This window comes from Shewanella sp. HL-SH8 (assembly GCF_051165765.1).
Classification (GTDB): Bacteria; Pseudomonadota; Gammaproteobacteria; order Enterobacterales; family Shewanellaceae; genus Shewanella; species Shewanella glacialimarina.
The window spans coordinates 2,862,127-3,323,499 of the sequence record NZ_CP195039.1 but is presented as its reverse complement, the minus strand read 5'-3'; the positions used below and the strand labels follow the sequence as shown (position 1 = coordinate 3,323,499).

General features: G+C 40.8%; 357 protein-coding genes, 19 tRNA genes, 3 rRNA genes, 1 other RNA gene, 11 pseudogenes and 1 riboswitch (1 of these 392 only partly in view). Of the genes and pseudogenes, 255 read left to right on the top strand and 136 right to left on the bottom strand.

Annotated elements, in window-relative coordinates; translation table 11 throughout:
- Positions 1 to 182 precede the first annotated feature (182 nt).
- A protein-coding gene (locus tag ACRWQN_RS14595) for an IS3 family transposase (protein ID WP_434938540.1) occupies positions 183 to 1,360 on the bottom strand; the annotation gives its coding sequence in 2 pieces (ribosomal slippage) (positions 183 to 1,102 and positions 1,102 to 1,360; 1,179 coding nt in all).
- Positions 1,361 to 1,604: 244 nt separating this feature from the next.
- Between ACRWQN_RS14595 and ACRWQN_RS14590 the strand changes: the two genes are divergently transcribed.
- Together ACRWQN_RS14590 and ovoA are read left to right on the top strand one after the other, a co-directional pair.
- Positions 1,605 to 2,738 (top strand): MalY/PatB family protein, encoded by a 1,134-nt coding sequence (locus tag ACRWQN_RS14590; RefSeq protein ID WP_434938538.1) that lies wholly within the window; start codon positions 1,605 to 1,607, stop codon positions 2,736 to 2,738.
- 112 nt (positions 2,739 to 2,850) lie between these two features.
- A complete protein-coding gene (gene ovoA, locus ACRWQN_RS14585) occupies positions 2,851 to 5,013 on the top strand; it encodes a 5-histidylcysteine sulfoxide synthase (RefSeq protein ID WP_434938537.1) in 2,163 nt (720 codons plus the stop codon).
- On the opposite strand, the gene ACRWQN_RS14580 is transcribed toward ovoA, so the two are convergent.
- Positions 4,985 to 6,118 (bottom strand): ADP-ribosylglycohydrolase family protein, encoded by a 1,134-nt coding sequence (locus tag ACRWQN_RS14580; protein WP_434938536.1) that lies wholly within the window; start codon positions 6,116 to 6,118, stop codon positions 4,985 to 4,987. The genes ovoA and ACRWQN_RS14580 overlap by 29 nt on opposite strands.
- Before the next feature lie 371 nt (positions 6,119 to 6,489).
- On the opposite strand from ACRWQN_RS14580, the gene nhaC reads away from it, so the two are divergent.
- On the top strand, positions 6,490 to 7,902 hold the full coding sequence (nhaC, locus tag ACRWQN_RS14575; RefSeq protein ID WP_434938534.1) for a Na+/H+ antiporter NhaC: 1,413 nt from the start codon (positions 6,490 to 6,492) through the stop codon (positions 7,900 to 7,902).
- Positions 7,903 to 8,136: 234 nt separating this feature from the next.
- Here the strand turns inward: nhaC and ACRWQN_RS14570 are convergent, their stop codons facing one another.
- On the bottom strand, positions 8,137 to 9,210 hold the full coding sequence (locus ACRWQN_RS14570; RefSeq protein ID WP_434938532.1) for a hypothetical protein: 1,074 nt from the start codon (positions 9,208 to 9,210) through the stop codon (positions 8,137 to 8,139).
- Between the two features lie 5 nt (positions 9,211 to 9,215).
- Positions 9,216 to 10,265, bottom strand: a complete 1,050-nt coding sequence (locus tag ACRWQN_RS14565) for a hypothetical protein (protein ID WP_434938530.1) — start codon at positions 10,263 to 10,265, stop codon at positions 9,216 to 9,218.
- 790 nt (positions 10,266 to 11,055) lie between these two features.
- Between ACRWQN_RS14565 and ACRWQN_RS14560 the strand changes: the two genes are divergently transcribed.
- Positions 11,056 to 13,068 (top strand): methyl-accepting chemotaxis protein, encoded by a 2,013-nt coding sequence (locus ACRWQN_RS14560; protein WP_434938528.1) that lies wholly within the window; start codon positions 11,056 to 11,058, stop codon positions 13,066 to 13,068.
- Between the two features lie 144 nt (positions 13,069 to 13,212).
- Here the strand turns inward: ACRWQN_RS14560 and ilvN are convergent, their stop codons facing one another.
- The 4 genes and pseudogenes from ilvN to ACRWQN_RS14540 form a co-directional block, all read right to left on the bottom strand.
- Complete coding sequence (gene ilvN, locus ACRWQN_RS14555; RefSeq protein WP_434940669.1) at positions 13,213 to 13,698, bottom strand: acetolactate synthase small subunit; 486 nt, start codon at positions 13,696 to 13,698, stop codon at positions 13,213 to 13,215.
- A gap of 9 nt (positions 13,699 to 13,707) precedes the next feature.
- Positions 13,708 to 15,426, bottom strand: coding sequence for an acetolactate synthase 3 large subunit (locus tag ACRWQN_RS14550; protein WP_434938526.1), 1,719 nt, complete (start codon positions 15,424 to 15,426; stop codon positions 13,708 to 13,710).
- A gap of 311 nt (positions 15,427 to 15,737) precedes the next feature.
- A pseudogene (locus ACRWQN_RS14545) lies at positions 15,738 to 17,093 on the bottom strand (IS4 family transposase).
- Positions 17,094 to 17,253: 160 nt separating this feature from the next.
- Positions 17,254 to 18,429 (bottom strand): multidrug effflux MFS transporter, encoded by a 1,176-nt coding sequence (locus tag ACRWQN_RS14540; RefSeq protein WP_434940668.1) that lies wholly within the window; start codon positions 18,427 to 18,429, stop codon positions 17,254 to 17,256.
- A 350-nt stretch (positions 18,430 to 18,779) separates the two neighbouring features.
- Here ACRWQN_RS14540 and ACRWQN_RS14535 point away from each other — a divergent pair, with 350 nt between their 5' ends.
- Positions 18,780 to 20,549 carry a SulP family inorganic anion transporter gene (locus ACRWQN_RS14535; RefSeq protein ID WP_434938524.1) on the top strand — a complete coding sequence of 590 codons (1,770 nt, stop codon included), beginning with the start codon at positions 18,780 to 18,782 and terminating at the stop codon, positions 20,547 to 20,549.
- Positions 20,550 to 20,646: 97 nt separating this feature from the next.
- Here ACRWQN_RS14535 and ACRWQN_RS14530 read toward each other — a convergent pair whose 3' ends face one another.
- Positions 20,647 to 20,934: a hypothetical protein gene (locus ACRWQN_RS14530; RefSeq protein ID WP_434938522.1), complete on the bottom strand. Its 288-nt coding sequence runs from the start codon at positions 20,932 to 20,934 to the stop codon at positions 20,647 to 20,649.
- 272 nt (positions 20,935 to 21,206) lie between these two features.
- On the opposite strand from ACRWQN_RS14530, the gene ACRWQN_RS14525 reads away from it, so the two are divergent.
- Both ACRWQN_RS14525 and ACRWQN_RS14520 read left to right on the top strand, forming a co-directional pair.
- On the top strand, positions 21,207 to 21,830 hold the full coding sequence (locus tag ACRWQN_RS14525; RefSeq protein ID WP_434938520.1) for a 2OG-Fe(II) oxygenase: 624 nt from the start codon (positions 21,207 to 21,209) through the stop codon (positions 21,828 to 21,830).
- 60 nt (positions 21,831 to 21,890) lie between these two features.
- Complete coding sequence (locus ACRWQN_RS14520) at positions 21,891 to 22,295, top strand: hypothetical protein (RefSeq protein ID WP_434938518.1); 405 nt, start codon at positions 21,891 to 21,893, stop codon at positions 22,293 to 22,295.
- Between the two features lie 149 nt (positions 22,296 to 22,444).
- On the opposite strand, the gene ACRWQN_RS14515 is transcribed toward ACRWQN_RS14520, so the two are convergent.
- Positions 22,445 to 23,200, bottom strand: coding sequence for a substrate-binding periplasmic protein (locus ACRWQN_RS14515; RefSeq protein WP_434938516.1), 756 nt, complete (start codon positions 23,198 to 23,200; stop codon positions 22,445 to 22,447).
- A gap of 141 nt (positions 23,201 to 23,341) precedes the next feature.
- Between ACRWQN_RS14515 and ACRWQN_RS14510 the strand changes: the two genes are divergently transcribed.
- From ACRWQN_RS14510 to ACRWQN_RS14475, 8 genes and pseudogenes are all read left to right on the top strand, one after another.
- Complete coding sequence (locus tag ACRWQN_RS14510) at positions 23,342 to 23,872, top strand: DUF1569 domain-containing protein (protein ID WP_434938514.1); 531 nt, start codon at positions 23,342 to 23,344, stop codon at positions 23,870 to 23,872.
- A gap of 41 nt (positions 23,873 to 23,913) precedes the next feature.
- The gene (locus tag ACRWQN_RS14505; RefSeq protein ID WP_434926692.1) at positions 23,914 to 24,336 is read left to right on the top strand and encodes a secondary thiamine-phosphate synthase enzyme YjbQ; all 423 of its coding nucleotides are present in this window, start codon (positions 23,914 to 23,916) and stop codon (positions 24,334 to 24,336) included.
- 203 nt (positions 24,337 to 24,539) lie between these two features.
- Positions 24,540 to 25,185: pseudogene (gene uvrY, locus ACRWQN_RS14500) on the top strand (UvrY/SirA/GacA family response regulator transcription factor).
- Between the two features lie 74 nt (positions 25,186 to 25,259).
- Positions 25,260 to 27,092 (top strand): excinuclease ABC subunit UvrC, encoded by a 1,833-nt coding sequence (uvrC, locus tag ACRWQN_RS14495; protein WP_434926691.1) that lies wholly within the window; start codon positions 25,260 to 25,262, stop codon positions 27,090 to 27,092.
- 44 nt (positions 27,093 to 27,136) lie between these two features.
- Entirely contained in the window at positions 27,137 to 27,685 is a 549-nt protein-coding gene (gene pgsA / locus ACRWQN_RS14490) for a CDP-diacylglycerol--glycerol-3-phosphate 3-phosphatidyltransferase (RefSeq protein ID WP_226414372.1), read from the top strand.
- Between the two features lie 157 nt (positions 27,686 to 27,842).
- Positions 27,843 to 27,918, top strand: a tRNA-Gly gene (locus ACRWQN_RS14485).
- An 18-nt stretch (positions 27,919 to 27,936) separates the two neighbouring features.
- Positions 27,937 to 28,010: transfer RNA gene (locus tag ACRWQN_RS14480), tRNA-Cys, on the top strand.
- Positions 28,011 to 28,061: 51 nt separating this feature from the next.
- Positions 28,062 to 28,147, top strand: a tRNA-Leu gene (locus ACRWQN_RS14475).
- A gap of 518 nt (positions 28,148 to 28,665) precedes the next feature.
- On the opposite strand, the gene panP is transcribed toward ACRWQN_RS14475, so the two are convergent.
- On the bottom strand, positions 28,666 to 30,306 hold the full coding sequence (gene panP, locus ACRWQN_RS14470) for a pyridoxal-dependent aspartate 1-decarboxylase PanP (protein WP_434938512.1): 1,641 nt from the start codon (positions 30,304 to 30,306) through the stop codon (positions 28,666 to 28,668).
- 516 nt (positions 30,307 to 30,822) lie between these two features.
- On the opposite strand from panP, the gene ACRWQN_RS14465 reads away from it, so the two are divergent.
- Positions 30,823 to 32,790, top strand: a complete 1,968-nt coding sequence (locus ACRWQN_RS14465; protein ID WP_434938510.1) for a BCCT family transporter — start codon at positions 30,823 to 30,825, stop codon at positions 32,788 to 32,790.
- Between the two features lie 109 nt (positions 32,791 to 32,899).
- Positions 32,900 to 33,253, top strand: coding sequence for a YajD family HNH nuclease (locus ACRWQN_RS14460; protein ID WP_226414380.1), 354 nt, complete (start codon positions 32,900 to 32,902; stop codon positions 33,251 to 33,253).
- A 125-nt stretch (positions 33,254 to 33,378) separates the two neighbouring features.
- Here ACRWQN_RS14460 and ACRWQN_RS14455 read toward each other — a convergent pair whose 3' ends face one another.
- A complete protein-coding gene (locus ACRWQN_RS14455; RefSeq protein ID WP_434938508.1) occupies positions 33,379 to 33,603 on the bottom strand; it encodes a DUF1289 domain-containing protein in 225 nt (74 codons plus the stop codon).
- 108 nt (positions 33,604 to 33,711) lie between these two features.
- Here ACRWQN_RS14455 and ACRWQN_RS14450 point away from each other — a divergent pair, with 108 nt between their 5' ends.
- From ACRWQN_RS14450 to ACRWQN_RS14420, 7 genes are all read left to right on the top strand, one after another.
- Entirely contained in the window at positions 33,712 to 35,052 is a 1,341-nt protein-coding gene (locus tag ACRWQN_RS14450; RefSeq protein WP_434938506.1) for a methyltransferase, read from the top strand.
- A gap of 304 nt (positions 35,053 to 35,356) precedes the next feature.
- On the top strand, positions 35,357 to 36,406 hold the full coding sequence (locus tag ACRWQN_RS14445) for a 3-oxoacyl-ACP synthase III (RefSeq protein WP_434938504.1): 1,050 nt from the start codon (positions 35,357 to 35,359) through the stop codon (positions 36,404 to 36,406).
- Positions 36,407 to 36,471: 65 nt separating this feature from the next.
- Complete coding sequence (locus ACRWQN_RS14440) at positions 36,472 to 37,365, top strand: alpha/beta fold hydrolase (RefSeq protein ID WP_434938503.1); 894 nt, start codon at positions 36,472 to 36,474, stop codon at positions 37,363 to 37,365.
- 114 nt (positions 37,366 to 37,479) lie between these two features.
- Positions 37,480 to 39,222 carry an olefin beta-lactone synthetase gene (gene oleC, locus ACRWQN_RS14435; RefSeq protein ID WP_434938501.1) on the top strand — a complete coding sequence of 581 codons (1,743 nt, stop codon included), beginning with the start codon at positions 37,480 to 37,482 and terminating at the stop codon, positions 39,220 to 39,222.
- Positions 39,222 to 40,292, top strand: a complete 1,071-nt coding sequence (oleD, locus tag ACRWQN_RS14430) for a 2-alkyl-3-oxoalkanoate reductase (RefSeq protein ID WP_434938499.1) — start codon at positions 39,222 to 39,224, stop codon at positions 40,290 to 40,292. The genes oleC and oleD overlap by 1 nt, the downstream gene beginning before the upstream one ends.
- A 148-nt stretch (positions 40,293 to 40,440) precedes the next feature.
- The gene (locus ACRWQN_RS14425) at positions 40,441 to 40,956 is read left to right on the top strand and encodes a hypothetical protein (protein WP_434938497.1); all 516 of its coding nucleotides are present in this window, start codon (positions 40,441 to 40,443) and stop codon (positions 40,954 to 40,956) included.
- A gap of 294 nt (positions 40,957 to 41,250) precedes the next feature.
- Positions 41,251 to 42,435, top strand: a complete 1,185-nt coding sequence (locus ACRWQN_RS14420) for a trans-sulfuration enzyme family protein (protein WP_434938496.1) — start codon at positions 41,251 to 41,253, stop codon at positions 42,433 to 42,435.
- A gap of 24 nt (positions 42,436 to 42,459) precedes the next feature.
- Here the strand turns inward: ACRWQN_RS14420 and ACRWQN_RS14415 are convergent, their stop codons facing one another.
- Positions 42,460 to 43,203 carry a tRNA (adenine(22)-N(1))-methyltransferase gene (locus ACRWQN_RS14415; RefSeq protein WP_434938494.1) on the bottom strand — a complete coding sequence of 248 codons (744 nt, stop codon included), beginning with the start codon at positions 43,201 to 43,203 and terminating at the stop codon, positions 42,460 to 42,462.
- Between the two features lie 177 nt (positions 43,204 to 43,380).
- On the opposite strand from ACRWQN_RS14415, the gene ACRWQN_RS14410 reads away from it, so the two are divergent.
- From ACRWQN_RS14410 to ACRWQN_RS14400, 3 genes are all read left to right on the top strand, one after another.
- Positions 43,381 to 46,599, top strand: a complete 3,219-nt coding sequence (locus ACRWQN_RS14410) for an SNF2-related protein (protein WP_434938492.1) — start codon at positions 43,381 to 43,383, stop codon at positions 46,597 to 46,599.
- A gap of 17 nt (positions 46,600 to 46,616) precedes the next feature.
- The gene (locus ACRWQN_RS14405) at positions 46,617 to 46,937 is read left to right on the top strand and encodes a hypothetical protein (protein WP_434938490.1); all 321 of its coding nucleotides are present in this window, start codon (positions 46,617 to 46,619) and stop codon (positions 46,935 to 46,937) included.
- 70 nt (positions 46,938 to 47,007) lie between these two features.
- Positions 47,008 to 47,535, top strand: coding sequence for a tRNA-uridine aminocarboxypropyltransferase (locus tag ACRWQN_RS14400; protein ID WP_434938489.1), 528 nt, complete (start codon positions 47,008 to 47,010; stop codon positions 47,533 to 47,535).
- A 189-nt stretch (positions 47,536 to 47,724) separates the two neighbouring features.
- On the opposite strand, the pseudogene ACRWQN_RS14395 reads toward ACRWQN_RS14400, so the two are convergent.
- The 5 genes and pseudogenes from ACRWQN_RS14395 to ACRWQN_RS14375 all read right to left on the bottom strand — a co-directional run bounded on the left by ACRWQN_RS14395 (position 47,725) and on the right by ACRWQN_RS14375 (position 56,451).
- Positions 47,725 to 49,813 (bottom strand): annotated as a pseudogene (locus tag ACRWQN_RS14395) (MtrB/PioB family decaheme-associated outer membrane protein).
- A gap of 12 nt (positions 49,814 to 49,825) precedes the next feature.
- Positions 49,826 to 50,812 (bottom strand): DmsE family decaheme c-type cytochrome, encoded by a 987-nt coding sequence (locus ACRWQN_RS14390; RefSeq protein WP_434938487.1) that lies wholly within the window; start codon positions 50,810 to 50,812, stop codon positions 49,826 to 49,828.
- Between the two features lie 103 nt (positions 50,813 to 50,915).
- Complete coding sequence (locus ACRWQN_RS14385; protein WP_434938485.1) at positions 50,916 to 52,892, bottom strand: OmcA/MtrC family decaheme c-type cytochrome; 1,977 nt, start codon at positions 52,890 to 52,892, stop codon at positions 50,916 to 50,918.
- Positions 52,893 to 53,170: 278 nt separating this feature from the next.
- The gene (locus ACRWQN_RS14380) at positions 53,171 to 55,306 is read right to left on the bottom strand and encodes a multiheme c-type cytochrome (RefSeq protein ID WP_434938483.1); all 2,136 of its coding nucleotides are present in this window, start codon (positions 55,304 to 55,306) and stop codon (positions 53,171 to 53,173) included.
- A gap of 329 nt (positions 55,307 to 55,635) precedes the next feature.
- Entirely contained in the window at positions 55,636 to 56,451 is an 816-nt protein-coding gene (locus tag ACRWQN_RS14375) for a hypothetical protein (RefSeq protein ID WP_434938481.1), read from the bottom strand.
- 262 nt (positions 56,452 to 56,713) lie between these two features.
- On the opposite strand from ACRWQN_RS14375, the gene ffs reads away from it, so the two are divergent.
- An RNA gene (gene ffs, locus ACRWQN_RS14370) (signal recognition particle sRNA small type) lies at positions 56,714 to 56,811 on the top strand.
- Between the two features lie 114 nt (positions 56,812 to 56,925).
- Here the strand turns inward: ffs and ACRWQN_RS14365 are convergent.
- From ACRWQN_RS14365 to dinG, 6 genes are all read right to left on the bottom strand, one after another.
- A complete protein-coding gene (locus ACRWQN_RS14365) occupies positions 56,926 to 57,246 on the bottom strand; it encodes a late competence development ComFB family protein (RefSeq protein WP_434926672.1) in 321 nt (106 codons plus the stop codon).
- Positions 57,247 to 57,324: 78 nt separating this feature from the next.
- Positions 57,325 to 58,233, bottom strand: coding sequence for a histone deacetylase family protein (locus ACRWQN_RS14360; protein ID WP_434938479.1), 909 nt, complete (start codon positions 58,231 to 58,233; stop codon positions 57,325 to 57,327).
- 7 nt (positions 58,234 to 58,240) lie between these two features.
- A complete protein-coding gene (locus ACRWQN_RS14355) occupies positions 58,241 to 58,945 on the bottom strand; it encodes a DUF2057 domain-containing protein (RefSeq protein WP_434938477.1) in 705 nt (234 codons plus the stop codon).
- Between the two features lie 9 nt (positions 58,946 to 58,954).
- Complete coding sequence (locus ACRWQN_RS14350) at positions 58,955 to 59,617, bottom strand: primosomal replication protein (RefSeq protein WP_434938475.1); 663 nt, start codon at positions 59,615 to 59,617, stop codon at positions 58,955 to 58,957.
- Positions 59,614 to 60,387: a sulfite exporter TauE/SafE family protein gene (locus ACRWQN_RS14345; protein ID WP_434938474.1), complete on the bottom strand. Its 774-nt coding sequence runs from the start codon at positions 60,385 to 60,387 to the stop codon at positions 59,614 to 59,616. The genes ACRWQN_RS14350 and ACRWQN_RS14345 overlap by 4 nt, the downstream gene beginning before the upstream one ends.
- Positions 60,388 to 60,395: 8 nt before the next feature.
- Positions 60,396 to 62,471: an ATP-dependent DNA helicase DinG gene (gene dinG, locus ACRWQN_RS14340; protein WP_226414435.1), complete on the bottom strand. Its 2,076-nt coding sequence runs from the start codon at positions 62,469 to 62,471 to the stop codon at positions 60,396 to 60,398.
- A gap of 74 nt (positions 62,472 to 62,545) precedes the next feature.
- Between dinG and ACRWQN_RS14335 the strand changes: the two genes are divergently transcribed.
- From ACRWQN_RS14335 to ACRWQN_RS14300, 8 genes are all read left to right on the top strand, one after another.
- Positions 62,546 to 65,050 (top strand): DNA polymerase II, encoded by a 2,505-nt coding sequence (locus ACRWQN_RS14335; protein ID WP_434940667.1) that lies wholly within the window; start codon positions 62,546 to 62,548, stop codon positions 65,048 to 65,050.
- Positions 65,051 to 65,568: 518 nt separating this feature from the next.
- A complete protein-coding gene (locus ACRWQN_RS14330; protein ID WP_434938472.1) occupies positions 65,569 to 68,403 on the top strand; it encodes a TonB-dependent receptor domain-containing protein in 2,835 nt (944 codons plus the stop codon).
- 1,174 nt (positions 68,404 to 69,577) lie between these two features.
- Positions 69,578 to 70,360 (top strand): DUF3450 domain-containing protein, encoded by a 783-nt coding sequence (locus tag ACRWQN_RS14325; RefSeq protein WP_434926666.1) that lies wholly within the window; start codon positions 69,578 to 69,580, stop codon positions 70,358 to 70,360.
- Positions 70,360 to 71,715: a MotA/TolQ/ExbB proton channel family protein gene (locus tag ACRWQN_RS14320; protein WP_434926665.1), complete on the top strand. Its 1,356-nt coding sequence runs from the start codon at positions 70,360 to 70,362 to the stop codon at positions 71,713 to 71,715. Before ACRWQN_RS14325 ends, ACRWQN_RS14320 begins: the two co-directional genes overlap by 1 nt.
- Positions 71,715 to 72,242 carry a MotA/TolQ/ExbB proton channel family protein gene (locus ACRWQN_RS14315; RefSeq protein WP_226414447.1) on the top strand — a complete coding sequence of 176 codons (528 nt, stop codon included), beginning with the start codon at positions 71,715 to 71,717 and terminating at the stop codon, positions 72,240 to 72,242. Before ACRWQN_RS14320 ends, ACRWQN_RS14315 begins: the two co-directional genes overlap by 1 nt.
- Before the next feature lie 13 nt (positions 72,243 to 72,255).
- Positions 72,256 to 72,660 carry an ExbD/TolR family protein gene (locus tag ACRWQN_RS14310; protein ID WP_226414450.1) on the top strand — a complete coding sequence of 135 codons (405 nt, stop codon included), beginning with the start codon at positions 72,256 to 72,258 and terminating at the stop codon, positions 72,658 to 72,660.
- 1 nt (position 72,661) lies between these two features.
- Positions 72,662 to 73,282, top strand: coding sequence for an energy transducer TonB (locus ACRWQN_RS14305; protein ID WP_434926664.1), 621 nt, complete (start codon positions 72,662 to 72,664; stop codon positions 73,280 to 73,282).
- On the top strand, positions 73,282 to 74,529 hold the full coding sequence (locus tag ACRWQN_RS14300; RefSeq protein WP_434938470.1) for a tetratricopeptide repeat protein: 1,248 nt from the start codon (positions 73,282 to 73,284) through the stop codon (positions 74,527 to 74,529). The genes ACRWQN_RS14305 and ACRWQN_RS14300 overlap by 1 nt, the downstream gene beginning before the upstream one ends.
- Before the next feature lie 70 nt (positions 74,530 to 74,599).
- On the opposite strand, the gene ACRWQN_RS14295 is transcribed toward ACRWQN_RS14300, so the two are convergent.
- Entirely contained in the window at positions 74,600 to 75,109 is a 510-nt protein-coding gene (locus ACRWQN_RS14295) for a diguanylate cyclase domain-containing protein (RefSeq protein WP_434938468.1), read from the bottom strand.
- Positions 75,110 to 75,183: 74 nt separating this feature from the next.
- Here ACRWQN_RS14295 and ACRWQN_RS14290 point away from each other — a divergent pair, with 74 nt between their 5' ends.
- The 15 genes from ACRWQN_RS14290 (at position 75,184) to ACRWQN_RS14220 (ending at position 95,150) form a co-directional block, all read left to right on the top strand.
- Positions 75,184 to 77,022, top strand: coding sequence for a DUF885 domain-containing protein (locus ACRWQN_RS14290; RefSeq protein ID WP_434938466.1), 1,839 nt, complete (start codon positions 75,184 to 75,186; stop codon positions 77,020 to 77,022).
- A 76-nt stretch (positions 77,023 to 77,098) separates the two neighbouring features.
- Complete coding sequence (locus tag ACRWQN_RS14285; protein WP_434938465.1) at positions 77,099 to 77,377, top strand: peptidylprolyl isomerase; 279 nt, start codon at positions 77,099 to 77,101, stop codon at positions 77,375 to 77,377.
- Between the two features lie 84 nt (positions 77,378 to 77,461).
- A complete protein-coding gene (locus ACRWQN_RS14280; RefSeq protein WP_434931518.1) occupies positions 77,462 to 77,992 on the top strand; it encodes a GNAT family N-acetyltransferase in 531 nt (176 codons plus the stop codon).
- Positions 77,993 to 78,168: 176 nt separating this feature from the next.
- Positions 78,169 to 78,402, top strand: a complete 234-nt coding sequence (locus tag ACRWQN_RS14275; RefSeq protein WP_226414467.1) for a FeoA family protein — start codon at positions 78,169 to 78,171, stop codon at positions 78,400 to 78,402.
- A complete protein-coding gene (feoB, locus tag ACRWQN_RS14270) occupies positions 78,399 to 80,708 on the top strand; it encodes a Fe(2+) transporter permease subunit FeoB (protein ID WP_434938463.1) in 2,310 nt (769 codons plus the stop codon). Before ACRWQN_RS14275 ends, feoB begins: the two co-directional genes overlap by 4 nt.
- Before the next feature lie 154 nt (positions 80,709 to 80,862).
- The gene (gene glnS, locus ACRWQN_RS14265) at positions 80,863 to 82,533 is read left to right on the top strand and encodes a glutamine--tRNA ligase (protein WP_434938461.1); all 1,671 of its coding nucleotides are present in this window, start codon (positions 80,863 to 80,865) and stop codon (positions 82,531 to 82,533) included.
- Positions 82,534 to 82,601: 68 nt separating this feature from the next.
- Positions 82,602 to 83,744 carry a 4-phosphoerythronate dehydrogenase gene (locus ACRWQN_RS14260; protein WP_434938459.1) on the top strand — a complete coding sequence of 381 codons (1,143 nt, stop codon included), beginning with the start codon at positions 82,602 to 82,604 and terminating at the stop codon, positions 83,742 to 83,744.
- A 164-nt stretch (positions 83,745 to 83,908) separates the two neighbouring features.
- A complete protein-coding gene (locus ACRWQN_RS14255; protein ID WP_434938457.1) occupies positions 83,909 to 84,925 on the top strand; it encodes an aspartate-semialdehyde dehydrogenase in 1,017 nt (338 codons plus the stop codon).
- A gap of 267 nt (positions 84,926 to 85,192) precedes the next feature.
- Positions 85,193 to 89,380: a FimV/HubP family polar landmark protein gene (locus ACRWQN_RS14250; RefSeq protein WP_434938455.1), complete on the top strand. Its 4,188-nt coding sequence runs from the start codon at positions 85,193 to 85,195 to the stop codon at positions 89,378 to 89,380.
- Between the two features lie 94 nt (positions 89,381 to 89,474).
- Entirely contained in the window at positions 89,475 to 90,260 is a 786-nt protein-coding gene (gene truA / locus ACRWQN_RS14245; protein WP_226414479.1) for a tRNA pseudouridine(38-40) synthase TruA, read from the top strand.
- A 24-nt stretch (positions 90,261 to 90,284) separates the two neighbouring features.
- Positions 90,285 to 91,580, top strand: a complete 1,296-nt coding sequence (gene folC / locus ACRWQN_RS14240; protein WP_434938453.1) for a bifunctional tetrahydrofolate synthase/dihydrofolate synthase — start codon at positions 90,285 to 90,287, stop codon at positions 91,578 to 91,580.
- A 15-nt stretch (positions 91,581 to 91,595) separates the two neighbouring features.
- Complete coding sequence (gene dedD, locus ACRWQN_RS14235) at positions 91,596 to 92,261, top strand: cell division protein DedD (RefSeq protein ID WP_434938451.1); 666 nt, start codon at positions 91,596 to 91,598, stop codon at positions 92,259 to 92,261.
- 202 nt (positions 92,262 to 92,463) lie between these two features.
- Complete coding sequence (locus tag ACRWQN_RS14230) at positions 92,464 to 92,952, top strand: CvpA family protein (RefSeq protein ID WP_226414484.1); 489 nt, start codon at positions 92,464 to 92,466, stop codon at positions 92,950 to 92,952.
- A gap of 35 nt (positions 92,953 to 92,987) precedes the next feature.
- Positions 92,988 to 94,502 (top strand): amidophosphoribosyltransferase, encoded by a 1,515-nt coding sequence (gene purF / locus ACRWQN_RS14225; RefSeq protein ID WP_434926653.1) that lies wholly within the window; start codon positions 92,988 to 92,990, stop codon positions 94,500 to 94,502.
- A 297-nt stretch (positions 94,503 to 94,799) separates the two neighbouring features.
- Positions 94,800 to 95,150: a hypothetical protein gene (locus ACRWQN_RS14220; protein WP_434938449.1), complete on the top strand. Its 351-nt coding sequence runs from the start codon at positions 94,800 to 94,802 to the stop codon at positions 95,148 to 95,150.
- A gap of 60 nt (positions 95,151 to 95,210) precedes the next feature.
- Here the strand turns inward: ACRWQN_RS14220 and mnmC are convergent, their stop codons facing one another.
- Positions 95,211 to 97,226: an FAD-dependent 5-carboxymethylaminomethyl-2-thiouridine(34) oxidoreductase MnmC gene (mnmC, locus tag ACRWQN_RS14215; RefSeq protein ID WP_434938447.1), complete on the bottom strand. Its 2,016-nt coding sequence runs from the start codon at positions 97,224 to 97,226 to the stop codon at positions 95,211 to 95,213.
- 155 nt (positions 97,227 to 97,381) lie between these two features.
- Between mnmC and fabB the strand changes: the two genes are divergently transcribed.
- Positions 97,382 to 98,593 carry a beta-ketoacyl-ACP synthase I gene (fabB, locus tag ACRWQN_RS14210; protein ID WP_226414494.1) on the top strand — a complete coding sequence of 404 codons (1,212 nt, stop codon included), beginning with the start codon at positions 97,382 to 97,384 and terminating at the stop codon, positions 98,591 to 98,593.
- An 85-nt stretch (positions 98,594 to 98,678) separates the two neighbouring features.
- Here fabB and ACRWQN_RS14205 read toward each other — a convergent pair whose 3' ends face one another.
- Complete coding sequence (locus ACRWQN_RS14205) at positions 98,679 to 99,275, bottom strand: Yip1 family protein (RefSeq protein ID WP_434926650.1); 597 nt, start codon at positions 99,273 to 99,275, stop codon at positions 98,679 to 98,681.
- Positions 99,276 to 99,608: 333 nt separating this feature from the next.
- Between ACRWQN_RS14205 and miaE the strand changes: the two genes are divergently transcribed.
- On the top strand, positions 99,609 to 100,373 hold the full coding sequence (gene miaE, locus ACRWQN_RS14200; protein ID WP_434938446.1) for a tRNA isopentenyl-2-thiomethyl-A-37 hydroxylase MiaE: 765 nt from the start codon (positions 99,609 to 99,611) through the stop codon (positions 100,371 to 100,373).
- Between the two features lie 112 nt (positions 100,374 to 100,485).
- Here the strand turns inward: miaE and ACRWQN_RS14195 are convergent, their stop codons facing one another.
- Together ACRWQN_RS14195 and ACRWQN_RS14190 are read right to left on the bottom strand one after the other, a co-directional pair.
- Positions 100,486 to 101,205 (bottom strand): UDP-2,3-diacylglucosamine diphosphatase, encoded by a 720-nt coding sequence (locus ACRWQN_RS14195; protein WP_434938444.1) that lies wholly within the window; start codon positions 101,203 to 101,205, stop codon positions 100,486 to 100,488.
- The gene (locus tag ACRWQN_RS14190) at positions 101,205 to 101,696 is read right to left on the bottom strand and encodes a peptidylprolyl isomerase (protein ID WP_434926647.1); all 492 of its coding nucleotides are present in this window, start codon (positions 101,694 to 101,696) and stop codon (positions 101,205 to 101,207) included. Before ACRWQN_RS14190 ends, ACRWQN_RS14195 begins: the two co-directional genes overlap by 1 nt.
- A 142-nt stretch (positions 101,697 to 101,838) precedes the next feature.
- Between ACRWQN_RS14190 and cysS the strand changes: the two genes are divergently transcribed.
- Positions 101,839 to 103,218: a cysteine--tRNA ligase gene (cysS, locus tag ACRWQN_RS14185; RefSeq protein WP_434938443.1), complete on the top strand. Its 1,380-nt coding sequence runs from the start codon at positions 101,839 to 101,841 to the stop codon at positions 103,216 to 103,218.
- 29 nt (positions 103,219 to 103,247) lie between these two features.
- Here the strand turns inward: cysS and ACRWQN_RS14180 are convergent, their stop codons facing one another.
- The 10 genes from ACRWQN_RS14180 to ACRWQN_RS14135 all read right to left on the bottom strand — a co-directional run bounded on the left by ACRWQN_RS14180 (position 103,248) and on the right by ACRWQN_RS14135 (position 115,774).
- Positions 103,248 to 104,492 (bottom strand): CDP-glycerol glycerophosphotransferase family protein, encoded by a 1,245-nt coding sequence (locus ACRWQN_RS14180; protein WP_434938441.1) that lies wholly within the window; start codon positions 104,490 to 104,492, stop codon positions 103,248 to 103,250.
- A gap of 34 nt (positions 104,493 to 104,526) precedes the next feature.
- Positions 104,527 to 104,946 (bottom strand): adenylyltransferase/cytidyltransferase family protein, encoded by a 420-nt coding sequence (locus ACRWQN_RS14175; RefSeq protein WP_226414508.1) that lies wholly within the window; start codon positions 104,944 to 104,946, stop codon positions 104,527 to 104,529.
- 31 nt (positions 104,947 to 104,977) lie between these two features.
- Positions 104,978 to 106,330 carry a sugar phosphate nucleotidyltransferase gene (locus ACRWQN_RS14170; RefSeq protein WP_434938440.1) on the bottom strand — a complete coding sequence of 451 codons (1,353 nt, stop codon included), beginning with the start codon at positions 106,328 to 106,330 and terminating at the stop codon, positions 104,978 to 104,980.
- Positions 106,331 to 106,339: 9 nt separating this feature from the next.
- The gene (locus tag ACRWQN_RS14165) at positions 106,340 to 108,322 is read right to left on the bottom strand and encodes a WecB/TagA/CpsF family glycosyltransferase (protein WP_434938439.1); all 1,983 of its coding nucleotides are present in this window, start codon (positions 108,320 to 108,322) and stop codon (positions 106,340 to 106,342) included.
- Positions 108,323 to 108,528: 206 nt separating this feature from the next.
- Positions 108,529 to 109,569, bottom strand: coding sequence for a glycosyltransferase family 2 protein (locus ACRWQN_RS14160; RefSeq protein ID WP_434938437.1), 1,041 nt, complete (start codon positions 109,567 to 109,569; stop codon positions 108,529 to 108,531).
- Positions 109,566 to 110,885, bottom strand: coding sequence for an oligosaccharide flippase family protein (locus tag ACRWQN_RS14155; protein ID WP_434926641.1), 1,320 nt, complete (start codon positions 110,883 to 110,885; stop codon positions 109,566 to 109,568). Before ACRWQN_RS14155 ends, ACRWQN_RS14160 begins: the two co-directional genes overlap by 4 nt.
- A 407-nt stretch (positions 110,886 to 111,292) precedes the next feature.
- Positions 111,293 to 112,579, bottom strand: coding sequence for an O-antigen ligase domain-containing protein (locus tag ACRWQN_RS14150; RefSeq protein WP_434938435.1), 1,287 nt, complete (start codon positions 112,577 to 112,579; stop codon positions 111,293 to 111,295).
- Positions 112,519 to 114,084, bottom strand: a complete 1,566-nt coding sequence (locus ACRWQN_RS14145) for an exopolysaccharide biosynthesis protein (RefSeq protein WP_434938434.1) — start codon at positions 114,082 to 114,084, stop codon at positions 112,519 to 112,521. Before ACRWQN_RS14145 ends, ACRWQN_RS14150 begins: the two co-directional genes overlap by 61 nt.
- A gap of 11 nt (positions 114,085 to 114,095) precedes the next feature.
- Positions 114,096 to 115,367 carry a polysaccharide biosynthesis/export family protein gene (locus tag ACRWQN_RS14140; protein ID WP_434938432.1) on the bottom strand — a complete coding sequence of 424 codons (1,272 nt, stop codon included), beginning with the start codon at positions 115,365 to 115,367 and terminating at the stop codon, positions 114,096 to 114,098.
- 41 nt (positions 115,368 to 115,408) lie between these two features.
- Positions 115,409 to 115,774, bottom strand: coding sequence for an STAS domain-containing protein (locus ACRWQN_RS14135; protein ID WP_434926637.1), 366 nt, complete (start codon positions 115,772 to 115,774; stop codon positions 115,409 to 115,411).
- Positions 115,775 to 116,373: 599 nt separating this feature from the next.
- On the opposite strand from ACRWQN_RS14135, the gene ACRWQN_RS14130 reads away from it, so the two are divergent.
- Complete coding sequence (locus ACRWQN_RS14130) at positions 116,374 to 116,574, top strand: hypothetical protein (protein ID WP_434938430.1); 201 nt, start codon at positions 116,374 to 116,376, stop codon at positions 116,572 to 116,574.
- A 179-nt stretch (positions 116,575 to 116,753) separates the two neighbouring features.
- Here the strand turns inward: ACRWQN_RS14130 and ACRWQN_RS14125 are convergent, their stop codons facing one another.
- The gene (locus ACRWQN_RS14125) at positions 116,754 to 117,146 is read right to left on the bottom strand and encodes an ATP-binding protein (protein WP_434938428.1); all 393 of its coding nucleotides are present in this window, start codon (positions 117,144 to 117,146) and stop codon (positions 116,754 to 116,756) included.
- Between the two features lie 10 nt (positions 117,147 to 117,156).
- The gene (locus ACRWQN_RS14120) at positions 117,157 to 118,470 is read right to left on the bottom strand and encodes a SpoIIE family protein phosphatase (RefSeq protein ID WP_434938426.1); all 1,314 of its coding nucleotides are present in this window, start codon (positions 118,468 to 118,470) and stop codon (positions 117,157 to 117,159) included.
- A 270-nt stretch (positions 118,471 to 118,740) separates the two neighbouring features.
- Between ACRWQN_RS14120 and ACRWQN_RS14115 the strand changes: the two genes are divergently transcribed.
- Both ACRWQN_RS14115 and ACRWQN_RS14110 read left to right on the top strand, forming a co-directional pair.
- Complete coding sequence (locus ACRWQN_RS14115) at positions 118,741 to 122,232, top strand: PAS domain S-box protein (protein ID WP_434938424.1); 3,492 nt, start codon at positions 118,741 to 118,743, stop codon at positions 122,230 to 122,232.
- Between the two features lie 24 nt (positions 122,233 to 122,256).
- Positions 122,257 to 123,711 (top strand): sigma-54-dependent transcriptional regulator, encoded by a 1,455-nt coding sequence (locus ACRWQN_RS14110; RefSeq protein ID WP_434938422.1) that lies wholly within the window; start codon positions 122,257 to 122,259, stop codon positions 123,709 to 123,711.
- 84 nt (positions 123,712 to 123,795) lie between these two features.
- Here ACRWQN_RS14110 and folD read toward each other — a convergent pair whose 3' ends face one another.
- Entirely contained in the window at positions 123,796 to 124,650 is an 855-nt protein-coding gene (gene folD / locus ACRWQN_RS14105; RefSeq protein WP_434938420.1) for a bifunctional methylenetetrahydrofolate dehydrogenase/methenyltetrahydrofolate cyclohydrolase FolD, read from the bottom strand.
- A 270-nt stretch (positions 124,651 to 124,920) separates the two neighbouring features.
- Between folD and ACRWQN_RS14100 the strand changes: the two genes are divergently transcribed.
- From ACRWQN_RS14100 to ACRWQN_RS14055, 10 genes are all read left to right on the top strand, one after another.
- A tRNA-Pro gene (locus tag ACRWQN_RS14100) sits at positions 124,921 to 124,997 on the top strand.
- Positions 124,998 to 125,091: 94 nt separating this feature from the next.
- Positions 125,092 to 125,168 (top strand) — tRNA-Arg (locus tag ACRWQN_RS14095).
- An 8-nt stretch (positions 125,169 to 125,176) separates the two neighbouring features.
- Positions 125,177 to 125,252, top strand: a tRNA-His gene (locus ACRWQN_RS14090).
- 324 nt (positions 125,253 to 125,576) lie between these two features.
- Positions 125,577 to 126,881: a trigger factor gene (gene tig, locus ACRWQN_RS14085; RefSeq protein ID WP_434938418.1), complete on the top strand. Its 1,305-nt coding sequence runs from the start codon at positions 125,577 to 125,579 to the stop codon at positions 126,879 to 126,881.
- A 90-nt stretch (positions 126,882 to 126,971) separates the two neighbouring features.
- Positions 126,972 to 127,583: an ATP-dependent Clp endopeptidase proteolytic subunit ClpP gene (clpP, locus tag ACRWQN_RS14080; protein ID WP_226414549.1), complete on the top strand. Its 612-nt coding sequence runs from the start codon at positions 126,972 to 126,974 to the stop codon at positions 127,581 to 127,583.
- 132 nt (positions 127,584 to 127,715) lie between these two features.
- On the top strand, positions 127,716 to 128,993 hold the full coding sequence (gene clpX / locus ACRWQN_RS14075) for an ATP-dependent protease ATP-binding subunit ClpX (protein WP_226414552.1): 1,278 nt from the start codon (positions 127,716 to 127,718) through the stop codon (positions 128,991 to 128,993).
- Between the two features lie 133 nt (positions 128,994 to 129,126).
- Positions 129,127 to 131,478, top strand: a complete 2,352-nt coding sequence (gene lon, locus ACRWQN_RS14070; RefSeq protein ID WP_434940666.1) for an endopeptidase La — start codon at positions 129,127 to 129,129, stop codon at positions 131,476 to 131,478.
- A gap of 263 nt (positions 131,479 to 131,741) precedes the next feature.
- Positions 131,742 to 132,014, top strand: coding sequence for an HU family DNA-binding protein (locus ACRWQN_RS14065; protein WP_226414554.1), 273 nt, complete (start codon positions 131,742 to 131,744; stop codon positions 132,012 to 132,014).
- 210 nt (positions 132,015 to 132,224) lie between these two features.
- Positions 132,225 to 134,099, top strand: a complete 1,875-nt coding sequence (locus ACRWQN_RS14060) for a SurA N-terminal domain-containing protein (protein WP_434938416.1) — start codon at positions 132,225 to 132,227, stop codon at positions 134,097 to 134,099.
- A gap of 133 nt (positions 134,100 to 134,232) precedes the next feature.
- Entirely contained in the window at positions 134,233 to 135,159 is a 927-nt protein-coding gene (locus ACRWQN_RS14055) for an AraC family transcriptional regulator (protein ID WP_434938414.1), read from the top strand.
- 229 nt (positions 135,160 to 135,388) lie between these two features.
- Here the strand turns inward: ACRWQN_RS14055 and fabV are convergent, their stop codons facing one another.
- From fabV to pspF, 7 genes are all read right to left on the bottom strand, one after another.
- Positions 135,389 to 136,591, bottom strand: a complete 1,203-nt coding sequence (fabV, locus tag ACRWQN_RS14050; protein WP_434926625.1) for an enoyl-ACP reductase FabV — start codon at positions 136,589 to 136,591, stop codon at positions 135,389 to 135,391.
- Positions 136,592 to 136,695: 104 nt separating this feature from the next.
- The gene (locus tag ACRWQN_RS14045) at positions 136,696 to 137,481 is read right to left on the bottom strand and encodes a peptide ABC transporter ATP-binding protein (RefSeq protein WP_434938412.1); all 786 of its coding nucleotides are present in this window, start codon (positions 137,479 to 137,481) and stop codon (positions 136,696 to 136,698) included.
- The gene (locus tag ACRWQN_RS14040) at positions 137,462 to 138,472 is read right to left on the bottom strand and encodes an oligopeptide/dipeptide ABC transporter ATP-binding protein (protein ID WP_434938410.1); all 1,011 of its coding nucleotides are present in this window, start codon (positions 138,470 to 138,472) and stop codon (positions 137,462 to 137,464) included. Before ACRWQN_RS14040 ends, ACRWQN_RS14045 begins: the two co-directional genes overlap by 20 nt.
- 3 nt (positions 138,473 to 138,475) lie before the next feature.
- A complete protein-coding gene (locus ACRWQN_RS14035; RefSeq protein WP_434926622.1) occupies positions 138,476 to 139,366 on the bottom strand; it encodes an ABC transporter permease subunit in 891 nt (296 codons plus the stop codon).
- Positions 139,353 to 140,384, bottom strand: coding sequence for an ABC transporter permease subunit (locus ACRWQN_RS14030; RefSeq protein WP_434938408.1), 1,032 nt, complete (start codon positions 140,382 to 140,384; stop codon positions 139,353 to 139,355). The genes ACRWQN_RS14035 and ACRWQN_RS14030 overlap by 14 nt, the downstream gene beginning before the upstream one ends.
- A 2-nt stretch (positions 140,385 to 140,386) precedes the next feature.
- Positions 140,387 to 142,012 carry an ABC transporter substrate-binding protein gene (locus tag ACRWQN_RS14025; protein WP_434938406.1) on the bottom strand — a complete coding sequence of 542 codons (1,626 nt, stop codon included), beginning with the start codon at positions 142,010 to 142,012 and terminating at the stop codon, positions 140,387 to 140,389.
- 146 nt (positions 142,013 to 142,158) lie between these two features.
- Positions 142,159 to 143,277: a phage shock protein operon transcriptional activator gene (gene pspF / locus ACRWQN_RS14020; RefSeq protein WP_434938404.1), complete on the bottom strand. Its 1,119-nt coding sequence runs from the start codon at positions 143,275 to 143,277 to the stop codon at positions 142,159 to 142,161.
- 177 nt (positions 143,278 to 143,454) lie between these two features.
- On the opposite strand from pspF, the gene pspA reads away from it, so the two are divergent.
- The 6 genes from pspA (at position 143,455) to ACRWQN_RS13990 (ending at position 147,916) form a co-directional block, all read left to right on the top strand.
- Positions 143,455 to 144,138: a phage shock protein PspA gene (gene pspA, locus ACRWQN_RS14015; RefSeq protein WP_434931553.1), complete on the top strand. Its 684-nt coding sequence runs from the start codon at positions 143,455 to 143,457 to the stop codon at positions 144,136 to 144,138.
- Between the two features lie 20 nt (positions 144,139 to 144,158).
- Positions 144,159 to 144,392, top strand: a complete 234-nt coding sequence (gene pspB, locus ACRWQN_RS14010; RefSeq protein ID WP_235089213.1) for an envelope stress response membrane protein PspB — start codon at positions 144,159 to 144,161, stop codon at positions 144,390 to 144,392.
- Positions 144,385 to 144,780 (top strand): envelope stress response membrane protein PspC, encoded by a 396-nt coding sequence (gene pspC, locus ACRWQN_RS14005; RefSeq protein ID WP_434926617.1) that lies wholly within the window; start codon positions 144,385 to 144,387, stop codon positions 144,778 to 144,780. The genes pspB and pspC overlap by 8 nt, the downstream gene beginning before the upstream one ends.
- A 46-nt stretch (positions 144,781 to 144,826) precedes the next feature.
- Positions 144,827 to 146,284, top strand: a complete 1,458-nt coding sequence (locus ACRWQN_RS14000) for a YcjX family protein (RefSeq protein ID WP_434938403.1) — start codon at positions 144,827 to 144,829, stop codon at positions 146,282 to 146,284.
- 18 nt (positions 146,285 to 146,302) lie between these two features.
- Complete coding sequence (locus ACRWQN_RS13995; RefSeq protein WP_434938401.1) at positions 146,303 to 147,448, top strand: TIGR01620 family protein; 1,146 nt, start codon at positions 146,303 to 146,305, stop codon at positions 147,446 to 147,448.
- Between the two features lie 141 nt (positions 147,449 to 147,589).
- Entirely contained in the window at positions 147,590 to 147,916 is a 327-nt protein-coding gene (locus ACRWQN_RS13990; RefSeq protein WP_434931558.1) for a ComEA family DNA-binding protein, read from the top strand.
- A 105-nt stretch (positions 147,917 to 148,021) separates the two neighbouring features.
- Here the strand turns inward: ACRWQN_RS13990 and ACRWQN_RS13985 are convergent, their stop codons facing one another.
- On the bottom strand, positions 148,022 to 148,759 hold the full coding sequence (locus tag ACRWQN_RS13985) for a YciK family oxidoreductase (protein ID WP_434938400.1): 738 nt from the start codon (positions 148,757 to 148,759) through the stop codon (positions 148,022 to 148,024).
- Positions 148,760 to 149,018: 259 nt separating this feature from the next.
- Here ACRWQN_RS13985 and ACRWQN_RS13980 point away from each other — a divergent pair, with 259 nt between their 5' ends.
- The 3 genes from ACRWQN_RS13980 (at position 149,019) to ACRWQN_RS13970 (ending at position 153,702) form a co-directional block, all read left to right on the top strand.
- Positions 149,019 to 151,517 carry a VolA/Pla-1 family phospholipase gene (locus ACRWQN_RS13980; RefSeq protein WP_434938398.1) on the top strand — a complete coding sequence of 833 codons (2,499 nt, stop codon included), beginning with the start codon at positions 149,019 to 149,021 and terminating at the stop codon, positions 151,515 to 151,517.
- 115 nt (positions 151,518 to 151,632) lie between these two features.
- Positions 151,633 to 152,643 (top strand): protease SohB, encoded by a 1,011-nt coding sequence (gene sohB / locus ACRWQN_RS13975; protein ID WP_434938396.1) that lies wholly within the window; start codon positions 151,633 to 151,635, stop codon positions 152,641 to 152,643.
- Positions 152,644 to 152,667: 24 nt separating this feature from the next.
- Positions 152,668 to 153,702, top strand: a complete 1,035-nt coding sequence (locus ACRWQN_RS13970) for a helix-turn-helix domain-containing protein (protein WP_434938394.1) — start codon at positions 152,668 to 152,670, stop codon at positions 153,700 to 153,702.
- Between the two features lie 2 nt (positions 153,703 to 153,704).
- Here the strand turns inward: ACRWQN_RS13970 and ACRWQN_RS13965 are convergent, their stop codons facing one another.
- The 4 genes from ACRWQN_RS13965 to ACRWQN_RS13950 form a co-directional block, all read right to left on the bottom strand.
- On the bottom strand, positions 153,705 to 154,940 hold the full coding sequence (locus tag ACRWQN_RS13965) for an SO2930 family diheme c-type cytochrome (protein ID WP_434938393.1): 1,236 nt from the start codon (positions 154,938 to 154,940) through the stop codon (positions 153,705 to 153,707).
- A 65-nt stretch (positions 154,941 to 155,005) separates the two neighbouring features.
- Positions 155,006 to 157,651, bottom strand: coding sequence for a parallel beta-helix domain-containing protein (locus ACRWQN_RS13960; protein ID WP_434938391.1), 2,646 nt, complete (start codon positions 157,649 to 157,651; stop codon positions 155,006 to 155,008).
- Between the two features lie 219 nt (positions 157,652 to 157,870).
- Positions 157,871 to 158,938 (bottom strand): DUF3083 family protein, encoded by a 1,068-nt coding sequence (locus ACRWQN_RS13955; RefSeq protein WP_434938389.1) that lies wholly within the window; start codon positions 158,936 to 158,938, stop codon positions 157,871 to 157,873.
- A gap of 159 nt (positions 158,939 to 159,097) precedes the next feature.
- Entirely contained in the window at positions 159,098 to 159,694 is a 597-nt protein-coding gene (locus ACRWQN_RS13950; RefSeq protein ID WP_434940665.1) for an arylesterase, read from the bottom strand.
- Between the two features lie 22 nt (positions 159,695 to 159,716).
- Here ACRWQN_RS13950 and ACRWQN_RS13945 point away from each other — a divergent pair, with 22 nt between their 5' ends.
- The 11 genes from ACRWQN_RS13945 to ACRWQN_RS13895 all read left to right on the top strand — a co-directional run bounded on the left by ACRWQN_RS13945 (position 159,717) and on the right by ACRWQN_RS13895 (position 172,442).
- Positions 159,717 to 160,511 (top strand): ABC transporter ATP-binding protein, encoded by a 795-nt coding sequence (locus tag ACRWQN_RS13945; RefSeq protein WP_434938387.1) that lies wholly within the window; start codon positions 159,717 to 159,719, stop codon positions 160,509 to 160,511.
- On the top strand, positions 160,511 to 162,994 hold the full coding sequence (locus tag ACRWQN_RS13940; RefSeq protein WP_434938385.1) for an ABC transporter permease: 2,484 nt from the start codon (positions 160,511 to 160,513) through the stop codon (positions 162,992 to 162,994). Before ACRWQN_RS13945 ends, ACRWQN_RS13940 begins: the two co-directional genes overlap by 1 nt.
- 174 nt (positions 162,995 to 163,168) lie before the next feature.
- Positions 163,169 to 163,855 (top strand): class I SAM-dependent methyltransferase, encoded by a 687-nt coding sequence (locus ACRWQN_RS13935; protein ID WP_434938383.1) that lies wholly within the window; start codon positions 163,169 to 163,171, stop codon positions 163,853 to 163,855.
- A 116-nt stretch (positions 163,856 to 163,971) separates the two neighbouring features.
- Positions 163,972 to 164,571 (top strand): recombination mediator RecR, encoded by a 600-nt coding sequence (gene recR / locus ACRWQN_RS13930; RefSeq protein ID WP_434938381.1) that lies wholly within the window; start codon positions 163,972 to 163,974, stop codon positions 164,569 to 164,571.
- Positions 164,572 to 164,802: 231 nt separating this feature from the next.
- Entirely contained in the window at positions 164,803 to 166,716 is a 1,914-nt protein-coding gene (gene htpG, locus ACRWQN_RS13925) for a molecular chaperone HtpG (protein ID WP_434938379.1), read from the top strand.
- 56 nt (positions 166,717 to 166,772) lie between these two features.
- The gene (locus tag ACRWQN_RS13920) at positions 166,773 to 167,639 is read left to right on the top strand and encodes a co-chaperone YbbN (RefSeq protein ID WP_434938378.1); all 867 of its coding nucleotides are present in this window, start codon (positions 166,773 to 166,775) and stop codon (positions 167,637 to 167,639) included.
- A gap of 136 nt (positions 167,640 to 167,775) precedes the next feature.
- Entirely contained in the window at positions 167,776 to 168,420 is a 645-nt protein-coding gene (adk, locus tag ACRWQN_RS13915) for an adenylate kinase (RefSeq protein WP_434938377.1), read from the top strand.
- A gap of 257 nt (positions 168,421 to 168,677) precedes the next feature.
- On the top strand, positions 168,678 to 168,878 hold the full coding sequence (locus tag ACRWQN_RS13910; protein ID WP_434938375.1) for a hypothetical protein: 201 nt from the start codon (positions 168,678 to 168,680) through the stop codon (positions 168,876 to 168,878).
- 135 nt (positions 168,879 to 169,013) lie between these two features.
- A complete protein-coding gene (locus ACRWQN_RS13905) occupies positions 169,014 to 170,318 on the top strand; it encodes an inosine/guanosine kinase (RefSeq protein ID WP_434938374.1) in 1,305 nt (434 codons plus the stop codon).
- Positions 170,319 to 170,442: 124 nt separating this feature from the next.
- Positions 170,443 to 171,273: an ammonia-dependent NAD(+) synthetase gene (gene nadE, locus ACRWQN_RS13900; protein ID WP_434938373.1), complete on the top strand. Its 831-nt coding sequence runs from the start codon at positions 170,443 to 170,445 to the stop codon at positions 171,271 to 171,273.
- Between the two features lie 161 nt (positions 171,274 to 171,434).
- Positions 171,435 to 172,442: a WD40 repeat domain-containing protein gene (locus ACRWQN_RS13895; protein ID WP_434938371.1), complete on the top strand. Its 1,008-nt coding sequence runs from the start codon at positions 171,435 to 171,437 to the stop codon at positions 172,440 to 172,442.
- Positions 172,443 to 172,481: 39 nt separating this feature from the next.
- On the opposite strand, the gene ACRWQN_RS13890 is transcribed toward ACRWQN_RS13895, so the two are convergent.
- On the bottom strand, positions 172,482 to 173,024 hold the full coding sequence (locus tag ACRWQN_RS13890) for a DUF6942 family protein (protein ID WP_434938369.1): 543 nt from the start codon (positions 173,022 to 173,024) through the stop codon (positions 172,482 to 172,484).
- 106 nt (positions 173,025 to 173,130) lie between these two features.
- Between ACRWQN_RS13890 and ACRWQN_RS13885 the strand changes: the two genes are divergently transcribed.
- The gene (locus tag ACRWQN_RS13885; RefSeq protein WP_434938368.1) at positions 173,131 to 174,585 is read left to right on the top strand and encodes an alpha/beta hydrolase; all 1,455 of its coding nucleotides are present in this window, start codon (positions 173,131 to 173,133) and stop codon (positions 174,583 to 174,585) included.
- Here ACRWQN_RS13885 and ACRWQN_RS13880 read toward each other — a convergent pair.
- Positions 174,563 to 176,737 (bottom strand): sensor domain-containing diguanylate cyclase, encoded by a 2,175-nt coding sequence (locus ACRWQN_RS13880; RefSeq protein ID WP_434938366.1) that lies wholly within the window; start codon positions 176,735 to 176,737, stop codon positions 174,563 to 174,565. The genes ACRWQN_RS13885 and ACRWQN_RS13880 overlap by 23 nt on opposite strands.
- Before the next feature lie 470 nt (positions 176,738 to 177,207).
- Between ACRWQN_RS13880 and ACRWQN_RS13875 the strand changes: the two genes are divergently transcribed.
- The 4 genes from ACRWQN_RS13875 to ACRWQN_RS13860 all read left to right on the top strand — a co-directional run bounded on the left by ACRWQN_RS13875 (position 177,208) and on the right by ACRWQN_RS13860 (position 181,899).
- Positions 177,208 to 177,474 carry a DUF4212 domain-containing protein gene (locus ACRWQN_RS13875; RefSeq protein WP_226414645.1) on the top strand — a complete coding sequence of 89 codons (267 nt, stop codon included), beginning with the start codon at positions 177,208 to 177,210 and terminating at the stop codon, positions 177,472 to 177,474.
- 13 nt (positions 177,475 to 177,487) lie between these two features.
- Positions 177,488 to 179,206 carry a sodium:solute symporter family protein gene (locus ACRWQN_RS13870; protein ID WP_434926596.1) on the top strand — a complete coding sequence of 573 codons (1,719 nt, stop codon included), beginning with the start codon at positions 177,488 to 177,490 and terminating at the stop codon, positions 179,204 to 179,206.
- A gap of 147 nt (positions 179,207 to 179,353) precedes the next feature.
- Positions 179,354 to 181,201, top strand: coding sequence for a DUF294 nucleotidyltransferase-like domain-containing protein (locus tag ACRWQN_RS13865; protein WP_434938365.1), 1,848 nt, complete (start codon positions 179,354 to 179,356; stop codon positions 181,199 to 181,201).
- Positions 181,201 to 181,899, top strand: coding sequence for an exonuclease domain-containing protein (locus ACRWQN_RS13860; RefSeq protein WP_434938363.1), 699 nt, complete (start codon positions 181,201 to 181,203; stop codon positions 181,897 to 181,899). Before ACRWQN_RS13865 ends, ACRWQN_RS13860 begins: the two co-directional genes overlap by 1 nt.
- Before the next feature lie 95 nt (positions 181,900 to 181,994).
- Here the strand turns inward: ACRWQN_RS13860 and ACRWQN_RS13855 are convergent, their stop codons facing one another.
- Both ACRWQN_RS13855 and ACRWQN_RS13850 read right to left on the bottom strand, forming a co-directional pair.
- The gene (locus ACRWQN_RS13855) at positions 181,995 to 183,080 is read right to left on the bottom strand and encodes a ketoacyl-ACP synthase III (protein WP_434931569.1); all 1,086 of its coding nucleotides are present in this window, start codon (positions 183,078 to 183,080) and stop codon (positions 181,995 to 181,997) included.
- Positions 183,081 to 183,151: 71 nt separating this feature from the next.
- Positions 183,152 to 183,823 carry a GntR family transcriptional regulator gene (locus ACRWQN_RS13850; RefSeq protein ID WP_434938361.1) on the bottom strand — a complete coding sequence of 224 codons (672 nt, stop codon included), beginning with the start codon at positions 183,821 to 183,823 and terminating at the stop codon, positions 183,152 to 183,154.
- Between the two features lie 159 nt (positions 183,824 to 183,982).
- Between ACRWQN_RS13850 and gmhB the strand changes: the two genes are divergently transcribed.
- The 6 genes from gmhB to rrf all read left to right on the top strand — a co-directional run bounded on the left by gmhB (position 183,983) and on the right by rrf (position 190,411).
- Entirely contained in the window at positions 183,983 to 184,537 is a 555-nt protein-coding gene (gene gmhB / locus ACRWQN_RS13845) for a D-glycero-beta-D-manno-heptose 1,7-bisphosphate 7-phosphatase (protein ID WP_434926591.1), read from the top strand.
- Between the two features lie 419 nt (positions 184,538 to 184,956).
- Positions 184,957 to 186,501 (top strand): 16S ribosomal RNA (locus tag ACRWQN_RS13840).
- A gap of 88 nt (positions 186,502 to 186,589) precedes the next feature.
- A tRNA-Ile gene (locus ACRWQN_RS13835) sits at positions 186,590 to 186,666 on the top strand.
- A gap of 145 nt (positions 186,667 to 186,811) precedes the next feature.
- Positions 186,812 to 186,887 (top strand) — tRNA-Ala (locus tag ACRWQN_RS13830).
- A gap of 362 nt (positions 186,888 to 187,249) precedes the next feature.
- Positions 187,250 to 190,151: ribosomal RNA gene (locus ACRWQN_RS13825) — 23S ribosomal RNA — on the top strand.
- 144 nt (positions 190,152 to 190,295) lie between these two features.
- Positions 190,296 to 190,411 (top strand): 5S ribosomal RNA (gene rrf / locus ACRWQN_RS13820).
- The 16S, 23S and 5S rRNA genes sit together here with 2 tRNA genes alongside, the layout of an rRNA operon.
- 678 nt (positions 190,412 to 191,089) lie before the next feature.
- Here rrf and ACRWQN_RS13815 read toward each other — a convergent pair.
- The 3 genes from ACRWQN_RS13815 to ACRWQN_RS13805 all read right to left on the bottom strand — a co-directional run bounded on the left by ACRWQN_RS13815 (position 191,090) and on the right by ACRWQN_RS13805 (position 193,389).
- Positions 191,090 to 191,710, bottom strand: a complete 621-nt coding sequence (locus tag ACRWQN_RS13815; protein ID WP_434938359.1) for a glutathione S-transferase family protein — start codon at positions 191,708 to 191,710, stop codon at positions 191,090 to 191,092.
- A gap of 279 nt (positions 191,711 to 191,989) precedes the next feature.
- Positions 191,990 to 192,670, bottom strand: a complete 681-nt coding sequence (locus tag ACRWQN_RS13810) for a type 1 glutamine amidotransferase domain-containing protein (protein ID WP_434938358.1) — start codon at positions 192,668 to 192,670, stop codon at positions 191,990 to 191,992.
- Between the two features lie 134 nt (positions 192,671 to 192,804).
- Entirely contained in the window at positions 192,805 to 193,389 is a 585-nt protein-coding gene (locus ACRWQN_RS13805; protein WP_434938356.1) for a TetR/AcrR family transcriptional regulator, read from the bottom strand.
- 699 nt (positions 193,390 to 194,088) lie between these two features.
- Between ACRWQN_RS13805 and ACRWQN_RS13800 the strand changes: the two genes are divergently transcribed.
- Complete coding sequence (locus tag ACRWQN_RS13800; protein ID WP_434931573.1) at positions 194,089 to 194,961, top strand: 6-carboxytetrahydropterin synthase; 873 nt, start codon at positions 194,089 to 194,091, stop codon at positions 194,959 to 194,961.
- 163 nt (positions 194,962 to 195,124) lie between these two features.
- Entirely contained in the window at positions 195,125 to 195,931 is an 807-nt protein-coding gene (locus ACRWQN_RS13795) for a M23 family metallopeptidase (protein WP_434940664.1), read from the top strand.
- Between the two features lie 108 nt (positions 195,932 to 196,039).
- Here the strand turns inward: ACRWQN_RS13795 and ACRWQN_RS13790 are convergent, their stop codons facing one another.
- Together ACRWQN_RS13790 and ACRWQN_RS13785 are read right to left on the bottom strand one after the other, a co-directional pair.
- Positions 196,040 to 196,639, bottom strand: coding sequence for a VOC family protein (locus tag ACRWQN_RS13790; protein ID WP_434938354.1), 600 nt, complete (start codon positions 196,637 to 196,639; stop codon positions 196,040 to 196,042).
- 40 nt (positions 196,640 to 196,679) lie between these two features.
- Positions 196,680 to 197,184: pseudogene (locus ACRWQN_RS13785) on the bottom strand (L,D-transpeptidase family protein).
- Positions 197,185 to 197,340: 156 nt separating this feature from the next.
- Here ACRWQN_RS13785 and ACRWQN_RS13780 point away from each other — a divergent pair.
- On the top strand, positions 197,341 to 198,189 hold the full coding sequence (locus tag ACRWQN_RS13780) for an ion transporter (RefSeq protein ID WP_434938352.1): 849 nt from the start codon (positions 197,341 to 197,343) through the stop codon (positions 198,187 to 198,189).
- A gap of 86 nt (positions 198,190 to 198,275) precedes the next feature.
- Positions 198,276 to 199,811, top strand: coding sequence for an MATE family efflux transporter (locus tag ACRWQN_RS13775; protein WP_434938351.1), 1,536 nt, complete (start codon positions 198,276 to 198,278; stop codon positions 199,809 to 199,811).
- 92 nt (positions 199,812 to 199,903) lie between these two features.
- Here the strand turns inward: ACRWQN_RS13775 and pepE are convergent, their stop codons facing one another.
- On the bottom strand, positions 199,904 to 200,614 hold the full coding sequence (gene pepE, locus ACRWQN_RS13770; protein WP_434938349.1) for a dipeptidase PepE: 711 nt from the start codon (positions 200,612 to 200,614) through the stop codon (positions 199,904 to 199,906).
- A gap of 269 nt (positions 200,615 to 200,883) precedes the next feature.
- Here pepE and htpX point away from each other — a divergent pair, with 269 nt between their 5' ends.
- The 12 genes from htpX to ACRWQN_RS13710 all read left to right on the top strand — a co-directional run bounded on the left by htpX (position 200,884) and on the right by ACRWQN_RS13710 (position 215,915).
- Positions 200,884 to 201,747 carry a protease HtpX gene (gene htpX, locus ACRWQN_RS13765; RefSeq protein ID WP_434926580.1) on the top strand — a complete coding sequence of 288 codons (864 nt, stop codon included), beginning with the start codon at positions 200,884 to 200,886 and terminating at the stop codon, positions 201,745 to 201,747.
- A gap of 263 nt (positions 201,748 to 202,010) precedes the next feature.
- Complete coding sequence (locus ACRWQN_RS13760) at positions 202,011 to 202,346, top strand: cytochrome c3 family protein (RefSeq protein WP_434938347.1); 336 nt, start codon at positions 202,011 to 202,013, stop codon at positions 202,344 to 202,346.
- A gap of 324 nt (positions 202,347 to 202,670) precedes the next feature.
- On the top strand, positions 202,671 to 205,394 hold the full coding sequence (locus ACRWQN_RS13755; RefSeq protein ID WP_434938345.1) for a molybdopterin oxidoreductase family protein: 2,724 nt from the start codon (positions 202,671 to 202,673) through the stop codon (positions 205,392 to 205,394).
- Positions 205,339 to 205,509, top strand: a complete 171-nt coding sequence (locus tag ACRWQN_RS13750) for a hypothetical protein (protein ID WP_434938343.1) — start codon at positions 205,339 to 205,341, stop codon at positions 205,507 to 205,509. Before ACRWQN_RS13755 ends, ACRWQN_RS13750 begins: the two co-directional genes overlap by 56 nt.
- Positions 205,509 to 206,387 (top strand): uroporphyrinogen-III C-methyltransferase, encoded by an 879-nt coding sequence (gene cobA, locus ACRWQN_RS13745; protein ID WP_434938342.1) that lies wholly within the window; start codon positions 205,509 to 205,511, stop codon positions 206,385 to 206,387. The genes ACRWQN_RS13750 and cobA overlap by 1 nt, the downstream gene beginning before the upstream one ends.
- Positions 206,380 to 207,660, top strand: a complete 1,281-nt coding sequence (locus ACRWQN_RS13740) for a glycosyl transferase (RefSeq protein WP_434938340.1) — start codon at positions 206,380 to 206,382, stop codon at positions 207,658 to 207,660. Before cobA ends, ACRWQN_RS13740 begins: the two co-directional genes overlap by 8 nt.
- Positions 207,648 to 208,331 carry an ANTAR domain-containing protein gene (locus ACRWQN_RS13735; protein WP_434938339.1) on the top strand — a complete coding sequence of 228 codons (684 nt, stop codon included), beginning with the start codon at positions 207,648 to 207,650 and terminating at the stop codon, positions 208,329 to 208,331. Before ACRWQN_RS13740 ends, ACRWQN_RS13735 begins: the two co-directional genes overlap by 13 nt.
- 193 nt (positions 208,332 to 208,524) lie before the next feature.
- A complete protein-coding gene (nirB, locus tag ACRWQN_RS13730) occupies positions 208,525 to 211,143 on the top strand; it encodes a nitrite reductase large subunit NirB (protein WP_434938338.1) in 2,619 nt (872 codons plus the stop codon).
- Positions 211,140 to 211,475 (top strand): nitrite reductase small subunit NirD, encoded by a 336-nt coding sequence (nirD, locus tag ACRWQN_RS13725; RefSeq protein ID WP_434938337.1) that lies wholly within the window; start codon positions 211,140 to 211,142, stop codon positions 211,473 to 211,475. Before nirB ends, nirD begins: the two co-directional genes overlap by 4 nt.
- Position 211,476: 1 nt before the next feature.
- Positions 211,477 to 212,943, top strand: a complete 1,467-nt coding sequence (locus tag ACRWQN_RS13720; RefSeq protein WP_434938335.1) for a NarK family nitrate/nitrite MFS transporter — start codon at positions 211,477 to 211,479, stop codon at positions 212,941 to 212,943.
- 214 nt (positions 212,944 to 213,157) lie between these two features.
- On the top strand, positions 213,158 to 215,023 hold the full coding sequence (locus tag ACRWQN_RS13715; protein ID WP_434938334.1) for a protein kinase domain-containing protein: 1,866 nt from the start codon (positions 213,158 to 213,160) through the stop codon (positions 215,021 to 215,023).
- A 259-nt stretch (positions 215,024 to 215,282) separates the two neighbouring features.
- Positions 215,283 to 215,915 carry a LuxR C-terminal-related transcriptional regulator gene (locus ACRWQN_RS13710; protein WP_434926570.1) on the top strand — a complete coding sequence of 211 codons (633 nt, stop codon included), beginning with the start codon at positions 215,283 to 215,285 and terminating at the stop codon, positions 215,913 to 215,915.
- Positions 215,916 to 216,046: 131 nt separating this feature from the next.
- On the opposite strand, the gene ACRWQN_RS13705 is transcribed toward ACRWQN_RS13710, so the two are convergent.
- On the bottom strand, positions 216,047 to 217,810 hold the full coding sequence (locus tag ACRWQN_RS13705) for a M61 family metallopeptidase (RefSeq protein ID WP_434938333.1): 1,764 nt from the start codon (positions 217,808 to 217,810) through the stop codon (positions 216,047 to 216,049).
- A 175-nt stretch (positions 217,811 to 217,985) separates the two neighbouring features.
- Between ACRWQN_RS13705 and hinT the strand changes: the two genes are divergently transcribed.
- The 10 genes from hinT to ACRWQN_RS13655 all read left to right on the top strand — a co-directional run bounded on the left by hinT (position 217,986) and on the right by ACRWQN_RS13655 (position 225,861).
- On the top strand, positions 217,986 to 218,339 hold the full coding sequence (gene hinT, locus ACRWQN_RS13700) for a purine nucleoside phosphoramidase (RefSeq protein WP_226414711.1): 354 nt from the start codon (positions 217,986 to 217,988) through the stop codon (positions 218,337 to 218,339).
- Positions 218,339 to 218,851, top strand: coding sequence for a PaaI family thioesterase (locus ACRWQN_RS13695; protein WP_226414713.1), 513 nt, complete (start codon positions 218,339 to 218,341; stop codon positions 218,849 to 218,851). Before hinT ends, ACRWQN_RS13695 begins: the two co-directional genes overlap by 1 nt.
- Positions 218,844 to 219,332, top strand: coding sequence for a PaaI family thioesterase (locus ACRWQN_RS13690; RefSeq protein ID WP_434938331.1), 489 nt, complete (start codon positions 218,844 to 218,846; stop codon positions 219,330 to 219,332). Before ACRWQN_RS13695 ends, ACRWQN_RS13690 begins: the two co-directional genes overlap by 8 nt.
- A 22-nt stretch (positions 219,333 to 219,354) precedes the next feature.
- Positions 219,355 to 219,750, top strand: coding sequence for a YcfL family protein (locus ACRWQN_RS13685; RefSeq protein ID WP_434940663.1), 396 nt, complete (start codon positions 219,355 to 219,357; stop codon positions 219,748 to 219,750).
- Between the two features lie 141 nt (positions 219,751 to 219,891).
- Positions 219,892 to 220,016: riboswitch (TPP riboswitch) on the top strand.
- Positions 220,017 to 220,075: 59 nt separating this feature from the next.
- Positions 220,076 to 222,277, top strand: coding sequence for a TonB-dependent receptor (locus ACRWQN_RS13680; protein ID WP_434938329.1), 2,202 nt, complete (start codon positions 220,076 to 220,078; stop codon positions 222,275 to 222,277).
- Positions 222,278 to 222,392: 115 nt separating this feature from the next.
- Positions 222,393 to 222,653 carry a hypothetical protein gene (locus ACRWQN_RS13675; protein ID WP_434940662.1) on the top strand — a complete coding sequence of 87 codons (261 nt, stop codon included), beginning with the start codon at positions 222,393 to 222,395 and terminating at the stop codon, positions 222,651 to 222,653.
- A gap of 5 nt (positions 222,654 to 222,658) precedes the next feature.
- Positions 222,659 to 223,327: a nicotinamide riboside transporter PnuC gene (pnuC, locus tag ACRWQN_RS13670; protein WP_434938327.1), complete on the top strand. Its 669-nt coding sequence runs from the start codon at positions 222,659 to 222,661 to the stop codon at positions 223,325 to 223,327.
- Entirely contained in the window at positions 223,320 to 224,366 is a 1,047-nt protein-coding gene (locus ACRWQN_RS13665; protein WP_434938325.1) for a phosphotransferase, read from the top strand. Before pnuC ends, ACRWQN_RS13665 begins: the two co-directional genes overlap by 8 nt.
- A gap of 192 nt (positions 224,367 to 224,558) precedes the next feature.
- Positions 224,559 to 225,158 carry an HvfX family Cu-binding RiPP maturation protein gene (locus tag ACRWQN_RS13660; RefSeq protein ID WP_434938323.1) on the top strand — a complete coding sequence of 200 codons (600 nt, stop codon included), beginning with the start codon at positions 224,559 to 224,561 and terminating at the stop codon, positions 225,156 to 225,158.
- A gap of 154 nt (positions 225,159 to 225,312) precedes the next feature.
- Complete coding sequence (locus ACRWQN_RS13655; protein ID WP_434938322.1) at positions 225,313 to 225,861, top strand: NAD(P)H nitroreductase; 549 nt, start codon at positions 225,313 to 225,315, stop codon at positions 225,859 to 225,861.
- A 261-nt stretch (positions 225,862 to 226,122) separates the two neighbouring features.
- Here ACRWQN_RS13655 and ACRWQN_RS13650 read toward each other — a convergent pair whose 3' ends face one another.
- Both ACRWQN_RS13650 and ACRWQN_RS13645 read right to left on the bottom strand, forming a co-directional pair.
- Complete coding sequence (locus ACRWQN_RS13650) at positions 226,123 to 226,323, bottom strand: hypothetical protein (RefSeq protein WP_434926562.1); 201 nt, start codon at positions 226,321 to 226,323, stop codon at positions 226,123 to 226,125.
- 214 nt (positions 226,324 to 226,537) lie between these two features.
- A complete protein-coding gene (locus tag ACRWQN_RS13645; protein ID WP_434938320.1) occupies positions 226,538 to 227,209 on the bottom strand; it encodes a glutathione S-transferase in 672 nt (223 codons plus the stop codon).
- 208 nt (positions 227,210 to 227,417) lie between these two features.
- Here ACRWQN_RS13645 and ACRWQN_RS13640 point away from each other — a divergent pair, with 208 nt between their 5' ends.
- On the top strand, positions 227,418 to 228,431 hold the full coding sequence (locus ACRWQN_RS13640; RefSeq protein WP_434926560.1) for a rhodanese-related sulfurtransferase: 1,014 nt from the start codon (positions 227,418 to 227,420) through the stop codon (positions 228,429 to 228,431).
- A 103-nt stretch (positions 228,432 to 228,534) separates the two neighbouring features.
- Here ACRWQN_RS13640 and ACRWQN_RS13635 read toward each other — a convergent pair whose 3' ends face one another.
- Entirely contained in the window at positions 228,535 to 229,323 is a 789-nt protein-coding gene (locus ACRWQN_RS13635; RefSeq protein WP_434938319.1) for a hypothetical protein, read from the bottom strand.
- Positions 229,324 to 229,747: 424 nt separating this feature from the next.
- Between ACRWQN_RS13635 and cysB the strand changes: the two genes are divergently transcribed.
- On the top strand, positions 229,748 to 230,722 hold the full coding sequence (gene cysB / locus ACRWQN_RS13630) for an HTH-type transcriptional regulator CysB (protein ID WP_434926558.1): 975 nt from the start codon (positions 229,748 to 229,750) through the stop codon (positions 230,720 to 230,722).
- 120 nt (positions 230,723 to 230,842) lie between these two features.
- Here the strand turns inward: cysB and purN are convergent, their stop codons facing one another.
- Entirely contained in the window at positions 230,843 to 231,487 is a 645-nt protein-coding gene (gene purN, locus ACRWQN_RS13625; RefSeq protein ID WP_226414744.1) for a phosphoribosylglycinamide formyltransferase, read from the bottom strand.
- The gene (gene purM, locus ACRWQN_RS13620; protein ID WP_226414746.1) at positions 231,487 to 232,524 is read right to left on the bottom strand and encodes a phosphoribosylformylglycinamidine cyclo-ligase; all 1,038 of its coding nucleotides are present in this window, start codon (positions 232,522 to 232,524) and stop codon (positions 231,487 to 231,489) included. The genes purN and purM overlap by 1 nt, the downstream gene beginning before the upstream one ends.
- Before the next feature lie 240 nt (positions 232,525 to 232,764).
- On the opposite strand from purM, the gene upp reads away from it, so the two are divergent.
- Positions 232,765 to 233,391 carry a uracil phosphoribosyltransferase gene (gene upp, locus ACRWQN_RS13615; protein ID WP_226414748.1) on the top strand — a complete coding sequence of 209 codons (627 nt, stop codon included), beginning with the start codon at positions 232,765 to 232,767 and terminating at the stop codon, positions 233,389 to 233,391.
- Between the two features lie 138 nt (positions 233,392 to 233,529).
- Here upp and ACRWQN_RS13610 read toward each other — a convergent pair whose 3' ends face one another.
- Positions 233,530 to 234,855, bottom strand: coding sequence for a Na+/H+ antiporter family protein (locus ACRWQN_RS13610; RefSeq protein ID WP_434938318.1), 1,326 nt, complete (start codon positions 234,853 to 234,855; stop codon positions 233,530 to 233,532).
- 357 nt (positions 234,856 to 235,212) lie between these two features.
- Here ACRWQN_RS13610 and ACRWQN_RS13605 point away from each other — a divergent pair, with 357 nt between their 5' ends.
- Complete coding sequence (locus ACRWQN_RS13605; RefSeq protein ID WP_226414754.1) at positions 235,213 to 235,818, top strand: peroxiredoxin; 606 nt, start codon at positions 235,213 to 235,215, stop codon at positions 235,816 to 235,818.
- A 94-nt stretch (positions 235,819 to 235,912) separates the two neighbouring features.
- Here the strand turns inward: ACRWQN_RS13605 and rnt are convergent, their stop codons facing one another.
- Positions 235,913 to 236,593 (bottom strand): ribonuclease T, encoded by a 681-nt coding sequence (rnt, locus tag ACRWQN_RS13600; RefSeq protein WP_434931599.1) that lies wholly within the window; start codon positions 236,591 to 236,593, stop codon positions 235,913 to 235,915.
- Positions 236,594 to 236,783: 190 nt separating this feature from the next.
- Here rnt and ACRWQN_RS13595 point away from each other — a divergent pair, with 190 nt between their 5' ends.
- The 19 genes from ACRWQN_RS13595 (at position 236,784) to ACRWQN_RS13505 (ending at position 246,226) form a co-directional block, all read left to right on the top strand.
- Positions 236,784 to 237,653: a flagellar protein MotY gene (locus ACRWQN_RS13595; RefSeq protein ID WP_434938316.1), complete on the top strand. Its 870-nt coding sequence runs from the start codon at positions 236,784 to 236,786 to the stop codon at positions 237,651 to 237,653.
- A gap of 860 nt (positions 237,654 to 238,513) precedes the next feature.
- Positions 238,514 to 238,915 (top strand): tol-pal system-associated acyl-CoA thioesterase, encoded by a 402-nt coding sequence (gene ybgC, locus ACRWQN_RS13590; RefSeq protein WP_226414763.1) that lies wholly within the window; start codon positions 238,514 to 238,516, stop codon positions 238,913 to 238,915.
- Complete coding sequence (tolQ, locus tag ACRWQN_RS13585) at positions 238,905 to 239,594, top strand: protein TolQ (RefSeq protein ID WP_226414766.1); 690 nt, start codon at positions 238,905 to 238,907, stop codon at positions 239,592 to 239,594. The genes ybgC and tolQ overlap by 11 nt, the downstream gene beginning before the upstream one ends.
- On the top strand, positions 239,594 to 240,022 hold the full coding sequence (gene tolR, locus ACRWQN_RS13580) for a protein TolR (RefSeq protein WP_434926553.1): 429 nt from the start codon (positions 239,594 to 239,596) through the stop codon (positions 240,020 to 240,022). The genes tolQ and tolR overlap by 1 nt, the downstream gene beginning before the upstream one ends.
- The gene (gene tolA / locus ACRWQN_RS13575; RefSeq protein WP_434938314.1) at positions 240,023 to 240,994 is read left to right on the top strand and encodes a cell envelope integrity protein TolA; all 972 of its coding nucleotides are present in this window, start codon (positions 240,023 to 240,025) and stop codon (positions 240,992 to 240,994) included.
- Positions 240,995 to 241,057: 63 nt separating this feature from the next.
- The gene (gene tolB / locus ACRWQN_RS13570) at positions 241,058 to 242,386 is read left to right on the top strand and encodes a Tol-Pal system beta propeller repeat protein TolB (RefSeq protein WP_434938312.1); all 1,329 of its coding nucleotides are present in this window, start codon (positions 241,058 to 241,060) and stop codon (positions 242,384 to 242,386) included.
- Positions 242,387 to 242,411: 25 nt separating this feature from the next.
- On the top strand, positions 242,412 to 242,948 hold the full coding sequence (pal, locus tag ACRWQN_RS13565; RefSeq protein WP_434926550.1) for a peptidoglycan-associated lipoprotein Pal: 537 nt from the start codon (positions 242,412 to 242,414) through the stop codon (positions 242,946 to 242,948).
- A gap of 51 nt (positions 242,949 to 242,999) precedes the next feature.
- Positions 243,000 to 243,740 (top strand): tol-pal system protein YbgF, encoded by a 741-nt coding sequence (gene ybgF, locus ACRWQN_RS13560; RefSeq protein WP_434938310.1) that lies wholly within the window; start codon positions 243,000 to 243,002, stop codon positions 243,738 to 243,740.
- Between the two features lie 396 nt (positions 243,741 to 244,136).
- Positions 244,137 to 244,212: transfer RNA gene (locus ACRWQN_RS13555), tRNA-Lys, on the top strand.
- Between the two features lie 119 nt (positions 244,213 to 244,331).
- A tRNA-Lys gene (locus ACRWQN_RS13550) sits at positions 244,332 to 244,407 on the top strand.
- A 58-nt stretch (positions 244,408 to 244,465) separates the two neighbouring features.
- Positions 244,466 to 244,541 (top strand) — tRNA-Lys (locus ACRWQN_RS13545).
- A gap of 58 nt (positions 244,542 to 244,599) precedes the next feature.
- Positions 244,600 to 244,675 (top strand) — tRNA-Lys (locus tag ACRWQN_RS13540).
- 195 nt (positions 244,676 to 244,870) lie between these two features.
- Positions 244,871 to 244,946, top strand: a tRNA-Lys gene (locus ACRWQN_RS13535).
- A 212-nt stretch (positions 244,947 to 245,158) separates the two neighbouring features.
- Positions 245,159 to 245,234 (top strand) — tRNA-Lys (locus tag ACRWQN_RS13530).
- 60 nt (positions 245,235 to 245,294) lie between these two features.
- Positions 245,295 to 245,388: transfer RNA gene (locus ACRWQN_RS13525), tRNA-Lys, on the top strand.
- Between the two features lie 71 nt (positions 245,389 to 245,459).
- Positions 245,460 to 245,564, top strand: a tRNA-Lys gene (locus tag ACRWQN_RS13520).
- A 71-nt stretch (positions 245,565 to 245,635) separates the two neighbouring features.
- Positions 245,636 to 245,741 (top strand) — tRNA-Lys (locus ACRWQN_RS13515).
- 60 nt (positions 245,742 to 245,801) lie between these two features.
- Positions 245,802 to 245,896, top strand: a tRNA-Lys gene (locus ACRWQN_RS13510).
- 224 nt (positions 245,897 to 246,120) lie between these two features.
- Positions 246,121 to 246,226: transfer RNA gene (locus ACRWQN_RS13505), tRNA-OTHER, on the top strand.
- Positions 246,227 to 246,695: 469 nt separating this feature from the next.
- Here the strand turns inward: ACRWQN_RS13505 and ACRWQN_RS13500 are convergent.
- Genes ACRWQN_RS13500 through ACRWQN_RS13490 form a run of 3 tightly spaced genes read right to left on the bottom strand, consistent with a single transcriptional unit; the run spans position 246,696 to position 249,967 of the window.
- Positions 246,696 to 247,187 (bottom strand): hypothetical protein, encoded by a 492-nt coding sequence (locus ACRWQN_RS13500; protein ID WP_434938309.1) that lies wholly within the window; start codon positions 247,185 to 247,187, stop codon positions 246,696 to 246,698.
- Between the two features lie 18 nt (positions 247,188 to 247,205).
- Positions 247,206 to 249,266, bottom strand: coding sequence for a bifunctional diguanylate cyclase/phosphodiesterase (locus tag ACRWQN_RS13495; protein WP_434938307.1), 2,061 nt, complete (start codon positions 249,264 to 249,266; stop codon positions 247,206 to 247,208).
- A 20-nt stretch (positions 249,267 to 249,286) separates the two neighbouring features.
- Positions 249,287 to 249,967 carry a transglutaminase-like cysteine peptidase gene (locus ACRWQN_RS13490; protein ID WP_434938305.1) on the bottom strand — a complete coding sequence of 227 codons (681 nt, stop codon included), beginning with the start codon at positions 249,965 to 249,967 and terminating at the stop codon, positions 249,287 to 249,289.
- 1,214 nt (positions 249,968 to 251,181) lie between these two features.
- Here ACRWQN_RS13490 and wecB point away from each other — a divergent pair.
- The 15 genes from wecB to ACRWQN_RS13415 all read left to right on the top strand — a co-directional run bounded on the left by wecB (position 251,182) and on the right by ACRWQN_RS13415 (position 270,374).
- A complete protein-coding gene (gene wecB, locus ACRWQN_RS13485; protein ID WP_434938303.1) occupies positions 251,182 to 252,315 on the top strand; it encodes a non-hydrolyzing UDP-N-acetylglucosamine 2-epimerase in 1,134 nt (377 codons plus the stop codon).
- Between the two features lie 84 nt (positions 252,316 to 252,399).
- Positions 252,400 to 253,638 carry a UDP-N-acetyl-D-mannosamine dehydrogenase gene (gene wecC / locus ACRWQN_RS13480; RefSeq protein WP_434938301.1) on the top strand — a complete coding sequence of 413 codons (1,239 nt, stop codon included), beginning with the start codon at positions 252,400 to 252,402 and terminating at the stop codon, positions 253,636 to 253,638.
- Between the two features lie 381 nt (positions 253,639 to 254,019).
- A complete protein-coding gene (locus tag ACRWQN_RS13475) occupies positions 254,020 to 256,323 on the top strand; it encodes an O-antigen ligase family protein (RefSeq protein WP_434938299.1) in 2,304 nt (767 codons plus the stop codon).
- Between the two features lie 47 nt (positions 256,324 to 256,370).
- On the top strand, positions 256,371 to 257,450 hold the full coding sequence (locus ACRWQN_RS13470; protein WP_434938295.1) for a glycosyltransferase: 1,080 nt from the start codon (positions 256,371 to 256,373) through the stop codon (positions 257,448 to 257,450).
- Entirely contained in the window at positions 257,443 to 257,868 is a 426-nt protein-coding gene (locus tag ACRWQN_RS13465; protein WP_434938294.1) for an acyltransferase, read from the top strand. The genes ACRWQN_RS13470 and ACRWQN_RS13465 overlap by 8 nt, the downstream gene beginning before the upstream one ends.
- 29 nt (positions 257,869 to 257,897) lie before the next feature.
- A complete protein-coding gene (locus ACRWQN_RS13460; protein WP_434938292.1) occupies positions 257,898 to 258,632 on the top strand; it encodes a WecB/TagA/CpsF family glycosyltransferase in 735 nt (244 codons plus the stop codon).
- Positions 258,633 to 258,643: 11 nt separating this feature from the next.
- Positions 258,644 to 260,044 carry an undecaprenyl-phosphate glucose phosphotransferase gene (locus ACRWQN_RS13455; RefSeq protein WP_434938290.1) on the top strand — a complete coding sequence of 467 codons (1,401 nt, stop codon included), beginning with the start codon at positions 258,644 to 258,646 and terminating at the stop codon, positions 260,042 to 260,044.
- A 635-nt stretch (positions 260,045 to 260,679) separates the two neighbouring features.
- Entirely contained in the window at positions 260,680 to 261,882 is a 1,203-nt protein-coding gene (locus ACRWQN_RS13450; protein WP_434938288.1) for an outer membrane beta-barrel protein, read from the top strand.
- An 8-nt stretch (positions 261,883 to 261,890) separates the two neighbouring features.
- A complete protein-coding gene (locus tag ACRWQN_RS13445; RefSeq protein WP_434938286.1) occupies positions 261,891 to 262,424 on the top strand; it encodes a polysaccharide biosynthesis/export family protein in 534 nt (177 codons plus the stop codon).
- Positions 262,424 to 264,655, top strand: coding sequence for a GumC family protein (locus ACRWQN_RS13440; protein ID WP_434938285.1), 2,232 nt, complete (start codon positions 262,424 to 262,426; stop codon positions 264,653 to 264,655). Before ACRWQN_RS13445 ends, ACRWQN_RS13440 begins: the two co-directional genes overlap by 1 nt.
- Complete coding sequence (locus ACRWQN_RS13435) at positions 264,655 to 265,383, top strand: tyrosine-protein phosphatase (protein WP_434938283.1); 729 nt, start codon at positions 264,655 to 264,657, stop codon at positions 265,381 to 265,383. The genes ACRWQN_RS13440 and ACRWQN_RS13435 overlap by 1 nt, the downstream gene beginning before the upstream one ends.
- A 6-nt stretch (positions 265,384 to 265,389) precedes the next feature.
- The gene (locus ACRWQN_RS13430) at positions 265,390 to 266,094 is read left to right on the top strand and encodes a hypothetical protein (RefSeq protein ID WP_434938281.1); all 705 of its coding nucleotides are present in this window, start codon (positions 265,390 to 265,392) and stop codon (positions 266,092 to 266,094) included.
- A gap of 391 nt (positions 266,095 to 266,485) precedes the next feature.
- A complete protein-coding gene (locus ACRWQN_RS13425; RefSeq protein ID WP_434938279.1) occupies positions 266,486 to 267,832 on the top strand; it encodes an O-antigen ligase family protein in 1,347 nt (448 codons plus the stop codon).
- Between the two features lie 117 nt (positions 267,833 to 267,949).
- Positions 267,950 to 268,840 carry a UTP--glucose-1-phosphate uridylyltransferase GalU gene (gene galU, locus ACRWQN_RS13420; protein ID WP_434938277.1) on the top strand — a complete coding sequence of 297 codons (891 nt, stop codon included), beginning with the start codon at positions 267,950 to 267,952 and terminating at the stop codon, positions 268,838 to 268,840.
- A gap of 379 nt (positions 268,841 to 269,219) precedes the next feature.
- The gene (locus ACRWQN_RS13415) at positions 269,220 to 270,374 is read left to right on the top strand and encodes a DcaP family trimeric outer membrane transporter (RefSeq protein WP_434938275.1); all 1,155 of its coding nucleotides are present in this window, start codon (positions 269,220 to 269,222) and stop codon (positions 270,372 to 270,374) included.
- A gap of 85 nt (positions 270,375 to 270,459) precedes the next feature.
- Here ACRWQN_RS13415 and ACRWQN_RS13410 read toward each other — a convergent pair whose 3' ends face one another.
- The 3 genes from ACRWQN_RS13410 to ACRWQN_RS13400 all read right to left on the bottom strand — a co-directional run bounded on the left by ACRWQN_RS13410 (position 270,460) and on the right by ACRWQN_RS13400 (position 273,540).
- Positions 270,460 to 270,720 carry a GrxA family glutaredoxin gene (locus tag ACRWQN_RS13410; protein ID WP_226414840.1) on the bottom strand — a complete coding sequence of 87 codons (261 nt, stop codon included), beginning with the start codon at positions 270,718 to 270,720 and terminating at the stop codon, positions 270,460 to 270,462.
- 106 nt (positions 270,721 to 270,826) lie between these two features.
- A complete protein-coding gene (locus ACRWQN_RS13405; protein WP_434938273.1) occupies positions 270,827 to 272,638 on the bottom strand; it encodes a DEAD/DEAH box helicase family protein in 1,812 nt (603 codons plus the stop codon).
- A gap of 50 nt (positions 272,639 to 272,688) precedes the next feature.
- Positions 272,689 to 273,540: a LytTR family DNA-binding domain-containing protein gene (locus ACRWQN_RS13400; protein WP_434938272.1), complete on the bottom strand. Its 852-nt coding sequence runs from the start codon at positions 273,538 to 273,540 to the stop codon at positions 272,689 to 272,691.
- 189 nt (positions 273,541 to 273,729) lie between these two features.
- On the opposite strand from ACRWQN_RS13400, the gene ACRWQN_RS13395 reads away from it, so the two are divergent.
- Entirely contained in the window at positions 273,730 to 274,248 is a 519-nt protein-coding gene (locus ACRWQN_RS13395; protein WP_434938270.1) for a DUF2141 domain-containing protein, read from the top strand.
- A 67-nt stretch (positions 274,249 to 274,315) separates the two neighbouring features.
- Positions 274,316 to 275,830: a carotenoid oxygenase family protein gene (locus tag ACRWQN_RS13390; protein ID WP_434938268.1), complete on the top strand. Its 1,515-nt coding sequence runs from the start codon at positions 274,316 to 274,318 to the stop codon at positions 275,828 to 275,830.
- Between the two features lie 224 nt (positions 275,831 to 276,054).
- Here ACRWQN_RS13390 and acs read toward each other — a convergent pair whose 3' ends face one another.
- Entirely contained in the window at positions 276,055 to 278,007 is a 1,953-nt protein-coding gene (gene acs, locus ACRWQN_RS13385; protein ID WP_434931628.1) for an acetate--CoA ligase, read from the bottom strand.
- A gap of 278 nt (positions 278,008 to 278,285) precedes the next feature.
- Here acs and ACRWQN_RS13380 point away from each other — a divergent pair, with 278 nt between their 5' ends.
- The 4 genes from ACRWQN_RS13380 (at position 278,286) to ACRWQN_RS13365 (ending at position 285,773) form a co-directional block, all read left to right on the top strand.
- Entirely contained in the window at positions 278,286 to 281,717 is a 3,432-nt protein-coding gene (locus tag ACRWQN_RS13380; protein ID WP_434938266.1) for a hybrid sensor histidine kinase/response regulator, read from the top strand.
- Positions 281,718 to 281,749: 32 nt separating this feature from the next.
- The gene (locus tag ACRWQN_RS13375) at positions 281,750 to 282,352 is read left to right on the top strand and encodes a glutathione S-transferase family protein (RefSeq protein WP_434938264.1); all 603 of its coding nucleotides are present in this window, start codon (positions 281,750 to 281,752) and stop codon (positions 282,350 to 282,352) included.
- Positions 282,353 to 282,617: 265 nt separating this feature from the next.
- Complete coding sequence (locus ACRWQN_RS13370; RefSeq protein WP_434938263.1) at positions 282,618 to 284,696, top strand: amidohydrolase family protein; 2,079 nt, start codon at positions 282,618 to 282,620, stop codon at positions 284,694 to 284,696.
- A 75-nt stretch (positions 284,697 to 284,771) separates the two neighbouring features.
- Positions 284,772 to 285,773: a 4'-phosphopantetheinyl transferase family protein gene (locus ACRWQN_RS13365; RefSeq protein WP_434938261.1), complete on the top strand. Its 1,002-nt coding sequence runs from the start codon at positions 284,772 to 284,774 to the stop codon at positions 285,771 to 285,773.
- On the opposite strand, the gene ACRWQN_RS13360 is transcribed toward ACRWQN_RS13365, so the two are convergent.
- Together ACRWQN_RS13360 and queF are read right to left on the bottom strand one after the other, a co-directional pair.
- On the bottom strand, positions 285,770 to 287,353 hold the full coding sequence (locus ACRWQN_RS13360; RefSeq protein WP_434938259.1) for a S10 family peptidase: 1,584 nt from the start codon (positions 287,351 to 287,353) through the stop codon (positions 285,770 to 285,772). The genes ACRWQN_RS13365 and ACRWQN_RS13360 overlap by 4 nt on opposite strands.
- Before the next feature lie 334 nt (positions 287,354 to 287,687).
- Entirely contained in the window at positions 287,688 to 288,545 is an 858-nt protein-coding gene (queF, locus tag ACRWQN_RS13355; protein ID WP_434938257.1) for an NADPH-dependent 7-cyano-7-deazaguanine reductase QueF, read from the bottom strand.
- A gap of 54 nt (positions 288,546 to 288,599) precedes the next feature.
- On the opposite strand from queF, the pseudogene syd reads away from it, so the two are divergent.
- A pseudogene (gene syd / locus ACRWQN_RS13350) lies at positions 288,600 to 289,249 on the top strand (SecY-interacting protein).
- 84 nt (positions 289,250 to 289,333) lie between these two features.
- On the opposite strand, the pseudogene tnpA reads toward syd, so the two are convergent.
- A pseudogene (tnpA, locus tag ACRWQN_RS13345) lies at positions 289,334 to 289,749 on the bottom strand (IS200/IS605 family transposase).
- 21 nt (positions 289,750 to 289,770) lie between these two features.
- Here tnpA and ACRWQN_RS13340 point away from each other — a divergent pair.
- Positions 289,771 to 290,985, top strand: a complete 1,215-nt coding sequence (locus ACRWQN_RS13340; protein WP_434938255.1) for an RNA-guided endonuclease InsQ/TnpB family protein — start codon at positions 289,771 to 289,773, stop codon at positions 290,983 to 290,985.
- A 71-nt stretch (positions 290,986 to 291,056) separates the two neighbouring features.
- Here the strand turns inward: ACRWQN_RS13340 and ACRWQN_RS13335 are convergent, their stop codons facing one another.
- Together ACRWQN_RS13335 and ACRWQN_RS13330 are read right to left on the bottom strand one after the other, a co-directional pair.
- Positions 291,057 to 291,830 (bottom strand): Zn-ribbon-containing protein, encoded by a 774-nt coding sequence (locus tag ACRWQN_RS13335; protein WP_434938254.1) that lies wholly within the window; start codon positions 291,828 to 291,830, stop codon positions 291,057 to 291,059.
- Positions 291,830 to 292,228 carry a hypothetical protein gene (locus tag ACRWQN_RS13330; protein WP_434938252.1) on the bottom strand — a complete coding sequence of 133 codons (399 nt, stop codon included), beginning with the start codon at positions 292,226 to 292,228 and terminating at the stop codon, positions 291,830 to 291,832. The genes ACRWQN_RS13335 and ACRWQN_RS13330 overlap by 1 nt, the downstream gene beginning before the upstream one ends.
- A 179-nt stretch (positions 292,229 to 292,407) precedes the next feature.
- Here ACRWQN_RS13330 and ACRWQN_RS13325 point away from each other — a divergent pair, with 179 nt between their 5' ends.
- A complete protein-coding gene (locus ACRWQN_RS13325; RefSeq protein WP_434938250.1) occupies positions 292,408 to 292,782 on the top strand; it encodes a DUF3192 domain-containing protein in 375 nt (124 codons plus the stop codon).
- A gap of 26 nt (positions 292,783 to 292,808) precedes the next feature.
- Here ACRWQN_RS13325 and ACRWQN_RS13320 read toward each other — a convergent pair whose 3' ends face one another.
- Positions 292,809 to 293,051, bottom strand: coding sequence for a DUF2789 domain-containing protein (locus ACRWQN_RS13320; RefSeq protein WP_434938248.1), 243 nt, complete (start codon positions 293,049 to 293,051; stop codon positions 292,809 to 292,811).
- Positions 293,052 to 293,205: 154 nt separating this feature from the next.
- Here ACRWQN_RS13320 and ACRWQN_RS13315 point away from each other — a divergent pair, with 154 nt between their 5' ends.
- Both ACRWQN_RS13315 and ACRWQN_RS13310 read left to right on the top strand, forming a co-directional pair.
- Entirely contained in the window at positions 293,206 to 293,832 is a 627-nt protein-coding gene (locus ACRWQN_RS13315; RefSeq protein WP_434938247.1) for a GNAT family N-acetyltransferase, read from the top strand.
- Between the two features lie 13 nt (positions 293,833 to 293,845).
- The gene (locus ACRWQN_RS13310) at positions 293,846 to 294,166 is read left to right on the top strand and encodes an Mpo1-like protein (RefSeq protein WP_434938246.1); all 321 of its coding nucleotides are present in this window, start codon (positions 293,846 to 293,848) and stop codon (positions 294,164 to 294,166) included.
- Positions 294,167 to 295,470: 1,304 nt separating this feature from the next.
- On the opposite strand, the gene ACRWQN_RS13305 is transcribed toward ACRWQN_RS13310, so the two are convergent.
- Positions 295,471 to 295,746: an HU family DNA-binding protein gene (locus ACRWQN_RS13305; RefSeq protein WP_434926510.1), complete on the bottom strand. Its 276-nt coding sequence runs from the start codon at positions 295,744 to 295,746 to the stop codon at positions 295,471 to 295,473.
- Positions 295,747 to 296,135: 389 nt separating this feature from the next.
- On the opposite strand from ACRWQN_RS13305, the gene rplY reads away from it, so the two are divergent.
- A complete protein-coding gene (gene rplY, locus ACRWQN_RS13300) occupies positions 296,136 to 296,420 on the top strand; it encodes a 50S ribosomal protein L25 (protein ID WP_434926509.1) in 285 nt (94 codons plus the stop codon).
- Positions 296,421 to 296,546: 126 nt separating this feature from the next.
- Here the strand turns inward: rplY and tamB are convergent, their stop codons facing one another.
- Both tamB and ACRWQN_RS13290 read right to left on the bottom strand, forming a co-directional pair.
- Positions 296,547 to 300,500 (bottom strand): autotransporter assembly complex protein TamB, encoded by a 3,954-nt coding sequence (tamB, locus tag ACRWQN_RS13295; protein WP_434938244.1) that lies wholly within the window; start codon positions 300,498 to 300,500, stop codon positions 296,547 to 296,549.
- Positions 300,500 to 302,275 (bottom strand): autotransporter assembly complex protein TamA, encoded by a 1,776-nt coding sequence (locus ACRWQN_RS13290; RefSeq protein WP_434938242.1) that lies wholly within the window; start codon positions 302,273 to 302,275, stop codon positions 300,500 to 300,502. Before ACRWQN_RS13290 ends, tamB begins: the two co-directional genes overlap by 1 nt.
- Before the next feature lie 217 nt (positions 302,276 to 302,492).
- Between ACRWQN_RS13290 and ACRWQN_RS13285 the strand changes: the two genes are divergently transcribed.
- The 3 genes from ACRWQN_RS13285 to hrpA all read left to right on the top strand — a co-directional run bounded on the left by ACRWQN_RS13285 (position 302,493) and on the right by hrpA (position 308,171).
- Positions 302,493 to 303,509 carry an isoaspartyl peptidase/L-asparaginase family protein gene (locus ACRWQN_RS13285; protein ID WP_434929079.1) on the top strand — a complete coding sequence of 339 codons (1,017 nt, stop codon included), beginning with the start codon at positions 302,493 to 302,495 and terminating at the stop codon, positions 303,507 to 303,509.
- A 226-nt stretch (positions 303,510 to 303,735) separates the two neighbouring features.
- Positions 303,736 to 304,152, top strand: coding sequence for a CBS domain-containing protein (locus ACRWQN_RS13280; protein WP_434926506.1), 417 nt, complete (start codon positions 303,736 to 303,738; stop codon positions 304,150 to 304,152).
- A 107-nt stretch (positions 304,153 to 304,259) separates the two neighbouring features.
- Positions 304,260 to 308,171 (top strand): ATP-dependent RNA helicase HrpA, encoded by a 3,912-nt coding sequence (gene hrpA / locus ACRWQN_RS13275; protein ID WP_434938241.1) that lies wholly within the window; start codon positions 304,260 to 304,262, stop codon positions 308,169 to 308,171.
- Positions 308,172 to 308,274: 103 nt separating this feature from the next.
- Here hrpA and ACRWQN_RS13270 read toward each other — a convergent pair whose 3' ends face one another.
- The 4 genes from ACRWQN_RS13270 to ackA form a co-directional block, all read right to left on the bottom strand.
- A complete protein-coding gene (locus ACRWQN_RS13270; protein WP_226414899.1) occupies positions 308,275 to 308,499 on the bottom strand; it encodes a hypothetical protein in 225 nt (74 codons plus the stop codon).
- Positions 308,500 to 309,184: 685 nt separating this feature from the next.
- Positions 309,185 to 309,622 carry a hypothetical protein gene (locus tag ACRWQN_RS13265; protein ID WP_434938239.1) on the bottom strand — a complete coding sequence of 146 codons (438 nt, stop codon included), beginning with the start codon at positions 309,620 to 309,622 and terminating at the stop codon, positions 309,185 to 309,187.
- Positions 309,623 to 310,055: 433 nt separating this feature from the next.
- Positions 310,056 to 312,212: a phosphate acetyltransferase gene (gene pta / locus ACRWQN_RS13260; protein WP_434938237.1), complete on the bottom strand. Its 2,157-nt coding sequence runs from the start codon at positions 312,210 to 312,212 to the stop codon at positions 310,056 to 310,058.
- A 91-nt stretch (positions 312,213 to 312,303) separates the two neighbouring features.
- Positions 312,304 to 313,506: an acetate kinase gene (gene ackA, locus ACRWQN_RS13255; protein ID WP_434940661.1), complete on the bottom strand. Its 1,203-nt coding sequence runs from the start codon at positions 313,504 to 313,506 to the stop codon at positions 312,304 to 312,306.
- 187 nt (positions 313,507 to 313,693) lie between these two features.
- Here ackA and yfbV point away from each other — a divergent pair, with 187 nt between their 5' ends.
- Positions 313,694 to 314,137 carry a terminus macrodomain insulation protein YfbV gene (gene yfbV, locus ACRWQN_RS13250; RefSeq protein ID WP_434938235.1) on the top strand — a complete coding sequence of 148 codons (444 nt, stop codon included), beginning with the start codon at positions 313,694 to 313,696 and terminating at the stop codon, positions 314,135 to 314,137.
- Positions 314,138 to 314,176: 39 nt separating this feature from the next.
- On the opposite strand, the gene pflA is transcribed toward yfbV, so the two are convergent.
- From pflA to ACRWQN_RS13235, 3 genes are all read right to left on the bottom strand, one after another.
- Complete coding sequence (pflA, locus tag ACRWQN_RS13245; RefSeq protein ID WP_434938233.1) at positions 314,177 to 314,914, bottom strand: pyruvate formate lyase 1-activating protein; 738 nt, start codon at positions 314,912 to 314,914, stop codon at positions 314,177 to 314,179.
- An 87-nt stretch (positions 314,915 to 315,001) separates the two neighbouring features.
- On the bottom strand, positions 315,002 to 317,284 hold the full coding sequence (pflB, locus tag ACRWQN_RS13240) for a formate C-acetyltransferase (RefSeq protein ID WP_434938231.1): 2,283 nt from the start codon (positions 317,282 to 317,284) through the stop codon (positions 315,002 to 315,004).
- 546 nt (positions 317,285 to 317,830) lie between these two features.
- Entirely contained in the window at positions 317,831 to 319,363 is a 1,533-nt protein-coding gene (locus ACRWQN_RS13235) for a DUF3360 family protein (protein ID WP_434938229.1), read from the bottom strand.
- A gap of 707 nt (positions 319,364 to 320,070) precedes the next feature.
- Here ACRWQN_RS13235 and focA point away from each other — a divergent pair.
- A complete protein-coding gene (gene focA / locus ACRWQN_RS13230; protein ID WP_434938227.1) occupies positions 320,071 to 321,639 on the top strand; it encodes a formate transporter FocA in 1,569 nt (522 codons plus the stop codon).
- A 116-nt stretch (positions 321,640 to 321,755) separates the two neighbouring features.
- Here focA and ACRWQN_RS13225 read toward each other — a convergent pair whose 3' ends face one another.
- Positions 321,756 to 322,670: a LysR substrate-binding domain-containing protein gene (locus ACRWQN_RS13225; RefSeq protein WP_434938225.1), complete on the bottom strand. Its 915-nt coding sequence runs from the start codon at positions 322,668 to 322,670 to the stop codon at positions 321,756 to 321,758.
- Between the two features lie 321 nt (positions 322,671 to 322,991).
- Positions 322,992 to 323,957 carry a cysteine synthase A gene (gene cysK / locus ACRWQN_RS13220; RefSeq protein WP_434926496.1) on the bottom strand — a complete coding sequence of 322 codons (966 nt, stop codon included), beginning with the start codon at positions 323,955 to 323,957 and terminating at the stop codon, positions 322,992 to 322,994.
- A gap of 378 nt (positions 323,958 to 324,335) precedes the next feature.
- On the opposite strand from cysK, the gene ACRWQN_RS13215 reads away from it, so the two are divergent.
- On the top strand, positions 324,336 to 325,457 hold the full coding sequence (locus ACRWQN_RS13215; RefSeq protein WP_434938224.1) for a beta-ketoacyl-ACP synthase III: 1,122 nt from the start codon (positions 324,336 to 324,338) through the stop codon (positions 325,455 to 325,457).
- 112 nt (positions 325,458 to 325,569) lie between these two features.
- Here ACRWQN_RS13215 and ACRWQN_RS13210 read toward each other — a convergent pair.
- The 3 genes from ACRWQN_RS13210 to cysZ form a co-directional block, all read right to left on the bottom strand.
- Positions 325,570 to 326,798 (bottom strand): IS3-like element ISShfr4 family transposase gene (locus ACRWQN_RS13210; RefSeq protein WP_434938222.1). Its coding sequence is split into 2 segments (ribosomal slippage): positions 325,570 to 326,447 and positions 326,447 to 326,798, totalling 1,230 coding nucleotides; the frame shifts between segments, so codons are not numbered across the junction.
- A gap of 150 nt (positions 326,799 to 326,948) precedes the next feature.
- Positions 326,949 to 329,285, bottom strand: coding sequence for a DUF5916 domain-containing protein (locus ACRWQN_RS13205; RefSeq protein WP_434938220.1), 2,337 nt, complete (start codon positions 329,283 to 329,285; stop codon positions 326,949 to 326,951).
- Positions 329,286 to 329,554: 269 nt separating this feature from the next.
- Positions 329,555 to 330,328: a sulfate transporter CysZ gene (gene cysZ, locus ACRWQN_RS13200; RefSeq protein WP_434926493.1), complete on the bottom strand. Its 774-nt coding sequence runs from the start codon at positions 330,326 to 330,328 to the stop codon at positions 329,555 to 329,557.
- Positions 330,329 to 330,499: 171 nt separating this feature from the next.
- On the opposite strand from cysZ, the gene smc reads away from it, so the two are divergent.
- From smc to ACRWQN_RS13135, 13 genes are all read left to right on the top strand, one after another.
- Positions 330,500 to 333,934 (top strand): chromosome segregation protein SMC, encoded by a 3,435-nt coding sequence (gene smc, locus ACRWQN_RS13195; RefSeq protein WP_434940660.1) that lies wholly within the window; start codon positions 330,500 to 330,502, stop codon positions 333,932 to 333,934.
- A gap of 18 nt (positions 333,935 to 333,952) precedes the next feature.
- Positions 333,953 to 334,975, top strand: a complete 1,023-nt coding sequence (gene zipA, locus ACRWQN_RS13190) for a cell division protein ZipA (protein WP_434938218.1) — start codon at positions 333,953 to 333,955, stop codon at positions 334,973 to 334,975.
- 75 nt (positions 334,976 to 335,050) lie between these two features.
- Positions 335,051 to 337,057 carry an NAD-dependent DNA ligase LigA gene (ligA, locus tag ACRWQN_RS13185; RefSeq protein WP_434938216.1) on the top strand — a complete coding sequence of 669 codons (2,007 nt, stop codon included), beginning with the start codon at positions 335,051 to 335,053 and terminating at the stop codon, positions 337,055 to 337,057.
- 59 nt (positions 337,058 to 337,116) lie between these two features.
- Complete coding sequence (locus tag ACRWQN_RS13180; protein ID WP_434938214.1) at positions 337,117 to 337,620, top strand: DUF2919 domain-containing protein; 504 nt, start codon at positions 337,117 to 337,119, stop codon at positions 337,618 to 337,620.
- A gap of 92 nt (positions 337,621 to 337,712) precedes the next feature.
- Positions 337,713 to 338,912, top strand: a complete 1,200-nt coding sequence (locus ACRWQN_RS13175; RefSeq protein ID WP_434938212.1) for an HD-GYP domain-containing protein — start codon at positions 337,713 to 337,715, stop codon at positions 338,910 to 338,912.
- A gap of 8 nt (positions 338,913 to 338,920) precedes the next feature.
- Positions 338,921 to 339,727, top strand: a complete 807-nt coding sequence (locus tag ACRWQN_RS13170; protein WP_434938210.1) for an NAD-dependent epimerase/dehydratase family protein — start codon at positions 338,921 to 338,923, stop codon at positions 339,725 to 339,727.
- A gap of 61 nt (positions 339,728 to 339,788) precedes the next feature.
- On the top strand, positions 339,789 to 340,010 hold the full coding sequence (locus ACRWQN_RS13165; RefSeq protein WP_226414945.1) for an RNA-binding S4 domain-containing protein: 222 nt from the start codon (positions 339,789 to 339,791) through the stop codon (positions 340,008 to 340,010).
- 10 nt (positions 340,011 to 340,020) lie between these two features.
- Complete coding sequence (locus ACRWQN_RS13160; RefSeq protein WP_434926487.1) at positions 340,021 to 340,407, top strand: ribonuclease E inhibitor RraB; 387 nt, start codon at positions 340,021 to 340,023, stop codon at positions 340,405 to 340,407.
- A gap of 292 nt (positions 340,408 to 340,699) precedes the next feature.
- Positions 340,700 to 341,461, top strand: a complete 762-nt coding sequence (locus tag ACRWQN_RS13155) for a TSUP family transporter (protein ID WP_434938208.1) — start codon at positions 340,700 to 340,702, stop codon at positions 341,459 to 341,461.
- A 69-nt stretch (positions 341,462 to 341,530) separates the two neighbouring features.
- Complete coding sequence (gene sbcD, locus ACRWQN_RS13150; protein WP_434938206.1) at positions 341,531 to 342,823, top strand: exonuclease subunit SbcD; 1,293 nt, start codon at positions 341,531 to 341,533, stop codon at positions 342,821 to 342,823.
- Complete coding sequence (locus ACRWQN_RS13145) at positions 342,823 to 346,518, top strand: AAA family ATPase (RefSeq protein WP_434938205.1); 3,696 nt, start codon at positions 342,823 to 342,825, stop codon at positions 346,516 to 346,518. The genes sbcD and ACRWQN_RS13145 overlap by 1 nt, the downstream gene beginning before the upstream one ends.
- Positions 346,519 to 346,809: 291 nt before the next feature.
- Positions 346,810 to 348,102, top strand: a complete 1,293-nt coding sequence (locus tag ACRWQN_RS13140; RefSeq protein WP_434926483.1) for a peptidoglycan DD-metalloendopeptidase family protein — start codon at positions 346,810 to 346,812, stop codon at positions 348,100 to 348,102.
- A 228-nt stretch (positions 348,103 to 348,330) separates the two neighbouring features.
- Positions 348,331 to 349,455 (top strand): DUF481 domain-containing protein, encoded by a 1,125-nt coding sequence (locus ACRWQN_RS13135; RefSeq protein ID WP_434938203.1) that lies wholly within the window; start codon positions 348,331 to 348,333, stop codon positions 349,453 to 349,455.
- Between the two features lie 45 nt (positions 349,456 to 349,500).
- Here ACRWQN_RS13135 and ACRWQN_RS13130 read toward each other — a convergent pair whose 3' ends face one another.
- The 3 genes from ACRWQN_RS13130 to ACRWQN_RS13120 all read right to left on the bottom strand — a co-directional run bounded on the left by ACRWQN_RS13130 (position 349,501) and on the right by ACRWQN_RS13120 (position 352,090).
- Positions 349,501 to 349,998 carry a YgjP-like metallopeptidase domain-containing protein gene (locus ACRWQN_RS13130; RefSeq protein ID WP_434929075.1) on the bottom strand — a complete coding sequence of 166 codons (498 nt, stop codon included), beginning with the start codon at positions 349,996 to 349,998 and terminating at the stop codon, positions 349,501 to 349,503.
- A gap of 234 nt (positions 349,999 to 350,232) precedes the next feature.
- Positions 350,233 to 350,670, bottom strand: a complete 438-nt coding sequence (locus ACRWQN_RS13125; protein WP_434926481.1) for a DUF3010 family protein — start codon at positions 350,668 to 350,670, stop codon at positions 350,233 to 350,235.
- A gap of 64 nt (positions 350,671 to 350,734) precedes the next feature.
- Positions 350,735 to 352,090: a DEAD/DEAH box helicase gene (locus ACRWQN_RS13120; protein WP_434938201.1), complete on the bottom strand. Its 1,356-nt coding sequence runs from the start codon at positions 352,088 to 352,090 to the stop codon at positions 350,735 to 350,737.
- A gap of 148 nt (positions 352,091 to 352,238) precedes the next feature.
- Between ACRWQN_RS13120 and rssA the strand changes: the two genes are divergently transcribed.
- The 3 genes from rssA (at position 352,239) to nrdG (ending at position 356,024) form a co-directional block, all read left to right on the top strand.
- Entirely contained in the window at positions 352,239 to 353,204 is a 966-nt protein-coding gene (gene rssA, locus ACRWQN_RS13115; protein WP_434926479.1) for a patatin-like phospholipase RssA, read from the top strand.
- 226 nt (positions 353,205 to 353,430) lie between these two features.
- Positions 353,431 to 355,548, top strand: coding sequence for an anaerobic ribonucleoside-triphosphate reductase (nrdD, locus tag ACRWQN_RS13110; protein ID WP_434938199.1), 2,118 nt, complete (start codon positions 353,431 to 353,433; stop codon positions 355,546 to 355,548).
- Positions 355,548 to 356,024 (top strand): anaerobic ribonucleoside-triphosphate reductase-activating protein, encoded by a 477-nt coding sequence (gene nrdG, locus ACRWQN_RS13105; protein WP_434926477.1) that lies wholly within the window; start codon positions 355,548 to 355,550, stop codon positions 356,022 to 356,024. Before nrdD ends, nrdG begins: the two co-directional genes overlap by 1 nt.
- 2 nt (positions 356,025 to 356,026) lie before the next feature.
- On the opposite strand, the gene ACRWQN_RS13100 is transcribed toward nrdG, so the two are convergent.
- The gene (locus tag ACRWQN_RS13100) at positions 356,027 to 356,911 is read right to left on the bottom strand and encodes a diguanylate cyclase domain-containing protein (RefSeq protein ID WP_434938197.1); all 885 of its coding nucleotides are present in this window, start codon (positions 356,909 to 356,911) and stop codon (positions 356,027 to 356,029) included.
- 489 nt (positions 356,912 to 357,400) lie between these two features.
- On the opposite strand from ACRWQN_RS13100, the gene ACRWQN_RS13095 reads away from it, so the two are divergent.
- The 6 genes from ACRWQN_RS13095 (at position 357,401) to ACRWQN_RS13070 (ending at position 367,229) form a co-directional block, all read left to right on the top strand.
- Complete coding sequence (locus ACRWQN_RS13095; RefSeq protein WP_434938195.1) at positions 357,401 to 357,565, top strand: hypothetical protein; 165 nt, start codon at positions 357,401 to 357,403, stop codon at positions 357,563 to 357,565.
- A gap of 209 nt (positions 357,566 to 357,774) precedes the next feature.
- Positions 357,775 to 358,338, top strand: coding sequence for a hypothetical protein (locus tag ACRWQN_RS13090; protein WP_434926475.1), 564 nt, complete (start codon positions 357,775 to 357,777; stop codon positions 358,336 to 358,338).
- A gap of 572 nt (positions 358,339 to 358,910) precedes the next feature.
- Complete coding sequence (locus ACRWQN_RS13085; protein WP_434938193.1) at positions 358,911 to 362,054, top strand: glycosyl hydrolase family 18 protein; 3,144 nt, start codon at positions 358,911 to 358,913, stop codon at positions 362,052 to 362,054.
- A 73-nt stretch (positions 362,055 to 362,127) separates the two neighbouring features.
- Positions 362,128 to 363,735 carry a lytic polysaccharide monooxygenase gene (locus tag ACRWQN_RS13080; protein ID WP_434938191.1) on the top strand — a complete coding sequence of 536 codons (1,608 nt, stop codon included), beginning with the start codon at positions 362,128 to 362,130 and terminating at the stop codon, positions 363,733 to 363,735.
- Positions 363,736 to 363,785: 50 nt separating this feature from the next.
- Positions 363,786 to 366,401 (top strand): glycosyl hydrolase family 18 protein, encoded by a 2,616-nt coding sequence (locus ACRWQN_RS13075; protein ID WP_434938189.1) that lies wholly within the window; start codon positions 363,786 to 363,788, stop codon positions 366,399 to 366,401.
- A 438-nt stretch (positions 366,402 to 366,839) separates the two neighbouring features.
- Entirely contained in the window at positions 366,840 to 367,229 is a 390-nt protein-coding gene (locus ACRWQN_RS13070) for a septal ring lytic transglycosylase RlpA family protein (protein WP_434938187.1), read from the top strand.
- A gap of 575 nt (positions 367,230 to 367,804) precedes the next feature.
- On the opposite strand, the gene ACRWQN_RS13065 is transcribed toward ACRWQN_RS13070, so the two are convergent.
- Positions 367,805 to 369,289: a methyl-accepting chemotaxis protein gene (locus tag ACRWQN_RS13065; protein WP_434938185.1), complete on the bottom strand. Its 1,485-nt coding sequence runs from the start codon at positions 369,287 to 369,289 to the stop codon at positions 367,805 to 367,807.
- Between the two features lie 145 nt (positions 369,290 to 369,434).
- Entirely contained in the window at positions 369,435 to 370,169 is a 735-nt protein-coding gene (locus ACRWQN_RS13060; RefSeq protein WP_434938183.1) for a substrate-binding periplasmic protein, read from the bottom strand.
- 672 nt (positions 370,170 to 370,841) lie between these two features.
- Between ACRWQN_RS13060 and ACRWQN_RS13055 the strand changes: the two genes are divergently transcribed.
- Entirely contained in the window at positions 370,842 to 371,108 is a 267-nt protein-coding gene (locus tag ACRWQN_RS13055) for a hypothetical protein (RefSeq protein ID WP_434926472.1), read from the top strand.
- Positions 371,109 to 371,569: 461 nt separating this feature from the next.
- Here ACRWQN_RS13055 and ACRWQN_RS13050 read toward each other — a convergent pair whose 3' ends face one another.
- Complete coding sequence (locus ACRWQN_RS13050) at positions 371,570 to 372,046, bottom strand: hypothetical protein (RefSeq protein ID WP_434938181.1); 477 nt, start codon at positions 372,044 to 372,046, stop codon at positions 371,570 to 371,572.
- 147 nt (positions 372,047 to 372,193) lie between these two features.
- Here ACRWQN_RS13050 and ACRWQN_RS13045 point away from each other — a divergent pair, with 147 nt between their 5' ends.
- Positions 372,194 to 372,385 (top strand): DUF3185 family protein, encoded by a 192-nt coding sequence (locus ACRWQN_RS13045; RefSeq protein WP_434931663.1) that lies wholly within the window; start codon positions 372,194 to 372,196, stop codon positions 372,383 to 372,385.
- A gap of 154 nt (positions 372,386 to 372,539) precedes the next feature.
- Here ACRWQN_RS13045 and adhE read toward each other — a convergent pair.
- Both adhE and ACRWQN_RS13035 read right to left on the bottom strand, forming a co-directional pair.
- Positions 372,540 to 375,170, bottom strand: a pseudogene (adhE, locus tag ACRWQN_RS13040) (bifunctional acetaldehyde-CoA/alcohol dehydrogenase); the annotation flags it as partial.
- A 281-nt stretch (positions 375,171 to 375,451) separates the two neighbouring features.
- Positions 375,452 to 376,708 carry an NADH:flavin oxidoreductase/NADH oxidase family protein gene (locus ACRWQN_RS13035; RefSeq protein WP_434938180.1) on the bottom strand — a complete coding sequence of 419 codons (1,257 nt, stop codon included), beginning with the start codon at positions 376,706 to 376,708 and terminating at the stop codon, positions 375,452 to 375,454.
- Between the two features lie 232 nt (positions 376,709 to 376,940).
- Between ACRWQN_RS13035 and ACRWQN_RS13030 the strand changes: the two genes are divergently transcribed.
- The 3 genes from ACRWQN_RS13030 to ACRWQN_RS13020 all read left to right on the top strand — a co-directional run bounded on the left by ACRWQN_RS13030 (position 376,941) and on the right by ACRWQN_RS13020 (position 378,937).
- Positions 376,941 to 377,297, top strand: a complete 357-nt coding sequence (locus tag ACRWQN_RS13030; RefSeq protein ID WP_434938178.1) for a YibL family ribosome-associated protein — start codon at positions 376,941 to 376,943, stop codon at positions 377,295 to 377,297.
- A gap of 136 nt (positions 377,298 to 377,433) precedes the next feature.
- The gene (gene ribA / locus ACRWQN_RS13025; protein WP_434931665.1) at positions 377,434 to 378,048 is read left to right on the top strand and encodes a GTP cyclohydrolase II; all 615 of its coding nucleotides are present in this window, start codon (positions 377,434 to 377,436) and stop codon (positions 378,046 to 378,048) included.
- A 34-nt stretch (positions 378,049 to 378,082) separates the two neighbouring features.
- On the top strand, positions 378,083 to 378,937 hold the full coding sequence (locus tag ACRWQN_RS13020) for a hypothetical protein (protein WP_434938177.1): 855 nt from the start codon (positions 378,083 to 378,085) through the stop codon (positions 378,935 to 378,937).
- 36 nt (positions 378,938 to 378,973) lie between these two features.
- Here the strand turns inward: ACRWQN_RS13020 and ACRWQN_RS13015 are convergent, their stop codons facing one another.
- From ACRWQN_RS13015 to suhB, 6 genes and pseudogenes are all read right to left on the bottom strand, one after another.
- Positions 378,974 to 379,339 carry a VF530 family DNA-binding protein gene (locus ACRWQN_RS13015; RefSeq protein ID WP_434938175.1) on the bottom strand — a complete coding sequence of 122 codons (366 nt, stop codon included), beginning with the start codon at positions 379,337 to 379,339 and terminating at the stop codon, positions 378,974 to 378,976.
- A 76-nt stretch (positions 379,340 to 379,415) separates the two neighbouring features.
- Positions 379,416 to 379,757 carry a replication protein RepA gene (locus ACRWQN_RS13010; protein ID WP_434926465.1) on the bottom strand — a complete coding sequence of 114 codons (342 nt, stop codon included), beginning with the start codon at positions 379,755 to 379,757 and terminating at the stop codon, positions 379,416 to 379,418.
- Positions 379,744 to 380,413 (bottom strand): annotated as a pseudogene (locus ACRWQN_RS13005) (AAA family ATPase). Before ACRWQN_RS13005 ends, ACRWQN_RS13010 begins: the two are co-directional and overlap by 14 nt.
- A 138-nt stretch (positions 380,414 to 380,551) precedes the next feature.
- Positions 380,552 to 380,854 (bottom strand): PilZ domain-containing protein, encoded by a 303-nt coding sequence (locus ACRWQN_RS13000; RefSeq protein ID WP_434926464.1) that lies wholly within the window; start codon positions 380,852 to 380,854, stop codon positions 380,552 to 380,554.
- 131 nt (positions 380,855 to 380,985) lie between these two features.
- Positions 380,986 to 381,390 (bottom strand): phosphate-starvation-inducible protein PsiE, encoded by a 405-nt coding sequence (locus ACRWQN_RS12995; protein WP_434926463.1) that lies wholly within the window; start codon positions 381,388 to 381,390, stop codon positions 380,986 to 380,988.
- A 179-nt stretch (positions 381,391 to 381,569) separates the two neighbouring features.
- Positions 381,570 to 382,374, bottom strand: a pseudogene (gene suhB, locus ACRWQN_RS12990) (inositol-1-monophosphatase).
- A 148-nt stretch (positions 382,375 to 382,522) separates the two neighbouring features.
- Here suhB and trmJ point away from each other — a divergent pair.
- From trmJ to ACRWQN_RS12935, 11 genes and pseudogenes are all read left to right on the top strand, one after another.
- Positions 382,523 to 383,242, top strand: coding sequence for a tRNA (cytosine(32)/uridine(32)-2'-O)-methyltransferase TrmJ (trmJ, locus tag ACRWQN_RS12985; protein ID WP_434926462.1), 720 nt, complete (start codon positions 382,523 to 382,525; stop codon positions 383,240 to 383,242).
- 19 nt (positions 383,243 to 383,261) lie between these two features.
- Positions 383,262 to 384,083, top strand: a complete 822-nt coding sequence (gene cysE, locus ACRWQN_RS12980; RefSeq protein WP_434931668.1) for a serine O-acetyltransferase — start codon at positions 383,262 to 383,264, stop codon at positions 384,081 to 384,083.
- 263 nt (positions 384,084 to 384,346) lie between these two features.
- Positions 384,347 to 384,805, top strand: coding sequence for a Fe-S cluster assembly transcriptional regulator IscR (gene iscR / locus ACRWQN_RS12975; protein WP_226415032.1), 459 nt, complete (start codon positions 384,347 to 384,349; stop codon positions 384,803 to 384,805).
- A 94-nt stretch (positions 384,806 to 384,899) separates the two neighbouring features.
- A complete protein-coding gene (locus ACRWQN_RS12970; RefSeq protein ID WP_226415034.1) occupies positions 384,900 to 386,114 on the top strand; it encodes an IscS subfamily cysteine desulfurase in 1,215 nt (404 codons plus the stop codon).
- Between the two features lie 59 nt (positions 386,115 to 386,173).
- A complete protein-coding gene (iscU, locus tag ACRWQN_RS12965) occupies positions 386,174 to 386,557 on the top strand; it encodes a Fe-S cluster assembly scaffold IscU (RefSeq protein WP_434931669.1) in 384 nt (127 codons plus the stop codon).
- A gap of 15 nt (positions 386,558 to 386,572) precedes the next feature.
- Positions 386,573 to 386,896 (top strand): iron-sulfur cluster assembly protein IscA, encoded by a 324-nt coding sequence (gene iscA, locus ACRWQN_RS12960; RefSeq protein WP_434926461.1) that lies wholly within the window; start codon positions 386,573 to 386,575, stop codon positions 386,894 to 386,896.
- Between the two features lie 47 nt (positions 386,897 to 386,943).
- A complete protein-coding gene (hscB, locus tag ACRWQN_RS12955; RefSeq protein ID WP_434938173.1) occupies positions 386,944 to 387,468 on the top strand; it encodes a co-chaperone HscB in 525 nt (174 codons plus the stop codon).
- Between the two features lie 105 nt (positions 387,469 to 387,573).
- Positions 387,574 to 389,433: a Fe-S protein assembly chaperone HscA gene (gene hscA, locus ACRWQN_RS12950; RefSeq protein ID WP_434938172.1), complete on the top strand. Its 1,860-nt coding sequence runs from the start codon at positions 387,574 to 387,576 to the stop codon at positions 389,431 to 389,433.
- Between the two features lie 8 nt (positions 389,434 to 389,441).
- The gene (fdx, locus tag ACRWQN_RS12945; protein ID WP_226415044.1) at positions 389,442 to 389,777 is read left to right on the top strand and encodes an ISC system 2Fe-2S type ferredoxin; all 336 of its coding nucleotides are present in this window, start codon (positions 389,442 to 389,444) and stop codon (positions 389,775 to 389,777) included.
- A 252-nt stretch (positions 389,778 to 390,029) separates the two neighbouring features.
- Positions 390,030 to 390,461 (top strand): nucleoside-diphosphate kinase, encoded by a 432-nt coding sequence (gene ndk / locus ACRWQN_RS12940; RefSeq protein ID WP_226415046.1) that lies wholly within the window; start codon positions 390,030 to 390,032, stop codon positions 390,459 to 390,461.
- Positions 390,462 to 391,239: 778 nt separating this feature from the next.
- A pseudogene (locus ACRWQN_RS12935) lies at positions 391,240 to 394,099 on the top strand (TonB-dependent receptor).
- 143 nt (positions 394,100 to 394,242) lie between these two features.
- On the opposite strand, the gene ACRWQN_RS12930 reads toward ACRWQN_RS12935, so the two are convergent.
- The 3 genes from ACRWQN_RS12930 to ACRWQN_RS12920 form a co-directional block, all read right to left on the bottom strand.
- On the bottom strand, positions 394,243 to 395,064 hold the full coding sequence (locus tag ACRWQN_RS12930) for a DUF2797 domain-containing protein (RefSeq protein ID WP_434938170.1): 822 nt from the start codon (positions 395,062 to 395,064) through the stop codon (positions 394,243 to 394,245).
- A gap of 130 nt (positions 395,065 to 395,194) precedes the next feature.
- Positions 395,195 to 397,066 (bottom strand): diguanylate cyclase, encoded by a 1,872-nt coding sequence (locus ACRWQN_RS12925; protein ID WP_434940659.1) that lies wholly within the window; start codon positions 397,064 to 397,066, stop codon positions 395,195 to 395,197.
- A gap of 317 nt (positions 397,067 to 397,383) precedes the next feature.
- Complete coding sequence (locus ACRWQN_RS12920) at positions 397,384 to 397,890, bottom strand: glycine cleavage system protein R (protein WP_434931673.1); 507 nt, start codon at positions 397,888 to 397,890, stop codon at positions 397,384 to 397,386.
- 191 nt (positions 397,891 to 398,081) lie between these two features.
- Between ACRWQN_RS12920 and ACRWQN_RS12915 the strand changes: the two genes are divergently transcribed.
- The 6 genes from ACRWQN_RS12915 (at position 398,082) to ACRWQN_RS12890 (ending at position 405,225) form a co-directional block, all read left to right on the top strand.
- A complete protein-coding gene (locus ACRWQN_RS12915) occupies positions 398,082 to 400,334 on the top strand; it encodes an ABC transporter permease subunit (protein WP_434938169.1) in 2,253 nt (750 codons plus the stop codon).
- A gap of 58 nt (positions 400,335 to 400,392) precedes the next feature.
- Positions 400,393 to 402,051: a phosphate ABC transporter permease PstA gene (gene pstA / locus ACRWQN_RS12910; RefSeq protein ID WP_434938167.1), complete on the top strand. Its 1,659-nt coding sequence runs from the start codon at positions 400,393 to 400,395 to the stop codon at positions 402,049 to 402,051.
- 26 nt (positions 402,052 to 402,077) lie between these two features.
- Positions 402,078 to 402,896 (top strand): phosphate ABC transporter ATP-binding protein PstB, encoded by an 819-nt coding sequence (gene pstB / locus ACRWQN_RS12905; RefSeq protein ID WP_434931676.1) that lies wholly within the window; start codon positions 402,078 to 402,080, stop codon positions 402,894 to 402,896.
- A 108-nt stretch (positions 402,897 to 403,004) separates the two neighbouring features.
- Positions 403,005 to 403,715 carry a phosphate signaling complex protein PhoU gene (gene phoU, locus ACRWQN_RS12900; RefSeq protein ID WP_226415065.1) on the top strand — a complete coding sequence of 237 codons (711 nt, stop codon included), beginning with the start codon at positions 403,005 to 403,007 and terminating at the stop codon, positions 403,713 to 403,715.
- 131 nt (positions 403,716 to 403,846) lie between these two features.
- The gene (locus ACRWQN_RS12895; protein ID WP_434926453.1) at positions 403,847 to 404,458 is read left to right on the top strand and encodes a DUF502 domain-containing protein; all 612 of its coding nucleotides are present in this window, start codon (positions 403,847 to 403,849) and stop codon (positions 404,456 to 404,458) included.
- Positions 404,455 to 405,225 carry a substrate-binding periplasmic protein gene (locus tag ACRWQN_RS12890; protein WP_434938165.1) on the top strand — a complete coding sequence of 257 codons (771 nt, stop codon included), beginning with the start codon at positions 404,455 to 404,457 and terminating at the stop codon, positions 405,223 to 405,225. Before ACRWQN_RS12895 ends, ACRWQN_RS12890 begins: the two co-directional genes overlap by 4 nt.
- 68 nt (positions 405,226 to 405,293) lie before the next feature.
- Here ACRWQN_RS12890 and ACRWQN_RS12885 read toward each other — a convergent pair whose 3' ends face one another.
- Entirely contained in the window at positions 405,294 to 406,055 is a 762-nt protein-coding gene (locus tag ACRWQN_RS12885) for an SDR family NAD(P)-dependent oxidoreductase (RefSeq protein ID WP_434940658.1), read from the bottom strand.
- Between the two features lie 162 nt (positions 406,056 to 406,217).
- On the opposite strand from ACRWQN_RS12885, the gene ACRWQN_RS12880 reads away from it, so the two are divergent.
- The 10 genes from ACRWQN_RS12880 (at position 406,218) to ACRWQN_RS12835 (ending at position 415,595) form a co-directional block, all read left to right on the top strand.
- Complete coding sequence (locus ACRWQN_RS12880) at positions 406,218 to 406,550, top strand: winged helix-turn-helix transcriptional regulator (RefSeq protein ID WP_434938164.1); 333 nt, start codon at positions 406,218 to 406,220, stop codon at positions 406,548 to 406,550.
- Between the two features lie 237 nt (positions 406,551 to 406,787).
- Positions 406,788 to 408,101, top strand: a complete 1,314-nt coding sequence (locus tag ACRWQN_RS12875; protein WP_434938162.1) for a hypothetical protein — start codon at positions 406,788 to 406,790, stop codon at positions 408,099 to 408,101.
- Between the two features lie 47 nt (positions 408,102 to 408,148).
- Positions 408,149 to 408,652 (top strand): hypothetical protein, encoded by a 504-nt coding sequence (locus ACRWQN_RS12870; protein WP_434938160.1) that lies wholly within the window; start codon positions 408,149 to 408,151, stop codon positions 408,650 to 408,652.
- Positions 408,653 to 408,778: 126 nt separating this feature from the next.
- Positions 408,779 to 409,426, top strand: a complete 648-nt coding sequence (locus tag ACRWQN_RS12865) for a hypothetical protein (RefSeq protein WP_434938158.1) — start codon at positions 408,779 to 408,781, stop codon at positions 409,424 to 409,426.
- Between the two features lie 59 nt (positions 409,427 to 409,485).
- Positions 409,486 to 410,271, top strand: coding sequence for a hypothetical protein (locus tag ACRWQN_RS12860; protein ID WP_434938156.1), 786 nt, complete (start codon positions 409,486 to 409,488; stop codon positions 410,269 to 410,271).
- Positions 410,272 to 410,329: 58 nt separating this feature from the next.
- Positions 410,330 to 410,500: a hypothetical protein gene (locus ACRWQN_RS12855; RefSeq protein ID WP_434938154.1), complete on the top strand. Its 171-nt coding sequence runs from the start codon at positions 410,330 to 410,332 to the stop codon at positions 410,498 to 410,500.
- Positions 410,481 to 412,007 carry a hypothetical protein gene (locus ACRWQN_RS12850; RefSeq protein ID WP_434938153.1) on the top strand — a complete coding sequence of 509 codons (1,527 nt, stop codon included), beginning with the start codon at positions 410,481 to 410,483 and terminating at the stop codon, positions 412,005 to 412,007. Before ACRWQN_RS12855 ends, ACRWQN_RS12850 begins: the two co-directional genes overlap by 20 nt.
- A 202-nt stretch (positions 412,008 to 412,209) precedes the next feature.
- On the top strand, positions 412,210 to 414,234 hold the full coding sequence (locus ACRWQN_RS12845) for a hypothetical protein (protein WP_434938151.1): 2,025 nt from the start codon (positions 412,210 to 412,212) through the stop codon (positions 414,232 to 414,234).
- Between the two features lie 261 nt (positions 414,235 to 414,495).
- Positions 414,496 to 414,933, top strand: coding sequence for a hypothetical protein (locus ACRWQN_RS12840; protein WP_226415080.1), 438 nt, complete (start codon positions 414,496 to 414,498; stop codon positions 414,931 to 414,933).
- Positions 414,934 to 415,079: 146 nt separating this feature from the next.
- Complete coding sequence (locus tag ACRWQN_RS12835; protein ID WP_434938149.1) at positions 415,080 to 415,595, top strand: hypothetical protein; 516 nt, start codon at positions 415,080 to 415,082, stop codon at positions 415,593 to 415,595.
- Positions 415,596 to 415,602: 7 nt separating this feature from the next.
- Here the strand turns inward: ACRWQN_RS12835 and ACRWQN_RS12830 are convergent, their stop codons facing one another.
- From ACRWQN_RS12830 to ACRWQN_RS12780, 11 genes are all read right to left on the bottom strand, one after another.
- Entirely contained in the window at positions 415,603 to 416,490 is an 888-nt protein-coding gene (locus tag ACRWQN_RS12830) for an IS982 family transposase (protein ID WP_434938147.1), read from the bottom strand.
- A 240-nt stretch (positions 416,491 to 416,730) separates the two neighbouring features.
- On the bottom strand, positions 416,731 to 419,349 hold the full coding sequence (locus tag ACRWQN_RS12825; RefSeq protein ID WP_434938145.1) for a glycoside hydrolase family 3 C-terminal domain-containing protein: 2,619 nt from the start codon (positions 419,347 to 419,349) through the stop codon (positions 416,731 to 416,733).
- Positions 419,350 to 419,364: 15 nt separating this feature from the next.
- Entirely contained in the window at positions 419,365 to 420,126 is a 762-nt protein-coding gene (locus ACRWQN_RS12820; protein WP_434940657.1) for a DUF6445 family protein, read from the bottom strand.
- Positions 420,127 to 420,176: 50 nt separating this feature from the next.
- The gene (locus ACRWQN_RS12815; protein ID WP_434938143.1) at positions 420,177 to 421,664 is read right to left on the bottom strand and encodes a tryptophan halogenase family protein; all 1,488 of its coding nucleotides are present in this window, start codon (positions 421,662 to 421,664) and stop codon (positions 420,177 to 420,179) included.
- Positions 421,665 to 421,763: 99 nt separating this feature from the next.
- Complete coding sequence (locus ACRWQN_RS12810; RefSeq protein ID WP_434940656.1) at positions 421,764 to 422,735, bottom strand: cupin-like domain-containing protein; 972 nt, start codon at positions 422,733 to 422,735, stop codon at positions 421,764 to 421,766.
- A 109-nt stretch (positions 422,736 to 422,844) separates the two neighbouring features.
- Positions 422,845 to 423,576, bottom strand: a complete 732-nt coding sequence (locus ACRWQN_RS12805) for a SapC family protein (protein ID WP_434938141.1) — start codon at positions 423,574 to 423,576, stop codon at positions 422,845 to 422,847.
- A 64-nt stretch (positions 423,577 to 423,640) separates the two neighbouring features.
- Positions 423,641 to 425,248, bottom strand: a complete 1,608-nt coding sequence (locus ACRWQN_RS12800) for a tryptophan halogenase family protein (protein ID WP_434938139.1) — start codon at positions 425,246 to 425,248, stop codon at positions 423,641 to 423,643.
- A 330-nt stretch (positions 425,249 to 425,578) separates the two neighbouring features.
- Entirely contained in the window at positions 425,579 to 428,578 is a 3,000-nt protein-coding gene (locus ACRWQN_RS12795; protein ID WP_434938137.1) for a TonB-dependent receptor, read from the bottom strand.
- A 412-nt stretch (positions 428,579 to 428,990) separates the two neighbouring features.
- Entirely contained in the window at positions 428,991 to 429,992 is a 1,002-nt protein-coding gene (locus ACRWQN_RS12790; protein ID WP_434938135.1) for a LacI family DNA-binding transcriptional regulator, read from the bottom strand.
- A gap of 127 nt (positions 429,993 to 430,119) precedes the next feature.
- Positions 430,120 to 431,445 carry a glycoside-pentoside-hexuronide (GPH):cation symporter gene (locus ACRWQN_RS12785; RefSeq protein WP_434938134.1) on the bottom strand — a complete coding sequence of 442 codons (1,326 nt, stop codon included), beginning with the start codon at positions 431,443 to 431,445 and terminating at the stop codon, positions 430,120 to 430,122.
- Between the two features lie 58 nt (positions 431,446 to 431,503).
- On the bottom strand, positions 431,504 to 432,832 hold the full coding sequence (locus tag ACRWQN_RS12780; RefSeq protein WP_434938132.1) for a GH1 family beta-glucosidase: 1,329 nt from the start codon (positions 432,830 to 432,832) through the stop codon (positions 431,504 to 431,506).
- 311 nt (positions 432,833 to 433,143) lie between these two features.
- Here ACRWQN_RS12780 and fucP point away from each other — a divergent pair, with 311 nt between their 5' ends.
- The 9 genes from fucP (at position 433,144) to ACRWQN_RS12735 (ending at position 443,453) form a co-directional block, all read left to right on the top strand.
- Positions 433,144 to 434,457, top strand: coding sequence for an L-fucose:H+ symporter permease (gene fucP, locus ACRWQN_RS12775; RefSeq protein WP_434938130.1), 1,314 nt, complete (start codon positions 433,144 to 433,146; stop codon positions 434,455 to 434,457).
- A gap of 11 nt (positions 434,458 to 434,468) precedes the next feature.
- A complete protein-coding gene (locus ACRWQN_RS12770) occupies positions 434,469 to 437,147 on the top strand; it encodes a glycoside hydrolase family 3 protein (RefSeq protein ID WP_434938128.1) in 2,679 nt (892 codons plus the stop codon).
- 149 nt (positions 437,148 to 437,296) lie between these two features.
- Positions 437,297 to 439,381, top strand: a complete 2,085-nt coding sequence (locus tag ACRWQN_RS12765) for a family 16 glycosylhydrolase (protein WP_434938126.1) — start codon at positions 437,297 to 437,299, stop codon at positions 439,379 to 439,381.
- Positions 439,382 to 439,614: 233 nt separating this feature from the next.
- Entirely contained in the window at positions 439,615 to 440,412 is a 798-nt protein-coding gene (cysQ, locus tag ACRWQN_RS12760) for a 3'(2'),5'-bisphosphate nucleotidase CysQ (RefSeq protein ID WP_434938124.1), read from the top strand.
- A gap of 73 nt (positions 440,413 to 440,485) precedes the next feature.
- The gene (gene mak / locus ACRWQN_RS12755) at positions 440,486 to 441,382 is read left to right on the top strand and encodes a fructokinase (RefSeq protein WP_434940655.1); all 897 of its coding nucleotides are present in this window, start codon (positions 440,486 to 440,488) and stop codon (positions 441,380 to 441,382) included.
- Between the two features lie 165 nt (positions 441,383 to 441,547).
- Entirely contained in the window at positions 441,548 to 442,351 is an 804-nt protein-coding gene (locus ACRWQN_RS12750) for a YdcF family protein (protein WP_434938123.1), read from the top strand.
- Positions 442,352 to 442,612 (top strand): hypothetical protein, encoded by a 261-nt coding sequence (locus tag ACRWQN_RS12745; protein ID WP_434938122.1) that lies wholly within the window; start codon positions 442,352 to 442,354, stop codon positions 442,610 to 442,612.
- Complete coding sequence (locus ACRWQN_RS12740) at positions 442,602 to 443,024, top strand: DUF2982 domain-containing protein (protein WP_434938120.1); 423 nt, start codon at positions 442,602 to 442,604, stop codon at positions 443,022 to 443,024. The genes ACRWQN_RS12745 and ACRWQN_RS12740 overlap by 11 nt, the downstream gene beginning before the upstream one ends.
- Positions 443,025 to 443,453 carry a GFA family protein gene (locus tag ACRWQN_RS12735; protein WP_434938119.1) on the top strand — a complete coding sequence of 143 codons (429 nt, stop codon included), beginning with the start codon at positions 443,025 to 443,027 and terminating at the stop codon, positions 443,451 to 443,453.
- A 43-nt stretch (positions 443,454 to 443,496) separates the two neighbouring features.
- On the opposite strand, the gene ACRWQN_RS12730 is transcribed toward ACRWQN_RS12735, so the two are convergent.
- From ACRWQN_RS12730 to galE, 3 genes are all read right to left on the bottom strand, one after another.
- Positions 443,497 to 443,847, bottom strand: coding sequence for a bactofilin family protein (locus ACRWQN_RS12730; RefSeq protein ID WP_434938118.1), 351 nt, complete (start codon positions 443,845 to 443,847; stop codon positions 443,497 to 443,499).
- Between the two features lie 111 nt (positions 443,848 to 443,958).
- Complete coding sequence (napF, locus tag ACRWQN_RS12725; RefSeq protein ID WP_434938116.1) at positions 443,959 to 444,441, bottom strand: ferredoxin-type protein NapF; 483 nt, start codon at positions 444,439 to 444,441, stop codon at positions 443,959 to 443,961.
- A 40-nt stretch (positions 444,442 to 444,481) separates the two neighbouring features.
- The gene (galE, locus tag ACRWQN_RS12720; protein ID WP_434938114.1) at positions 444,482 to 445,495 is read right to left on the bottom strand and encodes a UDP-glucose 4-epimerase GalE; all 1,014 of its coding nucleotides are present in this window, start codon (positions 445,493 to 445,495) and stop codon (positions 444,482 to 444,484) included.
- 317 nt (positions 445,496 to 445,812) lie between these two features.
- Between galE and phhA the strand changes: the two genes are divergently transcribed.
- From phhA to ACRWQN_RS12660, 12 genes and pseudogenes are all read left to right on the top strand, one after another.
- Positions 445,813 to 446,610 (top strand): phenylalanine 4-monooxygenase, encoded by a 798-nt coding sequence (phhA, locus tag ACRWQN_RS12715; protein WP_434938112.1) that lies wholly within the window; start codon positions 445,813 to 445,815, stop codon positions 446,608 to 446,610.
- 72 nt (positions 446,611 to 446,682) lie between these two features.
- A complete protein-coding gene (locus ACRWQN_RS12710; RefSeq protein ID WP_226415150.1) occupies positions 446,683 to 447,021 on the top strand; it encodes a 4a-hydroxytetrahydrobiopterin dehydratase in 339 nt (112 codons plus the stop codon).
- Positions 447,022 to 447,182: 161 nt separating this feature from the next.
- The gene (tyrR, locus tag ACRWQN_RS12705; RefSeq protein ID WP_434926434.1) at positions 447,183 to 448,721 is read left to right on the top strand and encodes a transcriptional regulator TyrR; all 1,539 of its coding nucleotides are present in this window, start codon (positions 447,183 to 447,185) and stop codon (positions 448,719 to 448,721) included.
- Between the two features lie 272 nt (positions 448,722 to 448,993).
- Positions 448,994 to 449,980 carry a fumarylacetoacetate hydrolase family protein gene (locus ACRWQN_RS12700; RefSeq protein ID WP_226415152.1) on the top strand — a complete coding sequence of 329 codons (987 nt, stop codon included), beginning with the start codon at positions 448,994 to 448,996 and terminating at the stop codon, positions 449,978 to 449,980.
- 71 nt (positions 449,981 to 450,051) lie between these two features.
- Positions 450,052 to 450,702, top strand: a complete 651-nt coding sequence (maiA, locus tag ACRWQN_RS12695) for a maleylacetoacetate isomerase (RefSeq protein WP_434938110.1) — start codon at positions 450,052 to 450,054, stop codon at positions 450,700 to 450,702.
- 12 nt (positions 450,703 to 450,714) lie between these two features.
- Complete coding sequence (locus ACRWQN_RS12690) at positions 450,715 to 451,449, top strand: nucleotidyltransferase family protein (protein ID WP_434938108.1); 735 nt, start codon at positions 450,715 to 450,717, stop codon at positions 451,447 to 451,449.
- Positions 451,450 to 451,593: 144 nt separating this feature from the next.
- Positions 451,594 to 452,577, top strand: a pseudogene (locus ACRWQN_RS12685) (DNA topoisomerase); the annotation flags it as partial.
- 93 nt (positions 452,578 to 452,670) lie between these two features.
- A complete protein-coding gene (locus tag ACRWQN_RS12680) occupies positions 452,671 to 454,257 on the top strand; it encodes a tyrosine-type recombinase/integrase (RefSeq protein ID WP_434938106.1) in 1,587 nt (528 codons plus the stop codon).
- Positions 454,247 to 456,127, top strand: coding sequence for a hypothetical protein (locus tag ACRWQN_RS12675; RefSeq protein WP_434938104.1), 1,881 nt, complete (start codon positions 454,247 to 454,249; stop codon positions 456,125 to 456,127). Before ACRWQN_RS12680 ends, ACRWQN_RS12675 begins: the two co-directional genes overlap by 11 nt.
- Positions 456,120 to 458,087, top strand: coding sequence for a hypothetical protein (locus ACRWQN_RS12670; RefSeq protein ID WP_434938102.1), 1,968 nt, complete (start codon positions 456,120 to 456,122; stop codon positions 458,085 to 458,087). Before ACRWQN_RS12675 ends, ACRWQN_RS12670 begins: the two co-directional genes overlap by 8 nt.
- Positions 458,080 to 458,532, top strand: coding sequence for a hypothetical protein (locus ACRWQN_RS12665; protein WP_434938100.1), 453 nt, complete (start codon positions 458,080 to 458,082; stop codon positions 458,530 to 458,532). The genes ACRWQN_RS12670 and ACRWQN_RS12665 overlap by 8 nt, the downstream gene beginning before the upstream one ends.
- A 129-nt stretch (positions 458,533 to 458,661) precedes the next feature.
- Positions 458,662 to 459,234 carry a hypothetical protein gene (locus ACRWQN_RS12660; RefSeq protein WP_434938099.1) on the top strand — a complete coding sequence of 191 codons (573 nt, stop codon included), beginning with the start codon at positions 458,662 to 458,664 and terminating at the stop codon, positions 459,232 to 459,234.
- Positions 459,235 to 459,621: 387 nt separating this feature from the next.
- On the opposite strand, the gene ACRWQN_RS12655 is transcribed toward ACRWQN_RS12660, so the two are convergent.
- From ACRWQN_RS12655 to ACRWQN_RS12645, 3 genes are all read right to left on the bottom strand, one after another.
- Positions 459,622 to 460,611 (bottom strand): HEPN domain-containing protein, encoded by a 990-nt coding sequence (locus ACRWQN_RS12655; RefSeq protein ID WP_434938097.1) that lies wholly within the window; start codon positions 460,609 to 460,611, stop codon positions 459,622 to 459,624.
- 133 nt (positions 460,612 to 460,744) lie between these two features.
- Positions 460,745 to 461,257, bottom strand: coding sequence for a hypothetical protein (locus ACRWQN_RS12650; RefSeq protein WP_434938096.1), 513 nt, complete (start codon positions 461,255 to 461,257; stop codon positions 460,745 to 460,747).
- Between the two features lie 70 nt (positions 461,258 to 461,327).
- Positions 461,328 to 461,373: the end of a DUF262 domain-containing protein gene (locus ACRWQN_RS12645; RefSeq protein ID WP_434938095.1), read on the bottom strand. The gene runs 560 nt beyond the window's last position; only the last 46 of its 606 coding nucleotides appear in the window; its start codon lies beyond the right edge, outside the window; the stop codon is at positions 461,328 to 461,330.

Here is a 461,373-nt window from a genome sequence, read left to right as displayed (position 1 = left end):
ATGTAAGAGTGTCATCACTGCGAGTGATGGTTTAAGCTAATTTTCATATCAGAAATGACTTTGGCTAATGGGTCTGACAGCTGCATGTAAGGGTTCTATTTGATGCTAATCAGCAATTTTTTGGGGTATTAATGTCTGACTTGTTTTGACTTTGTCATTTAAATAGAGGTACGGTGTAGTGGTCAAGTAAAATTGGCCACGGTTTTAGAGTCATTCCAATATAAACGTTCTGACTCATTTGGCGTTAACCCACCATTATATTGATGGGGTCTAGTTTCACTGTAATATCCAGTGATGTAATTTGTGATCGCTTTGTCTGCTTCTGTAAAACTCCCATAGCCACTAGCGGGTACCCATTCAGATTTCAAACTTCTAAAGAAACGCTCCATTGGTGCGTTATCCCAACAATTCCCGCGACGACTCATACTTTGCTCAATCTGAAGACGCCATAATAACTGCCTAAATTTCAAGCTAGTATAATGCGAGCCCTGATCACTGTGATAAATCACATTCTCAGGTTTACCCCTTAACTCAAACGCCATATTCAAGGCTTTGCACGTCAGTTCGCTATCTGGCGATAATGACAAAGCCCATCCCACAGGTTTGCGGGAAAATAAATCTAGAACAACCGCTAAATATGCCCAACGATTACCGACCCAAACATACGTCACGTCGCCACACCACACTTGATTTGGTTGGGTAACAGCAAACTGTCGATTAAGCGTATTAGGGATAGCTACATGTTCTTGTGTTGCTTTCCTATAAGCATGCTTAGGCTGCTGACAACTGACTAACCCAAGCTTTATCATGAGATTACGAGCTCGATAACGACTAAGTTTAATCCCTTTGTTAGTCACTAATTGCGCTATCGTTCGGGCACCGGCAGAGCCATTACTAATACGATGCGCGGTCTTCACTTCACTGCATAAAATTGTAAAATCAGCATCAATATGCTCTTTTCTTTTTAGCCAATATTTATAGCTACTTCGATGCACTTTGAATGCATTACAAATTGTAAGAATAGAGTGGCTCTGCTTGAGTTGGCTGATTAGCGCAAATTGTTCATCGAGTCTGACATCAAGAGAGCGGTAGCCTTTTTTAGGATAAGATTATGCTCCTCAATACGTGCTATGTGTTTCTTCAACTCACGAATTTCAATTTGTTCAGGGGTAATGGGAGAGGCTTTGGGAGTGCCACCCTGGCGTTCTAGTTTTAACTGTCTCACCCATTTGTCCATGGTTGATTTACCCACGTTCATCGCCTTTGCAGCTTCGATGATGCTATGGTTTTTATCTAGGACTAATTGGGCTGCTTCAAGTTTGAATTCAGCACTAAATGTTTTTCTGGTTATCGATCTCATGTGTTCACCTAAAGTCATGTACGAGGTAATAATATCACCTCTATTTAGGTGGCCAAAATAACTATGCCACTACACGGCTAACTATAATACTATTTTATGTACTCCCTCAGACAAAAAAAGGATGTAATATTAACAAGTTCTTGGGTTATTTTGACTTGTGTTTTAACCTAAACCAAAGGTTAATAGTCATAGCTAAATCGGCTGTTTTCTGCAGACTGCTAAATTAACGTTCAAAGGACCCGCAATGAACTTCAGTGATAAACCTGACCGCACATCGTCAAAAGCCCATAAATGGGAAAAATATAAAGGTACCGATATACTGCCTATGTGGATCGCTGATACTGAGTTTCGCTGTGCTGAGCCTATTTTGTCTGCCTTACATCAGCGAATTGATGATGGCCTGTTCGGATATACCTCACCGGCTCACGATACCGATGCCTGTGAGGCCGTTGTGGCGTGGTGCCAACGTCAGTATAACTGGAAGATTGATCCTAGTTGGTTAGTCTGGACTCCGGGTGTGGTGCCGGCTTTTAATGTGGCTATACAAGCATATTGCCAAGCAGGGGATACGATTATCGTACAAACACCCAATTATCCTCCCATATTGGCAGCACCAGCACTGAATCATCTCAACCGAACCTGTATAGGCTCGATAGAAGTGGAAGGTCGCTGGACACTTGACTTTAATGCCTTAGAAGCGGCTGCCGCGGATCCTAAAGCCAGCTTATTTATTATGTGTAATCCAATGAATCCGCTTGGTACAGTCTTAAATCAAGCCGAACTCGACACCATTGCAGCAATATGCACAAAGCATGGCGTCATGCTGTGCTCGGATGAAATACACTGCGATTTAATTTTAGATGACGTGCCACATTTGCCTGCCAGTGCGCACCCAGAGTTAGCTGAGCATTCAGTGACATTGATGGCCGCGAGTAAAACCTTTAATATCGCGGGATTAGGTACGTCTTTTGCTATTATCCCCAACGAAAAATTAAGAGCAGCCTTCAACCATGCTGCCCGCGGCAGGTTACCATCGGTAACCGTCACAGGGCTTACCGCTACTAATGCAGCCTTCAGGCATTGCGATGACTGGCATCAACAACAGCTGGCTTATTTGATAGAAAATCGCGATTATTTAGTCACTGAGATCAACACAATTGACGGTTTAAAAGCTATCTCACCCGCGGCGACTTTTTTACTCTGGGTTGATGCTAGCGGTTTGCAAGTTACCGATACGCAAGCCTGGTGTGAAGCCAAAGGTGTTGGTCCATCAGCGGGCAGAGACTTTGGTGATAAAGACTATTTTCGATTGAACTTCGGTTGCTCACGAGATTATTTAGTCGAAGCAATTAAAAAACTGCAGGGCGGAGTTGTTTAACCACAAGCAAAATTTTTTGCGGATAATATCAATATAAAGTAAAAAAGTTGAGCCTTTATCCAGTAGTTAATCGTATGACTATAGAATAAAAATTTAAGGAACGTGTTTCAGGATGACCTTACCTATACAAAACGCTCAAGAAATGGCTAAACGATCCGCAACGTTCGTTGAACCAGGTGCATTGCGCAGAACCCCTAAACTCAGCAGTGGCAGTGTGGATGACAAGCGCAAAGAAATCGCGCTTTACTTCACTAATACCTTCGATACCTATTCGCAACTGTTTGATTGTTTGCGCGACGATGCTGGTTTTTATCAAAAACCTATCCCCTTGCGCCACCCGCTTATTTTCTATCTTGGGCATACGGCCACTTTTTTCATCAACAAGCTACTATTAGCAAATCTGATCCCCAATAGGATAAATCCTCATATGGAGTCAATTTTTGCTGTGGGTGTTGATGAAATGAGCTGGGATGATTTGTCCGAGGACAGTTATGACTGGCCCAGTGTTGCTGCGGTAAAAGACTACCGCGCTAAAGTACGTGCCACAGTATTAACATTAATTGATACCTTGGACCTTGTGCTCCCCATTGATTGGGAAAATACCTGGTGGCCTATCGTCATGGGTATTGAGCACGAGCGTATTCACCTTGAGACGTCGTCGGTACTCATTCGCCAGCATGAACTGGCCAAAATCCAGTCATTACCTCAATGGCCTGCTTGCAAAGAGACTGGCCAGGCGCCAAAAAATAAATTGACAAGCGTCGCTGCCGGCTCTGTTAATCTTGGCAAATCCTTTGATAGTGATGTCTATGGCTGGGACAACGAATATGGCCAACATCAGGCAGAGGTCGCTGAATTTAAAGCCAGCCAATATTTAGTCAGCAATCAGGAGTTTCTTGAGTTTGTTGAGGCCGGTGGTTACGAGCAAAATAGTTTCTGGAGCGATGAAGGCCTGGCTTGGCGACAATTTACTGAGGCGAAACACCCAGCATTTTGGCATTGGCATAATGGCTGGCGTTTACGCCTGATGACGGAAGAAATTGATATGGCTTGGGACTGGCCTGCTGAAGTTAACTACCATGAAGCGAAAGCGTTTTGTGAATGGAAAACAGTAGAAACTGGGCAACTGATCCGCATGCCAACGGAAGACGAATGGTATCGCTTGTGTGCAGAAGCGGGCGTCGAAGAGCTGGGTAATAGTAAGGCCAATGCTAACTTGCATCTTGACCATTTTGCATCATGTTGCCCGGTAACGCGCTATCAACATGGTCATTGGTTTGATGTGGTGGGCAATGTGTGGCAATGGACTGAAACGCCTATTTACCCCTTCGATAACTTTAAAGTACACCCACTGTATGATGATTTCACCACGCCAACTTTTGATGGTAAACACAATCTGATCAAAGGCGGCTCATGGATTTCAAGTGGTAACGAAGCACGCCTTAGTGCACGTTATGCGTTTAGGCGTCACTTCTTTCAGCACGCAGGATTTCGCTATATTGCCTCTAGTGTTGAAGCGACTTCTCCTAAGGCTTACTACGAAAGTAATCAATTATTGTCAGAATACGCAGAGTTTCACTTTGGTGACACCTGGTATGGCGTAGATAATTTCCCTAAGGCCTTAGCTGATATAGCACTTGAGGCAATGAAGGGTAAACCCACAGTTAAAGCCCTTGACTTAGGCTGTGCGTGTGGTCGAGCAAGTTTTGAGTTGGCCCGTATGTTTGATGAAGTAGACGGTATTGATTTCTCAGCAAACTTTACCCGTCTAGCGGCTCAAATGGCGCAGCAAGGTGCAGTGCGTTACGCCCGTGCCGAAGAAGGCGAATTAGTTAGCTATCATACTCGTACCCTGCAAGAACTAGGGTTGCAAGCTTATTCAAACCGCGTAGCATTTCATCAAGGCGACGCCTGTAATCTCAAACCCCAATTCACTTCTTATGATTTAGTACTGGCGGCAAATTTAATTGATAGGCTCTATCAGCCGAGCCGTTTTTTGGCCGATATCGCGGCGCGTATCAATGACGGTGGCTTGCTGATTATTGCATCGCCTTACACTTGGCTGGAAGAACATACACCCAAGGCAGAGTGGATAGGGGGCTTCAAAAAAGATGGCGAAAACTACAGCACATTAGATGGCTTGAAAGAGCAACTATCAAGCCACTTTAAGCTAGTGGGTGAGCCGCGAAAAGTCCCGTTTGTGATCCGTGAAACTCAGCACAAGTTTCAGCATACCTTGTCTGAACTTACGGTTTGGGAGCGCTTGCCACGCTGATAAGTTTCTCAATCTCCTCAGCAATCAATTTGTGGTCTACCAGTTGTTCAAACCAGCTGGTGGCCACAGTATCGCTTTGCAAGCCAAGCAAGGTTCCCAGCACTATGCCGCGATGTACGTTGTCGCCGCCTAAGTTAGTATTCACTCGCAGTGCTTGCCAAGGATCATGTTGGTATTTACAGGCCAGATACAAGACGACAGGCCAAGAATCTGAAATATAACATGCCCTTGAAAACACTTGGCCGACGACCTGATTGTCGGGCATGTTACGTTTTAACAGACTGGCTAAATTAGTACTGGTTAGGCCTATACTTGCTTCAAGTAAAAGTGCTTCAGCGCCGGCCTCATCCGGGCCATCCAACAGACCACACAAGAGTTGCACGTAGCTATCACATACCTGCATTAAAGATTCATCAGGATGGGTCAATGCCAGATGCGCTCGGCAGGTAATCTTTATTTCGTCTTCGCTTATGCCTTTAAGTCGTTCTGAAAAAACCAATGGCGCTATGGTTACCAATGCACCTATGGATGCGGTGTCGTGAGTTATCATCCCACAATTTTCAGGCTTGCGTCCCTGCGCCAAGTTAGCAAAAAATCCTCTGTGGTAGGACTCTGCATAAGTATCGGGATGAGTGGCGGGAGTCATTGTCATAAAGTCAATGTAGGCATTAACAAATGCTTGTCGATCGTAGCGTTGTGGCGAACTCGCCAGAGTGCGCATCAGCACACGAGCGCAATGTGCGTTAAGGGTGTTTTCACCCGCCTGCATGCCTTGATGATAATGCACATTCGGTCTGTCCCAAAACTGCGCCTTATCTTTTAATATTATATCGCCTATGACTTGCGGCGGCTGATCTTTAGATGCATAGCCCTTAGACGACCTATCATTGGATTGTCGCCCTCCTTTGTGTTTAGAGTGCAACGACATAATAGATGAAGGGTGAAACTCAGGTGCGGCTTCAAAGCGCTGAATACCACCCGTAAAAGCACGCTCTATTTCCATTGGTTGATAATACCAATGCACCGGCATGGCCAAAGCATCAGCAATAAAGCTTGTTTTAAGTGCCCAGGTAACGCGAAGTGGCTGAGAAGGGTTGTGATCCATGGTAATGCCTCTTTTACATGGAATAAAACACGCGCAAATACATTATATACCGCAACAATAGCTTACGAATCGATAACGAATGGGTAATTTTTACCATGTTAATATTGATTAAAAACGTATGTGGTCATCCTTGATACGTTATTTATACCAGACTAGATGTTTTTTTAAGGCAATAGGCTAAATTTACTTCACAACCATAATCTTCACTCAGACAAGCGCAACAGTTTTTTAGCCAGCTTTTTCTTTGGTGCTAAACGACCACCTACAAAAGATGGAAGGTTTATTTTTGATATCCTGCTTGTTTATAGTTTACCCAATTACTTGTACTGATATACTCAGCTTCATCCCAATTGTTACCATAATGTGTGCCAATGTCTGTAATTACGCCTAACTTACCCCGTAGCCCTAGTTTTTTGCAGTCTCTCATCTGTTTTAGCGTGATTATCATCACCATAGCGGGTGGACTTTTTGGTCTAGGGATTAGCCTGCATACACTAATGTTTCTGTGCCTATTGTGGGTAGGACTCAACGCTTTTAGTCTTGGTTACGGCTATATACAGATACGTGAGTTGATGACTAACGCCCTCACCAGAGCCATGCCTGCCATCTATATATTTATATTGATCGGTATGGTGATTGCTAGTTTTATGCACAGTGGCACCATCTCCACACTTATTTATTATGGCCTTAGCTGGTTGAGTCCGAGTTTGTTTTTGGCTGTTGGTTTATTACTGTGCGCCTTGATGTCGCTAGCAACTGGAACATCTTGGGGTACCGTTGGCACCTTAGGTGTGGTTTTTATTGGTATCGGCTCTGCCATGAATATTCCACTGCCTTTAGTCGCAGGTATGATTGTCTGCGGTGCCACCTTCGGTGATAAAATGTCGCCGATTTCAGATACCACAAACCTTGCTGCTATGAGTGCTGGCACCGATCTTTATCGACACATTTACGCCATGCTGTTCACTACAACGCCGACTTTTATCCTCACTTTTTTAATATTTTTAGTGATCGGATTTAACTATGGTGAGCAAAATATAGACTTGGCAGAGGTCACCTCAATTCAAACAGCACTCGCCAACAATTACAGCCTTACGCCGCTGATTACCTTATTACCCCTGATTTTACTCGCGGTACTGAGCATTAGAAAAGTGCCCGCTGAAGTGACTATGTCATGCAGCATTATACTTGCCGTGCTAATTGCGATTTTTTATCAGCAAGAAAGTGCTATCTCTGTGCTTAATGCGCTGTGGGAAAATACACCGGAATCAACGGGTATCTCCAGTTTAGATGCTTTGCTTGGTCGCGGCGGCATTAGCAGCATGAGCTGGACCTTACTGCTGGCGTTAATGGCTATCGCGCTAGGCGGAATTTTACACGGCGCGGGATTTCTCACCGCACTATTAGCTGGCATCATAAAAAGAGTGCAGCGCACCGCTACCCTTATTGCGACAACGATTATGTCGGGCTTTTTAGGTAACATTGCTATGGGCGAGGCCTATATTTCGATTATTCTAAGTTGCCAACTGTTTAAGCCTAAATATGAGCAACAAAATTTAGAGCCAGCCATTCTTTCGCGCTCAGTTGAAGAAGGGGCTACGATGACCACAGGCCTTATTCCGTGGACTACGGCCGGTGCCTTTTATACTGCCACACTAGGGGTAGATGTACTTGACTACGCGCCCTATGCTTTTTTCAACTACCTTAATGCCATTGTAGCAGTGGCAATGGCAGCCTTTGGCATTGGTCTTCTCAAACTGAAAACGAAACCTGATGTGGCATAAAGGATATTGATATCATATAAACCCTCCGGTTTTTTAGTGTTAATACGGTAAAATTCAAGCCAATGCTTGAGTTGAATCGACCTCGGAGGTGTTTAATATTCGTAGACGATGTGGAATATTATTCCTTTTGAATAGGGGGAACATATGAGTGTCTGATTTTCTGACCTAATCGATAAATTCAGCTTTAGTACTAGCTCCAAGGTCGAGGAATTCATAGTGACATCAAGCACCCCCTTATTCCCCGGCCATCTTCTGCAAAAACTCTAAGCGTTGCTGTTCTTGTTCATCGGGTTGCCATGGCTCATCTGACAGTTGTTCGACAGCAAAATCGCCAAGATCAAAACTAGGCTGCTCGCTATGACCATAACGCGTTAACTCCCCGGGCACACCAGGGCGAAGCTCTAACACAAAAGTCGCTATTTTGAAGGGACCTGAGTGTGTTGCAAGCACGCCTTTATAAGCTTTAAGCATCATTTCAGCACCACCTTCTGAGAGTTTTTCTGAGCTGGTGAGTAAGGCTATTGGTTGGCCGTTTTCATTGTGTAAATTAGCCCGTAAACGATAATAGCCCGCTTGTTCAACGTCTAGTTTGATGGGGATAACCATATCACTGCCTTCTGCCAGAATGTTACCTACTCCGGTAATAGTGGCTGCTGGATAACTGTATTCAATGCCTGTTGATATTGTTTGCTTTTTGCCTTTAGCGCTAAACGTTACACTCACTTCTATTGGGCCATCCCACTCTTCTTTCGCGTCGAGCTGTGCAGCCCATTCCCCTTCATCGCCGAGCATATCTTTTTTAGCAAGTATGTCATTACCATAGTTAGTATCAGTACTTTGCTCGCTTTTAAGTGAGACCTTAACAGCCGTTACTGCCATGCCGTTTACGACAAGTTTTACTATTACAGGCTCAGGGTAGCTGAAACGATATTGAGGTAGCACTATGCTAGCGCTGCCGCCGCCTTTTAACATAACGGGCTGTGGCAGGTAATTGTTGGGGTTAAGTAAGTGGCTATCTTCAGCAGTTAATGGCATTGAATAAGAAGGTAACGTTAGCTCATTAGCATAGGCATCTGCCAACAAAGAGAAACTCTCACTAATAGACTCAGGGATTGTTTCTACTTGATATTTTATCTTGGGTTTTACCTGCGAAGTTTGAGCTGGCTGCTGAGTAATAGAAGGCTCCTTTTGGAGTGAAATCAACGCCTGAGCTGGCAATGTCGCTGGCTCAGAGGTGAAATACCAATACCCTGCTAGACCGACTAGCAGGGTAATAGCACTGACAAGTTTTTTATTATACTTCTTCACAATGATTAATTAGCCGCCTGATACACAAGGGATGACATACTGGTATTCGCCGAGTTGCGGACTAGTCGATAACGTGAACTAAACACCCACCAACCGCGTTTTTCTTCATAGGTATTAAATTGCAAATTGTCACCATTTAGGTAATTAGCACTGCTGTTAGCTGTGGTGACTTCATCTTTGGCACTGTTTAAAATAGTGTCACCATGACTGTAGCCTTCGCTCATTAACATGGGGTAATGATACGGCATAAACTGGCTCGGGCCACTGACAGATTGAAGTTTGCCATCAAATGCGACACTGCGTGAGCAGCTGTTATAACTGCCTACCGATGCTGCACCACAGCTTGAGTGGCTGGCGACTACGCCATCATCTTCACCGGGTAAAAATGCCCCCGTAGCCCCAAGAAAGTCAGACCCAGCACCCGCAAAACGTAAGCGGGGTACTCTACTTTCTGGAAAGGGCGCAAGCTGGCGGGCACTATTAACACGTAAATCATTAAGTACACCAATTGTTGATGGTGTTGGAGTGGTGCCTAGCCATAAGGACACTGCAAACCTTAAGGTTGCATCGATAAGGCCTGAGCCATTGGCAACATTGACGGCAAGATCGGCTAATTCAACACCACCACCCGCACCAGCAAAATCGAAGGTGGCCACAATGTTTAATGGCTGCAGACCGGCATTTTGTAACCATAGTGCTTGATTATCAATAATATAACGGGTGACTAAATCACCTGTCGAGTGAGTGACAAACACACAGCCACTGGCACAGGTTCCATCACGGGACATTTGCTGTAATTTAGGCCATACGTAATTGCTAGTGATTTTATTGGCTATACGCTCATGTGATGGCCAATCGATACGTTCATCGGCGCGATCCCGCCAATACTGAGCCCAATATTGATCGCCATTATCGCTAACCTGAGTGCCTGTTGGCTTACTTTGTAAGTTGTCGGGTTGAAAGCCATGTACTAATACGACTGGATGGCCACCTACAGCGGCTTGAACTGCACCACTGAGTAAGCCCGCCATGAGTAAAAATAGTGATTTATTCATCTGATATCCTTGTCTATTGTCTGCTACGGCGGCCACCATTACGACTAACATTATTGTGTTCAATGAAGGTAATAGTAGCGCTAGCATTTTTATTATAATTAGGGGGTTAATTTAATTTTTTTTTACTTTCAGCAATCAACATAGAGGAGAAAAAAAGATTGCAACAGTTAAAAATTAGTCATTTTATGACAAGAAAGGGGCTCGTGTTTGAATGTTTTATAGTCAGTTTTATAAAGTTATTTTGAAGGTGTTTACCATAAGTGATTTTAAGGCATGGTTATTGTCAGTTTAAATCAATATCGTTTTAACATTTTATTAACACTGGTGTTTTAAGTTTTTACTCCAATTATTTTAAAAAATATAACATTTAATTAATTATTACCTAAATATCCCGCCTCGTTAACATCAAAAGTAAGCTTGTGCAGGTTTTTATATAATGCAATCGATTTGATATCAGAGGGATGATTTTTAACGTAATAGCTTTATGTACCATTCCCGATAAAAAATAATTTTTTTGTTTCTCTGCCTAGTATAAAACCTACTCTATGCAATACTTTATTTTAGTGACGATTACATTTTTTTAACAAATTCTTGTTGAGTCATTGAATGAATAATTTATCAAAGCTTGCGAGTACTATGCATGCTCAGGTTGGAACATTTATTTTGCATTAATTTATATTGCTTAAACTTTACCAAAATTAAGTGATTAACTTAACGCTGTAACCCTAAATGGATTTTGAAGAGAATTCTCATGGATGGATTAAATTTTTATCTGTTGAGAGCATATTTTATGAATCTAAAATTGTCACAATCCCTGTACTTAGGGTTCAGTTCAATTGTTGCTATTACACTGTTACTAGCGGTCGTGATTTGGTCCATTGTTGCTGATTCGGCAAAAATCGCCCAAGAAATTGCCGAAGATGATGTCCCCGGAGTACTCGCTTACCTTGCTGTCGCTGATAGTATTAGTGCAATACAAACAAATGCACTTGAATACTTAAATGGTGAGGAGGATGAGAAACAAGATTTTATTGAAAATATCAAAAACTTTAAACATGCCTTAAGTGTATTAGTTCCCTTAGAATCAGTTAAACAACAAGATATTGATAAAATGGCTAAAATTGAAACCCTTGCCAACCAATATATCGATCAGCTTTCGTCCAATGTTTTTGCAAAGTATTCTCCTTTAAGGGAGCAAACCGCCATTAAGCAGGTTACTGAATTGACGGTAAATGTAGGAAAACCTTTAGAGGATTTACTCGATGCTTTAAAAGAAGAGGAATTTAATGATGCTCTTAAGACGGATAATTTAGAAGAATCTTTAAATGATGACTTACCTGGGTTGCGATATTATCTTGAACTAGTGGATGAGGCAGGAGATATGATTTCATCTATAAATACTTATATTTCAGGCGTTCCTGAAGCTAAAGAAGCATTTAAAGCTGACTCAGACTCATTTCAATCGTATCTTTCATTACTCAAGCCTTTAGAGCAAAAACCACAAGAACTAGATAATATTCGTAGAATTGAAAGTTATTACAATGAAATAAAATCGACAGCTAACCAAGTATTTGAAAATTATAACCCTTCAAATAAAGCTACAGCTAATGCTTTGATTGATAAGTTAGAGCATGAGTTGGTTGTGCCGATAATGGACATTTTAAAGAGCTCTGCAACGGAAGAAGAGGTGGATGCAAAGTCAGCGTTAGCAAGCTTAAACACCAATGTTGATAACGTGATTTTATGGTTAATTTTAAACGCGATAATTGTGCTCGTCGTTGGAACCTTAATCGCTTGGAAAATATCGAGTATGATCCAACGTAGATTGGATGTTATTTCGTCTAAAGCGAGGTTAATTGCTGATGGTGACTTAACTGCTGCATTAATTAACGATGATCGAACTGATGAGTTAGGTATTTTATCGGCGTCAGTTGATCAGATGCAGCGTTCACTAAAGTCACTTATTGAGCAAATATCAAATGTGGCGAATCAGGTCGCCTCTAGTAGTGCCCAGGTGGCTCATTCTAGTCATCAAGTTGTTCAGGGCAGTCAAGCTCAGGCTGATAAAGCTAATCTTATTGCCGCTGCAGTTGAAGAAATGAGTATCACAGTGAAAGAAGTTGCAGCGCAAAGCGCGGATGCCGCGACAACCTCACAACAAGCAGGTGATGAAGCCCAAGAGGGTGGGCGTTTAATGCAAGAGACCGTCAAAGGAATTAATCGAATTGCAGAAGTGGTTAATGAAACCGCATCTACTGTAAATGTGTTAGGTCAACGCGGCGATGAAATTGGCAATGTTATTAAAGTGATTAATGATATTGCAGAGCAAACTAACTTGTTGGCACTAAATGCCGCAATTGAAGCTGCTAGAGCGGGAGAGTTAGGTCGAGGTTTTGCTGTTGTTGCTGATGAAGTAAGGGGGTTAGCAGAGAGAACTTCCAAGGCGACCAAAGAAGTGGGTACATTAATTGGTGCTATTCAAAATGAAACGCGCCAAGCGGTAACTCGGATGGGTGATGGGACTGAGTTAGTTGCTGTGGGCGTGCAACTTGCTAATCAAGCGGGAGAAGCACTTACTAAAATTGTTCAACGCACTGTAGATGCTAACTCGATGATCCATGCTATTGCCACTGCAAGTGATGAGCAATCACATGCGACACAAGAGATATCCAGGGATATTACGGCGATTAGTGATATTGCTAATGAGTCGTTAAAGCAAACAAAAATTGGCTCTGACTCAGCGAGACTACTTGATGAAAAAGTTACCGAGTTGGAACTGCTTGTTTCTCGGTTTAAACTGTAATTTATTAATGGTTTATGCTGTTAAGTGAATGATTGACGTTATGCGCCTGTAATAAACAAATAGATCAGCAAACAAAAGAGCCACAGATTAACCTGTGGCTCTTTTATGTTTACAAACTATGGTACTGGTTTAATTCAATTTAGCTTATGCCCGCATTGATTTCTCACCACGAGACAGCCCCACCACGCCTGAACGAGACACTTCTATCACCTTAGTGACTTCTGTTAAGGCACCAATAAAGGCATCAACTTTATCACTGGTTCCAGCCATTTGGATGGTGTAAAGGCTTGCTGTTACATCAACTATTTGGCCGCGAAAAATATCCGCAGTACGCTTAACTTCTTCACGCACATCACCAATAGCTTTGACCTTGACGAGAGCTAGCTCGCGTTCAATGTGCGCGGCCTCAGTAATGTTAGCCACTTTTAGTATATCAATAAGCTTATGCAGTTGTTTTTCAATTTGCTCTAACACTTTTGCATCCGCTATCACGGTAATGTTTAAACGTGACAGTGTGTTATCTTCCGTTGGTGCAACGGTTAAGCTTTCAATGTTGTAACCACGTTGTGAAAACAAGCCTACAACGCGAGAAAGTGCACCGGGTTGGTTTTCAAGTAATACAGAAATAATACAGACGCATTAGCTTTTCTCCGTTTTGCTTAACCACATTTCGTTCATTGCTCCACCACGAATTAGCATTGGATAAACGTGTTCTGTCTCATCAACACTAATATCTACAAATACTAATCGATCTTTTATGGCTAATGCTTCGGCCAATTTTGACTCTAGCTCTTTTGGATCGCTAATTGTTATGCCTACATGGCCATAAGCTTCGGCAATTTTGGCAAAATTAGGCACAGAATCCATGTAGGAGTGCGAATGGCGGCCAGAATAAATCATATCTTGCCATTGTTTTACCATGCCCAAAAAGCGGTTATTCAAGTTGATAATTTTAACAGGAGTATCATATTGCAGTGCCGTTGATAGTTCTTGAATATTCATTTGAATAGAACCATCGCCAGTAACGCACACGACGGTTTCGTCTGGGAAGGCCATTTTGACGCCCATAGCGGCAGGTAAACCAAAGCCCATGGTGCCTAAACCACCGGAGTTAATCCAACGGCGTGGTTTATCAAACGGGTAATAAAGGGCAGCAAACATCTGATGTTGACCGACATCCGAGGCGACATAAGCGTCACCATTGGTTAGCTTATATAAGGTTTCGATAACTTGTTGCGGCTTAATACGGTCAGTGGTTCTATCAAACTCTAAACATTCTTGAGCGCGCCATTGAGTAATTTGTTGCCACCAAGCATCTAATGCCTCGGTATCATTCTTACCTTTGGTGCTGGCTAACAGTTCAAGCATGGTATCAAGAATATTATCCGCTGAACCTACAATCGGAATGTCTACTCGTACGGTTTTTGAAATAGATGCAGGGTCGATATCTATGTGTAAAATAGTGGCGTTAGGGCAATATTTATCAACATTATTGGTCGTACGATCATCAAAACGTACCCCAATACCAAATATCAAATCACAATTATGCATAGCATTGTTGGCTTCAAATGTGCCATGCATGCCTAACATGCCTAAGCTTTGTTGATGAGTCCCAGGGAAAGCGCCTAAGCCCATTAATGTGCAAATTACCGGAATATTAAGTTGTTCAGCAAGTGATAATATTTGTTTGTCACACTCTGAAATAATCGCGCCACCACCCACATAAAGAACCGGTTTTTTGGCCGCTAATAAGGCTTGGAGTCCACGGCGGATTTGACCTTTGTGACCAGTTGTTGTTGGGTTGTATGAACGCATTTTTACACTGTCTGGATAGATATAATCATAAAGATTATCAGGACTTAGGCAGTCTTTTGGTAAATCTATAACCACAGGGCCGGGGCGACCTGTAGAGGCGATAAAAAATGCTTTTTTAACGATTTCAGGAATATCAGCCGGGTTTTTAACTAAAAAGCTGTGTTTAACGATAGGCCTAGAAATACCAATCATGTCACATTCTTGGAAGGCGTCATTACCAATGAGTGAGCTTGGTACCTGACCAGATAACACCACTAAGGGGATAGAGTCCATGTAGGCTGTTGCAATACCGGTAATGGCATTGGTTGCACCAGGACCTGAGGTTACCAGTACCACGCCAACTTTACCCGTGGCGCGAGCATAACCATCTGCCATGTGAACCGCGGCTTGCTCGTGACGAACTAATATATGTTCTACACCAGCTATTTTGTGGAGGGCATCATAGATATCTAAAACAGAACCACCCGGGTAACCAAAAATATGGCTAACACCTTCATCTATTAGTGAGCGCACAATCATACTGGCGCCAGAAAGCTTTTCCATGAAATCAATCCTCTTAAGTTACCGTTATGGTAAACAGTATCTTGCATACAACGGCGGTAATCGTTCTAAAAAATAAACTTAAACGGTTATTTAAGTCTGTTAAAGGGTAAGACGTACCTTAAACCCATTATCCGCTCTGCAGAACGTATGAGCTTTATCATATGTAAATCTATATTTACTGCAAGTGTTTTGTTTATTTTTTTAATTAATTTGAAAATATTTCATATTTAATCTAAGTAAAAGGATTTTTGTCACCAGAGTATGTTGGATTTGACAAACAAAAAAGCCATCAAACGCTTAACACCATTCAGTTAAGAGTTTCTTCTCTTAACTGGATAGCGGGTTTTGTTAATTCGAACGGTCCTACTTTTGGGCCGTTTTCGTTTTTTGGGCAAGATAAATTGCTTAACGTTTTCCCTCATTGCTTTGAGCTTTTTAGGGATTGTTCCTGGCGAAGCAATTGCGCACCACATCAACTCATCCTGTATATAGCGCATCGCCATTACAAAGCTAATCCGTAATGGTGACACTTCTGCCTCTTTAGCGATTTGGCTTATTTCAACTCGGATCAAGTTGTACGCTATCAGTAATCCCCAAATCTCCTGATAAATGCCTTCAACTGTCTGACTTCTTAATAAAATACTCTCATCAAGTTGATATTGCTTGATTTCTCCATAGCCATTTTCTATCTCCCAGCGTTCGAAATAGACACCTAATATATCTTGAGAGGAGTATTGGCTTCTATTGGTTAATGAACTCAGCACACCTGTAATATGATTGCCCTGGGATTTTTCTTGATAGGTCACTAGTCTTGCATGCCACTTTTCAGGTAGCTCTGGGTTCTTTTTTCTCGCTTGTGGTGATACTGGCATCTCAACTAGATAATCGTTGTCAGCGTATTGCTCGATGACTTCAAAGCGTGTATTACTTTTGAGTGGTGTAAGCCAATGACTATTCTGGTTGGCTCCCCACCAACTTGTCATAAGATCTGCACTAAAGTAACAACTATCAAAAATAGTGAGAGAATTAGCTGGAACTGATCCAATTAGCTCTCGAGCATAACTAATTTCTCCTTTACTACACGGACCAAATTTTACATTTCTTATCATACGACTTCGTAATGACATGAGTGCGCATAAGCGGGCTACTGGGTATACGGACTGCTTTCTATGCTGATTACTGATATAGCCAAAATGCTCTGAATTCTCGGTATTTTCTGCACATCGAAATGTCGTTCCATCAACAGAAAATAACTGAAGACCATGCCATGTATCTTGGCTGTCTTCCCTATGACACCAGTGTTTAGAAGTGATATCAAAAAGGGCTTTAAGGGGAGCGGCTGTCAGTCGCTGTCAGTCGCTGTCAGTCGCTGTCAGTCGCTGTCTGGCTTGCGGGATAGCACTTGGTGCAACGGTTTCTCCCAACTTATCAACTAACGTTAAGTCGAGCTTGGAGACGACTTCAGCGATGGAACGATTTCGGTAGAGGCCAATTCCAACGATGAGCCAAACGACTAATTCTGCTGGAAGTTTTCTGCGCCTAATACTTGCTTTGTTGGTTAGCTCCAAAGCTTGTTCAATCCATTCCAACGGCAATTCTTTTTGAAAGATAGATAGTTCTTCGGGGGCGACAAGTAATTCAGTATCAATAAGCCAGTTAGACAACATAAAAAATGACTCCGTTCAAAAGAAGGAGCCATTTTCGTAGGATCATTTTTGCTGTCAACCGATCAGTTTCTTAACTGATCGGTGTTAATCAAACGCTTGGTTGATGGCTTTGTGGAATTTACGCGTTAACTTACCAACGATAGTTATCAGTTATCAGTTATCAGCTATCAGTAAGAGTGTGATATTTGCTTTGATAATTTTGTAATACCTGACACGCGGCAACCATTAAAATGGCCACTAACATTAGGCTGGCAAATGGCACAGCAGTGCCAGTATAAAAATATGCTAGTAAGGGACCTGCGGTCGCCCCAAATCCAAACCGTAATGTACCAATAACGGCAGTTGCTGTGCCGGTTTCTTGCTTGAATTTCATTAACACAATCGCATCTGCATTAACTGACATAATCCCTAATGCACCCATTAATGGGATCAGCATCATCACGGTAAAGTGATAGCTTAAGTCAAACACGTTCACCAGTACCAATCCAATAGCGGCGATAGCAGCAAAAAATGTACCGACATGCAGCATACGCTTTGAGCCATAACGACTGACAATACGTGAATTAACAATGTTGGCTAACATTAATGCGCCCACATTGGAGCTGAATAGAATGGCAAATAACGACTTGTCTAATTGAAATACTTCCATGTACACAAATGGCGATGCAGTTAAATAACAGAAAAATGCAAAAGAGGTCAATACGCCACTGGTGATATGTAACTTTACACCTTGGCGAGAAAATACTGTGTAATACGAGCGAAAAAATGACTTTTGACTACGTTGTGCTAAGTCAGTATCACTGGGCATTTTTAACTTTGTTAGCACTATGATAAGTAATAAAGCTGCGTAAAAACTTAATACAAAAAAGATTAAATGCCAGTCACCAAGCTCTAATATAAAACTGCCTATTGTAGGAGCAATTAATGGCGCTAACATCATGATTAAACTGACGTAAGACATGCCCTTAGCAGTATTTTCTCCGTAGATTTCTTTAATATAACCCGGTACCACGACTGTTGCCGCAGCGCCAATAAAGGCCTGTAGAAAACGCAGCACAAGAAATTGTTCAATAGTTTGACTAAACCCGAGCAATAAACTGATCACACTAAAACCAATTAACCCGGTAATCACTAATGGCTTGCGGCCAACCCTGTCTGCAATAGGCCCAAATGTCAGCATGCCTAACGCATAGCCTGCCAGGTAAATACTTAGCGATTGCTGAACCATGGTCACATCGGTGCCAAAACCTTTTGCCAAAGTTGACATAGCAGGTAAGTACATATCAATTGCTAAGGGCGTTATCGCAACGATTGCCGCTAACATAGGAAGTAGCATTGCTAAATGCGGGAAAGTGTTTAGGGCAGCTTTGTTTGAAGATTGAGACACAAAAACCTCAGGAAATTATAGAGAAGCCATTTGGAGCAAATAAATGAAAAATGATATTTCAGCAGAGTAGTTTAACATGTAATAGGTGCTTTGGATTTGAGATTTTGTAATCAAAAGTATCAATTTTTCTCATCATGGAGCTAATTATTAATGTCCTCCAAGGGCAATTATCACGTTATGTTGCACTGATTCATTTTTATGTCACATTTCTGTGCTAGAAAAAAATTACACAAGTTGCTGTAATTTTTCCAATAAAAACCTATCATTGCTGCATTAGCTGTAATGACAAGGAAACTGCTGTGTTGTCACGTTTGTACGAGTTTATGCCAGGTTTAAACACACTTATTAACTATGAGCGAAAGTGGTTTGCGGATGATGTTAAAGCGGCATTATCAGTTGCTGCTGTAGCGCTTCCAGTTGCAATTGCTTATGCCCAACTTACCGGTGTTAACGCTGCTGTTGGCTTATACTCCTGCGTCTTACCTATGATGATATATGCTTTGTTTGGCACCTCAAGGCAACTTATTGTTGGGCCTGACGCAGCGACTTGTGCTGTTATTGCAGCAGTGGTTACGCCACTGGCGGCCGGCGACAGTGTTAAGCATTGGCAACTGGTTATGACCATGACTGCAATGACCGGGTTTTGGTGTTTAATTGCTAGCCGATTTAAATTAGGGGTATTGGCTGATTTTCTGTCCAAGCCAATTTTAATGGGGCTATTAAATGGTGTGGCAGTTACCATTATTGTTGGTCAGTTTTCAAAAATATTCGGTTTCACTTTCGATGAAAGATACTTACTTGAGCGTTTAGGTGGCGCACCTACTTATTTGTCAAAAACCCACGTTCCGACCTTATTAATGGCCATACTCACAGTGGCTATTTATTTTGGTATGAAACGGTTAAGACCAAGCTGGCCCTCATCAATGTTTGCCATCGCGTTTGGGGCGATATTGGTTTGGGTGTTTAACCTTGAGCAATTTGATGTCAAAACCATAGGGGAAGTAGCAGGAGGATTACCTTTGTTTCAAGCGCCAGAGTTTAACGTTGGTATTATACGCGAACTTGTTATGCCTGCGCTTAACTTAGCGGTAGTCAGCTTTGTTAGTATGATGCTGACTGCCCGCAGTTTTGCAGCCAAAAATGGCTATGACATTGATGCAGATAAAGAGTTTAGAGCACTGGGGCTGGCGAATATAGCCTCAGCGTTATCACAGGGATTTGCAGTAAGTGGCGCTGACTCCCGTACCGCGGTGAATGATGCTAATGGTGGTAAAACACAATTAGTGTCAATTATTGCTGCGGCGATTATTGCCATTATTGCTATTTTTCTGACTGCGCCGCTGGAGTTTATTCCAAGTGCTGCGCTCGGTGTGGTGTTGGTGATAGCGTCAGTGCATCTTTTAGATTTAAAAGCTGTGTGGCAATTAAGACTACGCGACAAACAAGCCTTTTACTTAGCGTCAATAACCTTATTTGCGGTATTGTTCATTGGTGTTATCCCTGGGATTACATTGGCCGTGTTATTGGGTTTGTTCCAATTTATTCGAACGGTTATGCGCCCAACTGATCAGGTTTTAGGGGTTGATATAAAAGGGGTAATCAGAAGTTTAGATAGCAGTGACAAAGCGAAACCTGTGGCTGGTATTTTCATCTATCGATTCAATTCACCGTTAACTTACTTTAATTCAGGTTATTTTAAACGTCGATTGTTAGAGCAATACGCAAGACAAAAAGGCGATATAAAATGCGTTATTATTGATGCTGTACCGTGTTTTACTCATTTAGATTTAAGTGTAATGGCAATGCTTGCCGATTTAGATGCGCTGTTTAAAAAGCGCGGCGTGCGGCTTGAGCTTGCTGGTAGAAAGCGTCAATTACTATCATGGTTTGAACAGACCGGGATGAAGTCTGGCAATGAAGGTATTTATATCCGTTCAGACTTGTACCTAGCGTTAAAAGTCAATCAAAGTAAACAAGCGGCAGATGAGGCATTACAGGAACATGGGCCCGATACTGAGCAAGATAAGTTTGAGCAACATAAGGTTGTGCTGACCCACAGCCAAATATAGACTTCGTCCTCAGGTTAAACTGAGGACGTTTAGGCGCAGGTTTAAGTTTAGGTACAGGCTATGTACGTTATCAAGTTCGACCTTGAAACATCATTGACTACTGATAGTAGAAGATAACTTCTACAGGTAAACCTTCAATGGATACTGGAAGTGAATCATCGAGCGTTAGAATTATTTTTAACACCGCTTTATCACCTTCAAAAGGCCCTGATAACTGCTGTGGTAATCGACTCACTAATTCAGTTGGCTCAGAAATTTTTGCTCTGAGCTTACTACCATCAGGCAGCTTAATTGTTGCCTGTTGTCCTATTTGTGCGTGGCTAAAGTATTTAGGGGCTAGATAGGCAGTAATAACAGGTTTTTTGCGACCAGAGATCAGTAACATGGGTTGGTTCTCAAAAATGTACTCCCTTGGTTGAAGCATTGCTATAACAGCGGAAACTTTAAGGTATTCCCTATTTATTTTGTTGTCATAATGTCATTGTTAAACTAGTATTCGCAGACTAAATGAGTATTCACACTCTATTGAAAAATTCGGGCGTATTTAATTATGCCCTTTAAATTTAGCAAACCACGCCCCCTCGAAATTCTGACTTAATCTTGCAGCCTAAGTCCTAAAGTAAAGTAAAAAGCGTCGTCTCTTTGGATGTAGCATGTATGGTTTCGCCGATAAGTGAAGCAGTGCTGGATGTGATCGCAGATGCGTTAGTCGATAAAGGCTATAGTCTTTTATCAGATATCATTCCTGATTATGTTAGTTTAGCCCTACTTGAAAAAATGCAGGCTAAGCATGACATTGATTTTAAATATGCGGCTATTGGTCGCGGTATTGAACAGCAAGTTAATGCTGAGATCCGCTCAGATAAAATCAGTTGGCTTGATAAACAAGACCACACAGACAAAGCGTACCTGTCTATTATGGAGCAACTTAGAGAGGGCCTTAATCGACGCTTATTTATGGGGTTGTTTGATTATGAGAGCCACTATGCAGTGTATGAGCCTGGAGCACATTATAAAAAGCATGTTGATGCTTTAAAAGGCAGCCAAAATCGAATTCTTACAACGGTATTTTTCTTAAATCCACATTGGCAATTGGACGATGGCGGCGAGCTGCTTATTTATGATGAGTTCGATTTACTGCTAGAAACGGTAAAACCTCAGATGGGAACGTTAGCCATATTTTTAAGTGAGCGCTTTCCCCATGAAGTGTTACCAACATTAAAAACCCGTAACAGTATTGCGGGGTGGTTTAGGGTAAGTCATGCAACGCATGGTTTTTAATGGTATCTTTGATTTTAATGACGTGTTTTTTTAAATTTAGCACACTAAATAGGACGGGATATGAGTATTAAAGCGAAATGGTTATTAACGGCCTCGTTAGTATGTTTAAGCCAAGCTGTCTGCGCACAAGATCAGGCCGAGAAAGCCTTTGCCGATGAAGTGGTTCAGTGTGCAGCCTATTACCAAATTGCTTCGGAAGCGATTGGTGCAATGAATGCACCGCAAATGCAGGCAGTGGGTGAGCGTTTAAAAATATCGGCGACTGATGCTGCTACATTAGCCGAAAAATATCGCAGTGCAGAACAAGTTGCAAAAGATATTATAGCCGAGAAACAACAACAAATTGCTAAGTTAGGTGGCTCGTCTAATTTAGGCGGGTTAATGGGGCAATACAAAGAGTTGTGTAAAACCGTTGTCTATGAGCCTCAAAAACGTCTGGATTATTGGTCGATGGTGACCATGTAGCATCTCAACATTAATAACGCTAGCTTGTTAATTACAGAAAAAACCGTATTCAATGAATACGGTTTTTTGTTAGCTGATAATTTATCACCTGAAAGAATTAATATTCACAGCCTACAAAACTATTCTTTAAGTCATTGTTTATTATGTTTTTATAATCCATAGTTTGCCGCTAATCGGGGTAGTATATTTTGTTCTTGCAGCAGTGATATCCATTTTGTAAGTTGTTGCTTGCTAATAGGTGCTTTGGGATTTAATAAAACACCATGGTCATATTTTTGGTCCCATTTGTTAGAAATTAGTAGCTGAGATTTGACCTCAGGATACTGGGCTAAATAGAATTGCAAGTAAGACCAGGTTACAGGGGCGATATCCGCTCTGCCTCTGAGTATGCTCACAATTGAAGCCTCGTTTGATCTGACGAATTGAATATTATAATCATTATTAAGTGCCTTTGGGTCAACTTGCCACTGAGCAAATGCATAATGATATCCTTTTACCAGGCTGAGTACTTTACCGTTAAAGTTATCAAAATATTGTTGTTCGATAGCTTTGTCTTTCAACGCAATAAAGAGTTCTCCATCATTAATATGTAATGGCACAAATTCATGTTCAATATCTTGCCAACCCCAAATAGGGCTTTCAAATAATATCATGTCATAACGATCCATCTTATACGCTTTATAGCGGTTACTAATACTCGTCGCAACAAATTCAAATTGTACTTCTGATTGAATGCCATTCAATGCCTTTACCACATCAACTGATAATCCAGTATAAAGTCCATCACTTGATTGATTTAAGTAGGGCGCAAATTGATAACCAGCAACCTTAACAATAGGTTTGCTATGGGCAGATTGTACCGATAAGACGGCAAAAATAAGTAATATGAATAATTGGCGATGCATAGTATTTTTGTGAGTATTATATATATGTACAAAAATGTACCACAAAGGTTGCAAGATAAATACTGTAATCAAAGTGACAATAAGGTGCATTGGTTAGATAAATAATATGAAATGGGCGTCATGATGAATAGAAGACAGTTTATGCGGTTCAGTTTAGTCACGACGACCATGCTGACCATAGGTGGTGCAGCTTGGATGAGTGTAGAACCTGAAGTGGTACCACTTGATATAGACTCCATGATTACATTGCTTGATAAGGTTATGATAAGTCATCCAGTCGCTAATGGAGAGTGGGATGTCGCTCAAATTTTGCAGCACTGCGCACAGAGTGTGGAGTATTCAATGTTGGGTTATCCGCAACACAAATCTGATTTATTTAAAGTAACTCTTGGGTCATTGGCATTTGCTGTGTTTGAGTCAAAAAGAAAAATGTCACATAGTTTAAGTGAACCTATTCCGGGTGCAGCAAGTTTGGATAAGCAGTTACTGTTGAATACGAGTCATAACCTCACAAATGCTTATGCGCGTTTTAAACAATCATTAATTGATTTTCGAGCCTATGATGGAGTCCTAGCGCCGCACTTTGCCTATGGTGCGCTAACTAAAAAGCAATATGAGTTAGCCCATGGCATGCATTTTATGGATCATTTACTTGAAGTTGAACTCCGATAGTCCTGATAATCATGTTATTAAAATAGACCCTAAGCGAGAAAATGATGTGGTTTCAAAAAAGCATCCAACTAGCGGCTAAAAGACGAGGCTTTCACCTCGTTGAAGATGAGTTATTGCAACAATTACCTGAGCTTAAAACCTTTGAAATAGGCTTGGCGCATTTTTTCATTCAACACACTTCAGCGTCACTGACATTAAATGAAAATGCCGACCCAACGGTAAGGGGCGATTTTGAACGACATTTCAATGTTATGGTGCCTGAAAATGCCCCTTATTATCGACATACCTATGAAGGTGCTGATGATATGCCCGCGCATATTAAATCGTCACTCATAGGTGCTGAACTGACCATCCCCATTAGTAAGGGGCGCCTTAATTTGGGGACGTGGCAGGGGATTTACCTGTGTGAACACAGAGACCAAGGTTCGGCGCGCAGTATTATTGTGACCTTAAATGGCCAGTAAGTAATCAGCTTGAGGTGCAGACCATTTTTATTTAGTTGAAAGTTGGCTTATCGTGCTTGTCTTGCTTGTGTGAGTTCAAGGATTAGTGATAAATTTGTCTGCTAGAAACTTCAAAGCATCATATGTTTTATTATGTCGATGTTTCGCAAAACAAAAATGCCAACATTCAGGATGAATGGCAAATAATAAATAGGTGGTTGAAGTTGATATCTGTATATTTAGTTGATGATCATGAGTTAGTTCGTACTGGGATCCGTCTGCCTTTTAGAAGATGAGCGTGGGATTAAAGTGGTTGGTGAAGCGCATGATGGTGAAACCGCCGTACAATGGTCTCGTCAGAATGAAGCTGATGTTATTTTAATGGACATGAACATGCCTGGGATGGGCGGTTTAGAAGCGACACGTAAAATACTACGTTATCAGCCTGATGCTAAAATAATAGTACTAACGGTACAAACTGAAGACCCTTTCCCTAAAAAAGTTATGCAAGCAGGAGCGTCTGGTTATTTAACTAAAGGTTCAACTTCCCCAGAGGTTATCCGCGCAATTAGCCAAGTGTCTCGTGGTCAGCGTTATTTATCCCCTGAAATTGCGCAGCAAATGGCGTTAAGCCAGTTCGATAGCAGTGATGAAAACCCTTTTACCAGCCTCTCAGAGCGTGAGTTGCAAATCATGCTGATGATAACTAACGGTGAGAAAGTAAATGAAATTTCTGAAAAACTCAATCTAAGTCCTAAAACGGTTAACAGTTATCGTTACCGATTATTCGCTAAGTTAGGTATTAATGGTGACGTTGAATTGACCCGCTTAGCCATTCGATACAAAATGCTCGACACGGGTTCATTCTAATCAAATTTCACGAGAACCTAATTATGTTGTCGTGATTTTTATTTGTGTCACCATTAACTGTGTTGTAATCAATTATGTCTGACGGGTTCCAATCTAAACCATTCCTTCGCACTGTAACATCATCACCAGGCGTTTATCGTATGTACGATAAACTCGACAAAGTGATTTATGTTGGCAAAGCTAAAGATCTTAAAAAGCGTTTAACCTCTTATTTTCGAGCCAATTTACCCAATGTAAAAACCCAGGCATTAGTCGCTAACATTGATCACATCGATGTCACGGTTACCCACAGCGAAACCGATGCACTTATTTTAGAAAATGACTATATCAAGCAGTACATGCCTAAATACAATGTATTGTTACGTGATGATAAGTCTTATCCTTATATTTTACTGAGTGGTCATAAACATCCGCGTTTGGCTTATCATCGCGGAGTAAAGCGCGAGAAAGGTCATTATTTTGGGCCATATCCTAACGGCGGTGCTGTTCGCGAAAGCCTTAATTTAATGCAGAAGTTATTCCCTATTCGTCAATGCGATGACCTGTACTACAAATCTCGTTCTCGCCCGTGTTTACAGTATCAATTGTCCCGTTGTAGCGCTCCGTGCGTTGGTATTGTGTCTGATGATGATTATCAAGAGCAGGTTAAATTAGCCACGTTATTTTTACGCGGCAAAGATCAGCAGGTGATCAGCACTTTAGTGGATAAAATGGAACATGCTGCTATTAACATGGCCTATGAGCAAGCCGCTCAATATCGTGATCAAATTAGCGCATTACGTAAAGTAAGTGAGCAACAAGAAGTCTCTAATAATAAAGGTGATATGGACGTTGTTGGCGTGCATTATGCGTCTGGAATTGTCTGTTTTCACTTACTGTTTATTCGAGAAGGTAAGATTTTTGGTAGCCGCAGTTATTACCCAAGTGTGCCAGTGGCCACAGAGTTAGATGAGGTACTATCATCATTTTTGGGGCAGTTTTATTTAAATGAAGACGTGCAGCGCACAGTGCCCAAAGAAGTGATCCTCAGCCACGAATTTGACGGGATGGAAGTGGTCGCCGCCTCAATAGAACAGGCGTTACAGAAAAAGTTTTCGATAAAAACACACGTTCGTGGTGAGCGAGCTAACTTTTTACGTTTAGCGATAACAAATGCCAGTAATGCCGTGGCTACCAGATTGTCACACAAGAATACAATTGAACAACGTTTTAGCTTACTAGAAGAGGCCTTAGAGCTGTCTACGCCAATAAACCGTATGGAATGCTTCGATATCAGCCATACCATGGGTGAGAGTACAGTGGCTTCGTGTGTGGTGTTTAATCGTGAAGGGCCGCATAAAGCGGATTATCGACGCTATAACATCAATGGTATAACGGGCGGAGATGACTATGCTGCAATGGAACAAGCAATTAGCCGCCGCTTTGACCGAATTGATGAAACCGGCAAGGTGCCTGATATTTTATTTATTGATGGTGGGTTAGGCCAACTTCGTATTGCGCAAAATATCGTTGATGAAAAATGTGCCCATTTAGCTAAACCACCTTTGATTGTGGGGGTGACGAAAGGAGAAGGGCGTAAAGCGGGGTTAGAAACCTTTGTATTAGGTGGTTCGGAAGAGATTATTCAAATTGCCAGTGATTCACCCGCATTTCACCTTGTGTTGCATATTCGAGATGAGTCTCATCGTTTTGCTATTACAGGACACCGTAATAAACGTCAGAAAACGCGTAATACTTCAACTTTAGAATCGATAGCGGGTGTTGGACCTAAAAGACGTAAAGCTTTATTGCAACATTTGGGCGGATTACAAGAAGTAAAGGGTGCCAGTGTGGCAGAATTAACAAAAGTTCCCGGAATTAGCCTAGAAATGGCACAAACGATTCATGACACATTGCGAGGGGGCTAAAATTAAGGCAAGATTGGCGCAGCTTACGAATAATTGGTCTATTTATGCCGTTTAACTTACCTATTGCATTAACACTGTTTCGTTTAGTGCTACTGCCTGTATTTATATTTTTCTTTTATTTACCCTATACTTGGGCACCTTTTGCTGCAGCATTTATTTTCTGGCTTGCTGCGGTGACGGATGCATTAGATGGTTATGCTGCCCGTAAATTAGGTCAACTAACCCGTTTTGGTGCTTTTTTAGACCCAGTTGCAGACAAGGTGATGGTATCGACTGCATTAGTCTTGTTGGTTCAGCAAAATGATAATATTTATCTAACTCTAGCCGCATTGTTTATGATTGGGCGTGAGATTGTTATTTCAGCATTACGAGAGTGGATGGCTGAAATAGGAAAACGTGGTGTTGTTGCCGTGTCCTGGATTGGCAAATATAAAACAGCAGCCCAAATGGCCGCGATAGTCGGTTTGATTTGGCAACCTACGCCATTTCTAACGGATATGGCCTATGTGTTGTTCTATGTGGCAGCATTGCTGACTTTCTGGTCGATGATAAGTTACATTTCAGCGGCTTGGAATGATTTAACCGCGGAATAGCACATAAATACTTCAATAAGATTATTTAGTGCGCAAATGATAAGTTTTAATAAAAACAGCAATTGACACCGGGGATGAAATCGGTAAAATGCACCCCCGTAGACAAGAGACTAACAGCTAGACAGCCTAGTGCTTAAAGCGAGTTAATCAGATTTACGCGACATTAGCTCAGTTGGTAGAGCGATACCTTGCCAAGGTATAGGTCATCAGTTCGAACCTGATATGTCGCTCCAAATCCTTTTTTACGTTGTGGCGCGATGGCAGAATGGCTATGCTGCGGATTGCAAATCCGTCGACCTCGGTTCGACTCCGGGTCGCGCCTCCACTAAATTGAGTTTGATTGCTTATATGTCTTTAGCAATTAAAACAACACTTTGCCCGAGTGGTGGAATCGGTAGACACAAGGGATTTAAAATCCCTCGCTGAATAAGCGTGCCAGTTCAAGTCTGGCCTCGGGTACCATTATTAGACTCACCTTGATATTTTATATCTGGATTGAGTAATGGATAAACCAGCCTCGACATTACGTCGGGGCTTTTTTATGTCTGAAAGTTAGTAATGTTTGAATTAGTAGGCACACTAAAGCAAGCGTGCCACTGTCGTTGTCAGTGCAGTCTGGCCTCGGGTACCATTATTAGACTCACTTTGATATTTTATATTTGGATTGAGTGATGGATAAACCAGCCTCGACATTGCGTCGGGGCTTTTTTATGCCTGTAGGTTTTAATGTTTGAATTAGCAGGCACGCTAAAGCAAGCGCGCCACTGTCGTTGTCAGAACAGTCTGGCCTCGGGTACCATTATTAGACTCACTTTGATATTTTATATCTGGATTGAGTGATGGATAAACCAGCCTCGACATTACGTCGGGGCTTTTTTATGCCTGAAATTTATTGGGTTAATAAGTTTATCGGTATTAGTTTTTTATCAAAAAAAAGCCTCAACAATCACAGTTGAGGCTTAAAACTTGAGTCTTGAAGACTATAGCGCCAGTAATTGCGGATAAAATTCGTTATCTAATTGGGCTATTTGGGTTTGCTCGTTGAGCACGTCAGCTAAGATTTCATGGCTGGTTAACGGATTCGCTAAAACCACTCTGAATACGGTTGTGTGCTGTCTTTGATACCTTGCAGGGCGAATACGGGTGCGAGATACAAATGACTTACCTTGTTCACGCTGGTGCTTTTGAATAAATTGAGTTAAGCCATCCAAAAGCTCATTAGTTCTGGCAACCTTTTCAAAGTCATTAATCGCAATTGCTTCAGTCAGCTTTAACTGTACCGACAGCGGCACATACCGATAGGTTAACAAACAAAGCTCTGGTTCGGTGACTAGCTCAAACTCTGAATGTTGCTCAATTAGCTGTGCAAAATAGCGGGCTTTTTCTAAGCTGTTATTGATTAATATTTCATAGCCTTCACGACCAATAATTTGTAGGCAAGCGTGCACTAGCATCGCCATGCCAGGGCGAGAGCCCTCAAGGGTTTGGCTGCCTAAATCTTTTGATCCCACACGGAGAATATATTCCGCATGATGGGCAATAGTATGTGCTAGTTCAGGGTCTTTAAATAACACCATACCGGCACCCATTGGCACATACATTTGTTTATGGGCATCAATAGTCACTGAGTCAGCCAGTTCAATCCCCTTAAGTAAATAACGATACTTATTGGACAGTAAACTGGCGCCGCCCCAGGCTGCGTCAACGTGAAAATGGCAGCCAAGTTCTGTGGCGAGTTCGGCTAACTCGGTTAGTGGGTCTACGTTTCCTGTCTCTGTGGTGCCAGCAACGCCGACTATGGCCATTACTTTTATATTATTTTTTTCAAGCTTTAACGCGGCTTGACGCATGGCGGATACATCGACTTTATTATTGGCATCCGTAGGAATACTCACAATATTATCCCGACCAATGCTGAGTAAATCAGCGGCTTTACCTAATGAATAGTGGCCTCGTTCAGACACTAAAATTGCTAAGTCATCATAACCATAATGGCGTAGTGCTTTGAGCATGCCTTCTCGGCCTACACCTTTGAAACTTCCCTCAGCTTTTAACACTTGATTGCGGGCTATCCACAGTGCAGTAATGTTGGCTACTGTACCACCAGAGCAAAATGCACCTAAAGAATGATTAGCGCTGTGCATCCATTGTTGGTAAAAAGCTTCATTTTGATCATAAATTAAATGATGCATCATGCCTAAAACCTGACGCTCAAGTGGGGTAAAGGCTTTAGATGTTTCAATTTTAACTAAGTTTTGATTGAGCCCAACCATCATTTTAGACAAGGGCAATACAAAATAGGGTAAGGCAGAGGTCATGTGACCAATAAAACTCGGCGCAGAAGTGTGCACCGAATGCGCCACTAAGTTTTGCATAATTTCATCTGTGTAATCAGATACAAAGCGAGGCGCAGCTGGTATTTCAAACGCTTGAAAGTCGGTTTCTATTTCTGCCAATGGTTTTTCTAACGCGGCAATGCTGTTTCCCAAAAAGCCTGCTAAGTCTTGGGAAAGCTTTTGTTCGATAATACTTAAGGTCGACTTAGCATCTTCTGGCACAGTAAAAATGCGCAATAAACTTTGTTCTGATGCATCAGCTTGACGGGTTATATTCGAGGTCATTTAGGCTTGCCGTAATAATAAAAAAGCGCCTCAATGAGTATTGGTTAATGTTGATAGAAGTACAACAATACCCATTGACGAAATAAGGGGGCTAACTTTACTTTATGGCTTAGTTTGCTTCAAGTTTTTATCTTCATTGCCTGTGGCGCAATCGTCATATTTTTACTACAGCTTTATCACCTAAACTAACCGCAGTAACTAATGCGCAATACCCATGTTAGGCACATTGAATTTCTGCATGGTTTGCGGCAAAACGCATGCTCGGCTAAATTGGCAATCATTTTGCGTTGGTCGACAGTTACGGCTTGTTAACTGATTAGGTGTTTTTATTTTACACATACACAATAAAAATGTTCGATTACCTCACTAGAGTCATGTTTATTCGCATGCCTGCACTAAATAGCCGTCAGTTATGCTAGTATTAGCCACTAATTTTTGTGCCGTTTTAATTAAAGAATAACACCTATTATTTAATTAACTTTTTGGTACAAAACGTTACTTTTTACGGGAGACATTATGTCTATTAAGACAAGTATCAACCCGCCTGTATTTCTCTCTTCAGTTATTCTTATTACCATGATGGTTTTACTCTGTGCCATCGCACCAACTGAAGCTAACTTGTTTTTTAAATCAGTACAGCACTGGTTAGAAGTAAAAACGGGTTGGATGTACATATTAGGCGTTGCCATCTTCTTAGTGTTTATCATTTTTGTGATGATGAGCCGCTTTGGAGATATTAAGCTGGGGCCAGAGCATTCTGTGCCTGATTATAGTTATAAAAGTTGGATCGCCATGCTGTTTTCGGCAGGTATGGGCATAGGGCTGATGTTCTTTGGTGTAGCAGAGCCTGTGATGCACTACCTGGCACCACCCGATGCATCACCTGAATCGATTAAAGCGGCGAAAGATGCATTAAAGATTACTTTTTTCCACTGGGGCATTCATGCTTGGGCTATTTATGCTGTAGTGGCATTGTCTTTAGCCTACTTCTCGTATCGACACAAATTACCTTTATTACCTCGCTCCGCTTTATACCCGTTAATTGGCGAGCGGATTTATGGCCCAATTGGTCATGCCGTTGATACCTTTGCGGTACTTGGCACTATGTTTGGTGTGGCTACTTCATTAGGTTTTGGTGTGCTGCAGATAAACTCAGGTTTGAGCTATCTTATTGACGGCCTGCCTAACAATACCACTGTGCAGGTGGTGTTGATTGTGATCATCACAGGCATTGCCACTTTATCGGTGTTTTCAGGACTCGATAAAGGCGTAAAACGCTTAAGTGAGTTGAACTTAGGTTTAGCATTATTATTAATGGTATCGGTATTAGTGCTGGGGCCAACTGTGTTGTTGATGCAATCTTTTGTGCAAAACACCGGTGGATATTTAAGTGAGATTGTTGGTAAAACATTTAACTTATATGCCTATGAGCAAAAAGATGACTGGATAGGTGGTTGGACATTATTGTATTGGGGCTGGTGGATCTCATGGTCTCCTTTTGTGGGTACCTTCATTGCGCGCGTCAGTCGCGGGCGTACTATTCGTGAATTCTTAATCGGCGTGTTATTTGTGCCATCAGCGATTACTTTTTTATGGATGACAGTGTTTGGTAATACGGCAATCGATGCCATTGCCAATCATGGTGCGAGTTATTTATCTGAAGCGGTATCCAGTGATGTATCAGTTGCACTGTTCAAGTTTTTTGAACACATGCCATTCTCGACGATTTTATCAACAATTGCTGTCTGTTTAGTGGTGACATTCTTTGTGACATCATCGGATTCTGGCTCACTGGTTATTGATAATTTAACCTCGGGCGGTGACAATAATGCTCCGGTTTGGCAACGTATATTTTGGGCTGCATTACAGGGTGTTGTAGCATCTGTGTTATTGGTGGCGGGTGGTTTACAAGCGCTGCAAACGGCCGCTATCGCCAGTGCAATGCCATTTTTAATCGTGATGCTATTGATGTGTGTGGGTCTGTATAAAGCATTAAAAGATGATTGGCTTAAAATCAACAGCGTGCAGTCACACAATACCAGCGTGCAATATGTTAAGGCCAATATGACCTGGCAAGACAGGTTAGATATTTTAGTGTCTATGCCCACTAGAGAGGATGCACAAAATTATCTTGATACCATAGCTCAACCGGCTTTAACCGAGATGAGAGATACGTTAATAAGCAAGGGCCAATTAGCGGATATTATTTTTAAGGATGAGCGGGTTAGGTTAGTTATTGGTCCCGATGACTTATTATCGTTTGTATATGGCCTTCGAATACGAGCTTACACAGTTACGGGCACAACAGAAGAGAATATTAGCTCTGATCAAGCCTATTATCGTGTGGAGGTTTTCCTTGAGCACGGTGGTCAGCAATATGATGTGATGGGTTACACTCAAGAGCAAATTACAGCAGATATTGTCACTCAATATGAGCGTTATTTGCATTATGTGCACTTGTCGCATGCGGAACTTGTCGATTAATCAACGCTAATTACTGCACATTTGTGCATTAACAAAACAAAATCATTGCCCCAAGCGATAAGCCTTATTATCCTTGGGGCAATTTATTTATGCTGAGGTTAGATTCGACATGGTTGGTGAGAGCAAATTAGACAAGGTATTGGCTGAAGCAAGAGACTATAAAGCCAAGCGTGAGACTGGTTATCGTGAACAGGCGTTAAAGCTCTATCCTTGGGTTTGCGGACGCTGTACTCGAGAGTTTACCCATAAAAACTTGAGTGAGTTAACCGTACATCATCGTGATCATAACCATGACAATAATCCGTCAGACGGCACTAATTGGGAGTTATTGTGTTTATATTGTCATGATAATGAACATTCGCGTTTTGAAGAGTTAATTCGTTATGGCAGTACCACAGAAAACAAGCAAGATGTCGCGACCCATAATCCGTTTGCCAATTTAAAATCGATGATGAAAAAGTAAGCTGATTTATTCATAGTGCCAATATCCATATCAGCTTGAATGCCGTTAACGGGTCAAGCTGAGTGCTATTGTTTACGTTTGCTTGAGAGTGCCAGTTAATACATTAATAATGCTGTGATGTTTGCCTAAAGTAATCTTTTTTCAGCATCTAACCATTTAGCTCTTGATAGAGCCTGGCTATTTTTACTGTCAGCGAACTGTAATTTACGAGATTCTAGTTGATCCAAAATGTGTTGCTGTTGTTGATCGTTGGCCTGTGACCAGATAACAATTTCATCGACATGTCGATAACACCCCATACAGAAATCATCTTCATTTAAGCCACATCGAGCGACGCAAGGTGAATGCATTAAGTTTACCAGCCTATTTTTCGGTAATGATATGCCTTGATATTATCATGTTTAAAATTGAGCTGTTACAATTGCAGTCATCGATTTGCTAATGTGTTAACTGTCATTATGGCCGAACAGGTTCAAATATCTCAGCAAGATAGCGAGTTAACGCAATCTGCTGATCTCCCCCAAAAAGATGTTATTAAGCCAGATTACGCCACTCGGCTCAGCCAATTATCCACGTTATTGGCGTTGACTCAGCCTTTATGGCAGGTGGTGGCGTTTGATTGCAAGTACCTGCCTTGGCAACAAGCATTTCCAACATTAACTGCCAAACTATGGCGCATTCCTGATACTGAGATTGATCTAATAGACAGTAACCCCTCGTTACTGTTAAGCAGTTTACTGCCGGCATTAGAACAGGATTTGCAAGCTGCAAAACAGCACCAGACTCTCAGTTTGCTGCCGTTACTTAATCGCCAAGCTTATGAGTTGGCAGCGGAAATAAATCAGCCTATTGATGAGTCTGCCCTTAAACATTTCAGTGGTCATATTAAAGGCCGTAAATGGCAACAAATTATTGCTTTTACTGAGCAGGCTTTTGCTAATAACCATGACCACCTTCCAATACTTGAGTGGTGCGCTGGTAAGGGACATTTAGGCCGATTGATTGCAAAAACACAACAAGGTTCTGTGACCAGCTTAGAGTGGCAACAGGATCTCTGTGAGCAAGGGCAGTCTTTTGCTGATAAATGGCAGTTAGATCAGAAATTTATTTGTGCAGATGCGTTTGCCGATGTTGGCGCAAATACTTCACCGATTAAACAAACACAACATGCAGTGGCTTTGCATGCTTGTGGCGATTTACATGTTCGTTTACTTCGCTTGGCCAGTGAAGCAGGTACCCAGATTATTTCAATTTCGCCATGTTGTTATCATTTAATTCAAAATAGCCATTATCAGCCATTATCAAATATCGCAAAACAAGCTAAATTAACCTTGTCCCGTCACGATTTACAATTGCCATTGCAGCAAAGCGTGATTGCCAATCAAAAACACAATACCCTAAGACAACAAGAAATAGCATGGCGTTTAGGGTTTGATAGTTTGCAAAGAACAGTACGCCAATCGGATCAATATTTGCCCGTACCCACCATTAAGCAAAGCCAGTTAGCTGGTTCGTTTAGTGATTTTTGTGTTTGGGCTGCAGCCCAAAAAAGTATATCTATACCCAGTGATACTATTTTTGATGATTATCTTCAGCAAGGGCTTAACCGTCAGAGGTTAACCCAGCGGATCGATTTGGTTCGACATTTATTCAGGCAAGCTATCGAGCAATGGTTGTTAATAGATAGGGTGTGCTTTTTAAACGATCAAGGTTACCAGGTAACACTGACGGAATTTTGTCCAACTGAAATAACCCCAAGAAATGCTTTAATCCATGCCTATAAAACACATTTGGTTTAATTTATGCCATTAAGCTTTTGTTTAGACTGTTTTATTTCATAAAAGTCTGATTGATTCAGTTATCTAGCGCAAACTTAACTAACAGCAAGCAAATAATTAAATAGCAAAACCATGTGAGTTTTAACGGTTTTTTATTGCAGTTTTAAGCCATTCTTGTTCAAATGTCGGGTTATTAGTGAATTACAACAAATCAAGCCACCCAACAGTGATGTTTGTGTAACGACATCTTGGTATAAATGACCCTGTGCTTTGGATATTTAAGCCAAATCTGAGTGGTATTGAGTAAAAGTGAACAAATGGTTTAATGAAATACTCTCGCGTGTTTATCAATAGTCTGGCTTATGAGCTAGCGCCTCAAATTGTCACAAGTCTAGATCTCGAATCTCGTCTTGCGCCTTTATATCAAAAGTTTCGTATACCTATGGGGCAACTTGCTGCTTTAACGGGTATTACTGAGCGCCGCTGGTGGCCTAAAGGTCATCGTCTATCTGACGGTGCAATTGCTGCGGCAAACAAAGCAGTGAATGAAACCGGCATCAATGTGAGCGACTTAGGGGCTGTGGTTTATACCGGAGTGTGCCGTGACCAACACGAACCGGCAACGGCTTGTCGTATTGCCGCTAAGTTAGGTGTATCTAAAGATACTGCTATTTATGATATCAGTAATGCTTGCTTAGGCGTTTTATCCGGTATTTTAGATATTGCTAATCGAATTGAACTTGGACAAATTAAAGCCGGTATGGTGGTGTCTTGTGAATCTGCTCGCGATATCGTTGAAGCAACCATTGACCATATGCTGGCTGAACCGACTATGCAAAATTTTGCCCAGTCATTAGCGACTTTAACAGGTGGTTCTGGCGCGGTGGCAGTTATTTTGACTGATGGTAGTTTATCGCTTAAAAATACTCGTCAGCACCAATTATTAGGCGCAAGTCATCTTTCAGCGCCCGAGCATCACAATTTATGCGAGTGGGGCTTACAGGAAGCGGGGCATATGTTGTACCGCGAATTTATGCGTACCGATGCGGTAACCTTGTTAAAAGAAGGCGTCGACTTAGCCAAGCATACCTGGGATCATTTTTTAGAACAGCGTGATTGGGTTGTGGAACAGGTTGATAAGGTCATTTGCCATCAGGTAGGGGCATCTAATCGTAGGCAAGTGTTGAATGCGTTAAACATTCCGCAAGAAAAAGAATATCCAACCTATCAAACCTTAGGCAACATGGGCACGGTGTCTTTGCCCGTTACTGCGGCTATGGCCCATGATGAAGGTTTTTTACGTCAAGGCGATCAAGTCAGCTTTTTAGGTATTGGCAGTGGTTTGAACTGCATGATGTTAGGGATTAAGTGGTAAAAATCCCTTATTAATTGAACACAACTCATTGAACATAAAACAATAAGCATTCAATAGGACACATCATGACGTCGCACACAGAACAATTACAGTCATTACTGCCATTTGAAAGCCATTTTTTAGATAGAAATGGCCATCAGTTACATTATATTAATGAAGGCAAGGGCGAACCTGTTGTTATGGTTCATGGTAACCCAAGCTGGTGTTATTACTTTCGCAACTTAGTCAGTGCGCTTAGTGCTAATCATCAGTGTATTGTGCCTGATCATATAGGTTGTGGAATATCCGACAAACCAAATGATCCTGATTATGATTACACCCTAAACAATCGTATTGATGATTTAGAAGCTCTACTAGACAGTTTAGGTATTACAGAGGACATTACCTTAGTGTGTCATGACTGGGGCGGGATGATAGGCACAGGCTTTGCAGCACGTCATCCTGAGCGAATTAAACGTTTAGTGTATTTGAACACAGCAGCGTTCCATTTACCTCAGTCTAAGCCGTTTCCGTGGGCATTGTGGATTTGCCGTGAAACCTTATTAGGCACCTTGTTAGTGCGCGGTTTAAATGCTTTTTCATCTGCGGCATCGTATGTCGGTGTTAAGCGCAAACCTATGGATAAAGCCGTGCGTGAAGCCTATGTCGCGCCATTTAATTCGTGGAAAAACCGTATTTCGACCATTCGTTTTGTGCAGGATATCCCATTAAAGCCAGGTGATCGTAACTTTGATTTAGTCACTGACATTGGTGATAGCCTAGCTAAGTTTGCGGATGTGCCCACCTTGATTTGTTTTGGTTTACAAGATTTTGTGTTTGATAAACACTTTTTAGCCGAGTGGCGAGTACGTATGCCCCACGCTGAAGTTCATGAGTTTGCAGACTGTGGACATTATATTTTGGAAGACGCCAGTGATGATGTTATTGAGCTCATCCAAGGTTTTATCAAGCAAAACTAAAGGCTCTTCGGAGCCTTTTTTATTAAAGACTTAAGAATTTCTATCGGTAATAACGGCAAATTGATTTAATTGGCATTATTTTTATTCCACTTTGATTAAGTAACTCAGCTATTTATGACTAATACAACATCTTTGCCAGATCCTACAGCGGATCAACACACGCAGCCTGACTCAGTAACTGAATATGCTAATTTGTGTCAGCATTTAGTGAATGCGGCTATGCACAGCCCTGATTTATTAGCGGTTGCCGTGCAACAGGCTAAAGGTAACGGCCAGTATCAATACCAAGAGTTAACCTTTGCCCAACTGGATAAACAATCCGACGAGATGGCCTATAAGCTGAACGCCGCTGGCATTCAACAGGGCATGAAAGCGGTATTGATGGTGACGCCAAGTATCGCTTTTTTCAATCTTACTTTTGCACTTTTTAAAGCCGGTATCATTCCCATTTTAGTCGACCCAGGTATGGGGATTAACAATCTAAAGCAATGCTTTATTGAAGCTAAACCTGACGCTTTTATTGGTATACCTAAAGCCCATATAGCAAGACGTGTACTCGGTTGGGGTAAAAAATCAGTCAAGTATTGCATTAATGTTGGCGGTAATCGCGTTGAGCGCTGGCTGGCAGGTTGCCTCAGCATTGAGTCGTTAAAACAGGTTAATGGTACCCAGTACAATCGTTATCCTATGGTTAAATTAGCCGAAGATGACATGGCCGCAATTCTGTTTACCAGTGGCAGTACCGGCACGCCCAAAGGCGTGGTTTACAGCCATAAAATGTTTGAGGCCCAAATCAGTGCCTTAAGAAATGACTATGGCATTAGCGTTGGCGAACGCGACTTAGCCACTTTTCCGCTGTTTTCATTATTTGGCCCCGCCTTAGGCATGGCTTCAATTGTGCCAGACATGGATGCCAGTAAGCCCATTACGGCTGAGCCGAAACACTTATTTGCGGCAATCACGCAATATCAATGCAGTAATATGTTTGTTAACCCCGCACTTCTTGAACGATTAGGCCAGGCTGGCGAGCAAACTCAACATAAGCTGACCTCGATAAAGCGGGTTATTTCAGCCGGCGCGCCAGCAACCATTTCATCTATCAAACGTTTCAGCAATATGCTTGAGCCTGACGTTGAAGTGCTTAATTCCTATGGCGCGACTGAGTCGTTGCCCATCAGTAAAATTGCCAGCAGCGCATTATTCACCACCACAGATAAAACCGATCAAGGCGCAGGCATTTGTGTCGGTCAGGCCATTGAGGGTGTTGAAATAGCGATTATCGATATTATTGAGCAACCCATCGCCCATTGGACAGACTATTTAATATTACCCGCTAATCAAATAGGCGAAATTGTGGTGAAAGGTGCCATGGTCAGCCAGGCCTACTATCAACGTGATAGCGCCACCGCAGGGGCAAAAATACAAGACGGCACGCAGATGCGTCACCGAATGGGTGATGTTGGCTACCTTGATGAGAATAACCAACTGTGGATGTGCGGCCGAAAAGCCCACAGAGTTGATGCCAGCGTGAAGGGCCAGTATGAAAAGCGGTATTTTTCTATCCCTTGCGAGCGCGTGTTTAATACCCATGAGCAAGTGAAACGTTCAGCATTAGTGCCAGTGACTATTGATGGCAGTATTGTGCCACTCTTATGTATAGAACTGAATAAAGGGGTGGTGTGCTCAACCTCCAAAGTGCTGTATCAAGCCCTACTCGAACTTGCTAATGCTCATCCACATACCCAGGGGATAAGCCGCTTTTTAATTCATCCAGAATTCCCGGTTGATGTGCGTCATAATGCTAAAATATTTCGTGAAAAATTAGCAGTTTGGGCTCAAAAAGAATGGAAAGAATAATGTTTGAACAACACACTATGCTGACCGATTATCCAATTGAAGAGCAAGTTGCACTAAATCAACTCAAGCAAAAGGTGGCGAAGGTTTTTGTCACCGGTGCAGGGGGGTTTTTAGGTTTTGCTATCTGTAAACGACTCATTGCCGCAGGTATTGCCGTGGTGGGTTTTGCAAGAAGTGATTACCCTAAATTAACTCAGATGGGCGTGAACTTAATTCATGGCGATATTGCTAACCCTGAGCAAGTGACTGAGGCGATGCAAGGCTGTGATCTGGTATTCCATGTGGCGTCTAAGGCCGGAGTTTGGGGCAGTAAACAGAGTTATTTTTCACCTAATGTTGATGGCGCAGATAACATTATTAACGCCTGCCAACGATTAAATATTCAATACTTAATTTATACCAGCACCCCAAGTGTGACCTTTGCCGGTGAGGATGAAAATAGTATCAATGAACAGGCGCCTTATGCCAAAAGCTATTTAAATTATTACGGTGAGTCTAAGGCGGTTGCTGAAAAAATGATGCTAGCGGCCAATAGCCCAAGCTTAAAAACAACCGCATTAAGACCGCATCTTATCTGGGGGCCGAATGATCCCCACCTTGTCCCGCGGGTCATTGAGCGAGCCAAAGCAGGGCGCTTGAAGCTGGTCGGCAAGCAGGATAAGTTAGTCGATACCATTTATGTCGATAATGCGGCCTATGCGCATATTCTTGCGGCGGTTGATTTAACCACGGCGGCAAAATCCGCGGGTAAAGCGTATTTTCTCAGTAATGATCAACCTATTACCATGGCGCAAATGCTCAATAAAATATTAGCCAGTGTTGATTTACCTCCGGTGAGTAAGCGAGTGCCAGCGGGATTAGCTTATGCTGTAGGCGCCTTACTTGAGTTTGTTTATTTGGCATTAAATAAATCACAAGAGCCAATCATGACCAAGTTTGTCGCTAAGCAGTTATCAACCAGTCATTATTTTGATATTAGCGCCGCTAAACAAGACTTAGGTTATCAACCTCTGGTATCGATTGACGAGGGGATGCTTCGATTAGCTGACTCACTAGTCAGTTCGCGGTAATTGATTTACTTATCAGCTCAATTCACTTTTGACACACAGACTGATATGCAGACTTTAGTGTAATTTACTGTTCATCATTTTAAAGTATGCTGCGAGCTAGTTAATCTTCACAACCTATTTATGATCAATGCTATAAGGAAGTAGTGTTATGCATATCAAATCTGTTCTCTCATCTTCAAATGTCCTATTATCTGCTAGTCGCTACAGTTTATTACTTATCCTTGTCAGCCTGACTATGGCTCAAACGGGGCAAGCTATTCCGTTAAATACTCAGCTTGAAGTGTTTTATGCTGAACAGGATCACGTTGAATCTAATCCATTAATCGGTACATGGCAGCTAGTGTCAGGTCAATATCTTGATGACAAGCAGCAATGGGTCGATTATAAAAGTCTGCATTTAACTTCGATCAAAATAATATCTAAAAGTCATTTCAGTTTTACCACGATGAAGTCTGTCCAGGGTTCTAAACAATTTTGGGCTGCGGGAACCGGAACCTATCAACTAACTGATCAATTTTATATCGAAAAACCGGTACTGAATTCATTTGGAGTAGCTGAAGATGTAAGCTTCAAATTTGAATATCAGCTTAAGCAAAACCAACTGCATACAAAGCGCGTTGAAAATGGTGTGTTAAAAGAGACCGAGATTTGGCGACGGATCTAAACTTATTTTATATCTTTAGGCTTAGGCTTTACCCTAAATTGTTTAGTCTAAAGCCTTTAATTTGTTGTTTTTAGTTCAAAGCATCAGATATATGGGTGAAGGCTTGAGTTAACATAGGCTTTAATCAGTAACATGCTCTACTCATATCGCTACCATCTAGGTTATGTAACATTGTATTTACATCTTGCCCGAAACTATTTTGCTTATCCATATTGGTTATATCTTATTCCACTGTATCTTAAATTGGCTCACTACCTTAAAACTACTACAACTAAAGTGAGCTAGGAGAACAAGATGCAAGATAACAAGCAAGCCAAATGGAATTTGGCGACATTAGCGATTCATGGTGGTCATCAGCGTGAAGCCTTTGGCGCGTTAGTTACCCCGCTTTACCAAAGTGCCACATTTGTATTTGATAACGTAGAACAAGGTGGAGCACGCTTTGCGGGAGACGAAGCTGGCTATATTTATACTCGTTTAGGTAATCCCACCACTTCAGAGCTTGAACGTAAGATGGCACTGCTAGAAGGCGCTGAAGACGCCGCGGCGTGTGCCTCAGGCATGGCGGCGGTATCAAGTGCTTTACTTACCCACTTGCAAGCGGGTGATCATTTAGTGGCCTCTAAAGCGGTTTACGGCTGTACCTTTGCATTAATGACAACCCAGCTGAACCGTTTAGGTATAAAAGCCACCCTAGTTGATTTTGCTGATTTAGCGGCGATAGAAGCGGCGATTACCCCGCAAACTAAAGTACTTTTTTGTGAAACACCGGTAAATCCGCATTTAGATGTGTTTGATTTAGCGGCACTGGCTCAAATCGCTAAAAAACATAACCTAGTATCGATTGTTGATAACACTTTTATGACGCCTTTATTGCAGCAACCGCTGGCAATGGGGATCGATATGGTGATCCACAGCGCGACTAAATACCTCAATGGTCATGGTGATGTCATAGCCGGCATAGTGTGTGGCAGTAGTGAGCATTTACATAAACTTAAATATGAAATACTGAAAGACTTTGGCGGGGTGATATCACCGCATGATGCATGGTTAATCTTACGCGGTTTAAAAACCTTAGATGTGCGTTTAGCGCGTCATTGTGATAATGCAGAAGTTCTGGCTGAATATTTAGATAAACATCCCGCCTTTGGCAAGGTGTTTTATCCTGGTTTAGCCAAACATGCCGGACATAAGTTCATTGGCACTCAAATGAAACGTGCTGGCGGCGTTATTGCCTTTGAACTCAAGGGTGACAAGCAAGATGCGATGAAATTTGTTAATCGTTTAGGCCTGTTTACCATTGCCGTTAGCTTGGGCGATGCCGAATCACTTATTCAGCACCCAGCGTCGATGACTCATTCTCCTTATTCTCCCGATGCAAGACTGGCAGCAGGGATCACAGACAATCTGTTACGAATTTCAGTGGGTCTTGAAAATGTGCAAGATCTGATTGATGACATCGAGCAAGCACTGAGTTAATTGCGAGATGTTAACGATTAGTCTTTAGACTTCAGACGCTAGCTGAAGGCTGTCGGCGATGTGCTGATAGCCTTCATATAAGCTGATATCAATTGCCGATTTACTGTTGGCTGTTTTTCTATAATGAATAAGCACATTCTTTAGGTAACGCTCGATAACAACCGATTGCTCAGCGCAATGGCTTTGCCAAATCTTATCGCCCAACAAGCTTATTAATGGCGCAGATGACTGCTTTATCTGATTCGTTGCCGGCCGGCGGACGTAAAGTAACTCATAATAACGGCGATTTTCGCTGATAAGCTGCTCATCAATCAATTGGCAGTGGTTAGCATTAAGCATTGCCCTGAGTTTTGCGACATTATTAACTGAGCACAGTAAAAAATCTAAGCTTAATGACGGATGCGTGTATATCAATTGTTGAACCATTTGTAGCATTAAATCCCCACCCACACCCGCAATAATCACCAGTTGTCGACCTTGATAATTATTTAATGGCAATTGCGCTACATCTAAACAATGCACTTGCCAATGCTGTGCTGTGTCAGCGTTGTCAGTTGCGTATGTAGTGAGTGGGTAAAATAATTGCAGCTTGTGTTCAACTTGCTGCATAAGCTCGGGGACGATATCCACAAAGTGGGTTGTCGTTGCCAGTTTTTGATTGAGTATCTCAGCACCTAATAACCCGTGGTCGCAGCAACAATCCCAGACATGCACATATTGTGGGGTGATCATTTTGACGATATTGGATAAGCGATGACTGAGTTTCATATGATCTATTTCAGCTAATATGGTTTTAAAAACAGGATTGTAACGACAAAAATACTTGTTCGCTAGCGCAGATAATCTCGATTTATATAGATATTAGCGTGATTCTTCCATAAAATGGCAAGTTAACTTTTTTGCCGCTATCTTGACCATTTTCAGCGGCGCACCTGGGTGTAATGAATGTCGGCTAAACTGTTTAATCTTCCTATCAAGTTATCTCATGAATTATTGGCTAAATTGTTTACCGCTATTCAAATTCAAAAGGCGCAAAACTACTTGATCCAGGGGCGTGTGCTGGAAGTGACTGCTAGCCACGACAACCACAATATAGAAGCCTATACCCAAGGTGCTGCGGATGAGCCGTATCGACAAGACATTAGCTTAGTCAATGTGAATCACAAAGTAATTATGCGCTCTTATTGCACCTGCCCCGTTAGGAGAGACTGTAAACATGTTGCCGCAGCCTTGTTAGCACTAATAGATAATAAACCGGTTGAAGAACAAAGGGTTTCCCAGTGGTTAACCCAACTAGATGGATTAGATAAACTTCATGCTAATTCTGATGAGGAAGCGGTTCTAGATCGTATTATTTACTGTTTATCAAGTGATCCCCAAGGCGTGTATGTTGAGTTAAAAAGTAGCAAGCTGAATAAAAAGGGCATGTATAACCGCGGCAGTAAACTCACTATTAGTGACTTACGTTTACATTTGCCTTGGTGGGTAGGCCCTGAAGACAAGCAAATTATAGGGTTATTATTTGCCAATAATTTGCAAGGTAACAAGGTTTACCTTGAAGGCGAAATTGGCTATTTAGCCTTAATGAAAATGATGCAAGCTGATGTGGCTTTTTGGGAAGATAACCGGTTCCCGCTAGTTTCCTGTGACGGCATTACCCCTGAGTTTATATGGGCCGATATGGAAAAAAACCATACTCAAATGCAGATGACCATGCCAGGATTAAATAACTGGGAGTTTATTGCGACTGAGCCGCCATTGTTTATCGAACTCGACTATTTAAAGCTAGGGCAAATTGATACAGACTTGTCGGTTAGTCGACTCACTTTATTGCAAAAAATGCCACCGGTACCCAAAGGTAAGTTGGATGTAATAAGCCATGCTTTATTAAAACATTTCCCTTCTAAAATAGTGCCCATTCCGAGTGAAATTGAATTTAAAGAAATTAGCCAAGCCCTGAAAACTCGGCTGACATTTTGTTTGATTAATCGCACTGATAGCCTGTTAAAGCAGCCTGCAATAAGGGTTGAATTTTGTTATGGCGATATTCGTTTCGATGCTAGTGAGCAGTTTGAACACATCAGTTTGTTCAAAAAAAGTAATGTGCAATATCAAGTCCATCGCCAGGTTGAGTTTGAAAAGCAGCATTTGAGTGAATTACATCAACTTAATTTATTTCCTGTGTTAAATGAGCTTTTAGATTTAAGTCAGAACAAACGCTATTTTTTAAGCCAAGGTTTATTGCCCGAAGCCATTTTGGCCTGGGCTGAATTATCAACTGAAGGAGCTGAGGACCTTATCGAAAAAGGGTTTGATGTTCGTTTTGATAATGACTTTGACTTACATATTATTGATGCCGAGCTGGCGGTCGATCTTGTCGATGAAGATGAGTCAGGTTGGTTTTCGTTGTCGTTAAATGCCGATATTGATGGCCAGCGTATTTCATTATTAGCGCTGGTAGCAAAATGGTTACAGCAACATGGTGAACCCGATGACGAACAAGAGCTGATATTACCCAGTGATAATGGTCGCTTTATTAAAATTAAAGCCAAATCAATTAAGCCATTGATCTCAGTGATCCAAGAGTTATTTAATCGCAACTCTACCGATGCAATTCAAATTCCACGCAATCGTGCTCATTTGTTAAATGATCTTACCGCCAGTGAAGTACGGTTACTCAATGGCGAGCGGATACGTTTACTTGCCAGCAAGTTAGCTTCTTTTAACGGCATTACGCCGATTGAATTACCCCAAGGCTTAAATGCCACTTTACGTGATTATCAAAAGCAGGGAGTGGACTGGTTATGTTTTCTTAAAGAATACCAACTAGGGGGTATTTTGGCTGATGACATGGGGCTAGGTAAAACAGTTCAGGCGTTAGCATTTTTATTGTATGTGAAACAGCATACCGCCGTTAATGATCGTAAACCCAGCTTGATTATTTGTCCTACCAGCCTGGTGGGTAACTGGCAAAAAGAAGCTGAAAAGTTTACTCCTAGTTTGAAAGTTATAGTGATCCATGGCAGTCAACGCCATCAATGGTTAAACAAGCTAGAACAGTACGATGTGATAGTGACCACTTACCCATTAATTATGCGTGATGAAGATATTTACCATGAACATGTTTTTGAGCACATTATATTAGATGAGGCTCAACAGATTAAAAATGCCCAAGCTAAAGTGACTCAAGTGATTAAAACCTTGAAAGGACGTTTTAGATTGTGTTTGTCAGGTACGCCACTGGAAAACCACTTAGGCGAACTAAAATCATTAATGGATTTTTGCTTGCCAGGGCTGCTTGGCCAGCACACTTATTTTAGTAAAGAGTTTAGAGGCCCGATTGAAAAACAAGGTGACGCCGATAAGTCGACCTTATTGAGTAAGCGTATTTCCCCTTTTATGTTAAGGCGAACTAAAAAGCAGGTGGTTGCTGAACTGCCAGAAAAAACTGAAATTATCCAGTCATTGGAACTTGAAAAAGATCAACGTAACTTGTACGAGTCTATCCGTCTTGTGATGGAGAAAAAACTGCGCGAATTGTTTGCTAAAAAAGGCGTGTCGAGTAGTCATATTGAGTTTTTAGATGCGTTATTAAAGCTTCGTCAGGCCTGTTGTGATCCTAGGTTAGTGAAATTAGAACAAGCACAAAAAGTCACAGACAACGCCAAGCTCAACTGGTTAGTGCAAAACTTGCCAGAAATGTTAGAAGAAGGGCGTAAAGTACTTATTTTTAGCCAATTTACATCAATGTTAACGCTTATCGAGCAAGAACTTAACGTATTGGGTATTAGTTACAGTAAGTTAACCGGCCAAACCAAACAGCGCCAAAATCAGATTGATGCCTTCCAAGAAGGTGATAACTCGGTCTTTTTAATTAGCTTAAAAGCGGGTGGCACAGGGCTTAACTTAACGGCGGCTGATACTGTGATCCATTATGATCCTTGGTGGAACCCAGCAGCAGAGCGCCAGGCAACCGATAGGGCGTATCGTATTGGTCAGCAAAACCCCGTTTTTGTGTATAAGTTAATTGCTGAGGGCACAGTGGAAGAGAAAATCCAAGCCATGCAGCAGCATAAGCAAGGGCTAGCAGACTCTATTCTTTCCGATGGCCAAAAAGGCCCTTGGAAAGGCAGTGCTGATGATTTATTGGCATTATTACGTTAGTAATATAGGGGTGATTTATGCGCTATTTTAAGAAAGTATGCTTTTTAATGACATTTTTATTATTGGGGTGTACTGATTCAAACACTCCTAAAGCGCTATCATCTCCCACAGCGGATGAAAATACTCATACCACTCAAATACAATGCTCAGATGTCTGGTATCAACAGGTTGAAGCACAGTTAACCTCGGGTGATAGTCAAGGCCATGGGCCTGATATTGGCGGTAACGAATGGCAAAGTGTTGTTGAATTTAAGTTAGGTGTTAGAGGCGATAAGTCAGTCCCCCAACGTAATAGCGATGAGTGGTGTAGCTTTATTGATGAACAACTTCAGCATTAACAACCATTGTACTTTCGATAACAGTAACAGCGCTTTACTTCCTACGCACCAGAAATACGTAAAGGGTTAAATGAACATTATATTACTCACCCATCAACGAGAGTTAGACCGTAAAACCAATACGGGTAAGTTGGTTCGCGAGGTGATGTTGGGTCAAGTTAAGGTTATTGTGTGGGATAGAGTTAACCCTAATCCTTATTTACTCGATAAGTTAGCGACTAAGCAGGTAGGCTTATTATTTCCCAAACAAGAACACTCAACATTAAATGATATTCAAGCTCCGCTGCAACGTTTTATTGATATCGATAATGACAATGCACACATGTTAGCCGAATTTAGCCATGTGATTATTATTGATTCAACATGGCAAGAAGCACGTAAAATATATAATCGAAGTGATTATTTGCATCCATTGACTAAGATTACCCTAGTGAATGAACTCCCATCGATTTTTAGTTTAAGAAGAAATCAAATTGAAGGAGGCTTGTGTACCGCAGAGTGTGCTTGTTTGCTGTTATCTTATTGTGGATTATCAACAGAAGCGGATGTGTTGCGGGAAAAACTGATTAATTTCAATCCAAAACCTAGGTCGGTTTAAAGGCATAAATAAATCTAGGCAAGTTCCATTTGCCCAAATTTCAATCACAAGATAATTCATTTGTTAATATAATGTTAATTGATGGTGTAATGCAAGAGCTTTACAAAAAAAACACTAATCTTGATGGTAGATTAGCGTTTTTTCGCTTGTTTATTGTTCTAACTTAGTTAGTTGCTATTCCCACAGTCGTTATAGCTTATAGCTCATACTTAGCATAATCATATGTGCTGTATAGTCATGGTTATTACTACCAAAGCCAACGATATTCCAAATAGCATCTGGGGCGATGTCGTTGGCGGCATCATTATCTAGGTACTTTTCAATTTTATAGTCTAAACGTAAACCCATTTTGTCAGTAGCTTGATACTGCGCATAAAGGTTAACATTATGCACTTTGGCAAAGTAATCACCATAGTTGCCGGTTATACCTTGCCTAACCTGTGTGGTGCTATCCGAATCTGAGTAGGTGTAGTCTAGACCTAGGCGTAAACGGCTATCCATTAAGTTGTTGTAACTTATCCCTGCACCCATTACATCAATCACATCTTCAATATTAGCCTGCCAAGTTGCGGTAGCGAAGTTACTGCTACCCGATTGAGCAGACTCGATAACTTGATGATTGTAAAATGCATTTAGCATCACATCAGCACTGAACATATAGCTTAAGTTTGCGTCTGTAACTGGTGTCTTTAGATTCAGTTAAACCGATTTCGGTATTGGTGTAATCATCAAGTGCATAACGCGCACCAAAATCGATAGTTAGCTCATCAATTGGCGTATGACTTACACGCGCTTCAACCTGACTTCTGTCCCTGTCAGCAAGATAGTATTTACGCAGTAATTGATTCTGCTCTTGTGATGTCCATTCAGATACTTCATAGTCTGAACCATCACGTTGGCTAAAGCTGCTTTTAACCCACATGTCCCAATTATCGAAACTATTGACACGAATACGGGCCCAAAGGTTATTATCGTCAGTGATTTCACGATCTTGATAGCTTCGCTCATCACGTTTGAATTCATAACCCCCATCTAATTTAATACCATAGTTGATACGATAGTCAGCACCTAACTTAGCCCGATGTGAAGTGTGATCATAGGGCGTATTATAAGCCACTTGACCGTTAACATTATTGATACTTATTTGAGTCCACTGCTCAATTTGAGTGTTGTTTTCTCTGTCGCTGTAATCATAACTGCCATTCACTCTTAGCGTTCGGCTAATTCTGCTGACAGCTTTTAAGTTTAAGCCTGTTATATCAACGCTAGCATCTAATGACTCTGCTGGCAGCTGATATCCGTAACCTGATGTGACAAATTCTTGATCTTGACTCATTTGCCCCAGCATTAAGCGACCCGATACCGCAGTCGCAGAGTCATTGAACTGACCCATAAGTGATACGCTATGGGCTTCATTATCTGGGTCTAATGACATGTAACCCCGTGTTTGAGCACCAAAGGTAGGGTTAAAGGTACTGTCATAACTTAATTGGTTGTTAGCATTTTTAAATGATGAACCATTATAGTTTAAGCTAGTAAACCAATTGTCACCTTTAAGCTTAATACCGGCTTCTAGTGTGTCTGTGGTGTAATCCACTGGCTGCGGTAGCATGATAGATTGGTTGAAAAAACTCCCCGATTCTTGCTTAAGACCCGTTTTATCTTCACGCTGATAATTAACAAAGGTTGTGAACAGTGATTCCGTTTGGTATTCAATGCCTAAACCGGTTTTTTCACGTTTAAGTGATAATTCAAATGGATTTAAACTTGAGTAAAGCATAGGCATTTGTGAGCTTGAACCCGCGGTTACCCAATTGTCGGGTAGGGTCAAATCGCTGCTACCAACGCCTTGGTAGGGCGTCTGTGCGGTATTGGTTTTATAGCTAGCAATTGAGCGATAATTGAAATTTAGGTTATAGGTTCCCAGCTTACCCACATTAATATCAGCACGACCATTGTCCATGCCAATATCGGTAGCGTCTACCTGTGCTCGATAACCTTGGGTACCGCGATAATTGATATCGGCATCTAACTTGCCTGCAAATTCATTATCACTTTTGAAGGCATTAGCTGACTTTATGTCGCTTTGGCTGTTATGACCCACACCAACACCAATACTGCCAGTTGTGCTAGTTGCAACAGCACATCCTTTACAAGCCCATGCATCAAATTTTACATTATCAGTATTAGCATTGGCTAAGCCATATCCTCCGGCCATAGCGGTAAAGCTGGCTGGCGCTAATAAGGCGAGGGTAATTAAGTTTAATTTGTACTTCATAGTGTTAACTCCCTAGCGCTGTAATAGCTTACCCGATGGATGGTTAGAACCATGTACCTGGCTGTGACAATTTAAGCAACTGCGTCCGCCTGTAAATGCATTGTCACCCACACTTGAACCCATACCTGTGTTACCTAAATAAGCTTTACTTGCATGGCCATCGCTGGTATGACATTGCTGACAAAGTTGCGGTGCACGGGTTTTAAGCATGGCGTCATTCACGCTGCCGTGAGGATTGTGGCAACTGACGCAATTTTCGGTCACTGGAGCATGTTCCCAAAGTTTAGGGCCACGTTTTTCGGTGTGACACTCGTAACAGGTTTCATTAACGCTTGGTTTAATTAAGTCTGCATCCGCTAAGCTACCGTGTGGATTATGACAATCACTACAGGTCATTTGATTCCATTTCATCGGATGGCTAGAGCGTTTATTCATGTCGGTTTTTTGCTTAGTATGACAACTTGTACAGACTTCCATTTCCGTTTGCTTAGACAGCACAGGATCTTTGGCTGTATGAACACTGTGACAAGATGCACAAGAAACATCAGCATTATCATGATGACTGGTATTCCAGGACATGCGTTTGTCATCTAAGTGACAACTCATACACACACTGTTTTGTTTATCTGCTGGCAGGGTAGAGTTTGGGCCAAAGGCTATCATCGGCTCTTTACCACCCTTGTTATGCGAGCCTTGTGGGCCATGACAGGCTTCACATTGCAAACCCGCCATAGGGCTTTTGCTGGAGTCAATCGCACCATGTACGCCTTTAAAAAGATCCATGACCTTTTCTGAACGCTTATGACACATTAAACAAGAGTCAGCCCCTTTAGGTGAGTATTTACCTTCAGCAAATTTTGTATCTAATGTCGCTTCCACTTCGGCTGGCGACATTTTTTCATCCCATTTTGCTGCACTAGCAGGGCTTACTAAACCCATTAGCAGCACCAGTGAAAACAAGGCTGATAACAAGATTTGAGATGTTGTTTTGGTCTTCATAAGTAGACTTCCTAATTTGTCCATAAAAGCGCTATATCGCTAAATCATTAAGCGCATTGCCAATAAGTCAGGGAGAAATGATCAGCTTCTCCCTGAGGGCAATTTAAAACTTCATAGCAGCATGATTTTCAATGCTGGGGACATGACAACCTAAACAGAATTCAAGTTGCGCAGCGTCATTAGCTTGCTGGTAAGATCCGTTAACTACTGCGCCTTGTCCTTCAGCGTGTGCTTTGATTTCATCGAACCCATGACAAGAAGCACAGGTTGCAGTGATAGGCGTTGTGTAACTATCTCCACCACCGGCAGTGGCTAATGCACCTTTTAGCTTGAATACATCAAGGTTGAAGTCATTGTGACATTGGGTACAGTTACTAATAATGCTCTGTTCGCCATGTACATTGTGCAACTTCATTTCAATAGCGCCCTGGTTTGCGCCTGAAGCATAAGTGCCATCCGGTGTATGACAAGCAACACAAGCATCGACTCCAATAATCACTTTACCATCGACTTCACGACCTAATTGTTCGGTCATGACAAAACCAGCATGATGGCCTTTATGGATTTCAAAGGCTTTACCATGACAGTTTTGGCAAGTACTGAAGTTAACCGAATCAGTGTGACGATAACTTGGCGCTGCCCCTGATAATGTCCCATGGGTTAGTTCAGCTTTCATTGATGTTGTCGCCACGCCGTCAGCACAGTCAATCGCCTGTACGCCGTCATTACACATTTCTAAACCAATAATAGTGAATGCGGTATCAGTATCACCGGCACCAAAAGGAAGTTTGGCGATATTGAAGCGCAATACACCATCAAGGATAGTGACCTTATCTTGAACTAAGCCGCTTTTAACTAGGTCTTGAGTGACTTTTTTATAACCTGTAACAGGATTTGGATTGTAGCCCATGATAGGGAAGTTAGGACCAACGTTGGTGATAGTTTCAAGGCGCTTAATTTTACTAATTAAGGTGTTAGCATCAACATTTGCCCCATTAGTATCAAGTATGGTAACTGATAGTGTTGCAGATAAGTCATCTTGGTCAGCTTTGTTAGCAACCAAAGTTGCGCTCATGCCATACATGTCAATAAAATCGGTTTTTTGGGTGAAGGGACTTGTATGAATTTCTTCAGTCCAGCTGGCGTTATGACAGGCAATACAGTTTGAATTATCGAGTTGTTGTGAGTGGCCATTACCCGCTTTAAAGTCAATGTCAGCGTGACAACTTGTACAGGTTTCCATGGTGGGTATACGAGACCAATTCTGCCACTCAGATAGATTTTCATCTTCTACATGACAAGACTGGCAGTTATTTTCGATTAAATGCTCAGCTGCTGCACCTGTGTATTCTTTACCGTTTTTATCGGTAAAGGTTTTTGAGGTGTTATGAATATTGTGAACTAAATGATTCCATTGACTTTCCATAGACATCGAGCTGCTATGACAAGTTGCACACGTTTCTTGGGTGTAATAATTACTATGGCGAGTGGTTAAAGGTTTATCCTCAGCATGGCAACTTTTACAGGTTGCATGTGACACAATGTTTTTGGTGTACTGTGCTTGATAGCCATTACCGTCGAAGTCTTCGACTATTTCTTTTCTAGGCACCGCAGTTACACCGTTAAGTAAGGTGGAACCTTGTCCGCCCGCATAAACATTATAACGTTGAGTCAGTGCTTGGTTATAACCAGCTACTTCAAATGTAAAAGTATAATGACCATTTTTCAAGTCGGTATAATTGGCTGTGCCAGACACTCTAGCAGTACGCGTCCATTGAGCACTATTGCCTGCTCCTGTGGCGCCAACGGGCGTTAATTGCGCTGCAGTAATGCCTAAATCTTGTAAACCAATAATGGGCATATCTTGTTCGTTAGTCGCAAAGACATCGATAACCGGTTTACCGTCTACATAAGTGACGTTAGTAACATCTAAATTAAGTACTTTAATATCTGCAGCTGGCTCACCGCCGGGTAACCCTGGTGTGCCCGGTTTACCATCATCTCCACCACCACAGCCCGCTAACGTTAATGTTGTTGCTGCTAGTATTAGTGCTATTTTTGAGTATTGTGTGTTCATCATATTTCCCTGCAAAGGTAAAACATATTCTTAACTGTCAGTATTTTCTGCGTTCTACGTCAAAGCGTGTTGTTTTCAGTTAAGTCGATGTTGGAAAACGTTGTTAATAATAAGATTACGTTATTAAATCGAGTAAATCTTCATCGGTCTTTACATTATGTGAAGCCGGTCTTTCTATTTATAAAGAGGTATATTAATTGCCTATATAGTCACGCATAAATGTAACCTTAGATAGCAAAGCCGCTCTATCGAGCGGCTTCATTTTATCTTTACGTTAACCGTTAATGACCGCCCCAATTTGAATGAGACTGAAGAATTCTAGTATCCGTATGGCACGTTGAACATGTCTCTTGAACATTCATCGCCCCATAGTCAGCGGCAGGAACACCAAGTTGATTTATAGTGCCAATCACTCCGCCATTACTTTCAATATGGCCAATTGTTGATTCACTTAATCCATAAGGCGGTAAGTGGCAACTTACACAGGCAGCTGTTTGCGGTGACACCACTAATAAGCCACCATTACTGTCTTTACCAAATGCGACTGGCGATGCCGTTGTTTTGATGTTCTGAATCGAGAATCCATCATCACCATGACAAGCTTGGCATTCGGTTTTTTTGAAGAATAAATCGCCGCTTGAGTCATAAACATAGTGCTTAGCATGTACCTTGATAGCTAAGTTTGAGTTTGACCGTGTACCATTATGGCAAGATGCACATCCATCAAGATCATTAGAATAACGGTGGGTAATCTCTGTGGTATGACATTGTTGGCAGTCAGTCATCTTAGCGTGTTGCATGCGCGGTGATGAGTTAACCGTGCTGCCATCTAGGTTGTAGTAGAAAGTATCAGAGGTAAGGTATGGCGCATATTGTTTGCTTCTATCGCCATCTGCTCGGTTTAAGTCATCTACAACACAATCTGCAATAACGCCTTTTTTAGAACAGACATGAAGTTGGCTGCTAAGAGCTATGGTAGATTTAGCATCAATGAGTGTTTTGATATTGAAGCTGGTTGCACTAATTAAAGCATTGATAGAACCATCACTTTGTTGAGTAAAGGTATTAATGCCAACTTTTTGATAGTTAACCAAAAAGTCATCGCCTAAAGTACCATTGATAACAATCGCGCTATTAAAACCACCATATTTGTAAGGACGAGGGTCAATTTGATTAAGGGTAACCAGTTCTGAACCATGTTTAACGGTAAAATTAGCCGTGATAGATGATTCATCAGCTGCAACCGTCATTGAGTTGAAAGTGACTTTTAATCTTGATGCTAAGTGGGTGCTGTTAAGTGAATAGTGAGCATCTTCTGCACCACGGCCCCGTTCTTCACCACCATGACAAGCAAAGCAGTTTTCGCCTTGATGATGTGAAGCCTTTGCCCCAGCAGCTTCAGCCGCTGGGCTAGGGCTATGGCAGCTCCAGCAAGATGTGGTATCTATATCTGCCTTCCAGCTATCAGTTAGGTTGAATTCTTGATTTGGGTTATGGCAGGTTAAACAGTTTGATGTCATTTGCGGGTATACACCCACGGTTGAAGCATGTGAATTAGTGTGAATACTATGAACCATGCCTTTGATTGAACCGTCATATGCATATGCTTCACCAATCACATTACCGGCAGAATCTTTATCTTCTTTGAGGTATCGGTTGTAGTCGGTATGACAAAATGAACATGCTTCTTCAGTATTATGCTTGCTGCCATGCATTGATAACTCGCCCGCCTGTCCTTCTCGGTGACAGCTTTGGCAGTCAGCGTTAGCAAGTATTTTTAGTGGTTTGTCAACTTGCACATTGGTTGCGGGGACCCAATAAAAGAAGCTATTGTCGACCATGGTTTTTGATAAGTTATTTGTTGTTTTGATTGATAAATAGACACCATTTGTCGTATCGGCAACATAGTCATATTTACCTAATGTATCGATAGCTTTGTCTATTTTAATTGAGTAGCTGCCGTTATTGTTATCAACAAAACAATCAGTGCACTGACTTTTTGTGCCATCAAAATAGCTAGAACCTGTAAAGTAACCTTCTCCTTTATCTTTGTTAAAGTAACTTAACCAGATTTTACGTTCCGGATTAGGGCTCACGATTTCATTTTCACCCAGTTCAGTTGCCGCCCCAACACGGCCAAAAGAAATTGTAGCAATGTCTGTTTGAGTAAGGCCTAAAATAGCGGCACCGTTAGCATCGGTAAGATTAAAGCTGAGAGTAAGTCGTTTGTTTTCGTCGACATCTGCTGCAGTAATAGTGCTTTTGATATTGGTTGCAGATTTTATTGGTGTACCTATAGGACCATCAATACCGTTCTCACCATCTTTTCCATCGCTGCCACAACCCATAAGTGCAAATGATAGTATCCCTGCACTGAACACAGCTTTTGCTGTTGTATTTAAATTTAATCGTTTCATCGTATTTCCCTGCAATATTCTTATCACTTCAAATGCTATTCATTATAAAGCGTATGGTTTTTACCTATGGACAGTGTAGCCAACCTTAAGTACTTGTTCAGCGTGATGATGTAAGATTTGTGAACTATGCCCACCTATTCCTTTAGTGGTATTTTTTTCATTGTGACAAAGGTTACGTATGTGAGTTTTTGAGCAAAAGTTATCTATCTTTGCAAATTACCGAACGATTAACGGAAACTTTTTTGCAACAAATGCGCTACAAAGTTTACACGCTTTACGATGATTGAAGTGGGTAATTTTTAAGCTATCTTCTCAGAGTGGGATATTAGTCACATTTTGTAACTAACTGATAGTAGGAGTAAGTGAGAATAAATCGTATTGATGTCAATTGGAGTGAGTATGGTCGTTTTCCTGGTATTTAAAAGTGGCGTTAGGGCTTTTTTCTCAGATAAGATCCAATTCAAATGTATATTGAGATTATTGATCACTTCAAAATCTGCGTAGGTATTAATTTGTTGGCGGGGGAAGTCGGTTTGCTGTGTTAGGAAGTTATTTAGTTGATAATTCACACCTATGATCAATTTATTATTCAATAAGTTGTGCATCGAAATTTCACTGCCGATAATACTGTTTTCACTTATGGCTGTATTTTCAAACTCAAATGCAGAGTTTGAGTGTTCAGCTTGCCAGTTTATTGAGTAGGCTCTACGTGTTAAAAAACTACTAACCATGAAATCCGTAGTAATTTTCCATTGTGATTTGATACCCGCTTGAGCATTAGCACGTATATAAGTCGGGAAAAGACTGCTTTGTAATTGATGGCTTTGTGATAGATGATTTGGTAATAGAGAGTTTTGTAATGGACTGTACAGTAATGAATCGTAATTATCATCCGGACTTATTTCACTTAGTAAGCTGATAGAAGGGATAAAGCTGAACTCTTCAGCTTCATTCGATATTGCTTGTTTAGTTACAAGCATATTTTCAACACTATTTTCAACTTGATGGCTGTCTATATATAACACGTGGGAGTTGACCTTGTGGATTGCTGAATAATCCACATTAAATTGAGCGGCTAACACTGGTAATTGGATCAAAAGAGAAATCATAAAGGAGAAGAAAGTGACTGATATGAGATGTTGCATTCACTTTCTCCTGTAGATTATCGGTAATGACTTTAAAATGGTTAAGTCAGTATTTTACGGCGAACACTTTATCTATAAAGTATAGAAGGTGTTCTTATACCTTGATTGAAAATCGTAAAATTGAGTGATCATTGTGCAAGTAAGCGATTAAAGACAAAAAGACCAGACTTAGGGCTTGATTGCATTGGTGGGTTAAGGGATAATCCCCAGTGTTCTAGATGAGTTTGTTTTTACTTAGCTTATTTAGAAATCTATGGTGACCCTAGGGTCCCCCCGCAATGATAACTTGTGAACTCGGCCAGGCCCGGAAGGGAGCAACCGCAGCAAGCGACTCGTGTGCCGGGGTGTCGGCTCTAGGGGAGCCTCCAACAATTCTCCCCGCAATAATTAAGTTAATAAGTCCTATTTTATAAGACCTATTCATATATGTTAAAAGCTATTCAAGTCCTAATATTTTACTCAGTAAGCCTAATATTACTCATTGTGACCTAACTGTATGACTTGTTCAGCTGACAGTTCATTTTCTTGTTTTAATTTATTGTGTAAATTGGCTTTTAAAAAGGCTCTTGAACGCTCTAAAGCGGAGCTGATTTCATTTTTCATCTGTTTAAGTTCGTTGTAGTCTTCGAAAAAGTAAGTGTCAACGAGATGTCGAATATAGCGTACTGGTAATTGATTTAAAGTCACACAACAAAGATCCGCAAGATAATCTTCAGGTAATTCATCCATTAAACCTTCATCGCGCAATATTTCCAAAAGTAAGACTTCATAATAATTACGAAATTCTAAATGCATGGTCTTCTCCATTATTTGTCGTGTTGGCTTTATCTGTCATTATAGTAGACAACAAAAACGTTTATCATTAGTTTATTTTTACACCCAAACATGATTTGCCGCAATCAGCAATTGACTATGCCTTTGTGTTAACTCATCTGCCTGTCGGCTATATCCACCACCGATTACCGCGGCAACAGGAATGTTGTGACGTTTGGCTAAGGTTAATACTAGCTTATCTCTAGCGAGAATGCCCTGCGTAGATATATTTAAGTACCCTAAATCATCATCTTGATGAATATCAACGCCTGCATCATAAATAATAAGGTCGGGTTGGTGAAGTTGTATTAAATATCCAAAGACACTGTCAATGTATGATAAATATTCCTCATCAGAGCAGCCCTTATCAAGTTCAATATCATAATCTGAAATAGGTTTTCTGGATGGGAAGTTTTGTTTGCAGTGAATTGAGCAACTGATGATATTGGGGTTACCCTGGCAGAGTGTTGCTGTACCGTCACCTTGATGAACATCACAATCAAAAATTAATACTTTATCAACATGTTGTGTTTCTATTAGTTGACTAGCCGCAATAACTAAATCATTGAAGATGCAGAAACCACTGCCAAAATCATAGTGAGCATGATGGTAGCCGCCCGTAAAATGCACCGATATTTGATGGTTAAGGGCAAGTTGGCAGGTTAGTAATGTGCCATTTACCGCATGTAAAGTGCGTTTTACTAAACTCTCACTCCAGGGGAAACCTATTCTACGCAGTGCTTTAGGGTGAATAGAACCATTGATAAACGCATCAACATAATCAGCATTGTGCACTTGTTTTATGAGACTAATATCAATTTTATTGGCTTGATGATGCATGCTTGGGCAAACTAAATTTTGCTCAATAGCATAATCAAACAAGTTTTGATATTTACTTGTTGGAAATCGATGCTGAGAAGGTAACGCCAGCTGTGAGTAGCTGGCGTGATAAACAAAGGGGATTTTCATTAACGAATTACAGTTGTTTTATTGCCCAGCCCATAAATTCTTTACGGGTTTTCTCATCGGCTTGTAACCACCAATATTGTAACATTTGCTCAGCTTGGGCTGGGTTAGTGGCTTTTGGCGAGTTATCTGTATTTAATTGATTCACTGTGACAGCGGTTGCGGCTACTGTAGGTGAAACGGGGGCAGAAGTCGTTGCTGTATAATTAACAGCAGGATTGCTACTTGTTGCATGTGCAGACATGGCATCGATGTCAGCGACTTTATTGCCGCCAAACAAATTAGCAATAAAAGAGGCCTCTTCAAGTTGAGTATTTTCCACCGAATAACTGACTGAGCCTTTGTCTTCACGAGTAATAATAATTTCAGGTTTTTTGGCAAAAGATTTTGGCCGTTTTACTACCTCACCTGTGGCAGGATAGAGAGTATAATTAAAATCGCCATCAACATTGAGAGTGACAATAAAAGGCGCTGATTTTATAAAGCTTTGGCTATCACTGAAGTCATCTTGAACCATGTCGTGGTATCTAATCGCAATTTTATGAGTGCCAGTAGTTAAATTTAAATCAGATTTATGTTTAAACGAATTTGTTTCTATCTGTTGACCATCTAAAGCTAAATATTCAAACGACATTGGAATGGTAAGATTAGCTGCCATCAGTGAGGTTGATGAAAGTAATGCCAAAATTGCACTGGTGGATAATAATGATTTCATTGTTGCTCCTTAACGATTTAAACTTTGGCGTGGTCGCTCAAAGTGTTGTATCCGCTCTTCAATATAGCTGATGGCTTGGCGGCACTTACCTAAACGACGATGCATTAAAAGAATGTCATTTTGCAATGTAATTTTGTCAGCAGCATGACATACCTCAAGATTTGATTCCATCTGTTGAATTTTAAATTCAATTTTATTAGCCCAAGCAAAATGTTTATTCAACTCTTGGTAAAGTTGATGACTGTTTTGCATGATGTTATTTGCTATCCAACCAAAGCCACTATCCTGTACCGACTGCTGTTGTTTTTTAGCATATCGAGCACGATTACTGGCTTTTTTCTGCTCAGCAGATTTTAAGTTTAATCCTGTCGTCAGCAAAGCACGCCTTAATGCGGTAAACCTATCTTGAATCCGCTGGCAGCTAAGTTCAATAGTGTTTTTAGCTAAGTTAAGCGTTAACTGTTTTTCTAACTGAGCAATATCCTTTCTAAGTTGCACAATGCAAGGGCTTAATTGAGCACCTTCCTGGATAAAAACGCTATGATTAAATCGTTCAACATGTTGCAGTGTTTTTTTCTGCTGGTCGCCTAATTGATTATCATGCTGCAGTGCTTCTTGTTCTATATGAGCAAGTTGTTGCTTCAGCATTAGGATTAATTGCTGAGTGTTCATGCCCAGGCACTCCAGGCTAAATGGGTGGCAATAGATACCACAGAGATAATAAACAACGGCTTGATAAAAGGAATGCCAAAACGGATAGCGCTTCGCGCCCCAATAAATGATCCTGCCATCATGCACACTCCCATCCATAGGCCTAATATCCAATTAACTTGCCCCAAGCTAGCAAAAATAATTAGCGCAGTAATGTTACTGATTAGTGTCATAATTCTTGCTAAAGCACAACTTTCTAGTAACGGTAATTTATGTAAAGAAATAGAGGAAACAGTCCAAAATGCACCGATACCGGGCCCTGCAAATCCATCGTAACCGCCCAGTATTAATCCTTGAGTTGCTTGGCGTTTATTAGTTGGAGCTTTGGTAGGCGCGACATAATGTGCACTGCCCATGGCTTTAGGGCTGAATAAAGTATAAATCGCAATACTGATAATAAGCAGTGGAAGTAACTTTTCAAGCCAATTCGAGTTAATTAAAAATACCAGTCCGCTACCGAGTATCGCACCGATAAAAGTGGCAATAGCGCACGTCTTCCAGAATGCTGGTACAAATAATTGCTGTTTATAATAGGTATAGCTAGAGGTAATTGAACCAAAACATGCCGCTAATTTATTGGTTCCCAGAGCTAAATGTGGTGGTATACCCATTGTCAGTAAGGCGGGAATAGATAATAGTCCGCCGCCACCGACTATAGCGTCAATAAAGCCTGCGATAATTCCGATAACCGCCAATGCCGCTAAGTGGCTTGGGTCTAACATTAATTCCAAGGGTATACCTACTCAATCACCCGCCGAAAGGGCGGTAATGCATCAATTAACGATTTGCCATAACGTTTAGTCACCAAACGGCGATCTAAGATTGTCACGCGACCATAATCTTGTTCTTTTCGCAGTAATCTACCACAACTTTGGACTAACTTGCGCGAAGCATCTGGAATGGTGAGTTGTAAAAATGGATTACCGCCTTTTACTTTTATATATTCGGCATGGGCTTGTTCAACTGGTGATGTCGGCACGGCAAAGGGCAGTTTGGTGATAATCAGGTTGGTGAGGTAATCGCCGGGTAAATCTAGCCCTTCAGAGAAGCTACCTGTGCCGAAAATAATGCTTGGTTTGTCATCATCACAACGTTGTTTATGCTGGCTTAAAATTTGTTGCCTTGGCATTGAACCTTGAATAAAAAGTTGCTCACTAGGGATTTTACCTTCAACTAATTCTACCACTTTGTCCATTTGCCAGTACGATGCAAATAATACCAAAGAGGCCATTTCCCCTTCAATTAAGGCGACTATTTGGGTGGCAAGTTCTGCGGTGTAATCATCATCTGTTGGCTCATTATCCATATGGGGAATAAAAAGCGTGGCATTATTTTCATAATCAAATGGTGATTGCAGGGCTAAAAAGCGACTGCCATCATTGATACTTAAACCAACCTGATGGGCAAAGTGATTAAAGTTATTCAGCGCTCTGAGTGTGGCACTGCACAGCACCACCCCTGCAGCCTTTTGCCATAGCATTGACTCAAGCATAAAGCCGACTTCAATGGGGGAGGCACTGACTAAGTAATCTTGTTGTTTACCGGTAATTAACTCAATCCATCTGGCAGTAGGCGCGCCTTTTTTATTGTCTTCTTTAGCGATCATTTTCCAGACTTTATGCAGATTCTCTAATCGTTGCAGAATAAAACCTGTTTCAGACAGCAATCCTTCAGATTGATGCTTTGGCACCTCACCATCTTTAATCGCTTCAGATAAAACAGAAACCACTTTATTAAACTGTTTTAAGCCGCTACCCGTAGCGGTGGCGATGTTTTCAGCCTGAATGGTTAAAGATTGAGGTAATTGACCGTGCTCAAAGCGCCATCTGGTTTCTGGGTTGGCAAAAAACTGTGGCTGCGTATCACAAAACTGAGCCACCTGATTAAGTAAGCTGATAATGTCGGTGATGTGATCAAGCATGGCTTGAACTGGGGCAATAATATTATTAGTTTTTAGCTGGTTTTGTAGCTTGCTACAGGTTTTATTAGCCTTGTCTAGCCAATCACAGGCGCCACGTATCGTCGCCTGCCCGCTGGAGAAATCCCTTGCCACTATCGGTAAGTGATGGGCTTCGTCTATGATGTAAAACATATCTTCAGGCTCAGGCAAAATGACCCCGCCACCTAATTCTAAGTCGGCAAATAATAAACTGTGATTAGCAATAAGCACGTCCCATGTATCAACATCTTCACGGGCTTTATGGAAAGGGCAGTTATGGTGTGCAGATACCTGACGATGACAGCTGTGTTTGTCGCAGCATATTTGTTGCCATAAAAAGTCAGGAATAGGCTCTTTTAAACTATCAAGTTCACCATTCCATTTTTTCTGATGATAATCTTGATGAATTTTTTGCAGTTGCTCAACCTGGCTCTGATCTGGCTTTGTTTGCCACATCGCCATTTGCGAACTGTCTTGGGAACCCATCATTCCCTCTAGCTTTGCTAAGCAAACGTACCGCTGACGCCCTTTAACTAAACCAAATTTAAAATTTAAACCAGAATGTTGTAAAAAAAAGGGCAGATCTTTGTGCAGTAGTTGCTCTTGCAGTGCCACTGTTGCGGTGGCAATGCAGACTTTTTTCTTACTCGCGATGCCTAAGGGAATAGCGCCTAAAAGGTAGGACAGTGATTTACCAATACCCGTACCCGCTTCAACAACAATAATAGGTCGTTGTTTGTCATATTCACCGGCTAAAGTTTTAGAAATTTCTGCCACCATATAATTTTGTTCACGGCGTGAACGAAATTGCGGCATTGCCGAAGCAATGTCTTTATAGATGGTGCGAATTTGCGTTTTTACCTGGTCAGTGAGCATGAGTAGTTTTTATTCTGCGGTGACTGATTTATGCTGTACATAATAACAGTGAATCTTTGTGCTTAAAACAGATAATAAAATTGAACTCAAATCTCTTACCGGTAAATAAAGCTTTAACCCGTATTGAAGGGCAGGTACTTACTCGTCATGCCAACTATCGGCAGGGCCAGTTAGTGCTGCAATATTATATTAAAACGGCTAATGGACCTGTGCTCGTTGAACTTCATAACGAGGATGTTGTGTGCTTTTGCCGTCAAGTTGATGTGGCCAAGTTAACACCTTACTTAACCCAAGCCCGTGTGGCTGTTTTAGCAATGACCAATTTTGACCATCACATTGTTTGTGGCATTTATTTAAAAACCAGTTCTGCGCTTAAGCAATTGCAGCGCATTGCCAATGATATCGGGGTGCCTTTATATGAAACCGATATTCGTGCCGAGCAACGTTATTTGATTGAGCGATTTATCGCATTTGATATCGAATGCGAAGGCACTATTGAGTCTAGTGTAAAAAGTCTGTCAGTACTTACCGCGCATCGTGCAAGAAGAGGTAGCGTAAGAACAACCAAGGTAGACAATGTAAACGATGATTTTTTGCACGCTGCAGCCAGCAGTATTACTTTGGCTGATGTCGCGCCTGATAAACAAAATGTGTTATCAACAAGAAGTGATTTAAAAGTTATTTCACTCGATTTTGAATGCAGTATGCAAGGCGAGTTGTATTCGGTCGGCCTTTACGGGACTGATTATCAATGCGTTATTATGGTGGGTGAACAAGCATCATACCCTGATGCCGAAGATTACATTGTGTGGGTTAAAGATGAAGTGGCTTTACTGCATCGATTAATCAATTGGTTTAGTCAGTATGATCCCGGCGTTATTATTGGGTGGGCTGTGGTGGTGTTTGATTTAGCATTGCTATTTAAGCGTTGTAAACATCATCATATTCCACTCAGAATTGGCCGAGGCCACAGTGAGTTAAGCTGGAAAGTCGAAGATAAATATCGCCCTGAAACCTTAAATTTGCCCGGACGAGTGGTATTAGATGGCATTGATTGGCTTAAAGCTGCATTTTATAACTTTGATCGATTTTCGCTTGAGTTTGTGTCGCGTGCTTTATTAAATGAGGGTAAAGCGATTGACCATGTTGAAAATCGAGGTAATGAAATAAGCCAAATGTTCGTTGAGGATAAGCTCAAACTAGCGCACTACAATTTAACTGATTGTCGCTTGGTGTGGGATATTTTTGACAAGACTCAGCTACTTGATTTTGCCATAGAACGCGCTAAGTTAACCGGGCTTGAGTTTGGTCGAGTTGGGGCATCTGTCGCCGCTTTTTATCACTTATATCTGCCGCATTTACACCGCAGCGGTTTTGTTGCCCCCCAAATGCCCGCAAGTAATGGGCTGGAAAGTCCTGGTGGTTATGTGATGGATTCTATGCCAGGACATTATAAAAATGTGTTGGTACTTGATTTTAAAAGTTTGTATCCCTCAATTATCCGCACTTTTTTGATTGATCCTAAAGGTTTAGTACAAGGCTTAAAGTTAGCTGAGTCAAATTTAGATACCAGTGAAGTGTTAGTTGATGGCTTTCTAGGGGCAAAGTTTAATCGCCATCATCCAATTCTGCCCAAGTTGATAGCCAGCTTAGCTGAGCAGCGAGAGCAGGCTAAAAAAGATCACAATGCACCATTATCGCAAGCCATTAAAATCATCATGAATTCATTGTATGGAGTTCTTGGGTCAAAGGGGTGCGTTTTTCATGATGCAAAGCTTGCCAGCTCTATTACGATGCGCGGTCACCAGATAATGAAAATGACCAAGATTTGGATAGAGGAAATGGGCTATCAAGTCATTTATGGTGATACCGACTCTACATTTGTTTGGCTAGGTAATGACATCCAATTAAATGCGTCAGAAATTGGCTTGCAAATGGCAAAAATCATTACCGATAAATGGGCTGATTGGTGTGCGACAGAATTTAAATTGCCAAGTTATCTTGAATTAGAATTTGAAAGTCATTTTCAGCAATTTATTATGCCCACTTTACGCGGAAGTGAAATCGGCAGTAAAAAACGCTATGTTGGCTTGAAATTAGATAAACATGATCAGCCTGAAATGGTCTTTAAAGGAATGGAGCAGGTTAGAAGCGATTGGACACCGCTTTCTAAACGCATTCAATATCAGCTGTATCAGCGATTTTTTAATCAGCAAGATATTAGCGAGTTTTTAGAGTCCCAAGTTGCGCTATTAAAGCAAGGAGCATTCGATCAAGAGCTAGTGTTCAAAAAACGCTTAAAGCGAAATGTTGAAGACTACACCGCTAAGTCGACCCCACATGTTAGGGCGGCAAAGTTGATGGCCAAGTATCAGCAAAATAGCGACTGGTTAAAAAGGGGAGCGGTTATTGAGTATGTGATCACCACCGCAGGCGTTCAACCTGTGTGTGATAAAGACTGGTTAATGGATTATGACTATTACATCGAAAAACAAATTCAACCTATTGCAGAGCCGATATTGTCATTACTTGGGTTAAGTTATGGCGATTTTTCAAACGGTCAAATGTCATTGATCTAATGTTGTTACTAAAATGTTGCGGGCGTGAATGAATTCATTATTTTGTTCCAAGTGAGGTATTTACACGTCAAGCACACTTGATCGCTTCTGAAGCTGCAAGGTCCGCTATCATTCAGCGATTATGAAGTTGTTATATGTTTTATGCTTTATGTCAAATCACAAGTTTTGCAAAATTAGATTTATATTAGCTGCTGATGAATTGTTTATACACATGTTGTTATAGGGTTAAAAATGAAAAATTAGCTAATTTTATTGTTTAATTTTTATCTTGTTGAATTTTATTGTTTTAATTTACCTTTTTATCATTTTGTCCATAAAAGTGAACGGATATTAAATATCAACTTGATTAACTTTTGCGCTTACGAGGTATCAATTGTTGATTACTTGTTTCAAATGTGATTTTATTGCGTGGTAAATGTGATTTTATAGCGCAAAGTGTTATAGTATCTCAACACCAATACTTCAAGTAACGAAGATTGGCATTATAAGAAAGACAAATATATCCAGGGAGATAGACAATGCATAAGAACGTATTAGCTAAATCAGTGCGCTTTGCTCTGATCAGCGGTGCAGCAGCAGCTGCATTTAGTGCTCCAGCAGTTTTTGCTGCTGAAGAAGGCGCAAAAGTAGAACGTATCGAAGTAACGGGTTCACGTATTAAGCGTACCGACCTTGAAACTGCATCACCAGTAACAGTTATTACTGCTGAGCAAATGAAGCTTCAGGGTATTCAAGACGTTGGTCAGTTCCTTCAGAATAGTTCTGTAATGTCTGGTTCACCAGCTATGACCACAACTAACAATGGTGGTAACGGTGCTACTTTCGTTGAGTTGCGTGGTTTAGGTTCTTCTCGTACTTTAGTACTTGTTAACGGCCGCCGTCCAGTAAGCTCTGATTTCCAAACAATTCCAAGCTCAATGATTGAACGTATTGAAGTGCTAAAAGATGGCGCATCAGCTACATACGGTGCCGATGCAGTAGCGGGTGTTGTTAACATTATTACTCGTAAAGATTTCGAAGGTTTAGAAATCACAGCTCAAGCTAAAAATTCATTTGATGTTGACGTTAACAAACAGACAAGCTTCAGCTTAGTTGCTGGTAAAGCATTTGATGCTGGTCATTTAGTGTTTGGTGTTGACTATGTTAAGCAAGATGCTGTTTATCAAGGTGATACAAGCGTAGATTTTCTTAACTACCCTTGGCAAGTATTTGGTGAAGAAGGCGAAGAGTCTTTTTGGCAGAATGGCTTAATTGGTACTGGCCCTGATGCAAACGTTATTGAAGTGGGTTCTGGTTCTACTCCATGTGGTAACTTCTATCTAGCTGGTAAGCCTAGCCAAACAAATGGTACCTGTGATGGCGGTATCGCGACACTAGCCGATATGCGTAATTATGTTGGCGGTGGTCCAAACAATGACACTTACAACTACGCACCAGTTAACTACCTACAAACTCCATATGAAAAACTTAACTTTTTCGTAGAAGGTCAATTTGAGTTAAACGATGATACACGCATGTACTCTGAAACGCGTGTTAACAAGCGTGAATCACGTCAAGAGTTAGCTGCGGTTCCTTACGATACGTTATATGACCCAGCTTACAAAGGTATTTTACCTAATGGTACTGCGTTTAATGGTGTTTCAAAGGACAACTTCTATAACCCATTTGGGGAAGATGTAGTTCGTTCACGTCGTCGTATGCTTGAAGGTGGACGTAGCTTTGAACAAGATGTAACTCGTTTCCAACAAGTTATTGGTATTGAAGGCGATATCGGTGATAGTTACTACTATGACGTTAACTATAACTACGGTCACAGCCAAATAATATCAAACGACTTTGGTCAGTTATTCGGACCGAACTTAGCTAAAGCTATGGGCCCATCATTTAAAGATGCAAAAGGTAATATCGTTTGTGGTACGGCTGATAGCCCTATTGCTGACTGTGTGTCTATGAACATTTTTGGTGGACCAGGTTCAGTAACTCAAGACATGCTTGACTATGTTACCGCACCATTAGTTGACTCAGACGTATATACATTACAAACAATTACTGCCTTTATTGGTGGTGATTTAATCGAGTTACCAGCAGGTGCTATTACTGGTGGCGTGGGTTATGAATATCGCGAAGAAGAGTATAAAGCTCGTGTTGATTCGGGTAAGTTCATGGGTGAAGTGACGGGCAATAAGTCAAAAGGTACTCAAGGTAACTTTGATGTAAATAGCTTGTTCGCTGAGTTCCGTATTCCAGTACTACGTGATTTACCATTAGTTGAATCATTAGAATTACCAGTTGGTATCCGTTACGATGAGTTCTCTGCATTTGGTGGCAGCACAACTTATCAACTAGGTGCTGAATGGAAAGTGATTGACGGCTTAATGGTACGTTCTACCTACGGTACTGTTTTCCGCGCTCCAACAATTACTGACCTGTATTCACCTGAAAGCGACACATTCTCATTCACATCAGATCCATGTAGCACAGCTGCTTGGGGTGGACTAACAGCTGCGCAACAAGGCAACTGTATGGCTGATGGCGTAGCAAGTGGTGGTTCAAATAACTTAGATTCTCAACAGCTTGCACAAGCTGGTGGTAACCCTGACTTACAACCAGAAGAAGGTGATACCTTTACTGTTGGTATAGCTTACTCTCCTGATTTTGTTGATGGTTTAGGGCTAACTGTTGACTACTGGGCTATTGAAATTGATGGCGTAATTGACTCTATCTCTGCTGGTGACTCTCTAAAAGGTTGTTATTTAGGTGGCGTAGCAAGTCTATGTGATAATAGTGAACGTACTAACGGTGAACTATCTTACATTACTGAGCAAGCCACTAACTTAAGCCGTATGACTGCTAAAGGTATCGATTTTGATGCTAACTACGCATTCAGTGCTTTAGCGGGTGACTTTGCACTAAACGTATCTTGGACTCACTTCCTAGAGCGTGAAAACCAAGTGTATAACAACAGCACGTTCGAGTTTGAAATGGAAGACTTGAATGGCCGTTTTGAAAATGATATTAGTTATGCAACAGATAAAGCCAACTTCAGTGCTAACTACACATGGGAAGACTTAACTATTGCGTATGCTGCTAATTATATTTCAGGTCTTGAATATAATGATTTAGTATATTGGGGTGTTACAGAAGGTCACACTTACACAGTTGACTCATTCATGTACCATGACATTTCAGCAACTTATAGCTTTGATACAGGTACCAGAATCAGTGTAGGTGTTGAAAACTTTACTGACGAACAGCCTCCATATATCGAAACTGGGTCAAACGGTAATACTGATGAAAGTACATATCGTTTATTCGGTGCTAGCTGGTTTGCACGAATTTCACAAAAATTCTAAATTCCAATTTAGCTAGACAAAAAGCACCCTTTTAGGGTGCTTTTTTTATGTGTAGTTCAGATCAAATAAAATATTAATGGGTCTCTTCTTGTTCTATTCATTATCTGGTCATTTAGTGGGATTTATGCGTATTTAAGGCTAGTTACAAGGTTTAAGGTATAGTGTTTTGGCTGAATTGTACTCAGTTGTGATGACTTAAAGATTTATGTAAACTTATTCAGAAATTCAAATATGCTATGAAAACTCTGTACTACTTCGTAAGACCTAGAGTGTAATGGCTTGTTGCTCTAAAGGAACTCAAATGGTTAAAACAATACACCTGCAACAGCAAAGTCTGAGTGACTCTGACGGGGCATTTAATCTATGCGTTTGTATAGAAGCATCAACTTGGATGTGTTCATCTAAAAAATAACAGGTTGGAACTTGTTTTCTAAGTTTAAAAACTACAATGAATAATTGTCTATTTATAAGTCAAAATTTACCTGTTGAATTACAGTCTGAATTTATTCAAGTTTCAAAGTTAGGGCTATTGCTTGAATTTATCCAGACGTTGTTTAACGGGTCATTTAATTATATTGATCTTAAGCAATATCATTTATTCCTTTACCGAACGTTAGGTCAATTCAACCTCGGTAATTAGCAGTTATGATCAGCTAGTTAGATAAAAAATTGGATAAGATAACAAGTGCTTACGAATGTGTCTGATGTATTATTAAAATGAGTTTGAAAGGTAAGTTGTCTCTTAATAAATGACTGTTAACATTACAATAAGCAAATTATTAATTGTTATTTAAAAGATCACTTGTTCATTTTCCCACGCATAGAATTCTTCAGGGTTACGCCCACTAAGTGTATCTCCGACGATCGTTTATTAGGTAATAAGATATACCCTGACGAATTCATAATGCTTACAAATTAAGCGACTACACATAATCTCAATCTTTCGTGTTCTTTTCGCTCATTTTTGATGTTCCCAAATGTTGACATAGGTCAACATTTTGTGAAATGATGCGAGCGGGTCTATGCCTTAACAGGCATAGAAAAGGGAAGAAAAACTAACAATCACAAGAGAAAGATAGGCTTAGCGTTGTTGACGTTTTGCTAACATTGTTATCAAGCTATTACAATTGCACTGTCTACACTTTTTTAATTCACTTCAAATTGGTTGGGAACTATGTCCAAGGTAAGCAATAGAACAAAAATCGCTACTGCACTTGTTGGCGCACTGGCTTTAGCTAGTAGCAACCTGGTAGTTGCAAATCCTCTTGCCGATGTGCAAAAGGCTGACAGCAGAATTCATGCTGAAACTGCAGCGTCACAACAAAAAGTTGACAAATACTTTGACCAAGCTCAAGACATGTTGTTTGAGTATGGCAGTGTTGCTGATGAACGCGAATCACTAAAGTCTTACAATGACTACGTAGCTGGTTTAGTGGCGGATCAACAAAAAACACTGGATTCAATACAAACAGACATCAATGGCGTTGACAAGTTACGTCAAGGTGTTGTGCCGTTAATGTTTAAAATGGTTGATGCATTAGAGCAGTTTGTTCAATTAGATCTTCCTTTTAACAGTGAAGTACGTACTGAACGTGTTCAAAATTTAAAAAATATTCTAGACACAGCAGAAGTCACTTTAGCTGAAAAATATCGTCTTATCCTTGATGCATACAGCATTGAACGTGAATACGGTAACTTTGTATCAGTTCATACTGGTAAATTAAGCTTAGATGGTAAAGAAGTGCTAGTTGATTTCTTTAACCTAGGTCGCGTAGCGCTTTACGCTCAAAGTTTAGATCAAAAAATTGCGTGGATGTACGATGCTGAAGCTAAAACTTGGAACAAGTTAGAAGACAGCTATTTACGTGATATTACAAAGGGTATTCGCATTGCTCGTAAGCAAGGTGCTCTAGATCTATTCGCATTACCAATTCCTGCTGCGGAGACTGCTCAATAATGAAGAAGTTAATTACTACAGCTGTATTAGCTGCAAGTTTGTCTTTAACTGCTGGCATGGTTTCTGCTGCTGATGCACCAAAAACTATCGACCAATTATTGCAACAAGTTAAAGTTGAACGCGCTAATGAAGGCAAAAACAGCGCTAAACGTGAAAGAGAATTCCAAAACGAACGTGGTGACAAAGCGTCACTATTAAAACGTGAAAAAGATGCTTTAGCTTCTGAGAAGCAACGTGGTAAAGATCTTAACCAAGCGTTTTTAGATAACGAGCGTAAAATTGCTCAGTTAGAAGAAGATTTAAAAACAGCCCAAGGCGACTTAGGCGAAATGTTTGGTGTTGTTAAAGGTGAAGCTGGCGATTTCGCTGGTAAACTTGCAGCATCTAATATTTCTGCTCAATACCCAGGCCGTGATGCATTTATTGCAGAATTAGGCTCGCGTAAATCATTACCGAAAATTGAAGAACTAGAGCAATTCTGGGAAGCGCAATTATTTGAAATGGTTGAGTCTGGTAAAGTTGTTAAATTCACCGGTAATGTGACTGCAATCGACGGTAACGTTGTTAGCACTTCTATCTACCGTGTTGGTGCATTCAACTTAACAGCTGATGGTCAATATGTTGTTTATAAGCCTGAGTTAAGCTTAATTCAAGAGCTTTCACAACAACCTGAAGGTTATCAAGTTTCTGCAGTAGGCAACTGGGAAAATACCACTTCTGGTTTCTCTGAGTTCTATATTGATCCAGCCCGTGGTGTGTTACTAAATATCTTCACTAACAAAGCTAGCATTGAAGATCGTTTAGAAGCTGGTGGACCAATTGGTTATATTATTTTAGTACTACTAGCATTAGGTGGTTTAATCGCCCTAGAGCGTTTAGTCACATTAACAATTACTTCTGGTAAAGTTAAAAGCCAACGTAAAAATATCAATAACCCAGGTAAGAACCCACTTGGTCGTATCTTGAAAGTATATCAAGACAACAAAGATGTTGATGTTGAAACGTTAGAATTGAAACTTGATGAAGCTATTTTGAAAGAAACGCCTGCTTTAGAAGCACGTATTTCAATCATTAAGGTACTAGCAGCTATCGCGCCAATGATGGGTCTTTTAGGTACAGTAACCGGTATGATTGCAACTTTCCAATCAATCCAGTTATTCGGTACAGGCGATCCAAAGTTAATGGCTGGCGGTATTTCTATGGCACTTGTTACTACCGTACAAGGTCTGATTGCAGCGTTACCATTAATGTTATTACACGCAATTGTTGTTGCTCGTAGTAAATCAATCGTTCAAGTTCTTGAAGAACAAAGCGCTGGTATCATTGCAGAACATGCTGAGAAGAGGGCTGACTAATGATGCTATTCCTGATGGATATATGGGATTCCGTCAGGGGCTTCATGGCCTCCGGGGGAGATGTCCTCTGGTTGGTAGCAGCTGTGCTTTTCCTAATGTGGGTATTAATGCTTGAACGTTACTGGTATCTAAACTGGATATCACCAAAGCAACATCAAGCTGTTATATCTGCGTGGGAAGCAAGAGATGAAACACACTCTTGGCACGCACACCGTATCCGTGAAGCTTGGGTGTCCCAAGCTAAGCAAGATTTGAATGCACGTATGCTGTTAATCAAAACCCTAGTAGCAATCTGTCCAATGATTGGTTTACTTGGTACCGTAACCGGTATGATTTCAGTATTCGATGTGATGGCAGTTCAGGGGACGAGTAATGCTCGTCTAATGGCAGCTGGTATCTCAATGGCCACAATGCCAACAATGGCAGGAATGGTAGCAGCGCTATCGGGTGTATTTTTCAGCACTCGTTTAGACTCGAAAATGAGAATCAGATTAGAAATGCTAAAAGACAGCATGCCTCACCACTAAAGAGAGATTGAACATGGCACGTAAGAAGCATTCCAGTATAGACGAGGAAGCGCAAATTGATATGACTCCGATGCTTGACATCGTATTTATCATGTTGATCTTCTTCATTGTAACAACATCATTTGTTAAGCCATCTGGCTTAGACTATAACAAGCCTAAAGCGTCACAGGCTACGTCTAAACCTTCGGCAAACATCTTTATTGGCATCAGTAAATCTGGCGTCATTATGATGGAAAATCGTCAGGTTGATATTGAACGTGTAACCGCTAACGTAGAACGTATGTTAGCTGAAGCACCGGAAGCGGCTGTTCTGATTCAAGCAGATAAAGACACTACTCATGGTTTAGTAGTTAAAGTGCTTGATAACGTAAAAGCTGCTGGTATCGACAAAATTTCTGTATCAGCGGGGAATGACTAATATGCTAAGAGCACTCGTATCAATCATAATTGGTGCCGCAGTGACTTTTGGTCTGTTTGCCTTCATGGCATTCTTGGTCGGCGGCGGTGCACAGCGCAACGATGAGTCGACTGAGACCCCTGTTATTGAAATTACGATGGATAAGCAGGATTCGAAGGCACAGAAGAAACCAAGGGTAACTCCTAAGCCACCACCACCACCAGAGCAGCCACCTAAGCCGGATACTACTCCGCCAGATGCTGCAAACAATATTGACACTAATATGGCGTTCAATATGGGTGGAGTTGAAGCGGGTTCAGCATCAACAGGCTTTAAGCTTGGTAACATGATGACCCGTGATGGTGATGCTACACCGATTGTTCGTATCGAGCCTCAATATCCTATTGCTGCTGCTCGTGATGGTAAAGAGGGTTGGGTTCAACTTTCTTTTACAATCAATGAACTTGGTGGTGTAGATGACGTTACCGTTATCAAAGCAGAACCAAAACGCTTATTTGACCGCGAAGCAATTCGTGCTCTTAAGAAGTGGAAATACAAGCCTAAAATTGTTGATGGCAAAGCGCTTAAACAAACCGGTATGGCTGTACAACTTGATTTCACTTTAGAGAAAGGAGGTAGATAATGCGCAAAATTACGACTATTGCAACAGCACTGCTTCTTTCTGTTTGTGGAAGCGCAATGTTGAGCAGTGCCGCAATTGCAGCTGAAAAGTGTGAGATTGACAAGCGTCAATCTCGTGCAGTCGGCGACAGTGCTGCAAAGAAAGTACAAAAGTCTTTCGAAGCATATACTGAAGGCAATTTAGACGCAGCAATCTCTCTGCTATTAGAAGCTAATCCTAAAAACGATTTTGACAAAGCTTATGTCGATCGCATGTTAGGTAACTTTTATGCTGAGAAAGGTCAAATGCAAACGGCGATCAAGTACTTGAAGACTGCCGTTGAAGCTGACATTCTTGGTGGTACTGATCACGCTGCAACAATGCGTTTGTATGCTGATTTGCTACTACAAGAGAGAAAATTCAAGGAAGCTATTCCATATTATTACAAATGGATGGACTTTACCTGTAAGGCTGATTCTCAAATGTATCGCCGTGTAGGTATTGCACACACAGAGTTAAAAGAATGGAATAAAGTTCTTGAAGTTGCTGATAAAGGTTTAGCATTAGCAGAAGAGCCTGATAAAAACTTATATCAAATGAAATTGACCGCATACTTTAATCAGAAAAAGTATAAAGATGCAGTTAAAATTCTAGAAACTATGGTGCCTTTATTCCAAGACGATAAGCGTCTATGGGTTCAGTTAGCACAGTTTTATTTGATGACTGAAGATTATGATCGTTCTTTAGCAACTTATGACTTAGCTTATAAAGCTGGTTTCTTAGATACTGATGGAAACATCACTCGTTTAGCACAACTTTTAGCGCAAAAAGGTTCGCCTTATCAAGCTGCTAAAATTTATGAAAAACACTTGAAATCAGGGTTGATTCCAGAAAATCAGAAATCATTTAATGTTCTCGCTGGATTCTATCATAACGCTAAAGAGTTTAAGCAAGCCGCTAATTACTACGGTAAAGCTGCTGTCGCAGGTAATGATGGTGAATTATATTTAAAGCAAGGGCGTTTATTGTCCCTTGACCAAAATTATAAAGAAGCGATTGTTGCCCTTGAAAAAGCACTTGACTTGGGTATTGATAACCCAGGTGAAGCGCATTTCGAGCTAGCATTAGTGCATTTGACCTTGAAACAATATAAGTCAGCTTATAATCGTGCTGTTCAAGCATCGAAAGATAAAAAGACTGCTAGAAGTGCTAATAGTTACATTTCTTATATTAAAGAAAAAGCCCGTATTCATAACGTGGCCCTGTAGTTAATAGTCATTCCCTAGACATTAAAAAAGCCCCGCGAGGGGCTTTTTTATTATGTGTACTTTTTATGAATTACTGTAAGTGGGTCAAAGCTTGATGGCGCGAATGGTCTAGCGCTAATTCATTTGAAAGTGATTCTACTTTGACAAATAAGCCTTCAATATTTTTATCATTACTGGGCAGACATATTCCTCCTGCGAGTTTGTAATTAATACTGAAACTATGGTCTTTACCGTACTTGGTGAGAAATTGATTTATTTGCTCATCAATTCTTTGTAAAACCACTTTAGCGCCTTCCTCATCGACATTGAATAAGCCGAGGGCAAAATGATTTGTGTCTAATCTTGCGATGAGATCCGTTGCTCGTAAAAGTGCTTCTTGCACCTGATTAGTGAATAATTCCAGTAAATGAGGCTGTTTAACTGTTTCATGTATGTGTGGGCAAAGATACAATAACGCTAAGCTTTGTTTTTCTCGTTGATGGCGGTGCCATTCACGGTTAAACACTTCCATAAAGTATATTTGATTATAGACACCCGTTTCAGGATCTCTAAAGCTTGAATTGCGAAAAGAATAGGTCATTGAGGAACTCCATTGAATATTCTTACTTAATTATAGATATGTTTTTTGATTCATGTGTAAAAGGATTAATAAAAATGAAGAAAACCCTCCTAGCAGCCAGCATATCGTTATTGTTTGCGATCCAAGGTTGTAGCGATAATACGCCACAAGCATCTTTGGCTTCGACTGAAGCCGCAGCTCAATCAATTTCGCAATCAACTAAAGAGTCTGCTGAACAGGCTTACTTAACTATGGTTGATAGTTTTTTTAAAGAGCAATTAAAACTTGAGCCGATTTATGCAACTTTTGTTGGCGTGAATGAATACAATGATCAATTTGGTAAATCATTAACCGAGGAATATTTAAAGGCTCGCCATGATCTTAATGCCAAGTATTTTTCACAGGCTAAAGATATTGATGCGGATGCTTTACCTGCTGATTTGAAAATTAGCTACAGCATGTTTATTTATGATCGTGATATGGAATTGATGGCGGAAACTTATCCTGAGCATTTCTTGCCCATGAATCAGTTTTATAACACCGTTTTCACTATGGTTCAGTTAGGTGCAGGTGAAAGCGCACAACCTTTTAAAACGGTTGATGACTATCAAAACTGGCTTTCTCGTTTAGATGGGTTCGTTAATTGGCTACAGTTGGCCCAAGTGAGAATGGACGAGGGTATTAATAGCAAAGTGGTTCTACCTAAAGTATTGGTAGATAGAATGATCCCTCAACTAACTGCCCAGGTGGTCGCTAACCCTGAGGATAGTCTGTTTTATTCGCCCATAAAATTGATGCCTGATTCATTCACGGCCGAACAAAAGGCTGAACTGACACAGGAGTATAAATCTTTTATAAGCGTTAAATTAATTCCTGCACTGGCTACTCTGCGTGATTATGTTCAAGGTACTTATTTGGCTAACGCAAGGGCTTCTGACGGTTGGTGGGGATTACCTAATGGTAAAGTGTGGTATCAACATTTAGCGAATAGCCATACAACAACAAAAATGCCCGTTGATGAAATTCATCAGATTGGTTTATCTGAAGTGAAGCGTATTTTAGCTGAAATGGATAAGGTCAGAGAACAAGTTAAATTCGAAGGTGATTTAACGGCATTTTTTGCTTCTTTATCATCAGAGCCGCAATATTTCTTCACTGACAAGCAAGACTTGATTGATGGCTACATGGAATTAAAAGATACCATTAACCAAGTACTACCTAAATATTTTAATGTTATGCCTAAAGCTGATTATGTGGTGAAACCAGTAGAAAGTTTTCGTGAGCAATCTGCAGCAGGTGCATCATATGAATCACCCGCTGTTGACGGTTCTCGTCCCGGTGTTTTTTATATCAATACGTTTAACTTAAAAGCTCAGCCTAAATGGGGTATGACCACGTTATCGTTACACGAAGCAGCTCCTGGTCACCATTTTCAAATAGCGATTAAACAAGAGTTATCAGAGGTGCCTGAATTTCAACGTTTCCAAGGTTATACCGCTTTTGAAGAGGGTTGGGCACTCTATGCTGAGTATTTAGGTATTGAGATGGGCTTGTTCACTGACCCGTATCAGTATTTTGGCAAGCTGTCTGATGAAATGCTGCGCGCTATGCGCTTAGTTGTTGATACCGGTCTTCACGCCAAAGGCTGGAGCCGCGAGCAAGCTATTCAATACATGAAAGATAATTCGCCAATGGCGGAGTCTGATATTGTTGCAGAGGTTGAGCGTTACATGGCCATTCCTGGCCAAGCCTTATCTTATAAGGTAGGCCAGTTAACAATACTAAAACTACGCGCAGATGCTGAAAAGCAATTGGGTGATAAATTTGATATTAAAGGTTTCCATGATCAAATTCTCACTACAGGTTCATTACCTATGGCGGTAATGGAAAGAAAAGTGTCTGATTGGATTGATGCTGAATTAGCAAAACATTAATTTTCATGCGTGTGTCACACGTCTTATTTATGCTAAGGTGTGCGGCACATTTATTTCAAGCTAGGTAGGAGTTAGAATGGTACAAGCAACGGCAAGACATTTGTTAGTCAGTACTGAAGAGCAATGTAACGAATTAAAGCAACAAATTGAAAATGGAGCTGAATTTGGTGAAATAGCAAAATCTTACTCTTCATGCCCTTCAGGTTCTCAAGGCGGTGACTTAGGTTCTTTTGGTCCAGGCATGATGGTAAAAGAGTTTGATGAAGTCGTATTTAATGCGCCATTAAACCAAGTTCAAGGTCCAGTGAAAACTCAGTTTGGATATCATTTATTAGAAGTGACTAGCCGAGGTTAGTCTCTTTGTTAATAATGATGTTAAAGGCGACTAAGTGTCGCCTTTTTTGTCGGAATTTTTGTTGTTATTGTCGGTGAGAGTAATATGGATATAGCACTGTATAGCGATAGATTAGTGATTAGAAGTTTGCAATATCAAGACTGGGATAATTTTTTATCTATCAATCAAGATCCTCAAGTTAACCAGTATATTCGTGAACCTGCGACTGAAGTCGTGCTACTGGCAAAGTTTGAGTCAAGATTGTTGCCTTGGTCTATCGAAAGTGGTGACTGGCTCACGTTACTGATTGAAACCATTGATGGCGAGTTTGTTGGCTTAACCGGCTTTTATTGTCAGGACTTTTATTCAAAGCGTGTTGAGGTGGGTTACTTATTGTCTTCAAGCATGCAGGGTATGGGCTATGGAACAGAAAGCCTGCAAACTTTAGTTGACTGGGGCCGCTTGCAATTTGATATTCATAAGTATGTTGCTGTTTGTGCGCAAACGAATTTACCTTCAATTAAAGTATTACAAAAAGTAGGTTTTAGTTTAGAGGGCACTTTTTTGCAGCACACTTACTTAGCGGGGAAGTGGATAGATGATTACCAATTCGGCTTAGTATTAGCTCCACGATGAAGATGTTTCAAAATTCATAAAAAAACCCTTTTTTTACTAAGAGGTTTGTCACATAATACTAAATACAATTGAAAACAATTCTCGTTAACACTAAAAACTTTGATCTAGATAAAGTTTTAACTGCCTAACCTTCGCTAGAATTGTCTGGTCATCAATGATGTAAAAGGCGTACCTTAATGAAACTTAGCGAGCTAAGTCCCGGCGACAAGGCAATGATTTGTCAAATCGGCCATCTTTCTCTTCCGCAAACCGTAAAGCGTAAATTACTCTCAATGGGGATTACGCCTAATACTCATTTTAGTTTAGTACGTCGAGCGCCAATGGGTTCCGGTGTAGAACTTAATCTTCGAGGTAGCCACATTTGTATGCGTAAAGATTTAGCTGAAGTTATTGAGGTGGTTAAATCATGACTAAACAATTCCATTGCGTCACTGTAGGTAACCCTAACGCAGGTAAGTCTACGCTTTTTAACGCCCTAACCGGCTCAAATCAACAGGTGGGTAATTGGTCTGGTGTCACGGTTGAAAAGAAAACTGGCCAGTTTAGTCTTGCCGATACCGAGGTTTTTTTAACAGATTTACCCGGTATCTATGATTTATTACCCGCAGGTAACAGCTGTGACTGCTCGCTAGATGAGCAAATTGCTCAACAGTATTTAGCTGATCAAAAAGTTGACGCAATTATTAATCTGGTTGATGCCACTAACATTGAACGCCATTTGTACTTAACGGTACAGTTACGTGAACTTGGCATCCCTATGGTCGTTGTACTTAACAAAACTGATGCGGCTAAAAAACTTAAAATCGACATAGATATTGAACAAATGTCTGCAGCACTAGGCTGTCCAGTTATAGGTGTATGTTCTCGAGATTTGAACGATGTTGAACGCGTTAAGTCCGCTATATTATCGATTGTTGATAAAGAAATAGCAGAAAAACCACTTGAGCTTAATTATCACGCTTCAATTGAGCAAAGTGTTATTACATTGCAACAACAAAGTAATTTACATCATTTGCCTCAATTAAGCCGAGGCCGTGCTTTAGCCATGTTAGGTAATGGCAATGGTTGCGGTAGCTGTGACAGCAGTCAACTTAAAGAAATTGTTAGCGCTTGTACCAAAACCGCAGAACAAAGCGGTGAAGATATAGAAGTGATGGTAGCTACAACACGATACGATTTCGTTGAAAAAATCTTTAACGCTTCTGTAAATGTCGGCGAACATCTTAGTATGACAGATAGGTTAGACCGTTTTGTGCTGCACCCATTTTTAGGCATTCCGGTATTCTTGTTCGTCATGTATTTGATGTTTATGTTCAGTATCAATGTTGGCAGCTCTTTTATTGATTTTTTTGACATGACAGCCGGTGCCATTTTTGTCGATCATTTTGGTGCTATGTTAAGTTCAATAGGCTCTCCAGATTGGCTAGTGACAATTCTCGCCGGTGGTGTTGGTCAAGGAGTTCAAACCGTTGCGACTTTTATTCCGGTTATTGCAGCGCTATTTTTAGTCTTGTCTGTACTTGAGGCATCGGGCTATATGGCAAGAGCAGCATTTGTTGTTGACGGTTTAATGCGTCGAATTGGTTTGCCCGGAAAAGCCTTTGTGCCAATGATAGTTGGTTTTGGTTGTTCTGTTCCTGCCATTATGGCGACACGTACGTTAGGCAGCGAGCGTGAGCGTATCGTAACCGGTATGATGGCTCCTTTTATGTCTTGCGGTGCCCGCTTACCCGTTTACGCATTATTTGCAGCAGCTTTTTTCCCTGACTCGGGGCAAAATTTAGTCTTCATGCTGTATATTATTGGTATCTTTGCCGCTGTTGGTACAGGGCTGCTATTACGTCATACTGTTCTACCTGGAACTAGTAGTGCGGTAGTGATGGAATTACCAAGCTATGAAATGCCAAGAGTCAAAGCGGTACTATCTCGTACGGCCAAACGCACTAAAAGCTTTATTCTTGGTGCGGGTAAAACGATTGTAATCGTAGTGACGCTACTTAACTTTATTAATGCAATTGGTATTGATGGTAGTTTTGGTCATGAGGATAGCCAGGAGTCACTACTCAGTGTAGCCAGTCAACAAGTGACGCCTTTATTTTCTCCTATGGGTATTGAACAAGATAATTGGCCAGCAACTGTAGGTATCATTACTGGGATATTTGCTAAAGAAGCCGTGGTTGGCACCTTGAATAGTTTATATAGCACACCTAGCGCTGGTGATGAAGAGTTGGCATCGTTAGCTGATACATTCCATGCTGCATGGTTAACAATACCTGAGAACTTACTTGGTATCGCCCCTGATGATCCATTATCGATTGATGTTGGGAGTGTTGATAATATTGACACCGCAGCAGAAGAGTTAGCGGTTGATAAATCAACATTCAGCGCCTTACAATCTGGCTTTAGTGGACAAATTGCTGCTTTTTCATATCTATTATTTATTTTACTTTACACGCCATGTGTTGCGGCTATGGGCGCGTTAGTTAATGAGTTTGGTATTAAATGGGCGCGGTTTGCCGCATTATGGACATTTGCTTTAGCTTATGGAACCGCCACTATTGTTTATCAAGGTGCCACATTCAGTGAACACCCTGTGCAATCAATGGCATGGATAAGTTTCTTTATGTTTGCATTGGTCATCTTCTATGTTTGGTTAAAGAAGAAAGGCCTCAAAGCTCAACAGATTATTCCCGGGATAAAAATTATTACTGGTTAAGCTAATTAATAGATGAATATTGAACAATAAACCCAGCTTTAGCTGGGTTTATTGTTTTTTTTACGCTTTTTGTAGTGCAATAGTTGTAACTGCTACAGTTCTGTAGGATCATCTTATTTTTAACAATATTGCCATGTGTGCCGAGAGGATTTTCATGAGTCAAGTGGACACCGAAGTACGTCCAAGTAACTTCATTCGTAATATCATTGACGAAGACCTAAAAAGTGGTAAGCACAATCAGGTGCACACTCGTTTTCCACCAGAGCCGAACGGCTTTTTACATATTGGTCATGCCAAGTCTATTTGCTTAAACTTTGGTATAGCTAAAGATTATCAAGGCCAGTGTAACTTACGTTTTGATGATACCAACCCTGAGAAAGAAGATATTAACTATGTTAAATCTATTCAGGAAGACGTGCGCTGGTTGGGATTTGAATGGTCTGGCGATATTCGTTATTCATCGAACTATTTTGACCAATTGCATCAATATGCGATTGAGTTAATCACAAAAGGGTTAGCTTACGTTTGTTTCTTAAACGGCGAGCAAACCCGTGAATATCGTGGCACCTTAAAAGAACCAGGTAAAAACAGCCCTCATCGTGATTCATCGGTTGAAGAAAACCTCGCATTATTTGAAAAAATGCGTAATGGTGAATTCAAAGAAGGTGAGTGTGCTCTGCGAGCTAAAATTGATATGGCTTCGCCATTTATGTGTATGCGCGATCCTATCATTTATCGTATTCGATTTGCACATCATCACCAAACAGGTGATAAATGGTGCATATATCCAATGTATGATTTTACCCATTGTATTTCTGATGCGCTCGAGAATATTACTCATTCAGTCTGTACATTAGAGTTTCAAGATAACCGTCGTTTATATGACTGGGTATTAGATCATTTAGATGATTTTCAAGCGCCAAATCGAACTCGTCAATATGAGTTTTCGCGCTTAAATCTTGAATATACCTTAATGTCTAAGCGAAAATTGAATGACTTAGTCACTCGTAAGCTTGTTGACGGTTGGGACGACCCGCGTATGCCTACTATTGCAGGTTTGCGCCGCAGAGGTTATACACCTGGTTCAATTCGTGAGTTTTGTCAGCGTATCGGTGTGACCAAACAAGATAACTTAATTGAAGTGGGTATGTTAGATGCTTGTATTCGTGAAGAGTTAAACGAACATGCACCGCGCGCCATGGCAGTACTTCGCCCAATTAAAGTTGTTATTGAAAATTATCCACATGCTGAGCCTGAAAGTATTCAAGCTGCGGCGCATCCTTCTAATGAAGCGATGGGCACCCGAGAGTTATTTTTTGGTCGAGATTTATTTATCGATGCTGAAGATTTTAAAGAAGAAGCTAATAAGCACTTTAAACGTTTAGTGTTAGGTAAAGAAGTGCGTTTACGTAATGCCTATGTGATTAAAGCAGAGCGCTGTGACAAAGATGCAGATGGCAACGTGACCACTGTTTACTGCACTTACGACGATGAAACTTTAGGTAAAAACCCTGCTGATGGTCGCAAAGTAAAAGGCGTGATCCATTGGGTTGAAGCATCTTCTGCAAAACCTGCTGAGTTTCGTTTGTATGAACGTTTATTTACTGAAGCTAATCCAGCAACATTTGATACCGTGGATGAGGTGATTAATCCTAATTCATTGGTAGTATTAAATGGATTGGTCGAGCCGAGCCTGGTAAGTGCACCAGCTGAAAAAGCATATCAATTTGAGCGCGAAGGTTACTACTGTGCTGATAATAAAGACTCAAGAGCCGATCGCTTAGTATTTAACTTAACAGTACCGTTAAGAGATTCTTTCGCTTAACTTGTATTATTTTATAAAAGGCGCTATATGCGCCTTTTTTATTATTTTTCAACTATGTAGAAAAGCTGATGAAAATAATTGCTGATGAAAACATGCCTTTTGTTGAGGCATTATTTGCAGAACTTGGCCAAATAGAGTTCGTCAATGGTAGAACCCTAACTGCTGAGCAAGTCAACGATGCTGATGTGTTATTAGTGCGCTCTGTTACCAAGGTTAACCAAGCTTTGTTGCAGCATGCCCATAAATTGAAATTTGTTGGTAGCGCCACCATTGGCACTGATCACATTGATATCGAGTATTTACATCAGCGTGGCATTATGTTTTCAAACGCCCCAGGCTGTAACGCCACTGCGGTGGGTGAATTCGTTTTTATTGCACTTTTAGAGCTAGCTAAAAGGTTACAAACCTCATTAAAAGGTAAAGTGGTAGGGATTGTTGGCGCCGGTAATACCGGCACCGCTGCCGCCAAGTGTTTGCAAGCCTATGGCTTGCAAGTTTTGTTATGCGATCCGCTTAAGCAAGCAGAAGGCGATAGCCGTCATTTTATCTCCCTTGATGAGTTGCTTGAACGTGCAGATATTGTGTCTTTACATGTACCCATTACTAAAGTCGGCCCGCATAAAACCTGGTATTTATTTGATGAGCAAAAGCTCAAGTCATTAAAACCAAACATGTGGTTAATAAATTGCTGTCGTGGCGAGGTGATTGATAATCGGGCATTAATAAAGATTAAACAAACGCGAACAGATTTAAAAGTGATTCTCGATGTATGGGAAGGTGAGCCCAATCCAATGGCTGAACTGGTTCCTTTAGTTGAATTTGCTACCCCCCATGTCGCTGGATATAGCTTAGAAGGTAAGGCTAGGGGCACTTTTATATTATATCAACAGCTCTGCCAACACTTGAATATTGCCGTTAATCAATCATTGAATTACTTATTACCAGAATTTGAGTTTAGTCAGTTATTGAATATCACCAACTTAGATGAAACCAGCTTACTTAAAATGTGCCGTTTAGTATTTGATTTACGCGATGATGATGCGCTATTTAGAGAGCATTTTGATAGTGCTGCTGGATTTGACTTGCTGCGTAAGCAACATACCCACAGACGAGAGTTCAGTGCTTTAGCGGTTAAATATCCTGTGAGTGATGCAAATAGTGCAAGTATAGATTGCAGAAATACCTTGTCATCACTGGGTTTTTCTCAATAAAAGTCTCGTTTTTTTAGCCATTCGTTACCTGTTTTGTCATAAGGTTAGTCAGTTGAGAAAAAATCAACCTAATCGAACCATTTTTAACTAATCAGGCCTAGTATAAGCGCAGTAAACTAGGTAGATTGTTAGTCCAATAAGATTATTAGGAGTCGAGCGTTTATATGTCTCAGGAATTTAATGTTGTCGTTTTAGGTGCATCGGGCGCAGTGGGTCAAACAATGATTGAGATCCTCGAAGAGCGTAATTTTCCGGTTGCTAAGTTATTTCCTTTAGCGAGTAGTCGCAGTGCCGGCGAAACCGTGAGTTTTCATGGTAAGCAGGTTGAAATTCTTGATGTAGAAAAATTCGACTGGACCCAAGCTCAAATTGGATTTTTCTCCGCAGGTGGAGATGTTTCTGCAAAGTGGGCACCAATAGCAGGTGAAGCCGGTTGTGTTGTTATCGATAATACCTCACATTTCAGATATGACATTGATGTACCATTAGTGATCCCTGAAGTGAATCCTGAAGCGATTGCTGATTTCCGTAACCGTAACATAATTGCTAATCCTAACTGTTCAACGATTCAGATGCTGGTTGCATTAAAGCCGATTTATGATGCTTTTGGTATTACGCGTATTAATGTGGCTACGTATCAATCGGTTTCTGGAACAGGTAAAAAAGCCATTGATGAGCTAGCGGGACAATGCACTAAACTACTGCAAGGTTTACCTTCAGAACCTAGCGTTTATCCCAAGCAGATAGCATTCAATGTGTTGCCACAAATTGATAAGTTCATGGAAAATGGCTACACCAAAGAAGAAATGAAAATGGTGTGGGAAACACAAAAAATATTTGGTGATGACGAAATCGTGGTTAATCCAACAGCGGTTCGTGTGCCGGTATTTTATGGTCATTCAGAAGCTATTCACCTTGAAACCCGTGAGCCTGTTGATGCTGAAGCTGTTAAAGCGGTACTTCGTGACGCCCCAGGTGTGGTGATGTTTGAAAGTGATGATGAATACCCTACAGCGGTAACTGACTCAGCTGGTCATGATCCTGTTTTTGTTGGACGTATAAGAAAAGATATTTCTCATTCTCATGGTATAAATTTATGGGTAACGGCCGATAACATTCGTAAGGGTGCGGCCTTAAACAGTGTTCAAATTGCTGAGATTTTAATTCGCGATTATTACTAAATATCCGATGAGTTAAATTTATCTCAGGTAATTGAGTTATTTAGTCTAAAAAGCCCGCATTTTGTGGGCTTTTTTAGTTTTAGGCTTGCCGCTATAGTAGCAGGGCTGACAAACTTAGTTTATAGTCGTAAAAATGCCAAAATTTCATTAATCATCAATAATGTTAATAACAGTTAACGAAATTTTATAGCAAATAATTAACGATAAAAATGACCTAAAGCCAATTGTCACCATGACAAATGTTTCGTGCTAAAAGGGAAGGATTGAATGACATCTCGTACTTCATATTGGGTGGGCTTACTTTTATGTGCCGCCACAGCAGTCTCAGGAATTCAACTTTTTGCTTCGGCTCAAGCCGATACGCTTAAAATAACCGGCCCTAATGGCGAAGTTAAACAGGCAAACCGGCAATATGGCCCAACGACCTCAGCCGATACTTTTTGGAGTATTGCTCAGAAGGTACGCCCTAATGACCAAGTTACCATTTATCAAGTTATGGCAGCATTATTTGATGCCAACCCCCAAGCATTTAGCGGAAATAATTTTAACACCTTAGAAAGAGGCATGATCCTAACTGTGCCTTCTGCAGAGGTAATGGCTGCTATTCCAAAGGAACAAGCTAAATTACGTGCAGAGCGCGACGATAGTGCAGTGAGAACTGTTGTTAAACAAACACCGCGTCCAGATGCTACGCCAGTAAAAGTAGAACAAGCACCAGTACCAGAAAAACCACTGCAAATCATTGCTCAAACACCTGCCAAAATTAGCGAGGCAGAGCCCCTTAGCGCAGCTAAACAGAATGAGATTATTACCCTAAATAATCAGCTCGATAACGCAAATAATAAAACATTGATGCTGACAGATGAGCTTGCTAGAGCGCAAGACCAGTTGATGGCTACACGCAGTGATAATCAAATTTTAAAGCAAAAGTTAGCAGAACTAACTCAAAGCATTGGCCGTCTTGAAGAAGATTTACAGCTTTCAGGTGAAAAACAAGCACAGCTGATTGCTGACAATGAAGCGCTGGTTATTGAACTTGAAGAGGCTAATAAACCACCTGTAGAGCAACCCACTGATTTCTGGCGGAACTTAACCAGTAACACTGGGTTATTAATTGCAGCAGCAAGCTTACCAATTTTATTAATCTTCGGCGTTATTGCTTTAATCATGCGTCGCCGTTCAAGTGCAAATACTGTAGAACCAGTTCAAACAGAAAATAAATTAGCCTCTAACACTGTTCCAAGCCGCACAGATAATGAAAATGGGGATGATCTTGAAGATCTTGCCATTCATCTTGATGGTGACGATGAAGAGTCCATCGATGATTTATTAGATTTAGACAGTTTAGAGATGCAGTCAGACACTGATTTAGTGATTGATGATGATCAGATGGACATGGCATCTGAAATGTTTTTAACACAAGCTGAAGATGAAATTGATGTCACGCCTGAAGTCGAAGAGGAAGATGAGGGAACCTCACTTGATGATCTGTGGGCTGAAGCCATGGAAGAGCAGGATTCTGAGCTTGAACCTCTTGAAACTGATGAAGATTTAGACAGTTTGTTGGCAGGCCTTGACGATGAAGAAATTGATGAGGCTTCTCCAGCAGCGCTAGAAGATGATTTAGACGCATTGCTTGCTAATCTTGATGGTGAAACTGATGAAGTAGATTCGCCTGTAGCCGCGGAGCCAGAAGATGATTTAGATGCATTACTCGCAAATCTTGATGTTGAACCTGAAAGCAGTTCTGTTGAAGATCCCCTTGCTGATCAACAAGACAACATTGATGAATTATTAGCAGGATTCGACTTACCTGATGAGGATGCTTCAAATAAAACTGCCTCTGAACTTGAAACAAAGAATGACGTTAATAATAGTATCGTCGATGAAAATACAGCTGACGAAGATGATATCGACTCGCTATTAGCCAGTGTTGATCTTGATAATAAAACAGCAGATAAAGCTGATTTATCAGCCGAAATTGATAATGAAGATAGCGATGATATCGATGCACTGCTAGCCAGTTTTGAGGCTGATGATGCCCCAGCAGAAACTGAGGCAACTGAAACTGAAAAAGAAACAGAAGATCTGACAGATGCTATTGCCGCTGAACTGGAGTCAGATAATGAGGCTGATGTAAGTGAAGTTAATACTGATGACGATGATATCGATGCACTGCTAGCCAGTTTTGAGGCTGATGATGCCCCAGTAGAAACTGAGGCCGAAGCTACTGAAACCGAAATAGAAGATCTGGCAAATGAAATTGCCGCAGAACTTGAGTCTGATGATGAAGTTGATGCAAATGAAGTTAATACAGATGACGATGATATAAATGCACTGCTAGCCAGTTTTGAGGCTGAAGATGTCCCAGCAGAAACAGAAGCAACTGAAACTGAAAAAGAAACAGAAGATCTAGCAAATGCAATTGCCGCTGAACTTGAGTCAGATGATGAAGTTGATGCAAATGAAGTTAGTACAGATGACGATGATATAAATGCACTGCTAGCCAGTTTTGAGGCTGAAGATGCCCCAGCAGAAACAGAAGCAACTGAAACTGAAAAAGAAACAGAAGATCTAGCAAATGCAATTGCCGCTGAACTTGAGTCAGATGATGAAGTTGATGCAAATGATATTAATACAGATGACGATGATATAAATGCACTGCTAGCCAGTTTTGAGGCTGATGATGCCCCAGCAGAAACTGAGGCCGAAGCTACTGAAACCGAAATAGAAGATCTGGCAAATGAAATTGCCGCAGAACTTGAGTCAGATGATGAAGTTGATGCAAATGAAGTTAATACAGATGACGATGATATAAATGCACTGCTAGCCAGTTTTGAGGCTGAAGATGCCCCAGCAGAAACAGAAGCAACTGAAACTGAAAAAGAAACAGAAGATCTGGCAAATGAAATTGCCGCTGAACTGGAGTCAGATGATGAAGTTGATGCAAATGAAGTTAATACAGATGACGATGATATAAATGCACTGCTAGCCAGTTTTGAGGCTGAAGATACCCCTTCAGAAACAGAAGCTACTGAAACCGAAATAGAAGATCTAGCAAATGCAATTGCCGCTGAACTGGAGTCAGATGATGAAGTTGATGCAAATGAAATTAATACAGATGACGATAATATCGACGCACTGCTAGCCAGTTTTGAGGCTGAGGATGCTAAAACAGATCAAGACGCTGACGTTGTCGATGAGCTTGCTATAAACACATCAGCAAGCACAGCAGAAATTACATCAGAAGCAGCTGAAACTGAAGCTGAAACAGAAGCTGAAACAGAAGCTATGGTTGATGCTATCGCCGCTGGATCTGAGTCTGATAAAGGTGACGTCAGTCTTACTGAAGATGAATTTCTTGAATTTGATGAGCTGCCAGAAAATACCCCACATTTAGACTCACTATTAGCCGAGCTCGAATCAGCAACCCTTGAAGATGAAGCGGAAGAATTTCTATCTTTTGATGAAGATGATGAGCTAGACGATGATGATTTATCAAACCTAATTAATGAACTTGAGCTGGCGAACGAAACCACTGAACAAGATGACTTGAGTTTTGATGCATTAGAATCAGAGCTTAATCAAGCTGCGTCTGCCGAGGTTAATAGTGACAAAAATCTAACAAAAAGCGATGACATTGATGATTCAATTTTAGCCGATGCCGAAAATGAGCTCGATGCTCTTTTAGCAGGAATGAGCGCTGAAGATGAGACGTTAAACGATGAGTTGAGCAATGATGCTCAAGAGTTAGATTTGTCTGCGTTTGACAATACATCAGCACAAGTGAATAGTCCTGCAGAGCAGGTCACAGCTAAAGCTGAAAAAGACTCAGGATTTTTCAATGACTTAAAAGCAGCTAAAAAAGCACCTGCAGAGTTATTGGATTGGGAAACTGATTTATTTAATCCTCCAGCCAAACCTGCAGCACCAACTGACAACCTTATTGATAACAGTAAGGACTTTTTAGTCGATGATGAAGATGTCGATTTCAGTGTAAATGACGATATTGATTTTAATATAGATGAAGACGAATTTGTCTTGTCAGATGATGGCTTGACCGTTGATGAGGCAATAGCGGCACTTGATGCAAAAGAGTCTAAATTAGCATCGCCACATATTACAGAGGCCGAACTAAGCAACTTTGAACGCGAGAATGGCTTTATTGATATCAATAAATTACTCAATGACGCAGATGAAGACGATAGCGTTGCCAGTGATAGATATAAAGAAATTGATGTTGATATGGGTGAGTTTGAATCACTTATTGGTAATGCCGATATGATCGATGTTGATGACGAAGAAAACTCTGTTAGCGCCAAGTTAGACTTGGCGCGTGCATACATCGAAATTGACGATGAAGATAATGCCAAAGCCTTATTAAAAGAAGTTCAAGCGAATGGAAATGATCGCCAACAAGCTGAAGCAAGTTCGTTGATGAAAAAGCTAACCTAAGCCTAAAATTACTATTTAAAACGGCGCTTAGACATGCGTCGTTTTTTTTATGCTAGAATGCGCGCCATTTTGATTTAAAGTGAAAGGTTAAGTTATGCGAATTGCGTTGGGTGTCGAATATGATGGCAGTAATTTTTTTGGTTGGCAGCGACAGGCAGAAGTCGATTCTGTACAGGAACAACTGGAAACAGCGCTTTCGTATATAGCCAATGCCCCGATTAGATTGCATTGCGCGGGTCGAACTGACTCAGGCGTTCATGGCACCGGTCAAGTAGTGCATTTTGATACCGACGTGATACGTCAAATGTCAGCGTGGACTTTAGGGGTAAATACTAAACTGCCTAACACTATTGCTGTGCGCTGGGCAAAAGAAGTCGATGACAGCTTTCATGCTCGCTATAGCGCCACGGCTAGACGCTATCGTTACATTATTTATAACCATTCACTACGCGCTGGAGTACTGTCTCAAGGTGTTAGCCATTACCGTGGTGAAATTAACGAAACCTTAATGCACCAAGCTGCACAAACATTGCTAGGTGAACATGATTTTACTAGCTTTAGAGCGCTGCACTGTCAGTCTAAAACCCCTTATCGCACCGTGCATCATGTCAGCGTGACTCGTCAAGGTATGTATATTCTGGTTGATATTAAAGCTAATGCCTTTTTACATCATATGGTCAGAAATATTGTTGGATCTTTGATTGAAGTGGGCTTAGGTCATCAACCTATTAACTGGTTAGCGCAGTTATTACTCGAGAAAAATCGAAAATTAGCAGCGCCAACAGCCAAACCGAATGGTTTATACCTGGTTGACGTTTCTTACCCTGAGCAATATGATTTGCCTAAGTTGGCTTTAGGGCCATTGTTTATGCTCGATTAATAAAGACAAAGGCTGCCAACCGTGATGCACACAGATACAATTATTGCGCCCAATAAAGATGCTCATTTAGATGAGTGGCTAGACTATTTACTTGCGATACACCCTAGCGAAATAGATATGGGACTCGCCAGAGTCTCTATTGTTGCAGAGCGCTTAGCCTTAATCAATCTACAACCTGCACAGGTGATCACGGTAGCGGGAACTAATGGCAAAGGCACAACTTGTGCCATGTTAGAATCGATATTAATTCAAAGTGGCAAAACAGTTGGTGTATACAGCTCGCCACATTTACTCCGTTATAATGAGCGGGTCAGAATTAATCAGCAAGATTGCACCGATGACCAATTCATTGCCGCATTTCAAGCCATTGAACAAGCTAGAGCAGAGATATCACTGACATTCTTTGAGTACGCCACTTTGGCAGGTTTATATTTATTTAAACATGCTCAGCTAGACGTGATTATTTTAGAGGTAGGTTTAGGCGGCCGTTTAGATGCTACCAATATGATTGACTCAACCGCGACCATAATTACCTCCATAGATTTAGACCATCAAGAATACTTAGGTGATACCCGAGAGCTGGTTGGGCGTGAAAAAGCGGGTGTGTGTCGCAGTGAGTGTATCAGCATAATAGGTGAACCCAATTTACCGCAGTCGGTAGTTGATTATGCACAACAAATTAGTTGCCAGCTTATCAGAGTAGGGCACGAGTTTGATTATCAGCTTAATAATGATAACTGGACTTTCTCTACTCATATAACACAATCTCCAGCATTGACATTGCCTACATTGCCATTAGCGAATGCGGCCTGTGTGGTCGCACTTATGGATAAGCTTTGGCCTGAAATCAACTCTGCAACGATTAACAAAGGCCTTGAGTTGGCAAGTTTACCGGGCCGTTTGGAGTGCGTTAACCAAATACCGTTAGTCTTGGTTGATGTTGCACATAATCCACATGCGGCAAAATATCTTGCTGAACAGCTACGCAAAAAAATAGCCATATCAGGCAAAATTGTTGCCATTTGTGGCATGTTAAAAGATAAAGATATATCAGGCGTTTTTGCAGAACTTGTTGATGTAGTGAATCACTGGAATATGGTGACACTATCGACTGAGCGTGGTGCTAGCTCAGCGCAATTGATAGCTTTAATGGAGCCCATTGCACAAAATCAGCTAGATCATAGTGTCGCTTTTGAATTGAATGCTTTTAATAATATGAATGAGGCCTGGACAGCGGTAAATGCTACTATTGAGCCTAATGATGTGGTAATTGTATTCGGCTCTTTTTATACTGTCGCTGCTTTTAAATTGTTAATGTAACACTGGGATAAAATCTTGAAACTTCAATTTCAAAACCGTTTGGTTGGAACTATAGTGCTTGTTGCCCTTGGGGTAATTTTCTTACCTGATCTTTTAGATGGAAAAAAAGCCAAAGTAGTCGAAGAGTTTACTGAAATACCTTTACGTTCAGCGCCTCTAGTTCAGAGCAAGCCATTAACACCAGATGATTTTGAAGTCCTTGATGTTGCCAGTGTCGATATTGTTGGTGACGATGATGAATCTCGAGTGGATCCTGATGTGGTTCCTTTAGGTAATAATGCAGCAGAACCTGTAGCCAAAGAGCCAGTGGCAAAAAAAGTGATTGAGACCGCAAAAGCTCAACCTAAATCTGTTCCAAGTAAACCTGTAGTCGAAAAAGTAGTACCAAAGCCTGCTCCTAAGCCAGTTGCTAAAGCAGTATCAAGCCCAATTAAGTCCGGTTATACCTTACAATTGGGTGGATTTAATAGTGCGACTAATGTTAATGCGCTAATCGCTAAACTTAGACTGTCAGGCTATACCGCCTATACTTTGCCTGAAAAACCGGTCGAGGGATCATTAACCCGCGTATTTGTTGGCCCTGAAGTGTCAAAGGACAAGCTCGAAGCACGTCAAGCCTCGATAGCGAAACTAACCGGGTTAAAAGGTAAAATTATCGCTTATGATCCAATGGACAATTAATCTTAGTCAACATACATACTAAGTTGTTATATGCGGCCATTCATTGATTGCATAGATTTTTTTACTTAGATTGATAATTTATCTGTTGTAGAAATTGATTGTTCTGATTCATGTATGATTAATTTAGTCGATCGGGGGTGAGAAAAGTCTTCACCTCTGTTAGAATCGCGCCGTCTTAGTGTTTACCCGGATCCCCATCTCAATGGTTTGGATTGATTACGCAATTATTATTGTTATTAGCTTATCTACCATCATTAGTTTAGTGCGTGGATTTGCCAAAGAAGCCATGTCGTTAGTGGTATGGTTTGCGGCTTTTTTTATCGCCAGTCAATTTTATCTCGACCTTGCTGTTCATCTAACGCAAATGCAAGATGCAATGGTGCGTAATGGTGTCGCAATTGCCATTCTTTTTATCGCGACGCTAATTATTGGTGCACTTGTTAATTATCTTTTAGGTCAACTCGTTGCTAAAACTGGACTGTCAGGTACCGATAGAGTACTGGGTTTGTGTTTTGGTGCTATTCGCGGGGCGTTAATCGTCAGCGCGTTACTCTTTTTCATGGATGCGTTTACTGGTTTTCCTTCAACCGATTGGTGGAAGGCATCTGTGCTCGTGCCCGAATTTGGTGTGGTTATTCAGTGGTTTTTTGACTACTTGGAAAACACATCAAGCTTTGTACCCAAAATCTAAAACAATAAAACACCTTACAGTAAGGAACCTTACCCATGTGTGGTATCGTCGGAATAGTAGGCAAGTCTACAGTTAATCAAACGATTTATGATGCGCTGACAGTGCTTCAACATCGTGGACAAGACGCAGCAGGTATTGTAACCGTTGACGTAAATGCATTTCGTTTACGCAAAGCAAATGGTTTGGTTAAAGATGTATTTGAACCAAAACATATGCAACGTTTACAAGGCAATGCTGGTATCGGCCACGTACGTTACCCAACTGCAGGTAGCTCAAGCGCGTCTGAAGCTCAACCGTTTTACGTTAACTCACCGTTTGGTATTTCATTGGCTCACAATGGTAATTTAACCAATACCACTGAATTAGCTGCAAGCTTAATAACCAAACGCCGTCATATCAATACCACTTCAGATTCTGAAATTTTATTGAATTTGTTAGCCGATGAGTTGCAAGAAACCCGCAGCTTAACGCTATCAGCAGACGAAGTTTTTGACGCTATTAGTAAAGTTCATGCTCAAACCCGCGGTGCTTATGCGGTTGCAGCAATGATCATCGGCCAGGGCTTAGTGGCATTTCGTGATCCTTTTGGCATTCGCCCATTGGTATTAGGTAAGCATGAAACCGCATCTGGCACTGAATACATGGTTGCATCTGAAAGCGTTGCTTTAGACGCAGTTGGTTTTGAAGTGATGCGTGACGTTGCTCCTGGTGAAGCGATTTACGTAACTCTTGATGGTCAATTATTTACTCGTCAATGTGCTGTTAACCCAAGTTATTCGCCATGTATTTTCGAGTTTGTTTATTTTGCACGTCCTGACTCGACTATCGATAATATTTCGGTATATGCAAGTCGTGTAAATATGGGCACCAAGTTAGGCGAAAAGATCAAAAAAGAATGGGACGAACACGACATTGACGTGGTTATTCCTATTCCTGAAACCTCATGTGATGTAGCACTTGAAATCGCTCGCCATATGGACTTACCGTATCGCCAGGGCTTTGTTAAAAACCGCTATATTGGCCGAACATTCATCATGCCAGGCCAACAAGAGCGTAAAAAATCAGTACGCCGTAAACTGAACGCCATTAATGCCGAATTTAAAGGCAAAAATGTGTTATTGGTTGATGACTCTATTGTACGTGGTACGACTTCAGAACAGATTATCGAAATGGCACGCGATGCAGGGGCTAAGAAAGTGTACTTTGCTTCAGCAGCGCCTGAAATTCGTTTCCCTAACGTGTATGGTATTGATATGCCAACCACCAATGAGCTAATTGCCCATGGTCGTGATGCGGATGAAATTGCCAAGCTTATCGGTGCCGACGGTATTATCTTCCAGGATTTAACTGACTTGATTGAAGCGGTTAGAATGGAAAATCCAGAAATTAAACGTTTTGAAACATCGGTATTTGATGGTCATTATATTACTAATGATGTCGACCAGGCATATTTAGATCACATTATGCAGTTACGTAATGATGACGCTAAAGCGAATCGCACCAAGGATATCGGTACTAACTTAGAAATGCACAATGAGTGTCATCCTTAAGTTAAATCGTTAGTCGATTGAATGCTAAAAGCCTGCGAAAATGCAGGCTTTTTGTTACACGGGCATTGATTTAACGCTTTAATTTACATTTTTAAAAGTGAAGGAGTGGAAGCTTATTGAAATAGACTTTCAAAGAGCTTTGTTAAAACAGCAGTAAGTTGATTTAAATTTTCTAAAAGTATGTTTAAGTCTTTATTAATTAAAACATGCTTTTAATTTGAATCGATAACCAAAGTTAGTTAGCCTTTATAATTTTATTACATCACAAAAGAGCATTGATTTACCTCTAGGAATAATATGAAACTTATCGTTAAGGTTGTCATTTCCACATTCGTTATTGCTTGTTTTGCCTATTACGGAAGCTTATTTGTTATGCCTAGTGTAACCATCGAAAATTATTCAGCGTTAGCCATCAAACAAATAGAAGTTGCTCTACCAAGCTCAAACTTAAACTTTGGGGCGATTAATGACGGTGAGAAAAATACTTTATATTATTCACTGGAACAAAATGATGGTATGTACCGCTATCAATTTGAAAATGAAAACTCTGCTGTTTATAACGGCAGTTGCGGTTACGTGACGAGTAATGAGCTTCATAAGCAGTTCATCATCACGATTAATAAAAACAATCAGGTCATTTGCCGCTAGGTATACGGGAGGCGATGATTGAACCATAGCCTTAACCGGTTGAAGCAAGCAACACTCAATTTATATCGCTTTGCCTTTGAGTAATTTTCGCATCCACATTCGATTAGGGCTCAGCAGGGTTTGTGTTTCAAGATTAATAGGCATGATTTCACCGCATAGGCTTGCAGCCAGACACTCGGCAACTAAGGGCGCTGAACTTAACCCCCGAGAGCCAAATCCGCCCAAAACAAATAACCCATCATGAATAGGAGCTGGTGTCGTTTGCCAGTATTGTTGCCATAAACTGGGTTTATCTTTGCTGGCTTGTTGAGTTTGGTAGCGTTTATTTAATTCTGCCATATCAGTTGCATAACCCATTACCGGAAAATGGTCGCGACTGACCATTCTAATACCGACACGGGCTTCATTTTTACTCACATCGATATCGTCTGGCCAACTTACATCAGCAAAGCTTTGACTCATTTTCTTACCGTTTTCTTGTTGTTCAGTCGGACAAAAATCTAAATGTTGAGGATTTTTGACATAACTGGCGCCGACACAGTGAAGTTCTTCATAAACCGGGGTTAAGTAGCCATTGGCGCAAATCACCGTTTTCAGACTGGCAAGTGTTCCTTGTGAAGGTATATGGCTGACCTGTCCCCTGAAGCCGCTGAGCGGGATCTCACGGGTTTGTTGATAACGGGTTAAATTTGCACCATTGGCAACGACTAACTGCTGGTGAAAGGCGATAGGTGAGTCTTGTTCGTTACACAGTTGCTCGCCAGAAAATAATTCCCAACCTTGCGCTGTTTGTTTGATAGATTCAATATTGCAGTTCATCTTTATGGTGATATTGCCAATAGCGATAGCATGATCTAATGAGGCTTTGGCAAATTCATAGGGGCAAATCCAGCCTCCTAAAGGGTAAAACAAACCTGTTTGCTTTATTTCTACACCGGCAATGTCGCTCGCTTGATTTGCCGATACCGGACGAGCAATATCATCAGGCCAGTCCTGGCCTTTGATTATTTTATCCAGCCGCGCTTTGCTGCGTTCATCAAAACCTGTGTGAAGTACACCACAGAAGCCATGACTAACGTTATAACCTTGACTGGTTAAACGTTGAATCCGCTGACGACTATACAAAAAAGCCTGTTGAAAAAATTGACTTAATGCATCATTTTCGGGTGTGAGCAAAGGATAAATGGCACCTTGTCTATTGCCTGATGCACCTTGACCAATCTCTTCGTCCTGACAATAAAGCACCACACTTTTTCCTCTTTCAGCTAACGATAAAGCGAGTGAAGCACTGGCTATACCGCCACCAATAATTCCTATGTGCTGATTAATTGATGCAGGCGTAAGCGGACCTTGATAGGCGAAAGTAGCTTGTTGTTGATGCCTTAATGCTTGTCGCTCTTGGCAAGCAATCGTATCAACAGCGTTAGTCGATGTGGCTGGCCCAGTTACTTCCTGAGTGATTGAAGCAGTGGTTTGCTCCGTCAATAACTTAAACCCAGCCTGAGCAATAGCTGTTTGCAGTGAATAGAAAAATGGATCCGTTGGCGTGATTGGTTTGTCGTAAATACTGATTGCCGTATTATTATGGCTAAGTCTGCCGAGTTGCCAAACATTGGCTATCTGGTAAAAGTGATCCCTAAATAAGGGCGTCATCGTATCGGAACAGGCAAACCAATGGTGAACCTTATGTTGAATATTGGTTACGCTTGATAATTGCAGCTCAGTACGACTAAAGTAGCAGTCTATTGAAATATCATCTCGAATATTAATGCGCTGACAGCCTTCAATCGGCGCAATGGCAATATCTAAAATAAAATCGCATAATATTTGTTTAAAATGTAACATAAAAGCATTAAATTCAGCTTGTTGCTCTTTGCTATGATGAGTAAATAAACTCACATGCAAACGACCATGTTGCCAGGCTGGGCTGGTTTGTTTTAATTGTGTAAATGCACCCACTAAATCATTAATATGTGACGGTTCAGCTAGGCCTAAATGTCCAACATGGATCAGCTTTGTTTCTGTATCAAGTTGTTTTATAAGCCGCTGGAGATAATTCAGATAATGATTTACCATGAATAAATTGGTGCTTTTACTCAAAATAGTTTACTCAAACAGGAATAATTAACATTATTTTACCTGTGTTTATGGAAAGCTGACCACTTAAATGCCGTAAAACAGATATTATTGCCGCAATTAAGTGCCGACATCTACTAAATGGATATCAAATAATGAAAAGAGTCGTGATCACCGGGCTAGGTATAGTTTCAAGTATCGGTAACAATAAGCAAGAAGTGTTAGATTCACTTAAAGCGGGTCGCAGTGGCATTACCCATTCAGCGCAGTTTGAAGAAATGAAGTTACGTAGCCACGTTTGGGGTGATATTAAAATCAACCCAGCAGACCATATTGACCGTAAAGCACTACGTTTTATGGGCGATGCCGCGGCTTATGCTTATATCGCGATGCAAGAAGCGATTGCTGATGCTAATTTAACTGAAGAGCAGTATTCACATGACCGTGTTGGATTAGTGGTTGGTACCGGTGGTGCGTCTTCTTCAAACCAAGTACAAGCAGCAGATACATTACGCGAAAAAGGCGTCAAACGTGTCGGGCCTTATATAGTGCCTCGTATTATGTCTAGCACTGCTAGCGCTTGCCTAGCAACGCCGTTTAAAATCAGAGGCGTTAACTATTCTATCAGTTCTGCCTGCGCAACATCTTCCCACTGTATCGGCCATGCCGTTGAGCTTATTCAAATGGGTAAGCAAGACATGGTATTTGCTGGTGGTTCTGAAGAAGTTGATTGGACACTGACCATGGGCTTTGATGCTATGGGAGCGCTATCGACTAAATATAATGATAACCCAACTAAAGCATCACGCACCTATGATGCAGACCGTGATGGTTTTGTGATTTCTGGCGGCGGCGGCATAGTCGTTGTTGAAGAGTTAGAGCATGCTTTAGCCCGAGGCGCAAAAATTTATGCTGAGGTTATTGGCTATGGCGCATCGTCAGACGGTTACGATATGGTTGCACCATCAGGCGAGGGCGCGGTTCGTTGTATGAACCTAGCACTAGCGGATGTTGATACACCGATTGATTATGTTAACTCCCATGGTACCTCTACTCCAGTTGGTGATGTTCGTGAACTAGAAGCACTACGTGCGGTATTTAAAGATAAAATGCCTCCTGTTGCATCAACTAAGTCACTTACTGGTCATGCACTAGGCGCTGCGGGCGTGCATGAAGCGATTTACAGTATGTTGATGATGGAAAATAACTTTATTGCACCAAGTATCAATATTGATAACATTGATGAGCAAGCGAAAGATATTCCTATTGTTCGCGAGCTACGTGAAGCTAACTTAACAACAATTATGAGCAATAGCTTTGGTTTTGGTGGCACAAATGCCACATTGGTTATGCGCAAATATAAGTAACGTCTTACAGTTTACCCAATAAAAAACCAGTCGTTAGACTGGTTTTTTTATTGCTATAGCTTGGGTAGCTAATTAAATACTTAATCTATTGCATCATGGGGCCAAAGCCTAAGCTCCATAAAATAACGCTTGACCCCATCAACGCGACCAGTAAGACCAAGCCTGCCGTCACTACCGAACTGGCATAGATAAAGCCTTTTTCTTCTGGAATGTTCATTATTATCGGAACACCGGCATAAAGTAGATATACAGAGTAGGCTAAACCGAATAAACCGACGACCATAATAAACCATAGTACCGGATATAAAGCGGCTAAACCGACCATAAATAAAGGTGTTGCGGTATAGGATGCTAGTTCAACCGCTTGGGTATAAGTTGGGTCGGCATCAAATGTTTTACCCATCCAGTAGGCCAGATATGCTAAGGCCAGTACGCCAGCAATAAGGCCAAAGTACATTCCAACAGACATTATCATCGCACTTTCACTGGTTAGAAATAAGGCCTCCCCAGCACCAGGGTTCCAACCAATATGTGCGGTTGCAAAATATGCACATATCGCAGGGATGAGGGCAATAAGCAGTACATGACTAAGGCTGCTTTTGAGTGCCTCATGATTTTTTTCGATTGTTTGCCACTCTTGTTTTGGATGAGTGTAAAGCCCCATTAAGTGATTCAGTATCATTATTGTTATCCTTGTTTAGCACATTACAACAAGCTCGCCAAACTACAGACGAACTGACTACAGCTCTTTACAATCGCCTTAATCAGTCCTGCATATACTTAGCACTACAAAACTGAGTAGTAATATTGCTAAGTAATAACCTCATTCCTAATTTGAAGTCTATCTATTAAGGTAATTGAATGCGCTTGTTAACATTAAGTTAAAACTTACTACGCACAAGACTATTTATTGAACATAAATAGCATTTCGTCAAGCGGTATTATGTATTTGTGTTCATAAAAAAAATATCTGCAGGTAAGATAGTTACAGATACTTGATAGGATAATGGGCTTTATGCAGCAACTACTTGCACCAATTAATGAGTTTTTAGGTTGTGAAACCCCAAACAGTTGGATTGAACACGCCAGACAACCGCAACAATTAACGGATTTGTTAATCGACCACTGTAACTGTGAGTTAAAAGCGGCTCAAACTGCGATGATGATGGTGCGTAAATATGCGATTGATAAAAGCAGTGCAAATATATTAAAAATCTGGGCTAAACCCTATGAAGATTTTGTCTATAGCCAAGCCCGAGATGCTCATGCTTTTCTTAACCGTGATGTGAAAAAGAATGACATTACTAATGAGTTAGTGGCTAACCATCGTTTAAGTATTAGCGCTGATTTATTATCAAAAATGATTAAGTTGATTAAAGAAGAGTTCCATCACTTTGAGCAAGTGCTGCAAATAATGACGACTAGAGGCATTGATTATAGCAATATGCGTGCAGGTACCTATGCCAAACAGCTCATTAGCCATGTACGCACCCATGAACCACTCACTATCGTCGACAAGCTAATAGTAGGTGCATTTATTGAGGCTCGCTCATGTGAGCGATTTGCTAAAATTGCCCCTCACTTAGATGATGAACTGGGTAAGTTTTATATTTCTTTATTGCGTTCAGAAGCGCGTCACTATCAAGATTACTTATCACTTGCTCAAGATGTCGCAGCTGAGGATATCAGTGATCGTATTGCGTATTTCAGGGTGCAAGAAGCGGCATTGATTATGGCTGATGATACCGAGTTTCGATTTCACAGTGGCGTGCCAGTGTAGTTATACTTTACGAGACACAGCTCTTATAATGTTTTGGTGCGCGATTGAGTTAAATACATTATTAGCAAAAAATAAAATAGGCTGGTGTTTTGAGCCAGTGTTTGATGTCGAATTAATTTTCAACAAAAGGTAATTGCACCAATTCACAACCTGATTTATCAACCATTAATACACTGCCTTGGGTATACCAGTCGCCAACAACAACTCGCTTTTTGCCTTGGGCTAGTAAGTGAATGTTAGGGCGATGAGTGTGACCATGTATCATAAGATCACAACCAGTTTCAGCAAGTAAACGCTGAACAGCACTTGGCTCAACATCCATAATTTCATAATGTTTTTGCTGATTGCCCGTTTGACTTTTTTGCCTGATTTTAGCGGCAATATTTAGGCGGGTCTGTTTAGGCAAGTGTGAATAAATCCAGCGGACTATGGCTAGGCTGCGAAAGCGTCTAAAGCGCTGGTAACCAATGTCTAAAGTACATAAGCTATCGCCATGCAAAATAACCGTTGAGTTGTCATAAAGATTGGTTTTATACACATCGGGTAATAAGGTCATGCCTGCATTGCGACAAAATGCCTTACCGACCATAAAGTCTCGATTACCCTGGGTAAAAAAAACCGGTATGTGCTGAGATACTTGATTTATCGCATTAGCAATATCGGCGGTATATGTTTCGGCAATATCATCACCCATCCACACTTCGAACAAGTCGCCAATAATGTAAAGTGCTTCTACATTATCTAAGCCTTGTTTGAGAAACTGCAAGAATGCCTGGGTGATGTCAGGGCGATCTGCACTTAAATGCAAATCACCCACAAAAGCGGTACGCATTACTTAACAGATACGCTTTGAATAACAATCGCTTCTAATGGTACATCTTGATGCATACCACGGTTACCTGTGGCGACCACTTTCATTTTTTCAATGATGTCTAAACCTTCAACCACTTCACCAAATACGCAGTAACCCCAGCCTTGAGACGTTTCTGACTTAAAATCAAGGAATGTATTGTCATTGACGTTGATAAAGAATTGCGCTGTAGCTGAATGAGGATCAGAAGTACGTGCCATGGCTACCGTACCTTTGCGGTTTGATAAGCCATTGCTTGCTTCGTTTTTAATTGAAGCATTGACACGTTTTTGATCCATTTCTTCAGTAAAACCACCGCCCTGGATCATAAACCCATCAATTACACGGTGAAAAACAGTGCCTTCGTAAAAGCCTTCTTCTACGTATTTCATGAAGTTAGCCGCTGTAATAGGGGCTTTTTCAGCATCAAGTTGTAAGCTAATGTCACCAAGGTTGGTATGTAAAGTAATCATGAAGTCTCACTTAGATAAAATAATTTGCGGCGATTCTAACTTATCTTGATTGCTGCTTAAAGCATTGTGTTCAAAAGCGTGCCCATCATGCTAGAATCGCTAGGAATTATTTTTCGATTAATATGCTTAAAAGAGAACTTCGATGTTAAAGATTTACAACAGTATGAGCCGTGAAAAACAAGAATTTAAACCGATTAACCCAGGTAAAATTGGGATGTATGTGTGTGGCGTAACGATTTATGACTTATGCCACATCGGTCATGGCCGTACCTTTGTATCTTTTGACATGATAGTGCGTTACTTACGTTACATAGGTTACGAGGTTAATTTTCAACGTAATATTACTGATGTCGATGATAAAATTATTCAGCGTGCCAATGAGAATAATGAAACTTGCGATGCGTTAACAGAGCGTTTGACCGCTGAAATGCATAAAGATTTTGATGCACTCAACATGGTGCGTCCTGATTTTGAGCCAAAAGCCACATTGCACATGCCTGAAATTATTGAAATGGTGCAGCGTTTATTAGACCGTGGTCATGCTTATGTTGCCCCGGATGGCGATGTATTATTCAGTGTTGCATCTTACAAAGATTATGGCCGTTTATCTGGGCAAAACTTAGACCAGTTGCAAGCTGGTGCTCGTGTAGAAGTGGATCAAAGTAAGCAAAATCCGATGGATTTTGTGCTATGGAAAATGTCAAAGCCGGGTGAACCAACATGGGATTCGCCATGGGGCTCAGGTCGTCCAGGTTGGCATATTGAATGTTCAGCCATGAACAGCAAGCACTTAGGGACGCATTTTGATATTCATGGCGGTGGCTCAGATTTACAATTCCCACACCATGAAAATGAAATAGCCCAGTCCTGCTGTGCCCATGACACGCCTTATGTAAACTACTGGATGCACTCAGGCATGGTGATGATAGATCGTGAAAAGATGTCTAAGTCATTAGGCAATTTTTTTACCATTCGTGATGTATTAGCGCATTACGACCCTGAAACTGTGCGTTATTTCTTGTTGTCAGGCCATTATCGTAGTCAGTTAAATTATTCTGAAGATAATTTAAAACAGGCCCGTGCCGCATTAGAACGCTTATACACCGCGCTAAAGGATTTAGACTTAACCGTTGAGGCTGCGCCAGCCACAGAGTACGTCGCTAAGTTTAAATCAGCTATGGACGATGACTTTAATACCCCTGAAGCCTACTCAGTACTATTTGATATGGTGCGTGAAATCAACCGTCTTAAGTTAACAGATATGGCCGCAGCTTCGGCATTGGGTGTTAGCCTTCAACAGTTAACCTCAGTATTAGGTATTGTCAGCCAAACTCCGGACGCTTTCTTCAAAGGTGAGGGCACTGATGATGAAGTGGCTGAAATTGAAGCCTTGATTGTTGAGCGTAACCGCGCTCGTACAGAAAAAGATTGGCCAGCAGCGGACGTTGCACGCGATCGCTTAAACGAGCTTGGCGTCGTGTTAGAAGATGGCCCAAGTGGCACTACATGGCGTAAAAAGTAATTAGATTGCTGACAAAATAAGCCTGCTAATTAAGCAGGCTTTTTTGTGGCTGCAATTTGCTCATTTTGAACAAAGGCATCTAAGCAATCTAAACCACAGCGGCTTTGATATTGCCAAAAGGTATTGATTAAACGACTTCTGGCTGAGTCTTGAACAGTGTTCTGTACTTTACTGTCAGTTAAATCATAGCGCTGATCAGCAAATTCAATTAAATAATCCTGTAAATCACTAAAGGTGAATAAGTCGATGCCTGCCTTAGGTAATTGAGCCACATAGGGGTATTCGCTGCGACATTCTGCTTGATAGTGTGCTTTATCAAATAAGAAAAATGCAATGTCACATGGGTATTGCAGGGCATCAATATAGATAGATGAATAGTCTGTTATTAACAAATCAATTTTCTCCAGAATGCCGTAAATATCATCCCAAAAAGTGACATTAATAATATTCGGATACTGGCTTAGCTCAGTCGCAAGATGCGCTTCATTTGGATGTAACCTTATCAACAAGCATTGATTCGACTGTTGTAATTGTGCTGACAAGCATTCAAAGTCGATGGCTTGAGTATAAATGTTGGCAGCGTTATCTAAATGGCTGTCGCGCCATGACGGCGCATATAGGATAACTTGCTGCGTGTTTAACGGCAGCTGAAGTTGCAACCAATCTTCACTTTTATAACGCTGATAATAGTCGGTGCGTGGATTGCCACAGGTTAAAAACTGCTCATCGTTAATTCTAAAGCTACTAGCAAACAGTTTTTTAACCGTATCGCTGGGAGCTATCATTAAGTTTGGGCGGACATATTGTTGATGATACAGGGCTTTAGCAATGAACTTTTGGCTGATATTGTGCGGATGATAAACCTGAAATAGTGGGCCATTACTGATATCAAATTCGATTTGTTTTAATGGCGAACCGTGCCATAAGTTAATTTTAACAGCGCCTTTGGCGAGGTATTGATTAACATCGCCAATATAGGTGTTATAAACATAATACTTAGCGGTTGCACTATGCCACACACCTAACAGTGACCATCTTAAATAGGCTTCATATCCCTGAGCTTGCAAACGCTTAACTATGTGTTTATCAGCGGATATCCAAATAGCGCGGATGGTTTGTTGTTGCTGCCAGTGTAAAAATAAGTATTTACTGTTATCGGCAAATTTATCTTTATAACAGCCCATCACCGCTTTGTGACCTCTTGGAGTCAAGCCTGAAAGAGTATAAATAAGCTGTGTGATAGCAAAGCGTATAAACAGTAAAATACCTTTCATGACCGTTATCCAAATTGAATGAGTGAACCGCGAATTAAACCGTTTGCGGGCTTAATATCGCGGGACGGGTGTTTGCTAAATTATTTTTGATATCAGTGGTCGATATCTGTTGAGTACGTTCTAAATATAGGACGTTACAAATATCATTCAAGTCATCAAATTTACCTGCCCAATCGTCGCCAATGGCAAATACATCAGCATTGAGGCGAATAATGTCAGTACGTTTTTGACGCCAATCCGTTTCAGCTATCACCATGTCAACGTATTTACAGGCCTCAACAATTTCAATTCTTTGCTGATAATTAAAGAAGGCTGCTTTGCCTTTTAAGGCATTAAACTCATCGGTTGAAACGCCTACAATTAATCTATCTCCTAAGCTTTTTAAGCGCTTAAACAATCTAACATGGCCAAAATGGAATAAATCGAATGTGCCGTAGGTTATAATGGTTTTCATATCTGTATCCTCAAATTTTGTCTGGTATGCATTAAGCTAATTGCCATAAACGTTTGACGTATCCGAGTTGACTTAATTGCTGAAACTCCATCTCAACTAATTCAATTTCTTCTGCGGGGGCATTTTTATCAAGTAACAGTTGTACCGGACCAAATACCCCATATTTAGCCTGTTGGTTTAAGGTTGCGCTTGCCCCGAAAAGTAATAGATTGCCTTTGGCTACATGCCACAATTGCGGTAACTTGGCTAATATTTGCGAAGTGACAGCGATTTCGTATAACTGAATTGTGCGCTGCTGGTTACTACTGGCATTGAAGCGAATAATAGGCTGTTGAGGGGAAGTTGCTTTGGCGACCAGTAAACTTATCAGCATTAAAGGTAAAGCCAGTATTAGCAAAGCAAAACCAATGAATCTATGCACTAATGACGGTTTTTTCTGTGGCTTAACGCCAGTCTGACAAGCTGTAACAAGGCTAGTATCATCGACTTTTACCCAAGTGCTATGGGCTATATCTATGATGTAATCTTGCGAAATAATTTGATTTTTTACGGTGAGATTTTTACCCACAAAAGTATTGGGCATGATGATGCTATTATTTAGCTCACTGTCTTCTATAAAACAGTTTTGGCCAATAACGATTAAGTTATTACAGTTAACTGATGGGTGGACAAAGCTATTTGCGCCAATGCAGCCATGAACCGTTTTTTCAGCAAAACTTGGGCATTGGGTTTGTTGGCCAAGGTATAAACCAGCGACTCCCATGCTGTTTACTTTACGGCCTTTAATGGCGAACTCATCGGCATGTTTGATGATATGGCTTGTCGCAGCAACAAAGTTTTCAATACTGTCTAAATGGAAGGTTTTCCCGTGTAGTACTTGATTGATGCTACGCTGCTGATTAAGGGGTAATTCGGCGATAGGCCAATTTAAACTTGCCCCATGTGAACGGCCCGCGGGTAACATTAATAACCCAGGATTTTGATTGTTCATAGTTGCTAATACAAAAGTGTGCTTTATGTTTGAAGCAAAATCGACAAACCTTTTAATACAGGGCGTTCTAACGATATCACCGCGGACAACCAGCTGAGTTTGTTGTGGGTCTAACTGCATACGTTGTAGCACTGAATTAACATCTTCTTCAGGCTTACTTAAAAAGTAATCTATGGTTAGGTTCCATTTGGCCCCTATGCCAATATGCGCTTCAATCTCACTTGCTCGGTTGGCAACCACTAACTTCGCATGGGTAATACCTGCACAAGATAAGTCTTCTAAGGTGTATTCAATTAACGCCTTATTCACTAAAGGCATTAATGCCGCGCTGTACTGACGATTCAGTGGTGCTAGCTCTGTGGCTGAACGATTAGCAAAAATAATGGCTTGCATGGTCTTCTCCTAATACGCACCACGGGCAAATAACACCGCGGGTATGGTTTTAAATAATAATTGAATGTCTTTAACCAGCGATTGTTGGTAGATATAATCAACATCCAATTCAACTTGTTTATCAAAAGGAATGTCAGATCTTCCTGATACTTGCCAAATACAAGTGATACCGGGTTTTACCATCAATCTGCGTCTATCTGACAATTGATATTGGTTCACTTCAGTAGGTAATGCAGGACGCGGGCCAACTAATGACATCTCGCCTTTTAATACGTTCCAAAGTTGTGGTAATTCATCAATTGACAGCTTGCGGATCCACTTACCAACGTAGGTGATCCGTGGGTCTAGCTTCATTTTAAACAGGACTCCACCACGCATTTCATTTTCACTTTGAAGCTTAGCTAAACGCGCTTCAGCATCACTAAACATCGAGCGAAACTTCCACATGGTAAAAGGTTGATTGTCTTGCCCAGCGCGGGTTTGGCTGAATAACACAGCGCCTTTTGATTCGAGACGAATAGCCAACGCAGTGAATAGGAATAGCGGTGAAAGTAATATCAACAGCGCACCTGAACCAAGAATATCAAGCAGCCTTTTGGCGATTTGATTCAGTTTGATTTTAAGAAAAAACCATTGGTATTTTTTGTGATTAACTTGCTGCGAATTTTTACCTAACATCGAGAAATTTTGCTCCGCTGATGAGGTTAAATTTGCATTTTGAAAGTTAACTGCTGCATTTTGCAATTCGTCTATTTTAGCCGTTGGTTCTGGTTTGCTATTGAAGATTTTTTGTTGGGCTAACTCGATAAAGACACGCATTACAAATAAAGGATTACCCACAATATAACGGCGCCACATTCTTTTTGGCTCTTGCATTAATCGCCAGGTCCATTCCATTCCCATTTGACGAACGGCAACAGGCGCTCTGCTTACGGCATCCGCATAAAAATCAAATAAGCCACCGACACCTATGGCCGCGCCAACGCTTAGCTTTGAACTGTGCTCAGCTATCCAACGCTCTTGTGTTGGTGCGCCCATAGCGACTAACAGTATTTTTGCGCCAGAGGCATTAATTTTGTTGATTACATCATCGGTTTGTTGCGCAGAGAAATAGCCATCATGGGTGCCACAAATACGTAACTGTGGAAAGCGCTGCTGCATTTTTGCCGCCGCTTTGTTGGCGATATCCGGTTTTGCACCCAGCATGAATATTCCTACACCCTGATCGGCAGCTTGTTGGCATAAAAGGGGAAACATATCCGTGCCATTCACATTATCTTTTAGGGCAATTTGATGAATTTTACAGGCCAGACGTAAACCACTTCCGTCAGCAAATACGTGTTTTTTGAGATTAAGTGTCTGTCTATATTGAATATTTTTATAGGCGATATTCATGCAGTCGGCATTTACAAATGCATAGCTGTCGCACTTAGGAGTTTTAGCACTGTTAAGGATACTGCTAATAGCATCACTCATGGTGATATTGCTGATGGTGACTTTGAATAATTGAAACTGCTTTTGAGTTGAGCAAACCACAGTTGAAGACAAGGCGTACCCCAGCAAGCAGCGCAGTGTGGCTAGCAGGTAACATACTACTGAAGTGTTCAGTTTTGGGTTAATCACATATTGATCGTAGGCTATGCCCATTCTGGCGTGCATTTGCTTAAATGACATTAACCCAGGACGAACCAAGTAGTCATTATAGGGTAATACCGCATATTGATATTGGCTTCCTACTAATCCTAGCTCGCCTTTTATGACATTCAGTAAACCTAGCAGATAAGATAGTTTTGAATGGGTAAACTGCAACAATGCAATCGGTTCACCCTGACCACTGTGAAGGTAGATAGTCTCGAATGCTTGTCCTGAGGTTACTTTAAGATGAATAGCCTTAAGCACTAATATAGGGCTGATAAATACCAGTAACATTAAGCTCAGTAGAGTCTCGATAATTCTTACTGACGCTGAAATTTGTGCAGTGTGAGTTCGCATAAGCCACCTCGATATATTGTTGAATTTCCACTAGGAAATGAGTTGTTATATATCTAGCGTTGCTTAAATCGTGCCATGTTTTAAGTTGTTGTTATTTAAGGTTTTTTATTTGATAATTAAGGCGGGGAAGAACCTGTTTGCAGTTTGCAAGGCAGCATGCAAACAGGTTTGTATCAGAGGGAATAAGGAATGTTACATGAGTGCTTTTATAAAAAGATAGATGACACACCATCACGGCTAATTTTATACTTTTGGATACTGCCGATGGCTTTTTGCCCTAAACTTTCTAGCCAATGATAGGCAAAAGCGGGTAACAACCATTGCATATATGCCGCACTGACAGTGCTAATGGTTCTGCCCATTTCATCTTTTAAGATTTTAGGCGAGGTTGTTAAGGCTTGTGTTGCTAATTTAGCGGCCATTTTGCCATCTTTCATTCTAATAGCCTGGCGTGCTAAATATCGTAGTTGATAAGCCCTAGCATCATTTTCATGACGTTTTAACAGCTTAGGAGCAAAGTAACGTGCCTTACTGATCATTTGTTCCCATGAGGCCAGCTGCTTCAATAAGTTAGCAGACAATCCGCCATGATTTAAGCGATAGTAAGTTAATGGTTGTGGTAAGCCTTCCATTTTCCACTTTGTTGTTGCCACAATGCGCAGCCAACACTCAATATCTTCAGATTGACGGAACTTTTCGTCAAAATAGCACGAGTAAAGCTCATAATGGTTCACCGCTTGAAAGCGAATATCATTGAGTGTTGCACGGCGGATCACCGGCGCCGAACCATTACCTACCGGGTTGCGACATAATAAATGCGCCGCATCAATATTGTTGAGTTGTGGCATCTGATAAAAGTCCAATAACTTGCCGTCATAGCTCATAAAACTCGAGCGCGAAAAGCTGATCCCGACTTTGGGGTTGGCATCAAGATGATCGCAATGACGTTGCAGTTTTTCTGCATGCCACATATCGTCAGAATCTAAAAATGCCACATACTTGCCAAGCGCATGCCTGATCCCCGTGTTACGTGCTGCAGCCAGCCCTTTGTTTTCCAGATGATTAATTATCTTAACTCGGCGATCATGGAATTGTTGGCAGATTTTCAAGCTGTTATCTGTTGCACAATCATTGACAATGATCAGCTCAAAATCAGTAAAGGTTTGTGCTAAGACGGATTCAATCGCTTGTTTTACAAACTTTTGCACGTTGTATACGGGCATAACAACAGTAATTTTAGGGGTCATAGTGATTCTCCTACAGAGGTAAGTTGTTGATTATTTTTAAATACTTTTTGGTAGCTATAGATACAAATGACTGGCAAGGTGACGAGGTAACTCACCATTACGGTTTGTGCCACTGTGATCAGACTGAATTGGCAAGCAATGCCGATGACTATTGCCAGACAAATGGTGAGTGATACATTAATTTTGAGGTTGGTTTGACTTAAACCATTTGCAAGTAACAATTGGCTTGCGGCTTCGCCTAGCGGTCTTACTAAGCCACTTAGACAAAGAAACAGGAAGACATTTATGGCATCGGTTGATAGCCATTTATCACCGTAAACCAATGGAACATACCAATCAGAAAGTGCGCTTTGCAGTAAAATAACAGGTACGGTTATTGCCATAATGGCGGCGATACTGCTGAGGTATTTTGCCGATAAATCATCCTCAACCGCATTACGTTGGCAAAGGTGGCTATAAAATGCGGTGCCAAAGCTTTGAATTAACCCAAGGCTTATCCCCAGGCTAATGTTGTAAGCAAAAAAGTACACCCCTAAAGCTTCCACACCCATGAAGTAGCCAATTAACAAATAATCAATATTTTGTCTTAGGGTGTTGGTTAAATCGCTTAAGCTAACGGGTATGCCAAAGTGTAAAAGTGTGATGACTTGAGCATATTGAATACCCATTACAGATTGCACTTTAGGTAAAGGATTATGGTAACGATGAATCGCAATCCACACAATAATCACCAATACTTTGGGTAAAATGATTGCCCAAATTTCAAACCCAGCTAAGGCTAGTATTGCAGTAAGCGCCGCATCAATAAGGGTTTGCCAAAGATTCGCTCGGCCGACAATACGCATTTTGTTGTTGCGTAAGTTTAAGGTTGCATATTGCATACCTATTGGCAGTAATAAAAAGCTCGTTGCCATTACCGCAATGGGTAAAATTAACGATGAGTCATGGTAATAACTGGCAATCGGGTAACTGGTTATTAGCATTAGCAAAAATGCCAATAAACACACTCCCCAGTTAACCCAATTAGCACTGCTTAAATGGCCAATAAATTGCTCGTTATCCATACGGATTAATGCTGCGGAGGTAATTCTGCGTGTTGCGGTGCAAATCAACTCAAACAGGGTGAGTACAATTGCCGCTTGGCCAAACATTTCAGGCATCAGTAATCTGGCCAGTACGATACTTGAAAGCAGACGAATAATACGTCCACTAAACTGGGCCGAACCTAACCACATCATGCTTTTGCCTAGCCCTGTAAATCCTGAGCGAATTAGCATGAGGGGTTGATCAAATATTGTTTTATGCTGGTGTTTCATATTCATCCTAGCGTTAATTTATCGCTTTATATGCTAGGAGTTACATAAATCGTGCCATGTTTTAAGCTATTGTTTTTAAATGATTTTTATTTTATTTTTTAGTTTGAATAAATGGTTTTGCAGAATGCAAAGGCAAAATGCAATGTGGGGGGATTAAGTTTGTGACAGCCAAGGTGAGCGCTGAAGTGGTGAAAGGGATCGAATGGTGAGATATTTCGATACTGATAATGTCTAACAGGGTCTTAGCGGCTTAGATTCTCGCGACTCATATTTTAATCATTGAAATTTGAATGGTTAGGGCATAATCATCTTGTTATCAAAAAGCAATTACTCAATTTACGGCCCTCACCATTGCATTTCAGTTATAAAGTCTTTGACGCTGATGATGTAGCGCATTGTTTTTAGTCTTATCTGGTTGATATTTGTCCATTAGGTTCTTCTATTGGTATGTTGTCATTGTCTGCAATTAAGGCTTTACCTAAAATAATTAAGCCGGGCCAAAACAGATAAGCTAAGATTTCGAGGTTTTCACCTAAGGTATAAAGCATTAGTAGCATTAATATCGCCATACCAACTTTAGCTAAAGGGCGGGCAAATATATTAACCATCAGCACAAAAAAGCTCACTAACATAGGCACAGCCAGTGCAACTGCACCCACTAAGCCTTTTACGAACAAAAGACCATACCAGGTATGATGTGACCCTATTGGCATATATTCCACCATGTGCGGGCCTCGCTCAACAATGCCATGCCCAAATAATACCGCCTCATTCCACCAACGCTCAACGGCAATGTCAGCTAAGGCCTGTCTTACTCTGGTGGAATCCGCCCGTGCTGATTTTACCGCGGCAATACTCATGGATATTTTGTTAAGAATCGATTCTCCGACAAACCCTGTGGCTAGAATGACAGGACACAGAATGAAATAAAGTATCGGAGAGCGGACAAATTTAAGCATAGAGAAATAGCCAAATAAGGCGAGATAACAAATTAATGCTAAGCGTGACTGCGACATTAACACCATTAACAGACTGCCTATCACTCCCCACCGTTTCCATTGAGTTGATGATTCTTGTAAAGCAAAAATGAAATATAAATTCCCAAGCATACCTAGCGCGGGAGCCCAAGGCGTGAATAGTCGCCAGCGAGGAATACCGCTACCAGGGTCTATTTCATATAAGCTTAACGAGAAAAACTCAGGACCAGGTCCACCAATAATACTTAAAGGTGAAACATAAAGGGTGCTGGGTAAACGGATAATCCAAGCCAGTAAGAATATAGGCAATAATAAAACCGTGTGTTTACACACTTGGCAGCAAGCCCGGTAAATAATTTGCGGTCTGATATTAAGGCAAGCCACCACAGGGAATATGGCCAGAAGTGCCCAGCCTTTTGCCCAACCAATAGTGGATTTAATTAATTTGGCTAAGCCTAAACCTTGCTCTAAATGGCCCACAATCAATGCCATTAACATCACCCACATACCCAATAGCCATACATAGTTGGCCAGACTAATAGTATGTGCTGGTTGGTAAGATATTTTTTTAACCAATAAGCGACAAAACAATATCCAGGCAATCACAGGGGCGACAATATATAACGCCCCCACTAGCCAAAAAAGATAGCTATACACTATTGCTTTATAGACGAGTCTTTCGTCAGCATTTTGCGGAGTAACGGTTTGCGGATCCATAAAATACTCAGTCCTATTAGTGCCATAAATGACGCGCCCAAAGCCGCTACTAGTAATAACATTGTCGCCAAATTATCAGCTTTTGATGGCAGAGAAGGTGGTGACAATAATTGCAATAATGGATATGCAGTAAAAATATCGGCCTTGCCTACATCCATTTTGGCCACTGCTGAGGTCATTACCGCTGTCGCTAATTGATGAGCGCGGTGTAAATCTTCTAATTTAGCCGCATCATCATTAGAAAGCTCTAAGCGAGTTTCCCACTGCAAAATTTGGCTATCAAGTGTATTTAGCTCTTCATTAAGGCCAGTGTTAGTCGCTTTTAACTGAATGAGCTGCTCCATTAAATCGGCACGGCCATCAATATCATCTAATAATAGCTTGTTAATCAATGTGCGATCGGCTTTACCTTTTTGATGTGCAATTAAAGTGCTAATTCTTTCTGAAAGGGCATTTTGTAACTTTGTTTCTTCGGCATTTAGGCTGGTTATTTGTGGATGATTACTGCCAAAATGTGCAGAAAGCTCGTGTAATTTACCCAATATTTCATTGTGAGATGTCAGTAATTGCTGAAAATATTTATCATTGTGCAATTTTAATAAATCGGCGGCTTCATTGGCAGTGGTGCCTAAGTGCAACATTAATGATTTTTCTTCTGCTTCAATACCTTTCAATTTTGAAATCATATTAACGCGGTTATGACGTAGACGTTCGATGGTGAGCGCTAATTCTTTAAATTGGTCAAGTGAGACTAAGCCGCGTTCAGATTGAAACGCTAAAATAGCGTCTTGGGATAGCTTCACCTTTTGGTTGTATCCCGCTAAACCCTGAATGATGCCACTTTCCCTTAAATTAACTTCATCGGCACGTAAGTCGTTTAGCAAATTTTGCAATGAACGGTAAAGCGCCCAAGCTTTATCTTGCGCTTCTTTTGCTGAGCCGCCTTTGATACTAAATTCCATTAAGCCAGTTTGACTGGGTAATTTAAGCTTTGGTTTGCCAAGCTGGCCAACGGGTATTTTTAAGCTGGTTGCCGCAGAGGTCAGTAATAAGTCAGTGTCAGATATTGCTTTATAGTTTTCACGAGGGTCAATTGCCGAGCTTAAATATGGTGAGCTTGATGAGCTGGTGGCCTGACCAATACTGTCCAAACTCACCAATGAGCCTGCTCCATTCCCCGGTAAAATCAGAGTCCATTTAGACACATAAGAAGTTGGTTTAATCGCCATCAGTAAGAAAGTAGCAGCCCAGATAATCAGTAAACTGACTAATGCGGTTTTAAGATACAATTTTTTACGGGCTTTAGGGGTGAGTTTACTGCCTTCTAATGCCGCGCGCTTAATCCAAAACAAATAAGCTAATTCACTTAAGCTATTATCTTTGGAATCATTTATTTGATAATCAGCCTCATTGGAAGTTTTTTTTGAGTTGTTCTTTACGGGCTCAGTAAAAGGCACACTGATTTTTTCATATTCAATTATGTTTTTCTCAATGACGTTATCCATGGGAAACTCCTTTATAACCAGCCAATCAGGCTTGAAGGAATAAGCACTTCGGTTACGCTGCGGGCCATTTCACGGAAGTTAGTCATGCGAGAGTCATAACAGGCAAGTCCGTCACCAGGCAGCAACACAGGGTTCATCTTATTTGACCAGGGTTGTTGAATCAGGCCATCAATAGAGCGTTCTACCACATCCACTTGATTAGATAATGGATTTTTAGTGATAAGCAAAATGTAACGTCCAGCGTTAGTTGTTTGTGCGCCACCGACACAGTTCGCGGCAATGGCGCCATTCAATAAACGTGTTCCATAAGGAAAACGTGTTGCCTCACGGTCTACTGCAGATTGACTGTTTGAGCTTGCTGGTTGAGTTAGGTTTGAAATATACACTCGAATACCGGGCGCTGTGATCGGCGATGGTCTGGCTAGCTCATCATCAAACTGATTACTGCTTGGCACATGGACTTTATCGCCACTCATTAATGTGAACTCTTTGATAGCCTCACCCGTTAATATACCGCTGAGATCAAGACTATAGATTTGATTATCACGAATAACATTGACTGCGGTTAAGTCGGCATCAGGGCGAATGCCACCAGAGGATCGCAGAGCGGCTTCAATGCTGCGTTCGGTTGCCTGATCGCCGGCATAGTTGCTACCATCATCTTTCTCTTCAATGGGAAGTTTCTTGTTGATCATGTGTTGACCAGGTTCAAATACGGCACCTGAAGTCATAATGTTAATTGGCGCCCAGCTGATTGGAACAATGCTAATGCGGATAGCATGTGGCTGCATTAAATTTTCAATAATAAGCTGGTTTTTAATTGCGCTGTTGAGTTGCGCTAAAGTGAGGTTTTTAGCCACAACAGCCCGCATGTAAGGCAAATAGATATTGCCGTCAGCATCAATCTCAACGGCTTTGCTAAAATCATCACCGTTTAAGATACTGATATCTAATTTATCGCCAACAGACAGCTTAAGTTGGGCATTTTTCCATTGAGTTGCTTGTAAACTCGGATCTAAATGACCGATCTTAAAACTGTCTTGAGTTATAACAGCGTTGTTGGCATCGTTCATGGTCAGATGTTCTGCAAGTGTAAATGCAGGATGACTAGGTTTCTGGGCACTAATTTGGCGGTCATAGGGCATAGTTTGACCAAAATAATGGCATTCTGTCAGAGTGTCAATTTGACAAATATCTTTGCTAGCAGGTGCATTCGGGGTCACACAGCCGGTTAAGCTGGTGCTGAAAATACCGATAAGTGCTGCAAGTTTTGTGTTTGTCATAATGTAGCTCCTTAGAATGAATCAATTAAGATAAATGCGAGTTAACTGGCAATATCTTCGATGATTGAGCTAAAACGTAAGTTGTCTAACGCTTGTTCCTCAGATTCATAAATGTCCATAATGTGGTGCAAACGAGTCAGTTCGATTAATGCCCTAACGCTCGATTTTGGGTTAAGTAGGACAATATTGCCTTGATAACTCATCGCCTGTTTACGAGCTGAAATTAATACTGATAAGCCACTTGAATCGATATACTCTAAGTTGCTCATGTCGATGACTAAACGGGTATGGCCTTGATTGATGTAATCTAAAATCGCGGCGCGGTATGTGGGTGTTTGTGCCATAACCATTTTTGCTGGTAGACGAACCACACTGGCATGTTTTTCTGCTTTTAATTCGAAGTTCATAATGTCACCTCATTTTTTGTTAAATTACCAAGTAAGATAATGTTGTCGTTTTACGTTTAGTTTAAGGGGAACCTAAAACGATCTATCTTGAGTACTTAAGGTTTTGCAGTAAGCGTGCCAACATTTAATCGTCTGTTTTTATTGGGTAATTAGTGTTTTTAGATCTGGATTTTGCAAATTGAATATGAAAATTAGCAATATGCAACAGATTGCATATACCTCTTTTTAGGGACTTAAAATCTTGAAATGAGCATTAATAAATAAAAATCACAAAATAGTTAAACGCTAGTGAGTACTTGGCTTTTGAGTCTTTATGACCAACAAAGACCTTGAATTAGTCTGACTTAACCATCTCTCAGACAAGCTTTTACCCGAGTGGCTAAGTTAAGCAGCTTGTTGCACCTAAATCCGGTTTGACTAGTTTTAATGGATGTTGTTACAGAACTGAGGGCGGTCAGCAATATATAGGTGAGGGGTTATTCGCCATTTATTTAACTAACAAAGCTATTCAATCTAGCTTTATTAAATGTAAATAATTAGACTCGATAGGTTTCAATTCATAAAATGGCTAGCTTAATCAAATTAGTAAAGGTAAAGGCATGTTGCTGAAATCAGTTTGCGGAATATTAGTGCTATTTGGGCTTAGTGCTTGTGCAACTTCACTTCACGACAATAATGATGGTCAGGATATCAGTATCGTGCCGCAGGTCCCAGTCGACAGTATTGACCCTATGAGGGAAAATAACGAGCGTCTTATTAAAGAGGGGCGCGAAGATGTGTGGCGAAAAGGCATGAAATAACCCTAATTTAGTATAGAAACGCTTATTAAGCATAATATTTAATGGCGTTTATTGAAGTGGTTTTTTTATTGCCGTTTAATAAAGTCTCAGTGCTGTGGTTGAGGTAACTTGGCTGCGATTTAGCTGCAGCCAAGCTGATAATTGAGACAGTTGATTTTGCTGTTATGGTCTCTTTCATTTTAATGCCTTAACAGGCTCATTCTTAAATGGCTGCCTAACACCGTAGGTTGGTTTAAAACCTGATCCATCCAGTTATACATGATCCATAATCCTCTACCGTTTTCGGTATTATTATCAGGACAATCTGTTGGCGTTGGCAGCGAGTGATAGGGTGCGGTATCTAATAAATCGACAATAATTCGGTCGGCATTACAATGCATCAATAAGATAATATTTGCAGCATCACATTCGGTATGTTGCAAGATATTGTTAACTCCCTCTAATGTGCAGGTGATCACCTTAAATCTTTGGCGGTCATTTATCGCGTTATTCAGCATAAATTGATCTAGCTCAACACAAAACTGTTGTAGCTCAATAACTTGTTCATTTAAGTTTAATTGTAAACTATTCATGTTGCGCTCCTTATGCCACGGATAATGGCGAGGGGGTTATTTGAGTTAATAAGTTATTACTCGGGTCTTTAGCGGTATTCTGTAATTGACTTGTACTCTGTGGTTGAGTAATGGTTGGACTGTGTGCGTTATTTGAAAACAGCATAATCGACATGTCATCCTGGCCATCACCTTGCTTCCAATCAGATAAGGCATGACGTATGTGGTGCATCATGGCATCACCACTGATGGTTTGTTTGAGCGTGCAAAGCGTTTTTAGCCTTTGTAGCCCAAACATTCCATGAGTCGGGTTATTCATTTCATAAATCCCGTCGGAAAAAATCATTAGCTGTTGATTAGCGCTTAACCTACCTTGCCAATTAACGTATTGGGTATTCTCATCTATCCCAATGGGTAGGCTGGATTGCATATTAATTGAGTCACAACTATTTTCACTGATTAATAGAGGCTGAGGGTGCCCAGCATTACACAGTTCATATTCACCTGTAGTGCAATTCATTTTGCCAATGATCATGGTGGCAAACTGCCCTTGATCACTGGGGTCAAAAAAGACTTGGTTAATATATTCCATCAATAGATCTGGGCTAGTATGCCAATTGGCTCTATTGGGGTTGAGCGCCTGGGCCAAGGTAAAACTTTGCATTGCAGCGCCAGCACCGTGACCTGATACATCAATCAGAAAAAAACCCATCCACTGCTCATTAATTTTGAAACATTGAAACACATCGCCCGCTAACTCGGTGGCAGCCTGAAAGTAATGATTTACCTGCCATTGCTGTTGGGTGAAACGTTTGGCGGGTAACAAAGAGTGTTGAAGTTGTGCGGCCTGCTTTAGTTCGGCTTTTTTTTCAGCTAATAACTTTATAGTTTGCTTGTGCAAGTCATTGAGCGCTTTGTGCTGAGCTTGCATTATTTTTTGAGTTTTTATTAGTCGTAATGCAGCTATGACACGAATGGTTAATACTCTGGGATCAAATGGCTTTGCTAAGTAGTCATCAGCACCTGATTGCAATGCATATACGAGATCTTCCGTTTCATTATTACCTGTCAGCAGCAGTATATAAGGCGTGTAGATTTCGGCTTTCAAACGTTTACAAAGTGCTATGCCGCTAAGATTTGGCATACGCCAATCACTTACCACTAAGTCAATTGCTTGAGTTTGACAAACCGCAAGCGCTTCTTCTCCATCTACAGCCTGATGCAATGCCATAGTACAACCATCAAGTTGTATCTTTTGCAAAATGCTGGCGATAAATAAGCGTTCACTTAGTGTATCTTCAACAAGCAAAATACTAATGTTATGGGGGGCTTCAGTTAAATTCATCTGTGACTCCAGTTTTCAGTTATGCCTGCATCATTGATTATGCAACAGCAAATAAACCACTCCGTGTTTATACCTAATTGGTATAGCAATAGCCGTTCCATAATTTAATAATCATATTAAACAATGTTTTATGTTTATTGGTTTTAAGTTTTCATCAATAAATTATCAAATTGCATCGTGCTCATTGCAAAATGCAACAGCGTCATCCATAGTGATTATGTGGTGTAAAATCAAACGTTTTAGCGGCCAGCTAATAAAGGGAGCAATAATTTGTCTTTTAGATTAAAAACAATTTTAGGCATTGCAATTATCGAGGGTGTGTTGCTTCTTTTATTGGTTTATACCAGTGTCAGTTACCTTAAAGAATCAAATCAGATTGAAATTGCGAAACGTGCTCAATTGACGGTGAGTTTATTTTCTGTAGCCGCTAAAGATGCGTTAGTTGACGTTAATAAACCTAAGTTAACCCTTCTTGTAACAGAACTGAGCCAGCAACAAGAGATTGCCTATGTCTATATTTATAAAGGTGATGACTTAATCGTTGCTATGCATAAAGAAGATAACACTGCTGTTTGGGGAGGTAATGATCTTGCACCGTCAAACAAAAATGATCATATTTTTAATATTGAAATGCCAATAATTAATCAAAAGAATGATGTTGGTTCAGTTAAAATTGGCTTTGACCGTTCTGGTTTTGATGCATTACTGGTTCAAGCCTCTACGCGCTTCTTTTCTATTGCTGCACTTGAAATGCTGCTGGTGGCTTTATTTTCCTGGTTGTTAGGCACCTATTTAACCCGCAATTTATCTCTATTGCAAAATGCATCTAAGTTAATATTAGACGGCCAAACAGGCGTTCAAATTCCAGTGTCTGGTCAAGACGAAGTTGCACAAACAACCATAGCCTTTAATCAGATGGTACGTAATGTCGATGCCAGAACACATGCATTAACAGGGGCGAATATTCGCCTGAATACCATTCTAGAGTCTGCCGCTGATGGATTTATTGTCATTAATCTTGATGGTGTTATTAGTGAGGCAAACCAGTCTGTTACAAATCTTTTTGGTTACACTAAAGAAGAGTTAGTGGGTCAAAATGTGGTTAAATTGATGCCTATGAATGAGCGTCATATGCATGATGGGTATATGAAACGTTATTTAGAAGGGGGCGGAGCTAAAATTATCGGCGTAGGACAGGAGTTAAAGGTTGAGCATAAAGATGGCCGACAGTTTCCAGTTGAGCTATCTATTTCAAAAATGATTATTGATGAACAAGTTTTATTTTTAGGTTTCCTTAAAAACCTTACCGAAATTAAGCTCAATCAAGAAGCTGCTGCCCGAACTCAGTCGATATTATTAGCGACCTTAGAAGCTAGTCAAGATGCATTAATCACCATAGATATTACTGGTAGCATTGTGGAGTTTAATACCGCAGCGGTTAAATTATTTGGCTTTAGCCGTGATGAAGTTATCGGTAAGCATTTAGAAGAACTTATTATCCCTAAGGCTTTCCAACAAGCGCATAAAAAAGGCATGGAGCATTTTCGCCAAACTGGGCAGGGCGCTGTTTTGCATAAGCGTGTTGAGGTACCTGCTCATAACAAAGTAGGCGAAGAGTTTCCTATTGAGCTTAGGGTGATCCCTATTCAATTAGGTGACGATACTTTGTTTACAGCATTTTTACGTGACATTTCTGAGCAAAAATCCAAAGAAGAAGAATTACGTCTTGCTAAAGAACAAGCCGAAGCGGGCAGTAAAGCAAAATCGCGCTTTCTGGCGACTATGAGTCATGAGATCCGCTCGCCACTGAACGCGGTGCTTGGCAGTGTTGAGCTATTGCTTCATTCAACTCTGTTAAAAGAACAGCGTGTATATGCCACTATGGCCAAAGAAGCGGGTGATGCTTTACTTAATACCATTAATGATATTTTGGATTTCTCTAAAATTGAAGCGGGCCAAATGGTGTTGGAGTGCCATGAATTTGAACCAGATAAGTTGGTGGCTCAGGTATTACAGATTTTAGAGAGTAAAGCACTTGATAAAGGGGTGCATCTAGCCAGCTTTATTAACCGAAATGTACCACAGCTGTTGGTTGGTGATCCGCAGCGACTTCGACAAGTTATCCATAATTTAGTTGATAATGCGATTAAGTTTTCTAATTCTGGCTGTATTACAGTAGAAATGTGGATCCCCGATAGCCATAAAGAACGAGTTGAATTATGTTGTGCGATAACGGATCAAGGTATTGGCATCAGTAAAGAAGCTCAGGATAAATTATTTGCTGAATTTTCTCAGGTACACGACACCCATACAACTAATTATAAAGGTACTGGGTTAGGCTTGGCCATTAGTGCCGAGTTAGTGCGTATGATGGACGGTACTATATCGGTTGAAAGCGAATTGGGAACAGGCAGTCGATTCAATGTGATGGTGACCCTTGATGAAAGCTCTGAAACATCGAGTCATTATGTTCGTTTACCAGAGCATGCTAGGGTATTAATTATTCATCCCAATGAACAGCTGTGTAAATTAGTTAAAAAGCAATACGTTCAATATGGCGTTGAAACTATCTATATTAATGATGTTGCTAAAGTTTATAAACACTCTGAGATCCGTGGACGATTCGATCTGATTTTAATAGATGATTCTTGCATGATGACGGTCGATGCTAAGTTGCTGAAAGTATTGAACCAGGACTTTTTATTACCCAAGGGGATTTTAGCGGCGCTCAGCACAGGTGTAAATGCTCAAATATCACAAGTGTTAAATGACATTGGCATTGAGCAAGTTGTCAATAAACCCCTTAGTCGAGCCATGTTATTGAATTTGATCAGTGGTGCAACTCAAGAGAGTCATATTGAAATTGAATCACAGGAAATAACTGTCTTCCCTACCAATAGTAAAATTTTATTAGCCGAAGATAGTCCTGCAAATCAGATGGTTGCGGGCACCATGTTAACTAAGCAAGGTGCAGAACTAGCCTATGCTAATAATGGTATAGAAGCAGTTAAAATGGCACTAGCGGATGATTATGACATTATTTTGATGGATATTCGTATGCCTGAAATGGATGGTTTAGAAGCCACCAGTAAAATTTTGCAGCATAAACCACAACAAATTATTTTAGCGATGACAGCAAATGTGTTTAAAGAAGAATTAGCAGCTTGTACTCAAGCGGGAATGCTTGATTTCATTGGTAAACCAGTTAACAGCAAAGTGCTAATTCAAACGGTGGCGCAGTGGTTAAATACCGCAAAGCTACGCCACAAGACTGTTAACCCATCACCAAAAACAACCCAAACCTTAGATTTACAACTCGCGCCTAGCATGGAAGTGAAAAGTCATCTGAATATTGACCTTCAAATCCCATTGCAGAAGCCAATAAAGGTAGCGCTTTTGGATCACTCTCAAACGCCGATAATCGATATCAATGTGATAAACAGTTTAATTGAGGTGATTGGTGAACCCAGTTTGAAAAAAATGTTAGACGTTTTGTGTCAAGAAACCCAAATGCGTATCGACATATTAAATAACATAAACGCAGATGATGATTTTAGTAAAATAGAAGATGAAGCTCATACTTTAAAGAGTAGCTCGGGTAGTTTTGGTGTCACAAGATTATATGAAGTGGCCAAAGTATTAGAAGCGGCTGCAAGGCTTAAACAGCAGCCAATTAATCCACTAATTGAACAAACCATTAACATTGCAGAGCAGAGTATTGCTGCGATTAAACAAACTTATTTATTGAATACAGAAGAATAAACTCTAATACTTCAGAGGAATATTATGGGATTTCGAGTCATTTTGGTTGAAGATAGTATGTCGCTAGGTGCGTTATATACTGAATACTTGTGCAGCGAAGGTGCTGACGTCACATTGGTGCAATATGGCGCCGATGCGATAAAAGAAATTGACCGTCAACCACCTGATTTGCTTATTTTAGATATCAAACTGCCTGACATGTCCGGTATGGATATTCTTTTACAGGTCCAGCAAAGTCATCCAGAGATGACAGTCATTATGATAACAGCCCATGGAACGATTGATATTGCCGTTGATGCTATGCGCTCTGGTGCGTTTGATTTTCTGGTTAAGCCATTTGACAGTAAGCGGTTAGCAATTACGGTTCGCAATGCAATGAAGCAACGTCAGCTTGTCAAACTAGTCTCTCAATATGAGAACAGTTTACCCAAGGCTAACTACCAAGGGTTTATTGGCGAGTCGCTGGCAATGCAAACCGTTTATAAAACCATTGATTGTGTGGCAAACAGTAAAGCATCGGTATTTATATTCGGCGAAAGCGGCACAGGTAAAGAGGTTTGCGCACAAGCGATTCATAATGCAGGCAATCGTAAAAATAAGGCATTTATTGCGTTAAACTGTGCCTCAATTCCAAAGGATTTAATTGAAAGCCAAATCTTTGGACATACCAAAGGGGCGTTTACGGGGGCAGTGAGTCAGCGCGATGGTGCCGCAACCCAGGCCGATGGCGGAACATTATTTTTAGATGAAATTTGTGAAATGGATTTAGAGTTGCAAAGTAAACTGTTGCGCTTTATTCAAACCGGAGTATTCCGCCGTGTGGGTGGATCTAAAGATGAAAAGGTGGATGTAAGGTTTGTCAGCGCAACCAATAAAGATCCTTGGCAGCAGGTGCAAGATGGCTTGTTTAGAGAAGATTTATATTATCGTTTGCATGTTATTCCTATTGAGTTGCCGCCGTTAAATCAACGCGGTAAAGATATTATGTTAATCGCCAATAAACTGCTTGGACAATACGCTAAAGAAGAAGGCAAACCGTTTAAAGGCTTTAATCACGCGGTGCAAAAAGTGTTGAGTGACTATCACTGGCCTGGCAATGTCAGGCAGCTTCAAAATGTGATCCGTCAAATTGTGGTGCTCAATGAGGCCGTTGAAGTGGATATCACCATGTTGCCTGCACGTATTGTCAATGATGGAAAAACTCGAGTAGCAGCGTCAATAGCCCCTAACACTAAGGTAATAGAGCAAGTTAGCTCATCCTCAATTGCAGCACATGACACTGCGGCTGTTATTCTGCATGATACGGATATAACAACAGAGCAGGTTATCGAGCCATTGTGGAAAACAGAAAAGCGCACTATAGAAAATGCAATTAACTTATGTGAAGGGAATATCCCTAAAGCGGCTGCAATGTTAGATATCAGTCCATCGACTATTTATCGTAAAAAACAATCCTGGGATGAAATGGAGCAGGTATAACTAAGCTTAACTAGGGTTATTATTTTCTGCAATAAAAATGCCTGCTATCAAGCAGGCATGTTTTATACAAGCTTTTCTGACCTGTTAGCTGTGGTATTGCTCACAAGCATATAGGGTATTTTCAAGCAAACTAGCAATGGTCATCGGGCCAACGCCGCCAGGAACTGGGGTAATAAAGGCTGCATTTTGTGCGGCTATATCATATTGTACATCACCGACTAAGCTACCATTGTCTAAACGGTTAATACCAACATCAATCACGATTGCACCAGGCTTGATCCATTCTCCTGGTATAAAGCCAGGTTTACCCACTGCAACAACCACAAGATCGGCTTGACGCACTTTTTGTTCTAGATTTTTAGTAAAACGATGGCATGTTGTCGTGGTGCAACCTGCCAGTAATAGCTCCAACGTCATCGGTCTACCGACAATGTTAGATGCGCCAACAACGGTGGCATCTAAGCCATAGGTATCAATGCCGGTTGATTTTATCAGGGTCATAATGCCCATAGGTGTACAAGAACGCAGCACAGGAATGCGTTGCGCTAAACGACCCACGTTGTAAGGGTGAAAACCATCTACATCTTTGTCCGGACGAATGTGCTCTATGACTTTAGAGTCGTCAATATGTGCTGGCAAAGGTAATTGCACTAAAATACCGTCAATTGCAGGATCTGCATTGCATTTATCGATTAATGCCAGTAAGTCTGCTTCTGTTGTAGATACATCAAGATCAAAGGATTGTGATTCAAAACCGACTTCTTCGCAGGCCTTACGCTTGCTGCCGACATAAACTTGTGACGCAGCATCACTGCCGACTAAAATCACCGCCAGTCCGGGTGCACGAAGTCCCGCGTCTTTTCGAGCGGTGACTTTTTGTTTAAGAGTGTTGCGGATAGATTGTGCAATGGCTTTACCGTCAATAATTTGAGCAGACATGGCTGTAGAGTTTCCTTTGAGAGACACAGGTATAGATTGGTGATGGTTAATCGGACGCTATTCTAACAGGCGTATGAAAGAGTGTCATTTGCTAGACTAGGAAAATACAGTGAATAAACTATTCGCGCTATGATGCTAATCATTATTTTGCTGTTTAAAGCACCATATAGATTATTCTATTAAAAAAATCGTTGACGCTAGCAAAGTGACTCGTTAATATGCGCTCCGTTCTTGAGACTATATAGCATTATATATTTTCAAATAACGTTTCGGTGATTAGCGCAGCCCGGTAGCGCATCTCGTTTGGGACGAGAGGGTCAGAGGTTCGAATCCTCTATCACCGACCAAATTTAAGTTATTTTTTTATGTTTATACTAAAAAGATAACGTGACAAGTGATAAACTTGTTAAGCCAGACAGGAAACAGTGAAAGCTGTACCATGCGCCCGTAGCTCAGTTGGATAGAGCACCCGCCTTCTAAGCGGGTGGTCGCAGGTTCGAATCCTGCCGGGTGTACCATTTCAGTGGTGATTGTAGCTCAGTTGGTAGAGTCCCGGATTGTGATTCCGGTTGTCGTGGGTTCGAACCCCATCAGTCACCCCATTATTCTCAAATTAGTATTTAAAGATAAATATTAATCTGATGAACCAATCGAACGTAATTTGTTCGATTATATTAAAAGCGACCTCAGGTCGCTTTTTTTATGTCTTAAAAGCCACTATTGATGCTCGACTAAGCAAAAAACGCTAGCTATAATGTCGCGTCTTGATAAATATCAATTATGAGCTACTAGTGCCAACAGCGTTTTCAGCATTTATAAATAGCTGTGCTGGGTCTTCTAGTCAAAACCATGGTCAAGAAACGAATACTGAGTAGTTGAAATGTCGACTACTACAAAGGACGTTAGACATATTTCGAGGTAAAACAATGCAAGTTTCTGTTGAAACAACTCAAGGCCTAGAGCGCCGCCTAACCATTTCTGTTCCTGCTGGACAAATTGAGAAAGTGGTAAAAGACAATTTATTACGTGAAGCTAAGCGTGCACGTATTCCTGGCTTTCGCCCAGGTAAAGTACCTGCTTCAGTAATTGAAAAACGTTATGGTGCTGCAATTCGTCAAGATGTGACTGGCGAAATCATGCAACGCAACTTCATTGAAGCGATTGTTGCTGAAAAATTAAACCCAGCAGGTGCGCCAGTATTTGCACCGGGTAAAGTTGAAGGCGAAAACTTTGAGTTTGTTGCTACTTTTGAAATCTACCCAGAAGTTGTACTAGCTGGTTTAGATAGCATTCAAGTAGAGCAACCAAAAGCTGAAGTGAATGACGCTGATGTTGATGCAATGATTGAAACGCTACGCAAGCAACACGCTACTTATGCAGCTGTTGAGCGTAATGCGGCTGACGGCGACAAAGTTAAAATGAACTTTGTTGGCAGCGTAGATGGCGAAGAGTTCGAAGGCGGCAAAGCTGATGACTTCGAACTTCAACTTGGTAGCAATCGTATGATCCCTGGTTTTGAAACCGGTATCATTGGTCATAAATCAGGTGATGAATTCGAAATCGAAGTGTCTTTCCCTGAAGATTACCATGCAGAAAACTTAAAAGGTAAAGCGGCCAAGTTCGTTATCACCTTAACTGAAGTTCAAGCGGCTAACTTACCAGAAGTTAACGACGAGTTTGCTTCACTATTCGGTATTGCTGACGGTGGCTTAGATGCGCTTAAAGCTGAGATCCGTAAAAATATGACTCGCGAGCTTGATCAAGCATTAAAAGCTAACGTGAAAGAGCAAGTTATCACGGGTTTACTAGCCGCTAATGACATTACTATTCCATCAGCATTGGTTGACGGTGAAGTGAATGTTTTACGTCAGCAAGCTATGCAACGTTTTGGCGGCGACGCTAAAAACATGCCTGAGCTACCAGCGGATCTATTCGCTGAACAAGCTGAGCGTCGTGTGAAGATTGGTCTTTTATTAGGTGAAGTTATCAAAACTAACGAACTTAAAGCAGAAGATACTCGTGTTAATGCATTAATCGAATCTATGGCTTCAGCTTATGAAGATCCATCAGAAGTTGTTGCTTACTACAATGGCAACAAAGAACTGATGCAAAACATGCGTAACGTTGCTTTAGAAGAACAAGCCGTGGAAGCATTGCTAAAATCTGCAAAAGTAACCGTTAAAGACGCCGCTTTTGAAGAATTTATGAACAAGGCTACCGGTCGCGCGTAACCTTCGCTTGACTTAATAAGGCGTTAGCCATTTATAATGGCTCGTATGAGGTTCTCATACGAGCCATTTTTTATTTTAGGGAAATGAATAATGTTTAAAGCGCCAGAATCTGTACTTAATGCTCTTGTACCTATGGTTGTTGAACAAACGGCTAAAGGTGAACGTTCATACGACATCTTCTCTCGTTTATTAAAAGAGCGTGTGATCTTTTTAGTAGGACAAGTTGAAGAGCACATGGCTAATCTAATTGTGGCTCAATTATTGTTCCTAGAGTCAGAAAGCCCAGACAAAGATATATTTTTGTATATTAACTCACCTGGCGGCTCTGTTACTGCGGGTATGGCTATTTATGACACCATGCAGTTCATTAAGCCAAATGTGAGCACAGTATGTATGGGACAAGCTTGTAGCATGGGTGCATTCTTGCTTGCCGCTGGCGCAAAAGGTAAACGTCATTGCCTACCGAATGCACGCGTGATGATCCACCAACCATTAGGCGGATTCCAAGGTCAGGCATCTGATATCGCTATTCATGCTAAAGAGATGTTAGGCATTAAGAATAAGTTAAATGAAATTCTTGCTGAACATACGGGTCAACCGATTGAAGTTATTGAGCGTGATACCGACCGTGACAACTTTATGAGTGCCACTAAAGCGGCAGAATATGGCTTAGTTGACTCAGTAATTACCACTCGAAGCTAATACAAGCTGATTTTTTGCTGTGACTGGGTTATTCTTACTTTAATTGTGAGAATAACTCAGATATACGGCTTGAGAGTATATCGACAAGCAGAGCTCAGACGTCAGGTCTAGGCTGCAACCAGAGGTATAATAATGGGCGATAACAAAAATAACGGTGACAGCACAAAATTGCTGTACTGCTCTTTTTGCGGAAAAAGCCAACATGAAGTCAGAAAACTGATTGCTGGCCCATCGGTATATGTATGCGATGAGTGTGTGGAATTATGTAATGACATTATCCGTGAAGAAATCAAAGAGATTTCACCTAAACGTGATGATGACAAGTTGCCTACGCCCCATGAGTTACGTAATCATTTGGATGATTATGTTATCGGCCAGGATAAAGCTAAAAAAGTATTAGCCGTGGCGGTATATAATCATTACAAGCGCCTTAAAAATGCGTCTCCAAAAGGTGGCCTCGAGTTAGGTAAAAGTAATATTTTACTGATAGGTCCAACCGGTAGTGGTAAAACATTACTGGCTGAAACCTTAGCGCGTTCACTCAATGTGCCATTTACGATGGCTGATGCAACTACTTTAACCGAAGCGGGTTATGTAGGTGAAGACGTTGAAAACATCATTCAAAAGTTATTGCAAAAATGCGATTACGATGTTGAAAAAGCACAACGCGGTATCGTGTATATTGATGAAATTGATAAAATCAGCCGTAAGTCTGACAATCCATCGATTACCCGAGATGTGTCAGGTGAAGGTGTACAACAAGCTTTGCTTAAACTGATTGAAGGTACCGTTGCTGCAGTTCCTCCTCAAGGTGGACGTAAGCACCCTCAGCAGGAGTTTTTACAGGTTGATACCTCTAAAATCTTATTTATCTGTGGCGGAGCGTTTGCGGGCTTAGAAAAAGTCATTGAACAACGTATAAACACAGGAACCGGCATTGGTTTTGGGGCTGAAGTTAAAGGCGAAGCAGATAAAGCGACTATTTCTGAAGTTTTAGGTCAAGTTGAGCCAGGCGATTTAGTTAAATTTGGTTTAATTCCTGAATTTATTGGTCGTTTACCTGTTGTAGCCACTTTGACTGAACTTGATGAAGATGCCTTAATTCAAATTCTGTCCAAACCTAAGAATGCGTTAACTAAGCAATATGCCGCATTGTTTGAAATGGAAAATGTAGAACTTGAGTTCCGCGAAGATGCCTTAAAAGCTATTGCTAACAAAGCAATGAATCGTAAAACTGGCGCACGTGGTTTACGTTCAATTGTTGAAAGTATCTTACTTGATACCATGTACGATATTCCTTCTCAAGAAGGTGTGGTTAAAGCTGTGGTTGATGAGTCAGTCGTTAAAGGTGAGTCTGCACCTATTTTGATTTATGAAAATAGTGAATCGAAAACGGCCTCTGGCGAGTAATAAATATACAGCTAGGTAATAAGTTGAAAAATAAGGAGTCCATTGGGCTCCTTTTTTCGTATTGACCATTGAAACTGAGTGCATCACCCCAATATACTCTGTAATAAGTCTTTTCATGAAACGGAATCGAGCCATGACCCAAGAGCGTGAAGCGCATATCGAACTCCCCGTATTACCACTACGTGATGTTGTGGTATATCCCCATATGGTTATTCCGCTATTCGTCGGACGGGAAAAATCTATCCGTTGCTTAGAGTCGGCAATGGAACAAGACAAGCAAATTCTATTAGTGGCCCAACGAGATGCAGATCTCGATGAGCCATCAAAAGATGACATATTTGACATAGGTACTGTTGCATCAATATTACAGTTATTAAAACTGCCTGATGGAACCGTAAAAGTATTGGTTGAAGGTGGCCAACGGGCTAAAATTACCCGTTATACTCAGGAAGATACTTTTTTTGTTGCAACTGCTGAGTATTTAGAATCTGAGTCGTTAGCGGAGAAAGAAGAAGAAGTGCTGGTTCGTAGCGCGATAGGTCAATTTGAAGGCTATATCAAGCTGAATAAAAAGATCCCGCCTGAAGTATTAACCTCACTAACTGGTATCGATGAGGCTGCACGTTTAGCCGACACTATGGCGGCGCACATGCCACTCAAGCTTGAAGACAAACAGTCTGTGCTCGAGATGATCAATGTTGGCGAGCGTTTAGAATATTTAATGGCGATGATGGAAGCTGAAATTGACTTGTTACAAGTTGAAAAACGCATCCGTACTCGTGTTAAAAAACAGATGGAAAAAAGTCAGCGTGAGTACTATTTGAATGAGCAAATGAAAGCCATTCAAAAAGAGCTAGGTGATATTGACGAAAGCCATGATGAATTTGAGCTCTTAGGTAAAAAGATTGAAGAATCTGGCATGCCAAAAGATGCCAAAGATAAAGCGAACGCTGAATTAAACAAATTAAAAATGATGTCTCCAATGTCTGCTGAAGCGACTGTTGTCCGCAGCTACGTTGATTGGATGACTTCAGTGCCATGGAAAAAACGTTCGAAAATAAAACGTGATTTAGCCAAAGCACAAGATGTGTTAGATACTGACCATCACGGTTTAGAAAAAGTAAAAGAACGCATTTTAGAGTACTTAGCGGTTCAAAGCAGAGTCAAACAGCTAAAAGGTCCTATTCTATGCCTAGTTGGGCCACCGGGTGTGGGTAAAACCTCACTGGGGCAATCAATTGCTAAAGCAACTGGGCGTGAATATGTACGTGTTGCATTAGGTGGCGTGCGTGATGAAGCGGAAATTCGTGGTCATCGCCGTACCTATATTGGCTCTATGCCTGGCAAGATTATTCAGAAAATGGCTAAAGTGGGTGTTAAAAATCCATTATTCCTACTGGATGAAATTGATAAGATGAGTTCAGATATGCGCGGCGATCCATCGTCGGCATTACTTGAAGTATTAGACCCAGAACAAAATGCGACCTTTAACGATCATTATTTAGAAGTCGACTATGACTTATCTGATGTGATGTTCGTGGCAACCTCAAACTCAATGGATATTCCCGGTCCTTTATTAGACCGTATGGAAGTGATCCGTTTATCGGGTTATACCGAAGATGAAAAACTCAATATTGCCAAGCAACATTTGTTGACTAAACAAATTGAGCGTAATGGACTTAAAGCGAAAGAAATTAATATCGAAGACAGTGCAATTTTAGGCATTATTCGTTATTACACCCGTGAAGCAGGTGTGCGTTCATTAGAGCGTGAATTATCTAAAATCTGCCGAAAAGTCGTTAAGCAAATTTTATTAGATAAGAACGTCAAAACGGTTAAAGTGAATCAAGATAACTTGAAATCATTTTTAGGTGTTCAGCGTTTTGATTACGGTAAAGCTGAGTCTGCTAACCAGATTGGCCAAGTAACCGGATTAGCTTGGACTCAAGTTGGCGGTGACCTGTTAACTATTGAGGCAACCTCGGTTGCAGGTAAAGGCAAGCTTACCTACACAGGTTCACTCGGTGATGTAATGCAAGAGTCTATTAAAGCCGCAATGACAGTTGTGCGTGCCCGCGCTGAACAGTTAGGCATTAATGCAGACTTTTACGAGAAGCGTGATATCCACGTGCATGTACCTGAAGGGGCTACACCGAAAGATGGACCATCTGCAGGTGCTGCTATGTGTACCGCGTTGGTTTCTAGCTTAACGGGTAACCCTGTACGCAGTGATGTGGCAATGACTGGTGAGATAACGCTTCGTGGTGAAGTGTTACCTATTGGTGGCTTGAAAGAGAAATTGCTTGCAGCACACCGAGGTGGTATTAAACACGTGCTTATTCCTAAAGAAAATGAGCGTGATTTAGAAGAAATTCCACAAAATGTGATTGCTGATTTACAAATACATCCAGTACGTTGGGTTGATGAAGTGCTTAAATTAGCGCTTGAGCGTCCGGTGGAAGGCTTCGAAGTGGTTAAAAAGTAGCTCTTTAGTGAAAAAATTGCTCTAGAGCATGAAAAAAGTGAAAAAAGGGGCTTAACAAAACGCTGAGCTGTGGTAGCCTAGGTTTGTGGAGAGTCAGACACACCAAGCCCTTGGCGCATCTGACTTTGAGCTGTATCCAATTTTTTATTTTTTTGGTTTTCTATAAAATTTGACATAGTGTTGAGTTTTTAACAAAAAGCCTCCGCAGACCGCTCTAAACATGGATTTGGTTGCGGCGCGACAATAACATTCAAGGGGATGACATGAACAAATCTGAACTAATCGAGAAAATTGCTTCTGGTGCTGATATTTCTAAAGCTGCTGCTGGTCGTGCGTTAGACTCATTTATTGCTGCAGTGACTGAAGGTTTACAAGACGGTCAGAAAATTTCTCTAGTTGGTTTTGGTACTTTTGAAGTACGTCAACGTGCTGAGCGTACTGGACGTAACCCGCAAACGGGTAAAGAAATTAAAATTGCTGCTGCGAACATTCCTGCGTTCAAAGCTGGCAAATCACTAAAAGACGCTGTTAACTAAAAAGAGTTAATTACGTCGCCTTTTGTTAGGCATTCGTGAGTTAAGCACTGCTTTGGCGGTGCTTTTTACGAAATGGAATGTCAGTTGTTAAGTTCACTGATATTCGGAGTATTGGGTTGTACCCTTGGTAGCGTCTGATAACTCCATGTAAACAAGGCGCATCACAAGAGATGCGCCTTTTTATTTTAATCGCAACAAGCGAGAATTCAGATGTTAGAAAAAATCCGCGAAGGATCACAGGGAATTGTTGCTAAAACGATTCTAGTGCTTGTGATATTTTCATTTGCTTTTGCTGGTGTTAGTAGCTATTTAGGCTCTAGTACTGGTGTACCTGCTGCTATTGTTAATGGAATTGAAATTCCTGAAACTGAATTAGAACAAGCTTTCCAAAACGAGCGTGCTAGTTTAAAACAACAATATGGCGAAATGTTTGATGCTTTATCTGCAGATGACAGCTATATGCAAGGCATCAAGAAAGGTGTGTTAGATCGTTTAGTCGCAAACACACTTGTCGATCAAGCCGCTGTTGACCTTGGTTTACGTGTTTCTGATGAGCAAATAAAACAAGCTATTTACACTGAACCCGCATTTCAAACCGACGGCCAGTTTGATAACGATCGTTATCAAGCAGTATTGCGTCAATTGAACTATCAGCCAGTCACATTTCGCAATATGATGCGTGTTGATATGACGCGTAGTCAGTTATTAAAGGCGTTAGTCGGTAGTGAGTTTGTACTTGATGGTGAAGCAAAACAGCTTGCTGAAGTACAAAGTCAAACCCGTGACATTCGTTATATCTCTGTTGATTCAACACCTTTTTTAGCATCAGCTGATGTTACTGCTGAAGAAACTAAAGCGTTTTATGATGCTAACTTAATGCAGTTTATGAGCCCCGAGCTTGTCAGCCTTGAGTATGTTGAATTAAATGTGAAAGATATGGTCAGCGATATTGTTGTTGATGATGCTGAAGCGACTGAATATTATCAAGACAATCAATCACAATATCAAACACCTGAAAAGCGTTTAGCGAGTCATATTTATGCAGCGAGTGGTGATGATGCAGCTGATGAAGCAAAGTTAGATGCGATTGCAGCACGTATTGCAGCAGGTGAAGACTTTGCTGAATTAGCGAAAACTGAATCAGATGATAAATTCAGTGCCGAGCAAGGTGGTCAAATCGATTGGTTTGAGCAAGGCGTTATGGATGCCGCATTTGATGAAGTATTATTCAGTCTTGAAAAAGGTCAAGTATCAGCGGTTGTTAAAGGTGAATTTGGCTTCCACATTATCAAACTAGTTGATGTTCAGCCCGGCGCAATTGCTGCGTTTGATGATGTTAAAGCTAAAATTATTGCTCAAATTAAAGAGACAAAAGCATTAAGTATATTCTATGGCTTACAAACTAAGCTTGCAGATACTAGCTACGAAATCCCTGACACATTAATTGATACTGCTAACGCAGTGAATAAAGAAGTTCAGACAACAGCTTTATTTACGCGAGATAATCCTCCGGCTAATTTAAACAAGCCTGATTTAGTCAAAGCGGCATTTTCAGATCAAGTACTGAGCAGTGGCATGAACAGCGAAGTGATTGAACTAGACCCTAATCATGTTGTTGTTATCCGTGTTAAGCAGCATCAAGATGCCGGTACAATGAGTTTTGACAAAGTTGAAGCGCAAATAGTACAACGTCTTAAGTATGATAAAGCCAATGAAGCAGCGCGTGAAAAAGCGGCTACTTATATGACTCAGCTTAAAACGGGTGATTTTGCTATTAGTGGAGCAGAATTAGTCACTGTGGCTAAATTAGATCGCTTTAATCAAGACGTTGACGCTGCGATAGCTAATAAAGCATTCAAAATGCCAGCGCCTGAAGCCGAAGCTGTGTCAATTGATACTGTTGCACTAGGTGCAGGTTATGCTGTTGTTGTACTTGATAAAGTTAATGCTGCTGAAAATATTGAAGCTAGCTTATTACAGTCGATTAAAGACGGTTTATCACGTCAATATGGCCAAGCGGATTACCGTGCTGTGATAGATTCGTTAAAGTCTAAAGCACAGATAGAATATCCTGTAGCTGAATAGTTTTTAGCTATACTATCGCGATGCTATAAAAGCCAAGGTTAATTAAACCTTGGCTTTTTTATTTGCTTTATCATCTTATCGATGACTTATCTCGCTTTTACAGCATCTGTTTATATAATGACTTTAATGAGCTATGTTCTCAGGCTTATCTCGATTAAATATGATTTTAAGAGGCTTTACTGTGGATCTTGAGCAGCAATTTGAAGGTGTTTTACAACTTATTGATAACCACTTAAATGAAAACCTGTCCCTTGAGCGATTGGCTGCTGAGGCGGGAGTACCCTTAAACCACTTTGAGTTTATTTTTTATAGTTTGTATCACACTCAAGTTGTTGACTATATCGCGTTATTGAGAAATATTGCAGCGGCTCAAACCTTAGGGTTTGAGAAGAGTGTCAGTATCCTTGAGGTTGCAACAGCAGCTGGGTATTCATCTACTGTTGAGTTTACTCAAGCTTTTACGGCAAGCATTGGTCAAACTCCACAAGCTTTTAGGCAAGCACCCGATTGGGCTAATTTCTTTATAAAACAACAGCCATTAAAAACATTATCGCAGGGGCATAACACCTTAACTGATACTGATGTAAATATTGAAATCATACAGCTAGATAAACTTGATTTAGTGCTGATTAAACATCGCGGACCTAAAGTTTATTTACCGCAAACTATTCAGGCGTTAATCGCCTTTAGAAAAGCGCATCAATTAACACTCTTAGATAACCGAACATTTAATTTTGTTTATAGTTTGCCACAAAATATGAGTATGAATTACGCGATTGATATTGGTGTGAGTGTACCTACAGCCAAATTGAGTGATCTAAAGGTTGTAATGGCTGATACAGAATATTTTAAAGCGAGCGCGATACCAAGCGGAACATACGCTACTTTCGAGCATAAAGGCTCTGAAATAGCGCTACAAAGTAAAATTAGCTATCTGTACAGCATATGGCTAGCTAAAAATGATTTTACCCTTACAGAGCATCCACTAACCTTTGAGCGTTTTGATCTTACTGACACTATTGACGATGTGCATGTGAAAGTATATTTAGCGGTAAGTTAGATCACTATGGTTCAATATGTGAGTGATTTAATACCCGGTTGATTTAATGTGCCAGTGATTAATGCGTTAGCGTTGTTAAAGTGAGGACAAGGTGCTTCAGAGGCTTATCTAGAAAGAGGGAAGAGCTCTTTGAGTGAGTGTGTACTTAGCCCACTTTTATTAAGTCTTAGATCGCTTAAAAAGAAAAACCAGCCAAGTAGGCTGGTTTTTTAATAACTGAATATATTGTTTATAAACTTACAACATCAAACTCTACATTCGGGTTTACGTCTGCTTCGTAATCAATACCGTCAATACCAAAGCCAAATAGCTTCAAAAACTCTTCTTTATATTCGCGGTAGTCCGCAAGTTCAGATAGGTTTTCTGTGGTAACGAGTGGCCATAAATCACGACAATGTTTTTGAATTTCTTCACGTAATTCCCAGTCATCTAAACGTAAACGATTAGTGTCGTCCACTGCAGGAGCTTGACCATCAGCGCGGAATAAACGCTCACTGAACATACGGTAAATTTGATCCATACAGCCTTCGTGAAGACCTTCTTCACGCATTTTCTTGAATACCATAGCGATATACAATGGCATAACAGGGATCGCCGAGCTGGCTTGAGTCACAACACTCTTTAATACAGCAACATTGGCTGAGCCGCCTTTAGTGGCTAGTTTGTTATTTAATGAATGAGCAGCACGATCTAAATCCATTTTAGCTTTGCCAAGGGCGCCATGCCAGTAGATAGGCCAAGTGATTTCTGTACCAATGTAGCTGTAGGCGACTGTTTTACAACCGTCAGCAAGTACACCTGCTTGTGAAAGTGCTTCAATCCACAATTCCCAATCTTCGCCGCCCATAACGGTAACTGTATCTGCAATCTCTTGCTCAGTAGCGGGTTCAACGGAGGTTTCAATAATCGTGTCTTTATTAGTATCCACAGCGGTTGCACTGTAGGTTTCACCTATTGGCTTTAATGATGAACGAATAACTTCACCGGTATCGGGCAGTTTACGCACAGGTGAGGCAAGTGAATATACCACCATATCAATTTGACCTAAGTCTTGTTTGATAAGCTCAATAACCTTTTGCTTTGCTTCATGGCTAAATGCATCACAGTTAATGCTTTTTGAATATAAACCTTCGGCTTTAGCAAACTTATCAAACGCGGCAGAATTATACCAACCTGCTGTACCGGGTTTAGTTTCTGAGCTTGGTTTTTCGAAAAATACACCGATTGTAGCTGCGTCACTACCAAATGCTGAAGCGATACGTGAAGATAAGCCATAGCCACTAGATGAACCGACCACTAATACCTTTTTAGGACCATTAGTGATTTTACCTTTTGCTTTAGTTAAATCGATTTGTTCTTTTACGTTAGCTTCACAACCAACAGGATGGGTTGTGGTACATATAAAGCCACGAATTTTTGGTTTAATAATCATAAGTCAGTTCTTCCTTTGTCGTTGGCACTAGGATAATTAGATCGTCGATGAAATGGCACTTATTTTTGTGTAAAGTTGCCATTTAGGCCAGTGGTTGGAGCAGTTTAACGCTTTTGCATGGAATGAGTTTGCTCTTGAATGAGCCTTTGGGTGTATTCATGCTGAGGCGAAGTGAATAAGTCTGCGGTATTTGCTTTTTCTACCATACAGCCATTGTGAAGCACCATAATTTTATCGCTGATATGGCGGATAATATTTAAGTTATGCGATACGAATATATAAGATAAACCGAGTTCTTTTTGTAATTTTAACAATAAGTTAATGATTTGTGACCGAACAGATAAATCAAGCGCGGTTAATGCTTCATCGGCAATAATAATTTTGGGATTTAGCATTAATGCTCGCGCAACGGCAACACGCTGTTTTTGACCTTCTGATACCATATGGGGATAAAAATTAACGTGCTCAGGCAATAAACCAACCTTACGCAAAGTATCAATTACTTGCACCCGCTGCTCTTCAACGGTAAGGCTGGTACTAAACTTAAGTGGTTCATTGAGTAATTCACCAATGGTTAATCTTGGATTTAACGAGGTGTTTGGGTCTTGGAAAATCATTCTGATTAAGCGGCAACGTTGTTTTACATTACGTGACTCTAGGGCTTCACCTTCAAAAAAAATATCACCACTACTTCTTTGTTCTGCACCCACTAAAATACGCGCAAGGGTTGATTTTCCTGAGCCCACTTCACCGACAATTGCCAATGTTTCGCCTCGCCCAAGTTCAAAGGATACTGGTAATAGAGCATCATAATATTGTGGTACAAACCCTTTGTAACCCGTTAAGTATTGCTTACTCAGGTTGGTCACTTTAAGCAAAGGTGTTGTCATCGGCTTCTTGCTCATTTTTGTATGGAAAGTGGCAGGCAAATGCACGATCTTTAACGTGCTCTATTTTAGGCTGTTTGACACATTGTCGTTTAGCTTCAGGGCATCGAGGCCCTAATCTGCAACCTGCAGGGAGATTTTGAATTGAAGGAGATGATCCTTGCAGTGTTGGTAAATCAGATTTATGTCGCATTTTACCTGTGTAATCAGGTAAGTTCTTTAAAAGTGCACGGGTATACGGATGAAACGGACTCGCAACTATCTCATCTGTGGGGCCAGACTCCATCATTTGACCACCGTATAATACGGTTAAATGATCGCAATATTGGACTAATGTTTCAAGTTCATGGCTAACTAATAAAATCGACACATTTTGCAGCTGATTTAATTGTGATAATAACCTAAATATCTGTGCCTGAGTATTTTGTTCCATCGAGTTTGTCGGTTCATCCGCAATTAATAACTTGGGGTGATTCGCAACCGCCATAGCTATCATGACTTTCTGGCATTCACCTTCTGATAATTCCCATGGATAGCACTTCATCAAGGATTTAGGGCTTTTGATGCCCACCTTATGTAACCATTTTTGCGCATTTAGGTAGGTATCTTTGGCTCTACGCCAAAAAGGAACATTTTTGTTAGGTACCATAGCTTCAATTAATTGGCTACCGGCGGTTTTTACCGGATCAAGACTGCCCGATGGGTCTTGAAAGATCATTGCCATATCGCTGCCCATTAAGCAGCGGCGCTCTTTGGCGGTTAATTCGAGTAAGTCTTTGCCATCAAACATCATTCTGTCAGCCATAACATACCAGTTAGTGCCTAAAATTCCCAAAATGGCTTTAGCTAATATACTTCGTCCTGAACCTGACTCTCCCACCAAGCCATGAATTTCTCCAGGGTTCATGGTGAGGCTGACTTTTTCTAATACCGCCACTCTACCGTGGTCGGTATCGAGTTCTATTGTTAGGTTTCGAATATCGAGTAATGGCATAAATTAGTTTCTTATTGGTGCAATAGCGGATCGTAAACCGTCACCAACCAGGTTAACGGCAAGTACGCTGAATAATATAGCTACACCAGGAATGGTAACAGTCCAGGGCGCCAGTAATAAATTATCTAAGCCCTGTGCAATCATCGCGCCCCATTCTGGACTCGGTGCCTGGGCGCCAAGGTTTAAAAAACCTAACGCAGCAATATCTAAAATGGCTGCCGAAATAGCCATAGTAATTTGAATAATAAGTACTTCCCATACATTTGGCATAATAACATACCAAAAAATTTGCAGATTATTAGCACCGTCAAGCCTAGCGGCAGTGACATATTCTTTTTGTAATTCTTCATGAACAGCCTGGTGGATTGTGCGAATAAACTGCGGCACCATAGCGATTCCAACCGCCCAGAATACGTTATAAAGTCCTGGCCCTATAACCGCGACCACTAATATGGCCATTAATAATGATGGAATAGATAAAAGAGCATCGAGTAAATGCCCTAAAATACTAGACTTTAGCCCTCGCATCATGCCGGAAATCGAACCGATTAAAAATCCAAAGAATAGTGCGCAGCTTACAATAATAAGTGACATGCCAAACGTTAGCTGAACACCGTGTAAAATACGGCTGAATATGTCTCGACCGAGATCGTCAGTGCCTAAAAAGTATTCCACGTGCCCTAATGGATCCCAAGAAGGGGGCAGTAATAAAATTTGTTGATTCTGCTCATTAACAGAATAAGGGGCGATAAAGGGGGCTAAAATAGTGAGTAATAATAAAAAACAAACCCCCCACAATCCAATAAGTGCAAATGGATTTTTAGAAAATGCTTTCCATACCCTACCAGCAGGGGTAGCAATATAGTCTTGTTTGTAAATCTTAATAGGAGGCATACAGTTCCTTTTTGCTCATTGGATTGATCACTGTATGGATAAATTCAATCAGTATGCTTAAAAAGATAATTAACAGTGAAACAGAAAATATACCTGCTTGAATGACGGTATAGTCACGTTGGTAAATACCTGATACTAACCAGCTGCCTACTCCCGGCCATGAAAAAATAACTTCCACAACAATACCATAGCTCGCAAATGAGCCTAACATAATCCCGATACTTTTAAGCACAGGTATCATTGCATTTGGTAATGCGTGGCGAATAATAATTTTGAATGTGTGTAGGCCCCTAGCTTCAGCAGCACGAATGTAGGTTTGATTCATCACATGTAACATTGCCTGATGTGTAATGCGCACTATTAAGGTAAAGGGCAAAACCGCAAGTGTAATAGCGGGCAAAATCAAGTGCATGATGGCATCGACAAAAGCTTGAAGCCGATAAGCGGAATCGGATAGCAAGGTATCAATTAACATGAAACCAGTGACCGGCTCAATTTGATAAAGTAAATTTATTTGCCCAGAGATAGGCAACCAGCCTAAATTTACGCCAAACCAAAGTGATAAGGTTAATCCAAGCCAAAATATCGGAGTGGAATAACCGGTCAAGGTAAGTCCTAATATACTACCCTGGACAAGTTTATTTTTGCTCAGCGCCGCAATAATTCCAATTGGTACGCCTAAAAATAATGCGATAGCGCCTGAGAATAGTGATAATTCAAATGATGCGGGTAGCACTGCTTTTAATTCGTCATAAACAGGCTGTTGTGAGTTTATGGAAATGCCCATATTGCCTGAAAAACGTTGTTGCACATAAGCGATAAATTGTCTTACATCATTACTGTCTAATTTAAAGTCTTGGTATATTTGAACGAATTGTTGGTTGGTCGGCTGTTGAATACCGGTTAATGCGTAGGTCTGATCTACGGGAAAAAGATGAGTGGCATAAAATAATACGGCCATCATAATCAAGGTTGTGGCTAAAAATAAACTGCTGCGTCTAAAAAAATATTGCCACATAATTATTTACTCTCTGGTGTTTTCTCAACTATTTTTGCAAATGCAATGCCGCCATAGGGCCTTACTTGCATTGAGGTTATAGTGTCTTTCTTTAAAATAACCTTCTGAGCATGCGCAATAGGAATAAGCGGAACTTGATCACTCAGTATGGCTTCAGCTGCTTGGTATATTGCCTTACGCGCTTCACGTTCAGTAGTATTTTGAGCACTGGTTAGTAAGTGGTCAAAATCTTTTTGGCACCATTTTGAACGGTTATTGTGCGATGCTAAAGCTGCGCAGCTAAGTAAAGGAGTAAAGAAGTTGTCAGGATCGCTATTATCTGCGTTCCATCCAATTAGCACAGAATCATAATCATCACGGATAAGTTTTTGTGTAAAGACACTCCAATCATATGAAACGATATTGATTTTGACGCCAATTTTAGCCAAATCAGCTTGAATTAATTCTGCTGTTTTAAGGGCGTTAGGGTTATAAACTCGCGCCACTGGCATTGCCCAGATATCAATCGATAATTTATCAATACCGGCTTCATTTAATAGTGCTTTAGCTTTTGCAGGATCATAGTTATTGGCATTGATATTATCAGAATATGCCCATGACGCGGGCGGTAAAATCCCTTTTGCTTCTACTGCAATGCCATTATATACCACGTCTAAAATATTTTGTTTATCAATAGCGTGTGCCAGTGCGCGTCGGACCTTAATGTCATTTAAAGGTGGTTTTTGAGTGTTGAGCGCCCAAAATGCAACATTAAGCCCAGGTTTAATATCCACTTTGATATGCTTATGCTGGTCTATTACTGCTAACTCTCCAGCTTTAGGCAAGGCTGATACACTGCAGTCGCCGGTAATTAATTTGGTAATACGCGCAGTGCTTTTAGGTGTGATATCAAAAACTAAATGCTCAATGTCTGCCGCCGCTCCCCAATAATAAGGATGCCTGTTGTAACGAATGTACTCATTTTTGACATATTGATTTAATTGAAATGGGCCAGTGCCAATAGGCTGGAAATCTATCTGTTCGGGTTCTCCGTTTTTAAGCAACATGTCGCCATATTCTGCAGAAAGTATCACCGCAAAGTCTGTGGCTAAATTGGATAAAAATGAAGCATCTTTACGATTCAAGTGGAAAACCACATGGTGGGAATCAATTTTTTCAATTGAGCCAATAAGTTTATCAAAACCTATGCTTTGAAAAAATGGATAACCTGTGCGACTAACGAAATGGTAAGGATGCTGCGAGTCAATAATGCGATTAAACGAGAATAAAACGTCGTCTGCATTGAACGCTCTTTGTGGTTTAAAGCGACTTGTTTGGTGAAATAAAACATCATTACGCAACACAAAAGTATAATTTAAACCATCATCACTAATGTGCCACTCAGTGGCTAAACCTGGCACAATATCACCCAGTTCAGGGTCGTAATTAACTAACCGACTGTATATTTGATGGGAAGTGGCGTCGATAGTTGTGCCTGAAGTGACAAGTTGAGGGTTAAAACTTTCTGGGTTACCTTCACTACAATATACCAGCCCTGGGGGAAGGGTTGCTTGACCACACGCACTGAGTACAAGTCCGCCAAGACATATAAACATATGCTGAATCTGTTGTCTTAAAGACATTGCCATAGCTAAATCGTATTTTATGAGTCTGAAGTGCTATTTTAGCAGTGTAAATATCTTGGGAGCAAACAAGTTATTAAATTGTTTTTTTTAGTTTTTATCTTTGCCCTTTAAATGGATATTGAATTAAAGGGCAAACAGAGAGTTTAGCTTCACAATAAGTTGTATTTTTTTAGAATCCCCCGTAATTGATGATAGCTAAGGCCTAAGTTTTCAGCGGTTTTCTTCTGATTAAACTGGCTTTCAGCTAAGGCTAATTGTAATAAGGTGACTTCTTGTTTTTCTGTGTACTCTTTAAAGTCGATAGGGAAGTTGATTGGAGGTAATTGTGTTTTTTGCCCGTGATGGCTCTGTGAAGTTGATGACTCTATGGAAGGGCTCTCTTCTATACCCATCGACTCAGTGTTTGTCTCATCGACATTATTCGAAATTACAGGCTGAATAAATGCCTGTTGACGCTCTTTGGTTTTAACACGAGTTTGTGGTCTATAAGGAGATGCGAATGGGTCAAGAATAATATGATCTATTTGCTGCCCCTCACTGCCTTCTCGATATACGCTACGTTCAACCACGTTTTTAAGTTCTCGTATATTACCTGGCCAGGTATAACTTAATAATTGTTCAACAGCTAAAGGACTAAAACCGCCAAAATATTCGAGTTTGAGTTGCCTAGCCATACTGATGGCAAAGTATTCAGCTAAGTCCATAATATCTTCTGTACGACAACGCAGTGGTGGTAAAGTTATTACATCAAATGCTAATCGGTCTAATAAGTCTGCTCTAAATTCACCGGATTCAGCCAGTGCAGGTAAATCTTCATTTGCCGCACAGATTAAGCGCACATCGGTTTGCACCGTTTTACTGCCGCCCACACGTTCAAATTCACCATATTCAATCACCCGTAATAATTTTTCTTGAATAAGCCCAGAAGTGTTTGCTAATTCATCTAAAAATAAGGTACCGCCGTCGGCTCGCTCAAAACGGCCTTCGTGTTTTCCTTTAGCCCCGGTAAATGCCCCAGATTCGTGACCAAAAAGTTCGCTTTCGAGTAAGTTTTCACTTAAAGAAGAGCAATTCAGTTTGATAAAACTCTGATCCCACCGACCGGAAAGATAATGTAGCCGCTCTGCGATTAGCTCTTTACCTGTGCCACGTTCACCAATAATAAGCACAGGTTTTGACAAAGGGGCTATTTTCGATACATGCTCTAATACTTCGAGTAACGCATTGGATTGACCGATAAGGTTATCTTGCTGAAATTGCTTATTCACAGTATTTTAGTCTTTTACGCTAATTATTGGTGAAAATCATAATAGATGGCTTAAGAGAATAAATAAAGCAAAACATCATTTTCACTTTAAGTAACTGAAAATAGAGTATTTGTAAATGTTGGCACACATAATGTATTAGTCTATGCGACATCTACATATAACTTTGAGGAACACATTATGGGAATTTTCTCTCGCTTTGCTGATATCGTTAATTCAAACATCAGCGCAATACTTGATAAGGCCGAAGATCCAGAAAAAATGGTTCGCCTTATCATCCAGGAAATGGAAGATACAGTCGTAGAAGTGCGTTCTACTTCAGCAAAAGTGTTAGCTGAGAAAAAAGAACTACTTCGTCGTATTAGCCGAGTGCAAGAGCAAGTACAGGATTGGGAAGATAAAGCTGAATTAGCTATTTCAAAAGATCGTGAAGACTTAGCTAAAGCTGCGTTGGTTGAAAAGCAAAAAACAGCTGGTTTGCTGGCAACGCTTGAAGCGGAATTAAAGGTTGTTGAAGAACACATTGCTCGTTTGAAAGATGAAGTAGCGCAATTACAAGATAAGCTAACCGATGCGCGTGCCCGTCAAAAGACGATAATCATGCGTAAGCAAACAGCGACTTCTCGTTTAGAAGTTAAAAAGCAACTTGATTCAAGTAAAATTGATGATGCTATGATGAAGTTCGAACAATACGAGCGTCGTGTTGAAGGACTTGAAGCGCAAGTTGACGCTTATGATTTAGGCAAAAAATCCACCTTAGATGATGAGTTTGCCGCGCTTAAAGCTGAAGACTCAGTTAACGATGAGCTAGCTGCATTAAAAGCAAAGATGAAAGCGAAAAACCAACCTAAATCAAAAGTATAATAATTTTTCAGAGGTGAGTTATGGATATGGATCTTCTTATTGCACCAATTATCATTTTTTTGGTTATTGTGGCACCTATCTGGTTGGTTCTTCATTATCGCAGTAAGCGACAAGTGAGCCAGGGGCTCACTGAAGAAGAATTTAACCAACTAAATGATTTAATTGCTAAAGCGGAAAAAATGGGTGGTCGTATTCATACGCTTGAAGCAATTCTTGACAGTGAATCTCCAGAATGGAGGACCAAGCATGAATGAACCTAAAGCGCGAACCTTATACCGAATTCCCCAAACGGGTAAAATTGCAGGTGTATGTGCGGGGATTGCAGAGTATTTAAATTTTGAAGTGTGGTTGGTCAGAGTGGTCGCTGCATCAATATTTTTACTCGGTGGTAGCGGTGTAATCTTAGTCATTTATATCGCAATGTGGATGATTTTAGATGTAAAACCGCGAGTGCAACAGCACCAAGACAACCATAAAGACATTGAGCTTAAAAAGAAAGTTTGGCAAGCTGGCGAGCCAGCAAAACAGGCATTGTTTGATGTCAATCGACAGTTTTCAACATTAGAAGCTCGATTACAAAAGCTTGAACAACATGTTACTTCAGACACATTTGATTTGAAACGCCAAATCAATAGTCTGTAATCAAATCTAGGGCGGTTATCCGCCCTTATTTTATTTGGAATCAGCCATGAGTTTACTGGATCGATCGCTCAATAAAATAACTCAGTCAGCCCAATCTTTACTTCATCGCAGTACCGACCGACATGTTCGCTTAGCGGTAACGGGTTTATCTGGTGCTGGTAAAACAGCATTTATTACTGGATTGGTGAATCAGCTGCTACATGCTGGTGTGAACTTCGATAAAAATCCTTTACCTTTGTGGCAAGTTGCGCGTGACGGGCGTTTACTGGCGGTAAAGCGATCATTACAACCTGATCTTGATATCGCCAGTTTTGATTATCAAAGCGCAATGCAAGCTTTGGGTGAACAGCCTCCGCTTTGGCCACCATCGACACGAAATATTACTGAACTGCGTCTAGCGATTAAGTATCGTCCAGAGCAAGGTGTGTTAGCTAAGCTAACTGACTCAGCGACTTTGATTGTTGATATTGTAGATTATCCTGGTGAGTGGCTGCTCGACTTACCTATGTTAAAACAAGATTTTACCGCCTGGTGCTTAAGTCAGCAGCAGGGCGAGAGGCGATTACAAAGCTCCCCTTTATACAGTGCATTTGCAAAACAAGTCACAGCACTCGATTTATCAGCCCCTGCAGATGAGCAAGTGTTAAAGCAAATAGCAGATGGTTATCAGCATCTTTTACAAGACATGGTGCATAAGCAGGGCTTTTATTTTGCTCAACCTGGAAGAATGCTATTGCCTGGTGAGTACGAAAATACCCCGCTGCTAACATTCTTTCCATTATTGTCATTACCGCCCGTTCAGCATGCTGAGCTGAGTCAGTCTGATCCCGCTAGCACTTATCAGGTGCTAAAAAAGCGCTACCAGCAATATGTTATTCAGGTTGTTAAACCATTTTATAAGGATCATTTTGCTAAGTTTGATCGCCAGGTTGTGTTGGTCGATTGCTTAAACGGTCTAAACCATGGCCAGAGCCAGTTCAATGATATGGGGTTGGCATTAAATAGTATTATGGAAAGTTTTCAGTTTGGGCAGTCGAGTTTACTAAAACGCCTGTTTTCGCCAAAAATTGATAAGGTGCTTTTTGCCGCAAGTCAGGTGGATCGTGTAACCCGAAGTCAACAAAGTCATATTTTGAGTCTATTAACTGACATGCTAAAACAAAGCCAGTATTTTGCTCGTTTTGAAGGTTGTGAAGTCGAAACCATGGCAGTTAGTGCGATTAAAGCGACTCAGCATGGGATGATTAATACAGCAGATGGCCAACAAGAAGTCATAAAAGGGCGCGATAAAACGGGAAAATTAATCACCCTTTACCCTGGTGATGTGCCCAGCCACTTACCTGATGCTGAGTTTTGGCGGCAACAGGGGTTTGGTTTTCCAACTTTTGCACCGCCTTATCAGGACTTTGTTTCTGGTAGCAGTGTTAATCCACAAGAGCGTCTTTATCCCCATATTCGTTTGGATCATTTATTAGAGTTTTTACTAGGCGATAAGCTTGCCTAATTAGTGAGTATTAATTGTATGGAACAGAGTAATACAATAAAACAGGCTAAAGTGTTTTCAGCACAAGACGTTGAAGAATTGACTGAAATGCAACATTCAGAGATTCGTTCAGTTCCAGCGTCAAAGTCTATAAAACCAGCACAGTCTTTTGATCACGCCAATTTTATTGATGAATTGTCATCTATGTCGCAAGTTGACGCTGATAGCGATGAATTCAATCAAATGATGCCAGAGAGCGTACTGGATGAAGTGACAAAAGAGGCAAAAAAACCACATCGTTGGTCGTTACTGGCAAAGCTATCTTTACTAGCTATTACACTGCTTGTCATAGTACAAACTGTGACGGGTTTGATTAGTGCCTTTGAGACAAGTCCTTATCTATTTAGTTTCTACTCTATGGCACTGGCTGTGGTGATGAGTTGGGTTGCCATGGTAAGTATCAAAGAGTGGCGTAAGTTAGCGGCACTAAAGCAGGTCAGTGTTGATCAAGACACAGGTTCACGATTAGCTGATAGCATGCAGATAGGGGAAGCTGAAGCTTATATTCAAACATTATTACAGCGTTATCCTGATAATAACGCCAAGCGTGCGTATTTATCCCAAGTCAGTGCGGAACACAATGATGCAGAAAAAGTGCTACTTTTTGATGACTTAGTCCTTAGCGAACGTGATGAACTTGCTAAGCAGTATGTTGCTCGATTTGCTGCAGAGTCGGCGTTATTGCTGGCGGCTAGCCCTTTAGCTGCATTAGATATGGCGTTGATATTATGGCGAAATCAAGCAATGATTTCAAAAATTGCCAAGGTTTATGGCATTGAACTTGGCTATTGGAGCCGAATTAAACTCATTCGCTCGATTATTGTTAATATCATTTATGCTGGTACAGCTGAAGTGGCAACTGATTTAGGCACTCAACTATTATCGGTTGAGCTGACAGGCAAACTTTCCGCACGAGTCGCGCAGGGCTTAGGTGGTGGTTTGTTAACGGCAAGGTTGGGTTATCAGGCGATGAGCCTATGTCGACCAATTCAGTTCAATTCGAAGAATAAACCAAAATTAAGTAAAATACACCAACACTTATTGGCTGAGATAAAAGGGCTGACGATTGATGCATTGAGTCAGTCAAAAGCATTAAAAGAGCAGGTCATTAAGCAAAAAAACTAATAAATTAACAAGGTGATTTGTATGTTTTTTAATCTTAGTCTAGCCTTATTATCTGCTTTACTGATGAAGTAGATTATTGAGCCCGCCAGGGAATAGGGAAGTCGGCATATAGGCTCTGATTTTGGATAACAGGAGAACACCATGAAAATATCATCTTTTTGGCTTGCAGCTGTGATGGCGATAATGCTTTGTACCTTTGTTAATAATACAGCCTATGCAGCACAAGAAACAACGCCAAGCATAAAAGCTGCAACTGAATCTAGCGCTAAAATGACCGCTAAAGTCAATCTGAATAAAGCGGATGCAGCACAGTTGCAAACTCTTAATGGGATAGGCGAAGCAAAGGCGAAAGCAATCATCGAATATCGCAATAAAAATGGTAAGTTTACCGATATAAAACAGCTGACTCAGGTCAGTGGTATTGGTGAAAAACTATTAACTCAAAATGCAGACAGGTTAGCTATTTAAAACGAGTCTGGTAATAAAAAGGAAGCATTAAGCTTCCTTTTTATTTAACTGTAACTGCCTTTTAACTATATTTGTTATAGATAATTACGGCTTGTAGATAGTTGTTTATTGTGCGTTTAAAGCTTCGCCATTGGTGTTAAGCGAATCATCACCCATTAAAAACACATAGGTTGGCATGATATCTTCTGGCGTTTTTAATGCTTGTGGATTTTCAGCCGGGTAAGCTTTTGCACGCATTTCAGTACGAGTAGCACCAGGGTTAATGCTGTTTACTCGTACTGAGGTGTTTTCACATTCATCTGCCAGAACTTGCATCATGCCTTCGGTAGCAAATTTTGAAAACGCATAGGGTCCCCAATAGGCACGACCTTTTCTGCCAACACCGCTTGATGTAAAGATGATAGAGGCATTTTTAGCTTTTCGCATTACAGGTAACAATGCTTTAGTCATAATCGCCGCTGCAGTCACATTCACTTTCATTATTTTTTCTAGTGATGTTAAGTCTATATGCTCAAACGGCCCAAGTGCGCCTAAGTGTGAAGCATTATGTAACAGGCCATCTAATTGCCCAAACTGTTCAGCAATGGTGTCGGCCATATCGAGATAATGTTGCTCAGTAGCGCCGTTTAAATCTAAAGGTACTATCGCAGGATTTGGTGAACCCTGTGCCACTATCTCATCGTATACTTTTTCAAGTTTTTTAACTGTTTTACCCAGTAGTATTAGCGTGGCACCATGTGCAGCGAATGTTAATGCCGCTACGCGACCAATGCCATCACCAGCACCTGTAACCAATATTATTTTATTACTAAGGAGATCTTTTTTAGCTTGATATTCCAACATGATTCATTAATTCCTTGGGACGGAACTGCCCGTCAAATCTACAATCGAACAAAACATAAACGACTGTTTTAAACAAATGACTGATATTTGTATGTCAAACAGTCAATAGTGTGTAATAAACTTGTAGCTAACTCTATATATTTACGTTAACTTGAGACTAGCTAAGGACTAAAATAAGTCCTTATGGTCACAGGATTGGACTATTGTGACCAATTTTTGGGGAAAACAAAATTATTACAACAAGATTTGGGGAAAAAAGATGAAAAGACTCATTTTGGGTGTTGCTATTGCATCTGCTCTAGGACTAACCGGTTGTTCAGAAGAAAGCTTCAATGAAGCAAGAGAAACAGCAACTCCATTAGTACCTGTTTCACATATGCAATTTGATCCAGCTAACGGCAAGGTACCATTACCAAACGATTTACTCTTCAGTGGCACGACAGACGGCACATTAAGTATTCCAGGTGAAGATGGTATTGATTATGTCAATCCACAGCTTGCATTAGGTGCCCTAGATGGTTGGTCAACCTCATCTCCTATTACTATTACTGTTGACCTTGCCAATGACTTAGATGGCAATAAATTAACACTGGATGCTGCTTCTGTATTTCAGCCAGGTGCCGTAAGAGTATTTGAAGCAACGGTTGGCGGGGCATTATCAAGCGACCCAGAATGTAAGGCAGCCGCTTCAGTATCTGCATGTAAAGTAGGTGAAGAATTATCATTTGGCGTAGATTTCGTTTCTAAGGCTTCTGGTAATAAAGTTGCCATTGTGCCACTTAAGCCACTTAAAGCCGGCCAGTCATATATTTATGCAACAACTGACCTGATTCAAGATTCACTTGGGCGTGGTATTGCACCTTCAACAACCTATGGTTTGCTTAAATTAGACATTGATGTTAATCCTTTAGCAACACCTCAACAATTACAACTACAGGGATTAGTAAACAGTTATGAAAAAGGTATGGCTGAAGCACACGGTGTTGATGCTGAAACCATTAGTTTCTCAGGTTTATTTACCACTCAATCGGTAAAAGATGTATATGAAACGACCAAGCTACTTATGGCGGCTCGAGCACCGTATATGCCTTCGTTCGTTCAAACTCCTACTCCTATGCCTAATGGTGCTGGTGGTGTGGTGACAGTTGCGCAAGCAGCAGGATTAACACCTGCAGACGGTGCCGCTTATGTGGTTTCTAGTTTAGCGGATGTTTATACCGCGAGCATTAAGTTGCCAATGTATGGAAGCTGTTCATCAAGTGCTTGCTTAAGCCCACAAGGTGCGCCGTTAATTAATGGCCGTTGGTTTGCCCAAGGCGATAGCCCTGTATCAGTCTTATTAGCGGTTCAAGCTGGCAAGATGAGTCAAGCTAACTTTGCCCAGCAAGCTATTGGTTTTGGTATTGACCCAAGTGCTGCACTTGCTAATCCTGCTTTGCTAGCTGGCTACCCTTGGATGTTAGATGACGGTACTGTTGCCGATCCAACTAAACATTTAACTAAGTTCAATCCTATTCCGAAAATCATGAGTTATGAAACGGTACCAGTATTGATTGCAATCCCAAATGCTGCGAAAGTTGCAGCTTTTCAAGCATCTCAAGGTTTGACCTTTATGCCGCCAACGAACGGCTGGCCAACTAACATTGCATTGCATGGTTTAGGTGGTGGTAAAGAGATGGCCTTAGCCTATGCAGGTTCTTACGCTGCAATGGGAATTGCTACAATTGCGATTGATATGCCATTGCATGGCGCCCGATCATTCGATGCCAATGGTGACGGCAAGTATGAAGTGTCGGCAACTGACCCATCTTACGGTGCGGTAGTTGGCAAACCTGATGCATTCAAAAATGGTAGCCCATTAGTATTTGTCAATATTGGTAGTACATTAACTGTGCGCGATAACTTCCGCCAAGCGACAATGGATCACCTAGCGCTGCGTTTATTGCTTACTGGTATGTACTCACAAATTGCCCAAGCGGGTGGTCAGCAAGTATTCGATATAAGCAAAATCAGTGCACAAGGTTTAAGCCTTGGTGGCATTGTAGGCACAACGTTCTCAACTTACGCAAGCACAGGCTTAGTTGATCCAGCATCGGGCACACAATTACCTAATGCTTATGGAATAACTGCATCTTCACTAGTTGCTCCAGCAGGCGGTTTAGCAGGGGCTTTTGCTGGCTCAGCAGCTTTTGGTCCAGTATTGTTTGATAGCATTAGTAAGTCAGATACCTTTATGGCGTTGGTTAATGCTGCTAATAAAGTACCTGGTTATGAAGTGGGCTCACCAGAATATGCCGCATTAGTTCAAGCGGTTTATGCTGAGTTTCTTCCGACTTTTGCATTTGCTGTTCAAACAGCTGTAGACAGTGCGGATCCAATTAACCATGGTGCTAAATTAGCTGCAACAGGGTTACCGGTTCATTTAATTGAAGTGGTTGGCGATGGCGCTGGTAATCTATCAGACCAAACTTTACCTAATGCGGTTGCTGGTTTTCCGCTTTCAGGTACAGAGCCATTAATTACTTCTCTTGGTTTAGGTTGTGCGGATTCAACAGCTGCGGGTTCTGCTGCGGTTCGCTTCTCTAAAGGACATCACAGTTCGATTGTGAGCCCACGTGAGACAGCAGCAACGGATGGCATGGCAGCGCAAGCTACTGCTGAAATGCAATCTCAAGTAGCCATGTTTGCTCGTACTGCAGCATTAGGTTCTGCAACTGTATTGATTTCTAATTCTGATGTGATTCAATCTTGTAATTAATCATGACAATTTAGTCTTTTGATTGTTTAAAAACCCAGCAGAAGCTGGGTTTTTTATTGTTTGTTTCTCAGTAGATGTTGGTAAACTAAGTTAATATTTTTTTTCGGAGTAAATTTTGAACTTTTTAATTGAATACGGCATGTTTTTGGCTAAAGCGGTCACCATAGTGATTGCCATCGTAGCTGTGGTAGTGATTGTTATTGCCAGTGGTATGAAAAACAAAACCGATAAAGGCGAGCTAATACTGACAGATTTAAGCGATGAGTTATTGCAATTAAAACACGATTTGAAACACGAGTTATTGTCTAAGAAACAACTTAAAGCTTACGAGAAAAAAGTTAAAGCAGAAGATAAAGCAGCCGACAAAAACGAGCAACCAATTAAAAAGGTTTATGTTCTAGACTTTAAAGGCAGTATTGATGCTGGCGAAGTTGCTTCATTGCGTGAGGAAATCACTGCTATTTTGATCATTGCTGAAGAGGGGGATCAAGTATTAGTCAATGTAGAAAGTGGTGGTGGGATGGTTCATGGCTACGGCTTAGCATCAAGTCAATTAGACCGTTTACGCCAAGCCAATATCCCATTTACTGTTTGTATTGACAAGGTCGCAGCCAGCGGTGGTTATATGATGGCCTGCGTGGCCAACAAAATAGTTGCTGCCCCGTTTGCTATTGTGGGTTCTATTGGTGTAGTAGCGCAATTACCTAACTTTAGTCGTTTGCTTAAAAAACATGAAATTGATTATGAGCAACATACTGCAGGCAACTTCAAACGGACGTTAACAGTGTTTGGCGAGAATACCGATGAAGGACGAGAAAAGTTCCAACAAGAATTAGAAGAAACCCATGTGTTATTCAAGCAGTTTGTTAGTCATTATCGTCCAGCGTTAGATTTAGATAAAGTGGCTACTGGCGAGCACTGGTATGGTAAACAGGCGATAGAGTTAGGTTTGGTTGATGAAATTGCTACCAGCGATGATATCGTGTTGCAGCTAGCCAAAGATCATCAAGTTTACAAGCTTAAGTACCAAATGAAGAAAAAACTGGCTGATAAAATTGCCCACGGTGCATCGTTATCTGTTAACAGTGTAGTTAATAAGCTGACTGAGCTTAATCGGCCCATTTAGTTATCTACTAGAGAGCAAGGCTTAATGCTTAAACAAGGTGGTTATAACGCAAATTTAATGGTGGGTGACCAATGTTATCCCGCTTTTGAACTGCGTAATCTTTTGCTGTTTATCCAACAAGAATTAGGTGATGAATTGGTGCAAACCGTTTGTCAGCAAATTGGGGTGGGAATGGTGGAGTTAGCTGCTAGTCAATTTGTTTATGTGTGGCAAGTCGATTTTGCGCTTGAAGCCTTGCGTCTCAATAGCACCCATGACATGGGAGCAAGGTTAGGCGCCAGTTATCAGGTTAACAGTTTAGATTTACTGTTACCTTATTTAAACCAGTTTGACTCTTTAGGCGACTGTTTACAGTTTGTGGTTAAAAACCCGCAATTGGTCGGGAGTTTTACTGATAGTTTAGTGCGGGTCGAGGATGGCAAAATTTGGGTTCGTTGGCTTAATACGGGTAAATCGAATAGAGAAAAATATTCGTTTCAGTTTCAGCACAGTATTTGTTCCCTTGTTGGTTTGGCTAGGCAGCTGGTGGGGCAAAGTATTATGATAAATGATATTCACTTAGCTGAAACCTGTGATCACAGTGTTATTGATAATGGCTGTTTTTTATCTGAATTTACCGGTGCAAACATTTGCTATCAACAAAATTATTTTGAGTGGAGCATCGAACTTAAGTGGTTAGCTTTACCTATCACCTACCTCTTTGACACTAAAGATAATCACCTACAAACGCCGCAAGTACCGTCATTAATTGAAACCGTTTTACAGCAACTTCGTCAATCAATGCCTGCAATGTTAACCTTACAGGGTATGGCAGAAAAAATGCATATGAGTGATAGAAGTTTACGGCGTAAATTGGCATCAGCGGGCAGCAGTTATCAAAAACTGGTCGATCAAGTTCGATGTCAGATGGCCATTAAAATGATTCTATCCGATAAAATGCATGTCGAAGATATTGCCGAGTTAATGGGTTACAGTGATGTAAGCCATTTTCGGCAAAGCTTTAAACATTGGTTAGGCTACCCCCCAGGCTATTTTTTACGTTTAAATAAACCTGAGTAAGCTTACTGACAATTGCCTAAACTCGGTGGCAATGAATCTATCCAGCGTTTAATTAACTCAGCCCCTTCGGTATGAATAACCTCTCTGCCAATAGGGGGCATACGGTCTTTAGCTGACGATAGGATTTGCCTATTATGCACAATAGAGCGTTCGCCATTTCCCGGCACAATATCATATGCAAGGCCATTAGGGCCGCCATCCCAGCCTGGAGGTTGTTTACATATGCCATATTGAGAAGATGTATGATCAATTTCAACACCTAGTCTGAGCCCTGAAATACTGGCAAATCCTTGCGAGTTATGACAATGGGCACAGTTGATATCTAAATAGCCTTTTGCCCGCGCGGTGAGATCTTTCGAATCGTCTCCTAATTCGAATGACTGTGGTGCATCATCTAATGAGGTTAACTCGTTAAGCCAACCCTTATTGCTCCAGTACTGTAATTGATTAATGCTTTGACCGTTAGCGAGTATTATTTGGCGGTTTAACACATGGGTTTTTAAGCCGATAGGCATGATTTTACTTGTTTGAACATCAATCATTTGATGGCAAATTTTACACTCTGCTTTACTGGGAATATGGTATTTAAATTGTAGCGTTTCACCTTGATTATTCATGGTGTGTGATACATCCGCCCCGGTAATGATTAATTTAGCTTGTTGATTTTGCCATTGGTATGTGAGTGCCGTCCAGCCAGCCTCACGATGAATTAATAGCCGCGTTTCTATTAATACTTCGTTTTCACGGCCTGTAAGGCTAGTGTCATAGGGAAGGGCAAAGGTTTTCACTAATACCGAACCAACGGGAGGCGTCATACGTGCATTGGCTTGGTAATTAAATGACAGCCCCTGTGGAATAAACAAAAAACGGTATTTACTGGCATAGTTAGAAAAAAGCTCAGTAGATAACTGGTATAGATGCCCCGGCGTTCTCGGTGAGGCTGTCGGGATGCTGGGGTCGATAAACAGACTATAGTCGGCTAAATCCTCACAATCTTTACTCATTAATGCTTGCCAGTTCACTACAGAGGTTTGGCTTTTACAGACATCATCTTCGCTAGGCGGATTGATCATTGGCGGTATGATTATTGGCGGCGTAATCGTTACTGGTGGGATTTCTGTTTCACTATTTCTGTCACCGCAGGCATATAAACAGGCCTGAGCAAATATCAAAGCTGAGATAAGTCTGCCATTTTTTACTGACAAATTGGCTAAATTGCGAATATATTTCTGGGGCATCATATGATCCTTCACAAAATAAAGCCGGGATTGCCCGGCCTTATTTTAGTGACAACGCGTTTATCTTATGAACAGCTAGCAGCGGGTAAGCGTTTAATCCATTCGCTGATTAACGCGACCCCTTCTGCATGGGATAAACTTCGACCAATCTCAGGCATACGGTCACCCGGGTTGTTGTTTTCCATCCGGAAGTGAAGAATTGATTCAGCGGGCTTACCTGGAACCACATCAAAGCCTAAGTTACCACCACCATAAGCAACAGGTGACTTACAGGTACCATGCGAGAAACCTGCATCGTCAGCATATGCACGCCAGTATTCAAGCTTTAAGCCTGTGTTTGATGCGTTGCCTTCAGGACGATGGCAATGGGCACAGTTAATGTCTAAATAGCCTTTAGCGGTTTGCATTAATTGGGTATCGGTCATGCTGGTAATATTAGTCTCATCACCATCTTGGTATTGAGGAACACTATCAACCTCAGTTAAATCAGGTACACCTTGTAAAATCCCTGCGGCTTGCCATTTGGTTAACTGATTCATAGTACCCTCAGCGTAAGCGTAATCACGATTTAAATGACGCGCTTTAGGGCCAATTGGTACAAACACTGCGTTGCTATCATCATTTGCTTTAAACTGATGACATTGCTTACACTGGTTCATACTAGGGACAACATAGTCAAAATCTAACTCTTCGCCTTTGTGGGTGACTTTTTTGCCTTGAATGGCACCCGCTTTAGCGATAACAGCATCTGATTTGTCTGATTTCCAAACATAAGGTAATGCACTCCAACCCGTTTCACGATGGATTAATAAGCGAGTTTCGACTAAATCTTCATTGGCAAAACCACGGTTATTGGTATTTTCAGGTAAGGCGAATGTTTTACTGATAACCGAGCCGACAGGGAAGTCAAATGACTCGTTTTTGGTATACTGAGCTTTGGTTCCTGAAGGGACATACACAAAGCGGTACTTAGTCGCATGGTCAGTAAATAGCGGAGTATTTAAATCATAGGGTAAGCCACCAGAATGAGGTGCAGTGGTTGGATTTTTCATATCGGCAAATAGATTGTAGTCCGACAAGTTAGGGCAGTTTGCTTTAAGCAAAGCATTCCAATTAACATTACTGCCTTCTGCTTCACAAAGGCTTAAATCGCCATCGCCGACTAGACCGCCTTCACCTTCACCAATAGTCCCACCACCGCCAACTAAGGTTCCACCATCACAGCCTGCGGTATCATCATCAACGCCACAGCCAAAGATTTTATCGCCAAAGGTGACAGTATGAACCGGTAAGCTGACTTGAGAACATGCCATTAAATCGGTTTGTGGTTGCTGATACAAGGTATCAGGTATATTCATATCGGTATTGGTGTTAGCAAATAAGCGACCGACACTGACATCGCCGTTATTTTGGATACAGACATTGTCGCTGCCGTCTGCTGCAAAGGGTAACTCTTGAAGGCCTAAATAGGCTGCAGTACCATTATTTGATAGCATTTCACCTAAGCCATCATACAAAATGCCAGGGAGCTTCCCATGGGTTAAGAAGTAAGCTTTAACAATGTCTTCTATCAAATACCCCTTTGGCTTTGTGCCGTATTCAGTAATGATATTGTCATGAACGTGAATGTTACGAGGTGTAGGGCGCCAGCCATCGCTGATAGCTTGTCCTGGTTGACCGTAGTTACCGACAAAAGTACTAATATCAGGCTCAGCAATAAAGAAACTGGATACCGTTAAACCTATGGTGTCGTGGTTGGTGATTTGGTTATTAAATATTTCAACATTGTCGGTAGACAATACAATCACGCCAGTCCCTGGGGGAACAATATGCACACCCGCAGGGTTTGATGAGGCGTTAGCAAAGTTTAAGGTATTATTATCATAAACTTTGTTATTAAAGATACGCACACTAGAGCCATAGCGATGGTTATTAATCGGTAAATCAAATACTAAAATACCACCAGTGTTTCCCATGGCTTCGTTGTCATAGACATCGGCATATTTCGAGTTTTCAATTTCAATACCGGCTACGTTTTCTTTAGCAATGTTACGACGTACCACAATATATTCAGACTGACCGACATAAATACCTGCATCAGCACTGCCGCGTACGTAGGTGTCTTCAATCAGAATATTTTCACATTCAACCGGATATAAACCGTAAGCGCCATTATCTTGATCCAGTTCGCCTTCCCAAATAGTGGCGAGTCTACGTAATATAATGCCATTGGTATTTTTAAGTTTTATACCGTTGTTTTTAGCTTCGTTTACAGACAAGTCTTGAATGATAATGTTGACCGCATTTTGCACGAATATCCCATCACCTGAATTGGCATCGGCAAAGTCTAAAACGGTTTCATTCATGCCGTAACCCATGATGGTGACATTTTTCGCAAAGCTACCATCACCATCTACATCGCCATCAAATAGCAAAGTGGATTGAATTTTAAAGTGACCTTTAGGTAGAACAATTACCGCATTCGATTGTGCATTAATTAATGCCTCTTGAATGCTAATAGTGAGATTATCGCCAGCTTCAACCATTATGGCACCTTCAGGGAAGGTGGGGCCGGTTTCTGTAGGGGGCTGAACAACTGGTGGAGTGGCTTCTGTTGTTGAATCGTCATCAGATCCACAACCCGTAAGCCCGATACTGACGGCTGTAGCGACGAGTGTTGGTATAAGCCAAGGCAATTTCTTGTTGAACATAGCATCTCCTGCTTTTTATTATTGATGTTGTGTGATTGAGCAAACCACTACGGATTTTTTCCGTATGCTATTCAACATGCCTTGTTTGGAGATTGTTAATCAATGTGAAATATGGCCACAATTTTGTAACATATTCTTTTTTAGCCTTAAAAACAAAAACGGTAGCCTAAGCTACCGTTTGAAATGTTTATATAATAGTTTGATAAAAATACTATTTATTTAAGCCTTGTAACTTAAATGCTGATGGAAACGTAAAATCACATCAATGTGTTCTTTATCGATATCAAATTCATTAGTGAAGTTGCGAACCGCATCTTCCACTTGGTTCATGAATCGGCCAAAGCCTTCGTCGTTAGCATCATTTTTACCAGCAACAATCACGAATCGAATGGCATCTACTAATTTCTGATCATCCCAGTGCAGTATAGGTTCTGGTGCATCGGCGTTAGGGTCAAATCCGATCATTTGAAATTCAGCTGTGCTATTTAAGCGCTCAAACTTACTGTTACGTACTAGCGGTACTTTACCGTTAGCGACCATAGCTACACGAAATAGTTGGCTGTTTTGAGTCGCAGTAATAAATTTATCAGCAACGTTTTGATAGCTAGGGCCAAAGTTTGTCATGTTTTCAGACAGTAATTGCTTCTTGATACTGCGACCAACAGGAATACTGACTGTAACATAATTCAGTGTGCTGACATCTTCAGGTAAATCACATTCACGGCGTTTATAGCGGTTATCTACCGCACGTAATTTGTAACCGTAGGTTTCTTTAATGCCTTTATTTTTAGCAAAGAAATCGTATGAAATATGCTGGTGGTCACGTACTTTAATCTTAATATCTTTAATTGGCAGTAAAGGTTTAATTTCAGCTAGAAACTTTTGCACGTTGGCATGGAAGGCTGCAGAATTACTGCGAAGTTCGGTACCTGTCGCTAAAAATACAATTTTAAGTTTTTTAGCTCTATAGCCGGCAATACTGTGCAAACGGTTTGCTTCATGGTGAGCAGGATTATAGAAGAAACGCAATTGCTCCTCAGTGGACAGACAATAAGCTTCGCTATGAAAACGCACCATTGGTAGCTTGTCTGTGGCAATCACATGGACATTAAACAACTCATGTTTTTCTGCTACCTGATAAACCAGCTTACTGAATTCGTGGTAGCAAGTGTCTACATCGGCATATTCAGCTAAGAAAGCATCAGTTAATGGAAACCCTACCGATACATATTGGTTTTTACGTGTTGCTGTAGGTAGGTATACTTTTTTTTGACGACTGACGGACATAATTTTTCCTTTTAGTCTTGTTAGGTCTTATTGTAAATATTGTTTGAGTAATAATATTGATTTACTGTTTTAAACAAATCCTTGTGGTTACATTCTAAAGACAAAATCTTAAAATAATATGACTTTTTGTTATTTTATGTTGAATATATTTAACTAAGATCACTTTTTTAGCGTCTCAATGATCCAAGGCTTCATCCATTGCGTAATAACCGGCTGGGCTTCAACGTTAGGGTGTATTCCGTCGCGTTGCATCAGTGCTGGGTTGGGGGCAATTTGTTGCATGAAAAATGGAATAAGCCCGATATCATAGTCTTCAGCAAGTTGACTAAAAACATCGTTGAACATTTTGCTATAGCGTGGCCCGTAATTAGGCGGCACCATGACTTCAGTGAGCAGAACCTCTGCACCAGCTTGTTGTGACAGCTCAATGATTTTTGTAAGATTTGATTTCAGTTGTGCTGGCGGAAAACCACGTAATCCATCGTTACCACCCAGTTCAATGACAACAAGGTCAAATTGCTCTGACTCTAGTAAACTCGGTAGTCTTCTAGCTCCTCCAGCCGATGTTTCACCACTTACAGAGCCATTAATGATGTCGTGTTCAGGGAGTTCATTACCTAATAATTGTACCCAACCTTGACCTTCTTCCATGCCATAACCTGCACTTAAGCTATCACCTAGTATCAAAATCGTGGCAGCATAGCTGGTAGAAGAAAATGAAACGATAATAATTAGCGCTGTAAAACTGCGCTTTATAGCTGATGTTAAGAAGGATCCTATGTCGACAAATTTTGCTAAAGATTCTAGTGCCATTACAGTAACTAACCTCATTAAAACGGTGGTAACTCAAGAAGGTGAACTGACTATCCTTAAGGGCATCAACATGGATGTCAAGCAAGGAGACAGTGTTGCAATATTAGGACCCTCTGGCTCGGGAAAGTCAACCTTACTTGGTTTACTGGCCGCATTAGACACGCCCACATCGGGGGAAATATTACTCGATGGTGCAGCATTATCAGGCTTGAATGAAGAGCAAAAAGCGGCTTTAAGAAAACGTAAAGTCAGTTTTGTTTTTCAATCGTTTATGTTGGTCGATACTTTGACTGCGCTGGAAAATGTAATGTTACCGGCTGAGCTTGCTGGAGTAAAAGATGCAAAGCAAAAAGCGCAAAATATGCTAGAGCGTGTTGGCTTATCCCATCGATTAACCCATTTGCCGAAACAGTTATCTGGTGGTGAACAGCAGCGTGTCGCCATTGCAAGGGCCTTTATTTGCGAACCTAAAGTACTATTTGCCGATGAACCAACCGGAAATTTAGACAGTGTTAATGGCGATAAAATTGCCGATATGTTGTTTGAACTCAATCAAGAAAGTGACACTACATTAGTATTAGTTACCCATGACTTGCAGCTTGCAAAACGCTGTAAACGACAATTTGTGATGGATAATGGCCTGTTGGCCGAGTCTAATGCGTCCGTCGCTAATACCAATGCACCTGAAACCAATGCACCTCAAACCAATGCACCTCAAACCAATGCGCCTCAATTTGAATTAAACGGGGAGGCGCACTAATGGAATGGCAGTTAGCATGGCGTTTATTCAAACGTGAACTAGCGCAGGGGCAGTTGCTGCTTATCGTACTGGCTATCACCTTAGCCGTGTTATCCGTCAGTGGCCTTGCCCGGGTAAGTGAACGCTTACAAGTGGCTATTAATGGTGAAGCAGCTACGTTTATTGCCGCCGATAGAAGCATTGACTCACCGGTTCAGCTTGACTCAAAAGTACTACAGATTGCCGATAATTTAAACCTTAACCATGTTACTAATATGCAGTTTAACTCTATGGTCTATGCTGGAGACAAGTTTCAGTTAGTGACCATAAAAGCAGTTGGTGAGGGTTATCCTTTAAAAGGCAAGGTAGAATTATCTACTGGCGAAACATCGCAGTTACCCGCTAAAGGTGAGGCTTGGTTTGAAAACCGTTTAGGCGGCCTTCTAGGTTATCCAAAGTCTTTAGAACTGGGTAATAGTGATTTGGCATTATCTGCCGAAATAAGTCGTTTACCCGATGGTGGTTTTAACCCATTTGCTTCTGCTCCTGTGCTATTAATGCGCCTTGATGATGTAGACGCCACTGGCATTATTCAACCCGGTAGCCGTGTTAGCTACATATACCAATTCACTGGTGATGCGGATGCATTAACCGCCTTTGAAGCGCAAGCAAAACCACTACTCAATAACAGCCAGCGCTGGATAGATGTGCAATCAGGTGATTCACCGATTGCCTCAGCGGTGAAGCGTGCGGAACGTTTTTTACTATTAGCCAGTCTACTCGGTATTGCTTTGGCATGTGCCGCAATTGGTATTGCTGCGCAGCGTTATTGTCAGCGCCATTATGATGTCGTTGCCATGCTAAAAACCTTTGGCGCATCGGCGAAGCAAATTAGATTGTTATTTGGCTTTCACCTTATGTTGGTCACCTTGCTGGGTATCGCCCTAGGCTTATTCGGTGGAGTATTACTTGATTTAGCCATTACCCAGTTTTTACCTCCTGAAATAGCGGCCTATTCACCGCCTTATCTGCGGCCACTATTACTTGGCATGTCAACAGGCTTGATCAGCGCTTTTATGTTTTCAGCTTATCCATTAATGCGATTATTGGCCATTCCACCTTTACGAGTATTACAACGCCAACTCGAAGGCCTGCAATTTGGTATGTGGTTGCATTTGTTACTCAGCTTAGGTGCGATGGCGTTATTGGGTTACTTATACTCCCGTAGCATTGCTTTGACCATGACAGTGGTGCTCACGGTACTCTTGTTAGGCGCATTGCTCAGCATACTGGGCTTTGTGATGATCCGCATGGGCCATAGCGTTGGAATGAAAACCACTAATCCACTGCAATTAGCATTAGCAGGCCTTCGTTGCCGCGCAAGACAAAATGCGGTGCAACTGGTTGGTTTTAGTAGTGCGTTAGTATTATTGCTGACTATTTTAGCGCTGCGACAGGATTTACTTAATGAATGGCAAAAGCAGCTTCCAGAAGATGCGCCTAATTACTTTTTAGTCAATATCGCTCCGGAAGACAGCCAGCCATTACAGCAGTTTTTAGATGATAATCGGATTCAGGCAACTGATATTTATCCTGTTATTCGTGGACGTTTAACCCATATTAATGATGAAGAGTTAATTTCAGGTGAGCAGGAGCGCGCAGGTGTAACTGGGCGAGTCGGTATTTCGCGAGAATTAAATTTGACCTACCGTGACACTTTACCGCCCAACAATCCGGTAGTTGAAGGGGTATTTAATCAGGCTGATGATGAAGTGTCTGTTGAATCCGGCGTGGCTGAGCGGTTGGGGCTAGCGTTGAATGACACCATGACATTCAATATTGATAACCAGTCGTTTACCGTAAAAGCGACCAGTATACGTAAAGTGCAATGGGAAACTTTACAGCCGAATTTCTTTATGATTTTTAGGCCCAAAGCCTTAGCGCCGTTTTCGTATACGTCTATGGCCAGTTTTCATTTAAATGATCAGGATTTAAAGGCACAAGGTAGCGAGTTAACCGCTAATAGTGTTGTGCTACAGTTGATCCAGCAGTTTCCGACTATTTCAGTGATTGATGTTGGCGCTATGGTAGGTCAATTACGGCAAATTATTGATCAAGTTTCGTTATCGCTAACCTTAGTATTGGCATTAGTCTTACTTGCCAGTGCGTTAGTCTTAATAGCACAAACTGAAGCGGGAATGGCAACAAGACAGCGCGAACTTGCCGTATTAAGAACCTTTGGCGCATCGGGTTGGTTACTGCGCGCAGCAACGGGTTTAGAGTTTGCTCTGCTTGGTGCAATAGCGGGATTCTTAGCTGTGATTGTTGCTGAGTTTGCCCTTTATATGCTTAAAACCCAAGTGTTTGAACTTGTTGTTTATATGCATTGGGAATGGTGGGCTATTGCGCCAATATCGGGTGCGTTAGTGGTGGCATTATTGGGCGTATGGCGTTGTCGCCAATTACTGAATCAATCATGCAGTGAACTATTGAAAGCGGGTTAGACATAAAAAGGGAGAGGCTAACTTCTCCCTTTTCATTAGGTAACGTATCTGTACTTTTCGATTAATTCACATTGCTGTTACTGGTGTTAATCACTGACGTTAATGATGGGGTGAGTTATTGAATTAGCCATTTTGTTTACGATGCATTACGTGAGTTATAAATAAGGCATAAGCATGGATAAGTACCAAATATCAGTGAATACTTTTGATAAACTTGCGCAGCAATATCAAGATAAATACATGAATTTCGAACCTTATACGGACACTTACGATACTTTATGTTCATTACTGAAATCGTTACCTCAATGCAGTACTAAAACGAGGGTGTTAGATCTGGCTTGTGGTCCAGGTAATATCACTCGTTTTTTACTAGATAAACTGCCTAATATAGATATATTGGCAACTGATTTAGCCCCCAATATGGTGATGCTGGCACAACAAAATAATCCTACGGCACGTTTTGCAGTAATGGACTGTCGCCAGCTTTCTAGGGTAAACACTTTGTTTAAAGTACCGGGGCATGAATCGCGTCAGTTTGATGCCATTATTTGTGGCTTTGGTTTACCTTATTTAGACAAAAATGATGTCACTAAACTGATTAAAGATATGGCTGGATTATTAAAGGCTGGAGGTTTGGTTTATATCAGTACGATGGAAGATGATGAGGCTAAATCGGGTTTGCAAACATCTAGTGATGGCGATCAAGTTTACATTCATTATCATCAAAGCTCATTTCTTATTGAGCAGTTAGAACAATATGGTTTTGATATCATTGAATTGCAGCGCAAACAGTTTCAACCTGAAGGCAGAGAATCCACTGTCGATTTGTTCATTTTTGCCAGATATTCACCGCAAAATTAATTTAAGTCTATTTAATGGATTTCAATGTCATTCATTTTTTGCAATCTGGTGACACACAGTGAATAATCGACGAAGTTAACATTGATAGTATTTTTATTGGAAGGTTTTTTAGCACTATGAAATTTAGTCCGTTGGTCGATGAACTGATCCAATCTCTGCGTATTTTACCTGGCGTCGGTCCTAAATCGGCACAACGTATGGCATTTCAATTACTAGAACGTGAAAGAAAGGCCGGTATTAAATTGGCCGAGTCATTACAAAAAGCCATGTCTGAAGTGGGACATTGTCAGCGCTGCCGCACTTTTACCGAGCAAGACCTTTGTCCTATTTGCGCCAGTCATAAACGGGGTAATGCGGAAATAATTTGTGTGGTCGAAACCGCAGCGGATGTACTTGCTATTGAAGCTGGTGGCCATTTTAATGGCCGATACTTTGTACTGTTAGGCCATTTGTCGCCTTTAGATGGTGTTGGTCCAGAAGAATTAGGCTTAGCTTTACTTGAGCAGCAGTTATCCTCCGATGATGTGCAAGAGCTTATTCTCGCCACCAACCCAACCGTTGAAGGTGATGCTACCGCCCATTTTATCGCGGATATGGCCCGTCGTCATAATGTGATCATTAGTCGTATTGCCCATGGTGTACCAGTCGGCGGCGAATTAGAGTATGTAGATAGCACCACATTAGCCTTATCTTTTAATGGTCGTATTAAACTATAATCACTACTTAAACCTCCTCCACAGTCCTGCGAATACATTTGCCATCATTGACAGTCAGTTGATGATGGCTTAAAAAAACAGCAAAAAAATCATTACCCCTTGAAAAGTGATCACCAAGCCCCATCTCTTGTATAACGAAACATTAAAGAGTGGTGACTTTTGCTGGGTGAAATCAATTTTATCTGCCAAATGTCATCGTTTATGTAAAAAGTAATATCAAGGGAATTATTCATGTCACAACAAGAAACACATGGCTTTCAAACCGAAGTTAAACAATTACTGCATTTGATGATCCACTCTCTGTATTCAAACAAAGAGATTTTCTTACGTGAATTAGTTTCAAATGCGGCCGATGCAGCGGATAAATTACGCTATTTAGCGCTAAGCAATGATGATTTATATGAAGGTGACGGCGATCTTCGAGTTCGCGTCAGTACCGATAAAGAAAAAGGCACAGTAACCATTTCTGACAATGGTATCGGTATGACACGTGATGGTGTTATCGAACATTTAGGCACAATTGCTAAGTCAGGTACCAAAGAGTTTTTCAGCCATTTATCAGGTGAAGCGTCTAAAGATTCACAATTGATTGGTCAATTTGGTGTCGGTTTTTACTCTGCATTTATCGTCGCGAAAAAAGTGACCGTGCGCACTCGCGCTGCGGGCAAGCCAGCCAGTGAAGGCGTGTTGTGGGAATCGGCTGGTGAAGGCGATTTTACCGTAGATAACATCACTAAAAATACCCGTGGTACTGAAATCACCTTACATTTACGTGATGAAGAAACTGAATTTGCTGACGATTATCGTCTGCGCTCAATCATCACCAAGTATTCTGATCATATCTCCGTACCTGTGCAAATGTTTGAAGCAGGTCAACCTGAATCAGACGGCCCAGACGGTGAGAAAATTCCAGCTACTGAAGGTTCTTGGAAACTGATGAACAAAGCCACCGCGCTTTGGACCCGTAATAAAGCGGATATTTCAGATGAAGAATACCAAGAGTTTTATAAGCATATTTCACACGATTACAGCGACGCACTAAAGTGGGCGCATAACCGTGTTGAAGGTAAGCAAGAGTACACTAGCTTATTATATATCCCGGCAAAAGCGCCGTTTGATATGTTTAACCGTGATCAAAAACATGGCTTAAAGTTATTTGTACAACGCGTATTTGTAATGGATGACGCAGAACAGTTTATGCCAACCTATTTACGCTTTGTAAAAGGGTTAATTGATTCTAATGATTTGCCACTGAACGTGTCTCGTGAAATTTTGCAAGACAACAAAGTGACCCAAACATTGCGTCAGGCACTAACGAAACGTGCTTTAGGCATGCTTGAAAAAATTGCTAAAGATGATGCTGAGCAATATCAATCTTTCTGGGCTGAATTTGGTCAAGTATTGAAAGAAGGTCCAGCAGAAGATTATGCTAACCGTGAGCGTATTGCCGGTTTGCTACGTTTTGCTTCAACCAATGACAATAGCGCTGCAACCACTGTGTCATTAGAAGACTATATTGGCCGCATGAAAGAAGGCCAAGAAAAGATTTATTACATAGTGGCAGACAGCCATGACGCTGCGGTAAATAGCCCTCATCTTGAACTATTGCGCAAAAAAGGCATTGAAGTGTTACTGATGTCTGAGCGTATTGATGAATGGTTAATTAACCACTTAACTGAATTTAAAGGCAAGCAACTGCATTCAGTAACCAAAGGTGATTTAGAACTAGGTTCATTAGAAGATGAAGCTGACAAAGAAGCACAAGAAAAAGTTGCCGAAGAAGCTAAAGGCCTAGTTGAGCGCATCAAAGCGGCGTTAGCCGGTAAAGTGTCTGATGTTAAAGTGACGTCACGCTTAACCGATACCCCAGCTTGTGTGGTCACCGGTGAAGGCGAAATGTCGACCCAAATGATTAAATTGATGCAAGCGGCAGGTCAACCTGTTCCTGATTCAAAGCCAACATTTGAGATTAACCCAAGCCATCCTTTAGTTGAGCGTTTGAGTAATGAACAAGACGAGCAATTGTTTGCTGATTGGTCTAACTTGTTGTTACAACAAGCCCAGCTATCAGAAAAGGGCAGCTTAGCCGACCCTTCAGCGTTCATTAAATTAATGAACCAAATGTTAATGTCGAGCTTTAAGTAATACTAAGCGGATAAAAAAGCGGACTTAGTGTCCGCTTTTGTATTTTAAGGGGACCTATGGAACACATCATTTCGTTAACCAAAGAAAATATTCAGCAAGTTGTTGATGCTTCGATGGAAAAAGTCGTGGTATTGACTTTTTTTGCCCAACAAAAGCCAGAAAGTGTTCAGATGTTGCAAACACTTGAGCAACTTGCCACAGCGCAAGCTGGTCGTTTTATATTGGCCAGTGTTGATTGCGAAGTGGAGATGGAAATCGCCCAGTATTTCCAAATTGAAAGCTTACCCACTACGTTAATTCTAGATAAAGGTCGCCCGATTGATGGTTTTGCAGGCGTTCAAGATGCTGTGAGTGTCGCAAGCTTGTTGGATAAGCATTTACCAGCACTTTGGATGCAAGCTTTTGATGGCTTAAAAGCACAGCTTGGGCAAGCTCAGCCCTTAACACAGGAGGCATTAACCTTACTGGTGGCGCAATTAAAAGAGATCGCGGTACAAGCTGATAACATGGCTGAAGTGCGTTTAGTCTTAGCTGATGTTTATTTACAGTTAGGTGCACTTGCAGATGCCAAACCTTTAATTGAAGGGATAGGGCTTGCGGATCAAGACAGTTATTACCAAAACTTAAAAGCTAAGCTGGCATTAGCAGAAGATGCTGCGGATACACCAGAAATTCGTCAGCTTCAACAACAGCTTGAAGAAAAACCGGGTGATATTATCTTATCAATCGACTTAGCTAAGGCACTGAATAAAGCCCAACGTAATGAAGAAGCGTTAGCTTGCCTTTTTAGCTTTTTACAAAAAGATCTTAATGCTGGCGATGGTAAAGTTAAACAAATGTTTCTAGAGATCATGACCGCCATGGGGCAGGGGAATGCGTTAGCCAATCAATATCGCCGTAAGTTGTACACCTTGCTGTATTAAACACGGACGTCGTTACATTAGGCCAATCTTATTAGATATAGGTCTAATGCAGTGCTATTGCTACTATGAAAAGAGCGGTAGATATGCGAAAATCGCCGCCCTAAAAAGAATATAATCTTAAAAGAGGACTTTAGAGATGCGCATTATTTTATTAGGTGCCCCAGGCGCCGGTAAAGGTACTCAAGCTCAGTTTATTATGGAGCAATATGGTATCCCACAAATCTCTACGGGTGATATGTTACGCGCTGCGGTTAAAGCGGGAACGCCACTTGGTTTAGAAGCTAAGAAGGTGATGGATGCAGGCCAGTTAGTTTCAGATGACTTAATCATAGGGCTAGTTAAAGAACGTATCGCGCAAGATGATTGTGTTAAAGGCTTCTTACTTGATGGTTTCCCTCGCACAATTCCGCAAGCTGATGCAATGACTGCCAATGGTATCGTTATTGATCACGTGATCGAAATTGACGTACCAGACGAAGAAATTGTTAAGCGCATGAGCGGTCGTCGCGTTCATTCAGGTTCAGGTCGTGTTTACCATGTTTTATTCAATCCACCTAAAGTGGAAGGTAAAGACGATGTTACTGGTGAAGAGCTCGCTATTCGTCCAGACGACGAAGAGTCTACAGTACGTAAACGTTTAGGTATTTACCATGAGCAAACTAAGCCATTGGTAGATTATTACGGTAAAGTGGCCGCTGAAGGCCGTACCGTATACAACAAGTTTGATGGCACTCAGAGTGTTACTGCCGTAAGTCAGCAATTGGCTGAAGTACTGAAGTAATAGCTTAATCAATTTGATCACAATACCTTATGTTGGTATTATTTAAAAGCCTGCATTGCAGGCTTTTTTTATTTTTATCACAGCCTATCGCTATGATAGTTGCTGAACATTTAATTCATAAATCGCTTAAATCCCATAAATCCCATAAATTGCAAAAATCGTTGTTTTCGGCGTCCTATGAGATAAGTATTAGCACTATCTGCGGATTAGTTATTGGCCGGATTAACGAACAGTGGAGTACGTTTAGTAGATTTAATATGTCCTGCCTTTATATCAGACTGTTAGAAACCCTAGTAGAAATCTCGATAGCGGTAAAGCAAACCTCTATTAATGCAGGGGGTAAGCGTAATGGCTTTATGCCAGGTTTAAATGATGATGTTATTCATAGCGATATGATGATTGACCTAGTTAAAGAACAGGCGTCGTTTAGCGGCAATGAAGCACTAAAAGTCATTTAATCTCATGAAGTTAATGTGATATCATGCGCCGCCTTTTGTCAAAGGCGGTTTTTATTTAATCATGGCTTACAGCAATAATAAGCTAAACTGATATTTATATTTGGTTGCACGGATGCAAACTCATGAGAATCGATTATGAAGTTTCCTGGTCAACGTAAGTCGAAACATTACTTTCCTGTCAGTAACCGCGATCCACTTCTGGCGCAGTTTACCCATCAACCTCAAGCATTTTCTACTTATATTTGTGGAGTTGATCAAACGTTAGTCGATATTGAAGCGAAAGTTGCCGATGATTTGCTTGAACGTTACGGCTTGCCTAAAGGTAACTCAACACTAATCGATGATGATGGCGCCCATGCGCTTTATAATGAACTTAAATCTAATGACATGATCAGCGACGAGTTTGCGGGTGGCACCATAGGCAACACGGTTCATAACTACTCCATTTTAGCTGACGATCGCTCAGTGTTGTTTGGCGTGATGAGCCAGAATATTATGGTCGGTAGCTATGCTTATCGCTATCTTTGCAATACCTCTTCAAAAGTTGACTTAAATTATCTTCAACCTGTAGATGGCCCAATTGGTCGTTGCTTTACATTAATTTCAGAAGACGGTGAACGCACTTTTGCGATCAGCAAAGGCTCAATGGATAAACTGACCCCACATTATATTAACCAACAGGTGGTTCAAGAAAGCTCAGCATTAGTGATTACGGCCTATTTGATGCGCGCTAGCGAAGGTGACGGTATGACATCTGCTGCGATGAAAGCTATCGAATATGCCAAAGCTGCTGAAGTGCCTGTAGTATTAACCTTAGGCACCCGTTTTTTAATTCAAGAAGACCCTGTTTGGTGGCAAAAGTTTATTAAAGAACATGTAACTATATTAGCCATGAATGAAGATGAAGGTGAAGCGCTTACAGGGTTCAAAGACCCATTGTTAGCCAGTGAGGCTGCACTTGAGTGGTGTGATATGGTGTTGACCACCGCAGGCCCAATTGGTTTATACACAGCAGGATATGCCGAAGACAGTGCCAAGCGTGAAACGAGTCATACTTTATTACCTGGTGCAATTCCTGAGTTTAATCGTTATGAATTCTCTCGCCCTATGCTAAAAGCTGACTGTGAAGAACCCATTAAAGTCTATGCGCACATTGCGCCTTATATGGGCGGACCTGATTATATACGTAACACCAATGGTGCAGGAGATGGCGCTTTATCAGCCTTATTGCACGACTTGTCAGCCAATACCTTCCATAAAACCAATGTCCCTGGGTCAAGTAAACATAAACGCGATGGTTTATGTTATTCCTCGTTTTCGCAAGTGTGTAAGTATGCTAACCGCGTTGCCTATGAAGTGTTAGCTCAACACAGTCCACGTCTATCGCGCGGTTTACCAGAGCGAGAAGACAGCCTAGAAGAGTCTTATTGGGAACGCTAATCAGTGGTTTAGTGAGCTAAACAAATAACAGTCTAAAAATAAACGATAATGTTTTGTCATTATCGTTTTTTTTTCATCAAATTTTAATAGAATAGGCCCAGGTTAATAATTGAAGGAGCTTAAAGTGAAAGGACAAATTTTACGTGAAATGCATGTACTCAAGGCCATTGAGCCAGATTTTGAAGTACAAAGACGTGTCGCCTTTATAAAATCGAAGCTCAAAGAGGCCCATTGTCATTCATTAGTGTTGGGGATCAGCGGTGGAGTGGACTCATCTTTAACCGGTCGTTTATGTCAGTTAGCGGTCGATAGCTTAAATCAGGAGTTAGCCGATAAACGTTATCAATTTATTGCCATGCGCTTACCTTATCAAGTCCAAAAAGATGAAGATGAAGCACAATTAGCCTGCCAATTTATTCAACCGTCTAAACAAGTGACCGTTAACATTGCCGAAGGTGTTATTGGCGTGCATCAAGCCACCTTAGCTGGTTTGAGCAATGCGGGAGTATCTTTACCTGAAGAAGGTAAAGTCGACTTTGTTAAGGGTAATGTAAAAGCCAGAATGCGCATGATAGCGCAATATGAAATAGCCGGTATGGTAGGCGGTTTAGTGGTTGGCACCGATCATAGCGCAGAAAATATTACCGGCTTTTATACTAAATTTGGTGATGGCGCCTGCGATTTAGCGCCATTGTTTGGTTTAAATAAACGCCAGGTTCGTCAACTTGCTGCCTTTTTGGGTGCGCCAGATGTTCTGGTACACAAAGCACCTACTGCCGATTTAGAAGAAGACAAACCACAGCTAGAAGATGAAGTGGCGCTAGGCATGAGCTACGATCAAATTGATGATTTTCTGGAAGGCAAACCGGTCGATGCAAGCGTTGAAACCAAGCTGATTAGCATTTATCAGCGCACCCAGCATAAGCGTAAAGCGATACCCACTATTTACGATTAATATCGCTATGATTACGGATTAAGCCGACAATATATGTGACACAAGTTAAGCTAATTCTAACCTGTGTCATTTAGTTTTATGTCATTCTACTTAATCTAGGGTGGCTAATAAGCTGATTCTCTATGTTAATATATTAAAAGCATTACTTTTAAGGAATTAACTTGTTAGCTAAGGTCCAATCTAGATTATCGCTTCAGGTTGGTCTGATTATTGCCATCACAGTAGCGTTTATCACTGTAACTGGTTGCAATCAAGGTGCTGTTAGCAAAAGTCCGGATAACGCTCTGAGACTGGTAAAAGAAACCCTTGTTGATGGCGTTTTGTCAGCTGATGCGAGTATAGCTGTGACACTAGGCAGAAGCCGTGCATTATCGGTATGGGAGATTGCGACCAATAAATTATTACATCAATGGACTGATGATGACTTTGATGAGTCTAACTATCTGCTGGCTATGTCAGGTAATAACCAATATCTAGCTACTGCCGGTAAACACAAAATATCTATTTTCAACCTTGAAACCGGCAAACTAGATATACGCTGGCCTGCTCAAGGCTTTAACCCTGACGCAAGTGTTTCAAGCCTTTTTTTAAGCCAAACCGGCAGTACTATTTTGGTGGGTATGAATGATGGTTCTATTACTGTTATTCAACGAAGCAGCATGACGATGTCATTGTTCAAGCAACACAGTGGCGCAGTTAATCATATTGAACTATCTAATTTTGAACAGCAGGTATTATCAACAGGACTAGATGGTGACGTGCATATTTGGTCCACTTATAGTGGCGCGTTGATTAGTAGTTTTTCACGTCCGCAGCGGATCACCAGTGCTAGCTACGATGAAACTAATCGACGCTTGTTTATTGCCGATGCACTAGATAACAATGTCATTCTTGACTCTCAAACCGCTTTGCCTGTTAGCCAACTAGATTACCTTGAGCGTTATCGCTATTTTAGACAGACTCTATTTATCAATAATGCCAATAATTTAATTACCGCCACATCAAAACAAACGGTTATCTACTGGGATGCAAACTCTGGAAAGGAGCTTTGTCACTGGGATATCACCGCCTACAGTGCAGGCACAACGGTATTTTCCATGAAGATTAAACCTAATGGAAAACTATTAACCTTAAGTTCAGATGGTGGTCTTGAAACCTGGAGTTTGTAAATGTGCCTAGATTTAGCTGGCAGTAGGTATCAGATTGATTTATCTGTCCTGGTGTAGCTTGGGTCTCAATAGATCAATCAAGGCATTAGGAAACTGTCGATAATCTAAATATGGTGTGAGAAAAACCTGTTGGTGGTATCGAATCGTTTGCTGTTGATTCAATGAAAGAGTGCTAACAAGTAATGTACTTTCAATGGTAAAACCTGAAAAGGTATTTTTACCGCAAATGATATGGATGATTGAGCTATCAGGTTTTATGTCGATAGTTTTCTCAGTAGACTGATCCAAAATCGCAATGGCCATTGGTAAATGAGCAATACTATTTTGTTGAAATAGTGTGTTTTGTATCGTTCGCCAACAAGATAATTCTTTACTCACAAGTTTGCAGATAATAATGATAATTTTTCGCCAATGATTACCATTAGCTTCGATTAGTCTTTTTGCTGCATTTGGGTCACTTTCGCTCCAATCTGTTGGAATGATAGGTGGTGTGGGCAAGTAAAAAATCACTTTAGGTAAAAGGGAACCAAAGTAGTGACTAATAATATTGTTTGAAAGTGTCTCATTGCTAGCGGTATTCATGTTCTTTAGCTTTTAGCATACTTGCTATTATAATAACCTATTCTGTCAGGCTATTTTAGGCCCTTTATTTGCATCGTTGTAATCATTTTTTAGTATAAGGGAAATCATGCGCGCTATTGTTATCGGATCCACTAAGCATATGTTATTTGCCCTATTCTATAGCACTATAGGCACGTCTATTGCGTTGATTATTATTGCTGTATGGTTATTGAATGCTAGGCCAGAACTGTCGCTTTGGCATACCACACATCTTAAAAATGAATATCATCAACAATCAGGTTTAGATAATTTTAAGCAGTATTTAGCACTAGAAGATAAACTATTTGCTGAAGTTGAGCAGAAAATATACCAACAATACCAACCGGAGGTCGCCTCTCCGATAAATCGTTATGAAAAGGGCAGTTCATCTGATCCTGCTTTATGGCATGAAGACTGGAATCGATCTTTTGAGTGGCCAAATGATGATGCAGAATTTGGTTTGTTATTGATCCACGGCATGTCTGACTCACCTTACTCGATGTCGCATATTGCTGAGCATTATCGACATCAAGCCCATATAGTCGGATTAAGATTACCAGGTCACGGCACCACGCCTTCAGGGCTAACAGATATTACTTGGCCTGATTTAGCCGGTGCTGTGGCGTTAGCTACCGCTCATTTATCTGATAAATTAAAAGGTAAACCCTTATATGTTGTCGGTTTTTCTACTGGTGCAGCACTCGCGCTAAACCACCAATTAGAAGTGATAAGTCTGAATAAGCCGACTCATTATGACAAGATGATTTTTATGTCACCAGCTATTGGCTTGGCTCCCATTGCCCAGGCGGCATATTGGCAGGCTAAACTAGGTGCATTACTTGGGCAGGAAAAACTGTTTTGGAATAGTATTGAAGTTGAGTATGACCCATTTAAATATATGTCATTTGCCGTTAATGCAGGTGATATTGTTTACCAGCTAACTCTGCGTAATAAACAATTATTAGACAGTTTATCCGCAGAGCAAAAACAGAAAATCGCGCCTATACAAACCTTTCAGTCAGTCATAGATGATACGGTTTCATCTGTTAATGTCGTCGATGAACTGTACCGATATTTGCCTAAAAACGGTCATGAATTAGTGATGTTCGACTATAATCGCAGTACCGGTTTTAGGTTGTTAATGAATCTTGATCCAATCACGTTTTTTGAACCATTTTGGACAAATAATGATATGGATTATCGCTTAACGCTAATAGAAAGTCAGGCACAACAATCTCGGGCCGTACAAGCTAGAGAGCTTGGTATATTGAATCAGCAAGCCCCACAAGAACTATTGCTCGAATGGCCTAAAGGTGTGTTCTCGCTTTCGCACATTGCGTTGCCATTTCCGATAGAAGACCCACTTTATGGCCCTTTGATAATAGAAAATACTGAAACGGTACAAATAGGCCTAGCGGTATTTCAAGCTGAAAGAGGATTGTTTTCCATGTCTGCAGCCAATATGTTGCGCCAAAAATGGAACCCATTCTACCCCTATATGATGGATAGAATGGACAAATTTATGATTCCACCTCAGGATTGATGATAGTGACAATAGTGCGATTACGACCTTGAGCTTTAGCTTGATACAAATTATCGTCGGCTATTTTTATCCATTTATCTAGCCTAGCATCAAAGTTAGCATTAGCTGTGATAGCCCCGATACTGACCGTGATATCAAATGCTTCAGTTCTGTCTGGCGTGTTAATGGGCATTTGAGACAGTTTGATTTTAAATTCATTCAAGTGATGTTCAATGTTAAGTGCGTTCGACATAGGTAAAATTAAAATAAATTCCTCTCCGCCATAACGGGCAATAATATCAATATCACGTTTAAAATGTTGAGACAGTTGTGCTGACACTTGACGTAAGCATTCATCCCCCGCTAAATGGCCGTAACTATCATTAACAGCTTTGAAAAAATCTAAATCAAGAATAGCCACAGTAATGGCTTGTTCACTTCGAAGACAAAACTCTCTCACTTCCTGGAACTTATGTTCAGCAAATCGGCGATTAAACAGTTGAGTTAATGGGTCTTTGTCGACTAACTCTTTGAGTTTTTGATTGGCTTTCTCTAATTCTTTAGTGCGGTTAACAACCGTTTCTTCCAGTTCTAATTGCTGAGTTATCAGCTGTTGCTTACTAATCAATAACCTTTGATAAAGGCTATACACTTCCTTAGGAGAGCTTTCATCTAGTACTTGGTTATTTAAATCATGCTGGCTAAGGTGGCCAAATTGGTTCGCTACCATTTCGAGGGGAATAGTTAGCAGTTGGCTAATTCGATTTGAAATGAAAAAACTGATAAAAAGAGCACCAAGTAACATAAAAAAACTGGCTTGCATTTGTTTTTCAGCGAGCTGCAATAATGGTGAAAAGGGCTCAATAATATAAATATTCCAACCGTTTTTTAGTTGCTTCTGAGCATAAATGTATTCTGGAATTCTAGATTCCGTTTCGGTGATATTCATCAAGGGTAATTGGGTTAAATACAGTCCATTGTGAATACCATATTTAAAGGGCGACATGACGTTTAAATTGAGCTTTTCCGAGGCATAAATAATATTATTGGTTTCATCGGTCAAAATTATCGATTGGTTTTTCTGTTGATTAAAATCATAGTCTATTGCTGAAAAGTATTTTAGATCTAACGAACCTTCAATTATACCCAAAGGCTGTGCTGTATTTTGCTTGTCATAATATGGCGCACTAATCGCTACAATCGCGTCGTTGCCAAAGCCCCTCCCCAAAAACACTGAAGAAACAAACACCCTTTGGTTATAAAATGATTCTATGAAATAATCTCTATCATTGACGATGACATTGTTATTTTTGGCATCATTTAATCGTATAGTTGGTGATGCGGCAATTATTCGTGCTTGATTATCGGTAATTAACATACTGATAAAGCCGGGGTAATTTTGATGTAAATTACTCAGAAGAGGTTGTATCTCTTGTGGTGAACCACTGGCTATACTGAAATAGCGTGCAGCATTCTCAATCACTTTTTGGTGATTATCGATATATTGCTCGCCAGCATTACTTAAATGAAAAACTGATTCTTGTTGATTTTTCACGATTAAGTTTTGTTGCTTATCCAGTGAAATATAGTTGAAGTAGAGCGTTGAAAATAATAACGACAAGGTAATCATCAGAGTGACGAAATAAGTCATCTGCTTGCTTAGGCTTCTGCGCTGCTTATCTTTTATCTTGGTTTCAAACATCCATAATTTAGGCACCATCAAAACTAATATAGAGGCTATGCTGGTATAAATTAAACTATTTATCGCCTGCTTTATGGTTACAAAGGGTAAGTGCTCGGTTGGCATATCAAAAAATAACTTGGCCATTAAATAGAAAATGGGCATGCCAATAACAAGCCAAAATATAATATTGCCATATAGCGCATAGATATCTTTTCTTCGGCAAAAACCTAAAAATAATGCCTCTAACCCAAAAATAAAGAAAACATGATAACTGTCCCAGGTGAGCATTAAACTGGTTGAGGCTAGTAATGATGTCACTAACGCATACCAGGGGCCACATAAAATGGCGACGACGATGGTCAGTGTATTTCCGAGTATAAATTGGACGTTTGCGAAGAAGGGGATAGGATAAAAGTTAATAATAAGTGCAATAACACCCATTAGTATTGAAAACATCAGATTCTGTGGATTTAACGACAATTTTTTCAATGAAATATCCTTTCTCATTATTATCAAAAAATTTTACCTCCCTTATAGGACAATCACAAGTGATTGACTGTTAATTACGGCTTAAATCTCAGATAAGTAAAGTTTTTTAGATTGTTTGCTTATATTGAATTTAATTGTATTCGCTTATTTTAGATAAATTTGAAGCGTTTAAAGGGCTTTTTGTGTGTTGCTAACTATTTTTTATCGACACTTAGTGCTGTTCTCTTATCCAAGGTTGCTAAAAGCCCGTTATTTTTCGTTCGACCTTGGTCTAGTTTTTCAATAGTTATAGTGTTCGCTAGGTTTGCTGTAAATTTCTATCATATTGTTTATTAATAGATAAATATGATTTATAGGTTATTTTTGACTAGGGGTTAGACTAAGGTCTTGATTGTCGAACCCCTGTGAGTTGCTAAATTAACAATGACTTTACAATTCGACTTTAAAAAAACAATACAGGGGAAGTCGCAATGGCTTTTGAAAATAACGAAAAGGCAGCAGGGTATTGGCGTGAAAATTTACGTTTAGTACTTGTACTGCTAGCAATTTGGGCTGCAGTTTCATTTGGCTGCGGTATTTTATTAGTAGACGTGCTTAATGAGTTTTCCTTTATGGGATTCAAATTAGGCTTTTGGTTTGCGCAGCAGGGTGCAATGTATGTATTCGTGGCGCTGATTTTTGTTTATGTGGCAAAAGCAAATGCCCTAGACAAGAAATATGATGTTCACGAAGATTAAGGAGCACTGAAAAATGGATGTTCAAACATTAACATATATTATTGTTGGCGCGACATTTGCGCTATACATTGGCATCGCGATTTGGGCGAGAGCTGGTTCCACTCAAGAGTTTTATGTAGCCGGTGGTGGTGTGCATCCGGTAATGAACGGTATGGCTACCGCAGCAGATTGGATGTCGGCGGCATCCTTTATCTCGCTAGCGGGTATTGTGTCATTTACAGGTTATGATGGTTCAGTTTATTTAATGGGCTGGACAGGGGGTTATGTTTTATTAGCCTTGTGTATGGCGCCTTACTTACGTAAGTTTGGTAAATTCACGGTTCCTGATTTTATCGGTGACCGCTATTACTCACAAACTGCCCGTACTGTTGCGGTAATTTGTGCCATTTTCATCTGTTTTACTTATATTGCGGGTCAAATGCGCGGTGTCGGTGTGGTCTTCTCTCGCTTCTTAGAAGTCGAAGTTGAAACTGGCGTATATATTGGTATGGCAGTGGTGTTTTTCTATGCTGTTTTAGGTGGAATGAAAGGGATTACCTACACTCAGGTTGCACAATATTGTGTGTTGATATTTGCCTTTATGGTTCCAGCAATCTTTATCTCTGTGATGATGACAGGTCATATTCTGCCGCAAATCGGTTTTGGTGCTGAGCTAGTTGATGCTGCAGGTAATGGTACCGGAGTCTTCTTACTCGACAAGCTTGATGGTCTTTCTGCTGAATTGGGATTCTCCCAGTATACAGAAGGCTCTAAAGAAATGATTGATGTGTTCTTTATTACAGGCGCATTGATGTTTGGTACTGCAGGTTTGCCCCATGTGATTGTTCGTTTCTTTACTGTACCTAGAGTAAAAGATGCACGTTTATCTGCGGGTTGGGCGCTAGTGTTTATTGCTATTATGTACACAACAGTACCTGCTTTAGCTGCTTTCTCTCGTGTTAATATGATTGAGACCATTAATGGACCAGATTCTACCGGTGTCGCTTATGAAGCCGCGCCACAGTGGATTAAAAACTGGGAAAAAACTGGCTTAATTACGTGGGATGATAAAAACAGTGATGGCAAAATATCTTATGCTAATGGTGATTCAAATGAGATGACCATTGACCGTGATATTATTGTGCTAGCAACGCCTGAGATTGCCAGTCTGCCTGCGTGGGTTATTGCCTTAGTTGCTGCAGGTGGTTTAGCTGCTGCACTATCAACGTCAGCGGGTTTACTATTAGTGATATCAACATCGGTGTCGCATGATTTGCTTAAGAAAAATCTCATGCCGGATATCTCTGATAAGAAAGAGTTAATGTATGCGCGTATTGCAGCAGCATTGGGTGTTGTAATGGCTGGTTACTTTGGGATAAATCCACCTGGATTTGTGGCCGCGGTGGTTGCGATAGCCTTCGGTTTAGCCGCTGCATCACTTTTCCCTGCAATTATCATGGGGATCTTCTCTAAAAAGGTAAATAGAGAGGGTGCAATTGCCGGTATGGTATTAGGCTTGCTATCTACCGCTGCTTATATTGTGTACTTTAAGTTTATTAACCCTGCTGCTAATACAAGTGATAATTGGTTCTTAGGTATTTCACCAGAAGGGTTTGGTATGGTTGGTATGTTTATTAACTTCGCTGTTGCTTTTGCTGTCAGTAAAGTCACTAAGCCTGTACCTCAAGATGTTGTTGATATGGTTGAATCGATTCGTTTCCCACAAGGAGCAGGCGAAGCGCAAAACCACTAATTATTCATCCCTTATTTAGACCCCTTTAAAAGGAGCGCCTCGGCGCTCTTTTTTATTGACTAAATATAGTAAGCTTGGGCTTAAGTCTTATAGCCAGTATTCAGTTGGCACAGGTATATTAAATAAAACCGCCAATGAGAAAATAATATGAATGCCAGTGAATTACAGCCAATTGAGCAGTTTTTGCAAACCCATGCACCTTTTGATCTATTGTCTAAAGCCTTAGTTGAGCGCTGTGCTAGGGAAATTAATATTGGCTATTACGCAAAGGCATCAGCATTTGTTGAGTTTGATCCTGATAATCCTAAATTATATTTGGTTAGAAGTGGCGCATTTGAAGTTAGAGATCCACAGGGTGTATTAGTTGATAGAGTCGCAGAGGGAGAATGTTTTGGTTTTTCGACATTATTGTCAGGCGAAAAAGTGGTTAACAAGGTCGCTATTTTAGAAGATGGCTTGGTTTATCATATCCCCCAACATTTATTCACCGAATTAAAAACCCATAATCGTCAGTTTGATACGTTTTTTACCCGTGCGTTTGCTCAGCGATTACGTAATGAACATAAGTTTAAAGCCAAAGATCTCACTACGACCAGTCGCATTACTAATATGATGTCTAAAAATCCAATTTGTATTGCTACCAACGCCAGCGTGCAAAATGCTGCAAAGTTAATGCGCGATAATAGGGTTTCATCTGTGTTGGTGTTAAATGATCACGGTTTAGTCGGTATTGTCACTGATCGCGATTTACGAAATAGAGTCTTAGCAGAAGGTTTTGATGGCAATATTTGTGTAAACCAAGTAATGACTGTTCAGCCCAAAACCGTGGCCTCTAATGCACTGGTATTTGAAGCTATGTTATTGATGAGTGAATATAATATTCATCATTTACCTGTAATAGACAATAATCAAGCTAAAGGTATGGTCACCAGTACTGATATTTTACGTGCCCAGAGTTCACAACCATTATTATTAATTGGTGAAATAGACCGCCAGGATTCAATTGAAAAGTTGATCTTTGTCAGTAAGCAAATCCCAGTATTATTACAAAACCTTATAAGTGCTGATGCACGGGCAGAAGAGATTGGCAGAGTGTTAACGCCGGTCACAGATGCATTAACCCGCCGCTTAATTGTACTAAATCAGCAATTATTGGGTAAAGCTCCGATGGCTTTTTGTTGGTTAGCTTTTGGCTCGCAAGGTAGGCAAGATCAAGTGGCTTGTTCAGATCAAGATAATGGTTTGTTATTAGCACATGAACCGGATGAGTTCGCAGCGGCTTACTTCGATAAATTAACCCATGCGGTTTGTAAGGGACTTGATCAATGCGGTTATATCTATTGTCCTGGCGATATTATGGCGCAAAATCCTAAGTGGCGGTTATCACTCCTCGAATGGCAAAATAAATTCAAAAAGTGGGTACTCACACCTGATCCTAAAGCCCTAATGCACGCCAGTATTTTCTTTGATATGCGCGCAGTGTATGGACCGCAAACCTTGTTTGATGAATTACAGAACTCAGTGATGTCGCATACCCAAAATAATGACATCTTTTTAGCTGGTATGGCGGGTAACTCATTACAGCAATCACCGCCTTTAGGTTTTTTCAGAAAATTTGTACTTGAACGAGATGGCAGTGAAGTCAAAGGCATGGATTTGAAGCACAAGGGCAGTGCGTTAATCAATGATATTGCCAGAGTCTATGCTCTAAGTGCCGGCATTAAGGAGGTCAATACCGCTAAACGTATTCGCGCGTTAATGGACGCCAATATCATTAATCGCAAAGATGCCCTTAATTTAGCGGACGCCCATGAGTTTATAGCGCATATGCGCTTAGCTAATCAGGGATATCAGGCGACTAATAATTTGGTTGTGAGTAATTTTTTAAAGCCACAGGATTTGTCATCTTTATTGCGCCATCAATTACGGGATGCCTTTAAAGTGGTCCATGATGCTCAATCAGGTTTGAAACTTAAGTTTACCCGGAGTTTTTAGTGGTCAATCATTTATGGCTTAAAGGTCGGTTTTGGTTAGATTCACTGGTAAATCAGCAGGGCGAAAAGTCGATATTAGCGGATTATCAGCGGGCATTAACAAACCAATTTAATCGCACTATCTTTGATGCTAAATTGATGGCGATTGATTTGGAAATGACCGGCCTTAATGCTGAGAAGGATCAGATCATTAGTATGGGTATTGTACCTATCATTCAAGGACAAATCCCCCTGTCTCAAGCTCAACATTTGATGATTTCAATCGATGGTAGTGTAGGCCAAAGTGCGACTGTTCACGGTATTGTTGATCATCAATTACAAGATGCTTTACCCATTGATTTAGCAATGAATTGGTTACTAAAAGAAACCCAAGGGTATATTTTGGTAGCACACCATGCGCCAATGGATATGGCATTTATTCAAAAAAACTTACACAGTGTATTTGGACAAAAAGTACTCTTGCCTTTTATTGACACCTTAGCGATTGAAAAAACACGCTACCTGCGTCAGCATGACCACTTAGTTAAAGGGTGTGTTCGATTAGGGCAAAGTCGAGAACGTTATCACTTGCCTGTATATGGTGGACATAATGCATTAATAGATGCAATTGCCTGTGCTGAGTTATTTTTAGCGCAAGTATCGGCATTAGGCGGAACTAAAAACATCAAATGCTATGAGTTAATTGGGGTAACTAAATAGCTCTAATTAACAGCTTAAATTCAAACATAAAATAAGCCAGTCAATTGACTGGCTTATTTTATAAGTACGATAGAGTATCGTTTTATATATTAGGTCTATCGACCTTCTTGCTCAGCTTTATTGAAAAAGTAATCCACCGCAGGTTTAATTAATTCTAGTGCAGTTTGCTCACAATCTGGCACTTTGGCTTCACTAGTATTAATAGGAGTAACGCGGTCAGTCCATTTAAAAAGTAAAGCTGCTGATGTCAGTCCAGCACCAAATGCACAGGATAAAATAGTTTGTCCAGGCTCAATTAAGCCTTTATCTAGTGCATCACAAATAGCAATTGGGATAGTCGCAGCTGATGTATTGCCATAGTTTGCTATATTGACGATGGCTTTTTCTTTAGGAATTTTCATCCGACTGACCAAAGTATCTATGATACGTTCGTTAGCTTGATGAGGAATAACCCAATCGACATCATCTTTATCAACATTGCATTTCTCAAGTACTTTAGTACTTAAAGATCCCATACCCTGAATGGCGCGTTTGAAGATTTCTTGGCCATTAAACTCAATATAGAAATCTAACGAGCTACTGTCTAAGCGATCCATTTGGCTGCCAAAATTCGATTTTAAAATTTCACGTCCATCAGGATCATTATTAAGCTCATAGCCTAATACTCCGCCTTCTTCATCACGGGCTTCTAAAATGACCGCACCAGCACCATCGCCAAATAACACCGCAGTTTCACGACGAGACCAGTCTAAGTAAAAAGATAAACGTTCAGCACCAATAACTAATACTTTTTTATTCTGGCCGCTTTTAATTAACGAGCTTGCTAATCCTACGCCGTATAGAAAACCACTGCATGCCGCATTTATATCAAATGCGCCGCATGTTGCACCAATATTTGCTTGTACAGTAGAGGCTATATTAGGAATTAAACTATCAGGGCTGGCCGTTGCTAGAATAATTAAATCCAACTCACTGCCATCAATCCCGGCAGCAGCTAAAGCATGTTGTGCAGCAACGCTGGCCAGTACAGAAGTATTAACGTGACTAATATTACGTTTACTAATACCTGTACGAGATTTAATCCACTCATCAGATGTTTCCATAAAGGTGGCAAGGTCATCGTTGGTTAGCGATGCGGGAGGGACAGCTTTTCCCCATCCGGTGATATGTGCATACTGCATAAAACTTCTCTCAATGTATAAATAAAACAAGCGATTAAGGTAATATTTGACCCACTCAGTCTTGAAGTCGTCTAGTCTAAATGCTTAACAACTAACTTTGTAATAGCTTCAGCAGCGTGAAGAATATGTTCACGCAATAAGTGTGTCGCTTTTTCAATATCTTTTCTTTGGCATAACTCAAGTAATTCACGGTGCTCTCGCTCCGCAGTGGGGATCCCACCTGTTAACAATAGTTGTAAACGAATATAGCGATCACAATTAGTATTTAAACCATGAACGACTTCGAGTGTATGGCTGCGGTTGGCGGCTTTATATAGGCAAGTATGAAATTGCGTATTAAGCTCGCTCCAACTTGCCACAGAATCCTGGCGCTTAAATGCGTTTTCTAATGCATTTAATACTCTGTCCGCTTCTTCAAAATCGGCTTCTTGTAAATTAGGAATAGCCTTGGCAAGCAAGTCTGACTCAATCATTGCTCTGAGTTCAAATAGCTCTGTGACCTGTTCAACAGATAAAACCGTGGCCGTGGCACCTTTATGCGGCTCAAACTTAACTAACCCTTCAGCTTCTAATTGTACTAAAGCTTCTCGTACAGGAATGCGACTGACGTTCAATTGTTCAGCAATAGCAGTTTGACGTAAGGGTTCGCCACCTTTTATATCACCAGAAAGGATCTGTTCTCTGAGTACTTCAACTACAAGTTGAGTACGCGTTTTGTGAATGATAGGGGGTATATTACTCATTAGCTCTTTTGTTTTCGCGAAATAACCGAGCAAGGTTACCGCTTCATGGCGCCTTAATAAAGTGAAACATGGTCATTCGCTATAATTATCCTTTATTGGGCTAGCTCAAATGCGAAGACGGTGTGATAATTAATACAGAAAATTAATGAGGATTAATAAGTGAATAAAGCAGTTTTTCTTGACCGAGATGGTGTGATCAACAAAGATCATGGCTATGTATATCAAACGGATGACTTTGAATATATTGAAGGTGTGTTTGATGCCTGCCTCGCATTGAAGAAAATGGGCTATAAACTTGTCGTTGTGACTAACCAATCGGGTATTGCTCGCGGCATGTACAGTGAAGACGATTTTCATTCCTTAACTGAGTGGATGGATTGGAACTTTGCTGATAAAGGCATTGAGCTGGACGGTATTTATTATTGCCCGCATCATCCAGAAAAAGGTTTAGGTGAATATAAGCAAGATTGCGATTGTCGCAAGCCAAAACCAGGAATGATGTTAGAGGCGGCTAAGTTTTTAAAACTTGATCTAGCCAATTCAATTATGGTCGGTGATAAGGCTGATGATATCCGTGCAGCTAAAGCTGCGGGTATAGGTCACAGTATTTTAGTCAGAAGTGGTAAGAAGGTAGACGAAGCCGGAATTGATATCGCATCTATTGTAGTTGATAGCATTGCAGATGTGCCCGCTTTTATAGAAACACTTAATTAGTAAGGCCGAAAAAGGCCTTTCAGGCCTTTTTTGATGGTTAAGTGTACGCTTAGTTTAAAAAGTGTTCGGTTGGTTAGTTTATTTGAAAGTTTTTGCAAAAAGGGGTTGCGGTAAAATCTACTATCCCTATAATGCGCACCACTGACACGGAACACGGCGTCTAACGCAAGTTACCAAGTCCGCTCTTTAACAATTTATCAAGTAATCTGTGTGGACATTCACAGGTATTGAGTTATTCGAAATTGTCTTCTGTTCTTCGGAATGTTGGCAATCAAAAATTTAAACTCAATGCAACGATGAATGTTCATAGTAATATGAAACTACAGAAATGTAGTAAATAACTCGTTAGCTCTTATGAGCGAAGCGAATTATGACAGTAGAATTCATTGAGCTGTTCGACGTAGTCGAACAAAAAACTTTAATTGAAGAGTTTGATCATGGCTCAGATTGAACGCTGGCGGCAGGCCTAACACATGCAAGTCGAGCGGCAGCGGGAAGATAGCTTGCTATCTTTGCCGGCGAGCGGCGGACGGGTGAGTAATGCCTAGGGATCTGCCCAGTCGAGGGGGATAACAGTTGGAAACGACTGCTAATACCGCATACGCCCTACGGGGGAAAGGAGGGGACCTTCGGGCCTTTCGCGATTGGATGAACCTAGGTGGGATTAGCTAGTTGGTGAGGTAATGGCTCACCAAGGCGACGATCCCTAGCTGTTCTGAGAGGATGATCAGCCACACTGGGACTGAGACACGGCCCAGACTCCTACGGGAGGCAGCAGTGGGGAATATTGCACAATGGGCGAAAGCCTGATGCAGCCATGCCGCGTGTGTGAAGAAGGCCTTCGGGTTGTAAAGCACTTTCAGTAGGGAGGAAAGGCAGTAGTTTAATAAACTACTGCTGTGACGTTACCTACAGAAGAAGGACCGGCTAACTCCGTGCCAGCAGCCGCGGTAATACGGAGGGTCCGAGCGTTAATCGGAATTACTGGGCGTAAAGCGTGCGCAGGCGGTTTTTTAAGCCAGATGTGAAAGCCCTGGGCTCAACCTAGGAATTGCATTTGGAACTGGGGAACTAGAGTCTTGTAGAGGGAGGTAGAATTTCAGGTGTAGCGGTGAAATGCGTAGATATCTGAAGGAATACCGGTGGCGAAGGCGGCCTCCTGGACAAAGACTGACGCTCATGCACGAAAGCGTGGGGAGCAAACAGGATTAGATACCCTGGTAGTCCACGCCGTAAACGATGTCTACTCGGAGTTTGGTGACTTAGTCACTGGGCTCCCAAGCTAACGCATTAAGTAGACCGCCTGGGGAGTACGGCCGCAAGGTTAAAACTCAAATGAATTGACGGGGGCCCGCACAAGCGGTGGAGCATGTGGTTTAATTCGATGCAACGCGAAGAACCTTACCTACTCTTGACATCCAGAGAATTCGCTAGAGATAGCTTAGTGCCTTCGGGAACTCTGAGACAGGTGCTGCATGGCTGTCGTCAGCTCGTGTTGTGAAATGTTGGGTTAAGTCCCGCAACGAGCGCAACCCCTATCCTTATTTGCCAGCGAGTAATGTCGGGAACTTTAGGGAGACTGCCGGTGATAAACCGGAGGAAGGTGGGGACGACGTCAAGTCATCATGGCCCTTACGAGTAGGGCTACACACGTGCTACAATGGCGTATACAGAGGGTTGCAAAGCCGCGAGGTGGAGCTAATCTCACAAAGTACGCCGTAGTCCGGATTGGAGTCTGCAACTCGACTCCATGAAGTCGGAATCGCTAGTAATCGTGAATCAGAATGTCACGGTGAATACGTTCCCGGGCCTTGTACACACCGCCCGTCACACCATGGGAGTGGGCTGCAAAAGAAGTGGGTAGTTTAACCTTCGGGAGAACGCTCACCACTTTGTGGTTCATGACTGGGGTGAAGTCGTAACAAGGTAGCCCTAGGGGAACCTGGGGCTGGATCACCTCCTTACCTATACGACTAACTCAATACCTAAAGTGCAGAGATGCATGTGAGTGTTCACACAGATTACTTGATAGAAAGAAAGAGAAATTACGTTGGGTCTGTAGCTCAGCTGGTTAGAGCGCACCCCTGATAAGGGTGAGGTCGGTGGTTCAAGTCCACTCTGACCCACCAATTCTTCATTTCTCCTGTGTTAATTTACCGCTCGTTTAGTGAACTAAACGCCGCAATAAATTGCCTTGGATAAATTCGAATTGGCAAGCCAAATAAAATGGCTGACCTTCTTAGAAGGTAAACGTAAATTCTCACTGTATGTAAAGGGGTTATAGCTCAGCTGGGAGAGCGCCTGCCTTGCACGCAGGAGGTCTGCGGTTCGATCCCGCATAGCTCCACCATTCTCTTGAATGAGAAACATACATATTGGTCCGAGATGCCAAAGATAAACGAAATTTTATCTTTGGCTTTTTTAAGCCCGCTCTTTAACAATTTGGAAAGCTGATAGTACTAACTCAAGGCGCATAGATGATGATTCGTTGTCGTTTGTGTGATTACGTTAGTGCGAAAAATAATATTGATGTGAAAGCATCAGTATCTTGAGTTCTCAAAACACTGTTTAAGTGTCTTGAATATTCTAAAAACTAAGGCGAGTCACACTTCCTGGTCGGGAGTGAGACAAGTAAAAACCAGCTAGTTGCGATACAGTCTAATTAGTTCATTCTCTTGTTTACAAGGGTTGTGAAACTCATTTGGGTTGTATGGTTAAGTGACTAAGCGTATACGGTGGATGCCTTGGCAGTCAGAGGCGATGAAGGACGTAATAACTTGCGAAAAGCGTTGGCGAGCTAGTAATAAGCATTTGAGCTAACGATATCCGAATGGGGAAACCCGGCCACATAAGTGGTCATCATACAGTGAATACATAGCTGTATGAGGCGAACCTGGGGAACTGAAACATCTAAGTACCCAGAGGAAAAGAAATCAACCGAGATTCCCCTAGTAGCGGCGAGCGAACGGGGATTAGCCCTTAAGTCTATGGGGTGTTAGTGGAATGAGTTGGAAAGCTCAGCGGCACAGGGTGATAGCCCCGTACATGAAAACTAACCATAGATGAAAACGAGTAAGGCGGGACACGTGACATCCTGTTTGAATATGGGGGGACCATCCTCCAAGGCTAAATACTCCTGACTGACCGATAGTGAACCAGTACCGTGAGGGAAAGGCGAAAAGAACCCCTGTGAGGGGAGTGAAATAGAACCTGAAACCGTATACGTACAAGCAGTGGGAGCGGTTCTTGAGACCGTGACTGCGTACCTTTTGTATAATGGGTCAGCGACTTACGTTTTGTAGCGAGGTTAAGCGAATAGCGGAGCCGTAGGGAAACCGAGTGTTAACTGCGCGTTTAGTTGCAAGGCGTAGACCCGAAACCGAGTGATCTAGCCATGGGCAGGTTGAAGGTTGAGTAACATCAACTGGAGGACCGAACCGACTTATGTTGAAAAATGAGCGGATGACTTGTGGCTGGGGGTGAAAGGCCAATCAAACTCGGAGATATCTGGTTCTCCTCGAAAGCTATTTAGGTAGCGCCTCGAGCGAATACCATTGGGGGTAGAGCACTGTTAAGGCTAGGGGGTCATCCCGACTTACCAACCCTTTGCAAACTCCGAATACCAATGAGTACTACTCGGGAGACAGACAGCGGGTGCTAACGTCCGTTGTCAAAAGGGAAACAACCCAGACCGTCAGCTAAGGTCCCAAAGTGTATGTTAAGTGGGAAACGATGTGGGAAGGCTTAGACAGCTAGGATGTTGGCTTAGAAGCAGCCATCATTTAAAGAAAGCGTAATAGCTCACTAGTCGAGTCGGCCTGCGCGGAAGATTTAACGGGGCTAAACATACCACCGAAGCTACGGGTTTGCAGTTTACTGCAAGCGGTAGAGGAGCGTTCTGTAAGCGGTTGAAGGTGAAGGGGTAACCCACACTGGACGTATCAGAAGTGCGAATGCTGACATGAGTAACGATAAAGGGAGTGAAAAACTCCCTCGCCGAAAGACCAAGGGTTCCTGTCCAACGTTAATCGGGGCAGGGTGAGTCGACCCCTAAGGTGAGGCCGAAAGGCGTAATCGATGGAAAACAGATTAATATTTCTGTACCTCTGCTAACTGCGATGGAGAGACGGAGAAGGCTAGGCTAGCGCGGCGTTGGTAGTCCGCGTTTAAGGTAGTAGGCAGTGTTCTTAGGCAAATCCGGGAACACCTCTTTAGTGAGAATGCTGAGAGCTGATGACGAGTCACTAAGGTGATGAAGTAGTTGATGCCATGCTTCCAGGAAAATCTTCTAAGCTTCAGGTTAGTAGGGATCGTACCCCAAACCGACACAGGTGGTCGGGTAGAGAATACCAAGGCGCTTGAGAGAACTCGGCTGAAGGAACTAGGCAAAATGGTACCGTAACTTCGGGAGAAGGTACGCTGCTGTTGGTGATGGGACTTGCTCCCTAAGCTGACGGCAGTCGCAGATACCAGGTGGCTGCAACTGTTTATCAAAAACACAGCACTGTGCAAAATCGCAAGATGACGTATACGGTGTGACGCCTGCCCGGTGCCGGAAGGTTAATTGATTGGGTTATCGCAAGAGAAGCTCATGATCGAAGCCCCGGTAAACGGCGGCCGTAACTATAACGGTCCTAAGGTAGCGAAATTCCTTGTCGGGTAAGTTCCGACCTGCACGAATGGCGTAATGATGGCCACGCTGTCTCCAGCCGAGACTCAGTGAAGTTGAAATTGCGGTGAAGATGCCGTATACCCGCGGCTAGACGGAAAGACCCCGTGAACCTTTACTATAGCTTGGCACTGAACATTGAACCTACATGTGTAGGATAGGTGGGAGACTTTGAAGCTTCGTCGCTAGATGGAGTGGAGTCAATCTTGAAATACCACCCTTGTAGTTTTGATGTTCTAACTCTGGCCCCTTATCGGGGTTGAGGACAGTGCCTGGTGGGTAGTTTGACTGGGGCGGTCTCCTCCCAAAGAGTAACGGAGGAGCACGAAGGTTGGCTAAGTACGGTCGGACATCGTACGGTTAGTGCAATGGCATAAGCCAGCTTAACTGCGAGACATACACGTCGAGCAGGTACGAAAGTAGGTCATAGTGATCCGGTGGTTCTGAATGGAAGGGCCATCGCTCAACGGATAAAAGGTACTCCGGGGATAACAGGCTGATACCGCCCAAGAGTTCATATCGACGGCGGTGTTTGGCACCTCGATGTCGGCTCATCACATCCTGGGGCTGAAGTCGGTCCCAAGGGTATGGCTGTTCGCCATTTAAAGTGGTACGCGAGCTGGGTTCAGAACGTCGTGAGACAGTTCGGTCCCTATCTGCCGTGGGCGTTGGATGATTGAGGGGAGCTGCTCCTAGTACGAGAGGACCGGAGTGGACGAACCGCTGGTGTTCGGGTTGTCATGCCAATGGCATTGCCCGGTAGCTACGTTCGGAATCGATAACCGCTGAAAGCATCTAAGCGGGAAGCGAGCCCCAAGATGAGTCATCCCTAGAGCTTTAAGCTCTCTAAAGGGCCGTAGGAGACTACTACGTTGATAGGCAAGGTGTGTAAGCGTTGTGAGGCGTTGAGCTAACTTGTACTAATGACCCGTGAGGCTTAACCATACAACCCAGATGGGTTTTACTGATACGACTTAGTATTAGAATGGGACGCTTAAATAGTGTGACGAGACTCAAACTCAGATAAAGCAATCAGCTTTCCGAATTATTATTTAATGCTAGCTAAATAGCGTTAGATAACCAAATTTGTCTGGAAACCATAGAGCTGTGGCACCACCTGATCCCATTCCGAACTCAGAAGTGAAACACAGTATCGCCGATGGTAGTGTGGGGTCTCCCCATGTGAGAGTAGGTCATTTCCAGGCGCCTAATTTACTCGAAAGAGTAGTGATAAGCCCGTTGCTAACGTAACGGACTTTTCTACGTCTAAGATTTAAGCATGAAAGTCGTGTGGCCGATATGCCCATGTGAGAGCAGGTCATTTCCAGGCGCCAAATTTACTCGAAACATTTCATTGAGAAGAGATTGATAAGCCCGTTACTAACGTGACGGGCTTTTTTACGTCTGAGATTTGAGCATCTCATTTGAGCCTAAAAGTCGTGTGGCCGATATGCCCATCTGAGAGTAAGTTATTTCCAGGCGCCAAATAAAACAGCAAGGCCACTCTAATTGAGTGGCCTTTTTGTTTTGTGTGGAATAATTATTCTTAAGCATAAGTCATACAATTTACATTAAACATAGTGTGGCCGATATGCCCATGTGAGAGCAGGTCATTTCCAGGTGCCTAATTTACTCGAAACATTTTCATTGAGAAGAGATTGATAAGCCCGTTACTAACGTAACGGTTTTTTACGTTTGAGATTTGAGCATGTCATTTGAGCACAGTATTAGTGTGGCCCATATTCCCATGTGAGAGTAGATCATTTCTAGGCGCAAATAAGTAAGGCTACCTTAATCGGGTAGCCTTACTTTTTATCTGGTTGAAATGTTTTTTGAACTAATGTGTCTTAATGAAGTTATAAGTCAATATGTAGCTTAAGGCGCTAAAGGGTATTCTGCTGAGCTTCAATTTCACTGGCACGTGTGAATCCGCTATGAGTGTTAAGTTGTTTATAGTAACGCTCAAGGTTTGGGTATTTAGCCAGTTCACCTCTGGCTGCTAGCAGCTCAATCACAAATGACATCATGATATCGGCGCCTGTGAGTTTATCTGCCACTAAATAGCGCTTACCTTCTAAAGATGCATTTAAGTAACCGATTACTTTTGCGACTTCTATATCGGCGTAACCCGCCATGAAATTGGTTTGGCAGCCATCTTTTTCAACAAACAATCGAAGTAACAGAGGTAACATTGCAGAGCTTTCAGCGAAATGCAGCCACTGTATATAACTAACGTAATCAGTGCTATTTGATTCCGGTGCTAAGTGACTTGCAAATTGATTGATTAAATACTCAGTGATGGCGCCTGATTCAGCAATGACTAGGCCATTGTGCTCAATGACTGGTGATTTACCTAATGGGTGAATTGCAGTTAATTCAGGTGGTGCTAGAAAGGTGACTTTGTCTCTTTGATAAGCTTTAACTTGGTAGGCTTGCCCTAGTTCTTCTAACAACCATAAAATACGTTTCGAACGAGACTGATTGAGATGGTGTAGTGTGATCATAATAATCCCTTTACTGTCAGTTTGCCTTTAAAAGCGGGCAAGATAGAAATTAATAAATCTATTAACCAGATTTAACTAAGCTGAATCAAGATTAACTTGGTTTGAACCTAGGGTTAATTCGATAGATTGCCGTGGTTAGTATATTTTATATAGCCATAATAATAACCCTAGCAATGTTTCAGTTTGGCTAGGGTTATTGATTGGCTGTTTACGCCTTAAATAGTTTGGCCATTATGCCGCTATTTATGAACCATTAAACCCAAAGGTTGCTTAAAATATTTATACTTTAAGTAACATTAGCATGGCTTGAGCAACCGCTTCTGATGAAGCCGGATTTTGGCCAGTAACTAAGTTGCCATCAACTTCAATATGGCTAGCCCAATCTGCACCTTTAGTGTAAATACCACCATTATCTTTCAGCATATCTTCAACTAAGTAGGGAACGATAGCCGTTAGTTGCACAGCATCTTCTTCGCTATTAGTAAATCCTGTAACTTTTTTACCGTTAACTAAAAAGCTGCCATCAGCATTTTTAGCATGGCGTAATGCGCCTGATGCATGACACACGAGACCCAATGGTTTACCTTGCTGGTAAGTCTGTTCAATTAAGGCAATCGAGTGTTTGTCTTCAGTTAAGTCCCAAAGTGGCCCATGGCCGCCAGGGTAAAAGACAGCATCAAAGTCAGCTACATTTATACTGACAAGGCGTACTGTATTTGCGAGCTGTTTTTGAGCATCAGTATCGCTTTTGAAGCGTGCAGTTGTTGCTGTTTGGAAGTCTGCACCATCACTACTTGGATCTAAAGGTGGCTGACCACCTAAAGGGGAAGCTAGCACTATTACTGCGTCATTATCAGCAAAATGATAATACGGTGAGGTAAATTCCTCTAGCCAAAAGCCTGTTTTGTTACCTGTGTCACCTAGTTTATCGTGTGAGGTTAATACCATTAAAATTTTCATCTGTATTCCTAATTAATAGACCAGTCGTCTATTTTTTGGTTGTCAATATCCGCTCTAAAACGGTGAGGATGTACCTTAAATCGTATAGCTTGTCGGTTTACATAAATCTTTTAGAATCAATTAATCATCGCTGACTATGGCTTTAAAAATGATATAGTTATGTCCATTGCCTGCTTTAGCCCTCTGTCATCTTTGCTTAGTTTTGCCATTAAGCTAGCGCCGATCCACAAATTATAAAGCAGTTCAGCTGTCTCATCCGCACTGAGTTTTTTAATCGATTTATCTTCAATACCCGCGGTGATACAGCCACTAATCGCGCCTTGTACTACTTGGGTTCCTTTTAATAATGCGACTCGCATAGGTTCTGATAAATCAGCTACTTCGGCACTCAGTTTAACCACTAGGCACTTTTGTGATGAACAGCTATCTGCTTGTGACGTCATCCAACCTTGCCAATATGTTATTAAACGTTTTAATCCAGATTGAGCTGGGTTACCAAACAGGATTTGCAAACGTTGCTGATAATCATCGAAGTAATCTTCGATGAGCGCTTCACCAAATTGCTCCTTTGATTTGAAGTAATGGTAAAACGAGCCTTTAGGGACTTCGGCATGTTTAAGGAGTTCAGATAATCCAACGCTGACAAAGCCGCGTGCTGCGATCAATTGATAGCCGATATCTAAAATATGTTGGCGTGTATCTTGGGTGCTTGTTTTCATCCAGTGAGAATACACTCAAATAGACCAGTCGTCTAGTGGGTGTCTTATGACTATCAATTCGTTCTTATTTCAAATCTGGCTATCCTTTTTTGTTATCAACTAATATTGGGCTGATGAGCATCTGAATTTATAGTATTTTCTTAATATTAATTTTTGCCTGTAAAAAATCTTCTACGATTAATTTATTAATATCATCGCACGATCTATGCTTAAAGGTATTCCGAATAATATTACAACTCAGTTTTTGATGGGTTAACTACTAATGTCAAAGCACTGTCAAAAGGTGTTTAGTTGTCGGCTTTGCTCAGATTAACGACTTGGATCCCTCTCAACTGGGAGTATATAACTTCCATTTGCGCTATAAAATTGTCAAGGCGAGTGGCTTAAAGGTCTAGATGGTCTTTATCTTGGCTAGTTTGAGGATGGCAATGGGGTTAATGCAAAAAATAAGCTGGTCATTTCTCTTGCAAATATAACCTCGATGTTGCGTGATGCAACTTACCTCACTTTATAAATGAGATGGGTTATAAAATAGAGTTAGATCAACCGCTATTTTCAGCGTTTTTTATCATATTTAATATGTTTACTCGCTCATAGAGTGACTTTTGTTTAGAATGTTTGTCCTCATCGTCCTTTGGCCATTTGCTAATTGGAACTGATTCACACTGAGGTGGACTGTTTTTCTGCCTAGGAGCTTTAATGCAACTGTTTGTAAAAGATTTAACCGTAATAGACTTCTCTTATCTTTGCCCCATTCGCGGTATGGTCGGCGAAAGCTGGATTGTTGATGTGCTGCTTGATGGCGGGCTAGACGAGCAAAATATGGTGCTTGATTTTTCTAAAGTCAAAAAAACCATTAAGAATACCATTGATGATGTTGCCGACCATCGTTTGTTGATCCCAACAGCGTGTAATCAAGTCAGGTGGCAACAACAGGGTGACAGAGTGTGGATGGATTTTGCTAGTCAAAAGGGCGATATTCATTTGGCTTGTCCATCACAAGCATTTGCCCTCATCCCTACAGAAGTCATCGACTTTGAAAGTGTGAATGACTTTTTACAAAAAGCCCTTCGCGAAGCATTACCTGACAATGTGCAAGATATTAGTATTACATTACGTAATGAAGTACTGACGACGCCTTATTATCATTACAGCCATGGTTTACGTAAACATGATGGCAATTGTCAGCGCATTGCACACGGTCATCGCAGCCCCGTAACCGTATTTGAAAATGGCATAGCCGAGCCCAAATGGGACGAGTATTGGGCTGAACGTTGGCATGATGCTTATTTAGGCACAGAAGAAGATATAGTTCCTGTTGCAGATCTGCAATTATCTAAACAAGCCAATGTCAGTGATGATACCCATTACGGTTTTCATTATGTTGCGCCACAGGGAGATTTCCAGTTAGCCATGCCTAAAAATTGCTGCGATATTATTCCCCATGACACTACAGTAGAGTTACTGGCTGAGTATATGGCAGTAACTTTGGCGGCTAAAGTGCCTGAAAGCCATTTTAAAGTGATTGCCTATGAAGGCATTGGCAAAGGCGCTATTGCGGTCAGAGGATAGGCCTGAACAGCAGTCTGAGTAATAGTCTGAACAAAATAGATAGAAACAAAAAAGTCATTGTCGTTTATTAAATTGCTGTTAGTTATTGTGAGTTATTAGGGGTAACAAGGAATTGAGTCATATTAAATTGTTTGCGGTAGCTTGCAGTGCTTTACTATCGGGTGTGCTTATATCTCCAGCTAGCGCTGAGATTACCTTTCAAGGTCAATTTGAACAGGGCGCATTGGTGCGCGGTACTGTGCCAGTGGGCAGTAGCATTAAGCTTAATGGTGGACCTGTAAAAGTCACCCCCAAAGGGCAATTTGCTATTGGTTTTGACCGCGATGCTAAAACCGAGCAAATGTTGGAGGTCACCTATCCAACAGGGTTAACTGAGCTTAAGCCTATTAAGGTTACCAGTCGCGAATATAAAATTGATCGTGTGACTGGGATCAGTACCACAATTATGAAGCCTGATCCTGTCGCGCAAAAGCGTGCAGCTGAAGACAGTAAGAAAACCTATGCCGCCCGTGAGACATTTATTGAACAATACGCTTTTATGCAGGATTTTATTTGGCCAGTAACGGGGCGGATTTCAGGGGTATATGGCAGTCAGCGTGTGTATAACGATGTACCAGGTAACCCGCACTTTGGTGTCGATGTCGCTAGACCAACAGGTACAGTCGTCGTATCTCCAGCTGACGGTGTGATTACCTTAGCGGTCCCAGACATGTTTTACTCGGGTGGGACATTAATTATTGACCACGGTTATGGTGTTAGTTCGACATTTTTACATTTAAGTAAGTTATATCCAAAGGTTGGTGATAAAGTGACTCAAGGCCAAAAGCTGGCTGAAATAGGCGCAACAGGCCGTGTAACTGGGCCACATTTAGACTGGCGTTTGAACTGGTTTCAAATGCGTTTAGATCCTGTGTCTATCGTGCCATCTATGTCGAGTGTGTTAGCTGCGGAAAAAACAGCTAAAAAATAACGCTTTGATGGGCTAAACAGCATTAATAAGATTGTTAAAAAAGGAGAACAAAGAGGTTCTCCTTTTTTAACAATATGTATCTAGAAGATCCACTGTACAGAGCGAAGCTTAGTCGCGAGTTAGTTTACCAATAATCGTAGAAGGTGAGTTTGCTTGCTCACTTTCGATAATGGTTTGAATATCGTGCGGATGTACTTTGACACAAATGCCATTCGCCTTGAACGCTATGGTCGGATTGGCTAAACGCTCGTTATCACCTTTAGGTGAGCTAAGTTTAACCTTCACATCAGTTTTTCCGGCTATGACGTCTGCAAGTTGCGGTACATGAGCTATTAACTGGGATACTAAATCATCACAGGTTTGCGCATTTGACGGAAACACTAATTCTACATGCTCCCAACCTTCCATTGGATACACTTTATCTGATGGAAAGGGCAGTTCAACGCATTCAATTGATGTCGTCCCCATCATCATAGGTTCAGATAATTTAATGATTAAAATTGGCCGACCATTAATTATATTATTTGAAATGACTTGACCCAGCTGAGCAAATTCATCCGCAAGTGCTTGGGCTGTTTGGCTATTATTGACGCGTAAAGCAGCGTGATCACAAGTTAACGACAGCGAGGTTAATCCAAGCTGTGTGATAAAAGCTTGGATTTGTACGCTAAAGTCTGGCCAAGTGTGTTGCAAAACGCTGTAATTCATAAAAAGTCCAAATTTTTAGGCTGCTTAAATGGCCTGTTGATTATGGCCAAATCTCAATAGGCGTGCCTGCATCAATCATGCGCCACAATTCATCCATTTCTTTGTTTGTGACGGCAATGCAACCGTTAGTCCAATTGTATCTTTGCGCTTCTTCCGGTGACATGGATGAACGAGGGTTTTGACCATGGATCATTATCATACCGCCAGGGCTGATGCCTAACGCCTGCGCACGCAGTTTGTCTTCATCATTGGGATATGAAATGTGAATAGATTTGTAAAACGCGCTGTCAGGTTTTTTATAATCAAGTACGTAACGTCCTTGCGGGGTACGTTGATCGCCTTCTTTTAATTTATGTCCCTGCGGAGCATCTCCCATCGCAATAACATAGGTTTTTAATACTTTACCGTCCGCGCATCACTGACATACGAGATTCGGACTTATTGACCACCACTAAATCGATTTTAGCATGTGGCTGAGCTGAAGAAGCACTAGCAAATAAAGGGCAAGCAATACTGAGGGCGAAAAACCAATAACGCAAGTGCATGATATCTCCGTATAATGAATATTATTATTTTTATAACGCGGGTAAATTAGCCATTTTTAGTGGACTAATCAGTTAATTGAAATGATTTTAACGTTATCTGTTTGTAAATGGTATGGTTATGTTAGATATCTTTTTCAGGATTTGAGCTAAACAAGCATGAACGAAGCACACTTAGAAGACTCGCCGCTAAAGCAGCGTTTACGGACCATCATTTTTGGTACAGATACCCCTGAGGGTAAAGCATTTGATATTGCGCTTTTGGTATCGATTGTCGCGAGTATATTGCTAATAAGCTTAGACACTATTGATAGTTTACATGCCGATTATGGTGAACTTTTTCTAATAGGTGAATGGATATTTACCATCATCTTCACCCTTGAATATGCACTTAGGCTTTATTGCTCGCAAAATCGCTTACATTACGCTCGCAGCTTTTTTGGCATAGTCGATTTCTTATCTATTTTACCCAGTTACCTCGCATTGATATTTCCTGGGGCAAATTTTGCGCTGGCCATTAGGGTATTAAGATTATTTAGGGTGTTTAGAGTCTTAAAGTTATTACGCTTTCTGGCCGACGGTAATTTGTTATTAAAAGCCATGCTGCAATCAAGTCGAAAGGTGTTTATATTTTTCTTTTCGGTGAGCTTGATAATATTGGTGTTAAGTGTCGTTATGTATGTGGTTGAAGGTCCTAATAATGGTTTCACCTCCATTCCTAAATCTATGTATTGGACTATTGTGACTATCACCACCGTGGGGTATGGCGATATCACCCCACAAACGCCACTGGGTCAAGCTATAGCAGCGTTAACTATGTTGATAGGTTATTCAATCATAGCCATTCCGACCGGTATCTTAACCGCTGAGATTTCTCAAGAAATGGTCAAAATACGCGATCTGCGTAAATGCAGTAATTGTGGCAAAAAAGGTCATGATAATGATGCTCAGTTTTGTAACCACTGTGGCAGTGAATTAGAATCACTGGCCTCTTTAACTCAGCCATAATCTACAGCCCTTTTTATAAGCTAAATAATGCCCTATAAACCCAATAACGTCGTATAAATTAATCGCGATAATTAAAAAGGATATGCATGACCACTGCCAAGTTTGTAGAAGGGCCGATTTTACGACATATATTAGTCATGAGTTCTACTGCTGCGGTGGGGATCTCAGCCTTATTTGTCGTCGATTTGTTAGATATCTTCTTTTTAAGTTTACTTGGCGAGCAAGAGCTTGCAGCTGCTGTGGGTTATGCCGGTACCATTTCATTTTTTACCACTTCAATAGGGATTGGATTATCTATTGCACTAGGTGCTTTGGTTTCAAGATCAATTGGAGCTAAAAACAGCGAACAAGCCAAACGCTTATTTTTAAACTGTGCCGTGGTGACATTCATTATTAGTGTGCTGGTGGCATTGATCGTGATGAGCTTTATTCCCGAGTTACTTGCGCTTGTTGGTGCCAAAGGTTACACCGCCGAACTTGCACAAAGTTACCTGTATATATTAGTGCCATCGTTGCCGGTAATTTGTCTTGCTATGGCACTTGGCGGGGCGCTTAGAGCAGTAGGTGATGCCAAGTTGTCGATGATGTCGACATTAGCGGGTGGCGGTGTTAATGCTGTGCTTGATCCGATATTTATTTTTGTATTCGCAATGGGTATTGAAGGCGCCGCTATTGCATCAGTATTTTCGCGCTTTGCGGTATTGTTTATTGCAGGGCATGGGGTTTTGATTAAACATCAGCTAGTTGGCAAGTTTAACTTTGATGAGTTCAAGCAAGATTTACCGATTATTTTTGCGATTGCAGGGCCTGCAATGTTAACCAATATAGCAACACCAATTGGCAATGCGGTAGTCACCCGGGCTATTGCTGATTTTGGTGACAGTTATGTTGCTGGCTGGGCTATTTTAGGCCGGTTGATCCCGGTTAGTTTTGGGATGATTTTTGCCTTATCTGGCGCAGTTGGGCCAATTGTAGGGCAAAATTTTGGTGCTAATGAATTTGATCGGGTTAAGCAAAGTTTGAATAAAGCGATTCAGTTCTGTGTCATTTATGTTGTCAGCGTATCGCTGATTTTATTCTTACTTCGTCATCATATTGTGAGCGGTTTTGATATGAAAGGCGATGCTGCAGATCTGATATTGTTCTTCTGTCAGTATATTGCGGTGTTTTTCATTTTTTCGGGAATATTGTTTGTCGCCAATGCTTCTTTCAATAATTTGGGCAAGGCTAAATATTCAACCTTTTTCAATGTGGGTAAAGCCACAATTGGTACCATTCCATTTGTTTACTTTGGTGCGCAGTGGGGCGAGGTTTACGGCGTATTAATCGGTCAGGTTATTGGTTCAATTATTTTTGGCCTTGCGGGAATGATAGTGGCCTACCGATTAGTTGATAAATTATCACATACAGCAGTGGCTGAATTGTCTGCGCAGGTGTTTACTAAGTCAGAAGACTTACCTTTAAACACCACAACAGTCTCTTCACCATTGTCATCAGCATCTGCTCAAATGGCTCAGTTAGATGATGAACCCTTGTGTAAGCAATTAGGTGAAACAGATGCTAAACCAGAATCTGAACCCACTTCTGCTTCAACATGTAATGATAAGCTTGATGTAAAGTAATTCAATACCCTGCGGTTAATCCACATCTTGGGTATTGAATTAAATGATTATCAGTACTTTCAGTTGTAATAAGTCACTGTAAGTAAATTATATTAGGATAAGTACTTTGATAAATCCGTGCCAGGCTCAATAGGCACTTCTTGCTGTTCACCCTGGAATAAATAGCCTGGCTTGTTACCCACTAATGTCAGCTTACTATCAGCGAGCTTAAGTGCAGTACCTTCTTGAATAGCAATAATGGGGGTGAGCGGATCCACTTGAGTAAACTCATATAAACGCTGGGCACGCGTTTCACCATTATGGCCCGGTGCTTGATAATTACTGTAATGTGGATTGATTTGAAATGGCACTAGGCCGATAGCGGTAAATGAAGGCGGCTCAATAATCGGCATATCGTTCGTGGTGCGAATTGACAAGCCTGCAATGTTAGATCCAGCGCTCCAGCCCACATAAGGCTTACCTTCACTGACCTGCTGTTTAATCAGGTGAACTAAATCATAACGATATAATTCATTGAGTAATTGGAACGTATTACCGCCACCAATAAAAATACCATCGGCATCTTTTATGGCTTGTTTTGGATCGCCGTATTCATCAATACTACTAATACTGATGGGTAAATCAGCTAAGCCTTGGCGAACTTTTTCCAAATATTCACTGTAGCTCATACCAACACCTGCATAAGGAATAAACAGCCATTTTTGTCCTGCTATACACAATGGTTTTATAAGCTCAACAGCATGGTGTAAATACGGGGTGTCACCCACTCTAGAAGCGCTCAATAATAAAGCATTCACTGACATAAAATATCCTTTTTTTCTTCAATAACCACAGTCGATTATCCCCATATTAACAAAGTTAATAGCAGCAAGATAATAGAGATGACTTTCCGGTTTTTGTGTCGCGACATTTAAGTTTCAATTAAGTATCTGTACCTAAAATCTGCGAGTAATAATGTATCTTGGTTGATTAAATCATATTTAATCTACAATACCTTGAAAATCATTTTACCGGACATATTATGTCTGTAGAATGTATTGATATCGGCAATCTTGCCAACACAGGAGCTAAAATGAAGCGTATCTTTTTGTTAATTGCGACCAACATGGCAATTTTGCTAGTGGCCTCAATTGTAATGTCTATTCTAGGAGTTAACACTTCTACGATGAGTGGATTATTAGTGTTTGCTGCCATTTTCGGTTTTGGTGGCGCCTTTATCAGTTTAGCCATTTCAAAATGGATGGCAAAGAAAACCATGGGTTGTGAAGTGATCACCAATCCACGTGATAATACTGAACGCTGGTTAGTTGAAACCGTTGCTCGTCAAGCTGAGCAAGCAGGTATAAAAATGCCAGAAGTGGCAATTTACCAATCACCTGAAATGAATGCGTTTGCTACTGGCCCAAGTAAGAATAATTCACTGGTTGCGGTAAGCTCAGGCTTACTTTATGGCATGACCCAGGATGAAATTGAAGGCGTTCTAGCCCATGAAGTTAGCCACGTTGCTAACGGTGACATGGTAACGTTAACGCTAATTCAAGGTGTAGTGAACACGTTCGTTATTTTTGCAGCACGCGTCGTTGCGGGTATTATTAATAATGTTGTCTCTAGTAACAGTGAAGAAGGTGAAGGTTTAGGTATGTTTGCCTATATGGCCGTGGTGTTTGTATTAGATATGCTGTTTGGTATCTTAGCTTCAATCATTGTGGCTTACTTCTCTCGTATACGTGAGTTTAGAGCCGATGAAGGTGCTGCACGTTTAGCGGGTAAGAATAAGATGATCGCTGCGCTTGAACGTTTAAAAACGGGCCCAGAAGCAGGTGCAATGCCAGCTCAAATGTCAGCGTTAGGTATTAGCGGTAAGCGTTCTATGGCTGAGTTTATGATGAGCCATCCACCACTAGAAAAACGCATTGCGGCTTTAAAGAACAGCTAATATTGCCGGTAAAATAAACACCACTAAACTGGAGCATTGTGCTCCAGTTTTTTTTATAACTTTTATTATGGATGTATTGATGTAGCGCTCGTTTCAAGTTTAGCTTCAATGCTAAAGTCTTGTTATAACATGATAGTTGCTTAAGTACGGTAGTTCGACTAAATTGGATTTAAGCTAAAAAAATCATCCATATAAGGTCTCAATCATGAATAATGACCTTTATTCAATACCATTGTGGCTAGCGTGGATAAAAAGAGGTTGATATGAAAAATATTTTCTTATGTTCCCTATTCGCTGTTTGTTTTGCTGTGCTCCCTTTTTCAATTGGCGCGTCTGCCGCAGAGGAAAACTTAGCTGATTTTCATGCCGGCATGAACGGGTGTGAAAGCTGTCATGTAAATGAAGAACCTTCGGTTGACGGTGGATATGAATTTGAACAATGTCAAAGTTGCCATGGTTCATTAGCTAAAATGAATGATAACCATAAACCGCATGATGGCATGTTGATGTGTGTCGATTGTCATGCGGTACATGAAGTGAATGTAGGTGAACAACCTGCTTGCGAAGCCTGCCACGATGATGGTCGCGTGGCTAAATAGTGCGTAAGCTAATGTGTTGATGATGGTGTTATATCAACACTTTTTGCGACATTTTTTCAATACTATCGATCATTGTCTACTTTGTTTTATCGCCTTCAAATAACCCACCTTGCTAAATCTTTATACCTCTAAAGAGGTATTTTAATTACTTTGTTTTCAATAAGATGCGCAACATTGGTGCGACTTGTTGCACTTTGGCTGCGCAATATTCGATTACTTTCCTAAGTAAATATATAAAAAACCTTTAATTTCAATCCGGTATAAATTTGGCACGCTAGTTGCGATATTAAATGCAATTATTGTAGCGAGAAGATAGGTGTAGGAATGACGGATATTCAATCAAGTTGTGCATATTGTGGTGTTGGCTGTGGATTAACCATCAGCCAAAATTCAACACACACACTTGGTGAAACCGGCTTAGGGTTGACGTTGCAAGGCGACAATGTTCACCCTGCTAACTTTGGTCAGCTATGCGCTAAAGGTGAACGTTTATTAGAAAGCCTAAACCAGCCCAACACATTGCGCTACCCTAAGTTACGCTCAGGTAAACCACTCGATTGGGATGCAGCTACACAATTAATTGCAGATACATTTCAGCAAACCATTGATCAATATGGTTCAGATTCAGTGGCCTTTTATTTATCAGGTCAGTTACTCACCGAAGATTATTATGTTGCCAACAAGTTTGCTAAAGGTTTTTTAAAAACCGCTAATGTCGATACTAATTCACGCCTGTGTATGTCTTCAGCAGTGAGTGCAATGCAACGTGCATTTGGTGAGGATGTGGTGCCAGGTTGTTATCAAGATTTTGAACACGCCCAAGTGATTGTATTAATTGGTGCTAATACCGCATGGACCCATCCGGTTTTATTTCAGCGCATTTTAGCTGCAAAAAAGAACAATGGCGCTAAGCTGGTGGTTATCGACCCTTTATCTACAGCAACAGCTAAACAGGCCGATTTACACTTGGCGATAGCACCAGGTGCTGACTTAGCGTTATTTATTGGCTTGCTGGGTTTTATAGCGGACACCAACACGCTTGAACACAGCTATATTGATGCTCATACCGAAGGTTTTGCTGACGCGATTGGTCAGGCACAACAGATCAGTGCAGATCTGCACATGCTTGCCGACTCTGTAGGGATAGCTTATACGGTCTTGATTGAGTTTTATCAACTTTTTAGCCAGCATGAACAAGTTATTACGGCTAGCTGCCAAGGGGTTAACCAGTCAGTCAATGGTACCGATATTACTAATGCAATGATTAACTGTCATCTTGCGTTAGGTCAAATAGGCCAGGTTGGAGCCGGATTCTTTTCGCTGACCGGACAGCCTAATGCCATGGGCGGGCGAGAAGTAGGTGGTTTGGCTACTCAATTAGCCTGTCATATGGGATTTGCTGATAGTGAGCAGGCGTTACTGGCTGACTTTTGGCAATGTAATACAGTGGCCAAACAAAAAGGCTTAGCCGCTGTCGATATGTTTGATGCATTAGCCGATGGTAAGATAAAAGCTATTTGGATCATGGGCACTAACCCAGTGGTATCGCTACCTAACAGCGCTAAAATTGCCAAAGCACTAGCCGATTGTCCGTTTGTGGTGGTGTCTGAAGTGAGCCCTGACTCTGATACAGCTAAGCTGGCAGATATATTACTTCCTGCCCAAGGCTGGTCTGAAAAGTGTGGCACAGTCACTAATAGCGAGCGCACTATTACCCGCCAACGCAGCTTTATCACTGCCAAAGGTCAGGCAAAACCTGATTGGTGGGCGGTGAGCCAAGTGGCGATTAAAATGGGCTTTAACGGCTTTGATTTCGAACATAACGCCGCTGTATTTAGCGAATTTGCATTACTCAGTGCCAAAGTGAAACAGGCTTTTCCAGATAAACACTTTAATCTTGCCGGACTCGCTGGATTAACGAAAACTCAATATGATGATTTAGTGCCAACACAGTGGCCAGTCGCAAGCATTGAACAAATAGGTCAGCAACATCAGCGTGTGTTTTCAAATGGTCAGTTTTCTACTATCAGCGGTAAAGCACAGTTTATTACGCCTGCGAACGTATCAACTCACTTAGCCAAAGGGCAATCAGTGAATGGTGTTGATAGTATTGAGTCAAGTACCCCCGCGTTATTGCTCAACAGTGGTCGCAGCCGAGATCAGTGGCATACCATGACACGAACAGGTCATATTGCAAGTCTGAGGGCAAGAGTGCCAGAACCTGTGATCCATTTACATCCAAAACAACTGGGTTTATTTAATCTAGTGGAAGGTGGGTTAGCCCGTATTCAAGCGGAACAAAAAACAGAATCAAAGCCCCGAGCTTTTACAATGGCTCGAGTGGTCGCAGATAAAGACATGCCAGTCGATGTCGCCTCTATGTCTATGCACTGGTCAAAGCAGTTTTCACTGACTCAGGGAGTTAACCAAGTTGTTGACAGCCGAGTGGACCCTATTTCACAGCAACCTGGATTTAAGTGCCAAGCTGTCACTTTATCGCCGGTGGCGTTAGCCCTACAAGGGGTGGTATTTGGCATTCATGACAAAGCGGCCGCAGGCCTTTGTTGGCAAGTGGCTCAAACGTTAATCAATGGTATTTGTCATCATATTGGTTTTGAAAACCAACAAGATGGTTTTGCATATCAAGCCACGCCCCATTCATTAAAGTGGACCTTAACGCGAGTTAGTCAATCTGGGCATCAGCTGTTGCACATTCAATGCAATATCCAAAAAGGGCAGTTAATTGCGTTGAAACTGTTATCTGACAAACCGGTGAATGTGGCATTAGAACCTATGGGCGCATTTATTGGTAAAACCTTAAATAGTCAGCTATTAAGCCAACTTCATCAACAGATTAAAGCTGGAAATAGCCCATTAATTTGTGCCTGTACAGGCATGACTGAAGCTGATATCGGCGATGAAATTAATCTGCAGTTTAATCAGCAAGTATTTAACCAAGGTTTGACTAACCTTAGTTTTGAACAGGCTTTAGATGCGACGCCAATCCACATTAGGTTGTGGTCGACAATGTGGCAGTTGCCAAAGTGAAGTTAACCAGTGCGCCGCCGCGCATTGGGCTGAAGCACTTACTTATACCGATATTTACAGTGACCCAGATACCGAGCATGAACAAACCAATCCAGCAAAAGAGGATGTTGCCTAATGAATAATGTCGAAGCCATGATTAAAAATACCCATCAGACACTTAGCGCAGATCAAACTTTTCACCGCGGTGAAGTCGCTATTGTTGGCGCAGGCTGTGGTCAATTAGATTTAATGACAATTAAAGCCGCACGCATTGTGGCACAAGCAGATGCATTAGTGTACGACAGTTTGGTCAGTAGCGATATTTTGACCTTAGTGAATGCCCAATGCCAACGTCATTTTGTGGGAAAACGTTGTGGCCAGCCCAGTACTCAGCAAGATGATATTAATGCTTTGTTACTGACGTTAGCTCAGCAAGGATTAAAAGTGGTGCGCTTAAAAGGTGGCGACCCACATATATTTGGCCGCGGCGCAGAAGAAGCGCTTTATTTGGCTAATTATGGAGTGCGATCGCAGTTTTTTGCCGGGGTTACCGCCGCTTTGGGCAGCGCGGCTAGTACAGGTATTCCACTGACTTTTCGAGGTGTCGCGCGCAGTGTCACTTTAATTACCGGCACTAAAATGACCGATGCCGATAATGCCACTGCGCCAACACAATGGCAGGCGTTACTCGCGGCGCAATCTACCTTAGTTTTCTATATGGGCAAAGAGCAAGCAGTAGGAATTTCACATGGGTTAATTGACGCTAAGTGCGCAGTAAATCTGCCGGTTGCTTTTGTGACTAATGGCGGTCGTCCCAATCAATTAGTCACTTATTCAACCGCCGGTAATATGGGACACGATGCATTAACCATTAAAAATTCAGGGCCAACGCTAATTATTATCGGTGAAGTGGTCAGTGTCGGGTTGCAGTTGTCGCAGTTACTCGCAGACATTGACGATAACACCCAGCATTCATTCCCCCAAAGCGAATCATTAGAGGTGTTATATGCCTAAAATTGGACCGCTTGAACTCACCTCGGTTGAAGATTTTGATTTTCGATTGTTGATCAAAGCGCTTGGCAAGGGCGAAAAAGGCTCACGCAGTTTAACGTTTGCCGAAGCCAGTTTATTCATTCAAGGTTTTGCTAATGGCAAAGTCACGAAAGCCCAAATGGCCAGTGCTATGATGCTAATGCGGGTGCGAGGCGAAACCGTGGCCGAGGTTGCAGGTGTTGTCGCTGGGCTTAAACACACCATTAATCCTGCTTGGGAGGAATTAAACGTTGATATTGACTGGCCAGTTTATGCCGGAAAGCGTGAGCAGTTACCTTGGTTACTGCTGGTGGCTAAGCTTCTAGCCAGCAAAGGGTGGCGAGTTATGTTACACGGTGATAGTCAGGCATTGCCCCATCGTCGACATGTTGAGTCTTGTATTCAAGCATTAGATATTGCGCAGTGTCGCACCGCAGAAAAAGCACAACAGGTATTAGATGAAAGCGGCATAGTGTATGTGTCTGCAGGTGATTTAGCCCCTGTGTTAGATGATTGCCGTTTATTGCACCAAGAACTGGGCTTAAGAAGCATTATTCAAACTGCATCTCGTTGCATGAACCCGAGTCATGCTTCTTTAAGTTTACGCAGTTTTTTTCACCCTGGGCTTGATGAATTGCATCAAAAAGTCGCAGAGACATTGTTTACCGAAGGTGTTTATCAACCTGGTGTTATCGGTATTTTTAAAGGCTTGCAAGGCGAAACAGAAATAAATCCGCGTGTAACAACGGATGTTAGAGTGGTTAATGGTTCCGGCGGAAGTGTCCAATTTAGTGCATTTGAGCTACCAACATTGTTGGAGGGCTTTTCTGGTGCAAAAGTGGGCCAAGCTGAACTGTCTGCTGAAGTGCTTGCGCAACTTTGGCGCACAGATAACATCAAAGAATTAAGCTCGCGCCACAATAATGAGTCCTCATCTTATCTTACACAACCAATGACGCTAATGTCAGACGCAATGCTGGAGCAGGCATTAAGCAGTGTGCAAGCTACACTGTGTTTGGTATTGAGTTTAGATAATGTTTTACAAGGTAACAATATTGCCCTAGCTAACAAGGTTTTTCAAAGTCAGCAGTGGTGGGCTGGGCGATTAATGCCGATTAGAGCGTCCAATTGCGATAAAGAAATGTCTAACTTATCTCAACCTTTATTACCAACACCACTATTACCAAAGTCTCCATTACCTAAATCGTTCACCGAAGCGGCTTTAAACACTAAGGAGAAATCATGCACAGTGTAATTTTATCTGATGCCAGTTTTGCTGTGCTTCACAGTGCTGCACAGCGCTTGGCCGAATATCAAAGTGTTTTATCTTCGCTTGGTAGAGTGAGTCTGCTGACTTCAATAAGTGCGGTTGAAACACTGTCTGAAAATGTTGATTTACTGTTGGTACTAACAGACACACTAAATGGGCAAATAGATGGCTTTATTCAGCGCATGTTAATGAATAAACCCACTGCCACTATTGTGAATGTTAACCAATGGCAAGCTCAACAATTGGAGGGATTGCTGGCTTGTGGTCGACTGACTTTTGTTCCCGATGTTATGGCGGCAAGTCGCTTACTGAGCTTAGTGGATTTGGCTAAGGTGCGATTAAGTGCAGCCAATAAAAGTATTGCTGAGTTCAAAAAGTTAGATGATGAAATCAAAGGGCTAAAGCTATTGAGTCAAGCGAAACTGATAGTGATGCAGCAAGGCTTTGATGAGGCTAAAGCACACCAAATTATTCAGCAACAAGCAATGAAAAAAGGCTTAAGTGTATGTCAAATGTCAGCCCAAATTATTGCAGTAATGACAGCGGGTCAGACTACAGAAAATGTCGGTATATCTGTTATGCCACAAAGCTGTGCGCCTCATTATGGTGCGGTTGCGCTGAATACAGACGTAGCGGCAATCAGTATAAGTAAGTGACTAATAGTAAGTCATTGTTTTAAATTGGTAAAACTTTTTAGTTAATGGTGTCAGTGTTGGCATGTAGTCTGCAATACTTGTATCAGTAAAGGTTTACATTAAAAATTGGGTTTTATGATGGCAAAGGCGCCAACTTCTTAAACGGAGTTGGCGCCTTTTGTTTTTAATAAACCAAGGCATGAAGGAGCCGCATATGGCAGTCGCAAAATCTAAGTTAGTTGTCGTGGGTAATGGCATGGTTGGTCATCATTTTATTGAACAATTGTGCAGCCTGGGGCTGAATAAACAATTTGATGTACATGTCTTTGGTGAAGAGCCTCGCCCGGCATATGACCGGGTGCAATTATCCAAGTATTTTGAAACCGGCACAGCCGACTCTCTTATGTTAACCAGTGCGCAAGATTATGCTGATCGGGGAATTAATTTACACCTTAATACGCAAATTACCGCCATTGATATTGCCACTAAAACACTCACCAGCGCGAAAGGTGAGCAATATCAATATGACCGTTTAGTGCTGTCGACAGGCTCGTTTCCATTCGTGCCACCGATCAAAGGCAACGACCGTCAGCAATGTCTGGTTTATCGTACCATTGAAGACCTACAAGATATTCAAGCCGCAGCCAACAACAGTAAAGTAGGCGTGGTCGTCGGTGGTGGCTTATTGGGGCTTGAAGCGGCCAATGCCATGATGCAGTTGGGGGTAAAAACCCATGTTGTTGAGTTTGCACTGCAATTGATGCCGGTTCAGCTTAACGACAAAGCCGGCGATTTGTTATGCAGCAAAATTAAGCAACTCGGGGTGAGTGTTCATACCTCTAAAGCGACTACGGCAATTATTGATGGTGAAACCGCGTTACATCGAATGACGTTCAGTGATGAGTCATATTTAGAAGCGGATATGATCGTGTTTTCTGCCGGTATTCGTCCACAGGATGCACTGGCTAGAGTGTCCAACATTAACATTGGTGAGCGCGGCGGCATTGAAATTGACGATTACTGTTTAACCTCGGCACCTGATGTTTATGCCATTGGTGAGTGCGCTTTATGGCAACAAAAAATATTTGGCTTAGTCGCGCCGGGTTATCAAATGGCGCGTGTTGCGGCATCGCATATCGCCGCATCGGTATCTATTTTTGAACCTAAAAATAAAGCCGCTAGCTTTACCGGCGCCGATATGAGCACCAAACTAAAATTGCTGGGTGTAGATGTTGCCGCAATTGGCGCCAGCCGTGGTTTTGATAATGCACAGTTTGTCGAGCTATCTGATAATCAAGCGGGTATTTACAAAAAACTCTGGTTAGATGAAACCGGCAAATTTTTAAAGGGCGCCGTGCTGGTGGGCGATAATAGCGACTACAGTCGTTTATTAGAGGCTTATTTATCGCAGGATGAAATTATCGGCTCTGCGGTTGAGTTGTTATTAGCGGGCGCAGAATCTGAAGCAGATTTAAAAGACACTTCAATAGTGTGTTCCTGCCATCAGGTGACCAAAGGCGATATTGTCGATGCAGTGAAAGCCGGCAATCATAAAATGGCTGAAATCAAATCATGTACTCGCGCCGCATCGGGTTGTGGTGGCTGTGCACCTATGGTGCAAAAAATTATTGACCAAACATTACAAGCGCAAGGGCTAGATTTTAATGCCGGAATTTGTGCTCATTTTGATCATGACCGTCAAGCCTTGTATCACCTTTGTCAGGTAGAAGGCATTAATGATTTTGATACATTAATGACCTTGCATGGCAAACCTTCACCCCAAGGTCACACCTATGGATGTGATATTTGTAAGCCTGCAGCAGCATCCATTTTTGCCAGTTTACAAAATCAATATGTACTAAACCAAGACAATAGCCATGTGCAATTACAAGACACTAATGATGCGTTTTTAGGTAATCTGCAAAAAGACGGCTCTTATTCAATTGTGCCGCGCATTGCTGGCGGTGAAATTACCCCTGCCAAACTTATCGCTATGGGGCAAATCGCGCAAGATTATGACCTATACACCAAAATTACCGGCGGCCAACGTATCGATATGTTCGGTGCGCAGTTATCGCAATTACCTGAAATTTGGCAAAAACTGATTGATGCAGGTTTTGAAACCGGTCATGCGTACGGCAAATCTTTGCGCACGGTTAAATCTTGCGTTGGCAACACATGGTGCCGTTACGGCGTGCAAGACGCGATTGGCTTAGCGATTGACTTAGAAAATCGCTACAAAGGCTTACGCAGTCCTCATAAATTAAAATTTGCAGTATCTGGTTGTACCCGTGAGTGTGCAGAAGCACAAAGTAAAGACATTGGTGTAATAGCAACTGACAAGGGTTGGAATTTATATGTCGCCGGTAATGGCGGTATGCGCCCGCGACATGGTGATTTATTTGCAACCGATTTAAGCACAGCAGAGCTATACCAATATATCGATCGAGTTTTGATGTTCTACGTAAAAACAGCCGATAAATTACAACGTACTTCAACGTGGATGGACTCGTTAGAAGGTGGTTTAGGCTACTTAAAGTCGGTGGTTATTGATGATGCACTAGGTCTTAACACTGAGCTTGAAAAACAAATGGACAGCATTGTCGCCTCTTACCAATGTGAGTGGAAAACCAGTCTTGAGCAGCCATCATTTCTAAACCGCTTTAGTGAATTTGTTAACCCGGCAGATGCCCCTAAAGCGGACACTTCAGCCTATCAACGCATACGGGAACAGCGCTTTCCCGCCATTAAGGATGCAGGGGCTGGCACTATTGCTATTCGTGATATTACAGATGAACAAACAAACAATACTGTAGAGGAGGTCGTAGCATGAGTTGGGTAAATATTTGTGATGAAACCAGTCTGCCCCAAGGTTCTGGGGTCGCTGCATGGGTAGGGGGTAATGCGGTTGCCATTTTTAACCTAGGTAAAGATGGCTTATTCGCATTAGACAATGTTGACCCAGCATCAGGCGTTAGCTTACTGGCTAGAGGATTGATTTGCGAAATGGAAGGTGAACTTTGCGTGGCCTCGCCGCTTTATAAGCAGCATTACAACCTGGTGACAGGGGTTTGCATTGAAGATACCAATTTGGTGGCCAGTCCATTTGAAGTCAAAACCGAGCAGGGCAAAGTCTTTGTTCTCGCCAAAGAATTAGGAGTTTAATATGAGCGCAGAAAAATTTAACTTGTTTTCATTTACGGGCAAAATGAAAGTATTGCACTTGAGCTGGATGGCCTTCTTTATCACGTTTGTAGTGTGGTTTAACGCCGCGCCTTTAGTGAGCGTAATAGCAGACAGTTTGGGCTTAACGAAAGATCAAATCAAAACCCTATTAATTTTGAACGTGGCGTTAACCATTCCGGCGCGAGTGATTATCGGCATGGTGACTGATAAATATGGTCCAAAGTTAACCTATTCAGCGTTATTAGCCATTTGTTCTATTCCGTGTTTTATGTTCGCGGTAGCAGATACTTTTGAGCAGTTAGCCTTAGCACGTTTTTTAATTGGCTTTATCGGTGCAGGCTTTGTGATTGGTATTAGGGTAGTAAGTGAGTGGTTTCCCGCTAAAGAGCTGGGCACCGCTGAAGGCATATATGGCGGCTGGGGTAACTTTGGCTCTGCGGCGGCGGCCTTTACATTACCAGCTGTTGCGTTAGCTTTTGGTGGTGAAAATGGTTGGCGTTATGCTATCGCCTTTACCGGGTTAATGAGTTTGGCATTCTCTTTTGTGTATTATTTTAATATTACCGATACACCTAAAGGGTCAACTTATTTTAAACCCAAAAAAGGCGGCGGCTTAGAAGTCACCAGCAAAGGGGATTTTGTGTTATTGATTATCATGAAAATCCCTATGTATGCCACGCTTGCTTTACTGGGGTGGAAGCTATCTCCAGCAGGCGTCAGCATGTTTACCCAAGACATCACTAACCTCATTTATGGCGCATTAGTTGTAATATTTATTATTGACTATTACCAGACCTATCAAGTCAATAAGCATATTTTTAGCAGCGAAGTGCCAGAGTTTGAACGTTATGAATTCAAGCAAGTGGCGGTGCTGAATGTGTTGTACTTCACCACATTTGGCTCAGAGCTTGCGGTCGTGTCTATGTTGCCATTATTTTTTGCTGAAACCTTTGGTTTAGGTATGGCGCAAGCGGGTATGGTAGCGTCAAGTTATGCCTTTATGAACTTAATGTCTCGCCCAGGTGGCGGTTGGTTAAGTGATAAGTTTGGCCGTAAAGTCACCTTACTGATTTTAACTGCAGGACTAGCGATTGGATATTTCTCGGTGGCGCAAATTGATTCAAGCTGGAATTTGCCTGTGGCGGTAGTGGTGGTGATGGTTTGCTCGTTCTTTGTTCAAGGTGGTGAAGGTGCAGTGTTTGCCGCAGTTCCATTAATTAAGCGCCGTTTAACCGGGCAAATAGCTGGAATGACAGGGGCTTATGGCAACGTTGGCGCGGTATTTTTTCTAACGGTTTACTCTGTGGTATCGACGCAAATGTTCTTCTATGTTATTGCGGTAAGTGCCATATTTGGCTTTATCACCTTACTATTTATGAGTGAGCCTAAGGGCCATATTGCCGAGGTGAATGAGCAAGGTGAAGTCACTTTAATCAGTGTTAGCTAATGGCCAAAAGTGTAACCTGTTTAGCTCGCCGTGAGTCTATTTAACCTCATCGGCGAGTTTTGTGCTTATTGATGTGAATGTACTTTTTTGCTTTTATTTTAGTGACATCGTTTTTGTCATGCTAGTAAATCACGCCAGCCAATCAAGTATGAGAATAACGACCGCGACAGATTTTACAATGCTTGGCTTTAAATAAGGTGCAGGGTAAGACGATATGATCAAACAAAGCGCTGAACCACCGACGCAACAGACGTTAGTATCGCCATCAGAAGTGTTGGTAACATCAGCAACATCAGCAAGCAATCAAGAGCCAGATAACACTGTGTTGATGTGTTCCGATGCAGAGCAACTTCATATCCATGTAGGTCAAGCGTCAGACAAAGGGATTAAAGCGGCTAATGAAGATGCAATTGGCATTCGTATTCCATCGGGATTAATGCTGACCACTAAAGGTATTGTCACGGTTATTAGTGATGGCGTAAGCACCGCAGAAGGCGGCGCACAGGCATCAGCCATCAGTGTCAGTAATTTTATTAGTGATTATTATTCCACGCCTGACACCTGGAGTGTGCAAACCTCAAGTAATAAAGTGCTAACAGCATTAAACCGTTGGTTATATGGGTTAGGGCAAGATTATCGAGATGCTCGCCGAGGTTTTGTGTGCACCTTTTCTGCACTGATATTCAAATCGTGTACCGCTCATATGCTGCATGTCGGAGATTCTCGAGTGTATCGACTGCGAGCCAGTGAGCTGGTTAAACTCAGTCGCGATCACAGTACCAGCGTCAGTGAGACCCAGCATTATTTGACCCGAGCACTAGGGATGGACGTTAAGTTAGAGGTCGACTATAAAGCCATTTCGTTACAGGTTGGGGATGTGTTTTTACTGACCACAGACGGCATTCATGATGTACTCACTGACTATGAAATTAATCAATACCTAAATAAACACATTAGCCTGCACCCGCAATTATTAGATGAACAATGTGAGCAGTTTTGTCACCAGTTAATGGCAAAAGCACTCAGCGCGGGAAGCAAAGATAATGTCAGTGCGCAGCTGTTGTGCATCGACCGTTTGCCCAATCAAGAAATCGATGACGTTTATCAACGGCTGGCCAGCAAACCTTTTCCACCGCCAATGGATATAGGGATGAAACTTGATGGATATCAAGTGACCCATATTATCCATCAGTCGCAACGCAGCCAGGTTTATCGGGTAATAAATAGCGAGGGTAAAGCTTTTTGCATGAAAACCCCTTCGGTCAATTACCTTGATGATGCCGCCTATATTGAGCGATTCATGTTAGAAAGCTGGGTGGGTAATCGCATCAATAATAACTATGTGGTTAAAATAGCCGAACAAAATAGACCCAAATCCGCACTGTACTATTTAACCGAATTTTTAGATGGTGTGAGTTTGTCACAGTGGTTAGTACAGCATAGAAAAGCCTCGGTAGAAGAGGTGTTGCGGCTGGTTAAGCAGATGGAACTTGGCATTAGAGCCTTTCATCGGCGTGAGACACTACATCAAGATTTAAAGCCAGATAATATTTTTATTACCCGCCAGGGTGGGGTAAAAATAATTGATTTTGGCTCATGCTTTATTAAAGGTATTGCTGAAATTAGCACGCCATTAGTGCGCGATAATATCTTGGGTACTGCAGATTACACAGCACCAGAAGTGATATTAGGTTATCAGTCAGATGGCCGAGCAGACTTGTTTTCGTTAGCGGTAATCGCCTTTGAAATGCTTGCCGGTGAATTGCCGTTTAAAGGTCAGCTATGCAAATGTCACAAGCGAAATGATTTTTTAAAACTAACTTATGTCAGTGTACATAAATTGAATCCTATGGTGCCAGAATGGATGGATTCGGTCCTCAAAAAAGCCATGAGTATTGAACCCAGCTTTAGGCAAGCCGATACCTGTGAATTTATCCATCAAATAAATACCCCTCAAATACATAAAATTACCAAAGCTAGGGTACCTTTTATCGAAAAAGATCCACTCAAGTTCTGGCAAATAGTATCAATTATGCTGTTTCTGTCATTGCTTGCGTCTTTGTTTAGCAAATTTTTATAGTAATAAAGAGGGGTGAACCTATTTAAGTTAATGATAGCTCTAGCTGTTATTTATTATTTTTTAACTTTATCAATGATTTACGATTTAGTTTGTTGGTTTTTTGATAGCGTTAGATGTTTAAATATAAACAAAAGTGACAATTCTACTCTTTTGGCTAATATTTAATGTAATACTAATTTGTTACTTTAGTGCTTTAGCGTTTCATCTAGACTGATGAAACTGCACTGTATGTTAATCAGTTTACAAGGAGAGTTAAATAATGTTTAAAGTAGCCAACTGGATGCTGGTATCACGCTCGCATTTATTAATGGATTTATTGACAGTAAGATGGCCACAAGAGTTTTTAGTTAAATTAACCTGTGCACAGCCAGGTAACATGGCCGATTTTCTTGCGGTGCAGAAATGCAGTTTAGTTGTTTTTGATTTGTCGACTATAGATTTACAACAAACTTACCAATTACAACGAGTGATTGAACGGGAGTTAACTGAAACGAAAACCGTGTTTATCAATTTTCCTAAGCAAGTTGATGCAAGATTTTTAATAAACCCTAAGACTACATTAGGCGTTTTTTATACTGATGCAACATTAACCAATTTAGGTAAAGGGCTTGAAAGTATTTTAAAAGGCCAAAGTGTTATTCCTGCTGATTTACGTGTTGATTCCGACAATGTAGACAATGAAAATGATATTGATAACCTCACCATCAGAGAGCGTGAAGTATTACAGGCATTATTATCTGGCAATACTAACCTTGATATAGCCAATAAATTATTTGTCAGTGAATCAACTATTAAGACCCATTTGTACCGCGCATTTAGAAAAATTGGGGTATCAAGCCGCGGTCAAGCAATTGCATGGGCTCAAACTCATGTTCACGAGGTGATGGTTTAGGGATAACTTAACTAATGACGGATTTAATTAGCCTAGAAGATATCGCATACAATACGATACCTTCTAGGGCTAAGCTTAAATACGGCTCTTTAATCAGTTCGCGCTAATATTTAAGCGCTAAGTTATTTTATCTATTGAGATAACCATAGTTTGACTAAATTTTTATCTTTAATCTTTAGCATCACAGTATCTTTTACAGCAGCTTGAATTATTAAGTCACCTTGCATTAATTCATCGCGTCTAAACCAATGCAGTTTAATCGACTCATTAATAGGGTAGTGTTGCAGTTGTTGCTCAAATTGACCATTTACTTGTAAATTATCAGCGGCTATTAATAAGTCGCCAGCACTTAAACCTGCCTGATGAGCTGGACTATCCTGGGTTACGGTAAGTATTTTTAACCCTAAGCTTTCTGCCTTAATGCGGGCACCAAATCCAATTTTGAATCCCTTGGCTTTACTGCCGCCTGTATCACTGCTGCCTTCACTGCTTCGCAGGCTCATTTCAACGCCCACTTTAGCGAGTAAATCAGCTAACGGCAGATCATCTGTGTTATAGATAAAGCTGAAAAGGTCATCACAATTACGCTTTAATAATGATTCAACAATGCGTTGATGGCTTTTGTTATCGGTGCCTTTTTCGGTTAAACCATACTCTTGCCATAAAATGCGCATCACATCATCAAGGCTTTTACTGCCCTGGGTTTCAAGTCTTAACGTTAAGTCTAACAGTAATGCAAATAGCGCCCCTTTAGTGTAATAACTGACAATAGCATTGGCGGCATTTTCATCTTGTTTATAAAACTTTGTCCACGCATTAAAGCTTGATGAAGCTAAACTTTGTTTAAAGCGGCCTTGACCACGATAAACCCGAGTCATGGTTTCACTTAATAAGGTTAAATAGCTTTCTTGATCGATACAGCCACTGCGATAAGTGATTAAGTCATCAAAGTAAGAGGTAATACCTTCATAAGCCCATAATTGCTCAGTGTAGCTTTCTTGGGATAAATCAAACGGGGTAAACTTTGCCGGCTTGATGCGTTTTACATTCCAGCTATGGAAATATTCATGGCTGCAAAGGGATAAATAGGTGCGATAGCCTGTTTCGACTTCACCTTGTTCACTTTTAGGTAAATCATTGCGTGAACACATTAAGGCAGTAGAGGCTTTATGCTCTAAACCACCAAAGCCATTATCTAATACCGTGGTCATAAACACATAGCGTTCAAACGGAGCAGGGGTATCAAAAAAGTGAATTTGGTATTCGCAAATTGCTTTTAAGTCTTGCTTTAAGCGGGCCATATTGGCGCGATGCTTTCCACTTAACACAATATCGTGTGGTACGCCTGCAGCGACAAAAGTATCAATGGTTAAGTCGCCCATTTCAATCGGATGATCAATTAAGTCCTGGTAATTTTCAGCGGTAAACTCGCCAAAACCAAATTGTTCCCCCGCTGCGCGTGTCATGCTGGTGGCCACTTTCCATTGGGCTAAGTCATTCAATGCTGGTGGCGCTATCGTAACCTGTTGAGGGTGATGCTCTAATCCATTAGCAGCGAGAAAAACTGAGCTACCATTAAAAAAGCCATGATTAGTATCAAGGTGAGCTGTACGCACCGATAAGTCCCAGGCATAAATTTGATAACGCAAGGTAATCGTGGTTGATTGATTATCCACTTGCCATGTTTGTTTATCGAGTTGCGTAAAGCCAATCGGCGCATCATTTTCATCAAAAAATTGAATGTCGATGATGTTCTTAGCAAAGTCACGGATCATATAACTGCCCGGTAACCAGGCAGGTAAGCTGAATATTTGATGTGGCTGAGCATTATTCAATGTGGCGGTTACGGCAAATAAATGGGCTTTGGGATCGATGGCATGAATGTGATGATGCATAAAAGGTCCAGTCGCTAAAAACGATAATGAACCCATGCTGCCAAAATTGCCGAGTTTACGCAAACGACTACAATGAAAAAGCATCATTAGCGGTTATATTTATTGAAAAATACTATAAACTTAAGCCTATCCACATTTTGTCATTCAACATGGCTACCGCAAAAAGGACAATCAAATGGCTGAAGAAACCATTTTTAGCAAAATTATTCGTCGTGAAATTCCTGCTGACATTCTTTATCAAGACGATTTGGTTACTGCATTTCGTGATATTTCACCGCAAGCACCGACGCATATTTTGATTATTCCTAACCATCTAATTGCGACTGCAAATGATGTTAAAGCATCGGACGAATTAGCCCTAGGTCGGATGATGACTGTCGCGGCCAAGCTTGCCGATGAAGCAGGCATTGCCGAAGATGGTTATCGGTTGATCATGAACTGCAATAAACATGGTGGCCAGGAAGTGTACCATATTCATCTGCATTTATTAGGTGGTAAGCCGCTTGGACCTATGTTGAGCCGCGGCTAATGAAAATTAATTCTGATTTTTTCCCGTTAACGGAAGTGGCAACCCGATTTGTTAATCAATTAGCCCAGTGTCGTCGATTAGGCTTGTCGGTTAAAGAAGCCAGCGAACACCATGTACTTATTGAACTACCTTATAGTCAAGATATTATCGGTTATCCAGATACAGGTGTTATTCACGGCGGTGTGATCACCACATTGATTGATACAACCTGCGGCACTGCGGTAGTGTGTGCAATTTTAAAAAAATATCAAACCTTAGAAATATCACCCACATTAGATCTACGTGTCGATTATATGAAACCGGCTGAGCCGCACAAAGCTGTGTATGCGTTTGCTGAATGTTATCGATTATCCTCTAGCGTAGCCTTTACCCGTGCAATCGCTTATCAGGACAGCATTGATGAGCCTATCGCCCATGCCGTTGGCACCTTTATGCGTATCAGTCCCGAAATGGTCGGCGAAGAGTTTCGCCAGGCATTAATGGGCAATTTACCGGAGGCCAAACATGACTGAATTTAAAACCTTAGCAACTCAAGGCGATACGCCAGACTCTTCAGCCTCACTGGATGTGAGAGATGTGGTAAAACGTGCGATTGAACTGAATGACTACAGTTATTTACTGGCTAAAGTACCGTATTCACAATTTATTGGTATGTCGGTAGAACGTTTTGGCGACGAAATGGTGTTTAAATTACCCGCTAAGGATGACAATATAGGTAACCCTATATTGCCCGCTATACACGGTGGTGTAATAGCAGGTTTTATGGAAATGTCGGCAATTGTGCAATTAATGGTGTTTATGCAAGCCAAGAAGGTGCCTAAAATTGTCGATTTCTCCATCGACTATTTACGCGCAGGTTTACATCAAGATACCTTTGCAGAATGTAAAATTACTCGCCAGGGACGAAGAGTCGCGAATGTGAGTATTAATTGCTGGCAAACCAATAGAAAGCAGTTAATTGCCACTGCTAGAGCACATTTTTTGATTGAATAAATGAAGAGGCTTTGCAATGAATATCAAAAAGTTAACGGGTTACTTCGTATTATCTGCAAGTTTATTGTTGTCAGCCTGTGCAAATCATACAGCGGGTATTTCAGTTAATTCCCAAGGCGAAGTACGAGTCGATAACAGTACTTTTGGCCGACAAGTGTCAGTGACTAATGTGAATGAGCGCCAGAGCGCAGATTTAATTCAAGCAGCGGCACAAATCAATAGTTTAGTGGCAACAGATTTACGCCTACAGTATAAATTCACCTGGTTTGATGCCAGTGGTTTTACCATTGAAGATGAAGCCACTAGCTGGAAGTCACTTAAGCTACACGGCAAACAACAAATGCAAGTTAATGCGGTTGCCCCTAATGCCACAGCCACTCGGTTTGAGGTGTATATTCGCCAGGCATTTTCAAATTAACCGATAACTTAGCTAAACCGCAGTTTAGCTTTTAAGATGAGTAAAAATCCACGTTTTTTAAGCCAGCATTTGCTGGCTTTATTTTTAGTCAGAAAAAAGTATTAGTTTTGCCTGCTAGCGAGCTAAATTTAAGATATAATCCCCTCCGCCAAGGGGTGTTTTACTGGTTAAATTTTATATTTAATTGAAAAACTGAGATATCAAATGATGAACCCTTAGAACCTGATCCGGCTAATACCGGCGTAGGAATGGGCCACTTCGATCTCATGGATGTGCACTTCTTTATCGCTACTTGCCGGATCTCAAACTTAATATTTGAGGTCCTATGCTTCCTGTAAAAAATATCTTCCCAGTAAAATCATCACTCGCATTAGCTGTTCTTACGGCACTTTATGCAACCAATGGTCTTGCCGCAACTGAATCTATTGAGCGTATCGCACCTGAATCTGAAAAGATGGAAGTGATTGTCGTAAATGCAGATTTCAGCAATATCAGTCTTGATAAAATGCCTTCAAGTGTCACGGTTATCGATGCCCAGCAATTAGAAGATGAAGGCGCGCAGCATTTTGAAGATGTATTAAACTCTATTGCTAACTTTAACTGGTCGGGTGGTAGCTCACGCCCAAAATACTTCCAAATACGCGGAATTGGCGAACAAGAGCAATATCAAGGCGCGCCTAACTCATCGGTTGGTTTTATTGTTGATGATATCGATTTGTCAGGTCTTGGCATGGTGTCAAGCATGTACGATATGCAACAGGTTGAAGTATTACGTGGTCCACAAGGCACACAATACGGCGCCAATGCATTAGCGGGTTTGATCTACCTTAAAAGTAATGACCCAACAGACACGTTTGAAAATGGCGCCAAAGTCAGTTTAGGTGATGATAATCTGCAAACTTTTTCAGGTTTTAGCTCTGGTCCTATCACGGATTCAGGAAAGCTACTTTATCGAGTCTCGCTTGAAAAGCATGATCAGAATGGTTATAGAAACAACAGCTATTTAGGCCGTGATGATACCAATCAACGTGATGAATTGACCACCCGAGCAAAATTACGTTGGTATGCCACCGATGATGTACAGGCAGACTTAACCTTGTTACACGCCAACTATAACAACGGTTATGATGCATGGACATTGGATAATAATGGTTTTGATACCCTAACTGATCAACCGGGTATTGATAATCAAAAAACCACTGGCGCAGGGCTAAAACTGTCGTTCACAGGCGCTAAATATTTTGAATTAACCTCATTAACCTCATTTGCACAAACTGATCATCAACATGGATACGACGGTGACTGGGCTAATCCTGCTTATTGGAGCAGTAAAACCTGTAATGAATATGATGATAACTGGAATGTCACCGGCTCAGCACCTTGTGTTTACGATTATACCTGGAACAAAAAGGGCGATCGTAACACTGTATCGCAGGAGTTTCGCTTCACATCAAACCAGGCAAGTCGTATTTTTAATGACTCAACTGACTGGTTAGTTGGCGTGTATGCCATGAATCTTCAAGAAGACAATGACTTATATTCTGAATATAACACCTGGCCAGATGAAGTACTGCAATCAAGCTATGATGCATCTAATTTCGCGGTATTTGCGCAACTTGATAGTCATTTAGGTGACGATTACTTACTGTCTAGCGGATTGCGCCTTGAGCGCCGCAACAGTGAGTATTCTGATACTAATAATGACAACTTCAAGCCTTCTGAAGACATGTGGGGCGGCCATATAGCCTTGTCTAAATCGCTTAATGCTGCACACAATGCTTATGCGAAAGTCGCGCGTGGCTACAAGGCGGGTGGTTTTAACATGACTTTACCGGCAGAGTTGGCTGATAAAAAACAATTCGATTCTGAAATTTTATATAACTACGAGTTGGGTCTTAAGTCTGTGTGGTTAGCGGGGGCAATTGATACTAACTTTGCGCTTTTCTTTATGGACAGGGAAGAGCAACAAGTTGCAGCATCATTACAAGATCCTGAAAATCCACAACGCTTTGTGTTATTCACTGAAAATGCAGGCAGCTCAAGTAACTATGGCGCCGAACTTGACTTGAATTGGTACGCGACTGAAAATCTGCAAATGTACGGTAGTGTTGGCTGGTTAGAAACAGAATATGGCGATTATAGCTACCAGGATAAAAATGGGACTATTGTTGATTTATCTGGACGCGAATTAGCTCACTCTCCCAACTTTACTTACAGTGCTGGTGTGACTTATCTAGCTGACTCCGGTTGGTTTGCCAATATTAATACTAGTGGTAAAAGTGACTTCTATTATTCAGACAGTAATGACTCTCAATCCGACGCTTATAACATAGTCAATACTCGCCTAGGTTATGAAACACCAACCTGGTCGGCCTATTTGTGGGGGCGTAATGTGTTTGATGAAAACTATGGCGTGCGTGGATTCTACTTTGGTAACGAGCCCGATACAGATTGGGCTGATAAGCAATACATTCGTTACGGTGACCCACGTCAAATTGGCGTAACTTTCGACTATAAATTTATGTAATTTTTCGTGAAGCTCATTTGCATCATATGTTGATATTGGACGTTGTTAAATGAGCTTAACCATTGCGGCGGTATGGTATTTCCAGGCGCCGCAAAATACTATTTTAGGGGCAATAATGAAATTAACTGCAGAAATTAGCATGTATCCATTTAATGAAAATTACCTAGACCCTATTAAGTGGTTTATAGGCCGTGTTGACAGCTATAGCAATATTGAGCGAGTAACTAATGCTATGGCAACACAGATATGTGGAGAGTATGGGGATGTTATGTCGATGCTGGCGATTGAAATGCAAGCGGCACATGATAAGTGGGGCAAGGCGGTATTTGTATGTAAGTTTATTGGTGGTGAACTTAATTTAGCCCACAGTGAGTAATGTTTATGTTTGAATTTAGCCAAACAATAAGCCAGGCCTTCAATGAAATGAGTGTCATGACCGCCTGGGAGGCCGTTGCAGTCATTTTAGCCGTGGTGTACCTAGCATTAGCCATGCGCACCAATATTTGGTGCTGGGCAGCGGCGTTTATCAGCACGGCAATTTATACGGTACTTTTCTGGAAAGTGTCTTTGTTAATGGAGTCAGTGCTTAATATTTATTATATGGCGATGGCTGTTTACGGTTATTGGATGTGGATGCAACAGCCGAGTAATAGTCCAGAGCATGCTATTAATGACAGTGGCTCGGCCATTGTTAGTTGGTCGCTTAATACGCATTTCATGTTGATTACTGTGACATCAATAATATCAATTATTGTGGGTTACCTTATGGCAACCTACACCCAAGCATCATTTCCTTATCTAGATTCTGCCACTACCTGCTTTGCAGTAATGACCACTTTTTTAGTGGCTCAAAAGGTGCTTGAAAATTGGCTTTATTGGATTGTTATCAATACGCTATCAATTTATTTGTACTTTAGTAAAGGCTTGATGCTGACAACTGCACTGTTTGTACTTTATGTCTTTATGGCTGTGGTGGGATACTTTATGTGGCGCAAAACATGGCTTGCAGAAACAGATTCAAATTCAGAGCCACTCTCTCAAAATGGTTGAATTAGAAACATTGGTTGCTCAATCAGCGTTAAACTTACTTCCTAATGACGTGGTCAGCTTGCTGCTCAAGCTTGTACCTTCGAACCAACTGGAAAAACTGGCTAAGTATTGCATCAGCGTTGAACACTTGTCAGCGGGATTGAGTAACCAAAATTATCTGCTTAAATCTAAATTTGAGCAGATACAAAAATCACAAGTATTAAGAGTGAATCAAGTTGATGCTGTGTGGTGCTCTCGTCAAGATGAAGTCGCTAGCTGGCGACAAGCACAGCAGATAGCAATAGCACCTAAATTACACTTTTACAGTGATAATTATGAAATTTATCTCAGTGACTTTATTGTTGAAACCACACCTTGGCATAAGGCTTATCACGAGTATGGTGTAAATACTCCTCGCCAGGGTGAGATACTCATAGGTACATCAAACTCACAACCTGTAGAACAACTTCTTGAAGTATTAAAAAATCTATCAACTTTGCCTTTACCTGAAAAAAAGGTGAGTTTGCAACAACAATGGCACGAGTATCGGCAGCAGCTTATAGATACTTATCAGCAGGAAACCGCCGAATGGCAACACTATTTCAACCAACTCGACGACCAAAGCGACATGGTTAAGCAGTGGTTTGATGCATTAGAGGAATGTTTAATTGCACCGACTTTTTGCCACAGAGATTTAACCCCTTTTAACTTGCTATTGGACATTCACGGCTATCAAAACATAGGCTTAGCAAGATTAATGTGTATTGATTTTGAATATGCAGCCACCAGTCATCCTCTTTTTGATTTAGCGTCAATATTGGCAACCCACAGTTTATCAAAGCAACAAACTGATACTTTGTTACAGGCCTACTTTCAATGGCAAGCAGAAACTGCATCTCCTTCACTAAATAATAATGCCCCCAAATGCGTAGCATATGCGATAAATTGTTATTGGCTATTTTGTGCGATGTGGGCTTTATTGATGGCAAGAAATACCTGCCAAAACTTCTTTCCCTTGTATCATAGATACTTTTCATTAATTGATTTCAGCTATCCTTAAACCAAAATTTAGACAGTAAGTTAATCAATATTTATGATGCGCATTGCCTGATAGTGCTGAATTTGGGTTTAAATACCTCTGTGTTGAAATATTATTGCCTTATACAGGGTCTTATTTAGCTATACCCATTTACATAATATTTCAGACATAGTTTAAGTATTAACAATGTTGTTGTTTAATAAAGGAAGTTGGATGCAAACGTTATTTTCTCTATACCAAAAGATACTTCAAAAACTGTCTTATTTTGATGGTCTCGCCCCACTAGCATTAAGAATTTATCTTGCACCAGTGTTGATGCAAGCTGGATACAATAAATTGGCCCATTTTGAAGATACCGCGAGCTGGTTTGGTAATCCTGATTGGGGCCTTGGTCTGCCTATGCCTGAAGTGATGACTGCTTTGGCAGCTGGAACTGAACTTTTTGGTGGCTTTTTGTTGCTTATGGGATTAGCCACAAGACTTATTTCATTACCTTTGATAGTGACAATGGCCGTGGCAGCTTTTGCGGTTCATTGGCAAAATGGCTGGTTAGCTATTGCTGATGGCAGTTCATGGCTCGCTAATGACAATGTGCTAGCAGCGGGTGAAAAATTAGCCGCCGCTAAAGACATTTTACAGCAGCATGGTAATTATGAATGGTTAACCAGTTCAGGTAACTTTGTTATTTTGAATAACGGTATTGAGTTTGCGATTACCTATTTACTGATGCTTTTGGTATTACTGTTCATGGGCGGAGGGCGTTACGTCAGCGTCGACTATTATATTCAGCGCTTTCTGGCTAAAACGGTATAAGCAGAATTCATGGCATACGTATTTATCACATTAGGCGAGTTTAATTCCAATTAAAGTCAATTAAACCCAATTAAAGCGAATGCAAATATCCCCCCAAAGAGGTGGGATATTTGTTATTATCAGCCTAAATAAAGCCATCGCTAGGATAAAAACGTTGAAAGCATCAGAACTATTATTAACTCGTCAGTCTAGCCCAAGATTGACCACTCCAGCGCCAACGACAGAGCAGCTGGACTTCATTCTTAATGCAGCCGCTCGTGTACCTGATCATGGTGGGTTAACGCCATGGGAGTTTATTATTGCCCAAGATGATGGTCTGACTCGCCTTGCTGAGATTTTTGTCAGCGCCGCAAAAAAGTCTCAAGCCGATGAAGCGCTTATCGAAAAAGCTGAAAAAATGCCATTTAGAGCGCCATTAGTTATCACTGTGGTGGCAAAAACACAAACTCATTCCAAAGTACCAATTATAGAACAGCACATAGCAGCAGGGTGTGCAACAATGGCGATGCAGCAGGCAGTGTTTTCTCTAGGTCTAGGAGCTGTGTGGCGTTCGGGAGACTTTGCTTTTGACAGAAACGTACATCAAGATTTAGGCTTGAATGACAGTGATCAAATAGTAGGCTTTTTATATATAGGTACGCCAACAGTAACAGCACCAATAAAGTCATTGAAAGAAGGGCGTCAATTTGCGCGCTTTTTGTAGAGGATACATTCTAGTGCCTGTTATCAAATAGGCACTAGCTATATGGCAGTTTCATCTGTGTTGAATGTATGTGTTCAATTAGCCTATGAGGGCATACATTTCGGCGATAACATTAAATGACATTGTTAAGCCGTTGTCACTTCTCAAGTATCAAACTCAAGATAAAAAGTTACTTCAAAAACTTAACCCAAAACAAGTGAAGCTTTAGCACTTAAATTGTAAAACTTAAGCTATAAAGGTAAGGGGTATCAAATAACCCTTTTATTCAAGAGACTCTATCGGCAATGAGTTTTGAAACACATAATAACCGAATGGTCCCATCACTAAGCTTATTCCACTCCAAAACCAGCGTTTATTACTGCTTATTTGCGCATGCGAGGTAATCGCACGATAACAAAATAAAACATGTAATAGCATCAGTGTAACAAGCAGTATTGCTAGCGTAATATCCATATTGTCCATGTCATTTTTCCTTTGCATTATGCAATGACTTTTATTAAGCATAATTGTTAATTGTGAACTTGCTGCAAAATAGTTAAAAATCCATCTTAATACTTAGCTGTATTATGTGCAGCAAGCTAATTTACCTTAAGTTTGCTCTAAATAAAAGAGCCTTAAGTTATTAAAATTTAGATTATTTTTTAGTATTACTTAGAACTAATACTTAGTAACTATTTTATTGTGGCTTTAGCGGGATCGATTTTTTTTCATCTAACCAAAGTGGGTATTTAATCATCACTTGTTTAAATAGATCACAGTTAACTAGCGCTGATAACCATTGCTGTACTTTAATATATTCACAAGACTCAAACCATTTATGATCAACCGCTGCAAATTGTCTAATAAAGGGAAAAATAGCGTAGTCAGCAAATGTCGGACTGTTAGCAAATAAAAATGTTTGTAGATTAAGTTTGTGTTCAAGCTCTTGGACAAATTCCTCAGCCTTGAGTCGATAGGCTGATTGACTCATTTGTGGGTGTCTGTCGGCATATTTATATTTATCTAACCAGGGTTTGAAGTGGTTATCATTTTTATAAACCAGTGCTTGCTGTTCTTCAGAGCGAATACTTTGAATCACTAATTGATATTCAGTTTCATCTAAATATGGACATGTATCTAGAGGATAAAGCGTAATCGCAAATTGGAAAATATCTAAACTTTCTGCAATGGTGTGCTGTTGATAAGCTAAAACAGGCACAGTTGCTTTTGCTGAAATAGCTAACATTTCAGCAGGCTTGTTTTTAAGCTCAATTTCACGCACATCGGGATTAAGTGTACTGAGGTGTAGTCCTATTCTTGCACGCATAGCGTAAGGACAACGACGAAAAGTATACAAATAATTTATCATGCTAACCTGAGTAGAAATCATTAAATAGAGCAATATTCTATCGTAAAAGATCAAGACTGAGGGGTAAATGACACAGAAAAGACGATTGATGGATTAATAACTGTTTTTTTAGTGTGATTTAGTTATAATTCCGGCCGTTTTTTGGCCTCGACACACAATTTTTTAATCACAATGCACTGGAAATGAAGTTCCAGCTAGCGGAGATCTTATGTCTACTACACCTACACCAGCAACTACATCTGAATTTGTGGTGTGCGCTCTTTATAAGTTTGTTGCTTTACCTCACTTTGAAACCATCAGGCAGCCATTGCTTAGTGTCATGGAACAACATGACGTAAGAGGAACATTGTTGTTAGCCAGTGAAGGCATTAACGGAACGGTAGCCAGCAATAAAGAAGGCATCAATGCTTTACTCACCTGGCTAGACTCACAGCCTGGCTTAGATAATATTGTCACTAAGGTCTCTTTCGATAATGAAATGCCTTTCTATCGCACCAAAGTTAAACTGAAGAAAGAAATTGTGACTATGGGAGTCGAAGGCATCGACCCACGTAAAGTTGTCGGAACCTATGTTAAGCCTAAAGATTGGAATGCACTTATTTCTGATCCTGATGTATTACTCGTGGATACTCGTAACGACTATGAAGTGCAAATTGGTACTTTTGAACATGCCGTCAATCCAGTAACAGAAACATTCCGTGAATTTCCAGCATACGTGAAGCAAAATCTTGATCCTGCTAAGCACAAGAAAGTGGCTATGTTCTGCACCGGTGGCATCCGCTGTGAAAAATCAACCGCGTATTTGAAAGAGCAGGGCTTTGAAGAGGTTTATCATCTGGAAGGTGGCATTCTTAAGTATCTTGAAGAAGTTCAGCCAGAAGACAGCTTATGGAAAGGTGAATGTTTTGTTTTTGATAATCGTGTTGCTGTGAATCATGCGTTAGAGAAAGGTCAATATGACCAGTGTAACGCTTGTCGCATGCCTATTACGGAACAAGAAAAGCTGTCTGCTGCGTATGAGCAAGGTGTTAGCTGTCCGCATTGTATTGACAAGGTGACAGACGAGCAGCGTCAACGTTTTATTGAACGTGAACGCCAGGTACAGCTTGCTACGCAGCGTGGTGAGGTCCATATCGGCAGTGACGTAAATCAAGTAATTGAAAAGCGCCGACAAGACAAAGAAGCATTAAAGAAAGCACAAGAGAAACAAAAGCAAAAGTAATGATTATTTAAAACCATAAAACAAAAAAGCCTCAGTAAATGAGGCTTTTTTTGTTTCAGTTAGTAGTGGTTATTAACGGTTATTCAGGCAAGAATACGGCCAATTACCATTTTTTCTTCCGCTGAAATAACATATCTAAATCGTCGTCTTCCTCATCCTTCTTCTTCGGTTGCGGAACCGCAGGGCCTGAGTTTTTCTGCGCACCCATAATTTCATCTAACAACTGTTTTGCTTCATCTAATTTTCGGGTTATGAAGGGGTCGTTAGGCGTTTGGGCTTTAATGAGGTGCAATGTAGAAAGGGCTTTAGTCACCATTTGCTTACTCGAACCATATTGCTTCATATAGCATGCCGCGCGTGCACGGGAAATCATCGACTCTACGTTGATTCTTTGCTGTAAGCTGTCAATTCGCATTTCTTCAGTGTTAAACACAGACGGATCAACTTTTCCTTTATTGTGTTCGGCACGTAATATAGCTTTTAGCTTTTTTAAGGTTTTTACTAGGTCTAATACTTGTCGATCATTATCAGGTAAGCGAAAGTTCTCAACCGGAGGTACTTGAGGGGACGAACCAGAAATACTGCTAATTTGGCTGTTTATGTCGCTTAAACGACGCTGATAATCACTCAGTAATTGGCCTGATGCATGCGATATAGATTGCTCGAGTGCATCTTGAATCCGTTTATAAAGGACTAAGATGATATGGCTAGAACAAGATGCCGCTCCTGAGTTAGCTAAAACAGCTTCAGTTTCATCAATAATAGCGCGATGACGAGAGACTTCTACTCTTCGCTCTGCTTCAGCGCGTTCTTTTTGTTGTTGAATAATACTGAAGCCAATAATGAGTAGCAGTAGAGCGCCAATCAGCATTAATATTAGAATTAAAGACATAGGTTTTCCATGTTGTCATAGTTATTGCGTGTACAGCATCTAAAAACAGTTAGAAGCAACACGAGTCTATTTGTTGTTTTAATAATAGATGAATAGCAAAACCAAAATTAATATATATCTTAGCGTAAGTTATGCCTACTGTCGTTGAAAACCCAGTCATTTTGATGATAAAAGTTGTTGTTAGTTGTTGAATGATCATCAAAAGCACTATTTTTGTAGCTTGTCACACGTGTGAGTTTGCTTACTAACGCCTATTTCAGGGTATTTTGCTGAGTTACAGTAGGCTATTTTCACTTGTCTTATATGCTAATTTAAATTACATTTGCTGCTATCTATAACATTTAGTTATAGATGAGTTGAGGTTAGTGGCGTCCTATTGCGTCATTACTGCTAATGTTCCAATTGAATAGTAAGGAATGGTGCCATGAAGCTGCAACAATTAAGATACATTGCCGAAGTGGTCAAACACAATTTAAATGTATCAGCTACTGCTGAAAATTTATATACCTCACAACCGGGGATCAGCAAGCAAGTTCGTATGCTTGAGGATGAGCTTGGGATCCAAATATTTGGTCGAAGTGGCAAACATTTAACCCATGTTACCCCCGCGGGTTTGCAGGTTATCGAAATAGCGAATGATATTCTAGGCAAAGTAGAAAGCATTAAAAAAGTATCAGAAGAATACACTAAGCCAAATCAAGGTGAGCTAAATATTGCCACAACTGATACCCAGGCCCGTTATGCTTTACCGCAAATCATTAAAGAATTTATTAAGCGTTACCCTAAAGTTAATTTACATATGCATCAAGGTACGCCTAGCCAAATCAGTGAGCAAGCGGCTCGAGGTGAAGCTGATTTTGCTATTGCAACAGAGGCTATGCATCTTTATACCGACCTAATTATGCTACCTTGTTACCACTGGAATCGTTCAATAGTGGTCACCCGCGATCACCCTCTAGCCAGTATTACTAAACCTAGCATTGAAGATTTAGCTAAATATCCTTTAGTGACCTACGTATTTGGTTTTGATAAAGCCTCTGAAATTGAAAAGTCGTTTAATCGCGCTAATTTACACCCTAGAGTGGTGTTTAGTGCAACCAGTGCTGACGTATTAAAAACCTATGTCCGTCTTGGTTTAGGAGTAGGGGTTATTGCATCTATGGCAATTGATGCCAATATCGATAAAGATTTAATCGCGATAGATGCCAGTCATTTATTTGCTCACAGCACCACTAAAATTGGCTTTAGACGTGGCAGCTTCTTACGTGGTTACATGTATGACTTCATGTTGCATTTTGCTCCCCATTTAACCCGTACCGTGGTTGAAAATGCGGTTGCTTTGCGTGATCAACAACTTATTGATGAAATGTTTGCTGATATCACCTTACCTGTTCGCTAAAGTGTCGATTAGCTAAGTTGATAATAAAAGAGTTTTTTAAAATAGCCCGTTAAAAAATAACTAGAATAAAAAAATCACGCCGCAGCGTGATTTTTTTTATGCAAACATAGTGGGCTAGAATTAATCCGGTGCGTAACCATTAGGGCCAATTAGCGCACCGTCCAGGTAAGCTTGATTTTGTTTCATTTCAAGTCTGCCCAAACTAAACCATTTAACCACAAGAGGATAAATAGCGTGTTCCTGCTCATGCACTCGCTCTGCTAATATCTCAGCATCATCTTCAGCATAAATCGGTACTTTAGCTTGTAAAACAACCGGTCCTGCATCAAGTTCTGGAATAACAAAGTGCACACTAGTGCCATGCGCTTTGTCTTTTGCATCGATAGCGCGTTGATGAGTATTAAGGCCAGTATACTTAGGTAATAATGACGGATGAATATTGATCATCTTACCTAAATAACGACCGACAAAGTCATCGGATAAAATACGCATAAAACCGGCAAGTACAATTAAGTCTGGCTGATATTTTTCAATGCAAGCAGCAAGACGAATATCATACTCTTCACGTGCTTCACCTTTGCGAGCAATGACACAACTGGTATCAATTTCACTATGGTGAGCGCGTATCAAGCCATATGCGTCAGGTTTGTTACTGATAACACCGACTACTTCAGCGTTTAGGTTGTCATCACAACCGTCTAAAATAGCTTGTAAATTACTACCGTTACCTGAAATCAACACCACAACGCGACAGCTAGCAGGCATTATACAATCTCCACTTGCTCTTCATCGGCATTACGATTGGCAATTTCACCAATTAGCCAAGCGTTTTCACCTTCAGCAGTTAACAATGCTAATGCAGCGTCAACTTTATCAGTTGGCAGTGCAATGACCATACCCACACCACAGTTGAAGGTTAAATACATTTCACGCTTAGCGATATTTCCATTAGTCATTAACCAGTCGAACACAACAGGCCATTGCCAAGAATCACCCTTAACAACCGCTTTGCAATCTGCTGGTAATACGCGTGGGATATTTTCCCAGAATCCACCACCAGTGATATGCGCCATAGCGTGAACTTCAGTTTGCTCAAGCAATTTAAGTAATGATTTTACATAAATCTTAGTTGGTTCAAGTAAATGATCAATTAACGGCTTACCGGCTAAGTCTTGCTTAGGATCTGCTTTGCTTACTTCTAAGACTTTACGAATTAACGAATAACCATTTGAGTGAGGGCCGCTAGAACCTAAAGCGATAAGTGAATCACCGGCTTTAACTTTTGTGCCGTCAATAATGTCAGCTTTTTCAACAACGCCAACACAGAAACCGGCTAAGTCGTAATCTTCACCTTCGTACATACCTGGCATTTCAGCAGTTTCACCGCCAATTAACGCACAACCAGATTGAACACAGCCTTCAGCAATACCATTAACAACAGAGGTTGCAGTTTCAACGTCTAGTTTGCCAGTCGCATAGTAATCTAAAAAGAATAACGGCTCGGCACCCGATACAATTAAATCATTCACACACATGGCAACAAGATCGATTCCGACAGTGTCATGTTTCTTATGATCAATTGCCAGTCTCAGTTTAGTACCAACACCATCGGTGCCAGACACTAATACAGGGTGTTTATATTTAGTCGGTAATTCACATAATGCGCCAAAACCACCTAAGTTGCCCATAACTTCAGGGCGGCGGGTGCGTTTAACCGCAGTTTTAATGTTACTAACTAATGCGTTACCTGCATCTATATCAACGCCGGCATCTTTGTAACTTAATGGTGTAGGAGTGCTCACGGAGGATCCTCTCGGGTACATCGTTTAAGGAATTTTATGCGGCCACATTCTACCAGCTTGTGCCGTTACTCGAAAGCCATCATTTAGCTTTATCCGCCAGATAAAACACCAAATTGTGTGATTTTTATTGGCTTAGCTCACGATTTACTGCATTTATAAAACTTTATGTTTTATAGAAGGGATAAATACACTAAAATTCGTTAAATTTGGCTGTAATTAGACAAAGCTGGGAGATCGAAGATGAAAGTTGTTGAAGTAAAACACCCTCTTATTCGCCACAAAGTAGGATTGATGCGTGAAGCAGATATCAGTACTAAGCGTTTTCGCGAATTGGCGACCGAAGTCGGCAGTTTGTTAACCTATGAAGCTACCGCAGACTTTGAGACTGAAAAAGTCACTATTAATGGTTGGAACGGCCCTGTTGAAGTCGATCAAATCAAAGGTAAAAAAGTCACTGTAGTGCCTATTTTACGTGCGGGCTTAGGTATGATGGATGGTGTACTTGAGCATATACCGAGTGCACGTATTTCTGTTGTCGGTATTTATCGTGATGAAAAAACGTTAGAACCGGTACCGTATTTTGAAAAAATAGTCAGTAATGTTGACGAGCGCATCGCGTTAGTCGTTGACCCTATGTTAGCCACTGGCGGCTCTATGATAGCCACTATTGACCTATTAAAGGCTCGCGGCTGTACGTCAATTAAAGCATTAGTGCTTGTTGCTGCACCAGAAGGCATTAAAGCACTTGGTTTAGCTCATCCTGATATTGAACTTTACACCGCAGCAATTGACGATTGTCTAAATGAGCAAGGGTATATTCTGCCTGGCTTAGGTGATGCTGGTGATAAGATATTCGGCACTAAATAATAAATAAGCTGATTTTATAAATCGGTTAGAAAAAAATGGGAACCACAAGGTTCCCATTTTTTATCCGTCATATTGCTTAATCTACCCCGTCGACGCTTAAAGCAGTATGTCTAAAAACTAAATGCTACTCACTACTCACTACAACACCATGGCCGCTATCCAGCCAAAAATAATCAACGGAATATTATAATGAATAAAAGTCGGGATCACGCTGTCACGAATATGGTCGTGTTGTCCATCGGCATTCAAACCCGCTGTAGGGCCTAAGGTTGAATCAGAAGCTGGTGAGCCAGCATCACCTAATGCGGCAGCTGTGCCCACAAGGGCAATTGTCGCTGCCACAGAAAATCCAAAACTAAGTGCCAGTGGCACATAAATGGTTGCAATAATAGGTATCGTTGAAAAAGAAGACCCAATCCCCATGGTAATAAGTAAACCGACTAAAAGCATAAGTATTGCCGCCAATGCTTTATTGTCACCAATAAAATCCCCTAGTGACGTCACTAAAGAGCTCACTTCGCCGGTTGACTTTACAACCGCTGCAAAACCCGCAGCAGCAATCATAATAAAACCAATGTTGGCCATCATATGCACGCCCTGGTTAAATAAGTCTTGGCCAACACTTTGTTTAATAATCCCCGAAAAGCGGAAAATGACAAACCCGGTTAAGGCACCAAATATCATAGAGTCTGTTTGAAGTTGTACTATTAAGGTAGCGACTATGGCGATTAAAGAAATGACAATGCTTTTAGTGTTAATTGTCTGCTCTGCCTGTTCAGTAACCGTTTGCTGTGCGATAAATAGGTATTCACGCGGCTTGCGGTAACTAACAAACATCGCAAATAATAGCCCACATACCATGCCTAATGCGGGTAATAACATCGCCTGTGGCACTTGAGCGTGAACCGCGTTTAAGCCATTACTGTTTAAATTCGCCAGTAAAATGTCATTTAAGAAAATACCGCCAAAACCTATGGGTAAAATCATATAGGTAGTCACTAAGCCGAAGGTTAGTAAACAGGCAATAAGGCGGCGATCAATTTTCAATGCGGTTAACACATGCAATAGTGGGGGAATTAAAATAGGAATAAAGGCGATATGAATGGGCAAAATATTTTGCGACGAAATAGCCATTGCCAGAATCGTAACCAACAGCATCCATCGCACAACCTGGGTATTACTACTATTAGGCTCTTTACCCAATTTTTTAATAATACTGTTAGAAATTAATGTAGTTAAACCAGAATGTGACAATGCTGCAGCAAACGCCCCCAGTAGGGCATAACTTAAGGCTATTTGAGCACCGCCACCTAAACCATCGTTAAAAGCGGAAATTGTTTGTTGTATATCAAGCCCACCGACAAGGCCGGCAACTAAAGCGCTTATTGTCAGTGCAATTACCACATTTACTCGAACAAAACTCAATGCAAGCATTAAGCAAACAGATATCACCACAGCATTCATATTTTTTAATTCTATTTATTATAAGTATTAAGGCGTTTATTTATGCCGTTATTTACTTTGCTTGTCCAGTAAAGCCTTTATTTTATTAGTGTATCAATAGCATGCAGTGCCTATCGCGTGCGTCAATGTTAAAGAATCAGGCCAAAATGTCATCTGTTGTAAGCCATTTTTAGTTATTTGTTTTTAAAACCTTAAAAATAGTAAGGCTGTGATGAGGGGTTTTTCAGCAGGTAAAACAAAATTCATTCGAAACCTCTTATCGGGGGCGCAAATAAAAGGTATGGTATAGCACATTGTGGAAGGGTGAACATTGCACCTTCTTTTAGAATTTTAACAAGCCATTAATGGAGATATAAAATGAGCGTATTAGTAGGCCGTCCAGCCCCAGACTTTACCGCAGCAGCAGTATTAGGTTCAGGCGAAATTGTTGACAACTTTAACCTTGCTTCGGCAACTAAAGGTAAGCCAACGGTTATCTTTTTCTATCCTTTAGATTTCACTTTCGTGTGTCCATCAGAGCTAATTGCTTTTGATCACCGTATGGAAGAGTTCACCAAGCGTGGTGTTGAAGTTATTGGTGTGTCTATTGACTCACAGTTCACTCACAACGCATGGCGTAACACTCCAGTAGACAAAGGTGGTATTGGCCAAGTTAAATACACTTTAGTTGCTGACGTTAAGCATGAAATTTGTAAAGCATACGATGTTGAACATCCAGAAGCAGGTGTTGCTTTCCGTGGTTCATTCCTTGTAGACAAAGAAGGTCAAGTACGTCACCAGGTGGTTAACGATTTACCATTAGGCCGTAACGTTGACGAAATGCTACGTATGATCGATGCACTTCAATTCCACGAAGAGCACGGTGAAGTATGTCCAGCAGGTTGGTCTAAAGGTGATAAAGGCATGACAGCTAGCACTGATGGTGTTGCTTCATACTTAAAAGATCACTCTGACAAGCTATAATCTTCGCTTGTTGAATATCAAAAAAGCTGCCTAGGCAGCTTTTTTTGTTTCTGTAACTTAAATAAAGTTAAGCTAAACCGCACATCTGCTTCGTTCAGTCGTCTGTATCACTATTGTCAGTATCATCATCTGACTCATCCATAATCGCCAACGGCCAACCGCCAAGGGTTTTCCAGCGATTAACGATATAACAAAAAAGTTCAGCGGTACGTTCAGTATCATACAGTGCTGAATGAGCTTCTTTATTATCAAAATCAATGCCAGCCATTTTACACGCTTTAGCCAATACCGTGTGGCCAATAGCTAATCCGGCAAGGGACGCTGTGTCAAAACTGGCAAAGGGATGAAACGGTGAGCGCTTTAAACTATTTCGCTCGATACATTGATTAACAAAACCAAGATCAAATGCCGCATTATGTGCGACAACAATACTGCGATGACAGCCAACCGCTTTTTGAGCCTTTTTAACTTCTTTAAATATTTCTAAAAAAGCGGACTTCTCATCAACAGCACCCCTAAGCGGGTTGGTAGGGTCAATCCCATTGAATGCTAATGCAGCGGGTTCAAGGTTTGCACCTTCAAATGGCTCAATGTGGTAATGAAGGGTTTTATCTAAGCTTATAAAGCCGTCATCATCCATTTTTAGCATGGTAACTGCGATTTCAAGCAATGCATCTGTATTAGCATTAAATCCTGCTGTTTCAACATCAATCACCACAGGAAAATAACCGCGAAATCGATATTTAAATTTATTGCTGTTGCAGATGTCACTCATGTAATTCTATTACCCCATTAAACCTGAATATTATTGTCACCATTAAAGACCGGCCTGCGCCTATTGTGACAGATAGGCCGTGCATTATACCCAAACTGTCTTAATATGCTCGTTTCAGTGATAATTTAAACTTAAGAAAAAGATTTAGCCGCCGATATATTAACAGGTAATAAAATCGACAGGTGACACCATGTGGCAAAAAATCATATTAGTATCCAGTTTGTGTATCAGTGCTTCTGCAAGTGCTGATCTACGTCACTATGTTGCCTCCCTTGAAAACTCTGCCTGGCGTGTAGGTGAAAATACCCCTATTGAATGTCGACTAGAGCATGATATACCAGATTACGGCAAAGCTATTTTTTCCAGTAAATCTGGAAAAGATCTTAACTTACTCTTTACGCTTGATATGTGGGCAAAGCCAGACGCGGTTACCAATGCTAAATTAATCAGCCGAGCACCGACCTGGCGCCCAGGTGATGCATCAAAAGAAATCATCGCATTAAAGTATCAAAAACAATTTAACGGTGAAGTCCCTAAAAAAGCTGCCTGGACTATGCTAAATGAATTAAGCCAGGGCCGTCAGCCTACGTTTTATTATGCTGATTGGTATGATGCATCAAGTAAAGTTGCAGTCGGAATTTCAGCGGTGAACTTTGCCAGCAAGTATCGTGAGTTTCGCTCATGCTTGGCTAATTTATTACCCTACAGTTTTGATGACATTGCATTCACGGTATTAAACTACCAAGAGGGTGGAACCGAGTTAACTCGTTTTTCAAATTATCAGCTTAAAAAAGTACAAGAATATTTATCATATGACCCGAATATCGAGTTAGTGGTGGTTGATGCCTATACCGACAGCTATGGCGGACGTTCAATTAACCAAAAAGTCTCAGAAAAACGTGCTGATTCAGTTAAAAGTTTATTAATCGCCAGTGGTATCTCACAAGACCGTATCACCACAGAAGGGCATGGTGAAAAACGTCACGTGGCTGGTAATGACTTAGCGTCAGAGCGACAAACAAACCGCAGAGTCGTGATTAGAATAACTAAACCTATATAGTGCTGTTAATTATTACTTAGAAAATACACAGACCTTAATTCGTTTCAAAGTAACGATAGCCATTAATCTGTAGCATTAGCCTGAATCATGTTCAGGCTTTTTTGTATGTGTTTGAAGGTAAATTTTAGACAAAAAAAACCCACTCAAACCGAGTGGGCTAAATAATTTGCAATCAACAAATTTAAGGAAGGAAGTCAAGCATAAGAACTGGAGATAAGTTAAGGTTTCACAAACACTAACTTTAAGTTCATTGTTTTCTCATCAAATCGATGTGTCCTGAAAACAAGTTCATAATAGATTTATTACTCTAAATGCACAAGATAGATTTTTTCCACTTTCACATTAGTTTTTTTAATGGATGATTGTGCTGGTTTTGAATTAAAAATGGTCCTTAAATAGCACTAGGGTAGGTTTTGTTGAGATAATTAGTATTTGAGTGAATAAATATTCGGATAAGTTGAATTGTTTTTTAAAAGTAAATGTTAATAGCTTTGGTAAAGTGATCATTTACCTGAAAAAATAAGCTTTTATTGATTCACTTTATTTTAAATACGATCGGTTTTAATACTTTTGACTGGCAAAGCATAGCGATATCCTGCTTTTTGAAATTAATATTTAACTAAGCTGCAATTTGTATCATTAAATGCGATGACTTCATCTAGTTAAGATTCATTTTTTGGGTTGTTTGAAGGCCAGAAAACATTAAAAAATCTTCATCTAAGTTGGTTAAACCCCAGATAATGCAATTTAACACTGTTATGCTCGAAATAAAGTCTGTTTTTAGCGGGTGAGATGATTCACAACTGCCTTGCTACTCGGTATAGTATGCAAAATTTTGTAAGTAAAGAACGAGTCTTAAAATGACGTTTAATTGGCCCGTAACAGTGTACTATGAAGACACCGATGCTGGTGGCGTTGTTTATCATTCAAATTACTTAAACTTCTTTGAAAGAGCACGCACCGAATGGCTTAAATCAATGGGCGTTAGTCAAACTAAATTATTGGCTGATGACATTGCTTTTGTTGTTAAACGTGCAGAATTAGATTTTCGCCGCGCGGCAAAGTTTGAACAGGATTTTATAGTTGAATCCTCTATATCGTCATTGAAAAAAGCGTCGTTGGTGTTCCAACAGCGTTTAATTGATGAGCTAGGTGAATGCTATTGTGAGGCAACAGTGATAGTCGCTTGTGTGTCCTTATCAAAAATGCGTCCCATAGCCATCCCAGAATTTATCGTTCAGGAGTTTAAGAGTGCACGCTGATATGTCTTTTATTGGTTTGTTTTTACAAGCCAGTGTGTTGGTAAAGCTAGTTATGTTTACTTTGTTAGGTTTATCTATTGCATCTTGGGCGGTGATCATTCAACGCCGATCAATGCTGAATTCAGCACGGGTAAAATCCGCGCGTTTTGAAGATACCTTTTGGTCCGGTGTCGACTTAAACCGCTTATACAAAGAACTAACCGCCAGAGGCGAAAGCATTGCTGGCCTAGAAGCAATGTTTGTTGCAGGCTTTAAAGAATACTCAAGAGTGATCAAAGTTAACAGTAAGTCACCAGATGCTGTAATGGAGGGCACATCTAGAGCCATGCGCGTGAGTTTGTCACGTGAGATGGAAAAACTGGAAAACAATTTACCTATGCTAGCCACAATCGGTTCAACCAGTCCTTATATCGGATTGTTTGGTACCGTATGGGGAATCATGAACTCGTTTATCGCCTTAGGTACAGTAGAAAACGCTACATTGGCCATGGTTGCACCTGGTATTGCTGAAGCACTGATTGCAACCGCTATGGGTTTATTTGCCGCTATTCCAGCTGTTGTTGCCTATAACCGTTTTGCTACACAAGCTGAAAAGCTAGAGATGGCCTACGCAAACTTTATGGAAGAGTTTTCTAACATTTTACAGCGCCAAGCCTATAGTGAAAAGGAAGCGGTGTAATGTACCAACGTAAGCGTAAACGTCCTATTGCTGAAATTAACGTTGTACCGTATATCGACGTTATGTTGGTGCTATTGATCATCTTCATGGTCACGGCGCCAATTGTTTCTCAGGGTGTTAAAGTTGAATTGCCACAGGGCAAAGCTGAATCATTACCACCAGACAGTAAACCGCCAATCGTAGCCTCTATAGATGCAGCTGGTGAATACTTTTTAAACGTGGGTACGGGTTCTAATAGTGACCCTTTAGACCTGGATGAAATTGCAATTCAGGTTGGCGCTATGATCCAGCTTGAACCGTTACGACCTGTGGTTGTAAAGGCAGACAGAAGTATTGCCTATGAAAATGTTATTCAACTCATGGTGAGCTTGCAACAAGCGGGCGTGCCTGCGGTAGGGTTAATGACTGATTCACCAAAGGAGAAATAGGTGGCTAATCAATCTACTATTAAAATACCGGTAGCGATTTCTGCCGGTATCCACATTGGTGCGATTGTTATTTTAGTGATAGGCGTAAGTTTCGATGATAAGCCTAAAACAATGCCATCAGCACCTAGTGCACCTGCTATTCAAGCTGTGATGGTTGATCAACAAAAAATTAGCCAGCATGTAGAAAAGTTAAAGCAACAAAAGCAAGACACTGAAAACAAAGAAAAGGCACGTCAAGCAGAGCTAGAGCGTAAAGCCAACGAAGCCCGCAAACAACGTGAGCAAGAACAGCAAAAAATTAAGAATTTAGAAATCGAACGCAAACAGAAAGAAGTTGAAACACAAAAAGCCAACGACGCCGCTAAAGCTGCTCAAATAAAAGTGCAGCAAGAAAAAGAGCGTGCGAATAAGGCTGAAGCCGTTCGTAAGCAAAAAGAGCAAGAACAAAAAGCGTCGGAACAAGCCGCACAAAAAGCGGCCGAAAAACGTAAGCAAGAAGAAGCCGCAGCGAAACAAGCCGCAGATGAACGTAAGCGTAAAGCTGAAGAAGATGAACGCAAACGTAAATTAGAGGAAGATCGCCAACGCAAAGCGAAAGCCGATGCCGATGCAAAAGCACGTCAAGAGCAAGAAATGACAGACGCACTCGCGGCAGAACAAGCAACATTATCGCAAACGCGAAATAAGCAAGTTATGTCAGAAGTGGATCGATTTAAAGCGATGATAATTGCCACAATTCAACGTAACCTTGTGGTTGACGAATCGATGCGCGGAAAAAGTTGTCGCGTGTTTATTCGATTAGCACAAGATGGTTTTGTGACGTCAAGTCAAACATTAGATGGCGATCAGGTTGTGTGTCGTGCAGCAAAAGCAGCAATTAATAAAGCAGGTCGTTTACCCGTGTCTACAGAAGCGGGTGTGTACGATAAATTAAAAGAAATTAACTTAACGGTTTCACCGGAATTTAATTAGTATATTAATGTATTACCGATACAAAATAATGCATTAAAAATGCGAAGGGTATGAAGGAGTCTCATGAATAATTTGGTTAAATGGTTCGCATTGGCATGTGTTGTAATGATAACGCCAGCACGTGCAGCCTTGGATATTGTGATCACCGAAGGTGTTGATCAATCGCGTCCAATCGCTATCGTGCCTTTTGTATGGCAAGGTGAAGGTGCAGCGCCTGCATCTATTTCAGATGTCGTGATGTCTGACTTATCTAGAAGTGGTACTTTTTCACCACTAGATAAACGTGCATTACCACAGTCTAATATTAATACAGTAGCTCAGTTCAACGCTGCTAACTGGGGCAATGTGTCCGCAGATGCACTTGTTGTTGGTTCGGTTAAGCCCTACGGCACAGGTCAATTTTTAGTGACTTTTGAACTTATCGACCTGGTAAAAGCACAGCTTCAAGCTGGCAAAGGCCCTGTTAACAATAGCGAACTGGTTTTAGAAAGCCGCGAAACTGTGATTAACGCTAACCAATTTAGACAATACGCCCATCGCATCAGCGATGTTGTATATGAAAAATTAACTGGAATAAGAGGCGCGTTCTTAACTCGAATCGCCTATGTTGTTGTTAAGCAAGGCCAAAAAGCGCCGTATCATTTAATGATCGCCGACTATGATGGTTACAACGAGCAAATGTTATTACGCTCGCCAGAACCATTAATGTCACCAAGCTGGTCTCCAGATGGTCGTCGCTTAGCGTATGTGAGTTTTGAAAATCGCAAAGCTGAAATATTTGTTCAAGACATATACACTCAAACTCGTACGCTAGTAAGTAGTTTTGACGGTATAAATGGCGCGCCTTCTTTTTCACCAGACGGTAAAAAGTTAGCCGTGACCTTATCAAAAGATGGTCAGCCAGAAATTTACACAGTGGATATAGCCACAAAAGCAACCAAACGTGTAACAGATCACTACGCCATTGACACAGAGCCTTCATGGTTCCCCGATGGTAAGTCGCTTCTTTTCACGTCTGAGCGTGGCGGTAGACCGCAGCTTTACAAAGTGAATTTGGATACAAATAAAGTCAGTCGAATGACTTTTGAAGGCGAATGGAATTTAGGTGGTTCAATTACACCTGATGGTCGCAGCATGATTTTTGTGAATCGTACTAATGGACGTTTCAATATTGCCAGAATGGACTTAGCAACTCGCTTTATGCAGGTGTTATCATCTACTCGATTAGATGAATCACCAAGTGTTGCACCTAATGGCACTATGGTGATTTATGGTACGACTCACGAAGGTAAACAAGTACTGGCAGCGGTTTCTACCGATGGCCGATTTAAGGCAAGATTGCCTGCTGGACAAGGTGAGGTGAAATCACCAGCCTGGTCCCCATTTCTTTAATATTAAGTATCGATAAGGATTTAACATGGATCTGAATAAGTTGTTCAAAGCTATGATGGTTGCAGTTCCGCTAATGGCACTGGGTGCTTGTAGCTCAACTTCAGACTCTGACACAGATGCTAGCGGTTCTACTTCTGGTTCATCTAGCGAGTATGGTAATGGTGGTATTGAAACTGGTGGTGCTGGTGCAGTATTAAGCCCAGCAGAACAGCAACGTTTGAAAGAGCAAGAATTACGTCGTCAAAACATTATTTACTTCGATTTCGATCGCAGTGAAGTACAAACTGACAATGCTGACATTCTTATGGCACATGGCAATTACTTAGTTGAACACCCAAATGTTCGCGTACTAATTGAAGGCCATGCTGACGAACGTGGTACACCAGAATACAACATCGCACTAGGCGAACGCCGCGCTAAAGCGATTGCTAAATACTTACAAGGCATGGGTGTACAACCTAGCCAAATGAGTATCGTAAGCTACGGTGAAGAAAAGCCTTTAGACTTTTCTCGCACTGACACCGGTTTTGCTCAAAACCGTCGCGGTGTGTTAGTTTACTAAGCGTTAATGAAAAAAGGTCAACCACCTTGGTTGACCCGTTAGGAGATTTACATGAAACATGCCGTATTAGTTGCGGCAATGTTCTTTGGTGCAGGGGCAGCAGTAGCTGCTCCCGCTCCTGTAGAGGATGTTGCTAATGGTTCAAGCGATGATCGTTTAGCACGTGTAGAACGCATCATAAAAGCAAAGCAACAGGGTGAATTTGACATGCAACGCCGACTAGACGCTTTGCAAAGAGAAGTGTTGGATTTACGTGGCATTACTGAGCAACAGAATTACCAGATCAATCAAATGTTGCAACGTCAACGCCAGCTTTACGAAGACATAGCAAACTTATCGAGCAAACCCGCAGCAGTAGTAAACGCACCCGCTGCAACAGATGCAGTTAGCGTTGCCGCATCAAGCTCGACATTAGGCGAAACAGGTAGCTATGAAGCTGCGGTTAACCTAGTGCTTAAAGATCGTAAGTATGATGATGCTATTCCTGCCTTTAGAAGTTTTATAAAACAATATCCGCAATCAAGCTATGCTGCTAATGCCAATTACTGGTTAGGTCAGCTATTGTTTAATAAAGGTGAGCATGCAGATGCTAAAGGTGCCTTTAGTGCGGTTGTGAGTCAATTTGCTGATTCAAACAAACGTGGCGATAGTTTAGTTAAGTTAGGTATGATTGCTGAAAAAGAGAGTGACCTTGCCGGAGCAAAAGCACTCTATAATAAAGTATTAAAAGAATACCCTAACAGCGCTTCAGCACGCCTTGCACAGCAGCAGTTATCAGCACTTAATGGCTAATAAAGTCAAAAAGCAGCCTCTTAGTCTGTTTTTCATGCAAACAACCACAAATTAGAAATTTGCGCTTGCATGACAAAATGAAAACGGTATTATAGGCGCCCTCAGAACGGCATAGCCTTTTGAGGGATGTTTTAGAGTTATTTAGAACATTCTGGGTCGTTAGCTCAGTCGGTCTTGAAACATAGACAGTTGGCTTTTGTTCCAGTTAACCATCACCGGTTAGCAAAACAATATGGGTCGTTAGCTCAGTCGGTCTTGAAACATAGACAGTTGGCTTTTGTTCCAGTTAACCATAACAGGTTAGCAAAACAATATGGGTCGTTAGCTCAGTCAGTCTTGAAACATAGACAGTTGGCTTTTGTTCCAGTTAACCATAACAGGTTAGCAAAACAATATGGGTCGTTAGCTCAGTCGGTAGAGCAGTTGGCTTTTAACCAATTGGTCGAAGGTTCGAATCCTTCACGACCCACCACTTTATTTGATAGTGGCTAAATAATTCAGTTACCAGATGGGTCGTTAGCTCAGTCGGTCTTGAAACATAGACAGTTGGCTTTTGTTCCAGTTAACCAATACGGTTAGCAAAACATCGTTGGGTCGTTAGCTCAGTCGGTAGAGCAGTTGGCTTTTAACCAATTGGTCGAAGGTTCGAATCCTTCACGACCCACCACTTTTTAAATAGTGGTTAAAGAATTTAGATAATCATCAAGTTTAAAGTAATACCAGATGGGTCGTTAGCTCAGTCGGTAGAGCAGTTGGCTTTTAACCAATTGGTCGAAGGTTCGAATCCTTCACGACCCACCACTTTTTAAATAGTGGTTAAAGAATTTAGATAATCATCAAGTTTAAAGTAATACCAGATGGGTCGTTAGCTCAGTCGGTAGAGCAGTTGGCTTTTAACCAATTGGTCGAAGGTTCGAATCCTTCACGACCCACCACTTTATTTAAATAGTGGTTAAATAATTTACAGCAATACCAGATGGGTCGTTAGCTCAGTCACTCTTTCTCTAAGCGAAGAGCTGCAGTTAGCTTTTAACCAATTTCTCGAAGGTTTTAATCTTCACGTAATACCACTTTATTTGATAGTGGCTAAATAATTCAGAAGTAACATCAAGTTTAAGTAAAACATCGTTGGGTCGTTAGCTCAGTCGGTAGAGCAGTTGGCTTTTAACCAATTGGTCGAAGGTTCGAATCCTTCACGACCCACCACTTTATTTGATAGTGGCTAAATAATTCAGAAGTATCATCAAGTTTAAGTAAAACATCGTTGGGTCGTTAGCTCAGTCACTCTTTCTCTAAGCGAAGAGCTGCAGTTAGCTTTTAACCAATTTCTCGAAGGTTTTAATCTTCACGTAATACCACTTTATTTGATAGTGGCTAAATAATTCAGAAGTAACATCAAGTTTAAGTAAAACATCGTTGGGTCGTTAGCTCAGTCGGTAGAGCAGTTGGCTTTTAACCAATTGGTCGAAGGTTCGAATCCTTCACGACCCACCACTTCTTCAACTCTCCGTATTAAATTCTCGTTAACTACTTAAAGATCAGCAAAACCAAGATGGGTCGTTAGCTCAGTCACTCTCTATGCTAAATCAAAAGCTGCAGTTGGCTTTTAACCAATTGGTCGAAGGTTCGAATCCTTCACGACCCACCACTTTTCCTTCCCGATGTTGTAACTCCTAGTTGTAATCTCCAGTTAACCATATTGCTTAGCAAAACCAAGATGGGTCGTTAGCTCAGTCACTCTTTCTCTAAGCTAAGAGCTAAATCAAGAGCTGCAGTTGGCTTTTAACCAATTGGTCGAAGGTTCGAATCCTTCACGACCCACCACTTTTCCTTCCCAATGTTGTAACTCCTAGTTGTAATCTCCAGTTAACCATATCGCTTAGCAAAACCAAGATGGGTCGTTAGCTCATTCACTCTTGCTCTATTTGAAAGAATGAGATCAAGAGCTGCAGTTGGCTTTTAACCAATTGGTCGAAGGTTCGAATCCTTCACAACCCACCACTTCTTCAACTCTCCGTATTAAATTCCAGTTAACTACTTAAAGATCAGCAAAACCAAGATGGGTCGTTAGCTCAGTCACCCTCTCTATTTGGATCAAGAGCTGCAGTTGGCTTTTAACCAATTGGTCGAAGGTTCGAATCCTTCACAACCCACCACTTCTTAAACTCTCCGTATTAAATTCCAGTTAATTACTTAAAGATCAGCAAAACCAAGATGGGTCGTTAGCTCAGTCACTCTCTATGCTAAATCAAAAGCTGCAGTTGGCTTTTAACCCATTGGTCGAAGCTTCGAATCCTGCACAACCACCAATTTTCCTTGCTGATGTTGTAACCCCTAGTTGTAATGGTCAGTTAACCATATCGCTTAGCAAAACCAAGATGGCTCGTTAGTTCAGTCACTCTTTCTCTAAGCTAAGGGCTAAATCAAGTGCTGCAGTTGGCTTTCTTACCTATTGTTCGAAGGTTCGAATCCTTCACTAGCCACCACTTCTTTGCTTCTTCCAATAGTGCTTATCTAGTTGTTTAAACAAAATGCTTTGCGCTTATGCTATGCAATGCCTCTACAAGCAAATATAAACAGCTAGCAGCGTAGATTATTGAGTAGACTCACAAAGTGAGCTTAATTAGAAATAAGCCATTTCAGGCTCGCTAACCCAGTTTAAATCTATATGCAGAGTCCGCAACCTTTGTAATAGGTATTTAAAACACAAACCGTATCAATTAGCTCGGCACTTTAAAGCCTACAGATTAAGTCTTGAGGTGATCTGGGGTGTGCTAAACAACAAAGATTAGAATTTGAAAACGTGGGCGAATGTACTGCTGTATATCTTGATTAAATAATCTGAAATCGGAATAAGAGATGGAAGTAAAACGATTAATTGTTAAAATTCAGCCAATAAAAAAGCCCATGTTAATGGGCTTTTTTAAAACAGCTATTAGCTAGTGAAATCGGTTTCTAGTTACCAGAAACGCCGTTTCCGCCACCACCGCCACCACCGCCGTTATTTCCACCGGTATTACCGCGGCCTTGGCCTGGGTTTGGTCTATTAGCAGCAGCAATCGCAGTTGGGTTGCCTGAATTGCCAGCGTTGTTAGTACCCGCAGCAGTCGCTATCTGAGTTGCAGCAGCAACTACACTTGCAGAAACACCATTTGATGCAGCAATTGCAGCAATTAGGTCTGGCGATACGCCAGCTTGTTGAGCCGCAGCAAGAATTTTTGTTTGCGCAGCTTCATCAGCACCAGCAGCTTGAAGTGCGGCAGCTAAAATTGCTTCAGCTTCTTCAGCGGTTGAGTTTGCGAACATCTGTTCTGTGTAGTCGCCAACAGTGCCAGCTTCAACGGCCGCCTGTAAACCAGCGTTAAATTCTTCTAGGCTGGCAGCAGAAACACCGGCAGACAATAGAAGAGAAAGTACAACTGCAGCAGTTTGTAGCTTACGCATCATTGTGTTCCTTACAATTAGTTAAAAATCATTAAGTTTAAGTTCTGTTTCAATTGTATCAGCACTTACTCGTAAAAGTGTATTAAAATTACGAACAGAGTACAAGCCGTTTCCTTGCAGGCCATCAATGTTTAATTGCACGCATTGCTGGCTTATTGCTAAGGTTTCTATCTGTGGAGCTATCATTTTAATGCCAATACCGTGACAAATCTGGGTAATGGTTTGAATAAAAAACTGTGTATCTGCTTGTTCTATATCACGTATATAGCTGCCATCAATTTTAATGTAGTCGACGTTTAAATTTTTAATATATTGAAACGAGCTTAAGCTCGAGCCAAAACGCTCAATGGCGATTTCAATATTTAATGCTTTCGACTGACTAATAAATTGCTTGGTTGACTCCAGTGACAACATCGCACCAGACTCATTAAACTCACACAATAGCGGTGGCAGTTTCGACTGCAATTGTTTATACGTGTCAAACAGCCATTCAGTAAAGCGAGTATTATGCAGTGCATGGTTACTAATGTTGATCGCCACACGAGTATTTTTAACATGATGCAGCTTGTAAAAAATAAAACAAATAACCGTTTGCTCTAATTCTTGCAGTAACCCTAAACGTTCGGCCATAGCAAATACATCAATGGTCGACAGCGTTTCATTGTTGTGCTTAAACCGCACAAAACACTCCACATAAAGCAGCTGATTACTGGTATCCACTACCGGTTGCAACATTAAATCAAACAGCTTATCCAGTGGAATACACTTAATCGCAAAATCCTTCGGCTTAGTGTGAACAATCTCAGCGTTAAAATACTCAGTAAACTGCTTAAGTATGGCTACCCACTCTTCTCGTGAATGGGTTGCTGTAGGCGTTGATGTGGTTAATCCCGTTACAGGGGAATCTAAATAACTGTCATGGGTTAACTGGCTATCTAAACGCTGCGCCGCATCAGAAAAGGTTTCACTATACTCAACACTGGTTAATGCATGTTTTGCAAAGCCCTGGCTAAAGCGGTTGGTATTGGCTACCGAAAAAGCATCGCCAATTTTACCGTCTAAAATAGACACCAGGTCATGGGTGGTTTGCGACAAAATAGCAAACTCAGACCCCGACACCCTATAAAGGCTTACATCGTTATAAACCGATACTTGGTCAGCTAAAATAGTTGCCCCTTCAGTAATATATGCATCACCGTGGGCATAGCCTTCGGTATCGTTAATCAATTGCAGCGAGGTTAACGACACCATACCAAAATACAAACGGTTACCATTTTTTTCAGCCTCATGCTTTAACGAATCAAACGCCTTCATTAAAGCGCGTCTATTAGGTAAGCCAGTATGGCTATCGATATACACTTCTTTTGATAACTTTTCCGCATTCAGTGTTTGCTCTGAAAAAGAGCGCTGAATATTGGTTACCATTTTGTTAATGGCATTCACAACCGTATTTAACTCAGTAGTGAACGGCTTGATAGGGTTTAAATCAAAGCGTTTCTCAATGACCGCTTCAGCCTGTAACTCAATGCGTTTTAACGGCGCAAGTACCGACTTAATAATCAAATAGGCAAACAATAACGCAATAAAAAATTGTATTAGGGTGGTGGTTAACGCATTAACGCTATGGTCCCATAATGTTTTATAAGATGTACCCGCATGGGACTGTACTTCAAGCGTACCGGCAATGTTCCAGCCGTTGCTCACTTCACTTATCATTAACGGTGGCGTAAGCGGCAATATCGCCATAAACCAGTTAGGTACATTAAAGTTACCTTGCTTATTAAGTCGCTCAAATTTAACGTCACCGTTAATGTCCGTAAACGAAATACGTTGGTAATAACCAGAGTCAAAAATAGCGTTGGTCATGGTAGCCGCAATTACCATGCCTTCTTCATCCATATAAGGCGATATAGACAAGCCTAAACTAATCGCCGCGCCCTGAGCATGCGATGCTAATTGCTCATTTAAATAACTGCGCATATTAGACACATTATTAAACAGCGACGCACCAAAGCTAAATAAAGACAAACACGCAATTAATAAATACAACTGCGCCCGTAAAGAGATTCCCTTTCTAAACATAATATTTGACCCTGTTAAAGTTATTCACCGTTTTCTATACGCTGCATTAAAACTGACCAATCAGTAGTGCCTTTACTGTCGGGTTTAGCCGAACTTAACCCATGTGCCTTAGCTAACCATAAACCTTGTCCATTAAAGGAATATATGGGTTTTAAATCTGGACGACGATTTGCCGATAACACTTTACGATTAAGATTATCTAACACTAACGGCAACGATGACGGTGTTTCAAAGTAAATTAGCACCATATGGGGTTCATTAAAGGTTAACGACCGCACATACATCAACCGCAGCTTACTCTCATCCATGCCCATACCAAGCAAGGTCATATACTTAAAAATGGCATAATCTTCACAGTCGCCAGCGCCAGTCCCTAAGGACTCAATTGGCGTTGCCCAATAATCTAAGGTATTCCAATGTTTCAAGTCAGACTTAAAATCAATATGCCTATTGGCAAATTCATTGGCCAGTAACAACCTATCGTAATCATCCAGGTCGCTACCTTCATTTATGGTTTTACGCCAGTCATAAAAGTCGCTAAGTTTTTTATCGCCGTAGCCTTGTTTTATGCCAGCAAAAAAATCATCGGTAAATAAACTGTCGCTTAAGGTGGCAAAACACACAGCGGAAAACACCACAGGTATGGCTAACCAATGGCGGTATTTATTCATATTAACAAGCACACTCTTAATACGCGTCATTCCTGCTGTTTATCATTGAATCAATAGGGCGATAATCAACGCTAAATTAACCAATAATCTATCTATTGAGATCAAAGTGACACAAACTTGATGCACATCATAATCTAGTTAAGTTACAAACAAAAATAAAAGAACACGGCACAGGCAAACAAAGTCTTTTATTTGAATGCGTTGCGCTTAACCTCGTCATTCAAAAGTGTTAGCCATTATGCAAGTGAAAAAATCTGTTTACACTAGCTTAAGCCGTTTACATTTAGTCGCCCATTTCTGAAGCATTAGCCCAGTCACCTCAAAGCAGCCAAAAACAAAACATTGGTCAACATAGTATTGTCATAATAGTCAAATAAGCTATGTCCAATTAGCGAACATAATGGTTACCGCCGTTAGCAGCCTACGCAACGCCTAAGCGAAAAATCACCACAGGCTAAAGTGATAGTGGAGGTGGGGGTGGATAGTGGAGGTGATAGTGACAGGGAGGTTACAGTGCAAGACGTTGTTACTGACATAACTAAATGACAAAACCAGCAAGCGCGGCTAGTTTCTGATTTTAAATAGAAAAAAATAAGATGAAAAATTAGAGAAATAAAAAACCGTCAAAAAATAACCCAATGCGTCAAAAAACTGTCATTCACTTAGCATTTACTCTATAATCGCCGCTAATTAGAGTGCTGATGTAGAAATTAGTAGTAGAAAAGGAAATTTTAAAACAAGGCATGACGCCACAGATAGCTATTTTTTGGGTCAAAATCATACGATTTAGCTCCTCTAGCGTGTCTATGTTCATCATCCCGTTATTATTTCCCACAGAATTTTCCAAACCATCACTTTAGGTGTATTACCTGACTATTGATGTAAGGGACATGTCTACAGCTTAAAACGTTACTGAGCACCTTACTTAGCACTGTACTTAGCGTTCAAAGTTGGCCTTCTCAACCTTTACGGTAGAGTGAGTAGCTATAGTCGCTAAGCCAATAATTTAAAAGTGTCACAGCAATCTAGAAGCTGCAATCTAGTGGCGGTAGCGTACTTTTTCGCTGGCGTTCATTTATTAAGCTTTTATCCCTAAGTGCTTTATTGGCATCTGCGTTATTAAGGTCATAAGTAAAGCCCTTGGTGAATACTGGAATTTATTAAACACTAGTGCTAGCTGAAAACCTGTACAGATTTATTATATAGACTTTTTCTAATGGACTAACTTAAAGCTAGGATAGGATATGATTAAAGTATTATCAGTATTTGGCACCAGACCTGAAGCCATTAAAATGGCGCCTTTGGTTAAAGCGCTTGAAAGCGCCGTAGGCATAAAGGCTAAAGTCTGTGTAACAGCACAACATCGTGAAATGCTGGATCAGGTGTTAAATTTATTCAACATCATCCCAGATTATGACTTAAACATAATGAAGCCAGGTCAAACGCTTTATGATGTCACAACCAATATATTATTGGGATTAAAACCTGTTCTTGAAGAATTTAAGCCAGACATAGTACTTGTGCATGGTGATACCGCAACAACACTATCAACCAGTTTAGCGGCTTATTATCAGCAAATACCCGTAGGCCATGTTGAGGCCGGTTTAAGAACCGGCAATATCTATTCGCCCTGGCCAGAAGAGGGCAATCGCAAATTAACCGGCGCAATAGCCACCTTGCATTTTGCACCCACTCAAGCGTCCTTAGACAACTTGCTTAATGAAGGTATTAATCCAAATCAAATTACCATAACGGGTAATACTGTTATTGACGCACTGTTGATTATTAAAAATAAGCTCGACACAGACGCTAGCCTAAATGAGGCCCTGTCGGCGCAATATCCTGTTATTGATAAAACCAAAAAAATGATTTTGGTTACGGGCCATCGCCGTGAAAGCTTTGGTGGTGGCTTTGAACGCATCTGTGAAGCATTAGTCAACATAGCTGCAAATCACCCAGAATGCCAAATAATCTATCCTGTGCATTTAAACCCTAATGTGCGTGAGCCGGTCAATCGTATTCTGCAAAATGTTAATAATGTGCACTTAATTGAGCCATTAGATTACCTGCCTTTTGTGTATTTTATGAATCAAGCACACATATTATTAACCGACTCAGGCGGCATACAAGAAGAGGCCCCATCACTTGGTAAGCCAGTTTTAGTGATGCGTGACACCACTGAACGACCAGAAGCCGTTACAGCAGGTACAGTTAAATTAGTCGGTACAGACAAACAGGTAATTATCGATGCAGTCGAAAGCTTGCTAACCAATGAAGCGCAATACAGTGCTATGAGTAAAGCACATAACCCGTATGGCGACGGTAAAGCTTGCCAGCATATTATTGACAAAATTAAGCAACACTTTACTCAACAATAACCCTATTAACTTGGTTGATTGTTATCAAGCTTGCATACTAATTAACTCATTTTATATAAACAAATTTGCGCTAAAGGAAACACCATGTTATTCAAAAAAGTATCAGTTATCGGTCTTGGCTATATTGGCCTACCTACCGCCGCAGTTTTAGCCTCAAGAGGGCTAGAAGTCATTGGTGTTGATATAAATCAACAAGCGGTTGATACCATCAACGAAGGCCGTATTCATATTGTTGAACCCGATTTAGATATCGTTGTCCGTGGTGTGGTAACGACCGGTAATTTACGCGCAACCACTAAGCCAGAACCTGCTGAAGCCTTTATGATTGCTGTGCCAACACCGTTTAAAGAAGGCAATGCACCAGACCTTAAATACATTGAAGCCGCAGCCAAAGCCATAGCGCCAGTGTTAGAAAAAGGCAATTTAGTTATTCTAGAATCTACATCACCAGTAGGCGCAACAGAAAAACTATCAGCCTGGTTGAAAGAAGCCCGCCCAGACTTAACATTCCCACAAGACTTAGGGGACACAGCCGACATTAAAGTGGCGCATTGTCCTGAGCGTGTATTACCTGGTTATGTATTACAAGAGCTGGTAGCCAATGACCGCGTAATTGGCGGCATGAGCAAAGCCTGTAGTGAAAGAGCAGTCGAGCTTTACCACACGTTTGTTCGCGGTGAATGCATTATCACCAATGCCCGTACCGCTGAAATGGCCAAATTAACTGAAAACTCATTCCGTGACGTTAACATTGCCTTTGCTAATGAATTGTCGGTTATTTGCGACAAGCTAAAAATCAACGTGTGGGAGCTAATCAAACTGGCTAACCGCCATCCACGTGTCAACATCTTAAGCCCAGGCCCTGGTGTTGGCGGTCACTGCATCGCGGTAGACCCATGGTTTATTGTCGACAGTTGCCCAGACGAGGCTAACATTATTCGCCAGGCCCGCTTAACTAACGACGCTAAACCGTTCTATGTTATCGATCAAATTATTCAAGCAGCAGACCAATTTAAAAAGCCGGTTATTGCTTGCTTAGGCCTAGCCTTTAAAGCCGACATTGACGATTTACGTGAAAGCCCTGCGTTGCAAATCGTTGAACATTTAGCGGGTTTAGGTATTGCTGAGTTATTAGCGGTAGAGCCAAATATTAAAAGCTTACCGAATAAGCTGGTTGAGAAAAAGGTTGAATTGGTCACGCTAGAAACAGCGCTAGAAAAAGCCAATGTCATTGTTGTCTTGGTTGATCATAAACAGTTTAAAGCGACGGATAAAAGCCAGTTTGCTAAGAAAGTGATTATTGATACGCGTGGGATAATTTGAAAATTAAATAGTTAGTATTTTATTATATATTCAGTTCAATTTTACCTAGAGCATATATCGCTATGTCTATGAGTAGAAAATAATAGCAGGATAGTCTACAAGTATTTCTTGCTATCGGTAATAACATAATGATAGGAATTAGTGTTGAGACAAGAACTCATAACTTCTAGCGATTAAATATCCGTATGAATATTCATGTTTAAAATAAAAGTTAAAGTCTGGTTATTAAAGATGCTGTTTAGATTAGTTAGAAAAAAGTTATATTGCCGAATTTTTACTTATTCCGGTTCTATAATTGCTGGTGCAGTTGTAACTAAAAATTTCTCTTAGGGCTATAATTACCTATTTTCAGCAAAATTACAAAAGTAGATGGGATATAAATTGTACAAATTAATAGATCACAGTTCATTTGCCTTAGCAAATGTACTTTTAGGTTCAATGATATCAAAGTTTGGAACAGAAATATTATTAGAGCAATTTGTAATAAGTATTTCTTTTGCTCTTTTTTTGTATGGATTTATTAAATTTGTTTATATAAATAGGCTTGCATGCGGTGAGCTTGTTTTTAACAATTCAACCCATGTCGGCTTGTTATTCTATATATTTTTTAGCGGCTGCGTTGGTGTTGTAGCTTTTTTTTTGGACTTATGGATGCGTGAAGTATACGTCCTTATTTCATTTTTTATACTTATGTACTTGTTAATCGACTATTTTAGGTTGTATTTTTTACATCATAAAAAAGTTATGGCATCAGCTTTTTTAAGTTGTTCTTATCTTCTTTTTATAGTCTCACTCTACTTGATATCCTATATAACTAAGGATTTAAGTTGGTTAGTGATTTTTTTAGTTTATCTAGTATGTACATCGTCATTAATATCTTTACCATTGGCTTTGTACATTAATGGACGTGCGATATTTGGTAATTTTAATAGTTTTGGGTTTTCATTCATATATTGGTTTTCAAACTCAGCAATTTCAAACGTACCTTTAGTTTTGTTGACTTTTTTGTCACCCAAAGTTGGAGTCGCATTTTTTGCTTTGAGGACATTGTATAACGCTATATCAACTTTTCTTAGACCGCGTGAAGTTGATTTTAGAATGTCGCTAAAAGAAAAGAGTCGTACATTAGAGAAAATAAAAAGGTTTTTAGGTAGTATAATATTTCTTTACTCTATATTTACATGTGTAATGTTATTTTTCTATGTAGATTTTTTTGACTTTATATATTCAAATACATTTGATATTACATATTTTCAGGTCTTGTTTTTTTCTTTTTATACAATTGCAATATGGATGGTTGTTGTCGTAGAGGGAGTGTATATTCAATTAAACGATATTAGGTCACTAGCAAAAGCAAGGCTCCTTGATTTGATTTTACTTTTTATGACACTGCTTTTATCACAGTATTTTGAGTTAGAATTGACTGCAATTTTAGCTCTGTTAACTATTACTTCGTTCCCTACGTTTTATTTATTATACAAATATTTCATTTCATGTAAAAAGGGGGGGGAATTGTCTATTAAGTTGAGTAGTTGGCATACGAATTTAATTATTCTATGTTTTTTTATAACTGATGCCGTTTTTAGAGTTCGAGGTTATCATGATAAAAGTATCGATTTTCAAGTTGTAGTTAAAGTACTTGTTTATATTTCAATTTTTTTAACTAGCTTATATATGTTAAGATTTAATAAGTCCAATTATTATTTTAAGCATAATATTGCGATTTTCGCTTTAATATGTTTTTTCACTATTTCAAGTTTTTGGTCTATAAATGTACCTTATGCATTGGTTTCATCATTTTCGCTAGTTGCTTATTTTTGTTTTATTACCTCTTATGTTTCATTGTATGGAGTTAATAATTTATTAAGTTGCCTATTAAGATCTTTGTTTTACTTCTTGTTGGCATCTTTTGTTTTTTATTTTTTTGTTCCTAGTGTTGGTAAAATATCTTACTGGGAATTTGACGTTTTCGTTGAAGGTGGACGAATGTCTGGTATAGCAGGTAGTGCCAATAATTTAGGTCGAATCTCTTGTTTGTCATTTATTATTGCTTTTTATTTTTATTTAAGAGGTAATAAACAAAAGATAGTTTATCTAGTTATTTTCCTATCTTTATTATCACTTTTGTTAAGTGTAAATCGTTCTAGTATGTTGATGGTTTTGGCCTCATTTGCAATATTGACTTACAATAAAAAGTATAGACAAGTTTATTCTCTGTTTTTATTGGTTTTTATTGCTTCTGGGTTTGTAGTTTTTCTGAATTTTAACGAAGCTATCCAGCTAGTTTCAAGATCTGGAAATATAGATGAAATACTTACATTTACGGGGAGAACGTATATATGGAATGTAGTTGTCGAGTTAATTAAAGATAATTATTTTTTGGGCTATGGTTATAGTTCAAGTATGTTTTTACTTCCGCGTTATAGTATGGAAATAGGATTTTCTCCATCTCATGCCCACAACATGATATTACAAATTCTATTATACGGTGGCGTCATCGGTATATTAATTTTTATCTTATCGTTATTTCTTTTTTTTAAACTAAACGTTTCAAAACTACAATTCTGCCTAATTATATTCGTTATATATAATGGGTTGTTAGAGTCTGGCGCATTCAATGGCTTGGTTAATATTACAACAGTAGCACTTTTTGTTGCTTTTAATTTATTTGAAAGAGAGAACTAGCATTGAAAATCCTTAATATAACAGCAGACTTTCCTGATAGAATTTCGATGAATAAAACTAAAGCCGTTAAATTACTATTGGAATCTAGTTGTCATGAACATTATATAATCTCACTTAATCGATGTTCAAAATTCAAAGATGAGTTATTTTTGGAATCTGAGAATGGACTTGTTATTCGATATCAAAGTTTACCTTATGGAATTTTAATTAGATATTCACTTTATAGGCTAGCAGTTAAGATTAGTCGTTATCTTGTTAAGCACAAGGTGCATTTTGATTTGATAGTTGCTCACAAGTTTACTGTAGAGGGGATTGTTGCTTATCACATATCCAATATGCTGAATAGTAAATATGTTATAAGTTTATGGGGTTCTACAGACCGAAAGTTTTTAAGTTTAAAACCTGAACTTAGATCATTATATCGAAAAATATATTCAGAGTCTGAGTGCTGTTTCCCTGCGAGCCCTTGGATACACTCTTATGTTGAAGGTAAGTTAGGTTCAACTCATGGTAATGCAATACATTTGCCAATAATAACTAATAATACCGAACTATGTATTTCAAGCACTAAAGTAAATGTAAATTTTGTAACAGTATTTAATTTAGATCTCTTTAAATTGAAAGGGTTTCCTTGCTTAGTACAAAGTCTTTCATGTTTTAATGAGGTTGATTGGAAGTTAGATATCATCGGAGCGGGTAGTGTCCAGTCGATATCTCGGATAAATAAAATAATTTCTAAATATAATCTAACTGATCGTATTCGGTTAATTGGGACCGTTGATAACTCGAAAATAACTAATGTACTTAGTAAGTACCATTCATTTCTGATGCCAACTACATCTGAAACATATGGAATGGTTTATTTAGAAGCATTGTTTTCTGGAATTCCAATTTTATTTTCTAAAGAACAAGGTGTTGATGGTTATTTTTTAGACGATTCAGTCGGCGTAAGAGTTGCAGCCAATAATAGAGTTGAAGTTGTTGATGGTATAAAAAGGTTGATAGTGAATCGTGATTCTTTCGTTCTTAATATCAAGCAATACCATAAAGATGGTTTTTTCAATAAATTTACAAAAAATAATATAGTCAAAGTTTTTGATGAGAGTTTGGAGCTTATAAATGCTTAATCGAATTGTACTTTTTCACGTCAGAGTTTTTCTAATAAATATATATATAAAATATTTAAAATTAAAGGGTGTTGATATCGCAGACGGCGCAAGAGTTTCATTGAAAGCTAGAATAGATTTTACTAACCCGAAAGGAATTCATATTAGTTCTGGTGCTTACATAGCTTTTGATGCGATTGTTTTAAGTCATTGTTTCGTTAGGGCTCAGCATGTAGATACATATATTGGAAAAAATTCATTCATTGGAGCAGGTTCAATAATTATGCCTGGTGTAATTGTTGGTGAATCTTCTATTGTTGGTGCAGGTTCCGTTGTTACAAAAAATGTCCCCGATAATGTAATTGTGGCAGGTAATCCAGCAAAAATAATAAAAACCGGAATTAAAACCGATGTTTTTGGATTGCTCTTGAATGATTAATTTTTTTCTTCTATTTAATTTGGTGGGTTATGAAACGAATTGACTTTTTAAAGTCTCCAATGGATATAGCGACTATGGCTGAAACAGTCTATTTTATTGAAAATAAATTAGACGAGGGTCAGTTCTTACAACATGTTGTTGTTAATGTTGCCAAAATTGTCAATATGCAAAAAGACTCTGTTTTAGCCGCTTCAGTTAATGCTTGTGATGTTATTAACATTGATGGCATGGGCGTAGTGTTTGGTGCACGTTTCCTAGGGCATGATGTACCGGAGCGAGTAGCCGGAGTCGATCTCTTTCATGAGTTATTGAAGATGAGTGCTAACCGCGATTTTCCTGTTTTTCTGCTAGGAGCAACTAACGAGGTTGTTACCAAAACGACTGAAAAAGTTCAAACGCTTTATCCAAACTTAACCATTGCTGGTTTTAATGATGGCTACTTCTGGGACAATGAAGAAGCTTTAGTTAAAAAAATTCGTGAATCTGGTGCTAGGTTATTATTTGTAGCCATTACTTCGCCTAAAAAAGAAAATTTTATAAACAAGTGGCAAGACAAGTTAGGTGTTGATTTTGTTATGGGCGTTGGTGGCACATTTGATGTAGTTGCTGGCAAGGTTAAACGAGCTCCCAATTGGATGCAAAATGCAGGACTAGAATGGTTTTATCGGGTTTTGCAAGAGCCTGGCCGTATGTGGAAAAGATACCTAGTAACAAACTCTCAGTTTGCATACTTGTTATTAAAAGAAAAGTTTTTAACTAAATAAGATGATTAATCATGGATGCACAGAAAACGTTAAATATTGTTAATGACAGTTATACATTTTTATATCGATTAATTGACATATTAATTATTATTATTAGTTTTAACGCTTCACTTTTTTTATATGGGGTGGGATTTTCTAAAGATTATTTACTGGTTTTAATATTCACATTGCTTGTGTATTCGTATTTGTCAGAATCTTTTCAGTTATATCGTTCCTGGCGGGTAGGTAAGTTTTCAAGGATGATAGGCTCATTATTTTTAGTAAAACTATTCAGTTTTTTTATTGTAGCATCGAGTTTATTTCTACTGAAAGAATCAGAATCTTTTTCTCGCATTGTCATTGTCGGTTGGTTTAGTTTATCTATCTTAATGTTGATGGCTTGGCGGTTTATTGCTAAGTGGATTAAATCAATGCGTAGGAGATCTGGATTAGGGTTTCAGAATGTGGCTATTGTTGGGTTAACCCATACTGGTATACATCTTTATCGTGAGATATCTAAGCACTACGAATTAGGTTTTAAGTTTATAGGTTTTTTTGATGATAGAGAGCCAAAACGCTTAGGTGGCATGCAAACCAGCTTGATCGAAGGTGATGTTAATGAAGCAGTTGCCTTAGCTAAGAGTGGTAATATACAGAAATTATATATTTGTTTACCCATGTTAGCAGAGAAACGGATTGCAGATATTATTGAGCAGCTGGGTAACACCACTGTTGATGTATTAATAACACCTGATTTTTTGCTTAAGAATTTAATGCAAGCCCGTATAGGTAGTGTAGGAGAAGTTGATACCATCAGTGTGTTTGAATCACCTGTTAATGGTATGAAACGTTTTTACAAACGGTCATTTGACATACTGTTTAGCTTTACTGCTTTACTGGCTTTATCTCCGGTGTTGATGGTTATCGCTATGGCCATTAAACTTAATTCACCCGGTGCCGTTATTTTTAAACAACACCGATATGGTCTTGATGGTCGTCAAATTAAAGTGTGGAAGTTTCGCTCTATGACGGTGACGGAAAACAGTGCTGTAGTCACTCAGGCAACTAAAGGTGATGCCCGTATTACCAGAGTAGGTGCATTTTTACGTAAAACTTCTTTAGATGAGTTACCTCAGTTTTTTAACGTCCTATGTGGTGATATGTCGGTAGTCGGCCCAAGGCCACATGCGGTGTCGCACAATGAAGAATATAGAAGTTTAATTACCTACTATATGTTACGTCACAAGGTCCTGCCGGGCATTACTGGCTGGGCACAGGTTAATGGCTGGCGAGGCGAAACTGAAACCCTTGATAAAATGGAAAAAAGAATTGAGTTTGATTTGGCTTATATCCGTAATTGGTCATTATGGTGGGATGTTAAAATCGTTGTCATGACGGTATTTAAAGGTTTTGTTGGCAAAAACGTCTATTGATTAGTGCGTCATAGTAACTTTGATACTGATGCTTACAGAGCATAAGCTAGATTCCCAATAAGAAACCTTGGGAATGACTTATAGAACGAACTGATGTCCTGCTCCTTACGTCATTCCGGTAATGATGTTGGGCCGGAATCTTATTCTTTTGGTTTTTAAGTCATAGTAACTTTGATGGGGATGCTTAGAGAGCATAAGCTAGATTCCCAATAAGAGACCTTGGGAATGACGTATAGAAGGAACTGCTGTCCCGGACCTTACGTCATTCCGGTAATTATGTTGGGCCGGAATCTTAATCTTTTGGTTTTTACGTCATAGTGACTTTGGGTGTGACGCTTACAGAGCATAAGCTAGATTCCCAATAAGAGACCTTGGGAATGACGTATAGAAAAATCTGTATTTTTGTGCTGAAGCTGTTTTATATCAAGCAACATTTTCAACCCTTAAATAAGCATAAAAGCCCTGTTGAGTGCTAAAAGAGCTGACTTTAGCCTTTTTAGGTATTACTGAGTGTAGATTCAATCAATCTGCCTCTGATAATGTATGAATTAATAGTTTAAAATGAAACCGATAGGCTGAACCTGATTCTAAATGCATTTAGCCTGTTACAGATGATTTTTATAAGGATATACAAAATGAACATCCCGTTTAAATATAGTGTTAGTTGTGTTGCCCTGCTCAGCTTGTTTGCTTTATCGCCAGCTATTGCTGCCGATGAACAGCCTGGCGTGATTCAAACGGCATCTGGTATTGATTTAATCCCGTATTTAAACGCCGGCTTTAAATATGATGACAACATTGCCAGCACTAAAACCTTTAAAACCGACAGCTGGATTTTAGGTATTACCCCTGGTTTGCAAGGCCAATTACTGGATGGCAATAATGAATATACTTTCCAAACCAATCTTGATTACGGTAACTTTTTAGACAGTTCTGACGATAACTTCCTAGATTTCAATCTAGGCGGTGCAGCAGATGTTGAACTAAACCAGTCAAACAAGTTTAACCTTAATGCAAACTATGATGCTGGCCATGAAGAGCGTGGTAGCGGAGTGTTTGAAGGTAACGGTGATTTACAAAATGAACCTGCTACTTTTGACAGTTACAATGTCGGTGGCTTTTACGAGTATGGCGCACAAACCACGCCTGCGCGCGTGCAAGTCAATGCCAATTACTATGATAAAGAATTCACTAACTTTGAAGCAGCAACGGTATTTCGTAATTATGCCGATTCCAAGTATGGCGCGGTTTTTTATTACGATAGCGGCGCATCGGTTAGCTGGGTATTTGATGCTAGCGTAGTGAACACGGATTACCAGGTTGCTGACTTAAGTGGCGACCGTGACAGCACCAGTACTTTTTACCGTGTGGGTGTGGACTGGGAAGCAACCGCTGCTACATCAGGTTCTATCCGTATTGGTAACCAGGAAAAAGACTTTGATAATGCCAGTCGTGATGATTTTAGTGGTTTATCGTGGGACGCCAGCGTGACATGGTCGCCATTAACTTACTCAGCACTGACATTCAATACCGGTAACAGCGCTAAAGACCCTAATGGTGCAGGTAACTATATTGAGTCAACCACCTATGGCGTTAGCTGGGACCACGGTTGGAATGACTTTGTATCAACTAACCTAAGCTATAACCAAACCGATGATGACTATAACGGCGTTGACCGTCAAGATGAGCTAAAAGTGTTCTCACTTTCAGCATCTTACGTGACCACTCGTTGGTTAACACTTGTAGCGGGTGTTGATGTGACCGATAGCTGGTCTAGCGATGAAAACTTTGGGTTTGATCGTAACGTTTATTATATTAATGCTCAGATGACATTATAGGTTTTAAGATGAAGTGGTTTTTTATTCCGTGTTTGTTTGCCTTGCTTGTACTACTAAGCCCGATAACGTCTGCTGAAGCAATTGATGACAGTTATCGCTTAGGTGCAGGTGACACCATTGTGATTAAAGTGTTTGGTGAAGATGACCTGACACTTGAAACGCAGATCACCAATAGTGGCAAGGTAAATTACCCTTTTTTAGGCACCATTTTGATTAAAGATTTGTCGATAAAGCAAGTTGAAGAATTGGTATATAAAGGTTTAAAAGGGGATTATTTGGTTGAGCCTAATGTGTTTGTGGGCATTGTGCTATATCGACCATTTTATATTCACGGTGAAGTTAAAAAACCCGGTGGCTACCCCTACCAGCCAGGCATGACAGTCAATCAGGCTGTTGCTCTTGCTGGGGGGCTTACCGAACGTGCCTCGCAGGAGAAAATTTTTATCTCGCGCGAAGGGACCAAGTCAGAATCAGTGAACGGTACTATTAATAGTCAAATTAGCGCTGGCGATACTATTACTATTGAACAGAGATTTTTTTAATGACCTCGCAAGCCCATTTGTTACTAAACGAGCCGAACTCTGCTGAGCAAACCAGCGAGCAAGTGATTGATTTGCGCAAGCTGATTAAGCCTGTGTTGCAGTCAAAGTGGCGTATTTTATTGTTCGCAACGTTGATTACCGCATTAACCACCTTTGTGGTGTTTAGCTTACAACCTATTTACAAGTCGACCGCCACCCTGCTGATTGAGTCAGAGCAGGCGCGGGCGATTAAAATTGAGCAGGTTTATGGTATGAATTCTGGCCAACAGGAATACTATTTAACTCAGTTTGAAATTATTAAGTCGCGCTCTATTGCTGAGCGAGTATTTAACCAATTAGATTTAATTAACCACCCTAGCTTTGAAGCTAAGCCTTCAGCCTTGTCACAGGTAAAGTCGCAGGTGATATCTTGGTTAGATTTTTTACCAATTGACCTCAGCGAGGCTGAAGTTGATGATGCGGGCAAAAAGCAAAAGCTAGTTGATGCTTTTATGGCAGACATTAGCGTGTCGCCTGTGCTTAAAACCCAGTTAGTGAATATTAGCTATAACAGCCCTGATGCAAAATTAGCCGCGGCTGTGGCCAATGCCATAGGCGATGCTTATATTGTTAGTCAGTTAGAGGCTAAGTCTGGCATGACCCAAAAAGCCAATGTATGGTTGGGTGGGCGTTTAGAAGACTTACGGGTAAAGTTAGATGCATCTGAGCTAAAGCTTGAACAATTTAAAAGTCAAAATGGCCTGGTTGACGTTGAAGGGGTAACCGCGTTAGACGCCAAAGAACTTGAGCGGCTAAGTGATGAAATTACCGTTGCCAGATCGACTAAAGCCCAGGCTGAAAGCTTTTTAGCGGTAGTCAGGCAATATGGTAAGTCAGATATTGGTCGCTTAGAAAGCTTGCCTGAAGTGACCTCGCACATGTCGGTGCAAAACGTTAAAAAAGACGTGATTTTAGTTGAGCGTAAAGTGTCTGAGCTGTCACAGGTTTACGGCCCTAAGCATCCTAAAATGATTGGTGCCAATGCCGAGTTAGCCACAGTGCAGCAAAACCTACGCACTCAAATTGGCCGATTAGTGCAGGGTATTGAAGATGAAGCACAATCAGCGACCCAAAAACTAAAAGCCCTAGAAGCGCAATTTAGTCAGTCTAAAGGCTCGTTCCAAAACTTAAGCTCAGTGGACACTGACTACCGTAGACTGGTACGTGAAGTTGCCACTAATAGCCAGCTATTTGAAAGCTTTTTGTCTCGCCAAAAAGAAACCGAGGTAACCGGTGATTTTGACTCACCCGTGGCACGCTTTACTGACTATGCTGTTATTGCGTTAAATCCGATAAAGCCGAAGAAAAAACTGATTGTTATTTTAGCTTTTGTCGCCAGTTTAGGTCTTGGTATCGTATTGGTATTAGTGTTTGATGCTATTAATGACACTATTAAGTCAACTGATGATGTTGAGAAATTATTAGCGCAACGGGCGTTGGGTTATATTCCTAAAGCAGTTAAAAAAGAAACCTTTGAACAAACTAACTTTGCCTTTTTTGACCCCGAAAAACGTCTGCATGCTGAAAGTGTGCGATCGATTCGTACCTCATTGTCTTTGTTGGCCATTGGTGAACCCTTATCGGTGATTGAGGTGACGTCTTCGTTTCCTAATGAAGGTAAAACCACAGTGTCGATGAATATCGCGTTTGCTTATTCGGCGATGGAAAAAGTGCTTATTATTGACGCCGACATGCGTAAACCGAATATGGGCATGCGTTTTGGTTTGCCAACGTTTCAACATGGTTTAGCCAATTACCTTACCGGTACTGATGCACTAAGCCATTGTATTGTTGAAAACATCAAACCCAATGTTGACTTAATGCCAGCTGGCGCAATACCGTTAAACCCGCTAGAGCTGTTAGCTTCGCCTAAGTTTGCTGAGTTGTTGGCCGAGTTAAAAGGTCAGTACAGCAAAATTATTATTGATACGCCTCCGGTACATGCCGTGAGTGATGCGCTAGTAATGTCGTCACATTGTGATGCCGTGGTGGCGGTGGTTAAAGCAGGCCATACTCGCACTGAAGCGATTAAACTGACCTTAGCTAAGTTAACTCAGGCCCGTGGTAAAGTGTTTGGGGTGGTATTAAACCAGTTTAATACTGACGAGGCGCGCCAGTATTATGGTCAATATGGTTACTATGAAGCCTATGGCCATGATGCTAACGCTAAAACCGATGGAAAGTCTGCATAGTGTTTGATTTACATTGCCATATTTTACCTGGCATAGATGACGGGGCTAAGTCGATTGACGAAGCCCTTGCATTACTTGAATTAGCCGAACAGCAAGGTATTACCCATATGGTGGCCACGCCACATATTCATTTGGGGGTGTTTGATAATAATATCAGCACCATTACTGCGGCATTTGAGTTATTGCAACAAGAGTACGCACTGCGCGGCGGCAAGGTAAATATTCGTGCCGCAGCTGAAGTGCGTATTTGCCCTGAAATTATGTTTTTTATTGAACGACAACAATTGCCTTTTATTGGCAAGTTTGCCGATAAAGATGTGCTATTACTTGAGTTACCCAGCAGCCATATTACCCCAGGTACCGATAAGTTAATCAGCTGGCTGTTGTCTAAAAATGTGTTACCTATGATTGCTCACCCTGAGCGCAACCGCGAGCTACAAGCCCACCCTGAACGGATTGAGTTATTCGCTAGGTTAGGCTGTTTATTTCAATTAACCGGGGCTTCATTACTGGGTGATATGAGCGACGCGGCTAAAAGCCTGGCTGAGAAATGGATTATAGAAAAGCGCTACACCATAGTGGCATCAGATTGTCATAGTGTGAACAGGCGTCCGCCAAAGCTTGCCCAGGCATGGCAAAGAGTGTGTGAGTTAACAGATAAACAGTACGCTGATGATGTTACCCGCAATACGCCTGCGTTAATTTCTGCTTGTTTATTTAATGATTAATATTGTATGTCGATAAAGCGTTATTCCCGCCAGTTTTTTTTGCTATTGCTGTTGCTAGGCTTAGTCAGTTTACTGCCTTTGGTGTTTAACCAGGGCGTAGCGAGTACTTACCATTTTAAATCTAATTTTTACCTTACTGCCTGGCAAGGAAAAACGGCTATTGATGAAACCCAGTACCGTGACGCCTTAGCGGCGGCAACCAAAGCTTATGATTTAAATGATAGCAGCCCGCATTATGCGATTACTTTAGCTAAAGTGATGGAGTGGGGCATTTATTCAGGTTTTGATGCATTTACAAACGACGAGTTTAACCAGTTATTCAACCAGGCCATTAAGCTGCGCCACAATTGGCCTGCAGCCTACAGCGATTACGCGTTTAATTTGGCATTTTACCAGGCGAGACCCGATTTAGCCTTTGAGCAGCTACGCCTTGGGCTAGATTACGGCGCTTTTGCCCCTGAGGTAGTGCAACAGTTGTTAACGGTTGGCTTTGCTAATTGGGACACTATTGCCATGGAAGATAAGTATTTAGTGTTTGAAACCCTAAAAACTGCCGCCGGAATGGGTTATGACACCCGTCGCCATCTTGCTAGTGTTATGGGAACGTACCAGAAACAGTCTGTAGTGTGCAGCTATTTTAGCTACCAGTTAACCACGCTACCAGAGGGTACAGCCAACTGGATAGCACAAACTTTGTGTAAAAAAACTTAAGTTGACGCGTCATCCCGGTAGAGCTTTTGGACCGGGATCTATTACGTCATCCGGGTAATGTTTCTACTATGTCATCTGGGTATGTTTCTACTACGTCATCCCGGTAATGCTTCTGGGCCGGGATCTAAAGCTTTGGCACTTAAGCTAACGGCCAAAGCCAAGAACGGATCCCCGATAAAAGCATTCGAGGATGACGGCAAAATAAGCAAGCAAACTGGCTTTTACTACGTCATCCCGGTAATGCTTCTGGGCCGGGATCTAAAGCTTTGGCACTTAAGCTAACGGCCAAAGCCAAGAATGGATCCCCGATAAAAGCATTCGAGGATGACGGCAAAATAAGCATGGCAAACTGGCTTTTTTATTCGTTCAGCAAGAGGTTATTTAACGTTTTATGAAACCATCTTTATATGGCAGTTCTTTTTTTATTATTGCCCTGTGCATTTTATTGGTGTGGGCGCCTATTCCCCTTGCCAGTAATCGTATTTGGGCCTGGTCTATTATTGAGTTTTACATTATTAGTTTGTCGTGTTTGCATTTGGTATTTTGTGTTGTGCGTAGTCAGCCTTTATTTACCCAGTCGTGGCAGAAGTATGCTTTGTTGCCGATAGGCTTATTATTGCTGTTTACTTTTTTACAATGGACCGGATGGGTCAGTGGTATTGATACCGTAGATGGCTTTCAAACTTTTCAGCAGTTAATTAAAACCTTGTGTTATGGCTTATTTATTTACCTTTTAGCTGTGCATTGCCAGTCAGCCAGGCTGCTGCGTTGGGTGTGTATTGCTATTATTGTGTCTGGCTGTATTCAAGCATTTTACGGCAGCGTGCTGAATTTACTGGATTTACCAAAGTCGCCAATATTTGGTATTAGCGATGGTGATAGGGCAAGGGGATCATTTGTCTATCAAAACCATTTTGCTAACTTTTTAGCCCTGTCGATTAGCATTGCCTTTGGTTGGTTAATATCTGAGTTAAAAACAACCCGTTCAGGCCAATTTGATTTTAGAACCTTTATGTTAGGCGTGTTTGAAACCTTGATCAGCAGTAAAATTATTTTGCGCTTGGCGATTGTGATTATGATTATTGGTTTGATTTTAAGCCGCTCGCGCATGGGTAACGCTGGATTTTTTACCGCGTTAATAACCGTAGCCTTATTGGCCCTGGTGATTTATCGTAATCCGCCCCAAATGTTAAAGCCGCTGGTGATCAGTATTTTTATTTTAGATTTGATTATTGTTGGGTCTATATTTGGGGTCGAAAAGGTTAAGCAGCGTATTGAAGATACCTCATTTGCGGCTGAAACCCGTGATGATGTGGTGCGAGACAGTATTCCGATTATTGAACAACATTGGTTAACCGGTAACGGCGCCGGCAGTTTTTACACTGTTTTTCCGCAGTATCAAACCGTGCCTTACTCCGGTTTTTATGACCATGCCCATAATGACTATATTCAATTTGCAGTAGAATATGGGGTTGTCATTACAGCGTCACTTGGGTTGTGGATAATTTATTGTTTGTGGTTAGCTTGCCGAACCATGTATTTACGTAATAATAAACTGTACAAAGGCATTGCATTTGGTTGTGCGATGGCAATTGTGCATATGCTGATTCATTGTACGGTTGATTTTAATTTGCAGTCTCCGGCGAATACCTTGCTATTTTTGACTATATTAACCCTGTGTTGGTTGGTGCGTTATTTACCCACTGAGCAGGGTTCTAGGCTGCAAAAAGCGCCATAAGCGCCAGAAATATCATACTCGTTTTAGGCCTGGGTTAAGTTGCCAGAGTCAAATTATGTAAGCTGTTATAAATTATCAATTTTGTTTCATTTAGCGTTACGCTATATAAGGATATCTATGAAAGTTGTTATTCCCGTTGCAGGGCTAGGTACACGGATGCTGCCAGCGACTAAGGCTATTCCAAAAGAAATGCTGCCATTGGTGGATAAACCACTTATTCAATATATTGTTGATGAATGTGTTAGCGCTGGGGTGAAAGAAATTGTGTTGGTCACCCATGCCAGTAAAAACGCGATTGAAAACCATTTTGATAAATCTTACGAGCTTGAATCAACCCTAGAAAAACGGGTTAAGCGTCAGCTATTGCATGAAGTGCAGTCTATTTGCCCTAAAAATGTGACCATTATGCATGTGCGTCAAGGTGAAGCTAAAGGGCTAGGGCATGCCATTTTGTGTGCTAAGCCGTGTATTGGTGACAATCCGTTTGCTGTAGTGTTACCGGATGTTATTTTGGATTCTTATTCTGCTGACCAACGTACCGAAAACCTGGCGTCTATGCTAATTCGTTACCGCGAAACTCTTGCCAGCCAAATTATGGTTGCGCCAGTGCCGAATGATCAGGTTAATAAGTATGGTATTGCTGACTGTGGTGGCGAGAAGATTAACCCTGGTGATTCTACTAAAATATTCAACATGGTTGAAAAGCCTGAAATTGGCGAGGCGCCGTCTAACTTAGCGGTTGTTGGCCGTTATGTGTTGTCTGAAAAAATTTGGGATTTATTGGCTAAAACACCACCCGGTGCTGGCGATGAAATTCAGTTAACCGATGCGATTGATATGCTAATTGCCACTGAAACGGTTGAAGCATTCAATATGACAGGCAAGTCACATGACTGTGGCGATAAGCTTGGTTACATGAAAGCCTTTGTTGAATACGGTATACGCGACCCTAAATTGGGCGGCGAATTTAAAAAAGAGCTTGCTGGTTTATTAGAAGAATACCGCTAACACTGCTGATATTTAAGTCAATATACTGGGCTAATGCATCTGCAAAGGATGCATTAGTTTTTTTGTACGTTTAACATTAAATGCGATCATTTCTAGGCTTGGGGCATGTAAATAATTTTGTTCTCTTCTTTCCTTCTTTCCTTCTTTCCTTCTTTCCTTCTTTGTTAGTCGAATTACTCGCGTCATTAAGATTTGTGCTTAAGTGAAAGTAACTTGTTTTCATCAGTGCAACTAATTTACCCACAAATGCTACGTCTATGTATTACTGGCAGCGAGTTTTCAATGCTCTACTTTTGTCTTATAGACCTATTGCTAATGTTTCGTTTTTGTTAATTAAGACATATTGCATAGGATTAAAACAATAATTTGGAGAGCATGGATGAAACATTTAACACTCGCTACATTGATTTCTGGGGCAATGTTAGCAATGACAGGGTCGGCGCAAGCTGATACCGATATGACTTTTGGTGGCTATATTAAAGCCGATGTAATGTTTAGTGATTATGGCAATGGTGCACCTGAGTCGGGCAACTTATCACGCCAATTTTATGTGCCAGGTACTATTTATGGTAAAGAAGGCAGTGGCGAACAGGTTGTAGACTTTCAAGCCCGTGAAACTCGCTTTAATTTTAAAACCGTTACCGATATGGAAGGTGGTCATTCGTTAACTGGGTTTATTGAATTAGATTTTATGACCCATACCGACGGTAACGAGCGCGTATCAAACAGCTATTCACCGCGTATTCGCCATGCATTTGTTACCTATGATAACTGGACCATTGGTCAAACCTGGACCACATTTCAAAACCCTGGTGCATTACCCGATAACTTAGATTTTGTTGGTGCAGCCGATGGTACGCCGTTTGTGCGTCAATCATTGATTAAATACACTAACGGTAGTTTCCAGTTTGCATTAGAAAACCCTGAAACCACTTTAACCCCAAATGGTGGTGGCGGTCGTATTACTAGCGGTAGTGGCGTGATTCCTGATGTGGTTGCACGTTACAACTTTACCTCAGAAGGTGGCGCTGCTTACTCACTAGCGGGTATTGTGCGTCAATTGAACATTGAAGAGACACAGGGCGGCACTCTGCTTGATGCCAGCGAAATGGGTTATGGTGTCAGCTTTGCGGGTGTTATTCCGGTGGGCAAAGATGATTTTAAATTCACTGCTACCTATGGTGAAGGTTTAGGCCGTTACATGGCATTAAACTATGCTAACGCGGGTGTATTGGATGCCAATGGCGACATTGAGACCATTACCTCTTATGGTGGTTTTGCAGCCTATCGTCACTGGTGGAATGATCAATGGCGCACTAGCGTGACATTATCAGGATTTTCAGCAGACAATAACGCTACGTTAACGGGTGGCGGCGTAAACAAAGAAGCTTACTCAAGCTACATTAACTTACTGTATTCACCGTCTAAGCCTGTGACCTTTGGTGTTGAGTTTATGCGTGCATTGAACGAGAGAGAAAACGGCACAGATGGCGATTTAAATCGCATTATGTTCTCGGCTAAATACGTACTTTAAGTGATTTTAGCTCGGGTTAATCACTGAGATTACCGATAAAAAAAGGGCCATAACTTTGTTATGGCCCTTTTTTATTATCAACAATTTAGTCTAGTAGACCATGTTGACGAACATATTGATCATATTCGGTATAGCCACCGATTGGGGCTTCATCAACAAATACCTGTGGTACCGTTTCTACTGTTTTACCAACACTTTTTGATAAGTCAGCTTTAGAAATACCTTCAGCGTGAATATCTACATATTTAAATTTAAAATCTTCACGATGTGCGGCTAATTTTTCAGATAACTCAACAGCTCGAACACAATACGGACAGCCTGGACGGCCAAAAATAACAACAAACATAGTAACTCCTACTTGGCTAGATGGTGTGTTTATAGCACAACTTTTTTGCAAATGATAACGTGATTAAATGAATTTAGCTTAACCCAAATAAATACCCCGAATAAAGCTAACTGAAATCTGTTTTATGTTTACCTTGATAGTCAAAAAATAGATCAATTAATTTCCAGTGATGTTTTTGTTTTTTTAGTAATAATAAGTCGGGTTTTCTAAAGCGGCTCTGGTCACTCAGAACCTGTTCTGCTTTGTCATATCGCGGATGTAACATACCAGGCGTTCGGGTGTGACTAAGCACAAATACCGCGTAAAAGGCCTTTCTTTGTGCTGGGGTATCAAACTTAAAGCTTTGTTTAAAGTCATTACCTTCAATATCTATGTAGCGCACTAGCAAACCCTGTTCATTTTGGCTTATTAACATCTCTTGGCATTTGAACAAGTGGTGATGTTGCGACTGCAATACTTGCTTTAAGCGCTTATCAGGGTCGATGAGTGTTGAGTTGCAGGTTTGGCAAATGCGCGCGGCGATATCGTTTTCTGCGCCACAGTCTGGACACACTTTAGAGCGAAAGCGAAAGTCGCATTGTTGTTCGGTATTGGCTGTTTTAGCTTTTACCGTCGCGGTATTAGCAGCAACAAGTCCCTGACATCGGCGGCCAAAATGTTCGATGATGTCACCGTCGTTATCGACTAGTCCCCAAAATGTATTAGCAAATTGGCACACAGGGCAGTGCACTTGTACCGGCACTGACTTGCTATTGGGTTTGGCCTGGCCCACTTCAGGGTAATATAAGTCAAAACCATTGGCGGCGTAGTCAATCACTAAACAATCGGTTTTACCTGGCGCTAAACGCAGTCCACGTCCCACCATTTGTTGAAATAAGCTTACCGATGCCGTAGGCCTTAAAATCGCAATTAAGTCGACATGGGGCGCGTCAAAGCCGGTTGTGAGTACGGCCACGTTGACAATGTATTTAATCTGCTGCGCTTTAAAGGCGTCGATAATGGTGTCGCGTTCATTATGGGGCGTGGCAGCAGTGATTAATGCTGCTTTGGTTGGCTTGGCGGCATTGTCGATAAGCTTGTTTAATAAGCCAATAATTTCCTGCGCGTGACGTACGGTTGCGGCAAAAATAATCACCCCTTTACGGGTGTTTGCCAGTTGGACGATTTGTTTGACTATTGCGGTTGTGGCACGGCCTTGATGATTCAGTAAAGATTCGACTTCCTGCTGATTAAACTCGCCGTTTTCTGTCGGTTCAAGTTGACTAAAATCGTACTGGGCACTGAGGCCATCAAATAACTTAGGCGCAGTTAAAAAGCCTTGCTTGATAAGCGGGCGCATGGGTAATTCAAAAATACATTTATCGAACACTGCAGTGTCAGTATTGCCAATTTTACCGTGGTAATGGTGATGATATATCCAACCAATGCCCAGACGATAGGGGGTTGCAGTAAGCCCTAAGATTTTAATGGCTGGATTTTGCTTTTTTAGGTGCTGCAGAATTTGCTGATATTGGCTGGTTTTTTCATTACTGACACGATGGCATTCATCAATAATCACCAGCGAAAAAGGCTGGTTGAATTTATCTAATGCCCGCGCTGCTGACTGTACGCTGGCGACGACGGTTTTGCCGTTGGCTTTTTTCTGGTTTAATCCGGCAGAGTAAATATTGGCAGCCTGGGTGAGTAAGCCGACTTTTTCAGCATTTTGCGCAACTAACTCTTTTACATGGGTGAGTACTAATACATTGCCGTTGGCGATGCGTGCCAGTTCAGCAATAACAATGCTTTTACCTGCACCCGTTGGCAAAGCCAATACGGCAGATTGTTGGCTGCTGCGAAAGTGCTTGATGGCGGCGTTAACCGAATCCTGTTGGTAATCGCGCAGTTGCAAAGTAGGTGCGTCAGTAGAAGCTTTCAAATATTCGGTTCAACATGCATTGGGTTAGCTATGGTTGGATAATATCATGGTTATAGGGCTAGGTTAGCTTTAACGGCTTCAACAAAGGTTCTGGAAACCGGCACTTCAAGGTGATTGGTTAACAACAATGACATTTTTCTATTTTCTTTATTGACCGACACCACGGCATGGTTTGCTACCCACCAGGATCTATGTGTTTGCAGCCCAGGAAACCCTTCTAGCTGCATTAAGGCATCTTTTAAGCGCATTAACAGCATATGTTGGCCTTTATCTGTGTGTACTTTTAAATAGTGATCATCCATTTCTAAACACAGCAATTGTCCGCGCTTTTCTAATGGTAATAAGCCCATAAACTGTTCAATTTGAAGGGTATCTATATCACGACTTTGTTGATGCTGTTCAATGACCTTTTGCGATTGCTCAATGACGTGTTTTGATTGTTCAAGTTGCTGTTTTTGATGATTAACATGATTTTGTAACATGCTGACAAAGGTAATAATGCTGCCAATAACCAGGGTGTTAGGCAGCGCGAGTAGAAAATTATCAGCTAATTGTAATGTGTGTTCAAAAAATAGCCAGCCAATAAAAGGCACAATTAGGCTCATTATTAGGCTGGCTAACAGTGATGATATTGCTACCCGTTGCCAGAGCGTAGTGATGCTTTTTGCTAAGTATTTATGGCCTAAATTGATCAGTGGCATATAAATTAAATAGCCACAAATACAGGTAAACACCCAGTAGCTCATCGACAATAATAGGCTGAATTGATCCATGCCGAAGGGGCGCATAAAGCCAATAAATAATCCAATAAACACCACAATAAGCAGTTGGCGCAGTAATTTTTTTCTAGTGGGTTCAGATTTTAGTTGTTGATTATTTACGGGTATTTCACGATTCGTCAAAGGTACACATTCCTTTTTAGTTACATTTTACGAAGTTTTTGGGTCACTTTACGAAAAGCGACTTTAATTTTTTATCGCTCCATTCTATCGTCTTTTCAACACGAAGCAATGGCGAGATTGGCTCGGCTTATGTCGAGGCGAACTGCCAATTAAGATAACCCCTTTATCACAGACGATAGGAACATAAAAATGACTAGATTAACGACTAAACTGACTGGCGCATTGGCACATAATGCCGTGACTCAATTCACTCAGAGCAACAGCAGCAATATGAGTAAATCATCGTTATTAGCCGTTTCATTGCTGTTTGCATCAATGTGGGTTAATTCATCCACTTTTGCTGCGGATATTAAGCTTGAGATTACAGGGGTCAATGCCCAGCAAAGTAAGATTTATGTGCAGCTGTTTAATGGTGAAGATAATTACTTAAATGGCAATGCGCTAACTGCGACTTACATTCAGGCTAAAGCGGGACTTAATTTTGTGTCTTTTACCGATGTTCCCGCAGGTGAGTATGCGGTGCGCTTTTTTCAGGACGAAAATAATAACGGCACGTTAGACACCAATTTATTTGGTTTGCCGTCTGAAGGGTATGGTTTTTCTAACAATGCTAAACCTAATTATGGTCCGGTTGCTTATACGGACGCTGCTTTCACGGTCACTGAAGACGCATCAACCCAGATTAACCACACACAAATTATTTATTAAGCCACTCATTTGTGAGATGGCAATTCTAGAGATGGCAATTTTGAAGATGACAATTTTGGAGGTGAGCATGCAACGCAGACAGTTTTTAAAAGGCATGGGAATAATAGGCGCATCAAGCATGCTGCCCGGTGCAGTGAATGCGTTGGCATCTTCTGCTCCTACTGTGGTTAATATTAAGCAGCAATTTAATCAGGCGCTGGCACAGCACCCTGAGTTAATTGGTTTTGCCAATGTTGACGCTAACTTTGAGCCGCAACCGCTGACGATTGAAGGGCGTATTCCTGCCGATTTACAAGGTGTTTTTTATCGTAACGGCCCTGGTAAATATGAGCGTGGCGATATTCGTTATCTACATGCCTTTGAAGGCGACGGTATGTTGCAGCGTTTTGAAATTAGCGACCAGAAAATAGTCCACCGTGGCCAATTTGTTAACACGCCTAAGTTTGCTAAAGAGCAGCAGGCGCAGCAGTTTGTTTATTCAGGCCCTGATACTAAAATTGCCCATGCTTTGCCTGTGACCAGCGCTGATACGGTTAATACCGCTAATACCAATATTATTGCGGTGGGAGATGATCTTTGGGCGCTGTGGGAGGCGGGATCTCCTACCCAAATTGACCGAAATACCATGCAGTTTACTCAACAGGTTAATTTAGGCGCAGGGTCTAAATATGACAGTAGTTTACAAGGACTGCCTTTTTCAGCGCACCCTAAAGTTGACCCTAATGGGGATATTTGGAATTTTGGTTTGCATCCATCAGGTCAGGTGGTGATTTATCAATTAGCGGCTAATGGCAAGGTTAAAAATGTGGGGCTAATTAATAGCCAATACCGTGGCGGTATGTTGCATGACTTTTTGATTACAGACAAAAGTGTGTTGATCATTTTACCGTCATTGGTTGTTGATAAGGCGATTGAAGGTAATTTTGCCCGTACTCAATATAATAGCGATATGCCAATGAGTGTATTGGTGATAAATAAGCAGTCACTTAAGGTGACTAAACGCTTTGAATTACCCGCAGGTTTTGCGTTTCATTATGGTAATGCGTGGGAAGAAGCCAATGGCACCATTCATTTTGACGCCAGTTTGTATCCTAATGTTGATGTGCTGCATAAGTTGGCGAATGTGATGCAAGGTAAGATGTCGCAGGCAAGTGTCAAGGCGCAAACAGCCCTGTTTAGTTTATATATTGATGGCACTTATGATATGCAAACCGTGGGCGATAGCAGTGAGTTTCCGCGGGTATGTAACCATCTAGTGGGGCTTAAAAATCAGTATTTGTATCACTTATCAGCTAAATCAAGCAGCTTATGGAGCGATACCTTATCGTCTTTGCATATTGATAGCGGTGCGACGCAGCATTATCATTTTGGCGATGATTATTTAGTTGAAGAGCATGTTAGTGTTTGCCCTAAAGGCGTTGAGGGCTGCGGCTACTTAATGGGTACAGCATTACACGTGCCTAGCAAACGCACTTGCTTGAATATTTTTGCGGCGAATGACTTAGCAGCAGGGCCATTAGCCAGAGCCTGGTTACCTTACCATTTACCGCTTGGGTTTCACGGCAATTTTATGGCGAGTTAGTGGCCATTTAAACAGTATTGGCTGCAAGATTAACACTTAGGTGCTTAACTGTTCCACTTCGCTAAAAGCAGAGCAAAAAAAGCCCCTCATTATGAGGGGCGAAAAAGAGAAACTGGTTAGAATTCTCTTGGGTGGATGGAAATCAAGTAATAGAAATAAGCATTTGGATATTAAGCGAGCAAAAGAGTTGAGCAGTAGGGTTAACTGATCAACTCATATTATTTTTATTCTGTTTTGTTTAAACGAGATTCTATCAAGGTGTCAATCACTGCTGGATCTGCCAGTGTTGAAGAGTCACCTAGGTTAGTCACTTCGTTAGCGGCAATCTTACGTAAGAAGCGACGCATGATTTTGCCTGAACGGGTTTTAGGTAAACCGGTTGCCCACTGAATTAAATCAGGTGTGGCTAAGGCGCCGATTTCTTTACGAACCCACTGACGTAACTCTTGACGCAACTCTTCTGTTGGTTCGACATCACGAGTTAACGTGACGTAGGCATAAATACCTTGTCCTTTAATATCATGCGGATAACCTACAACAGCTGCCTCTGCGACCAGTTCATGTGCCACAAGTGCACTTTCAACTTCTGCGGTACCTAGGCGGTGACCAGATACGTTAATCACGTCATCCACTCGGCCAGTTATCCAGTAGTAACCGTCTTCATCACGGCGGGCACCGTCTCCGGTAAAGTACATACCGCGGAAGGTTTTAAAGTAGGTTAGGGCGAAACGGTCGTGGTCGCCATAAATGGTGCGCATTTGTCCTGGCCATGAGTCAAGAATAACTAAGTTACCCTCAGCTGCACCTTCAACAATTTCACCCATGTTATCAACCAGTGCTGGTTGAACACCAAAGAATGGTCGCGTTGCAGAACCTGGTTTAGTATCAGTTGCGCCTGGTAATGGGCTGATCAAAATGCCACCGGTTTCGGTTTGCCACCAGGTATCGACAATTGGACATTGCTCATTACCAATGACTTCGTGGTACCAGCGCCATGCTTCAGGGTTAATGGGTTCGCCGACTGAGCCCATAATGCGCAGTGAATCACCTTTGTAATCACTGAACTGTTCTTTACCTTCAGCCATTAATGCGCGGATTAATGTTGGCGCGGTATAAAGAATGTTCACTTTATGACGGTCAATCATTTCACCTATGCGTGAAGGTGTTGGCGCATTTGGCACCCCTTCATGAATTAACACGGTTGCACCGTTGGCTAATGGGCCATAAACCATGTAAGAGTGTCCGGTGATCCAACCTACGTCGGCGGTACACCAGTAAACTTCACCTGGTTTATAATCAAATACGTATTCGTGGGTCATTGATGCGTAAACCATGTAACCGCCTGTGGTGTGCAACACACCTTTAGGGTTACCGGTTGAACCTGAGGTATAAAGTAGAAATAGTGGGTCTTCTGCACCCATTTCTTCATACGGGCAATGCTCAGATGCTACTTCCATTAATGAGTGCCACCACACATCGCGGCCTTCTACCCAATCAATGTTGCCGCCAGTACGTTTAAGTACAATGACTTTTTCGACGCAATCAACATCAGGGTGAGCGATTGCTTCATCAACGCTGCGCTTAAGCGGGATTTTACGTCCACCGCGAACACCTTCATCAGAGGTAATGACTACTTTAGATTTGCCGTCAATTACACGTGATGCGATTGAGTCTGGTGAGAAGCCGCCAAAAACAACAGAATGAATTGCACCAATACGAGCACAGGCAAGCATAGCTACCGCAGCTTCTGGCACCATGGGCATATAAATAGTGACGACATCGCCTCTAACAACGCCCTGGCCTTTAAGGGCGTTAGCAAACTTACAGACATCGGCATGCAGTTCTGCGTAGGTGATTTTACGCTGTTCGTTAGCGTCATCGCCTTCCCAAATAATGGCAACAGTGTCGCCATTTTTTTCAAGGTGGCGGTCCAAACAGTTGGCTGAAGCATTTAGTGTGCCGTCATAAAACCAATTGATTGATAAGTTATGGTCATCAAACGAGGTTTGTTTTATCTTAGTGTAAGGCTTGATCCAGTCAATGCGTTTACCGTGTTCTCTCCAAAAACCTTCTGGATTAACAATAGATTCCTGGTACATTTTTTTATATTGATCGTTATTGACCAGTGCATTTTCAGCGATAGCGCTAGGCACTTTGTAAAGAGACTGCGAGCTCATAGGGGCTTCCCTTTCTATAAATGGCGTGGTTAAAGTATCATCTGCAACAGGCTTGTAACACTATTAGACCTTGGTCTAGTTTGAGAAAGTCCTTATTATTTAACCTGTTGCACGTGCTAAACTGAGGTTCAATTGTACATATATGCCGCGAATTTAATAGGGCGGCATAATATTGATTGTTTAATCGACAAATGTTGCAGGCTTTGAAAAGATAACCAGATAATAATAAGAATGAGATCGAATGACTCATTCAATAATTCAAGGTAATGAATCGCGTTATGAATTTAACCCTTTTTGTGGCAATTATTGCCGTATGTTATGTGTCGCTATTATTCACTTTAGCGTGGGGCGCAGAGCGTTGGTATGGCAAAATTAGCCAAAAAGTTCAGTTATGGATTTATGGCTTAAGTCTGGCGGTATATTGTTCGTCGTGGAGTTTTTTGGGCACGGTAGGGCAGTCGGCTAATGACCTTTGGTCGTTCTTGCCTATTTTTGTTGGCCCGATCATCATTTTTACTTTTGGCTTTGGTTTATTGCGCAAAATGGTGGTGGTGTCTAAAGCGCAAAATATCACCTCAGTAGCGGACTTTATTGCCGCCCGCTATGGTAAGTCGCAGCTATTAGCCGCGTTAGTCACATTGATTGCCTTATTTGGCATTATGCCTTATATCGCGCTGCAGCTTAAGGCTATGGTGTTTTCGCTTAACTTATTTCAACCTGAAGATTCGCCGCTTAATCCCCAGGGCGTGCCGTTACTGATCACCTTTATTCTGGCGGTGTTTGCCATTCTTTTTGGTACCCGAAAACTGGATGCTACTGAACATAACCCCGGCATGATGGTGGCCATTGCGTTTGAATCTCTGGTGAAGTTAACGGCTTTTATGCTGGTGGGCGTAGTGATTAGCTTTGGCTATTTTGATGGTTTTGGTGATATTTGGCGCCAAGCTAGTGAACGCGATTTGATTGAGTTTGGTGAGTTACGAGTTGGGGCGTTATTACCGGAATTGATTGTTGGTATGGCGGCATTTTTGTGTATGCCAAGGCAATTTCATGTGATGGTGGTGGAGTGCGGTGGCGAGTCGGTGCTTAAGAAAGCCCGTTGGATTTTTCCGGTTTATTTAGCCTTATTTGGTATTTTTGTAGCGCCGTTAGCATTGGCGGGGAAAATTCTACTGGGTGACAGTGTTGCTGCTGACACCTATGTGATTAATCTGCCGTTGGCATTAGAGCAGCCCATTATTGCTGTTATTGCATTACTAGGCACTTTATCAGCCGCCACAGGAATGGTGATTGTGGCTGTGGTGACCATTAGCATTATGATCAGCAATGAGTGGTTAGTGCCGATTATGTTGCGTACTGGCCAGATAAGGAAAAAGAACTTTAGCCAGTTTTCACAGTTGTTACTGAATGCCAGACGTTTAGCCATAGTGCTCATTTTAGGGTTTGGTTATATCAGTTATTTAACCCTGGCGGATAGTGACTCGCTGTCGCATTTAGGCATGCTGTCTTTTGGCGCTTTTGCACAACTTGCCCCGGCATTAATTGGTGGATTATATTGGAAATACGGTAACCGTAGTGGGGTATTTTTAGGTCTGGGTGTGGGCTTTAGTTTATGGTGTTACATTTTGTTTTTTAGCACCAATGATGTGAGTGCGTTATCGCACTTTGGCGCTAATCAAGGTGTTTTAGAGTCAATAAAACCTAATGTTAGCGATACCCTCATTGCACTTTTAGCCAATATTATTTGCTATGTATTGGGCTCGTTGTGGTTTAGAACTGGGGTGGCTGAGCGTATTCAGGCCAGTAGTTTTGTTAAACCCTGGAATTTAAAACAAAATGACAATAAGCGCCAAAGCCCTATTGCACAACAAGACTTATTAATTCTTGCTAGCCGCTTTGTTAGCCCCACACGGGCATATGAAAGTTTTAGCCGATTTTCTCCCGATGCCGTTAAAAGTGATAGCTGGCATAAAGCTGCACCCGATGAGCTTATTGCCCACACAGAACATATGTTAGCGGGCATATTGGGGGCATCTAGTGCTAAGTTAGTGATGGACTCTGTTATGCAAGGGCGAGACTTGGCCTTAGATGAAGTATTCAGTTTAGTGGATGAAGCATCCTCTAAAATTATGCTTAGCCAGGATATGCTACGTGGCGCGATTGAGCATGCCTATGAGGGCATGAGTGTGGTGGATAAAGACCTTAACTTAATGGCATGGAATTATAAATATTCTGAGCTTTACCAGTATCCTGAAGGTTTTTTGAAACAAGGTATGCCAATTAGTGAAGTGGTGCGATTTAATGCCGCCAGAGGTTTTTGTGGTACGGGTGATATTGAAGACCAAGTGAATGTGCGGGTACAGCATATGCGCAACGGTACACAGCATATTTCTGAGCGCGAAAGAAGGGATGGTAAAGTCATCAAAATTCAAGGTAACCCTATGCCTGACGGTGGTTTTGTGATGACGTTTACCGATATTACCCAATATCGTTTACAGGAAAAAGCCTTAAAAGAAGCCAATGAAACCTTGGAGGAACGGGTTAAATCTCGTACCTATGAGTTGGCTATGTTGAATAGCGAATTACTGGAAGCTAAAGCCCAGGAAGAGTTGGCTAACGCCTCTAAAACGCGATTTTTAGCCGCCGTGGGGCATGATCTTATGCAGCCTTTGAATGCTGCCAGATTATTTACCGCGTCATTAGCGCAATACCCTAATTTAGATTTAGAGGCACAAACTACGCTTACCCATGTCAACAGCTCATTGAAAACTGCCGGTGAGTTATTAACTGATTTATTAGATATTTCCAAGCTGGATTCTGGCAATGTTGAGGTTAATCGCCGTGATTTTGCTATTGGAGAGTTGCTTAATGCGCTGGCGATAGAGTTTGATGCGATGGCGCAAGACAGTCAGATTAATTTTAGTATGGTGCGTTCAACATTAACGGTTAACTCAGACCCTGCGCTGTTAAGACGTATTTTGCAAAACTTTTTAACTAATGCTTATCGCTACGCCCGTGGCGGTAGAGTGTTAATGGGTTGTCGTCGACAAGGTCAGTATATCGAGATTCAAGTCTTTGATACTGGCTGCGGCATTGCTGAAGACGATATACAAGAAATTTTCCGCGAGTTTAAACGCCTTAACCATCCAAGTAGTCGCAACATTAGCGGATTAGGCTTGGGATTGGCGATTGCCGATAGAATAAGCAAGGTGCTGGGACATGAAATCAATGTAACTTCAGAGCTGGGTGAAGGTTCTATGTTTTCCATCAAAGTGCCGCTAGGACAAACCGTGCACCAGGTTGAAAGCAAACCAACCGCAAGCTTATTACAACCCCTGGCAGGGGTGAAAGTATTATGTATTGATAATGAAGAAGCCATTTTAGCGGGATTAGAATCTTTATTAACCCGATGGCAGTGTGAAGTGGTGTGCGCCAAAGATTTAGCCGATGCGCGGATTAAGTTAGGCCTAAAAGGCATAGCGCCAGATATTGTGTTAGCTGATTATCACCTTGATGATGATCAAAATGGTGTGGATGCGATGGACGGTATTCGTGCCCGATATGGGGAACATTTACCGGGTATTTTGATTACCGCCAACACCAACAAACAGTTAGTAGAAGACGTTGAGAGGCGCGGCTATCATTATATGGCGAAAATGATTAAACCTGCGGCGTTAAGGGCACTTATTTCAAGTTTAGTTAAGCAATGATTTAGTTAAAGAATGCTTTTTTAAGGAACACTATGTTAACTGTGTATGGCGACATTAAATCTGGCAATTGTTACAAAGTTAAATTAGTGCTGGCAATATTAGCCATTGAGCATCGCTGGCATGAGATGGATATTTTACAAGGTGATACCCAGGATGATTGGTATCTTGCAAAACACCCATTTGGCAAAATTCCATTAATTGAAACCCAGGATGGCAAACTATTATCAGAATCGAATGCCATTATAGGGTATTTAGCCGAGGGCTCAGGATTGATCCCTGACGATCCATTTGTCAAAGCGCAAATGTACCAATGGATGTTTTTCGAGCAATACAGCCATGAGCCTTATATTGCAGTAGCCCGTTTTATTCAGTTTTATTTAGGTATGCCAGATGACAGACTTAATGAATATATAGCGATCCATAAAAAAGGCTATAAAGCGCTAGATTTAATGGAACACACTCTCAAAAATTCATCGTTTTTAGTTGGCGAGCAATTTACCTTAGCCGATATCGCCCTGTTTGCTTATACCCATGTCGCCCATCAAGGCGGATTTGATTTAAGCCATTACCCTGCTATTAAGCAATGGCTTGTGAATGTTGAGCAACAAAGTGGATTTGTCGGCATGATGGATTAGTTTGAATCATTCAATAATTTCATCATCCGGCCAGCTCGCCATCTCGCCATCTCGCCATCTCGTCAGCTCGTCATCTCGCCAGCTCGTCAGCTCGTCAGCTCGTCAGCTCGTCATCTCGCCAGCTCACCATCACGTCATCCCCGAGATCTTTAATCGGGGATCTAGCTTAAAAACATTGCCAGAATTCAATACCAATACGTTGCATTACGCATTGATGCTGTCTACTCTTCGTACTTTAAAAATAATAATAGCAAAAGGTATCTCTATGCAGATTAAAATACCGTCAAAAATCTTCCAATCAATGATGTATAGCGTGCTGCTAATTACTATGGCCGGCTGTTCCCAGCAGTATGCTTCAGTTGAAAAAGCCGCAGTTGTTCAGCCAGCGCAAGAAAAGTTTAAAGTCATATTTGGTGGCACTGATGTTGGTGGCATGACAGTTAATCGTGATGGTCAAAACATCGACGTTGATTTTTCATTCAGTAATAACGGTCGCGGTGCCAGTTCACAAGAGGTGTTAAAGCTTTCTGATAGAGGTTTACCTATTGATTGGCAAATCAGCGGTAAAACGGTTTTCGGCAATGAGGTGAATGAGCAGTTTAGCCTTAAAGGGAATAGGGTGAACTGGCAGAGTTCATCTGAAAGTGGCAGTGCTGAGTTTAACCCTGATGCGTTATTCATTGCGCAAAACGCGAGTCCTTATTCGCTTTACATTTACGCAAAAGCCTTGCTTGGGCAACCGACATTGTCATTATCGGCATTGCCTGCTGGCGAGCTGACGATTAGTCAGGTGAGCAAAGTTGTGCTTACCGATGCGAATAACGCTAAGGTGAATGCGACGATTTATGCCGTTAAAGGAATTAATCTTGACCCAAGTTATATCGCCCTTGATGACAACCAGTTAATGCTTGGATATTTGTCGCCACGTGTGGTGATTATTCGTGAGGGATTAGAAGCACAAAGTAAGGTGTTAAGTGATTTAGCGGCTAACTTGAATGCCAGCCGATTTGAAATAATTGCCCAGAAAGCGATTCATCAATATGACAAGCCGATACGGATTAACAACGTTAGAATATTTGACCCTGTAAGCTTGCAGCTGACTGCGGCTAAATCTATTTTACTTGAAAACGATAAAATTAAGGCTATTGAAGCCATGGTTGATTCGGTAAAAGAGGGTGAAGTACTCATTGAGGGTAACGGTGGCACATTAATTCCTGGTTTGTATGAAATGCACGGCCACATGAGTGATAACGATGCCTTATTGAACGTATTGGCAGGCGTCACCTCTGTTAGAGATATGGGCAATGAAATTGATATTCTCGACCCATTAATCGACAAAATTGAAACTAATCAGATTATTGGCCCACGCATTACTAAAAGTGGTTTCATTGAAGGTAAAAGCGAGTTTTCCGCGGCGACCGGCGAGATAGCATCTACTGAGCAAGAAGCGGTTGACCTGGTAAATATGTACGGTGAAAAAGGCGGTTATTTTCAAATAAAAGTATACAGCTCGATTAATGGTGAGTGGGTACCTGCTATGGCTAAAGCCGCTAAAAAGCATGGTATGCGCATAACTGGGCATATTCCTGCTTTCTCAAACGCTGACGAAATGATTGCCGCAGGGTATGACGAAATTACCCATATCAACCAGGCAATGCTGAGTTGGGTGCTTGATAAAGATGAAGATACGCGCACGCTTTATCGCATTACTGGCATGAAACGTTTTGTCGATTTAGATCTCAATAGCGACAAAGTACAACATACCTTAAATACTATGGTGGCAAAAAATATTGCGGTTGATCCCACCATCGTTATTCATGAATTAGGCTTAACGGCTAGAAACGGTGAAACGCGTATTGGCGTTAAAGACTATATCGACCATATGCCGATTGGCGAGCAAAGAAGCGCGAAAGTGGCCTTATTAAATGTAGCCGATGAACAAGAGGATAAAGAATATCGCCTAGCGTTTGATAAAGTGATTGAAACACTGGCATTGATGCATAAAAAAGGCATTTTACTGGTTCCGGGTACCGACTTAGGTGGCGCTTTTGAACTGCATCGTGAGTTAGAGTTATTCAAAAAAATAGGTATGACTAATGCTGAAGTATTGCGCCGGGCTTCTTATGATATGGCGAATTATTTAGGCTATGGCGAGCAGCTTGGCAGTATTGAAGTGGGTAAGTATGCTGACTTTTTCTTAGTGCCAGGTGATCCTATTGCAGATCTTCGCGCCATTAAGACGGTGGCTATGGTGTCAAAAGGCGGGGTGATTTATTTTCCGAGTGAAGTTTACCCTGAATTTGGCATAAAGCCTTTTACCGCAATTCCGACCGTTGTTGAATAATTAACTGAGTGTGTTTGCTAAATAATGTGAACACCCTTTAACGATAAAAAGCCTGCGGCTCACATAGAGTTTTTAATGATCATTCAACCACATGTTTATTTTATACCGTTAAATAATCAGCTTAGTCGAATTCAGTTTGAACAGGGATTGGCATTAAGCTGGTTAACTGAGGATGAAATAAACAAGGTGCATCGTTATAAAGCTGAGCAGGCTCAACATAATGCATTACAGGTTCGGTTAGCATTGCGGGCGGTTTTATCCATGCACAGTGATGTGCTGCCACATCAATGGCTATTTGAATATGGTGATAAAGGTAAGCCAAGTTTATCTGCTGAGCTATTTGAGCAAACGGGGTTACATTTTAACTTAAGCCACAGTGGTGACTGGTTAATGATTGGAGTGTTGCCCTGTGCTGCAGCTAGCTCTGGTGCTAGCTCTGGTGCTAGCTCTGGTGATAGTGATCGTCGCCATTATGGTGCGTTCAAGGCGATATTATTTGGTCTTGATATTGAACGTGTGCGTGCCAGTACAAATATTAAGCCTATTTTAAATCATTACTTTACTGACAATGAAGTGGCTGATTTAGTCGCTTTACCTGATGTGCTGCAACGGCAGCGTTTTTTTGATTTATGGACCTTGAAAGAAGCCTTTATCAAAGCGACGGGCAAGGGCTTAGCACAATCATTAAGCTCATTTTCGTTTTCATTTACTGATAACAAGGTGTTTCAGGCTGACTGTTTTTCTGTTTCTGTTTCTGTTTCAGGAGCTGCGTCTGTTGCTGCGTTAGAATCTGCTGCTGTAAGCTCTGCTCATGTCAAGGCCGCCGAGCGTGCGCCATCACCGATATTATGCCGCCATGATGAGATTCACTTTACTGCTCCGGTTACCGATAACTCACAATGGACTTGCCGTTTTGGGCGCTTGACTGAGACCTATCGATTCAGTTTTTGTATCGGGACGGATGCTGTATTGAGTAGCAGTAATGAAAATGGTAGTGATGATTTAGCGGGTGGAGTGAACATCACTGAGCCAATAATGGTATTAACATCATTGGCTCAGTTGTTGTCAGCAGCTTAGTACTTAGCTGCTTGGTCTGGTTTAGGTAAACTAGAGAGAATAAAGTCGCGTAAATCTTGATTAGATTGCTTTAAATCCTCATAACGTAAATACATCATATGGCCACTTCTATATCCTTTAAACGACAGTCTGTTTTTCATCAGGCCGCTGCGGTCTAACTGCCACATGGTGTACTTGGCATCAAAATAGTTGGTGGCACCATCATAATAACCTGATTGGATCATGACATTTAGGTAGGGGTTTTGTGCCATCGCTAAACGCAAGTCCTCACCAGAATGATCATTACTTCTATCCCACGGATGAACTGGGCCAAACATGTTGTATTTCATGTCCGTTTTGTAATTTAATTCAGTGCGAAGATAATCATTAATTGCCGGGGTAAAGCTGTGCAACCATGAGGTAAGTTCGGCGTTGTAATCTGGGCGTGCGCCGACTGTTTTTTCATCAATACCTAAGTAGCGCGAGTCTAATCGTCCAACCGTTTGTTGACGTTCACGCAGTAAGGTTTTCCAAAAGTATTCGGTGTCGATATCTAGATTACTTTGCAATACTTCAGTCACACTTAAGCCTGAATAATGCGCCACTTGCTTAGCAATACGTTGTTTTTCTTCATCATCAATAAAGCTTCCCTTGGCTAATGCTGGCAAGTACTGGTTGATGGTAAAGTTTTCAACCTCGGCTAATAATGGCGTTAAATCCAGTTGCTGTAGATCCTCTGCTAGCGCTTTATGATACCAGGCGGTTGCGGCAAAATAGGGTAGGCGATTAGCAGCTTTAACGGGGCCATTACGTTCAATACCTATGTCGGTAGGTGAAACTAGGATAACGCCATTTGGGTACATCCATTGGTTTTTTTGTAACTCTAGTGCTAATCCCGATACTCTTGTGGTGCCATAGCTTTCACCGATTAAATACTTAGGTGAGCGCCAACGCTCGTTTCGTGACACAAAGGTAGTGATCCATTCGGCTAAATAACTCACATCAGCATTGACACCGAAAAACATTTTCTGTTGCTCATCTTTAGAAGGCATTTTGCCTTCTGCATCTGGCAGGACGCGTGAGTAACCGGTATTAACCGGGTTAACGAATACAATATCGGCCACATCTAAAATAGAGTAATCATTACTTTTTACCCCATATGGCTGTAACGGGTAGCCTTCACTATCAACATTGAGTACGCGCGGCCCAGTATAGGCAACATGCATCCATACTGACGCAGAACCTGGACCACCGTTAAAAGAGATAACCAGGGGACGGCTGCTATTGTCTTTAATATCAGTGCGTTGGTAATAAGTATAAAATAGAGTGGCGGTAGGGTTACCTTGTTCGTCCCAAACTGGTTGGGTGCCGGTAGTCGCGCTATAGGCTATTTTTTTATCTAATATAGTCGTTTTGTGCTGAGTGATAACTGTTTGATCGATTGGTATTTGACGTTTTGCCCTGTCAGCTGTGTTACTGCTGTTACTCGGATTGTTATTCGCGCCGCTATTTTTGTTGTCGGCAGCATAACTGGTTGAAGTCGATAAACTTAATTGCATGCAAAATAGTACAGTGCAGGATGTGACCAGAAGTTTGCGCATTATAAAGTCTCATTGTTATTAATTTTTGAGGGTTAATGAGCAGATTAACATGTAAGTCGACAAACAGAGTTCAGTCTGTATCACCATTTTGTAACACTTTGTATAAAAAAAAGCCGCCATCAATATAAATTGATGGCGGCTTTTTATTCGTTGCAGAGCTTGTTAACTTAACAACTATAAAGACAAAGCCAGTTAGTGGTTATGGGAGTTAATCAGCGTGGGTATGGCGTAATCAATAGGTTAATGGCTTATATCGCCACTAACCAATTATTGGCTGTATTAAACGGCTACAAACTGCTGAAAATTCATCTCTACAGGTTAACAAGCGCCTAGCTTATTGTCTTGCTAAACGGTTTGATTCCGGTGGATTTTCAAAGTCGCTGCGATACGGGTTTATGTCTAAACCGCCTCGGCGTGTATAGCGAGCATAAACCGTTAGTTTAGTGCAGCGACAATAATGTTTTAGATCAACAAAAATCCGCTCAATACATTGCTCATGGAACTCATTATGTTGACGGAAAGATATCAAATAACGTAACAACTTTTCACGGTCTATTTTTGGCCCTTGATAACGGATCATCACGCTACCCCAATCTGGCTGAGACGTAATTAAGCAATTAGACTTCAGCAGGTTAGAGTTTAGGGTTTCAGCAACGTTTTTTTCTTCAGAGCCACTGCCCAATAACAAGTCAGAGTTAAAGTCATAATTGTCGACTTCAATGTCCAGGTCATCAATACAGGTACCTGGCAGTTCAACGATTCGTTCTAGATTAAAGTGTTTAGGCTCAATCACTTTAACAGCCACATCACCCTGGGCGCAGTTTGCTAAGTCTTTTTGTAATATTTGCTCTACAGCGGTAACACTGTCGAATTTTGTTTGATTAAAGCTGTTTAAGTACAACTTGAATGACTTAGATTCGATTAAATTAACACTGTTTATATCTAGGCTGACTTCAGCGATGGCAACTATTGGCTTACCTTTGCTGTTTAGCCAAGATAATTCATAAGCTGTCCAGATATCTGTGCCATGAAAAGGTAATTCATTAGTTAATTCAATAGCGTCTCGGTTCAGTTTACGCGGGACCCCTTGCAGCAGTGATACATCATACTCAGCTTGATACTCGGTTGTTTGGCCTAACGTTAAGCCTTTGAGTGCTTCTGCATCACTATAAGGATCGTGATTGTGTGTCATCTAATCGGTTTCCATGTCAAAATATCGCTTTATTATAAACTACGAGAAGCACCAGTGTCTTGTTCAACCGCACTTGAAAATTTTATAAATAAGTATCTGCTCGCATATCAAGATGCACTGTCGGAATTACCGCGATATTACCCTATGGGTGAAGACTCTGCTTGTATTCAAGGTCAGTTCGAGCAGAACAGTGATCATGCAGTATATTTTAAACCTTTTAAACGTAAAACATCAGCAGACTTTAGTAATGTTGAGCATGCGTTAGAACTCTCACTGCATGATGATATTAATCAATATTATGGTCAATTCTATAGCGCACCATTAATGTTTACCTCTACCTGGGGTGAAGGCGAGTTACTGCAGGCGTGGAATCAACAAGATTTTGAATATCTGCAGCAAAACATGATTGGCCATTTAATGATGAAAAAAAGCTTAAACAAGAGCCGACCTGGTTTATTGGGGTGTTAGGCGATGGCGATCAAATGCTGACGGTTGATAATGAAACGGGTGGTGTTTGGATTGAAATACCGGGTGATAGGCCTAAACAAAAGTTAGCTGATTCATTGAGTGCTTTTATTGATCAACTTTCGCCAAGAATTACGCCGCCAATTAAACCCGATACCCCGGATGATACCGAGTGGCAGCATCCGGGTATTTGGCAACGTATTAAATTGATGTGGCAATATCTGTTACGTAAAAAATAAACAGTTTATCAGACGCGCCTTAAAACCCCGTCCTTCAGGTCGGGGATGTAAGGCACTGGCATCGTAGCTGGCACGGTTTTGACTTCAGTGCGGCGTTTGTTGCTGCTCAATGTATCGGCGAATCACGTCGATAGGTGCGCCACCGCAACTGCCCGCAAAATAGCTGGGAGACCACAGTGCGCCGCCCCACAATTTTTTCGTGATGGACGGATTTTTTTTCTTGCGAATCATGCGGCTGGAAACGCCCTTTAGACTATTCACGAGTGCCGATACCGCTATTTTCGGTGGGTAATTAACGAGTAAGTGAACGTGGTCGTCTCGCCATCGAATTCAATCAATTCAGCTCCAAAATCCGCGCATACAGCTGCAAAGATGGGTTTAAGCTCATCGAGTATTTCCTTGGTGAATACTTCGCGCCGATACTTAGTCACAAAGACCAAGTGAACGTGCATATTGAATACACAATGTCTACCGTGTCGAATATCGTTGTTTGTTTGCATAGGCCAAACTATACTTTGGCTATGGAACGACTACAAGCCTTCAAATTCGAGCTACAGCCCAACGGCGAGCAAGTGCGCAATATGCGTCGCTTTGCGGGTACGTGTCGGTTCGTCTATAACAAGGCGTTGGCGTTGCAGAAAGATAACCACGAAACGGGAAATAAGTTCATAGGCTATGTGCCAATGGCGGCGGATCTGCCAAAGTGGAAGCGCGAAGCGGGCTTCGACTGGATTAAGGATTCCCCCTCGCAAGCGCTGCAACATGCGCTCAAGGATTTAGAAAAAGCCTTCAAGGGATTTTTTGAAAAGCGCACGGATTTTCCGCGTTTCAAAAAGAAAGGCAGTGGCGATAGTTTTCGCTATCCAGAACCTAAGCAAATCAAATTAGACCAAGCCAATAACCGTATTTTCCTGCCCAAGCTGGGTTGGCTAAAATACCGTAAAAGCAGAGATGTATTGGGCGAAGTGCGTAACGCCACGGTAAGTCAATCAGGTGGCAAGTGGTTTGTGTCGATTCAAACACGGCGCGATGTTGAGATTGTGCCAGTGGCTACAAGCGCCATAGGTATTGATGTGGGCATTGCGCGTTTTGCGGCAATGAATGACGGTAGCTATATTGAGCCGAAAAACAGCTTCAAAACGCAGATGCAGCGGCTGGCTAAATATCAGCGGCGCATGAGCAAGAAAGTGAAGTTCAGTGCCAATTGGAAAAAGGCCAAGGCCAAGGTCACACAAATACACGCCGATATCGGCAATGTTCGTAAGGATTTTCTGCATAAGCACACACATACCCTCAGCAAAAACCACGCGCTGGTATGTGTAGAAGACTTGCAGATTAAGAATATGTCGAAATCATCAAAAGGTACGGCGGAAAAACATGGCAAGAAAGTAGCGCAAAAATCGGGCTTAAACCGCGCCATTCTCGACCAAGGCTGGGGTGAGTTTAGGCGACAACTGGAATACAAAACCGCTTGGAATGGCGGCGTTTTGCTCGCCGTGCCTGCGCAATACACCAGCCAAACTTGCCCTTGCTGTGGCCATGTATCAAAGGATAATCGCAAAACCCAAGTGCAATTTTTGTGTGTAGATTGTAACTACGAAAATAACGCCGATGTTGTCGGCGCTATCAATATATTAGAGCGCGGGCAGCGCTTGTTAGCCTGTGGAGAAACGGCAGCTTTAGGCCGCTCTGTGAAGCAGGAACCCATCGAAGCGACTAAGCTGAAAACTGCTTAGCGCCGTAGGAAAACCCTTCCTTTCCGCGTAGCGGCAAAATCCTTTTGGGGATTTTGAGGTGGGGGAGGATGTCAATGATGATCCCATGACAGGTTTGAGATGATGCGGCAGTCTTCACAGCGGAAGTGAAACATATCTAATAACGGCTCATCTAGTTTCCACTCAGCACTGTTGCACTTAGGGCAAGTTCGGCTTTGCTCTGCGAGTAAACTTTCACCCCCGACGCGATACAAGTAGTAGTAGGTTGGAATTTGGGTGAGGTATTCTATTCTGCCGCATAAATCACGGCCTCGTCTGAACATGTCGCTAGTGACTGTGCTTATTTCTTCAAGTGCAGCAAATTCTGCTTTGGTTGCGGCAGCCATTTGTAACTCATCACATGCTTGCCATTCACTTTGCCATTTGATGATGCGCTTATGATCACCATTAAAGGTAGCGGGGATCTGATAAAGCGGAATTGGCAGTAAGTTATCTCCGCTTCTTAATGGCGAACACATATGTACATAACTGGTGTAAAGCAGCTGCCAACTAGCCGGTTCAGTGTTACTGACCTCTGAATTAATGTCTTGACCAATAAACTTTTCCCTTGGGGCAAGCAATTTAGCTTCAGTTAATCCATTTATCGCTGATTTGACCCAGGGGCTGTTATGGCGTTTTGCTAAGCTGGTTTTTTCTGGCAGCATCAAACGCGCTTTAAATTCGCCATCGTTAAACGCCACTGCAAATTCTCTGCCCAGTATTTGGCCGTTGGCACGTAGAGCTTCTAAATAGTGATTAATGGCTTTTTCGGCGCTAGAGATAGTGGTATCAGCAAAAGGTTCAAAGCGTAATTCAATAACAAACATTATGGTGCCTTTTGTGCTAAAGGTTGTTCAGCCTGTTGTTCAGCCTGTTGTTCAGCCTGTTGTTCAGCCTGTTGTTCAGCTTGCTGCTCGAGTTGTTGTTCAAGTTGTGTGAGACGCGCCATTAGTTGATTAATTTGTTGCTGCATCTTGTGTTGCTGTTCTGCCACTTCGGTCAAGCTGATGTTGTTTTGCGGTTTATTTTCTGATTCTTCCGTCGGCACAAAATCAGCAATACCTTGCCATTCAGATTTAGGTATTGCTTTAAATTGCTGAAGCCCTTGAACAATTAATGGCATAGGCACTTTGCCTACACGGCCTTTAATTAAGGCGACGCTGGGAGTATGTCCATTGATGGCGATGGCTTTAGCTGCCGCGATAACGTGTTCAATTGGACTCATAAGTGGTGAAAATCCTTGTTTTTTAGTAGTGAAAAAAACTACTTTATTATTATTTTGATATTAATCTATATAAAATCAATAGCATACGTTTTGGCATGAAAATAGCATTAAGGAATGTTAATTGAACTGTAAGTGTTAACTTACTCAATAGCTATTTATTCTAACAAAAAGGAAATAACATGAAATCAAAATTAATGGGCGCAGCGCTAATTACCGCAATATCTTTAGGCTTGAGTGGCTGTGTATTAAATGTGGGTGATCATGAGTCTGGAAAAAGTCACGACTATTGGGAAGTACAACAAGAAAAAAACCGCGATAGTCTAACAAAACTGTCGTTAGGAATGAGCTTAGATCAAGTGCAAGTGATTATGGGCACCTCAGACTTTAGTGAGGCATTTGTGAACCAAGCAGATAAAGAACAGGTTAAAGTATTATTTTATCGTACCCAGTGGGCAAAAGGCGATGGTAAAACAACCAAAGATGAATGCACACCTATTGTATTCAAAAATAGCGAGTTAGTAGGCTGGGGCGATACAGCCTACAAACAAATTTAAGTTTGCTCTAGGCTGACCACTAATGTCTAGCTAGTATGAGTCGATCTTAGCATAACGTCCAATTGGTCTATCACCTCTGACCATTGGGCGTCTTGATTTAGTGCTTCTTTGAAGAAGGTTTTTTGGGCCAAATTCCAAAAGGGCGCATCTATCAATAATGTATGGTCATCTATTTGGTGACTAGCAATAAATGCCGCCACTTCCTTTTCCCCATAAGCTAAGCCTAGTTGCATAAATAAATGGTTCAGATCTGTTTTAGTGGTATCCATTTTAGCTCCTTTGATTTTAACCAGTATTACTGCCGTAGCCGCTAATTGCAAACCCACTGTGGTTATAATTTATTATCCAGCTTTAATTGGTGATTGTTTCAAACTTGTTAACTTGCTAAGTTAATGTTGAACGTAAAATAGTCAAGGAACAATAATGGATAACAAAACCTTGGAACAATTTAAAGCAGTGTATCTAACGGCTGAAGACTTACGTGTAGCAGCCTCTATTATTTATAACGCGTATCACGATGACCCATTCTTTTTAAAGGTATTTGGCAACCAAGATAATAGTATGTATGAACAAAAGTTACGTGCAGCTATTCGTGAAGAACTAAATGAGCTTTGGCAGCAAGAACAACCTTTAATTGGCTGGTTTGATGGTGAGCGACTCATTGGGGTGGCTTGTGTTATTACTCAGCAAATTCCGATTGGTCAATCACGCTATTGGCATTGGCGTTTGAAAATGGTGTTAGGCACGGGTTGGAAGTCTACCCAGGGATTAATGGAAAAAGAAACCTGTCTACTAACACACTTACCCTCTGATAAATGCGGAATATTGCAGTTTATTGCGCTAACACCGAATGAGCAGCGCAAGGGTAATGGGGCTAAATTAATTCAAGCTGTGTTGAGTTGGTGTGATGAACAGCCTCAACTTGATGGCATTGGCGTATTTGTTAACAACCCATTTCATAATAAGGCGTTTAGTCACCAGGGATTTAAAAGCATAGCCAGTGTAACGATTGGTGAGGTTGAAGGCGAAATCTTATTTTATGCAAAATGAATGGTAAGCGATGATGAGTAAACAATATAAAACGTTTAAAGAGTTTTACCCATTCTATTTATCTCAGCACCAAGACTTAGCATGTAGGCGACTGCATTACCTTGGCAGCACCATTATTGTTGTTTTGCTAATCAATACTTTTATAAACCAGCAATGGTGGCAATTAGGTTGGTTGCCGGTGATTGGTTATGGTTTTGCTTGGATTGGACACTTTATGTTTGAGAAGAATCGTCCAGCTACTTTCACTTACCCTCTATATAGCTTACTTGGAGATTGGGTAATGTACGGGCAAATGTTAAAAAGAGTGTTATCAAAGTTGATTGCTAAGCTTTAAGTGCCCAGTGTTTTGTAAGCCTTATCCTACAGTTGTGTAGGTGTTATTAGGTTTTGATGTAGTACAAAATCAATCATTAATATTTATTTAGATATGTATCAACGCTTTACGATTTACCTTTGTTTTTTGTTGGGGATATCTTTCTAGTTGTGTTGGTGCGATGTGTTTCAATGCAGGCCGTTCGAGATACAATAGTTACATCAAGTGAATGAGGTCACTAGGTTTGCTCAGGAAGAGCAATAATATGGTCTCACCACTTTGAATTTCAGGGATGAAACAAGGACACGCTCAAGGATTATGGGCATGAGCTCGGTAAATGGATAGCCGAAACAAGGATGAGTGGAAGCGTAAGCTAACACAAGGAATCAAGGATAGGATTGCAGGATGCACAGGGACGATTCAACGGATTTGAATTTTCAGCCATGGATGACTGAACAATGGATTGAACTCAACTTACATTAGTAAAGGAATGTTGAGATAAAAGGAACAGGGAGCCGCTAGGATAGCGAATCGCAAGGATGGAGCAGGGAGCACAAATTTAGCAGGATGGCTAACGACAGTGTTAAATGGGCACAACCTTTTTAGGTTGTGCCTTTTTATTGGCTGTAAGTTATTTCCCTAAGTTATTGTTGATGGCTTAACTCTACAGTCCTTGTGAGATATATCTCACAAAGCATGTAAGCCTAATAGGTTTTAATAATAATAGACTACTTACATTTTTAATTTTTACCCTTGATATTTAAAGGTTTTTTTATTTTACGCGTTTTGTGGTCTTGTTTGTTTTTTGTTGCGGATATGTTTAAGCCTATTACGGTTAAAGGATTTCCACTATTATTACTGCAGCTAAGGAAAGCGCGACATTGGAAATGTGATTAGGCAGGATGCTTATACAATGGATGTGTTGTTATGGAAGACAACGAAGCTGTAATAAAGGATAAAAAACTCGTTTTATGGATAAGGCGAGATAAGTGTCTAGGATTGACACTTAACATAGTAAAACCCATCAGGATGATGTGGATAAATAAAATGGATTTCAAGGATGATTCAAGGACACGCTCAGGATGGAGCAGGCTCGGTCAAAGGATAATCGAGTAAGAAGGACAGTACGTAAGTACAAGGATTTTCAAGGATAGAACACGGATAGGTGCAGGAGCAGCATATACGCATGGATGGTGCAGGGAGCAACCAAAATAGCGGGATAGCTTAACAAGAGATCAGAAGGCCGTGACTTTATGTCGCGGCCTTTCTTTTTGTGCAGATAAAAGCCTGCTACTAATGTAATGAACATAGCCTACTAAAGCTGTCTAGGTGTTGACCTGTGCTTTTAAGTGATTTGATACTTTAAAGCTCGGCTGATTAAAGCCTGCAATTTCTATCTTTTCACCGGTTTGAGGATTACGCCCATTTTTAGGTAGATAAAACCGTAATTCAAATGTCCCAAACTGCGGAATATACACCTTTTCCCCTTCACAGAGTGCCTGGTGAATTGTTGCGAGAATTTGTTCTAACTGAGTTTTGCACTGTGTTTGTGGAATATCGAGTTGTTGCGACATTTTACAAATTAACTGTTTTTTATTCATAGAAAAAGCGTATTTAATTGAGTGATTGGCATCGTTAGGGCTTTATAGCAATTATATAGCTTGAGTCCCAATTAACTCTTGTTTATTTTGCTTATGAGGTTAATTTTAAAGCGTTTTTTAACAATTCGTTATCTTGCCTGTTATAATTGTTAACTAACAGTCTATTGAATAATAGACTGCATTATCCTGCTCTAGGGTAGTGAGCTTGATTGCTGTTTTGCATTACATTTAAAGCAAACAAGGCTACACCATTGAAGCATACAAGATTTAAATTTAATTAACCTTGTTGGTTTGTCTGTGTGTGTGTTAACATTCGCGCGCTTTATTTTGAGTCGTCGTTGGTCGAGAACGGTGACGTCCTTTATTTTAATTATTAAGTGAGTATTAACATGTCTTACACTATTAACGCCCAAATCCGCACTGAAGTCGGGAAAGGTTCGAGCCGCCGCCTACGTCACGCTGATATGGTACCTGCTGTAATTTATGGTCCTGGTAAAGAGCCTATTTCAATTAAGTTCTTACACAAAGACATCATCAACATTCAAGAAAACAAAGATTTCTATGATGGTTTAACTATCGCCGTTGACGGTAAAGAAATCAAAGTTGTTCCAAAAGCAATGCAACGTCATGCTTTTAGACACCTAATTGAACATGTTGACTTCATATTTGCTTAATCGCATCTATGTGAAAAAAGCGCCTTAAGGCGCTTTTTTTGTACTTGTAATTTACTTTTTATCCAGCAAGGCAGGCTGTTCTTATGCCAATATCACTTCAAGGTATATTGATGTAGAGATAGTTTACTAATCAAAGTCGTAGTTATAATAAATATCTAATGATTGGCTAATCGTCCCTGATACGGTTTCAAGGTAAAGTTGTGATAGTAGGTAATATCTTACCGTCATTTCATAGCCTGGATTAAATACGCCAATGCCATATTTAATCATTAAGTCTTCACCAATGAATCCACTGATAGCCATTCTGCCATCATCATTTGCATCTAACTGTACGTTCGAAAACCCAAACTTTTCTATAACACCTCTGGCTGTTGATCCAATGTTATTTATCGCACCACCATCAACCTGTGAGCCTAGGCTTAACGCCGCGCCCATCATTAATGAGTTGCTTTGTTGATCGTTAGTACTGCTAAATCCTTTGCCCGTTAAGATGTAGGAAAGAACCTCTGCTTGCTCTTTTGCTGGATTGGAGAATACCGTAACTGTTGGACGCATAGGCGTGCCAGTTACTCGCACTCCTGCGGTTAAGTCCTCTTCTTTGATTTCTTTAATCGCTTCAATATTTAAGTTGGGCACTTCTATTGGCCCAACAAACTGCACTTCACCGGCATTAATTTTAAGGGTTTGGCCCATAAATTTGTAGTTACCATTGGTGACTCTAATATCACCAAATAATAGTGGTGGCTTAAATGCTTGTTGTTGAAGCCTTAGACTACCGGCTAATTTTCCGGTTAATCCCATACCATCAATGGATAATTCATTGCCAACATTGATATTGATGTCAGCTAAAATGGCATAAGGGCTGGTCTTAACTTCTAATTCAGATATTGAGTCATTAAATATTACATCATTTGATACGGCGACTCCGCCCTCAGAAAGCTGCATTATTTTAATTTGACCAGAAGGAATATCTAATGCGCCTTTAACTGAAACTTGCTGCATATCAAATTGAATATTAAGGTCTGGCGATACATTTAAAATAGCAATTGGCGGCTGAATAACCGCAAGATTATCCCCTTTAAAGCTTATGTCTCCAGACACTTGTCCATTAGGCCAATAGAGCGAGCCATTAACTAAGGCTTGTCCATCACCAATATGAAGTTGACCATCCAATGCTGACTGTTGACCATTAAGTTGCAAGCCAAGGTATATTTTTTCGAGCAAGGTTGGGTTAGATGAAAGCGCAAAAGCACCATCTGCTAGTTTTATGTTGCCTGTTAATTCAGGGGTGCCTAAATTTCCTGCTAATGTAATTCTGCTGGATAAGTCACCTTGAAGTGTTTGGATTCTTGGGAAAAACTCTCCAAAGGGTTCAAGGTTGAGCGAATTTATATGAATAAATCCATCTAAGGTTTTATCTGGGGTTACATTTATATTGATTTCAGTTTGTAAGCTGGCGATGCCCTCTGAATCAGCACTGATTGTGGTACGCAATTGCTTCTCATCTAAATTAGCTGTAAGCAATAGCTGTTGATAATCAATACTGACGACGTTGTTAGTATTACGAATTAACTTAATATTACCCGGTAAAAGGGTGAAATTGACCGATGCTGTCGGCTTATGTTTAGGTTGCCAATTAATTTGACTGGTTAATGCAGCATTACCGTTCCAATCAATATTTTTTGACATTATTGGAGCAAAAAGTTGACCTGGGTTGCCACTGAAATTTATCTCAGCCTGGCCTGTAGGCCCGAGGGTGACATTGTTGGTGAGACAAAATTTATTACTGGGGTGGCTGATACAAAAAGCCTTTATGTTGCCTCGATTTTTAAGTTGATCCCATGCTACTGAAAGCGGTGCATCTAATTGCCAGCTCCCCAGTATATTGTCAATATTCAACTGGTTAAGTTGTGCGCTTATCGTTTGCTTTATAAGATCAGTTTGGCTGATTAATTCACTTTTAATGCTGGTATCACCGCTGGCATTAATTGAACTTATTTGTTGGCTTTCATCGCCCTTGCTGTCGAGTTGTAAACTAGTGAGTTTATAACCCTTATAATAAATATTCTGACTGCTTAGTAATAACGAATACTCATGCTTGTCAAATGGCAGGTAATGCGCTTTTAAGCTCAGATTATCTAATTTTGCACCCATGTAGCTTGTGTTTTGCATTTCGGCGTTGAGATCGACATTAGGATGGCTATTTTCACCTGTGACATCCACTTTGGCTTGTAAATTACCTCTGGCACCTGCTAGCCATTGGCTTAGATCGGGTACGTTCAGCTCTAGGTCGATATCCCACATGTCATCAACTTGACCATTAACGAATAAGTCAGCACCTAAAGCGGTAGCATGTAGGTTGTTAGCATTAACTGCAAAATCTTGATCAAGGATAACTTGTCCCTCGAGCGTCAAAGGGTAGCCATTCATACGTCCTTGTAGGCTCGCGTCATCAATACCTATGTTCCATTTTTTATTAGCAATGTTGCCATGGGTGGTGAACTGACCGCTAATTTTACTGCGCATTGGTAAATGTTGATTTAACCATTGAATTTGTTGTAGCCGAAGATCTTGCATGCTGACATTCACTTGCCACGAAATGTTGTCCGCTAAGTTTATGTCGCCAGCAATATTAAAATTACCTGCCTCGGATGCTATATCAAGGTTGTTGAATGTTAGGGTTTGTTGCTGGTAAGCGAATGTGGAATCTAAGCTTAGCTCTGGTTGATAAGGGCTGATAAAGGTCCCTGATAATTGCCCTTTAATGGTGTCAATTGACCCTTTAGCATTCAGGTTTTTGATATCAGCAATGTATAACTCATTTTCTAATGGCCAGATAAGTTTGCTGTCGGTTAATTTCACATCAAATGGCACCGTGGGGCGAGTTAAATCGATCACACCTTGCAAATTGACTCGGGTATTGCCAGCGACTTTTAACTCAAGACCTAAGTTACTTAGGTTATCTGTCATTTCAAGGTTTATCGTTTGATTATGTAAATGCGGTATTTCAGTAATATTATCTATTTGAGCTTTGACCTTGATATCCATCGGATAATGGTCAACTAAATGAATATCACCGATTAAATCAATATTGCCATAGGTATGATTGACAAGTAGCTGGCTGATACTGACGTTGTAGCCAATATAATTACCCGAAAGGTTAATGAGCTCGAATACGTCTTTTCTATCACCTAGCTGTAGCATGCTATCAACTGAGGTTAATTGTTTTACAAATAATCGAAACGGAAGATAAACCGCAGGTAATTGAGCTAATGGCCATTGTTTGTTGGCATCAGTTACTACTTGAACATCATTGATTCCATCACTTTGCGGAATAATCACTTCTAGTCCAACGCTGCTTAGGTGCTCGACCTTTAAGCCTGTTTCATTCCAAATTGCCTGGGCCTTGAGTCGCGCGGCATTATAATGCATGTCGTTTACAGTGATATTCACGTTGGTTAATTCAGCGTGATTGAGGCTAATGTCAAATGGCAGTTGCAATAACGCATGTTCATCTAATGAAGCATCATCAACACTGGCATTTTCATTTACTGTAGCGGTATTACTAAACTGGTCAGTTTGAATGTTGACCTTAACAGTAGATGCTTCTAGGTTATTGACGCAAAGCTGCTTGTTGATAAAACAGCGTGGTAACCAATCCAGAGTCAGGCCTTCAATTTCAACACTCATTCCGTCCATCGACCAAGATGCATAGTGTAACTTTAGATCACTATTAATGGCGCCTGATTGATAATCTAAGGTTAAATTAGGCACTAACTGGCTGGCGACAATAATGCCTATTTTACTGCCAAAGGAGGTGCCAAGCACTAATGCAGCAACAACAAGTAGAACAAGTGGAATATAAATTAATAATCGGGTGTAGAACTTAAAGGTTCGCCATAGCTGTTTAAGCAGACCTATGGCTACAGAGTCTTTGGGCTTTAAGTTTTCAGCTTTGTTTTGTTCTACACCATGCTGAGATTGTTGAGATGTGTCAATGTCTGAAACGGCATTCTCACCTTGTTGCTTAGCCGTTAGTGGGGTAGCAGTCGTTGAACTCTTGTTATTAGGCGTGTTCATTATAACTCAGTCCCCATGGTTAAATGGAAACGGAACGAGCGATCAACGGTTTCAGTTTCTTTTAAGCCAAAACCAAGATCGAACTTAATTGGGCCGATAGGGGAAATCCAATGAACACCACCACCGACCGAGACCACAGATTCAAATTGGTCGGTGTCAAATGCATTACCGCCATCAATAAATGTCGCGAGTCGCCACGTTGGGGTTAAATAATACTGATACTCTAGACTGCCGACGAGTAGGTAACGACCACCCACAACTTGCCGTGAGATACCACCTTCGGTATTAGTATAATCAATATATGGGCCTAACTCTTGATATCGATAGCCACGTATCGATTGATCACCACCGGCAAAATATCTCAGTGAAGGTGAAATAAAGGGAATATCTTCTTTATCCGCGATATTAGCGCCTATGTCTAACCGGGCGACAAATCGATGTTTGTCAAAAAATGTATCTATCCATTTCAGTTTTGCCTGCAAACGCGCTAATTGAATGGCCGAGCCTAAATTGGGATCGGCATACTCAACACTGTAGGTTTGGCGAAAACCCGATTTAGGATCGAGGGTGTTATCGCCGCGAACGGTATTTGACATGGTTAAACCAAATAAATAAAAATTTGGCATATAGTCAGTATCTAGCTGATTATAAAACTCCTTAACGGCTTCAAAAGAGTATCCTAATAACCAGTTGCTTTCGGTGCGACGCTGTCTAATAAAGCCTATTTGGTATTTTTCGGATTCTAATTGGCCAGTATTGACGAACTTTCTATCATCGGCACTGTATTCCTGGGTGACGCCATATTTGTCGCGTAATAATCCAACTCTTATTTTTAGCTGGTCATCTAATGGATGTGTCAGGGGAATGGTATAGGTCGTTAACAGCTTAGGCCTGTCTGGTGCCCATTCAGCAGTGGTTTCTTGTTTATGACCAAAACGGTTAACCTGCGGTGTACGCAAGGTGAGCCGAATACGAGGCTCAACCCCGTTATCACTACTATTACCAATATCTACACCTGCGCCTATTTCTAGCGAATGACTTGCCCGTGGGGTCAGTTCAACAAGCACGGGGACATTACCGTCTTTTATTTGGTCAATTTGTGGCAACACTTTAATATTGCTGAAGTAACCTGTGTCGATTAGGTTTCGGTTTAAGGTACCTAAGTCAGACGTGGCGTAAGGGGTATCAAGTTTAAACGGCACTAGTGCTTGTACTATGTTGTCGTTAAGAGTATGACCTTCAAAGGTTACGTCGCCTAAATGGTAACGTTGTCCAGATTGGAAATGAAGATTGATTTGGGCGGTATTTTTATCTCGATTGATGACAATCTCAGAACGGGTAATTTTACCATCGAAATAACCGCGTGCTAACGCTAAAGTGACCAGTTGTGATTTTATGTCTTCGTAAACACCGTGATGTAATGCATCTCCAGGTTTAATGGTTAGCCCATCAAGCCAGCGCATAAAAGTACGATCCTCTAACATTTCATCATCAAAGCCGATATCAATCCACTGAAGGATTACAGGTTCTCCTGGCTCAACTTTAATGTTGAGTTGCCAAGGGCCGGTTTCAGTTTCAACCACATTGACTTCAATTTGAGCACGATAAAAGCCCATGGATTCTAAGGCCTCGGTGGTATTGTCTTCCACACCAAATAAATATGCCCGACGCTGTATTTCATTTTGAGGGTTTTGCCCCAAGTGGGAGATAATATTTTTCTTGAGTGAGCTTTTAACGCCCGAAATCGACACAGTTAACCAATCATCTGCCGCCATGATGCTGTTGCTGTAAAATACAGCAAGTGTAATGATGAGAAAAAGGCTTAATTTTAGATATTTAATTAACAATATTAAGGTACTTACCGATTTAGGCGCATATTGTGTATATTGTCGCTAGAAAGCGCTAAAGTCGCAAGGCAAACTATGGGTAGAATTAATCCTAAAGGAACTAAATATAATGAAAAATAAACTTTTTAACCGTTTAAGTGTGGGGATGAGCTTAATGCCATTACTAATTGGCTTAAGTTTTAATCTACAGGCGGATGATAATAAACCTTTTGCAATAGCCATTCATGGCGGCGCAGGCACCATTAATGAAGCCGATTTAAGTGAAGTACAACAGCAGGCCTATCGCGATAAATTACAACAGGCTATTGATGCAGGGCATCAAATTTTGACTCAAGGTGGCGACAGTCTTGATGCTGTGCAAGCAGCAATAAACGTATTAGAAGACAGCCCATTATTTAACGCTGGTGTTGGCGCGGTATATACCTTTGATGGTAAACACGAGTTAGATGCGTCTGTTATGGATGGGCGGAATATGGCAGCCGGTGCAGTTGCTGGAGTGAGTCACATTAAAAACCCGATTAACTTAGCGCGTGCTGTGATGGAGAAATCTCCCCATGTGATGTTATATGGTCAAGGTGCAGAAGAGTTTGCCATATCACAGGGAATGGACTTTGTCCCAAACCAACATTTTGATACCCCGCATAGATATAATCAATTACTTGATGCAAAGAAGAAAATCATAGAATCAGAATTGCAGGACAATGATTATCAAGCGTCGGTTAATAAATTAGACGACAACTATAAGTTTGGTACCGTTGGTGCAGTTGCCTTAGATAAACAGGGTAATTTATCCGCAGGAACCTCAACGGGTGGTATGACGGCAAAAAGGTTTGGCCGCATAGGTGATGCACCTGTTATTGGCGCAGGGAATTATGCTGAAAATGGTACTTGTGCTATTTCTGCGACAGGACATGGTGAGTTTTTTATTCGTTATAATGTGGCTGCCGATATTTGCGCGCGGGTTAAATATCAGCAAAAATCAATTATACAAGCAGCGGATGAAGTGATTAACCAAAGGCTAGTAGAAGCCGGCGGGACTGGTGGTGTGATTGCCATTGATGGCAAAGGTAATATCGCTACACCGTTTAATACTTCGGGTATGTATCGTGCCACCAAGGTGGGTAATGAGCCTGCTAATATTATGATTTGGAGAGATAAATAAGCATAGGTTCTCAGAGGTTTTCATCTGTGAATGAGTTTTTACTTTGAAAACCAATCAATCGATTATATCGATTATATCGATTAAAATGATTAGATTTATTTTAATGCTCTTTAATAATTTTTGACTAAACTTAATTATGAAGTTGAGCCTTATTTGCCAAGCTTATTTATTGTTAGCTTAGGTTGGAATATTAACAGGCAGTCAAACATCATTATGGGGATATTAAATGGATTCAATTAAAATTATCGATTATATGGACAAGCGTCCTGTGTTGCTTAAAGCAGATATGTCAATTGCGGTTGCTGTTGAAAAGTTAATTACCAGTAACAGACCCGGCGCACCAGTAGTGGGGGAATCTGGCGAGTTAGTCGGTTTTTTATCTCAACAAGACTGCCTTGCCGTGATGTTAAAAAGCAGTTATCACTGTGATTTAACTAGCATGGTAACAGATTGCATGAAAACCGATGTACTGAGTGTCGGTCCACAGGACAGTATGCTGCATTTAGCTGAACAAATGACAGGCGCAAAACCCAAAATTTATCCTGTGGTAGAACATGGCAAAGTGATAGGTGCGATAACTCGTCAAGATGTATTAAAAGCGATGAACATCTACATGCAACAATGTTATTTATCACCAGCCTAGGGCTAAATTATTTTTAAAGTCATATATGCTTAAAAAGGCACCAAACTAACGCGTTAAAACATACCAATGTGTCAGCTTCCTTGCTAGGATCGATATTTTCGATTTCGATGCTAGCTAAGGAAACAAATTTGAACGCGGATCTTAAGCCACTCTCCAAAGCATTTTTACAGCGTTGTGTGCAAACTGACGCGGCCTACATTCGTCGTCGTTTGTTTCGGCTCAATAAACAAACATCGCCAGATCCTACAAATATTGCTGCTAGAGAAAAAGCGATTGCAGAGTTAGAAGCAAGAGCTATCGCATCGGTTGAAAAAGTACAGCTGCGTCTGCAAAATCGGCCTAAAATAAACTATCCTGATGACTTACCCATTTCGCAAAAACGTGACGAAATTGCCACTGCAATAGCCACCAATCAAGTGGTGATTGTTGCAGGTGAAACTGGCTCGGGTAAAACCACCCAGTTGCCTAAAATTTGCCTTGATCTTGGTTTAGGTTGCCGTGGCATTATTGGCCACACCCAACCACGTCGTTTGGCGGCCCGCAGTGTTGCCAGCCGTATAGCGGATGAATTGAATAGTCCATTGGGTGACGTTGTTGGATTTAAGGTGCGTTTTGCTGATGCTATCAGCGAAAATAGCTATATCAAGTTAATGACCGACGGTATTTTATTGGCAGAATTAACCTCAGATAAATACCTAAATCAATATGACGCGATTATTATTGATGAAGCGCATGAGCGCAGTTTGAATATCGATTTTATTTTAGGTTACTTGAAACAAGTGCTTAAAAAACGTCCTGAGCTAAAAGTCATTATTACTTCAGCAACAATTGATGTTGAGCGTTTCTCTCAGCATTTTGGAAATGCGCCCGTTATCCAAGTATCAGGCCGTACTTATCCGGTTGACACTCGTTACCGGCCTTTGGTGCAAGATGATGATGCAGATCGTGATGTCACCGATGGCATTTTTGCCGCCGTAGATGAGCTGATTGCCGAAGGCCCTGGCGATATTCTGATATTTATGAATGGCGAGCGGGAAATTCGCGACACCACAGATATGCTGCGTAAACAAAATTATCGTGATACTGAAATTTTGCCTTTGTATGCGCGTCTTTCCTATGGTGAGCAGTCTAAAATATTTAAAAGTCACATTGGTCGGCGCATTGTATTAGCCACTAACGTGGCAGAAACCTCATTAACTGTGCCCGGTATTCGTTATGTAATCGACCCCGGTACGGCGCGAATGAGTCGTTATAGTTATCGCACCAAAGTACAGCGTTTACCGATTGAGCCTATTTCTCAAGCTAGTGCCAATCAACGTCAAGGGCGTTGTGGTCGTGTTGGCCCAGGTATTTGTATTCGTCTGTATGATGAAACTGATTTTATTCAACGTCCTGAATTTACCGACCCTGAGATTCTGCGTACCAATTTAGCCTCGGTCATTTTACAAATGCTGGCCATAGGTTTAGGTGATATAGCTGGGTTCCCGTTTATTCAGCCACCAGAGCAAAAGCATATTCGCGATGGTTTTTTACTACTTGAGGAACTGCAAGCGGTTAAAAAGCAAAAAGGCGATTTAGTGTTAACCCAACTTGGGCGAAACTTAGCTAAAATTCCGCTAGATCCACGATTAGCCCGCATGGTCTTTGAAGCTAATCAACAGGGCTGCTTACATGAAACATTAGTGATCACCGCAGGATTATCGATTCAAGATCCCCGTGAACGTCCCATTGATAAAAAGCAAGCCGCTAACGAGTACCATAATCGCTTTGCCGATAAAGACTCTGACTTTAGTAGCTGGATTAAATTATGGGATCACATCAAGGATCAGAAACGCGAACTATCCGCTAGTCAATTTAGAAAACAGTGCCGTGATGAATACTTAGCCTATTTGCGAGTGCGCGAGTGGCAAGACTTATACACTCAGCTCAAACAAGCGGTTCACGAATTAAAATGGCGCTTAAATGACACTCCGGCTAGCTATGATAATTTGCATAAAGCTTTGCTAGCAGGGCTGTTAAGTCATATTGGTTTTAAAGATGTTAATAATGAATATCTAGGTGCCCGCAACCGTAAGTTTTTTGTGTTTCCGGGGTCACCTTTAGCTAAAAAAGGCCCTAAGTGGATTATGGCGGCCGAGTTAACCGAGACATCACGATTATTTGCCCGTTGCTGCGCCAAAATACAGCCTGAATGGTTAGAGCCACTTGCAGCTCATTTGATTAAAATCAACCATGTTGAGCCACATTTTGAAGCCAAAGCTGGCAGCGTCGCCGCACTAGAGAATCAAGTGCTTTATGGCTTAACTATCGTCAATCGACGTCGTGTGCAGTATGGTCCTATCGATGCTATTGAAGCGCGTGAGATATTTATTCGCAGCGCGCTAGCAGAAGGGCAGTTGCAAACCAAAGAAGCTTTTTTTATTAACAATCAAAAACTGCTCGATGACATCGAAAGCCTGGAACATAAATCTCGGCGCCGGGATATTTTAGTGGATGAAGATGTGCTGGTGGACTTTTATGAGCCACGAATACCTGAAGGTATTTATAATGCGCCGCTATTTTTCAAGTGGTGGAAGCAAGCACGCATTGAGCAGCCTCAGTTATTAGACTTTAACGCTGATTTATTAATGCAGCGCAGTGTTGAGCATATTTCAGCGTTAGATTTTCCTGAGGTTTGGCACAAAGGCAATTTAGCCCTTAAAGTCAGTTATCATTTTGAACCGGCTAATGCCGATGATGGCGTATCAGTCCACATACCAGTGGCGTTACTAAATCAAATAGATGAGCAAGATTTTGATTGGTTAGTAGCAGGGCTTCGTGAAGAAAAAGTGATTGGCTTAATTAGGTCTTTGCCTAAAACATTACGCCGTAATTTTGTGCCCGCACCTGATTATGCCAGGGCATGTGTGCAGGCCATGACACCGTTTGAATTGCCTTTAATCGACAGCTTATGTAAGCAGTTACTGCGCATGAGCGGGACACGCATTACGGCAGATTATTTTGACTTTAACCAATTAACAGCCCATTTATTAATTAACTTTAAAATTGAAGATGATAAAGGCGAATTAATTGCCCAGGGCCGACAAATCGAGCCGTTAAAAGAGCAACTACAGGGCGTAGTGTCCAAAGCTATTCGCCAGGTGGCTGATAAAGGTATTGAACAAGACAGTTTAACTAGCTGGTCATTTGGCCATTTGCCGGAGCAATATCAGCAGCGTAAAGGCAACTATGAGGTTAAAGCATTTCCTGCGTTAATTGATAATAAAACTGACGTGTCGATTAAACTTTTTGATGATGAGTTAGAAGCGGCCAAGCAGCACAGATTAGGCATTAGACGGTTATTGTTGATCAATATTCCTTCACCGGTAAAGCATTTACAAAAATCCTTGCCTAACAAAGCTAAGCTGGCAATGTACTTTAATCCATTTGGCCAAGTGCAATTACTGATAGACGATATTATTCAGGCATCTGTGCAGCAATTACTGGATGAAAAAAACCTTGATGTGCGCAACGAACAACAATTTGAGCAAGCTAAAGACTGGGTCAGGCAAGAACTCAACAGCACAGCTGAAAAAATTGCCTTAAAAGTCGAAAAAGTACTGACAATTTATCAGCAAATTAAAAAACGCTTAAAAGGTAAAATCAGTTTAGATATTGCCTTTGCTATGAGTGATATTCAAACCCAGCTTGATAAATTGGTCTATAGAGGATTTGTGCAAGAATGTGGTTGGGATAAGCTGACCGGCGTGGCACGTTACTTATCCGCTATTGAGACTCGATTAGATAAGTTACCCGTTGACCCTAGCAGAGACCGAATACACATGCACAGTATCAGTAAGGTTGAAGGATTGCTGGCAGCACAATTAGCGAAAGTCCCGCGACTGCAAGCAGTGCCTGAGGCATTACATGAAGCACGTTGGATGATTGAAGAATACCGGGTGTCGTGTTTTGCTCAAATACTTGGCACAGCGTATCCAATTTCTGAAAAACGAATTTTAAATCACATCAGCCAGGTTTAAAGCGTGTTTTAATTCAATAGGATCTACACAGATAAAAACCTCAATTTATTGTATAAGTTGAGGTTTTTTTATGGGGATAACCGTAAACGATAGAAGCTAATATTTACCGCAGTAAACGTTCTGACATCAAGCTTTGACCATAGTGTTCAATAACTTCACCAACAGAATGTTGATCGAGTTGGCGCAGGGTTGAAATTTCATTAATCAGCAGATCTTGGACATCAACAGGGATACTCATATGTTCCATAAACATATGCATACCCAGATTATCACTTTGCCTAAAGAGAGCCACTAACTGGCTTGCTTCATATTCAACAAGTGCATTCATATATATTCCCTACAAACAGGTTGGGGTAATTCAAATATAGTGTATAAGTACGCGGCTTGTTATAACCATTAATTGTAATATTTTCTTAATATCAGCTTTTAGGGTATAAAAAGTGACTGTCAATCTGAAAGTGTTTCATCATTTTGGCTGTTATATGGATTGCGCTGCAATAAAAACATTCTATTCTGAAAGTTTTTGGTAAGTTTGTGGGTGTTGGACTAGTAATCATTAGCCCTAGGTTGATATACTCACCGTCAGAAGAACGTGATTGGTACTCTTCTCTGTTACTAGGTAAATGTTACTGACAAAATAGTCAAAAAATAAACATGCCTAGACCCTAAACGACCTAAGAAATGATTGGAGTTATTATGGAAGTTCATGAATACGAAAACGCTTACTATCAAGTAAAAGACGACGTGTTAGAGTCTCTACCTTCTGATGAAGAGTAGGGTTTGAACGAGGAATAATGGCCTATAGATTTAGGTTTACACTCCAAGCGACAATGCAAAAACAAAAAAATAGCAGCCTAGACTGCTATTTTTTTGTTTTATTTTTGGAGAGTTATCCAAAGGTTGATTGACTTTTATCTGGTAAGTTTTTTGTAGGTCGTGAGCAGTATGTTGTCGTTCATAATGATTGCACACCGATTAAGTGTCCTTCTAGCAACAATAATAAACTCAGGTTATTAACCACTAATACGGCCTTTCTCTGGTAATACTTCTACAATAATCCACTTTTTACCTTTCTTCTTTAGATGCAGTGTTCTGTCATCGATCCAAGGTCTACCGCCTTTAAGTCCTTCCATTTTGACAACAATGGTCACTTCATCAGTAAACTTACGAAAAAAATCGATATCGATTTCATCAATGCTCATATTAACTTCGGTCATTGATAATCCCATCACATGACGCTGTACTGATGAGGCAATGTGATAGTGTTCTAATACTTCACGTAATTCAGGTGTCACGTAAGGTAACGCTTTACTTACGTCCCTTTCGTTATAGATAGCTTCTAAAAAACTTAATGTGACGCTTTCTGGTGTTTGCGGGGGTTCGCCTTTTTCAATGACTTTTTCACAGCCTAATAAGGCTATCAAGCTAAAAATAAATACAAATCTAAACATAAGAATATGTTGTTCCTATAAAGATACTCATTAAGGTATGACCCCGTTAGAGTAATAAATGCCGCTGAAGCCTGCAGTTTGTGCAAAACCTAGCCAAATGAATGGGTAATAGTATCTATAATTAAATTATCACTGGCAAGGTAAGTCTATAAATTGCTATGGTGAATTGGTGTAAACAATGTATTCACCTTTAATTGCAGTATTTATAACTGCGAGTAAACTTTTACATCTTAAAGGTTATCCACAGAATCTGTGGACAAGTGTGTGAATGGATTAATGGTTGCCATTTAAGTAATTGTTTTTGTTTAACTATATTTCGTGGTTAAAAAGTACCTTCTACGTATTATTAAAAGATATTAAAAAGCACTGCTTATTAGCAGTGCTTTTTTGTTAGCTTTGATAATAGCTTTGAAGCGATAAAATTGAATGTTTGCTAAGATTTAGCTTTAGCTTCATTTTGTGCAGCTTGAATAGCCGTCAATGCGATAGTGTAAACAATATCATCGACTAATGCGCCGCGAGATAAGTCATTTACAGGTTTACGCATGCCTTGCAACATGGGTCCAATACTGACTAGATCGGCACTACGCTGAACCGCTTTATAGGTTGTATTGCCCGTATTCAAATCCGGGAAAATAAATACTGTAGCTTTACCTGCAACAGGGCTATTAGGTGCTTTAGACAAGGCGACATTCGGCATTACCGCGGCATCATATTGTAATGGACCGTCGATAATGAGGTCGGGACGTTTTTCTTTGGCAATACGTGTTGCTTCACGTACTTTATCAACATCTGAGCCAGTACCTGAAGTCCCGGTTGAATAACTTATCATAGCGACACGAGGTTCAATACCAAATGCAGCAGCAGATTCTGCAGATTGAATGGCAATGTCTGCCAACTGTTCAGGATTAGGATCTGGATTAATAGCACAGTCGCCGTAAACTAGCACTTGGTCTGGCATCAACATAAAGAATATCGAAGAGACTAAGCTTGAACCTGGTGCTGTTTTGATCAACTGCAATGGCGGACGAATCGTATTGGCTGTGGTATTAATTGCACCAGATACAATGCCGTCAACTTCATTTTCAGCCAACATCATAGTACCGAGTACCATGTTATCTTCTAGTTGCTCTCTGGCTACCACTTCCGTTAAGCCTTTATGGCGGCGAATATTGAGCATAGGTTCGGCGTATTTCTCACGTGCGGTCTCAGGGTCGATAATTTCAACCCCTTCACCTAGCACCACATCTTGAACCGAAGCAATACGAAGAATCTCTTCTCTGTTGCCTAACAATACACAACGGGCAATACCACGTTCAGCGCAAATTGCCGCAGCTTTAATGGTGCGTGGCTCTTCGCCTTCAGGTAGCACAATTTTCTTGCGCGCAGCACGAGCTAATTCGGTTAGTTTGTAACGGAAAGCGGGTGGTGATAAGCGATGTTCGCGAGTTGAATCCTGAGTGACACTTTCAATCCAGCTTTGATCGATATGGCTGGCGACATATTCTTGTACTTTCTCAACTCGAACCGCATCGTCTACAGGTACTTCATGATCAAAACGTTGAATATTGAGTGAGGTTTGCCAGGTGTTGCTGTCAATTAAGAATACCGGTAAACCTGTTTCGAATGCCTGTTCGCACAACTTCATGATTTCTGGTTCAGGCTCATAGCCACCGGTCAGCAGTAATGCGCCAATTTTGACACCATTCATTGCCGCTAAACAGGCCGATACGATAACATCAGATCGATCACCAGAGGTGACCAATAATGAGTTAGTCTTAATATGGGTTACCATATTAGGTATTGAACGGGCACAGAAGGTCACTCGGCGCATACGTCTAATATGCATTTCACCCGCATTGATTATTCTGGCATTTAAGTGTTTTGCTAAATCCGATGCACGAGGGGAAATCAAATCTAAATTAAAGGGTACGCTGCCCAGAATACGCAGTGGACTTTTTCCTGGTAGCTGAAACATACCAGCGGTATCAGCCACTTTAACGTTGTTATGATCAAATACTTCAGACAAGTCTGGGCGCGTGCGACCTTCGTTATCGGTAGGAGCGCCAATTTTGTTAATAATAGAACCAATTACGCGTTTGTTTTTAGCACCACCCCATGAGTTATAGGCGATTTCTAAGCGGTTCATTAAGCCATTAGGGGTGTCATTACCCGGCGTTGCAATGAAAATCACATCAGCATCAAGTGCTTTGGCTATTTCATAGTTAATATCATCGGCAAATGGGTGGCTGCGGGTAGGTACTAACCCTTCAACTACAATAATTTCAGTATTGGTGGCACACTCTGATGCCCGTGCAATAATTTGCTCCATTAGCACATCGGTTTGTTCTGAGCGGATTAACGCTTCAGCGTGCTCCATACCAAATGGCTCTAACGGATTAACGGTGGGCGATTTGCTTAAAATGGTGGTAGATCGCTCAGGGCCTTTATCGCCAGAGCGTATTTGTGCAATAGGTTTAAAAAATTGTACTTTTAAGCCCTTACGTTCAAGCGCGCGCACCATACCTAAACTGAGTGATGTTAAGCCCACGCCGATACCGATCGGAACGAGCATAATATTTCGAGACATATAAACCTCAATAAATTCTTAGTGACTAAAGCTAAACCTTTAAAGCCGAGTTTGCTTAGTGTTATGTTAGCTGTGTTTATTTTAACCGAGTCTATCTAGCTGATATTAATTTAACCGCATCTTCAGCAATAACCCACTCTTCATTAGTTGGAATAACCATCGCCACAGGGCTGTTATCAGCAGTAATAATCCCCTCGTTGCCGAAACGAGCAGCTTTGTTTTTAGTATCATCGACTTTAAAGTTGAATATAGCTAATAAATCCAATACTTTGGCACGAATTAAGTCAGAGTTTTCACCAATGCCACCGGTAAAAATTATCGCGTCTAATCGTCCTAGTGGCACAGTGTATGATGCAATATACTTGGCTAAACGATAGCAGAATATCTCTAATGCTAATGTCGCGCCTTTGTGACCATCTTGATAACCTTCTTCAATGCCACGACAATCATTAGTCAGTTCTGAAATCCCCAGTAATCCACTTTGCTTATTTAACAGGTTGTTGACTTCAGTTAGGGTGTATCCGAGTTGATTGACTAAATGAAAAATAATCGATGGGTCTAAGTCGCCACAACGTGTGCCCATCACTAGACCTTCAAGTGGGGTTAACCCCATTGAGGTATCAACACTTTTACCGCCTTTAATCGCAGTAACCGATGCGCCATTGCCCAAGTGTGCGGCGATAACATTGGTGTCGGCAATGTCTTTATTTAATACTTTTGCCGCTTCACGACTGACATAAAAATGACTGGTACCGTGCATGCCATAGCGACGAATGCCATGCTCACGATACAATTTATATGGAAGAGCATAAATATAGGCTTTTTCAGGCATAGACTGGTGAAATGCGGTATCAAACACCGCCACTTGTGGCAGTGTTGGAAATGATGCCATTGCTGCACGAATACCAATTAAGTGCGCTGGGTTATGAAGCGGAGCAAGTGACGCGCAGTTTTCAATACCCTGAATGACATCAGGAGTGATAATCACTGAACGAGTGAATTTTTCCCCACCATGAACAATACGATGACCAATGGCTTTAATCTGTGCGGCTAATTCTGGATGGCCCGCTAGAATAGTTTTAACAATATATTCAACGGCTTCACGATGTGCGGTAAATGCGCCTAACTTTGCTTCGTTTTTGCCGCCTTGAGCTTTCCATTTAATGCGCGAGTCCTCAAGGCCAAAGCATTCCGCTAAACCTGAAATGTGCTCTTCACCCGACTGTGCGCCGATAACGGCAAATTTTAGCGATGAACTGCCGCAGTTTAAAACTAATACTAAATTATCTGACACTAGGTTATCTGACATAATTAGACCTTACTAAGCTTAATCAAAAATTTTAAAGAGTGCGCCGCATAATCGATGTTAGGCAGTGCATTGGTATCGTGTGTTAGCCAACATCATTTTGGCTGTTTATTTGGGACAAACTTAATCAATATGCTATTGTTTAAGCATGTTCCACCATGTTAGGTAATTCTCTTTGGTACTCAATGTTGTCACGCTCATTCGCGACGGTAAAAAATACATGTCCACATGGCCCATGGTGCGCCAGTTAGGCTTTTATTTTCCAGAATACCGTGTCGTTAAAGCGACTCAAACCGCTTTTTGGGCAATGCCAGTTATTGCCTTATTTGCTGCATTTAGCCAAATTTATGTTTTAGGTTGGGATCATTTACCCCAAACTTTGGCAATGACCCTGTTTATTATTAGTTTACCTATTCAAGGCTTGCTCTGGCTTGGTTGGCGTTCGCGTCATCCATTGCCATTAAGTTTGTTTGATTGGAGCAATCAGCTTAGCCAAAAACTCAACCAAATGGGCGTTAATTGCCAACCACTAGGTGCCAAAGCGTGTTACTTAGATTTTGCTAGCTTACTTAATATTGCCTTTAACCGATTGGATAAGCATTATTGGGATGAGCTATAAGTTACATGCGCTAACATTACTAACACTGCAAGCATCGAATTAAAAAATAGCTTGAATACCACGGTCAGTGAATACTTGTTTAATGGATAACATGGTTTGTTCACTTGGCGGTGATAAATTAGCAAGAGGCGATGTTTCGCCATAGGCTTGCCATTTATGTTCACCTAGCTGGTGAAACGGCAACAACTCTACTTTTTCTACATTGGTCATGGGCTTGATAAATTCAGCCAACTTTATTGCCGATTCAATATCATCGGTAAAACCATTGACCACCACATAGCGTATCCAGGTTTTTTGCCCTCGAGTTGCCAGATACTGAGCAAATTGCAATGTGCGTTGATTGCTGACTTTTGTGAGCAAAATATGAGTTGGGTCGTCCATTTGTTTAATATCGAGTAACACTAAATCAGTGCTATCAAGTAACTCATCGATAACAGGATCGTATTTTCGGACAAAGCCATTGGTATCAAGACAAGTGTGAATAGCTTGGTCTTTACAGGCTTTGAAAAGCTCAGCGACAAATTCGGCTTGCAAAATGGCTTCACCACCACTTGCAGTAACGCCACCGCCACTGGCTTCTAAAAAGGGGCGGTAGGTGATAATTTGTGACATTAGTTCATTTACAGTGACTTCTTTACCCGCCTCTAGGTCCCAGGTATCGCGGTTGTGGCAGTATTGGCAGCGCATTAGGCAGCCTTGCATAAAAGCAATATAGCGAATACCTGGACCGTCAACTGTGCCAAACGATTCGATGGAGTGGATGCGTCCCGTTGCCATTTAACACCCTTTATAAATGAGAGTAATAAACCAATGTTCAATAAAAAAGCTGCATCGAATATTCGATACAGCTAATTTTAGCAGAGTTTATAAACCTTTAGTGAAGGTTCTGGTGATAACGTCTTGTTGTTGCTCTGTGGTAAGGGCATTAAAACGTACTGCGTAACCAGACACTCGAATGGTGAGCTGTGGATACTTGTCTGGATTGATAATCGCATCTTCAAGCATTTCACGGTTCATCACGTTAACGTTCAAATGTTGACCACCTTGTTGATGATCATTGTGCATAAAGTAGCCATCCATCAATGCTGCAAGGTTATTGCGACGCGTACTATCTTCTTTACCTAGCGCATTGGGCACAATAGAGAAGGTATAAGAAATACCGTCTTGTGCGTGCTCAAAGGGTAGCTTGCCCACAGAGGTTAATGATGCAATAGCGCCATTTTCATCACGACCATGCATTGGGTTGGCACCTGGCGCAAAAGGCGCACCAGAGCGGCGACCATCTGGCGTGTTACCGGTTTTTTTACCATAAACCACGTTAGAGGTAATGGTTAAAATTGATTGAGTAGGTATCGCATTGCGATACATTTTTTTATCGCGAATTTTCGCCATAAAACGCTCAACTAAGTCACAGGCAATATCATCTACGCGTGAGTCATTGTTACCAAATTTTGGATAATCACCTTCGATATCAAAATCGACGGCAATACCACTTTCATCACGAATAGGTTTTACTTTGGCATATTTAATCGCTGAAAGTGAATCAGCTGCAATCGATAAACCAGCAATACCACAAGCCATGGTACGACGAACATCACGGTCGTGTAATGCCATTAATGCAGCTTCGTAAGAGTATTTGTCGTGCATAAAATGAATACTATTAAGTGCGGTGACATATTGGGTCGCTAACCAATCCATTTGCGAATCTAAACGCGTCATTACATCATCAAAATCTAGCACTGTGTCAGTAATTGCAGCGGTTTTTGGGGCAATTTGTTTTTTAAGCTTTTCGTCAACGCCGCCATTAATAGCATAAAGCATAGTTTTGGCTAAGTTAGCGCGAGCACCGAAAAACTGCATGTGTTTACCGACAATCATAGGGCTAACACAACAGGCAATAGCATAATCGTCCGATTGGAAATCTGGGCGCATTAAGTCATCATTTTCATACTGGATTGAGCTGGTATCGATAGTGACTTTTGCGCAATAACTTTTAAAGCCCTGTGGCAATTTTGTTGACCACAATACGGTGATATTTGGCTCAGGGCTTGGGCCCATATTGTATAGAGTATGTAAGAAACGGAAACTTGATTTAGTCACTAAAGTACGACCGTCTACACCCATACCTGCGATAGATTCTGTTGCCCAAATAGGGTCGCCAGAGAATAGTTCATCGTATTCAGGGGTACGTAAAAAACGAACCATACGCAGTTTCATCACAAAATGGTCAACCATTTCCTGAGCTTGTTGTTCAGTAATGATGCCATTTTTGATATCACGTTCAATAAAGATATCTAGAAATGATGAGGTACGCCCTAAAGACATTGCCGCGCCATTTTGACTCTTAACTGCGGCTAAATAACCAAAATAGGTCCACTGAATAGCTTCTTTCGCTGACGAGGCGGGTACTGAAATATCACAGCCATACTTAGCGGCCATCACTTTCATTTGCGTTAATGCACGATATTGTTCTGATATTTCTTCGCGAAGCTGAATAACGTTATTGAGATCGTCACCCGCTTCCATTTGAGCCTGTAAAGAGGTGAACTGGGCAAGCTTGTCTTGCATTAAATAGTCGATACCGTATAAGGCAATACGACGGTAATCACCAATAATTCGACCACGGCCATAAGCATCAGGTAAGCCAGTTAATATGCCAGATTTACGACAAGCCATAATTTCAGGGGTGTAAACATCAAATACACCTTGGTTATGGGTTTTACGTAGCTCAGAATAAATGTAGTTAATATCACTGTCTAATTCGCGGTCATAAGCTTTACACGAGCCTTCAACCATACGAATGCCACCATTAGGTAACATGGCACGTTTAAGTGGGGCATCTGTCTGTAAGCCAACTATGGTTTCAAGTTCTTGATTGATATAACCGGCATCGTGAGAGGTGATAGTCGACACCATTTTGGTGTCAAAATCTATCGGGGCATGGGTTGTGTTTTCTTGCTTGATGCCTTCCATCACTTTATCCCATAAAGATAAAGTTGCGTCAGTGGCATCGGCTAGAAAAGATTCGTCACCTTCATAAGGAGTATAGTTACGCTGAATAAAATCTCGAACGTTGACTTGTGTTTTCCAGTCACCGGCGACAAAGTTATTCCACGCATTTGCAAAAACCGTTGTTTTATCAGTCATGTCATTTTACCTTTAAACTTAATGAATCGGTATGTCACTCTGTTATGCTATTTAGCTTTTTTAATGAGTTAAATAGCTAGGCTAACAGGCTCAGAAATTCTTTTAGGCTGCATAGTTGAATGGTCAATTCACAAACAACCACAATAGCCACATGGATTAATTGACGTCAAATGAACGTGCCGATTATAACTTTGAGGACGTCAAATAAATCATTTATAAAAATCTACTTCAATATTGGTAAGACCAATTTACCTAATGATATTATCATACCTATATAGCAACCGCATTAAAATCAGTTGACCTATATTTAAAACTGTTAACTAGCTATCATTTTTTGCTTGTTTGACTTTCTGCAGCAGGTCTTAAAATTACTTAGTTTGCCAATTTTAACTCGTATTAATTATAGATATTGTAATGAAGTTATGCCGCCTATGATTAACAATGTTCGAGTATATTAAGGTTAGCCAACGGTTGGAGAAATAGAAAAGAGAGCATCAGCTCTCTTTTGGTAGATTGCCCCACTAAGCCGCTTAGTGAACAGATAGCTTATAACAAAGCGGGAATACCTTGAATCATGCCTACCGCTAACATAGCTGCTAAGCAGATGATAAAAGCAAGTCCAGGTATAATTAGACGATCAGTAACCGATAAACTCTTAGCTCTTTCTTTATCACCAATAAGCCCATTATTATCCAGAAACATGGTTAAAGCCCACGCTAGTACAGGGTTGGCAACAAAAGCCGCAAAAATACAGATGCCTGCGGCCTGACTGTTTTGTGTGTCTTTAACCATTTGCATACCAGCCTCTAATAGAGGTAAAAATACCCCCACCAATAAAGCAATGGACATGACGGGGCGCCAAACGGTGACATCCATTGGATAACCGATTATCGCCACAATAATGCATAGAATACCTAATAGAATTGCGCCAGCAGGGATAGGGCGTTTAGCAATGGCAGCAGGGATCATATAAGTACCCCAAGAGGAGGTAATATTACCGCCACCGACAGCAGTGCCGACGATTTGACGAAGTGAACAAGTCGTCATGGTGTCATCCACATCCATTAGCACTTTTTCAGAACCTTTTGGATAATTCAGTTCTTGGAAAATACGATGGCCAAGGAAATCAGGTGACCACATTGCAACGGCTAAAATGGCAAAAGGTAATGAAGCGATAAAGTGTGCCGTATTGGGTAAGCCTAAGTGCCAGCCATGTTCGGTTGACCCCCACCAATAAACAGGATTAAGATTTGGAATGCCAGGTTCTGTCACAAACTGTAAATCTAATCCTGCTCCTAGACCAAATGCAAGTGCAATGGCAGAGATGGAACATAACGGAATGGCTAGCCAACGTTTACCCACTTTTGCTAGGTAAGCATATAAAATAACATTGGCTAATAGAATAAAGAAAGCAACATAACCTAAACTGTAATCGAGTTGATGCTTTGTTTGTAATTCGCCAGCCCAGTCAAATAAAGAGCTGATTTGGCTTTTTGCGCCCATAAACCCCAGAAATACCAGCAAGCCACCCGCGACGCCGCTTGAGGTGAGGTTAACTAATTTAGAACCGCCTTTAAAGTAACTCAGCAGCAGACCAAATATCCCCAGTAAAATAGCTAAAGCAAGTGGGTGAGCTCCAGCTAAGGCAATTGTCCCAATTAAAGGGATCATCGGCCCATGATTACCAGCCAAATTAGCACGAGGGTTAATAAATCCAGAACTGATAATACAAAAGAGTAACGCAGGAATGAGCATTTCTACTCGAACAACTTGAATGGCGAATTCTGCGCCTAAGTTAATATGGTCCCAACGTTCTGTTAAGCCAGATGCCCAAGCCGCCATGACGGCTGAATACATTACTGTTATACCAATAGTGCCTGCGATAGCAGGTACTAAATCCTCCCATTCAAAACGAAAATCTCTACCGGGTAAATTGAGCCCCCAGCGCTTAGGTTTCATAATCTTTAATTCATGATCTAAATACTCTTCACGGCTATTAAACTCTGACGCGGGACGGTGAAGCTCTTTATAAGTTAACTCAGAGGCTTCCATATCATTGCTTTTGACTGTTTCTGACATAATTTTTTTCTCTGAAAGGGTAAAGTGTTTACCTATTAATGATCACTTCAACAAAATACATAGAATCGACCCAATCACTTGGCTGAAATGTCGTCATTTAAATGTGAAAATCTTGCCCATCATCGTAAATTTATAACCGTCATGATGAGCGGGTAGTAAGCCTTAAATTGAATTTTATTGGTAAGACCAATTTACCTATTGAATTTTAACATAGCAAAGTTGCGCAAGCATTATGTATCAATAAACTTGACGCTACTGATTTATTGATTTGAGACACAGCTAACAGTTTGTCGTGAACTGGAGCAGTGAATGTTAAATCAGGCGTGCATGTTGCAGTTAAATCACAGTGAATTCGAACGACTTACCTTACAAGCAATTTAGTGAATTCGAACGACTTACCTTACAAGCAATTTAGTGAATGACAGAATATCTTGAGCTTAGTCAATTAATGATGCCATTAATGTATGGATAGGCCGGTTTAATATAATAACCATTATAAAACAATGGTTAACACTTATATTGGCTGTGGTTGTTGATAATGTGAGCATCAATATTATTGATACATACATTCATTATTATCAGATTTTATTTTGCTCTCAATCGAGATACGGTAAGTGTCATCAAAGTTAGTTACACCGTCTAAGCATTGGAGGGCAAATGTCTAATAATCCAGCTCAATTATTTTTAAGGCAACAAGGAGTCAATTTATGAACTCCTTTTGGTCTAGCTCAGCTGCATTGATGGGGCAGGCCCCAAATCATAATCAGCCTATTGAGTATATAAATACCAATAATGCGCAAACTACGTCGAGTTATATTGAAGCAAATATGTATCAGCAAGCAGAAGACTATGGAGTGGAGAAAGTCAGCAAATCAGCATGGCAGTCTTTAGGCTTATCGACTTTTGCAGGAATCTTTATCGCAGTAGCCTTTGTGTTTTATATCACTGTCACCACTGGAACAACTGGCTCATGGGGTGAAACTCGATTAGTTGGTGGCTTGGTTTTCAGTTTAGGACTAATTCTAGTCGTTATTTGCGGTGGTGAATTATTTACCAGCTCGGTATTAGTTAGTCTTGCCTGGGCCCAAAAGTTAGTTAGCACTAAGGAGCTAATGGTGTGTTGGGCAAGGGTTTATTTTGGCAACTTAATAGGAGCACTACTGATGGTTGCTTTAATTATGATTGCAAAAATGTATGAGCTAGACGGTGGGGACTGGGGAGTTAATGCACTAAATATTGCTCAGCATAAATTACACCATAGTTGGGGGCAAGCTTTTGCTCTGGGCGTATTGTGCAACCTACTCGTGTGCTTAGGAGTTTGGATGACCTTTGTGACGAAAGATGCACTAACCAAGGCATTATTATTGATTCTACCCGTGGCGATGTTTGTTAGTAGCGGCTTTGAACACAGTATTGCTAATTTGTTTATGGTGCCTCTGGGTATTGCGATTACTCACTTTGCTTCAGCTGAGTATTTTGCTGTTGCCGGCTTAACAGCTGCCCAGTTTAGTGATTTAACCTTGAGTCATTTTATTGTCAATAATTTAATTCCAGTGACGCTGGGTAATATTGTCGGGGGAGGAGTCATAGTTGGTCTAGGTTATTGGCTTATCGAAAGGGCTGCTCCCCATAAAAAAGCGCACCATACCGCAACACCAGCGTTAGCTAATTGTGTTTTGTCATTATCTCACTCATTAAATCTACACAACTCTAAGTTATCAACATTAACTGAACCGCAAATTTTATCCGCAACGTCTTCTGGAGAAATATCTATGCCAAAATTGATTAAACAACTACTTGTTAGTCAAGTCATGAATACTGCCCCATTTACCTTAACGGCAGAATTATCAGTATATGAAGGGCTTAAGCGTTTGTCTGACAAAGGTGAGCGCGGTGCCGCCGTTATTGACAGTCAGCGGCGGCTTCTAGGCTTTGTGTCGCAGCAGGATCTATTACGCAGTTTATGGTCGCAAGAATATATGCGCGATATATCATATAAAGTGGCGGACTTAATGCAAAAAAAAGTGCTAACAGTCGCACCAAATGACACCATTACAGATTTAATTGAATTAATGGTCGTGGATAGAAATAAACTATTTCCTGTTAATGATATGGGGATATTTACTGGTAGTACTTTTGCCTGCTATGAGGAGCGTTTACGCCATGCCTATGCCAGTAAACCAAGCAGCTTCCCCGTAGTGGCTCAAGGTAAGTTAATTGGTATCATTTCAAGAGAGGCCATCGCTGCGAAAATCTCGACTGTTTATTCTTGTTAATCTTATATTGTGAACTTTACATTGTTAACCTGGGCTTTGGGTGGCCCTATGAGGTGCGCGATGGTTAATATAATAAATGGGGCTAAGGTCTCATTTATTATTTGTACAAACTCACATTATTTATAAAGTTTATGGTTCTGACGATGTTTACTCATTTTTCGAGCTTGGGTAATCACACAGTCCCTCAATGGGTTCTCTCCCGCATCACAGCGCCACACAAATGACAGGTGACGATGCATATTAAGTTGTGGTGTCGATAGAATAACAAGATCACCATTAGAGACCTCTTTTTCGACATCTAAGAATGGCAAACTACTTAAATAGGGTCCATTTTTAACCAGCGCCTTTAGTAAGGAAACATGTTCATACTCTTTCCATACGTTGAGTGTTTCAATTACCCCATGAATAGCCCCTTCAAAAATCCGTCGTGTGCCAGCTCCTTGCTCACGAAGTACCCACTTAGCCTGCTCTAGCTGAGAAACGCTGGTGGTTTCATAACGCGCATAAGGATGATGGGGCGAGGCAACCACGACTAAATGGTCATTTAACCACTGCTCTTGGTGGAGTCGACTGTCATCATAGCGGCCTTCAATAATGCCAAAGTCATATTGATAATTAAGTAAGCCTTCTACTACATGTTCAGTATTTTCCACAGTGAGAGCAATTCTAAGCTCTGGGAAGTCAGTATCAATTTTACTGATAAGTTCTGGAAGTAGGTGTTCAGCTGCTGTTTGGCTTGAACATAACCGGAATATTCCGCTGATAAGATGCTGTTCGTGGAGCCCTAACTCTATTTGTTGGGCGTCTTGAAGCAGCTTTCTTGCTTTGGGGCGTAACCAATTTCCCCAATGGCTCAGGATGAGGCGATTACCTTGGCGGATAAATAAGGGGCGGTCCAATAGGTTTTCTAATTGTCCAAGTGACATACTAACCGCTGATTGAGTCATCGACAGTTTTCGGGCTGCGGCGCTAACACTCTCTAAACTAGCTACTGCGTCAAACACCATTATTTGTTTTAGTGAGTATTTCATTAAAGAATAAGCCCCTAATAGTCTTTGTAAAATAAAAAGATCAATATCATTGATAGATTAATATATGTGGTTTAATGACTTGTTAATACGGTGAGCAGCTTTAGAAGGCTGATGTTTTTCAGAATACCAATTAGACATCGGTACTGTTATTTAAAGCAGCCAATTAAATGACTGGTATAATAACAAGGCAATTTAAGTAAGATTTTGATCCAGTTCTAGTTTTTGATTTTTAAAACATTTGAAACAAGAAAAAGCCTAGCATGAGCTAGGCTTTTGGATTAAATAACAAGCCACTGATTAAAGTGGTCTGAAAATAACAAATTACTGTACGTTTTCGCTTTCGCCAAACTCACCAGCAAATAACACTGATGATAAATAACGCTCAGCGGCTGATGGTAAAATAACTACGATTGTTTTGTCTGCAAATTCTGGCAGTGCAGCAATACGATTAGCCGCTACAACCGCTGCACCAGAAGATATACCGACTAAAATGCCTTCTTCTTTCATCAAGCGTAATGACATTTCAATAGCATCTTCATTGCTAACAGCTTCAACGCGGTCAACTAATGAAAGGTCTAGGTTTCCAGGGATGAAACCCGCACCGATACCTTGTATTTTATGTGGTCCAGGTTGGATAGGTTGACCCGCTTTAGCTTGAGCGATAACGGGTGAATCTACTGGCTCTACAGCAACAGAAATAACTTCTTTACCCTGTGCTTTTAAGAAACGGCTAGTACCTGTAATCGTGCCACCAGTACCTACACCGGCAACAAACACATCTACCTGGCCATCAGTATCATTCCAAATTTCAGGACCTGTGGTTTTCTCATGAATTTCAGGATTAGCAGGGTTGCTGAATTGACCTAAAACTAAATATTTAGACGGATCTGATAAACGAATTTCTTCTGCTTTATCAATTGCGCCTTTCATGCCTTTAGCGCCTTCTGTTAATACCACTTTAGCACCGAGTGCTTTTAACAGTTTACGGCGCTCTAGGCTCATTGTGTTTGGCATAGTTAGGGTTAACTTATAACCACGAGCTGCGGCAACATAAGCAAGTGCAATACCTGTATTACCTGATGTTGGTTCTACTAGCTCTACATCTTTAGTTAGGGTGCCTTTCTTTTCCGCATCCCAAATCATGTTAGCGCCAATACGACACTTAACACTAAAGCTTGGGTTACGGGCTTCAATTTTGGCTAATACGTTACCGTTACTGACGCGATTTAAGCGAACGAGTGGAGTATTACCTAAAGTATATGAATTATCTTCGAAAATTTTGCTCATGAATGTTTACTCCTATTTTTGCATTGTCTAATCATAAACTTCACTGGAGAATTTAGAAGTGAATATTTGTTATTCTTTATTCCTTTTGGTTATAAAAGGGTTCATTGTTATGCTAAATGTATGGTTTTGGCGGTCGTTTTGTATACAAAGAGATATCCTCTAGCCCCTGTATGGTCTGACCATCGAGTTATTTTGGACATATTAGTGAGACTATTTTTCTAGTTAGGACTAAAATGGCGCCAAGCGGCTAAATATATGAATTCTTTTTCACAGATACAATTTTTGTGGTGACTGTATAGCCTCATTTGGGATTTTAATGGTTTTTGTTATTCCAAATAATAGGCATTTAGCTCAATTAAATTAATAATGGTAATCATCATGATAAAAGTAGTTATTTCAGGTAGTGGTCTTTTTGTTCCTCCTTATGCGGTTTCTAATGATGAGTTAGTTGCTAGCTACAACAGCTATGTCGATTTGCATAATCAACAACACTCTCAGCAAATAGAAAGTAATGAACTTGAGCCCTTGGCATATTCATCTAGTGAATTTATCGAGAAAGCATCAGGGATAAAAAATCGATACGTAATGGTGAAAGAGGGGATCTTAAACCCTGAGATAATGATGCCATTGATTGCTGATCAAGCGTCTGATGAGCTGTCGCTGCAGGCCAGCATGGGTATTGCAGCTGCAAAGCAAGCGCTGGCCCAGGCAAAAGTGAATGCTGAGGATATCGATTTAGTGATTGTAGCCTGTGCATATACTCAGCGGGCGTATCCTGCAATTGCAATTGAAATTCAACAAGCTATTGGCACTAAAGGTTTTGCCTATGACATGCTAGTTGCCTGCTCGTCAGCGACCTTTGCCATAGTAAATGCGGTTAATGCGATTAAAGGCGGTACTGCAAATCGCGTATTAGTCATAAACCCTGAACTGACTTCGCCGCAAAGTAATTTCAAAGACCGAGACAGTCATTTTATTTTTGGTGATGTGGCAACTGCGGTTGTGGTCGAAAGGCAAGATTTAGCTCAAACAGAACATGCTTTCAATATTTTATCGACAAGTTGTATGACAGATTACTCTAACAATATTCGCAGCAATTTTGGTTTTGTGAATCGTTGTGATCCTGACAATGCGAGCACTGCCGATAAGTTATTTCATCAACAAGGACGTAAAGTATTTAAAGAGCTTTTGCCAATGATTTATCAGCATTTAGATAAGCAATTTGCAGATGAGCAAATCAAACCTGAAGAATTTAAACGTTTATGGTTACATCAAGCTAATATCAACATGAATATGTTTGTAGTTAAAAAATTATTAGGTGATGACGTTGACGAAACAACGGCACCAATAGTACTTGATGAGTTTGCTAATACCGCTTCTGCTGGTTCGGTTATTGCTTTTAACAAGTTTAATAGCGATTTTAAAACCGGCGATCTCGGTCTACTATGTTCATTTGGGGCTGGCTATTCTATTGGCAGTATCGTGCTCGAGAAGTGTTAAAGATTAAATGTTCAATACGGTGAAGCTGTATCAAAAGCACTTAAATATCTGATTGTTTCACCACTCTGTATTACATTAATTGTCTAGTCCTAAAATAGGTTGACGGTTTTTATTAAGCCAGTTGGAACTCCCGACTGGCTTTTTCATGCACTTCGTTTGGGGTTTTCATTCCTAAACTAAGGTGCGGTCTTAACTCGTTATAAGTCCTAATCGATTCTTTGATGAGTATTGCCAGCTCCTTCATCGTTCGACAGCGGTAAAGTAAAAACTCTTGCTTCAAAATACCATTCACTCGCTCAGCTAACGCATTCTGATAACAATCATACCCATCTGTCATCGATGGCCTTATCGCATTCGCAGCCAATTTATGTTGATATTCTGCTGAGCAGTACTGTATCCCTCTATCTGAATGATGAATGACATCATTGGTTGTCTGACGATTCTTTATCGTCATCTCCAATGCTTTAACGACATCACTGGCTTTCATTTCATCACTTAATTCATAACCCATTATTTTTCTTGAATATGCATCTGTGACTAATGATAAATAGTGAGTTCCTTCGTCTGATTTTACGTAGGTTATGTCACTGACAAACACCTCTTCAACTCCCTTCACCACTCTGTCTTTGAGTAAGTTTGGGTGTTTTCTCAACCAATGATGGCTATGGGTTGTCTTGGTGTAATTCTTCCTAGGCTTTACTAACATATTGTGTTGTTTCAAATACCGAAATAGACCGTCTCTACCTAGCTTTATGCCTTGTTCAAGTAACTGTGGCTTGATGAGTTGATAAAGCTTACGCGTACCCACTCTGGGCATGAACTGACGCCAATACATAACCATCGTCATCACCGGTTTTAATATCTCAGCTCTTGCTGCTAAGCGCTGCTTCCATTGATAAACAGCTTGTCTTGATAGGTTAAACTGCCGACTCGCTGTCGCTAGCTTTACAGTGCCTTTTTCTTTGGCAAGCCAGAGCGTTCGGCTAAGTACTTTTTTTCTAAATCAATTCCGTACTCATTTTTAAGTAAGTCGACCATATCGCCATAAATCATATTTTTCATTTCGAGATTGGAGACTTGTTTCTCTAATCGTTTGATTTTCTGGGCGGGTGTTTCTGTAGATTTGGACATAGGTGAATGCTCAATCGGCTGGGACCAATCTAATCTACCATGTTTTCGTAACCATGTTAGGACGGTACTTCTCCCTTGAATGCCATAGTGGTCTTGAGCTTGCTTATACGTTAGCTCGCCTTTTTCTACTTGACTAACAACCGCTAATTTAAAGCCTAATGTGTAATCTCGTTGAGTACGTTTTATATTGATTGATACTGAAGGTTTCATAGATAAGTCTCCAATGTGTCAACTTATCTCAGGACGGGACAAATAACCAATAAAAGCCGTCAGTGAATACTCACGGCTTTTATTGGTTTTGTGTCTTGTCCTAGCAGCTGCTTATCATAAAAAATACACGCTCAATGCCTGTTTACCGCGTTACAATAACCAAGCGTAGCTTACCTTCATAAAGTAGGTTCTGTCATTTTGGGTTAACGAATCAATCTCGTCATCGGCTTTAAATGCATCTGAGTAACCGATATAGAACACACTTTGTGGGTTGAGTTTATAACCATAGAGCAACTCGTTACCTAGGTCTTTATATTTGGTATTAGGTTGTTGATAAATATACAGGCTTGGGTCTCTTTCTATATTTGTATACACACTAGACAGGCGGATAAAGCTATTAAGAGTAATTTGCCAGTTTACTCGGATGTCGGTTAGGTTTGCGGTAAACAGTCTACCGCCATCAACATCAAGCGTTTGATATCTGTGGGATAAATCTAACACAATCGAGTCGGTCATTTTCCATTCAATTTCGGGGTTGAACATGGTTAATGTGCCTAAGCGATCGTTGGCAAAGTCGATGCTATCACCGTAATTGATGTCCAACTCTAGCTTGATTGATTGCAGCGGTACAAAGTTGGTATAAAACCAGCCGATAGTTTCATCAAACATTTGGGTGTTGTTGTCAATGTCGATATTGGATGGATTATGGCGTCTGCCTACACGTTCACGTTGGGTGATGCCTGAAGCAATATAGCTTTGATAGCCACCTTCAAGTTCAACAAACATTTCAGCTTCTTGTTCGAGCAGCTCCCCTTTTTGGGTATGTGTAATATCCCAATCGCCACCTAATTGTATCTTATTAAAAAAGTTCTCAGATGGGTACCAGCGATAGCCACCACCGGCAACAAACTTGGCCGCATCGACTTTTTCAATAAAGCCTAAATCGGCTCTAAAGTCATCACCCACAGATTCATACTGTGTTGAGGCGTACCATTCGCGACGATTATGCTGGTAGGTTAGTTTGAACATATTGTCGCTAAATTGGTCCTGTTTATTCGTTCGCAGGACTCGTTCGTTATAGTCACAGTTACTTAAATCGCATTCTATTGGAGCAATAGTACAGTCATCCCCTTTACAGAATTGATTAAAAAACTTATCAGGATATTCTGTTTGTGAAAATGCATACTGGGCGGTAAAGGTGTCTTGTTCTGTCGGCTGATATTTCATATCAGTACTATAAACATAGTTGTGATAATTATCAGACTGCTTGAGTGTCATGACCCCGCCAATAGATAATTGTTTGCTGGGGTCGTAACGATATCGCGCTGCTACGTTATAACTTTCTTGATCAAGGGTGGCGATATCTGAGCTTAAATTGCCAGGCACTAAAAATTGAGTCTGGATATCATTTGCAGCTAATACCCCAATAGTATGATCATCGGTTTTACTGGTCAGTTTTACCCCGTAGTCAGGAGAACTGATATTACGGGTATGAAGCAATTCCATTTGGCTGTCAAAGTAGTCTTTGTTATCTAAAAAGAATGCACGTTTTTCGGGGAAAAACAGCGCAAATGTATTGTTAACATCCAATTGACCGGCATCTGATTCCACCTGGGAGAAGTCGGGGTTAATTGTTGCATTTAATAGTGTTGTTGGCGTTATGCCCCAACGTAAATCCAGTCCTGCTTCAACGTCTGACTCCGCTTCCCAGGGCGTACTAGGGGTTAAGTTGCGCTGGTTATTTTGGTTGGCAACAAGTGACGGCGTTATTTGAATGTCTTTACCCTGTTTAGCACCTTCTAACCCTTGTAAAATCCCCAGCTGACATAATTTACATGACACATTACGGTCTATTTTATGCGTTGAAAAACGCTGATTTTCATGTCGAGGGTAAAAGCGGATAAATTCCACGCCCCAGTTTTGAACGGCATTTGAATCATCAAAATTGAATAATCTGAGCGGAAGTTGAACTTCTACTTGATAGCCTGTCTCAGTGATTTTACCTTTGCTGTACCAAATACCATCCCAAGCATCACTTTCTTGTCCTGTTAGCTCGTTTTCAATTGAATCACTTTGAACACCGTAGGCGTTGATAAAAAATTGATAGGCCAACCGGGCATTATTGAATGTATCTAGTTTAATACCCACCATGTCATCACCCCAAGACTTGTCTCGGTCACGCAAATTGGCACGAATGGCTTGTGGATTAGGATCATGAGCGGTGAATGCCACATATAAACTGGTTTGCGAAGCAAATATTCTTGCGGTTGTAACCACTGGTGCAGCAACGTTTTCAGCTGGTGATGTTTCAAACTTCAATTCAACTGCTTCAGCCTGCTGCCATTGAAGCTCATCGAAATCACCATCAATAATAATGTCATCGCTTAATGTAGGCAGCGTGGCATGAAATTGATCGCTACTGCCAGCAAAGGTGCTAAAGCTGATTAGGCCACTGAGTATTAATAGAGTTTTTGAGTAGTTATTCACTGGTTATCTTGAATATTGTTAGTTGTTTTATGCATTGTCGCAAACAAACGCAATAATTCCGACCTTTAATGCGATAAAAAGATTGTCAAAATGTTACAAAATTTGTGCTGGTGAAATTGTACGATGTGAATGTAGATATCATTACAAAAAAGCGCCAAGAGTCAATCTTAGCGCTTTAGCTGGGGGCGATTTAAGTTCGCTACTGTTTAGCCTGCAACTGTTTAATGAAATCGCTGCATAAAGGGTTTACTGTTTGTAAGCAAGTATGGTTAATCTGCTGCAACTGACGGGTTTTTATAGGCATCACGGTAACGATCAACCCACATTGATGTTGCCCCGCAGATAGCCACTGGCATAACAATAAAGTTCACAATGGGGATCATTGAAAATAGTGTTACAGATGCCCCGAAGCTAAAACTGGTTCCCTTAGTATTTCGTAAAGCAAATTTCATATCATCAAAGGGCACTTTATGGTTATCAAATGGGTAATCACAATATTGTATTGCCATCATCCATGCGGTAAATAAAAACCACAAAATAGGCGCAGCGGTTTGGCCTATAACAGGTACCCAGAATAAGATTAAAAAAATCAGTGCCCGGGGTAAATAGTATTTCAGCTTAATCCATTCGCGGCCCATTATCCGCGGCAAGTCTTTAATTAAATCTACCGCGCCACCGGTATTAAGATTTTTACCGGTTAAATGCTGTTCAACTTTTTCAGCTAGCAAACCATTGAAAGGTGCCGCTAGCCAGTTCATCACCGAGCTGAAAATAAACGACATCACCACTAGCATGGTTAATACGGCTAACGGCCACAGGAAGAAATTTAACCATGAAAGATAGTCCGGTATTTCACCGTTCATCCAGGTAAATAAATCGCCTAATTTTCCCACTGCAAAATACATGACCGCAGCAAATAGCAGTAGATTTATCATTAAGGGGATAAACACGAATGCACGTAATCCGGGTTGCTTAATAAGCGCAAAGCCTTCCAAAAAGTAGTTAACGCCACTTTTACGGTTTGAAGGAGATGTTACTGCCATTGATGGCTCCTCGGCGGGGTGATAAGTATTTCTTAGGGGGGAGTGTGACAATCGATGTGACAGAAAACAAGCGATAAACTGTATCTAAAAGCAAAAAATCGTTACAAAATGCGCCTCAATTGCTACAGTGAGCAGCCTAGAAGCAACGTTAACCAAACTATACCGGCATTAATGCGATTAAAACAAATAAAACTTGCTGGATTTAAGTCGTTTGTAGACCCAACAAAAATCCCCTTTGATCACCCCTTGACCGCCATTATAGGTCCAAACGGCTGCGGAAAATCTAACGTAATTGATGCTGTGCGTTGGGTGCTGGGCGAAAGTAGCGCTAAAAACCTACGCGGCGACTCGATGACAGACGTCATTTTCAATGGTTCCACCTCCAGAAAGCCTATTTCTGTAGCGGGTGTTGAACTGATATTTGAAAATATTCAAGGTCGGCTAGCAGGGCAATATGCTAGCTATCAAGAAATTTCTGTTAAGCGGCAGGTTAACCGTGACAGTGAGTCATTTTACTTTTTAAATGGCCAAAAGTGTCGTCGCAAAGATATTACTGATTTATTTATGGGTACAGGTCTTGGGCCGCGCAGCTATGCCATTATTGAACAAGGCACCATTTCGCGCCTAATAGAGTCTAAGCCACAAGAGTTACGGGTATTTATTGAAGAAGCCGCGGGGATTTCTCGTTATAAAGAGCGCCGCCGTGAAACCGAAAACCGCATTCGCCATACCCGTGAAAATCTTGAACGGTTAAACGATATTCGTCAAGAGTTGGGCAATCAAATTGAACGCTTAGCCCAGCAAGCCCAAGAAGCAAAACAATATCGAGCGTTAAAATCGCAAGAACGTGAGCTGCATACAAATTTATTAGCCGGACGCTACCAAGATTTGTCGAAGCAGTCGGCAGAAATGCACAGCCAGTTAAATGAGCTTGAACGCCAACAAAGTGAATTTGCCGCGAGTCAGCAATCATCTGAAAATTTAGTGCTGCAATTACAACAACAAATTAACGGCTTAACAGATACTGAACAAAAACTTGTTGAACAATATTATCAAGCCGGCAATGAAGTTGCTAAGTTTGAGCAGCAATTGAAACATCAACAACTTCAAGATTCGCAGCGCGAACAAGAACTGTTAGTGATTCAGCAGCGTCTTGATGATGCCGTACTCAAGCAACAACAATATGAGTTAGCGTTAGCTGCAGGATTGAATAAACAGTCAGCGTTAATGCCTGAGCTTGAAGAAGCTAAAATTCAATTCGAGATGTTAGATGAACAAGTTCATCAGGTTGATGAATCTAGCGATGAACTAAGACATCAGTTTAATGATGCTGCAAATACGTTAAACCAGGTTAAAACTGAGCTTGCCGTGTATCAATCACGAAATGAGCACCAGCAACAATTGCTTAATAAGCATGAGCAAACAATTCCTTTATTACAGCAAAAATTGCAACAGTTAACCCATGCAGATATTGAGCAAGATATTCTAGAACAGCAAGCTAAATTAAGCAGTCTAAATGAGCAAGCACTGGCGGAGCAATCGGCTAAGCAACAACTTGATTTAAATTTAGTTGAGGCTGAACAACATCTATTACAGGCACAAAATGGCTATCATCATATAAAAGATTCACTCGCCAGTACCAAGGCGCGGCTGCAATTAATTAATGAGTGGTTAGATAACCAAGTTGGCGATGTCGATGTTCAGCAGTTATGGCAAGTGATCAAGGTTACCCCAGGTTATGAAAAAGCCGTTGACGTATTGCTACAATCTGTTAGCAAGGCTGCAGTGCTAACGACTGAAAATGCGTTTACTCATTCAGATCCTATTAGTAATGGCTTTATGCTTTTAAGTGATACTTTTTCACATATGGCTTTAACCAGCCCAGTTAATCTTGCACCTTGGTTAGAGCAGGTTGTGTTTGCTGAGACACTTGTAGAAGCAAAAGAAAAAATAGCCAGTTTATCAGCCTCATCGGTTGTGGTATCAAAAGAAGGTTATTTAGTTGGTCACGGTTTTGTACTCGCGCAGTCTAGTCATCAATCAGTGATCAGTTTAGTCACCGAGCAACAATGCTTAATTGAAAGCGTGGTAGAGCTTGAAGCTCAAAGTGCTACTGCATTACAGTTACAAACGACTCAAGTTACTCAGTTAGCCCAAGTAAATGTCCTATTAGGGCAATCTCAGCAAATGTTACAACAGCTGTTGGTGGCACAAACCCAAGCACAGTCTAAGTATGAGGGATTAGTTGAACAACAACATAATCGTCAAATTACCCAGCAGCAATTGGTTCAAGAATTACACTTGGCCGAGGGGCTTCAGCAACAACAATTGATTGAAGCTGAAGCTTTATCAATGCAAGTTGAAACTTTAGAGATACAAACTCATCAGTGCCAATTGAGGCTAGAACAAGCACAGCATAGGTTTGAACATACCAACGTACAGTTACGCGACTTGAAAACCCAGCGTGCAGAGCTTGAAAGAAACAAGGCCAATATCAACCAGACCTTGCAACAAATTAATACTCAGGTGGCCGTCAGCCGTCAGCAGTTAACCCAGCAGAGCGAAAAAATAACTGATCTATCAGAGCGTTATGTGAATATTGAACAGCATAGTCAGTTAAAGCAAGCGTCACTTGAACAGGTTGAGCGGGATAATATTAAGCTACAGCTAGAGCAGCAGCTTGATATTCAGCACCGCAATCAGATTAAGCTTAACGATAACCGTCAACAACAAGCTGATTTGCAACAAAGCCTAGATGCATCACTAATGATGCAAAAACAACAGCTTGTCACGCTACAAAGCTTGACTCAAAAAATAAGCGCGTTAAAGTTACGTCGTGAGGGTATAAAAGGCCAAGCGGATGTGCAATTGCAGGTTTTGCAGGAAGAGCATATTAACCTTCAAAACGCGTTAGCCAATATTGATGATGATTTTGATATAAAGGCATGTTCAAAAGCATTAGAAACAGTCCGTGACGAGATTAATGGCTTGGGTGCCATCAATCTCGCGGCTATTGAGGAATATGATACCCAAAGTGAACGTAAACAATATTTAGATAGTCAGGATAGTGATTTAAATCAAGGTCTGATGACATTGGAAGATGCGATTCGTAAAATTGATAAAGAAACGCGAACACGATTTAAAGCTACTTTTGACTCAGTAAACAATGGCTTAATGCAGTTGTTCCCTAAGGTTTTTGGTGGTGGAAAAGCATACCTTGCATTGACCGATGATGACTTACTCGAAACCGGTGTGACCATCATGGCGCAGCCTCCGGGTAAAAAGAATAGTACCATCCACTTACTTAGTGGTGGAGAAAAAGCGTTAACCGCTTTATCATTGGTATTTGCCATATTTAGATTAAACCCAGCACCCTTTTGTATGCTGGATGAAGTAGATGCACCTTTGGACGACGCTAACGTAGAACGATTTTGTCGTTTGCTACAAGAGATGTCGCAAAGTGTGCAATTTGTCTATATCAGCCACAATAAAATAACCATGGAAATGGCTGACCAACTCATTGGTGTCACTATGCATGAACCGGGTGTTTCACGTATAGTCGCGGTAGATATAGAAGCCGCTGTAGCGCTTGCTGACGCAATATAAATAGGAATTAAGTATACAATGGAAGATTTACAGCTAGTGTTGTTAGTTTTAGGTGCAATCGCAATTATTGCGGTTCTTGTGCACGGTTTTTGGTCGATTAGAAAACAGCAACCCAAGTCGATGAAAGAAAGCCCTATGGCAAACTTCTATAAAGAACAAGCCGATCGACGCGATTCAAATGGTTTCGATAATGATGGTATTGGCCCTATAAGGGTGCGCAAATCAACTGAAGTTGAACCTCCTGTGCTTAAATCTGCCTTTAATAAAACCAGCACTATATTTAAAACCGCGCAGGACAAAGATAAACCTGTCGAGATGGGGTTATATAAAGCGGCTGAGAAAGCACAACAACAAACATTAATCAGCCAGCAGTCATCAACTGATAAAAAGCAAGCGCCATTAAACGCGGCTAATGGAGATGTTGAAAGTCGCGATGTTAAAAATAGAAATCTTGAAGAAATAAAGCTGCCGACTTATGCAGAATCTAAAGAACAGTTGTTACAAACTAAACCAGATAAACAACAAGTGTCATTTTCTGAACAGCAAAATATACAAGATAGTCAACCAGTCCAGTCAGCGGTTGCAAAAGTGGCTACTGATGTTGCCGACTCGAAACTAGAGCAGCCACTAGGCGATCCAACAGATGTATTAGTATTGCATGTTGTGTCTAAAGCTGGTGAATTATTGCAAGGTGCTGAGTTATTGCCCGCATTGTTGTCGTTAAATTTCAAGTTTGGTGATATGGAAATTTTTCACCGTCATATTGATAATGCCGGAACAGGCAAGGTGCTGTTTTCGTTAGCTAACATGGTAAAACCCGGGGTGTTTGATCCTGATAATATGGAACAATTTGTTACCGAAGGTGTGGTGTTGTTTATGACATTACCTTGCTATGGCGACCCTAAAATGAACTTCACCATTATGCTTAATTCCGCCATGCAATTGGTCGAAGACTTAGACGCTGAACTGTTAGATGGTAAGCGTCAGCCTTGGAATGATGCTGCCAAAGAAGATTATAAGCGCCGGATCGCAACCGCTTAATATCGAATATTTGTTGTTTATTAGTATTACAAGGCCGCTAATGCGGCCTTATTTATTGTATTACGGATTAATATCATGCAAGAAATTCAAACTGAAATCGCTCAATTATCTCAAGCTTTAAATCAACATAATATCAATTACTATGTAGATGACGCACCTACTATTCCTGATGCTGAATACGACCGCTTAATGCAGCGTTTAATTCAACTTGAGCGAGACTTCCCACAGTTTAAATCTTCTGAATCACCCAGCCAGCGAGTGGGTGGTTTAGCGTTAGCAAAGTTTGATCAGATCACCCATTTAAAACCTATGCTAAGTTTAGATAATGCGTTTGAGCAAGCCGACTTTGAAGCATTTAACAAGCGTATTACAGATAAGGTCGGGCAGCTAGAGTATGTGTGTGAGCCCAAATTAGATGGTTTAGCGGTATCAATTACTTATCGTTATGGCGTACTTGAACGTGCAGCAACCCGCGGTGATGGCGCTGTTGGTGAAGATATTACTGACAACGTGCGCACCATTAAGTCAATCCCATTAAAACTGCGGGGTGAAGGTTACCCTGAATTAGTTGAGGTGCGCGGTGAAGTGTTTATGCCCAAAGCCGCCTTTGATGCTTTAAACCAACGTCAAATGGCGAAAGATGAAAAAGCTTTTGTTAATCCCCGCAATGCCGCCGCCGGCAGTTTACGCCAGCTTGATAGTAAAATTACTGCTTCACGGGCGCTGGGGTTTTATGCTTACGCTTTGGGTGTGGTTGAGGATGAATCACTTCCTATGGCACAAAGTCATTTTGGTCAGTTAATGCAACTTAAAGTTTGGGGCTTGCCTGTTAGTGCTGAAGTAAAAGTGTGTGATGATTTAGATAAAGTTTATGCCTATTACCAGGATATTTTAACCCGCAGAAGCGCACTTGCCTATGAAATCGATGGGGTGGTGATTAAAGTTAATGCTATTCAGCAACAGCTTGATTTAGGTTTTGTGGCTAAAGCGCCTCGTTGGGCAATCGCCTATAAATTTCCTGCTCAGGAAGAAATGACAGTATTAGAGGCAGTTGATTTTCAGGTGGGCCGTACTGGTGCAATTACTCCTGTTGCTCGATTACAGCCTGTTTTTGTTGGTGGTGTTACTGTGTCTAATGCCACATTACATAATGCCGATGAAATCGCCCGTCTTGGGGTGAAAATTGGCGATACTGTGATTATTAGACGTGCCGGAGATGTAATCCCTAAAGTCGTCGCTGTGGTGTTAGAACAGCGTGCCGACAGTGCCACGGATATTGTTTTCCCGCTATGCTGCCCAATTTGTCAAAGCGATGTTGAACGTATTGATGGTGAGGCTGTTACTCGTTGTACTGGTGGATTATTTTGTGAAGCACAGCGCAAAGAAGCGATTAAGCATTTCGCCTCCCGTAAAGCATTAAATATTGATGGTATGGGCGATAAAATTGTCGAGCAGCTGATTGATAAAGAACTGGTAAAAAGCCCCGCGGACTTATTTGGTTTATCTGCGTCAGCGATAACTATGCTTGATCGTATGGCAATGAAATCAGCAACAAAATTAGTTGCAGCAATTAAAGATGCCAAATCAACTACCTTAGCGCGTTTTTTATATAGCCTAGGTATTCGTGAAGTTGGCGAGGCCACCGCAGCAAACCTAGCGGCACATTTTAAAACTATTGAGGCAATTCGTATTGCTTCAATTGAACAGCTATTAGACGTTGATGATGTTGGCCAAATTGTTGCTCAACATATCAGCCATTTCTTTGCCCAGGAGCATAATTTAGAGGTGGTGAATAAATTGCTCGAAAGCGGTATTAACTGGCCATCTATCGAGCAAACAGATGAAAGTGGTTTAAGTTTAAAAGGTCAAACCTGGGTATTAACAGGTACCTTAACTCAATTGAATCGCAATGATGCTAAGGCACAACTTCAGGCGTTAGGCGCCAAAGTCGCAGGTAGTGTGTCAAAAAATACCGATTGTCTAGTCGCAGGAGAGGCCGCAGGCTCTAAACTCGCTAAAGCACAGGAGTTAGGTGTAAAAGTGATTGATGAAGATGGTTTAATCGCTATTTTACAGGCGTAATATGAGTAATATAGCTAACAATTCTATTTATAATTTTGTTAAAAAGGTCATTGTGTAGCATGGATTTTAGCAACATTACCTGGCTTGATGATAAAGGCCATATAAAGCCACCTTACTTTTTGTATATAATTTTGGTGTTTTTAGCCCGTGGTTGGTGTGTTTTTATTGCCTCTTTGACCCAGTTTAATGATCAGTCTGGGCTAGTTAGATTATTTTACCCGCACAAACAAGATTTTATTTTGGCATTATTTGCTGGGTTAGGCGCGGTATTTTTGTACGGACTGATTATTGCTGAGCGTAAAAGGCAATGGCACTGGTTCATACCCTGGTTTAAGCGTGGAAAAACCATACTGTGGTTGTTATTGATGCTTGATGCAGGCATGTTGATACAACGTTTAATACATGCTGATTTTTTATTTAGTTTGACCTATGCGCTGGATGCTTTATTTCTATTTTGGACCAGTATTTACCTGTTCAAGTCTAAGCGTTTACATCATTACTTTAATGATTGGCACATCATTGATGAACAAGACGATGAACAAGATGATAAAAAAGCAACTTAATTTCAACATTTATTCTATAGTGTAAGTACTCGATATCTATTTTGAACCATGGCTCCGACCACAATAACAATTCAGTATGGAAGACATATTCATTGGCTAAACAAGAATCTATCCAAATACCACTTTCTGAGCTTATATTGGGGCTGACGATAAAGCTGCCTTTGCCGTGGACAAAAAACCCTTTTTTTATTAATAAAATTAAGCTTGAGCAACAGGCTCAAATTGAAATTATTAAAGGACTGGATATTGATTTTGTATTCGTCCTGGCTGGCCATGATTTGCTGCCTACTGTTAGCGAAGTTGGGGAAGTTGAAGAAGAAACTGAAGAAGAAATTGTTGAGACTGATTATAAAGCGCTAGCCAAAAAATCGATGCGTATCGGGCAGAAACGATTTATTAAAGCGATTAATGATAGCCATAATATGTTTGGTCAAGTGGTTAGTGATCCTGAAGGCATGTACCGTGAATCAGCCACATTAGTTGAAGAGTTATTAGAACACTTACTCGAAAGTGAAACAGTATATTTATCCCTAGTTGATCACGGTAAAAAAGAGACCAGCCTGACTTCACATGGTGTTTCAATTGCTGTACTTTCAATGGCCATTGCACACTTAAATAATATGGATAAATCAAAATTAAGGGATATTGCTTTAGGCAGTGTGTTACACGATATAGGTAAGCTTAAAGTACCTGATGCTATTCGGCGCAAGCATGGTGAATTAACTCCACACGAAGTTAATTTTATGAAAATGCACCCCAATTTAGGTTATGATCTGGTTAATCGCTGTGGGCTGTTTCCTGAAGCGGTAGTGGATATTATTTTACATCATCACGAATTTATAGATGGGTCAGGTTATCCTGACCATCTTACTGAAAAAAACATTGCCGAAACCACCCAAATTGTGGCTTTAGCCAATGATTATCAAAAGCTGATGCATCAGTACCATTCGCCTCAATTGGCGTTAGGTATATTGTTTAAACAACGGACCGGTCAGCATTCAGCGCATTTAGTGTCACTATTAGTCAAAGTGTTGGGTATTTACCCTCCAGGAACATTAGTTAAATTGTCTGATGATCAAGTCGCAAAAGTGATGATGACTACCCGTGAAGTTAAAAAGCCCCATGTTTGGTCGTGTAATATCAGTGGTGGTCATCCCAGCCTTCGTTTTTTAATTGACGGTGAAGTGGAAATTGTTGAGGTGGTCAAAAAAGACAGTTTGAGTGATGGCGCGATAAAAACCTTGCAAGCAGATAATCTTATCAACTTCTATTTTAATCATTTTTCCTACTAAGGTATTTTATGGCATCTGTTACCATCATTGGTTGTGGTTGGTTTGGTTTTCCATTGGCTCAATCACTCATTAAGCAAGGGCACCATGTTAAATCTAATAAACGCAAACAAGCAGATTTAATCGCCTTATCACAAGCTGGCATCACAGCATATCAATTAGATCTTAGTACTGAAATCGATGTGGCTTCCGCTACCGAGTTACTTGATAGTGACATGCTTGTGGTTAATATACCGCCGGGTCTTAGACGTGGTGAAACAGACTATATGGCAAATCTTAATTCGCTAAAAACAGTCATTGGGGATAAACAATACCAACGAGTCATTTTTATCAGTACATCAGGTGTTTATCCTAGTGAAGATAAGATTATGACGGAACAAGACGCCACATCATATAGTCCAGTCAGTGACATTTTGTCACAAGCAGAATCACTTTTTTCTTGTATGGGCAATGCTTGTATCGTCAGATTTTCAGGGCTTGTCGGGCCTAAACGACATCCTGGACGCTTTTTGGCTGGCAAAGAAAATGTTAGTGGCGGTAATGTAGCGGTTAATCTGGTTCATCTTGATGATTGTGTCGCGGCAATAAGCCTTATTCTAAGTTCATCTACAGTAGGTGCTGTTTATAATCTTTGTGCGCCAGACCATCCAACAAAGCAAACTTTTTATAGCCAGGCTGCTATCCATGCTGGAATGAGTGCACCGACTTTTAATCAACAAATTTCGCCAAGTAAAGTTATTGATGGCAATCTTATATGCCAACAGCTGGGCTTTATCTATCAGCAACCTCATCTGTTAAAAATGCTTGATGCTTGCTAAGCTGCCATAGGGTATAATTTTCGTTTGATCTTATGAATTAGTTAATCAAGGTGAAATCCCCATGGTAGATTTTCCATTATTACCCGGCGATGAATTCGTTGAACTTTATAAAGTGCTAAAAGTACAAGGTTTAGTGAACGGCGGTGGTGAGGCAAAACATGTTATCACTGAAGGTCAAGTTACCGTTAATGGTGATGTTGACACCCGCAAACGTAAAAAGTGTGTCGTTGATGATGTAATTTCATTCAACGGTCAAATGATTAAAATAGTGCCAACAGTTTAAGGAATATCCCATGCAATTCCCTGATGATGATAACGGACAAATGTTGGCTGCAATGGCTGAGTCTGGTATTGATTTAACCCTTGAATTAGAAGTCGATTTTTTCCTTGTTTTTGATGATAAGCGCGATGCTGAATCAGCACTTGAAGTGTTAAGCAAACAAGATGAAGAAGGTGAGTTAGAACTCAACTTTGATGAAGATAGCAGTAAATGGGAAGTCATTGTTTGTACCAATATGGTGCCAGATTATGATGCATTAGTGGCTAAAGAAATCCAATTAAACGACTTTGCTAAAGAGTTTGATGGTGTTTCCGATGGTTGGGGCGTGATGCAGCATCAAGAAGGTGACGGTGATTTTGCCGATGACGATCATGTACATGATGAACATTGTCGTCACTAAGGGTACAGCCATACTCGTTTCTATAAGTATGGGTTAGTCTAGATATGACTAACAACTAGAAACCACCTTTAATAGGTGGTTTTTTTATGTCATATAAAATGACAAGGTTAAATTAATCAATATTAGTGCAATAAGCCTATAAACGATATGAACAGCATTCGATTAAAATGGTGTTTGTTTAATCGCAAATAAGCCTCTTTATTAAGGTTACAGTATTTTCTAGCTTTGATACTTTGTAATTCTGTTTTAAAGCAGGTTTAATACCTCTCTTTGCCTGTCCTGGTTGCGATCCATGTTTGAACTCACTTTACAAATTGGCCTAATTTTATTTGCCGTTGCGCTACTTGCTGGTTTTATTGATTCTATCGCCGGAGGTGGAGGCTTAATTACTATTCCTGCATTGATGTGGGCGGGTTTACCGCCCGCGGCGGCATTGGGTACCAATAAGCTACAAGCTTGTGGTGGTAGCTTTTTTGCGAGTTTATATTTTATTCGCAAAGGCATGGTTGACCTTAAAGCCATTAAACTCTCATTAATATGTGCTTTTTTAGGTGCCGCAGTAGGTACTATTTTAGTTCAAATGATTGATGTTGAGGTGTTACAACTGGTATTGCCATTCTTAATTTTAGCCATTGGCTGTTATTTTCTATTTTCTAAAAAAATTGCAGAAGATGATCGTCACCAAGTCCTCACCCCGACCGTATTTGCCTTTACCGCTGCACTGAGTGTCGGTTTTTACGATGGTTTCTTTGGCCCAGGTACCGGAAGCTTTTTTGCACTCGCTTTTGTGTCATTAATGGGCTTTGGTTTAGCTAAAGCCACTGCGCATGCGAAAGTACTGAATTTTTCAACCAATATAGCGTCGTTAATATTCTTTGTAATTGGTGGCCATGTCGTTGTGGTGCTTGGGCTTATTATGTTAGTTGGCCAGGCTATAGGCGCCACCTTCGGTTCACGGCTAGTGATGACCAAAGGCGTGAAAATCATCAAACCCTTGGTGGTGGTCATGTCTTTTGCTATGAGTATAAAACTCTTGTGGTCACAATATATGTAACGTCGAACATCCGCACCCAGTATTTATTTCAGTGGGTCGTATTGAAAACGAATTAGAGTAAAGGTCATTATGCGCATTATTCATACTTCAGATTGGCATTTAGGTCAGCATTTTTTTGGAAAAAACCGCGCCGCAGAACATCAAGCTTTTATGGCTTGGTTACTGCTACAAATTGAGCAACATCAGGTTGATGCCTTAATTATTGCCGGCGATATTTTTGATACCGGCACGCCGCCAAGTTATGCCAGAACCCTTTACAATCAATTTATTGTACAAATGCAGCAATCTGGTTGCCAGTTGATTATTTTAGGTGGCAACCATGATTCAGTGTCCATGCTGGGCGAGTCTAAAGAACTACTTGCTTGCCTAAATACCCTAGTGATCCCTGGCGCATTATCCTCACCTGAAGAGCATGTTTTTGTGATTAACAACCGCCAAGGTCTGCCGGGAGCCATTATGTGTGGTCTTCCTTTTTTGCGTCCCAGAGAGTTAATTCAAAGCCAAGTAGATGAAAGTGCAAAAGACAAGCAATTAAAGCTTGGCAATGCCATCGCCCAATATTATCAAGCAAGCTTTGAACAAGCACAGAACCTACAAGCGCAGCATAAAAATGTTACAAATGAAGATTTACCGATCATCGCCACAGGGCATCTAACGACTGTTGGCGCCAGTACGTCTGAATCAGTGCGGGAGATTTATATTGGCAGTTTAGAAGCTTTTAATGCCAATTTATTTCCACCTGCGGACTATATCGCTTTAGGGCATATTCATCGGCCTCAAAAAGTTGCTAAAACTGAGCATATTCGTTATTCAGGCTCGCCATTAGCATTAAGTTTTGATGAGTTATCAAAAGATAACCAGTCTAATAAAAGTGTGTTTTTAGTGCAGTGGCAGGCTGGAGGCCCTATGCAGGTTGAGGCACTTAATATTCCTATGTTCCAACCTATGCAGTTTATTCGTGGCAACCTTGCTCAAATTCAGCAACAAATAGCATTATTTGCTGACAGTAATGACGATAACGTGTCTAGCGCTGCTGATGTTTCTGGCTCATTCAAACAAACTTGGCTAAGTATCGAGGTCACTGAACAAAATTATTTATCTGACTTACAGTCAAGAATTGTCGAAATGACTCAACATAAAGCTGTCGAAGTACTGCAACTTAAACGTGCTCGTGCTAACCGTAAAGCGGCAATGCAAATTAATCAAAATGAAACCCTGTCAGAATTATCAGTAAAAGAGGTTTTTCAGCGCCGACTTATGCAAGAACAATTTGATGATGAAGCATTTAAACAGCGAATAATGACCAAGTTTGACCAATTACAGCAAGAAGTTGAATTGGCGCAGCACGCGGAGAATAAATAATGAAAATACTGTCTCTGCGATTTAAAAATATCAATTCACTTAAAGATGAGTGGAAAATTGATTTTACCGCCAGCCCATTTGCTGAAAACGGTCTGTTTGCCATTATCGGCCCAACGGGATCGGGTAAAACGACTATTTTAGATGCGATTTGTTTAGCGCTTTACCACAGAACACCGCGCTTAGCTGTGATATCAAAGTCAACTAACGAGCTAATGACCCGTGGCACCAGTGAGTGTTTAGCTGAGGTTGAATTTGAAGTAAAAGGGGTCGGTTATCGGGCATTTTGGAGCCAGCGTCGTGCCAGAGATAATGCCGATGGTAACCTACAGGATGCGCAAGTTGAGTTAGCACAAATGGCCGACGGTAAAATTATAGCCAGCCAAATAAAATTAAAATCTGATGCCATGGAAAAAATAACCGGGTTAGATTTCGCGCGTTTCACTAAGTCCATGATGTTATCTCAGGGCGAGTTTGCGGCATTTCTGAATGCCGATGCTAATGTCAGAGCAGAGTTACTTGAAGAATTAACCGGCACGGAAATTTATGGTTTGATATCTGAGCGAGTGCACCAGGAATTTAGCCAATCTAAGCAGCAATTACAGTTACTCGAAAGCCAAATTAACCATGTTCAGGTATTAAGTACCGATCAAGTGTTAGAAAATAAAGCGTTGCAGCAAACGTTAACCCGCGAATTGGAAACATTACATCAACAGATCGAACATAAAAATGTGTTCTTGCAGTGGCACAAGCAACTGACTCAATCCACTCAACACCATTTAGCTTGCCAAAAAGCGTTTGAACAGGCAAAAGTAGCTATTGATGAGCAACAAAGTGCATTGCAAAGGTTAGCGGATAGTGAGCCAGCGCAGCAGCTTAAACCGATATTTGAACAGCAAGCTTATTTAGCCAAAAAGCTGGTTGATTTAACCATGCAAATCGAACGCATTGGTCAGCAGTTACAACAATCAAGCATTAAGGTAGGCCAAAATGAACAGGCTTATATTGCTCAGCAACTCACAGTCGATGCGGCTAAAACCTTACATAAACAATTATTACTATTAATTGATCAGCAAATTATACCCTTAGATCATGATATTAAAGTGTTAAAGCAGCAGGTTGAGCGTGAGCAGCAAACTCTTGCCAAACAACAGCAAGACCACCAAGCTGTTAGTAAACGCCTTATCGATAGCCAAAACGCCATCGCGAATATCAACCAAAACCAGCATCATTTAACTGATTTGGTGAGCCAGTTTCCCTTGGGGCAGGTTATTGGCCAACATATTGCTTCTTGGAAAACTCAGTATCAGCAATGGTTGTCTCTGGCTAAAAACCAACGGGAGTATCGCGCCGAGATTGATGTTCATACGCGCACATCGGCAATGCAGCAACAGCTAATTGATAGGGTACAAAAAAGTATTACTGCCAATAGCGAGCAAGTAGTGCTTTTGAGTAGCGAACAACAAAACCTAAAAGCCAATATAAGCCAATTGTTAGCGGGTAAAACCGAAGGCGACTTACAAAATGAACATCAACAGATACTAGAACAGCAAGGTTTTCGAGAGAAATTGACACAACTTGCACAGGATTACACTCTCGGGCGTCAAGTTTTAGCTGATGGGCAACAGGCTATTCATCTGCGCCAACAGGAAATGGTTGATAAAGATAAGACGCTTACCCAAACAAGGGGGCTGTGGAGCGATAAAAATCTGCAATTAAAAGATGTACAGCAACTACTCAAGCAAGAACAGCGCATTGCTGATTTAACCAGCGAGCGAGCAAAACTGATTGAGGGTGAGCCATGTGCATTATGTGGTTCAACCGAGCACCCTTTAGTTTCTTCATATGAAGAATTGGACTTGTCGCACACCGAGCGTCGAGAAGCCGTGTTACTCGATGAACTGGAACAATTGAAAAAACAAGGTGAGCAGCAAAAGCAAGCGCTTGCTGAGTTGACTTATATTCAACAAAACCAACAAACCGCTATCCAAGAGTGGCAAGGAAAACAGCTGCAATACCAGCATCAAGCAATAGATTGCTGTCAGGCTTTGGGCGTGAGCTTTGATTTGAATGATGTGCAAAGTCAGCAAGCTATTGCTGATTATAATACCCAAATAGATGCGTATAAAAAGCAGTTGTCAGATGTATTGTTGCAGCTTAAAGCCCTTAATGAATCAGCAAGCCAATTGGGTGAGCAGATGATTCAATTGGAACAGCGACAAAATGCTGAAAATAGCCAGTTGCAGTTGGCACAACTTGAGCTTAAAACGGCTCAGCTGCAAATCGATAAGCACACCCATCAAATTAACGAAATTGAGTCAAGTTTAAGTGAGATTAAACAGCAGTTAACCCAACACATCAACGAGTGTGATCTAACATTACCCGATTGGGCTGAGGCCGCTTCATGGTTACACTCACTTGAGGCCGATATTCAACAATGGCTAGATGCTCGTCAAACGCAGGATAATAATCGTCAGCAATTGGCCTTGCTGGAGCAGGAATCACAGCAATATCAGCATCAAGCAATGCAAATCGCCGAACAAATTGAGCTGGCTCAAGTAGTATTAGTTCAAACCCAAGAGGATTTACAGTTAAAGCAGCAGCAAAGAGCTGATTTATTTGCCGATAAGCAAGTCGATGAGGTCAAGCATCAAAGTGAACATGATCTGATGCTGGAAGAAAGCGGTTTGCAGGAAAAATTCACTCAACTGCAAGATAGTAAAACTCACATTCAAGCCCTAGCCACCCAAAAACAGGGATTAACTCGTCAGCTTGAGTCAGAGAATCAAGACCATCAACAGGTTGCTGAGCGTTGGCATCTGGCATTAACAGCCAGTCCATTTGAAAATGCAGCGGCATATCTCCAAGCATTGCTGGCGCCAGATGAACATCAAAGATTAACAGTATTGAAGCGCCAGCTTGATAATCAATTACAAGAGTCGCAGGTGTTATTCACTCAAGCTGCTAAAAATAACAATGAACTACAACAGCAAGGCGTGTTGCATGCTTTTGATGTGTTGCAAATAGATGAGGTCACGTTAGAGCAGCAAATACTGCTTGAACGCCAGCATCTTCAGCAACAAACATTATGGCAGTGCCAGCATGCCTTAAAACAAGATCTAGAGTTAAAAGATCAACAACAAACTTTAATTGAACAGTTGACGCTGGCAAAGCAAGACTATGATGACATTGCCTATTTACATTCATTAATTGGTTCACAAAAGGGCGATAAATTCCGCCGTTTTGCGCAAGGTTTAACGCTCGACCATTTGGTCGCCTTGGCTAATAAACAGTTAGATAGATTGCATGGTCGCTATCAACTTGAGCGCAAAGATAGCGAAGCACTAGAACTGCAGGTACTGGATACATGGCAAGGTGATGCAATTAGAGATACGCGAACTTTATCTGGGGGCGAAAGTTTTTTAGTCAGTTTAGCATTAGCACTGGCCTTGTCCGATTTGGTCAGCCATAAAACCAGCATTGATTCATTATTTCTTGATGAAGGCTTTGGCACGTTAGACAGTCAAACATTAGATACAGCGTTAGATGCGTTAGATAATCTTAATGCATCAGGTAAAATGATCGGTGTGATCAGCCATATAGAAGCCATGAAAGAGCGCATAGCTGTACAAATTAAAGTCAACAAAATGAATGGACTTGGTGTAAGTAAACTACAAAGCCAGTTTGCAATAGCTTGAAACAATTCAGGGCTTGATCTGGCTCAAGCTACTGCAGAGAGTGGAATCTAGCGCAAAAAATATATGAAAACTCATCAATATATATTTGTAATATGACAAATATTTGATATAACAGTGCACACGAAAATTTATTCTTGCTTGAAAATGCATCACTTGATGCAAGCAAGTGACAAATGTTTAAAGCATTAGTCTCGGCTTAACATATTGATAACGCGCGATTAAAGTTTACGATAAAAGTAAAAATATTAATAACGACAAATAATAACTAAAAACTTTTAGGTGGATTAAAGATTGCTAACGAGTAAAATTATGGGCTTCGAAAAGCCATCAGCAAGTTTATCAAACTTGCCAAACTTGCATAAGAAAGTGTTATTGGCGAGTGTTTTTATGGTTGGTGCGGCTTTATTATGGCCAACACAGCAAGAATTTTCATCGCAGCGAATTCCTGTCACATTAGACCTAGATGCACTTATTCCCCATATTAACCAGCCTATTAAAGCCGGTCAGGTTTTTGAAGAACCGACTCCAATACTTGAACATGTGATCACTAATGGTGACACTTTGAGTAAATTGTTTGAAATGGCCGGTATCGACCAAAAAACCATGTATAAAGTACTAGAGGCTGATTTAGACGTACTGGCTTTAGATACGTTAATGCCAGGTAACCGTATTCAATTTTGGGATGATAACCAAGGTAATTTGGCCAAAATGGAGTTGTACTTTAACCCAGCCCACCAAGTGGTATTCACCCGTTATGATGACGGTACCTATGAAGTCAAAGACATTAATCTTGAAGGGATTTGGCAAAATAGAATTGTCGGTGGCGAAATTAACGGCTCGTTTTATGTGTCAGCCAAAGCCGCTGGTTTAAGTGCTGCTGAAATTGCCAAGGTTGAGAGTTTATTAACAAGTAAATTAAACTTTTCGCGTGAATTACGTGCAGGAGATAGATTTTCAGTATTAATGAATGATCAATTTATTGCGGGTGAAACCACTGGTAATAGTAATTTAGAAGGGATACAAATTCACACCGGTCGCCGTGATATTACCGCATTTCAACATTTAGACGGCAATTATTACGATGAAAAAGGCCAAAGTTTAGCGCCAGCTTTTCAGCGTGTTCCCCTGAGTAAAAACTATCGCATGACTTCGCGCTTCAACCCTAATCGTAAACATCCTATTACTGGTCGAGTACGTCCACATAACGGTACCGATTATGCGACTCCAGTGGGTACACCAGTGCTTGCACCCGGTGACGGTGTAGTAAGCCTAGTGACTAATCATGCGTTTGCAGGCAAATACATAGTAATAGAGCATGATAATAAAGTGCGTACTCGATATTTACACTTATCTGCTTTTAAGGTCAAAAAAGGTCAACGTGTTAAGCGAGGTCAAGTTATTGCTTTGTCGGGTAATACAGGCGCGTCTACTGGACCACATTTACACTATGAATTTCATGTCAAAGGTCGCCCAATTGACTCGATGAAAGCTAATATTGCCGAAGCGAAAGTATTACCAAAGAAAGATTTATCTGAGTTCCAGTCAATCGTTCGCAGTCGAAAGATGATGATGGAATTGGGTTAACTCAGTTAATATCAATGCCCGCTTTACACAAATTAACACTGCAGCCTAATGGCTGCAGTTTTGTTTTGGGCTGTCATTAGTTGCATTCTCGAACTCAACAAAGTCACTGATATCGAGTTAATAACCTAACGGCTAGCGGTTGTTTATGTTGGCGCTAGCCTTTAAAATATCAGCAAATTATAATTTTATTGCAGTTCACAAGTTAGCTGCGGCCAATGGAAAATTAACATGATCCGCTCTTCAAACGTAAAACGAACCTTCAAGCCGTTAGCTTTTACTTTTTTTAGCTATTTAGTTAGTACCAATGTCGCTGCGCAAACGCCAGCAGCACAACAAAATGTGCAAAATCAATTTACTCCCATGCAGGTTAACGTGCCTGTGGGGGATAAGTATGATTGGCTACAGCTAAACAGCAATGAGCTGCTTAAAGGCGAGATTAAACACCTTTATGACAATAAACTAGAGTTTGAAAGTGATCAGCTTGATACGCTTATCGTTGATTGGGAAGACGTCATTGTGTTGCAAAGTCGCGGTGCAGTCAGTATTGGTTTTACCGATTTATCTACTCGCACAGGGCGCTTGCTGATCCAGAACGGTCAGGGCTATCTTGATGGTGTTGTATTTAATGTGAATGACATTATGACGATCATTGCCGGTGAACAACATGAAGCCAATTACTGGACGAGTACTGTGTCATTAGGGGCAAACTTGCGTTCAGGCAATAATAATCAAATCGACTATTCAGCCAAAGCAAGAATGAGTCGCAGAACGACTGAGTCGCGTTTTAGAACCGATTACCTGGGTAATTACAGTAAGTCTGGTGGAGAAAATACCACTAATAATCACCGTGTAAACAGTTTTTTCGATTGGTTTTTATCGAATCAGTTCTTCCTACGACCTGTATTTGTTGAATATTATACCGATCCTTTTATGAATATTTCATCACGTGTCACTCTAGGTTCTGGTGTGGGTTACAGCATTATTGATACCGCTAAAACCGAGTGGAGTATCAGTGGTGGTCCCGCTTATACCATGACGAATTTTAAAGAGGTTGAATTAGGCGAGGATGATAATGAAAGTAGCGGCACTTTGGTTGTAGACAGTACGTTTACCACTGAACTAACTGACTCGGTTGATTTTAATGCGGATTATCGGATGCAGTTGGGTAACCAAAATTATGGCGGTTATACCCACCATGCTGTTGCTGGAATTGTCGTAGAGTTAACCGATATGTTTGATCTTGACTTGTCATTAGTTTGGGATAGAACCAATACTCCCCGTGCTGAGAGCGATGGTCAGGTTCCTGAAAAAGATGACTTTCAGTTAATTATCGGTTTTGGCGTGGCTATTTAATTGTTACAGCATCAAAATGTTAGTGTGGCAATTACCAATATGCCGTTAAGTATAGGGTAATTGTCCGACTTCTTCGGCAACCAGCCATACCCGCATATCGAACTCTAGTTGGTGATAATCAGCTAACATAAAAGTACATAACTGATAAAAGGCTTTGTTATGTTCTTTTTCACGTAAATGGGCTAATTCATGCACCACTACCATTTGCAGTAATTCAAAAGGTGTGTGTTTTAAGCGAGATGAAATACGAATTTCATTTTTTGCTTTAACTTTATGTCCTTGGCGACGATTAACATATGAATGTAATCCAAGTGCATGATGACTTAGGTTAATTTTTTCGTCAAAAATGACTTTTGATAGCGGGTCTGATTGGCGCATATGGGTATTTTTCAACGCAATTGCCATGTCATATAGTGCTTTATCTGTACGAATATCATGCTTTTTAGGGTAGCGGCTTAAAAAATGTTCGCCCAGTTTATTATTATCAACTAATTCAGCTATTTGGCTGATGATTTGAGGATTATAACCAGACAGATAGCGCATAGCACTGCGCTCACTTTGCTGCTTTTTAACGTCATCGCTGGTGATGAGTGTGCTTATGTCTATTTTGGGCTTTAATGCTTGGCTAGTAGGCTTTAATTGCATTTTTGGTGGAGCAGTTAGTTTTTTTGATTTAGAGGTTGTCATAAGTGTTGTTAAGCGCTGCTATAGCGTTATCTCCATTATGTGTGATGACAGATAACGCTTAAAGCTCAGCCTTAAAATGTTAACTCGGAATTAAACTTTACCGAATATTAATCGGTTATGATGCACATAAGCGACATCAAATGCATTTAGCTGAACGCGTTTTAAATCTAAAGAATCAAAGTCAACTTGCGGTGGATTACGCTTCAGTTGCTCTTTAATGGTTAATGGTGAAATCATTATCACTGGCAGCTCGGTAATTTGAATCGCCGCTTCTAATTTAAAGCTGGTAGCACTGCCGGCAAATTTACCTTTTTGTTCACGTTCAATAATCGCGATTTGGTCAATCTTGTAGTCTTCCATTAGCTTATGAAAAGCAAAATGAAACTCACGCAGAGACTCTGTCGATGCCGAATCTGACACCGAAAATGACACTTTACGACAACTCGGCACATTGAAGGTTTCACCTTCATAGCTAAGTAAACTGATGATGGCCTCGCCACCTTTTAACTCTACACCACAAACTTTCATGTTTATCCTTTCCGTATTTCAATGAGTGACCGCATGATATTTTAACCGGCGAGTCACTTAATAATTAGTCTTCACTGTCACTGATTTTTTGTTCAATAATCACAATGGGTTTCGCTTTACGGCGCATTGGCGCATCGCCAACGTCGATACCAGTAATAAATGTTTTATCGCGCTTAGGGACTGCTTTAGCTTTTTGCTTAGCTCTAGTTTTAGCTGCTACTTTGGTTTCAGGCTTGTCTTTGGCGGCTTTCGTTCCCGCTTGTTGACTTAAGCCCGAAAACTTAGCCGGTAAACCGCCGACCGCGGTAAATTCAAAGTTTTTGCGTAAAAATGATTGCACTTGTAAAAAGCTTTGCCAGTCTTTTGGGCCCACTAATGAAACTGCAATACCTTTAGCGCCAGCACGGCCAGTACGGCCTATACGATGGACATATTCTTCAGCAAATTTTGGCATGTCAAAGTTAACCACTAATGACACGTTAACTAAATCTAGCCCTCGAGAGGCCACATCCGTAGTGATAAGAATTTGCTGCTGGCCACGACTAAATTGATCCATAATTTGGTTACGCGCATTTTGTTTTAGCTCACCGCTTAATGCTGCGGTAGAAAATCCCTGTTCAGCTAAAAGTGTGGCTAAGCGGTCTGTGTCTGAGCGAGTTGCGGTAAATACAATAGTCTGCTTGTGTTCTGGCTGCTTCAATAAGTGGCTTAACAGTGCTTGTTTGTGATCTAGATGATCAGCAAACAGCATTTTTTGTTCAATATCTTTGTGTTCAGCATAACTGGTGCCAATAGCCACATGGCTTGGATTCTTCAATAATGTGGCGGCAATATCGTTAATGCTTTGATGATCTAAAGTGGCTGAAAACATCAAGGTTTGACGGCGTTTATGATCTGCAGCTTCATTAATGGCTTTCAGTTGTGGTGCAAACCCTAGGTCCAACATGCGGTCAGCTTCATCAAGAACAAGTAATTCAAGGCCATTTAAAAACAAGTGACGTTGCTCAAGATGATCAACAATTCGACCCGGAGTTGCCACAATAAAATGTGGGTCACGGGACAAACCTTTGGCTTGGTCGTTAAAGTTTTCACCGCCCAAAATACTGATTGCTTTGTACTGGGTGTTGGCAACCAGTAATCTAAGTTGACCATATACTTGCTGAGCAAGTTCACGAGTCGGCAATAAAATCAGCACGCGAGGATCTTTTTTCGACAGCGCTCTGCTGGAAATAATCCGCTGCATCGCAGGCAGTAAAAACGCTAAAGTTTTCCCCGAGCCAGTTTTCGATGATGCCATCAAATCTTTACCCGCTAGGGCAATAGGTAAGGCTTGTTCTTGGATCTCGGTTGGGTCAGTAATACCCATATGCTTCAAACTATCTAACAAGCGTTTATCAAGCGAAAAATCAGAAAACTGCAAAGGTGGATCCCCTAGAAAATAATAGCCAAATATTATAGCTGGATAAGCTTGCTATAGCCAATAATGACTTGCTTGTTTATGCTAATAAAGCACTTGGCCAGTAAAGCCTGGTTATTTACGTTTAAAAGTGACCCTATGGAGTATGTAAATGGCACCAGTTCAAGCTTCACCAGAGAAAAAACCGATTATCGGATTGGCATTAGGTAGCGGTGCAGCGAAAGGTTGGGCGCATATTGGTGTGCTTGAAGGCTTGGCTGAATTAGGTATTTACCCGGATAAAATTGCTGGCTGTTCTGTTGGCGCACTGGTTGGCGCGGCATATGCTAATGACAGTCTAGCTGAACTTAAAAGTTGGGTGTGTAGCTTTTCAAGTTGGGATGTTATTGGATTAATGGACATTAGTTGGCGTAAAGGTGGGCTTATTAGCGGTGAAAAAGTATTTGATGTTATGTCTACTCATATTGGCGCTGTTGACATTGAAAACTTGAAACACCCCTTTGCCGCAGTGGCAACGGATTTATATTCTGGCCAGGAGATTTGGTTTAAAGAAGGATTATTGCGCAATGCTGTCAGGGCATCATGTTCTATGCCTGGCTTTTTACCGCCAGTACAACAAAATGGCCGTTGGTTAGTTGATGGTGCCGTAGTTAATCCCGTACCAGTTTCATTATGTCGCTCGCTTGGGGTCGATATTGTCATCGCTGTTGATTTGAATGGTTATTTACGTAAACAAATGCAAGTGTTGCCCCAGCAAGTCAGTAGCTCTGAGCCTGTGTCTGATGAACACCTTGATGCAGATGCTGAACCGCAAGATTCAGGCTTTATGGATTTATTGGGTAAGGGCAAAGACTATATCAGTAGCTTAAGTGACAAACTGTCGCTTGGCACTAAGTCGCACCCTGGCATGTTAGCGGTAATGTCACAATCGATGGATATTTTAGAACAGCGTCATAAGCGATCTCGATTAATGGGCGACCCACCAGATATTTGTATTATTCCCAATGTATCTGATATTGGCACCATGGAGTTTCATCGTGCAGATGAAGCGATTGCCGCGGGTAAAAAAGCAGTTGAAGATATCGCGCATTTAATTAAAGCGTCGCTTAAAAACTAATTTGAAAATATTGTTCCTAAACTAGCTTGATATCTATGATCAAGCGCTAACAAGCCGATTTTTGGTGCTTATAACATAAATTTACTTTGCTTTTCTTTAGCGTGAAAAATGATGATCTAGATCAACACGGATAGTGACGATTTAACGCTTAATACACTACATATAGTGTTTTGTGTTTTTCGTATGCCGATATATTGATTTGGCGACGCTAAAGGAGAAGCTGGTTATGTTGGTTGTTATTAAGCGCGACGGATGCCGAACTGCATTTGATTCAAGTCGAATAAAAGATGCCGTTATTGCAGCAATGAAGTCTGCCGGACAATCAGATCATGACTATGCCAACACTTTGGCATTGACAGTTGAACAAGAGTTTCAGCAACAAACAGAAGTGGATATTCATCAACTACAAGATGCAGTTGAAAACAGGTTAATGTCAGGTCCTTTTAAGTCGGTTGCACGTCATTATATTGAATACCGACATGATCGCGATGTGAGCCGCGAGACCAAAAGTAAGTTAAATTGTCAAATTCGCGGTTTAGTAGAGCAAAGTGACAGCAGTCTGTTAAATGAAAATGCCAACAAAGACGCCAAGGTTATACCCACTCAACGCGATTTATTAGCCGGTATTGTGGCTAAACATTATGCCAAAACGCACTTGTTACCCAAAGATGTGGTGGCCGCCCACGAACGGGGGGAGCTGCACTATCATGACTTAGATTATGCGCCTTTTTTTCCTATGTTCAATTGCATGCTAATAGATTTAGCCGGCATGTTAACCCACGGATTTAAAATGGGTAACGCCGAAATTGAAACCCCAAAATCTATTTCGACTGCAACGGCAGTAACGGCGCAAATAATTGCCCAGGTGGCGAGTCACATTTATGGTGGCACCACTATTAATCGTATTGATGAAGTGTTGGCAATCTTTGTTCAAAAAAGCTATCAAAAGCATCTTGCGGCGGGCATTAAGTGGCAAATTGCCGACGTTGAAGCCTTTGCAAAAGCGCAAACAGAAAAAGAATGCCACGATGCATTTCAATCACTTGAATATGAAGTGAATACCTTGCATACCGCCAATGGCCAAACGCCCTTCGTCACCTTTGGCTTTGGTTTGGGTACAAGTTGGGAGTCTCGCTTAATTCAGCAGTCAATATTAACTGTGCGCAAGGCGGGATTAGGTAAAAATCGTAAAACAGCGGTTTTTCCTAAACTGGTTTTTGCAATAAAAGATGGTGTTAATCATAAAGCGGCAGATATAAATTACGACATCAAACGCCAGGCGCTAGAGTGTGCAAGTCTACGCATGTATCCCGATATTTTGAATTATGAACAAGTGGTTAAGGCCACTGGTTCATTCAAAACACCTATGGGATGTCGCTCATTTTTAGGCACGTTCGAGCAAGATGGTCAGTTGGTACATGAAGGCCGCAACAACCTCGGTGTGGTGAGCTTAAATCTGCCACGTATTGCGATAGAATCTAAGGGCGATGAGGCCAAGTTCTATGCTTTATTAGATAAACGCCTAGTGGTAGCAAAAAAAGCTTTAGACACTCGTATTGCTCGGTTAGTGGGTGTTAAAGCCCGTGTTGCACCAATTTTATATATGGAGGGCGCCTGTGGTGTTCGCCTAAAAGCAGATGATGACATCAGTGAAATATTTAAACATGGTCGAGCGTCAATTTCATTAGGTTACATCGGCTTACATGAAACCATTAATGCTTTATATGGCAGTGCACAACATGTGTTTGACGATGAAGTGTTACGTCAAAAAGCGCTTAAAGTCGTGTCGTACCTTAAGAAAAACACTGAACAATGGAAACAAGAATCTGGCTATGGTTTTAGTTTATACAGCACCCCAAGTGAAAACCTTTGTAGCCGTTTTTGCAGTTTAGACGCGAAAGAATTTGGGGTATTAACAGGGGTAACGGACAAAGGTTACTACACCAATAGTTTTCACCTAGATGTTGAAAAGCAAGTGAACCCATACGATAAAATAGACTTTGAACAGCCGTATCCTGAGATAAGTAGTGGTGGTTTTATTTGCTATGGTGAATATCCTAACATGCAAAATAACATCGAAGCTTTAGAGGACGTATGGGACTACAGTTATAGCCGAGTACCTTATTACGGCACTAATACTCCTATTGACGAGTGTTACGACTGTGGGTTTATCGGTGAGTTTAATTGCACCAGTAAAGGTTTTGTATGCCCTAAATGTGGTAACCATGAACCTAGCCGAGTGTCGGTTACCCGCCGAGTATGCGGTTATTTAGGTAGCCCAGATGCCAGGCCGTTTAATCATGGCAAACAACAAGAAGTAAAACGACGGGTGAAACACATTTAATGTTTTATAGTGCATATCACAGTGTTGATGTTGTTAATGGCGAGGGCACACGTTGCACCTTATTTGTCAGCGGCTGTGAGCATGCCTGTAAAGGCTGCTATAACCAGCTAACTTGGCGATCTGATGCTGGACATGCATTTACTCAAGCATTAGAAGACGAAATCATAGCTGATTTGAATGACAGCCGTATACGTCGTAAAGGTTTATCCTTAAGCGGCGGTGATCCTTTGCATCCTGGTAATATTGCTGCTGTACTTAAGTTAGTTAGGCGAGTAAAAACAGAGTGTAATGACAAAGATATTTGGTTGTGGACTGGCTATAAACTAGCAAATTTAACCCTTGAGCAACAGGCCATTACCGCACTGGTAGATGTATTGATTGATGGTAAGTTTGAACAGTCTTTGGCTGATCCAAGGTTAAAATGGCGCGGCAGTTCAAATCAAATTATTTATCAATTAAATGAAGGAACTGCTTAATATTATTTAGTACTGTTTACTGTGGTTTTTACGCTATTTCCTCCGGTGCTTTTAGCTTGATACATAGCTTGATCAGCATGTTGTATTAATTGCTGCTCATTATCACCATTTTCAGGGTAACGGGCTAAGCCAATGCTTGGAGATAACTGTAAAACCAACTCATCAAACTGATAAGGTTTATCGAGTTCGGAGCGAATATTTTCTGCAATAATAAGTACTTTATCAAATGACTCAATGTTATTTAATATCACTAAAAACTCATCGCCACCAAAACGCCCAACAGTATCAGATTTGCGCACACAATCATGTAAACGCTTAGCAATACTCTTTAACAATTTGTCGCCAACGAGGTGACCATAGTTATCATTTACATGCTTAAAACCATCGATATCGATAAATAATAATGACAAATGTGTTCCGCCTCGGCGTGCTAATCCTAGCGAAGCCTGCAGGCGTTCAAATAATAATGATCTGTTAGGTAATTGTGTTAAAGGATCATGTCCAGCAATATAATGAAGTTGCTGTTCCATTTGTTTACGTTCGGTAATGTCATGGGCAATTGCGATTCTAAATTGATGTTCTTCAGACCACCTTGCAGACCAAAGAATATCAACAACTTTGCCGTCTTTTCGCACCCAACGATTTTCAAAACGACGTTGATTCTCACCACTGATAAGTGTTTCTACAACTTGAAGTGTTTTTACTCCATCTTCAGGATAAACAAAGTCAATCATTGGTTTATTGATAACTTCATTTGGCGCATATCCAAATATATCTTCAAACGCCGCGCTAACGAATACAAAACATCCATTCTTATTCACAACACAAACAGCATCGAGCATTAAATCCATCACATCTTTAAGTGCAGCCAAGTCAATGGTCTTCATAATATCTATCTCAATAATGTAGCTCTTTTACTTATAGGTTTGAGTTGTTAGGCAAAAATTTTAAGTACATATTTACCCTAAGCCTTTTAAGTATGCAGTAACTTTCTAATACATTGTTGTTTATTCATGTATTGCTAGCCGTTGTTCGAAACATCTTGCATAAACTTCTGTAAAATTGATGGTTAAATGTCAATGGGGCCTCATGAGGAAGTGTATAATATTCTGAGCTGAATTAACGACATTAGTGGTTTTAATCATATTTAGATCAGAAGCTTAATGAAGTAAAGCTATGCTATTAAAGTATAGTGTACGAATTGAAGTTTTTCATCATATCAACTAGCAACTAGCAACTAGCAACTAGCAACTAGCAACTATCGATTTTATGAGGATTACGGCTAAATTCTTCCCACGACTTGCCTAAATTACGAATATAGTTACTTTTTATCACAAAACTATTTGCTTAATTAATAGAAAATTTGCCACACAGCGATGAAGTATTTATCAGGTTTATTTTTATTTTTATTTTTGTCACTTCTATCACTGATTTTAGGTGTTGGTCTTTCTTGGTATGGCATTACCCATGCCGATGAAATTATGGCAGAGGTTGCAGAGATGCCAGCGCATTTTGGCGCTGGAGTTATCCTTATTTTTTAGGATTAATATGCAGCGCGATCCGAACTTTGCTAACTTGGCAGCAGATGCGTAAAAGTGCATAAAAAGCCATTAGTTTGATAAGTTATAGTTAATCATCGCAAATAGCCTGTTTAAGACAGGCTATTTCTATCAACAACGTTATAGGTTTTTATATGAATACATACGATAAAATAATCACGACAATTACAAGTTCGTTAATATTATCTTTCATGGCATTTTCAATTAGTGCAGAACAAAGTGTGCTAAATATAAGTGAAAAAAGCTTTAGTTGTATCAGAGACATGACGCCAGTACGTCACTTTTATGTTGATAATTTACTCGGTAATATGGAGGGAACATTAGCCGCCGCCAATGCGCCTGAGGGGGCTATTTATCCAACGGGTTCCGTAGTGCAATTAGTACCCACCGAAGTGATGGTTAAGCGAGAAGCGGGCACCTTTCCAGCCACTGGTGATTGGGAGTTTTTTGAACTCGCCGTTGATGAGCAAGGTTCTACTATTGCAAAGCGCGGTTTTGTCGATGTGAACAATCGTTTTGGCGGTAATTGCTTTACTTGTCACTTACCCGCGCGCGATAAATGGGACTTTATTTGTGAGTCCGATCATGGCTGCGAACCTATTCCAATTGACCATAGTATGACAGGCGCATTGCAGCGTTCAGATCCCCGTTGTGGTGAAAGCGAACTTGAGTCGGGTGATACTGTTGCACTGCTAAAGTTAAATGCTATGGTCACAATGGGTGTTGTTATTAAATGGGTAGAAGACCTTTTCTAACGTTAACCCGATGATAGTTTATTTAAATATACCCAGTCATCCATGCAGAAAGTCTCTTTGGGGAGGTGTTGATGACATTAATACCATTATTAATACTTCATCTTCCTGTTAATCTCAGCTTCATTTTAAACGTATTTCATTTGTAGATGCTTTATCAACACGATTAGCGGAAATCGTATTTAGGTCATCAGGTTAGTTATTTTTATTTTATTTCAGATCTATATTAGAGCTTAATGATATGTAGGGTATGTGAAGGCTTAATTATTTCGCTTAATATTTAGTGTTTTTTAGTGTTTTTTTATTCTTAATACCTTGCTTTAGTTCATAAAATAAATTTCCATTTTAAATTTTACATCATTCCCTTTCTGGTATTTAAATCGACTTTATCGAGTTAATAACATTCTAGCTATTGTTTGGTTTTTTAGCTCAACAATCCATGGTGCACGCACATATGGAGCCTTATATCGGTATAAAAACACTATTTTGAATAAATATTGTGCAATTTGAAGTTTGTGCTATTTTAAAATCAGACGTAACAAATAATTAACAACTATATGGTAAGAGGTCAGAACATGGAAAATAAAGTTATTTTAAAACCCGCTGTGAATATTGGTGTTTTATCACTGATATTTTTAGGATGTTCAGTACAGGGGGCTGTTATTGATTGCAATGCGTTTACTCAATGGCAAGGCGGTTCTACCTATACCGCGGGTCAGAAGGTCAAAACTCAACAGCAAGCCTTTGAAGCTAAGTGGTGGAATCAGACTGACCCGATGCAGCATTCTAGCTCATGGCAAGAATGGAAGAAACTGGGCGACTGCCAAAGTGGTGATGTCAACCTAGCCCCTACGGTTAGTTGGATTTCGCCAGCAAACAATACTTCTTTGACCGAAAATGACAGCGTTGTCATATCATTTTTGGCCCAAGATAGTGATGGCAGTATCGATCATAGTGATGTATTTCTTGACGGTATTTTACTGACCACCTTGGCTGCGAACGCAAATCAAGTGACATGGTCTGCCGTCAAAGGGCAACACTATTTTTCAGTGACGACTTACGACGATAAACAAAAGGCTACTAGTTCAAGTCTATTGAATTTGACGGTACAGCAAAAAGATACTCCACCGAATAATCAGGCACCTAGTGCAAACTTAACTATCATCGACTCACCCCTAGAAGTTCATATTGGCGATCAAGTTCAATTCGCCTTAACGGCGGCGGATGTTGATGGCTCAGTTGCTGGGCTTGAGTTATTTGCTAATGACAGTTCAGTATTTTCTTCGGTAATTGCTAGTGAGAGTTTTACTTGGCAAGCCACTGAGTTAGGGCTGGTAACATTTACCTTGCAAGCCACAGATGATGATAATGCGATTGGCACTAGTGCTGCGGTTATTGTCAATATTGTTGCAGTGGGCGGCGTTGGTAACAATAGAGACGCTTGTAAACCGAGCGGTTTATATCAAACCCCTGAGACTAATACGCCCTATTGTACGGTTTACGATGTGAATGGTCGTGAAAAAATGGGCGCGGATCATCCACGTCGAGTTATTGGCTACTTTACCAGTTGGCGTAATGGTGCCAATAACCAACCTAGTTATTTAGTTAATGATATTCCATGGGACAAGATTACTCATATTAATTACGCTTTCGCGCATATTGATGCCAATAATAAAGTGTCAATTGGTGATCCTAATAGCGTCAATAATCCAGCCACTAATATGGAGTGGCCCGATGTTGTTGGCGCAGAGCTAGACACAAGCTTGAATTATAAAGGTCACTTTAATTTATTAACCAAATATAAAAAGCAATATCCCCATGTTAAAACCCTGATATCTGTTGGTGGTTGGGCTGAAACCGGTGGCTTTTTTGATGAAACGGGTCGGGTTGCCAATGGTGGTTTTTACACCCTGACCACAAATGCTGATGGCAGTGTTAATCATGCAGCGATAAAAACCTTTAGTGACAGTGCGGTCAGCTTCATCAAGCAGTACGGTTTTGATGGTATTGATATCGATTATGAATATCCGTCTTCAATGTCTGACTCAGGCCACCCTGATGATTTCGATTTTTCTAATCCTCGCCGTGCAGCATTGAACAAATCTTATCTGGTGTTAATGAAATCATTACGTGAAGCACTGGATAAGGCGGGGCAGAGTGATGGGCAACATTATCTATTAACCATAGCGTCACCTTCTTCAGGTTATTTATTACGTGGCATGGAAACATTCCAAGCAACTCAATATTTAGATTACGTCAACATTATGTCCTATGACTTACACGGAGCGTGGAATTCTCATGTCGGACCTAATGCAGCGCTATTTGATACTGGCGAAGACTCTGAGCTTGCTGCGTGGGGTGTTTATGGCACGGCTGAGTTTGAAGGTATTGGTTATTTAAACACAGATTGGGCAGTACGATATTTCCGCGGTGCCTTGTCGGCAGGACGGATAAATATTGGTATTCCCTATTATACCCGCGGCTTCAAAGATGTGACTGGCGGCACCAATGGTTTATGGGGCCAAGCGGCCTTGGCAGATCAAGCTACTTGTCCAAAAGGCACGGGTAAAGGGGATAAAAACTCTTGTGGCAATGGTGCTGTAGGTATAGATAACTTATGGCATGACATTGAAAATGATAATGAAATTGCAGCAGGTAGTAACCCACTATGGCATACAAAAAATCTGGCACAAGGTAAGTATGGTAGCTATATCAGCGCCTACGGCTTAAAGCCAGAAACGGATCCCGAGGATAAATTAGTCGGCAGCTATCAACGTTATTATGATGCAGTAGCTGTTACGCCTTGGCTGTGGAATGACCAAAAGAAAGTTTTCCTGTCAATTGAAGATGAAGAGTCTATGGCTCTTAAAGTCGATTATGTCATTAACAATGGACTTGGCGGGGTGATGTTTTGGGAGCTGGCTGGTGATTTTGATTATGACCAAGTAAAGCAAGAGTATTACATGGGGTCAACCATGACGACTATTGCTTACGATAAGTTCCGTCAAAGTGGTACGGCTTATGATATTCATAAAGGCGATCCCGCTTTTGTGGTTCCAGAACAAATGGTTGATATTGATTTTGTTGCCAAAGACTTCCCTGTTGGTGATGATAATTATCCTATTAGTGCAAGTTTTTCTTTTACCAATCAATCACAACTGGATTTATCAGGGGCGAAAATTGCTTTTGATGTACCCGTATCAACCTCGGCAATTTTCAAATCTAACTGGAATTCGCAGAAAAAATTAAAAATGGCCATTGAGACGAATGCATCAAATGCCGCAGGCAATAATATTGGCGGATTTGAAAATGAGTTTCATCGTTTTTCAATCACGCTGCTTAATGAATTTGGTGGTGTTGTTGAATCCTTTAAACCGGGTGAAACCGTTATCGCGCAAGTGATGTATTACATGCCCTTTACAGGGCCGGCAAACTTTACCATAGAGAAAGGTGATAAAAGCTACGCTTTTAAAGCAGAGTATCCTAGTTTACCTGAAGCTAAAAAAGATGTGGGCGGTGGCACTGGTCAAAGCTGTGACGGCGTTAATGTGACCGATATTCCTGTTTATCCTAATTTCCCTCAAAAGGATTGGCAAGGAAATCCTGATCATGCCAATGCAGGCGATATGATGCTCAGTAACCAAGTGGTTTGGAAAGCCAAGTGGTGGACTCGCGCTGAACCTAGCAATGCAGATTGGCAGCTAGTGTGTAGTTTATAACTGTCTTCCCCCCATATTCTGTGGGGGGAAACAACATATTACTATCACGGTTAGTTATTAAGGACGATACATTATGAATAATACATCACTGCAAACTCTATTTACTTCCTCGCTAGTTGCCAGTGGGGTGCTTTTATCGATAACCAGTATGTTATTACCCACGACAAGTTATGCCCATGGCTTTATGGAAAGCCCAAAAGCGCGTCAATCAATTTGTCAGGCTCAAGGCGGTTATTGGTGGCCAAGTGACGGCTCGAATATTCCTAATTTTGCCTGTCGAGCGGCTTTTATCGAATCTGGATATGTGCAGTTTGTTCAAGAGCATGAAATTTCAGTTAACGTAGCTGACTATCATAATCAACAAGCTGTTGAGTCTGCGATACCGGACGGTAGCTTGTGTTCTGCAGGGGTATTTGAGAAACGCGGATTAAACCTTGCTTCACCTGATTGGCAAAAAACTAAGGTCACTCCCAATGGGCAAGGGAACATTCAAATTCGTTTTAATGCCACAACACCCCATAACCCTAGCTTTTGGAAGTTGTATTTGTCTAAGCCTGGGTTTAATGCCAGTACAGATGTACTGCGCTGGCAAGATCTTGAACTGATACAAGAATATGGCAACATCGATTTTATTAAAACCCCAGATGGCAGTCGCTATTACGATATGGAGGTCACTATTCCGGCCGACCGTCAGGGTGATGCCTTGTTATATAGTCGTTGGCAACGTGATGATGTGGTTGGGGAAGGGTTTTATAACTGTAGCGACATTAATATCGTCCGCGATGATATTACTCCAGAGCAATGGCAACCTCTAGATTACTTTGTTAAACAAGGGCTAGTCGCAAATGCCGGAGATCAAGTGTGGTTAAGGCTATTTGATGCTTCAGGGCAGGAGCTGATAAGTCAACACTTTGAAGTTACCGCTAACAATGTTCAACATTGGCAAGCTGACTTCAGCACATTGCTAAACACCTTACATGATCAATTAATAAAAATAGGCATCAAAACAGCAGAGGGCGATATTCTCTTTGATGTGAATAACCTACTTTCAAATAAAGTCTGGACCTTAGATGCTGACTATAGCTTTGCGCTATCAGTTATGCCGCAATCTGAAAATACCGCACCAATTGTTCATCAATTAACGCCGCTGAATATGGATGAAAATACGGCAGCTAGTGTTCATGTTCATGCCTTTGACGACCAAAATGACCCTCTCACATACCAATGGCAAGTGGCCGCTCCCTTAAGTTTTACAGGCAGTGGTGCTGATATTAGTTTACTCGCTGGAGAGGTTGAACGTGATCAATTAGTGACAGTTTCAGTAGTTGTTTCAGATGGGAAACTCACCACCAGTCAATCCTTTAACGTCAACATTATTAATCATCCTGGTCTACCGAATATACCGTTATGGCTTGGAACTGAAGCTTATAGCGCCGGTAACAAGGTCACTTATCAAGGTAAGGTTTATCAAGCTAAGTGGTGGAATAAAAATCAAATACCCGTAACAAGCGATGCCTGGAAACTGGCAATGCCTGATAACGGTCAAACACCGAGTTGGAATAATCAAACGGCTTATCAAGGAGGAACACAAGTTATGCACAGTGGTAGTAAATATAGTGCTAAGTGGTGGACACAGGGCGATGAGCCCGGTGTTGCCAGTGTATGGCAAAAGAGTGAGTAACAAATCTGAACAATGAAAATAACCCTAATAAGAATGAGAAGAGAATTATTATGAAAAATATATTATTAACCGTTTTTGCCCTCAGTGCGGCAGCGGCCTCTTGGCAAGCTGCAGCCGCAGCATCAAAACCTAGCATAGACTGGCAACCGCAAGATTATTCATTTGTACAAGTTAACCTAGATGGTCAGGGTTCTTATAAAGATTTAGTGACGGTAAAAAATCAAGTCGACATCAATATAAAATGGAATGCATGGAGCGGTACCGGGGGCAATAGCTACAAAGTTTACTTCGATGACATGCTAGTTAATGAAGGCAATTTAGCCGCGGGCACCCAAAGTGGCGTCATTAATTTTGCTTACCATAAATCAGGACGTCATAATTTAACGGTTGCTCTGTGTGACAGTACTGGTTGTAGTGTGAGTGACGGTAAAGCTATTGTTATTGCCGATACCGGCGGCGGCCATTTACCACCTTTAGCTATGGATGTTAATCCTAACAATAAAGACTATCAACATCAGCAAGATACCGTAGTGGGCGCTTATTTTGTTGAGTGGGGTATTTATGGTCGAGACTTTGATGTATCGAATATTCCCGCAAAAAACTTAACCCATATACTCTATGGTTTTATTCCTATTTGTGGCGCTAATGAATCATTAAAAGAGATTGAAAACGGTAATAGCTGGCGTGCTTTACAAAAAGCCTGTGAAGGCAGCGCCGATTATGAGGTGGTTATTCATGATCCTTGGGCGGCCATTCAAAAAACCTTACCAGGCATAAATAACACAGATCCTATCCGTGGTACATACGCCCAATTAATGGCGTTAAAGCAACGTTATCCTGACCTAAAGATATTACCTTCTGTTGGTGGTTGGACTTTGTCTGATCCCTTTCATTCTTTCACAAATAAAGCTAATCGCGACACTTTTGTAGCTTCAATGAAGACATTTCTGCAAACGTGGAAATTTTATGATGGAGTCGACATCGATTGGGAATATCCAGGTGGAAGTGGACCAAATCCTAATTTAGGCGATCCAATTAATGATGGCCCAGCTTATGTCGCATTAATGCAAGAGTTAAGAGTCATGCTTGATGGTTTAGAAGCCGATACTGGACGTGAATATCAACTGACGTCAGCGATAGGGGTTGGGTTTGATAAAATTGAAGATGTGGACTATGGCCAAGCTGCACAATACATGGATTATATCTTTGCCATGAGTTATGACTTTTATGGTGGCTGGAACAATGTCACCGGGCATCAAACCGGTATTTACTGTGGTGAACATTTAACCGCTGGAGAATGTGATGGTACTGGGTTAGATGATGAAGGTAAACCGCGTAAAGGCCCTGCTTATACTACAGATAACGGTATACAAAAGCTGCTTACTCAAGGGGTTTCTGCATCTAAAATTGTAGTCGGTGCAGCTATGTATGGTAGAGGTTGGGAGGGTGTGATGCCTGCTAACGCCATAGGTAATAATCCAATGACCGCAATGGGCACAGGCAAACTGACCGGCACGATTGCCAATGGTGTTTGGGAGCCGGGTATTCAAGACTATAAAGGCATGAAAAATGCCATGATTGGTGCATCAGGTAACGGTGTTAATGGTTTTGAAACCTTTTATGACGAACAAGCACAGGCAGCGTATGTTTGGAATAAAAGCAGTGGTACTTTGGCTACCTATGATAGCCCTCGTTCTGTTAATGCCAAAGGTCAATATGTACGTAGTTTAGGTTTGGCAGGACTATTTGCCTGGGAAATCGATGCTGATAACGGTGATATCCTCAATGCTATGCATGAAGGTTTAGCAGGTGGTACACCTGTTAATAGTAAGCCTGTGATTCAGCTAGTGGCTAGCTATAGCGTTCAAACGGGTAATTCACTTACTGTAGCAGCAACCGCAACTGACGCAGATAATGATCCATTAACCTATAGCTGGGCAGTTGATGCTTCATTTGCCGCAACAGGTGTCAATACTAATACTCTAGTGCTTAATGCCCCTAATGTAAGTCAAAACACAGATTATATTGCCACTTTAAGTGTATCTGATGGTACGACTACTGTGACTAAATCAACCACAGTCACAGTTCTTGCAAATGATGTTATTAATCAACCTCCTGTGATAGCGGATATTGCCAATCTGAGTATCGATGAAAATAAAGCCGCGACAGTCAGTGTAAATGCAACGGATGCCGACAACGATGCGTTAACTTATAACTGGACTGTTCCAACAGGGTTAGCCTTACAAGGCCGTGGTGCGAATATTAGCTTGCTGGCGGGCGAGGTTAGCCAGAACACCGTTTATACTGTTAGCGTTAGCGTGTCTGATGGCACAAGTAATGTCACTAAAAGCTTTACAGTAACGGTTAACAATATCGATGCTGGCGGTGACACCACATGGCTTGCGACAAAAATATATAACACAGGTGATAAGGTTAAATATCAAGGTGTTGAATATAAAGCTAAATGGTGGACTCAGGGTGATAGACCTGACGCAGGTGGTCCTTGGGAGGTCGTCATTACAGATGGTAGCCCGATAGGAAGCTGGAATACGGGTTCTACTTACAATGGTGGTGATAAAGTTACCCATAACAATGCGCAATACCAGGCAAAATGGTGGACAAAAGGCGATGAGCCCGGCGTGAACAATGTTTGGCAAAAGCTATAGTGTTAACAATAGGGTGATAGTGTTTGTTTATAAACGGTGAGGAAAAGTCCTCATGCTGTTAAACACTATTTAGCCCATATCAAACGACTTTCTAGTTTTTATAAAAGGCTTCTGAAAACATTCAGAAGCCTTTTTAATAACAGTGGAAAAGCATACTAAATTATTAATTGGCCAACACTGTCGGATTGAAACTCTTGTGCGGCTCAAAGGAAGCAAATATCAAATAGTCGGCCAATAGTCCTGTGCGTTATATTGCTCACTTGTAATACATCCCCACAGTTTTCTGGCATCACAAAACGACATTTACCCTAATCATTAATAAAACAGCGGTTTCATTTGAATCACTATTCAAACTCAGTTAGTGTTCGTGACATTATTAAATCACCACAAATGAGCCATTCCACAGGCTCGTTATGTGAACATACTAAAAGACAAAACATGGTTGCCATTTCTCGAAAAATTCAGTTGTTAATTTTTTTCTTCATATTAACAGGGTGTACTTCGCTACAGCCAGATGCCGATGGAAAGAGAATAAACTTCACTGAATCCGGTCAAGCCTCATACTATTCTGACAGACATCAAAACAAGAAAACGGCAAGCGGTGATTTATATACTCACAGTCAAAATACAGCAGCACATAAAAGTTTACCTTTTGGCTCAAATGTCAAAGTGACCAATATCAACAATGGCAAAAGTATTATCGTGAAAATCAATGATCGTGGTCCTTTTGTTAAGGGCCGTATCATTGACCTTTCTAAGTCAGCCTTCAACAGCATCGCTAATATATCTAATGGTTTGATTAACGTTAAAATTGAGGTAGTTCACTAGTATTTGTTTGTCGTTATAGCTCGTTGTTAAGGCATTTAGTATCTTGAGGATTCACCATAACCATAACCATAACAACTGCCGCAACCAGATAAGGCAACAAAAATTGTAACTTGAATGGGTGCTAAATTTCTCTGGTTAATGTTCATTCGAACTCCTTGTGTATCATAGTTACTTACTTTATCGAGAGCGCTACTCACCTTTACTATCAAAGATATTGGTGCACTTGCGGTTCTATTTGGTTAACAATTTGATAGTCAATAAAAAATATTAAAAGGTGTATGGGAAGCACATTATTAATGATGAGGAGCGCTGAAAGAGGTCTAGCTAGAATCGTAGCTGAACTTGAGTTTTAACAAGTTTGACCCGATATTATGTTGATTTTAGCGAGTGAGTTATCGAACTCGCTTTAGATTACTCTTAGCTTGCTTGTAAGCGCCTAAATTAATTGAACACTCGGATTCTATTTTTAAGCTTGAATAGCCATTAAGGCTATCGTATTAAAGTGGATAGACGAGATATTAATTGATTATAAAAATAGGTGGCTCTAGCATTATTAGCCAGAGCCACTTAGATAGTTAGGCTTTAAATTGATTGGCTAATTTCTTTAAATTTCTTGATGTCGACTCTAAATCTTCAGAGTTTTTATTCATTTCACTTAGCTGTATAAGATTATCCTGACCCGATGTGACAATACGGTTGATGTTATGGGTTAAGTCTTCGGCTACCGTACTTTGTTGTTCTACTGCTGTTGCAATATGAGTTGCCATATCGGTGATTTTTTCTGTAGAAATTAAAATTCTATTGATGGCTGTTCCCGAACTTTGGGCATTGACCACTGAAGCCTCACTTTTGCTTTGACTTTCAAGCATCACTTTTACTGCTGACTTAGCGCCGGATTGTAACTTAGTAATACCGGTTTGAATTTCAGCAGTACTTTGTTGGGTTCTGCTAGCAAGCGCACGAACTTCATCCGCCACTACAGCAAACCCACGGCCTTGCTCTCCGGCTCGAGCTGCTTCAATAGCTGCATTTAACGCCAATAGGTTCGTTTGCTCCGCAATACTGCGGATCACATCTAGTATGGACACGATCGCCGTGACATCTTTATCTAGCGAATTTACTACAGTGGCGGCTTCTGTTAATTGACTAGATAGATCGTTTATAGAATCAATAGAGTCATTTATAATGTTGGATACTTCTTTGGTATCCATATTAGCTTGCAATGCCGATTCTGCTGAAAGCTTCACGCTGATAGCAATTTCTTTTGCTGAGGCTGACATTTGGGTGATTGCAGCCGCAACCTGATCGGTCTCTAATTGCTGATCGTGCACATGCCCACGACTGAGTTCAGCTACGGTGTGTACATTTCTTGCAGCACGAAACACATCATCAACAGAAAACTGTATAGATTGTACAAGTACTTGAATTTTTTCTACAAATATATTAAATGAACTTGATACCTTGCCAATTTCATCTTCGCGACTGACATGAAGCCTACGGGTCAAATTGCCTTCGCCACTGGCTATATTTTCTAAGGCATTAGCAACATGGGTGAGTGGGCGAGTAATCAGTTTACTAAATAGAAAAAAGAGTGCGGTTACTAAAAAAACATCCAGTAATAACCCTTTTAAAATAGCCCTAAAAGCGAGCTCTGTTAGCTCTTCTTTGATGCTAGTATCATCAATGTATAATCTTACTGTACCGATATCAGAGGCGGTATCATTTTCTACATATTGTAGGGGTATTGTACGAAAGTGAGTACTTTTTTCACCTTTAGATTGGGCAATCTGGTCGCCGTTATCATTATGAAAACTTAAAAAAGCAACATCATCAGATTGTTGTTCTGAATCAAGTAATCGAGCCATTTGAGACTCTTCATAATTCCACACTGCGCTAGGTAGGCTTAACTGTAATCTTGAAGCAACTAAATCAAGTTGAACATTTTGTTTCTGTTGTAGTTTTGCACTTTGTGCCAGATAGTCATATACCCCAAATATTACAACTAAAAAGGTTACAGTAACTAGCGCTGCCATGATTAACTTAAAAGAAATTGATTTCATTAGCGTCATAAAAAGTACTCATTTTAACTTGAGTGTATAAAGCAACGTAATCCATTTTATTGCGATACTTAAATGTTACTTATGCCGATAAAGCAGTCCTAAATCTGTTGGAACATGTCGGCACTTGTTATTGACTATTTAATTATTACTTTAAATGCTCTGTCATCAGCGCATCTATATCAATTTTAGCTAAGCCTTGGTTGTAAATTTCTTGCCATTTTTTGCCATCAGCATCATTTCGAAATGCTACATAAAGCTCTTTGTTCATTAATAACTTAGCGTTCATCTGTACCTTATCTTTATTTTTTACCAGCTTACTGCTGTTGGCGAGCATATAATTGAATACGTTTGCGTCAATGACTGCTGCGTCGATACGACCGCCTGCAACTTTTTGAACATTAATCTCATCTGATGTGACAACCTGAGGTTTAATCACTTTGCTGGCGATAAGTGCATCAAGTTCTTCTGTGTTGACATAATCCTGGACTACGCCCAATTTATATTTAGCGAGATCACTTACCTCAGCCCAGCTAATAGGCGATGCTACGTTTTCAACCAAACCTAGCGGCCCCTGTCCCATGGGCGCTGAAAAAGTAAACTCATTTGACTCATATAAGTATTCTGGAAAATATCCTGCATATTTAGACCCCGGCTCTGAAGCCAGTTTTACTGCTCGGCTCCATGGAAAAAAATCGACAACAAGTTCATGACCCATAGCTTTAAATGCCGCTTGAGCTACCACAACACTAGCTCCTCTATTTTCTAGACTTTTTCCTGAATAGGGTGCCCAATCTAGTGAAGTAAGGTTTACGGTTTCGGCGTGAGTGGATACGCTGCCGACAGCGAATAGTAATCCCCAAATGGCATAGTTAAATTTCATAATATCTCCTAGAAATGAAAAATTGAACCCGAGTAAACAACATGTTGGAGCTGTTATTGGTATCAAGGGTAATCTCTTATCTGTTTGTCTATTGCCTTACATTGTTATTAAACAATGGATTAAATTTATTCGCTCGTTAGTAATCCTATTTTTATTATGTGTGTACTAGTATCGACCAGTATTACAACGCTTAGGTTAATCTAATAATCTGCATAAAATGAGTTAGCATCAATTACACATCTACGCTTAGATACAAACAATTACTGAATAAGTGTAGACTTAAATTTTGCAACAAGAGCAAATAAAACTATTTATATCTATTATTTTACATATCTATTAACGATGAAATTGATTGTCATTAGGTGGGATGTGTGACGTTAATTGATTATTAGAGTCACTTAATTGATGTTCGGTAGTGTTTTTTTGTGCTTATAGCAGGGAATGTTGCTGGTTTACTAGACTTAATCAGCTTAAAAGGTCTATTTGATAGATTGAGGCATTCTAATACAGCTAAAAACTGCTTTTTGAAGTATAATTATTTATTTTGTGCGCAGGCTACAAAACACCCAAGAGGGAAAATTTATAGTTGGCTGTTTTCACTCCGTTCAACACTTTTGCCAACAATAAATTATCCCATTTATTGGGCGTTAACTTTCTAGGAATGACATTTTAATGCAGGATAAAATTAACATCATACAAGATTACCTAAACGAAGCTAGGATCCGCTGTACATACAATGCGGCAGCCAAAGCAATAGGTATCAAACCAGCTGAATTAAAAAAACTACTCGGCGACCGCACTCCTGAAAGCTCTTGGTTTGTAAACACAGGCGCAGGCGAACCAGTAGGTTACGCTGATAGTGAAAAACATCCTGAACTTTACCGTACAAAGCGCATAATTACATCCGCTGAAGTATTAACCCGAAATCTTGAGCTTTAAAAGCAAACCCGTTTTTTGAATACGGTTTACTTTGTGGCTGGACCGCAGCAATGCGGCCCATCTTCACCTTAATCAGCTTTGGCTGTTTCGATGTCATTGCGTTGGTTTTTACTGAGGTGATAACACCTATTAGTAGACAGAAACTGATAACTAATTGATTTTTAGTATTCACAACAAGTGTTTCGATTTATTTATTGTTTTAGCGGTGCTATTTAACCTCAGTTGGGGATAATAAAAGCATATCAAACAGCTCTTTGCAACGCTAACTGCGTTATTTTTTACACATAAAAATTCGTAGTAGAACAGCTATTGACGCGTTAATTCGCGTTGTTATCAGCGCAAAACTCAAGTTTGAGGATAAACACTTGAACTTTGACTATTTAAATATCCTTTATTCAGCTAACCCGAATTGAGAATATTTATTTGAAATTAGTTAAAATATTTATATTATCAAGGTCTTATCAAAAAATACCATTAAGGTCTTCTAACGCATCTATCACCATCCCCGTACCTACACTAATCAAAAGTAAATCGGTTCCTATCCGGACAATCTTTTGCCCTTCTGGAGTGCGACCTAGCTGAGTAGTAAGTGCAATAGGCACGTCATAGTAAATTACATCTTTCGGCAGGTGTTGGCCTTTGTGCCATTTTTTAGCTTGTCCAGGAGGTTGGCAACCATTGTTTTTCTTGCTTAGTCCTGGTGGGCAATGCTTTTCACTTCGAATTGTATCGTAGTAATTTTTAATGACTATCTGACGGTCATGACTAAAATAGCTCAGCGAGACCTGTTCATTATCATTGTTATGCTTTGTTTGGTGTTTTTCAGAGTTTTGTTTGCCGTTATTGGTTTTTGAATCTTTGTCTTTAGCAACACTATGGCCAATCGAAAACACTATAAAGGTGCTAAAAATGATAAGTGGTAGAATTTTCTTGTCCATATAACGTACTCCTTAACGATTAAATAGCCTTTTTCAAGCTATAATGCTTTGCGATTAAAAACCAATATTATTTATAAAGGGCGGACCAAAATAGTCGTATTAATCATTGTTGTCGAGACTAAAATTTTATAAACACTTGGAGTCATAATGAATAAAACAATTCTTGGTATCGTAATCATTGCATTAGGTGTAGCGTTAGCGATTTGGGGTTACAATATTTATGATTCAGCAAGTTCTCAAGTGGTTCGCGCTATAAACGGTGATACACCGATTGAAGCCTGGTTAGGCATGGTGGGAGGGGGCATTGCGGTTTTGATTGGTCTTACCAAGATAAAGTAAAAGTCGTCACTTTAGATTGTTATTAAATGAAGGCGTTAATCTTTTGATTATCGCCTTCATTTGGTTTATTTCAATTTACTTAGCTATTAGCTTCAATACAGCCTCTTTTGTAGATTCACTAACAACTCAGCAATACTTCTTATTATATCCTGTGCTATTTATCTTGGTATGGGGTGCCATAAAAGCTGTCTAGCAAGACTTGTTTAAGTTCACTAATTAACGGGAAACGTGGATTTGCCCCGGTACACTGATCATCAAATGCATGCTCAGCTAACTCATCCAATTTAGCTAAAAAGTCAGCTTCGTTGACTCCGGCAGCTTGAATAGATACCGGTATGCCGATAACTGATTTAAGCTGATCAATTTTAGCAATTAACAGATCAACTTTTTGCTTATCCGTTTTTGCTTTCGTGACACCATCAAGTTTGAGATGCTCTGCAATAGCAGCATAACGGCATAGTGCTTTAGGACGGTCATACTGACTGAATGAGGCCTGTTTAGTCGGCATGTCAGTAGCGTTGAAACGAATAACATTACTGATTAATAAAGCATTGGCTAAGCCATGGGCTAGGTGGAACTCTGCCCCGAGTTTATGCGCCATTGAGTGGCAGATACCTAAAAATGCATTGGCAAAAGCAATACCTGCAATGGTTGCACCATTATGCACTTTCTCTCTTGCAACCGGTGCGTTTGCACCTAGCTCATAGGCTGCTGGAAGATGTTCGCATAGTAAGTCTAATGCTTGAAGGGCCTGGCCATCACTGAACTCGTTAGCCATCACACTCACGTATGCTTCAAGCGCGTGAGTAATCGCGTCAATTCCGCCATACGCAGTGAGTGATTTTGGCATATTCATCACAAGATTAGGGTCAACAATGGCCATGTTGGGCGTGAGTTGATAATCTGCAATTGGGTATTTCATGCCAGTCACTTCGTCAGTCACTACTGCAAATGGTGTCACTTCTGAGCCTGTACCAGAGGTAGTAGGTATCGCGACCATTTGTGCTTTGACGCCAAGTTTAGGGAATTTATAAATACGTTTACGAATATCCATAAAGCGCAGTGCTAAATCGGCGAAATCGACATCAGGATGTTCATACAATACCCAAATGATTTTCGCGGCATCCATAGGTGAACCGCCGCCTAAGGCTATGATGACATCAGGTTGAAAGCTTTGCGCTACTTTAGCACCTTGTTTTACTATCGCCAGTGTCGGATCGGCTTCTACTTCATAGAATACTTCAGTTTCTAGTCCTTGGGCTTTAAGAATCTTAATAGTTTCATCGCAGTAACCGTTATTGAATAAGTATTTATCTGTGATGATAAGCGCGCGTTTCTTGGTTTCTAACTCTTCAAGTGCAATCGGTAAGCAGCCACGGCGGAAATAAATTGATGAAGGAAGTTTATGCCACAACATATTTTCTGCCCTTTTTGCGACTATTTTCTTATTAATTAAATGACTTGGTCCGACGTTTTCTGAGATAGAGTTACCGCCCCAAGAACCACATCCCAAAGTCAGTGAAGGTGCGAGTTTAAAGTTATATAAGTCGCCAATCCCGCCTTGAGATGCAGGAGTGTTGATCAGAATTCGTGCTGTTTTCATTCTAAAACCAAAGGTTTTCACGCGATCGCTTTGGCTGTCTTGGTCTGTATATAAACCTGATGTATGGCCAATACCGCCTAGGGTGACCAGTGCCTCTGCTTTATCCATGGCATCATTAAAATCTACAGCACGGTACATACCTAATAGGGGTGATAGTTTTTCATGGGCAAAAGCTTCTGTATCACTAATTTCAGTAACTTCGCCTATTAATACTTTGGTCCAGCTTGGTACTTTTATTCCTGCCATTGCCGCAATTTTTTCCGCGCTTTGACCAACAATATCAGCGTTTAAATTGCCATTTTTTAGAATAACATCTTGCATCAATAGGGTTTCAGCCACTGACAGCATATACCCGCCGTGAGAGGCAAAACGTTCTTTGACTTGGTCATAGATGCTATCGACCACAATGACTGCTTGCTCTGATGCACATACCACACCGTAGTCAAAGGTTTTAGACATTAATATAGAACTAACAGCACGTTTTATATCTGCGGTTTCATCAATCACAATCGGTGTATTACCTGCTCCTACACCAATAGCAGGTTTGCCAGATGAATAGGCAGCTTTTACCATGCCAGGGCCACCAGTGGCTAAAATGAGATTAATTTTTTCATGGGTCATTAGTTGATTAGATAATGCAACTGAAGGCTCATCAATCCAACCAATAATGTCTTTGGGTGCTCCAGCGGCAATGGCTGCATTTAACACAATTCTAGCCGCTGTTGTGGTCGATTGTTTCGCACGCGGGTGAGGTGAGAAAATAATACCATTGCGAGTTTTAAGGCTAATAAGCGCTTTAAATATTGCGGTAGAGGTTGGGTTGGTTGTTGGCACAATGCCACAGATTATCCCAACGGGTTCGGCAATAGTAATGGTGCCGAAGGTGATATCTTCTGCAATGATGCCACAGGTTTTATCATCTTTATACTTATTATAAATGTATTCAGAGGCGAAATGGTTTTTAATGACTTTATCTTCAAGCAAGCCCATTTGAGTTTCAGTTGCCGCCATTTTCGCTAACAAAATACGTGAATCTGAGGCGGCAAGTGCAGCGGCTCTAAATATTTTATCGACTTGTTGTTGGCTAAAATTGGCATATTCTTTTTGCGCGTAAGCCACTCTGTCGACTAATTGGTTAAGTTGCTCTGTGTTGGTGACTGTCATAATGACTTCCTTTAAAAAATAGTTAAATAAATCAGTTTTAGTTAACCATTCTTTGTGTAATACCTATTAAACTTATGTTGTAAAATTACCTTTTTTTTAGCGCTTTTGTCGTGATCCAGTTCACAGATAAGCTGCTGGTGTAATTTTGTTACGTTTTTAGTTGTGAAACGAAGTTTAAGCGCCACTTGTTATGTGCTGATTTAGATGAAGCTTCCCTTAAATCAGCATAATATTGGCAAAAATCAGGTTAAAGGCTTAATGCATTAACTTGCGTCAATTGACTCAGTTAACTAAGGTGGCTAAAGTTGATTTTTTGTAGCTAAATAGTAAGCCTGTAAATATTTCTTATATTTAGCCGTTCTGCGTTTAGTTTTAATTTGATCCAATATTAAACTCCACAGTGGAGAGTCGTTCATTTTTGGCTTGTTTCCTCGACTCATTCGGCGTAATTGACGCTTAATTATCGCCATTGTAGCAAGTGCTGCGAAGGTTTTATTTTCCCAACTTATTTGTTTAATGGCAACAGACATCTCCGGATTGGTTTGCCACCTATTAATAATGTCAGGCTGATAAGCAAGGGCTGTTGCTAGACCGCATATACTAAAACCTGCATCAATGACTTTTTGCGCAATGGGTAGCCTTTGAATACCACCGGTTAACATTAATGGAATAGGTGAGCGTTTAACCAGTGACTCTGTAAAACTTAAGAAATAGGCTTCGCGTGCTAATGTTCTGTCATCCGCACTTCGCCCCTGCATTGCAGGAGCTTCATAACTTCCGCCCGATAACTCTACTAGGTTTACGTTATACTCTGCTAACCAGTTAATGACTTGCTCTGCATCATCAATATCAAAACCACCCCGTTGAAAATCTGCAGAATTAAGCTTTACTGCCACATCAAAATCATTACCACAGAATTGCCTTACTTGTTTTATTACTTCAATTAATAACTTAGCGCGATTGAGTAAACTTCCACCCCATTCGTCAGTGCGTTGATTGGTTAACGGAGATAAAAATTGCGCTAACAAATAACCATGAGCGGCATGGATTTCTACGCCATCAAAGCCAGCCAACTGAGCTTGATAAGCACTTTGGCCAAACCGTTTAATCACATCTTGTATTTCATCTTCAATCATTGCCTGAGGTATTGAAAATAAATTGGAATGCTTACCTAAGTCTAAGCTGATGGCTGAAGGAGCAATACTTTTACCGCCCAAGGCTTTAAAGACTTGCCTACCTGGGTGATTTAATTGCATCCACACTTTAGTATTATTAGCTTTGGCTATATTTGCCCATTTGATAAAGGGGGCTAAGGGCGTGTCATGCTCAAGGGTAACTCCCCCAGGGCCTGTCATGGCCATTCTGTCTATCATGACATTACCAGTAATAATTAACCCAACGCCGCCTTGGGCCCATTGTTGGTATAACCGAAACAGCTTTTCATCGGGTAGCTGTTGATTATTAGCTAAGTTTTCTTCCATGGCGGCTTTGACAAAACGGTTTTTAAGTATTGTTTGCGGTGTGATTTGAACCGCGCTAAAGAGATCTTGCGACATGATTAAACTCGCCGTTATGAGATTATTAAAATCAGCATAACGGTAAAGTAAGCCTTGAAGCCACTATCACTTGATATTTTCTGTTGAAATTATTCACATACCTGTGATTTTTTTTCGCAAATTAGCAAGGTTTGGGTATATAATTCCCTCCTTAAATTATGATGTGGTTTTATATTGAATAGCGTCTATTCAATCCTTATTGTAATTGTCTGAATAGTTTAAAGGTAAAGTAATGAATTTAAAGCAAGAACTGCAAACTCTTAATGGTAAATTAGATACGTTTCGTCGTAAATTAGCGGCGGCTGAAAAGCGCGGTGACGCAGCTATTATTTTGCAGTTCAAAAAAGAAATCACCGCAATGACTAAACGTATTGCTAACGTTAAAGGCCAACAAACTCGCGAGCTTAATAAAGAAGGCAGTGAAGTGAAGGGTTTAACTTTCAAACGAGAGCTAACCAAAGTCGAGCAAGCGGACATGGGGCAATTAAAAAAGTCGGTGAAAGGCTTAGTGGTTGTTCACCCTATGACTGCATTAGGTCGTGAAATGGGCATTAAGACAGTAACGGGTTTTGCCCCTAGCAAATTCTGATACAGTTTCAATTTTTTGTGTAGTTGATTGCAGCTATAGGTGATGTCGTCAACGACCATTCTTAGGCAAGTAAGTCTCAGGAAATACGGTCTCATATTAGGTCTCAGGGAATGAGTGTTGTTGTAAGGTCTATTTCATGTCTATAAAATATATCGCTACCTCTAAATTACCTACCCCTTGGGGTATATTTGCCATGCACGGTTTTGAAGATACTGAAACTGGCAAAGAGCATGTTGCATTAACTTTCGGTGAGTTAAATGCCGACTCAGCAATTTTAGGGCGTATTCATTCGGAATGTTTAACCGGCGATGCGTTATTTAGTTTGCGCTGTGATTGTGGTTTTCAGTTACAAACCGCGATGCAGAATATTGCCGAGCAGGGTCAAGGCTTTATCTTATACCTACGTCAAGAAGGGCGTGGAATTGGCTTGTTAAATAAAATTCGAGCTTATGAGCTACAAGATGGCGGAGCTAATACTGTTGAAGCTAATGAACGTTTAGGATTTGCAGCTGATATGCGTCAATACGATATGATTAAGCCTATGCTTGAGCAAATCAATGTATCTAAAGTCAGATTAATGACCAATAATCCTCGTAAAGTAAAAGCGATGGAAAACGAAGGCATTGAAGTCGTTGAAAGAGTGCCATTACAAGTAGGCAAAAATCGTTACAATGAAGGCTACTTAAAGACGAAATCCACCGAGCTTGGACATATGATGTCTGAACATCACTTCAATGATAAGCAAGACTAATCAAGTTTTAGTAAAGTTGCCATATTATTCAAATATGGAAAAATATTGCAAAGTCATCACGACTGTTACGGCTTTGCAATACTCTGCTATGTCAGCCGCACAGGATATACCTGAAGCACCTATATCCTCTCCTGATGCCTCACATTATGCTTTTGCAAACTATCTTGGCAGTGGTATTTATCGCACATCAGGTCAAAGTGCTGCTGTAGCAAATATACCTATTTCATTTGCTATCGACCAAGCTGAAGATCATTTAGTTAAGTTACGCTTACCTATATCCTTGGGTTTTTTCGACTATTCATTTAATGATTTACCTGGCGGGCAATTACCCAAAAGCGTCGGTACGATTACCTTCACACCTGGAGTTGAGTACCATTGGTTTGTTGATGAACAATTGACGCTCGAAAGCTATTTAGATATGGGTTATGGCTATAATTTTTCAAATGAAAGTAACGTTGGGATCATGTCTTTTGGTATATCATCACTTTATCAAATTGATATACCTGCTTATTCTCCTACCTGGGTAAATCGACTGTATTTTGCTGGCTATCGCAGCAGTTTAAATGATAGTGCCGAGAGTTATTCTGTTTTACAAAGTGGTCTGGATTTTGGCTTGGGAACGAGCTGGCTTTGGGAGGATATTGAGGTTGAGCCTAGGTTATTCTTTGCCGGTCGCTGGTTCTTCGACAACCTAACTTTTGTGAATCCTGTTGGTGCTGATGTCGTCACTAATCACACCTATGAAGTGGGTGCGACTTTGAAGTTCTCTAAACCGATAGGTTATGATGTCTTTGGCTGGGATGGCTTAAAAATAGACCGGCTAGGTGTGAGTTATCAGGTTGGGGGTGGGCTACAGGTGTGGCGACTTATTTTCGAATTTCCGTTGTAACCCTTTCTACAAAGACTTAATTATTCCAATCTGAGCTTACTTACCCCATATATTTGCATTTACAGGTTTATCATCACGAGTGTTATCAGGCGAAGCAACAGGCATTACCTTTGTGGTGATTTTCTTATGAGTTGATTTTTGGGTCGATGATCTTGAAGGAGCCTCTTGCTCTTTTTTTATCGGCAATGGCAGCTTATTACACCTTAAGTATAGATATTCGACTTTATCGCGCGCCCATGGGGTTTTACGTAAAAAGGTTAAACTGGATTTAACACTAGGATTGTCTTTAAAACAGCGAATGTTGATCCGAAGGGCTAAATCTTCCCAGCCATACTTGTCGACTAAATAAGTAATGATTGTTTCTAATTTAATGCCGTGAAGCGGATTATTTTGCTGAGTCATAATAAAAGTAAGGCCGATAATCAAATGATAGATCAAGATTATACGCTAAAATAGTATCCTACAGGGAGTTTCAATATTACTTTAACTGCTTTTGTTGATCTGTTGTTGATAAATGATAAAAATCGTCAATTAGGATACGCAGCAGTTTTGATTTAGCCACATTATTATTTTTAGACAGTTTGTCTAATTGGGTAATGCTTCTCTCTGTGAGTGTAAAAGTTGCATGTCGATAAATTTTGACACTTTTTTTATCTAGGCCACTTAAAAATGCTTGAGTCGATTGTTGCATCTGTGGATTTTCACCCACAACAGTCTGTTTGCCCAACGCATAGTTATTGGCATCTTCGATAAAGTCGTCAACCGAAACAGACTTTTTCTTTTGCTTCGGCTTTTTACGCTTAAGGTCAGTTAAACTCATAACTATTTTCTGGTGGTATAGCAAATAATTCATCAGCAATTGCACGGATTTCAATTGCAGCTTTACCATCTGGCTCTATTTCCATAACCGATGAGCCGCTTTCTTCACTATCGTCATAAATATTACGGCTAAAAGTAACTGAGTTTAAGGCGCGAAGGTTAAATGATTCGACAACTTCTTTGGCTTCTAAAATACGTTTAAACTGAGTCGGTAAAGAAGGGCACTGGGTCATTACAATTGCTGCTACCATCTTAGGATTGACCATTTTACAGGTGCTTAACATATCTTCCATATGGGGAAGGGTTTTTAAGTCACGGCGTTTTGGTCTTAAGGGAATGACCACATAAGTTGCCACGGACATGGCTGCGCGCATAGCAAGGTTATCTTGGCCACCACAATCAACAATGACGTAGTCAAAGCGCTCATCTAAACTGAGTAAATCATTACGAATTTTACCGTAGAGTTGAATACAGTTAATGGGTGCAAGGCTGGGATCTGTATTACGAGCGTGGATCCAATCGGATGTGGTGCGTTGTGGGTCACAATCTACCATCAACACATTAGCAGCGAATTTTTGAGTAATATAAACGGCAAGGTTCTGTGCTAAACAGCTTTTGCCACTGCCTCCTTTTTTCACCGCCTACGAGCAGTATCATACTCTTCTCCCATTGTGGTTTCTTAACAATATAAGTGTCATCTATGTAACTTAATAATTTGAGTATAGAACATGTTTTTCACTCTGGGTAAATACCTATAACACTTTGCCCTAATGGAACACGACTGGAAGGTCGTTGTTAAAGTAATTGCAACGCAATGTGATAGCTGTGCGGTGAACTTTGACTACAGCGACATACCTGCCCCTTAATGGTATTTTGTTTATCGCTACCGGGATTGAATGTGAGTGCGATTAATTGCCCCAATTCAAAAGCCTGACGGTAATCAAATAATACGCCTTTGCGAGCCAAGTCAATACAAACACCATCATCTTCATTACTTTCACCAGCTTTATTAATCCAATGTAACTTGATCCGCTCTGCTTCCATATCTACGCGCAATGAAGTACGTTTTTCATCAAAACCTGTCGGCTCTTGGTCCATTTTTATTTCTCCTTAAGTGGATTCGATTCTTTAGTTTTAGCATATTGGCTTTTTTAAGCAATACCAAACGGTTATTAAAAACAAAAACGCCAAACAAAATGCTTGGCGTTTTAGTGTTAAGTGACTTCACGTTAATTGTCGTAGTCTTGATTTCTGGGATAAGGCATTTTTAATTGCCCCCAGCGGATCACGATCACCGTAGCTGCTAATAGTATGGTTGAAAATGATATAGCTAAAATACGCCAGTCATCCATGCCTTTCATATCTAAAATAAGGTATCGTGCTAAGGCAACAATGGCAATATACAGCGGCATACGGATAGGTAACTTACCTGACTCGATGTAATTGACCACCATGGCCAAGACTTCAAGATAGATAAATAATAATAACAGATCGGCAAGCTCGACTGTTCTAATGGCGAACATATGCATTATCTCTTCGCCAATAGCAAAAGTAGTGGCCAAAGCAATAATGAAAAGAACGACATATTCGATCGATTTTAAAGATTGTATGCTGGCATGTTTTATTCTGTGCATGTTATCTCTGTTATTTTGTAGTGAAATCTTGATGGTATTATTCCGTAAAGTAAGCCGCTTGCCCAGCGATCTTAATCACAGACACAAAAAAACCGCTAATTAAATTAGCGGTTTCAATATTTTAGCGAGTATTATGACGAGTGCGAGTAATCGTTTCTATTATTACTCGCAGTCGATAACTAACGCTTTAACGCTTCATTAAGTAAAGGGCGCATAATTTTAACTAGTTGAGTGGTTACTTTTGGAGTGCCAGCAACAATGTTACCCGAAATCAGGTAATTATGACCGCCAGTGAAATCAGTAACCGTACCGCCAGCTTCACGACAAATTAGGTCGCCAGCAGCTATGTCCCAAGGTTTTAAACCAATTTCGAAAAATCCGTCTAGACGGCCTGCAGCAACATAAGCTAAATCTAAAGCTGCTGAACCTGTACGAGCGCAGATCTGCACATTGCGGAAATACATCTGCTAAAATTTTCATATAGGTTTCAGTATGCTGACGAGCTTTGAATGGGAAACCTGTACCTATAATGGTACTGTCCAATTCACCGACACTGGTAACACGCATGCGGAAGTCGTTAACTTTTGCGCCTTTACCACGAACAGCTGAGAACAGCTCTTCACGAACAGGATCATAAATAACCGCGACTTCTGTCACGCCTTTATATTGAAGGGCAATTGAAACAGCAAAATGAGGAATACCACGAACGAAATTGTTGGTGCCATCCAAAGGATCTACTATCCAGACATAATCTTTACTTTCGCCACGGTTTTCACCGTCTTCTTCACCAATGATCGTGTGATCAGGGTAAGATTTACGAATCTGATATGTAATAGTTGCTTCTGCTTCCTTGTCTACACTCGTAACAAAGTCATTAATTCCTTTGGTACTTACCTCAACACGGTCGAGTTCAGTATAGGCGCGCATAATTGTTTGGCCAGCAGCGCGGGCAGCGCGTGTGGCAATAGTCATCATCGGATGCATAGCAATCCCCTGGATTTTAAAGAACGAATAAAACAGCGGCCGCATTATACCTTATTCAATAGTTATATCAAATGCAGATTTTCATATAACGTTATAAACAGGGCTTGTGGTAACATATGGCCAATATTTTTTGAATTAAAGTGGTGTCATGTTAAGTAATATTCGTGTTGTGCTTGTGGGCACGTCTCACCCTGGAAACATTGGTTCGACCGCCCGTGCAATGAAAACCATGGGTTTATCTAATTTATACCTTGCTGAGCCAAGAGTAGAGCCTGATGGCCAATCTATTGCACTGGCGGCAGGTGCATCTGATATTTTAAAAAATCTCACCACAGTTGACTCATTGGATGAGGCTATTGCTGGTTGTAGCTTAGTTATTGCGACAAGTGCACGTAGCCGTACATTAGATTGGCCAATGCTTGACCCACGCCAAGCTGGCGAAAAATTATCGCTTGAAAGTATTAAAGGCCCGGTTGCCATTGTATTTGGACGTGAGAATCATGGGCTTAGTAATGAAGAATTACAAAAGTGTAATTATCATGTGTTTATCCCTGCTAACCCAGAATACAGTTCATTAAATTTAGCCCAAGCCGTACAGATTATTTGTTATGAAACTCGTGTGGCGCATTTGGCTTTGGGTGAGCAGCCTGCTCCAGAGGAGGAATATCCTCTGGCTGAAGATTTAGAACGTTTCTTTGTACATTTAGAATCTACCTTATCAGAGACTGGCTTTGTGATTAAGAACCATCCTGGTAATGTGATGACCAAACTTCGCCGTTTATACAGCCGTGCTCGAATCGAAGCGCAAGAAATGAATATTTTACGGGGTATTTTAACCTCGATAGATAAAAAGATAGATAAAAAATAGTGGTGATAAGGGAGTTCACATGGGCGTGAGATCAAGATTAAAAGAAGATATAGAATCTATTTATCACCGTGATCCTGCAGCAAACAGCACGATTGAAATTTTACTCAATTATCCTGGCATGCATGCAATTTGGTTACATAGGATTAGTCATAAGTTTTGGCGAGGCAATTGGCGGTTAACTGCGCGTTGCTTGTCGACGTTTTCCCGCTGGCTAACCGGGGTTGAAATTCACCCAGGAGCGACCTTAGGGAGACGTTTTTTTATTGATCATGGCATGGGTGTGGTGATCGGTGAAACGGCTGAAATTGGTGACGATTGTACTTTATATCATTCGGTTACTCTCGGTGGAACAACCTGGCAGGCGGGTAAACGCCATCCTACATTAGGTAATAATGTGGTCATTGGTGCTGGGGCTAAAATATTAGGTCCAATTACTATGCATGATGGTGCTCGAGTCGGCTCTAACTCAGTGGTGGTTAAAGATGTTGAGGCCGACAATACTGTTGTGGGTATTCCGGGAAGAGTTGTCTCTTCACCAAGCACGCAGTCAAAAGAAAAAGCTGAACGTCGTACTGAGATGGCTAAAAAATATGGCTTTGATGCCTATGCTGTGTCGCCGGACAATCCTGACCCTGTCGCCAATGCGATTGGCCAGATGCTTGATCATATGCATCTAATGGATTCTAAAGTACAGGAGCTTTGTCAAGCCGTTCAAACTATGGGTGGAGAAGTGTGCACTGAAAAGTTACCTCAATTGAATGTAGGTGACTTTGACGAAGCCGAAAAAGCGGCCGCCAAAAACCGAAAACGTGAATTGACAGAGTTTGATCCAAGCATATAAGTAAACTTTATAAGCTGTAGTTAATATAAAGCTTAAAAAGTGTTAAATGCCTATCGTGATTAAAAAATAATGCCAATAGAGGAATAAATTCCCCTATTGGCATTGAATTTTAAGCTATAAAAAGGTTAAATACCTCGGCTGAAATCAAGCTGTTTTAGCACTTCCTTACTTTAATACCTGAGTAAATTAGTAGGATTAATACTTGACTAAATTACTCGGGTATGATGAAATTACTGCATACTTTTTGGGAGCAGTAGCAAGTTATGAAACTTACATCAAAAGGTCGCTACGCAGTCACAGCTATGCTGGATGTTGCGATTCATTCTGGAACAGGGCCTGTTCCTTTAGCAGATATATCTGAAAGGCAGGGCATTTCGTTGTCTTACCTTGAACAACTTTTTGCTAAGTTAAGAAAGCACGGTCTGGTGTCAAGTGTACGCGGACCCGGTGGCGGATACCGTTTAGGCCTAGAGGCTGATGCCATTTCCGTTGGCATGGTTGTCCATGCAGTTGATGAATCTGTTGATGCCACTCGCTGCCAAGGACAAGGGAATTGCCAAAGTGGCACCCGCTGTCTTACCCACTCTCTATGGGGTGATTTAAGCAAACAAATTTCAGAGTTTTTAAATGGTATTTCACTTGCTGGTCTGATGAACAAAAGAGACGTGCAATTTATCTCTATTAAGCAAGATAAAATCCAGAAGGAACACCGTGTTTTATAACTGGTAGTTATTAAACACAGTGTTGATTTAAATATAATTATTATTTGTACGTTGTATGTAGACTCAACAGAGAATACTAAGTACGGAGTGTGTTATGAAACTTCCTATCTATCTAGATTATGCCGCAACAACCCCTGTCGATAAGCGTGTCGCAGAGAAAATGGTTCAACATATGACTATGGACGGAGTGTTTGGTAATCCAGCATCTCGATCTCATCGTTATGGTTGGCAAGCTGAAGAGGCAATCGATATTGCCCGTAATCAAGTTGCTGATCTGATTAATGCTGACCATCGTGAAATCGTATTCACATCGGGTGCAACAGAATCATCTAACCTTGCGATTAAAGGTATTGCCCACTTCTATCATAAGAAGGGTAAGCATATTATTACCAGTAAAACTGAGCATAAAGCCACGTTAGACACGTGTCGCCAGTTAGAACGTGAAGGCTATGAAGTCACTTATTTAGAGCCTGAAGCCAATGGGATTATTCCTTTGACTCGTCTTGAGGCTGCAATGCGCGATGACACTATTCTTGTCAGCATTATGCACATTAATAATGAAATCGGCGTGATACAAGATATCAACGCAATCGGTGAACTTTGTCGTGCTAAAGGTATTTTCTTCCACATGGATGCAGCACAAAGTGCAGGTAAAATACCGCTTGATGTACAGCAAACAAAAGTGGATTTGATTTCAATATCAGGCCATAAAATGTATGGGCCTAAAGGTATCGGTGCGTTGTACGTTCGCCGTAAACCTCGTATCCGTTTAGAGTCTCAAATGCACGGTGGCGGCCATGAACGTGGTATGCGAAGTGGTACATTAGCAACTCACCAAATTGTAGGGTTAGGTGAAGCGTCTGTTATTGCAAAGCAAGACATGCAAGAAGATACAGCGCGAATTCGTCGTCTACGTGACAAGCTTTGGGCTGGCATTAATCACATTGAAGAAACCTATATCAATGGCGATGCTGAGCAAGGCTTCTGTGGTATTTTTAACGTTAGCTTCAACTTTGTTGAAGGTGAATCGTTAATGATGGCACTAAAAGATTTAGCGGTTTCGTCCGGTTCAGCTTGTACATCCGCAAGTTTAGAACCTAGCTATGTGCTTCGTGCACTGGGCTTAAATGATGAAATGGCGCACAGTTCAATTCGTTTCTCTATTGGTCGTTTTACTACCGATGAAGAAATTGATCATGCAATTAATGTAATCACTGAATCTATCGATAAGTTACGTGAAATGTCTCCACTTTGGGAGATGTTTAAAGATGGTATCGATTTGAACCAAGTTCAATGGGCACATCACTAATTGGGTTATCTCACCAATTAATACCAACTGATAAATGACAGAGATTTTGGAGCAGTATCATGGCTTATAGCGAAAAAGTAATCGACCATTATGAAAATCCACGTAACGTGGGTTCATTTGACAAGAACGACCCTTCAGTAGTAACCGGTATGGTTGGCGCGCCAGCTTGTGGTGACGTGATGAAGCTGCAACTTAAAATTAATGCCGAGGGCATTATTGAAGATGCTAAATTCAAAACCTACGGTTGTGGTAGTGCAATTGCTTCTAGCTCGCTGGTAACAGAGTGGGTTAAAGGTAAAACGGTTGACCAGGCTGGAAGCATCAAAAATGCTGATATTGCCGCTGAATTAGCGTTACCACCAGTGAAAATTCATTGCTCTATTTTAGCAGAAGATGCTATCAAAGCGGCAATTGAAGAGTACAAGTCGAAGCAGTCTAAGTAATACCTGGAGTTAAAGATGGCAATTTCAATGACCCCAGCTGCGGCTGACAGAGTAAGATCATTTCTTGCTAATCGCGGAAATGGCCTCGGCTTACGCCTTGGGTTGAGAACATCTGGCTGTTCAGGAATGGCTTATGTGCTTGAGTTTGTAGATGAGCTTAATGACGATGATGAGTTATACACTATTGATGGTGTTAATATCATCATCGACGCCAAAAGCTTTATCTATTTGCAGGGCATCGAGTTAGACTTTATTAAAGAGGGCCTCAATGAGGGGTTCCAATTTAATAATCCTAACGCCAAAGGTGAGTGTGGTTGCGGTGAAAGCTTTACCGTGTAAATGATCACTTCACTGTGTTTTAAACATGCAAGTATGAATGTTATTAAATGAATTACTTCGAATTGTTTGACCTCGCTCTATCCTTCGATATTGACACCGCTACACTTGCAGAGCGCTACCGCGATCTGCAACGGGCGGTGCACCCCGATAAGTTTGCCAATGATACAGAACAGCAAAAACTACTGTCTGTTCAGCGTACTGCGCAAGTCAATGATGGTTATCAAACCCTAAAAAGTCCACTCAGACGTGCAGAGCACATGTTAAGCTTGCGCGGCATTGAGCTAAGTCATGAAACGACGACCATTAAAGATACGGGTTTTTTAATGCAGCAAATGGAATGGCGAGAGATGTTAGAAGACATCAACGACTCAGCTGATCCAAATGCTATTATTGACGCCTTATACGATTCTTTTGCAACTTATGAAAAGTCATTATTCTCTTTATTGAGCCAGCAGCTAATAAAAGCTGATGAGAATGATAATAAGCAAGCGGCAGATCAAATTCGTAAATTAAAATTTATGGCAAAATTACACGATGAACTCGCACGTATCGAAGATGCATTGCTTGATTAAGCTAAGGCAATATTTTTCCTTAGATTACAAGCTGTCACTTATCGACTTCGCCCGGTAATTTTTTTGATAAGCCCTGTGGCTTATCTACAACAAAGTTGGAACACTATGGCACTGTTGCAAATTGCAGAACCTGGACAAAGCGCTGCGCCGCATCAACATCGTTTAGCTGTCGGTATTGATCTAGGTACCACTAATTCACTGGTCGCGGCAGTCAGAAGCGGCCAAGCAAGCACATTACTCGATGAGCAAGGTCACCATTCTTTGCCATCTGTGGTTCATTACGGTAAAGATAATATTTTAGTGGGCCGTGAGGCTCAAGCACAGTCAGCGATTGACCCACAAAATACTATTGTGTCGGTTAAGCGCTTTATGGGCCGCAGCCTACAAGATATTCAAAATCGCGATGCTCAGCATGCTTATCAGTTTGAGGCAAGCGAGAATGGGTTACCTGTGTTTGTTACTCAGCAAGCTAAAGTTAATCCTATTCAAGTGTCCGCTGAAATTTTAAAACCTTTGATAAAACGTGCTGAAAAAACCTTAGGCGGTGAATTACAGGGCGTAGTGATTACGGTTCCGGCTTATTTTGACGATGCACAACGTCAAGGGACCAAAGATGCCGCAGAGCTGTTAGGGGTAAAGGTACTGCGTTTACTTAATGAACCTACAGCAGCCGCTATCGCTTACGGTTTAGACTCTAAACAAGAAGGTGTGATTGCCATATATGATTTAGGTGGCGGCACATTCGATATCTCTATTCTGCGCTTAAATCGTGGTGTATTTGAAGTACTCGCTACCGGTGGTGATTCTGCATTAGGTGGTGATGATTTTGATCATCTTTTAGTTGAACACTTTAAGCAATCCTGGCAATTAACCACATTGACAGCACAAGAGTCTCGCCGACTATTGATTGAAGCTCGTCGAGTCAAAGAAGCGCTAACAGATAATCAAAACGTGACCGCGAATTTGTCGTACGATGATAAACAACTTGATTTAATTGTTACTAGAGCTGAATTTGACACTTTAATTGCTGCGTTAGTTAAAAAGACTATTGGTAGTTGTCGTCGCACATTACGTGATGCGGGTGTGACTACCGATGAAGTGATTGAAACCGTTATGGTTGGCGGTTCTACACGTGTGCCTTTGGTGCGTGAGCAGGTTGAAGTTTTTTTTAATAAAACGCCGTTAACCTCAATCGATCCTGATCGAGTTGTCGCTATTGGCGCCGCAATTCAAGCTGACATTTTAGTCGGTAACAAGCCTGAGTCAGACTTATTATTGTTAGATGTTATTCCGTTATCCCTAGGCATTGAAACCATGGGCGGTCTGGTAGAGAAAGTGGTTACCCGTAATACCACCATTCCTGTTGCGCGAGCTCAAGAGTTTACCACCTTTAAAGATGGTCAGACTGCTATGGCATTTCATGTCGTGCAGGGCGAACGTGAATTAGTTGATGATTGCCGCTCTTTAGCGCGTTTTACCTTGCAAGGTATTCCTGCTTTAGCCGCAGGCGCTGCGCATATTCGAGTGACATTTCAAGTCGATGCAGATGGCTTGCTGAATGTCACCGCAATGGAAAAGTCTAGCGGAGTACAAACGAGCATTCAGGTTAAGCCATCATTTGGTTTATCTGATACAGAAATTGCTACAATGCTTAAAGATTCTATGAAGCATGCTAAAGAGGATATTACTCGCCGTATGCTTGCAGAACAAAAAGTTGAAGCTGCTAGAGTTATTGAATCGTTAAATGCTGCATTACAAAAAGACGGTGATTTACTCGAAGCCAATGTGCGTTTACAGCTACAAACTGCTATTGAGTTATTAGCTGCTACCGCAGAAAAAGATGATGTTGATGCGATTGAAAAAGCCATCAACGATTTAGATGCCCAAACCCAAGATTTTGCGGCAAGACGTATGGATAACTCGATAAAAGCGGCGTTTAAGGGCCGTTCTGTCGACAATATATAGGTGAGAACATGCCACAATTAGTTTTTTTACCCCATAGTGAGTTATGTCCTGATGGTGCAGTGCTTGAAGCTGAAGTCGGTGAGACCATTTTAAACGTAGCTTTACGCAATGGTATTCATATTGAGCATGCTTGCGAAAAGTCATGTGCATGTACTACATGTCATGTGGTTGTGCGTGAAGGCTTTAATCAGCTTGAAGCAAGTGATGAGCTTGAGGATGACATGTTAGACAAAGCTTGGGGACTAGAGCCTGAGAGCCGTTTATCTTGCCAGGCTAAAGTGGTTGCATGTGACATGGTGATTGATATCCCTAAATACACCGTTAATATGGTGAGTGAAGGCTAAGCCAGTCATTGACTATTTTAGCCGTATTAAAAAGGCAATAACCTAGAGGGTTATTGCCTTTTTTGTGTTTGATTAATACCGCTAGTTTTTACCACTAGATATTCACGCCTGGTTATCGCCGCTGTATGGTTAAAAATGCGTCCATAAAGAAGCAATTTTCACCTAAAACACCACTTATGCTATGCATACAATATTAAATTACGTATAATCCGCGCGAATTTTATAAACTTGCTCACATTAAGGAAGCTAGTTATGGCGATCGAACGCACATTTTCTATAATCAAACCAGATGCAGTTGCTAACAACCACATCGGTGCTATTTATAATCGTTTTGAATCAGCAGGTCTTAAGATCGTTGCTTCTAAAATGGTTCACTTATCTAAAGAACAAGCTGAAGGTTTCTACGCTGAACATAGCGCACGTCCTTTCTTTGGTGCTTTAGTTTCTTTCATGACTTCTGGTCCGGTAATGGTTCAAGTGTTAGAAGGCGAAAACGCTGTTCTAGCTAACCGTGAAATCATGGGCGCAACTAATCCTGCTGAAGCTGCTCGTGGCACGCTACGTGGCGACTATGCTGCTAGCATAGATGAAAACGCAGTTCACGGTTCTGATGCACTTGAATCAGCAGCTCGTGAAATTGCTTACTTCTTTAGCGCTGATCAAGTGTGCCCACGCACTCGTTAATCTTTGCTAAGAAATGAGAAGGCGCCTAGGCGCCTTTTTTATTGCCCTAAATTTGAGATCCAACCTATTAACGCTATCCATTGTACTGTGCCCGATGTCATTACATTTAGTATTTTATAGCAGTAAAAATATCGTATTTTACTAGCTTATTAATTGTATTTTTAGCTTGTTGTTTGTATGAAGATTACCTAAGGGTAAAGAATTGTCACGATATAAGCTGTTATATCAGCTGTTATATAAGCAGTGGAATTGTTAACGAATTTAGCAAACTAATAATGTTAATTTATTTGAGTGTATTTTATATACAATATTTTCAATAGATAAACTTTTAATAACAACCTTATTAAAGTGAGTTTTATCACAATGTTGGCAATAAAAAAGTAATTGCCTATCAGTTTATGTATTTATTTCATTAATTCAGTCTATTTAACAATCACTTGAATTGTGTAGTTATTGATGCATTTGTTTTTATATTGTTTCCCTGTTAATTACTATGGTTTTTTGTGTTTTTCATTTGTTTATTATTTTGAATTATTTTGTTTTGTTTTTATTTTAATTAATTGTGGGTGTATTTTTTCTGTATTAAAATCAGCGCCTTGGGTTTTTTGTTATCTATATGGATAAATTATCACCCCTATTGTGTTTGATATGTTGACGTTGTTGACTAATGGTTTTTTATTTATTAATAATGCTGCCCTGTAATTAGCGCTTGGCTAATTGCATTATAAAAAATATAACAACTTGATGTTTTTAAAACTAAGTTGCAGGGAGTTTTATTATGAGTTCAGTTTCATTAACTGCGAAAGCTATTCGTAGTAGTTTATTAGCAGTTGCAGCAACAAGTGTTGCATCTGTCAGTGTATTTTCAGCTTCTGCTATTGCAGCAGAAGAACAGGCTCAAAAAGTTGAGCGTATTGCTGTTACCGGTTCACGTATTAAACGTACCGACATGGAAACAGCCAGCCCAGTCAGTGTTATCGATGCGTCTGCTATTCTTTCATCTGGCGCGACTTCAATTGATGATGTTTTACAAAAAATGACATCTTCAGGCGGCGCAATGACTAACGCTGCAGTTAACAATGGTTCTGGTGGTAATGCATCAATGAACCTACGCGGCTTAGGTTCAAACCGTACTCTAGTACTGGTAAACGGTCGTCGTATGATCGCATCAGGTACTGGCGCAGCTTCAACGGTCGATTTAAACACGATTCCAGTTTCAATGATCCAACGTGTCGAAGTATTAAAAGATGGCGCTTCAGCTGTCTACGGTACCGATGCTATTGCGGGTGTTGTGAACGTTATTTTAAAGCGTGATTTCGGCGGCTTTGAAATGAATGCTCAAACAGGTTTATCTGCACAAGGTGATGCTGATGAAACAAGCATCGACTTTACTTTAGGTAACACATTTGACAAAGGCAATTTAGTTTTAAACGCCCAGTACACTAAACGCGGTGAAGCAAGCCAGGCTGACCGTGGTTTCTCTGAGTGTCCAATTGCTGAAAAAGGTGCTGCAGGCGCGAAAACACTTTATTGTGGCGGCAGTTCTTATGCACAAGGTGGGCATGTTTGGGGTAATAAAGACCATGCGATGACCAAGACAAATGTTGACGATGATGGTGTGTCTATCGTGGGTCGTGGTGATGAAGGCTTTTATGGCCGTTATGTGCAGCGATTAAATAATGATGGTACTGTGTTCCTTGATAGCAAGGGTAAAGATCAAACCGTTTTCCAAAACTGGACGAGCGGTGACAAATTCACAATCGCAGTATTTTGATTCTGGTGTAGATTCAGCATGGGGAGCCCGTCAAATTGCAGATATTAGTGGTCGTGGTGGCAAATATCACGATTATAGCTCTGCTGATGCTTACAACTATGCTAAAGACAGTTTCTTATCAACCCCAATGGAGCGTTTAAACTTAAGCTTCTCGGGTACCTACGAGCTATCAGATAGCATCATGTTCTTTACCGAAGCTATGTACACTAAGCGCTCATCTGAACAACAAATGGCGCCACAGCCAATTTGGAGTAATGATCCTTGGGCTTATGATTCATCATGGATGAACAAAGAGCTTATTGGCACGCTTCAAGAAGGTGAGGCTGTCAGCTATGGTCGTCGTATGGTTGAGTCTGGTTCACGTGACTTTAGCCAAACAGTTGATACAGTGCGTATCGTTGTTGGATTAGAAGGTGAGTTTGACAATGGTTGGGCATGGGATGCTTCTTACAACAAAGGTAAGAATGACTCAGTTGATACTTTAGCTAACCTACACAACATTGGTTCAATTAATGATGCTGTGATTGCGAAAACATTCGATCCGTTTACTCAGTCTTCTTGGGAAGGCGCAAGTATAGCCCCATTTATTTATACCGAAGTAAACAGCGGTGGTAGTGAGTTAGATATCGCAGCTGCCACTTTATCTGGTGCAATCATGGATTTACCTGCGGGTGAATTAGGTTTTGCAGCAGGTTATGAGAACCGTAAAGAGTCAGCACATTATACGCCTGACTCATTAACGGCTCAGGGCTTAGCTAACGACCCACGTGTTGAAGCTACCGCTGGTGAATTCAGTGTTGATGAGCTTTATGCTGAATTAGCGATTCCATTGTTAGCTGACTTACCAATGGCACAGCAAGTAGATATGAGCGCAGCAGTGCGTTACTTTGATTACAGCACTTTTGGTGATGATACAACTTGGAAGCTAGGCTTAACATGGCGCTTATATGATGACTTAATGGTTCGTGGCGGTCGCTCTACAGCGTTCCGTGCACCAACTGTTAATGAGCTATTTGGTGGTAAGTCACCATCATTTAATCAAATTGTTCACCCATCAACTGACCAAACTCAAGCTGAAGTGACTGTAGGTGGTAATGAATTACTGACTCCAGAAGAAGCTGATATCACCACTCTTGGTTTGGTTTACTCTCCAAGCTATGTTGAAGGTTTATCGTTCACTGTTGATTATTTCGATATTGCGATAACTAACACCATTACCGCTGTTGACTCTAACTATGTGGCTAACCAGTGTTTAGATGCCGGTGGTAACAAAATCAATACCGGTACTGCACTATGTCAGTCTTCAAATATTGAACTTGACAGCACTGGTCGTATCAAGTTTGACAATGGTTTACAAAACATTGGCGCAACCAATACTTCAGGTTATGACATTAACGTAGCTTATGTGTTTGATGCGTTAGATTTAAGCTGGAAAGCGGGTTTAGACTCTTCAATTCTTTCTTCATATGAAGAGTTTGATCCAGATGGTAAAGCTGTAGATTACCGTGGTTATATCACTGGTGGTGCTGGTGCTTATGCTAAGTTCAAGTCAAACTTTAACATCACAGCTGCTGGTCAGGATTGGAGCGCTACTTATGAAGCGCGTTATATCGATGGTATGGACTCCTTTGCTTGTAAAGCTGACACCACTAAGTGTTATGCACCTTCTGTAAGCAGCATTGTTTACCACGATTTATCAGGTTCTTATGACGTGACAAACACTGTTCGCATGTCAGCTGGTGTGAATAACATTTTTGATGAAGAGCCTCCATATTTCACTGGTAACAACGATTCAAATACCGACCCGTACACTTATGATGTGTTAGGTCGTTACTTCTTCGTTCGTGCTAACGTGAAGTTCTAATATCGAGTATTTGTTAACGTTAATCCTATGACTAGCTGAAACGTAATAAAAAAGCCCTAGACAATGTTCTAGGGCTTTTTTTGTGTTTTAAGTTGTTAAAATTGATGTTTTTTCTTAGCAGACTACAGACTACAGACTACAGACTACAGACTACAGACTTCAACTTCGTATGAGCTAAATTTACGGATATTTATCACCCCAGTATCAAATATCAAATATTGCCCTTTAATACCCTGTAATATACCTGTTACTTCTGCCACTTTATCAAAGTTATGTGATTTTACTTTTAGTGGAAATTGCTCAATAGGGTATTGAATTGCTTGAATGTTAGCGTCTAATCGCTCAATAATTATATCGCTATGTTCAGCGGCTATTTGTTGTAATTTATCAGCGATTAAAGGTATTAACTCAGCCGCTTGAGACACTAAATCAATATCATCATTATGACTTTTAAGCATGGCCTGCCAATGGGTTTTGTCATTGATGAATTTTGCTAATTCTATCTCAATTAACCCTGACATTTTACGGGTCGACACTTTAAAAATAGGCAATCCTTGGGTGGCACCCTGATCAATCCAACGTGTCGGTATTTGGTTGTGACGAGTAATGCCGACTTTTATCCCTGAGGTATTTGATAAATAGACATAATGGGGCACAAAACAATGACTTTGCGCCCATTCTGGCTCACGGCAAGTACCTTGGTCAAAATGGCATGTTTCGGGCTTCATGATGCACATGTCGCAACTAGCCAATTTTTGCATACAAACATAACAGTGGCCTTGGGAATAACTTTTTTTAGTTTTCTTACCACAATTACAACAAAAAATATTACCAGTATGCGTTAACGTCAGTGATTTACCGATTAAGGGATTAAGTGCAATAAGTGAGTCACCCACAGGTAATTGATATTGCACCTCATCCGCTGAGTTAAGTGAAGTGTTGAGTTTTGATAATGTGCCTAGCATGCGCGTTCCATTTATGAGCTTTTGCAACAGAGTTTAACAGATGTGATGGCTAAACTATGCGGCAATTTAGTTCAATTGCACTTTTACATTCGTCTTAAGGGCTGCTTAATCGAAATATAGTTGTGCTTTGTTAAGCACATTGCCTTGCTAGGTAGACTTTGTTTTTACCCGAAAACTTTGCTTGATATAGGGCTTTATCTGCTTCTATCATTAATTCTTGAAGTGAGGAGGTTGATGAATGTAATTCAGCAAGACCTAAACTAATGGTAAAGTTTATTGTAATGCCATCAAAGATGAAGTCTTTTTCGGCAATGCTGTTTCTAAGGCGTTCTGAAATAGCCCAAGCATCCTGCTCACTGGTTTTTGGTAACACGATTAAAAACTCTTCTCCCCCGATACGCCCGACGAGATCTTGCTTTTTAATACAAGTTTGCGCTCTTTGTGCGAGTGCTTTAATCGCTAAATCACCAATGTGATGGCCGTATTTGTCATTGATTTCCTTAAAATTATCTATATCAAAAATGATCACTGAGGCAGGTTGCTGCAATTTTATCGCACGTTTGATTAACTGCTCCCCTTTTATAAATGTAAATCCTCGATTGGCAATTTTTGTTAAAAAGTCTGTTTGTGAACGTTTTTTGTAAGTGTTTAGTGCAAAAACTAGAAACAAGCCCAGTGTCATAGTTAATAAAGCCACAATGGTTAGTGTAAGCTCATTAATTCTTTCTTTATCTTGAATGGCGGTAAGCTTTAGCTCATTAATAGCCAGTTTGTTGGCGAGGAGAATATTTTCAAACTCAGCGACTTTAGCATGGTGATTTAACGCCGAGTTGATAACTTCTGGATTTAACATGTTGAGGTTATTTTTACGTTCATCATCAATTAATTGAAACAGTAAATTGACTGAAGTTAAGTAATCTTGTTTTGCAAATGCAATAATTGCATCCGCTTTAAGTGTCATCTGTTGTTTGTCTGTTCTGAAGTCCTGATCCTGTTTAAAAAGCGTCGCCATCTCATCAGCTTCTGCAGTCTGCCCATTACGCATGTAAGCGATTGCAAGAAATAGATAACCACTAGTGACAAAATATTGCTCTTGGGTGGTGTGACGTAATTGAATGGCATTTTTTAGGTTTGCTATCGCTTTTGGATAATCATTCATACCCAGTGCCACTCGTCCTGCATTTAAGTGCGCGAAAAAAGTAAAATCTTTGAATTCCAGGTTTGATTTAGCGAGTTCAAATTGTGCTTCTACACTGTTTTTTGCTTCAGGCCAATGACCTAGCTTAATACTTTGGCTTAACATGTTGTGCAACATATTAAACATATCTTGTTTATCATCAATGGTCGCCCAGGTTTGATAAGCTTTTTCAAAATTTTCATAGCTACGCTGATGCAAGCCGACATTACGATAAAGGCTACCTGTGGCGTTATAAATTAACGCTTTTCTATTAGCATTTAGCTTGTCACTTTTATCGACAATATCCATCGCTTCATCAAGTAAAGCAATGCCTATATGTATGGTATTTGCTCCTTCATAACAAAATGCATTTTGGGTCAATGTTTTGGTTAATAGCTCGGTATTATTTTGCTGTCTTGCATATTCAAGCGCTTTATAGCGATCGACGCAGTAAATAGCAGGGTCATTTGTTTGCAGGTAGAGCGCAAAAGAGCGTTCAAGATGGCTGTCAATTAAGGTATCAGATATGGCCAATGTGTTAACCAAATTGATACTGTTATCATAACTGCTAATTGCTAAATCAAGCTGGCGGTTTTTCTCATACAGTTGACCGTATAAAAAATACAACTTGGCTTTATCTTCACTAGCTAAAATGCTTGTTTCGATATTGAATTGATCTAAGTGTTTCAGCGTTTCTTCTACAGAATGAGATCCTGCATAGTTTTCAAAATATTCAACTGACTCGTTTGCAAGTCCATTTGAGCTATAAATATTAACTAGAAAGCAAATCAACAGCACACAAGCTTTTGAAGAGGTCATATTCATCGGTGTCACAGTACTAATTATCCCTTTAGTCTTATAAATGAAGATTATCATAATCTAGCATTATGTATACTCCTTATTAACTAATAGACCATATATAATCAGATACTTAACTTCGATACTAAGTCAGATGTCCAAGTGTAATGATGACAAACTGTTGTAAAAGCCTTGTCGAAAAATCAACAATTCCTCGCTTATAGACACTGAGGCGTAACAGTATTTTCATGCTAGTAGAATTCTATAATTTCGATGGCATAATTAAAATGCACTATATAATAGTGCATGTTAATTTCTGTCTCAGTTTGGCTGCATATTTATCGCTAGTTGGTTCTAGTGACTTTATCTAAAACAACATCGTCGCCTAATTTATAAAATTGCTCGACGATTTGTTCTTCTTGAATGAGTTCGGTTAAACCTAAGCTCATATTCGCCCTAAATAAGGCCACGCCAGTATGACTGGCTGTTTCATATTGACTGCTAAATTGCTCAATATTGACCCCAAGCGCATTGAGACTATTTGAAATATGTAACACCAGTCCTGGGCGATCGTAAGCGACAAGTTGATAACTTACATGTTTGATAGGTGGTGCAGTTTGACTGGCTTGTGAATAAGTTAATGACAGGCCATCAATACATTCTAGCGCATCAACAAATGCATCCCATTTATCGACGGGCATTTCTAATTGTAATATTGCAGCAAAAATACCGTCCAGGTGGCGCATTTCTGAATCTAACCAATTACCATCTTGACGGCTTACTGCATTAGCGATCTGTTCAACTAAGCCTTTTCTATCAGGAGCTTGCAGGGTAACCAAATAACGCATCATAAATATCCTCTCCTACATGAAACTAAAATTTTGACTGTAACACTACTGTCATCTTTACGTCATATAATGCCAACCACTTTAAGTTGGGTTAATAATAAAAGACATATATTGTCATCAGCATTTATTGTTAACACAGTAAATTACACAATCAAAGCGCTATTTTAGTGAATGATTAAATATAGAGGTTCTTAATGGAAAGTCAGGTAAGTCAACCTGGTTCTGCGGCTAAAAGTCTACTTGTAGATCGCTATGCAACACGCAGAGCATTTAAGGATAAGGCAGCACAAATTGCTGTAACTGTTGGCGGCACCATGGTGTTTGTTGCGTTATTACTGATATTTTTCTATCTGCTATACGTGATTAAACCTATTTTCGACGGTGCTGATATTCAGCCTAGCAGTAAGGTGAGCATGTTACACACTGATGTGCCAACCCTAATGGTTGGTAGTGATGAACAGAATGAAGTGTTATTTCGCGTGGCAAGCGATGGCCAAGTAGATTTTTATTCTTCGGTAACAAACCAACTTATCACCTCGCATATTGTTAAGCTTCCAATCGGAACTACCGTGACTAGTAGTGCGAAATCAAGTCCGAATGAGCAACGCTTTGCATTGGGATTAAGCAATGGTCAGGTGCTGGTACTGGGAATCGATTTCGAGGTCACTTATCCTGATAATCAACGCTTGATTACGCCTAAAGTGCGTTATTTGAACCAAGAGCCATTAACGATTAATGCTAATGGTTCAGTACATCATTTAGCATTTGATTTTTCAGACAACCGCATGAGCTTTGTATTCCAAGACCAACAGGGTGTTTGGAATATCAATCGCCTTGATGGTGAAGAAAATATGATGACCGAAGAGGTTGAGTGGGTTTCATATCATTCTGTTATTGAAGAAGCGCCGTCAAAATCATTAATGCCATTAATGACCCCTGATCATCGCCAACTTATTCTACCATCAGCCAATAAGTTGTATGTTTATGATATCAGTGATGCAGAAGCCGTTGAGTTGATGCAAGTGATTGATGTCACAAAAGGCGATGCTAATATTAAACAGGTGAATTTACTTGCCGGTGCGAGTTCAATATTGGTCAGTTACGACACAGGTATTGTGAGTCAGTTTTTTCAAGTCAATAGTGATAACGGCCGATTATATCAGTACATTCGTGAGTTCGACGAGTTAGCTTCAATTGGCACAATGGCAACAGAGTTTTATCGTAAAAGCTTTGCAGTATTGAGCCCTGAAGGTGAGTTAACCCTATTATATGCTACTAGCCAACGTAATTTGTTTGATGAGAAATTTGAGCTACCTAATCCAGGGTTGATGTCATTTAGTCCGCGTTCAAATGGGCTTATCATTGAAGCGGATAAGCAGCTACATTTATTTGCGGTTGAAAATAGTCATCCTGAAGTATCGTGGAGCGCCATGTGGCAAAAAGTGTGGTATGAAGGGTATCCTGAACCACAGTATGTATGGCAATCAACCTCCGGTTCAGATGATTTTGAAGCAAAACTCAGCTTGATGCCGTTAGCGTTTGGTACTATGAAAGCCGCATTTTATGCCATGCTATTTGCTGTGCCATTAGCTATTGCTGGTGCTATCTACACCGCATACTTTATGACACCTAAAGTGCGTAATGTGGTTAAACCTACCATTGAAATTATGGAAGCACTGCCGACAGTTATTTTGGGATTTTTAGCCGGTTTATGGTTAGCGCCGCTGATTGAGGATCATTTACCCGGCATTTTAGCCTTGTTGATACTATTACCTACCTCTATTTTAACCAGCGCATTTTGTTGGAGCAAGTTACCGCAAAAATGGAAGCAACGTCTGCCTGAAACTTATCAGGAAATAATGTTAATTCCGGTGATTATTTTTGTTGGCTGGTTTTCATTTGCTATTAGCCCAACCATTGAAATCATGTTTTTTGATGGTAACACGCGTCAATTCATCACCAATGACTTAGGTATTACCTTTGACCAACGCAACGCATTAGTAGTCGGTATTGCCATGGGCTTTGCGGTTATTCCAACCATTTTCTCTATTGCTGAAGATGCTATTTTCTCCGTACCGCGTCATTTATCTAATGGTAGTTTGGCGTTAGGTGCGACAAATTGGCAAACCCTTACGCGAGTTGTATTACTGACCGCAAGTCCAGGTATTTTCTCTGCCATTATGATGGGCTTAGGTCGTGCTGTAGGTGAGACCATGATTGTACTGATGGCAACAGGTAATACCGCCATAATGGAGTGGAGTGTGTTTGAAGGTATGAGAACACTTGCGGCAAATATTGCAGTAGAAATGCCAGAATCTGCTATTGGTTCATCTCATTATCGCGTGTTGTTCTTAGCGGCATTCGTGCTGTTTATATTCACTTTCGTATTCAACACCATTGCAGAGGTAGTTCGTCAACGTTTACGTGACCGCTACAGTTCGCTTTAAGGAATAATGATGACTTTTATATACACAATTTCCGCGGTCGTCTTGAGAGGTTTATATAATGGGTAAGTGGTTTAAATCAGGCTCACCATGGATTTGGATGACAGGTGGCGCAGTAAGTATCAGTTTGATTGCCGTAATTGGCTTATTACTTCTGATTGCTTGGCGTGGCTTAAGTTACTTTTGGCCTGCTGAGGTTTATCAGTGGGAATTACAGGATCAAAAAGGCATTAAAAGTACTCTTATTGGCGAAATTTATGACCGAGAAGAAGTCCCCACTGAACGCTTAATATCAGCAGGGCACCAATTTAATCAACATCCTGGAGAGTTTGTGACGCGTTACTTGGTGAAAACCGGTAACCGTGAATTTGTTGGTTTAGATTTTAGATGGATATTAGCGACAGACATAGTGAGTCGCAGCACGCCATTAGATGTCGCAAAATTTGAGCGTACTAAAAATGGTAACTTTTACGGTTATCCTATTGCGGTTATCGAAGATGGTAAGCGCCTAGAACTTGAAGGTGGCGCGCTTGAAACGTCATTGATTGATCACATCAACCGTGCGGTTGATATTGGTGACGAAGCATTAACGTTACAAAAAAGTGATATAGGTACAATTAACTATGAAATTGAACGCCTACGTTTAAAAGAGCGTAAGTACGAGTTAGAAGGTAAGTTGACCGCAGCAACCAAAGCAGAAATTGAGGCTGGCATTTATCAACTTAACCAAGATTACTTAGTCCTTGAAAAGTCACTTTTTGCATTACGTGACAAAGCGGCACGGGATTCGGTAATTATTAGCGATATGCGCGGCGAAGAAGTGACCTTAAAGTTAGACAGTATTCTTGATGTTAACTATGTTAACCACATGAGTTTTATTGGTAAAATTGGACACTGGTTTATTGGTATGGGGCGTTTTGTTAGCGGCGACCCACGCGAAGCAAATACCGAAGGCGGGGTATTCCCAGCCATATTTGGTACCGTGTTTATGGTTATGCTAATGGCGGTTATAGTGACTCCATTTGGTGTGGTTGCAGCGATATACTTACACGAATACGCTAAAAAAGGCCCAATTACTAAGATGATCCGCATAGCGGTGATTAACTTAGCTGGCGTGCCATCTATTGTTTACGGTGTGTTCGGTTTAGGCTTCTTTGTGTATATGTTAGGTGGCTCACTTGACCAATTGTTTTACCCAGAAGCATTACCAGCGCCAACATTTGGATCGCCAGGGGTAATTTGGTCTGCACTGACTTTAGCTATTTTAACCTTACCCGTAGTGATTGTATCAACAGAAGAAGGTTTAAGCCGTATTCCAAGTGCTGTGCGTCAAGGCAGTTTAGCGTTAGGGGCGGCGAAAGCCGAAACCCTATGGCGGATTGTTATTCCAATGGCGAGTCCCGCTATTATGACCGGGTTAATTTTAGCTGTTGCGCGCGCCGCCGGTGAGGTTGCTCCTTTAATGTTAGTGGGTGTGGTCAAACTTGCCCCAACACTGCCAATAGATATGAACTTTCCATTTGTGCATTTAGAGCGAAAGTTTATGCACTTAGGCTTCCATATTTATGACGTAGGCTTTCAAAGCCCCAACGTTGAGGCAGCGCGTCCTTTGGTTTACGCTACCTCCTTTTTATTAGTCTCGGTAATTGTCGCGTTAAATTTAACCGCCATTAGCGTGCGTAACCATTTACGTGAAAAATTCCGTTCGCTAGAACACTAATAGCGATATCCTGAGGGAAAATTAAAATGATTTCGATTGATCGTACAAACATGCAAACTGAAACAGTAGATTTAGCTAACTTAACTGCAGAGGATACCGCTTTAGAAATTCGTAACCTAGATTTACGTTACGCAGAAAAGCAGGCGCTATTTAATGTGTCGATGAAAATACCTAAAAAGCAGGTTACAGCCTTTATTGGTCCAAGTGGTTGTGGTAAATCGACCTTACTGCGTTGTATTAATCGCATGAATGACTTAGTGGACATCTGTAAAATAGAAGGTGAAATTTTACTGCACGGTCAAAATATTTATGACAAAAAAGTTGATGTGGCAGCGCTAAGACGTAATGTTGGTATGGTTTTCCAGCGTCCGAACCCGTTTCCTAAATCAATTTATGAAAACGTCGTATATGGCCTGCGCTTACAAGGGTTAAATAATCGTCGTGAACTTGATGAAGCGGCAGAGCGTTCATTACGTGGCGCAGCTATTTGGGATGAAGTAAAAGATCGTTTGCATGACAATGCTTTTGGTTTATCAGGTGGTCAGCAGCAACGTTTAGTTATTGCCCGTGCCATTGCCATTGAGCCAGAAGTGTTGTTACTCGACGAGCCAACATCGGCACTTGACCCTATTTCAACCTTAACGATTGAAGAGTTGATCACTGAGCTGAAGCAAAAATATACCGTAGTGATTGTGACACACAATATGCAACAGGCTGCCCGTGTATCTGATAACACCGCGTTTATGTATATGGGCGAGTTAGTTGAGTATGCTGATACTAATACCATATTTACTACGCCCCAAAAACGTAAAACAGAAGATTATATCACCGGTCGTTACGGTTAATTGTTACTCACCAGTGACACTGCCAAGCCTAATACTCGATATCGTAGGCTTAGAGTGCAATTGAAAAGATTAGCGTAAAGTTCAAAAATTAGCTTAGGGTTGAATAAAATGGAAAAAGTAAATTTAAACAAGCATATCTCGGGTCAATTTAACGCAGAACTTGATGATATTCGTAATCGCGTGCTGGCAATGGGTGGCTTGGTAGAGCGCCAACTAGAGCAGGCATTAGATGCTTTAGCTGGCCTAGATGCCGAATTGGCTAAAACGGTTATCGAAGGCGATCATAAAGTTAACGGTATGGAAGTGGCGATTGACGAGGAATGTACTCGTATCATTGCCAAGCGTCAGCCAGCAGCTAGCGATTTGCGTTTAATACTTGCTATTTCTAAAACCATTACTGATTTAGAACGCATTGGCGATGCCTGTGTACGTATTGCTAAAGCGGCAGTGGACAAACGCGCTAAAAGCCAAGAGCCATTATTGGTTAGCATTGAAAGTATGGGGCGTCATGCAACGCGTACTTTACATGCTACATTGGATGCATTAGCGCGTATGGATGCCGAGCAAGCCTTAGAGTTGCATAAAGAAGATGCTAAATTAGACAAAGAATATGAAGGTATTATTCGTCAATTAATGACATACATGATGGAAGACCCGCGTTCAATACCGGGTGTACTTGATGTGTTATGGGCTGCGCGTGCTGTAGAGCGAGTTGGTGACCGTTGTAAAAATATCTGTGAGTACATTATTTACTATGTTAAGGGTAAAGATGTTCGTCACACCTCATATGAAGATATGGAAAAAGACTTAAAACTGTAAACCATTTTGTTTGATGGCCTGCATATGTAAATAAACCCTATCTATAATAAAACGCCTTAAGTCATCGCTTAAGGCGTTTTTATTTGCTTTAATAGCCAGAATATTGGCAACGAAAATTAATTATTCACACTATGAAAAACACATTAGCACGCGGACTGACCAACTTATTACCTATGGTGTTATCTATATGGTTATTCTGGTCATTATTTATCTCACTTGATGGACTTGGTAAGCTATTACTCAGCCTGCTAGGTTTTACAGATTTGTTTGTCGGTGCGGGATTTATCCTAGTGGCAATTATTGTGTTTATTGCCGGTCTGTTATTTTCGGTCAGCCCAATAGTGCTACTTTATGGCTGGTTAGAGCGCCAACTAATGAAGTTCCCTTTATTTAAGTCAGTCTATGGCAGCATTCGAGACTTGGCTGGGCTAATGAACCGTGATGGTAATCCTAAGCCGCAACAAACAGTGTTAATCAAACAAGCTAATGGTAGCTATATTGTCGGCTCTATTATGAGCGATAAACCGCCTCAGCCTTTAGCTGATGCTTTGCCGGAAGGTGACTGGGTACCAGTATTATTTCAGCTCAGTTATCAAATGGCAGGGGTAACCACATTGGTTAGGCGTGAAGATTTAATTGAAGTAGATTGGTCATTTGAAGATGCTATGCGGTTTAATTTGACAGCAGGTATTTCAACGACTAAAGCTAATGATGTCGCAAAACAACAAGAGAGCAACCAATGAAGGATGCCCTAGTTAGATTATTTATTTCATTTCAAGCGTATAGAAGTTGTCAAAAAAAGCTAAAATCGCTGTTATGCCTGTTTATTCTGGGTTTTACTCCCCAAGTTTTGAGTGACAATACTGCTAATCATTTTGTGGGTGTTGCTGACTCATCAATTCAAAATATTGGCAGAGTAGTATTAGATCAGATTTGTTTTATCCAGCAGTTACATTGTAATATTGAAATGTTACCCGCTCCGCGTGCTGAACGGAATATGCGTGAGGGGTTAGTCAACGGTGAAATTATGCGAGTTTGGCGTTATGGTGAAGATAACCCGGATTTTATTAGGGTACCAACGGCATATTATGAAATAAAAACTGCTTTTTTTACCCGTAAAGATACTCAGTATAAAATCGCATCTGTTGCCGATATTATTGATTTAAATGTAGGGGTATTAACCGGGGTTAAGCATACACAAAACTTAGGGCTTGATCCTAAAAAGGTATTCTACTCTACTACAACTGAAAAAATGATGGATTTATTGGACAAGAAAAGAGTTGATGTGGTCATTGCCAGTTATATGGATGGCATGGCCACTATCAATAAAATGCACGCAAATAATTTAATCGTGCAATCAGCAACCATAAAAACGCAACCTGTTTATGTATATATTCATCCGAACAAAAAAGAGCTTGTGCCTATTATCGATAACGGCATTAAGAACTTAGTTAAGTCGGGTAAGTTACACCTGATAATTGCCGATGCTGAGAAAAACGTATTAGATTAATATTAAATACGCAGCGATGATGTTAAAAAGGCGACTAGGCCTTTTTAACATTCAGCCAAATTAAAACGTTAGTTCCTGCCCGCCATTACACCGCCATCAATATCCCAAATCGCTCCGGTTACCCAAGACGCTTGCTCACCCAGTAAAAAGCACACTGTATTAGCAATATCTGTAGCGGTGCCAATTCTACCAATAGGATGAAATGCATCGAAAGAAGCCAGCACGCTGTCCATGTCTTTTTCGTCGATAAATGCGCCATATATTGGGGTGTTAACCACCGCAGGCGCTATCGCATTAACCCGGATGTTATATTCAGCTAATTCCATTGCCATATGCTGGGTAAGTGAATGAAGCCCAGCCTTAGCCATCGAATATGCAGATGATGGCGTCGCCTTAATCGCTTGATGTGCCCACATAGAGCCAATATTGACCACAGAGCCGCCACCATGATGACGCATATTATTGGCAACCGCCTGGGAGATAAAAAAGGTCGCACGATTTAAATCAGCATAAATATCAAAATCTTCCACTTTGTGGTCTAAAAATGGGGTAGGGTTAAAATAACCGGCAGCATTAACAAGATATTTAATGTGGTGAGTCGATTGATTAATCGTGTTAATCAGCCGTTCTACATCCGCTTTTAAGTAAAGATCCGCTTCAATTAATTCAACCTTTGCCTGGCCTGTTAACATCTGTTTTGTATCGGCTAATTTGTCAGCATCACGGCCAATAATAATTACATCAACACCTTGTAGGTGCAGTTGCTTTGCTGTCTCTAGCCCCATGCCGCTTGAACCGCCTATAATCATTGCCACTTGTGTTGGTATCATCATTTTCTCGACTTGTTTGTAAGGTGTGGACACATATTACAAAAGCCGTTAGCCTATTGAAAAGTAGGCACAATCAAGTGTAGTAGGTACATATTGGTGCGTTTTAATGAAAACTAACGAAAAAAATATTCAAAGAAGTCAGCACCCGAGCGAAGTGCCCGAATGGTAGAGACAATTTATGGCTGTAAATGGTCATTAACCGTGTATCAATTATTGTCTGATGGTATTAATCGGCCTGGGGCAATGGTGCGGTCGGTGGATGGATTAACCACTAAAGTGCTGAACACTTGCCTGCAGAAAAACACCAAATTTGGTATTTTAAAAAGAGTCACCTTTAACGAAGTGCCACCTAGGGTGGAATATAACGTCACCGAATTTGGTGAGAAATTTATTCGCATACTCGACGAGCTTGAAAAACTGCAAGTCGAAATATCCAATGATTTTGATACAACAATTGAGATTGATGATAACGATAACGAAATAGCTAACGACTAGTCATTTTGCATAACAAATAGACATTTAAAATAGGACTAAACACGGACGTTAATGTATTTAACAGGATGCAAATCACAGACAATAAAGACATTGTCGATAGGGCTACTCAGCATAACAGGCTTTGGTTTGTACTCGCTGCATATCCGGTATTTGATTAACTGGCAAAAGTAACATCATTAACGTTGTCAGAACAGGGCAGAGTTAGTGTTAAATACATGACTTAAGGATGAGCTAAAAATGAAAACGATAGGATTACTGGCATTGTGCGGCTTAAGCACAGCCAATGTATATGCAAGTTGTAATATTGATTTTGAAGTACAAGGTGAATTGGATCTCACATTGCAGTACCAATTGACTTACTACAATACTCTGCATTCACGTAAGACGATGGATTTAAACAATCTTACCGCGTTTACAAAAAACAATATTGAATTGCCTGGCTGTCCTCAAAAGCATAAAGCCGATCTGACTATGACTTATACCAAAGAGGGCACCAGTTATATTGTGTTTGAAAGTCATTTGTTTCCTAATCAATCCAGTATTTATTTTAGTCACAGCAATACATTAGCGTTTAGAAGTTGTGCTGGTTGCGACTTGCAACAATACACCTATGTCGCGAAAGAGATCCAACAGCAAGGGATGGATAAAGAGTTGAACGCTTTGGTTGTGCAGCAGGCTGACTATCTTGATTATCTTCGCTATGCCGATGTTAGAGCTGTTTTTGGTGAAAGATCAAAGGCGATTGTTAATGCTGCTATTGAGGTAGCATATATCACTCCACCCAATATTGGTGCTATTAATGAAAAGCCACCTCATACCCGCGATGTGCTTAAACAATGGCTGGCAATATTGGCACCGCAAAAAAGTTTTAAAAATATTTTAGGGGCGAAAACCCGTCAGCAGGACGCTTTTGCTGACTATGAGGCAATGACAGATAAAATTTCACAGACTAACCCAACGTTTTTCGAACAACTGACAAATCTCACCAAAGGGTTCAAGGATAAAACGGTATTTACAGCACAAGTGCAGTCGTTAATCGCCCCGTTTTTGTCGACCACCGATGCGGATATAAAAAAACTCGTCAGCATGATTAATGAGTCATTAAGCCAAGCATTATCGTTACCTGAGGAGGTAAACAGCGTAGTGATATCAAAAGGCGAGATTAACAACTCTAAGCCCGACGATTCCGCTAGGTTGATCGCAAATTGGTTTAGATTGTTGCACACCATTGATTCTGGCACGCCTGAGCAATTAGCCATGTTTTCAGCTCAGTTTAGATCAGGTGTGATGACAGATATTTTGAATCGTGATGACTCAAAGCAAAAAATACTTGTCGCAGCGATAAAAAAGTACAGTAAAGCAATACGTTATTCACCGTCAAAAAGTAGCGACAAAGATGTAGCCGCTTACAATATGCTATTAGATGAATTTAAAGGGAAAGTTGAAGGTAACGGAAAACGCTTAATGTTAAAAGACGCTGACAGTGGTCAACAACTGGAGTGGGTTTACGAAAATAACAGTTGGAAACTGGATACCGTTTTAATTAAGTAATTCAGACTGGTGAAAAGTGTAACTATTAAATCAATTAGGGATAAATGATGATGTTAAGTAAATGGATAAAAAGTCGCTGTTATCAATTTTCAACTATTGCATGTAGCTCAATGCTGGTATTTTCTGTATCAGCCAGCGAGGCCAGTTTACCTAAAGAGGTCAGTGAGTTAAAGCCGCGTTGTGATCAAGTAATGCGAGATATTCGTGATGAAAAAGTAGACGACATCATTAAAGGGTATCACCCTATGATGCAACAATGGCAGGATGGAAAAAGAGCTCGGAAGTTGATTGAGCTTAGTTTAGGCGGTTATAAAAGAAAAGCGGATGGAGTGGAGCTAATAGATTTTTTGGTGTTCACACCTGAAAAGTCAGGTTTTATGGAGCCGAGTGCAGATTTAAAAGGAAACTACCCCAATACCACACGTGTTATAACAATTAACTACAGTTATAATTTTATAAAGCCAAATGGGAAAAGTCGTACAGGTGGTACAAGATGTATCATATTTGAAGACGAAGGCCAATGGTATTTCTATGATGATTTACCCTTCTAGCATTACGTTATAAATTAACACTTTATAGATGAAAACCAGCAGTCAGTAGGCTGTTGTTTTTTTACAATGTCAGTTGCTTATTCGTTTTCTGATGTTAATGATTGTTGTAAAGTAGAGCCCTTATTAATGCCGTGGATTAAACAGAGTTTTAGTATTTTTAAAAGTAATACGACACTCGAAATGAAATTAGACGAGCGTCATAAAGTCACATTTGTCTCTAGGAGACTCATTTCGCCTTTTTCAATGCTAACTTGGCTATTATTGTTAACCAGCTTTGTGGGTGTACCTTTGCTATTGATGTTTGTGTTACAGGCATCTCCAGATGCTATTTTGCCAGTAACATTAATCAGCATAGCCGTTGTATTAATATTCCATTGTTGGGTTAACTTTAAATCAGGGTTAGTGACCAGTTTAACCAAAGAGGCTTTAGATCTTCCTGACGCGTTTTGCAAATCTACAATACAAAGTTATATTCGTTTGAGCCGTATAAGCGCGATTCATATTCAGCGCTACCGATTTAGTTTTAAACGTGAAACACCAGGTCAATGGTATAGACAAATATCGAAAGCTGATATCTATACTCATGCACGACTCACGCTTAATACCGGTGAAGAGATAAATATATCAAGAGCAAATCTGTTTGCATTGCCAGAAATAATTGAATACATCAACGACAAACACTCGCCCGAGATTACTTTTGCTTATCCAACGCCATTAAAGGTATTATTGGGGCTATTTTTATTATATTTAGTGGGTTTGTATTTATCGAAATAACAAGGTGTTAACCGTAACCGGAAAAGCAAAATAAATGGACTTATAAGGCAATCGATTCAATGAAGAATAATGCAATTTGGTTAGTGATGTTGTTAACGGCTACTTTAGGCGTTACAGGTTGTAATGAGCCGGTAAAACAAGACAACAATGGTAAGCTTATTTCCGCCGCGCCTATGTCAAATGAATATGCCGACTTTCTCGTCAAGTGGAGAAATAAAGATGAAGATGGAGATGGCATTCTTGATGAGTTAGATGATTATCCTTTAGATGCATCTCAATCCCGTTTTGAGCTAATCCGCGAACAAGAATCCAATGATAATCCCTCAATAGCAACTCATGCCAATCGTTATCCTCCATTTAAAATGTCAGGCGCAATATCTGTTAAGTCAGATAATGGTGATTTGTTTTCCTTTAATGCACATAAAGATGAATTTTATACCTTAGTGCTTCACTACAATGATGACTCTGGCTTTAAACCCAATATCTATTTTTCAGGCGAAGATGGTATGGCATTGAATTTTGGTAAGATACCAATAAGTAACGCATTGAAAACTATTGCAATTAACGTTGGGATCTTAAAAGATGGAAAGTATCACATCGGTGTTAATGACATTGATTTTGATGGCAAAGAGAGTTTTACCTACAATGCCACAATCTTTATTGATAGAGATGGAGATGCGCTCAGTGATGATCTGGAATCTGCAATGGGTATCAATCACTTAACGCACGATACTGATAAAGATAGCATTTGGGATACGCAAGAGTATTACCTTGGGTATTTCGACTCATTTAATGTTGATCAAGATGATGATGGTTTACCCGATTGGTTAGATAAAGATAAATAAAATCAATTAGCTGTTCTATTTATAAAATAATATTTCGTATTGTTGTTAAGGATAACAAATGCAATATTCGCAATTACCTAAACAGTATAAATTTATCAATCCGGTAGGGTTGCCAGAGCAATTACGCATTGCCACTAAAAGGCATTTTGTTGATAAGCGAGTACAAGCACATAATGGACAATGGATGATGTTTTATAAGGATGTAAACAATGAGTCGAATACTTTTTAAGCTGGTAATTGTAACGCTAGCCAGTCTGTGTATTGTCAGTTATAGCCTTGAAATGTCAGTTAAAACCGCCGCTAAAACAACAGGGCAGCAAACTGGCACCTGGGAAAACAAAGATGAAGACGGCGATGGGGTGCCAGATGAGCAAGACGATTATCCATTTGATGCGAGCCAATCAAAATATAAGCTTGTGCATGAACAAGAATTTAATAATAACCAAGATGTTGCCACGATTGTTAGTGAAGTACCCGCAAGATTATCAGGTGTTATTCAACAAATTAATGATTTAGATTTCTATAAACTACAACTTGAGTCCGGTCAACAACTGACATTTTTACTCTCCTCTATAAGTGGCAAGCTAAATCCTGGAATGGCAGTTCTTGGAAGTGATGGAATCGCTATCAATAGTTGGGCGCCTAATTATCATCCTGTTGGTCAGTTTAAACGTGCAATCCAAATTAAACCTCGGCAGTCAGGTGTTTATTATTTAGTGATTAATGATAAGCAATTTCAAGGCAATGCTGATTACACATACACCATAGATGTATTTTTTGATCATGATGTTGATGCGATTAATGATTCACACGAAAGCGCTTTTGGGTTTGCACTTTATTCACAAGATTCTGACTCTGATGGTGCCTTTGATGGTGACGAATTTTATGTCATTAATCATGATATGGATAATGACGGTATACCTAATTGGCTTGATGAAGATGCTGATGGTGATGGAATTAAAGATCAGTATGAAGGTTCATCTGATTTAGACCAAGATGGTCTTGCTGCGTTAGTTGATTTAGATTCTGACGGTAATGGCGTATCAGATGCAGTGGATGTCGGGGGCAGTAGTACTGCGCCAATCGATTCAGATGCTGATTCAGTGGCCGATTTTATTGACCTTGATGATGATAATGATCTTATTCTAGATGTTCATGATCAAGAGCCTCTAGTTAAGGTGAAGTCAGCACCTTATGGCACAGATAGTTATAAAGATATAGCCAGTATCTATTACCTGCTTGATGGGCAAACACCGATAAAAAATATAATGATTTCAAATAAAATGCATCGATTAACCGGTGAGGGCTTAACCGACGGCCTGTTGGTTTTTAATCGTAATACCAGTGTGCCGATTAATATGCCTGTTAGTGCTAACGCAGATGGCAGTATAGATTTTGTATTACCTGATAATGCGAGCAACATAAGGTTTGTTGCTTTAAACACAATTACATCAAATGAAGTCATTATTGAATATCGAAATCAATATATTCCAATACTGCTAGGCCAAGAAAAGCTACACACTTCTCCTAATGCGCATCTGGTTATTACAGGTCAAAAATTCAATGAACAAACGACGGTATTTGTTTCAGGTATTGAAATTATACCGACCAAAATTACCCCTACCGAACTATCTATTACTATCCCTAACACCATTAAATCTGGTGAGCTTTATGTCAAAAATACATACGGGAAAAGTAATACGCTAACACTGATTATCAATAACGCTGCTTTTTGAGTTTGAATTTGAATTTGAATATGGGGGATTATATCGAATGCAATCGCTTGGTAAGCAAATAGCAGATTTCTGCAAAATACCGTTTATCAATCAGATAGATTAACAATATAAATGAGTTCAAACCGCTAACCGCTTCATTTTGTTGATAAGCGAGTACAAGCACATAATGGACAATGGATGATGTTTTATAAGGATGTAAACAATGAACCAAACACTTTTTAAGCTGGTAGTTTTAATGCTAATCAGTCTGAGTCTTACCAGTTATAGCCCAGAAGTCGCAGCTAAAACCGAAGCTAAAACAGCAGGGCAACAAACAGGTACCTGGGAAAACAAGAATGAAGACGGCGATGGCGTGCCAGATGAGCAAGACGATTATCCATTTGATGCCACCAAGTCTGAATACGAATTAGTGTATGAAAAAGAGTTTAACAATCATTTAGCTGTTGCAAACTCAATTAAAGATGGCGTGCCTTTCAGGGTTAATGGTGCCATCCAGCAAAAACTGGATATTGATCTATTCAAGTTTAATTCGGTTGGTCGTAAAGCGGTAACCGTTATTCTAAAGTCAGAAAATTCAGATTTTGTGCCTTATGTCACCATACTCAACAAAAGCGGTGAATCACTAACTCCAGTGCCAACAAATTTCTCTCCGGTAGGACGGGTTCGTTATGCGGTTACTTTTACCTTAGCGACAGATGGGATTTATTATTTAGTTGTCAATGATGAGCAAAGACGCGGTGCACCTGAGTACAGTTATCAAGTACACGTTTTTGAAGATATTGATGTTGATGGTCTTGATGACTCATTGGAGTCCGCTTATGGGTTTTCAAACTTCTCCACTGACACCGACCATGACAGAATATTTGATGCAAATGAATTTTATGTCTATGAGTATGATGATGTATTGGCTCATGACATAGATAAAGACGGAGTACCCAACTGGCTTGATAATGATAGTGATGACGATGGCATCCTTGATCGAGTTGAAGGTATTTTCGATTTCGATCACGACGGTTTTGCCAGCTTTGTAGACCTTGACTCCGGCGGTAACGGCATAAATGACGATGTTGAAGTTAAAGACACAAGTATGGCTCCAAGAGATTTAGATAATGATCGCCTGTATGATTTCTTGGACGTGGATGATGACAATGATGGATGGTTGGATATTCATGATAACGACCCATTGAATGCACTGCGCGTTGCCATGCCAGGAGACACGGGTTATAAAAACATCGTTTATTTGTCATATATTTATAGTGGCGACGAGATACATGGGGTTCAAATTGCGGGCGAAGCGCACAGCATTAGTGGTCATGGACTCACCGGCAGTGGATTTTTGGTATTTGATATGGGCAAAGCGGTTCCGCCCATAAACATGCCTGTAACGTCAAATAGCGCTGATAAAATAAACTTCGCTATGCCAAAAGGCGCCGTTAACTTGTTTTTTGTTGCCGATGGATTTCGTTCGAATAAAGTGTTAATAAGTTATTCAGATGAAGACATTCCAATTTTCAACTCGCTGAATAATCCGTATGTTAGCGAAGGTGAACTTGTAGAGTTATCTGGAAAGCATTTTTTCGGCGATACCAAGGTGATAATAGGTGAGTTAATAATTGATCCTACTATACATTCATCATCAAAGCTGACATTTATTTTACCTTCAGGCCTGCCTTCAGAAATTGAAATTACGTTAAAAAACAGTTATGGGAAAGGCAATAGCCGAATGATTAACGTTGGAAAAAGCGTCGTTGCAGATATCAATGCTGAAGTCATTAATAATGTTGATTTTAGTAAGCTTTTTGTTGTTTCACTTCATTCACCAGCGACAGAGCCTAGCATGTTTAATTCGCAGGGAGTGACAGAGGTTATTGTTGGTTCTGGGCATGACGTTATCATCGTGATGTATCAAAACGAACAAGGTAAAAAATTACCTTACTTTTATCGGACAGCATTTGGTGAGCAGGCGGGAGTGAGTCTCTCTCCGCTCGACAGTGCCATTTCAGCCGCGTGGTATAAGTCTGGAATAAGAAAACGCGTTCCAGCCTCTAAATGGCTAGATATTTATGATGACATTGGTGATCTGCCTGAAGTAAAAAAATTATCAAATTATATTTCTGGGCACTTGAGCAACCTTGAGTACACCGCTGACAGTCAATACTTAGCATTGGAGCGGGCGGCGGTATTAGCTGTAACAGCATTTGGTAAGACACTATCAGAAAAAAGATAAACTAGGTTCACTTATGGCAACTTAAGGACAGCGTTGGGCGGCGATGAATAAACTTATTGATCACGCCTTTTAGGGAAGAAAAAGCCACACAATGATATGTGTCATCCTTCTCCTATAAAGTTTACCCTGACAAAACTAATTAAACCTATTCAACTGATTAGGGTTAGGTGAACTTATTTCTCACTGTGCTTAGGCGGAAATACAGAAAAATCGCAAATTAATGCATTCATCTATTTTTATCGATTAAAGGAGAGACAGTTCATGCTTAAAAATACACTCATTTTGGGACTCATAGGTCTGTTACCTGTTTTTACCGTACAGGCGGAAAGCTATGAGGCGCTCAACCAAAAATGCATTGCGCTGCAAAAAGAGATTATTGCTGGCGATTTAGAGGCCGTGCTTACCTATTATCCTCCAGTGGCGAAAGAAGATGAAAAGCAATTTGCGTTTTTCAAAAAATATATGGGCAAAAGAATGAAGAGTCGTGGACGTTACAGAACAGAAGAGATTTCATCCGTGGAGATATTAAGCTCCGAGGAGGTAGCCATTATTGAAAGCGATCGTGAACTGCCCTTTGATATTGTCAAAAAAGTGCTGGTATTGCCCAAGATTGAGTTTGAAGATGGTCCCATCTTTAAGCCTGCCTGCCACTTTGTGCAAGAGAAAGCTTCCGGAAATTGGTACATGACCAATATATAAGCTAACACTTCAGCCTGAATCGGCCTTAGTTTCAGCTGGGGATACTGAAACTAAATATCCAAAAGTGAATAAATAATATGTAAAGTGGCCAGCGCGCCGCTTTTGACCAAGCACATAATGGATGATGTTTTATAAGGATGTAAACAATGAACCAAACACATTTTAAGCTGGTAATTTTAATGCTAACCAGTCTGAGTCTTACCAGTTATAGCCCTGAAGTCGCAGCTAAAACCGCCGCTAAAACAACAGGGCAACAAACAGGTACCTGGGAAAACAAGGATGAAGACGGCGATGGCGTGCCAGATGAGCAAGACGATTATCCGTTTGATGCCACCAAGTCTGAATACGAATTAGTGTATGAAAAAGAGTTTAACAATCATTTAGCGGTTGCAAACTCAATTAAAGATGGCGTGCCTTTCAGGGTTAATGGTGCCATCCAGCAAAAACTGGATATTGATCTATTCAAGTTTAATTCGGTTGGTCGTAAAGCGGTAACCGTTATTCTAAAGTCAGAAAATTCAGATTTTGTGCCTTATGTCACCATACTCAACAAAAGTGGTGAATCACTGACTCCAGTGCCAACAAATTTCTCTCCGGTAGGACGGGTTCGTTATGCGGTTACTTTTACCTTAGCGACAGATGGGATTTATTATTTAACCTGAGATCGGTTTAAGCCATAACAGAAATCGCATTGAAATCGACATCTGTGATATTGAGTTTTGGCTTACTCTCTTTGAGTTGATAAGCGATTAAACCACCAATCATATTAAGCATAAAACCATGCACACTTCTGTGTCTCGAATGCTCGATTTGTGAGATGTTTTTAAGCTGGTCATTGATGGTTTCTATAATAAATCGTCTTGAAAGCATGGCTCTATCCCACAGTGATAAAACCTTCTTTTTCATGTTCTTGCGAACATTGTTTACCAAGGTCACGCCTTTCTCAAGTAAGTCGCTTGCCAACGCTTTGCTGATATAGCCTTTATCCGCATACAGCTTATCCATTGCGTTCACCACCATCCCTGAAACAGGCTGAGTATCATGCATATTGGCAGCTGTTATTTTGGCAGCAACAATACCGCCTTTATGGTTAACGATGAGGTGAAGCTTGAACCCGTAGAACCATCCCATGGTCCCTTTTCCGCGACGAGCAAGGCCTGATAAGGTTTTATGTCGAGGAATTCGCAAATTATGGCAAACCTTTACGCAGGTTGAATCAACGAACTCTATCCCCGTCGGTAGACTTCTGATGCTGGAAAAATAACTGCATAGTGGTACGACTGTTGTCGGCATCAGCTCAAGAAAACGGGTATAGCTGAGTAAGTTGGGAAAGTCTGATTTAAAGAATCGAGCAAGATATCCAGTGTAATAATTTTTGAAATCACGATGGTGAGACGTATGGAAGAGTATGATTATAGTCATTATTTCACTCATATCCATCCTGCTCTGGCGTTGGCGTTTACGCGTACCATCTGTTAAGCACTGCTTTCTCCATTGTGGGATAAATACAGTACAAAAATCATCGACATCACAAAATATATCCACTAAATTATTCATAAGCCCTCTGCGTAATTGGTTCCTTCTTGGTCGAAAGAGCTGATCACAAAGAGGGCGATTAGTTCAATTTTTTATCCCGAGTTCAGGTTAATTATCACTACCCGCGGTGAGTCAGAACAGTAACTGCTCACCGCAGGCATTGAATGTTATGTTGAGGTTTTTAACATCAATAACCTGATGATTTTATTTAGGCTCGTTGGCTTAAACCCATTCTATTTGATCACTAATCGATACCAGCATTTAACGCTGATAACTAAAACGTTTTTTCAGCCGAATATCCACCACTGACGAACCTATCATCACTTCAAACTCGCCTGATTCTGCTAGCCAATCATTAGTGTTCACATCCCAAAATGACAAATCGCGCTTTGTTAAGTTGAACTGGGCTGTTTGAGTTTCGCCGGCCTTTAACCAGACTTTATTAAAGCCTTTTAACTCTTTTAGTGGGCGAGGGACACTGGCTTTTATATCATGTAAGTAAAGCTGTGCCACTTCTGCGCCGTCAACTTTACTGGTGTTAGTGATGTTGACCGTAACGGTTAATGTGTCGTCTCCTTTTATGCTGTTACTGGACAATTTAACGTCTGAATAGTTGAATTGACTGTAAGACAGGCCGTGGCCAAAAGGGAATAATGGCGCAATTTTTTGTTGCTCAAACCAGCGGTAACCAATGAATACGCCTTCGCTATACAGCGACTCTTTCGCATGGTAATCATTGAGTGCAATTGGCGCTGTGTCGGTAAGCTTTTTAGGTAAAGTGATTGGCATTTTACCACTCGGGTTAGCATCACCAAATAGAATGTCTGCATAAGCATGACCGGCTTCCATGCCACCATACCAACCCCAAAGTAATGCTTTAGTCTTGTTGGCCCAGGGCATTTCAACGGCTGAACCGCCTATCATCATTACTATGGTATTGGCATTAGTCTGCAGTAGTTTAGCGATCACTTCGTCTTGTTGGCCGGGTAATATCATATCTGGACGGTCAATTGACTCTCTATCGTCGGCATGACTTAAGCCGCCAAAATAAATAACCGCATCGGCTTTTTTCGCTGCGGCTAAATACTCTTTCTCACTGTTATATAAGCTGTTTGGGGTTTCCCAGCCTAACGTGGCTTGTTTATCACCTTGGTAGCGCAAGCTTACCGCATAGGTTTCGCCGGCCACTAGAGGCATTGATTGAGTTAGCATTTTGGCTGACTGCGCGGTTGATGTGCTGATGAGCGGTTGATCATTGATGTACAGTGCCACTTGACCATCGGCTTGAATACTAAAGCTATGACTGCCTGATTCCATTGGTTTGATATTGGCCTTTATTTCAATTGATTGAGTACGGCCTTTAGCATCAAATTGCGGATCGGCTATCCATGATTCACTGGCCAAATCTGTCATTGCATTATCATTGAAATAGTTAATTTGCCAAGAGGGAGTACCGGTCCAATGACGGGTAGTGAGATAGTCATTGGGAATAGGCATAAATTTGCTGCTAGCAGGGCGCATTAAGGTGACCTTGACCTTGTCGCTTAGTTTGGCTTTTAAGCCATCTAGTGGGCTTATTTCATATAGGGCTTTCACTTCAGATGAGCCGCCACCAAAGCCATGTCGTTTATCGGCGTTAGGACCTAATACCAATACATTTTTAAGCTTTGCTGCATTCAGCGGTAACATATTATCATCATTTTTAAGCAGTACCACTCCGTTAGTGGCAATGGTGCGGGCATCGTTTCTATGTGCTTGAGTATTACGCTGGCCTGATAGGCGCTGCTTATCCATCATGCCAATGCTCAGTTGTACCCGTAAAATTCGAGCCACTTTGTCATCTAAAACTGACTCGGGTACTTTGCCTGCTTTGATCATCTCTAATAATGGTTTTGCCATAAAGTAGTCATCAAAACTGGCTACATCAGTGCCCATTTCAATGTCTAGGCCGTTCATAGCGGCATCATAGGTGTTGATGTCGACATTCCAATCGGTCAGTAATACCCCTTGATAACCCCATTCACCTTTTAAAATATCCTTAACAAGGTGTTCGCTCTGGTTAGCGTTGGTGCCTCTGAATTCATTATAAGCGCCCATAATCGCGTGCACGTTAGCCAGTTTTACCGCGGCTTCAAAAGCGGGTAAATACACTTCGCGCAAGGTGCGCTCATCGGGTTTGGCATTCACCCCAGTGCGGTTTAGTTCCTGGTTGTTTAAGGCGTAGTGTTTTACGGTCGCGCCCACATCATTAGCCTGAATGGCTTTAATAGTTGGTACCACAAGTGCGGCGGCTAAAAAGGGGTCTTCACCCATGTATTCAAAGTTACGCCCATATAACGGCAAGCGGGCAAGGTTAACCCCAGGGCCTAGAATTAAGTCTTTATTACGATGACGCGCCTCAGCCCCTAAAACATTACCATGTAAGCTGGCCATGTTTTTATCCCAACTGGCGGCAACGGCTGTCAGTGGTGGTAAGTAGGTTGAGTAATCGTTGGTCCAGCCTGCTGGTGCCCATGAGTTTCGGTCTATTTCATAGCGGACACCGTGTGGTCCGTCAGACATCCACATTTCATGAATGCCTAAACGTTCGATAGCGGGAATGTGAAACTTGCCTGCGGCGTGCACTAATGACACTTTCTCTGCTAATGTCAGTTGCGGTAATAAGTGTTTTATTTGGTCTTCAACTTGGGTGATACGATCACCGATACGTTGTTTCTCGCTATCGGGTAGCACAGTTAACGCATGTATTGTTTGTGGGGTAATATTGGGGTGGGCTGCAAATGTTGCAGGGGTTACGCTAAGGCACAATAGCGTTGAAACACTGATTGTAAGCGCTTTCTTTTTGTAAGAAGGTGTTGTGATACCAAATGGCGTAACCATAACGTGTTCCCTGTGTTATTTGAAATTGATAAAAATATTGGCGGTGAGGCGACCGGTATGCGGGTCATCGTCAATATCGGTGCTGAGGTTTACTAAGGTTGAATGCAGCAAGTTACCCGGATAAATCACCAGTCTATTGGGCTTATATTCAATTTGATGATGGATCTCATAATGTTCATCGCTGTCGACAAAGTACTCAGGTGTGTCTTTGGCATGGTCAGTTAAAAAGGCTTTAGCCGATTCAAAATAATGATCCATTTTGGTTTCATCAATCCGCTCATAAGCGGTTTTTTTATGCCTAAAAAAAGCCGTGTTACCGTGTGGCCCGTCATTGAGATAGTGCAAAATGGCAAAATAATACGGCTCTGGGGTATCAAAGTGCGGTAAGCGTTGTAATGGCATTAGGCTATCGGGTGATTGGCTAATTAATGAAAATGACAGTATTTGCGGTTTTATGCGTAAATGATGTGGCACTTTGTAGACATCATAAACCAGTTGAAATACCTGATTAATGACTTCAATGGCATAGGGATTAGGCAATGGTGCGCGCACCCCAGGATAATATGAACTGTCATCTTTAATAAACTTGGCTTGTTGGCGGGCAATGGATAATAGCGGTGTTATATCATCGGCAAAGTTGTCGATAATAATAATCGGGGTTTGTTCATTGCCGATATAACAAATCTGCGGCTCAATGCCGCTTACTTGAATAATATTGCTGGCTGCTTGCTTAGCATTTGCTTGAGTCGTGTTGGTTGTTGTAGGCAACGACATGATGCAGATCCTTGGCTGTAGTGGCTTATTATTTGATTAAGGCTAGTGCCAACTTACTTAATATCGGTTTTACAATAATGATTAATAAAATCAAAGTGGGGCGGCAGGGTGTCGACTTTTCGTTTTGCCGTCGATTTAATGTTATTTAAAAAGTTAGCCAACTCATCGTCTTCCATCATATCCACAATGGGATGATATTCTTTAGGCATTATGCCTTGTCCCATCATGACTTGGATCCACGAACTTTCACCAAACAATTCATTGCCGTATTTATACACTTTACCCGACTGACTGAACATATCGATACGATGCTGTAATGAGGCTGGTATTGGCATGTTTTTACAGTAGCGCCAAAAGCGGCTGTCTTCACGATCGGTGACTTTATAATGCAAAATGATAAAGTCGCGAATGTTGTCCACTTCTAGCTTAGTTTGCTGATTGAACTCATTAATATCAGTGATGTCGATGCCCTGCGATGGGAATAACTGCATTAAGCGTACTATGCTGCGTTGAATAAGGTGAATGCTGGTGGATTCTAAAGGCTCTAAAAACCCTGACGATAAACCCACCGCAATACAGTTTTTATTCCAGTGTTGACGACGCGATCCGGTTTTAAATTTAATCACTCGGGGCTTATTTAAGGGTTCGCCTTCAATGTTAGCCATTAAGGTGTCAATTGCTTCATCGTCAGTCATGTATTTACTGCAAAATACAAAACCATTACCTGTGCGATTTTGCAGGGGAATACGCCATTGCCAGCCAGACTCGCGCGCAATTGAACGAGTATAAGCAAGCGGGGTATTAACCGATTGAGTTTGCACTGCAATGGCACTGTCACACGGTAAATAATGGCTCCAATCGTCAAAACCTGTATTAAGCGTACCTTCAATTAATAACGCTTTAAACCCGGTGCAGTCGATGAATAAATCACCTTCAATAAGCTGGCCATTGTCGAGTTGTAATCCTTTTATATAGCCATTGCTGTCATGCTGCAGCACGTCGGCTATTTTACCTTCAATACGGGTTAAACCATTACCTTCTGCCATTTTGCGTAAAAACTTAGCATATAGACTCGCATCCATATGGTAGGCGTGGTTGTAGTCTTGATTAGGTAACACGGCAAAACGCCCCTGGCGAGCGGCTAAATGTTCGGTGCAATAGTCGCCAATTTCGCTGACCAATCCTTGCTGTTTGCCTTTTAACCAAAAGTGTTGAAACCCGCAAGCCCAGCAATCTTTACCTAAAAAACCAAATGAATGCAGATAATCTTTACCTATGTCGTGCCAGTTTTCAAAGTTAATACCAAGCTTAAAGGTGGCATTAGTAGCAGCCATGATATCTTGTTCTTTTAGGCCTAATAAACGGTGAAAAATATGTAATGTGGGGATCGTCGCTTCACCTACACCGACAGTGCCAATTTCATCTGATTCGACTAGAACGACTTCAATATGCTTACCCATTAATTTGGTTAGCGCCGCTGCGGCCATCCAGCCAGCAGTACCACCACCGGCAATAACCACTTTTTTAACTGCTGTATTCATTTGGTGTACCTCATGCGTGTTATTTTTATTGTTGCGCTTTAAATAAATAGCCGTTTTAGGTATTCAGCACTGTTATGTTATCAACCCTAGTTGCGCCTGTTAACGCTTAAGTTTATTAGTTAAGTCAGCTCGTAGCTTTCGCGCATTCAGTTCATCTAGTGGCTTGGTTAACATGCCCTTAGCGCTATCGGGGATATGGCTTTCATCCACGTCATCATGGTCGAATATGTAATATTCAAACATGGCTTTCCAGGCTTGGCGTTGTGCTTTAGGTAATGATCGTAGGCTAAGCATACTTTGTAATAGGGCGTTATTTGGCCGACCCAGAAAACCTGGAGTATCACGCCACCAATGGGTAATGAGCACATTAAAGTTTTCTACACCGCGCACATGGTGCCACCACATGCTGGGGATAAATAACACATCACCAGGTTCAAGTGCTGCGGTGAATGATGCGGCTAGTGCTTGCTCAAATTTTGGAAAGCGTTCAAAGTCTGGCTTATCAAAATTCACCATACTGATTTCTTGACCGCCTGGGGCAAATTCCATGGGGCCAATGTATAGGTTGCCGATTTGATCTGGCGGGAAAAGGGTGAAAGTACGTTTACCCACCATATTACAGGCTAAATTATGCGGGAAATCAAAGTGTGCTGCCACGCGAGTTTGATTGCCTAACCAGATATTGGTCATCGGGTTAACTTGATCAAGCTGTAAACAGTTTTCGGCAAATAAGCTTGGAAAATACTGGTGTATATTGGTTGAGCCCATATACACACTGGCGGGTTCAGCTTGAGTCGACTCAGCTTGTAAGCGTGCCAAAATTTGGCTTAATGCCAGTTTGCCCGCTTGGTAGTTAAACCCATCAACAGCCTCATTATAAAATACTCTGCCCCGTTGTTCTGGCGGTAAATAATAGGCTGTTAATGGCTGCCCAGTGTCATGCTTGAGTAAGTAATTCATCGCGGACTGAGTGGATTCAAGCCCTGCTTGCACTAACGGGAAATGACGGCACAATCCTTTAAATATCATCGGCGTGTCAGCATCTTTTATGCGGTCATACAATTCCGCCATTGTGCAGTCGTTGTATTCTGGCACTCGATTAGTTGATGCTTGATTGACAGGTAATTGCGGCGAAGGCTTCCCCGAGCGGTTACTCGTATTCAATGGTGTATTCATCAGGCTATGCAGTTTTATTTTGCGCATTTTTACGATCTAATAGGTTACGCATATTAGACTGTGATGCCATTGACATGTATATCGCCTGTAAGTAGCCATGCTGATGCAATGTTGCCAACACATCAGCACTAAGTTGGTTTAATTTATCTTCATTAATAGTATAAAAACCAATCATTTGATGCTTGTCACCGTTATCTAATTCGATATCTAAGGTGAATGATTCAAGTAAGTCATGTTCGAGTAACATTGCCGTAAAGGTACTATTATCATTTAACCCCTGATGAATAGCGGCAAGCATATCGCCGACTTCATCTAAGTAATCAGTATTACCGCCAAATGGATGGAATACCGCTTCACCTTCAGTAGTACTTACTCTTGGGTTATCTAAATCGGCGTGAATAACATGTTGTTGCTGTTCAGTACCATCTTCTCGCACGATTTGCTTGCCAATAAGAAACGGCTGACGACGAATAGCCAGTGGCACATAAGATGCCTCCCAACCTTTATCTGATAAGAATAAGTTTTGTTCGCTTTGAAAACCAAATAAAGCCACAGAGTTAAACTGGCCTGTGGTCGGGTCTTTTTGGAAGAAAATAGGGTAATGGGCTTGAATGCTTCTAAATTCGAGCGGGAAGGTCACCGAGTACCATAAATTGTCACCATACTTAGCCGAGCGCTCGGTAATGATTTTAAGGTCTTTGTGGTCGACACTATTGAGTAATACATGTTGGGTCATGTTGTTGTCCTATTCTTATTGTATTTATATCTGAGTTAATGCTGACTTTCTCAGGTCACATTGACTAAATTTTAGCAAACCCGTTTATCTTGAGCTTATTAAGTAACGCTCTGTTGGTCGGTAATATTTGGGTTAATTGCTGTGTTCGTTGGCTATTTTCAGTAAATAACTGCTGGGCCTTATGCTTCATCGACGGCTTAAGTTGTGCCGGTATTTGGGTGTCATATTGCATACCGTAAAGTACAAATTGGTAACTTGCCGCTGGAAATAGCATTTCACGATAAATAAAGTCTTGCTGGCTTGGCACCTGATGACGCCATAAGGCTAATTGTTGCTGTAAGGCATCCGGTATTGAGCTTGCTTGGCGATGGTCATGCCAATAGTCACTGTCGGTTCGATTGCTAGTAACATAATGCAGCTTTAAGAATTCGATAATTTGTTGCCAGTGATGCTGAAACTGCTCATTAACCCGTTCTGCAATCGTGTTCATCGTCTCTCTTGTTGGCGGAAGTTGAGTCGCAACCGCTTTGGCTGTCCACTCGACTAATGCCAGTGCAGAGGCCTCTAATGGCTCAATAAAACCTGCTGCCATACCAATAGCCACACAGTTGTTTTGCCAACAAACTTGACGATGGCCTGGGGCAATATTGAGTTTGCGTGGGTTGATATCAGCGGCTTTTTTACCGAGTGCTGGTGTGAGGTAATCAATCAATTGGTTTAACGCTTGTTCATCACTTGTGTGAGATGAAGAATACACGTGGCCTATACCTCGACGAGTGGGTAAGCCAATGTCCCAAATCCAACCGTTTGTTTGTGCAGTTGAATGGGTGCATGAAGCAATAGGGCTGTTCTCATCGCTATATGGTACTTGCACCGCAAGGGCGGAGTCATTAAACAGCACCTTTTTTTGACAGATAAACGGCACGCCTAAGGTTTCACCTAACAACAATGATTTAACCCCGGTGCAGTCAATAAATAAGTCAGCACTGATTTCACCATGATGTTTGGTTAGCACATGGTTAATATCTCCGGCTTGCAATCCATTCTGGTCAGCTTGATCTGCAATTTTGATGTCCATGACATGATCAACAATATGCTTCACGCCCAGTTTTTCAGTGCAGTGCTGTTGCAACAACTGACTAAATTTAGCGGCGTTTAAGTGATAGCCATAGTTGTTGATAAAGTTAAATTCAGGTGTGGTAATCAGCTTTGGCGCTAGTGCCAGCTGACTGATTTGGTTTTGCTGGCAAACGGCATCGGCAAAGCAGACTTGATCTTGGTGTGCTAACCAAAAAGGCGCGATAGAAAATTGAGGTTCACCAATAGGTAAGCTAAAAGGGTGCACATAACTGTGTGACTGATGACCTTGTGAATGTGGTTGGTTTTGCCAATTAGTAAAGCGAGAACCCTGTTTAAAGCTCGCATCGCAGTGCAGTAAAAATGTGGTTTCATCGATACCAATTTTTTGCAGGGTTGAACGCATAGAAGGCCAGGTGCCTTCGCCAACACCAATTGGGGCAACATCGGGTGATTCAATTAAGGTGATATCGAGTTTAGGCGAGGGTGACAGTTGACCATTGTCGGCATTGTGCTCGGCAGCAATTAATCCAGCAGTTATCCAGCCAGCTGAACCGCCGCCCACTATGATTATTTTGGTGATTGCTTTGTGCATTTACTCAGCCTACTAGGATGTTATTATTTTTAGTTTTAAGCGTTCAATTAAGCTTCAATATTACAATAATGGTATTAACGTTTGTTGATAATACTGACAGGTTAATGTACTCAGCAAAACACTTAATCGATGGTGTTATTTAGAATTCATTAAAATGTAAGCACTTTCAAGTGTTAATTTAATTGGTTTGAAAGTCAAAAAAATTGGCAATATCCCTATCGCCGAGTTTTATAATCCTTATAAAGAAAGGGGCGACTGTAATGGCGCCCCAAACGACCTAAAAGGGAGAATAAGCTCATCCAATTAAACCGTAATTGAATGAGCTATTGCTTAGAAGGTGTAACGTGCTCCTATGCCATAACGTGCACCTGTTTGGGTGTAGTTTAGGACTTGTTCTGTGGCTCGGCCGTGAACACGTGTTGATTCATTAGTGATATTTAAGCCTTCAAAGAATACCGTTAATCCTTCAACTTGCTCAATATCATAGCCCACACTGAAGTCGATTTGTGAGTAAGCTTCTGTGTACTGCGGGTTAGCGCCAGTGTCGTTACCGGTTGCGTTTAAGAACTCATCACGCCAGTTCCAAGCAACACGGGCTGTTACGCCATAGTTTTCATACATAGCAACGAGGTTAGCTGTGTCACTGATACCCACTTCAACATTTTGTGGTAAATCGCCAGGGCGATTTAAGTTGCTGTTGTCGTAGCTGTCACCTGCGTTAACTAAGGTGTAGTTAGCTTGTACACCAATCCCTGATTCACCAAAGAAGTGCTGTACCGCAAATTCCCACCCATCAATAACAGAGCTTTCGCTGTCGTTGGTTGGTTGATTAATTAAGAATATTAAATCGTCATCACCCGCATTACCGGTGATTTCAATATTGCCGTTGGCAGGGTTGATGGTGACATTCGGATCAGTTGCACCGTAGTTGTCATAAATCCATTGACGTTGTTGTACGGCAGTGGTTTGACCCGCTGCTATGGCTTCATCAACATAAGTACTGTGTGAAGGGTCAGCAATATTATAAATATTAGACTCAACTACACCATTATCGATAAAGTTGGTGACATCTTTACGGAAGTAACCCATTGAAACATAACTGCCTTGGTCAAAATACCACTCAGCAGATAGATCATAGTTAGTGGATTCTAAAGGCAACAAACCAGGGTTGCCACTTGTGCCACTGCCACCGCCACGGTTAGCCAACGTGCCTATTACTGTGCCACCTTGTATAGAGGTGTAATCTGGGCGACCAATGGTTTCGCTGTAGGCTGCACGAACGTACACATCTTCTACCACTTCAATATTGAAGTTAACACTCGGTAAGAAGTAGTCGTATTCGCCGGTTTGAGTTTGGAATACGCGCTCACCCGATGGATTAATGGCAATTTCGGTTTCAGCAATCCAGGTGGCACTGTCATAACCTGACACAGCAGAAGTCGATTCCACATCAGTTTGTTCATATCGAACACCTAAGTGAACATCAAATGGCATGTTGGCCATTTCACCGAAGTAGTTATATTGTAAGTAAGCTGATTGTGACTGCTCTTGAGTAAAGCGGTCTGTATCGCTAGCATAATCAGTAGAAGGGCAGAAACCGTTACCACAATCACCAATCGCACTTGAGGCATACAGTTCAGCAGCACGAGCGCGAACCGCTTCAAAGTCCCACAAGAAAATGGTGTTTAATGGGTCAGTTGAGGCAGTACCTTGGTAGTTAGAAAACGTGCCTTTTGAACCATCAAATTTATCTTGAACAGTATCAGCTGGGAACCATGCTGCGTCTAAATCACCCGCTGAACCAATTCCGCCCCAGTCATTACGTTGTACGTTAACAGATTGAGAATGGTTATTGACATCGGTTGCTGCAATACCAAAATCGATACTACCGGCATCTTCTAAATCATAGCTACCAGTGATTTGCAGTTGTTCGATTTCAGAGCGGTTAACCGCGTTACCAAATACAGAGCCGGTAATACGCATATCTTCAGGGCGAACATTATTACCATTACCGACTGCAAGAACAGGCACTTCACCGCTAAAGTCAGCAGCTGCACTGGTGCGGATAAAGGCGGCAGTACTTAAATTACTGTTGCTGCCATTAGGATTGTTTGGGGTGCGCTCAGCGTATGAATCATGGTAATCGACTTCAAGTAATAGTTTCTCAGTCACGTCCCATTCTACATTAAAACCTAAAGAGCCGCTTTGATCACGAGTACCGAAATCACCCGCAGCCATCGATAAATCTGCGCCGCCGTCAGGGTAGGTTTCTGAGTACACTAATGGTGAAGAAACTGGTCCGTCAGACCAGGTGCTTTCTTGAGTCGGCACAAAGTTAAACCATGCTGAAACGTCATGTGACTGTGTATCAATATCGTTTTGCATGTAATTATAATCAAGCGTTGCACGCACAGAATCAATTGGCTGGTACTGAAGGACTAGTTGACCATTGGTGCGGCTACGTTGTTGCTCTTCAAAGCGATAGATGGTTGTTTGTGGTACAGAATACACATCATTGTCGCCAGGGCGGTTAATTTGGTTGGCATCTTTTGGTACGCCGCCCCACTCAGGGTTTGCACCAGGTGAACCGCTCCAGTCCTGGTCAACACTGCCTGGAAAGCTACGCCAGCCAGTACCAACTTGCGCTTGCTGGTTACCACTTTCGCGGTCTTGATAACTACCAGAAATTAAAATACCAAATTTATCATCTGCAAATGTATTTGAGTAAAGACCTGATAATTCAGGGGTAACTGAGCCATTGTCAGTTGATGTATCGTCAACGGCTTTAACGCCAAAAGAGGCTTTTTGTCCCGGTGAGCTAAGTGGGCGCTGGGTTAATACATTGATTGTTGCACCAATACCGCCGGTTGAGTTTTTAGCTTGGCTTGTTTTTTCAACTTCAACAGCACTGATTGATTCAGAGGCGGCGTTAGCAAAGTCAAATGAACGTGAACCTGTAGTGGTTGGCATTTGACGGTTATTTAAGGTCACTAAGTTACGATCAGGGCCGAAACCACGTACCGTTACCTTACTGCCTTCACCATTGCTTCTGTCAATAGAAACACCAGTGATACGTTGTAATGATTCGGCTAAGTTAGAATCTGGAAACTTACCTATGTCTTCGGCGTTAATGGCATCGACAATACCATTTGAGCTGCGTTTCAAATCCATTGATTTAATTAAACTGCCACGAATGCCGCTAACCTGAATCACTTCAATGTTTTCTTCACTGGCTTCATCAGCAGCGTGAGCTGGTATCATTGAACCGAGACCAAGCACAAGCGATAGGCTTGTTGCTAGCTTAGTTTTGGTAAATGTTCTTGTTTTCATCTAGGAAATCCCCATTGACTAGATTTTACTATTTTAATAGTTCACCCATAAAAAAGTGCAAACCGATTTGTAATTCTCCATTAGCGTCACAGTGTTGTTAATAATTATGTAAGCGCTTACATAAAACTAGATTAATTTGTGACCTGAGTCAATATAAATGCAGATAAAAATCAACATTTCATTAACTTTAGCGCAAGTGAAACGTGTTTTAAACTCTAATCTATTGTATTTGCTCGGTAAGATTATTTAGGTGCAAAATGTTAAATATGTAAGCGCTTTCTTTTCTGTCGTCATCAATGCGTGAAATGACACATCAATTTGAGTCATAGCAATTGATTAGTGTGTAGACGTATTGCTACAGATTTGGTTTAAAAATTTGATTTTAAGCAGAAATTTGATTAGTTGACTAACACTAGCCAGTCGATTTGGCAGAGTCTCTAACAAACAGTTCAGGTGAAAACGAGCAGTCAACGATCACTTTTTCATTCTTATACACATTTTGTAATATCCAAAAAGCGGCCATTTTTCCCATTTCATCAATAGGGTTGCTGATGGTGGTCAGTTTTGGCGAAATGTACTTAGGGAAAGGGGTGTTATCGTAACCAATGAATGAGATATCCTCAGGTACTCGGATCCCTTTGTCTAAACAGACTGCAATAGCGCCTGATGCCATTTGATCACTGGCGCACACTACAGCGGTGATGTTTTTATTTAAACTAAATAAGTGCGTCATGCCATCGCTGCCACCAAATTCACGGAAGTTTCCTTCATAGCATAAAGCCGGATCAAAAATAACCTTATGTTCTGATAGGGCTCTTTGGTGACCCTGAAGTCGGTCTCGGGCGTCTCGTTTGTACATAGGGCCAGAAATATAGGCGATATCTTTATGGCCTAAAGATAAAATGTACTCGGTTGCGATATAGCCACCACGTTCATTTTCAAGATAAATACAATTGTCTTTTAATGCTTCAATGTAGCGGTTTATTAATACAATAGGCGTTTTTTGTTTATGCAGTTCGATCAAGTATTCATCAGAAACGGCCTCGACATCTAAAATAAGTGCATCACATCCGCGACTTAATAAAAATTCGACACCGTCTTTCTCTTGAGCTTCATCCGCATGACCAGCAGCGATGATGACGTGCTTATTAGCAGAGCGCAGTGCGGTTTCAATTTCTGTCATCATTGGGCCATAAAATGGACCATCAAGTTGAGATACCAGAACGCCAACACTGTTTGAGCAATTAGAAGCAAGCGATTGAGCAATAGTATTAGGGCGATAGCCCAATGAGGCCATCGCATCTAGCACTTTTTGTCGAGTTTTATCACTGACTTTGGTGTTGTTGTTCATCACTCGCGATACGGTCGCGAGTGATACACCTGCCAGTATTGAAACATCGTAAATTGTGGCCATATCTTGCTTGCTTCTTATATGAGTTAAAATCGGCAGAAGATTAACATGGTTTCTGTTAAATTTAAAAATCAAACCAATAAAAACTAATCATTATCAATCTTCATTATAAAAAACCGAGGTTTACATACTAGTTCTGCTTATTCAGCTGCAAGTTAATTTCATCTACTTTGGTGGAGTCTAATGTATACCAGCGCATGACAAAGGCGACGGCGATAGAACCAAGAGCAGGAAAAATAGTGAACGACAGTAATATACCCTCTAAGGTTTCTGGTGTTTGAGCGGTATCAGCTTGATAACCATAACCAGATAACAACCAACCTGCCGCCGCGCCGCCAACCGCGACCCCTAGCTTGATGAAGAAAATAATGGATGAGTAAATCATCCCTGTAATTCTGACGCCGGTTTTATATTGACCATAATCAACCGCATCTGCCATTTTAGCCCATAAAAGGGGCGTGGCCATATTGAAAGTAAAACCCCAAACAATAAACATAGCAAAGGCGAGTATCGGTTGCTCCGCGGTAACAAAATAGCTGGCAATACACAAAGCTGCAGCAATAATCTGTAAGCTTATATAAGCTTTCACTTTACAGACTTTCTTTGCTAATGGTTCTGCTAACATACAACCAAAAATATTACCTAACATGCCTAGAGTAATAAATAAGGTAATAGAATCAGGCATATTCAAAAAGTACTTAACATAGTAAATGGCTAAACTGGTTCTAAGCACCATACCTGAAAGCAAACATACCGCAGCAATTGACAGTATTCGCCATTGATCATTTTGTAATAAATTGGCTAAGTCTTGTTTAAAGCTAGATTGTTGATCAACAGGTGGGTGTAAGCGCTCTTTAGTGCCCCAAAAGCAGGTTAAAAACATCGCCACACCTAAAATACTCATTGCAGCAATAGTCAGTTGATACCCTTTAGCTTGATCGCCTTGACCTAAAAATTCGACCAGAGGTAAGGTTAAACCAGATACAAGCAGGCCGCCTAACATAGCGAACACAAAGCGATATGATTGTACCGACACGCGCTCTTTGGGATCGGCAGTTAACACTCCACCTAAGGCGCAATAAGGAATGTTGATGGCGGTATAGACCATCATTAATGCTGTGTAGGTTACAAAGGCGTAAATCATTTTGCCATCTTCAGATAAATCTGGCGTGGTAAACGCCAGCACACTGATCACGCCAAATGGCAGGGCAAACCAAAGTAAATAGGGGCGAAACTTACCCCATTTAGTATTAGTTCGGTCGGCTAATGCACCCATTAATGGATCGGTTATCGCATCAATTAAGCGAACGGCCAGAAACATGGTGCCCACAAATGCAGGCGATATACCAAATATGTCGGTATAGAAAAATGTGAGAAATAGCATCACAGTTTGAAACACAATGTTACTGGCTGTATCACCTAATCCGTAGGCAATTTTTTCTTTTATGCTGATCATTCTAGCCTCTTATTATTCTGATTCTTGACTATCTTAGCGATGATATTAGTAACAAACTCTAGCGAGAACCAATTAGGTCGCGATAAGCTTTACCGCTCGCTTTTATGGTACGTTGTTGGGTTTGATAATCAACATATACAATGCCGAAACGTTTTAAATATCCCTCAGCCCACTCGAAATTGTCCATTAGGCTCCAGGCAAAATAACCGACTACGTTAACACCCTGTGTGATGGCATTATTGACCGCATTGAGGTGTGATTGGTAATAGTCGATACGATCGTTATCCATCACCTGGCCGTCAATTAGCTTGTCAGGCATGGCAGCACCATTTTCGGTGATATAAATAGGCGGTAAAGAGTAAGTTTGGCTTAGTGAGACTAATAAATCGGTAAAGGCTTGTGGGTATATTTCCCAGTCCATATCTGTCTTTGGCACATTGATCATATCAACTTGAGCATAAATGGTTTCTGGGTGGGCTTGATATACCGCGCGCGTATAAAAGTTAATCCCTAAAAAGTCGATTTGTTGCGCAATAATGTCAAAGTCGCCAGCTTCAACCACCGGGCGGTCATCACTGGATAAATCATCAATAATATCTGGGTAGCATTTATCAAAAAGCGGCTTGATATACCATTGATTCATATATTCATCGGCTTTTTTAGCGGCATTAATATCAGCGATATTATATGAATGTGGGTAACAAGGGGTAAAGTTCAGCACTATACCATTTAGAGTATTAGGACTCTGTTTTTGCAGTACTTGCATACCTAAGCCATGCGCTAATAAGATATGGTGCGCAGCTTGACGACCATAAGCGACCTTGGCTTTACCTGGTGCATGGATACCAATTTCGTAGCCTAAAAATGCGCTGCAAAAAGGTTCATTAAAGGTGGCATAAGAATGCACTCTGTCGCCCAATGCAGCCACTATTTTGCTCGTATAGTCTTGAAATAAATATGCAGTGCTGCGATTGAGCCAGCCACCGTTGTCTTCAATATGCTGCGGTAAATCCCAGTGATATAAAGTGACATAAGGTTTTATGCCCTTAGCAAGTAAGCTATCTAATAACTGGATATAAAAGTTAACACCCTCTGAGTTCAGGCTGCCGTCTTGCTTTATGACTCGAGGCCATGAAATAGATAAACGATAAGCATCAACCCCCAGTGATTCAATAAGCTCAACATCCTGTTGCCATAGCTTCACATGCTCACATGCTTGCTTTCCATCAGAACCGTCACTAATTTTCCCCGGGGTTGCACAAAATGTATCCCAAATTGACGGTAAGCGATTGTGTGCGCTGCCTTCAATTTGAAATGAGGCGGTAGCCACTCCAAATGTAAAATCCTTAGAAAGCATAGGTGATGTAGCGGGTAAGGTTATTTTCATATTTCTATTCACTTAGTTTTGTTTGAATTGACCCATGTTATGTCGCAACGAAATTGGCTGAGTAAAGTCTTTAAGTGCGCGTTTGCATCACTTCACGGTTTATCTTCGTTGTTGACCAATCATGTCAAAAAATGTTTAGTTTGAATCAAAAATCGTTGACATCGGTTATCGTTATGTTAAAAATGAAAGCGCTTACATTGAGACTAGTGATTAATTATCAAAAGGTCAATACAAGTTTTAAGCGTAAAAACGCGATAACTTGTTTTACACACGCTTTTAAACAAACATATAACTATAACAGGTGGAAACATATGGCCGGGGCAACTTCTGATGCATCAATTCAAACAACCGTGGCACAAGATGCAACGCATCAGCCAGGGAATTACCGTTTTGCGTTAATTGCATTAACGTCGTTATTTTTTATGTGGGGATTTTTGACTTGTCTGAATGATATCCTCATTCCGTATTTAAAAAACATGTTTGATTTAAGTTATACCCAGGCCATGTTGGTGCAGTTTTGTTTCTTCGGTGCATACTTCATTGTGTCTATTCCTGCAGGTAATCTAGTCGGTAAAATCGGCTATCAAAAAGGTATTATCGCTGGTTTAATTATTGCCTGCATAGGGTGTTTATTATTTTATCCTTCTGCCAGTTTAGCTTCTTACAATATGTTTTTATTTGCTTTTTTTGTATTGGCCTCTGGGATTACTATTTTACAGGTTTCTGCTAATCCGTATGTCAGTACTTTAGGGCCAGCAAATACCGCTTCATCACGTTTAACTATGACCCAAGCATTTAACTCATTGGGGACAACAGTTGCGCCATTCTTTGGCAGTTGGTTAATTCTATCAACTATTGAACATCCTGATTCGGTTACTGAGCTAGATCAAGCTATCGCTACTTTAACGGTTGCTGAGCAAGCCAGTACGGTACAAGTGCCATATTTAATTCTTGCAGCCGCATTATTTCTGCTAGCAATTGTTTTTATGTTTTTAAAATTACCCTTGTTAGGTAAAAAAGATCTAAGCGAAAGCCATCAATCTGGCTCTGGTAGCGCATGGCGTTATCCACATTTAGTGTTAGGCGCGGTGGGGATTTTTGTCTACGTGGGGGCAGAGGTGGGTATTGGTAGCTTTTTGATTAACTTCCTAACCCAAGATGAAATTGGTGGGTTAACAGAATCACAGGCGGCTAAATACATAGCTTACTATTTTGGTGGTGCCATGGTCGGACGCTTTATTGGCGCTTTGGTAATGCAGAAAATTAACGCCGGTAAGGTGCTAGCGTTTAACGCTATTTTTGCTTGTTTACTGGTGGCTACGGCGATATTTTCCCAGGGTACGACGGCGATGTGGGCGTTACTGTTAGTCGGGCTTTGTAATTCAATTATGTTCCCAACGATATTCAGTTTGGCGTTACAGGATTTAAAACAATATACCAGCCAAGGTTCAGGCATTTTATGTTTAGCCATTGTCGGTGGCGCTGTAGTGCCATTGTTACAAGGGATGTTAGCCGATTCATTTGGTATTCAAGTAGCGTTTGTGTTGCCACTGCTTTGTTATGGTTTTATTGGTTATTACGGACTCATTGGCTGTAATGCTAACCGTCCTAACGATTCAATTTAAAGGATCTTAAAATGTTATTTAACACAACAAAAAATGATTCTGCTGTGCGCCATAGTTTATCCGCAGTGATGCCGTTGAGCCGAACTATGCTAACCGTATCGACCTTGATGGGTTTGGGATTAATCGGGTGTCAGCCTCAGGTTGTATCTACTCCGGTAGAGGGTGCTGAAAAGACTCTTGCGGTTGTAGTTGATACCTCTGCAGCAAATTTGCAGGCTGTGCCAGCTAAAGATATTAGTCTTTGGCCTCAGCAAGCACCGGCTATAGCGGTTGATCCTGTATTAGAGGATAAAATTGCCAAATTATTAGTGACCATGACACTTGAGCAAAAAGTGGCGCAAATGATCCAACCTGAAATTCGTGATATCACGGTTGAGGATATGCGTAAATATGGTTTTGGCTCATACCTTAATGGCGGTGGTGCTTATCCCAATAACGATAAGCATGCTACGCCAGCTGATTGGATAAAACTGGCTGAAAATTTTTATCAAGCATCTATAGATGATTCTGTTGACGGGATAGCTATTCCGACTATGTGGGGAACCGATGCGGTTCATGGCCATAACAATGTGATTGGTGCCACCTTATTCCCACATAATATTGGCTTAGGTGCAGCAGATAATCCTGCATTAATTGAAAAAATTGCCGCAATTACCGCCAAAGAAGTTATGGTTACCGGGATTGATTGGGTGTTTGCCCCTACAGTGGCAGTTGTGCGTGATGACCGATGGGGCCGTACTTATGAAGGGTATTCAGAAGATCCTCGTATTGTAAGGGATTATGCCTTTGCGATAGTTGAAGGTCTGCAAGGTGCTGTAAATGGTGATTTTTTAAGTGATCAACATGTGTTGTCAACGGTAAAGCATTTTATCGGTGACGGCGGCACAGAAAAGGGCATTGATCAGGGGGACAATACGGCCTCTGAACAAGATTTATATGCTATTCATGCCCAAGGCTATGTCGGTGGTTTATCTGCAGGGGCTCAATCTGTTATGGCTTCATTTAACAGCTGGCACGGCGATAAAATTCACGGTAATCAATACTTACTAACGGATGTACTAAAAGGTCGCTTTGGCTTTGATGGTTTTGTTGTGGGTGATTGGAACGGCCATGGACAAGTGCCTGGTTGTACTAATGAATCATGTGCGCAAGCGGCGAATGCCGGACTGGATATCTTTATGGTGCCAACCGCTGCGTGGAAACCCCTGTATTACAATACAATTGAGCAAGTTAACAGTGGTGAAATTGCCCAGTCTAGAATTGATGATGCAGTGACGCGTATTTTACGGGTTAAATTTCGTGCTGGATTATTTGATAAACCTAGTCCTGCTAAGCGACCACTTTCGGGGAAAACTGAGTTAATTGGTCAAGCCAGTCATCGTGAAGTTGCAAGGCAAGCGGTGCGTGAATCACTCGTGTTGTTAAAAAATAAACAAAATTTATTGCCATTATCGCCTAAGTTGACCGTATTAGTGGCTGGTGATGCTGCAGATAATATCGGTAAGCAATCAGGTGGTTGGACAATTACTTGGCAAGGTACTGACAATGAAAACAGTGATTTTCCTGGGGCAACGTCTATTTTCGCTGGCATTGATAATGTCATTACGCAAGCTGGCGGCAAAGCGATATTAAGTGCCAATGGTGAGTTTGAATTGGCGAAAAAGCCGGATGTGGCCATAGTGGTGTTTGGTGAAGAGCCTTATGCCGAAGGTAATGGCGACATTGATAATGTAGAATATCAACGCGGTGATAAACGTGATTTAGCATTACTTAAAAAGCTTAAAGCACAAGGCATACCTGTGGTGTCGGTGTTTATCAGCGGCCGACCAATGTGGGTTAATGCAGAACTTAATCAGTCGGATGCTTTTGTTGCAGCTTGGTTACCCGGTTCGGAAGGTAATGGGATTGCAGATGTATTGTTTACTGATGCAGAGGGTAAAGTTAACTATGATTTTGTCGGTAAGTTATCATTTTCATGGCCGGCTAACCCGCAACAAACTTCAGTCAATGTGCCTTTAGAAACGGAAGCATTAGTTGCGTTAAACAGCAATTATCAACCACTTATTCCCTATGGTTACGGTTTAAGCTATCAATCCGCACCAACAGATGTCATCACCTTAGATAATTTATCAGAAGATAATTTGTCATCAACTCAATCTCTTGAAGATTTAGCGTTATTTGAACGTGCGGTTAAATCGCCATGGTCAATGTTTATTGCTACAGCAACGCAGCGAGAAGGACTCAGCAGCAGTGTGGCTAAAAATAGTGCGCTTAAAATTCGCACCATGGACAGAGTTGTTCAAGAAGATGCCCGTTTAGTGACATTTAATGGTACTGAACTAGGTACAGTGGGTTTACTGAGTAATTTCCCAAGAGATTTTCGTGCCTATAGTAATACTGATTCGGCGTTGTCGTTTAGTATTAAGGTTGACACTGCATTAACTCAACCTTTGTGGCTGGGTATGGCGTGTGAAGGCGATTGTCGTCCTCAGTACGACATTAGCAAGCAAGTGACTGTTGGCGAGTGGAACAATGTCAGTGTGGCATTGAATTGTTTTGCATCTGAGTCAATGGATTTTGGCAAAATTGTATCGCCTTTTTTCCTTGCAACAGACGCTAAGGTTGAACTGAGCTTTAGCGATGTCATTATTCAAGCAAACCATCAACCAAACACTATTCAATGTAATTAATCATTAAGCCACAGTGCGGCTAAGCTTTGCTGATGTCAGTAAAGCTTAGCTAAGTGCATGCAAAAATGTGCCGAGTGAAAGCAGTTGATGGGCCCTGAGTTGGGTGCCGTTATTGACAAAGCGCGATTAAATTTCGTTCAGGAGCAAAAATGAACCAGCAAGTAAATGGGTTACCTTTTAAGCTTAATATCACCGCGATTGCCTTGTCAGGACTGTTTTTATTAGGGTGTGGTTCAGACAACCCCACCGTTGTTACCGACGTTGAAGCAACACCTCCCACAAGCATTACAGGTTGGCAAATGGTGTGGCAAGATGAATTTGACGGTACTGAAGTTGATAGCAGCAAGTGGAGTTTTGCAGTTGATTGTTTTGGTGGTGGTAATGACGAAGCCCAGTGTTATACCGCAAGATCTGAAAACTCGCAGGTGGCGCAAGGGTTATTAACCATCACCGCCCTAAGAGAGACATTCTCTGGGCCTGCGGTGAATGACTCTGATCCAAATTATGATCCTTTAGATACGTCTAAAACTTTGGACTATACCTCGGCAAGGTTAGTCTCCAAAAATAAAGGTGACTGGAAATATGGCCGTTTTGAGATTCGCGCTAAATTACCGCAAGGCCAGGGCACATGGCCTGCTATTTGGATGTTGCCAACTGACTGGGTATATGGCCCTTGGGCGGGATCGGGTGAAATAGATATCATGGAAGCCGTTAACTTAAAAACGGTGACCAATGGAGGCGAACCTGAATCAGCGGTTCACGGCACACTGCATTTTGGCAAAACCTGGCCGAGTAATGTTTACAGTGGGCAAGATTACGCTTTACCTAACGCACAAAACCCTTCCGATGATTTTCATGTTTACGCCCTAGAATGGCAAGAAGATGAGATCCGTTGGTATGTTGATGATGTTCATTATGCGACGCAACGCTCATCTGGTTGGTATAGCCAATACATTGATGAAAATGGCAATACTGTCAATGCACCCGATGATGCACCTTTTAATCAACAATTTCATATGTTATTGAATCTTGCAGTTGGCGGGTCTTGGGCGGCGAATGTCAATAATACGGGTATTGATGAAAGTGTGTTCCCTCAGGTAATGCAAATTGATTATGTGCGCGTGTATGAATGCGCCGACTCTCCAAATACGGGAGCAGGTTGCGCCACTATTGATGATGCGGCGATTATTGTGCCTGGTCACAGCGCCCCAGAGATTGTGATACCGGATACGCAATTTGGTCAAGGGCCCACTTTTAGCCTATTTAGTTATGCCGATGCCATTGCACTTAACACAGATTTATCTTTTGGAAGTTATAATCCTGATGGTGCGATAACCTATCAAGTTGGTAGCGATGATGTGCGTGGTCAGGTCCTAGAAATTACCAAAACAGCAGCGGTAGGTAATCTATTTTTTGAATATTCTCCTCGAGTTGATTTATCCCATTGGCAAGAGCTTGGTGAGTTAGTGTTTGATATTAATGTGACCTCAATTGCAGAGGGAACAGAAGTATTGGTTAAAGTGGATAGTGGTTGGCCAAATACTGGCGATATCAGTATTTCACTGCCGGATAACCTCAATCAATGGCAAGAAGTCAGAATATCATTTGCCAGTCTTGTGGCGGGTGGTAATCGCTTTTCACCCGGCAGTACGGTCAATTTAACCGATGTTGTTAATCCATTTGTTATCGAACCAACAGGCCCTGTGGTATTAAAACTGGATAATATTCGTTATGAATACCAAGTGGCTCAGCAGACTGAATTGGTGGTATATGATGATGCCGCTGTGGCGCCCTATGCTTTTGGTTTGTTTGCAGCATCTGGACAATTACTAGAGGAGCAAGTTGATGTTGGGGGCGAACATAAAATAGTGACTCAATTAACCTTTAACACCAATGAAGCTGTAGGATTTTATCAAAGCAGTGGCACTGTGATGGATTTCAGCGGGTTTAACTTCTTATCATTCGATTTGAATGTGGTGACAGATCTGCGTGAAGTGCGAAGTATGAAGATTAAAATGGACTGTCAAACCCCGTGTAGTTCTGGAGATTTTGACATAATGCCTCCCGGCGTAGGTGTATGGACCCATTATGATATTGCATTAACTGATCTGGTGGCTAACAACGGCTCAAGTCTGGATTTGGCCAAAGTTGATACCCCGATTGTTATTTTTCCTAAGTGGGGCGACCAACAAGGTGTTGTGTTGCAAATTGATAATATTAAGCTGACCCAATAAGCTCAGGGCTACACTGATTTAAGTGCATCTTATTGTAAGTGTTTTTATTGAATACGAATGCAAAAACGCACTGTTTTCTTTGCCTGACTCAGTGCTTAGCATAGTATCAAGTCCAAGTTAGTTGTTTTTGATAGAAGTACAATCAAATAGTTATAAATCAATGATCTTAATAATGGCATAATATGCCATTGTTGAATGTTTTAATGAACCAAGCGTTTTGCTAAGGAATTGATTTGTCTAATTTTGTACTTTCTCAAGCTGAGCTGCAGCAAATAGTGACTATTGCCAAGCAAGCGGGTAATGCCATTATGGATGTTTATGCCCAAACCGACCTGCAGGTAGAGATTAAACAGGATGATAGTCCGGTTACCGAGGCCGATATTGCTAGCCACAATGTGATTATTAAAGGGTTAACAAGTCATTTTGCTGATATCCCTGTCATGAGTGAAGAAGATGCCAACATTTCCTGGGCGACGCGTAAGCAGTGGCAGACTTATTGGTTAATCGACCCGTTAGATGGCACTAAAGAATTTATAAAGCGTAATGGTGAGTTCACCGTCAACATCGCCTTGATACATCAAGGGCAAGCAATAGCGGGTGTGGTTTATGCGCCCGTTTTAGGTAAATGTTATAGCGGTATTGTGGGGAATGGTGCCTGGCTTGAACATAATGGCCAAGTTAGTCGTTTGGATATTAGCCAGCGCAGTATTTTGCCTATACCTGTTGTTGTCGGTAGTCGCTCACATATAAGCCCTGATGTTGCTGCATATTTACACACTGTGGGCGAGCATCAAATGCTCAGCGTCGGCAGTTCGTTAAAATTTTGTATGGTGGCCGAAGGTCAAGCTGATGTGTATCCAAGACTTGGATTAACCAGTGAGTGGGATACCGCAGCTGCACAAGCGGTTTTAGAAAGTGCTGGTGGTGTTGTGGTTGAATATCCGGCATTAACGCCTTTACAGTACAACCAAAAAGAAAATATTTTAAATCCGTATTTTATTGCTGCATCAGCGGCATGGTTTGAGCGTTAGTCTAATAAATCATTTGTTTACGTCAGCCAAATACGACACCAGAATGAATAATAATTAAATGGAGATACAAGTTATGATGCGCATGGGCGTTGACCTTGGTGGGACTAAAATTGAATTAGTGGCGTTGGCTGACAACGGTGATGAGTTATTTCGAAAACGTATACCGACACCACGAAATTATCCTGACACCTTAGATGCTATTATCGACCTAGTGAATGAAGCCGAAACCACACTGGGCCAAAAAGGCTCGGTAGGTGTAGGTATTCCTGGGGTTATTTCGCCATTTACAGGCCTAGTCAAAAACTCCAATTCGACTTGGATTAATGGTCATCCTTTAGACAAAGATTTAGGCGCTCGTTTAGAACGCGAAATCCGAGTCGCTAATGATGCAAATTGTTTTGCGGTATCAGAAGCCGTAGATGGCGCTGCGTCGGGTAAAGGTGTGGTATTTGGTGGCATAATAGGCACCGGCTGTGGCGCTGGCATTGCTATTAATGGCCGAGTGCATGCCGGTGGTAATGGTATTGGCGGTGAATGGGGTCATAATCCACTCCCTTGGATGACGGCAGAAGAGCATCATTCAACCGAGTGTTTTTGTGGTAATAAAGATTGTATTGAGACCTTTATTTCGGGTACTGGGTTTGTGCGTGATTTCCGTGCGGCTGGCGGCGAAGCAACTAGCGGTATTCAAATTGCACAAATGATGGCTGAAGGTGATGAGTTTGCTAAGCAGGCTTTTGATCGCTTTATTGACCGTTTAGCCCGTTCACTAGCGCATGTGATTAATATGATGGACCCTGACGTGATTGTGTTAGGTGGTGGAGTATCTAATATCGACGCCATTTACACTGAGTTACCAAAAGTGTTACCTCAATATGTGGTTGGTCGTGAGTGTCGCACGCCTGTGGTTAAAAACCTCTTTGGTGCTTCATCGGGTGTTCGTGGTGCGGCGTGGTTATGGGGTAAGTAAGTTCGAAGCCCAATGCTGATCAGCCTAAAAATGCCATTGATGATTCAATGGCATTTTTGTTTTTGTGGCCCAGCTAAATAATTGTAAAACCACTCAAATTGCTTTCGCTAATTTGAGGATGAGTCGTTACACTATTGCGATTATTGTCAATTGGATAGCTATTGAATGTTTTGGCTTAAAAAAATCATCTCACAATTATTTATGCCTATTCCGCTAACGGTGTTATTCATTTTACTCTCTTTGTTATTAATGACATTTGCGGCATCAAAATTAAAGTCTATTGCAAAGTTAAGCTTACTCGCAGCACTGGCAATACTGGTTGGTTTCAGCCAATCTGATAGCAGCTATTATTTAGCCAACTCTTTAGAATCCCAATATCCGGTTAACTCAACACCCATAGCCCCTAGTGAGCAATGTGTAGTGATGGTATTAGGCTCAGGCCACAATGAAATAGCAGGCCTAACCGCGGTGCATAAATTGTCGGCTGTTGCCTTGGGGAGATTAACCGAAGGTGTGCGTCAGTTATCACTGGGACAAAATTGTCAGTTAATCGTCAGTGGCTGGGATGGCGGTTATATGTCCACTGCGCACGCGACGATAATGAAGCAAGCTGCAATCGAGTTAGGGGTTAATCCTGGCACTATTGTTAGCTTTCCTGAAGCAAAAGACACTATTGAAGAAGCAATGTTTTTATATAGACTTATTGGACAACAGCCGTTTAGATTAGTCACATCTGCAACCCATATGCCGCGCTCTATGATGATATTTAGCGCTTTGGGAATGCACCCGCAAGCCGCACCAGCAGATTTTATTGCGCAAAAAAGTGTGTGGTGGCGTATTGATGCTAGTAATTTGTTGACATCCCAAAGAAGTATTCATGAGTACGTGGGGATGTTGTGGCTGAGTATTAAAGGTGTGTCGGCTGATCAAATGGTAAATCAACTGTCACTTGATAAGGAATTGAATTAAATGACTGAAGCTTTAGCGATATACCCACATACAAAACGTAATGGGCTGACGTTTACATTAGCGGGCGCGACAGGATTGTTGATTAGCTTTGTGCTATTTATTCAATACAGTAGCTTATTTCCATTTTCATTGGTGCTGTTTGGGTTATCAAGTGTAAGCGTGTTGCTGGGCGCCGCTAAACTAAACGAACCTTTGATAAGCCTTGAATTAAATGAAACAGGAGTGACGTATTTTCACCGTCCGTGGCCAAGTGACGCTTGAGTGGCTCAATTTACAGCGGATCGATAATGTCAGAGTAACCCAAAATATGGAGTTAATAGAGCTACCCTATATTGGCTTTAAAGTGAAAAAAATGAACCCTGTGTTAGATTCTATTTCACCTCGACTTGCAACGGGTTTATTGACTGAGCAGCGGCCGCTATTAATGACAGCGGCGACTCATGATGAAGATTTACACAGTTTAGAACAATACTTAAGTGCAGAGTTTAGCCCGTTTGTGAGCCATGGTGAACGTTACCGTGGAGTATTAGCTATGTTTGGCCGCAGAAGTGAAACCTTAGCAGAAAATTTGGGTTTTCATTTATACGTATCCCATGATGCACTAGACCGAGACTCAAAAGAGATGCTCACTTTATTGCGTGAGTGGCAGCAAAAAGCGATGCGAGGAATGTAAATGAGTGATGACATCATTTCTCAAGGAGGCTGTCTATGTGGCGCGATTCGTTACCAGATAGTTGGTCAGCCGTTTGATGCGGATTATTGTCATTGTCGTCAATGCCAACGTTCATCTGGTGCTGTGGTCATGTCATGGATGGATTTTAAGGTTAACAAAGTCACTTGGCTTATCGGCAAAGTAACAGAGTTTGCTTCTTCAGAAAAAATTAAGCGTGGCTTTTGCCAACATTGCGGTTGCAGTTTGAGTTATCGGCATCAAGATTATGCTGAATATATCACTCTATCGATTGCCAGCTTAGATAATCCTAACTTAGTTTCACCTAATTACCATATTTACACAAACAGCCAAGTAAAGTGGTTAAAGATTGACGACAATTGTAAAAGGTACTCGCAGGCGAGAAATGAAAGCGTTTCAAAAACATTATAAAACGCATTTACGGTGAGTTAAATGGGATGATGATACCTGGTAGTTAGTTTTTTGCATGCTTTGATTCTCGGTGGCGCTGGCCTAAAAACTGCCCACCATCAATCACTTCTAATTTTTCACTGTAAGCATCACCGTCAAATAAGCCAGTTGATGAAATGAGTAACTTTTGACATTGCACAGTGCCTTTTACTAGGCCAGTAATGCTGACATCCTGACATTGAATATCGCCATTTACCTCACCACCTGCTTCGACGACAACGTTACCTTGGGTAATAATATCCCCGAGTATTTTACCGCTTATCATCACGTCGCCATTAAATTGAAAATCTCCGGTGAGCTCGCAGCCTTGGGCAATAAAACTTAATTGGGGGGTGTCTTTTTTGGGATTAAACATCAGTTGCTCTTATTGTTTTTTTAACATCATTATTTGCAATGGATATTAATATAATCATTTTGACTGACATGTAAATTAAAAATCAGTATTAAGGTGAGTTCGAATATTACTTTAAGGTGCTGCTAATGCAATGGCATTTGAAGGGCAGGGCGACACACATGCTCCGCAACCAGTACATGCACTGGTATCAATAATCGGTTTTGGCACTTGGCCTACCGCCATGACAAAACTTATCGCGCGCGGATCGCAAGCATCCTTACAGCTTTGGCACCATACGCCATTGTAAGTTAGGCAGGTTTGTTTGATATTGGCTACAATCAACCAAGGTGCGTGTTGTTCAGTGTCGAACAAAGGTTCCTCACATGCTGTGACGCACCTTTCACAAAAAGTACACTCGCCAAGGGTAAAGTCAACCTCAGGAAAACCGCCATCCCCTCGCTTAATAATATTGGTTTCACAGACTTTGATGCAGTTATCACAACGAGTACAAATATCAGTAAATTCAATATCTGTTTTTACCCAAGGCGGCCTTAATGCATTACTCTTTCGGCGGCTAAATAAACTGCGGCGACCTTGGTTGACATATTGACTCATTGTGACTCCTAGATTGTCCTGATTTTTAACGCCTAATAAATCAGGATTTATAACCATTAGGGTTATGTGACTGCCATTTCCAGCTGCTATTGGCCATATCTTCAATAGTATGAGTAGCATGCCAATTAAGCTCGCTGGCAGCAAAACTTGGGTCTGCGTAGCAAGAGGCTATATCGCCAGCGCGGCGGTCGACTATTTGATAAGCTAATGTTTTATTACATGCTTTTTCAAATGCCTTAACCATTTCTAACACACTGTAACCAATCCCTGTTCCTAGGTTATAAGTGACTAATCCAGGGCGGGTTGAGAGTTTATCTAAGGCTTTTAAATGTCCCATGGCTAAATCAACAACATGGATATAATCCCTCACTCCAGTGCCGTCAGGGGTATTGTAATCACCGCCAAAAACGCTCAATTCATCACGTTTACCCACGGCAACCTGTGCGATAAATGGCATAAGATTATTAGGAATATCATTAGGGTCTTCGCCAATTAAGCCTGAATCATGGGCACCTACAGGATTAAAGTAGCGTAAACAGGCAATATTCCAGCTGTTATCTGAATGATATAAATCAGCTAAAATATGTTCAACTATCAGCTTTGATTGGCCATAAGGGTTAGTTGCACCTGTGGGGAAGTCTTCCTTAATGGGCAAACTGGCAGGGTCGCCGTACACAGTTGCAGATGAACTGAAAACAAGATTTTTAACATTATGTTCAGCCATCACTTGACATAAAATGATGCTACCAGTGACATTGTTTTCATAATATTTGAGCGGTAAAGCGACTGATTCACCCACAGCTTTTAGTCCAGCAAAGTGAATAACTGAGTCAATTTCATGATCGGAGAATATTTTTTGCAGCAAGGCTTTGTTTAGTACATCACCCTGGTAGAAAGTCACCGTTTTATGGCTAATACGTTCTACACGCTTTAACGCTTCAACGCTTGAATTAGACAAATTATCTACAATAATGACTTCCTGTCCTATAGCCAATAGTTCTATAACTGTATGGGTACCAATATAACCTGCACCACCGGTCACTAAAATTGCCATGTTTATATCCTAAATTATCTAAAGTTTTGAATTTGCCTTTAGTGCTTATTGTAAATCAGTTGCTTAGAATTACTATAAAAAAACCGATTTAACGGGTAATTATGATGGTTTATTTCGAGTCGTTACCAAGTTTGTCAAAAATCCTATCCATTATATTGGTCTGATATAATTAGGTATTTTTTAAGAGTATACGCCAATGTATGCTTATGTTTACAAAAAGCTAACATTGTTGACCCGACTATAAAGTGTGAGGGAGTTAACAAAATCGATGGCATAGCACAATATGAAGGGAGTGAAGTTGACGTAAAGTGGAATTAATGAGCAACGTGACAAAGTATATTTCTCATCAACCTGATAGCCAAGGGTATATTAATTATTCAGAACAAGAGAATAATTTATGGCAGCAATTGTATCTGCGCCAAATTACTAACTTGCCAGGGCGAGCATGTGATGCCTATTTACAAGGTATTCAGACATTAAATATGTCAGTTGATAAAATACCTCAACTGCCTGATCTCGATAATGTCTTAACAAAATTAACTGGCTGGAAAACCGCCGCGGTTCCGGCATTAATTCCATTTGGTAAGTTTTTTGAATTACTGGCCAGTAAGCAATTTCCGGTAGCAACCTTTATTCGTACCAAAGAAGAATTTGATTATTTACAAGAACCTGATGTATTCCATGAGGTTTTTGGTCACTGCCCTTTATTAACTAATCCAGCATTTGCCAATTTTTCACATATTTACGGTCAATTAGGATTAGCTGCATCAAAAGAAGATCGCATTTTTCTGGCTCGGTTATACTGGTTTACCGTTGAATTTGGTCTAGTACAAGCTAAAGGTGGCCCTTTAAACATCTATGGTGGAGGCATTTTAAGTTCCCCTGGCGAAACCTTATATGCGCTAAGTGATAAGCCAGAGCTTAAACCGTTTGATTTATTAGATGTATTGAGAACACCGTATCGCATCGATATCATGCAACCGATATATTATGTCATCGAAGATATTGAATATTTGGATGAAATTTCCAAGATGGATATTATGGCTTATGTGAAAAAAGCCCGTGAACTGGGGATGTTTGAACCTAAATTTGCCTCTAAAGTAAAAGCAAGTTAAGCCATTTGTGGCGAACTTTGCAGTATTATTTTTTAATTCTTATTCATAAATTAGTCGTATTTAGGAGTCCCAATGACTGCACTATCTGAAATGAAATGTGAAGCATGCCAAGCAGATGCCCCAAAAGTAACCGATGCCGAGTTAGGTGAATTGGTACGAATGATCCCTGATTGGGGTGTTGAAGTGCGTGATGGCGTAATGCAATTAGAGCGAGTGTATAAATTTAAAAACTTCAAATTAGCCATGGCGTTTAGTAACAAGCTTGCTGATCTGGCAGAAGAAGAATTTCATCACCCAGGTATTTTTACCGAATGGGGTAAGGTCACTGTAACCTGGTGGTCGCACTCAATTAAGGGCTTACACAAGAATGACTTTATTATGGCCGCCAAGACCGACCAGTTGTTAGACTAACAACAAGATCAAATAATTCAGCATGTTACGTAAACGTAATGTGCTGAATTCTTTCTCTGTTACAATTCTGCTGTAAACTTCACTTGCCACCTCTATCATAACACTCTACCGTATGCGCAGTTTCCAAAGAAAAAACTAATAAATTAGGGAATCACAGCATTATGCGTTTGGAAGTGAGTTGTAACGATCGCGTCGGCCTCGCGAAAGACATCCTCGTCGTACTTGAAAAATATGGCATTAATTTAATTGCCATTGATGCTAGCAACAAAGGCTTTTTGTATCTGCAATTTGCCGAAATCAGTTTTGAAATGTTGCGCGAGTTAATGCCCCTTATCCGTAAGGTAGAAAGTGTGCACGATGTGCGTACGGTATCTTTCATGCCTTCAGAGCAAGAGCATTACGCGTTAAAAACCTTATTAAAAACCCTACCAGATTCGGTATTTTCCCTTGATGCTAAGGGACGTATTCGTATTGTCAACGAGTCGGCTTTATTGACCCTAAATATGGCCGAACATGAAGTCGTAGCTGAATCATTAAATCATTGGGTGCAGGGTTTTAACTTTGTGCGTTGGTTAAGTGAGCCTCAAGTGCCTGCCATTGCATCGCGAGTTACCATTAATGCCAGTGAATACTTAGCCGAAATGCTGCCCATTTATCTACCTGATGATAATGACAAAACCATTCTTGCTGGCGCCGTGGTATCACTTAAATCGCCAGCTAGGGTAGGTAAGCAGTTTAATGCGTTACAGAACCAAACCACAGGTTTTGATAATGTGCTTGCGGTCAGTGACAAAATGAAAGATGTGCTTAAGCAAGCTAAGCGAATGGCGCAATTAGATGCACCGTTACTTATCACGGGTGAAACGGGTACAGGTAAAGAGTTAATGGCGCGAGCTAGTCATGACGCCAGTATGCGCCGTGAGCATCCATTTATAGCCATTAACTGCGCCGCATTACCCGATAGTGTGGCTGAAGAAGAGCTATTTGGTTTTGTTAGTAATGGGCAAATTGTCAAACGCGGCTTTTTTGCTGAAGCAAAAGGTGGCACGATATTTTTAGATGAAATTGCCGAAATGTCTAAAGCGGCTCAGGTTAAGTTACTGCGTTTATTACAAGATGGTGCATTTAGGCGCATGGGCGGTGATGAAGAAGTGCGTGCGGATGTGCGAATTATTTGTTCGACTCAAAAAAATCTCGCCGAGCTATGTCAGTCTGGCGAGTTTAGAGAAGATCTTTATTATCGTATTCATGTGCTGAGTTATCACATGCCATCATTACGTGAGCGTAAGGTTGATGTCATTCCGTTAACTGAAATGTTTTTAGAGCATTACAGTCATCAACTATCAAGTCCGCTTCGTCGCATTTCAGCCTCTTGCCGTGATTATTTATTTACCTATGCATGGCCAGGTAACGTGCGTCAGTTGAAAAATGCTATTTTCCGTGCAGTGTCTATGTGGGATGGTTCGGCTGAATTAACGGTTGAGCAACTTAAATTGCCCTCATATGCCGAAGGTTTTGGCTACTTTGATGAAGAGTTTGAAGGCACATTGGATGAAGCGATGAAAGAGTATGAAGCGAATTTGTTACGTCGTTTATATCCTGCTTATCCAAGTACCAGGCAACTAGCCAAAAAGCTAGGTGTATCGCATACCGCAATTGCAAATAAATTACGTGATTACAGTATTTCAAAGAAACGTTAGTCAGGCTGTTTAAACAACACTGTAACGTTTTTATGCCACAGTTTTGTTGGCAATTTAGCCAATGTATGGCCTGAAAATCACCATTTTCAGGCCTTGTTTATAAGTGTATACAAATATTTACAAAATCAGGGTTGAAAGTAGAATATGTGATTCAGCTCACAAGCTGTTTATTGCACGGTTTATCGGTTATTTCTATCATCAATCAAGCTGTATTTTCTGATTGGCTCGCATTCTTATACGGCCGACAGACTTTTCGAATATTAGGAGCAATAATGAAACTTGCAAGTTATAACAACGGTCGTCGTGATGGCCAACTTATGTTAGTAAGCAAAGATTTAACTAAAGCTGTCGCGGTACCTGCTATTGCTCACACTATGCAGCAACTACTTGACGCGTGGGATTTATTAAACCCGCAATTACAAGAATTATATGAAGCGTTGAACGCTGGCCAAATGGACAATGCGATTGCATTTGACGAAAGCAAATGTTTATCACCATTACCACGCGCTTATCAGTGGGCTGATGGCAGTGCTTACGTGAATCACGTTGAGTTAGTGCGTAAAGCTCGCGGCGCTGAAATGCCAGAAACATTCTGGACAGATCCATTAGTCTACCAAGGTGGTTCAGACAGCTTTATCGCTCCTAAAGCCGATATCGAAATGGCCAGTGAAGAGTATGGTATCGATTTCGAGTCAGAAGTTGCTATCATCACTGATGATGTTGCCATGGGTGTAAGCAGTGAAAACGCCGCTAAGCATATTAAATTATTGATGTTAGTTAACGACGTATCTTTACGTAACCTTATTCCTGGTGAGCTAGCTAAAGGCTTTGGCTTCTTCCAGTCTAAACCGTCAAGTGCTTTTTCTCCTGTGGCCATTACGCCTGATGAATTAGGTGATAAATGGCAAGACAGCAAGGTTCATTTGCCGTTAGTGACGCATTTAAACAGTGAATTATTTGGTCGCCCAAATGCTGGCGTGGACATGACATTTGATTTTAGTCAACTAGTGTCTCATGTTGCGAAAACACGTCCTTTGGGAGCAGGTGCTATTATCGGTTCAGGTACTATTTCTAATTATGACCGTAGTGCCGGTTCAAGCTGTTTAGCTGAAAAACGTATGCTTGAAATTATTGCAGATGGCAAAGCAAGCACGCCATTTATGCGTTTTGGTGACACGGTTCGTATCGAGATGTTTGACGATAACAATGTCAGCATTTTTGGTTCAATTGACCAAAAAGTAGTTGAGTACAAAGGTTAATTCATTATCAATTAAGATGATATTTAGGCAATAACAGACCATGTTATTGCCTTTTTTATAGGGAAAATAAGATGAAATTGTATGGATATTGGCGTTCTAGTGCCGCATACCGAGTTCGAATAGCACTTAATCTTAAGCAATTAAGCGCAGAACATATTTCAGTGCATTTAGTGAATAATGGTGGTGAGCAACATTCAGAGGCATTTCATCAACTTAATCCCCAGCACTTAGTACCTGCGTTAGTTGATAGCAACGAACAAGGCGAGTTTAGCCTGACCCAGTCTTTGGCGATTATTGAATACCTTGACGAAAAACACCCACAAATTAATTTACTACCGACTAATTTAGAAGATAAAGCCGTGGTGCGCGCCATGTCGCAAGCTATTGCCTGTGAAATCCACCCACTCGATAACCTGCGGGTATTACAATATTTAGTCAAAGAAATGGGCGTAGATGAAACCCAAAAAATGACCTGGTACCATCATTGGGTTCATGTTGGTTTTAGCGCATTAGAATTGCAGCTTGAACGTTTTTCTGGCCAATTTTGTTTTGGCGATAAGGTCACTCTGGCTGACATTTGCCTGGTGCCACAGGTTTATAATGCCGAGCGCTTTAAGGTGCCTTTGGATGCTTACCCAAACATTGTCCGTGTATGGAAGAACTGCAACCAACTTGATGCCTTTATTCAAGCAGCACCAGAACAACAAGCTGACGCGAGTTAAGGCTTAATATTAGTGTCACAAGACGGTATTCAAATCTCACCCGCCAATAAGCACTGTTTAGCCAAGGTAGAGCAGTCACAAGCTTTGGCTGATCTAGCGTTGTTAACTGAGTTAGGGCAATTAAATCAGCTAACCCAGTGGGTTGAGCAAGATGCACTGCGGATGCAAGCATTATTAGTTTGTGCACAAGTGTTTGCTAAGCTCAATATCACCGACTGGGCAATCGCTGCCGGCTTTGTGCGTAATCTGGTGTGGGACAAATTGCACGGTTTTTCAACCAGTGAGTTAAGTGGGTTAAATGATATTGATGTCATTTACTATTGCGAAAAAAACATCACCCAAGCTCAAGACAAGCACATTCAGCAAATACTGTTAAGCTTGATGCCGCTAAATTGGTCGGTTAAAAACCAAGCTAGGATGCATATTCGTAATCAAGACCCACAATATCATTCATGTCTCGATGCAATGGGGTATTGGCCTGAAAAGCAAACTGCGATAGCGGTTAAATTGAATGCGGTTAATGTGAACCCGCAGCATGCCAGTTATAGCGTTAATGTGAAAACTGGCTCTTGCATTAGCGCCAACACATTGGAATTTATTCATGCCTTTGAATTAACATGTTTATTTAATTTTAGTCTGAGCCATAACCCAAAGCGCTCATCAAGTATATTTGAACAGCGTGTCATCCAGAAAAAGTGGCTTGAACGCTATCCAAAATTAATACTGCAGCCAACGGCTAAAACATAGAACATCACGCAATAAGTACTCACCAATAGCATTGAGCCATCTACATATTTCAATTAATGGTGTGTATCTTTAATGGCTGATAACTTGCTAAACACGGATCAATCCGCTATTTTACTGTTAATATATACAGTGCTTGAGTGTTGAATGATTTTATACATTGCAGAAAAACCCAGTCTAGGCCGAGCCATTGCTGATGTATTGCCTAAACCGCATAAAAAAGGTGAGGGCTTTATTACCGCAGCCAACGGCGATTGTGTGTCCTGGTGTATTGGTCATTTGCTCGAGCAAGCTGAGCCTGATGCCTATGATGCAGCGTTTAAATCATGGAAACTCGAGCATTTACCGATTATTCCGCAAACCTGGCAATTAAAACCCAAACCTAAAACCCGCAGCCAATTAACCGTGTTACGTAAATTGGTTAAGCAAGCATCATCGATAATCAATGCTGGTGATCCCGACCGTGAAGGTCAGCTTTTAGTCGATGAAGTTATTTCTTACCTTGGCGTAAAGGGTGACAAGCTGAATGATGTACAACGTTTACTCATCAGTGATTTAAATCCACAAGCGGTTAAAAGGGCGTTAGGGCAACTGCGCAGTAATCGAGACTTTATTCCATTATCAACCTCAGCATTAGCCCGCAGCCGTGCAGATTGGTTATATGGCATGAACATGACACGAGCTTATACCATTCAAGGTAAAAAGGTCGGTTATCAAGGTGTGTTATCTGTGGGCAGGGTGCAAACCCCCTTACTGGGGTTAGTGGTGCGCCGTGATGATGAAATCGCCGATTTTAAGCCCAAGTCTTTCTATGAAGTATTAGCGCATTTAGTTACCGATCAACAACAAACCTTTAGTGCTAAATGGCAACCTAGCGAAGCCTGCCAGCCTTATATGGATGAAGACGGCCGGGTATTAGCCAAAGGCTTGGCCGAAAATGTGGTTAAGCGTATTCATGGTCAACCCGCAGAAGTCACCAAACTTGAGGCCAAAGATAAACGCCAAAACCCACCATTGCCTTACAGCTTATCAGCATTGCAAATCGATGCAGCAAAGCGCTTTGGGCTATCGGCAAAAGAGGTGTTAGATACCTGTCAAAGCTTGTACGAGCGGCATAAATTGATTACTCACTAATGCGATATATATACTAATTGGCACTTATTGACTTATATAGTTGAGAATATTCATTATTGAGATTAATTTACAATCAGAGTGAGTTCGTAGATGACAACTTATCAAATAGAGACATCCTCGTTTAAGTCTTATGTCTACAAGGTACCAATTGTAGAAGGGGACGAAAATGGTGAGTTAGTGGTGAAGCATAGCCTTTACGATAAAGGTGTTGTGATTAAGAAATTAGTTTTATTAAATGAAGTTGGTTACGACAATAAAAACATACTAGTTTCTTTTAAACCTGTTGATGTAGCTAACGAATTTATTCTTGCGCATCATCTTGATGACGGGAAACTTGAGTCATCTCAACTGGCACAGGGCTTAGCCCATTATTTTCAATTTATTATCCAGCATCAAGTCATTTGGGATAGCGAATATGATGAGGATTTATTTGATCCAATTTATGATGAGCCTCGGCCAACTTGGGATTACTTTCCTAAGCGTAAAGCCCATCGACTTACCTATAAGTATCGTGACGCTCTTAAAAAACTTGTATTATTCCCTGCAGAGGAAAAAAATCGTTTAGCTAGAACAACTGCTAAAGCTTATATTTCTGCTGTAACTCGGTTTTATAAATATTATCTTCGAAAAGGAAAACTATTCAATAATCCGCCATTCTCACATGAATCTATCACATTAAAACTCCAATCTTCAGCTGCCAGTATGAAAGCGTTTCATCAAAAAGTTATTCATACAACAGACATCCGTTTAAGTTTTAGCCGGAGTCAAAGAAGTAATGGAACATCATTAGAAAATTGCCGTCGAGACTTAAAACCTATGAGTGATAAGCAATGGATGGTGGCACAAAATATTTTGACAAAATCAAGGCGTATAATTCGTTTTGGACAAGATAAAAATAAATCGGCTTCGTTGCCTATTGAATTTTCACTAGGTTTTATGATTTGTCGCTATACGGGTCTTCGAAGAGAAGAAATGGCTAGCCTTCATTTAGGGCAAATTATCAAGCCTAAAAAAGTTATCAAAGAAGGCGAAGAAGTTTATGAAAATGATATTCTAAGATTGAGCGTGGGCGATGGATATGGCTCTTTGACGAAGACTAAAGGCAAAGGTAACAAACCGAGGAAAACCATTATCCCAGCACGATTAATGGAAGACATTTACAATTACACCCAATCTGAACGATATTTAAAGCGCTTGAATAAATTCAATGATTTTTGTAAAACCCAAGAACAAATAGGTAATACGTCTATTTTTGAAGGTGATGATTCTATTGATAAAAATAAAAAATATCTTTTTATATCGCAAACAGGAGTTCCTTTATTTACTAGGTCAAGTGATTTTACAGGGCGTTGGATTGAAGTCAGAAATACAATAAACAACATGCTTGACTTAGAATATAAAACACTAGCCTCAATACATAACCTTCGCTCTACATTTGCTGTTGATATATTTAGACGTTTGTTACGAAACGACGTTAAGCCTGATATTGCATTAGACTATGTAGCTTCACTTCTTGGTCATGAAGACCGTCAAACCACGATGGTGTATTTAAAAATTGCACAGAATGCTCCAACTGGGGATGAAATTTATGAGGATGTGTTGTCTTATTTAGGAATTTTGGATGGTTTCACTGATCAAATAAATATTAAATTAGACAGGGAGTTAAATGGTGCGTAAACGTGTAAACCTCGAAACAACAATAAGGAGTAAAACAGCATCAATTGATATTTTAAATATCGAAGATATGGCTTGTTTTAACAAAATAGGAGGACAGTTTGAATTTAAACGGTTACGTTACCGAGGTGTTCCCACAACGATTGCAACAGGTAAAAGAAAGGGGGAGTTTAAGGCTACTGAGCTGACTTTAGCAAATCGTGATGACTTTATACGATCAGTCTATAAGATTAAACCAGATAGCCCCTGTAGTACATTTCATAGTCATATAAAGGTCGGTTTAGTCTCGTACTTAAGATATATTGATGAGTTTAGTCCACAGTCTTCACCTTTTTCCTTAGATGAAATGAACAGATGTATTAAACATTTCAATCAGCTTACCTTACAAGGTATAACTACTTCAAGAGCGAGCCGAGTTCATGCTGCGTTGTCTATTATTTTAAAAGGATTTGGTCGTTCTCATGATGCTGAAAAATTGGCTTTAGTACCTCATTATCAAGCTAGTGGCAAACAATGTGCGTATGACATTGAAACTGAGCTAAAGCCCGTTTCACGCCTCCTTATCAAAGGTTACCTCGAACTTATTGAACATATAAAAAATGATACGCATCCAGAAGTACATCCTTTTTTTGATGAGCATTTATTCAATAACATGGTAGAAAAATTTGGGTGGAATAATATAAATATAAAAAAAAATGCGTTCAAACACGCAATGTTAATAAATAATGCGATAAAAAGCCAAAAAGACTTTAGTGATAGGGTCTTGCAACGTCAGATATTATTTAATCAGACTTCTCGCTGTGCTCTGTATTTATTTTTTATGTGGACTGGTATGAATGATTCTGTTTTAAAGAAAATGAAACGTAACGACGTATCCTTTAAATGTGTAGGTTCTGACGTCTATGTTTTTGAAGGTGTTAAAGGAAGAGCCAATTACAAGAGTATTGATCACTCCTTAGGTTTTTCTAAATACGCGAAAAACTTGATAGCAGAGTGGCTTGAAGTATCAAAAGCTCATTTTATATTAGCTGGCATTAAGGATATTGAAGATCAACCATTTATTCCGTTTGTTGATTCGAATTTAAAAATTAAGGACTTTTCAGATCATGGTACGGGTTCGGATAGGATCAATAAACTTATCGAGAAATTATTTCCTTTTAGGATTAATTCTTCTCGATTTCGCAAAACAAAATCCGATATTTTAATGCGCGTAACTGAAGACATGTACCTTGTTTCACAGGGGTTAAACAATACAATAAATGTTGTTGCCAGTACCTATTCATCAGGTGTAAAAGCTGATCATGAACGACATTTATCTGCCACATTTGAATCACTAGCTTTAATTAGCAAAGGTAATTCTATTAAAGATTCAGTGAATGATGCCAAGGTACTCCATAGTGATATATTAACTGATTATGACTATAAGCAACGTTTAACGCGAAATGAAATAAAAATACCAACGATTACCCCACATGGCATTCGATGTTCTGGAGACGAAAGTAAAAAAGGGGCTATCGAGCGTAAATATAAGAACTTAGCAATAGAATTTAAAGAAGATGAGAAAAAATGTACCGATTTTTTATCGTGTTTTGATTGTGAAAATCATATTTTAATCGCATCAGAATCTGATATTTGGTTAATGCTATCATTTTTTGAGCAAGTGCTTGAACTAAAGAGTATACCTTCCCAAAATTCCATTCCCAAAGAAAAACTATATCAATTAGAGGTAATACTGAGCAGAACGTTAGATCGATTTAGGCATAAGGCACCAAAAGAGTATGCTGGTGCAGAATTGAAAATGGCACATTCTGATCATCCCTTATTCATGGGATTACAGGGACTCAACGACACTTTGCAGGTTTTTAATGTTTAATACTTTAGAAAAATTAGAGGATGAGTTTAAAAACAATCCTTTCATATCATTTGATTCTGATGGAAATGGTGCCTCTCGTATATTTGATGATAAATGGGATTTTGTTTCACGCCGAGAGTCTGTTCGTTATGTTGTTTTCCACAAAATTCCTCCTGAGCATAAGAAAAATATACAAAGTTTTACTGCTAAATTGTTCTTTTCAGAAATGGATAAAGCGATTGACAATCATGTGTCAGTATCAAAACTGCTAAGTACCAAAAAGAACTTGTGGGTAGTTACAAAGATATGGGGTAAATCAGATTTTTCACTGCTGTCAGACAACATAGAGTGGTTTAAGTTTACAGAAAATATTAAAGGACTTATGTCGTTATCCATGCTCAAACTAATTTGTATTACTTTGAGACAATTAAATAGTGCAGGATTATTAAATCGATACATAGATAGCAACGCTTTTAAAGACTTATCAAACGATAAAACAAGCAAACAACATTTAGCCCTCCCAACTACGATATATTCTCAAATTCTTCAGCAAGCTGTGGGAGTAGTTGATATGTATCACCCTTACAGATATAAAATTTCATCAGTAATGAAGGAAACAGTTGCATATTATGGTAGTGAGCTGCCAAAAGAGGCAAGAAATAGATGTATGTTGAAGCTAGATGAAAACGGAGTAAAAAATTTAAACCTTAGGGTCGTTAAATATGGTAATAATCTTGGAAGAGAAATACCAAACTTTAGCTTTCATATCAGAGGGAAATGGGTTAGTGAAATCGTAAAGTATTGTTTAATGGTTGTTGTGATGTTTACTGGAATGAGAAATCGAGAATCGCGAACTACTAACCCAAATAGCTATAAGGTACTAGCTGGCATATCAATGTTATGTGGTAATACTTACAAAGGTAATAAAGGAGTGGCAACTAAGGAGGTATGGGTAACCCATCCCATAGCCTTGAAAGCATTAGAGCTTGCTTATGACTCAACTATGTATGCACGAGAACATTTTAGAAATACATTAGAAAGCAATTTCAATGAAGACTTGATTAGCAAAGATGAATATGACCGTGGTTTGGAAGATTTAGCTTCTTCATTTATTACAGCTGGTATGGGTAGTGATAGATTTAAAAAAGTGCTGTCTGATTATACATTATCAATTGGGAGCAAAGATTTTTTGAATCTAAAAAAACTTGAAATAAAGGCAACTAATGAAGAAGTGGAAGAGTTCAACTTATTAAATCCTGATTGGCATGGTGAATTAAAAATAGGTGGTTCACTACCTAAATTGTCTCTACATGATTTAAGGCGTTCTTTTGCGGTTTTTATGGTAAGGAATAAATTGGGGAACGTACAAACAATTAAACACCAGTTAAAACATAAAAATATACATATGAGTAATTGGTATGCCAATAATGCTGAACTTATTCGGTCTGAGGATTTATTACTAGATAAAGACTTAATGAGTGAAGTTGATATGGCGACACAGAGCTTAGCTATTGAAGCATTTGATGATATTTATAATGGCACACAACATTTATCCGGTGGTGGGAGTGTTAGTGTTATAGAAGAGAGAAATAAATCACTCGGTAAAGGCGAAACCATAGTTTTATCTCGCGATGAATTAGCGTCATTAGTTCGTAATGGTACAAAGTCAATAGTATTATTACCTACAGGTGGTTACTGCACTAACTCATCATGTGAACGAGTTTGCTCAATAGAATCATTTGTAGCTGAGAGTAAACCATGCCAACACTTAATAATTACCGATAAAAGCGCAAAACAAATGGCTGCACAACGTAAACGGTTAATCGTAGCTTTTGAAAGTTTAAATGAAATGGAAGACTATGCATATAGCCGTATTCTTATTGGCTACACTGTAAAAATTCGTCAAATTGAGCAAACATTAAAATTACACAATATTGATTTTGAACCCTTCACTTATACTATCAAGGCAAATCATGAGTAGAGATAAACAAATAACAGAAGCTCGCTTACATGAAGCATTGAAAAGATTGCTCGACGGCCAAGGCCGTCATGTTAAACCAAAAGGTCGGTTGACTCTAAATAAAGTCAACATAGAGGCTCAATTAGGTAATAGCTACGTCCATAAGTTTCCTGATTTTGTAGTTCATGCAAAAACCTTGATCGAACAATTTAATCATAATCGAGAAAACTCGATGATGATTGGACTAGATATCGAAATGGGGATGCAAGTATCTGAAATTGATAAATTAAAGTCAGAACTAAACAGAGAACGTACATTAAAAGATAAATACCGTAGAGAACGAGATAACGCAATCAAAGCAAGAAGTTTATTAGAGCAAAGCTATTCTGAATTAGTTAAAAGGGTGGTGGATTTGCAGAATGAACGCCAGGTTCGTGAATATGTTGTTTCTAGAATGGAAAGATAATAGAATTAAATTTAGGTATTTTTTGAAGATTATTTACCGAAGAGCTATCAAATAACAGAAGTGAACTTGAATATAGTTATCTCAAGTTTTCAATTATAAAAATTATTTTAGACTATTTAAAGGAAAATCATGTATCACAATGAACATCAAATAATGAAAGTGATTTATGATCATTTTTATCAAAAAATTGATAAAAATAATGTAATTCCAATTAATCTTAGAGCCCCATCCTTAGTTGGAACAGTTCAAGATGACCCCTTTGATTCTCTAATAGTAGAAGAGATTAAATTATCTTTTCCTGACTTAGAAGTTGTAAGTTCAGGGAAACTAACAACACCGGATATTGTAATTCGTGATAAGCAGTCTGGGGTCATTGTTGGTATTGAAGTTAAGAAATTAATCCAAAAAGAAAATGGGGCAGATTCTCGTGGATTAACAATGGATTATAATAGTTGTTTACCATGTGGTACAGCATTGGTAAAAGTTGGCAATATAACAACTGATGTTCCATGCTATTACCTATATGCCTTACTAAGTAATGATAGTTCTAGTATTGTTACTTTTATATTGATGCACGGAGATTTTATTAACTATGATTTTAATCTTCATAAACAGGCAAAAGTAGCTAATCAGTCTGAATATGGTCATGGTCCTTATGGTGAAGGTTCTGTTCGTCCGGAGAGCTATGTATACTTACCCTAATCCTCTGAATTACAAGCTTAAATGTTTTCATGAAAGAAAGGTTTTTGTAACAAAAAAACTTGAGTGCGCAAATCTAAAACTTGATCATCTAGTAACCGAAGAGGTTTCTAGATGTGATATTTACAACAATGAATTTTATTACAGTATTGTTAGTAATGGTAAGCCAGATCTATCAATACCTCCGATTCTTATTGAAAATATTTTTTCAGGTTGTAAATCTAGAACGGCTAAACAACGAATTAGTGCGTCAATGCCAGGATTAAGCGCATAAATTTTATTGGTAGTTTTACCTTATTTTTATAGAGTCCTTTAAATATTATTGATTCTTAAGTTTTACTTACAGTCAATATACTTCTAGGACGCTATGATTCTTGCTACTTTAATTTTTTATATATAGTTTTTTATAGATAATTCACGATTAAGCATTCCATTACTTATAGTAAAATCAACTTTAATGGAAAAATCGGTTTCACTTGGGTAATTAATTTCGGTAATTGAAATATTATCTTGTATTAAAGATTCAATTTTTCCAATAGTAACCATCTTATCATTCTTTGCATAAATATTATCGCCAACTTTAATTTTAAATTTTTCTTCGGTACCATTAATAGGCTTACCAAAAAAACCAAAACAGCTATGTGCAGGAAAAGTTTTATCTGCACTACCTATGACCTTTCGTTCAGTTCCGTGATAAAGACATTCATCAAACGATCGATGAAGAATTTCAGCTAGTGCGTTACCGAAGTGCTTTAGAAACTCAGCACGGCTAATGATAAGCTCGAATTGTTCAAAGTTTCTCTCGAAGGAGCCATGAGCAATTTCATTTCTTAATTGAGCAAGCTCACCTAATTCTGACTCAAGCCATCCCTTCATTATTAGCTTTTCTTGCGAAGGTTCTTGTCCTAGTCTATTTGCTAACTGGAATGTTACTTCTTCAAAGCCTAAGGTTCTATCTGCAATATTTGTTACGCCAATTTGTGCAAAGTATGACTGAATTAGTTCGTATCGAAAGTTAGCGCCATGAATTGAGAAAGCTTTGCTATTCAATAAATAATCATCTTTTGCATGTAAGAATGAATGTAAATTTGAAATAACATCAATTTCGCATTTACGCTTGTCGGAATCTTTCTGATTTTTATTCTTAGCAATTTTGTCTAGAAATTTTATTGATAGTTCTAAGTGACGCTCACGGATAGAGTTTGGTAATTTTAGTACTGGAATTTTTGATTCGTTTATGCAATTGATAAATTCTTCAGCTAATTTTTCTAAATAACTTTCTAGGTAACCATAAAGTGCAATAATCGAACTTTTATAGTTGAATTCCTTCGATGATGTCGATGATGGTTTGATCACTTCTATTAGATGTTGCTGTACCATTCCGTTTAACTCGTTGTCATGGTTACAACTTTGAAGTAGTTTACGAAAGAACTTATCTTTTTCTTCTTCATATCTAAGATGTCGGACTAATCCGTCTATGCTATCAGTAAACTCATCCCTGCAAGTGAACATATCAAAAAAACCTTTGTATAAATATTTCTAATAAATCTTCACGTGTTTTCAATGCTAATTCATTAACATTTCTACCGCCAAATGCTGCATAGTTTTCTTTGTAAAACTCTTCAATTTCTGAATTAATTAATTCTTTTTGACTGAGTAAAATTTCTCGTTTATCTAAGTGTTGACTTAAAACTAACATCATCGGATCGTAAACTGCGACAGTGGCTCGATCAAACCAAGCCCATTTACCTTTATGCTCTCGGTATAATTGAAATGCTTGCTCTTCAAATAAATCAAATGCTAGGTCAATTGTTCTATTAAAAAAGCTTGCTAGATTATCAAGTACTTCCTGATTTAGGTAATTGCCTTGTTCTAAAAAACGATCGAAATAACTCTCTAGTGATTTTGTATGTAAGTCGTGTTTTTGACGGTATGCAAAAAAACGTAATACTAACTCTACGTCATACATTGTTTTGAAGAGCTTGTTTGCTGCTCGCTCGGTATGTATACCATCATGCCCCTCCACATGAAGAGGGATCCCCCAAGTTTTACATAGGGACTCATTTTCCGATAGTTTGATACAAAGTCTATTAAGCTTACCGTCCGAAGTTTGCGTTTCGTTTCTCTTGTGCTTTTAGTTGC

Bases quoted from the DNA above. Each gene is read 5' to 3' on its own strand.
- ACRWQN_RS14590 (WP_434938538.1), top strand. From the start codon at position 1,605: ATGAACTTCAGTGATAAACCTGACCGCACATCGTCAAAAGCCCATAAA.
- ovoA (WP_434938537.1), top strand. From the start codon at position 2,851: ATGACCTTACCTATACAAAACGCTCAAGAAATGGCTAAACGATCCGCA.
- ACRWQN_RS14580 (WP_434938536.1), bottom strand. From the start codon at position 6,118: ATGGATCACAACCCTTCTCAGCCACTTCGCGTTACCTGGGCACTTAAA.
- nhaC (WP_434938534.1), top strand. From the start codon at position 6,490: ATGTCTGTAATTACGCCTAACTTACCCCGTAGCCCTAGTTTTTTGCAG.
- ACRWQN_RS14565 (WP_434938530.1), bottom strand. From the start codon at position 10,265: ATGAATAAATCACTATTTTTACTCATGGCGGGCTTACTCAGTGGTGCA.
- ACRWQN_RS14560 (WP_434938528.1), top strand. From the start codon at position 11,056: ATGAATCTAAAATTGTCACAATCCCTGTACTTAGGGTTCAGTTCAATT.
- ACRWQN_RS14550 (WP_434938526.1), bottom strand. From the start codon at position 15,426: ATGGAAAAGCTTTCTGGCGCCAGTATGATTGTGCGCTCACTAATAGAT.
- ACRWQN_RS14540 (WP_434940668.1), bottom strand. From the start codon at position 18,429: ATGCTACTTCCTATGTTAGCGGCAATCGTTGCGATAACGCCCTTAGCA.
- ACRWQN_RS14530 (WP_434938522.1), bottom strand. From the start codon at position 20,934: ATGTTACTGATCTCTGGTCGCAAAAAACCTGTTATTACTGCCTATCTA.
- ACRWQN_RS14525 (WP_434938520.1), top strand. From the start codon at position 21,207: ATGGTTTCGCCGATAAGTGAAGCAGTGCTGGATGTGATCGCAGATGCG.
- ACRWQN_RS14520 (WP_434938518.1), top strand. From the start codon at position 21,891: ATGAGTATTAAAGCGAAATGGTTATTAACGGCCTCGTTAGTATGTTTA.
- ACRWQN_RS14515 (WP_434938516.1), bottom strand. From the start codon at position 23,200: ATGCATCGCCAATTATTCATATTACTTATTTTTGCCGTCTTATCGGTA.
- ACRWQN_RS14510 (WP_434938514.1), top strand. From the start codon at position 23,342: ATGCGGTTCAGTTTAGTCACGACGACCATGCTGACCATAGGTGGTGCA.
- ACRWQN_RS14505 (WP_434926692.1), top strand. From the start codon at position 23,914: ATGATGTGGTTTCAAAAAAGCATCCAACTAGCGGCTAAAAGACGAGGC.
- uvrC (WP_434926691.1), top strand. From the start codon at position 25,260: ATGTCTGACGGGTTCCAATCTAAACCATTCCTTCGCACTGTAACATCA.
- pgsA (WP_226414372.1), top strand. From the start codon at position 27,137: ATGCCGTTTAACTTACCTATTGCATTAACACTGTTTCGTTTAGTGCTA.
- panP (WP_434938512.1), bottom strand. From the start codon at position 30,306: ATGACCTCGAATATAACCCGTCAAGCTGATGCATCAGAACAAAGTTTA.
- ACRWQN_RS14465 (WP_434938510.1), top strand. From the start codon at position 30,823: ATGTCTATTAAGACAAGTATCAACCCGCCTGTATTTCTCTCTTCAGTT.
- ACRWQN_RS14460 (WP_226414380.1), top strand. From the start codon at position 32,900: ATGGTTGGTGAGAGCAAATTAGACAAGGTATTGGCTGAAGCAAGAGAC.
- ACRWQN_RS14455 (WP_434938508.1), bottom strand. From the start codon at position 33,603: ATGCATTCACCTTGCGTCGCTCGATGTGGCTTAAATGAAGATGATTTC.
- ACRWQN_RS14450 (WP_434938506.1), top strand. From the start codon at position 33,712: ATGGCCGAACAGGTTCAAATATCTCAGCAAGATAGCGAGTTAACGCAA.
- ACRWQN_RS14445 (WP_434938504.1), top strand. From the start codon at position 35,357: ATGAAATACTCTCGCGTGTTTATCAATAGTCTGGCTTATGAGCTAGCG.
- ACRWQN_RS14440 (WP_434938503.1), top strand. From the start codon at position 36,472: ATGACGTCGCACACAGAACAATTACAGTCATTACTGCCATTTGAAAGC.
- oleC (WP_434938501.1), top strand. From the start codon at position 37,480: ATGACTAATACAACATCTTTGCCAGATCCTACAGCGGATCAACACACG.
- oleD (WP_434938499.1), top strand. From the start codon at position 39,222: ATGTTTGAACAACACACTATGCTGACCGATTATCCAATTGAAGAGCAA.
- ACRWQN_RS14425 (WP_434938497.1), top strand. From the start codon at position 40,441: ATGCATATCAAATCTGTTCTCTCATCTTCAAATGTCCTATTATCTGCT.
- ACRWQN_RS14420 (WP_434938496.1), top strand. From the start codon at position 41,251: ATGCAAGATAACAAGCAAGCCAAATGGAATTTGGCGACATTAGCGATT.
- ACRWQN_RS14415 (WP_434938494.1), bottom strand. From the start codon at position 43,203: ATGAAACTCAGTCATCGCTTATCCAATATCGTCAAAATGATCACCCCA.
- ACRWQN_RS14410 (WP_434938492.1), top strand. From the start codon at position 43,381: ATGTCGGCTAAACTGTTTAATCTTCCTATCAAGTTATCTCATGAATTA.
- ACRWQN_RS14405 (WP_434938490.1), top strand. From the start codon at position 46,617: ATGCGCTATTTTAAGAAAGTATGCTTTTTAATGACATTTTTATTATTG.
- ACRWQN_RS14400 (WP_434938489.1), top strand. From the start codon at position 47,008: ATGAACATTATATTACTCACCCATCAACGAGAGTTAGACCGTAAAACC.
- ACRWQN_RS14390 (WP_434938487.1), bottom strand. From the start codon at position 50,812: ATGAAGACCAAAACAACATCTCAAATCTTGTTATCAGCCTTGTTTTCA.
- ACRWQN_RS14385 (WP_434938485.1), bottom strand. From the start codon at position 52,892: ATGATGAACACACAATACTCAAAAATAGCACTAATACTAGCAGCAACA.
- ACRWQN_RS14380 (WP_434938483.1), bottom strand. From the start codon at position 55,306: ATGAAACGATTAAATTTAAATACAACAGCAAAAGCTGTGTTCAGTGCA.
- ACRWQN_RS14375 (WP_434938481.1), bottom strand. From the start codon at position 56,451: ATGCAACATCTCATATCAGTCACTTTCTTCTCCTTTATGATTTCTCTT.
- ACRWQN_RS14365 (WP_434926672.1), bottom strand. From the start codon at position 57,246: ATGCATTTAGAATTTCGTAATTATTATGAAGTCTTACTTTTGGAAATA.
- ACRWQN_RS14360 (WP_434938479.1), bottom strand. From the start codon at position 58,233: ATGAAAATCCCCTTTGTTTATCACGCCAGCTACTCACAGCTGGCGTTA.
- ACRWQN_RS14355 (WP_434938477.1), bottom strand. From the start codon at position 58,945: ATGAAATCATTATTATCCACCAGTGCAATTTTGGCATTACTTTCATCA.
- ACRWQN_RS14350 (WP_434938475.1), bottom strand. From the start codon at position 59,617: ATGAACACTCAGCAATTAATCCTAATGCTGAAGCAACAACTTGCTCAT.
- dinG (WP_226414435.1), bottom strand. From the start codon at position 62,471: ATGCTCACTGACCAGGTAAAAACGCAAATTCGCACCATCTATAAAGAC.
- ACRWQN_RS14330 (WP_434938472.1), top strand. From the start codon at position 65,569: ATGCATAAGAACGTATTAGCTAAATCAGTGCGCTTTGCTCTGATCAGC.
- ACRWQN_RS14325 (WP_434926666.1), top strand. From the start codon at position 69,578: ATGTCCAAGGTAAGCAATAGAACAAAAATCGCTACTGCACTTGTTGGC.
- ACRWQN_RS14320 (WP_434926665.1), top strand. From the start codon at position 70,360: ATGAAGAAGTTAATTACTACAGCTGTATTAGCTGCAAGTTTGTCTTTA.
- ACRWQN_RS14315 (WP_226414447.1), top strand. From the start codon at position 71,715: ATGATGCTATTCCTGATGGATATATGGGATTCCGTCAGGGGCTTCATG.
- ACRWQN_RS14310 (WP_226414450.1), top strand. From the start codon at position 72,256: ATGGCACGTAAGAAGCATTCCAGTATAGACGAGGAAGCGCAAATTGAT.
- ACRWQN_RS14305 (WP_434926664.1), top strand. From the start codon at position 72,662: ATGCTAAGAGCACTCGTATCAATCATAATTGGTGCCGCAGTGACTTTT.
- ACRWQN_RS14300 (WP_434938470.1), top strand. From the start codon at position 73,282: ATGCGCAAAATTACGACTATTGCAACAGCACTGCTTCTTTCTGTTTGT.
- ACRWQN_RS14295 (WP_434938468.1), bottom strand. From the start codon at position 75,109: ATGACCTATTCTTTTCGCAATTCAAGCTTTAGAGATCCTGAAACGGGT.
- ACRWQN_RS14290 (WP_434938466.1), top strand. From the start codon at position 75,184: ATGAAGAAAACCCTCCTAGCAGCCAGCATATCGTTATTGTTTGCGATC.
- ACRWQN_RS14285 (WP_434938465.1), top strand. From the start codon at position 77,099: ATGGTACAAGCAACGGCAAGACATTTGTTAGTCAGTACTGAAGAGCAA.
- ACRWQN_RS14280 (WP_434931518.1), top strand. From the start codon at position 77,462: ATGGATATAGCACTGTATAGCGATAGATTAGTGATTAGAAGTTTGCAA.
- ACRWQN_RS14275 (WP_226414467.1), top strand. From the start codon at position 78,169: ATGAAACTTAGCGAGCTAAGTCCCGGCGACAAGGCAATGATTTGTCAA.
- feoB (WP_434938463.1), top strand. From the start codon at position 78,399: ATGACTAAACAATTCCATTGCGTCACTGTAGGTAACCCTAACGCAGGT.
- glnS (WP_434938461.1), top strand. From the start codon at position 80,863: ATGAGTCAAGTGGACACCGAAGTACGTCCAAGTAACTTCATTCGTAAT.
- ACRWQN_RS14260 (WP_434938459.1), top strand. From the start codon at position 82,602: ATGAAAATAATTGCTGATGAAAACATGCCTTTTGTTGAGGCATTATTT.
- ACRWQN_RS14255 (WP_434938457.1), top strand. From the start codon at position 83,909: ATGTCTCAGGAATTTAATGTTGTCGTTTTAGGTGCATCGGGCGCAGTG.
- ACRWQN_RS14250 (WP_434938455.1), top strand. From the start codon at position 85,193: ATGACATCTCGTACTTCATATTGGGTGGGCTTACTTTTATGTGCCGCC.
- truA (WP_226414479.1), top strand. From the start codon at position 89,475: ATGCGAATTGCGTTGGGTGTCGAATATGATGGCAGTAATTTTTTTGGT.
- folC (WP_434938453.1), top strand. From the start codon at position 90,285: ATGCACACAGATACAATTATTGCGCCCAATAAAGATGCTCATTTAGAT.
- ACRWQN_RS14230 (WP_226414484.1), top strand. From the start codon at position 92,464: ATGGTTTGGATTGATTACGCAATTATTATTGTTATTAGCTTATCTACC.
- purF (WP_434926653.1), top strand. From the start codon at position 92,988: ATGTGTGGTATCGTCGGAATAGTAGGCAAGTCTACAGTTAATCAAACG.
- ACRWQN_RS14220 (WP_434938449.1), top strand. From the start codon at position 94,800: ATGAAACTTATCGTTAAGGTTGTCATTTCCACATTCGTTATTGCTTGT.
- mnmC (WP_434938447.1), bottom strand. From the start codon at position 97,226: ATGGTAAATCATTATCTGAATTATCTCCAGCGGCTTATAAAACAACTT.
- fabB (WP_226414494.1), top strand. From the start codon at position 97,382: ATGAAAAGAGTCGTGATCACCGGGCTAGGTATAGTTTCAAGTATCGGT.
- ACRWQN_RS14205 (WP_434926650.1), bottom strand. From the start codon at position 99,275: ATGATACTGAATCACTTAATGGGGCTTTACACTCATCCAAAACAAGAG.
- miaE (WP_434938446.1), top strand. From the start codon at position 99,609: ATGCAGCAACTACTTGCACCAATTAATGAGTTTTTAGGTTGTGAAACC.
- ACRWQN_RS14195 (WP_434938444.1), bottom strand. From the start codon at position 101,205: ATGCGTACCGCTTTTGTGGGTGATTTGCATTTAAGTGCAGATCGCCCT.
- ACRWQN_RS14190 (WP_434926647.1), bottom strand. From the start codon at position 101,696: ATGATTACTTTACATACCAACCTTGGTGACATTAGCTTACAACTTGAT.
- cysS (WP_434938443.1), top strand. From the start codon at position 101,839: ATGTTAAAGATTTACAACAGTATGAGCCGTGAAAAACAAGAATTTAAA.
- ACRWQN_RS14180 (WP_434938441.1), bottom strand. From the start codon at position 104,492: ATGAAAGGTATTTTACTGTTTATACGCTTTGCTATCACACAGCTTATT.
- ACRWQN_RS14175 (WP_226414508.1), bottom strand. From the start codon at position 104,946: ATGAAAACCATTATAACCTACGGCACATTCGATTTATTCCATTTTGGC.
- ACRWQN_RS14170 (WP_434938440.1), bottom strand. From the start codon at position 106,330: ATGCAAGCCATTATTTTTGCTAATCGTTCAGCCACAGAGCTAGCACCA.
- ACRWQN_RS14165 (WP_434938439.1), bottom strand. From the start codon at position 108,322: ATGCGAACTCACACTGCACAAATTTCAGCGTCAGTAAGAATTATCGAG.
- ACRWQN_RS14160 (WP_434938437.1), bottom strand. From the start codon at position 109,569: ATGACCCCTAAAATTACTGTTGTTATGCCCGTATACAACGTGCAAAAG.
- ACRWQN_RS14155 (WP_434926641.1), bottom strand. From the start codon at position 110,885: ATGAAACACCAGCATAAAACAATATTTGATCAACCCCTCATGCTAATT.
- ACRWQN_RS14150 (WP_434938435.1), bottom strand. From the start codon at position 112,579: ATGGATCCGCAAACCGTTACTCCGCAAAATGCTGACGAAAGACTCGTC.
- ACRWQN_RS14145 (WP_434938434.1), bottom strand. From the start codon at position 114,084: ATGGATAACGTCATTGAGAAAAACATAATTGAATATGAAAAAATCAGT.
- ACRWQN_RS14140 (WP_434938432.1), bottom strand. From the start codon at position 115,367: ATGACAAACACAAAACTTGCAGCACTTATCGGTATTTTCAGCACCAGC.
- ACRWQN_RS14135 (WP_434926637.1), bottom strand. From the start codon at position 115,774: ATGAACTTCGAATTAAAAGCAGAAAAACATGCCAGTGTGGTTCGTCTA.
- ACRWQN_RS14130 (WP_434938430.1), top strand. From the start codon at position 116,374: ATGTTGCTGAAATCAGTTTGCGGAATATTAGTGCTATTTGGGCTTAGT.
- ACRWQN_RS14125 (WP_434938428.1), bottom strand. From the start codon at position 117,146: ATGAATAGTTTACAATTAAACTTAAATGAACAAGTTATTGAGCTACAA.
- ACRWQN_RS14120 (WP_434938426.1), bottom strand. From the start codon at position 118,470: ATGAATTTAACTGAAGCCCCCCATAACATTAGTATTTTGCTTGTTGAA.
- ACRWQN_RS14110 (WP_434938422.1), top strand. From the start codon at position 122,257: ATGGGATTTCGAGTCATTTTGGTTGAAGATAGTATGTCGCTAGGTGCG.
- folD (WP_434938420.1), bottom strand. From the start codon at position 124,650: ATGTCTGCTCAAATTATTGACGGTAAAGCCATTGCACAATCTATCCGC.
- tig (WP_434938418.1), top strand. From the start codon at position 125,577: ATGCAAGTTTCTGTTGAAACAACTCAAGGCCTAGAGCGCCGCCTAACC.
- clpP (WP_226414549.1), top strand. From the start codon at position 126,972: ATGTTTAAAGCGCCAGAATCTGTACTTAATGCTCTTGTACCTATGGTT.
- clpX (WP_226414552.1), top strand. From the start codon at position 127,716: ATGGGCGATAACAAAAATAACGGTGACAGCACAAAATTGCTGTACTGC.
- lon (WP_434940666.1), top strand. From the start codon at position 129,127: ATGACCCAAGAGCGTGAAGCGCATATCGAACTCCCCGTATTACCACTA.
- ACRWQN_RS14065 (WP_226414554.1), top strand. From the start codon at position 131,742: ATGAACAAATCTGAACTAATCGAGAAAATTGCTTCTGGTGCTGATATT.
- ACRWQN_RS14060 (WP_434938416.1), top strand. From the start codon at position 132,225: ATGTTAGAAAAAATCCGCGAAGGATCACAGGGAATTGTTGCTAAAACG.
- ACRWQN_RS14055 (WP_434938414.1), top strand. From the start codon at position 134,233: ATGTTCTCAGGCTTATCTCGATTAAATATGATTTTAAGAGGCTTTACT.
- fabV (WP_434926625.1), bottom strand. From the start codon at position 136,591: ATGATTATTAAACCAAAAATTCGTGGCTTTATATGTACCACAACCCAT.
- ACRWQN_RS14045 (WP_434938412.1), bottom strand. From the start codon at position 137,481: ATGACAACACCTTTGCTTAAAGTGACCAACCTGAGTAAGCAATACTTA.
- ACRWQN_RS14040 (WP_434938410.1), bottom strand. From the start codon at position 138,472: ATGCCATTACTCGATATTCGAAACCTAACAATAGAACTCGATACCGAC.
- ACRWQN_RS14035 (WP_434926622.1), bottom strand. From the start codon at position 139,366: ATGCCTCCTATTAAGATTTACAAACAAGACTATATTGCTACCCCTGCT.
- ACRWQN_RS14030 (WP_434938408.1), bottom strand. From the start codon at position 140,384: ATGTGGCAATATTTTTTTAGACGCAGCAGTTTATTTTTAGCCACAACC.
- ACRWQN_RS14025 (WP_434938406.1), bottom strand. From the start codon at position 142,012: ATGGCAATGTCTTTAAGACAACAGATTCAGCATATGTTTATATGTCTT.
- pspA (WP_434931553.1), top strand. From the start codon at position 143,455: ATGGGAATTTTCTCTCGCTTTGCTGATATCGTTAATTCAAACATCAGC.
- pspB (WP_235089213.1), top strand. From the start codon at position 144,159: ATGGATATGGATCTTCTTATTGCACCAATTATCATTTTTTTGGTTATT.
- pspC (WP_434926617.1), top strand. From the start codon at position 144,385: ATGAATGAACCTAAAGCGCGAACCTTATACCGAATTCCCCAAACGGGT.
- ACRWQN_RS14000 (WP_434938403.1), top strand. From the start codon at position 144,827: ATGAGTTTACTGGATCGATCGCTCAATAAAATAACTCAGTCAGCCCAA.
- ACRWQN_RS13995 (WP_434938401.1), top strand. From the start codon at position 146,303: ATGGAACAGAGTAATACAATAAAACAGGCTAAAGTGTTTTCAGCACAA.
- ACRWQN_RS13990 (WP_434931558.1), top strand. From the start codon at position 147,590: ATGAAAATATCATCTTTTTGGCTTGCAGCTGTGATGGCGATAATGCTT.
- ACRWQN_RS13985 (WP_434938400.1), bottom strand. From the start codon at position 148,759: ATGTTGGAATATCAAGCTAAAAAAGATCTCCTTAGTAATAAAATAATA.
- ACRWQN_RS13980 (WP_434938398.1), top strand. From the start codon at position 149,019: ATGAAAAGACTCATTTTGGGTGTTGCTATTGCATCTGCTCTAGGACTA.
- ACRWQN_RS13970 (WP_434938394.1), top strand. From the start codon at position 152,668: ATGCTTAAACAAGGTGGTTATAACGCAAATTTAATGGTGGGTGACCAA.
- ACRWQN_RS13965 (WP_434938393.1), bottom strand. From the start codon at position 154,940: ATGCCCCAGAAATATATTCGCAATTTAGCCAATTTGTCAGTAAAAAAT.
- ACRWQN_RS13960 (WP_434938391.1), bottom strand. From the start codon at position 157,651: ATGTTCAACAAGAAATTGCCTTGGCTTATACCAACACTCGTCGCTACA.
- ACRWQN_RS13955 (WP_434938389.1), bottom strand. From the start codon at position 158,938: ATGTCCGTCAGTCGTCAAAAAAAAGTATACCTACCTACAGCAACACGT.
- ACRWQN_RS13945 (WP_434938387.1), top strand. From the start codon at position 159,717: ATGTCGACAAATTTTGCTAAAGATTCTAGTGCCATTACAGTAACTAAC.
- ACRWQN_RS13940 (WP_434938385.1), top strand. From the start codon at position 160,511: ATGGAATGGCAGTTAGCATGGCGTTTATTCAAACGTGAACTAGCGCAG.
- ACRWQN_RS13935 (WP_434938383.1), top strand. From the start codon at position 163,169: ATGGATAAGTACCAAATATCAGTGAATACTTTTGATAAACTTGCGCAG.
- recR (WP_434938381.1), top strand. From the start codon at position 163,972: ATGAAATTTAGTCCGTTGGTCGATGAACTGATCCAATCTCTGCGTATT.
- htpG (WP_434938379.1), top strand. From the start codon at position 164,803: ATGTCACAACAAGAAACACATGGCTTTCAAACCGAAGTTAAACAATTA.
- ACRWQN_RS13920 (WP_434938378.1), top strand. From the start codon at position 166,773: ATGGAACACATCATTTCGTTAACCAAAGAAAATATTCAGCAAGTTGTT.
- adk (WP_434938377.1), top strand. From the start codon at position 167,776: ATGCGCATTATTTTATTAGGTGCCCCAGGCGCCGGTAAAGGTACTCAA.
- ACRWQN_RS13910 (WP_434938375.1), top strand. From the start codon at position 168,678: ATGTCCTGCCTTTATATCAGACTGTTAGAAACCCTAGTAGAAATCTCG.
- ACRWQN_RS13905 (WP_434938374.1), top strand. From the start codon at position 169,014: ATGAAGTTTCCTGGTCAACGTAAGTCGAAACATTACTTTCCTGTCAGT.
- ACRWQN_RS13890 (WP_434938369.1), bottom strand. From the start codon at position 173,024: ATGAATACCGCTAGCAATGAGACACTTTCAAACAATATTATTAGTCAC.
- ACRWQN_RS13885 (WP_434938368.1), top strand. From the start codon at position 173,131: ATGCGCGCTATTGTTATCGGATCCACTAAGCATATGTTATTTGCCCTA.
- ACRWQN_RS13875 (WP_226414645.1), top strand. From the start codon at position 177,208: ATGGCTTTTGAAAATAACGAAAAGGCAGCAGGGTATTGGCGTGAAAAT.
- ACRWQN_RS13870 (WP_434926596.1), top strand. From the start codon at position 177,488: ATGGATGTTCAAACATTAACATATATTATTGTTGGCGCGACATTTGCG.
- ACRWQN_RS13865 (WP_434938365.1), top strand. From the start codon at position 179,354: ATGAATGCCAGTGAATTACAGCCAATTGAGCAGTTTTTGCAAACCCAT.
- ACRWQN_RS13855 (WP_434931569.1), bottom strand. From the start codon at position 183,080: ATGCAGTATGCACATATCACCGGATGGGGAAAAGCTGTCCCTCCCGCA.
- ACRWQN_RS13850 (WP_434938361.1), bottom strand. From the start codon at position 183,823: ATGAGTAATATACCCCCTATCATTCACAAAACGCGTACTCAACTTGTA.
- ACRWQN_RS13815 (WP_434938359.1), bottom strand. From the start codon at position 191,710: ATGATCACACTACACCATCTCAATCAGTCTCGTTCGAAACGTATTTTA.
- ACRWQN_RS13810 (WP_434938358.1), bottom strand. From the start codon at position 192,670: ATGAAAATTTTAATGGTATTAACCTCACACGATAAACTAGGTGACACA.
- ACRWQN_RS13805 (WP_434938356.1), bottom strand. From the start codon at position 193,389: ATGAAAACAAGCACCCAAGATACACGCCAACATATTTTAGATATCGGC.
- ACRWQN_RS13800 (WP_434931573.1), top strand. From the start codon at position 194,089: ATGCAACTGTTTGTAAAAGATTTAACCGTAATAGACTTCTCTTATCTT.
- ACRWQN_RS13790 (WP_434938354.1), bottom strand. From the start codon at position 196,639: ATGAATTACAGCGTTTTGCAACACACTTGGCCAGACTTTAGCGTACAA.
- ACRWQN_RS13780 (WP_434938352.1), top strand. From the start codon at position 197,341: ATGAACGAAGCACACTTAGAAGACTCGCCGCTAAAGCAGCGTTTACGG.
- ACRWQN_RS13775 (WP_434938351.1), top strand. From the start codon at position 198,276: ATGACCACTGCCAAGTTTGTAGAAGGGCCGATTTTACGACATATATTA.
- pepE (WP_434938349.1), bottom strand. From the start codon at position 200,614: ATGTCAGTGAATGCTTTATTATTGAGCGCTTCTAGAGTGGGTGACACC.
- htpX (WP_434926580.1), top strand. From the start codon at position 200,884: ATGAAGCGTATCTTTTTGTTAATTGCGACCAACATGGCAATTTTGCTA.
- ACRWQN_RS13760 (WP_434938347.1), top strand. From the start codon at position 202,011: ATGAAAAATATTTTCTTATGTTCCCTATTCGCTGTTTGTTTTGCTGTG.
- ACRWQN_RS13755 (WP_434938345.1), top strand. From the start codon at position 202,671: ATGACGGATATTCAATCAAGTTGTGCATATTGTGGTGTTGGCTGTGGA.
- ACRWQN_RS13750 (WP_434938343.1), top strand. From the start codon at position 205,339: ATGCGACGCCAATCCACATTAGGTTGTGGTCGACAATGTGGCAGTTGC.
- cobA (WP_434938342.1), top strand. From the start codon at position 205,509: ATGAATAATGTCGAAGCCATGATTAAAAATACCCATCAGACACTTAGC.
- ACRWQN_RS13740 (WP_434938340.1), top strand. From the start codon at position 206,380: ATGCCTAAAATTGGACCGCTTGAACTCACCTCGGTTGAAGATTTTGAT.
- ACRWQN_RS13735 (WP_434938339.1), top strand. From the start codon at position 207,648: ATGCACAGTGTAATTTTATCTGATGCCAGTTTTGCTGTGCTTCACAGT.
- nirB (WP_434938338.1), top strand. From the start codon at position 208,525: ATGGCAGTCGCAAAATCTAAGTTAGTTGTCGTGGGTAATGGCATGGTT.
- nirD (WP_434938337.1), top strand. From the start codon at position 211,140: ATGAGTTGGGTAAATATTTGTGATGAAACCAGTCTGCCCCAAGGTTCT.
- ACRWQN_RS13720 (WP_434938335.1), top strand. From the start codon at position 211,477: ATGAGCGCAGAAAAATTTAACTTGTTTTCATTTACGGGCAAAATGAAA.
- ACRWQN_RS13715 (WP_434938334.1), top strand. From the start codon at position 213,158: ATGATCAAACAAAGCGCTGAACCACCGACGCAACAGACGTTAGTATCG.
- ACRWQN_RS13710 (WP_434926570.1), top strand. From the start codon at position 215,283: ATGTTTAAAGTAGCCAACTGGATGCTGGTATCACGCTCGCATTTATTA.
- ACRWQN_RS13705 (WP_434938333.1), bottom strand. From the start codon at position 217,810: ATGCATCATCACATTCATGCCATCGATCCCAAAGCCCATTTATTTGCC.
- hinT (WP_226414711.1), top strand. From the start codon at position 217,986: ATGGCTGAAGAAACCATTTTTAGCAAAATTATTCGTCGTGAAATTCCT.
- ACRWQN_RS13695 (WP_226414713.1), top strand. From the start codon at position 218,339: ATGAAAATTAATTCTGATTTTTTCCCGTTAACGGAAGTGGCAACCCGA.
- ACRWQN_RS13690 (WP_434938331.1), top strand. From the start codon at position 218,844: ATGACTGAATTTAAAACCTTAGCAACTCAAGGCGATACGCCAGACTCT.
- ACRWQN_RS13680 (WP_434938329.1), top strand. From the start codon at position 220,076: ATGCTTCCTGTAAAAAATATCTTCCCAGTAAAATCATCACTCGCATTA.
- ACRWQN_RS13675 (WP_434940662.1), top strand. From the start codon at position 222,393: ATGAAATTAACTGCAGAAATTAGCATGTATCCATTTAATGAAAATTAC.
- pnuC (WP_434938327.1), top strand. From the start codon at position 222,659: ATGTTTGAATTTAGCCAAACAATAAGCCAGGCCTTCAATGAAATGAGT.
- ACRWQN_RS13665 (WP_434938325.1), top strand. From the start codon at position 223,320: ATGGTTGAATTAGAAACATTGGTTGCTCAATCAGCGTTAAACTTACTT.
- ACRWQN_RS13660 (WP_434938323.1), top strand. From the start codon at position 224,559: ATGCAAACGTTATTTTCTCTATACCAAAAGATACTTCAAAAACTGTCT.
- ACRWQN_RS13650 (WP_434926562.1), bottom strand. From the start codon at position 226,323: ATGGACAATATGGATATTACGCTAGCAATACTGCTTGTTACACTGATG.
- ACRWQN_RS13645 (WP_434938320.1), bottom strand. From the start codon at position 227,209: ATGATAAATTATTTGTATACTTTTCGTCGTTGTCCTTACGCTATGCGT.
- ACRWQN_RS13640 (WP_434926560.1), top strand. From the start codon at position 227,418: ATGTCTACTACACCTACACCAGCAACTACATCTGAATTTGTGGTGTGC.
- ACRWQN_RS13635 (WP_434938319.1), bottom strand. From the start codon at position 229,323: ATGTCTTTAATTCTAATATTAATGCTGATTGGCGCTCTACTGCTACTC.
- cysB (WP_434926558.1), top strand. From the start codon at position 229,748: ATGAAGCTGCAACAATTAAGATACATTGCCGAAGTGGTCAAACACAAT.
- purN (WP_226414744.1), bottom strand. From the start codon at position 231,487: ATGCCTGCTAGCTGTCGCGTTGTGGTGTTGATTTCAGGTAACGGTAGT.
- upp (WP_226414748.1), top strand. From the start codon at position 232,765: ATGAAAGTTGTTGAAGTAAAACACCCTCTTATTCGCCACAAAGTAGGA.
- ACRWQN_RS13610 (WP_434938318.1), bottom strand. From the start codon at position 234,855: ATGAATGCTGTGGTGATATCTGTTTGCTTAATGCTTGCATTGAGTTTT.
- ACRWQN_RS13605 (WP_226414754.1), top strand. From the start codon at position 235,213: ATGAGCGTATTAGTAGGCCGTCCAGCCCCAGACTTTACCGCAGCAGCA.
- rnt (WP_434931599.1), bottom strand. From the start codon at position 236,593: ATGAGTGACATCTGCAACAGCAATAAATTTAAATATCGATTTCGCGGT.
- ACRWQN_RS13595 (WP_434938316.1), top strand. From the start codon at position 236,784: ATGTGGCAAAAAATCATATTAGTATCCAGTTTGTGTATCAGTGCTTCT.
- ybgC (WP_226414763.1), top strand. From the start codon at position 238,514: ATGACGTTTAATTGGCCCGTAACAGTGTACTATGAAGACACCGATGCT.
- tolR (WP_434926553.1), top strand. From the start codon at position 239,594: ATGTACCAACGTAAGCGTAAACGTCCTATTGCTGAAATTAACGTTGTA.
- tolB (WP_434938312.1), top strand. From the start codon at position 241,058: ATGAATAATTTGGTTAAATGGTTCGCATTGGCATGTGTTGTAATGATA.
- pal (WP_434926550.1), top strand. From the start codon at position 242,412: ATGGATCTGAATAAGTTGTTCAAAGCTATGATGGTTGCAGTTCCGCTA.
- ybgF (WP_434938310.1), top strand. From the start codon at position 243,000: ATGAAACATGCCGTATTAGTTGCGGCAATGTTCTTTGGTGCAGGGGCA.
- ACRWQN_RS13500 (WP_434938309.1), bottom strand. From the start codon at position 247,187: ATGATGCGTAAGCTACAAACTGCTGCAGTTGTACTTTCTCTTCTATTG.
- ACRWQN_RS13495 (WP_434938307.1), bottom strand. From the start codon at position 249,266: ATGTTTAGAAAGGGAATCTCTTTACGGGCGCAGTTGTATTTATTAATT.
- ACRWQN_RS13490 (WP_434938305.1), bottom strand. From the start codon at position 249,967: ATGACGCGTATTAAGAGTGTGCTTGTTAATATGAATAAATACCGCCAT.
- wecB (WP_434938303.1), top strand. From the start codon at position 251,182: ATGATTAAAGTATTATCAGTATTTGGCACCAGACCTGAAGCCATTAAA.
- wecC (WP_434938301.1), top strand. From the start codon at position 252,400: ATGTTATTCAAAAAAGTATCAGTTATCGGTCTTGGCTATATTGGCCTA.
- ACRWQN_RS13470 (WP_434938295.1), top strand. From the start codon at position 256,371: ATGAATAAAACTAAAGCCGTTAAATTACTATTGGAATCTAGTTGTCAT.
- ACRWQN_RS13465 (WP_434938294.1), top strand. From the start codon at position 257,443: ATGCTTAATCGAATTGTACTTTTTCACGTCAGAGTTTTTCTAATAAAT.
- ACRWQN_RS13460 (WP_434938292.1), top strand. From the start codon at position 257,898: ATGAAACGAATTGACTTTTTAAAGTCTCCAATGGATATAGCGACTATG.
- ACRWQN_RS13455 (WP_434938290.1), top strand. From the start codon at position 258,644: ATGGATGCACAGAAAACGTTAAATATTGTTAATGACAGTTATACATTT.
- ACRWQN_RS13450 (WP_434938288.1), top strand. From the start codon at position 260,680: ATGAACATCCCGTTTAAATATAGTGTTAGTTGTGTTGCCCTGCTCAGC.
- ACRWQN_RS13445 (WP_434938286.1), top strand. From the start codon at position 261,891: ATGAAGTGGTTTTTTATTCCGTGTTTGTTTGCCTTGCTTGTACTACTA.
- ACRWQN_RS13440 (WP_434938285.1), top strand. From the start codon at position 262,424: ATGACCTCGCAAGCCCATTTGTTACTAAACGAGCCGAACTCTGCTGAG.
- ACRWQN_RS13430 (WP_434938281.1), top strand. From the start codon at position 265,390: ATGTCGATAAAGCGTTATTCCCGCCAGTTTTTTTTGCTATTGCTGTTG.
- ACRWQN_RS13425 (WP_434938279.1), top strand. From the start codon at position 266,486: ATGAAACCATCTTTATATGGCAGTTCTTTTTTTATTATTGCCCTGTGC.
- galU (WP_434938277.1), top strand. From the start codon at position 267,950: ATGAAAGTTGTTATTCCCGTTGCAGGGCTAGGTACACGGATGCTGCCA.
- ACRWQN_RS13415 (WP_434938275.1), top strand. From the start codon at position 269,220: ATGAAACATTTAACACTCGCTACATTGATTTCTGGGGCAATGTTAGCA.
- ACRWQN_RS13410 (WP_226414840.1), bottom strand. From the start codon at position 270,720: ATGTTTGTTGTTATTTTTGGCCGTCCAGGCTGTCCGTATTGTGTTCGA.
- ACRWQN_RS13395 (WP_434938270.1), top strand. From the start codon at position 273,730: ATGACTAGATTAACGACTAAACTGACTGGCGCATTGGCACATAATGCC.
- ACRWQN_RS13390 (WP_434938268.1), top strand. From the start codon at position 274,316: ATGCAACGCAGACAGTTTTTAAAAGGCATGGGAATAATAGGCGCATCA.
- acs (WP_434931628.1), bottom strand. From the start codon at position 278,007: ATGAGCTCGCAGTCTCTTTACAAAGTGCCTAGCGCTATCGCTGAAAAT.
- ACRWQN_RS13380 (WP_434938266.1), top strand. From the start codon at position 278,286: ATGAATTTAACCCTTTTTGTGGCAATTATTGCCGTATGTTATGTGTCG.
- ACRWQN_RS13375 (WP_434938264.1), top strand. From the start codon at position 281,750: ATGTTAACTGTGTATGGCGACATTAAATCTGGCAATTGTTACAAAGTT.
- ACRWQN_RS13370 (WP_434938263.1), top strand. From the start codon at position 282,618: ATGCAGATTAAAATACCGTCAAAAATCTTCCAATCAATGATGTATAGC.
- ACRWQN_RS13365 (WP_434938261.1), top strand. From the start codon at position 284,772: ATGATCATTCAACCACATGTTTATTTTATACCGTTAAATAATCAGCTT.
- ACRWQN_RS13360 (WP_434938259.1), bottom strand. From the start codon at position 287,353: ATGCGCAAACTTCTGGTCACATCCTGCACTGTACTATTTTGCATGCAA.
- queF (WP_434938257.1), bottom strand. From the start codon at position 288,545: ATGACACACAATCACGATCCTTATAGTGATGCAGAAGCACTCAAAGGC.
- ACRWQN_RS13340 (WP_434938255.1), top strand. From the start codon at position 289,771: ATGGAACGACTACAAGCCTTCAAATTCGAGCTACAGCCCAACGGCGAG.
- ACRWQN_RS13335 (WP_434938254.1), bottom strand. From the start codon at position 291,830: ATGTTTGTTATTGAATTACGCTTTGAACCTTTTGCTGATACCACTATC.
- ACRWQN_RS13330 (WP_434938252.1), bottom strand. From the start codon at position 292,228: ATGAGTCCAATTGAACACGTTATCGCGGCAGCTAAAGCCATCGCCATC.
- ACRWQN_RS13325 (WP_434938250.1), top strand. From the start codon at position 292,408: ATGAAATCAAAATTAATGGGCGCAGCGCTAATTACCGCAATATCTTTA.
- ACRWQN_RS13320 (WP_434938248.1), bottom strand. From the start codon at position 293,051: ATGGATACCACTAAAACAGATCTGAACCATTTATTTATGCAACTAGGC.
- ACRWQN_RS13315 (WP_434938247.1), top strand. From the start codon at position 293,206: ATGGATAACAAAACCTTGGAACAATTTAAAGCAGTGTATCTAACGGCT.
- ACRWQN_RS13310 (WP_434938246.1), top strand. From the start codon at position 293,846: ATGAGTAAACAATATAAAACGTTTAAAGAGTTTTACCCATTCTATTTA.
- ACRWQN_RS13305 (WP_434926510.1), bottom strand. From the start codon at position 295,746: ATGAATAAAAAACAGTTAATTTGTAAAATGTCGCAACAACTCGATATT.
- rplY (WP_434926509.1), top strand. From the start codon at position 296,136: ATGTCTTACACTATTAACGCCCAAATCCGCACTGAAGTCGGGAAAGGT.
- tamB (WP_434938244.1), bottom strand. From the start codon at position 300,500: ATGAACACGCCTAATAACAAGAGTTCAACGACTGCTACCCCACTAACG.
- ACRWQN_RS13290 (WP_434938242.1), bottom strand. From the start codon at position 302,275: ATGGCGGCAGATGATTGGTTAACTGTGTCGATTTCGGGCGTTAAAAGC.
- ACRWQN_RS13285 (WP_434929079.1), top strand. From the start codon at position 302,493: ATGAGCTTAATGCCATTACTAATTGGCTTAAGTTTTAATCTACAGGCG.
- ACRWQN_RS13280 (WP_434926506.1), top strand. From the start codon at position 303,736: ATGGATTCAATTAAAATTATCGATTATATGGACAAGCGTCCTGTGTTG.
- hrpA (WP_434938241.1), top strand. From the start codon at position 304,260: ATGCTAGCTAAGGAAACAAATTTGAACGCGGATCTTAAGCCACTCTCC.
- ACRWQN_RS13270 (WP_226414899.1), bottom strand. From the start codon at position 308,499: ATGAATGCACTTGTTGAATATGAAGCAAGCCAGTTAGTGGCTCTCTTT.
- ACRWQN_RS13265 (WP_434938239.1), bottom strand. From the start codon at position 309,622: ATGTTTAGATTTGTATTTATTTTTAGCTTGATAGCCTTATTAGGCTGT.
- pta (WP_434938237.1), bottom strand. From the start codon at position 312,212: ATGTCTCGAAATATTATGCTCGTTCCGATCGGTATCGGCGTGGGCTTA.
- pflA (WP_434938233.1), bottom strand. From the start codon at position 314,914: ATGGCAACGGGACGCATCCACTCCATCGAATCGTTTGGCACAGTTGAC.
- pflB (WP_434938231.1), bottom strand. From the start codon at position 317,284: ATGACTGATAAAACAACGGTTTTTGCAAATGCGTGGAATAACTTTGTC.
- ACRWQN_RS13235 (WP_434938229.1), bottom strand. From the start codon at position 319,363: ATGTCAGAAACAGTCAAAAGCAATGATATGGAAGCCTCTGAGTTAACT.
- focA (WP_434938227.1), top strand. From the start codon at position 320,071: ATGAACTCCTTTTGGTCTAGCTCAGCTGCATTGATGGGGCAGGCCCCA.
- ACRWQN_RS13225 (WP_434938225.1), bottom strand. From the start codon at position 322,670: ATGAAATACTCACTAAAACAAATAATGGTGTTTGACGCAGTAGCTAGT.
- cysK (WP_434926496.1), bottom strand. From the start codon at position 323,957: ATGAGCAAAATTTTCGAAGATAATTCATATACTTTAGGTAATACTCCA.
- ACRWQN_RS13215 (WP_434938224.1), top strand. From the start codon at position 324,336: ATGATAAAAGTAGTTATTTCAGGTAGTGGTCTTTTTGTTCCTCCTTAT.
- cysZ (WP_434926493.1), bottom strand. From the start codon at position 330,328: ATGGCAGTAACATCTCCTTCAAACCGTAAAAGTGGCGTTAACTACTTT.
- smc (WP_434940660.1), top strand. From the start codon at position 330,500: ATGCGATTAAAACAAATAAAACTTGCTGGATTTAAGTCGTTTGTAGAC.
- zipA (WP_434938218.1), top strand. From the start codon at position 333,953: ATGGAAGATTTACAGCTAGTGTTGTTAGTTTTAGGTGCAATCGCAATT.
- ligA (WP_434938216.1), top strand. From the start codon at position 335,051: ATGCAAGAAATTCAAACTGAAATCGCTCAATTATCTCAAGCTTTAAAT.
- ACRWQN_RS13180 (WP_434938214.1), top strand. From the start codon at position 337,117: ATGGATTTTAGCAACATTACCTGGCTTGATGATAAAGGCCATATAAAG.
- ACRWQN_RS13170 (WP_434938210.1), top strand. From the start codon at position 338,921: ATGGCATCTGTTACCATCATTGGTTGTGGTTGGTTTGGTTTTCCATTG.
- ACRWQN_RS13165 (WP_226414945.1), top strand. From the start codon at position 339,789: ATGGTAGATTTTCCATTATTACCCGGCGATGAATTCGTTGAACTTTAT.
- ACRWQN_RS13160 (WP_434926487.1), top strand. From the start codon at position 340,021: ATGCAATTCCCTGATGATGATAACGGACAAATGTTGGCTGCAATGGCT.
- ACRWQN_RS13155 (WP_434938208.1), top strand. From the start codon at position 340,700: ATGTTTGAACTCACTTTACAAATTGGCCTAATTTTATTTGCCGTTGCG.
- sbcD (WP_434938206.1), top strand. From the start codon at position 341,531: ATGCGCATTATTCATACTTCAGATTGGCATTTAGGTCAGCATTTTTTT.
- ACRWQN_RS13145 (WP_434938205.1), top strand. From the start codon at position 342,823: ATGAAAATACTGTCTCTGCGATTTAAAAATATCAATTCACTTAAAGAT.
- ACRWQN_RS13135 (WP_434938203.1), top strand. From the start codon at position 348,331: ATGATCCGCTCTTCAAACGTAAAACGAACCTTCAAGCCGTTAGCTTTT.
- ACRWQN_RS13130 (WP_434929075.1), bottom strand. From the start codon at position 349,998: ATGCGCTATCTGTCTGGTTATAATCCTCAAATCATCAGCCAAATAGCT.
- ACRWQN_RS13125 (WP_434926481.1), bottom strand. From the start codon at position 350,670: ATGAAAGTTTGTGGTGTAGAGTTAAAAGGTGGCGAGGCCATCATCAGT.
- rssA (WP_434926479.1), top strand. From the start codon at position 352,239: ATGGCACCAGTTCAAGCTTCACCAGAGAAAAAACCGATTATCGGATTG.
- nrdD (WP_434938199.1), top strand. From the start codon at position 353,431: ATGTTGGTTGTTATTAAGCGCGACGGATGCCGAACTGCATTTGATTCA.
- nrdG (WP_434926477.1), top strand. From the start codon at position 355,548: ATGTTTTATAGTGCATATCACAGTGTTGATGTTGTTAATGGCGAGGGC.
- ACRWQN_RS13100 (WP_434938197.1), bottom strand. From the start codon at position 356,911: ATGAAGACCATTGACTTGGCTGCACTTAAAGATGTGATGGATTTAATG.
- ACRWQN_RS13095 (WP_434938195.1), top strand. From the start codon at position 357,401: ATGAAGTATTTATCAGGTTTATTTTTATTTTTATTTTTGTCACTTCTA.
- ACRWQN_RS13090 (WP_434926475.1), top strand. From the start codon at position 357,775: ATGGCATTTTCAATTAGTGCAGAACAAAGTGTGCTAAATATAAGTGAA.
- ACRWQN_RS13085 (WP_434938193.1), top strand. From the start codon at position 358,911: ATGGAAAATAAAGTTATTTTAAAACCCGCTGTGAATATTGGTGTTTTA.
- ACRWQN_RS13080 (WP_434938191.1), top strand. From the start codon at position 362,128: ATGAATAATACATCACTGCAAACTCTATTTACTTCCTCGCTAGTTGCC.
- ACRWQN_RS13075 (WP_434938189.1), top strand. From the start codon at position 363,786: ATGAAAAATATATTATTAACCGTTTTTGCCCTCAGTGCGGCAGCGGCC.
- ACRWQN_RS13070 (WP_434938187.1), top strand. From the start codon at position 366,840: ATGGTTGCCATTTCTCGAAAAATTCAGTTGTTAATTTTTTTCTTCATA.
- ACRWQN_RS13065 (WP_434938185.1), bottom strand. From the start codon at position 369,289: ATGAAATCAATTTCTTTTAAGTTAATCATGGCAGCGCTAGTTACTGTA.
- ACRWQN_RS13060 (WP_434938183.1), bottom strand. From the start codon at position 370,169: ATGAAATTTAACTATGCCATTTGGGGATTACTATTCGCTGTCGGCAGC.
- ACRWQN_RS13055 (WP_434926472.1), top strand. From the start codon at position 370,842: ATGCAGGATAAAATTAACATCATACAAGATTACCTAAACGAAGCTAGG.
- ACRWQN_RS13050 (WP_434938181.1), bottom strand. From the start codon at position 372,046: ATGGACAAGAAAATTCTACCACTTATCATTTTTAGCACCTTTATAGTG.
- ACRWQN_RS13045 (WP_434931663.1), top strand. From the start codon at position 372,194: ATGAATAAAACAATTCTTGGTATCGTAATCATTGCATTAGGTGTAGCG.
- ACRWQN_RS13035 (WP_434938180.1), bottom strand. From the start codon at position 376,708: ATGTCGCAAGATCTCTTTAGCGCGGTTCAAATCACACCGCAAACAATA.
- ACRWQN_RS13030 (WP_434938178.1), top strand. From the start codon at position 376,941: ATGAATTTAAAGCAAGAACTGCAAACTCTTAATGGTAAATTAGATACG.
- ribA (WP_434931665.1), top strand. From the start codon at position 377,434: ATGTCTATAAAATATATCGCTACCTCTAAATTACCTACCCCTTGGGGT.
- ACRWQN_RS13020 (WP_434938177.1), top strand. From the start codon at position 378,083: ATGGAAAAATATTGCAAAGTCATCACGACTGTTACGGCTTTGCAATAC.
- ACRWQN_RS13015 (WP_434938175.1), bottom strand. From the start codon at position 379,339: ATGACTCAGCAAAATAATCCGCTTCACGGCATTAAATTAGAAACAATC.
- ACRWQN_RS13010 (WP_434926465.1), bottom strand. From the start codon at position 379,757: ATGAGTTTAACTGACCTTAAGCGTAAAAAGCCGAAGCAAAAGAAAAAG.
- ACRWQN_RS13000 (WP_434926464.1), bottom strand. From the start codon at position 380,854: ATGGACCAAGAGCCGACAGGTTTTGATGAAAAACGTACTTCATTGCGC.
- ACRWQN_RS12995 (WP_434926463.1), bottom strand. From the start codon at position 381,390: ATGCACAGAATAAAACATGCCAGCATACAATCTTTAAAATCGATCGAA.
- trmJ (WP_434926462.1), top strand. From the start codon at position 382,523: ATGTTAAGTAATATTCGTGTTGTGCTTGTGGGCACGTCTCACCCTGGA.
- cysE (WP_434931668.1), top strand. From the start codon at position 383,262: ATGGGCGTGAGATCAAGATTAAAAGAAGATATAGAATCTATTTATCAC.
- iscR (WP_226415032.1), top strand. From the start codon at position 384,347: ATGAAACTTACATCAAAAGGTCGCTACGCAGTCACAGCTATGCTGGAT.
- ACRWQN_RS12970 (WP_226415034.1), top strand. From the start codon at position 384,900: ATGAAACTTCCTATCTATCTAGATTATGCCGCAACAACCCCTGTCGAT.
- iscU (WP_434931669.1), top strand. From the start codon at position 386,174: ATGGCTTATAGCGAAAAAGTAATCGACCATTATGAAAATCCACGTAAC.
- iscA (WP_434926461.1), top strand. From the start codon at position 386,573: ATGGCAATTTCAATGACCCCAGCTGCGGCTGACAGAGTAAGATCATTT.
- hscB (WP_434938173.1), top strand. From the start codon at position 386,944: ATGAATTACTTCGAATTGTTTGACCTCGCTCTATCCTTCGATATTGAC.
- hscA (WP_434938172.1), top strand. From the start codon at position 387,574: ATGGCACTGTTGCAAATTGCAGAACCTGGACAAAGCGCTGCGCCGCAT.
- fdx (WP_226415044.1), top strand. From the start codon at position 389,442: ATGCCACAATTAGTTTTTTTACCCCATAGTGAGTTATGTCCTGATGGT.
- ndk (WP_226415046.1), top strand. From the start codon at position 390,030: ATGGCGATCGAACGCACATTTTCTATAATCAAACCAGATGCAGTTGCT.
- ACRWQN_RS12930 (WP_434938170.1), bottom strand. From the start codon at position 395,064: ATGCTAGGCACATTATCAAAACTCAACACTTCACTTAACTCAGCGGAT.
- ACRWQN_RS12925 (WP_434940659.1), bottom strand. From the start codon at position 397,066: ATGAATATGACCTCTTCAAAAGCTTGTGTGCTGTTGATTTGCTTTCTA.
- ACRWQN_RS12920 (WP_434931673.1), bottom strand. From the start codon at position 397,890: ATGATGCGTTATTTGGTTACCCTGCAAGCTCCTGATAGAAAAGGCTTA.
- ACRWQN_RS12915 (WP_434938169.1), top strand. From the start codon at position 398,082: ATGGAAAGTCAGGTAAGTCAACCTGGTTCTGCGGCTAAAAGTCTACTT.
- pstA (WP_434938167.1), top strand. From the start codon at position 400,393: ATGGGTAAGTGGTTTAAATCAGGCTCACCATGGATTTGGATGACAGGT.
- pstB (WP_434931676.1), top strand. From the start codon at position 402,078: ATGATTTCGATTGATCGTACAAACATGCAAACTGAAACAGTAGATTTA.
- phoU (WP_226415065.1), top strand. From the start codon at position 403,005: ATGGAAAAAGTAAATTTAAACAAGCATATCTCGGGTCAATTTAACGCA.
- ACRWQN_RS12895 (WP_434926453.1), top strand. From the start codon at position 403,847: ATGAAAAACACATTAGCACGCGGACTGACCAACTTATTACCTATGGTG.
- ACRWQN_RS12890 (WP_434938165.1), top strand. From the start codon at position 404,455: ATGAAGGATGCCCTAGTTAGATTATTTATTTCATTTCAAGCGTATAGA.
- ACRWQN_RS12885 (WP_434940658.1), bottom strand. From the start codon at position 406,055: ATGATACCAACACAAGTGGCAATGATTATAGGCGGTTCAAGCGGCATG.
- ACRWQN_RS12880 (WP_434938164.1), top strand. From the start codon at position 406,218: ATGGTAGAGACAATTTATGGCTGTAAATGGTCATTAACCGTGTATCAA.
- ACRWQN_RS12875 (WP_434938162.1), top strand. From the start codon at position 406,788: ATGAAAACGATAGGATTACTGGCATTGTGCGGCTTAAGCACAGCCAAT.
- ACRWQN_RS12870 (WP_434938160.1), top strand. From the start codon at position 408,149: ATGATGTTAAGTAAATGGATAAAAAGTCGCTGTTATCAATTTTCAACT.
- ACRWQN_RS12865 (WP_434938158.1), top strand. From the start codon at position 408,779: ATGCCGTGGATTAAACAGAGTTTTAGTATTTTTAAAAGTAATACGACA.
- ACRWQN_RS12860 (WP_434938156.1), top strand. From the start codon at position 409,486: ATGAAGAATAATGCAATTTGGTTAGTGATGTTGTTAACGGCTACTTTA.
- ACRWQN_RS12855 (WP_434938154.1), top strand. From the start codon at position 410,330: ATGCAATATTCGCAATTACCTAAACAGTATAAATTTATCAATCCGGTA.
- ACRWQN_RS12850 (WP_434938153.1), top strand. From the start codon at position 410,481: ATGAGTCGAATACTTTTTAAGCTGGTAATTGTAACGCTAGCCAGTCTG.
- ACRWQN_RS12845 (WP_434938151.1), top strand. From the start codon at position 412,210: ATGAACCAAACACTTTTTAAGCTGGTAGTTTTAATGCTAATCAGTCTG.
- ACRWQN_RS12840 (WP_226415080.1), top strand. From the start codon at position 414,496: ATGCTTAAAAATACACTCATTTTGGGACTCATAGGTCTGTTACCTGTT.
- ACRWQN_RS12835 (WP_434938149.1), top strand. From the start codon at position 415,080: ATGAACCAAACACATTTTAAGCTGGTAATTTTAATGCTAACCAGTCTG.
- ACRWQN_RS12830 (WP_434938147.1), bottom strand. From the start codon at position 416,490: ATGAATAATTTAGTGGATATATTTTGTGATGTCGATGATTTTTGTACT.
- ACRWQN_RS12825 (WP_434938145.1), bottom strand. From the start codon at position 419,349: ATGGTTACGCCATTTGGTATCACAACACCTTCTTACAAAAAGAAAGCG.
- ACRWQN_RS12815 (WP_434938143.1), bottom strand. From the start codon at position 421,664: ATGAATACAGCAGTTAAAAAAGTGGTTATTGCCGGTGGTGGTACTGCT.
- ACRWQN_RS12810 (WP_434940656.1), bottom strand. From the start codon at position 422,735: ATGGCGGAATTGTATGACCGCATAAAAGATGCTGACACGCCGATGATA.
- ACRWQN_RS12805 (WP_434938141.1), bottom strand. From the start codon at position 423,576: ATGACCCAACATGTATTACTCAATAGTGTCGACCACAAAGACCTTAAA.
- ACRWQN_RS12800 (WP_434938139.1), bottom strand. From the start codon at position 425,248: ATGCACAAAGCAATCACCAAAATAATCATAGTGGGCGGCGGTTCAGCT.
- ACRWQN_RS12795 (WP_434938137.1), bottom strand. From the start codon at position 428,578: ATGAAAACAAGAACATTTACCAAAACTAAGCTAGCAACAAGCCTATCG.
- ACRWQN_RS12790 (WP_434938135.1), bottom strand. From the start codon at position 429,992: ATGGCCACAATTTACGATGTTTCAATACTGGCAGGTGTATCACTCGCG.
- ACRWQN_RS12785 (WP_434938134.1), bottom strand. From the start codon at position 431,445: ATGATCAGCATAAAAGAAAAAATTGCCTACGGATTAGGTGATACAGCC.
- ACRWQN_RS12780 (WP_434938132.1), bottom strand. From the start codon at position 432,832: ATGAAAATAACCTTACCCGCTACATCACCTATGCTTTCTAAGGATTTT.
- fucP (WP_434938130.1), top strand. From the start codon at position 433,144: ATGGCCGGGGCAACTTCTGATGCATCAATTCAAACAACCGTGGCACAA.
- ACRWQN_RS12770 (WP_434938128.1), top strand. From the start codon at position 434,469: ATGTTATTTAACACAACAAAAAATGATTCTGCTGTGCGCCATAGTTTA.
- ACRWQN_RS12765 (WP_434938126.1), top strand. From the start codon at position 437,297: ATGAACCAGCAAGTAAATGGGTTACCTTTTAAGCTTAATATCACCGCG.
- mak (WP_434940655.1), top strand. From the start codon at position 440,486: ATGATGCGCATGGGCGTTGACCTTGGTGGGACTAAAATTGAATTAGTG.
- ACRWQN_RS12750 (WP_434938123.1), top strand. From the start codon at position 441,548: ATGTTTTGGCTTAAAAAAATCATCTCACAATTATTTATGCCTATTCCG.
- ACRWQN_RS12745 (WP_434938122.1), top strand. From the start codon at position 442,352: ATGACTGAAGCTTTAGCGATATACCCACATACAAAACGTAATGGGCTG.
- ACRWQN_RS12735 (WP_434938119.1), top strand. From the start codon at position 443,025: ATGAGTGATGACATCATTTCTCAAGGAGGCTGTCTATGTGGCGCGATT.
- ACRWQN_RS12730 (WP_434938118.1), bottom strand. From the start codon at position 443,847: ATGTTTAATCCCAAAAAAGACACCCCCCAATTAAGTTTTATTGCCCAA.
- napF (WP_434938116.1), bottom strand. From the start codon at position 444,441: ATGAGTCAATATGTCAACCAAGGTCGCCGCAGTTTATTTAGCCGCCGA.
- galE (WP_434938114.1), bottom strand. From the start codon at position 445,495: ATGGCAATTTTAGTGACCGGTGGTGCAGGTTATATTGGTACCCATACA.
- phhA (WP_434938112.1), top strand. From the start codon at position 445,813: ATGAGCAACGTGACAAAGTATATTTCTCATCAACCTGATAGCCAAGGG.
- ACRWQN_RS12710 (WP_226415150.1), top strand. From the start codon at position 446,683: ATGACTGCACTATCTGAAATGAAATGTGAAGCATGCCAAGCAGATGCC.
- tyrR (WP_434926434.1), top strand. From the start codon at position 447,183: ATGCGTTTGGAAGTGAGTTGTAACGATCGCGTCGGCCTCGCGAAAGAC.
- ACRWQN_RS12700 (WP_226415152.1), top strand. From the start codon at position 448,994: ATGAAACTTGCAAGTTATAACAACGGTCGTCGTGATGGCCAACTTATG.
- maiA (WP_434938110.1), top strand. From the start codon at position 450,052: ATGAAATTGTATGGATATTGGCGTTCTAGTGCCGCATACCGAGTTCGA.
- ACRWQN_RS12680 (WP_434938106.1), top strand. From the start codon at position 452,671: ATGACAACTTATCAAATAGAGACATCCTCGTTTAAGTCTTATGTCTAC.
- ACRWQN_RS12675 (WP_434938104.1), top strand. From the start codon at position 454,247: ATGGTGCGTAAACGTGTAAACCTCGAAACAACAATAAGGAGTAAAACA.
- ACRWQN_RS12670 (WP_434938102.1), top strand. From the start codon at position 456,120: ATGTTTAATACTTTAGAAAAATTAGAGGATGAGTTTAAAAACAATCCT.
- ACRWQN_RS12665 (WP_434938100.1), top strand. From the start codon at position 458,080: ATGAGTAGAGATAAACAAATAACAGAAGCTCGCTTACATGAAGCATTG.
- ACRWQN_RS12660 (WP_434938099.1), top strand. From the start codon at position 458,662: ATGTATCACAATGAACATCAAATAATGAAAGTGATTTATGATCATTTT.
- ACRWQN_RS12655 (WP_434938097.1), bottom strand. From the start codon at position 460,611: ATGGTACAGCAACATCTAATAGAAGTGATCAAACCATCATCGACATCA.